Source organism: Bradyrhizobium sp. 4 (genome assembly GCF_023100905.1).
Lineage (GTDB): Bacteria > Pseudomonadota > Alphaproteobacteria > Rhizobiales > Xanthobacteraceae > Bradyrhizobium.
The window spans coordinates 2,852,362-3,313,734 of the sequence record NZ_CP064686.1; the positions used below are offsets into that span (position 1 = coordinate 2,852,362).

General features: G+C 61.7%; 410 protein-coding genes, 1 tRNA gene and 10 pseudogenes (2 of these 421 cut by a window edge). 236 read left to right on the forward strand and 185 right to left on the reverse strand.

Going from position 1 to position 461,373, the window contains the following annotated elements; genetic code table 11:
* From IVB45_RS13000 to IVB45_RS13040, 9 genes are all read left to right on the forward strand, one after another.
* Positions 1-734: the 3' end of an ABC transporter substrate-binding protein gene (locus IVB45_RS13000; RefSeq protein WP_247359726.1), read on the forward strand. 886 nt of this gene lie to the left of the window's left edge; 734 of the gene's 1,620 nt are visible here — the last part of the coding sequence; the start codon falls outside the window, past its left edge; the stop codon is at positions 732-734.
* Positions 735-762: 28 nt separating this feature from the next.
* Positions 763-1,794 carry an ABC transporter permease gene (locus IVB45_RS13005; protein ID WP_197031190.1) on the forward strand — a complete coding sequence of 344 codons (1,032 nt, stop codon included), beginning with the start codon at positions 763-765 and terminating at the stop codon, positions 1,792-1,794.
* Positions 1,791-2,639 (forward strand): ABC transporter permease, encoded by an 849-nt coding sequence (locus IVB45_RS13010; RefSeq protein WP_027569265.1) that lies wholly within the window; start codon positions 1,791-1,793, stop codon positions 2,637-2,639. The genes IVB45_RS13005 and IVB45_RS13010 overlap by 4 nt, the downstream gene beginning before the upstream one ends.
* Entirely contained in the window at positions 2,636-4,306 is a 1,671-nt protein-coding gene (locus IVB45_RS13015) for an ABC transporter ATP-binding protein (RefSeq protein WP_247359725.1), read from the forward strand. Before IVB45_RS13010 ends, IVB45_RS13015 begins: the two co-directional genes overlap by 4 nt.
* Before the next feature lie 141 nt (positions 4,307-4,447).
* Complete coding sequence (locus IVB45_RS13020; protein ID WP_027569267.1) at positions 4,448-6,049, forward strand: ABC transporter substrate-binding protein; 1,602 nt, start codon at positions 4,448-4,450, stop codon at positions 6,047-6,049.
* A gap of 17 nt (positions 6,050-6,066) precedes the next feature.
* Positions 6,067-7,008, forward strand: a complete 942-nt coding sequence (locus tag IVB45_RS13025; protein ID WP_247359724.1) for an ABC transporter permease — start codon at positions 6,067-6,069, stop codon at positions 7,006-7,008.
* Positions 7,005-7,928, forward strand: coding sequence for an ABC transporter permease (locus tag IVB45_RS13030; RefSeq protein WP_247359723.1), 924 nt, complete (start codon positions 7,005-7,007; stop codon positions 7,926-7,928). Before IVB45_RS13025 ends, IVB45_RS13030 begins: the two co-directional genes overlap by 4 nt.
* A gap of 19 nt (positions 7,929-7,947) precedes the next feature.
* The gene (locus IVB45_RS13035) at positions 7,948-8,937 is read left to right on the forward strand and encodes an ABC transporter ATP-binding protein (protein ID WP_247359722.1); all 990 of its coding nucleotides are present in this window, start codon (positions 7,948-7,950) and stop codon (positions 8,935-8,937) included.
* Entirely contained in the window at positions 8,934-9,926 is a 993-nt protein-coding gene (locus IVB45_RS13040; protein ID WP_247289043.1) for a dipeptide ABC transporter ATP-binding protein, read from the forward strand. The genes IVB45_RS13035 and IVB45_RS13040 overlap by 4 nt, the downstream gene beginning before the upstream one ends.
* A 177-nt stretch (positions 9,927-10,103) precedes the next feature.
* Here IVB45_RS13040 and IVB45_RS13045 read toward each other — a convergent pair whose 3' ends face one another.
* The 11 genes from IVB45_RS13045 to IVB45_RS13095 all read right to left on the reverse strand — a co-directional run bounded on the left by IVB45_RS13045 (position 10,104) and on the right by IVB45_RS13095 (position 20,977).
* A complete protein-coding gene (locus IVB45_RS13045) occupies positions 10,104-10,391 on the reverse strand; it encodes a YciI family protein (protein WP_247359720.1) in 288 nt (95 codons plus the stop codon).
* A 79-nt stretch (positions 10,392-10,470) separates the two neighbouring features.
* Positions 10,471-11,445, reverse strand: a complete 975-nt coding sequence (locus tag IVB45_RS13050) for a sugar ABC transporter substrate-binding protein (protein ID WP_247359719.1) — start codon at positions 11,443-11,445, stop codon at positions 10,471-10,473.
* Positions 11,446-11,487: 42 nt separating this feature from the next.
* Positions 11,488-12,465 (reverse strand): ABC transporter permease, encoded by a 978-nt coding sequence (locus IVB45_RS13055; RefSeq protein ID WP_247359718.1) that lies wholly within the window; start codon positions 12,463-12,465, stop codon positions 11,488-11,490.
* Positions 12,462-13,412 carry an ABC transporter permease gene (locus IVB45_RS13060; RefSeq protein WP_247289045.1) on the reverse strand — a complete coding sequence of 317 codons (951 nt, stop codon included), beginning with the start codon at positions 13,410-13,412 and terminating at the stop codon, positions 12,462-12,464. Before IVB45_RS13060 ends, IVB45_RS13055 begins: the two co-directional genes overlap by 4 nt.
* Positions 13,405-14,931, reverse strand: a complete 1,527-nt coding sequence (locus IVB45_RS13065; RefSeq protein WP_247359717.1) for a sugar ABC transporter ATP-binding protein — start codon at positions 14,929-14,931, stop codon at positions 13,405-13,407. The genes IVB45_RS13060 and IVB45_RS13065 overlap by 8 nt, the downstream gene beginning before the upstream one ends.
* A complete protein-coding gene (locus IVB45_RS13070) occupies positions 14,928-16,322 on the reverse strand; it encodes an FAD-linked oxidase C-terminal domain-containing protein (protein ID WP_247359716.1) in 1,395 nt (464 codons plus the stop codon). Before IVB45_RS13070 ends, IVB45_RS13065 begins: the two co-directional genes overlap by 4 nt.
* A 55-nt stretch (positions 16,323-16,377) precedes the next feature.
* Positions 16,378-17,262 (reverse strand): intradiol ring-cleavage dioxygenase, encoded by an 885-nt coding sequence (locus IVB45_RS13075; protein WP_247359715.1) that lies wholly within the window; start codon positions 17,260-17,262, stop codon positions 16,378-16,380.
* A 14-nt stretch (positions 17,263-17,276) separates the two neighbouring features.
* On the reverse strand, positions 17,277-18,179 hold the full coding sequence (locus tag IVB45_RS13080) for an NAD(P)-dependent oxidoreductase (RefSeq protein WP_247359714.1): 903 nt from the start codon (positions 18,177-18,179) through the stop codon (positions 17,277-17,279).
* A 20-nt stretch (positions 18,180-18,199) separates the two neighbouring features.
* Positions 18,200-19,573, reverse strand: coding sequence for an amidohydrolase family protein (locus tag IVB45_RS13085; RefSeq protein WP_247359713.1), 1,374 nt, complete (start codon positions 19,571-19,573; stop codon positions 18,200-18,202).
* Positions 19,574-19,577: 4 nt separating this feature from the next.
* The gene (locus IVB45_RS13090) at positions 19,578-20,657 is read right to left on the reverse strand and encodes a maleylacetate reductase (RefSeq protein WP_027569279.1); all 1,080 of its coding nucleotides are present in this window, start codon (positions 20,655-20,657) and stop codon (positions 19,578-19,580) included.
* On the reverse strand, positions 20,654-20,977 hold the full coding sequence (locus tag IVB45_RS13095) for a Dabb family protein (protein WP_027569280.1): 324 nt from the start codon (positions 20,975-20,977) through the stop codon (positions 20,654-20,656). The genes IVB45_RS13090 and IVB45_RS13095 overlap by 4 nt, the downstream gene beginning before the upstream one ends.
* 108 nt (positions 20,978-21,085) lie before the next feature.
* On the opposite strand from IVB45_RS13095, the gene IVB45_RS13100 reads away from it, so the two are divergent.
* From IVB45_RS13100 to mdlC, 6 genes are all read left to right on the forward strand, one after another.
* The gene (locus IVB45_RS13100; protein ID WP_247359712.1) at positions 21,086-22,009 is read left to right on the forward strand and encodes a LysR family transcriptional regulator; all 924 of its coding nucleotides are present in this window, start codon (positions 21,086-21,088) and stop codon (positions 22,007-22,009) included.
* Between the two features lie 43 nt (positions 22,010-22,052).
* Positions 22,053-22,520, forward strand: a complete 468-nt coding sequence (locus IVB45_RS13105) for a MarR family transcriptional regulator (RefSeq protein WP_247359711.1) — start codon at positions 22,053-22,055, stop codon at positions 22,518-22,520.
* A 46-nt stretch (positions 22,521-22,566) separates the two neighbouring features.
* Positions 22,567-24,276 (forward strand): FAD-dependent oxidoreductase, encoded by a 1,710-nt coding sequence (locus IVB45_RS13110; RefSeq protein WP_247359710.1) that lies wholly within the window; start codon positions 22,567-22,569, stop codon positions 24,274-24,276.
* A gap of 88 nt (positions 24,277-24,364) precedes the next feature.
* Positions 24,365-25,690, forward strand: coding sequence for an MFS transporter (locus IVB45_RS13115; RefSeq protein ID WP_247359709.1), 1,326 nt, complete (start codon positions 24,365-24,367; stop codon positions 25,688-25,690).
* Between the two features lie 28 nt (positions 25,691-25,718).
* A complete protein-coding gene (locus IVB45_RS13120) occupies positions 25,719-27,167 on the forward strand; it encodes an aldehyde dehydrogenase (RefSeq protein ID WP_247359708.1) in 1,449 nt (482 codons plus the stop codon).
* Positions 27,168-27,203: 36 nt separating this feature from the next.
* Positions 27,204-28,811, forward strand: coding sequence for a benzoylformate decarboxylase (gene mdlC, locus IVB45_RS13125; protein WP_247359706.1), 1,608 nt, complete (start codon positions 27,204-27,206; stop codon positions 28,809-28,811).
* On the opposite strand, the gene IVB45_RS13130 is transcribed toward mdlC, so the two are convergent.
* Entirely contained in the window at positions 28,808-30,343 is a 1,536-nt protein-coding gene (locus tag IVB45_RS13130; RefSeq protein ID WP_247359705.1) for a hypothetical protein, read from the reverse strand. The two genes, mdlC and IVB45_RS13130, sit on opposite strands and share 4 nt — an antisense overlap.
* Positions 30,344-30,373: 30 nt before the next feature.
* Positions 30,374-31,549 (reverse strand): glycosyltransferase family 4 protein, encoded by a 1,176-nt coding sequence (locus tag IVB45_RS13135; RefSeq protein WP_247359704.1) that lies wholly within the window; start codon positions 31,547-31,549, stop codon positions 30,374-30,376.
* Positions 31,550-31,831: 282 nt separating this feature from the next.
* Between IVB45_RS13135 and IVB45_RS13140 the strand changes: the two genes are divergently transcribed.
* Positions 31,832-33,925: a GumC family protein gene (locus tag IVB45_RS13140; protein ID WP_247359703.1), complete on the forward strand. Its 2,094-nt coding sequence runs from the start codon at positions 31,832-31,834 to the stop codon at positions 33,923-33,925.
* Positions 33,926-33,979: 54 nt separating this feature from the next.
* On the opposite strand, the gene IVB45_RS13145 is transcribed toward IVB45_RS13140, so the two are convergent.
* A complete protein-coding gene (locus IVB45_RS13145; protein ID WP_247359702.1) occupies positions 33,980-35,326 on the reverse strand; it encodes a polysaccharide biosynthesis C-terminal domain-containing protein in 1,347 nt (448 codons plus the stop codon).
* Positions 35,327-35,760: 434 nt separating this feature from the next.
* Between IVB45_RS13145 and IVB45_RS13150 the strand changes: the two genes are divergently transcribed.
* Positions 35,761-36,984 carry an NAD(P)/FAD-dependent oxidoreductase gene (locus tag IVB45_RS13150; protein ID WP_247359701.1) on the forward strand — a complete coding sequence of 408 codons (1,224 nt, stop codon included), beginning with the start codon at positions 35,761-35,763 and terminating at the stop codon, positions 36,982-36,984.
* A 34-nt stretch (positions 36,985-37,018) separates the two neighbouring features.
* On the opposite strand, the gene IVB45_RS13155 is transcribed toward IVB45_RS13150, so the two are convergent.
* Positions 37,019-38,155, reverse strand: coding sequence for a GNAT family N-acetyltransferase (locus IVB45_RS13155; RefSeq protein ID WP_027569287.1), 1,137 nt, complete (start codon positions 38,153-38,155; stop codon positions 37,019-37,021).
* A gap of 220 nt (positions 38,156-38,375) precedes the next feature.
* Between IVB45_RS13155 and IVB45_RS13160 the strand changes: the two genes are divergently transcribed.
* From IVB45_RS13160 to IVB45_RS13210, 11 genes are all read left to right on the forward strand, one after another.
* On the forward strand, positions 38,376-39,686 hold the full coding sequence (locus IVB45_RS13160; RefSeq protein WP_247359700.1) for an O-antigen ligase family protein: 1,311 nt from the start codon (positions 38,376-38,378) through the stop codon (positions 39,684-39,686).
* Positions 39,683-40,708, forward strand: a complete 1,026-nt coding sequence (locus IVB45_RS13165; protein WP_247359699.1) for a cellulase family glycosylhydrolase — start codon at positions 39,683-39,685, stop codon at positions 40,706-40,708. Before IVB45_RS13160 ends, IVB45_RS13165 begins: the two co-directional genes overlap by 4 nt.
* Before the next feature lie 944 nt (positions 40,709-41,652).
* Positions 41,653-42,801, forward strand: coding sequence for an ABC transporter substrate-binding protein (locus IVB45_RS13170; protein WP_247359698.1), 1,149 nt, complete (start codon positions 41,653-41,655; stop codon positions 42,799-42,801).
* 216 nt (positions 42,802-43,017) lie between these two features.
* Positions 43,018-43,722, forward strand: a complete 705-nt coding sequence (locus IVB45_RS13175; RefSeq protein WP_035963101.1) for a GntR family transcriptional regulator — start codon at positions 43,018-43,020, stop codon at positions 43,720-43,722.
* Positions 43,723-43,772: 50 nt separating this feature from the next.
* Complete coding sequence (locus IVB45_RS13180) at positions 43,773-44,741, forward strand: ABC transporter substrate-binding protein (RefSeq protein WP_247359697.1); 969 nt, start codon at positions 43,773-43,775, stop codon at positions 44,739-44,741.
* A 2-nt stretch (positions 44,742-44,743) separates the two neighbouring features.
* Positions 44,744-45,499: an ABC transporter permease gene (locus IVB45_RS13185; RefSeq protein WP_247359696.1), complete on the forward strand. Its 756-nt coding sequence runs from the start codon at positions 44,744-44,746 to the stop codon at positions 45,497-45,499.
* Complete coding sequence (locus tag IVB45_RS13190) at positions 45,478-46,284, forward strand: ABC transporter ATP-binding protein (RefSeq protein WP_247359695.1); 807 nt, start codon at positions 45,478-45,480, stop codon at positions 46,282-46,284. Before IVB45_RS13185 ends, IVB45_RS13190 begins: the two co-directional genes overlap by 22 nt.
* Before the next feature lie 7 nt (positions 46,285-46,291).
* Complete coding sequence (locus tag IVB45_RS13195; protein ID WP_247359694.1) at positions 46,292-47,125, forward strand: ABC transporter permease; 834 nt, start codon at positions 46,292-46,294, stop codon at positions 47,123-47,125.
* 11 nt (positions 47,126-47,136) lie between these two features.
* Entirely contained in the window at positions 47,137-47,796 is a 660-nt protein-coding gene (locus IVB45_RS13200) for a polysaccharide deacetylase family protein (RefSeq protein WP_247359693.1), read from the forward strand.
* A 3-nt stretch (positions 47,797-47,799) separates the two neighbouring features.
* Positions 47,800-48,669, forward strand: coding sequence for a fumarylacetoacetate hydrolase family protein (locus tag IVB45_RS13205; RefSeq protein WP_247359692.1), 870 nt, complete (start codon positions 47,800-47,802; stop codon positions 48,667-48,669).
* A gap of 36 nt (positions 48,670-48,705) precedes the next feature.
* Entirely contained in the window at positions 48,706-49,749 is a 1,044-nt protein-coding gene (locus IVB45_RS13210) for a 5-methyltetrahydropteroyltriglutamate--homocysteine methyltransferase (protein WP_247282330.1), read from the forward strand.
* A gap of 50 nt (positions 49,750-49,799) precedes the next feature.
* Here the strand turns inward: IVB45_RS13210 and IVB45_RS13215 are convergent, their stop codons facing one another.
* A complete protein-coding gene (locus tag IVB45_RS13215) occupies positions 49,800-50,558 on the reverse strand; it encodes an SDR family NAD(P)-dependent oxidoreductase (protein ID WP_247359691.1) in 759 nt (252 codons plus the stop codon).
* A gap of 163 nt (positions 50,559-50,721) precedes the next feature.
* Between IVB45_RS13215 and IVB45_RS13220 the strand changes: the two genes are divergently transcribed.
* From IVB45_RS13220 to IVB45_RS13245, 6 genes are read left to right on the forward strand one after another with little or no spacing between them, the layout of a single operon-like run.
* Complete coding sequence (locus tag IVB45_RS13220) at positions 50,722-51,981, forward strand: extracellular solute-binding protein (protein WP_247359690.1); 1,260 nt, start codon at positions 50,722-50,724, stop codon at positions 51,979-51,981.
* Positions 51,982-52,031: 50 nt separating this feature from the next.
* A complete protein-coding gene (locus IVB45_RS13225) occupies positions 52,032-52,925 on the forward strand; it encodes a sugar ABC transporter permease (RefSeq protein WP_247360154.1) in 894 nt (297 codons plus the stop codon).
* On the forward strand, positions 52,918-53,766 hold the full coding sequence (locus tag IVB45_RS13230; protein ID WP_247359689.1) for a carbohydrate ABC transporter permease: 849 nt from the start codon (positions 52,918-52,920) through the stop codon (positions 53,764-53,766). Before IVB45_RS13225 ends, IVB45_RS13230 begins: the two co-directional genes overlap by 8 nt.
* Before the next feature lie 22 nt (positions 53,767-53,788).
* The gene (locus tag IVB45_RS13235; protein WP_247359688.1) at positions 53,789-54,886 is read left to right on the forward strand and encodes a Gfo/Idh/MocA family oxidoreductase; all 1,098 of its coding nucleotides are present in this window, start codon (positions 53,789-53,791) and stop codon (positions 54,884-54,886) included.
* 10 nt (positions 54,887-54,896) lie between these two features.
* Entirely contained in the window at positions 54,897-55,541 is a 645-nt protein-coding gene (locus IVB45_RS13240; RefSeq protein WP_247359687.1) for a ThuA domain-containing protein, read from the forward strand.
* Complete coding sequence (locus tag IVB45_RS13245; RefSeq protein WP_247359686.1) at positions 55,538-56,587, forward strand: LacI family DNA-binding transcriptional regulator; 1,050 nt, start codon at positions 55,538-55,540, stop codon at positions 56,585-56,587. Before IVB45_RS13240 ends, IVB45_RS13245 begins: the two co-directional genes overlap by 4 nt.
* Positions 56,588-56,611: 24 nt before the next feature.
* Here the strand turns inward: IVB45_RS13245 and IVB45_RS13250 are convergent, their stop codons facing one another.
* The 25 genes from IVB45_RS13250 to IVB45_RS13370 all read right to left on the reverse strand — a co-directional run bounded on the left by IVB45_RS13250 (position 56,612) and on the right by IVB45_RS13370 (position 84,434).
* Positions 56,612-57,238, reverse strand: coding sequence for an NAD(P)H-dependent oxidoreductase (locus tag IVB45_RS13250; RefSeq protein ID WP_247359685.1), 627 nt, complete (start codon positions 57,236-57,238; stop codon positions 56,612-56,614).
* Positions 57,239-57,241: 3 nt separating this feature from the next.
* Positions 57,242-58,816: an isochorismatase family protein gene (locus tag IVB45_RS13255; RefSeq protein ID WP_247359684.1), complete on the reverse strand. Its 1,575-nt coding sequence runs from the start codon at positions 58,814-58,816 to the stop codon at positions 57,242-57,244.
* 18 nt (positions 58,817-58,834) lie between these two features.
* Positions 58,835-59,683, reverse strand: coding sequence for an MBL fold metallo-hydrolase (locus tag IVB45_RS13260; protein WP_027569306.1), 849 nt, complete (start codon positions 59,681-59,683; stop codon positions 58,835-58,837).
* Between the two features lie 42 nt (positions 59,684-59,725).
* Complete coding sequence (locus tag IVB45_RS13265; protein ID WP_247359683.1) at positions 59,726-60,610, reverse strand: amidohydrolase family protein; 885 nt, start codon at positions 60,608-60,610, stop codon at positions 59,726-59,728.
* Entirely contained in the window at positions 60,607-61,728 is a 1,122-nt protein-coding gene (locus IVB45_RS13270; protein WP_247359682.1) for a VWA domain-containing protein, read from the reverse strand. Before IVB45_RS13270 ends, IVB45_RS13265 begins: the two co-directional genes overlap by 4 nt.
* Positions 61,725-62,606, reverse strand: coding sequence for a MoxR family ATPase (locus IVB45_RS13275; protein WP_007608639.1), 882 nt, complete (start codon positions 62,604-62,606; stop codon positions 61,725-61,727). Before IVB45_RS13275 ends, IVB45_RS13270 begins: the two co-directional genes overlap by 4 nt.
* A gap of 7 nt (positions 62,607-62,613) precedes the next feature.
* Positions 62,614-63,636: a molybdopterin cofactor-binding domain-containing protein gene (locus IVB45_RS13280; RefSeq protein WP_247359681.1), complete on the reverse strand. Its 1,023-nt coding sequence runs from the start codon at positions 63,634-63,636 to the stop codon at positions 62,614-62,616.
* A 1-nt stretch (position 63,637) separates the two neighbouring features.
* Positions 63,638-65,233, reverse strand: a complete 1,596-nt coding sequence (locus IVB45_RS13285) for a molybdopterin cofactor-binding domain-containing protein (RefSeq protein ID WP_247359680.1) — start codon at positions 65,231-65,233, stop codon at positions 63,638-63,640.
* Positions 65,234-65,244: 11 nt separating this feature from the next.
* A complete protein-coding gene (locus IVB45_RS13290) occupies positions 65,245-65,721 on the reverse strand; it encodes a (2Fe-2S)-binding protein (RefSeq protein ID WP_247359679.1) in 477 nt (158 codons plus the stop codon).
* A gap of 5 nt (positions 65,722-65,726) precedes the next feature.
* Positions 65,727-66,545, reverse strand: a complete 819-nt coding sequence (locus IVB45_RS13295) for an FAD binding domain-containing protein (RefSeq protein ID WP_247359678.1) — start codon at positions 66,543-66,545, stop codon at positions 65,727-65,729.
* On the reverse strand, positions 66,542-66,991 hold the full coding sequence (locus IVB45_RS13300) for an SRPBCC family protein (protein WP_247359677.1): 450 nt from the start codon (positions 66,989-66,991) through the stop codon (positions 66,542-66,544). The genes IVB45_RS13295 and IVB45_RS13300 overlap by 4 nt, the downstream gene beginning before the upstream one ends.
* A 5-nt stretch (positions 66,992-66,996) precedes the next feature.
* Positions 66,997-67,434, reverse strand: a complete 438-nt coding sequence (locus IVB45_RS13305; RefSeq protein ID WP_027569315.1) for an SRPBCC family protein — start codon at positions 67,432-67,434, stop codon at positions 66,997-66,999.
* 9 nt (positions 67,435-67,443) lie between these two features.
* Positions 67,444-70,347, reverse strand: coding sequence for a flotillin family protein (locus IVB45_RS13310; RefSeq protein WP_247359675.1), 2,904 nt, complete (start codon positions 70,345-70,347; stop codon positions 67,444-67,446).
* Positions 70,348-70,372: 25 nt separating this feature from the next.
* Complete coding sequence (locus IVB45_RS13315) at positions 70,373-71,206, reverse strand: phosphoenolpyruvate hydrolase family protein (protein WP_247359673.1); 834 nt, start codon at positions 71,204-71,206, stop codon at positions 70,373-70,375.
* A 3-nt stretch (positions 71,207-71,209) separates the two neighbouring features.
* Positions 71,210-73,423: an ABC transporter permease gene (locus IVB45_RS13320; RefSeq protein ID WP_247359671.1), complete on the reverse strand. Its 2,214-nt coding sequence runs from the start codon at positions 73,421-73,423 to the stop codon at positions 71,210-71,212.
* Positions 73,416-74,198 (reverse strand): ABC transporter ATP-binding protein, encoded by a 783-nt coding sequence (locus tag IVB45_RS13325; RefSeq protein WP_007593014.1) that lies wholly within the window; start codon positions 74,196-74,198, stop codon positions 73,416-73,418. Before IVB45_RS13325 ends, IVB45_RS13320 begins: the two co-directional genes overlap by 8 nt.
* Positions 74,191-75,312 carry a branched-chain amino acid ABC transporter permease gene (locus IVB45_RS13330; RefSeq protein ID WP_247359670.1) on the reverse strand — a complete coding sequence of 374 codons (1,122 nt, stop codon included), beginning with the start codon at positions 75,310-75,312 and terminating at the stop codon, positions 74,191-74,193. The genes IVB45_RS13325 and IVB45_RS13330 overlap by 8 nt, the downstream gene beginning before the upstream one ends.
* 1 nt (position 75,313) lies before the next feature.
* Positions 75,314-76,324: a branched-chain amino acid ABC transporter permease gene (locus IVB45_RS13335; RefSeq protein WP_247359669.1), complete on the reverse strand. Its 1,011-nt coding sequence runs from the start codon at positions 76,322-76,324 to the stop codon at positions 75,314-75,316.
* Between the two features lie 200 nt (positions 76,325-76,524).
* Positions 76,525-77,352, reverse strand: a complete 828-nt coding sequence (locus IVB45_RS13340; protein WP_027569321.1) for an AraC family transcriptional regulator — start codon at positions 77,350-77,352, stop codon at positions 76,525-76,527.
* 129 nt (positions 77,353-77,481) lie between these two features.
* Positions 77,482-78,732, reverse strand: coding sequence for an ABC transporter substrate-binding protein (locus IVB45_RS13345; protein WP_007593010.1), 1,251 nt, complete (start codon positions 78,730-78,732; stop codon positions 77,482-77,484).
* Between the two features lie 339 nt (positions 78,733-79,071).
* Positions 79,072-80,037 (reverse strand): ABC transporter ATP-binding protein, encoded by a 966-nt coding sequence (locus tag IVB45_RS13350; protein ID WP_247359668.1) that lies wholly within the window; start codon positions 80,035-80,037, stop codon positions 79,072-79,074.
* Positions 80,034-81,008, reverse strand: coding sequence for an ABC transporter ATP-binding protein (locus IVB45_RS13355; RefSeq protein WP_247359666.1), 975 nt, complete (start codon positions 81,006-81,008; stop codon positions 80,034-80,036). The genes IVB45_RS13350 and IVB45_RS13355 overlap by 4 nt, the downstream gene beginning before the upstream one ends.
* Positions 81,009-81,011: 3 nt before the next feature.
* The gene (locus IVB45_RS13360) at positions 81,012-81,872 is read right to left on the reverse strand and encodes an ABC transporter permease (RefSeq protein ID WP_247359665.1); all 861 of its coding nucleotides are present in this window, start codon (positions 81,870-81,872) and stop codon (positions 81,012-81,014) included.
* Positions 81,869-82,813, reverse strand: coding sequence for an ABC transporter permease (locus IVB45_RS13365; RefSeq protein ID WP_247359663.1), 945 nt, complete (start codon positions 82,811-82,813; stop codon positions 81,869-81,871). Before IVB45_RS13365 ends, IVB45_RS13360 begins: the two co-directional genes overlap by 4 nt.
* 79 nt (positions 82,814-82,892) lie before the next feature.
* Positions 82,893-84,434 carry an ABC transporter substrate-binding protein gene (locus IVB45_RS13370; RefSeq protein WP_247359662.1) on the reverse strand — a complete coding sequence of 514 codons (1,542 nt, stop codon included), beginning with the start codon at positions 84,432-84,434 and terminating at the stop codon, positions 82,893-82,895.
* A gap of 316 nt (positions 84,435-84,750) precedes the next feature.
* On the opposite strand from IVB45_RS13370, the gene IVB45_RS13375 reads away from it, so the two are divergent.
* Positions 84,751-85,629 carry a MurR/RpiR family transcriptional regulator gene (locus IVB45_RS13375; protein WP_247359660.1) on the forward strand — a complete coding sequence of 293 codons (879 nt, stop codon included), beginning with the start codon at positions 84,751-84,753 and terminating at the stop codon, positions 85,627-85,629.
* A 145-nt stretch (positions 85,630-85,774) separates the two neighbouring features.
* Here IVB45_RS13375 and IVB45_RS13380 read toward each other — a convergent pair whose 3' ends face one another.
* The 3 genes from IVB45_RS13380 to IVB45_RS13390 all read right to left on the reverse strand — a co-directional run bounded on the left by IVB45_RS13380 (position 85,775) and on the right by IVB45_RS13390 (position 87,375).
* A complete protein-coding gene (locus IVB45_RS13380; protein ID WP_247359659.1) occupies positions 85,775-86,050 on the reverse strand; it encodes a hypothetical protein in 276 nt (91 codons plus the stop codon).
* A 429-nt stretch (positions 86,051-86,479) separates the two neighbouring features.
* On the reverse strand, positions 86,480-86,788 hold the full coding sequence (locus IVB45_RS13385) for a hypothetical protein (protein WP_247359658.1): 309 nt from the start codon (positions 86,786-86,788) through the stop codon (positions 86,480-86,482).
* Positions 86,789-87,090: 302 nt separating this feature from the next.
* Positions 87,091-87,375, reverse strand: coding sequence for a hypothetical protein (locus tag IVB45_RS13390; RefSeq protein WP_247359657.1), 285 nt, complete (start codon positions 87,373-87,375; stop codon positions 87,091-87,093).
* A gap of 322 nt (positions 87,376-87,697) precedes the next feature.
* Here IVB45_RS13390 and IVB45_RS13395 point away from each other — a divergent pair, with 322 nt between their 5' ends.
* The 4 genes from IVB45_RS13395 (at position 87,698) to IVB45_RS13410 (ending at position 89,957) form a co-directional block, all read left to right on the forward strand.
* On the forward strand, positions 87,698-88,216 hold the full coding sequence (locus IVB45_RS13395) for a hypothetical protein (RefSeq protein WP_247359656.1): 519 nt from the start codon (positions 87,698-87,700) through the stop codon (positions 88,214-88,216).
* 111 nt (positions 88,217-88,327) lie between these two features.
* A complete protein-coding gene (locus IVB45_RS13400; RefSeq protein ID WP_247359655.1) occupies positions 88,328-88,534 on the forward strand; it encodes a hypothetical protein in 207 nt (68 codons plus the stop codon).
* A gap of 129 nt (positions 88,535-88,663) precedes the next feature.
* On the forward strand, positions 88,664-88,939 hold the full coding sequence (locus IVB45_RS13405; protein WP_247359653.1) for a hypothetical protein: 276 nt from the start codon (positions 88,664-88,666) through the stop codon (positions 88,937-88,939).
* Between the two features lie 265 nt (positions 88,940-89,204).
* Positions 89,205-89,957: an outer membrane beta-barrel protein gene (locus IVB45_RS13410; RefSeq protein ID WP_247359652.1), complete on the forward strand. Its 753-nt coding sequence runs from the start codon at positions 89,205-89,207 to the stop codon at positions 89,955-89,957.
* 450 nt (positions 89,958-90,407) lie between these two features.
* On the opposite strand, the gene IVB45_RS13420 is transcribed toward IVB45_RS13410, so the two are convergent.
* Complete coding sequence (locus IVB45_RS13420; protein WP_245287850.1) at positions 90,408-90,791, reverse strand: hypothetical protein; 384 nt, start codon at positions 90,789-90,791, stop codon at positions 90,408-90,410.
* 345 nt (positions 90,792-91,136) lie between these two features.
* On the opposite strand from IVB45_RS13420, the gene IVB45_RS13425 reads away from it, so the two are divergent.
* From IVB45_RS13425 to IVB45_RS13435, 3 genes are all read left to right on the forward strand, one after another.
* Positions 91,137-92,225 (forward strand): AI-2E family transporter, encoded by a 1,089-nt coding sequence (locus IVB45_RS13425; protein WP_247282356.1) that lies wholly within the window; start codon positions 91,137-91,139, stop codon positions 92,223-92,225.
* 155 nt (positions 92,226-92,380) lie between these two features.
* Positions 92,381-93,589, forward strand: coding sequence for an acetate kinase (locus IVB45_RS13430; RefSeq protein WP_247359651.1), 1,209 nt, complete (start codon positions 92,381-92,383; stop codon positions 93,587-93,589).
* A gap of 105 nt (positions 93,590-93,694) precedes the next feature.
* The gene (locus IVB45_RS13435; protein ID WP_027569336.1) at positions 93,695-94,153 is read left to right on the forward strand and encodes a potassium channel family protein; all 459 of its coding nucleotides are present in this window, start codon (positions 93,695-93,697) and stop codon (positions 94,151-94,153) included.
* Here the strand turns inward: IVB45_RS13435 and IVB45_RS13440 are convergent.
* Positions 94,131-94,814: a helix-turn-helix domain-containing protein gene (locus tag IVB45_RS13440; protein WP_027569337.1), complete on the reverse strand. Its 684-nt coding sequence runs from the start codon at positions 94,812-94,814 to the stop codon at positions 94,131-94,133. The two genes, IVB45_RS13435 and IVB45_RS13440, sit on opposite strands and share 23 nt — an antisense overlap.
* A gap of 318 nt (positions 94,815-95,132) precedes the next feature.
* Here IVB45_RS13440 and IVB45_RS13445 point away from each other — a divergent pair, with 318 nt between their 5' ends.
* Positions 95,133-95,756: a response regulator gene (locus IVB45_RS13445; protein WP_247359650.1), complete on the forward strand. Its 624-nt coding sequence runs from the start codon at positions 95,133-95,135 to the stop codon at positions 95,754-95,756.
* Positions 95,757-95,953: 197 nt separating this feature from the next.
* Positions 95,954-96,328 carry a response regulator gene (locus tag IVB45_RS13450; protein ID WP_247359649.1) on the forward strand — a complete coding sequence of 125 codons (375 nt, stop codon included), beginning with the start codon at positions 95,954-95,956 and terminating at the stop codon, positions 96,326-96,328.
* Between the two features lie 12 nt (positions 96,329-96,340).
* Here the strand turns inward: IVB45_RS13450 and IVB45_RS13455 are convergent, their stop codons facing one another.
* Genes IVB45_RS13455 through IVB45_RS13465 form a run of 3 tightly spaced genes read right to left on the reverse strand, consistent with a single transcriptional unit; the run spans position 96,341 to position 99,563 of the window.
* Complete coding sequence (locus tag IVB45_RS13455) at positions 96,341-96,952, reverse strand: invasion associated locus B family protein (protein ID WP_247359648.1); 612 nt, start codon at positions 96,950-96,952, stop codon at positions 96,341-96,343.
* Between the two features lie 29 nt (positions 96,953-96,981).
* Positions 96,982-97,824, reverse strand: a complete 843-nt coding sequence (locus IVB45_RS13460; protein ID WP_247360153.1) for a dienelactone hydrolase family protein — start codon at positions 97,822-97,824, stop codon at positions 96,982-96,984.
* Positions 97,825-97,874: 50 nt separating this feature from the next.
* The gene (locus tag IVB45_RS13465) at positions 97,875-99,563 is read right to left on the reverse strand and encodes a transporter (protein WP_027569342.1); all 1,689 of its coding nucleotides are present in this window, start codon (positions 99,561-99,563) and stop codon (positions 97,875-97,877) included.
* 130 nt (positions 99,564-99,693) lie between these two features.
* Between IVB45_RS13465 and IVB45_RS13470 the strand changes: the two genes are divergently transcribed.
* The 6 genes from IVB45_RS13470 (at position 99,694) to IVB45_RS13495 (ending at position 107,846) form a co-directional block, all read left to right on the forward strand.
* The gene (locus IVB45_RS13470) at positions 99,694-100,368 is read left to right on the forward strand and encodes a YoaK family protein (protein WP_027569343.1); all 675 of its coding nucleotides are present in this window, start codon (positions 99,694-99,696) and stop codon (positions 100,366-100,368) included.
* Complete coding sequence (locus IVB45_RS13475) at positions 100,365-102,074, forward strand: SulP family inorganic anion transporter (RefSeq protein ID WP_247359647.1); 1,710 nt, start codon at positions 100,365-100,367, stop codon at positions 102,072-102,074. The genes IVB45_RS13470 and IVB45_RS13475 overlap by 4 nt, the downstream gene beginning before the upstream one ends.
* 204 nt (positions 102,075-102,278) lie before the next feature.
* Positions 102,279-105,032 (forward strand): decarboxylase, encoded by a 2,754-nt coding sequence (locus IVB45_RS13480; RefSeq protein ID WP_247359646.1) that lies wholly within the window; start codon positions 102,279-102,281, stop codon positions 105,030-105,032.
* Positions 105,033-105,046: 14 nt separating this feature from the next.
* A complete protein-coding gene (locus tag IVB45_RS13485; protein ID WP_027569346.1) occupies positions 105,047-106,747 on the forward strand; it encodes a transporter in 1,701 nt (566 codons plus the stop codon).
* A gap of 31 nt (positions 106,748-106,778) precedes the next feature.
* Positions 106,779-107,216: a hypothetical protein gene (locus IVB45_RS13490; protein WP_027569347.1), complete on the forward strand. Its 438-nt coding sequence runs from the start codon at positions 106,779-106,781 to the stop codon at positions 107,214-107,216.
* Positions 107,217-107,393: 177 nt separating this feature from the next.
* A complete protein-coding gene (locus tag IVB45_RS13495) occupies positions 107,394-107,846 on the forward strand; it encodes a hypothetical protein (protein WP_247359645.1) in 453 nt (150 codons plus the stop codon).
* An 82-nt stretch (positions 107,847-107,928) separates the two neighbouring features.
* Here the strand turns inward: IVB45_RS13495 and ppk2 are convergent, their stop codons facing one another.
* Positions 107,929-108,729 carry a polyphosphate kinase 2 gene (gene ppk2, locus IVB45_RS13500; RefSeq protein WP_247282364.1) on the reverse strand — a complete coding sequence of 267 codons (801 nt, stop codon included), beginning with the start codon at positions 108,727-108,729 and terminating at the stop codon, positions 107,929-107,931.
* Between the two features lie 36 nt (positions 108,730-108,765).
* On the reverse strand, positions 108,766-109,218 hold the full coding sequence (locus IVB45_RS13505; protein ID WP_027569350.1) for a hypothetical protein: 453 nt from the start codon (positions 109,216-109,218) through the stop codon (positions 108,766-108,768).
* 181 nt (positions 109,219-109,399) lie between these two features.
* On the opposite strand from IVB45_RS13505, the gene IVB45_RS13510 reads away from it, so the two are divergent.
* From IVB45_RS13510 to IVB45_RS13530, 5 genes are all read left to right on the forward strand, one after another.
* Positions 109,400-109,807: a hypothetical protein gene (locus IVB45_RS13510; protein ID WP_035962349.1), complete on the forward strand. Its 408-nt coding sequence runs from the start codon at positions 109,400-109,402 to the stop codon at positions 109,805-109,807.
* Complete coding sequence (locus IVB45_RS13515) at positions 109,800-111,032, forward strand: biotin/lipoyl-binding protein (protein WP_247360152.1); 1,233 nt, start codon at positions 109,800-109,802, stop codon at positions 111,030-111,032. Before IVB45_RS13510 ends, IVB45_RS13515 begins: the two co-directional genes overlap by 8 nt.
* A 113-nt stretch (positions 111,033-111,145) precedes the next feature.
* Entirely contained in the window at positions 111,146-112,513 is a 1,368-nt protein-coding gene (locus IVB45_RS13520; RefSeq protein ID WP_247360151.1) for a TAXI family TRAP transporter solute-binding subunit, read from the forward strand.
* Between the two features lie 104 nt (positions 112,514-112,617).
* Positions 112,618-114,264: a DUF3300 domain-containing protein gene (locus IVB45_RS13525; RefSeq protein WP_247359644.1), complete on the forward strand. Its 1,647-nt coding sequence runs from the start codon at positions 112,618-112,620 to the stop codon at positions 114,262-114,264.
* Entirely contained in the window at positions 114,261-115,178 is a 918-nt protein-coding gene (locus tag IVB45_RS13530) for a DUF2950 domain-containing protein (protein ID WP_247359643.1), read from the forward strand. The genes IVB45_RS13525 and IVB45_RS13530 overlap by 4 nt, the downstream gene beginning before the upstream one ends.
* Positions 115,179-115,291: 113 nt before the next feature.
* On the opposite strand, the gene IVB45_RS13535 is transcribed toward IVB45_RS13530, so the two are convergent.
* The 3 genes from IVB45_RS13535 to IVB45_RS13545 form a co-directional block, all read right to left on the reverse strand.
* Positions 115,292-116,986 (reverse strand): MASE4 domain-containing protein, encoded by a 1,695-nt coding sequence (locus IVB45_RS13535; RefSeq protein ID WP_247359642.1) that lies wholly within the window; start codon positions 116,984-116,986, stop codon positions 115,292-115,294.
* Positions 116,987-117,088: 102 nt separating this feature from the next.
* Positions 117,089-118,456, reverse strand: a complete 1,368-nt coding sequence (locus IVB45_RS13540) for an amidase (protein ID WP_247359641.1) — start codon at positions 118,454-118,456, stop codon at positions 117,089-117,091.
* The gene (locus IVB45_RS13545) at positions 118,437-119,633 is read right to left on the reverse strand and encodes an MFS transporter (RefSeq protein WP_247282371.1); all 1,197 of its coding nucleotides are present in this window, start codon (positions 119,631-119,633) and stop codon (positions 118,437-118,439) included. The genes IVB45_RS13540 and IVB45_RS13545 overlap by 20 nt, the downstream gene beginning before the upstream one ends.
* 26 nt (positions 119,634-119,659) lie before the next feature.
* Between IVB45_RS13545 and IVB45_RS13550 the strand changes: the two genes are divergently transcribed.
* Positions 119,660-119,995, forward strand: coding sequence for a hydroxyisourate hydrolase (locus IVB45_RS13550; RefSeq protein ID WP_027569358.1), 336 nt, complete (start codon positions 119,660-119,662; stop codon positions 119,993-119,995).
* Here IVB45_RS13550 and IVB45_RS13555 read toward each other — a convergent pair whose 3' ends face one another.
* Genes IVB45_RS13555 through IVB45_RS13570 form a run of 4 tightly spaced genes read right to left on the reverse strand, consistent with a single transcriptional unit; the run spans position 119,996 to position 123,865 of the window.
* On the reverse strand, positions 119,996-120,811 hold the full coding sequence (locus IVB45_RS13555; RefSeq protein WP_247359640.1) for an ABC transporter permease: 816 nt from the start codon (positions 120,809-120,811) through the stop codon (positions 119,996-119,998).
* Positions 120,811-121,674 (reverse strand): ABC transporter permease, encoded by an 864-nt coding sequence (locus tag IVB45_RS13560; protein ID WP_247359639.1) that lies wholly within the window; start codon positions 121,672-121,674, stop codon positions 120,811-120,813. The genes IVB45_RS13555 and IVB45_RS13560 overlap by 1 nt, the downstream gene beginning before the upstream one ends.
* A 19-nt stretch (positions 121,675-121,693) precedes the next feature.
* Complete coding sequence (locus IVB45_RS13565; protein WP_247282375.1) at positions 121,694-122,740, reverse strand: ABC transporter substrate-binding protein; 1,047 nt, start codon at positions 122,738-122,740, stop codon at positions 121,694-121,696.
* Positions 122,741-122,770: 30 nt separating this feature from the next.
* The gene (locus IVB45_RS13570) at positions 122,771-123,865 is read right to left on the reverse strand and encodes an ABC transporter ATP-binding protein (RefSeq protein WP_247359638.1); all 1,095 of its coding nucleotides are present in this window, start codon (positions 123,863-123,865) and stop codon (positions 122,771-122,773) included.
* Between the two features lie 88 nt (positions 123,866-123,953).
* Between IVB45_RS13570 and IVB45_RS13575 the strand changes: the two genes are divergently transcribed.
* Positions 123,954-125,345 carry an amidase gene (locus IVB45_RS13575; RefSeq protein WP_247359637.1) on the forward strand — a complete coding sequence of 464 codons (1,392 nt, stop codon included), beginning with the start codon at positions 123,954-123,956 and terminating at the stop codon, positions 125,343-125,345.
* Here IVB45_RS13575 and IVB45_RS13580 read toward each other — a convergent pair.
* Complete coding sequence (locus IVB45_RS13580; RefSeq protein ID WP_247359636.1) at positions 125,342-126,091, reverse strand: aspartate/glutamate racemase family protein; 750 nt, start codon at positions 126,089-126,091, stop codon at positions 125,342-125,344. The two genes, IVB45_RS13575 and IVB45_RS13580, sit on opposite strands and share 4 nt — an antisense overlap.
* A gap of 2 nt (positions 126,092-126,093) precedes the next feature.
* Positions 126,094-126,804 carry a GntR family transcriptional regulator gene (locus tag IVB45_RS13585; protein ID WP_247359635.1) on the reverse strand — a complete coding sequence of 237 codons (711 nt, stop codon included), beginning with the start codon at positions 126,802-126,804 and terminating at the stop codon, positions 126,094-126,096.
* Positions 126,805-127,009: 205 nt separating this feature from the next.
* On the opposite strand from IVB45_RS13585, the gene IVB45_RS13590 reads away from it, so the two are divergent.
* Together IVB45_RS13590 and hydA are read left to right on the forward strand one after the other, a co-directional pair.
* Positions 127,010-127,750, forward strand: a complete 741-nt coding sequence (locus IVB45_RS13590) for an aspartate/glutamate racemase family protein (protein ID WP_247359634.1) — start codon at positions 127,010-127,012, stop codon at positions 127,748-127,750.
* Between the two features lie 11 nt (positions 127,751-127,761).
* Entirely contained in the window at positions 127,762-129,171 is a 1,410-nt protein-coding gene (hydA, locus tag IVB45_RS13595) for a dihydropyrimidinase (RefSeq protein ID WP_247359633.1), read from the forward strand.
* Between the two features lie 804 nt (positions 129,172-129,975).
* Here the strand turns inward: hydA and mnhG are convergent.
* The 6 genes from mnhG to IVB45_RS13625 are packed head-to-tail and all read right to left on the reverse strand — an operon-like array spanning position 129,976 to position 135,976.
* Positions 129,976-130,326 carry a monovalent cation/H(+) antiporter subunit G gene (mnhG, locus tag IVB45_RS13600; protein WP_247282395.1) on the reverse strand — a complete coding sequence of 117 codons (351 nt, stop codon included), beginning with the start codon at positions 130,324-130,326 and terminating at the stop codon, positions 129,976-129,978.
* The gene (locus IVB45_RS13605) at positions 130,323-130,604 is read right to left on the reverse strand and encodes a K+/H+ antiporter subunit F (protein ID WP_247282396.1); all 282 of its coding nucleotides are present in this window, start codon (positions 130,602-130,604) and stop codon (positions 130,323-130,325) included. Before IVB45_RS13605 ends, mnhG begins: the two co-directional genes overlap by 4 nt.
* The gene (locus tag IVB45_RS13610; protein WP_247282397.1) at positions 130,601-131,089 is read right to left on the reverse strand and encodes a Na+/H+ antiporter subunit E; all 489 of its coding nucleotides are present in this window, start codon (positions 131,087-131,089) and stop codon (positions 130,601-130,603) included. Before IVB45_RS13610 ends, IVB45_RS13605 begins: the two co-directional genes overlap by 4 nt.
* Entirely contained in the window at positions 131,086-132,717 is a 1,632-nt protein-coding gene (locus IVB45_RS13615; RefSeq protein WP_247359632.1) for a monovalent cation/H+ antiporter subunit D, read from the reverse strand. The genes IVB45_RS13610 and IVB45_RS13615 overlap by 4 nt, the downstream gene beginning before the upstream one ends.
* Entirely contained in the window at positions 132,714-133,055 is a 342-nt protein-coding gene (locus IVB45_RS13620) for a Na+/H+ antiporter subunit C (protein WP_027569389.1), read from the reverse strand. Before IVB45_RS13620 ends, IVB45_RS13615 begins: the two co-directional genes overlap by 4 nt.
* Positions 133,055-135,976 carry a monovalent cation/H+ antiporter subunit A gene (locus IVB45_RS13625; protein ID WP_247359631.1) on the reverse strand — a complete coding sequence of 974 codons (2,922 nt, stop codon included), beginning with the start codon at positions 135,974-135,976 and terminating at the stop codon, positions 133,055-133,057. The genes IVB45_RS13620 and IVB45_RS13625 overlap by 1 nt, the downstream gene beginning before the upstream one ends.
* 796 nt (positions 135,977-136,772) lie before the next feature.
* On the opposite strand from IVB45_RS13625, the gene IVB45_RS13630 reads away from it, so the two are divergent.
* The 3 genes from IVB45_RS13630 to IVB45_RS13640 all read left to right on the forward strand — a co-directional run bounded on the left by IVB45_RS13630 (position 136,773) and on the right by IVB45_RS13640 (position 138,239).
* Positions 136,773-137,264, forward strand: a complete 492-nt coding sequence (locus tag IVB45_RS13630; protein WP_247359630.1) for a GreA/GreB family elongation factor — start codon at positions 136,773-136,775, stop codon at positions 137,262-137,264.
* A 9-nt stretch (positions 137,265-137,273) separates the two neighbouring features.
* Positions 137,274-137,687, forward strand: coding sequence for a nucleoside diphosphate kinase regulator (rnk, locus tag IVB45_RS13635; RefSeq protein ID WP_247359629.1), 414 nt, complete (start codon positions 137,274-137,276; stop codon positions 137,685-137,687).
* A 288-nt stretch (positions 137,688-137,975) separates the two neighbouring features.
* Positions 137,976-138,239: a hypothetical protein gene (locus IVB45_RS13640; RefSeq protein WP_027569393.1), complete on the forward strand. Its 264-nt coding sequence runs from the start codon at positions 137,976-137,978 to the stop codon at positions 138,237-138,239.
* 32 nt (positions 138,240-138,271) lie between these two features.
* Here the strand turns inward: IVB45_RS13640 and IVB45_RS13645 are convergent, their stop codons facing one another.
* The gene (locus IVB45_RS13645; RefSeq protein WP_247359628.1) at positions 138,272-138,859 is read right to left on the reverse strand and encodes a site-specific integrase; all 588 of its coding nucleotides are present in this window, start codon (positions 138,857-138,859) and stop codon (positions 138,272-138,274) included.
* A 661-nt stretch (positions 138,860-139,520) separates the two neighbouring features.
* On the reverse strand, positions 139,521-139,850 hold the full coding sequence (locus IVB45_RS13650) for a hypothetical protein (protein ID WP_247359627.1): 330 nt from the start codon (positions 139,848-139,850) through the stop codon (positions 139,521-139,523).
* A 1,110-nt stretch (positions 139,851-140,960) separates the two neighbouring features.
* On the opposite strand from IVB45_RS13650, the gene IVB45_RS13655 reads away from it, so the two are divergent.
* A complete protein-coding gene (locus tag IVB45_RS13655) occupies positions 140,961-141,194 on the forward strand; it encodes a helix-turn-helix transcriptional regulator (RefSeq protein ID WP_247359626.1) in 234 nt (77 codons plus the stop codon).
* 269 nt (positions 141,195-141,463) lie between these two features.
* On the opposite strand, the gene IVB45_RS13660 is transcribed toward IVB45_RS13655, so the two are convergent.
* A complete protein-coding gene (locus tag IVB45_RS13660) occupies positions 141,464-142,273 on the reverse strand; it encodes a DUF4365 domain-containing protein (protein WP_247359625.1) in 810 nt (269 codons plus the stop codon).
* A gap of 519 nt (positions 142,274-142,792) precedes the next feature.
* Here IVB45_RS13660 and IVB45_RS13665 point away from each other — a divergent pair.
* From IVB45_RS13665 to IVB45_RS13695, 7 genes are all read left to right on the forward strand, one after another.
* Positions 142,793-142,957 carry a hypothetical protein gene (locus IVB45_RS13665; RefSeq protein ID WP_247282405.1) on the forward strand — a complete coding sequence of 55 codons (165 nt, stop codon included), beginning with the start codon at positions 142,793-142,795 and terminating at the stop codon, positions 142,955-142,957.
* A 411-nt stretch (positions 142,958-143,368) separates the two neighbouring features.
* The gene (locus IVB45_RS13670) at positions 143,369-144,517 is read left to right on the forward strand and encodes a hypothetical protein (RefSeq protein ID WP_247359624.1); all 1,149 of its coding nucleotides are present in this window, start codon (positions 143,369-143,371) and stop codon (positions 144,515-144,517) included.
* 976 nt (positions 144,518-145,493) lie between these two features.
* Entirely contained in the window at positions 145,494-145,895 is a 402-nt protein-coding gene (locus IVB45_RS13675; RefSeq protein WP_247359623.1) for a hypothetical protein, read from the forward strand.
* A 596-nt stretch (positions 145,896-146,491) separates the two neighbouring features.
* Positions 146,492-147,415, forward strand: coding sequence for a non-homologous end-joining DNA ligase (gene ligD / locus IVB45_RS13680; RefSeq protein WP_247359622.1), 924 nt, complete (start codon positions 146,492-146,494; stop codon positions 147,413-147,415).
* Positions 147,416-147,946: 531 nt separating this feature from the next.
* Complete coding sequence (locus tag IVB45_RS13685; RefSeq protein ID WP_247359621.1) at positions 147,947-148,123, forward strand: DUF3606 domain-containing protein; 177 nt, start codon at positions 147,947-147,949, stop codon at positions 148,121-148,123.
* A gap of 383 nt (positions 148,124-148,506) precedes the next feature.
* Positions 148,507-148,836 (forward strand): hypothetical protein, encoded by a 330-nt coding sequence (locus IVB45_RS13690; RefSeq protein WP_247359620.1) that lies wholly within the window; start codon positions 148,507-148,509, stop codon positions 148,834-148,836.
* Positions 148,837-150,818: 1,982 nt separating this feature from the next.
* Positions 150,819-151,022 (forward strand): cold-shock protein, encoded by a 204-nt coding sequence (locus tag IVB45_RS13695; protein ID WP_247359619.1) that lies wholly within the window; start codon positions 150,819-150,821, stop codon positions 151,020-151,022.
* 365 nt (positions 151,023-151,387) lie between these two features.
* Here the strand turns inward: IVB45_RS13695 and IVB45_RS13700 are convergent, their stop codons facing one another.
* The 6 genes from IVB45_RS13700 to IVB45_RS13725 form a co-directional block, all read right to left on the reverse strand.
* Positions 151,388-151,567: a hypothetical protein gene (locus tag IVB45_RS13700; protein ID WP_247359618.1), complete on the reverse strand. Its 180-nt coding sequence runs from the start codon at positions 151,565-151,567 to the stop codon at positions 151,388-151,390.
* 31 nt (positions 151,568-151,598) lie between these two features.
* The gene (locus tag IVB45_RS13705) at positions 151,599-151,940 is read right to left on the reverse strand and encodes a hypothetical protein (RefSeq protein WP_247359617.1); all 342 of its coding nucleotides are present in this window, start codon (positions 151,938-151,940) and stop codon (positions 151,599-151,601) included.
* A 44-nt stretch (positions 151,941-151,984) separates the two neighbouring features.
* Positions 151,985-152,224, reverse strand: a complete 240-nt coding sequence (locus tag IVB45_RS13710) for a hypothetical protein (RefSeq protein ID WP_247359616.1) — start codon at positions 152,222-152,224, stop codon at positions 151,985-151,987.
* Between the two features lie 1,098 nt (positions 152,225-153,322).
* Positions 153,323-153,559 carry a PilZ domain-containing protein gene (locus tag IVB45_RS13715; RefSeq protein ID WP_247282422.1) on the reverse strand — a complete coding sequence of 79 codons (237 nt, stop codon included), beginning with the start codon at positions 153,557-153,559 and terminating at the stop codon, positions 153,323-153,325.
* A 665-nt stretch (positions 153,560-154,224) separates the two neighbouring features.
* Complete coding sequence (locus IVB45_RS13720; protein WP_247359615.1) at positions 154,225-154,557, reverse strand: hypothetical protein; 333 nt, start codon at positions 154,555-154,557, stop codon at positions 154,225-154,227.
* A gap of 146 nt (positions 154,558-154,703) precedes the next feature.
* Positions 154,704-155,321, reverse strand: coding sequence for an NYN domain-containing protein (locus tag IVB45_RS13725; protein ID WP_247359614.1), 618 nt, complete (start codon positions 155,319-155,321; stop codon positions 154,704-154,706).
* Positions 155,322-156,101: 780 nt separating this feature from the next.
* Here IVB45_RS13725 and IVB45_RS13730 point away from each other — a divergent pair.
* Positions 156,102-156,593, forward strand: coding sequence for a DUF4142 domain-containing protein (locus IVB45_RS13730; protein ID WP_247289113.1), 492 nt, complete (start codon positions 156,102-156,104; stop codon positions 156,591-156,593).
* 423 nt (positions 156,594-157,016) lie between these two features.
* A complete protein-coding gene (locus IVB45_RS13735; protein WP_247359613.1) occupies positions 157,017-157,160 on the forward strand; it encodes a hypothetical protein in 144 nt (47 codons plus the stop codon).
* A 3,495-nt stretch (positions 157,161-160,655) separates the two neighbouring features.
* On the opposite strand, the pseudogene IVB45_RS13740 reads toward IVB45_RS13735, so the two are convergent.
* Positions 160,656-162,236 (reverse strand): annotated as a pseudogene (locus IVB45_RS13740) (beta-(1-6) glucans synthase).
* A gap of 540 nt (positions 162,237-162,776) precedes the next feature.
* Between IVB45_RS13740 and IVB45_RS13745 the strand changes: the two are divergent.
* A complete protein-coding gene (locus IVB45_RS13745; RefSeq protein WP_247359612.1) occupies positions 162,777-166,127 on the forward strand; it encodes an adenylate/guanylate cyclase domain-containing protein in 3,351 nt (1,116 codons plus the stop codon).
* 6 nt (positions 166,128-166,133) lie between these two features.
* Here IVB45_RS13745 and IVB45_RS13750 read toward each other — a convergent pair whose 3' ends face one another.
* The gene (locus IVB45_RS13750; protein WP_247282095.1) at positions 166,134-167,666 is read right to left on the reverse strand and encodes a patatin-like phospholipase family protein; all 1,533 of its coding nucleotides are present in this window, start codon (positions 167,664-167,666) and stop codon (positions 166,134-166,136) included.
* A 386-nt stretch (positions 167,667-168,052) separates the two neighbouring features.
* On the opposite strand from IVB45_RS13750, the pseudogene IVB45_RS13755 reads away from it, so the two are divergent.
* Positions 168,053-168,337: pseudogene (locus tag IVB45_RS13755) on the forward strand (transposase); the annotation flags it as partial.
* A gap of 335 nt (positions 168,338-168,672) precedes the next feature.
* Here the strand turns inward: IVB45_RS13755 and IVB45_RS13760 are convergent.
* The 3 genes from IVB45_RS13760 to IVB45_RS13770 all read right to left on the reverse strand — a co-directional run bounded on the left by IVB45_RS13760 (position 168,673) and on the right by IVB45_RS13770 (position 169,968).
* Positions 168,673-168,885, reverse strand: coding sequence for a hypothetical protein (locus IVB45_RS13760; RefSeq protein WP_247282096.1), 213 nt, complete (start codon positions 168,883-168,885; stop codon positions 168,673-168,675).
* Between the two features lie 33 nt (positions 168,886-168,918).
* Positions 168,919-169,089, reverse strand: a complete 171-nt coding sequence (locus tag IVB45_RS13765; RefSeq protein ID WP_247282097.1) for a hypothetical protein — start codon at positions 169,087-169,089, stop codon at positions 168,919-168,921.
* Between the two features lie 705 nt (positions 169,090-169,794).
* Positions 169,795-169,968: a hypothetical protein gene (locus tag IVB45_RS13770; protein ID WP_247359611.1), complete on the reverse strand. Its 174-nt coding sequence runs from the start codon at positions 169,966-169,968 to the stop codon at positions 169,795-169,797.
* A 1,471-nt stretch (positions 169,969-171,439) separates the two neighbouring features.
* On the opposite strand from IVB45_RS13770, the pseudogene IVB45_RS13775 reads away from it, so the two are divergent.
* The 9 genes and pseudogenes from IVB45_RS13775 to IVB45_RS13815 all read left to right on the forward strand — a co-directional run.
* Positions 171,440-171,676: pseudogene (locus tag IVB45_RS13775) on the forward strand (transposase); the annotation flags it as partial.
* A gap of 368 nt (positions 171,677-172,044) precedes the next feature.
* Positions 172,045-172,560 (forward strand): hypothetical protein, encoded by a 516-nt coding sequence (locus IVB45_RS13780; protein WP_247359610.1) that lies wholly within the window; start codon positions 172,045-172,047, stop codon positions 172,558-172,560.
* A 625-nt stretch (positions 172,561-173,185) separates the two neighbouring features.
* A complete protein-coding gene (locus IVB45_RS13785; protein ID WP_247360150.1) occupies positions 173,186-173,890 on the forward strand; it encodes an ABC transporter substrate-binding protein in 705 nt (234 codons plus the stop codon).
* A 279-nt stretch (positions 173,891-174,169) separates the two neighbouring features.
* Positions 174,170-175,162 carry a glycosyltransferase gene (locus IVB45_RS13790; RefSeq protein ID WP_247359609.1) on the forward strand — a complete coding sequence of 331 codons (993 nt, stop codon included), beginning with the start codon at positions 174,170-174,172 and terminating at the stop codon, positions 175,160-175,162.
* Between the two features lie 120 nt (positions 175,163-175,282).
* Positions 175,283-176,327, forward strand: a pseudogene (locus tag IVB45_RS13795) (IS110 family transposase).
* 318 nt (positions 176,328-176,645) lie between these two features.
* Entirely contained in the window at positions 176,646-177,677 is a 1,032-nt protein-coding gene (locus IVB45_RS13800; RefSeq protein WP_247296495.1) for an IS110 family transposase, read from the forward strand.
* 418 nt (positions 177,678-178,095) lie between these two features.
* A pseudogene (locus IVB45_RS13805) lies at positions 178,096-179,487 on the forward strand (IS1182 family transposase).
* 433 nt (positions 179,488-179,920) lie between these two features.
* On the forward strand, positions 179,921-180,679 hold the full coding sequence (locus IVB45_RS13810) for a hypothetical protein (RefSeq protein ID WP_247363321.1): 759 nt from the start codon (positions 179,921-179,923) through the stop codon (positions 180,677-180,679).
* Between the two features lie 15 nt (positions 180,680-180,694).
* Entirely contained in the window at positions 180,695-181,084 is a 390-nt protein-coding gene (locus tag IVB45_RS13815) for a tetratricopeptide repeat protein (protein WP_247363319.1), read from the forward strand.
* A gap of 1,408 nt (positions 181,085-182,492) precedes the next feature.
* On the opposite strand, the gene IVB45_RS13820 is transcribed toward IVB45_RS13815, so the two are convergent.
* Together IVB45_RS13820 and IVB45_RS13825 are read right to left on the reverse strand one after the other, a co-directional pair.
* Entirely contained in the window at positions 182,493-182,876 is a 384-nt protein-coding gene (locus IVB45_RS13820) for a hypothetical protein (protein WP_247363317.1), read from the reverse strand.
* Between the two features lie 1,409 nt (positions 182,877-184,285).
* On the reverse strand, positions 184,286-184,552 hold the full coding sequence (locus IVB45_RS13825) for a hypothetical protein (RefSeq protein WP_247290044.1): 267 nt from the start codon (positions 184,550-184,552) through the stop codon (positions 184,286-184,288).
* Positions 184,553-185,404: 852 nt separating this feature from the next.
* Here IVB45_RS13825 and IVB45_RS13830 point away from each other — a divergent pair.
* Positions 185,405-186,504 (forward strand): IS3 family transposase gene (locus IVB45_RS13830; RefSeq protein WP_247501284.1). Its coding sequence is split into 2 segments (ribosomal slippage): positions 185,405-185,657 and positions 185,657-186,504, totalling 1,101 coding nucleotides; the frame shifts between segments, so codons are not numbered across the junction.
* On the opposite strand, the gene IVB45_RS13835 is transcribed toward IVB45_RS13830, so the two are convergent.
* Positions 186,417-186,890 (reverse strand): DUF2939 domain-containing protein, encoded by a 474-nt coding sequence (locus IVB45_RS13835; RefSeq protein ID WP_247807616.1) that lies wholly within the window; start codon positions 186,888-186,890, stop codon positions 186,417-186,419. The genes IVB45_RS13830 and IVB45_RS13835 overlap by 88 nt on opposite strands.
* 1,224 nt (positions 186,891-188,114) lie before the next feature.
* On the opposite strand from IVB45_RS13835, the gene IVB45_RS13845 reads away from it, so the two are divergent.
* Positions 188,115-188,807, forward strand: coding sequence for a hypothetical protein (locus tag IVB45_RS13845; RefSeq protein ID WP_247282801.1), 693 nt, complete (start codon positions 188,115-188,117; stop codon positions 188,805-188,807).
* A gap of 213 nt (positions 188,808-189,020) precedes the next feature.
* On the opposite strand, the gene IVB45_RS13850 is transcribed toward IVB45_RS13845, so the two are convergent.
* The 4 genes from IVB45_RS13850 to IVB45_RS13865 all read right to left on the reverse strand — a co-directional run bounded on the left by IVB45_RS13850 (position 189,021) and on the right by IVB45_RS13865 (position 191,168).
* Entirely contained in the window at positions 189,021-189,239 is a 219-nt protein-coding gene (locus IVB45_RS13850) for a hypothetical protein (protein ID WP_247282802.1), read from the reverse strand.
* A gap of 266 nt (positions 189,240-189,505) precedes the next feature.
* On the reverse strand, positions 189,506-190,357 hold the full coding sequence (locus IVB45_RS13855) for a hypothetical protein (RefSeq protein ID WP_247363365.1): 852 nt from the start codon (positions 190,355-190,357) through the stop codon (positions 189,506-189,508).
* A 157-nt stretch (positions 190,358-190,514) separates the two neighbouring features.
* On the reverse strand, positions 190,515-190,709 hold the full coding sequence (locus IVB45_RS13860; protein WP_247363364.1) for a hypothetical protein: 195 nt from the start codon (positions 190,707-190,709) through the stop codon (positions 190,515-190,517).
* A 222-nt stretch (positions 190,710-190,931) separates the two neighbouring features.
* Positions 190,932-191,168 (reverse strand): PilZ domain-containing protein, encoded by a 237-nt coding sequence (locus IVB45_RS13865; RefSeq protein WP_247363363.1) that lies wholly within the window; start codon positions 191,166-191,168, stop codon positions 190,932-190,934.
* 934 nt (positions 191,169-192,102) lie between these two features.
* On the opposite strand from IVB45_RS13865, the gene IVB45_RS13870 reads away from it, so the two are divergent.
* Entirely contained in the window at positions 192,103-192,315 is a 213-nt protein-coding gene (locus IVB45_RS13870) for a hypothetical protein (protein ID WP_247282805.1), read from the forward strand.
* Between the two features lie 61 nt (positions 192,316-192,376).
* Positions 192,377-192,583: a hypothetical protein gene (locus IVB45_RS13875; protein WP_247282806.1), complete on the forward strand. Its 207-nt coding sequence runs from the start codon at positions 192,377-192,379 to the stop codon at positions 192,581-192,583.
* Positions 192,584-193,964: 1,381 nt separating this feature from the next.
* Here the strand turns inward: IVB45_RS13875 and IVB45_RS13880 are convergent.
* Entirely contained in the window at positions 193,965-194,369 is a 405-nt protein-coding gene (locus IVB45_RS13880; RefSeq protein ID WP_247282808.1) for a hypothetical protein, read from the reverse strand.
* Between the two features lie 423 nt (positions 194,370-194,792).
* Here IVB45_RS13880 and IVB45_RS13885 point away from each other — a divergent pair, with 423 nt between their 5' ends.
* On the forward strand, positions 194,793-195,122 hold the full coding sequence (locus IVB45_RS13885; protein WP_247363362.1) for a cupin domain-containing protein: 330 nt from the start codon (positions 194,793-194,795) through the stop codon (positions 195,120-195,122).
* Positions 195,123-195,265: 143 nt separating this feature from the next.
* Here IVB45_RS13885 and IVB45_RS13890 read toward each other — a convergent pair whose 3' ends face one another.
* On the reverse strand, positions 195,266-195,469 hold the full coding sequence (locus tag IVB45_RS13890) for a hypothetical protein (protein ID WP_247282810.1): 204 nt from the start codon (positions 195,467-195,469) through the stop codon (positions 195,266-195,268).
* Between the two features lie 1,655 nt (positions 195,470-197,124).
* On the opposite strand from IVB45_RS13890, the gene IVB45_RS13895 reads away from it, so the two are divergent.
* Genes IVB45_RS13895 through IVB45_RS13905 form a run of 3 tightly spaced genes read left to right on the forward strand, consistent with a single transcriptional unit; the run spans position 197,125 to position 198,182 of the window.
* Positions 197,125-197,340 carry a hypothetical protein gene (locus IVB45_RS13895; RefSeq protein ID WP_247363361.1) on the forward strand — a complete coding sequence of 72 codons (216 nt, stop codon included), beginning with the start codon at positions 197,125-197,127 and terminating at the stop codon, positions 197,338-197,340.
* Between the two features lie 9 nt (positions 197,341-197,349).
* Positions 197,350-197,724, forward strand: coding sequence for an NUDIX domain-containing protein (locus IVB45_RS13900; protein WP_247363360.1), 375 nt, complete (start codon positions 197,350-197,352; stop codon positions 197,722-197,724).
* Positions 197,721-198,182, forward strand: a complete 462-nt coding sequence (locus IVB45_RS13905; RefSeq protein WP_247282812.1) for a low molecular weight phosphatase family protein — start codon at positions 197,721-197,723, stop codon at positions 198,180-198,182. The genes IVB45_RS13900 and IVB45_RS13905 overlap by 4 nt, the downstream gene beginning before the upstream one ends.
* A gap of 380 nt (positions 198,183-198,562) precedes the next feature.
* Here IVB45_RS13905 and IVB45_RS13910 read toward each other — a convergent pair whose 3' ends face one another.
* From IVB45_RS13910 to IVB45_RS13950, 8 genes are all read right to left on the reverse strand, one after another.
* Complete coding sequence (locus IVB45_RS13910; protein ID WP_007592914.1) at positions 198,563-198,721, reverse strand: hypothetical protein; 159 nt, start codon at positions 198,719-198,721, stop codon at positions 198,563-198,565.
* A 687-nt stretch (positions 198,722-199,408) separates the two neighbouring features.
* On the reverse strand, positions 199,409-199,651 hold the full coding sequence (locus IVB45_RS13920) for a hypothetical protein (protein WP_247363358.1): 243 nt from the start codon (positions 199,649-199,651) through the stop codon (positions 199,409-199,411).
* 391 nt (positions 199,652-200,042) lie between these two features.
* Positions 200,043-200,339 carry a hypothetical protein gene (locus tag IVB45_RS13925; protein WP_247282816.1) on the reverse strand — a complete coding sequence of 99 codons (297 nt, stop codon included), beginning with the start codon at positions 200,337-200,339 and terminating at the stop codon, positions 200,043-200,045.
* Between the two features lie 483 nt (positions 200,340-200,822).
* A complete protein-coding gene (locus IVB45_RS13930; protein ID WP_247363357.1) occupies positions 200,823-201,419 on the reverse strand; it encodes a DsrE family protein in 597 nt (198 codons plus the stop codon).
* Between the two features lie 34 nt (positions 201,420-201,453).
* On the reverse strand, positions 201,454-202,014 hold the full coding sequence (locus tag IVB45_RS13935) for a hypothetical protein (RefSeq protein WP_247363356.1): 561 nt from the start codon (positions 202,012-202,014) through the stop codon (positions 201,454-201,456).
* The gene (locus IVB45_RS13940) at positions 202,011-203,030 is read right to left on the reverse strand and encodes a TAXI family TRAP transporter solute-binding subunit (RefSeq protein WP_247282819.1); all 1,020 of its coding nucleotides are present in this window, start codon (positions 203,028-203,030) and stop codon (positions 202,011-202,013) included. Before IVB45_RS13940 ends, IVB45_RS13935 begins: the two co-directional genes overlap by 4 nt.
* Positions 203,031-203,154: 124 nt before the next feature.
* Positions 203,155-204,555, reverse strand: coding sequence for a hypothetical protein (locus tag IVB45_RS13945; RefSeq protein ID WP_247363355.1), 1,401 nt, complete (start codon positions 204,553-204,555; stop codon positions 203,155-203,157).
* Between the two features lie 2,370 nt (positions 204,556-206,925).
* The gene (locus IVB45_RS13950; protein ID WP_247282821.1) at positions 206,926-207,141 is read right to left on the reverse strand and encodes a hypothetical protein; all 216 of its coding nucleotides are present in this window, start codon (positions 207,139-207,141) and stop codon (positions 206,926-206,928) included.
* A 693-nt stretch (positions 207,142-207,834) separates the two neighbouring features.
* Here IVB45_RS13950 and IVB45_RS13955 point away from each other — a divergent pair.
* From IVB45_RS13955 to IVB45_RS13965, 3 genes are all read left to right on the forward strand, one after another.
* Positions 207,835-208,080 (forward strand): hypothetical protein, encoded by a 246-nt coding sequence (locus IVB45_RS13955; RefSeq protein WP_247282823.1) that lies wholly within the window; start codon positions 207,835-207,837, stop codon positions 208,078-208,080.
* A gap of 219 nt (positions 208,081-208,299) precedes the next feature.
* Positions 208,300-209,415, forward strand: a complete 1,116-nt coding sequence (locus tag IVB45_RS13960; RefSeq protein ID WP_247363354.1) for a serine/threonine protein kinase — start codon at positions 208,300-208,302, stop codon at positions 209,413-209,415.
* Between the two features lie 37 nt (positions 209,416-209,452).
* Positions 209,453-210,481, forward strand: coding sequence for a nucleotidyltransferase family protein (locus tag IVB45_RS13965; protein WP_247363353.1), 1,029 nt, complete (start codon positions 209,453-209,455; stop codon positions 210,479-210,481).
* A 145-nt stretch (positions 210,482-210,626) separates the two neighbouring features.
* Here IVB45_RS13965 and IVB45_RS13970 read toward each other — a convergent pair whose 3' ends face one another.
* Positions 210,627-211,013, reverse strand: a complete 387-nt coding sequence (locus tag IVB45_RS13970) for an H-NS histone family protein (RefSeq protein ID WP_247282826.1) — start codon at positions 211,011-211,013, stop codon at positions 210,627-210,629.
* A gap of 712 nt (positions 211,014-211,725) precedes the next feature.
* Here IVB45_RS13970 and IVB45_RS13975 point away from each other — a divergent pair.
* Positions 211,726-212,094 carry an H-NS histone family protein gene (locus IVB45_RS13975; RefSeq protein ID WP_247363352.1) on the forward strand — a complete coding sequence of 123 codons (369 nt, stop codon included), beginning with the start codon at positions 211,726-211,728 and terminating at the stop codon, positions 212,092-212,094.
* A 68-nt stretch (positions 212,095-212,162) separates the two neighbouring features.
* On the opposite strand, the gene IVB45_RS13980 is transcribed toward IVB45_RS13975, so the two are convergent.
* The 3 genes from IVB45_RS13980 to IVB45_RS13990 all read right to left on the reverse strand — a co-directional run bounded on the left by IVB45_RS13980 (position 212,163) and on the right by IVB45_RS13990 (position 218,154).
* Positions 212,163-213,632: an exopolysaccharide biosynthesis polyprenyl glycosylphosphotransferase gene (locus tag IVB45_RS13980; RefSeq protein ID WP_247363351.1), complete on the reverse strand. Its 1,470-nt coding sequence runs from the start codon at positions 213,630-213,632 to the stop codon at positions 212,163-212,165.
* Between the two features lie 104 nt (positions 213,633-213,736).
* The gene (locus tag IVB45_RS13985; protein WP_247363350.1) at positions 213,737-215,773 is read right to left on the reverse strand and encodes a hypothetical protein; all 2,037 of its coding nucleotides are present in this window, start codon (positions 215,771-215,773) and stop codon (positions 213,737-213,739) included.
* Positions 215,774-215,820: 47 nt separating this feature from the next.
* Positions 215,821-218,154 (reverse strand): AAA family ATPase, encoded by a 2,334-nt coding sequence (locus IVB45_RS13990; RefSeq protein ID WP_247363367.1) that lies wholly within the window; start codon positions 218,152-218,154, stop codon positions 215,821-215,823.
* Between the two features lie 347 nt (positions 218,155-218,501).
* Between IVB45_RS13990 and rfbC the strand changes: the two genes are divergently transcribed.
* From rfbC to IVB45_RS14085, 19 genes are all read left to right on the forward strand, one after another.
* On the forward strand, positions 218,502-219,059 hold the full coding sequence (gene rfbC, locus IVB45_RS13995; RefSeq protein ID WP_247282830.1) for a dTDP-4-dehydrorhamnose 3,5-epimerase: 558 nt from the start codon (positions 218,502-218,504) through the stop codon (positions 219,057-219,059).
* Between the two features lie 14 nt (positions 219,060-219,073).
* On the forward strand, positions 219,074-220,132 hold the full coding sequence (gene rfbB, locus IVB45_RS14000) for a dTDP-glucose 4,6-dehydratase (protein ID WP_247363349.1): 1,059 nt from the start codon (positions 219,074-219,076) through the stop codon (positions 220,130-220,132).
* Positions 220,133-220,139: 7 nt separating this feature from the next.
* Entirely contained in the window at positions 220,140-221,129 is a 990-nt protein-coding gene (gene rfbD / locus IVB45_RS14005) for a dTDP-4-dehydrorhamnose reductase (protein ID WP_247807617.1), read from the forward strand.
* Positions 221,038-221,925 carry a glucose-1-phosphate thymidylyltransferase RfbA gene (gene rfbA, locus IVB45_RS14010; RefSeq protein WP_247282833.1) on the forward strand — a complete coding sequence of 296 codons (888 nt, stop codon included), beginning with the start codon at positions 221,038-221,040 and terminating at the stop codon, positions 221,923-221,925. Before rfbD ends, rfbA begins: the two co-directional genes overlap by 92 nt.
* 111 nt (positions 221,926-222,036) lie before the next feature.
* Entirely contained in the window at positions 222,037-229,305 is a 7,269-nt protein-coding gene (locus IVB45_RS14015) for a DUF4082 domain-containing protein (RefSeq protein WP_247501287.1), read from the forward strand.
* A gap of 10 nt (positions 229,306-229,315) precedes the next feature.
* Positions 229,316-229,639 carry a hypothetical protein gene (locus IVB45_RS14020; protein WP_247282835.1) on the forward strand — a complete coding sequence of 108 codons (324 nt, stop codon included), beginning with the start codon at positions 229,316-229,318 and terminating at the stop codon, positions 229,637-229,639.
* Between the two features lie 49 nt (positions 229,640-229,688).
* Complete coding sequence (locus IVB45_RS14025) at positions 229,689-231,830, forward strand: peptidase domain-containing ABC transporter (RefSeq protein WP_247363346.1); 2,142 nt, start codon at positions 229,689-229,691, stop codon at positions 231,828-231,830.
* A gap of 107 nt (positions 231,831-231,937) precedes the next feature.
* The gene (locus IVB45_RS14030) at positions 231,938-233,254 is read left to right on the forward strand and encodes an HlyD family type I secretion periplasmic adaptor subunit (protein WP_247282837.1); all 1,317 of its coding nucleotides are present in this window, start codon (positions 231,938-231,940) and stop codon (positions 233,252-233,254) included.
* Between the two features lie 854 nt (positions 233,255-234,108).
* Entirely contained in the window at positions 234,109-234,621 is a 513-nt protein-coding gene (locus IVB45_RS14035) for a glycosyltransferase (RefSeq protein WP_247282838.1), read from the forward strand.
* 290 nt (positions 234,622-234,911) lie between these two features.
* Positions 234,912-235,976 carry a Gfo/Idh/MocA family oxidoreductase gene (locus tag IVB45_RS14040; RefSeq protein ID WP_247363345.1) on the forward strand — a complete coding sequence of 355 codons (1,065 nt, stop codon included), beginning with the start codon at positions 234,912-234,914 and terminating at the stop codon, positions 235,974-235,976.
* A gap of 22 nt (positions 235,977-235,998) precedes the next feature.
* Positions 235,999-237,501 (forward strand): oligosaccharide flippase family protein, encoded by a 1,503-nt coding sequence (locus IVB45_RS14045; protein ID WP_247363344.1) that lies wholly within the window; start codon positions 235,999-236,001, stop codon positions 237,499-237,501.
* Positions 237,502-237,526: 25 nt separating this feature from the next.
* Positions 237,527-238,024, forward strand: coding sequence for an acyltransferase (locus IVB45_RS14050; RefSeq protein WP_247363343.1), 498 nt, complete (start codon positions 237,527-237,529; stop codon positions 238,022-238,024).
* 98 nt (positions 238,025-238,122) lie between these two features.
* Positions 238,123-239,301 carry a DegT/DnrJ/EryC1/StrS family aminotransferase gene (locus IVB45_RS14055; protein ID WP_247363342.1) on the forward strand — a complete coding sequence of 393 codons (1,179 nt, stop codon included), beginning with the start codon at positions 238,123-238,125 and terminating at the stop codon, positions 239,299-239,301.
* Positions 239,274-240,299: an NAD-dependent epimerase/dehydratase family protein gene (locus IVB45_RS14060; RefSeq protein WP_247363341.1), complete on the forward strand. Its 1,026-nt coding sequence runs from the start codon at positions 239,274-239,276 to the stop codon at positions 240,297-240,299. The genes IVB45_RS14055 and IVB45_RS14060 overlap by 28 nt, the downstream gene beginning before the upstream one ends.
* A gap of 155 nt (positions 240,300-240,454) precedes the next feature.
* Positions 240,455-241,312 carry a glycosyltransferase gene (locus tag IVB45_RS14065; protein ID WP_247282844.1) on the forward strand — a complete coding sequence of 286 codons (858 nt, stop codon included), beginning with the start codon at positions 240,455-240,457 and terminating at the stop codon, positions 241,310-241,312.
* 186 nt (positions 241,313-241,498) lie between these two features.
* Positions 241,499-242,014 carry a UDP-N-acetylglucosamine--LPS N-acetylglucosamine transferase gene (locus IVB45_RS14070; RefSeq protein WP_247363339.1) on the forward strand — a complete coding sequence of 172 codons (516 nt, stop codon included), beginning with the start codon at positions 241,499-241,501 and terminating at the stop codon, positions 242,012-242,014.
* Between the two features lie 438 nt (positions 242,015-242,452).
* Positions 242,453-243,598, forward strand: coding sequence for a DegT/DnrJ/EryC1/StrS family aminotransferase (locus tag IVB45_RS14075; RefSeq protein ID WP_247363338.1), 1,146 nt, complete (start codon positions 242,453-242,455; stop codon positions 243,596-243,598).
* A 14-nt stretch (positions 243,599-243,612) separates the two neighbouring features.
* Positions 243,613-244,593, forward strand: a complete 981-nt coding sequence (locus tag IVB45_RS14080; RefSeq protein ID WP_247363337.1) for a glycosyltransferase — start codon at positions 243,613-243,615, stop codon at positions 244,591-244,593.
* Complete coding sequence (locus IVB45_RS14085) at positions 244,535-245,578, forward strand: glycosyltransferase family 8 protein (protein WP_247363336.1); 1,044 nt, start codon at positions 244,535-244,537, stop codon at positions 245,576-245,578. Before IVB45_RS14080 ends, IVB45_RS14085 begins: the two co-directional genes overlap by 59 nt.
* A 122-nt stretch (positions 245,579-245,700) precedes the next feature.
* On the opposite strand, the pseudogene IVB45_RS14090 reads toward IVB45_RS14085, so the two are convergent.
* The 3 genes and pseudogenes from IVB45_RS14090 to IVB45_RS14100 form a co-directional block, all read right to left on the reverse strand.
* Positions 245,701-246,615 (reverse strand): annotated as a pseudogene (locus tag IVB45_RS14090) (transposase).
* Between the two features lie 221 nt (positions 246,616-246,836).
* Entirely contained in the window at positions 246,837-247,796 is a 960-nt protein-coding gene (locus tag IVB45_RS14095) for a class I SAM-dependent methyltransferase (protein WP_247282848.1), read from the reverse strand.
* Between the two features lie 97 nt (positions 247,797-247,893).
* Positions 247,894-248,646 (reverse strand): class I SAM-dependent methyltransferase, encoded by a 753-nt coding sequence (locus tag IVB45_RS14100; protein WP_247363335.1) that lies wholly within the window; start codon positions 248,644-248,646, stop codon positions 247,894-247,896.
* 602 nt (positions 248,647-249,248) lie between these two features.
* Here IVB45_RS14100 and IVB45_RS14105 point away from each other — a divergent pair.
* The 11 genes from IVB45_RS14105 to IVB45_RS14155 all read left to right on the forward strand — a co-directional run bounded on the left by IVB45_RS14105 (position 249,249) and on the right by IVB45_RS14155 (position 264,881).
* Positions 249,249-250,256: a glycosyltransferase family A protein gene (locus IVB45_RS14105; protein WP_247363334.1), complete on the forward strand. Its 1,008-nt coding sequence runs from the start codon at positions 249,249-249,251 to the stop codon at positions 250,254-250,256.
* 28 nt (positions 250,257-250,284) lie between these two features.
* Positions 250,285-251,766 (forward strand): O-antigen ligase family protein, encoded by a 1,482-nt coding sequence (locus IVB45_RS14110; protein ID WP_247501286.1) that lies wholly within the window; start codon positions 250,285-250,287, stop codon positions 251,764-251,766.
* A gap of 83 nt (positions 251,767-251,849) precedes the next feature.
* On the forward strand, positions 251,850-252,692 hold the full coding sequence (locus IVB45_RS14115; protein WP_247363332.1) for a glycosyltransferase: 843 nt from the start codon (positions 251,850-251,852) through the stop codon (positions 252,690-252,692).
* A 410-nt stretch (positions 252,693-253,102) separates the two neighbouring features.
* A complete protein-coding gene (locus IVB45_RS14120; protein ID WP_247282853.1) occupies positions 253,103-254,266 on the forward strand; it encodes a glycosyltransferase family 4 protein in 1,164 nt (387 codons plus the stop codon).
* The gene (locus tag IVB45_RS14125; protein ID WP_247282854.1) at positions 254,263-254,988 is read left to right on the forward strand and encodes a polysaccharide deacetylase family protein; all 726 of its coding nucleotides are present in this window, start codon (positions 254,263-254,265) and stop codon (positions 254,986-254,988) included. Before IVB45_RS14120 ends, IVB45_RS14125 begins: the two co-directional genes overlap by 4 nt.
* 107 nt (positions 254,989-255,095) lie before the next feature.
* Entirely contained in the window at positions 255,096-256,130 is a 1,035-nt protein-coding gene (locus IVB45_RS14130; protein ID WP_247363331.1) for a glycosyltransferase family 2 protein, read from the forward strand.
* 624 nt (positions 256,131-256,754) lie between these two features.
* Positions 256,755-259,199 (forward strand): Ig-like domain-containing protein, encoded by a 2,445-nt coding sequence (locus IVB45_RS14135; protein ID WP_247363330.1) that lies wholly within the window; start codon positions 256,755-256,757, stop codon positions 259,197-259,199.
* A gap of 93 nt (positions 259,200-259,292) precedes the next feature.
* Positions 259,293-261,227, forward strand: a complete 1,935-nt coding sequence (locus tag IVB45_RS14140) for a type I secretion system permease/ATPase (protein ID WP_247282857.1) — start codon at positions 259,293-259,295, stop codon at positions 261,225-261,227.
* Positions 261,224-262,537, forward strand: coding sequence for an HlyD family type I secretion periplasmic adaptor subunit (locus tag IVB45_RS14145; protein ID WP_247363329.1), 1,314 nt, complete (start codon positions 261,224-261,226; stop codon positions 262,535-262,537). Before IVB45_RS14140 ends, IVB45_RS14145 begins: the two co-directional genes overlap by 4 nt.
* Positions 262,538-262,636: 99 nt before the next feature.
* Positions 262,637-263,233 carry a 2OG-Fe(II) oxygenase family protein gene (locus IVB45_RS14150; RefSeq protein WP_247282859.1) on the forward strand — a complete coding sequence of 199 codons (597 nt, stop codon included), beginning with the start codon at positions 262,637-262,639 and terminating at the stop codon, positions 263,231-263,233.
* Positions 263,234-264,266: 1,033 nt separating this feature from the next.
* Positions 264,267-264,881 carry a transglutaminase-like cysteine peptidase gene (locus tag IVB45_RS14155; protein WP_247282860.1) on the forward strand — a complete coding sequence of 205 codons (615 nt, stop codon included), beginning with the start codon at positions 264,267-264,269 and terminating at the stop codon, positions 264,879-264,881.
* A 956-nt stretch (positions 264,882-265,837) separates the two neighbouring features.
* On the opposite strand, the gene IVB45_RS14160 is transcribed toward IVB45_RS14155, so the two are convergent.
* The 5 genes from IVB45_RS14160 to IVB45_RS14180 form a co-directional block, all read right to left on the reverse strand.
* A protein-coding gene (locus IVB45_RS14160) for an IS3 family transposase (protein WP_247362822.1) occupies positions 265,838-266,937 on the reverse strand; the annotation gives its coding sequence in 2 pieces (ribosomal slippage) (positions 265,838-266,685 and positions 266,685-266,937; 1,101 coding nt in all).
* A 118-nt stretch (positions 266,938-267,055) separates the two neighbouring features.
* Positions 267,056-268,231 (reverse strand): hypothetical protein, encoded by a 1,176-nt coding sequence (locus tag IVB45_RS14165; RefSeq protein ID WP_247363311.1) that lies wholly within the window; start codon positions 268,229-268,231, stop codon positions 267,056-267,058.
* A gap of 72 nt (positions 268,232-268,303) precedes the next feature.
* A complete protein-coding gene (locus tag IVB45_RS14170; protein ID WP_247363310.1) occupies positions 268,304-272,947 on the reverse strand; it encodes a DUF4082 domain-containing protein in 4,644 nt (1,547 codons plus the stop codon).
* 439 nt (positions 272,948-273,386) lie between these two features.
* A complete protein-coding gene (locus IVB45_RS14175; protein WP_247282864.1) occupies positions 273,387-273,629 on the reverse strand; it encodes an acyl carrier protein in 243 nt (80 codons plus the stop codon).
* Complete coding sequence (locus IVB45_RS14180) at positions 273,616-275,298, reverse strand: HAD-IIIC family phosphatase (RefSeq protein ID WP_247282865.1); 1,683 nt, start codon at positions 275,296-275,298, stop codon at positions 273,616-273,618. The genes IVB45_RS14175 and IVB45_RS14180 overlap by 14 nt, the downstream gene beginning before the upstream one ends.
* Positions 275,299-275,625: 327 nt before the next feature.
* Here IVB45_RS14180 and IVB45_RS14185 point away from each other — a divergent pair, with 327 nt between their 5' ends.
* Both IVB45_RS14185 and IVB45_RS14190 read left to right on the forward strand, forming a co-directional pair.
* Positions 275,626-276,249, forward strand: coding sequence for a GNAT family protein (locus IVB45_RS14185; protein ID WP_247363307.1), 624 nt, complete (start codon positions 275,626-275,628; stop codon positions 276,247-276,249).
* Between the two features lie 95 nt (positions 276,250-276,344).
* Positions 276,345-276,743 carry a VOC family protein gene (locus IVB45_RS14190; RefSeq protein ID WP_247282867.1) on the forward strand — a complete coding sequence of 133 codons (399 nt, stop codon included), beginning with the start codon at positions 276,345-276,347 and terminating at the stop codon, positions 276,741-276,743.
* Here the strand turns inward: IVB45_RS14190 and IVB45_RS14195 are convergent.
* A complete protein-coding gene (locus IVB45_RS14195; protein ID WP_247363305.1) occupies positions 276,733-277,725 on the reverse strand; it encodes a hypothetical protein in 993 nt (330 codons plus the stop codon). The genes IVB45_RS14190 and IVB45_RS14195 overlap by 11 nt on opposite strands.
* A gap of 466 nt (positions 277,726-278,191) precedes the next feature.
* Here IVB45_RS14195 and IVB45_RS14200 point away from each other — a divergent pair.
* A pseudogene (locus IVB45_RS14200) lies at positions 278,192-278,412 on the forward strand (hypothetical protein).
* A 47-nt stretch (positions 278,413-278,459) separates the two neighbouring features.
* Here IVB45_RS14200 and IVB45_RS14205 read toward each other — a convergent pair.
* Positions 278,460-278,801, reverse strand: coding sequence for an H-NS histone family protein (locus tag IVB45_RS14205; protein WP_247282871.1), 342 nt, complete (start codon positions 278,799-278,801; stop codon positions 278,460-278,462).
* A gap of 590 nt (positions 278,802-279,391) precedes the next feature.
* Entirely contained in the window at positions 279,392-279,772 is a 381-nt protein-coding gene (locus IVB45_RS14210) for a hypothetical protein (protein ID WP_247807618.1), read from the reverse strand.
* Here IVB45_RS14210 and IVB45_RS14215 point away from each other — a divergent pair.
* The gene (locus tag IVB45_RS14215; RefSeq protein WP_247363302.1) at positions 279,762-280,508 is read left to right on the forward strand and encodes a response regulator transcription factor; all 747 of its coding nucleotides are present in this window, start codon (positions 279,762-279,764) and stop codon (positions 280,506-280,508) included. The genes IVB45_RS14210 and IVB45_RS14215 overlap by 11 nt on opposite strands.
* A gap of 12 nt (positions 280,509-280,520) precedes the next feature.
* Here IVB45_RS14215 and IVB45_RS14220 read toward each other — a convergent pair whose 3' ends face one another.
* Complete coding sequence (locus IVB45_RS14220) at positions 280,521-280,793, reverse strand: hypothetical protein (protein WP_247282874.1); 273 nt, start codon at positions 280,791-280,793, stop codon at positions 280,521-280,523.
* Between the two features lie 1,373 nt (positions 280,794-282,166).
* On the opposite strand from IVB45_RS14220, the gene IVB45_RS14225 reads away from it, so the two are divergent.
* Both IVB45_RS14225 and IVB45_RS14230 read left to right on the forward strand, forming a co-directional pair.
* Positions 282,167-282,649, forward strand: coding sequence for a phasin family protein (locus tag IVB45_RS14225; protein ID WP_247363301.1), 483 nt, complete (start codon positions 282,167-282,169; stop codon positions 282,647-282,649).
* A gap of 119 nt (positions 282,650-282,768) precedes the next feature.
* On the forward strand, positions 282,769-282,972 hold the full coding sequence (locus tag IVB45_RS14230; RefSeq protein ID WP_083926557.1) for a hypothetical protein: 204 nt from the start codon (positions 282,769-282,771) through the stop codon (positions 282,970-282,972).
* Here the strand turns inward: IVB45_RS14230 and IVB45_RS14235 are convergent.
* Positions 282,930-283,718 (reverse strand): Crp/Fnr family transcriptional regulator, encoded by a 789-nt coding sequence (locus IVB45_RS14235; protein WP_247363300.1) that lies wholly within the window; start codon positions 283,716-283,718, stop codon positions 282,930-282,932. The two genes, IVB45_RS14230 and IVB45_RS14235, sit on opposite strands and share 43 nt — an antisense overlap.
* Positions 283,719-284,367: 649 nt before the next feature.
* Here IVB45_RS14235 and IVB45_RS14240 point away from each other — a divergent pair.
* Positions 284,368-285,213 (forward strand): endonuclease/exonuclease/phosphatase family protein, encoded by an 846-nt coding sequence (locus IVB45_RS14240; RefSeq protein WP_247363299.1) that lies wholly within the window; start codon positions 284,368-284,370, stop codon positions 285,211-285,213.
* A 743-nt stretch (positions 285,214-285,956) separates the two neighbouring features.
* Here IVB45_RS14240 and IVB45_RS14245 read toward each other — a convergent pair.
* The gene (locus IVB45_RS14245) at positions 285,957-286,376 is read right to left on the reverse strand and encodes a DUF2939 domain-containing protein (protein WP_247359607.1); all 420 of its coding nucleotides are present in this window, start codon (positions 286,374-286,376) and stop codon (positions 285,957-285,959) included.
* Between the two features lie 592 nt (positions 286,377-286,968).
* On the opposite strand from IVB45_RS14245, the gene IVB45_RS14250 reads away from it, so the two are divergent.
* Together IVB45_RS14250 and IVB45_RS14255 are read left to right on the forward strand one after the other, a co-directional pair.
* Entirely contained in the window at positions 286,969-287,244 is a 276-nt protein-coding gene (locus IVB45_RS14250; protein ID WP_247286739.1) for a hypothetical protein, read from the forward strand.
* A 416-nt stretch (positions 287,245-287,660) separates the two neighbouring features.
* Positions 287,661-288,650, forward strand: coding sequence for a glycosyltransferase (locus IVB45_RS14255; protein ID WP_247359606.1), 990 nt, complete (start codon positions 287,661-287,663; stop codon positions 288,648-288,650).
* A 23-nt stretch (positions 288,651-288,673) separates the two neighbouring features.
* Here the strand turns inward: IVB45_RS14255 and IVB45_RS14260 are convergent, their stop codons facing one another.
* Positions 288,674-289,351, reverse strand: coding sequence for an FkbM family methyltransferase (locus tag IVB45_RS14260; RefSeq protein WP_247359605.1), 678 nt, complete (start codon positions 289,349-289,351; stop codon positions 288,674-288,676).
* Positions 289,352-289,461: 110 nt separating this feature from the next.
* Between IVB45_RS14260 and IVB45_RS14265 the strand changes: the two genes are divergently transcribed.
* The 3 genes from IVB45_RS14265 (at position 289,462) to IVB45_RS14275 (ending at position 291,893) form a co-directional block, all read left to right on the forward strand.
* Entirely contained in the window at positions 289,462-289,884 is a 423-nt protein-coding gene (locus tag IVB45_RS14265) for a transposase (RefSeq protein WP_247807619.1), read from the forward strand.
* Positions 289,881-290,234, forward strand: coding sequence for an IS66 family insertion sequence element accessory protein TnpB (tnpB, locus tag IVB45_RS14270; protein WP_007601228.1), 354 nt, complete (start codon positions 289,881-289,883; stop codon positions 290,232-290,234). The genes IVB45_RS14265 and tnpB overlap by 4 nt, the downstream gene beginning before the upstream one ends.
* 69 nt (positions 290,235-290,303) lie before the next feature.
* A complete protein-coding gene (locus IVB45_RS14275) occupies positions 290,304-291,893 on the forward strand; it encodes an IS66 family transposase (protein ID WP_247807620.1) in 1,590 nt (529 codons plus the stop codon).
* A 17-nt stretch (positions 291,894-291,910) separates the two neighbouring features.
* On the opposite strand, the gene IVB45_RS14280 is transcribed toward IVB45_RS14275, so the two are convergent.
* The gene (locus IVB45_RS14280) at positions 291,911-292,048 is read right to left on the reverse strand and encodes a hypothetical protein (protein ID WP_247807621.1); all 138 of its coding nucleotides are present in this window, start codon (positions 292,046-292,048) and stop codon (positions 291,911-291,913) included.
* Positions 292,049-293,514: 1,466 nt separating this feature from the next.
* Between IVB45_RS14280 and IVB45_RS14285 the strand changes: the two genes are divergently transcribed.
* Positions 293,515-294,000, forward strand: a complete 486-nt coding sequence (locus IVB45_RS14285) for a hypothetical protein (RefSeq protein ID WP_247359479.1) — start codon at positions 293,515-293,517, stop codon at positions 293,998-294,000.
* Positions 294,001-295,043: 1,043 nt separating this feature from the next.
* Here IVB45_RS14285 and IVB45_RS14290 read toward each other — a convergent pair.
* From IVB45_RS14290 to IVB45_RS14335, 10 genes and pseudogenes are all read right to left on the reverse strand, one after another.
* Positions 295,044-296,348 (reverse strand): annotated as a pseudogene (locus tag IVB45_RS14290) (IS66 family transposase).
* A 110-nt stretch (positions 296,349-296,458) separates the two neighbouring features.
* A complete protein-coding gene (locus tag IVB45_RS14295; RefSeq protein WP_247360338.1) occupies positions 296,459-296,881 on the reverse strand; it encodes a hypothetical protein in 423 nt (140 codons plus the stop codon).
* 17 nt (positions 296,882-296,898) lie between these two features.
* Complete coding sequence (locus tag IVB45_RS14300) at positions 296,899-297,120, reverse strand: hypothetical protein (RefSeq protein ID WP_247286736.1); 222 nt, start codon at positions 297,118-297,120, stop codon at positions 296,899-296,901.
* Positions 297,121-297,523: 403 nt separating this feature from the next.
* Positions 297,524-297,730, reverse strand: a complete 207-nt coding sequence (locus IVB45_RS14305) for a GDCCVxC domain-containing (seleno)protein (RefSeq protein ID WP_247286735.1) — start codon at positions 297,728-297,730, stop codon at positions 297,524-297,526.
* 5 nt (positions 297,731-297,735) lie between these two features.
* On the reverse strand, positions 297,736-297,930 hold the full coding sequence (locus tag IVB45_RS14310) for a hypothetical protein (RefSeq protein WP_247360339.1): 195 nt from the start codon (positions 297,928-297,930) through the stop codon (positions 297,736-297,738).
* 735 nt (positions 297,931-298,665) lie between these two features.
* Entirely contained in the window at positions 298,666-298,869 is a 204-nt protein-coding gene (locus IVB45_RS39065; RefSeq protein ID WP_346015310.1) for a hypothetical protein, read from the reverse strand.
* Positions 298,870-299,385: 516 nt separating this feature from the next.
* Entirely contained in the window at positions 299,386-299,655 is a 270-nt protein-coding gene (locus IVB45_RS14320) for a hypothetical protein (RefSeq protein ID WP_247360340.1), read from the reverse strand.
* A 31-nt stretch (positions 299,656-299,686) separates the two neighbouring features.
* A complete protein-coding gene (locus IVB45_RS14325) occupies positions 299,687-300,439 on the reverse strand; it encodes a Crp/Fnr family transcriptional regulator (protein ID WP_247360341.1) in 753 nt (250 codons plus the stop codon).
* Between the two features lie 234 nt (positions 300,440-300,673).
* Complete coding sequence (locus tag IVB45_RS14330) at positions 300,674-301,156, reverse strand: hypothetical protein (RefSeq protein WP_247360342.1); 483 nt, start codon at positions 301,154-301,156, stop codon at positions 300,674-300,676.
* Positions 301,120-301,527, reverse strand: coding sequence for a hypothetical protein (locus tag IVB45_RS14335; RefSeq protein WP_247360344.1), 408 nt, complete (start codon positions 301,525-301,527; stop codon positions 301,120-301,122). Before IVB45_RS14335 ends, IVB45_RS14330 begins: the two co-directional genes overlap by 37 nt.
* A gap of 132 nt (positions 301,528-301,659) precedes the next feature.
* Between IVB45_RS14335 and dusA the strand changes: the two genes are divergently transcribed.
* A complete protein-coding gene (gene dusA / locus IVB45_RS14340) occupies positions 301,660-302,655 on the forward strand; it encodes a tRNA dihydrouridine(20/20a) synthase DusA (protein WP_256469464.1) in 996 nt (331 codons plus the stop codon).
* Between the two features lie 32 nt (positions 302,656-302,687).
* Here the strand turns inward: dusA and IVB45_RS14345 are convergent, their stop codons facing one another.
* From IVB45_RS14345 to IVB45_RS14365, 5 genes are all read right to left on the reverse strand, one after another.
* Positions 302,688-303,242 carry a TIGR02281 family clan AA aspartic protease gene (locus IVB45_RS14345; RefSeq protein WP_247360346.1) on the reverse strand — a complete coding sequence of 185 codons (555 nt, stop codon included), beginning with the start codon at positions 303,240-303,242 and terminating at the stop codon, positions 302,688-302,690.
* 28 nt (positions 303,243-303,270) lie between these two features.
* Positions 303,271-303,468, reverse strand: coding sequence for a DUF1289 domain-containing protein (locus IVB45_RS14350; RefSeq protein ID WP_247360348.1), 198 nt, complete (start codon positions 303,466-303,468; stop codon positions 303,271-303,273).
* 44 nt (positions 303,469-303,512) lie between these two features.
* The gene (locus tag IVB45_RS14355; protein ID WP_027569397.1) at positions 303,513-305,108 is read right to left on the reverse strand and encodes a HAMP domain-containing sensor histidine kinase; all 1,596 of its coding nucleotides are present in this window, start codon (positions 305,106-305,108) and stop codon (positions 303,513-303,515) included.
* 137 nt (positions 305,109-305,245) lie between these two features.
* The gene (gene nhaD, locus IVB45_RS14360; protein ID WP_247360350.1) at positions 305,246-306,523 is read right to left on the reverse strand and encodes a sodium:proton antiporter NhaD; all 1,278 of its coding nucleotides are present in this window, start codon (positions 306,521-306,523) and stop codon (positions 305,246-305,248) included.
* 22 nt (positions 306,524-306,545) lie between these two features.
* The gene (locus tag IVB45_RS14365; protein WP_027569399.1) at positions 306,546-307,418 is read right to left on the reverse strand and encodes an NAD(P)-dependent oxidoreductase; all 873 of its coding nucleotides are present in this window, start codon (positions 307,416-307,418) and stop codon (positions 306,546-306,548) included.
* 182 nt (positions 307,419-307,600) lie between these two features.
* Here IVB45_RS14365 and IVB45_RS14370 point away from each other — a divergent pair, with 182 nt between their 5' ends.
* The 4 genes and pseudogenes from IVB45_RS14370 to IVB45_RS14385 all read left to right on the forward strand — a co-directional run.
* Positions 307,601-308,038: a VOC family protein gene (locus IVB45_RS14370; RefSeq protein ID WP_027517244.1), complete on the forward strand. Its 438-nt coding sequence runs from the start codon at positions 307,601-307,603 to the stop codon at positions 308,036-308,038.
* Positions 308,039-308,091: 53 nt separating this feature from the next.
* Positions 308,092-309,234, forward strand: coding sequence for an Mrp/NBP35 family ATP-binding protein (locus IVB45_RS14375; protein ID WP_247360352.1), 1,143 nt, complete (start codon positions 308,092-308,094; stop codon positions 309,232-309,234).
* A 217-nt stretch (positions 309,235-309,451) separates the two neighbouring features.
* Positions 309,452-310,543: a TRAP transporter substrate-binding protein gene (locus IVB45_RS14380; RefSeq protein WP_007592593.1), complete on the forward strand. Its 1,092-nt coding sequence runs from the start codon at positions 309,452-309,454 to the stop codon at positions 310,541-310,543.
* A gap of 394 nt (positions 310,544-310,937) precedes the next feature.
* A pseudogene (locus IVB45_RS14385) lies at positions 310,938-311,128 on the forward strand (hypothetical protein); the annotation flags it as partial.
* A gap of 46 nt (positions 311,129-311,174) precedes the next feature.
* Here the strand turns inward: IVB45_RS14385 and IVB45_RS14390 are convergent.
* From IVB45_RS14390 to IVB45_RS14405, 4 genes are all read right to left on the reverse strand, one after another.
* Positions 311,175-312,176 (reverse strand): sensor histidine kinase, encoded by a 1,002-nt coding sequence (locus IVB45_RS14390; protein WP_027569400.1) that lies wholly within the window; start codon positions 312,174-312,176, stop codon positions 311,175-311,177.
* Positions 312,177-312,558: 382 nt separating this feature from the next.
* Positions 312,559-313,617 (reverse strand): alpha/beta hydrolase, encoded by a 1,059-nt coding sequence (locus IVB45_RS14395; protein WP_027569401.1) that lies wholly within the window; start codon positions 313,615-313,617, stop codon positions 312,559-312,561.
* 250 nt (positions 313,618-313,867) lie between these two features.
* Complete coding sequence (locus IVB45_RS14400) at positions 313,868-314,725, reverse strand: metal-dependent phosphohydrolase (protein WP_247360354.1); 858 nt, start codon at positions 314,723-314,725, stop codon at positions 313,868-313,870.
* Positions 314,726-314,860: 135 nt separating this feature from the next.
* Entirely contained in the window at positions 314,861-315,922 is a 1,062-nt protein-coding gene (locus IVB45_RS14405; RefSeq protein ID WP_247360356.1) for a class I SAM-dependent methyltransferase, read from the reverse strand.
* Positions 315,923-316,273: 351 nt separating this feature from the next.
* Between IVB45_RS14405 and IVB45_RS14410 the strand changes: the two genes are divergently transcribed.
* Positions 316,274-316,948 (forward strand): response regulator transcription factor, encoded by a 675-nt coding sequence (locus IVB45_RS14410; protein WP_027569404.1) that lies wholly within the window; start codon positions 316,274-316,276, stop codon positions 316,946-316,948.
* 1 nt (position 316,949) lies between these two features.
* On the forward strand, positions 316,950-318,341 hold the full coding sequence (locus tag IVB45_RS14415; RefSeq protein ID WP_247360358.1) for an ATP-binding protein: 1,392 nt from the start codon (positions 316,950-316,952) through the stop codon (positions 318,339-318,341).
* A gap of 89 nt (positions 318,342-318,430) precedes the next feature.
* On the opposite strand, the gene IVB45_RS14420 is transcribed toward IVB45_RS14415, so the two are convergent.
* Positions 318,431-319,732, reverse strand: a complete 1,302-nt coding sequence (locus tag IVB45_RS14420; RefSeq protein ID WP_247360360.1) for a M20/M25/M40 family metallo-hydrolase — start codon at positions 319,730-319,732, stop codon at positions 318,431-318,433.
* 240 nt (positions 319,733-319,972) lie between these two features.
* Between IVB45_RS14420 and IVB45_RS14425 the strand changes: the two genes are divergently transcribed.
* Positions 319,973-321,061: a TRAP transporter substrate-binding protein gene (locus IVB45_RS14425; RefSeq protein ID WP_027569406.1), complete on the forward strand. Its 1,089-nt coding sequence runs from the start codon at positions 319,973-319,975 to the stop codon at positions 321,059-321,061.
* A 72-nt stretch (positions 321,062-321,133) separates the two neighbouring features.
* On the opposite strand, the gene IVB45_RS14430 is transcribed toward IVB45_RS14425, so the two are convergent.
* The 5 genes from IVB45_RS14430 to IVB45_RS14450 form a co-directional block, all read right to left on the reverse strand.
* A complete protein-coding gene (locus IVB45_RS14430) occupies positions 321,134-322,789 on the reverse strand; it encodes a TRAP transporter large permease subunit (RefSeq protein ID WP_247360362.1) in 1,656 nt (551 codons plus the stop codon).
* 27 nt (positions 322,790-322,816) lie between these two features.
* On the reverse strand, positions 322,817-323,398 hold the full coding sequence (locus tag IVB45_RS14435) for a TRAP transporter small permease subunit (protein ID WP_027569408.1): 582 nt from the start codon (positions 323,396-323,398) through the stop codon (positions 322,817-322,819).
* 169 nt (positions 323,399-323,567) lie between these two features.
* On the reverse strand, positions 323,568-324,602 hold the full coding sequence (gene moaA, locus IVB45_RS14440; RefSeq protein ID WP_247360364.1) for a GTP 3',8-cyclase MoaA: 1,035 nt from the start codon (positions 324,600-324,602) through the stop codon (positions 323,568-323,570).
* A 108-nt stretch (positions 324,603-324,710) separates the two neighbouring features.
* Positions 324,711-325,208, reverse strand: coding sequence for a hypothetical protein (locus IVB45_RS14445; protein WP_247360365.1), 498 nt, complete (start codon positions 325,206-325,208; stop codon positions 324,711-324,713).
* Between the two features lie 136 nt (positions 325,209-325,344).
* On the reverse strand, positions 325,345-326,034 hold the full coding sequence (locus IVB45_RS14450; protein ID WP_027517257.1) for an HAD-IA family hydrolase: 690 nt from the start codon (positions 326,032-326,034) through the stop codon (positions 325,345-325,347).
* 176 nt (positions 326,035-326,210) lie between these two features.
* Between IVB45_RS14450 and rpiA the strand changes: the two genes are divergently transcribed.
* From rpiA to gor, 3 genes are read left to right on the forward strand one after another with little or no spacing between them, the layout of a single operon-like run.
* The gene (rpiA, locus tag IVB45_RS14455; protein ID WP_247360366.1) at positions 326,211-326,924 is read left to right on the forward strand and encodes a ribose-5-phosphate isomerase RpiA; all 714 of its coding nucleotides are present in this window, start codon (positions 326,211-326,213) and stop codon (positions 326,922-326,924) included.
* 2 nt (positions 326,925-326,926) lie between these two features.
* Complete coding sequence (locus tag IVB45_RS14460) at positions 326,927-327,445, forward strand: DUF2059 domain-containing protein (RefSeq protein WP_027569412.1); 519 nt, start codon at positions 326,927-326,929, stop codon at positions 327,443-327,445.
* Between the two features lie 54 nt (positions 327,446-327,499).
* On the forward strand, positions 327,500-328,888 hold the full coding sequence (gor, locus tag IVB45_RS14465; protein WP_247360368.1) for a glutathione-disulfide reductase: 1,389 nt from the start codon (positions 327,500-327,502) through the stop codon (positions 328,886-328,888).
* 6 nt (positions 328,889-328,894) lie between these two features.
* Here gor and IVB45_RS14470 read toward each other — a convergent pair whose 3' ends face one another.
* The 8 genes from IVB45_RS14470 to IVB45_RS14505 all read right to left on the reverse strand — a co-directional run bounded on the left by IVB45_RS14470 (position 328,895) and on the right by IVB45_RS14505 (position 337,374).
* A complete protein-coding gene (locus IVB45_RS14470) occupies positions 328,895-330,034 on the reverse strand; it encodes a glucuronate isomerase (protein ID WP_247360370.1) in 1,140 nt (379 codons plus the stop codon).
* A gap of 335 nt (positions 330,035-330,369) precedes the next feature.
* Positions 330,370-330,555, reverse strand: coding sequence for a hypothetical protein (locus IVB45_RS14475; protein ID WP_247360372.1), 186 nt, complete (start codon positions 330,553-330,555; stop codon positions 330,370-330,372).
* 63 nt (positions 330,556-330,618) lie between these two features.
* Positions 330,619-331,845, reverse strand: coding sequence for a carboxylate-amine ligase (locus IVB45_RS14480; protein WP_247360374.1), 1,227 nt, complete (start codon positions 331,843-331,845; stop codon positions 330,619-330,621).
* Between the two features lie 21 nt (positions 331,846-331,866).
* The gene (locus IVB45_RS14485) at positions 331,867-332,694 is read right to left on the reverse strand and encodes a class II glutamine amidotransferase (protein ID WP_247286706.1); all 828 of its coding nucleotides are present in this window, start codon (positions 332,692-332,694) and stop codon (positions 331,867-331,869) included.
* Positions 332,695-332,786: 92 nt separating this feature from the next.
* Positions 332,787-333,413, reverse strand: coding sequence for an FMN-binding negative transcriptional regulator (locus tag IVB45_RS14490; RefSeq protein WP_247360376.1), 627 nt, complete (start codon positions 333,411-333,413; stop codon positions 332,787-332,789).
* Between the two features lie 74 nt (positions 333,414-333,487).
* Entirely contained in the window at positions 333,488-334,954 is a 1,467-nt protein-coding gene (locus IVB45_RS14495) for a PLP-dependent aminotransferase family protein (protein WP_247360377.1), read from the reverse strand.
* Positions 334,955-335,004: 50 nt separating this feature from the next.
* Positions 335,005-335,601: a redoxin domain-containing protein gene (locus IVB45_RS14500; RefSeq protein WP_247286700.1), complete on the reverse strand. Its 597-nt coding sequence runs from the start codon at positions 335,599-335,601 to the stop codon at positions 335,005-335,007.
* Positions 335,602-335,616: 15 nt separating this feature from the next.
* Positions 335,617-337,374, reverse strand: coding sequence for an MOSC and FAD-binding oxidoreductase domain-containing protein (locus IVB45_RS14505; protein WP_247360378.1), 1,758 nt, complete (start codon positions 337,372-337,374; stop codon positions 335,617-335,619).
* Between the two features lie 165 nt (positions 337,375-337,539).
* On the opposite strand from IVB45_RS14505, the gene IVB45_RS14510 reads away from it, so the two are divergent.
* From IVB45_RS14510 to IVB45_RS14530, 5 genes are all read left to right on the forward strand, one after another.
* A complete protein-coding gene (locus IVB45_RS14510) occupies positions 337,540-337,920 on the forward strand; it encodes a nuclear transport factor 2 family protein (RefSeq protein WP_027569421.1) in 381 nt (126 codons plus the stop codon).
* 260 nt (positions 337,921-338,180) lie between these two features.
* On the forward strand, positions 338,181-338,654 hold the full coding sequence (locus IVB45_RS14515; protein WP_027569422.1) for a tellurite resistance TerB family protein: 474 nt from the start codon (positions 338,181-338,183) through the stop codon (positions 338,652-338,654).
* Positions 338,655-338,656: 2 nt separating this feature from the next.
* Entirely contained in the window at positions 338,657-339,019 is a 363-nt protein-coding gene (locus IVB45_RS14520) for a hypothetical protein (protein ID WP_027569423.1), read from the forward strand.
* On the forward strand, positions 339,016-339,651 hold the full coding sequence (locus IVB45_RS14525; RefSeq protein WP_247360379.1) for a TerC family protein: 636 nt from the start codon (positions 339,016-339,018) through the stop codon (positions 339,649-339,651). The genes IVB45_RS14520 and IVB45_RS14525 overlap by 4 nt, the downstream gene beginning before the upstream one ends.
* Positions 339,652-339,684: 33 nt before the next feature.
* Positions 339,685-340,269 (forward strand): TIGR00645 family protein, encoded by a 585-nt coding sequence (locus tag IVB45_RS14530; protein WP_247360380.1) that lies wholly within the window; start codon positions 339,685-339,687, stop codon positions 340,267-340,269.
* Positions 340,270-340,306: 37 nt separating this feature from the next.
* On the opposite strand, the gene IVB45_RS14535 is transcribed toward IVB45_RS14530, so the two are convergent.
* Together IVB45_RS14535 and IVB45_RS14540 are read right to left on the reverse strand one after the other, a co-directional pair.
* Complete coding sequence (locus tag IVB45_RS14535; protein WP_247360381.1) at positions 340,307-341,254, reverse strand: helix-turn-helix domain-containing protein; 948 nt, start codon at positions 341,252-341,254, stop codon at positions 340,307-340,309.
* Positions 341,255-341,349: 95 nt separating this feature from the next.
* On the reverse strand, positions 341,350-342,288 hold the full coding sequence (locus IVB45_RS14540; protein ID WP_247360382.1) for a LysR family transcriptional regulator: 939 nt from the start codon (positions 342,286-342,288) through the stop codon (positions 341,350-341,352).
* Positions 342,289-342,445: 157 nt separating this feature from the next.
* Between IVB45_RS14540 and IVB45_RS14545 the strand changes: the two genes are divergently transcribed.
* On the forward strand, positions 342,446-343,021 hold the full coding sequence (locus tag IVB45_RS14545) for a hypothetical protein (RefSeq protein WP_247360383.1): 576 nt from the start codon (positions 342,446-342,448) through the stop codon (positions 343,019-343,021).
* A 33-nt stretch (positions 343,022-343,054) separates the two neighbouring features.
* Here IVB45_RS14545 and IVB45_RS14550 read toward each other — a convergent pair whose 3' ends face one another.
* The gene (locus IVB45_RS14550) at positions 343,055-344,137 is read right to left on the reverse strand and encodes a substrate-binding domain-containing protein (RefSeq protein WP_247360384.1); all 1,083 of its coding nucleotides are present in this window, start codon (positions 344,135-344,137) and stop codon (positions 343,055-343,057) included.
* A 113-nt stretch (positions 344,138-344,250) separates the two neighbouring features.
* Here IVB45_RS14550 and IVB45_RS14555 point away from each other — a divergent pair, with 113 nt between their 5' ends.
* Together IVB45_RS14555 and IVB45_RS14560 are read left to right on the forward strand one after the other, a co-directional pair.
* Entirely contained in the window at positions 344,251-345,726 is a 1,476-nt protein-coding gene (locus IVB45_RS14555; RefSeq protein ID WP_247360679.1) for an aldehyde dehydrogenase family protein, read from the forward strand.
* A 187-nt stretch (positions 345,727-345,913) separates the two neighbouring features.
* Entirely contained in the window at positions 345,914-346,177 is a 264-nt protein-coding gene (locus IVB45_RS14560; protein WP_027517277.1) for a hypothetical protein, read from the forward strand.
* Positions 346,178-346,184: 7 nt separating this feature from the next.
* Here IVB45_RS14560 and IVB45_RS14565 read toward each other — a convergent pair whose 3' ends face one another.
* Positions 346,185-347,081 carry an alpha/beta fold hydrolase gene (locus IVB45_RS14565; RefSeq protein ID WP_247360385.1) on the reverse strand — a complete coding sequence of 299 codons (897 nt, stop codon included), beginning with the start codon at positions 347,079-347,081 and terminating at the stop codon, positions 346,185-346,187.
* 181 nt (positions 347,082-347,262) lie between these two features.
* Here IVB45_RS14565 and IVB45_RS14570 point away from each other — a divergent pair, with 181 nt between their 5' ends.
* From IVB45_RS14570 to IVB45_RS14580, 3 genes are all read left to right on the forward strand, one after another.
* Positions 347,263-348,651, forward strand: coding sequence for a 3-deoxy-7-phosphoheptulonate synthase class II (locus IVB45_RS14570; protein ID WP_247286686.1), 1,389 nt, complete (start codon positions 347,263-347,265; stop codon positions 348,649-348,651).
* Between the two features lie 4 nt (positions 348,652-348,655).
* On the forward strand, positions 348,656-349,009 hold the full coding sequence (locus IVB45_RS14575) for a diacylglycerol kinase (RefSeq protein ID WP_085395859.1): 354 nt from the start codon (positions 348,656-348,658) through the stop codon (positions 349,007-349,009).
* A gap of 92 nt (positions 349,010-349,101) precedes the next feature.
* Complete coding sequence (locus tag IVB45_RS14580; RefSeq protein ID WP_247360386.1) at positions 349,102-350,859, forward strand: NAD+ synthase; 1,758 nt, start codon at positions 349,102-349,104, stop codon at positions 350,857-350,859.
* Positions 350,860-351,019: 160 nt separating this feature from the next.
* Here the strand turns inward: IVB45_RS14580 and IVB45_RS14585 are convergent, their stop codons facing one another.
* On the reverse strand, positions 351,020-352,204 hold the full coding sequence (locus IVB45_RS14585) for a DUF2865 domain-containing protein (RefSeq protein WP_247360388.1): 1,185 nt from the start codon (positions 352,202-352,204) through the stop codon (positions 351,020-351,022).
* A gap of 129 nt (positions 352,205-352,333) precedes the next feature.
* Positions 352,334-352,639 carry a hypothetical protein gene (locus IVB45_RS14590; RefSeq protein ID WP_247360389.1) on the reverse strand — a complete coding sequence of 102 codons (306 nt, stop codon included), beginning with the start codon at positions 352,637-352,639 and terminating at the stop codon, positions 352,334-352,336.
* 293 nt (positions 352,640-352,932) lie between these two features.
* Between IVB45_RS14590 and cysS the strand changes: the two genes are divergently transcribed.
* From cysS to IVB45_RS14610, 4 genes are all read left to right on the forward strand, one after another.
* Positions 352,933-354,315, forward strand: coding sequence for a cysteine--tRNA ligase (gene cysS, locus IVB45_RS14595; RefSeq protein ID WP_247360391.1), 1,383 nt, complete (start codon positions 352,933-352,935; stop codon positions 354,313-354,315).
* Positions 354,316-354,430: 115 nt separating this feature from the next.
* Complete coding sequence (locus IVB45_RS14600) at positions 354,431-354,940, forward strand: GNAT family N-acetyltransferase (RefSeq protein ID WP_247286678.1); 510 nt, start codon at positions 354,431-354,433, stop codon at positions 354,938-354,940.
* The gene (gene cimA, locus IVB45_RS14605; protein ID WP_247360392.1) at positions 354,937-356,535 is read left to right on the forward strand and encodes a citramalate synthase; all 1,599 of its coding nucleotides are present in this window, start codon (positions 354,937-354,939) and stop codon (positions 356,533-356,535) included. The genes IVB45_RS14600 and cimA overlap by 4 nt, the downstream gene beginning before the upstream one ends.
* Before the next feature lie 50 nt (positions 356,536-356,585).
* On the forward strand, positions 356,586-356,963 hold the full coding sequence (locus IVB45_RS14610) for a VOC family protein (RefSeq protein ID WP_247360394.1): 378 nt from the start codon (positions 356,586-356,588) through the stop codon (positions 356,961-356,963).
* Here the strand turns inward: IVB45_RS14610 and IVB45_RS14615 are convergent.
* Positions 356,960-357,565 carry a TIGR00730 family Rossman fold protein gene (locus IVB45_RS14615; RefSeq protein ID WP_018459347.1) on the reverse strand — a complete coding sequence of 202 codons (606 nt, stop codon included), beginning with the start codon at positions 357,563-357,565 and terminating at the stop codon, positions 356,960-356,962. The two genes, IVB45_RS14610 and IVB45_RS14615, sit on opposite strands and share 4 nt — an antisense overlap.
* Positions 357,566-357,767: 202 nt before the next feature.
* Here IVB45_RS14615 and IVB45_RS14620 point away from each other — a divergent pair, with 202 nt between their 5' ends.
* From IVB45_RS14620 to IVB45_RS14635, 4 genes are all read left to right on the forward strand, one after another.
* Entirely contained in the window at positions 357,768-359,723 is a 1,956-nt protein-coding gene (locus IVB45_RS14620; RefSeq protein WP_247360395.1) for an ABC transporter ATP-binding protein/permease, read from the forward strand.
* Positions 359,724-359,800: 77 nt separating this feature from the next.
* Positions 359,801-360,505 (forward strand): phosphatidylserine decarboxylase, encoded by a 705-nt coding sequence (locus tag IVB45_RS14625; RefSeq protein WP_256374445.1) that lies wholly within the window; start codon positions 359,801-359,803, stop codon positions 360,503-360,505.
* Positions 360,506-360,592: 87 nt separating this feature from the next.
* Positions 360,593-361,474, forward strand: a complete 882-nt coding sequence (locus IVB45_RS14630) for a phosphatidylcholine/phosphatidylserine synthase (RefSeq protein ID WP_018459344.1) — start codon at positions 360,593-360,595, stop codon at positions 361,472-361,474.
* Positions 361,475-361,619: 145 nt separating this feature from the next.
* On the forward strand, positions 361,620-362,339 hold the full coding sequence (locus IVB45_RS14635) for an RraA family protein (protein ID WP_247360396.1): 720 nt from the start codon (positions 361,620-361,622) through the stop codon (positions 362,337-362,339).
* Positions 362,340-362,357: 18 nt separating this feature from the next.
* On the opposite strand, the gene IVB45_RS14640 is transcribed toward IVB45_RS14635, so the two are convergent.
* Positions 362,358-362,651 carry a hypothetical protein gene (locus IVB45_RS14640; RefSeq protein WP_027569442.1) on the reverse strand — a complete coding sequence of 98 codons (294 nt, stop codon included), beginning with the start codon at positions 362,649-362,651 and terminating at the stop codon, positions 362,358-362,360.
* A 336-nt stretch (positions 362,652-362,987) separates the two neighbouring features.
* Here IVB45_RS14640 and IVB45_RS14645 point away from each other — a divergent pair, with 336 nt between their 5' ends.
* The 7 genes from IVB45_RS14645 to IVB45_RS14675 all read left to right on the forward strand — a co-directional run bounded on the left by IVB45_RS14645 (position 362,988) and on the right by IVB45_RS14675 (position 371,652).
* Complete coding sequence (locus IVB45_RS14645; protein ID WP_018459340.1) at positions 362,988-363,761, forward strand: MotA/TolQ/ExbB proton channel family protein; 774 nt, start codon at positions 362,988-362,990, stop codon at positions 363,759-363,761.
* 23 nt (positions 363,762-363,784) lie between these two features.
* Complete coding sequence (locus tag IVB45_RS14650) at positions 363,785-364,615, forward strand: flagellar motor protein MotB (RefSeq protein ID WP_007592497.1); 831 nt, start codon at positions 363,785-363,787, stop codon at positions 364,613-364,615.
* A gap of 273 nt (positions 364,616-364,888) precedes the next feature.
* Positions 364,889-366,787, forward strand: coding sequence for a potassium transporter Kup (locus IVB45_RS14655; RefSeq protein ID WP_247360397.1), 1,899 nt, complete (start codon positions 364,889-364,891; stop codon positions 366,785-366,787).
* A gap of 141 nt (positions 366,788-366,928) precedes the next feature.
* Complete coding sequence (locus IVB45_RS14660; protein WP_027569444.1) at positions 366,929-368,857, forward strand: potassium transporter Kup; 1,929 nt, start codon at positions 366,929-366,931, stop codon at positions 368,855-368,857.
* 171 nt (positions 368,858-369,028) lie between these two features.
* Complete coding sequence (locus IVB45_RS14665; protein WP_015686918.1) at positions 369,029-369,355, forward strand: rhodanese-like domain-containing protein; 327 nt, start codon at positions 369,029-369,031, stop codon at positions 369,353-369,355.
* Between the two features lie 8 nt (positions 369,356-369,363).
* Positions 369,364-370,542, forward strand: coding sequence for an aminotransferase (locus IVB45_RS14670; RefSeq protein ID WP_247360398.1), 1,179 nt, complete (start codon positions 369,364-369,366; stop codon positions 370,540-370,542).
* Between the two features lie 3 nt (positions 370,543-370,545).
* Positions 370,546-371,652 (forward strand): polyamine ABC transporter substrate-binding protein, encoded by a 1,107-nt coding sequence (locus IVB45_RS14675; protein WP_247360399.1) that lies wholly within the window; start codon positions 370,546-370,548, stop codon positions 371,650-371,652.
* Between the two features lie 132 nt (positions 371,653-371,784).
* On the opposite strand, the gene IVB45_RS14680 is transcribed toward IVB45_RS14675, so the two are convergent.
* The 6 genes from IVB45_RS14680 to IVB45_RS14705 form a co-directional block, all read right to left on the reverse strand.
* Entirely contained in the window at positions 371,785-372,717 is a 933-nt protein-coding gene (locus IVB45_RS14680; protein ID WP_247360400.1) for a lipid A biosynthesis lauroyl acyltransferase, read from the reverse strand.
* A gap of 8 nt (positions 372,718-372,725) precedes the next feature.
* Positions 372,726-374,003 (reverse strand): beta-ketoacyl-ACP synthase, encoded by a 1,278-nt coding sequence (locus tag IVB45_RS14685; protein ID WP_247360401.1) that lies wholly within the window; start codon positions 374,001-374,003, stop codon positions 372,726-372,728.
* A gap of 99 nt (positions 374,004-374,102) precedes the next feature.
* Complete coding sequence (locus IVB45_RS14690) at positions 374,103-375,308, reverse strand: beta-ketoacyl-ACP synthase (protein WP_247360402.1); 1,206 nt, start codon at positions 375,306-375,308, stop codon at positions 374,103-374,105.
* Positions 375,305-375,775 carry a 3-hydroxyacyl-ACP dehydratase FabZ family protein gene (locus tag IVB45_RS14695; protein ID WP_007608856.1) on the reverse strand — a complete coding sequence of 157 codons (471 nt, stop codon included), beginning with the start codon at positions 375,773-375,775 and terminating at the stop codon, positions 375,305-375,307. The genes IVB45_RS14690 and IVB45_RS14695 overlap by 4 nt, the downstream gene beginning before the upstream one ends.
* A gap of 10 nt (positions 375,776-375,785) precedes the next feature.
* Positions 375,786-376,073, reverse strand: a complete 288-nt coding sequence (locus tag IVB45_RS14700; protein WP_007592476.1) for an acyl carrier protein — start codon at positions 376,071-376,073, stop codon at positions 375,786-375,788.
* Positions 376,074-376,307: 234 nt separating this feature from the next.
* Complete coding sequence (locus IVB45_RS14705; RefSeq protein WP_247360403.1) at positions 376,308-376,649, reverse strand: hypothetical protein; 342 nt, start codon at positions 376,647-376,649, stop codon at positions 376,308-376,310.
* A gap of 270 nt (positions 376,650-376,919) precedes the next feature.
* Here IVB45_RS14705 and IVB45_RS14710 point away from each other — a divergent pair, with 270 nt between their 5' ends.
* Both IVB45_RS14710 and IVB45_RS14715 read left to right on the forward strand, forming a co-directional pair.
* Complete coding sequence (locus IVB45_RS14710; protein WP_247360405.1) at positions 376,920-377,543, forward strand: ParB-like protein; 624 nt, start codon at positions 376,920-376,922, stop codon at positions 377,541-377,543.
* A gap of 59 nt (positions 377,544-377,602) precedes the next feature.
* Positions 377,603-377,836 carry a hypothetical protein gene (locus IVB45_RS14715; RefSeq protein ID WP_035962418.1) on the forward strand — a complete coding sequence of 78 codons (234 nt, stop codon included), beginning with the start codon at positions 377,603-377,605 and terminating at the stop codon, positions 377,834-377,836.
* A gap of 17 nt (positions 377,837-377,853) precedes the next feature.
* On the opposite strand, the gene IVB45_RS14720 is transcribed toward IVB45_RS14715, so the two are convergent.
* The 3 genes from IVB45_RS14720 to IVB45_RS14730 form a co-directional block, all read right to left on the reverse strand.
* Positions 377,854-378,795: a hypothetical protein gene (locus tag IVB45_RS14720; protein WP_247360408.1), complete on the reverse strand. Its 942-nt coding sequence runs from the start codon at positions 378,793-378,795 to the stop codon at positions 377,854-377,856.
* Between the two features lie 200 nt (positions 378,796-378,995).
* Positions 378,996-379,574, reverse strand: coding sequence for a peroxidase-related enzyme (locus IVB45_RS14725; protein WP_247360410.1), 579 nt, complete (start codon positions 379,572-379,574; stop codon positions 378,996-378,998).
* Between the two features lie 103 nt (positions 379,575-379,677).
* The gene (locus IVB45_RS14730; protein ID WP_247286654.1) at positions 379,678-381,417 is read right to left on the reverse strand and encodes an ATP-binding protein; all 1,740 of its coding nucleotides are present in this window, start codon (positions 381,415-381,417) and stop codon (positions 379,678-379,680) included.
* Positions 381,418-381,855: 438 nt separating this feature from the next.
* On the opposite strand from IVB45_RS14730, the gene IVB45_RS14735 reads away from it, so the two are divergent.
* The gene (locus IVB45_RS14735) at positions 381,856-382,818 is read left to right on the forward strand and encodes a catechol 2,3-dioxygenase (RefSeq protein ID WP_247360412.1); all 963 of its coding nucleotides are present in this window, start codon (positions 381,856-381,858) and stop codon (positions 382,816-382,818) included.
* Positions 382,819-382,821: 3 nt separating this feature from the next.
* On the opposite strand, the gene IVB45_RS14740 is transcribed toward IVB45_RS14735, so the two are convergent.
* Positions 382,822-386,346 (reverse strand): molybdopterin cofactor-binding domain-containing protein, encoded by a 3,525-nt coding sequence (locus tag IVB45_RS14740; protein WP_247360414.1) that lies wholly within the window; start codon positions 386,344-386,346, stop codon positions 382,822-382,824.
* Entirely contained in the window at positions 386,346-386,828 is a 483-nt protein-coding gene (locus IVB45_RS14745; RefSeq protein ID WP_027569457.1) for a (2Fe-2S)-binding protein, read from the reverse strand. The genes IVB45_RS14740 and IVB45_RS14745 overlap by 1 nt, the downstream gene beginning before the upstream one ends.
* A 282-nt stretch (positions 386,829-387,110) precedes the next feature.
* Between IVB45_RS14745 and IVB45_RS14750 the strand changes: the two genes are divergently transcribed.
* The 9 genes from IVB45_RS14750 to IVB45_RS14790 all read left to right on the forward strand — a co-directional run bounded on the left by IVB45_RS14750 (position 387,111) and on the right by IVB45_RS14790 (position 395,750).
* On the forward strand, positions 387,111-388,568 hold the full coding sequence (locus IVB45_RS14750; RefSeq protein WP_027569458.1) for a hypothetical protein: 1,458 nt from the start codon (positions 387,111-387,113) through the stop codon (positions 388,566-388,568).
* A complete protein-coding gene (locus IVB45_RS14755) occupies positions 388,565-389,461 on the forward strand; it encodes a UPF0280 family protein (protein WP_247360415.1) in 897 nt (298 codons plus the stop codon). The genes IVB45_RS14750 and IVB45_RS14755 overlap by 4 nt, the downstream gene beginning before the upstream one ends.
* Positions 389,462-389,488: 27 nt before the next feature.
* On the forward strand, positions 389,489-390,073 hold the full coding sequence (locus tag IVB45_RS14760) for an amino acid synthesis family protein (RefSeq protein WP_247286650.1): 585 nt from the start codon (positions 389,489-389,491) through the stop codon (positions 390,071-390,073).
* A 25-nt stretch (positions 390,074-390,098) separates the two neighbouring features.
* The gene (locus IVB45_RS14765; RefSeq protein ID WP_247360417.1) at positions 390,099-391,301 is read left to right on the forward strand and encodes an ABC transporter substrate-binding protein; all 1,203 of its coding nucleotides are present in this window, start codon (positions 390,099-390,101) and stop codon (positions 391,299-391,301) included.
* A gap of 156 nt (positions 391,302-391,457) precedes the next feature.
* Positions 391,458-393,347: an ABC transporter permease gene (locus IVB45_RS14770; RefSeq protein ID WP_247360681.1), complete on the forward strand. Its 1,890-nt coding sequence runs from the start codon at positions 391,458-391,460 to the stop codon at positions 393,345-393,347.
* Complete coding sequence (locus tag IVB45_RS14775; RefSeq protein ID WP_027569463.1) at positions 393,344-394,135, forward strand: ABC transporter ATP-binding protein; 792 nt, start codon at positions 393,344-393,346, stop codon at positions 394,133-394,135. Before IVB45_RS14770 ends, IVB45_RS14775 begins: the two co-directional genes overlap by 4 nt.
* Positions 394,132-394,836, forward strand: a complete 705-nt coding sequence (locus tag IVB45_RS14780; protein ID WP_027569464.1) for an ABC transporter ATP-binding protein — start codon at positions 394,132-394,134, stop codon at positions 394,834-394,836. The genes IVB45_RS14775 and IVB45_RS14780 overlap by 4 nt, the downstream gene beginning before the upstream one ends.
* Positions 394,837-394,862: 26 nt before the next feature.
* The gene (locus IVB45_RS14785; RefSeq protein WP_007592445.1) at positions 394,863-395,318 is read left to right on the forward strand and encodes a MarR family transcriptional regulator; all 456 of its coding nucleotides are present in this window, start codon (positions 394,863-394,865) and stop codon (positions 395,316-395,318) included.
* Between the two features lie 42 nt (positions 395,319-395,360).
* Positions 395,361-395,750: a hypothetical protein gene (locus IVB45_RS14790; RefSeq protein WP_346015311.1), complete on the forward strand. Its 390-nt coding sequence runs from the start codon at positions 395,361-395,363 to the stop codon at positions 395,748-395,750.
* A 57-nt stretch (positions 395,751-395,807) separates the two neighbouring features.
* Here the strand turns inward: IVB45_RS14790 and IVB45_RS14795 are convergent, their stop codons facing one another.
* On the reverse strand, positions 395,808-397,004 hold the full coding sequence (locus IVB45_RS14795) for an amidohydrolase family protein (RefSeq protein ID WP_027569467.1): 1,197 nt from the start codon (positions 397,002-397,004) through the stop codon (positions 395,808-395,810).
* A 156-nt stretch (positions 397,005-397,160) separates the two neighbouring features.
* Here IVB45_RS14795 and IVB45_RS14800 point away from each other — a divergent pair, with 156 nt between their 5' ends.
* From IVB45_RS14800 to IVB45_RS14835, 8 genes are all read left to right on the forward strand, one after another.
* Positions 397,161-397,934 (forward strand): ferredoxin--NADP reductase, encoded by a 774-nt coding sequence (locus tag IVB45_RS14800; RefSeq protein WP_247360419.1) that lies wholly within the window; start codon positions 397,161-397,163, stop codon positions 397,932-397,934.
* A gap of 106 nt (positions 397,935-398,040) precedes the next feature.
* Positions 398,041-398,367: a hypothetical protein gene (locus IVB45_RS14805; RefSeq protein ID WP_027517320.1), complete on the forward strand. Its 327-nt coding sequence runs from the start codon at positions 398,041-398,043 to the stop codon at positions 398,365-398,367.
* A gap of 109 nt (positions 398,368-398,476) precedes the next feature.
* Complete coding sequence (locus tag IVB45_RS14810) at positions 398,477-399,733, forward strand: cytochrome P450 (RefSeq protein ID WP_247360420.1); 1,257 nt, start codon at positions 398,477-398,479, stop codon at positions 399,731-399,733.
* A 137-nt stretch (positions 399,734-399,870) separates the two neighbouring features.
* On the forward strand, positions 399,871-400,053 hold the full coding sequence (locus IVB45_RS14815; RefSeq protein ID WP_027569469.1) for a hypothetical protein: 183 nt from the start codon (positions 399,871-399,873) through the stop codon (positions 400,051-400,053).
* Between the two features lie 9 nt (positions 400,054-400,062).
* Entirely contained in the window at positions 400,063-400,263 is a 201-nt protein-coding gene (locus tag IVB45_RS14820) for a hypothetical protein (RefSeq protein WP_007592432.1), read from the forward strand.
* Positions 400,264-400,266: 3 nt separating this feature from the next.
* On the forward strand, positions 400,267-400,494 hold the full coding sequence (locus IVB45_RS14825; protein ID WP_247360421.1) for a hypothetical protein: 228 nt from the start codon (positions 400,267-400,269) through the stop codon (positions 400,492-400,494).
* Between the two features lie 15 nt (positions 400,495-400,509).
* The gene (locus IVB45_RS14830; RefSeq protein WP_247360422.1) at positions 400,510-400,773 is read left to right on the forward strand and encodes a hypothetical protein; all 264 of its coding nucleotides are present in this window, start codon (positions 400,510-400,512) and stop codon (positions 400,771-400,773) included.
* 34 nt (positions 400,774-400,807) lie between these two features.
* Positions 400,808-401,050, forward strand: coding sequence for a hypothetical protein (locus IVB45_RS14835; RefSeq protein WP_247360423.1), 243 nt, complete (start codon positions 400,808-400,810; stop codon positions 401,048-401,050).
* A 37-nt stretch (positions 401,051-401,087) separates the two neighbouring features.
* On the opposite strand, the gene IVB45_RS14840 is transcribed toward IVB45_RS14835, so the two are convergent.
* Entirely contained in the window at positions 401,088-402,338 is a 1,251-nt protein-coding gene (locus tag IVB45_RS14840) for a DUF763 domain-containing protein (RefSeq protein ID WP_027569472.1), read from the reverse strand.
* Positions 402,339-402,466: 128 nt separating this feature from the next.
* Between IVB45_RS14840 and IVB45_RS14845 the strand changes: the two genes are divergently transcribed.
* On the forward strand, positions 402,467-403,615 hold the full coding sequence (locus tag IVB45_RS14845) for a mechanosensitive ion channel domain-containing protein (RefSeq protein ID WP_027569473.1): 1,149 nt from the start codon (positions 402,467-402,469) through the stop codon (positions 403,613-403,615).
* A gap of 80 nt (positions 403,616-403,695) precedes the next feature.
* On the opposite strand, the gene IVB45_RS14850 is transcribed toward IVB45_RS14845, so the two are convergent.
* The gene (locus tag IVB45_RS14850; protein ID WP_247360424.1) at positions 403,696-404,676 is read right to left on the reverse strand and encodes a tripartite tricarboxylate transporter substrate binding protein; all 981 of its coding nucleotides are present in this window, start codon (positions 404,674-404,676) and stop codon (positions 403,696-403,698) included.
* A gap of 115 nt (positions 404,677-404,791) precedes the next feature.
* Here IVB45_RS14850 and IVB45_RS14855 point away from each other — a divergent pair, with 115 nt between their 5' ends.
* Genes IVB45_RS14855 through IVB45_RS14885 form a run of 7 tightly spaced genes read left to right on the forward strand, consistent with a single transcriptional unit; the run spans position 404,792 to position 410,955 of the window.
* Positions 404,792-405,499, forward strand: a complete 708-nt coding sequence (locus IVB45_RS14855; protein WP_247286633.1) for a TetR family transcriptional regulator — start codon at positions 404,792-404,794, stop codon at positions 405,497-405,499.
* A gap of 29 nt (positions 405,500-405,528) precedes the next feature.
* On the forward strand, positions 405,529-406,413 hold the full coding sequence (locus tag IVB45_RS14860) for an amidohydrolase family protein (protein ID WP_247360683.1): 885 nt from the start codon (positions 405,529-405,531) through the stop codon (positions 406,411-406,413).
* On the forward strand, positions 406,410-407,711 hold the full coding sequence (dctA, locus tag IVB45_RS14865; protein ID WP_247360425.1) for a C4-dicarboxylate transporter DctA: 1,302 nt from the start codon (positions 406,410-406,412) through the stop codon (positions 407,709-407,711). The genes IVB45_RS14860 and dctA overlap by 4 nt, the downstream gene beginning before the upstream one ends.
* Before the next feature lie 38 nt (positions 407,712-407,749).
* On the forward strand, positions 407,750-408,463 hold the full coding sequence (locus IVB45_RS14870) for a PIG-L deacetylase family protein (protein ID WP_247360426.1): 714 nt from the start codon (positions 407,750-407,752) through the stop codon (positions 408,461-408,463).
* Positions 408,460-409,143, forward strand: a complete 684-nt coding sequence (locus tag IVB45_RS14875) for a 4-carboxy-4-hydroxy-2-oxoadipate aldolase/oxaloacetate decarboxylase (protein ID WP_247360427.1) — start codon at positions 408,460-408,462, stop codon at positions 409,141-409,143. Before IVB45_RS14870 ends, IVB45_RS14875 begins: the two co-directional genes overlap by 4 nt.
* A 19-nt stretch (positions 409,144-409,162) precedes the next feature.
* Positions 409,163-410,032, forward strand: coding sequence for a hypothetical protein (locus tag IVB45_RS14880; protein WP_247360429.1), 870 nt, complete (start codon positions 409,163-409,165; stop codon positions 410,030-410,032).
* Positions 410,032-410,955, forward strand: a complete 924-nt coding sequence (locus IVB45_RS14885; RefSeq protein ID WP_247360430.1) for an NAD(P)-dependent oxidoreductase — start codon at positions 410,032-410,034, stop codon at positions 410,953-410,955. Before IVB45_RS14880 ends, IVB45_RS14885 begins: the two co-directional genes overlap by 1 nt.
* A 12-nt stretch (positions 410,956-410,967) precedes the next feature.
* Here IVB45_RS14885 and IVB45_RS14890 read toward each other — a convergent pair whose 3' ends face one another.
* Both IVB45_RS14890 and IVB45_RS14895 read right to left on the reverse strand, forming a co-directional pair.
* Positions 410,968-411,279: a hypothetical protein gene (locus IVB45_RS14890; protein WP_247360687.1), complete on the reverse strand. Its 312-nt coding sequence runs from the start codon at positions 411,277-411,279 to the stop codon at positions 410,968-410,970.
* A gap of 213 nt (positions 411,280-411,492) precedes the next feature.
* The gene (locus IVB45_RS14895) at positions 411,493-412,731 is read right to left on the reverse strand and encodes an amidohydrolase family protein (RefSeq protein ID WP_247360431.1); all 1,239 of its coding nucleotides are present in this window, start codon (positions 412,729-412,731) and stop codon (positions 411,493-411,495) included.
* Between the two features lie 143 nt (positions 412,732-412,874).
* On the opposite strand from IVB45_RS14895, the gene IVB45_RS14900 reads away from it, so the two are divergent.
* The 5 genes from IVB45_RS14900 (at position 412,875) to IVB45_RS14920 (ending at position 417,719) form a co-directional block, all read left to right on the forward strand.
* A complete protein-coding gene (locus tag IVB45_RS14900; protein ID WP_247360432.1) occupies positions 412,875-413,294 on the forward strand; it encodes a nuclear transport factor 2 family protein in 420 nt (139 codons plus the stop codon).
* 178 nt (positions 413,295-413,472) lie between these two features.
* The gene (locus IVB45_RS14905) at positions 413,473-414,381 is read left to right on the forward strand and encodes an amino acid ABC transporter substrate-binding protein (protein WP_247360433.1); all 909 of its coding nucleotides are present in this window, start codon (positions 413,473-413,475) and stop codon (positions 414,379-414,381) included.
* 220 nt (positions 414,382-414,601) lie between these two features.
* Complete coding sequence (locus IVB45_RS14910; protein WP_247360434.1) at positions 414,602-416,653, forward strand: FUSC family protein; 2,052 nt, start codon at positions 414,602-414,604, stop codon at positions 416,651-416,653.
* Positions 416,650-416,856: a DUF1656 domain-containing protein gene (locus IVB45_RS14915; RefSeq protein WP_027569486.1), complete on the forward strand. Its 207-nt coding sequence runs from the start codon at positions 416,650-416,652 to the stop codon at positions 416,854-416,856. Before IVB45_RS14910 ends, IVB45_RS14915 begins: the two co-directional genes overlap by 4 nt.
* Positions 416,853-417,719 carry an HlyD family secretion protein gene (locus tag IVB45_RS14920; protein ID WP_247360435.1) on the forward strand — a complete coding sequence of 289 codons (867 nt, stop codon included), beginning with the start codon at positions 416,853-416,855 and terminating at the stop codon, positions 417,717-417,719. The genes IVB45_RS14915 and IVB45_RS14920 overlap by 4 nt, the downstream gene beginning before the upstream one ends.
* 21 nt (positions 417,720-417,740) lie before the next feature.
* Here IVB45_RS14920 and IVB45_RS14925 read toward each other — a convergent pair whose 3' ends face one another.
* Complete coding sequence (locus IVB45_RS14925) at positions 417,741-418,952, reverse strand: acyl-CoA dehydrogenase family protein (protein WP_247360436.1); 1,212 nt, start codon at positions 418,950-418,952, stop codon at positions 417,741-417,743.
* Positions 418,953-418,993: 41 nt separating this feature from the next.
* Complete coding sequence (locus IVB45_RS14930) at positions 418,994-420,619, reverse strand: long-chain fatty acid--CoA ligase (RefSeq protein WP_247360437.1); 1,626 nt, start codon at positions 420,617-420,619, stop codon at positions 418,994-418,996.
* Between the two features lie 178 nt (positions 420,620-420,797).
* Here IVB45_RS14930 and IVB45_RS14935 point away from each other — a divergent pair, with 178 nt between their 5' ends.
* The 14 genes from IVB45_RS14935 (at position 420,798) to IVB45_RS15000 (ending at position 432,641) form a co-directional block, all read left to right on the forward strand.
* The gene (locus tag IVB45_RS14935; RefSeq protein ID WP_247360438.1) at positions 420,798-422,651 is read left to right on the forward strand and encodes an NAD(P)/FAD-dependent oxidoreductase; all 1,854 of its coding nucleotides are present in this window, start codon (positions 420,798-420,800) and stop codon (positions 422,649-422,651) included.
* 39 nt (positions 422,652-422,690) lie between these two features.
* Positions 422,691-423,509, forward strand: a complete 819-nt coding sequence (locus IVB45_RS14940; protein ID WP_247360439.1) for a lytic murein transglycosylase — start codon at positions 422,691-422,693, stop codon at positions 423,507-423,509.
* 108 nt (positions 423,510-423,617) lie between these two features.
* Positions 423,618-423,839 (forward strand): hypothetical protein, encoded by a 222-nt coding sequence (locus tag IVB45_RS14945; protein WP_247360441.1) that lies wholly within the window; start codon positions 423,618-423,620, stop codon positions 423,837-423,839.
* 12 nt (positions 423,840-423,851) lie between these two features.
* A complete protein-coding gene (locus IVB45_RS14950; protein ID WP_247286611.1) occupies positions 423,852-424,274 on the forward strand; it encodes a hypothetical protein in 423 nt (140 codons plus the stop codon).
* Positions 424,275-424,658: 384 nt separating this feature from the next.
* Positions 424,659-425,105: a MaoC family dehydratase gene (locus tag IVB45_RS14955; RefSeq protein ID WP_247360443.1), complete on the forward strand. Its 447-nt coding sequence runs from the start codon at positions 424,659-424,661 to the stop codon at positions 425,103-425,105.
* Between the two features lie 93 nt (positions 425,106-425,198).
* Positions 425,199-425,711, forward strand: a complete 513-nt coding sequence (locus tag IVB45_RS14960) for a hypothetical protein (protein ID WP_247360444.1) — start codon at positions 425,199-425,201, stop codon at positions 425,709-425,711.
* Between the two features lie 320 nt (positions 425,712-426,031).
* Complete coding sequence (locus tag IVB45_RS14965; protein ID WP_247360445.1) at positions 426,032-427,189, forward strand: LuxR C-terminal-related transcriptional regulator; 1,158 nt, start codon at positions 426,032-426,034, stop codon at positions 427,187-427,189.
* A gap of 229 nt (positions 427,190-427,418) precedes the next feature.
* A complete protein-coding gene (locus tag IVB45_RS14970; protein ID WP_247286604.1) occupies positions 427,419-428,390 on the forward strand; it encodes an AraC family transcriptional regulator in 972 nt (323 codons plus the stop codon).
* An 82-nt stretch (positions 428,391-428,472) separates the two neighbouring features.
* The gene (locus IVB45_RS14975; RefSeq protein WP_027569497.1) at positions 428,473-428,721 is read left to right on the forward strand and encodes a hypothetical protein; all 249 of its coding nucleotides are present in this window, start codon (positions 428,473-428,475) and stop codon (positions 428,719-428,721) included.
* A 167-nt stretch (positions 428,722-428,888) separates the two neighbouring features.
* Positions 428,889-430,007: a helix-turn-helix transcriptional regulator gene (locus IVB45_RS14980; RefSeq protein ID WP_247360446.1), complete on the forward strand. Its 1,119-nt coding sequence runs from the start codon at positions 428,889-428,891 to the stop codon at positions 430,005-430,007.
* A gap of 112 nt (positions 430,008-430,119) precedes the next feature.
* Positions 430,120-431,238 (forward strand): helix-turn-helix transcriptional regulator, encoded by a 1,119-nt coding sequence (locus IVB45_RS14985; protein WP_247360447.1) that lies wholly within the window; start codon positions 430,120-430,122, stop codon positions 431,236-431,238.
* Positions 431,239-431,468: 230 nt separating this feature from the next.
* Complete coding sequence (locus IVB45_RS14990) at positions 431,469-431,726, forward strand: hypothetical protein (RefSeq protein WP_247360448.1); 258 nt, start codon at positions 431,469-431,471, stop codon at positions 431,724-431,726.
* Complete coding sequence (locus tag IVB45_RS14995) at positions 431,719-431,898, forward strand: hypothetical protein (RefSeq protein ID WP_247360449.1); 180 nt, start codon at positions 431,719-431,721, stop codon at positions 431,896-431,898. The genes IVB45_RS14990 and IVB45_RS14995 overlap by 8 nt, the downstream gene beginning before the upstream one ends.
* Before the next feature lie 14 nt (positions 431,899-431,912).
* Positions 431,913-432,641: a sulfite exporter TauE/SafE family protein gene (locus tag IVB45_RS15000; protein WP_007592375.1), complete on the forward strand. Its 729-nt coding sequence runs from the start codon at positions 431,913-431,915 to the stop codon at positions 432,639-432,641.
* Here IVB45_RS15000 and IVB45_RS15005 read toward each other — a convergent pair.
* Positions 432,638-435,826 carry a multidrug efflux RND transporter permease subunit gene (locus IVB45_RS15005; RefSeq protein ID WP_247360450.1) on the reverse strand — a complete coding sequence of 1,063 codons (3,189 nt, stop codon included), beginning with the start codon at positions 435,824-435,826 and terminating at the stop codon, positions 432,638-432,640. The two genes, IVB45_RS15000 and IVB45_RS15005, sit on opposite strands and share 4 nt — an antisense overlap.
* 150 nt (positions 435,827-435,976) lie before the next feature.
* Complete coding sequence (locus tag IVB45_RS15010) at positions 435,977-437,218, reverse strand: efflux RND transporter periplasmic adaptor subunit (protein ID WP_247360451.1); 1,242 nt, start codon at positions 437,216-437,218, stop codon at positions 435,977-435,979.
* A gap of 201 nt (positions 437,219-437,419) precedes the next feature.
* Here IVB45_RS15010 and IVB45_RS15015 point away from each other — a divergent pair, with 201 nt between their 5' ends.
* Complete coding sequence (locus tag IVB45_RS15015) at positions 437,420-438,025, forward strand: TetR/AcrR family transcriptional regulator (RefSeq protein WP_247360452.1); 606 nt, start codon at positions 437,420-437,422, stop codon at positions 438,023-438,025.
* 22 nt (positions 438,026-438,047) lie between these two features.
* On the opposite strand, the pseudogene IVB45_RS15020 reads toward IVB45_RS15015, so the two are convergent.
* Positions 438,048-439,534 (reverse strand): annotated as a pseudogene (locus IVB45_RS15020) (amidase).
* A gap of 403 nt (positions 439,535-439,937) precedes the next feature.
* Here IVB45_RS15020 and rnz point away from each other — a divergent pair.
* Complete coding sequence (gene rnz, locus IVB45_RS15025; RefSeq protein ID WP_247360454.1) at positions 439,938-440,840, forward strand: ribonuclease Z; 903 nt, start codon at positions 439,938-439,940, stop codon at positions 440,838-440,840.
* A gap of 9 nt (positions 440,841-440,849) precedes the next feature.
* On the opposite strand, the gene IVB45_RS15030 is transcribed toward rnz, so the two are convergent.
* Positions 440,850-441,683: an IclR family transcriptional regulator C-terminal domain-containing protein gene (locus tag IVB45_RS15030; protein WP_247360455.1), complete on the reverse strand. Its 834-nt coding sequence runs from the start codon at positions 441,681-441,683 to the stop codon at positions 440,850-440,852.
* A gap of 120 nt (positions 441,684-441,803) precedes the next feature.
* On the opposite strand from IVB45_RS15030, the gene IVB45_RS15035 reads away from it, so the two are divergent.
* The 7 genes from IVB45_RS15035 to IVB45_RS15065 all read left to right on the forward strand — a co-directional run bounded on the left by IVB45_RS15035 (position 441,804) and on the right by IVB45_RS15065 (position 448,745).
* Positions 441,804-442,718, forward strand: a complete 915-nt coding sequence (locus IVB45_RS15035; protein WP_247360456.1) for a dihydrodipicolinate synthase family protein — start codon at positions 441,804-441,806, stop codon at positions 442,716-442,718.
* Positions 442,719-442,742: 24 nt separating this feature from the next.
* Entirely contained in the window at positions 442,743-444,188 is a 1,446-nt protein-coding gene (locus IVB45_RS15040; protein WP_247360457.1) for an FAD-binding oxidoreductase, read from the forward strand.
* Positions 444,185-445,291 (forward strand): four-carbon acid sugar kinase family protein, encoded by a 1,107-nt coding sequence (locus IVB45_RS15045; protein ID WP_247360458.1) that lies wholly within the window; start codon positions 444,185-444,187, stop codon positions 445,289-445,291. The genes IVB45_RS15040 and IVB45_RS15045 overlap by 4 nt, the downstream gene beginning before the upstream one ends.
* Positions 445,288-446,325, forward strand: a complete 1,038-nt coding sequence (gene pdxA, locus IVB45_RS15050) for a 4-hydroxythreonine-4-phosphate dehydrogenase PdxA (protein WP_247360459.1) — start codon at positions 445,288-445,290, stop codon at positions 446,323-446,325. Before IVB45_RS15045 ends, pdxA begins: the two co-directional genes overlap by 4 nt.
* 14 nt (positions 446,326-446,339) lie before the next feature.
* Positions 446,340-447,470 (forward strand): iron-containing alcohol dehydrogenase, encoded by a 1,131-nt coding sequence (locus IVB45_RS15055; RefSeq protein WP_247360460.1) that lies wholly within the window; start codon positions 446,340-446,342, stop codon positions 447,468-447,470.
* Between the two features lie 59 nt (positions 447,471-447,529).
* On the forward strand, positions 447,530-448,501 hold the full coding sequence (locus IVB45_RS15060; protein ID WP_247360461.1) for a tripartite tricarboxylate transporter substrate binding protein: 972 nt from the start codon (positions 447,530-447,532) through the stop codon (positions 448,499-448,501).
* A 170-nt stretch (positions 448,502-448,671) separates the two neighbouring features.
* Positions 448,672-448,745 (forward strand) — tRNA-Gln (locus IVB45_RS15065).
* On the opposite strand, the gene IVB45_RS15070 is transcribed toward IVB45_RS15065, so the two are convergent.
* Entirely contained in the window at positions 448,731-449,687 is a 957-nt protein-coding gene (locus IVB45_RS15070) for a caspase family protein (RefSeq protein WP_247360462.1), read from the reverse strand. The two genes, IVB45_RS15065 and IVB45_RS15070, sit on opposite strands and share 15 nt — an antisense overlap.
* A gap of 35 nt (positions 449,688-449,722) precedes the next feature.
* Entirely contained in the window at positions 449,723-451,585 is a 1,863-nt protein-coding gene (locus IVB45_RS15075; RefSeq protein ID WP_247360464.1) for a caspase family protein, read from the reverse strand.
* A gap of 203 nt (positions 451,586-451,788) precedes the next feature.
* On the opposite strand from IVB45_RS15075, the gene IVB45_RS15080 reads away from it, so the two are divergent.
* Positions 451,789-452,151, forward strand: a complete 363-nt coding sequence (locus tag IVB45_RS15080; RefSeq protein ID WP_247360465.1) for a DUF1428 family protein — start codon at positions 451,789-451,791, stop codon at positions 452,149-452,151.
* Positions 452,152-452,308: 157 nt separating this feature from the next.
* The gene (locus tag IVB45_RS15085) at positions 452,309-452,755 is read left to right on the forward strand and encodes a hypothetical protein (RefSeq protein WP_245287857.1); all 447 of its coding nucleotides are present in this window, start codon (positions 452,309-452,311) and stop codon (positions 452,753-452,755) included.
* Here the strand turns inward: IVB45_RS15085 and IVB45_RS15090 are convergent.
* The 3 genes from IVB45_RS15090 to IVB45_RS15100 form a co-directional block, all read right to left on the reverse strand.
* Positions 452,651-453,223 (reverse strand): invasion associated locus B family protein, encoded by a 573-nt coding sequence (locus tag IVB45_RS15090; RefSeq protein ID WP_027569522.1) that lies wholly within the window; start codon positions 453,221-453,223, stop codon positions 452,651-452,653. The two genes, IVB45_RS15085 and IVB45_RS15090, sit on opposite strands and share 105 nt — an antisense overlap.
* Positions 453,224-453,289: 66 nt before the next feature.
* Positions 453,290-456,436, reverse strand: coding sequence for a multidrug efflux RND transporter permease subunit (locus IVB45_RS15095; protein WP_027569523.1), 3,147 nt, complete (start codon positions 456,434-456,436; stop codon positions 453,290-453,292).
* On the reverse strand, positions 456,433-457,605 hold the full coding sequence (locus tag IVB45_RS15100) for an efflux RND transporter periplasmic adaptor subunit (RefSeq protein ID WP_247360467.1): 1,173 nt from the start codon (positions 457,603-457,605) through the stop codon (positions 456,433-456,435). The genes IVB45_RS15095 and IVB45_RS15100 overlap by 4 nt, the downstream gene beginning before the upstream one ends.
* 364 nt (positions 457,606-457,969) lie before the next feature.
* Here IVB45_RS15100 and IVB45_RS15105 point away from each other — a divergent pair, with 364 nt between their 5' ends.
* The 3 genes from IVB45_RS15105 to IVB45_RS15115 form a co-directional block, all read left to right on the forward strand.
* Positions 457,970-458,209 carry a hypothetical protein gene (locus tag IVB45_RS15105; protein WP_247360469.1) on the forward strand — a complete coding sequence of 80 codons (240 nt, stop codon included), beginning with the start codon at positions 457,970-457,972 and terminating at the stop codon, positions 458,207-458,209.
* A 216-nt stretch (positions 458,210-458,425) separates the two neighbouring features.
* Positions 458,426-460,822, forward strand: a complete 2,397-nt coding sequence (locus IVB45_RS15110) for a TonB-dependent receptor (protein WP_027569526.1) — start codon at positions 458,426-458,428, stop codon at positions 460,820-460,822.
* A 2-nt stretch (positions 460,823-460,824) separates the two neighbouring features.
* Positions 460,825-461,373: the 5' portion of a Fe2+-dependent dioxygenase gene (locus tag IVB45_RS15115; protein WP_247360470.1), read on the forward strand. 141 nt of this gene lie beyond the right edge of the window; the window shows 549 of its 690 coding nt (coding positions 1-549); the start codon lies at positions 460,825-460,827; its stop codon lies beyond the right edge, outside the window.

Sequence of the window (461,373 nt, forward strand, 5' to 3'; positions counted from 1 at the left end):
ACAATTCGATCACCTTCGTCTCGATGAACAATCAGATCCCGCCCTTCGACAACGTCAACGTGCGCCGCGCCGTCGCGTTCGCGCTGCCCTATGAGGACATGTTCAAGGCTGCCCTGTTCGGCCGCGGAGCTCCGCTGTTCGGTGCGACTTGGCCGGATGGCAAGCCGCTGAACGGCATCTATCCGTTCCAGGCGCCGGTGAAGACCGATCTCGACAAGGCGAGGGAATATTTGAAGGCCGCCGGGCTCCCGGAGGGCTTTTCGACCACCTTCAGCTTCAACGTCGGTCAGGCCTCGACCGCGGAGCCGATGGCGGCTCTCGTGAAGGAATCGCTTGCCAAGATCGGGATCAAGGTCGACATCCAGAAGCTGCCGGACGCGCAGATGTCGACGCAGATCAACGAGAAGAAGCTGCCCTTGTTCACGGAAGGCATCGTCGCCTGGCTGCCCTCGACCGATTACTTCTACCGCAACTTCTACACCGGCAATCAGCGCTGGAATTACAGCTCGATTAACAATCCGGAGCTGGCGACCATCGCGCAGGAAGCGCGCTTCGAGCCCGACAAGGCCAAGTACGAGGAAGCCGGCCGCAAGCTCAATGCGATCCATTTCAGCGAGATGCCTCAGATTCCGCTGTGGCAACCGAACCAGGACGCTGTGATGGCCTCGTCGATCGAGGGCTACACCTACGAATTCCACCGTCAGGTCGACTATCGCGACGTCAGCCGCAAGTGATCTCGACATGCAAGGGCTCTGAAAGGTGATGACCGGTTTTGGTGCGACGGTGGTGCGGGCGGGGAGGCGGCTTCTGTCGTCGCTGCCGGCGTTGTTCGGCGTGCTGGTCTTCACCTTTCTGCTGATGCGGGTCCTCCCCGGAGATCCCGCGGTGTTCTTCGCCTCGGGGCCCAACGCCGGCAAGGAGGAGATCGAGCAGATCCGCAAGCAGATGGGGCTCGACAAGTCGGTGCCGGAGCAGCTCGTGTTCTATCTCTCCGACATTGGCCGCGGCAATCTCGGCCGCTCCATGATGACGGGGCAGCCGGTCCTGAAGGACCTTCGCGAACGGCTGCCGGCCTCGCTCGAACTGACGTTCACGGCGTTGCTGATCGCATTGATTGCGGCGGTGCCGCTCGGCGTCGTCGCAGCCTTGAAACCGGGATCGCTGGTCGATCACGGCGTGCGGCTGTTCTGCGCGCTCGGCGTCTGCGTGCCGACCTTCGTCTCGGGCCTGCTGCTGATCTATGTGTTCTACTATCTGCTCGGCCTTGCGCCTGATCCGACCGGGCGGATCGACGTCTTCACCTCGCTGCCGCCGCAGCGCACCGGGTTCCTGTCGATCGACTTCCTGCTCGCGGGAGACATCGAGGGCTGGTGGGCGACCTGCAAGCAGCTGATCCTGCCCGCGCTGAGTATGGCCCTGTTCGTCATCGCGCCGCTGGCGCGGATCACCCGTGCCTCGATGCTGGTCTCGCTCGGCAGCGATTTCGTGCGCACCGCGCGCTCGGTCGGATTGTCCTGGCAGAAGGTCGTCGTCACCTATGCGCTGCGCAATGCGATCCTGCCCGTCATCACCATTGCCGGCATCGTGTTCTCGACCATGCTTGGCGCGAACGTCCTGGTGGAGAAGGTGTTCTCCTGGCCGGGCGTTGCCTCCTACGCGCTCGATGCGCTGCTGTCGTCCGACTATGCTCCGGTGCAGGGTTTCGTGCTGCTGATGGCTGGCATCTTTGTGCTGGTCAATCTGGTCGTCGATATCTGCTACGGCATCGCCGATCCCAGGGTGTCGATCGGATGACCAGCGCAACCCTCCGCCATTCGGTCTGGATTTTGCGCGGCAACCCGCTGACCGGCGTCGCCGCGGCCGGTGTCCTGCTGTTCGTCCTTGTCGCGATCTTCGGACCGTGGCTGGTGCCCTATGATCCCATTGTCTCCAATGTCTCGGAGGCCCTGCAGCCGCCGAGCGCGGCGCACCTCGCCGGCACCGACCAGCTCGGGCGCGACGTGTTCAGCCGCCTCGTCGTTGCGGCCCGACTCGACCTCGCCATCGCGGTCTCGGCGGTCGGCATCTCCTTCGTGATCGGCGCTGTCGTCGGCTCCTTCTGCGGCTATGCCGGCGGCAGGCTCGACCGCTCGGTCGGCCGCTTCGTCGATGTCATGATGGCCTTTCCGCTGTTTGTGCTGGCGATGGCGATGGTTGCGGCGCTCGGCAATCGGATCGAGAACATCGTGATTGCGACCGCGATCATCAACCTTCCCTTCTACATCCGCTTCGCGCGCGCCGAGGTCAACGTCCGGCGCAATGTCGGCTGGGTGGAGGCGGCGCGTTCCTGCGGCGAGAGCCATTTCTCGGTGGTGCTGCGCTTCCTGCTGCCGAACATCCTGCCGGCGATGGCGGTGCAGATCTCGCTCAACCTCGGCTGGGCGATCCTGAACGCTGCCGGACTCTCCTTCATTGGGCTTGGCGTCAAGCCGCCGACGCCGGAATGGGGCATCATGGTCGCGGAGGGCGCCCGCTTCATCTCGACGGGGCGGTGGTGGTTGGTAGCCTTTCCGGGCCTCGCATTGATGATGGCCGTGCTGTGCTTCAACCTCCTCGGTGACGGGATGCGGGACATTCTCGATCCGCGCATGCGCACATGAGCGGGGAATTGCTCAGGATCGACGATCTCCACGTCGCATTCTCGACGCGACGAGGGATGGTCGAGGCCGTGCGCGGAGTCACGCTCAATGTCGAAGCCGGCGAGATGCTCGGCCTCGTCGGCGAGAGCGGCTCTGGCAAATCGGTCACCGGTTTTGCCACGACGCGGCTGCTCGATGCGGCCGGCCGCGTCACCGCAGGCAAGATCCTGTTTCGCGGGCAGGACGTCACAAAACTTAGGGGTGACGATCTCCGGCAGCTCCAGGGCGCCGCGATGTCGATGATCTTCCAGAACCCACGGGCGGCGCTCAATCCGATCCGCGCGATCGGCCTGCAGATCGCGGACGCGATCCTCACGCACAAGCGGATATCGAAGGACGCCGCCCGCGCCGAAGCGCTGGAGCTGTTGCGCGCCGTCCAGATCCGCGACCCCGAGACGCGGATGAACGCCTATCCGCACGAACTCTCCGGCGGCATGTGCCAGCGCGTCATGATCGCGATTGCGATCTCCTGCAATCCGGCGCTCTTGATCGCCGACGAGCCGACGACCGGGCTCGACGTCACCACGCAGAAGGTGGTGATGGACCTCCTGGCGGAGATTGCCGCCGCGCGTGGCATGGCGACGATCCTGATCACGCACGATCTCGGGTTAGCGGCGCGATATTGCCGCCGCATTGCGGTGATGGAGCGCGGCCGCATCGTCGAAGAGGCGAGCCCCAGGACGCTGTTCAGTGCGCCGCAGCACGCCTATACCAGGCGTCTGGTGGCGGCGTCGCCGACCGCGACCTCCGGGATCGCGGACCTCGTGACGGAAGAAGAGCGGGAAGGCTATGCGGCTGTCGTCAGCAGGCCCAGGCAGGAGCCCGTTCACGGGACTCCGCCGCTCCTGGAAGTGCGCAAGCTCGCAAAACGCTTCGACGAGGGCGCTGCGGCGGTGGCGGACTTCTCGATGACGATGGCCGGCGGCGAGAGCGTCGGCCTCGTCGGTGAATCCGGCTCCGGCAAGAGCACGACGTCGCGCATGATTTGCCGCCTGATCGATCCGAGCGAGGGCGAGATCGTGTTCGACGGGCAGTCGATCGGCCACGTGGCGTCGCGCGACTTTCATCGCTCGCGCTTCCGCAAAGACATCCAGATGGTGTTCCAGGACCCGAACGAGAGCCTCAACCCGCGCTTCACCGCCTTCGATTGCATCGCCCATCCCCTGATGCGGCTCGACGGCATGCGTGGGGGCGATGCGCTGCGCAAGCGGGTGGAAGACTGCGCCGTTCGTGTGGGGCTGCCGCAGGATCTGTTGCCGCGCTTTCCGCATCAGCTCTCCGGCGGCCAGAAGGCGCGCGTCGGCATCGCCCGCGCCATCGCCTGCCGGCCGCGGCTCCTGGTGCTGGACGAGCCGACCGCTGCGCTCGACGTCTCCGTGCAGGCGGTGGTGCTGCAACTGCTCGACCGCCTGCGGCGCGAGAACGACATCGCGCTGCTGTTCGTCAGCCATGATCTCAACGTGGTGCGCATGCTCTGCGATCGCACCATCGTGCTGCGCAATGGCGGCATCGTGGAGCAGGGCGAGAGCCGGGCGCTGTTCGACAATCCCAAGACCGACTACACGCGCAAGCTGGTCGAGGCGATCCCGCATATCGAGACCGGGCCAGTGCTGGCGGCCGCGCTTTGAGGTCTCGACCGGTCCCAATGGTGCGGATATCCCGCTGGCGAAGGTCCGGTTAGTGGCATACCATTTGCACGCCAATGAGCTCTGGTTTCACCTGTTCTTGGCCAACGATGGCCGGCATCACGGCACTATTGGGAGGATTTCATGGATCGCAGGACCGTATTGAAGGGACTGGCCGGCGCGGGCGGTCTGGCACTGAGCGGCCTCTCGGCCCCGGCGATCGCACAAGGCGCCTCCGCGCGCACCCTGCGCTTCGTGCCGCAGGCAAACCTCGCCAATTTCGACCCGATCTGGGGCACGCAATATGTCGTGCGCAATGCCGCCGCGCTGGTCTGGGATACGCTCTACGGCGTCGATTCCTCGCTGCAGCCGCAGCGGCAGATGGTCGAATCCGAGGAAGTGACCGACGACGGCACCACCTGGACCTTCAAGCTGCGTTCGGGGCTCAAATTCCACGATGGCGAGCCGGTGCTGAGCAAGGACGTCGTTGCGAGTCTCACCCGCTGGGCGGCGCGCGATCCCATGGGGCTGATGCTCAAGGCGCTGCAGCAGGAGCTCACCGCTGTCGATGATCGCACCTTCAAATGGGTGCTGAAGCAGCCATTCCCGAAGATGCTCTATGCGCTTGGCAAGAACAACTCGCCTTGCGCCTTCATCATGCCGGAGCGCATTGCGCAGACCGACCCATTCAAGCAGATCGGCGATTATGTCGGCTCGGGGCCGATGAAGTTCGCCAAGGGTGAGTGGGTCCCCGGCGCGAAAGCCGTGTTCGAAAAATTCGCCGACTATGTGCCGCGGCAGGAGAAGGCGTCGTGGCTCGCCGGCGGCAAGCAGATGCTGCTCGACCGCGTCGAATGGATCGTGATGCCCGATCCGGCGACCGCCGCGGCCGCGTTGCAGAACGGCGAGATCGACTGGTGGGAGAACCCGATCGCGGACCTCGTCCCGGTCCTGAAGAAGAACAAGAACATCAGCGTCGACATCGGCGATCCCCTCGGCAATGTCGGCTCGTTCCGCATGAACTTCCTCTATCCGCCCTTCAACGACGTGCGGGCCCGGCGCGCAGTGCTGATGGCGATGAGCCAGGAAGATTACATGCGTGCGCTCGTCGGCGACGACAATTCGCTGTGGAAGTCGCTGCCCGGCTTCTTCACGCCCGATACGCCGCTCTACACCGAGGCGGGCGGCGAGGTCCTGAAGGGCAAGCGCGATCTCGACGCTGCCAAGAAGCTGCTCGCCGAGAGCGGCTATTCCGGCCAGCCGGTGACGTGCCTGGTGGCGCAGGACCAGCCGATCACCAAGGCGTTCGGCGATGTGACCGCCGATCTCTTGAAGAAGCTCGGTATGAATGTCGACTTCGTCGCGACCGATTGGGGCACGGTCGGCTCCCGCCGCGCACAGAAGACACCGCCCGGGCAGGGCGGCTGGAACATGTTCCACACCTGGCATGCGGGTTCGGACTGCATCAATCCGGCGCCCTACACCGCCATCCGCGCCAATGGCGACAAAGCCTGGTTCGGCTGGCCCAACAGCCCCGGCACCGAGAAGGAGGTTACGTCCTGGTTCGAAGCCAAGAACCTCGACGAGGAGAAGGCCGCGGTCGCCCGCCTCAACAAGGTTGCGCTCGAGGACGTCGTCTACGCGCCGACCGGCTTCTTCCTCAGCTACACGGCCTGGCGCAAGAACGTTTCCGGCATCACGAAAGGGCCGCTGCCGTTCTTCTGGGGCGTGTCGAAATCCGCATGACCTTGCGCTGAAGCCAGATGCTCTCCTACATCCTCCGGCGTATCGCCTCGACCTTGCCAGTGATGGCGATCGTCGCGCTGTTCGTGTTCAGCCTGCTCTACATCGCGCCGGGTGATCCCGCCGTGGTGATCGCAGGCGATCAGGCAAGTCCGGATGATGTGGAGCGCATCCGTCAGAGCCTCGGCCTCGATCGACCCTTCCTGATCCAGTTCGGCAGCTGGGTCTGGCGCATTCTGCACGGCGATCTCGGCACCTCGATCTTCACCAATCTGCCGGTCTCGACGATGATCGGCCAGCGTCTCGGGCCGACGCTGTCGCTGATGATGGTCACGCTCCTGCTCACGATCGTGGTCGCGGTGCCGCTCGGCGTGCTGGCGGCCTGGAAGGCGGGAAGCCTGATCGACCGGGCCATCATGGCCTTTGCCGTGTTCGGCTTCTCCCTGCCGGTCTTCGTCGTCGGCTATGTCCTCGCCTACGTTTTCGCACTGGAGCTCGAATGGCTTCCCGTGCAGGGCTATACGCCGCTCGCCCAGGGCGTCTGGCCATGGCTGCAAAACCTGATCCTGCCCGCGATCGCACTCGGCTGTGTCTACATCGCACTGATCGCGCGTATCACGCGCGCCACCATGCTCGAAGTGTTGCAGCAGGACTATATCCGCACTGCGCGCGCCAAGGGCCTCGGGCAGGGCGGCATCCTGTTCGTCCACGCGCTGAAGAACGCGGCCGTGCCGATCGTCACGGTGATCGGGATCGGCATCGCGCTCCTGATCGGCGGCGCGGTCGTCACGGAGAGCGTGTTCGCCATTCCCGGCCTCGGCCGGCTCACGATCGACGCGATCCTGCGTCGCGATTATCCCGTCATCCAGGGCATCGTGTTGCTGTTCAGCTTCGTCTACGTCCTCGTCAATCTGATGATCGACGTCATTTATACGCTCGTTGACCCGAGGATTCGCTATTGACCGACACGACCGTCAATCCGCAAGCGCTGCCGGCGGGCTTCGTCCTCGCGCCGCAACTGCCCGAGATCCTCCGGCCGGTCACGATCCGGCGCGGCTTCGTCGGGCTGCTGCGCGGCCATCCCACCGTTGCCATCGGCGGCACGTTGCTGCTGTTGCTCGTCCTGATCGCGATCTTTGCGCCTTATCTTGGAACGGTGGATCCGACCGCGCTCGCGCCCGCCAAGCGCACCCGCGCGCCGTCGGCTGCCTTCTGGTTTGGCTCCGACGTGCTCGGTCGCGACATCTATTCGCGCGTGCTGTTCGGCGCGCGGGTCTCGCTCACGGTCGGACTGTCAGTTGCGATATTTGCCTCCGCAGTCGGTCTCGCCATCGGCATCGTCTCCGGCTTCATCCGCTGGGCCGACGGCATCTTGATGCGCTTCATGGACGGGTTGATGTCGATCCCGCCGATCCTGCTGGCGATCGCGCTGATGGCGCTGACACGCGGCAGCGTCGGCAACGTCATTCTCGCGATCACCGTCGCCGAAATTCCGCGGGTTTCCCGTCTTGTCCGTAGTGTCGTGCTGTCGCTGCGCGAGCAGCCTTACGTGGATGCGGCGGTCGCCTGTGGCACGCGCACACCGATGATCATCCTGCGCCACATCCTGCCCAACACGCTGGCGCCGATGCTGATCCAGGCGACTTACATTTGCGCCAGCGCGATGATCACGGAGGCGATCCTGTCCTTCATCGGCGCGGGAACGCCGCCGACCATTCCGTCCTGGGGCAACATCATGGCGGAGGGGCGGGCGCTGTGGCAGGTCAAGCCCTACATCGTGTTCTTTCCGGCGGCCTTTCTGTCCGTCACCGTGCTCGCCGTCAACCTGCTCGGCGATGGCCTTCGCGATGCGCTCGATCCGCGCATGGCCAAGAGCCTCTGATGGCGAGGGGCTGATCGCGATGGCACTGCTCGAAGTCGAGAATTTGCAAACCCACTTCCGTACGCCCAGCGGCATCAACCGCGCGGTGGAAGGCGTGTCGTTCCATGTCAACGAGGGCGAGACGCTCGCCATCGTCGGCGAGTCCGGCTGCGGCAAGTCGGTGACCTCGATGTCGCTGATGCGGCTGATCCCGGAACCGCCGGGCAGGATCGCCGGCAGCATCCGTTTCGCGGGCAAGGACCTGCTGCAAATGTCGGATCGCGAGATGCGCGCGATCCGCGGCAACGACATCTCGATGATTTTTCAGGAGCCGATGACCAGCCTCAACCCGGTCCTGACCGTCGGGCGTCAAATCCGCGAAACGCTGATGATCCACCAGGGCCTGGACAAGCAAGCCGCGGAGGCACACGCGATCGAGATGTTGATTCTGGTCGGCATTCCCGAGCCGAAGCGCCGCGTGCGCGAATATCCGCATCAGCTTTCCGGCGGCATGCGCCAGCGCGTCATGATCGCCATTGCACTCGCCTGCAATCCAAAACTTCTCATTGCCGACGAGCCGACCACCGCGCTCGACGTGACGATCCAGGCGCAGATCCTGAAGCTGATGCTGGATCTCAAGCACCGGGTTGGCGCGGCGATCATCCTGATCACCCACGATCTCGGCGTGGTCGCCGAGATCGCCGAGCGCGTCATGGTCATGTATGCCGGCCGTAAGGTCGAGGAGGCGCCGGTGGCGGACCTGTTCCGTTCGCCGCGTCATCCGTACACGCAGGGCCTGCTCGGTGCAGTGCCGCGGCTCGGCTCGTCGCTGACCGGCACCGCGAGGCGGCTGGCAGAGATCCCGGGGCAGGTGCCTGACCTGCGCAAGCCCATCGTCGGCTGCGTCTTCGCCGGACGTTGCGCGCTCGCGACCGATCTGTGCCGGCAGTACGGGCCGGGGCTCGAAGAGAAGGGGCCACGTCACGTCGTGGCCTGCCACTATGCGGCCAAGGGAGCGGTCGCGGCATGAGTCCCCCGCTGCTCCAGGTCAACGACCTCAAGAAGCACTTCCCGGTCAAAAAGGGCCTGTTCAGCCGCAAGTCCGAATGGGTCTATGCGGTGGACGGCGTGTCGTTCGAGATCGCGCGCGGCGAGACGCTCTCGCTGGTCGGCGAGTCCGGCTGCGGCAAATCGACGGTCGGCCGTGCGATCCTGCGTCTGTTCGACATCACGGCGGGGCAGGTCATCCTCGACGGTCAGCGTATCGACGACGCCCATCCGAGCACGATGCGCCAGATGCGCCGCCGCGTGCAGGTGGTGTTCCAGGACCCGTTCTCGAGCCTCAATCCGCGCATGCGCGTGCGCGATATCCTGGCCGAGCCGATCCGCAATTTCGGCCTCGCCAAATCCGCGATCGATCTCGAGACCCGCGTGACGGCGCTGATGGATACCGTGCGCCTGCCGCGCGAGGCGCTGAACCGCAGGCCGCACGAATTCTCCGGCGGCCAGCGCCAGCGCATCGGCATCGCGCGGGCGCTCGCCGCCGAGCCCGACCTGATCGTCTGCGACGAGGCCGTCTCGGCGCTCGACGTCTCGGTCAAGGCACAGATCGTCAATCTGCTGCAGGATCTCCAGCGCGAGTTCGGCCTGGCGCTGCTGTTCATCAGCCATGACCTCGCGATCGTCGAGCACATGACCCATCGCGTCGCGGTGATGTATCTCGGCAAGATCGTCGAGGTGGCGCCGCGCTACGAGATCTTCGCCGCGCCAAAGCATCCTTACACCAAGGCGCTGCTCTCGGCCGTGCCGCTGCCCGAGCCGGGGGCCCAGCGCAATCCGATCATCCTCAAGGGAGACGTGCCGAGCCCGATCAATCCACCGAGCGGGTGCCGCTTCCACACCCGTTGCCCATACGTGTTCGACCGCTGCCGGAGCGAAGAGCCGACATTGCGCGCGGCTGGACCCGAGCAGTGGGTGGCCTGTCATCTCGAAGATAGTGCAGCGGTGGCGAGCAGCTAGCCGTTAGGCCGGCGGCAAACCTTTCGATCGAGGCTTGGGGGCGACAATCGGGTGAGGATGGCACTCTGCTCCTGTTTTGCCCGACGAGTCAAAAACGTTTGCGACGAAAATTCATGTGTAAAAACAACCTCATTCTACTGTGCATGGGGTTGTTTTCGCGTTTTTGTTTAGCCGCCTTCAACCCTGGCGGCGCAGGAAGCCCGTGATCGTGACCTTTTCCCAGATATCGGCCGCTGCAAACGGATCGGCGCGATTGAAAGCCTCGACGTCGCCACGGCCCGCTGCCTCGATCAGGAACAGGCTGCCGATCATGGTCGCGCCGTCGTCGGAGACGAGCGGCCCCGACATCACGATCTTGACGCCGAAGCGCGAGGTGTCGCTCAGGAAAGCCTTGTGGGCGTCGTAATTGGCGAGCCGGGTCGGTAGCGCGCCGGCGCGGTCGAGGGCGTGAATGGCGAACAGCATGATGGTCTCCGTTTATGTCTCGTGTTCTTGGGACGGCCGCGGCTGCGGCCGTCCGAGCTTGTCGTGAAGGTGTGCTGACTTACTTGCCGCCGAGCTTGCTGGCTTCCTCGAAAGTCGGGCAGCTGCGCTGCTCCAGCGGCACGTCGAACGGCTGGTAATTGTCCTTGGTGATGACGGTTGGCTTCAGCACGATCTCGGCGATGACAGGCTGGTTGCGCAAGGAGCGGATCGCCATCATGGTGCCGAGGCAGCCTTGAAAAAATCCGTTGTAGTCGCCGCTCGCGAGCAGCTTGCCGGACTTGATCGCGTCGATCGCTTCCTTGGTGCCGTTGATGCCGATCACCTGCGCCTTGCGGTTGGCGCCGTCGAGCGCCTCGATGGCGCCAACCGCCATGGCGTCGTTTGCGGCGAGCACGCCGTCGATCTGCGCGTTCGACTGCATCAGATTCTCCATCACCTGGAGCGCCTGGAGCCGCTGGTAGTTGCCGGGCTGCGAGGCCAGCAGTTTCGCACCGGCATTTTCCTTCAGCGCGTCATTGAAGCCGCGGACGCGGTCGACATTGGTCAGCGAGCCCTTGACGCCCTCGATGATGACGATGTTGCCCTTGCCGCCCAGCGTCTTCAGCAGGAAGCGCGCGGTCTCGAGCCCGAGGCTGTAATCGTCGGCGCCGACGAAGGACAGGAACTTGCCACCGGCCGAGCGGTCGGTGATGTTGACGACGGGAATTTTGGCGTCGTTGATCTTCTCGACACCCGGCACCATCGCCTTGTAGTCGACCGGCGTGAAGACGATGGCGCTCGGCTTCTTCACCACGACGTCCTCGATCTGGCTGAGCTGCTCGGGAATGCTGTCGGGCTTGGTCGGAATGTACTGCAGCGTCTTCGCGTTTAGCGTCTTGGCCATGTTGTCGGCGCCGACCCGCACCGTCTGGAAGAACGGGTTGGTCTGGTTCTTGGTGAAGACGGCGATGGTCTCGCCGTCCGCGCGCGCTGGCGTGGTGAGCGCGGCCGCCATCAGCAGCGGCAGCGCCAAATAACCCAGTGTCTGTTTCATGTTGCCTCCATCCCTCATTTTGCTTGTTGGTCGTTCAAGAACTCATTGCGCGCGGCGGCGGGTCTTCATGTCGAGCCAGACCGCGAGAATGACGATGATGCCGGTGACCAGCGGCTGCCAGTTGGCGCTGACCGACAAGAGGTTCATGCCGTTCAGCACCAGCGTCAGGATCAATGCGCCGATGAAAGTGCCGAACACGGTGCCGACGCCGCCGAACAGCGAGGTGCCGCCGATCAGCACGGCGGCGATCGCAGGCAGCGTCAGGCTTTCGCCGATGTCGGCCTCGGCCGAATTGAGCCGCGACAGGAAGATGATCGAGGCGAGCCCGGCCATGGTGCCCGAGACGGCGTAGACCAGCAGCAGGCGGCGCGCGACCGGAATGCCGGAGAGCCGTGCCGCGACCGGATTGGCACCGATCGCATAGATCTCCTGGCCCCAGACCGTTCGCTGCGCAAACAACGTTCCGATCCCCAGGAACACCAGCAGCAGGTAGACCGGGATCGGCAAGCCGAAGAGATAGCCGCTGCCGATCTGGCGAAAGCCGGCCGGGAAGCCGTGAAGGGTTTCGCCCGCCATGTACCAATAGGTGAGGCCGTTCAGCACCCAGAGCATGCCGTAGGTGGCGATGAAGGAGGGGATGCGCAGCGCGGTGACCATGACGCCGTTGAGGAGCCCAACCATGCCGCCGCAGGCAAGCCCGGTGAGGATGCCGAGCGCCGGCGAGCCGGTCTTGTGGATCACGGTCCCGGCGATGCAGGCGGACAGCGCGACATTGGCGCCGACGGAGAGATCGAGGCCCGCGGTCAGCACCACCAGGGTCAGGCCGGAGGCGATGAAGAAGGTCAGGCTCGCCTGCCTGAGCACATTGAGGATGTTGCCGAGGCTCAGGAAGGAATCGCTGAGCACGGCGAGCACCGCACAGATCAGCAGCGCCGCGAGCAGGCGATAGAATACCTGGATCGCGTCCTGTGACAGGAACGAGCGGGGCGGCGCAATGGCCTCCTTGCTGATGTCGGTCATGCGCGGCTCCGCAGGCCGTCAAGGAAGAGGGCAACGATGACGAGGACGCCGACGCTCGCGACCTGCACCGAGGAGGGCAGCGAGATCAGGTTCAGCCCGTTGCGCAGCACGCCGACCGAGAGCACGCCGAGCAGCGTGCCGAGCAGCCAGCCATTGCCGCGCTCGAACGACGTGCCGCCGACGGCGACGGCCGCGATCGCATCGAATTCGAGACCGAGGCCCGCGGTTGGATGCCCGGAATTCATGCGCGCTGTCATCAGCAGGCCGGCGATGCCGGCCATGGCGCCGCCAATTGCATAGACCGCGATCAGCAGCTTGTTCGGTGAGAGGCCGGCGTAGCGCAGCGCCTCGCGGTTGCCGCCGAGCGCGAAGATATAGGTGCCGAAGCGGGTGTGATAGAGCAGGCCGTGGAAGGCAGCATAGGTCACCAGCGCCATGACGATCGGCACGGGCACGCCGAGAAGCGTCGCCGAATAGATGTCGCGCACACTGTGGGGGATGCCGACCACGCTCTGGCCGTCGCTGACGATCAGCGACAGGCCTTGCGCCATGCCGAGCGTACCGAGCGTCGCCACGAAGGGCGGGATGCCCACGATGGCGACCAGCCAGCCATTGGCGAAGCCGAAGGCTGTGCCGACGAGGAGTCCGGCACCTAAGCCCAGCAACATCGAGTGGGTTGCGAGCGAGACGATTGCGACGCAGAGCGAGGTCAGCGTCAGCACCGCGCCCATCGACAGGTCCAGCCCCTCGGTCATGATGATCAGTGTCATCGGCAGCGCGAGCATGGTTAGGATCGTCGACTGCACCAGCACATTGGAGAGGTTGGCAACCGACAGAAAGCCGGGCGCGATCGTGCTGAACAGCGCGATCAGCAGCACCAGCACGATGGCAACGCCGGGAACGCGCTGCAGCGGATTCGGTTGAGAGGCGACCGCGGCCTCACGCATGATGCATGCCCAGTCGCACGATGTTCTCCTCTGTCAGCTCATTGCGCGCGAGGTGCCCGGCGATGCGCCCCTCGCGCATCACATAGGCGCGGTCGCAGACGTGGCAGATCTCGACCTGTTCGGACGAGATCATCAGCGCCGCCGCGCCTTCGGCGACAAGGCGGTCGATCAGGGCGAAGATTTCGGCCTTGGCACCGATGTCGATGCCCCGGGTCGGCTCGTCGAAGATGAAGAGCTTCGAGCCGGCGGCGAGCCACTTGCCGATCACGACCTTCTGCTGATTGCCGCCCGAGAGCAGGCCGACGATCTGGCGCGCGCTGGGCGTCGCAATGCGCAGTTGCCTGATCAGGCCGTCGGCGGTGCGATGCGCGCTGCGCTGGTCGAACAGACCGCTTGGAAACAGCTTTCGCAGCGCCGACACCACCAGATTGTCGCTCACCGATCGCAGCAGCGCCAGGCCCTCGCTCTTGCGGCTCTCCGGGATCAGCGCAATGCCGCGGCGGGCGGCAAGATCAGGCTCGCCGGAGATAGTCTTGCCGTCGAAGACGATCTCGCCTGATGTCACGGGATCGGCGCCAAAGATCGCGCGTGCGACCTCGCTGCGACCGGAGCCGACCAGGCCACACAGGCCGACGATCTCGCCGCGGCGCACCTCGATGTTGATGTCCGAGATTCCTGTGGAGGCGCTCAGGCCCTTGACCTCGAGCAGAACGTCGCCGGGTTTGTCGGCAAAATTGCGCGGGTAGGTCATGTCGACGTTGCGACCGACCATCATGCGGACGAGCTGGTCCGGCGTGACGTCGGCCGGGCGAATGCCGTCGATGCGGCGACCATCGCGCAGAACGGTGATACGGTCTCCGAGCGCGAACACCTCCGCCATGCGGTGCGAGATGTAGACGATGGAGACGCCGTCGGCCTTGAGCCGCGCGATCAGCGCGAACAGCAGCTCGGTCTCGCGATCGGACAGCGCCGCGGTCGGCTCGTCCATCACGAGGATGCGCGCGTTCTGGCTGATCGCCTTGGCGATCTCGACCATCTGCTGCTGCGCCACCCCCAACTTGTCGATGATGGTGGAGGGATCGATCTCGAAGCCGATCGTGCCGAGCACGCGCGCGGCGTCGGCCAGAATCCTGCGCCGGTCGATGGTGCCGGGGATACGGCCCTTCGGCTCGCGGCCGAGGAAGATGTTCTGGGCGATATCGAGATGGGGGACGAGGGAGAATTCCTGGAAGATCACGGCAATGCCGAGCTTCTGCGCGTCCGCGGCCGAGTTGATCGCGACCGGCTCGCCCTTGCAGTAGAACTCGCCTGCATCGGCGCGGTAGGCCCCGCACAGCACCTTCATCAGGCTCGACTTGCCGGCGCCGTTCTCGCCCAGCAGCATATGGACTTCGCCAGGGAAGACGGCAAAGGACACGTCATCCAGCGCCTTGACGCCGGGAAACTCCTTGCTGATGCCGCGCAGCTCCAGCAGCGGCGTGGGGGCGGCGGGCTCGACGGCCAATGCGGCGGTGCTCATGCGCGCGCTCCGCTTGCAAAGATCTTTCCGGGGTTCATCAGTCCATTGGGGTCGAGCGCGGTTTTGATCGACCGCATCACATCGACGGCCTCGCCGAGTTCGTCGGTGAGATAGTCGATCTTGCCGAGCCCGATGCCGTGCTCGCCGGTGCAGGTGCCGTCCATGGCAATCGCGCGGGCGACCATGCGGGCCTGGAGCGCCTTGGCGCCTTCGGCTTCCGCGGGCCTTGCCGGGTCGATCAGGATCAGCATGTGGAAATTGCCGTCGCCGACATGGCCGACGATCGGCGCCGTGAAACCGTGCTCGTCCGCATCGCGCCGGGTATCCGTGAGGCATTCCGCCAATCGCGAGATCGGCACGCAGACGTCGGTGATCACGGCACGCGCGCCGGGGCGCAGGCCCAGGCCGGCATAGAGCGTGTTGTCGCGGGCGTGCCACAGCCGGCTGCGATCCTCCTGCGCCTTGGCCCAGGCAAAGCCATGACCACGATGGTCGGCGGCAATGGCCTGTGCAGCTTCGGCCTGCTCGGCGACGGAAGTCTCGGAACCATGGAATTCGAAGAACAGGGTCGGGGCTTCGCGATAGCCGAGCTTCGCATAGGCGTTGATACCGCGCATCATGACGTTGTCGAGCAACTCGATGCGCGCGACGGGGATCGCGGACTGGATCACGGAAATCGCGGTGTCGACGGCGTCGTGCAGGGTGTCGAAGCTGCAAACCGCGGCCGAGATCGCCTGCGGCACGGGATGCACCTTCAGCGTGATCTCGGTGATGATGCCGAGCGTGCCCTCGGCGCCGACGAACATGCGGGTCAGGTCGTAGCCGGCGGCTGACTTGCGCGCGCGTCTGGCGGTCCGGATCACGCGGCCGTCGGCCAGAACCACCTCCAGCGCCATGACGTTGTCCTTCATGGTGCCGTAGCGCACCGCCATGGTGCCGGAAGCCCGCGTGGACGTCATGCCGCCGATCGAGGCGTCGGCGCCGGGATCGATCGGAAAGAAAAGTCCGGTGCCGCGCAGTTCCGCATTGAGCTGCTTTCGCGTGATGCCCGGCTGCACGACGACGTCCATGTCGCTCTCGTGCACCGTCAGCACCTTGTTCATGCGTGCGAAGTCGAAGCAGACGCCGCCCGCGACCGCGGCCGCATTGCCTTCGAGCGAGGTCCCGGCGCCGAACGGCACGATGGGCATATTCGCCCCCGCGCACAGCTTGACGATCTCCGCGACCTCCTGCGTGGTTTCGGGAAAGACCACGATGTCGGGCGGCAGGTTGCGATAATGCGACTCGCTCTGCCCATGCTGATCGAGCACGCCACGCGCGACGCTCGCGCGCGAGCCGATCATGCCCATGAGGCGATCGGCCAATATGCTCGTGCTGGCCCGCGGTCCCATCCTTGCTCCCTGTCTGCCTTGTTGTCGGACTCTTGTCTGGTCCGCGATGTTCAGCTTAAGCGGCTCTTGCGCTGCTAGCGACCCGCTTCAGGCCGAAATCATAGTTGAGGTGAAAATACTCGCTGTCCACCATGCGACCATCGGGCGCACGGCCGGGCGGGCACCGCACAAATTCGCGGATCAGGCTGTCCTTGACGCCGAAGACCACGTCGGAGTCGAGATACTGGTCGCCGGCGACGAACACGTGGGTCACGAGTTGCTCGAAGCCGGGCGCCGAGATCATGAAATGCACGTGTGCCGGGCGCCAGGGATGGCGGCCCTGGACCTCCAGCATGTCACCGACGGTACCGTCATGCGGGATCGGATAGGCGGCCGGCTTGATCGACCAGAAATTGAAGCGGCCGTTGGCATCCGTGTGGAAGCGCGCCCGCATCGCGAGGTCGCCGATCTTGTCGAGCTGCTGCACGTCGTAATAGCCATCATCGTCGGAATGCCAGACGTCCACGACGGCGCCGGCAAGCGGCCGTCCGTCGACGGTCGACACCGAGCCGGTGACGAGCATCGGATCGCCTTCCATCGGGCCGGAGATGTCAGCGCCGTTGTCTTTCTCGGGCGACGCCTGCACGAAGAACGGACCGAGCACCGTGGTCTCGGTCGCGCCTTCCGGCACCGGATGGTTGATGGCGTCGACCAGCATGGAGACGCCAAGCGCGTCCGACAGCAGGATGAATTCCTGGCGCTTGTCGTCGCACATGTGGCCGGTGCGGGTCAGGAAGTCGATGCCGTATTCCCATTCCTTCTGGGTGGGTCGCACCTCGCGGACGAAGGCATGGAGGTGGCGCACCAGCGCTTCGCTGACCTGCTTGATGCGCGGGTCGGTCGCGCCCGCGATCCGCTCCAGCACTGCATCCGTGATCGTGTTCTCGTTGAAATTGCGCATGGGTGTCTCCGCGATCAGAGTTTGGGCTCGCCAAGCCCGGACAGACGTTCCAGATGCTTGACGGTCGCGATGAAGTCGGCGTCGCCGTCGCCCTGCGCGACCAGCGAGCCATAGGTCTCGCGCACTTGGGCCGCGAGCTGAAGCGGCACGCCGACGGCGTGGCCGGCGCCGAGGATCAGGTCGAGATCCTTGGCCATCTGCCTGCAGGAGAAGGTCGAGTCGAAATCGCGGTTACGCAGCGGCGCGGTCTTGTACTTCACCATCGGTGAGGCGACTGCGCTGTCGTCGAGAACTTTCAGAATGTCCTGCCAGCCGATGCCGCCCTTGCGCGCCAGCGCCAGGCTCTCCGCCATCATGGCGGCCGACACCGCAATCATTAAATTGACCGCAAGCTTGGCATATCGCGCTTCCTCGCCGGACCCGAGATAGGTCTGGGCGCGGGTGAAGGCGGCGAACAGCGGTTTTGCGTTTTCGTAGGCGTCCTTCGGGCCCGAGACGAAGCAGCTCAGCGCGCCGGTGTGGACGATGCTGGCATTGCCCGAGACTGGCGCACGCAGGTAGAGGACACCGCGCGCCTGGGCGGCGGCATCGACCTCTGCGGAGGCCTCGACACTCACGGTGCTGGTCTCGATCAGGACAGATCCAGCAGCCATCGCGGCGATGAGGCCGGTGGAGCCGAGCAATGCGCCGCGCAAGGCCGCGTCATCGGGCAGGGACGTGACGATCGCGGCCTTGCCGTCCACGGCTTCGGCCGGCGAAGCGGCAGTCGAAATGCCTTGCGCGCGCGCCTCGTCGAGCCGTGCGGCACTCCGGTCGAACGCGGTCACGGCGTAACCAGCCTTGGCTACGAGCACCGACATCGGCAGGCCCATTTTGCCGATCCCGATGAAAGCGATGTTCTTTGGCGTATCAGTCATTGTTGTTGTCCTTGACGCCTTCAGGCGGCGTGTCCCTGTCGTTCGATGTCGTGCACCAGTCGCCGGCCGGATTGCACGAGCAGTTCCTTCTTCGCCTCCAGGCCGTCGGCCAGCAGCCGACCATTCCGCTTCTTCCACACGCCGCCGATCATCACGGCCTCGATATTCGCAAGGCTGGTCTGCATCACCACGGTGGAGACGGGATCGTGCACAGGTACGAGGTTGAGATCGCTGGCATTGATGATGACGAGGTCGGCGAGCTTGCCCGGCGTCAGCGAGCCGATCTGGCCTTCGCGACCGAGCATGCGGGCGCCTTCCGTCGTGATCCAGCGAAGCGCCTCACGGACGGGGATCGTGGTCGTCGCCGGAATGGTGCCGCTGGCCTTGCGCGATTCCGCGTTGTCCAGTGCGCGCTGCATCGAGAGCGCAACGCGCGCGGCGGAGAAGAGGTCGCCGGCCAGCACGGATTCCAGATCGATGCCGATGGTCGGCCGCACGCCGCGCTTGAGCAGCCGTCCGGTGATCGGAAAGCCGTGGGCCTGGATCATCTCGTTCTCCGGCGTCACCGAGAAGGAGACGCCGAGATCGACCATCCGATCCAGCAGTGCGTCAGGCAGGTCGTTGCCATGGACGATGTTGGTGCCGGCGCCGACGAGACCCGCCTCGATCAGCTTCTCCCAGCCACCGGGCGTCTTGGCGGGACCGCCGCCCTGATGCATGGATGCGATCAGCTTGAGCTCGCGTGCCATGCCGAAATCGTGCATGGCGACGTCCAGCGTCGAATAATGCGGGCCGAGGATCGCGAGCCCAAGCGTGACCAGGCCGTCGCGGTCGGCGAGGGGCCCCGCCAGCAGTCGCTCGACCTCACGGCGTGGATGCGGGATCTCCGAGAAATGCGGCTCGCCCGATTTGGGCTCGGGCTTTGGCGAGCCGTGGAAGAAGGCCGCGCGAATACCGCTCTCGATCAGGCCGCGCACGGCGGCATCGGTATGATCAGGCGTCGGATTGTTGTGGCACCAATCGACCAGCGTGGTGGTGCCTTGGTTGATCTGGTTCAGCGCGCCCACCAAGGTCGCGATGTAAATGTCCTCGGGCCTGAAGACCGTAGCGAGCCCGGCATGCATGCGGCGGAAATATTCCAGCAGCGTCCAGTTGGCGGCATAGCCGCGCAAGCCCGTCTGCCAGGTGTGCATATGGGCGTTGATCAGGCCGGGGATGACCATGCGGTCGGTACCGTCCACGATCTCGGTCTCGGCCGCACTGCCGCCGAGGTCGATCGATGGACGCACGTCAACGATGCGGCTGCCCTCGATCAGCACGTCGCCGATGTCGAGGTCGCCGATCGTGTGATCCATGCTGATGATCGTGGCGGATTTGATCAGCGTGCGCCGCATCGCTTCAAGCCACCGCTTTGCCGGTGACAGGCGGCTCACCGGCCCAGGCGTGCGCGATCAGGTCGCGGATGGCGTCGCGTTCGAGCGGGCGCGGGTTCCAATAGGCGTTGGTGACCGCGAGATCCGCGGCCTTGTCGATGCCGCTTTCGGGCATGCCGATGTCGCGCAATGCGACCTTCGCACCCAGCCGCCTCGCGAGCTCGAAAAGTCCCTGCGATGCATCGGCGGCGCCGATGGCGCGGGAGATCCTCGCCATCGCGTCGGGCACGGCCGGCGCGTTGTAGGCCAGCGCGTGCGGCAGCACGATGGTGTGGGTCTCGGCATGCGGCAGGTCGAAGGTGCCGCCGAGCGTGTGGCAGAGCTTGTGATGCAGCGCCATGCCGACGGTGCCGAGGCAGACGCCGCACAGCCAGGCGCCATAGAGCGCTTCGGTGCGAGCCTCGCGATCATCGCTTTTCGCGGCGATGGCGGGCAGCGCACGTGCCAACGCGCGAATGCCTTCTTCCGCCATCAGCGACGTGACGGGATTGGTGTCGCGCGCGTAGAGCGCTTCGACCGCATGCGCGATCGCATTGATGCCTGATGTCGCGGCCAGGCTCGCCGGCAGCGTCAAAGTGAGGTCGACATCGTAGATCACGGTCTCGGGCAGGATGGCGGCGTCGCGTACCGTGGTCTTCAGCCCGTTCTCGGTCTGGCCGACGATCGGCGTCATCTCCGAGCCGGCATAGGTGGTGGGAATGCAGAGTTGGTTGATCCCGGTGCGTAAGGCCAGCGCCTTGCCGAGCCCGGTCGTGGATCCGCCACCGAGGGAAATGACGCAGTCGGCCTCGCACGCCTTCATCGCCGCGAGCGCCCGCTCCGTGACCTCGACCGGCGTGTGCATGGTCGCGCCCGGAAAGATGCCGGCGTAGAGCGGACCGAGCGCCGCGCCCAAGCTCTTGCCTTGCGCCTCCTGTTGCGGCGTTGTCAGCACCAGCGCGCGCTTGCCGCCGAGCCGCTCGACCTCGGTCTTGGCCGAAGCCAGCGTTCCGCTGCCGAACACGACGCGGCAGGGCAGGTTTTCAAAGGTGAACGTACCGATCATGTGCCGGTCTCTTTGATGGGATAATCGACCTGGAAGCGTCCGATCCGCAAGTCGCCCAGCGCCTCGCGCACCCGCAAATGTTCCGGGTGGGTGGCATAGGCCGCGAGCGCAGCGTGATCGGTGAATTCGGAGAACAGAACGACGTCGCAGGCGTAGTCGACATCGCTGACGTCGAGGCCGACTTCGATATGGGTGAGGCCGTCGATCCGGCCGCGCAAGCCCTCGAACAGGGTCTTGACCTTGACCCGGGCGGCGGCCCGCTCCGCGGGCGTCTCCCCGCGCAGCCGCCACATCACGATGTGCCTGATCCGGCCCGACATTTCCCTGTTTCCTCGCCTGCTATCTTGCTTGTGTTTGGTCCATTTTGACTTGCGGGATGTGGAAATAAAGCTCAATAATCGTAAGTCTCTTTTCCTGTTTGCGAAAAAATGGACCGCCTGCTCCAATTGGAAGTGTTCGCCAAGACGGCCGAGCTCGGCAGCATGTCCAAAGCTGCCGAAGCCCTGCGCATGTCGAATGCTGCCGCGAGCCGCCATCTCAGCGCGCTCGAGGAGCGCCTTGCGGTCCGGCTGATCGAGCGCAACACCCGTCGGCTGTGGTTGACGGAGGCGGGGCAGGTACTGCTGGAGCGCTCGAGCCGGGTTTTGAGCGAGCTGGCGGAAGCCGAGGACATCGTCAGCGATCGCGCGCTGTCGCCGCAGGGCACGCTGCGGGTCACGAGCTCGCTGTCCTTTGCGGTGATCTATCTGGCGCCGATGCTGCCGGCCTTCCGCGCGCGCTATCCGAAGCTCAACATGCAGATCACCACCGCCAACCGCTACTCCGATTTCATCGAGGCCGGCATCGACGTGGCGATCAGGACGCGCGAGCAGGAGCCGGATTCGAACATTATCGTCCGCCGCATCGGCCAGATGCGGCGGGTGCTCGCTGCTGCGCCGTCCTATCTCGCAAGCTGCGGCGAGCCGGAGCAGCCGGTCGATCTCGCGCGCCACAACATGCTGGTCTATAATCTCGCCAACGATCCCTATTCGCTGCGCCTGCGCAAAGGCAACGGCGCGCAGACTGTCCGCATCACGCCGACGCTCGACAGCAATGACGGCCAGGTCATCCGCGGCGCAGCACTGGCGGGGCTCGGCATCCTCATCCAGCCGCTCTATATCGTGCAAAGCGACATCGCGGCGGGCCGTCTCGTCCCGGTTTTGATGGACTGGGAGCTGCCGCTGCTGACGATGAACATCGCCTACCAGAACCGCGCCGGACTGCCCGCCAAGATCAGGGTCTTTTCCGACTTTCTGGTCACCCACATCCGAGAGCATTCGCAGCCGGGGATCTGGATCGACGCGGTGAAGTGAGCGACATTTTCGAATTCAGGCGGCTTTGCAGAAGGCACATCCATTGAAAGCCAGGACATCCGGCACCGCATGGCGGCATGCCAACATCGGTCGGCTGCTCAACAGCGCGGTGCGGCGCTTCGAAGGTCGTGTGCTCGAGCTGATGAGCGAGAAGGGGCATGACGAAACCCGGATCGCGCATGTCGGCCTCACACGCAATCTCGACGTCGAGGGGACCAGACTGACGGAACTCGCCCGCCGCGCCTCCATGAGCAAGCAGGCGATGGGCGAGCTGGTCGATCAATGCGCCGAGCTCGGCCTGGTCGATCGCATCGCCGATCCGACCGATCGGCGCGCGCGCATCGTTATGTTCACGCCGGCGGGACGCAAATGGCTCGATGCGTTCCGCGACGCCGTCGACGTTGCCGAGCAGGAGATGCGCGCCGAACTCGGCAAGGCCACGATGGACACGATCCTGAAGGGATTGGCAGTCTACGGCGCGCAATTCGACACGCTCCACGAGCCGGATTAGTCAGGCTACTTGACGATATCGTCAGGCAACCTTACCATGCAGGATAATGCTGGTAGGGAGAAACGTCTTGGAAACATGTCTGACGGCCTCGGTGCTCATCGTGGGTGGGGGGCCCTGCGGCCTGATGCTCGCCAACGAGCTCGGCCGGCGCGGCGTGTCCGCGATCCTGGTCGATGAAAAGCCGGGCACGGCATTCAATCCGCAAGCCAATGCGACGCAGGCGCGCTCGATGGAGCACTATCGGCGGCTGGGTTTTGCCGACGAGATCCGACGCGAAGGTCTGCCAGCGGATTATCCGACTGACGTTGCGTATTTCACGCGCTACACCGGCTACGAGCTGGCCCGATTTCAGTTGCCGTCGTCGTCACGCGCGGGCGAACTCGTCAAGGGCATGTCGGGCTCCTGGAACGCGGCCGAGCTGCCGCATCGGGTCTCGCAAAAATATGTCGAGGCGGTGCTGCGCCGCCATGCCGAACGGCTTCCCGGAATACGGCTCAGCTACGGTCATCGTCTGATCAGTTACGTCGAGAACGATGACGGCGTCGTCGCCGAGATCGAATGTCTCGATGACAACAGCCGCTTTCAGGTCCGGGCCGACTTCCTGGTCGGGGCCGACGGGCCGCGCTCGATGGTCCGGCAATCGCTCGGGATCGTCTACGGCGGCGAGACCGGAGCGCAGCGCGACTTCATGGGCGGCCGCATGCTGGCGGTCTATCTCCGTTCGCCCGAATTCTACGCGAGCATCCTGCACGCCAAGGCCTGGATGTACAATTGCTTCAACGGCGACCGCCGCGCCTTCATGGCATCGGTGAACGGTCGCGACGAGTTTGCGTTTCACACGCAGCTTCGGCCCGATGAGAACGAAAATGCGATCACGATCGACGAAGCCAAAGCAGCGTTCCAGCGCGCTTGCGGCGCGCCGATCGACTGCGAAGTGCTGTCGTTCCTGACCTGGACCGCCGGCCACGCGCTGGTTGCGAACGGAATGCAGCGGGGCAGGGTCTTCCTCGGCGGCGACGCGGCGCATCTGTTCACGCCGACCGGCGGGCTTGGCTACAACACCGCGATCGAGGATGCGGTCAATCTCGGCTGGAAGCTCGCAAGCGTCATCAAAGGTGTGAGCCCGGCGGAGCTGCTCGACAGCTACGAGGTCGAGCGGCGTCCGGTGGCGCTTCGCAACACCGATTATGCGCGTCGCTTTGCCGACTCCCTGGGTCTGTTCGCTCCCGCGCCTGAGATCGAGGACGCCACCGATGCCGGCGACGAGGCGCGGCGGATCGCGGGCGTCTATCTCGAACAGCACGCCCGCGCCGAATTCAACATCCCTGGCGTGACCTTCGGTGGGCGCTACGACGGCTCGCCGATCATCGTTTCCGACGGCAGCCAGCCGCCGCCCGATGCCGCGAACGTCTACGTTCCGAGCGCTTGTCCCGGCGGCCGCGCCCCGCATGCGTGGCTGGAAGACGGCGTCTCCCTGTACGACCTGTTCGGGTTCGAGTGGACGCTGCTCCAGTTTGGCGAGGTCATGTCCGCGCATGCGTCATTCGCCGAGACCATCCGGGCGATCGGGGTCGATGTGAAACTCGTCACGCTGCCGCAATCGCTGCGCGATCTCTACCAGGCGGATCTGGCTTTGATACGCCCCGACCAGATCGTGGCCTGGCGTGGCAGCGCATCACAGGCCGGCATGATCGAGCGCGTGCTCGCCCGAGCACTCGGACACAATGCGAGCGACAGCGCACGGCTGGCCAGCTGATCGACTCTTGCCGTCGCATCCGACCAGCGGCTGCGCGGCCAATAACAACAAGACAACAAAACGGCAAATGACACCGGAGGAGGAAACCGTGACGACAAGAGCATTGGAGCACTACGACGATCATGTTGCGACCGCCGCCACTGCCGGGCAGACGGCGAGCAGCCGCCGGCGTATCCTGATTGCCGGCACCATCGGCACCGCGATCGAATGGTACGACTTTTTCATCTACGGCCTGATCGCGCCGCTGGTGTTCGATCAGCTGTTCTTTCCGAAATTCGACCAGCTCACGGCGACCATTGCGGTGTTCGCGACGTTTGCCGTCGGATTTTTGGCGCGTCCGCTCGGCGGGCTTGTGTTCGGCCATTTCGGTGACCGCCTCGGCCGAAAGTCGGTCTTGCTGTGTACGCTGCTCATGATGGGACTTGCGACCATATCGATCGGATTGTTGCCGACCTACGCCAGTGCAGGCGTGGCCGCGACCGTCGCGCTCGTGGCGTTGCGCTTCGTCCAGGGGTTTGCGCTCGGCGGCGAGTCGACGGCGGCGATCCTTATGGCGATCGAGACGGCGCCCGGGCACCGGCGCGGCTTCTCGGCCGCGGTGATCCAGGCCGCAGGACCCGTCGGTGTCGTGCTCGCCTCGTTCGCGGCGCTCACGATTTCAAGGCTGCCGGAGGCGGACCTGCTGTCATGGGGCTGGCGCGTGCCGTTCCTGATCAGTGCGGTGCTGGTCGCGCTCGGCGTCTACATGCGCCTGCGCATCGAGGAGAGCGCGACGTTCCGCGAAGCGAAGGTGACTGAAGTGGCGCCTGTGGTCGAAGCCCTGAGGGAGCACTGGCGGCCGATCCTCATCGTGTTCTTCGCCGAGATGGCGCAGACTTCCTATTTCTATCTGACCGCCATCTTCACCATCTCCTTCGCGACCCGTCAGCTCGGCGTCCAGAAGGACGTCATCACGCAGGCCGTGCTGTTTGCCAATCTCGTCGGGCTCGTTGCGATGCCCCTCATCGGCGCCTGGTCCGACCGCATCGGACGAAAGCGTCTGTTCCTGGCCGGCGTCGTGCTCGCAGCCATCTCGATGTTTGCATTCTACGGTGTGGTCGCGAGCCGTGACACGATGCTGGTGACGTGCGCGGTGATCCTCGCCGCGGGGATAATCCATCCGCTGATGTTCGGCAGCGAAGGGAGCTATTTCCCGGAGCTGTTTCCGACCCGCATTCGCTTCACCGGCGTGTCGATCGGAAAGCAACTCGGGACGGTGCTCGGCGGCGGCATTGCGCCGCTGGTCGCCACCAGCCTGTTTGCGCAGACGGGCTCCACCTACGCGATCACAGGATACTACGTTGCGCTCGCGCTCGCGGCGATGATCGCGCTCGGCTTCGCGCGTGAAACCGGCAAGTCGCGGCTGCTCGGCTGAGCTTGGCCACAACACCAGGGAGATTTTCATGGACGTCAGTCTTCTCGTCAACGGGCAGGATCAGGCCGCTTCCAGCGGCAAGGTGTTCGAGCGGCGCAATCCGCTGTCGCAGGAGGTCGCAAGCCGCGCGGCCGCTGCCACGGCTTCCGATGCCGACGCCGCAGTGGCGGCGGCTTCCGCCGCATTGCCAGGATGGTCGGCACTTGGCCCGAATGCGAGGCGAGCCCTGTTGCTGAAGGCCGCAGATGCGCTTGAGGCCAAGCGCGACGCCTTCGTCTCGATCATGATGGCCGAGATCGGCACGACAGAGATCTGGTCGGCCTTCAACGTCAAGCTCGCGACCGGCATGCTGCGCGAAGCGGCGTCGCTCACCACGCAGATCGCGGGCGAGGTGATCCCGTCGGACAAGCCGGGATGTCTCGCGATGTCGGTTCGCCAGCCAGCCGGCGTCTGCCTCGGCATCGCGCCGTGGAACGCGCCGATCATTCTCGGCGTTCGCGCCGTGGCGACGGCGCTCGCCTGCGGCAATTCGGTCGTGCTCAAGGCGTCCGAGATCTGCCCGGGAACACACCGGCTGATCGGCGAGGTTTTCAAGGACGCAGGCTTTCCGCCCGGCGTCGTGAATGTCCTGACCAACGCACCGGCCGACGCGCCCGCTCTGGTCGAGCGCCTCATCGCCAATCCTGCCGTGCGGCGGGTCAATTTTACCGGCTCGACTCGGGTCGGTCGAGTCATCGCCGAACTCGCCGGTCGCCACCTCAAGCCGGCGCTGCTCGAGCTTGGCGGCAAGGCGCCTCTGATCGTGCTCGACGATGCCGACCTCGATGCCGCCGTCGCGGCGGTCGCGTTCGGCGCCTTCATCAATCAGGGCCAGGTTTGCATGTCGACCGAGCGGGTGATCGTCGACGAGGCGGTGGCGGCCGCCTTTGTCGAGAAGCTGGCGAAGAAAACGGCTGCGCTTCCGGCCGGCGACCCGCGCCACGGTCCGGTGGTGGTCGGCTCGATGATCGACGAAGCGCCGGCCGAGCATGTCGTTGCACTGATCGACGACGCGATCGCCAAAGGGGCCGTCAAGCTCGCGGGCGGGGACCGGATTGGCACGGTCGTCCCGGCCACCGTGCTCGACCGCGTGGTGCCCGGCATGCGCATCTACGCCGAGGAGAGCTTTGGTCCCGTCGTGTCGGTGGTCCGCGCGCGTGGCGTGGACGATGCCGTGCGGCTCGCCAACGACACCGAGTATGGCCTCTCGGCTGCCGTGTTCGGCCGCGACGTCGCGCGTGCACTGACGGTGGCGCAGCGTATCGAAAGCGGCATCTGCCACGTCAACGGCCCGACCGTGCATGACGAGGCGCAGATGCCGTTCGGCGGCGTGAAGGGATCGGGCTACGGCCGCTTCGGCGGCCAGGCCGGCATCGCCGAGTTCACCGATCTGCGCTGGATCACCATCGAGACGCAGCCGCAGCACTATCCCTTCTAACCGCGCCGCAAGCGAAGCCCACCAGGACGTCCATTCATGAATTCGAAAGTTCTCACGGTTCGGGAAGCGACCCTCGGTGTGCTTCGCTCCTTTGGCGTCGATCGCGTTTTCGGCAATCCCGGCTCGACCGAGCTCGCCTTCCTGGACGACTGGCCCGACGACATCGACTACGTGCTCGGTCTGCAGGAAGCCTGTGTCGTCGGCATGGCCGACGGCTATGCGCAGGCGACGGGGCGTCCGGCTTTCGTCAATTTGCACTCGGCGGCCGGGCTCGGTCATGCCCTCGGCAATCTCTTCACCGCGTTCCGCAACAAGACGCCGATGGTCGTGACAGCCGGGCAGCAGGCGCGCAGCCTGTTGCGGATGCGACCCTATCTCTTCGCCGAGGACGCCGCACAGTTTCCAAAGCCGTATGTGAAATGGAGCGCGGAACCGGCGCGCGCCGAAGATGTTCCAGCGGCAATTGCGCAGGCCTTCCTTACTGCCATGCAGCATCCGCGCGGTCCGACATTCGTGTCCGTGCCGTCGGATGACTGGGCGCGGCCCGCAGTCGCTCCGCCGGTCCGCCACATCGCGACGGAGTTTGCGCCGGATCCGGCGGCGATCGTCCGGCTCGGCGCGGCGATCCGCGCCGCCAAGAGACCTATCTTCGTTGTCGGACCCGAAATCGATCGCAGCGGCTGCGTCGAGGCGATGGTCGCTGTGGCCGAGCAGGCGAGCGCGGCCGTTTGGGCAAGTCCGATGTCGAGCCGTTCGAGCTTTCCGGAATTGCATCCGCGGTTCGCCGGCTTCCTTCCGGCAGCGCCGGGAGGTCTCGCCCGCGCCCTGCGCGGCGCCGATCTGATCGTCGTGGTCGGCGCGCCGGTGTTTACTTTCCATGTCGAAGGACAATGCGAATTGCTCGACGACGGAACGCCGGTCTGGCAGATCACGGATGATCCGACAGAGGCCGCATCCGCTTCTGTCGGTGACACCATCATCAGCACGCTCCCGAAGGCGCTAGCTGGGCTGCTGTCGGCGATGCCTGACATTGCGGAGCGCGAAGTGCCGGCCGCGCGGATGCGGCCTGCCGCTCCTGCCGCGCAAAATCCGATTCCGCCGAGCTATGCGCTCGCCCGGCTCTCGGCGTTGATGCCGGGCGATGCGATCGTGGTCGAGGAGGCGCCGTCGCATCGCCCCGCCATTCAGCAATTCCTGCCTCGGCCGGGCGCGGACAGCTTCTACACGATGGCGAGCGGCGGACTTGGTTACAGCCTGCCGGCTTCGGTCGGCGTGGCGCTGGCGCGGCCGGGCCGCCGCATCGTCGCCCTGATCGGTGACGGATCGGCGATGTATTGCATCCAGGCGATCTGGACCGCGGTGCAACGCCGCTTGCCGATCACCTTCGTGATCATGAACAATTCAGGCTATGGCGCGATGCGCGCCTTCAGCCAGCTGATGCAGGCGCATCGCCCGCCCGGGATCGACCTGCCTGGGCTCGACTTCGTGGCGCTCGCAAGGGGAATGGGTTGTCCGGGGCAGCGCGTGACCGATGTCGGCGACGTCGACGCCATCTTGACCGAAGCGTTGGCATCAAGGGGTCCCGCGCTGGTCGATATCGCCGTCGACGACGCCACGACGGACCTGTTCAGCCACTCCCGCTAGCTGGCGGTGGAGGCACTGGTCCGCGGCGACAAAACGCCCGATGGCAATTTGCTTGTGAAGGCGCGGATCTTGGGTTGAACACGCGATCCGTCGATCACCTCGAGGTGGCCGCAGCGGTTCAAGGTGTGCAACTTCCTGCCGGGCCATGCCGGTCCGGGCCGCAGAGAGTGGCGGACAATCTGCTTGAACGTCGTCGGCGAGAGTTCGACGATTTCCGCTAGGGCAAGCGCTGCCCCGTATCCGCCGGCACAGTCCTGGACCGGGCGCCACAATTTGTCATTGATGGTGACGAAATTCCCCGCAGGCCGCGTGGTCGCTCGATCGATCAGCACGGGGTTGCTGGCATGCGGCAACCACGGGCCCATGAGGTGCTCGGCGTAATAGATCGCCAGCGAATCCGAATAGCCGCCGGTGCCGTCGCGCCAAGCCCCGAACAGATAGTTCAGGCCGTTGTGCCGCGTGATCGTGGCATCGGCCAGCTCGACGCCCGAAAGCAGCGTCGCATGCCGCTCCCATTTGTCCGGAAACCGAACGCATTTGTAGATGGCGACGTCCCCATTGGTCGAGCTCTCCGGGATCATCCACAACGCGCCATCGTCCTCGATCAAGAACGGATAGGAGAGGTGCCAAGGCTCGTTCAGCACGGGCACAACCTCTCCGACGGGACCGGCATCGTCGAACTCGATTGCCGAAATGATTCCTTTTCCAACCCGGTGATCGAGGTCTTCAAAGAAGACGAATGTTCGCCCCTGCCAGGTGATGGGGAAAGGATCGGCGTAGAAGTGGTTTCCGGGATCGGCAAGGACGTTCCAGCGGGACCCCGACAGATCTCCGGTCTGCCAGACGCCGGCGCCATCATTGAAGCGCCATCCGACATGCCAGTGCGGGGCATAGCAGCAGAGGCGATAGATCTCCTTGGCAATCGATGTCGCTAGGCCGCGCGCGACGTACGCCGCCGGCGGGCGGCCGTTACCAATTCGGGCGGGTCGTGCCATCAGCGGCACGATGCGCGGCCGTCCCGACAGGATGGCCGCCACCATGGTCAGGGTTCGCGCCATGACGGTTTCCAGTCCGCCGCTCAGACCGGCCGCGATTTCGGCGGAGGGGTGGCCGCGATCGAGGACGGCACCGTCGACCTCGTCGACGATTTCGATCACCGGCAGATCGCCGGCGAGAATGGCGGCAAGAGCTGCGTTTTCGCCTGCGACTCCATTGAACAGCGGGCGGAGATACTGCCGGGCGGAGCAGTGCGGATCCCGCGCGCCACCGGTGAAATCGACGATGACGTCTGCCGTGCCGGCGCGAGCCTGCATTCGTTCGGGACTGATCTTCAGCCTGTTGGCGCCGCTGTGTTTGCCCTTGTGCAACACCAAACGTTCGAGCTCGAACAGCATGTCGAGACCGGTCGGCCGCGGCTCCGCCGTTGCGGTCCATGCGATCTGGACCGGTACATCCCGGCCGTCGATCGACAGCATGTCGCGGCCCATCCACTGCCGCGCATACTCAATTTCACAGCGAAACTCGATGGTCATGTCGAGCCGATCCGTTTCAATGCGTCCCGATCAGATGACCTGGCCGAGAATTCGAACGTATTCCTCCACCATGGCGTCCACTGAATAGCGCAGCTTCAGGCCCTTGGCGTTTTGCCGCAGTTCGTCGCTCAGTTTTTGGTCCGTCAGGAGCCTGGAGACCGCGGCCGACAGCTTGGTATGATCGGCGGCATCGACGAACAGCGCTGTCGGCTTTCCCTCGACGGACAAGACCTCGCGCAAGACCGGGAGATCGGTGACGACCGAGGGAATGCCGGCGTTTGCGGCCTCCACAGCGGCGAGGCCGAAGGTCTCCGCCTGCGTCGGAAATACGAACACGTCGAGAGCGGCGAGAAACTCCGCCATCTGGCGCGGGGTGATTTCGCCGAGCAGATGCAGCCTGTCCGATACTCTCAACTCATCCGCCAACTGCCTCAGCCGGCCCTCGTCGGCTCCCTGGCCCGCCAGCGCGAGATGCCAGGAGGGTTGATCCGGCAACAGACGTATCGCCGCGTCGAGCCGCTTGTGCGGGTGCAATCTTGCTGCGCAGCCGAGCAGGGTGCTTTCCGGCGGCAGATTGAATTTCTGTCGCGCGGCTTGCTTCGTCAGGGTGAGCGCCTTGTCGTCGAAGCCGTGCGGGACGTGCACCATGCGCGCGCGGTAAGCTTTGGGGTAGCGCGAATACTCGCGCTGCATGTCCTGCGAGTTGAGCGTGATGCGGTCGAAGAAGCCGAGGCTGCCCATGACGATGTCGGCGGTGCGGACCGGCCAACTCATCGACAACGCGGATGAAACCTGATTGGCGATGACAGGCACACGGCAGATCAGGCGCGCCACACCGGCGCCGATGACATTGCCGAAGTGCTGAAAGGTCAGAACGGCGTCGGGCCTGGTGGCCCTGAGATGGCCGCCGAGCGTCCACAGCATTTGCAGCAGCGCCAGCGGATTTCCCGGCCGGCTCGACGCGCAATAGATGGTGTCGGGCGGCTCATCGAACGAATCCGACTTGCGGAAGAAGAACAGATGGGTGACGCGATAGCCGCGGGCGGTCAGTCCGGCGCCAAGCAGGCGCGAGATCTCCTGCGCACCCGCGTTCTCCGCCTGGGTCTGTACGAGAAGCACGTGCAGCTTTCGTCCGCCACCGTTGGGTGGCGCGAGTGCTGTCGCAGTGGTCTCGCCCAACGCCTTGTTTGGCTGGTAATGAAGCACGGATCCCGACCCACTAGAGAAACGAATTTTTCGCATTCTTAACTCCGTGCTTACCATGGAGGCCTCGCGCGGACACCGACTAGCAATAAACGGAGTTAATGTGCGCCCTGCCGCAAGGGCACGGTTCGCGAGGGAATTCCGCTGGTTCCGGACGAAGTGAAGCGAGCGCGTTAACCAATTGGTCGTGACCGCGCCAGGCGCGGGTAACCGCGGATTAACCATAGATATTTACGTTGGAGCAGGCACTGAACAGTGTTCGCCAGTTGAATCCGAGTAAAATCCATGACGTTCGGTCGCCGCGCAGACCCGACAAGCTCCGGATCGACCGGTGTTGCCGCGTCGTGGCAGACTCAAAATGCGTCGAGCGGCGAGTCGCGCGAGTCCGCCGCGCGCTTGGGCGGTGCGCTCACGGCCGCGGGCGCGCTCTCCTTCATGCGGGACAACGCTCGCCGCATCCTGACGCTCGCTCTCGCGATTTTTGGCCTTGGCGTCGTCGTTCTCTTGGTGATCCCGGTGCGATTTGCGGCGACCGCGCTGGTCGTGGTCGATCCCCGCGAGCAACGCGTGACCTCGGAGCAGGACGTTCTGCCGGGCATCGGGCAGGATAGCGCCGCGCTGCAAAGCCTGGTCGAAGTGGCGAAGTCCGACGGCTTTCTCGAGCCGCTGATCGAGCAGCTCAAGATTCGGGATGACCAGGACATTTCCGGGGGGCATAGCGACCCCGCGCGCCTGCTCGAGAGATTCCGCAACCGCCTCGACATTTCCCGTCGCGGGCTGACCTATGTCATCGCCATCCGCTTCACCTCCAACCGGCCGGAGCGGGCGGCCTACTACGCCAATGCCATCGCCGAGGCGTTCGTCGCCAGCCAGGGCCGCAGCCGCACCAATGCGACCGACGAGGCCGCCGACTGGCTCAGTGGCCGGCTCAAATCATTGAACGAACGGTTGAAGGCGTCAGAGGACGCCGTGGCCACGTTCAAGCTCGAGCACAGGATCGTCAACGCGGGCAAGGATTCCACCACCCAGCAATTGCGGGTCACCGAACTGTCGCAGCAGGTTGCCGCTGCGCGGGCCCGGACCGAAGAGGCGAAGGCCCGCTACGAGCAGGCACAGCGCGACGTGAAGGCGAATGTCGATAGCCCCGTCAAGCAGGATCTGCTGAGCGCCCTGCGCGCACAGCGGTCGGCGCTCAATGACCAGATTGCGCAGAAGCGGGCGGTCTTCGGCGATCGTCATCCCGACCTCGTCATGTCGTACAGCCAGTTGACCGATCTCAACAGGCAGATCGAGGTCGAGCGGACGAAGGGCATCGATACCGCAAAATCGGAATACGAGGCCCAGCGCGAGCAGCAGAAGGCGCTGGAAGGCCAGATGAAGGCGGCGGAATCGCAGCTTCTGGTCGACGGTCAGGCTCTGGTCCGGCTCCAGGAGCTGCAGCGCGACGCCGAGGCCAACAGAAATATATACGAGCAGTTCCTCTCGCGCTCCAAGACGACGAACGAGCAGCGCCTCTTGCAGAGCTCCCAGACCAAGATTGCGTCGTCCGCCATTCCGCCGCTGCGCTCGACCCTTCCACCGCTGTCTTTGCTGCTCGCCGCTCTCGCGATCGGTTCGTTGCTGACATCGACGGCGGTCGTTGCCGCCACGGGACGCGGATCGGACAAATCCGCTCCTGATATCCGCGACCCCGAGCCGGCTCCGCGCCAGCCGGCGACGTGGTCACGTCCGCCGGTGTGGGCCCGTATTCCCGACCTGACGCCTGGCGAAGTCCCCAGAAACATCTGGCAAGCTCCGGTGTCCGCGACGACCGAACTCGATCTCGGTCCCCATCTGCGTCCGCTGGTGGAGCGGCTGGAGAAGGTGCCGGGACCTCGTGGCAAGGTCGTCCTCGTGATGTCGGTCGGGAAGCGCGCCGGCGGCAACACCGTCGCGCGGTCGCTGAATCGATGGGCTGTGAACACTGGGAGGCTGAGCGTCCTGATCCGGGTCGAGCCGGATCTCGGCGGTGCCGGGGCCGGCCTCGCCAAGGGCCAGGCCGACGGCATGACCACTGCAGATTTCCGCAGCGTCGATGAGCTTCTGAGCGCCAGCAAGAGGCCGGCGCCGCCGCCCGCGGACGATATTCGTTCGGAGTTCGATCTGATCGTCGTCCACGCCACCTCCCTGGCGTTGCAGCCGGAGGCGGCGGCGCTGGCTGCTCACGCTGATCTTGTCATGCTGGTCGCGCGCGAAGACGCAGTCGACTCGGCCGCCATGCGCAGGGCGATCGCTGCGCTCTCCCGGTTTGCCGGCGTGCCGACCGGCATCGTCGTCAATCGTGTGCCGGCCGGCCCGTCGGCGTCGCGTCGCGGCGAAGTGCTGGGGCTGGCTGGTTGACGCCACCCGGCAACGGATTGCCGAGCCGCGGCATTGCCTCGGCTGACCAGAGATCTATTCGCCGGAGTCCGCGCCACGGACCGCGTAGGCGCTAGGCTTCGATGGCGAGAAGCGCAGAAGTCCCAAAATCGAAGGATCGACCCCGGTTCGCCGGCGACAGAGGATGTTGAGGGCGATGGTCGCGAGCGCCAGCGACACAGTGGCCGAGATCGCTGCGCCAAGAACGCCGAGCCAGGGAATGAGGACGAGAAATCCGACCAGCCGCAGCGCTACGTTTCCGGCAATCACGGGGACATACTCGCGCTCATAGCCGGTCAGCTGCAAGATCGCCGCAGAAGGACCGCCCGCCGCCTGGAACGCCGTTCCGATCGCGAGCACGATCAGGACCCAGTGCTGCGCAGCGAAATGCGGCCCGAACAGGTTGAGCAGATGGGGACCTCCAACCCAGATCAGGAGAAGTCCGCTAACCACGCACACCGCGGTTACTTCCGCCATCAGCCGCAACGTTCGCTCGAATTCCTGATGGTTCTTGCTGAAGTACAGCGAGGGGAGCCGACGTGCGCCAAAACTGTACAGTGCGGCCGACAGCATGGCGAAGATGTTGGCCAGGCGCGAAGCGGCAAAGTAAATTCCGGCGGTTGTCGGGTCCAGCATCCAATAGACCAGGATGACGTCGAAATACTGGTTCGCTGCTTCGAGGATGGACGCGACCCAGAAATGAAGCGCGCTCGATCTCCAGCGCGACGTTTCGGACCCCGCCGCCGTGCCGCGGAAATCCGGCAGGGTTCGCGCAATCGCGATGATCTGTGCAATCAGTCCGACCGACATGGCAATCGTCATCACGGCGATCAATTCGGCGGGATCGAGCTGGCGATGGCCGCACATGATTGCGAGCAGGAACAGCACGACGCTGACGCGCCAGAAGAACTCCCTGTTTCCTTCCCCCATGAGAATGCTGACCAGCGAGCGAGCGATCTGGCTGCCAAGCATCAGTCCCGCATTCACGGCCGTGTAGGCCGACACCGCGATGACCAGCAGCCACGAGGCGCCTTTGATGTTCGCGCCGATCGCCATTGCGCCGATCGCGATCAGCATCGCGACGGAGGAAATCTTCAGGCTCGATAGCAGCACGCCTTTGGTGAGATCGGGCTGATTTCCCACCCGATACTCGTTCAGAAATCGCACCAGCAGCGATTCCTGGCCGACCAGACCGACGACCGCTGCCATCTGGGCCACCGAAAGCCAGGTCGCAAAGATGCCGAACCCATCGGGCGACATCGTTCGTGCCGCAAGCGAGAACAACGCGAACGCAAGCGCACCGCTACCAACCTTGAGAAGGATGGTTCCGGCAACACCGCGCGTCACGTCGCGCCGCATGAACTGGACGATGGATTCAATCATGGAAATTTAAGAGGCAACTTTCCTTGAAGAGACACTTTCCGACTACTTGCGACAGCGTAGCATGGCGAAAAACCACGAGTGTTAATGAGCGGCCTCCATGATCCCGCCGACCGCCGCGATGTCGCGGCCATGTCTGTTGCTTCACTATGGAACATCGCTGACCCCATTGTCCCAGATAGAGCAAACTGCGGCCTGATCGCGTGGCGGCATAGCGCCGCATCGACGGCCGATGAGGCGAGATGAGCCGCTGGAATGCGGACCGGCTCGCCGGGAATGGGCCATCCCGAGCAAGGCGCGTGCCGGTTCTCATCGGGCCGCGCAGGTCTCCGCTGCATTAACCGAGATATCGAGAAATGATCGCGTTTGGTCCTGCGATGCGACATCAGGCGAGAGAATTGCACGGGCAATCATCGTTGACCGTGGGAGCCTGGACCATGACGGCGGATAGCAACGTGACGGAGCCGATTGCCGAAGCCGGTACCGCGACGATCGTCGCCGACATCGCGATCGTGGGCGGCGGCCTCGCGGGCTCGCTCGCGGCGGCCGTGCTCGCGCGGGCAGGGCATCGTGTCGCTCTCGTCGACAAGCGCGCGGTCCATCCAGACGAGTTCCGGGTCGAGAAAATCGGCGGCCACCAGCTGGAGATGTTGCGTAAGCTGGGCTTCCTCGACGCGCTCGACAAGGTGGCCTGCCGATATGATCAGGTGCTCAATATCAGGGAAGGCAAGGTGGTCGATGTCAGCGTCGGACGGGCTTACGGACTTCCGTATGCCAATCTCGTCGCCATGGCGCGCAGTCAACTGCCTGATCCGTCCAGCCTGATCGTCGACGAGGTCACGGCCGTCAACTGTAGCGAAGATATCCAGCATATCGAGCTCGCGTCCGGAAGGCGCATGACAGCGCGCCTTGTCGTGCTGGCCACGGGCATGGCGGGCGTTCTCGGCTACAAGCTCGGTATCAAGCGGCGGGTGCTGGCCGAGCGCCATTCGGTCACGTTTGGATTCACGATCGCGCGCCGGGACGATGTGCCGTTCGATTTCGAGGCGCTAACCTGTTACGGCGAGCGCACGGCGGACGGCATCGATTATCTCAGCCTGTTTCCCGTGCGGGCCGGCATGCGGGCAAATCTCTTCATGTTCCGCGACCCGGCCGATCCTGTTATGCGCGAGCTGCGCCGCGAACCGGAAGCGACGGTGTTGCGCCTGCTGCCGGGATTGCGGCCTTACCTCGGCGATTTCCACGTGATCGACCGGGTGCAGAATTGGGTGATGGACCTGTCCGTCGTGGAAGGGCATCTCCAGCCCGGCGTCGTGCTCATCGGCGATGCCTTCCAGACCAATTGCCCGGCCGCGGGTACGGGCGTTGCCCGCCTGCTGGTCGACGTCGACCGCCTCTGCACTGAATATGCGCCGCGTTGGCTGGTGACCGAGGGCATGAGCCAGGAGAAGATTTCGGAATTCTATTCCGACCCTGACAAGATCGCGGCTGACCAGCAGTCGCTGAAGATGGCGCGCTTCCGGCAGGCCCTGACGTCCCGCAACGATATCGGCTGGGACGTGCGGCGGCGGCTGCACTTCCTGCGACGCACGATCACCCACCGGGTCGATCAAATGCGGCCAGGCTGGCTCTCGCATGTTCGAAGCGCGCTACGCGCCTGAGAGCCGTTGTATCGTCGGGGGGGCCTCGCGCCGGTCAGCGCGTGGGCGTTGACGTCCGCGTCGGCAGAAGCCTGAACTCCGACATTCGCTTGGCGGCCAGTTTGAGCCAGGGAGCCTGTTTCAGTGCGAACAAGGAAATGGCGCCCACGGTGCTGCCGGCCTGCGTGACCGCCCACATCGGCGAGGGCTGCGCGCCGAACAATTTCTTGTAGGGCTCGTCACCGATAGTGAAATCGAGCATCTGATCCCCGCGCTCGATGCAGTCCTTCGCGACCTGCTCGAACATCAGCGCGCCCAGGGACTGGCTCTTGTATCCCGCAATGTCGAAGGCGCTCATGATGACGAGGAAGCTGCCTTGATGGCAGAGCCCGAGCACGGCGGCGATCACCTCGCCATCCATCTTCATGGCATAGAGCCGGACAAAGGAGCCGAGGCCGCGCTGCGCCATCTCGGAATAGAAGCCGTAATATTCGGGGCGCTGGAGCAGATCTCCGTCGCCTTGCGCCTGAAAGCGCGGACCGCGGAATTTGCGCATCACGTCTAGCGCCTCGATCACGGACGCGCTGTCGCCGCAGCATGAAAAACTCAGATCGCCCTTCTTCTGGAGCTGCCGGGACTTCTTTGCGAGCTCCTTCTGGTAGGAACGGTCGATCGCGCTGGCGCGCCATTGCTCGAACGGCGCGACAAGGACGGTCGCGTAGGCATTGGACTCCATCGCGACGCGGCGGGGCGTAGCCAGGAGGTTCTCGATCGGAAGCCGTCCGTCCGGCAGCTTGGTCATTCGGAGCAGATCGAACGGGCGGACGAGGTACCTGATTTCTGCGCACGCACTCTCGTCCTTGAGCAGCTCGGAAAATACCTGCGGGCTGCACACCGGCGCCAGGTAGTCGGAGACGCGGAGGTCTGCGAATTCGATGGTCCGTATCGGGCCGCGCCGGATCCGCAGCAAGGGCAGCACCATCGCAAGGGCGCCCGTCGCGCGGTGGCGGACCACGACAACCAGAGGCGTTGCGCCTGCATGAGACGCGAGCCGGGTGTAGAGGGTGTCGAGCCAGAGCGGATGCTGGAACGCGGTGGCGGCCGAGTTGTCAAACAGCTCCGCGTAATCAGGCGACAGGAAGTCGAATCCCTGCTCGATCGCGATGTTGAACGTGCTGCTAGGTCTGTTCATGATACCAGGGAAACCGGATAGCTCGGGACGGTCGAGCCGGACCTGCGCTTTATAGCAGGGTCGTTACGGGCGAGACACCGGCGGCGTGCAGTTTGCATTAATGCGTCGCGCAAGGCTCATATCGTTAACAAAACGTTAATTTCGCAACGGCGTCGCGTCGCAGCGATGGAGATCGACCTGCGCTAGCAAATTATTAACCGCGCTTAAGGAAGGTCATTTCATGGCCAGCCTGCAGACCGAGGTGGATTCCGGAGCACCCGGGAGCGCGATCTGGACGACGCGCAGCGTTGGCGTCGAGAAGATAGCCAGGTTCGCGATCACCTGTTCGATCACCATCAACGTGGTCGCATCGATGGGCATCTTCAACGCCGCGCTACTGCCGGCGGAGCTGAGCTTTCTGCAACAGGCCATAGCCCTTCTGATGTGGGCTGTCCTGATCTACGCAAGTGCATTCGTGCAGCCGCGCCTGCGGTTGCAGGTCAACCCCGATATGGCGGCGCTGGTCGCATTCTACGCCTTCGCAATTGTCTCGGTGTTCTGGTCCAGCCTGAGCGTCGCGGCGATCATGAAGAGCGCGGCGCTTGCGATGACGACGTTCGGTGCATTTTGCCTCGTCACGCGCGTCGACCTGGACGAAATCGTGAAAGCTACGGCCTTTGGGCTGTTCATATTGGTCGCCGCGTCGGCTGTCTGTGCGGTGGCCGTGCCCGACATCGGGATCGATCACAGCTGGATGCACAACGGTCAATGGCAGGGCGTCTACGAATCGAAGCAGACGCTCGGCTTCGTCGGCGCGTATCTGATGTTCTTGGCCTGCTATCGAAAGATGACGGGGCAGGGGTGGCTGGCCTTCCTCGCCGTGTTCCTGCTGGCGTCAACCTGTGTCTTCGCGTCGGAATCGCGCGGCGCCGGCGCTGTCGCTCTGGCCGCCTGCGCCATGCTCGTGACCTCGATGTGGTCGGTCGGCTGCATGAGGCTCTATGCGCTCCTGCCGTTCGTCATGTGCGTTCTGGCCGGATTTCTGATCCTGTATTTCTACGCGACGGGATACGACGCCATCCATATCGGCGATTCCAGTATCGATTTCACCGAGCGGACCTTCATCTGGCACTACGCGATAAGTCATTTCAACGATGCGCCGCTGCTCGGCTTCGGCATCAACGGCTTCTGGACAATCCCCTCGATCTACGATTATTTCGAACAGAACCACGGCTGGGTGCTCGACAATTATCATAGCGGCTACATCGCGATCCTGATGGAAACCGGATTCCTGGGGTACATGCTCTTTGCCGCGAGCGTCCTCCTGTTCTCGCACAAGATCCTCCATCTGATTTCCGCTCGCACGATCGACCGATCGCATTGTGCCCTCATCATCGGATTTGTCGTCCTCAGCTTTCAGACCAATTTTACGGAGACGACGTTCCTTCGTTCGACGATGTTCACATCGGTGCTCCTGGTGGGCTTTTTCTTTGCGACGTGCAGGCCGGTGCGACCGACGGAATTCCAGGCTTCAGGAATGGAAGCAGTATGACCGCCATGCGCTCGCGTTGGCCGAGAAGCTTCAATCTTGCGGCTATGGTGGTTTTCCTTGCATCGCTGTCCTCCCACGCCCAGGGGGCCGAGCAGGCCGCCTCCCGTGACACGCCAAAACTGGGTCGCGGTATCAATATTCTCGGCTACGATGGAATCTGGGAAGGCGGCCAAAACGCGCCATTTCGCCTGGACAATTTGACCGCGATCAAGAAGGCCGGGTTCGCGCATGTCAGGATCAATTTCTTCGGCTTCAAGTTCATGGGCCCGGGGAATGTCCTGGACGAGATCGTCCTGAGGCGGCTTGACGCCGTCATCGAGGAGGTTCTCGCGAGGAAGCTCGTTCCCATCGTCGACGAGCACGACACCCACCTTTGCCAGCGCGATGTTTCCGAATGCGCCGAGAAGCTCAAGGCGTTCTGGCGGCAGATCGCCGAGCGCTATGCCGGCAGATATCCGGCACTCGTCTTCGAGGTGTTGAACGAGCCTGGTGGAGAAATGACGTCCGCCAGCTGGAATTCGCTCCTCAATGAATGTCTCGGCATTATCCGCCGCACCAATCCCGAACGGCCGGTCATCGCCGCCGTTCTCAACACCGATGAGATCCCTGTCGACGAGCTGGTTCTGCCGGCCGAGGACAGGCATCTCATCGTCACGTTTCATTATTACGCGCCGATACGGTTCACCCATCAAGGCGCGCCGTGGTCTCCGACGTTTTCGCGGATCGGGCCCCTGGACTGGGGCAGCCCGGAGGATGAAGCCAAGGCTGCCGCCGACTTCAGGAAGATGAGCCTCTGGGCGGAGAAAGAGCAGCGCCCGGTTTATGTCGGCGAGTTCGGAGTGTACGAGCGTGCGCCATCCGACAGCCGGCAGAGATATTTGTCATTCGTGGCGAGAAGCGCCGACAGGCTCGGCTGGTCATGGGCCTACTGGCAGTTCGATCATGACTTCGCGGCGTTCGACAGTGCGCGTCAGGCCTGGAAGCCGGGTATCCTGCGTGCGTTGATGCCGCCGACGCGTTGAAATCGCGTCCCGAGTCCGCTCATTTCGCGGAAGGGGTGCCGGGGCCGGACCCGTCGGGCAAAACACCCGCCATCCCGTCAACCCCATCCCATAAAAAAATTCCGCTTTACCGAAATTCGGTTTTGGCGTATGTGTTGCCCATCCCGGCTCATCCTTGAGGGGCGATCTTGTGGTCGTCATGTTCGCGAGCCGGCTTGCGGTGGACGCGGCAGCGTTCGGGTGCGAGAGGCGTGGGCAGGGCGGATTGCTCTCCGTGAGCCCAAGGCTTCGTTCCGACGAGCGGCGCTGCTAGGCTTCGTCTCGTCTGTAAGTTTCCGGCTCCGTCGACAGGGCTGGAAAAACTGCGGCGAAATGGCGGGCCGTGTGTACGGCAAAACCGTGTGGTCCTGGCCGTCGTTGCTACGGTCAAGCTCTTGCGGATGCGGCAGTCGCGTCAACCGGCGCGGTGTCGGTGAATTTCGCGAAGGCGAGGGAGGCCAAAGGGAACTCGGCTCCCGGGAGAGCACGGCATAAGCCGTCCAACCATCGCGCAGGGAAGGCCGAGTGATTGGCTAAACCTGTATGCTGCTGTGCGGTTTTCCTGCGTGTGCTTTTCGCGCAGCGGACCGCGGGTGCCAGCCGGCACCCGGCCTTCCCTGCGCCCTCTTGGACACGAGGGTGAAGTGACGAAGCAAAGCTCGGGCGAAACGCGCCGCGAGAACGCGGCTGTGCATCCGCCCACCCCAATATTCCGGTTCGGGCACCGATGACTTGTCCCTAACGCTAGGGACAGACACGTTGCTGCGATCCGCTTAGCATGGGTTGCTCGGGACCGCAGGAGGAAACGCGTATGTCGGACGACATGCCTCTTGAGGGCGACCGTGTCCTGGGGAGCACTGCAAGCTCGAGTCGGGGCGCCTGATGCAGCCGGCGGAGTCATCGAAGCGGACAGGGAGGAACAGGACATGAAGATCGGTTTCGCGCGAACCTCGCTTCTTGTGGCATGCGTCCTTTATGGACATGCTGCTCACGCGGACATCAAAATTGGAATCGTGATTTCGGCAAGTGGCCCGGGATCCGCACTGGGCCAACCGCAGCTCAAGACGGTTGCCGCTCTTCCGAAAGAGATCGGTGGAGAGAAGGTGACCTATATTGTCCTGGACGACGAGTCGGATTCGACCAAAGGGGTCCAGAACGCGCGCCGGCTGGTGATCCAGGACAAGGTCGACGTGCTGGTCGGTTCCTCTCTGACCCCGGTGACCATGCCGATGCTGGATGTCGCGCTCGAATCAAAGACGCCGCTGCTGTCGCTCGCCGCCGCTACCGTCATCGTTCAACCGATGGATGAGAAGCGCGCCTGGGCTTTCAAGGTCGTTCCCAATGACGACCTCATGGCGGCCGCCATCCTCAAGCATATCGCGACATCAGGCGTGAAGACACTCGGCTATATCGGCGTTTCGGATGGATACGGCGAGGGCTACTACAAGGAGGTGAGCCGCCTCGCGCCCGCGTTGGGGCTGACCGTGACCACACACGAGGTCTATGCACGAGCCGACACCAGCGTCACGGGTCAGGCGCTGAAGGTGATGTCGACCAATCCCGACGCCGTCTTCATTGCTTCCGCAGGAACTCCGGCGGTCTTGCCGCAGCAGGCGCTCCGCGAGCGCGGATACGCTGGGAAGATATTTCAGACACACGGCGTGGCCAGTGAGGAGTTCATCAAGCTCGGTGGCGCGAACGTTGAAGGTGCCGTATTCGCGGGCGAGGCTTTTACCATTGCCGCCGATCTTCCCACGGGGGATCCGTTCCGTCGCTCGACGGAGGAGTTCGTGACCGCGTATGAAGCGGCGAACGGGCAAAAGCCCAACATGTTTGCTGCTCACCTCTGGGATGTCGTCGCACTGATTGGAAAAGCTGCACCGGATGCGCTGAAGACAGCAAAGCCTGGCACATCCGAATTTCGCGCGGCTCTGCGGGACGCACTCGAGCGAGGGCAGAACATCTATCTCAACAATGGGCTGTCGAACATGAGCAAGGCCGATCACAACGGCTATGATGAGCGCTCGGCCTTCCTGATCAAGGTCGAAGGCGGGAAGTTCCGCCTGGCAAAGTAGCGGCGCGCCAATCAGGTCTTGTACGAGGTAGTGGGTGCGGGAAACCACGACTACTCTGTTCCTGGTTGATGGTCCGTTTGGGATCCAGAGGTGGCTGATCGGGGATAGGGTCGTTCCATTCCCGGGCGCCCAACAGAAAAATCGATTTTCGATTTTCTATTGACCCCTGCGCGCGGCCTTGCCATCATTCGACCCATGGGTCCGCTTCAGTTTCATATGACCGGAAGCCCCGGGGATGGTCCGCGCAGCCTGACATCTGCGTTGCACGAGCGCCTGCGCGCCGACATCCTGGCGACGCGGCTGCTTCCGGGGCAGAAGCTGCATATCGCCGGCCTCGCCAAGCAGTTTTCCGTGAGCCTCGCCGCCGTACGTGAGGCACTTTCCCGACTGGTCGCCGACGGGCTCGTGCTGGCGTCCGACCAGCGTGGCTTCCGGGTGAGCCCAGTGTCGCTCGCCGATCTCGCCGACGTGACGCAGACCCGGATCGACATCGAGGGCCTTGCGCTCCGTCGCTCGATCGAGCGGGGCGACGATGCCTGGCTTGCCTCCGTGAAATCCGCCTGGGCCGACCTGAAGGCCGTTCCCTATCGCTACCCCGACGATCCGACAGTGCATTATGAGGAGTGGGTGGTCCGCCATCGCATCTTCCATCGTGCACTGGTCAATGCCTGCGGCTCGCCGTGGCTGCTCGGCTTCCGCGACGTGCTGCACGAACAAAGCGAGCGATATCGCCGCCTCTCGATCCGCAGGGAGGTCGGCAAGCCGCGCGACGTCGAGGCTGAACACAAGGCGATTGTCGCTGCCGTCGTCAAGCGCGACGCGGATGCGGCGGTTCGCGCATTGGCAAAGCACTTCGGCATCACCAAAGAGTTTGTCGAGCTCGCCGCGCCTCGCATTGCGGAGGTGAACGGCGCGAACTGACGATCCGGAAAATCCGGCAAAGAAAAACAGAGACCGGGAGGAAACAGATCATGAAATTAACTCGCCCCAAGGCGCTATTGGCGTCGCTATTCGCAGCCGGCGTGCTCGCCGGCCCTGCCACCGCGGCCGAAACCATCCGCGTCGGCCTGCCGACCAAGACGTACTGGCCGACGACGATCGCCGAGACGGCCGTGCGGCAGAAATTGTTCGAGAAGGAAGGCATTCAGGCCGAGCTCACGATCTACCGCAGCGGTGCAGAGACGTTCGAAGGCATGGCCGCGGGCGCGGCCGATATCATCCTCGATCCGCCCTCGCTGGTCTCCGCGGGACGCAAGAAGGGTGTGATGTCACGGATCGTGGCCAATGCAGCGATGGGAAATTTCGGCTGGCAGTTGATGGTCCCGACCAAGTCGACGCTCGACGTCAAGGGCCTCAACGGCAAGAAGGTCGCAATCACCGCCGCCGGCTCCGGTTCCGACCTGCTCGCACTGTGGACACTCCAGGACAAGAAAATCGATTTTACGCGCGTCCCGGTTGGCGGCGGGGGTCTGGTGCCGAACCTCCTGGCAGGCAACGTCGAGGCCGCCGTGGTCTATTCGCCGCTGAGCTTCCAGATCTCGAAGTCGGGCGAAGCCAAGTCGATCCTCGATTACGCCACGGCGGTGCCGCCGAACCTCACGGCAGGCTGGATCGTGCTCGACAAATTGGCGGAGACAAAGCCTCAGCTGGTTCAGAAGGCGGTGAACGCCCTCTATGGCGCGGTTGCGTTCATGCGCGCCAATCGCGACGTGACCGTCAAGCTGATAGCCGAGCTCTACGAAATGCCGGCCGAGATCGCCGCCCTGGAATACGACAACACGATCATGAAGCTCGAGACCAGCGGCGACATGGGCGCGCCTGACGTGAACGCGGCCGTGCAGCTGTCACTGGACCTCGCCAAGCTCGGCGGGCTCAAGGACATCGTGCCGGTCGAGGAAGTCATCTCGACCAGGTTCAAGCCGGTTCCAACCAAGCCGTAACGATGCAGAACTCTCTTGCCATCAAGCTCGCACGGATCGCGATCGTCATCGCGGTCCTGGCGCTATGGGAGTTGCTGTCGCGCACCGGCATCGTCAATCCGCGCCTGCTGCCCTCGGCGTCCGACACGTTTGCGACGCTAGGCGACCTCCTGCAGCGCGCGGCCGTGCGGAAAGACCTGATGGTAACAGCGACCGAAGTGCTGGCTGCGTTCGCGCTAGCCGTCCCCTTCGGTGCCGTGATCGGCTTCCTGGTTGCGGAGAACCGTTACTTCGCTGACGTGGCCAAGCCGCTGCTGTTCTTCGCGTTCAGTATCCCGAAGTCGATCTTCCTGCCGATGTTCATCCTCGTATTCGGCGTCGGCTTCGCCCAGAAGGTCGGCTTTGGCTTCTTCTCCACGATCTTCATCGTGATCATGTCGACGACCACGGCGGTGGAGTCGGTCAAGGTCGAGCATCTCACGGTGGCGCGCTCCTATGGCGCAACTCCGATGCAGGCCGCGTTCCGGGTCTATCTGCCGAGCATGCTGCCGGTGCTGCTGGAGGCCCTGCGAATCTCCATGATCTTCAACCTCACCGGCGTGATCCTTGCCGAGATGTACGCCTCTCGCGACGGCATCGGCCACCAGATCGCGACCTGGGGCGAGAACTTCCAGATGAAGCAGCTCCTCGCCGGCGTCGTAATGGTCGCCGCGATCGCCATGACCTTCAACGAACTTGTCAGATGGGTAGAAACGCGATGCAGCCATTGGCGAACGTGACCCCGTTGAAGCCTCCCGCGCGCGCCGGCGCGATCGAGGTGAAGAATGTCGGCCAGGTCTTCAAGACCAGGTCCCAGGACGTCGTCGCCCTCGAAGACGTTTCGCTCGATATCAAGCCGGGTCGCTTCGTCGTGCTGGTCGGCCCGAGCGGTTGCGGCAAGTCGACGCTTTTGATGATGATGGCGGGCCTGCGCCAGCAGACCTCGGGCACGATCACCATCAGTGGCGCGCCGATTCCGCAGCCCGACCCGGACAGGGTCGGCGTGGTCTTCCAGGAGGCGAGCCTGTTTCCCTGGCTGACCGCCGAAGACAATGTCGAGTTTCCGCTGGCCCTGCGTGGCGTGCCCAAGGCGGAGCGCCGCGCCAAGGCGCAGGATGCGCTAACGCTGGTCGGCCTCGACGGATTCGGCAGGCGCCATCCGCACGAGCTCTCGGGCGGCATGAAGCAACGCGTCTCGATCGCGCGCGGGCTGGTGCAGGACCCGCCGGTGCTGCTGATGGATGAGCCGTTTGCTGCGCTCGACGAGCAGACCCGCATGACCATGGGTGACGAGCTGCTGCGCATCTGGGCGGCGACCGGCAAGACCGTGGTCTTCGTCACGCACAGCCTCACCGAAGCGGTCTATCTCGCCGACGAGGTGATCGTGATGTCGGCGCGGCCCGGCCGCATCGTCGATCATCTCCAAGTCCAGCTGCCGCGGCCCCGCACCTACGAGATGCTCAGCGGCGATGCCTTCGGGAGCTTGCGCGACCGCATCTGGCGGCATATCCGCAAATCGGCGTGAGGCGGAGATGAGCGCCAAGATGACCGCCAAGCTGACTGCGAAGATAAGTGCGAAGACACTGCGATATCTGATCGTGATCGGCCTGATTGCGCTGTGGGAGCTGCTGCCGCGCACCGGTCTCATTCCCGAGCTGTTCCTGCCGTCCCTGTCATCGACGCTGATGGCCGGATGGACCGAGGCGCCCGAATACGGTCATGCGCTCGCAGTGACGCTCTACGAAGTCATGGTCTCCATGGCCTTCGCCTGCGGCGGCGGCATCCTGCTTGGCGCTATCGTCGGCAGCCTGCCGGGTCCGCGCGTCCTGATCATGCCGATGGTGTCGAGCCTCTATGCAGTGCCGCTCGTGATCCTCTATCCCGTTTTCACGGTGTGGCTCGGCATCGGCTCGGAATCCAAGATCGCCTTCGCCTCGATTTACGGTTTCCTGCCAACGATGCTGGCCACCGCCGCCGGCATCCAGACCATCGACCCTCAGCTCCTGCTCGCGGCACGCAGCATGGGCGCCACGCTGAGCCAGCGGCTGGTTCGCGTCATCATTCCCGCAGCGATTCCGACAGTGCTGTCCGGCCTCCGCGTGGGAGGCGCGCTGGTCATCGTTGGCGTCGTCGTCTCGGAGATGCTGATTTCCTCGGCCGGCATCGGTTATCTGATCTCGCGCTACCGCACGATCCTCGACAGTCCGCACGTGTTCGCCGGCGTCCTCCTCGTGCTGTTCATGGCGATCGCCTTCAATGCCGCGATCCGGGGGATCGAGCGTAAGGCGGCGATCTGGCAGACCGGCACGCGCGCTGGTCAGGCCAACGATGACATCGCATCGGGCGCGATGCAGCCGGCGACCTGAGGAAATTCCGCGTGTTCGATCTGACCCTGACATTCGACAACGGCCCCGATCCCGACGTGACGCCGCGCGTGCTCGACATTCTCGGAGAGCGCGGCATCAAGACCACGTTCTTCGTCATCGGCGAGAAGCTCGCCGATCCCGCGCGGCATGGCCTTGCGATGCGCGCGCACGGGGAGGGACACTGGATCGGCAATCACACCTTCACCCACAGCGTCCCGCTCGGTGAGCAGCCGGATCGCGATACAGCGAAGAGCGAAATTGGCCGCACACAGGCCGCGATCGGTGATCTCGCCCATCCACAGCGCTGGTTCCGGCCGTTCGGTGGCGGCGGCAACCTCGATACGCGGCTGCTGAAGCCATCCGTCGTCGACTATCTCACCTGCCACAAGCACAGCTGCGTGCTCTGGAACGCGATCCCCCGCGATTGGGACGATCCCGACGGCTGGACCGAGCACGCCATTGTCCAGTGCAGCCGGCAGCCCTGGACGCTGATGGTTCTGCACGATCTTCCAACCGGAGCGATGGACCATCTAGAGCGATTCCTCGACCGTGCCGAGGCGGCCGGCGCCCGCTTCCGCCAGGGTTTCCCGCCGCAATGCGTTCCGATCCGCAATGGCGCGATCGCACTTCCGATCAACGACTATGTTTCCTCCATCGAAGAGAGCGTTTGACTGATGAAAATCGCAAGCTTCACGATCGCCGGCACCGCGAGCTTTGGCATTGTCACCGACAACGGCGTCATCGATGCCGGCAAGCGTCTCAATGCATATCCGACGCTGAAGACGCTGCTTGCCAAGGGATCGCTCGACGAATTGAAGAAGCTTGCCGGCGAGAAGCCCGACTACGCGCTGCAGGACGTCACGCTGCTGCCGACGGTCCCCGATCCCGACAAGATCTTCTGCATCGGCGTCAATTACGCCACCCATCTCGCCGAGAGCGGCCATCCCACCCCGCCACACCCGATGATCTTCACCCGTTTCGCCAACAGCCAGGTCGGAGATGGCCAGCCGATGATCCGGCCGCTTGAATCCGAGCGCTTCGACTATGAGGGCGAGATGGCGGTTGTCATTGGCAAGGCCGGCCGCCGCATCTCGCGCGACGCCGCGTTGAGCCATGTCGCCGGTTATGCCTGCTACAATGACGGTAGCATCCGCGACTGGCAGCGCCACACCTCGCAATTCGCGCCCGGCAAGAATTTCGCCGGCACAGGCGGCTTTGGGCCCTGGATGGTCACGACCGACGAATTGACCGACGTCAGCAAACAGACCTTGATCACGCGGCTGAACGGCGTCGAGGTACAGAAGGCCCCGATCTCCGATCTCGTCTTCGACGTGCCGGCGCTGATTGCTTACTGCTCGACCTTCACCGAGCTCGCGCCAGGCGACGTCATCGTTACAGGCACGACCGGCGGTGTCGGCGCTTATCGCAATCCGCCGCTGTGGATGAAGGGCGGCGACGTCGTGGAGATCGAGATTTCCGGGATCGGGATTCTCCGCAATCCCGTCAAGGACGAAGTGCCGGCTAAGGCGACGGGCGCGGCCTGATTGGCTGCGCTCGACAACAACAAGAAGGAGACCCTCATGCCGATGCCAACGCATATCCTTCCGACCACGGTGGTCGGAAGTTATCCGCAGCCGGAATGGCTCGTGAATCGCGCCATGCTGTCGAAGGTGGTGCCGCGCACGCGCCTGCACGACATGTGGCGGCTGCCAGCGGAACATCTGGAGGAGGCCCAGGACGATGCGACGATCGTTGCGATCCGCGACATGGAGCGCGCCGGCATCGATATCGTGACCGATGGCGAAATCCGTCGCGAGAGCTACTCCAACCGCTTCGCCACGGCGCTCGACGGGATCGACGGAGACAATCCCGCGATGATCGTTGCGCGCACCGGTAACACCCAGACCGCGGTGCCGCGCGTCGTCGGCCCGGTGAAACGCAAGGGACCGGTCGAGCTGCATGACATGCAGTTCCTGCGCAGGAATACCGATCGTGCAGCGAAGATCACCCTGCCGGGTCCGTTCACCATGAGCCAGCAGGCCAAGAACGAGTTCTACAAGGACGACGAAGAGCTCGCGATGGCCTTGGCGGAGGCCGTCAATGCCGAGGCGCTCGATCTGCAAAGAGCAGGCGCAGACGTGATCCAGCTAGACGAGCCCTGGGTGCGGAACAATCCGGATTCTGCCAAGCGCTACGCCGTCAAGGCAATCAACCGCGCGCTGAAGGGCATCACGGTGCCGACCGTCGTGCATCTCTGTTTCGGCTATGCGGCGGTCGTGCCAGGCTCGAACAAGCCGGCCGGCTATTCGTTCCTCGCCGAGCTCGACGATACGACTGCCGACCAGATCTCGATCGAGGCTGCGCAGCCAAAGCTCGACCTCGGCGTTCTGAAGGACCTCTCCTCAAAGAAAATCATGCTTGGTGTGCTCGACCTCGCGGACCCCCAGATCGAGAGCGTCGACACGGTCGCCGACCGCATTCGCAACGGCCTGAAATATGTGTCGCCCGATCGTCTCGTTCCGGCGCCCGATTGCGGCATGAAATACATGCCGCGCGCCGTCGCGTTTGGGAAATTGAAAGCGATGTGCGATGCGGCGGCCAAGGTTCGGCAGGAGCTTGGTTGACGAGGTTCGAGCCGTTCGCCAGCGATTGCACGATCTGGGTTTGGTCCGCCTCAGACCCAGCCGCCATCGACGATGTAGTGCTGAGCTGTGCAGGCGGAGGCCTCGTCGGAAGCGAGGAAGATGGTGAACTTCGCGACCTCGTCCGGCACGAGCTTGCGCTTCAGGCATTGTCGTTGCATCAGCTCGACTTCGCCCTGTGGCGTCATCCATTTATCGAGCTGGCGCTCGGTCATGATCCATCCCGGCGCGATTGCGTTCACGCGGATGTTGTAGGCGCCGTAATCGCGCGCCAGAGAGCGCGTGAGACCGATCACGCCTGATTTGCTGGCGGTGTAGGCGGCCATGCCGCCCTGTCCGGCGATCCACGACACCGAGCCGAAATTGACGATGGCGCCGGCGTTCGCCGCCTTCATGTCCGGCAACACGGCCTGCGCAGCAAAGAACTGGTGCTTCAAGTTGATCGCGATACGGTTGTCCCAATATTCCGGTGTCATTTCCTCGGTGCTGTGCCGCTCGTCATGTGCGGCATTGTTGACGAGGATGTTGATCGCGCCGTGCATGTTGCGCGCCTCCGCAACGCCGGCACGTAACGCGGCGATATCGGTCAAGTCGACACGCATGAAACGCGCGCCAAGACCTTGATCCGACAGCTCGCGTGCCAGGGATTGGCCCTCGTCGACTTTGATGTCGAAGAACACGACATTGGATTTCTGCTGGGCGAAGCGCCGCACGATCGCAGCGCCAATTCCAGATGCGCCCCCGGTGACGAGAACGACCTTGCCGGCGAGGTCGGAATAAACGGCAGCCATGGATATCCCTCGATTTGCGTTGGGGCAGCGCGACGCGCCGCCCGACTCTCCCGCGCACCTTAGCGATCTCCTTCGTGAGGTGCATAGATCAGAATTTCAGTTGCGTACCTCAAAAATCGAAGGCAGGATTGCACCAAGAATAAGAGCCGTTGGGAGGAATGTGATGAGACTGCTCGGGAAACTGGGACTGGCCGTTGTCGCATGCCTGTTCGGAGCGAAACTCGCTGCGGCCGATACGACGGTGAAATGGCTGCACATCGAGGCCAATCCGGCTCAGGTCAAAATCTGGGAGGAGGTCGCGCGTGCCTATGAGGGGTCGCACCCGGGCGTCAAGGTCGAGATGCAGTTCCTCGAGAACGAGGCCTACAAGGCCAAGCTGCCGACCATCCTGCAATCCAAAGACCGGCCCAATATCATCTACAGTTGGGCCGGCGGTGTCCTGAAGACGCAGATCGAGGCCGGCGTGCTCGACGACATCACCGATTCTGTGAAGGGCTACAGCGACAATCTCACACCCGCGGCACTCGCCGCCTTCACCAGCAACGGCCGGGTTTATGGTCTGCCCACGGCGCTCTCGCAGGTCGGCTTCCTCTGCAACAAGGAGCTGATGGCCAAGGGGAAGGTCGATCCTGCCGGGATCAAGAGCTGGGACGATCTGCTTGCTGCCGTGAAGGCGTTGAAATCCGCCGGCGTGACCCCGATCGTGGTCGGCGGCGCCGACAAATGGCCGCTGCACTTCTACTGGACGCATCTTGCGGTGCGCATCGGTGGCAAGGCGGCGTTCGATGCGGCGCTGCGCGGTGAGAACGGCGGCTTTGCCGGGGAAACCTTCCAGAAATCCGGCGAGCTGTTCAAGCAGCTCGTGGATCTCCAGCCGTTCCAGAATGGCTTCCTGGGTTTCAAGAATCCGCAGGCGGTCGGCTATTTCGGCGACGGCAAGGCGGCGATGACGCTGGCGATCAGCACGGTTTATCATCTGCAGCGCGCTCTCGCCGCCGACAAGGTCGGATTGACCGAGGACAAGATGTGCTGGTTCGACTTCCCGGTCGTGACCGGCGGCAAGGGTGCGCCCACCGATACGCTCGGCGGCATCACCGGTTGGCTGATTACGAAAGGCTCGCCGAAGGAGGCTGTCGATTTCCTGAAATACTTCGTCTCCAAAGAGGTGCAGACGCGGCTTGCCGCCGGCAACTTCATCATCCCGGTCGTGCAGGGCGCAGATGTCGGCCTCAACAACTCCTTCATGAAGCTGATTGCCGCCAATCTGGCGAAGTCGAACTACCACCAGAACTTTTATGACCAGAGCCTGGGTCCGTCGGTCGGTCGCGTCGTCAACGACGTCACGGCCGAGATCGCCGGCGGCAGCATGAGCCCGCAAGAGGCTGCCAAGGCGATCGAGATGGCGTGGAAGCAGGGCAACTGACGGTGGCGCGGCGGACCGCGAGCGTGTCGACGATCGGCGCTGCTGGCGAGATGGTGCCCCAGGTCACGGTCCGTGGCCCGAGTTGGGACGGCAGGCTGACGGTGCTCATCCTGTTCCTGCCGCCGGCGCTGCTATTGTTCACGTTGTTCGTTGTGCTGCCGATCGGCGAAGCAGCCTGGTATTCGGGCTTCAACTGGAACGGGTTCGGCAGGCCGACCAACTGGATCGGCTTGGACAATTACCGCTTCGTGCTGGAGACCCGCGCCTTCTGGCTCGCGCTGCGTAACAACGGGCTGATCATCGCTGTTTCGCTCTCCATCCAGCTGCCGCTTGCGCTCACGCTGGCCTTGATGCTCGCCGAGCGCTTTCGCGGGGCAGTGGCGCTGCGCATGCTGTTCTTCATGCCCTATATCCTGGCGGAGATCGCGACCGGGCTGATCTTCAGCTTCGTCTATGATGGCGACTACGGCCTTGTGGCTTCGATCTGGCGCAGCTTCGGCGCCGAGCCCCCGCATCTGCTTGCCTCGACCGATACGGCCATGCTGGCGGTGCTGATCGTGGTCGTCTGGAAGTACTTTGGCTTCCACATGATGCTGTTCATCGCAGCGCTCCAGGGCCTCGACAAGAGCCTGGTCGAGGCGGCGCGTATCGACGGCGCGACCCGATCGCAAGCCCTGCGACATGTGGTCATCCCGTTGCTCTATCCGACGATAAGGCTCTCCGTGTTCTTCGCCATCGTCGGTTCGCTGCAGCTGTTCGACCTCGTCATGCCCCTGACGCGCGGCGGGCCAGCGGACTCCTCGAACACGATGGTGAGCTTCCTCTACAACAACGGCATCTCGCGCATGCGGGTCGGCTACGGCGGCGCCATCGGGGTCATCCTGTTTGCGATCTGCGTGACCTTTGCTTTCACGTACAAGCGATGGTTCATGCGCGATGAGTAACGCGAAGGCCATCCGCGCGCCGTTCGATCCCTCAATGCTGTTCAAGATGGTGTTCCTCGCCGTCGTCGCCATCATCGTAATGGTGCCGCTGCTCGCGACCTTGTTCGGTGGCTTGAAATCGCTCGGCGAACTGCGCGTCAATCCGTTCGGCCTGCCACGTCACTGGGAGTGGCAGAACTATGCCGACATTCTGTTCTCTGCACGCTATTGGCAGCTCTTGCGCAACTCGCTGATCATCTCGACCCTCACGGTGGCACTGACCCTGATCGTCGCCTCAATGGCGGCGTTCACCTTCGCCCATATCAGGTTCTACGGCAGCTCAATGCTGCTGAGCTACCTTACGCTGGGCCTGCTGTTTCCGGCCGCGACGGCGGTGCTGCCGCTCTTCATCAAGGTGCGCGACCTCGGGTTGCTCGATACATATCTTGGGGTAGCCCTGCCGCAGGCGGCCTTCAGTCTTGCGATGAGCGTGCTGCTGCTGCGGCGTTTCTTCAAGGATATCCCCTACGAACTGCTGGAGGCCGCGCTGGTCGACGGCTGCAGCTATATCAAATTCTTCCGCTATGTAACGTTGCCGTTATCGCGGCCGATCCTGGCGACCGTCGGTACCATCACCTTCGTCAACAGCTGGAACGCCTATCTGCTGCCGCTGGTGATGCTCAACACCGACGCGCTCTATCCCTGGCCGCTCGGCATCATGGTTTATCAGGGCGAGTATTCGTCCGAGTGGCATCTGATCCTGGCCTTCATCACGCTTACCATCCTGCCGACGATCATTCTATTTCTTCTGGCGCAGAAACACATCGTCGCAGGCCTCACCGCCGGTGCGGTCAAGGGATGAACGGTACCTCACGGAGATCACAATGAGAAAAGTAGGCATCGGCATCATCGGCTGCGGCAATATCAGCACCGCTTATCTGAAGGCGGCCCAGCGCTTCGCAGTCATGGAAATCAAGGCGCTCGCCGATATGCGCAGCGATGCGGCAGAGCGGCAGGGCGCCACCTTCGGGCTGCCGGCAATGCGGGTTGATCAGCTGCTCAAGCGAGACGACGTCGAGATCGTCATCAATCTCACTGTGCCACTCGCCCACACTGACGTCAGCCTAGCGGTGCTGAACGCCGGCAAGCACGTTCATTCCGAGAAGCCGCTCGGCATCAACGTCACGGAAGCCCGCAAGGTGATGGACCTCGCCGCGCAGAAGAGCCTTCGCGTCGGCTGCGCGCCTGATACGTTCCTTGGCGGTGGGCATCAGACCGCGCGCAAGCTGATCGACGATGGCGCGATCGGCACGCCCGTGGCCGGCAGCGCGTTCTTCGGCTGCCCCGGCCACGAGCGTTGGCATCCGGCGCCGGGTTTCTACTATTTGCGCGGCGGCGGGCCTATGCTTGACATGGGTCCGTACTACATCACCGATCTCGTGCAGCTGCTCGGCCCCGTGGCGAGCGTGATGGGCTCGACCGCGCGTCCGAAATCCGAGCGGCTGGTCACCAGCGAGCCGATGAACGGGACGTTGATTCCGGTCGAAGTTGCGACCCATGTCGCCGGCACGCTCGAATTCGAGAGCGGGGCGGTCGTCTCGATCGCGATGAGCTTTGATGTCCCCAAGCACCGGCACGCGCCAATCGAGATCTATGGCGACAAGGGCAGCATGCTCGTGCCGGACCCGAACCGCTTCGGCGGCGAAGTACAAGTCGCCAAGACCGGCGGCGACTGGGAGCCGGTCCCGCTGACCCACGGTCATGTCGATGGCGAGTTCCGTTCCATTGGCGTCGCGGACATGGCCTCCGCGATCCTGAACAACCGGCTGCATCGTGCCAGCGGCGCGCTCGCGTTCCACGTGCTGGAGGTGATGGAGGCGTTCCAGATCTCTGCCGACGAAGGGCGACGCGTCAAGATCGAGAGCTGCGTCGAGCGGCCGGCGATGCTGCCGGCCGGGCGTGAAACCGGACAGATCGACTAAGGACAGAAACATGCGCAAGGCAATGATTGTATGGGGCGGTTGGCCGGGGCACGATCCCGATCTCTGTGCTTCGATGATCCGTGGTTGGCTGAAGGCGGAAGGCTTCGAGGTGCGGATCGAAACCACCACCGCCGCGTTCGCCGATCCCGCGATTCACGACCTGTCGCTGATCATCCCGATCTATACCATGTCGACAATCGAGAAGGCGGAAGCGCTCAATCTCTGCGCTGCGGTCCGCAGCGGCGTCGGGCTCGCCGGCCATCATGGCGGCATGGGCGACGCATTCCGCGATTCCGTCGATTACCAGTTCCTGTGTGGCGGGCAGTGGGTTGCGCATCCCGGCAACATCATCGACTACAAGGTCGACTTGACGAAGCCGGATGATCCCATCATGAAGGGCCTGAAGAGTTTCGAGCATCGTTCCGAGCAATACTACATGCATGTCGACCCCGCCAACGAGGTGTTGGCGACGACGGCCTTCACCGGCGAGCACGCGCCCTGGATCGAGGGCGTGGTGATGCCCGTGGTCTGGAAGAAGCGATACGGCGCGGGCAGGGTGTTCTATTCCTCGCTCGGCCACCGCGCTTACGAGCTCGACGTACCGGAGATCCGGACGTTGATGACCCGTGGCATGTTGTGGGCGGCGCGCGAATGACAGCCGTTGCGACCCAGTCGGTGGTTCGCGCTACGCTTGAAGACGTCGCGCGCACGGCGGGTGTTTCGCTCGCCACGGTCGATCGCGTCGTCAACCGGCGCGAGGGCGTGCGCGCCAAGACCGTGGCGCGGGTCGAGGCCGCGGTGGCAAAACTCGGCTATCGAGCCGACGTCGCGGCCGCTCGGCTTGCACGGGGGCAGACGTTCCGCTTTGCCTTCGTGCTGCCGACCGGTACCAACAGCTTCATGACCAACTTGACCGAGCAGGTCCAGCGCACCGCGGACTGGCTCGCCGGCCAGCGCGGCTTCATTGATATCCTCCATGTCGATGTGTTCGATCCGGACGTACTCGCCACCGCGCTGGAAAATCTCTCGCCCGCGTACCAGGGCGTCGCCGTCATCGCGCTCGATCATCCCAGGGTGCGCGCCGCGATCGACGAGCTCACCACGCGCGGCGTCGCTGTGGTGACCCTTGTGTCGGACGCGCCGAGCTCGCGCCGGCTGCATTATGTCGGCATCGACAACCCGGCGGCAGGCCGCACCGCTGCAACGCTGATGGGACGGTTCCTCACTGGTCGCGAGGGGACGGTGGCCGTGATCGCAGGATCGTTGTCGCTGCGCGATCACACTGAGCGGCAGTTCGGCTTCCACCAAATCCTGTCCAGCGAGTATCCGAACCTGCTCGCGCTGCCGGTGATCGAGGGTCGCGATGACACCAAGCGGACGCGGGAGCTCACTGCGGCACTGCTCGCGCGCCAGCCAGATCTGCGCGGCATATACTGCTGTGGCGCCGGGAACCGTGGCATCGCCGATGCGCTCGAGGCCTCGGGACGGGCGCGTGAGGTGGTCTGGATTGCCCACGAGCTGACTCAATACACGCGGCGTTTCCTGGTCCGTGGCACCCTCGATGCCATCATCAACCAGGATCCCGGCCACGAGGCCCGGTCCGCAGCGCGAGTCCTGCTCGCGCATTGTTCGGGTGAGCCCATCAGCCCCGACCAGGAGCGCATCCGCATCGACATTTTTCTGCGGGACAATTTGCCGTAACCTTTGAATGGCCTGCGGGGTGCATCAGAAGCTCGCGGCCATTTCGGCCAGACGTTGGTGGGCTCTTTCGCGGGCCGCCTCAATGGGCTGTTGCGGTCCGGTGGTTGGCCCGATCGGAATGAAACGGACATTGTTGATACCGACAAAACGCAAAATTTCGCGCAGGTAAGGCGTTGCCATGTCGATGCGCCCGCGGTTCATTCCGGTGGCGAAATCGCTGCCACTGGCAATGATGACGATGGTCGGCCGGTCTTTCAGCAACGGAATGTATCCAAGGGATGGGTCGAACCGAAAGTTAAGCCCGGGCTGGACGATGACGTCGAAGAATTGCTTGAGCTTATAGGGAATGCTGAAGTTCCACATCGGCGTCGAAATCAGCACCCGCTCGGCGAGCGCTAAGCGCACCGCCATCCGCTCGGCTTCCGCGAAGCTGTCCCGCTGCGCGTCGTTGAAGGCTTGCGCCTTCATCCGTGCATATTTGGCTTCGACAATGGGGCCTGAAAACTCCGGCAGGCGCTCGCGCCAGAGATCCATGACGTCCACGTCCCAATCGGGCCGAGCTCGGCGAAAGCCGTCGAGGAAAACGCGTGCGCCGGCGCTTGACAAGGAGTCGTCGCGGGGCGAGCAGGACAGGTGCAGGAGCTTCGCCACCGCTCATCCCAGCGCTTTGATGACGGCATCGGCCTTGGTCACGACGGCGACATTCTGCATGGCGAAGTTGATCGAGGCAGCGTGCCAGTCGGCATTCATGGTCGAGCAGCAATCCTCAGGAACGATCATGAAGTAGCCCTTGTCGGCACCGGTCCGCGCCGTGTGCTCGACCGACATGTTGGTCCAGGCGCCGGTGTTGATGATCATGTCGCGGCCGGTGGCTTTCAGGATCGTTTCGAGCCTCGTGCCTTCCCAGGCGCTCATTCGCACCTTCTCGACCACGAAATCGCCGGGCCTCGGCTCGAGACCTGACACCGGTGCTGCCCCCCAGCTTCCGCGCACCATCGCCTTACTGTCGACGAGACCCTCGAACAGCGGCGCATTCAGCGTCACGCCGGGCGCGCCGGGCTCGACGACGAACCAGACATAAATGATGGCGACGCCGCGCGCCCGGGCGGTTTCAGCCAGGCGGCGGACATTCTCGACGACGTGCTGCTGCTTCGCGTGACCTGGTGCGCCGGAATCGGCGAATGCGCCCCCGTCCATGATGACGTCGTTCTGGAGATCCTGGATGATCATGGCACAGCGTCGCGGGTCGAGCTGCATCTCGCCCGCGGCGAGGACGGGTGCAGCGGAAGCAGAGCCGGCGGCTGCTGTGCCGCCGCCTCGCTTGCCGCTCATATAGGGCTCGTGGCGCGGTCCGACCTTGGTGGGAATAGCATAGACCGAGTGTGTCGAAGTCAGGTACAGCGTGCGGAAATCCGGCCCGCCCCAGGTAAGGTTAGCGACGAGTTCGGGCAAGCGGAGCTTGCCGAGCAGCTCGCTCCGCGGCGAATAGACCCAGACCCCGCCGGGTGCCGTAACCCAGACGTTGCCGTGCTGGTCGCACTTCATGCCGTCGGGCAAGCCGGGCTCGAGCTCGGAGCGGATGCCGCTCGCGAACACACGCGCACTCGACAGCGAGCCGTCGCCGTTGACGTCGAATACGCGGATCAGTGCCTGCACGGTGTCGTTGACATAGAGCAGTTTCTCGTCGGGCGAAAAGCACAGCCCGTTCGGCTGGTCGAACAGATTGCGCTCGACGACGAGCTTCGGCTCGGCGCCGGGCACGACGCGATAGACGCCCTGGAAGCCGAGCTGCCTCGGCCGCTCGACGCCATAGACGGGCATGCGGCCATACCAGGGATCCGAGAAATAGATCGCGCCGGAGGAGTGCAGGCAGACGTCGTTGGGGCTGTTGAGCTCCTGTCTCCCAAAGTGGGAGGCCAGCACCTCGCGCCGCCCGTCCGGCCGCTCGCGGATCAGCGACGATGTCGCGTGCTCGCAAACGATCAAATTGAGCTCGGCGTCATAGGTCATGCCGTTGCATTTGTTCGAGGGACGCTTGACCTCGGCGACGCCGCGCCGCGCATCCCAGCGCCGGCGTACGTCGCCCGGCATGTCGGAGAACAGCAGATAATGATCGACCGGATGCCAGATCGGTCCCTCCGTGAAGTCAAAACCGGTGCCGATCTGCGCGACTGGCGCGTAGGGGTCGATCAGGGTCTCGAATTCGGAACGCAAGGTGACGTGCGTCATCGGTCGATCCTCTGGCGTCTAGGCCGGAAACCAGTTGCGCTGGGGCAGGGATTGCACGATCGGCCCAGGCACCTGGTCGTGTAGCCTGCCGACGACGTTGCCGCCCTCGATCTTGGCGGGACGGTCGTGGACCGGCAGCAGATAGCGCGAATTGCTCAGCAGCTTTTTGATGGCGGCCTTCTCGGCCCGCTTGGTGGTGCCGTGGTTGCCCGTGGTGCGTGGCTCCCAGTCGTGGATCTCGTTGAAGGGCGTCACGATCTGGTCGTTGAAATCATAGATCACGTCGCCGCAGATAGTGGCGATGCCGTCGGCGGTTTCGACGATGATGTTCATCGAGCCCTCGGTATGCGCATTCGCTGCGTCGCAGTAGACGCCCGGCATCAATTCGATGGGACCTGTGATCTCGAGGTCGAGAAAGCGCAGCGCGCTCTTGGTGTGCAGACGGTCGATCAGATGCTTGATATCCGGCGCCGGATATTGCGGATGCATCAGGCCGGACACGGAATATTCGAGCTCGCGGCGGTTGAGGACGACGGTCGTGTTCATCGGAAACAGATCGTCCTTGCCGGCGTGGTCGATATGCAGATGGGTGTGGCAGACGAAGCGCACATCGCCCATCCGCACGCCGTGCCGCGCAAGCTGGTTCTCGATCATGTGCTCGTGATACTGCAGGCCGCGCATCCCCAGCGTTTCCATGATCTGGTTGGAGCGATAACCCGTATCTACCACGACCGGATATTTGCCGCCGAGGATCAGGAAGCCGAGTGTGAGGACACGGCGGGTCCGGCCGCAGTCGTGGCCGAGAACCAGAAAGCTCGATTCCAGCTCGATATCGCCATAGTCCAGGATCTTGATCTCCAGCGGCATTCCGTCCCTCCCTGTATCCGTTTTTGTTCGTTTCCTCAGCGCTCAAAGCCGATAGACGCGTATGGCGGTGGTTCTGAAAATGGCTTGGCGCTGATCATCGCGCAGCGGCGCCGCGGCGGCACGGAAGGCATCGATCAGCTCGCGGTAACTGGTCCACAATTTCTCGATTGGGAAATTCGAACCGAACAGGCAGCGTTCGGCGCCGAAGATCGCGATCGTGTCGATCAGGACGGATGCGATATGCGCGGGGTCGTTGCCGTGGATGAAGGTTCCGAGCCCCGACAGTTTCGACACGACGTTCGGGCATGCGGCGAGGCGGGCCATCCCGGCGCGCCACGCGGCGCGGCCTGAGGGTGAAAGGTCCTCCAGCATGCCAGCGTGCTGCAGGATAAAGGTCACCTTCGGGCAGGCTTCCGCAAGGTGTGCGGCGTCCGGCATCTGCGGCGTGAACACCTGAAGGTCAAAGCTCCAGCCATAGTCCGCAAGCCGGGCGATGTTGCGCTGGATCACGGGATCGGTGCAGAGATCCGGCCGCGCGGCAAAGCGATAAAGCGGGTTCTCGTGCCAATGAAGTTGCATGCGGACGCCGCGCACGAGGGCATAGCGCTTCAGGCGGTCGAGTTGTGGACGCACGTCGTCGACTGAAAAATCGGCGTAAGCCACGATGGCATGCGGCCAGCCGTGCTCCTCGGCCGTCTGCTGCACCCAGGCGGCCTCGTCCTCGTAGCGGTCATTGGCCCAGTTGGTCTGGACATAGACCGAGCGGGTGACGCCGCTGCCTTCGAGGTCGCGGAGATATTCCTCTATCGGGTAATCGCGCCGGATCGGCTCGTACGGACCGAAGATGCGCGGCTGCATCGGACCCACCAGCCAGGGCAGGTCGGCCTGGCGCCAGATATGATGGTGCCCATCGACGATGTCGGTCACGCAACTCTCCTTTGTCCCAGCGCCAGCACATGCGCGACGATCGACGCGCTCGATCCTCCATCGACGAGGTCGTCGACGAAGCGCTCGATCGCGACCAGCGCTTCGGTCTGCGGGCGAAAACCGGGGCCGGACGCGAGCGGCGTCAGCCAGCTCACGCGCCACGCGCGGCGCGATAGTTTCGCGACCGCATCGCGCAACGCATCGGGTTCGCCCCGCTCAAGGCCGTCGGAAACGATGATCACGGCGGCGCCCCGCGCGTATCCGCCGAAGCGGGGCACGGCGAGAAAGGCCTGCAGCGCGTCGCCGATTCGGGTGCCGCCGTCCCAGTCGCTGACTGCATAGGCCGCGGCGTTGAGCGCTTGCTCGCGCCGCTTGAGACGCAACGGCCGGGTGATGCGGGTCAGCCGCGTGCCGAAGGTGAAGACCTCGACGTTGGGCGCCGCCTGCACCAGGGTGTGCGCGAACTTCATATTCTCTTCGGTGCGGGTCTTCATCGAGCCAGAGACGTCAATCAGTAGCAACACCTTGCGTGGACGCTGCCGCCGCTTCAAACGTCCCAGCCGGAGAATTTCGCCGTCGCTGCGAACGGAGTCGCGTAGGGTGCGGCGCAAATCCGCGTAGGGCCCGCTGCGAGCCCGCATGCGGCGATGGCCGCGCCGCTTCGGCAGGCGCCTCGGCGCCTCGCGGGCAAGCCGGCGCAGCGCATCGGTGGTCGAGAGCTGCGCAAAGCGGCGCTCGACCAGGGCTTCGGCGCGCGCAGCTGCGAGACCGGACTCGTTGGCCTCGTCCGACAACAGCGGCTCGTCGTTTCCACGAGCCTCCTCTTGCAGCCGAACTGTCTCGTCGTCCTCACCGTCATCGACGCGCTCGATGGCCTCGTTTCCGCGAAAGTGCAGATCGAACAGCCGGTCGAACGTTGCGCGACGCTCCGGGGGAGAGGCCAGTGTCGCGAGGGCTGCCTGCCGAATGTCTTCCAGGCTGCGGGGGCCGAGCAACTGGATCGCGGCCAGGAACGATGTCGTCTGTTCCGGCGCGACGGCAAACCTGTTCGTTCGCAACAACCCGACGAACGAGATGAAAACGCGCGCAGCGCGCGGCAGTTCGGGTTCGGCGCTCATGCAGAGGCCTCCGCCAGCAGGGCGTCGAGGCGCGGCGAAATGAAGTGCAGATCTTCCTCGTCTTTCAGGGCAACGCCGATCGAGCGCCTGAAGGCATCGGGCCAGCGCGCGCCGCCCTTGTGCAGCAGTGTGGCAGCCTCAGCCCAGTCGACGGCTTCGGCGATCCCGGGCGCCTTGCTGAGCGGCTCGCGTCGCAGCTTCTCAACGGCCGCGACGACAGCCCGCGCGGTTCCCTCGGCGACGCTGGAGGCCCGCATCATCACGATGCGTGCTTCGCGCTCGGCGGAGGGATAGCCGATCCAGTGATAGACGCACCGCCTCCGCAAGGCTTCATGAAGATCCCGCGTGCGGTTTGAGGTCAGCACGACGACCGGGCGCTCCGAGGCACGCACCGTACCGCGCTCCGGGATCGAGATTTGGAAGTCGGACAGAAACTCGAGCAGGAAAGCTTCGAACTCCTGGTCGGCGCGATCGATTTCGTCGATCAGCAGCACGGTTGAGTCAGGCGCGCGCAACGTCGCCAGCATCGGTCGCTCGATCAGAAACGTTTCGCCGTAGATATCGATGCTCTCATCGCCGGCCTGGCGGATTGCGAGCATCTGGCGCGGATAGTTCCATTCATAGAGTGCGGCGGATGCGTCGATGCCTTCGTAGCATTGCAGGCGGATCAGGCGGCGGCCGAGGACAGCGGCAATGGCTTTGGCGGCCTCGGTCTTGCCGACACCCGGCGCACCCTCGAGCAGCAATGGCTTGCCGAGTGCCAGCCCGAGATAGGCTGCGGTCGCCAGTCCCTCGTCGGCGAGGTAATAGGCCGCCCGAAGCGCCTTCTCCAGTGCCTCGGGGCTGTCGATGCCGACGATGTTGCTGCGGACGGCCATCGAGACCTCAGCGCCGCGTCTGAGGGCGCGCGCCGCCCTCGGCCTTGATCGCGCGCAACACCTTCTCCGGCGTAATCGGCAGGTCGTCGATGCGGACGCCGACGGCGTTGAAGATGGCGTTCGCAACGGCCGGCAATACGGGATTCGCGCACATTTCCCCGGGACCCTTGGCGCCGAAGGGGCCATCGGGAGCCGGGCGTTCCAACACGGCGATGTCGTGCGGGCAGATGTCGCCAGGACCGGGCATGACATATTCGACGAAGTCGCGAGGGCCGTGGACAGGATCGGGATAATAGGGCTCAGGCGTCTCGTAGAGCGCGTGACTGACGCCCATCCAGGCGCCGCCGACGAGCTGTTGCTCGACCAGGCGTGGGTTGAGCGCACGGCCGAGCTCATAGGCAGAGTCCATGCGGATCATCGTGACCTCGCCGGTCTCGTCGTCGACCTCAACCTCGGCGACAAGACAGGCATGGGCGTAGCAGGTCGCCGGCGACATCTCGCCGGTCTCGGGATCGACATTGGACAGAGGAACGAGAAAGATGCCACGGCCGGCGATGGTCTTGCCTTGCTTGAACTGCGCGGCGATGGCGACGTCCTTGGTGGAGATCGAGCGGTGCGGCGCGCCCTTGACGTGGATGTTGCCACGTCCGTCGGTTTCGAGATCGGCGGCGTTGACCTCGAGTTCCTCCGCGGCGGCCTCCATCATCACGCCGCGCGCCTCGCGTGCCGCCGCCATCACGGCATTGCCGACCCGATGGGTGCCGCGCGAGGCGAACGAGCCCATGCAATGCGGGCCGGTGTCGGAATCGGCGGTGTCGACATAAACGTCCTCAACGGGTACGCCGAGCGTCTCTGCGCAAATCTGCCGCGTTACCGACTTCATGCCTTGGCCGAGATCGATCGAGGATAGCGCCACAGTGAACTTGCCGCTTGGATTGGAATGAACCAGGGCCTGGCTGGGATCGCCGCCGAGGTTCATGCCGATGGGATAATTGACCGATGCGATGCCGCGTCCGCGATGTCGGGTCATCTCAACGCCTCCTGGTGCCGAACACGGATGAGAATCGGCCCGCCCCATGCGAGGGCGATGCCGGTCGCGGTGGCTGCGGCGGGAAGGGCGCGGGCGGTGGGGGCTCGCGCGGCGGTTCGCGCAACGCGGCCGTCGGCAGGCGATCATAGCTCGTGCGCTGCTGCGCTGGGGTGGTCGTCCTCACCGGGGTCTCGGCAGGCGTCTGCGGGATGGCGGCGCGACTGCCGCCACCGTCCTTGCGGGAGGAGGCGCGCTTGAACTCGTCGCGGATCGGCCATTTGGCTTTCTCCGCGGCGACCTGGACGCACTCGATCAACGCCGTGTTCTTGGCCTCGCGCCGATGCGCCTTCATGTCACCGTCGCGATAGGCATTGAGGATGCGGAACTCCATCGGATCCATGCCGACGAGGTTCGCGAGCTTGTCCATCTGGCACTCGATCGCAAAATCCATTGCGGTGACGCCGAAGCCGCGCATCGCGGTTGCCGGCGTACGGTTGGTGAAGACGCAGTAGACGTCGCCATAGACGTTGGGGATGGTGTAGGGCCCTGGCAGATGGGCCGCGCATTTCACCGCGGCATAGCTCGAGAGCCGCGTATATGCGCCGCTGTCGAAATACGCGCGGACCTTTCGCGCGACGACACGGCCGTCACGCATCACGCCATCCTTGATGTAGATGCGCTCGGCGCCGCGTGGTGGGCCGTATTGCATCTCTTCTTCGCGTCCGAACACGTAGCGCACGGGACGTCCCGTCAGCATCGCACCGAGGATGCATAAAGGTTCGGTCAGCGTATCCACCTTGCCGCCAAAGCCGCCGCCGACGGTGCCGCCGATGAAATGGAAGGTGTTCGAGGGGACGTCGAGAATCTTGGCGCAGGTGTCGACCGAGAAGAACAGCGCCTGCGTCGACGTATAGACGACAAAGCGCCCGTTGGTGTCGGGCGCCGCGATCGACCCGTTGGTTTCGGTCGGCGCGTGCTCGATAGGCGACATCTGGTAGCGCTGTTCGAGCACGTGATCGGCGGTCGCGAGTGCGGCATCGGCATCGCCGAAGCGGAGTTTCTGGTGATCATATGTGTCGTGATAAATGAAGGCATTCTTCGGATAGGTGTCGTTGACGACGGGTGCGCCGGCCTTCAGCGCATCTTCGACGTCGAACACGGTTGGCAACGGCTCGTAGTCGATGCGGACTTTCGAGATAGCTTCAAAGGCCTCGCGCTCGCTGTCGGCGACGATGGCCAGGATCGGCTCCCCCTTGTAGCGGACCTTGTCGACGGCGAGCGAGGGCTCGTCGTCCTTGCCGAAATTGATCAGGCTCAAGAGCGTATTGAGGTTGCGGGGTACGTCGGAGCCGCGGATGATCCGGCGCACGCCGGCTGAGCGCTCAGCGTCCGTGGTGTCGATCCGCCGGATCCTTGCATGCGAATGGATCGAGCGGACGACTTTCAGGTGCAGCATCCCCTGGAGCTTGTGGTCGTTGAAATAGCTCGATGTGCCTGTGACATGGCCGAGCATGTCCTGGCGCTGCGTGCCCTTGCCGATCTCCTTGAGATTGTCGTCGCGCTCGTCGGCGAAAATATCTTTGCGCAGTTCCAGCATGATGTGGTCCTTCAGGCGCTCACCCGGCCGCCGGAGGCGGCGAGGATGGCGTTGATGATCGGCTCGTAGCCGGTGCAGCGGCAGATGTTGCCGGAGATCGCCTCGACGATCTCGGCGCGGCTCGGGGAGGGATTGTGATCGAGTAGTGCCTTGGCGGCCATCAGCATGCCCGGCGTGCAATAGCCGCACTGGGCAGCAAAATTCTCGGCAAAGGCGCGTTGCAGCGGGTGGAGGTTGGGTCCTTGCTTCAGGCTATCCAGCGTCTCGACGGAGCGGCCGGCGACGGTCTCGGCCAGCGTCAGACAGGAGAGATGGAGCTCGCCGTCGATCAGGACGCTGCAGGTGCCGCAGCCGCCCTGGCCGCAGCCGAATTTCGGCGTCATGTCGCCGATGAATTCGCGAAGCGCGACGAGCAGGTTGGTGCCGCCGTCAACGAAAATGGCAACATCGCTGCCGTTGTGACGAAATTGCAGGGCAGTCTTGGCCATACGATCTATTCCTGACCCAAAAGAAGACGACGCAGATGGACGCCGACGATCTCGCGGCGATACCAGGCGCTGCCGAGCGCGTTGTCGGACGGCGATGTTCCCTCCGCAGCTGCCGAGGCTGCGGCCGCAACGGTCGCGGCATCGAGCGCGCGGCCTTCGAGAGCGCGTTCGGCCGTCCGCGCGCGTATTTGCGTCGGCGCCATCGATCCCAATGCAATTCGTGCACCGGCGATCCGTCCGCCACTGATAGGCAGATGTGCAGCGAGCGTGATGACGGAGCCGCCTTTAGGCTTGATCCGGGCGATCTTGCGGTAGCGAAAAGCCTCCGCGCTGGTCGGTCGCGTGCACGACACCGACAGCACGAGCGTCCCCGCCTGCCTTTCGCGCGACTGCAAAAATTCCTCGATTGGAATGTCGCGCGAGCCAAAGCCACCTTGCAGGGCCACGGTGGCATCGAGCGCAAGCAGGGCGACGGTGAAATCGCCATAGGGACTGGGCGCGAACAGATTGCCGCCCACCGTACCCATGTTGCGCACCGCCGGGCCGCCTATCGAGCGAGCAGGGGCGTGCAGGAAAGCGAGGTCGCGTTCGCCCAGAATCCGGGCGAAAGTTACGCCAGCACCCAGGGTGATCCGTGGGCCGGAGGGGTCGATGCGCGTCAAGGCATGGTCATTTGTTCGCACGACGGTCGAGACCGAGATGTCACCTTCGTTCAGTGCGCGCATCACCAGCGTACCGCCGCCGAGATAGCGTGCGTTGCGATCGGACGACAGCGCCGCGGCGGCCTCGCTCGAGCTCGTGAAGGTCTTCACCGTCACAGTCATGTTGACACAGCCTCCTTGAGGTGCCGGCGGATCGCGTCGAATCCCGCTTGGTAGATATCTTCCGCGACCATGTGGGTGATCCGGTCCTTGTCCTCCGGCCGAGTCGAGAAGCGGGATTCCCAGTGCCAGAAGGTACGGTCGCCGTCCGTCACGGGCAGCAGGCGGACGTGCGCTACGTAGTTGAACATCGGAACCGGCGTATCGAGCAGGCAATAGCTGAAGGTCTGCTCCAGATCCGACAGCGTCAGCAATTGCTCGCGCAGCTCGGAGCCGTCCTGCAGCTTGAAGCGCCTGACGCAGCCGATCTTGTCCGAGCCCTGCGCGCGCTCGATCGTGGAGGTCGCAACCGCCGGATGCCAGCGATCGTGCCCGTTGAAATCACGCAGCAGCGCCCACACGGAGCCGGTCGGCGAATCCAGGATCGTGCTCTTGACGATGTGCGGCACGGCGCTCAGCCTCCGAACTGGCGTTTGAGGGCGTCGAAGCCGCCCTGGAACACGCCGCCGCCGATATTCGCGACGAGCTCCGCCTCCCGCTCGGGTGCGCAGTCGAACTCAGCGGTCCATTCCATGAAGGTCTGGTCGCCATCCGTGACCGGCGTCAGCCGAAGCGTCGCGACGTAGTCCTCGACCCCCATCGGGGATTCGAGGATCGAGTAGGTGCAGAACATGTCGTAATCGGACAGGCCAAGCAGCTTTTCCCGGATACGATCGCCGTTGCGCAGGCGAAAATCCCTGACGCAGCCGACCTTGTCGGAGGGCTCGCCGCCCTCGATGCGGCTTTCCGCAATCGCGGGATGCCAGTTCGGCAGACCGTTGAAGTCGCGTACCCGCGCCCAGACGCGATCGTTGCGTGCGTTGACGACGGTTGAGACGTAGACCCGGGCCATGGTGCCACCTCAGCCCTTCTTCCGGGGGCTGCGCTCAGGGGGCGGCTCCCCGTCGGGCGAGGGCGCAGCAGCTGGCTTCTCGCCACCGCCACTGTCGCTGCCCTTGCGTGCGGAGTCCTTGATGCCCTGCATGTCGCGAGCTTCCCGGATCAGGCCTGGCATCTTGGCGAGGCTGCCACCTTCGACGCCGATGTCCGCCAGAAGCGAGTCGATCAGCGGCGCCTGGACGCGGTAGCGCAGCGCCGAGTCGATCACCTCGTCGGTGGCGCTACGGCCGCCATTGCCACCATGGCCGTTGCCGTTGAGGCCATCGACCTGAAGGATGCGGATGCCCTCGATCTTCTCCATCGGCTTGACGCTCTCGCGGACGATACCCTCGATGCGGTCGAGCAGCTTTCTACGGAACAGCGAGTAGCGCGCCTGGTCGGTCAGCACGTTCTCGGCCTCGTTGAGCATACGCTGCGCCTCGGCCTCGACTGCAGCGCGGATCCGTTCGGCTTCCGCGGCAATTCGCGTTTCCTCGGCCTGCTTCTCGGCGATCAGGATCTCCACGGTCTTACGGCGCTTCGCGATCTCGCTCTCGCGCGCGGTAATGACGCGCTCGGTGGCTTCAGTGGCATGCACCCGCGCTTCCTCGGCCGAGGCCTTGGCCGCAGATTCTTCGAGCGACTTCAGGTGAATGGCAATCGCCTTCTCCATCAGAACGGTCTCGACCTCCTTCTCGCGATTGATTTCAAGCTTGCGCAGCTCGCGCTCGCGGCCGATGCGGGCCTCGTCGAGGCCGCGATCGGAGGCAATGCGGGCGCGGTCGACCTCTTCGCGCGCGGCAATCTCGGCTTCCTGAAGCGACTGGACACGGGCGACTTCGAGTTGTTCGATCGAACGTCGCCGTTCGATTCGGGCCGCCTCCAGCGCTTGTTCGCGCGAGACGTCCGTGGTCTCGATCTCCTTGCGCGCGACAATCTCGGCCTGCCTGACCTGGCGGTCGGCGTCGATGCGCTCGGATTTCTTGGTCGAGAGCGCAATGACGCGGTCCTCGTCCGCGATCTCGATCGCCTTCTTGTGCTCGATGTTGAGGACTTCGCGCTTCCTGGAGGAGGTGATGCGCTCGGCTTCTAGCGCGAGATCGACGCCGATGCGCTGGCGCTCGATGGTGTCGCGACGCTTCAGCTCGGCGGCCTCGAGCACGGCTGTGCGCTCGATCTCGAGCGCACGTGTGTCACGCTCGGCCTGGATACGCTCGGCTGCAACGGACTTCTCCTGCGCGATCCGGGCGGCTTCGATGGCTTCGCGTGAGGCGATGTCGGCTTCCTCGACGGCGCGGTTGCGGGCGATCTCCAGGGAGCGCACGCGTTCTTGCTGAATGATGCGGGCAGCTTCCGTGGCTTCGCGCGCGGTGACCTCTGCGACTTCCAGCGCCTGGTTGCGTTCGATCTCCAACTGCCGCGTATTCTGCTCGACTGCGATGCGCTCGACAGCGAGCCTGTGCTCGCGGGCGATGCGCGCCGCCTCGACCGCGCGCTGCGCCTCGATCTCGGCTTCCTGGATGTTACGCACCTGCTGGATCTCCAGCGCACGAGTGCGCTCATCGGATGCGATCCGCTCGACATTGACAATCATGGTCTGGGCGATGCGGGCCTTTTCGGTCGTCTCGCGGGCAGCGATCTCGGCTTCGTCCACGGCGCGGGTCCGGTCGATCTCGCGGCGCCGGGTCTCCTCCTCGTTGGCGATGCGGGCGTCGGTCACGACGCGGTCCTGCTGGATACGCGCTTTCTCGATCGCCTCGCGGGCGGTGATCTCGGCTTCCTCGACGGTCTGCATCCGCTCGATTTCGCGCTGGCGCACCTCGCGCTCGGAAGCGATGCGGCTGGTATCGATCGAGCGCTGGTTGGCGATCCGGGCCTTCTCGATCTCTTCCCGTGCGAGCAGTTCCTTCTCCTCGATGGTGCGGGTGCGCTCGATCTCCCGCTGGCGGGTCTCACGCTCCGAGGCGATACGGGCTTCGGCGATCGCCTGGTCGTTGGCGATTCGCGCCTTCTCGATGGTTTCACGGGCGGAAATCTGCGCCTGCTCCGCTTCGGTCTCGCGCAGGGCCCGCTCGCGCGCGACCTCGGTGCGTTGCAGGGCGCGGCGCATCTCGATGTCACGCTCCTGTTCGAGGCGCGCCGTCTCGCTTTCGCGCTCGATCTCGAGCGCCTGCCGCTCGGCCTCCAGGTTGCGAGAGCGGATCTTGATCATCGAATCCTGCTCGATGTCGTTGCGCAGCTTGCGCTTGGCCTCGATATCCTCCATCAGGCGGGTCAGACCTTCGGCGTCGAAACGGTTCGAGGGGTTGAAGAATTCGAGATCGGTCTGGTCAAGATCGGTGATCGCGACTGATTCCAGCTCGAGTCCGTTCTGCGCGAGGGCCTCTGCCGCGTTCGCCTTGAGGCGGGCGACGTACTCGCCGCGTTGCTCGTGCATCTGTTCGAGGGTCATCTCCGAGGCAACGGACCGAATGGCCGAGATGAATTTGCCGGCGAGGAGGGCGTGGAGCTGCTCGGGCTCCATGGTACGGCGGCCGAGCGTGGCGGCCGCGATAGACACGGCTTCGCGAGTCGCCTGGACTCGGACATAGAAATCGGCCTCGATGTCGACGCGCATGCGATCACGGGTGATCACGGCGTCCTGCCGCGAGCGCACGATGCCCATCGGCTGCACGTTCATGTTGACCGGCGTGTAGTCGTGGATGAACGGCAGCACGAAGGCGCCGCCGTTGATCACAACGCGCTCGCCGAGCAGGCCGGTACGAACGAATGAGGTCTCCTTGGACGAGCGGTGATAGAGCCAGTTCACGATGTAGACGCCGACCACGATCACCACGACGGCGACGATCAGCCAAAGGATCAATTCACCGACCAGAGTCCCTGACATGTTTCTCTCCCTCGACCTTTCGGCGTTATCGCGAGCCGATCGCCTTGAATTTGCGAACCTGATCCGTCAGCGCCCGTTCGACCGGCAGCCGCTCCATCGAGGAGGCGCCGTAGAAGCCGTGGCAATTTCGTGTGTTCCTCATGATGAAATCAGCATCGTCCGGATCGGAGATCGGTCCGCCATGAGCGAGCACCAGAATGTCCGGATTGACGCCGAGCGCGGCGGAGGCCCAGGTGTCGATGTGCGCCGGGCAATCCGTCAGCTTGAGTGCGGTCTGCGCGCCGATGGTGCCCCCGGTCGTCAGGCCCAGATGACAGACGATGATATCTGCGCCCGCGATCGCCATCGCGGCGGCTTCCTTCTCGCTAAAGACGTAGGGCGTCGTCAGCAGGTCCTTCTCGCGTGCCTTTGCGATCATGTCGATCTCGAGCGCATAGGACATGCCGGTCTCTTCGAGATTGGCGCGGAACACGCCGTCGATAAGGCCGACGGTCGGAAAGTTCTGCACACCGGCGAAGCCGAGCGCTTTCAATTGGTCCAGAAAAAGATCCATGTCGCGGAACGGATCGGTCCCATTGACGCCGGCGAGCACTGGCGTCCTGGTCACGACGGGCAGCACTTCGCCGGCCATCTCCAGCACGATGGCGTTGGCGTCGCCGTAAGCCATCAATCCCGCGAGCGAGCCTCGGCCGGCCATTCGGTAGCGGCCGGAATTGTAGATGACGATGAGGTCGACACCGCCGGCCTCCTCGCATTTGGCCGAAAGGCCGGTGCCGGCGCCGCCGCCGACGATGGGCTCGCCGCGCCTTGCCATGTCGCGGAAGCGCTTCAACAGTGCAGCGCGTTCAAACCGGGCCATCGGTCACCTCGCTAGTCTCCGGCGCGCCCCAGTGCGGCCGAACAGTGTTCGGAACGCGCTGACAATGGTGGAGGCGAACTCGGGGTCATTGATGTTCTTGGGAACGCGGATGAGCTGACGATTGGCGGTCTGCCGCACGTTGCGCTCAAGCGTGCGGAACAGCGCCGCATCAGTGTCCGGATCCCAGAACGGCTGTCCTCGCGCGTCGAGCGCGGAGACGCCCCCCTCGGGCAGGAAGAAGCGCACCGGGCCGTCCATCCGGTTGAGTCGATCGGAGATCCAGTGCGCCATGCGCTCGTTCTCCTCCGCCGTGGTCCGCATCAAGGTAACCTGCGGGTTGTGGACGTGGAATTTCCTGCCGCGGTAGCGCTCCGGGATGGTCTCGGGCGCGCCGAAATTCACCATGTCCAGCGCGCCCGCCGAGCCGACATAAGGCACCCGGCTGCGGATGATGGCGCCGAAGCGGTCGTCGGTCGCCGGGAACACGCCACCCATCAGGAGGTCCCCGACCTCCGTGGTCGTGAGGTCGATGACGCCTGCAAGCTGCCCGGAATCGACGAGTGCCTCCATTGAGCGCCCGCCGACGCCGGTGGCGTGGAAAACCAGGCACTCGAAATCTTCGCGCAAGTCGGCCGCGATCTTCTGCACCGCCGGCGTAGTGACACCAAACATGGTGATGCCGACCGACGGCAATCCGCTGTCGCTCCGATCCTTTCCTGCATGCTGATCAAGGCGCGCCTTGACCATGCCGGCCAGCGCGTTGGCGCCGTTGGCCAGCACGGCGCGCGAGATCGAGTTGAGGCCCTGCACGTCGGCGACCGAATGCATCATGGTGATGTCCGCGGGGCCGACATAGGGCCCGACGTCACCGGAGGCGATGGACGAGATGATGAGCTTCGGCACTCCGACGGGAAGAGTTCGCATACCGGGCGCGACCAGCGACGCTGCGCCCGAGCCGCCGGCCGAAATCACGCCGGCAACATTGCTCTGGCGCCGCAGCCAGCTGGCGAAGGCCTCGGCCATCGCGGTGACGGCGGCGCCGCGGTCGGGTCCGAATACCGCCGATCCGCCGCGGCCATGGTTCAATGCGATCTCCTGGGCGGAGACGTCGCTGGTCGCGTGCCTGCCGCTGGTGGAGACATCGACCAGTCGGGTTCGCAGGCCGGTCCCGGCGATGATGTCGCGGATGAAGCGGAGCTCGGTGCCCTTGGTGTCGAGCGTACCGACGACGAGCACGACCGGAGAGCCCTGCGTTTGTGCCGCGACCGGTTCGCGCCGGCGTCGTGCCGTCTCGTCGAGACGCATCACCTGTGTCGAGAACGTGCGGGCCGCGGCCTCGATGCGGGCGATCGGCACCGGTTGCGACCAGCGTGTCGGCGGCGTCGGGTTGGACATGTAGATGCGGATCGCGCCGCCTGGCCGCATCTGCTGCGGAGAAGGCTTCGGTTCCGTATCCGCCGGCGGCACGTCGAGGTCGAGCTCGAGTCCGGCGTGCATTCCGACACCGAGCAGGCGCTGCTGCAGTTCTCGATCGGCGGCAAGCCGCACCGAATCGATGATGCGGTTGACGCGGCCGTTGACCATGATCGCGACGTTACGCGACACGGCCGTCGCCACGCCGATATTCTGCTCGATCACGAGCACGGACATCTCGCCGTCCTCGCCAAGCCGTAGCAGCATCTCCTCGACCTGGGCCACGATGACCGGCGCGAGCCCCTCGGTGGGCTCGTCCATGATCAGGAGCCGCGGGTTGGTGAGCAACGCGCGGGAGATCGCAAGCATTTGTTGTTCGCCGCCGGAGAGCTGGCCGCCGCCGTGATCCTTGCGCTCGGCCAACCGCGGAAACGTCTTGTAGATGCGCTCGACCGTCCAGGCGCCGCGGCGCAAGCCGGCGGCAAGCTGCAGATGCTCGTCGACACTGAGCGAACGCCATAGCCGCCGGCCCTGCGGAACGTAGCCGACGCCGAGTCGGGCTATGTGGGCAGGCGGCTGTCGGGTGATGTCATCGCCGCGGATGCGGATCGAGCCGCCGCTGACCGGCACCAGCCCCATGATGGCCTTGCACAGCGTGGTCTTGCCCATGCCGTTGCGGCCGACGACCGAGAACACGCCGGCCTCGAGCGTCAGGTCCACGCCCTGCAGTGCGTGCGAATGGCCGTAATAGACGTCCAGGCCGCGGACTTCGAGCGCGGCGGCGGTACGGCGGACCTCACTCATGGCCGCCTCCGAGGTAAAGCTCCTGCACTTCGGGATCGGACTCGATCTCCTGCGGACGGCCTTCCTTGAAGATCCGCCCGTTGTGCATCATTGTGACGCTCTCGACGACGCGCAGGGCCACGTCCATGTCGTGCTCGATGATGATGTAACCGATATGCGCGGGCAGGGAGGTCAATATCTCGATCAGCTCGGCACGCTCGGTCGGCGACAGTCCCGCGGCGGGTTCATCGAACAGGACGAATCGCGGCGCGCCGGCAAGCGCAAGTGCAATCTCGAGCTGGCGCTGCTGGCCATGCGCGAGCTCGGCAACGCGCTGATCCTTCACGCCCGAGAGATGGACGGCCTGCACGAGATTTTCGGCCGCGTGCATCAACGCATCGTTCTGACCGGGGCGGAGAAACGAGAAGCGCCCGCGTGAGACGCCCCGGCAGGCGAGGTAGACATTGTCCTGGACGGTGAGGCCTGGAAACAGCGCGGAGATCTGGTAAGTCCGGCGCAGGCCACGGCGGATGCGCTCATAGGGCGGGAAGTGCGTGACGTCCTCGCCGAAGAAGCGGATGGTGCCACTAGAAGGTGGGAAGTCGCCGGTGATACAGTTGAACAGCGTGGTCTTGCCGGCGCCGTTGGAGCCAAGCACGGCGCGCCGTTCGCCGGGGCGGACGGTAATAGTGATGTCGGTGAGTGCCGCGAGCGCGCCGAACAGACGCGTCACGCCGCGCAGCTCCAGCGCCGCGCCGGCGCCCACGACAGAGAGGCGTTGCGCGACGCTATCCATGGGGGGATCCTTGGCCAAGTTCTCGGCCAGGTTCCCGGCCATGTCGTCCATTTGAACTTGCCGCGCCGGAGCGTTGGCGGCGCCGCCAGCTCTGCCAGAGCCCGATGACGCCGTCCGAGGACCAGAACACGATGGCGAGGAAGCCGAGGCCGATCAGGAGCCGAAAGCGGTTGCCGTCGAGCCCCAGCTTGACCAGGAAGTCGAGTGCGAAGGTGCGCAGCAGCACGAAGATCAGCGCGCCGATAAAGGGTCCGACGGGGCGCGTGATGCCGCCGACGATCGCGATGATGAGGATATCGATGCACGCTCCAACGCTCACGGATCCCGGCGAAATCTGCCGGTAGTTCCAGACCTGGAGTACCCCAGCCAGCGCCGCGACGAAGGACGCGAAGGCGTAGGCCGCAACGCGATGCGCATTGACGTTGAAGCCGAGCGCTGCCATGCGGCGGGGATTGTCGCGTACGCCTTGCAGCGCGAGGCCGAACGGTGCGCGGGAGATGTAGTCCACGGCGAAGTAGCACAGCGCGGCTACCGCGAGGACGATATAATAGAAGGGAATGTCGGCACGCCAGTTGACGCCCCAGAAATGCGGCGTGGCAACGGTATTGATGCCGGTATGGCCGTTGAAAATCGCCCAGTTCTGGTTGGTGAAATAATAGAACGCCGCGCCGATCGCGAGCGTGATCATGATGGTGTAGATGCCCTCGGTGCGTACCGCCAGCGCGCCGCCGAGCGTGCCGAAGATGGTCGCGAGCGCGAGCGCCATCGGGACCGCAAGCCACCACGGCCATCCCAGGCTGATATTGGCGTTGCCGCTGACGCCAAACACCGCGACCATATAGGCGGAGAAACCCGCGATGGTGAGCTGCATCAGGCTAACCATGCCGCCATAGCCGGCAAGAAACATCAGACTCAGCGCCATCGTTCCGAGGATCAGCGTGGTCGCAAAGATCTCGATCAGGAAGAAGCCGTTGGCGATCAGGGGCATGATCAGGAGAATGGCTGCGACGGTCCAGGCCGCCGGATTGTCGATCTCCGGCCATCCGCGCAATCTGGAGCGTTGCACAGCAGCGGTGGGACGAACCGGGACGCGGGCGTCGTGAGCGAGGGACATGTCAGCGCCTCGCCAACAGGCCCTGCGGCCGAATTGCCAGCACCAGAACCATGATCAGGAAGGTCACGACGATGGCGTAGGTTGGGATGTAGACGGAGCCGAGCTGCTCGGCGAGGCCGATGATAAGCGCGCCCAGCGCAGCCCCCGGGATCGAGCCCATGCCGCCGACGATCACGACGACGAGGGAGGCGAGCAGGAAGCGGATATCTTCGCCGGGCGAGAGCGACTGGAACGTTCCGCCGACGACCCCGGCGACGCCGGCGAGGCCGGCGCCGAGCGCAAACACCACCACGAAAACGAGTTGGATCCGCACTCCGGTCGCCGCCAGGATGTCGCGATCGTCGACGCCGGCGCGGATGATCATGCCGATGCGCGTGCGGTTGAGCGCCAGCCACATCGCCACGCCGATCACGACGGAGGCGGCGAAGATCACGAGTCGGACCATGGGATAGCGGAGATAGACCGGCTCGCCTGAGGATTTGACCGCGGTGACCAGCGGCAGCTCCACAGGTCCGATCAACCAGTTCGGGGTCTGGATCTGATAGAAATCGCCGCCGCAGGCCCACAGCATCAAATCGGCGAACACGATCGAGAGACCGATCGTCACCATGGTCTGGCGCAGGTCCTGGCCCTCCATGCGGCGGAAGACGAGGACCTGGAGCAGGACGCCGACCAGTGCCGTCAGGATGAAAGCGACGATGAAGCTGAGGACCCATGAACCGGTCGCGGCGCTGATGGCGTAGCCGACATAGCCGCCGAACAAATAGAGCGAGCCGTGTGCGAGGTTGACGTTGCGCATCAGGCCGAAGATCAGCGTAAAACCGCTGGCGACGAGGAAATAGAGACCGCCGAGTGTGATGCCGTTGAAGAGAGCGTTGAGGAAGACCCGCTTGCGGCCGAACGCATCTTCAACGCCCTGCGGCCAGACCGCGAAAATCAGCCAGAGTCCTAACGCGATCGCAATGATGACGATCAGTGCCCAGGCGGGATGGCGTTCGACAAAGCGGGTCATGATCGCCGCTCCGTCTTCACGTCACCCCATCTCCCGCCCCGCAAGCGGGGCGGAGGGGCACGCAGACCGTTGCCGGCCGCAAGCCCTGCCATGCACGTGCGCTCCCTATCGCGCGCGATCCTCGTTTCGGGACCGCGTTTGGCGCATCCTAATGCGGCTGTAAGGGAGGCGCTTGATCGTGAGTATCTTTTCGCGTGGCCTCAGGCGCGCAAAACCTTGGCCGCGCGGCGATAATCTGTCGGCGCCATGCCGACGTTGGCGGCGAAGAAGCGGGTGAATCCGCTCTGCGATGAGAAGCCGAGATCGAAGCCGATATCAGCGATCGGCGCTTCGCTCGCCACCAGCGCCTCCAGTGCCTGCTCCATCATCAGCGTATTGAGATAGAGGTGTGGCGTGACGCCGGTCTGGGTGCGGAAGAGCCGGTAGAAATGCGGCCGCGACAGGCCGGATTCGCGCGCGATGGTGTCGAGCTCGATCTCGGCGCCAGGACTCTCCGACATCATCTTGATGCATTTGCGAACGCGAAAATCCGTGACGGAGCCGTTTGCGCGTGGATCGCGCGCGGTCGCCGCCTGTTGCCAGCTTTCGTCGTAACAGATGTCGATCAGGCTTCTCAGCTCGCCATCGAGGCTGTTGAGCGAGGGAGCGCCGCACACGAGGGCGGCTGCGTGCCTGATATGCTTGTCCAGCGCAACGGACCGCGTGAACTGGGTGCGGCCGAAGCGCAGGCGGTCGGCGCCGGGCGCATCGGGCGCAAACCACTCGGCATTGACGTAGAGCACGAAGAAAACAGCGCCGCCTTCGAGATCGGACGGCAAGAAATTATGCGGCTCCCACGGATTGACCGCGACGACGGACCCTTCGGTGAGCTCGTAGCGTCCGTCGCTGACATCGATGCATGCGGAACGCCCGCCGACATGGAAGATCAAATGACCTTCGCGATGTGCGTGGATGTTGAAAGGGCGGTTCAACTGATAGACCGTCGCCCGACCAAAGCGGCCGTGGAAGACGGCGAGCGCCCGGCTCATGCCTCTCCTCCCAAAAGCTCTTGTATTTTTTGGTAGCGTTCAACAACCTGGGAGAGAATGCAAGGGCGCACGTGTCGCGCTTCTGGCAAATCTCTCCCCGGCCGGTCATCGTTCGCGAATGAGACTAGGTCAGTATTTCTTACATTCCGGTACAGTGCGGCTCGGTAAACCGATTTTGGCGAACACCGCGGGATCGTAGCCCAGCGTTTGGTTGACGTTCGGGATCACGTTCACGACCTTTGAGAACAGCGCGCCCTTGCCGTCGTCGACAACCTCGGTGACGAAGTTGGTGCCGATCGCCTGGCGGTTGGAGTCCAGCTTGATCTTTCCGTTGGGTGCGTCGAGTTCGATCTTGGCAAGGGCCTCCTTGTACTTGGCTTGATTGTTGGAGAGATCTCCGTTGACCTGACGCAGCGCCAGGATCAGCGCCATTGTCGAGCCATAATAGTTGGTGGCGAGCAGCGATGGGCTCGGGAAGCGCTTGTTGGGCGGGAAGGCGTCCTGATAGTCCTTCACGAACTTCTGCCAACTCGGGTTCTCCCAGGTATCGGCCTGGCCGCTCGCGGCCAGCGTGCCAATCAGGGCATTCTTGGCGTTTCCCTTGGACGACAGGATGGTCTGGTCGATCATGATCGAGCCGCCCATCAGATGCGCCTTGCCGCCGGCCTGCTGGTATTGGTTCAGGAAGTTGACGGCGTCGGCGCCGCCGAGGCCGAGATAGATTGCATCAACGTCGTCGGGCAGTGCGGCGATAACCGAGGCAAAGTCCTTGGTGCCGAGCGGCACCCATTGCCGGTTGGTGACCTGTCCGCCAGCACCGCAGAACTCGAGCACGAGGCCGAACACTTGCGTATAGATGAAGGAGTAGTCTTCGCCGACGGTCGCGATCTTGCGATACTTCTTTTGGTCATAAGCGTATTTGCCGAGACCCACCTGCCATTGCGCGCCGTCCATGTTGTAGCGGAAAAAGTTCGGAGCGGGATCGACATAGGTCGTTTCCTGGGCCCCGGAGGCGGCATTGATGAAGGTCAGTTCGGGATGGGTCTTTGCAAAATTCTTGACCGCGATGCCTTCGTCGCCAGAGAGCGGCGACAGCAGGATCTGTACCTTGTCCTGCTCGATCAGCTTGCGCACGGCTCGCACGGCGGAGTCCGGCGTCGCGTCGGTCGAAGCGATGACAAATTCGAGTTCCTTGTCGCCGACCTTCTTGCCGAGCACGTTGAGGGCCGTCTGGAAGCCGCGGATACCGTCCTCGCCGAGCACGGTGTAGGTACCTTCGAGCGTCGCGGTGACGCCGACCTTGATCTTCTCCTGTGCGAAGGCGGTGCCCGAAAGTAACAGGCTGCTCAACGCGATCAGTCCTAGACTGCCTTTCAACATTGCTCTCCTCCCAGGGCGTTCTTGTCGCTGTTTTTCACCGCGCCCTGACGCGTCCGCCGCACGATGCGGCGTTCGGACAAGGCCAACGGTTCTTGAAAGGGAGGCTATCCGAACTCGGATGCAGTGCACGTGTCGGAGCCGTGGGCGGTTTAACGGGCAGTCTCATTTTGAATGTTGCGTCGCGATTAACATCGCGGTGCAACAGGCGTCAGGCTTCCCGAATTGGCACCCGCCAGCCGCATGGCGGTTGCGACTGCGGCCGCGTGAACAGGATCGCTCGAATAGAGGAGAAATCAATCGTAGGCGTTGCGTGATTTCGCCGCGCGCGGCACTCGCTGGTTATACGTTGTGGCAAGCGATTGTCCTACCGTCGGCGCCGGCAGATCGAAGTTGTGGCACATCGACGAGACAGCGATCGCTGGCCATTGGACAGCGGGGCGCATATGCACAACCGCACGGTCGCGTGAAGAGACTTGGCGGTTCACCCATTTCGATCGCGCCCTGGATCCGTTTCGATGGATCGGGCTTCGGAATTGCTGCCACCAACGCGCGCGTATAGGGATGGAGCGGATAATCGAGGACCGTCCGCGTCCCGGCCTGCTCTACGATCCGGCCCATATACATGACAGCAACGCGGCTGCTGATCTGTCCGATCACGCCAAGGTCGTGCGAGATGAAGAGCATCGACAGTCTCAACTGGTCACGCAGATCCATCATTAGATTGAGCACCTGCGCCTGCACGGAAACGTCGAGGGCCGAGACCGGCTCGTCGGCAACGATGATGGACGGGGTGGGAAGAATGGCGCGTGCGATTCCGACCCGCTGCCGCTGCCCGCCACTCAGCTCGTAGGGATAGCGAGCGGCGAAAGAGGGGTTCAACCCGACGGCCGTCAAGGTGGCAGCTATGGCCGCGCTTCGCTCGGCGCGGCTCTTGAAGAAGCCGCTGATGTCGGCCGCCTCCGCCACCGAATCTCCAATTGCGCGCCGCGGGTTGAGCGATGCATTGGGATCCTGGAAAACCATTCGAACGCTTAGACGCTTCTCACGGAGGCCGGAGCCGCCGGCTCCGATCAATTCGGTTCCCTTCAATTTGATGTTGCCGCTGTCGGGCTGGACCAGCCCGACGAGGGTGCGGCCCAGCGTGGTCTTGCCGCAGCCGGACTCGCCGACAATCCCGAGGACCTCGCCTTGGGCCAGCGACAGCGATACACCATCCACCGCCTGCACCCGATATTTCCGACCGGCTCGCCTAGCACTGAACGAGACCATCATGTCCCGGACGTCGAGGATGGCATTGCCGCTCATGGCAGCTCCCCGCCGGCCAGTGGAAATGCGCAGAGCACCTCGTGCCCTTGGGAGGCCTCCAGGCGAGGCGGGGTCGCCACGCGGCACTCATCGCGTACCGCTGCGCAACGCAAGGCAAACACGCAGCCAGCAGCGACCGAACCTGGCAGCGGCGGCTGACCAGAAATTGTAGGCAGCCGGCGCGCGCCGGAATTTCGCGACGGCATGCAATCCATCAGTCCGCGGGTGTAATGATGACGGGGTGCGCCGAACAGCGCATCGACTGCCGCAGTTTCCACAATCCGGCCGGCGTACATGACAGCAACGCGATCGGCGAGCTGCGCAATGACCCCCATGTCGTGGGTGATGAACAATATCGCCATATCGAGCCGATTGCAGAGCTCGCGCAAGAGCCCGAGAATCTGAACCTGTATGGTGACGTCCAGCGCGGTGGTCGGTTCATCGGCGACCAGCACCTGTGGCCTGCAGGCCAGCGCAATCGCGATCATGACCCGCTGGCGTTGGCCTCCGGACAACTGGTGTGGATACGCGGACAGCTGCATTTTGGGGTCGGGCATGCGGACCAGTTCGAGCAGCTCGCGAGCGCGGACGAGCGCCGCCGCGCCCGAAATTCCCTCATGTACGCGTACGGCTTCGGCGATCTGATCGCCGATCCGACGAACCGGGTTGAGTGAGGTCATCGGCTCCTGAAAGATCATTGCCATGCGGCCGTGGCCGGCTTCGACACGTTGCCAGGGCTGCAGCTGCGTTACGTCGCAGCCCTCCAACAGGACCCGCCCGGCCCGGACCCGGGGACCGGGCTGCGGCAGCAATCCCATGACTGCAAGCGAGGTCATGCTCTTTCCACAACCGGACTCGCCGACGAGACCGAGGATCTCGCCCTTGGCCAATCCGAAGGACACGCCCGCGACGATGTCGACCGGCGCGGTTTCCGTCCCCACTGACACCGTAAGGTCGCAAACTGTCAGCACGGCCTAACCCTTCTCACCGAAGACTTGACGGAACCGCGGATCGAGTCGATCGCGCAATGCATCGCCGACCAGGTTCAGAGAAAATGCAGTCGCCACGATCATCATGCCCGGGAAGAAGAGCAGCCACGGAGCGCGCGTGATGAAAGTCCGCGATTCCGCCAGCATATTGCCCCAGCTCGGAATGTCCGGCGGGGCGCCGAGGCCCAGGAAGTCGAGTGAAGCCGCGCCGAGCTGCGCGAACGCGAAGACGAAGCTGGCCTGCACGAGAAGTGGTGAGACCAGGTTCGGCAAGATGTGCCGAGTGATGAGCCACGCCGCTCCGGCGCCCATGCTGCGAGACGCCTCGACGTAGGTTTCCGCGCGCAAGCGCAGTGTCAGTCCATAGACGATGCGGGTCGTCGTCGTCATGTAGCCGATCCCGATGGCCAGAATGACGGTGGCCACACTCGGGCTCAAGATGACAATCAGGCCGAGTGCGAGAAGCAGAGTCGGGAAAGCCATCAGCACGTCGACTATGCGCATCAGCAGGTGCCCCAGCCGCGGGAACAGAGCGGAAAGTACGCCGGCCGGAACGCCGGTCGCGAGAGCGAAGACGACCACGCCGGAGCCGATCAGAAGTGCCATGCGTGCTGAATGAATGGTGCGCGACAGGGTATCCCGGCCGAATTGGTCGGTGCCGAACCAGTGGGTCACGTTCGGGGGCGTCAGGCGGATCAGGGGATCGATGGCATACGGATCGTAAGGCGACACCCAGGGTGCGAAGACGGCGGCGAGCACAGTCGCCAGAAGAACCCCGAGCCCGGCCAGCGCGATCGGGCGGGCGACAAACGGCTTGAGCCACAATGTCACGCTGTTGCTGCTCATTGCAGTTCAACCCGCGGATCGAGCAGACGATAGCTCAGATCGACGATCAGATTGATCAGGAGATAAACCACCACGATGACCAGGATGACGCCCTGGATCACAGGGTAGTCTCGGCGAAGGATCGACTGAACGACAAGGCGGCCGATGCCGGGCAGGGCAAACACGGTTTCGGTCACCACCGCTTCGGACAGCAGCGCGGCGAAGGTGAAGCCGAAGGCCGACACGACCGCCAGGAGTGCATTACGCCAGATGTGGCGGCGCACGACCTGCCACGGCCGGATTCCCTTTGCACGGGCCGTGCGTACATAGTCCTCCCGGGAGACGTCGAGCATGCTGGCGCGCGTCAGCCGCAGGATCAAAGCGGCATTCGGAGCCGCAAGCGCCAGGCTTGGGAGGACGAGATAGCGGAGATTGAGGACACCACCTTCGAAGATCGACGGATAGCCGGAGCTCGGAAACCAACCAAGCCAGGCCGCAAAGATCAGGATCAGATAGAGCCCGACCCAGAACGTGGGTATCGAGGCCATCAGCATCGCCCCGCCGGACAATCCCTGATCGAGCCACGTGCCGTGCCGGACCGCCGCAATCATGCCGATCGGCACCCCGATGACCGCAACCCAGATCATCGTCATGGTGGCGAGCAAAGTGCTGGTCTCGGCGCCATCGGCAATTACCGACAGCACGGGCGCCTGGAAGAAGATCGACCGCCCGAGGTCGCCCTCGAGCACATGGCCGGCCCAAGTGAGATATTGCAGGATAATCGGTTGGTCGAGACCGAGCTGGTGTCGCAAGGCGTCGATCTGGTCGGGGGTCGCGGTGTCACCGAGCAGAACATAAATCGGGTCACCCGGCACGATATGGATGAACGCGAAGATGATGATGGACGCTGCCAGCAGCGTCACCGCCGTCGTTGCTGCGCGCTTGAATGCGTAAGACCACATGTGATTGAGCGCCTGGTCAGCTGCAACGATGCGCGCCGGCGCCGGCGCTCGACAGTCTTCGCGGCCTCATTGCCCGTCCTTATTTCGTGGACACATTCCAGAACACGGGGCCGTTTGGGTTGAGCCCCTTGAGCTTGGGAGAAGCAATGTCATAGGTGTAGGCATCGCCTACTTTCATCACCGGTACCTGCTCATAGATCAGCGACTGGATCTTGCCCCAAGTCGACTTGCGCGCGGCTGGATCGGTCGTGTTGATCAACTCAGCTCTAAGCGAGCCGATCTCGGGGCTGTCCCACCAGCCGGGATAGCTCGCATTCAAGAACGTGAGCAGCAGCGGGTCGGGCGCGAAGGAATGGTGGGTGACGAAGATGTCCCATTGTTCCGGCTGGCCGCGCATCTTCAGAAGGGTCGCCCAATCGACGACCATCATCTGAACATTGATCCCGGCGTCGGCCAGCTGGCGGGTGAAGACGGAGGCTTCGTCATAGTGTGCCTGGTAGTTCGTCGAGACCAGCAGGCGGATCGGCGTCCCCGTGTAGTCCGCCTCCTTTGCGAGCTCCTTGGCCTTCTTCGGGTCGTGCGCACTGTAATTGGAGACGCCTTCGCTCGAGTACCAGGGTGTGCCGTTTGGAAAGATCGATCCTTCGGCAGTCCATAGGTCCTTGGGACCGAAGGCGACGCGCAGCGCCTGCGACTTATCCAGCGCGGTCTGGATAGCGCGACGGAGCTTGTAATTGTCCTTCAGGATTCCCTGCTTCGAGTTCATGAAGAACAGGCCGAAGATCGGCGCGTTGGTACGCTGCACCTGAACCGATGGATCTTTGCTCAGGGACTCGTACAGATCACCGGAGATCATTTCCGCATAGTCGTAGTCGCCCGCCTGCACGCCGCTCACGCGCGTTCCGACGTCAGGCACCGGAATGAACCGGATCTTGTCGAAGCTCGCAACGCGGGCGCCGGCGAAGCCGTCACCCTTTTCCTTCACCGGCTTGTAGCCGTCGAACCTCTCCACCTCGACATAGCGGTTCGGCCGCCACTCCACGAACTTGTAAGGCCCGGTGCCGATATAGTCCTTTTGCTCGATCGGCCGGTTCCCCGCTTTGGCGGCTATGTCTTCCGGATAGATCGCAAGACCGCCATTGACGTCCGCAATGAGAGCCTTCCAGGCGCCGTTCGGCGCGGACAATTTCAGGGTGACTTCATACTGTCCGGTGGCCTCGACCGACGTAGCCGCCGCCATCAGGAGCTTGCCGCGGGCACCGAAACTGCCCCATCGCGTCATCGAGGCGGCCACGTCCTTGGCGGTCATCTCCTTGCCGTTGTGGAAGAGGACACCTTCGCGGAGCTTGATGACGATGGTCCGACCGCCGTCTTCCGTGCGATCGCTCTCGGCCAGCAGCGGACGCGGCGTATAGGTCGAGTCCAGCGCATACAGGGTCTCGAAGATGTGGCGGCCGATGACCGATGCGACGTCGGCTGTCGTCAGCATGACATCGAGCGGTGGCGGTTCTCCGATGGTGGCTTCGCGCAGCAGGGTGGCGGCATTGGCCTGCGCAAGCAAGAATGAAGCGGTGGCCAGCCCCACGACGCCACGCATCAAGACACTTGGACCGTATCTCATGATCGCCCTCCCGCCTTGCTGACCGCCTGCTTCCCGGTGCAGGGGATGTGCCTTTCAGCTGTTGGGCTGCTGGCACGCTATTGATTGTTTGAAAGTTACATACACAATCTGGCAATTATCAAGCGGAAAATGCTATTCTTGATGGGGCAAGCCGATATACGCTTGTCGGTGCTGAAGGTTTCTTACGGCAGCCTCCCGCCAATGGCGCAGGTGGATCTGACCTGGAGAAGGGCAGGCAATGGCGCGTGCAAAGCGAAATCATCCGGCGAGAGCCGTTGGTGCAGCGATCTCGAAGCCGTCGGGCGACGACAATGTCATGGCCGGCGACATCATCTCCCTTATCAGGCAGAGCGCTCTAAGCCTCAGTCCGTCGGAGCAGCGCGTTGCCACGGTGCTGCTGGCCGATATGGAGTTTGCCGTTCACGCCAGCAATTCCGAGCTGGCCCGCCGGGCGCGCGTCAGCGAGCCGACGGTAACCCGGTTCAGCCGCTCCGTCGGTTGCCGGGGCGTCCGCGACCTCAAGGTGAGGCTGGCTCAAGCAATGGCGGTTGGGCGGATTTACGTTGAGCCTCCCCCGCATGTCAGGACCGATCTGGCACGCCCCGCGCTCTGGCGGTCGGTGTTTCAGGAAATTCGTCGTGCAATTGCCGCTGCCGAGGAGGGACTTCGCAAGGACGACATCGAGAGGGCTGCCGAAGCGATCTCCCGCTGTTCGAAGCTTGCAGCGTTCGGGGTGGGGGGCGGTTCCACTCTTGCGGCGGCGGAAGTTCAGAACCGGTTCTTTCGTCTTGGGATCGCCGTCTCGCATGCCTCCGATCCGAGCTTGATGCGCATGATCGCCGCGACTTTCGGGCGGGATGACGTCGTCGTTGCCATCTCGACCACCGGTGCGGCGAACGAAGTGATCGAGGCAGCCACTATCGCCAAGCAATACGGCGCCTTGGTCGTCGCAATCACCAAGCCGCAAAGCAGGCTGGCCTCAATCGCCGATATTGCGCTTGGCGTGCACGTGCCCGAAGCGCCAGACGCGCTTAAGCCGACCGCGTCGCGCTATGCATTTCTCGCCACCATCGATCTGCTCGCAGCGTCAACCGCCTATTGCAAGCCGCTCGAAGCCCAGGCCCGCATGCGGCGGATCAAATACGAGTTGCTGAAGGGGAGCGACGGGGACGCCAAAGGGCCGCTGGGGGACTGAAATATTTACCATGGCCCAATGAGGATTTGGTCGGTGCATGCCGCTCGCATGTGGCAACATCAATCGCGCTGTGAAACCTGAACCGCACATCCCGCAGAAAAACCATCCGGCAGGATGCGGTGTTCAAAGCTGGCAACGACGGCTATCAGCGGCAGACGTAGCTGCCATTGACCAGAACGCGGACACACGCCGTGCCGACCGCGGCTGCACCAACTGCTGCGCCGCCGACGACCGCGCGTCTGGTGGTGCGCCGTGCTACGCCGGCGACTGATACGGGCGTCAAGGGCCGCCCGACTCGTGCTTCAGCCCGGCCGAGCGCGAGCGAAAGGCCTTCCTCCGCCGACCAGTCGATCGAGCCGGACACTCCGAGGGCGACCACGGCAATTGCGAGTGATAGTTTTGTGATCAAACCACGCTTCATGATAGTCTCCGCCTGTGAGAGTCAATCTGGATCGTTCCATGGACTGGCGCTCGGACCGTTGATCAAGATCAAGGAACCGTGGGAATCGTAAGCTGGTAACCGAAGGCGAACCACCAGAACGTTTCAGTTGGGTCGGGTACATGCGTCACCCTTTTCGCCTCGTTTCTACTTCTGTATGCAGAGCGGCCTCAGTGTCTCGTCGCTGCTGCGTGCTTTCGTATATTCCATCAGCGCCGTCCGGGCTGCTCGCAACGCTCTGCGCTTGAAAATTCTTGTGTCGATATGACAGCGCCATTCGCGACGCCGAGCCAGCTGATGACGACCAAAACATAGGTCATGGTATCCTCCCCCTCAGCCGTCGATCTCCTAAGCGCAGATCAGCGCGACGGGCGGCTTAATGGGCGCCGCCCATCGCGCCATCATGAAGCTCTATTGGCACACGTACATGATGCCATCGCCGCCCTTCACCAACGAGCCTGGGACGCAACCGATGCCGTTGCGCGCCGCATAGTCGGTCCAGCCGCTGTAGCCGTAGCTCCACGGTCCGCCGAAATAATAGGCTCGCACCGCGTACCAGGGCAGACCGTCATTCGTGTAGTAGTGACCGCGATAATAGGAAGTGACGTACAATCGCGTCGCCGCTTGCGCCTTGTCGACCTGCGGCGAAATTCCGCCTTGGTCGTTCCAGCCGTTGGACAACGTCGTGCCGCATACGAGGACGGCGACGGCAGCGGGCAATCTTCCTTGCGCTCGCTGAGTTCATGGACCTTCTCCAAAAATGAACCTCTACGTCATAAGACCAACGCAGCACCAGGGCCGTGGCTTGCTTTAGATCAAGGGATTCAACAAATCGCATCTGCTTCGTCTTCGATTTTACCGCGTCAAGTTCGGATCGCGTTAAGGAAATCTGGATGACGACGCTTTGATGTCGAGTGCAGCCCGCCGGGGCGCATCGGGAAGCGTGCTGTCACGTGGTGGACCGGCTCTCTCCACACTTGGGCCAAGTATGCCATCGTGCGAACGCTTCTCGCTCGAATGCGTCAGGCCGTCGGTGACAAGCTCCGAGACGGCATGACGCGTTTGGATCTGCTCTTCATCAATTCTGCCGGCGTAGGCTCGTGTTGCGCCGCGACCAATTTGTTGAAGGCGAAGAATAGCCGGGCGGTGATGCCGCCTTTCAATAGGTGCTCTTCAGGAAGCATCTCGGCGGCCAGCCGTGACCAGCTTCTTGCCTCGGCCATCCAGACCGTTTGGTTCGCCGGATCCTGGCTTGCAAGCTGTCGGCAAAGTGCCGCGCGCGAACTCAGCTCGAATTGGCTCATCATCGGCCCTCCCTGCCAGAAGCTCGATGTACGCGGTGAGAATTCTGCGTTGCGTTCTACATCTCTGCAATTGCCCTTCCGGCCATTGTACCAAGGGGCATGTCACTGACACTGACCAAGCCGTGCGGCACTACGCGAGGCCGTGTTTGGGACAATTCAATTCGTTGATCTGGCTCAAGCGAAGCCGCGTTCGGACGCGGTGAACATTAGCCTTGCTGCAGCGTGCGTGCGCTTACCGACGAAGTGCCGCCATGCCTCAGCAAGTGCTTCACAAGGGGCGCGCCGCGGCCGACGCAACGGCGGGTCGATTTAGGCTACCACGTCCATGCAGGTTGCATTGCTGCGCCAATTCTGCCGCCGTGGCCCGTTGCTTGCCAGACGAAGATCTGCGGCGGCAATGGCGCTGACGATGCCCATCTCACGATATCTGTTCTATGTCGGCGGTACGTTGCTCGCGATGCTCTTCGTTGCGGACGCGCTGGTGCCGGATCGGCCCGCCATACGCGGTGAAGCTGCGCGCTCCGCCACCATCCGCATCCATTCCGATTGGAAATTGCCCGAGCGGGTCGTTCTCGACACGAGCCGGCCCACGATTGTCGCAACCGACATCGCCAAGGTCGAACTTGGTGCCCTGCCGGGCGCCGACTTCCAACAGACGCGCGTTCGCGAGGCCTTTGCTCAGCTCGGACCGCTCGATGCCGAACGACCGCCAGCGCGTTCGTCGGCAAAGGCTGATGCGAAGCCGCAGCGTCAAAACAAAATTGTGAGGAGGCACATCGAAAAAAATATCCGGCTCGTCGCGCGGCCGCCGCAGTACGGCTGGTTTGGCAACCAGGTTTGGTGAGCGTCTCCGATGGTCGCATCTTCGGAGTGGGGCGCCCGCCATGATACTGTCAACGAGCGCACGTCGAGGCATTGCCCAATCAAACGTCCTTGAAGATCGGGAGTAACTGACATGAGTGAAACGTTAATGTCTGGACGGGTCGATCGTCGCGAGGCTTTTTCGTTGGTGGGATGGGCCGCTGTACTCGGATTGGCGACATCCGGCACGTTCCTGTTCGGAACAGAAGCGCCGGCGCAGACGATCGGCATGGAGCGACGCCAGGAGAGGCGGGGAGCCCGCTACGAGCGGCGTCAGGAACGGCGCACGGGGCCGGACTGAACGCAGTTAGGAAAGGCGGACAGGGCGCACGGAGCGCCGCGAAGAGCGGCGCAACTAGGACGTCACATGATCTTACCGATCTTCATTTGCCGACAGATGTCCGCTTGATTGAGATCCGGAAGCTGGCGGATGCCGCAAACCTGGTACGTCACGTTCGAGGTGCACAAGCGCGGGACCTTGCCGAAGCGGCGAAGTCCCCGGGAAACGCGCACATTCGAGAGCGAAGCCGAGGCGCGGACCTTCGCGCGAGAGAAATTCAACGAGGGAATGATCGTGTTCGCAGGCACGCTCAATCCCTTTTTGCCGCGACGGTTGATTCCCTCGAGCGACATTCCGTCCTGGATCGAGCAAGGCCGAGGCGACGAGATTACCGGCCCCGATGCCAAGCGCGACCCGGAGAAATAGGCGGGCCATCACGGTGGTTGATGCGGATGACTGGAGGTGACTCGGAGCAGACGGCTGCCTTTCGGCCAATTCGGATACTGGCGCCAGTCGTTCGACTCCGCGGGCGAGGCAAACCGAAGCCTGGTTCGAAATGTCTTGAGTGTTGCCATTTTGGCACGTGGAGTTTGCGGCCTCGCCCGTAGAGTTTCAGCTGGAAGTTGGGGGATGATTGCAATGCAACAAGCCGCCGTTCGAGCAATCAAAAAGCGGCCGGCAAGGAGAGAGCATGATGAAAAGACTTCTGCTGACAACAATTGGCCTGGTGGCGTTGGCCATGGGACCCGCCATGGCTGCCGATATGGCCGTGAAGGCGCCGCCTCTGGCACCGATCGTTCCAATCTACAATTGGACGGGGTTCTACATCGGCGGCAATGGTGGCTGGGCGCAGAACCACAACTGCGTGGATTTCCTTGACGCGGCCGGCGTCGCCGTCGCTTCCGGCTGCCGCGATCGATCCGGTGGCGTCATCGGTGGCCAGCTTGGCTATCGCTGGCAGGCCAGCCAGTGGGTGTTTGGTCTGGAGGCTCAGGGCGATTGGGCGGATCTCAGTAACCAGCGCGTCAGCCTGTTCGATCCGACGCTCTCCACGCGCGCCAAAACGAGCGCCATCGGCCTCTTCACCGGCCAGATCGGCTACGCCTGGAATGCGTCACTGCTCTACGTGAAGGGCGGCGCGGCGGTGACAGACAACCGGCTGAGCGTCCTTGATACTGCGTCCGGCGTCGAACTCGCCGCGCAAAGTGCGACCCGTTGGGGTGGCGTCATTGGTGTTGGATTCGAGTACGGCTTCACCCCGAATTGGTCGGTGGGGCTCGAATACGATCATCTGTTCATGGGGCACCGGAATAATTCGTTCACGGTCGCCGATCCGCGCCTTGCCGCTTTTGTGAACGACCGGATCACCCAGGACGTCGATATGCTCACCGTGCGCTTCAACTACCGCTTCGGCGGGGCCAACCCGGTCGTCGCAAGGTACTGAGCTCTCCAGGGTCTGACGTCTTCAGGGGGCCGGCAGTCATGTCGGCCCTCATTTTTGTGGCCGTACCGCGCAAGCCAGTCAGCGCCTGTCGGCGCGATCGACGGGACCGCCGCGGTTGGTCGGAGTGCCGGGCCGCACCGCTTCCCGTGCGGCAGCGCGCGCGACGGGACGCACTCCCAACACGACGCCTGGCCTCGCGACGCAATGCGCCGGATAGTCCACGTTTTGGCAGTATATAATGACGTTGGCGCTTTCAGGACTCGCGAGAACCAGCTCGGTCGTCATGAATGCAGCTGCTAGTCCGATGCGCCTCCTCTGTTCGAAACCGCAAGTCGATGTCAGCGCTCCTGCCTGCGTGCTGATCCAGATCAATGGAGGTATCGCGCTCGCGCTGCCATTGCGCCACGGCGACAACAAGCGCGCGTGTGCTCGAGAGAATCCGAGGCAAATCTACCAGCCGGAATAGTAGCTCCGCCTCGCGTAGTAGCCGCCATAACCGCCATAGCTTCCGTAGGCGCTGTAGGCACTGGGCGGACAATAATCATAGCCGTATCCTCCGCCGTAAGAGGAGTATCCGCCGCCGTAGTAGGGATATGCACCATAGTAGCCGGAGCTTGCGATCGCGCCACCGACGACCGCCCCCGCGACCACTGCGCCGGCGCCCCAGCCACGGTAGCCTCTAGATCCGTAACCTCTGTAGCCATATCCGACGCCGCGATACCCCAAGCCACGATAGCCCAATCCCGCTCCGCGGTAACCTCCGCCCCATCCGCCGCGATAACCCCAGCCTCCGTAGCGCACTTTCATCACGTCGTTATCAAGCGTGGCTCTCATCGCGCCAACATTGGTGGGCAAAGGCGCTGCTTCGCTTTCGGGTACGGAAATCATGGCGCTCGCGACAGTAAGAAATGCTGCCAATGCCCCTTTGATGAACCTCATAATGTCCTCCACCGCGTTGAAATCTCGACTGACCGGCGAGGGAGGGATTCCGTCGCGCCGGCGGCATGACCGTGCATATGAAATGTTGCGATCGTTACAGTGTTTGAGGCCAAGCGTGAGCTGAACCCGCCCGGACTTCAGCTGTAGGAGAGCCGCGACGCTTGATCTGGATCAAGCCAGCTGAGCGAGAGCAGGGGCTAGTTCGCCTCAGCATGCGCGGCATGAGCTGAAGGCGAGTCCGTGAAAACACTCCGCCAGATATTCTCCGGAGACGAGATCATCCAGCTTCTCATCCGGCTGGGGTTGCTGGGGCTGTTGCTCATCTGGGCGCTCCTCCTGGTCCGCCCATTCGTGCCCATATTGGCCTGGAGTGTCGTGCTTGCCGCTGCCCTTAATCCGGTGTTTCGGCGCCTCAGTGACATTCTCGGTGGCCGACCGAAGCTTGCAGCAACGATCCTTACTCTCGTCAATCTTGCTGTTGTGATCGGACCCGCGACCTGGCTGGGCATGGGCGCGGTCGACGGGATCACCGATCTTGCCGCCCAAATGACGGCTGGCGAACTGCACGTGCCTTCGCCGCCGCAGTCTCTCAAGGATTGGCCCGTCATCGGCCCTCAGCTCTTCGATCTCTGGGACCAAGCGACGACCAATCTCCGATCGCTCTTGCGCGCTGTGGTGCCCTACCTGAAGCCATTCGCGGCGACCCTGCTCGGATTTGCAGGCAATGCCGGGGTAGGTACGGTCAAGTTTCTGTTGTCGGTGGCGGTGGCCGGGGTGCTGTTTCCGTATGGACCTCAGCTCGTGGGGGCGGGGCGCAGCTTTCTGTCGCGCGTCGTGCCCGACCAGAGCGAGCACTTTCTCGACCTGGCAGGTGCCACGATCCGTGCTGTGGCCCAAGGCGTGATCGGCGTCGCCATCATCCAGGCATTGCTGGCGGGCATCGGATTCAAGGTGGCCGGCATCGCCAGCGCGGGGCTGCTGGCATTTGCGGTGTTGTTGTTGTCGATCGTGCAAATAGGCGGCGCTATTGTCATCCTGCCGGTCATCATCTGGATCTGGACCGACAAGGAATTTCCGATCGCGCTCCTGCTGACGGTGTTTTTCGTGATCGTTTCGGTTCTCGACAACATCCTGAAACCACTTGTCATGGGCCGCGGCCTGACCACGCCAGCGCTCGTGATCCTGATCGGGGTGATCGGAGGAACCCTCTTCCATGGGATCATCGGCCTCTTCATCGGACCTATCATCCTATCTGTGGTCTGGGAGCTGACGGTGGCCTGGATTCGTACCGAACGTGCCGTGCCGGCGAAACTGGCGATCGAGCTTTGACCCATATCAATTCGACCGAGCCTTTCAGGTAAAGCGATACAACCACGAGGTCGGAACGTGGTGGTGGAAATGTCTGGCCCGCCTGGTCCGGCTGCTGTGGCCGCCGGTGCTGATGCAAGGCTTCGACATGCTCCGACGAGTGCGACGTGAGTGCCATGGATACCATCCTTGTCATCGATGCCGGCTCTTCCCGCCTCAGGTTCCGGATCTATTCGATCGAAGGAGAAGGAAGCCTGCGGCAACAGATCAAGGGACGGATCGACGGGATCGGGCGTTGCCCGCGACTGCAGGCGAGCAGCGCCGGCGGCGATCCGCTTGCCAATCGCGCCTATCCGATCGACGCAGTGCCGGATATTCTGGCCGCACTGAACATTGCAGGCGCCTGGTTGCGGGATGAGCTTCATATCAGCCCCATTGCTATCGGGCACCGCGTCGTTCACGGCGGTGCAGAGCATGACCGGCCGGTCCTGATTGATCATGGGATCCTGGCGCGCCTGGAAGGAATGACCGCGTTGGCGCCGCTTCATCTGCCGCATAATCTGGCGCCCATACGATCGATCCTGACCGACTTCCCAACGCTGCCGCAGGTCGCCTGCTTCGAGACCGCATTTCATCGAGCCCATGCTGCGGTGGCCGATCACTACGCGATCCCTCGTGGGCTTCATGCCGAGGGCGTACGGCGCTATGGATTTCATGGCCTCTCCTACGAATACATCGCGAAGACCTTGCTGAGGGTTGCGCCGGAAATTGCGATGGGACGCGTGATTGTCGCGCATCTCGGGAGCGGGGCATCAATGTGCGCCCTCCATGGAGGACGGAGCGTCGAGAGCACCATGGGCTTCACCGCGATCGACGGACTGCCGATGGAAGCGCGACCAGGGCAGATCGACGCGGGAGTTGTGCTCTATCTCATCTCGGAAAAGGGAATGGCGGCGTCCAGGGTGCAGGAGTTTCTCCACGGGGATTGCGGGCTGAACGGCCTCTCGGGCCTCAGCGGCGATATCCGTCAGCTCGAGGCAAGTGAAGATGTCAACGCGAAATTCGCGATCGACTATTTCGCTCACTGGGTCGGCCTTAACGCCGGTATGCTCTCAGCTGCGTTGCAGGGGCTCGATGCGTTCGTCTTCACCGCCGGGATCGGCGAAAGCTCCGCGTCGATCCGTTTGCGCGTGGCGGAGCGGCTCGCATGGCTCGGTGTCGAGCTTGATGTGGCGCAGAACGCGCGGCAATCGCAGCTGATATCGTCTTCAGCGAGCCGCATTCCGGTTTACGTCGTGCCGTCCGACGTGGATCTCATGATCGCGAGACACACGTTGGCGCTGCTGATGAACAGCAGCGCGACAGCATCAAAGGGGGCATCGTGATCGGTTCTGCTTGATCGGGGTTGCAGTCAAACGTAGAGAGCTTTGGTGGTCGGCGCTTGCCGGATCATCGGACGACTTCTTCGATGTCCGCGCTAGGAGTGCGCAATGGCGGTCCAGTTCCTGCTCGGTACCTTGATCAGCGTGATCAACATCATGATTCACGCGCTGGTGACCGTTGCGGCCATCGACATCGCTCGTACCGCTGGCTTGAAGCATACGGCGCGGCCCCGGTCGCACCTGATGGCCGTGATGGTCACCACTGCTGTCATTTTGATGGTTGCGCACACTGTCGAGGTTCTCATTTGGGCGCTCGCCTATGCGACGGTCGGCGCGGCACCTTCGGGGAGCGATCTGCTATATTTCACCTTCGTGAACTACACCACGCTCGGCTATGGGGACATCACGCCCGCCGCGGGGTGGCGGCTGACGGGACCCATGACAGCGATGAACGGCATCCTGATGTTTGGTTGGTCAACCGCAGTTCTTTTCGAGGTGCTGCGCAAGACGGTGGAGCATCTTGCGGCGATCGCGGCGCCACAGTCTAATTCTGGAGATCGAGGCTAGCGAGCTTCAGCCTGTCCAGCAGCACGATCTGGCGCTGGGTGTTTCCGATGAAGCCGAGGATGCCGAGCTCATGCAACCGCGAAAGTGCCCGGGATACGGTTTCCAGCGTTAATCCGAGATAGTCAGCGATATCGCGCCGCGACATCGGCAGCGCCATGATCCCGGCGGCCGTCAGCCGCTTGTCCATCTCGATCAGGAAGGCTGCGACCCGCTCCAGCGACGTCTTGCGGCCGAGCAGCAGCATATGGTCTTCCGCATGCTGAAGGTTGGTCGTGGTCATGCTCAGCAGGTTACGAGCCACCACGGCGTCGTCCTGCGCAACCAGCTCGAGACTTTGGCGCCTCACGAGGCGAACCGTGGTGTCGACGATCGCTTCCGTCGTGAACCTGTGCGCGCTGCCGTTTTCCAGCCCGAAGATGTCGCCCGCAAGGTGAAATGCGCCGATTTGGCGTCGGCCGTCCGACAGGAGCTTGTAGCTCCGCACAGCACCCTTCTTCACCTGATAGACGTACTCCGCGGCCTCCTTTTCGCCGTAGACTTCCGAGCCCTTCTTATAGGTAAATTCGTTTAGACTGATGATTGGATTTGACTCGGTGTTTAGCCCGAGCTCCCGGAGCGAATGAAGCGGCGAAGAGGCGTCGGCAGCGGTGCGAACGAACATGGCCAACTCCCGAACTGATGGTGGCGCGATATTTCCATGGCCGGGAGTAAGGAGCCGCCGAAAATCCGCTTCCCGCGAGGGTTGTTTAGGTCATAAGTGGGGTTTTCAACCATTGTCTGTAGGTGCATTGTACCAAGGTACAGGTAGGGTTCGATGCGCTGGATTGAGAACCCGTCAGAGTGTCTGTCAGATGGTGCGGCAATATGCCGAAAACGGACGCTCCGTTCGCGGTTGTGGCATCCCAATCTGGCTGCTTTGCTCAGGCATTAACGGCACGTCTGGTTGCTGCATTTGAAGTACCCGTCGAGGGAGAAAAACTTGCCCGGCTTCGTTTATGTCGTGGACGACGACGCATCCTTCCGGATGGCGATCCAGCGTCGACTCAAACTGGCCGGGTATGAAGTTGTGACCTACGCGTCCGCGCAGCAGCTACTGGATGATCCGCCAGGGTCCAGCCATCCGGGATGTATCTTGCTTGATGTGCAGCTTCCGGGCCTGAGCGGGCCGGAGTTGCAAACCTCGCTCGTCCAATGCCAGTCGCCGCTGCCCATCGTCTTCCTGACTGGACATGCCGATACCGCGACGACGGTCCGTGCGATCAAGGCCGGCGCGGAGGACTTTCTGACCAAGCCGGTATCGTCAGAACAGTTGATCGATGCGATTGAGCGCGCGATGGCTCAACAGGAGGCGGTGCGCAGCCAACAGAGCAAGCTCGATTCGCTGCGTTCTCGCTTGACGTCTCTGTCGCGGCGTGAACGACAGGTGTTCGACCTGATCGTACGCGGTAAAATCAACAAGCAGATCGCCTATGAGCTTGGAACGACCGAACGTACGGTGAAAGCGCACCGCCACCAAGTGATGACTAAGATGCAGGTACTGTCGTTTGCCGAACTGGTGTCCGCTGCCGAGCGGCTCGGCCTTCTGGATTCGGAAAAGGCGTAGTGCAGGCCTATTTTCGTGCGCTTCGTCAGGTCTGCGGTGAGACCTGTACGATGGGCCAATATGAAATGTTATTGACATAGTTCGGCCTGGACCGCCTACATACCGGCGTCGTTAGCCGTCGGATTAGCGCAGGAACCATTGCCGCGTAGCGTCGTTGCGACGCAAGTGCCGGGTTTCCAATCAGAAAGACGGGTCCATTGTTTGCACGTAAGTCGATTTACGTCGTGGATGATGATTCATCGATGCGCCGAAGCTTGGAGCGGCTGCTTCGGAAGCACGGCTTTGATGCGGTTGCTTTTGATTCCGCCGCCGCGCTGCTTCGTTATGGCTGCTTCGACGAGGCGTGCTGCATCGTTCTGGATATCAATCTGAACGGAGAGTCGGGCATCTCACTTCGCCGCAGGCTCGCTAGCGAGGGTGCCACGACCCCCATCATCTACATTACCGGCAACGACTGCCAGGCGAATCAAGTGGCCGCGATTCAGTCCGGGTGCGCCGCCTATCTGGCCAAGCCCTTCGCGGCAAGCGCACTCATCGACTCCATTGAACGCGCCTGCGCCGGGCATAACTGATCTCGCCGTTGCTCACTCCTCGATATCCTGCTCCAGCGTCTGAGCGGGCGCGCCATTGTGAGCTGAGGCGAATTGTGCCAGCGGCAACGATGTCGTCAGAGACAGAAGATTGGAATCGGTGACCTCGAGCACCAGCGCCTTGCCGGCTTCCATGTCCTTGACGAACTTGGGATCGGCGGCGTCGGCGGCGATACAGGCATTGCTCAGGCACCAGGTGTAGGGCAACGACTGGGAATGTCCCTGATCGACGGTCAGCTTGGCAGGCCGTTGCAGATACATCCCGACGGGGACAAACACTTGTAGCCGGGCAGTGGGGTCGGCGTCACGCTCGATCAGGTCCACGCGCACCGCCATCTGGCCCGTTGCAAACTTGCCGGTGATCGAGGTCCGGCACAGCATCGGCGCACCGCCGGGCTTGACGCAAAGCTTCCGCCAGTCGCCATAGGTGATGTCTCTGGCTTCGCGCTGTCCGCGAGGCGCGAATTCGGTGGGTTTTGCCTCGCGCGCATGCTGTTGCGCTGCAGCATTCTGGGACGAAGCGGGTGCGGCAATAGCCGTTGCGAACAAAAGCAACAGATGGGCTCGCGTAGGCTTACGTCGCGGCTTGAGAGCAGGGTTGATCATATTGCGCCTCCAGGCGTCGGCGTCTGCGGCTACTTTTGCGCATTGAGGAATTTTTCGACCAGTGGTGACCACGTCGCGATCGTGTCGGGCGAGCCGATGAAGAAATGCCCTTCGTTGCCAAAGGGCGGCATCAGATGATATTCGGCCCTGCCGCCGGCAGCGGTAAAGGCGTCATGCATGCGCTTCGACAAGGCCGGACCGAAAAACGTGTCGTTCTCGATATAGAACCACAGCATTGGCACCCGCGAGGTTCGGCCGAAATCGGCAGTTGCTTCGACCAGCTTGTCCGGTGCGCAATTGTTGTTGGGTTTGCCGTCGACGCGCCCGCCGCGTCCTGCGGCGAACGTGATGATTGCCTTCACCTGCGGTGGGTTTGCGCTCGAGAGCGCAATGGACGCCCAGCCGCCCGCGGACTGTCCGACGACGACCACGTCCATCGGCAGAACGCGTTTCTCGGCCACCATGTAGTCGATGATCCAGAGATCGACCTGCGCCACCGCACGCCCGGCGTCGTGGAAGTTCGGATTGGTGCAGTTTCCGACCTTGGAGAAGAACGGTCCATAGAGACCGTGCTCGGGAATATCGATCGCGGCTGCGCCGTAGCCGGTGCCGACTGGTGCCACCACGAGGTAGCCGCGCTTGGCAAACCACTTGGCGGCGTCGCGGAACTCCACCAGCGGGAAGAAGCTGCGATCGACGGCCTTGAGCGACACGCCGTGGTTCATGATCGCCAGCGGGAAGGGGCCGTCGCCGACGGGCCGCACGACATAGGCGAACATCGGCAGCGGTAGCGGCAGGGCCCACATCTCTTCCTGGATCCGGACATTGTCGTCGGCGCGTACAGGGGCAAAAAAGCAGGCCGAAATGCTCAATGCCGCCGCCAGGTAGGTCACTGTTGACCGCAAATTCACGCGCGCCTCCTTCAACCGGCGAAAGTGCTGGCCACGATGATCGGTCCAAGCACGGTCAGCACAACATTGCCGACAGCGTAAGGCACGGCGACCCCGAGCACGGGCGTCTGGCTTTCTGCAACTTCGCAGGCGCCGGTAACGGCGGCGTCGACGGTCATGGCGCCGGCCAGCGCGCCGCAGATGATGACCGGGTTCATGCGGAGCACGCGATGGGCAAACAGGGTCGTCACGATCAGCGGCACCAGCGTGACCACCAGGCCCATGCCGACCAGCAGCATGCCTTGCGACTGGATCGCGACCCAGGCTGCGTGGCCGTTGCCGAGCCCGATCGCCGCGATGAAGCCGCCAAGGCCGAGATCGCTCAGCGTCTGCTGCGCTGCGGGCGGCATTGCGCCCATTGTCGGCCGCCGCGAGCGTAGCCAGCCGCAGAAGAGCCCCGCAATCAGGGCGCCGCCGCCACCTCCCAACGTCAGGGGCACCGACCCGATCTTTACGCTTGCGAGACCGGCGAGCAGACCCACGGCGATGCCTGCGGCAAGGAATGCAATGTCGGTGCGATCTTCGGAGCGCAGAATCTGTCCTACATGCGAGGCGGCGCGCTCGATGTTGCGGGTGCTGCCGACCAGCGTCATGACGTCACCGACATAGACGCGGGTGTCCGCGCTCAAGGGGACTTCACGTCCCATTCGCGTCAAGGTTCGGAGGAACACGCCTCGTGCGGCATCGCCGACACGATCGGCCACGTCCTTGACGGAGCGGCCATGGAGCTTGCGATTGTCGACAAGGACGTCGATCACGTTGCCCGGAAGCGCCTTCAGGATCTCATCGGCGTCGATTTCTGTGCCAACGATCGGTTTCGCGGCGACAATGGCGGCGGTGCGTCCCGCGATGACGATGTCGTCGCTCACTTGAAGGACGGTGTCGCGATGCGGCTCGACATCGGCGCCCTGGCGCACGATCCGCTCGATCACGCTGCGGCTGCCGATCTCGTCTTCGACGGCGCCGACGGTCCGTCCCGCCGCTGCCGACACCCGGTACGCGCGCGCCTGGAATTTTCGATAATGCAGATTCTCATTTTGTTGCGGGTTGCCACCCGAAAGCTCCGCCTCGAGCTTTGCAGCTTCCGCTTTCAGATCGATCCCCATCAATTTCGGCGCGACAAACGGCACGTACAGGAGCGTGAGGATATAGCCGAGCACGTAGGTGACGGCGTAGCCGGCGGCGATATTGGCGTCCTGCTGCTGCAGCACCTCTTTGGCCAGTCCAAGCTGGGCTAGCGCGCCAGATGCGGTGCCGATGACCGACGACTGTGTCAGAGCTCCCGCTGCAAGACCGGAGGCGGTGCCGGGACCGAGCGCGAACACATGGGCAAATACGAGAACGATGATGAGGCCGGTACCACCAAGCACGAGCGCGAGCGCGACCTGAGCCAGGGTCCGGATGCTCAGCGAGGCAAAGAACTCGGGTCCGGACCGGTAGCCGATCGTGAACACGAACAGGCTGAAGAGAATGACCCTGAGCAGGGAAGGAAACGTGAAGGTGCCGAGCTGCCCGATCAGGACGGCAACGATGAGCGTGCACGCCGTGGTGCCGATCGAAAAGCCGCGGATCCGGACGCGGCCAAGGATGGTCCCGAGCGCGACTGACAGCAGCAGGAAGATTTCCGGAGCGGCGGAGATGATCCATCTGACCGTGCTCATGGTGCAGGCCCTCCAGCCATTTGCGCCAATCTGGTTGGTGATACCCGGCGATGCTTGATCCAGATCAACCCTCGCGATCGGCCAGACGCTCCCTATTCAAGCGCAGGATTTCAGAACCCGACGTTGGGACATGAGCACGATGGATGCCACCGCTGCTTCGTCGATACGCCGCGACGAAACGCTGCCAGTCGCGCTGTTGCTGGCCTTCACCGGTGGCTACCTCGACGCCTATACGTGGATCATCCACGGCGTCATGGCTAACGCCCAGACGGCCAATCTCGTCCTGCTGTGGGTTTATGGCTCGGTCGGCGACTGGACGAAGGCGCTCCACTTCGTCCCACCGATCCTTGCGTTCGCGGTCGGTATTGTCGCCGCGTCATGGCTGCGTCGGGCGGCGCGCGAGCGCGCCAGTGCCATCAGCACGCTGCTCGAGATTCTCCTGCTCGTCATCATCGCAGTCTTGCACAATCGCTTGCCGGATCTCGCGGGAACGCTTGGGATTTCGTTCGTCGCCGCCGTACAGAGCGCCGTTTTCACGAGGGTTGAGGGCGTGCTCTACAGCTCCGTCATGATCACGGGCAACATGCGGCAAGCGATTGAAGGCATGTTCGCTGTGGCCTCCCGGAATGGCTCGCTACGGCCGCCAGGCATTTTTGCTGTCTTGTGCATCACGTTCGGCCTTGGCGCCGCTCTTGGCGCCTTCGCGACCAAGCAGATCCCGGACCTGGCGCTCGGTGTCCCCGTGATCGCGCTCCTGGTTGTGCTGTTGCGTTGCGAAAGTCCGGACGACGAGGCCAGCCCATGACCTCATCGGACCGTAGATCGCGCCGGCCCTTCCTGTTTCCGCCCGCGGCTTGGCTGGCGGGGTATCACAGTGCCTGGCTGCGTTCGGACGCGATCGCCGGAATCACCCTCGCGGCTTATGCGATCCCCGTGTCACTGGCCTATGCCACGCTGGCGGGCCTGCCGCCCCAGATCGGAATCTACGGCTACATGCTCGGCGGCATCGGCTATGCGCTGCTCGGGTCGTCGCGCCAGCTTGCGGTCGGTCCGACCTCGGCGATCTCGCTGATGATTGCGGCGACGGTTGGGACATTGTCCGGCGGAGACGCGGCGAAATACGCCGAGATCGCAAGCCTGGCCGCATGCGCGGTGGCGCTGCTGTGCCTGACCGCATGGTTGTTCAAGCTCAGCGTTCTCGTCCGCCTGGTGAGCGACAGTATCCTGGTCGGCTTCAAGGCCGGCGCGGGACTTACCATCATGATGAGCCAGTTGCCGAGCCTGTTCGGCGTCGCCGGAGGCGGTCACAATTTTTTCGATCGCGCCATCAAGCTCGCCGGTCAGCTCGGCGGCATCAATTGGCTGGTTCTGGCGATCGGAGCCCTCGCCCTCTTGTTCCTGTTGGTGGGAGAACGGCGGCTGCCCGGAAGGCCGGTCGGGCTCACGATCATGGCGTTGTCGATTGTCGTGGCGACATTGCTTGGCCTTCCGTCCCTTGGCGTGCCGGTCACCGGGAAAATCCCAGAGGGATTGCCGGCTATCGGGTTGCCGAGTTTTGGCCTGTTGGAGCCCGACGAGCTCTTCCCGCTGGCTGCGGGATGCGTGCTCCTGGCCTATATCGAAGGCGTCTCCGCCGCCCGCAGCTTTGCTGCCAAACACGGCTATGCGCTCGATGTCCGGCAGGAGTTTTTGGGGCTGGGCGCGGCGAACCTCGTTACCGCCTTCGGCCACGGCTATCCCGTGGCCGGCGGGCTGTCGCAATCCGCGGTCAACGACAATGCCGGAGCGCGCACGCCGCTGGCCCTGGTGATCTGCTCGGTGACGCTTGCGCTATGCCTGCTGTTCTTCACGGGGTTGTTGACGAACCTACCCAAGGCAGTGCTTGCGGCGATCGTCTTTGCCGCCGTCTACAGGCTGGTGGACATCCGCGCGCTGTTGCGAATGTGGCAAGTCAGCCGCATCGACTTTCATGCCGCGGCGATTGCGCTGCTGGCCGTGTTGCTCCTGGGGATATTGCAAGGCGTCCTGCTGGCGGCTATTGCGTCGATCGTTCTGCTGCTGGCGCGGGCCTCGCGTCCGAATGTCGCATTCCTCGGCCGGCTCCCCGGTACTGGCCGTTACTCCGACAATGCGAGGCACGATGGCGTCGAGCCATTGGTCGGCATCATCGCGTTTCGACCCGAAGCCTCGCTGCTTTACATCAATGCTGAAACGATCCTGGAAACAGTGTTAGGCACCTTGCCGCTATCGGTCGGCGTCAGGCTGGTTGTCTGCGATCTGTCGGCATCACCCTACATCGATCTGGCCGGCGCGCGCATGTTGCATGATCTCTATGACGAACTCGCCTCCCGAAATATCACCTTCCGCATCGTCGGCGCGCACGCGCAATTGCGCGATCTGCTGCGGGCTGAGGGGCTGGCGGAAAAGACCGACAGCGGGGCGTGGCTTCGTTCGGTCGACAGCGTGATCGGGGAAAGCATGACCGGACAATCATCTGATCCCAATCCATAGGATCCGCCCGACTTATTGGCAGGTCGGCTCTGATGCGATCTCACCATCGTCCTCGATCCGTCATGCGGCAGCGCTTTGGACGATGTCGCACCGGAAATTACTCCAGGCCTCTTCAAGATGCTCGACCCTTGACTTGGATCAATAGACCGAGGTGAGCGGGCACCACGATCCTAGCCGCGACATCGCAAAGATCCGGAGAGAGACATGTCCAAGGACGCCAAGGCTGCAGAAAAGCGCATCGATCAGTTCATTTCCGGGCCCGGCGGCCGGGCGGACGACTGGCGCGATCTGGTCGAAGCAGCCAAAGCATGGGCGCGCGCCGGCGATCGCGCCAGGTACGATGCGGCACTGGCCGATCTCTCCGTCATTGAAGAGTTTCACGGGTATCCTGGGCTACAACTGATGGCCGCTTTGCGCGAAGCGGCCTCGGCCGGGGATGCGGCGGGTTCACTTGGTCTTGCGACGCGGATTACGCAGGCCCTGATGACAAGATCCTTCCGCCAACATGCCGGCGATTGGGATCCCAAGGACGACGGCAGTGGCGACGCACCCGAACTCGTGTCCTCGACTTTCGGCTCACATGCAGCTCGGCGACCCTATTTCGAAACGTTGGTCGTCACCGGCATCTCCTCCGAGAAGTGGCCGGCTCTCGCTGCCGAATGGCGCAAGTTGCGCCGTCCGGTCGATTCTTTCGTCTATGAGCCGGTGATCGTCGGCAGCCTCGAGGACGCCTTCTGCGCGACAATGCTCAACCCCAATATCGCCGCCGTCGTCATCAACGAAGGTTTCGGCCTGCGCTCGCGTCACGACGCGCCGATACTCCGCACCATGACCGCCGCCGCCGGCATCAATGACGAGGCGGACGCGTCCGCGCTCCGGCTCGCGCACGTCATCAAGCGGGTCCGTCCCGAGCTCGACATCTATCTGATGTCGAATCGCGACGTGGAGGCAATGGCGGGGAACCCCGAAGCCAATGTGGTCCGGCGGATATTCTACTCCATCGAAGAGCTCCTCGAACTCCATCTCTCTATCCTCGAAGGGATCCAGGACCGCTTCGATACGCCATTCTTCGACAATCTCAAGAAATACGCGCAACGCCCGATCGGCACGTTCCACGCGCTGCCGATCGCTCGCGGCAAGTCTGTCTTCAGGTCGGATTGGATCCGCGATATGGGCGAGTTCTACGGCTTGAACCTGTTCCTGGCCGAAAGCAGCGCGACCACCGGCGGCCTCGACAGCCTGCTGGAGCCGACCGGCACCATCAAGAAAGCACAGGACAAGGCGGCGCGAGCGCTCGGCGCCGATCGCGTGTTCTTCGTGACCAACGGCACCTCGACTTCAAACAAGATGGCAGTGCAGGCGCTGCTTGGGCCGGGCGACATCGCGATCGTCGATCGCAACTGTCACAAGTCGCACCACTACGGCATGGTGCTGGCCGGCGCCCAGCCGATCTATGTCGAAGCGTTCCCGATGACGGAGTATTCGATGTACGGCGCGGTGCCGCTGAAGACCATCAAGCAGGCGCTGTTGAACGCGAGGGCCGACGGCAGGCTGGACCGCGTCAAGATGCTCGACCTGACCAACTGCACCTTCGACGGCCACATCTACAACACCCGACGAGTGATGGAGGAGTGTCTCGCGATCAAGCCGGATCTGATCTTCCTGTGGGACGAAGCCTGGTTCGGCTTCGCGCGCTTCTCGCCGTTCCTGCGGCGACGGACCGCGATGGGCGCCGCCAACGAGATCGAGGCCTGGATGCACGACTCGAAATCGGTCGCGGCTTACGAGAAGCAGCAGGCCGAGCTCGGCAAGACTCCGTCGGACGAGGTACTGCTCAAGACTCGTCTCATCCCGGATCCGCGTCAGATTCGGTTGCGCGTCTACCAGACCAACTCGACCCACAAGTCGATGTCGGCGATCCGGCAGGGCTCGATGCTCTCGGTCAAGGACGTCGAATTCCACACCGTCGAGCAGCAGTTCAAGGAGGCGGTGTTTACGCACGCGTCGACCAGCCCCAACCAGCAACTCATCGCGAGCCTCGATGTCTCGCGGCGCCAGATGGAGCTTGAGGGCTACGGTCTCGTCGCCAACGCAATCGAAATCGCGTTCGCGATCCGCAGGGCGGTCAACGGCAATCCGCTGATCTCGAAATACTTCCGGATTCTCGGCGCGGACGCGATGGTGCCGGCGCAATATCGCCAGAGCGGCTTCACCGACTATCTCGCAACAGGCATGAACTGGGCGAGCATCCTGAAGAGCCTGGACGACGACGAGTTCTGCCTTGATCCGACCCGCATGACCTTGGTGTGCGGCACCGCCGGCTACGACGGCACGCAGTTCAAGGGCATCCTTGCCAATGATTACAATATCCAGATCAACAAGACGTCGCGCAATTCGGTGCTATTCCAGTCCAACATCAACAACACCCGTAGCGATGTTGCGCATCTGGTGAGGGTGCTGGCCGAGATCGCGGGCGAGGTCGACCGCGGGCTGGTTCAGGGCGGCGCAAATGCGAAGAAGACCTTCGAGGCTCGGGTCAAAAGCCTGATGACCGATGTGCCCGACCTGCCGAACTTCTCGCAGTTTCACGACAGTTTCCGTGGCGATGCCGGCACCAAGACCAACGAGGGCGACATCCGCAGCGGCTTCTACTCGGCCTATGACGCAGCGGGATGCGAATATATCCGGCTCGGCGATTCCGAGATCGACCGTCGCCTCAAGGCCGGGCCGGACCTCGTCTCCGCGAGTTTCGTGATCCCGTATCCGCCTGGCTTCCCGATCATGGTGCCGGGGCAGGTCATCACCCAGGAAACCATCGACTTCATGCGCAAGCTCGATGTGAAGGAAATCCACGGCTACGACGCCAAGGAAGGGCTGAAGCTCGTACGCGCCGAAGCCCTGGCAAAGATCGGTCGGCCCAAGCCCGGCGCCGCGCCGAAGCTGAAGGCCGCATCATAATAAAGGGGACGGACATGCAAGGGTTTTTCACGTTCTTGCAGCAGAACCCGTTTCTGTTGCTGTTCTTCGTCGTCGGGCTCGCCGTCTGGATCGGCCGGGCCAGCATCAAGGGGTACGGCCTCGGCATGGTTGCCGGCGCCATCGTAGTGGGCGCAGCCCTTTCGGTCTGGGCCTCGACCTACGGCGTGAAGCTTGAGCTCAACACCTTTGCCAAGAGCCTCTTCTACTATCTGTTCATGTATGGCGTCGGCCTGCGCGTGGGGCCGTCCTTCATCAACAGCCTGAAGGGCGATGGGCTGAAATTCTGTATCCTTGCCCTGGTGTCGAGCGTCCTTGGTCTGGCGCTTGTCGTCATCTGCTCAAAACTCTTCGCGCTGCCGATCGGGGCTGCCGGCGGCATGCTGGCGGGGTCGCAGACCATGTCGGCCGCGATCGGTTCGGCCGAGCAAGCCATCACCTCCGGTGTCGTGAAGCTTCCTGACGGCATGAAGGCCGAGGACGCGTCGGGCATGATCGCGCTGTCCTACGGCATCACCTACATCTGGGGCACGGTCGGCATCATCTTGATCTGCAAGTACCTGCCGCGCTGGTGGGGCGTCGACGCCAAGGCGGCTGCCAGGCAGTACGAGCAGGAGTTCGGCGTCAAGGATCTCGAAGGCGGCGGCCTGACGGGTTACCGGCAGTTCGGCCTGCGCGCCTACCGGCTCGAAAACCCGGCCCAGGTCGGCATGAGCATCGCCAAATTCCGTGTGATGAATCCCGAATACCGCATCGTCAACGTGGCGCGCGGCGGAGAGCCGCAGGGCGCCGATCCCGAATTCGTCCTGCAAAAGGGCGACGTCGTCGCGCTCGGCGGCTCGACCGAACATCTGACCGACAAGATGGGCCTGATCGGTCCCGAGGTTGCCGACGCCAAGGCGCTCGGCATTCCCATGGATCAGGCGGACATCCTCGTCACCAACAAGGAGATGGCCGGACGGACCTTTGAATCCTTCCGCGATACGGCCATCGCGGGCCAGCTGCAGGTCACCAAGGTGGAACGTGGCGGCGTACAGATCCCTGCGGGTCTCAAGACTGAGTTGCAGCGGATGGACATCGTCTCGGTGGTCGGCATCAAGTCGGCAGTCAGCGAGCTCGGTGAGATGTGGGGACGTATTGCGCGGACCAACACCTCGACCGACCTGTTGACGCTTGCCTCAGGCATGATCATCGGCTTCCTGATCGGGATGATCGAATTTCCAGCCTTCGGCGCCAAGATCGGCCTCGGCAATGCCGGTGGATTGTTGCTGTCCGGCGTGATCGTCTCGTCGCTGGTCTCGCGGCTCCGCTTCTTCGGCAATACGCCGAACGCGGCGCGCAACGTGCTGGAGGATCTCGGCCTCGTGGTCTTCGTCGCCATCGTCGGTATCAATGCCGGCGCCGGACTGTTGGCGCAACTCACGGGCGCGGTTGCCTTGAAGATCTTCGTCGCCGGCTTCATTGCCTGCACGATCCCGCCGTTCATCGTCTGGGCAATCGGCTATCACGTGTTCAAAATCAATCCGGCCGTGTTGATGGGCGGCGTTGCCGGTGCGCGGTCGCACTCCGGTCCGTGCCGTGAAGCCGCGGTGGAAATCCAGAGCTCCGTGCCCTGGATCGGATTCCCGGTCGGCTACGCGGTGTCCGGCATTCTGCTCACCGTGTTCGGCTACTTCGCGATGATCCTGGCTCAATAGCTCGGCGTCACAACCAGAGGAAATAAAACTCATGAGAAAAGTCGCAATCTATGCCGCCCTGGTCGCCTCGCTGGCAGGCGTCGCCGGCTTCAGCACGCCCTCGCGGGCAGAGACCGGTCAGGTGGCCGTTGTCTTCACCAAGGGCGGTTTCATCGTTGGTGTCGGTGGCGGCGAGGGCGTTCTGCTGCTCCGGGGCCACAAATATCCCTTCACCGTCTCGGGCATGAGCGTCGGCTTCACGATCGGCGCCTCGACCACCAAGCTGGTCGGCCGCGCCCTCAACCTGAGGGGGCCGGAGTCGATCGAAGGCTCCTATGCTGTGGGCGGGGCGGGCGGTGCCATCGCGGCCGGCGCAGGTGCCGTTCAGCTGCAAAACGGCAACGGCGTGATTCTGCAGCTCAGCGGACCGAAGGTCGGAGCCGAGCTGTCAGCTGCGGTGGGGGGCGTGACGATAAGTTTGAAGCGCTAGAGCGGCAGTCGGGCCGCTTTGGCGGTCGCGGCGTTCAAGCCAGAATGGCGGCTGCTTCTCTCAGGCACGTAAGTCAGGGAAGCGGCCGCAGATCAGCGCCAGGTTCGGGTGCCAACCGCGTTTCGCGAGGCATCGTCGAAAAGCGGATCACGGCACCCATACCGAGGAGGACATGCCATGCTTCGTTATCTCCTAGCTCTTGCTGCAACCTTCGTTCTTCTCACGGCCACGCTCATTCCTGATGACGCCTATGCCCGCCGCGGAGGCGGTGGCGGCTATCGCGGAGGTGGAGGGGGCATGCGCGCCGGAGGTTTCCATGGCGGCGCCGTTCACGCCGGTCGGATCCATGGCGGAGGCGGACGCCATTACGCAGGAGGTCCGCGGCCAAGCCATCCGATCGCCGGTCGTCCGGGTCGCCCCGGTTACCCTGCTGCGGGCCGTCCCGGCCGTCCGATCGCCGGTTATCCTGGAGGCTATCCGCGATATGGCTATCGAGGCGCGGCTTACGGTGCTGCTGCCGTCGGTGCGGCCGCCGCCGGCGCCTATGGATACTACAACAACAACTACAACAACGGTTGTTATCAGGACACGTATGGCAACTGGGTCTGTCCCAATCAGTACCCGTATTGAAAGAATGCGTTGCTGACGGGCCCGGCGAAGTCCGTCGGCAGCATCGATCGGACCGCGCCCGCCGTGCGGCCCGATCACCTCGTCAATAGCGTTCGGTGACGAAGTTCATCCCGCGCAGGACCGCCTGGTCATTGTAGCGCCCCTTGTCTGAACGCTTCGGCAGCTTCACCTTGTCCTTCTTGATCCGCTTGTGCGGGATAGCCTCCAGGATGTGCGCGATACAGTTCAGCCGCGCCCGCCGCTTGTCGTCGGAGCGAATGATGTACCAAGGCGCGTCCTTCGTGCTCGTCTTCTTGAGCATCAGGTCGCGCGCGCGCGAATAATCATACCAGCGTTTAAAGGATTCGAGGTCCATCGGACTCAGCTTCCATTGCCGCACCGGATCGTCAATGCGGGCGTTGAAGCGGCGCTCCTGCTCGTCCATCCCGACCTCGAGCCAGATCTTGATCAGGATGATGCCGCCGTCGATGGCGTACTTTTCCATCTGCGGGCAGAGCGCGAGGAAACGATCGTGCTCGGCGGGCGAGCAGAACCCCATGACATATTCGACGCCGGCGCGATTGTACCAGCTCCGGTCGAAGATCACGATCTCGCCGCCGGCCGGAAACTGCTTCATGTAGCGCTGGAAGAAAAGCTGCGTCTTTTCGCGATCCGATGGCGCCGGCAGCGCCACCACCCGGAATACGCGCGGGCTGACCTTTTCGGTGATCGCCTTGATCGTACCGCCCTTGCCGGCCGCGTCGCGGCCTTCGAACAGGACGATGACTCGAAGCTTGTTTTCCTTTACATAATCCTGGAGATGGCAAAGCTCGATCTGGAGCTTTTCGAGCTCCTTCTCGTAGTCCTTGCGTTTCATCCGCTCTGAGGCTTCGTCCTTTGCCATGCCGCTCCGCCTTCTCTTAACTCGGCCGAAACGTGATCAGTCGCCCCAGGAAATGATGACGCCGATGTCGCCGGGCACGCCGTCAGGAAAATCGATGACCTGATAGCCGATGCGATAGCCGCGAGGCTTGAGGTATTCGGACCAGAGCTCGAAGATCTCTTTTGGAATTCCCGTCAGCGTTTTCTCCCAGCCCGCCTCCATTTGGTTGATCGCGCGGCCCTTGTCGGTGCACAGGGTGTTCGGGAAGCGATAGACCTGCACTTCGGTCAGGCCGTTGCGAACCGCGCGCTGGATGATGGTCGAGGCGAGCTTGATTTTCTCCTCCTCGGATTTGCCGGACGGTTTGCTCAGCCGTTCGATCAAGTCGCGCTTCTCGGCTTCGGCCGCGGCGGCGAGGCGAACATATTCCTCGGCCTTTCTGGCTTCCTCGAGTGCAGCTTCCTTGCGAATTTGCAGTGCGTTGGGAATGAGCTCATCGATGCCGGGCATGACTGGTACGTTCCTGGCTTGCTGTGGGAGCGGAGTCAGGGCTAAGCTAGGTTTCGCGCCGTTCGGACCTTTGATTCATATCAAGCAATTTTCTCACCTGCGCGGCCACGGTAACGAGCCGGCGCGCAGACCGCCCTGATCCCTTCTGTGGAGGCGACCATTGAGCGAGCAACTTCATCCGATGGCCCCGCATCATCTGCCGTTCTATCTCGCGCCGGGAAGCGGCACGGACGTGTTGATGGTCGTGATGGGAATCTTCCTGGTCGGCACCGTGCTCTGGGTCGGTACGCTCTATTGGAAGCTGCACAGCCTGCCCGAACGAATGGCGCACAAGTCGCAGAAGCTGCAGTTCGAGATCGTGGCCGTGCTGGGCATCATCTCGCTCTTTACGCACATGCACATTTTCTGGGTGGCCGGCCTTCTGCTCGCGATGATCGACTTGCCAGATTTCGGCACGCCGCTGCGGAGTATCGCAGGCTCGGTCGAGAGGATCGCTGACGCCGCGCCAGGTGAGGGTCGGGAGCCCGAACTACCAGGCTTGCCGCCGGTCGAGAAGCCGATCGCCAAGAAGGAGCATAGCCATGTTTGAGCTCATGTTCTGCTCCCTTCTGACCATCCTGCCGGACTACCTCTACCGCCGCTATGCCCAGGGCAAACGTTTCGGCAAGGAGATCACCTTCTTTTCCATCTGGTATGAATTGCGATGGGGCATCACCGGCTGCCTGATGCTGACGATTTCTCTGATCACCATGATCTTCTACTTTCACCCGTCAACCACCTCCGCCACGCTCTATTTTCGCACGGTGCCGATCCTGCCCGAGGGCTCCGGCCGGGTGGCGGAAGTCAATGTCGGCTACAGCGAGGCCGTGAAGAAGGGTGACGTGCTGTTCAGGCTGGACGGTTCGAAGCAGAAGGCTGCTTTGGAAACAGCCACCCGCAAGATCGCCGAGGTCGACGCTGCGATGACAAGCGCCGAAAACGACGTCGTCAAAGCCGAAGCGCAAATCCAGGAAGCCAAGGCCAGCCTTCAGCAGGCCAAGGACGAACTGGATGTCAAGACGGAGTTGCAGCGCCGCAACCCCGGTATCGTCCCGCAGCGCGATATCGAGAAATTACAGGTCGTGGTCAACCAGCGGCAGGCTGGTGTGGACTCTGCCACCGCGTCCAAGACGTCAGCGACGTTGCGACTTTCAACGCTGTTGCCGGCTGAAAAGGCGAGCGCCCAGGCGGCGTTGGCGGAAGCGCAGGTCGATCTGGACAAGACCTTTGTTCGCGCCGGGGTCGACGGCCGCGTGGAGCAATTCCTGGTCCGCACCGGCGATGTCGTCAATCAGCTGATGCGCCCGGCCGGCGTGCTGGTTCCGGACGGTGCCGGCAGGCGCGCCTTGCAGGCCGGCTTTGGTCAGATCGAGGCGCAGGTGATGAAGGTCGGCATGGTGGCGGAAGCAACCTGCATCTCGAAGCCGTGGGTGATCATTCCCATGGTCGTCACCAGCGTCCAGGATTTCATCGCGGCCGGGCAGTTCCGAACCGGCGAGCAACTGATCGAGGCGCAGAATGTCGGGCGACCTGGAACGATTCTGGCTTTCCTGGAGCCGCTCTACAAGGGCGGGCTAGAAGGCGTGACGCCGGGCAGCAGCTGCATCGTCAATGCCTATACCAGCAATCATGAGGAGATCTCCGCGAAGGAGACGGGCACGGGGCGGGCAATTGCCTTGCACGTCGTCGATGGTGTTGGCCTCGTGCACGCCATGCTCTTGCGAATTCAGGCGCTCTTGCTGCCGATCAAGACGTTGGTGCTGAGCGGGCACTGACAGGCTTCGCTTTGGTTTGAATCGCACTTCGGTTCAGCGATGCGCCTCAGTTGAGCCGGTCTGGCCTCATGAGCCAGTCCGACCACCGAGCGCATATCAACTGTGAGCGCCACATGGTCCCTGCGAGAATGCCGGTTTGGCTTCGTTCTATCATTGTCGCCAGCGCTGTTGTGCTTGTGCTTGGAGCTGGCCTGTTCGGCTACCGCTGGTACTCTCGCCCGACGACGCTGACCATCGCGGTCGGATCGCTGGATGGCGAAGCCACGCGTCTGGTATCGGCGTTGGCAAGCCGGCTTGCCGTCGCGAACGCGCCGGTCCGGCTCAAGCTGGTGGAAACCACCAACGCGCTTGATGCTGCCGAGCAATTTGCGGCGGAAAAGGTCGAGCTTGCTGTCGTTCGCGGTGACGTCGGCGACCTATCGCAGGCGCAGGCTATCGCGGTCCTCGCCCATGCCGTCGTCCTGTTGGTTGCGCCGCCGGGCTCCTCCATTACCGAAATCGCTGGTCTGAAGCGCACCAGCGTCGGCGTGATCGGCGGCGAGATGAATCGCAAGGTCGTCGACGTCCTCAGCGACGAATACGGCCTTGGACGCGCCAACGTGACATTCCGCAATCTCCAGCCGGCAGACGCGCGGCGGGCACTCGATGCCAAGGAGGTACGAGCGATTTTGATCGTCGTTCCTCTTGCCGAAAAGTATCTGGCCCTCTTGCGCGGCCTCTTTCTGCAGACGCCGAAGACCGCGCCGGTCCTCCTTCCCGTCGAGGCGGCTGGTGCCATCGCGGAAAAGCAGCGCGCCTATGAAAGCTTCGATGTCCCGAAGGGCACGCTGCGCGGTTCGCCGCCTGTCCCGAGCGAGGATCTCACCACGCTGCGGGTTTCGTTCTATGTGGTCGCGCAAAAGCAGCTCAGCGCAGAGGTGGCGGGCAGCCTGGCCGACGCGCTGATGAAGGCACGCAGGGACCTGCTCGGCGAATTGCCGATCCTCTCGCAAATGACCGCGCCGAGCACGGATTCGGACGCCTTCCTCCCGGTCCATCCCGGCGCCGCAGCATTCTACAACGGAACGCAGCAGAGCTTTCTGGACGAATGGGGAAACGCGATTTTTCTCGCGCCCATGATTTTCGGCGGCCTCATCTCCGTATTGGCGGCGGCTTGGAAATTCCTTCAGGTGCGTGATTCCTCTAAAGACGAACGGGGCCTGGACTTGCTGTATGCGCTGGGCGCGCGGATACGCAGGACTGAGGCGGAGGCCGAACTGTCCGATATCGAGGTCGAGATCGACCGGGTGCTCCAGGGCCAGCGCGCCAAGGCCGCTGCAGGAGACGAGAATGCGCTCGATGTCTCCACACTGAATGTAGCCGCGCACCGCCTTCAAAGCCTGATCCACGATCGCCGGATCTTACTTTCTGCGCGGCTGGGCAGCAGCGGCCAAGCGGTGCGGCCGGACATCGACCGGATCGAACGTCCGGCCGCGGAGTGAATAGCTCCGACCTCCGGGAGAGCTCCATCTTCTTTGATCTTGATCAATAGAAGATACTGATCGTCCAAGATGCTTGGTCCAACGGGAGCTCAAGGGAGGACGTGATGCTTCGTTGCGGGAACACTCTGATCGCGATGGCGTTGCTCTTGGCGATGCCTGTCGCCGCAGTAGCCCAAACCGCAGACGCTCCGGCGGCCCCAAGTAGCCAAGTCCAAACCGCCGGCAAGCCTCCAGCGGCTGCTGAGTTGCTCAAGCCCGAGCAGCTCGAAGCTCTGGTCGCACCGATTGCGCTCTATCCGGACGAACTGCTTGCAAACGTGCTGGCCGCGTCCACCTATCCCTTGGAAGTCGTGCAGGCCGATCGCTGGCTGAAGGAGCGCAAGACTCTAAAGGGTGATCCCTTGAAGACGGAAGTCGAGAAGCAGCCTTGGGATGACAGCGTCAAGGCGTTGGCCTCAACCGCCGAAGTGTTGACCATGATGAGCGACAAGCTCGACTGGACCAAGGCGCTGGGCGACGCCGTGCTCGCGCAGCAACCGGATGTGATGGATGCGGTGCAGCGGCTGCGCACCAAGGCCTATGACAACAAGAAGCTGGTGACCACCACGCAGCAGAAGGTCAGCGTCAATACCGAGGAAAGCAGGCAGGTGGTCGTGATCGAGCCGGCAGTTCCCGATACGATGTACGTGCCGTACTACGAGCCTGCGACAGTCTACGGCGCGTGGCCCTACACCGAGTATCCACCGTATTACTTTGGCTATCCCTCCTATATCGGCGCGGGTGTGGTCGCGGCTGGTCTTGCATTCGGCACGGCTTGGGCCATTGGCCGCTGGGGCAATTATTGGGGCGGCGGCTGCAACTGGGGCAACCGCAACGTCTATATCAATCACCGAACTACCAACATCGGAAACGCCTGGCAACACAATCCGTCGCATCGCCAGGGCGTTCGCTACAACAATTCAAATGTTCAGCAGCGCTTCGGCAATAGCAATCTGAAGGCCGGCGCCGCCGACCGGATGGATTTCCGCGGCCGCGACGGACAGCAGAAGCCGGGACAGGATCGGCCTGGTGCGGGAGATCGCGCAGGAGATCGTGCCGGCGACCGCGCAGGTGATCGAGGCGGTGACCGACAAGGCCCGGGGGATCGTGCCAAGGCGGGGGGCGATCGTGCTAAAGGTGGTGGCGATCGCGCGGCCAAGGGTGGTGGTGCCAAGAATGCCGGCGCAAAAAGTGCCAGCTCTAAAGCGGGCGGTGCCAAGGGCGGCGGTGGCGCCAAGGCAGCGAACCGCGGGGGTGGCGGCGCCCTGAACGTGTCGTCGGGCCGCTCGGCGGCTGCAGCATCGGCCCGTGGCCAGGCGAGCATGGCGAGCATGGGACCGCGCGGTGGCGGCGGCGGAGGTGCGAGCTTCGCCGGCCGAGGCGGCGGCGGAGGCTTCCAAGGTGGCGGTGGCGGTGGCCGCGGTGGTGGTGGCGGTGGCGGACGGCGTTCCGATATCGGGCTGAAGCATGATGTCGTTCTGCTCGGCCATCTCGCAAGCGGCCTTGGTTACTACCGCTTCAGCTATATCGGCAGCGACAAGGCCTATGTCGGGATCATTGCGCAGGAAGTCGAAGAGGTGAAGCCAGAAGCCGTTACCCGCGGAGCCGATGGTTATCTCCGGGTCTATTACGAGAAGCTCGGTCTAAAATTCCGTACGTATCGGGATTGGCTCGCCGGCGGCGCGACGATTCCTGCGCAGGTGATGCCATGATAAGCTTCAAGTCGCTTCATCGCGTCGCCCTGCCGGCCATCATGGCGCTGGCGCTCACGAGTTCGCCATCCCGGGCGCAGCAATCGTATCCGACACCGGAGGATGCAGCGGCGGCGCTCGCGTCGGCGGTCAAGAACGGACCGGAACGGGCTATCCTGAAAGTGCTCGGCAGCGCTGCCGAGGACATCGTCTCGTCCGGTGATGAGGTCGCCGACGTCGACATCCGGAAACGTTTCACCTCGATGTACGACGCCAAGCATTCGATCAAAGCGGAGGGTAACAAGAAGGCAATGCTGATGTTGGGTCCGGACGAATTCCCGTTCCCGATCCCGCTCGTCAACACCAGGACCGGCTGGGAATTCGATATCGCCGAAGGTCGCATCGAGGTACTCTATCGCCGCATCGGCCGCAATGAGCTCGACGCCATCCAGACCAGTCTCGCCTTTGTCGATGCCGAGAACGACTACGCCGACAAGGATCGCGGCGAGGGGGCCGGCGTGTACGCACAACGCATCGTCAGCAGCGCGGGCAAGAAGGACGGGTTGTTCTGGCGTGACGACAATGACCAGAGCCCGCTCGGCGCGTTAGCAGCGCAGGCTTCGGCTGAAGGCTACAAGGCCGAGGAGGGTGCGGCGCCCTACCACGGCTATTATTTCCGGATCCTGAAGGGGCAGGGGTCGAACGCGCCAGGCGGCGCGCTCAACTATGTGGTCAATGGCAAGATGATCGGAGGTTTTGCACTGGTCGCCTGGCCTGCCGAGTACGGCAATTCCGGCGTCATGACCTTCCTGGTCAACCATGCGGGCGTTATCTACCAGAAGGATCTCGGTTATCGGACCAAGGTTCTCGTGTCCCGCATGACTGCATTCGATCCGGACCAGACCTGGAAGAAGGTCGATGGTGCAAAACCCTGAGCGACGTACGCAGATAGTGCGTCTGGCACCCTCGTATCGGTCGCCAACCTTAGCACGATCATGATCTCTATGAAGTGAGCGAAAGGCGGAACGATCGTGAGGGTCTCGTGGTGTCATTGCGACGAAGTGGGAGCGGAGATTGGCATCTCCAACTCGAAAACGGAGCCCCTGACGTCCGATTTGACCAGCCTCAACCTTCCTCCGCACCTTGCGACGAGGTTGGAGGAGATGGCCAGTCCCAACCCCATACCGCCTTGCTTCGTCGTGAAGAAAGGGTCGAAGATGCGCTCTTGATGACGCGGTGTGATGCCGGTGCCCGAGTCCTCGACGGACAAATGGACCGTTGCGCCACCATCGAGGGCGGTTTTCAGACGGAGCTCTCGTTGGTCGGCGGGGACAGAGCTCATTGCGTCAATCGCGTTTTTGCAGAGGTTCAGGACAATCTGCTGAAGCTCAGTGCCGTCCAGTGCGACTGGAGGTATGTTGCCCTGAAGCTCCGTCGTCACTGATACGCCATTGGCCAGGAGATCGTGCTTCAACAGTCTCAGCGTAAGCTCCGCGATGTCCTCGACGTTTGCCGAAGCGCCGCCGCGCGCCGTTTTGATTGTAATCTCGCGAATGCTCGATATGATGTCAGCCGCCCGACCGCCGTCGGCTTCGATGTCACAGAGGATGTTCTCGAGTTCCTCGAGTTCAGGGGAGGCAGCTCGCAAGTGACTCAACCCGGTCGCAGCATTGAGCGAGATGGCCCCTAATGGCGACCTCAGCTCATGGGCGATCGCGCCAGTGACCGCGTCGATGCTGAGAAGCCGGTTCGCTCGTTCGCGTCGCTGCAGGGCAATGACGCTGGCAAGGCGCGAATAGATAAACATCGTTTCGATGAGCAATACGGTCAGCAACATGCAACTGCCGACCAGAACGAAACCGCGTGCTGCGTACCAACCGATGGTGAACCGAACCGAACTGCCGATGATCGCCACCAGGAAATTGGGCAGGTAGGCGAGTAAAGTCACCATTAGCCAAAGGTCAAGAATGGTGCGCATGCGCGCAAACAGGACGGTGAGAGCGGTCACATTCCAAAGCAAAAGTATCAGGTTGACCTGATTACCGAGAGGGGTCTGATGCCTGACGTCGTTCACGTAGAAGCTAGGGAGAAATTCGGCTTTCGCGGTCACCATCCACGTCAGTGCTGCCACGGTGGCAGCGATGCAGCCGAAAGCTAGTGCGATCGCGGCTATTGCAGGTCTGCCTGGTCGGCCGGCGGCGGAGTGATCCTTTGTGAATCCGTACACCAGGATAGCCGCGGGAAAAGCGGTGTGCCAAAGCACGTAAAGCCAAGCGGGGCTATCCAGTCCATTTCCAATGACACCTGCGGTGGCGTATCCGTTCGGAAAGGCGAGCGTTTGCAGGAATGCGAACGATCCGCTGAAAACGTACCCGCTCGCGAGTGCGAGAAGTGCCCGCTGAGGCTGGATCGAAAATTGAGCAAACAGCAGGGCTGCCGTGATGAATTCGGCCAGGGCCAACGCGGTCTGCAATACTGGAACGAAACCATTGATCTGGCCCAATTGGATCCGGGCGAACGGCGCGATGGCCGCTGCAAGGACGATGAGCAAGACGGCGACACCCACCGCCCAGGCCTTTTGGCGAGGGGTTGCGGGCATGTTCGCGATGATCAATGGGAATTCTTGCTCATCATCGTAGGCGGGCTCGGCGGCTGCGTTGGCCGATCGTTGGCTCGCTCGCGCAATGCCCGGCCCCGATGCTGTCGCACCGCCGCCAAGTCCCATGAACTTGCGCTGGCTCATTCCGCCTCCGGGACCACGAGACAGCATCTTACTCGTCCCCGCGCCCGTTGAAAGCCCATAAGGGGGATCGGCGTCTTCGGAAGAGACATCTGACGGCCGGACTTATGTTCGCAGCATCGCCTCGATATCTTGCGCTGCTTCAAGCAGCGTGCGGTCTTGTCCGCGCGCGGCGATGACCTGGAGGCCGAATGGAAGTCCGGACCGGTCCGTTCCGCACGGTATCGAAATCGCAGGCAGCCGGGCATGATTGACGAAGGGCGTTAACGCCGCATGCGCGCGCGGGCTCGCCGCGCGGCCACCGATCCTGTCGGGTCCGGACTGGGTGAATGGCCACGCGACACAGGGGACGGTGGGCGCCAGCAGCAGATCGACCTCGGCGAAGAATGCCGCGAAAGCATTGGCGATCCCGGCACTTGCCAGCAACGCACCGGCAACGTCGGCGCCCGACCACGACATCCCTCGCTCGATCTGCCTGGCGATGTCAGGATCGAAGACCGCCGGATTCTCGCGGAACGCGTCTCGATAGAGTGCGGCGAGCCCGGCGTGCTGAAGCGGCACGATGGCCTCTTCCGTCGCGCCCGCCGGCCAGACGGGATCGCGCTGCGCGATGCCGAGGCCTGCGGCGGAGAGACGCGCGATGGCGAAAACGAGCCCGTTAGCGACAACATCATCGACGGCGACGTCGAGCCCAAGGCGTGGCGAGAACGCGATGCGCAGACCGGCGATGTTTTTAGCCCCTTGAGCGATGGGGGCTGAATCCGGGTCGCGCGGATCGATACCGGCCATGGCCTCGAACGCCAACGCGATATCGGCGATATCGGTGGCGATCGGCGCGATGACGGAGAGGCCGAAGAACGGTTCGGCGAAGCCGGGCCCATAGGGGATCGCGCCATACGACGGCTTGAACCCGGCGATGCCGACATGAGCCGGCGGCCTGCGGCTCGATCCGCCCGCATCGGTACCGATCGCCAGCGGCACGAGGCCGGCCGCAACCGCGGCAGCAGGGCCGCCCGACGAGCCACCGGGGGTCAACGTGGGATCGAGTGGATGCCGCGTCGGCCCATACAGCGGCGAGGTTGTCACGCCCTTGCAGGCGAATTCCGACGTTGCGCCGATGCCGACGACGACGGCGCCGGCCTTGTGCAGCCGCTCGATCGCAATCGCATCCTGCGGCGCGACGAATTCAGCGAACAGGCGCGAGCCCTGTGTCACACGCCAGCCGCCGACCCAGATGTTGTCCTTGACGATGACGGGGACACCGGCGAGCGGCATCGCCTCGCCGGCACGCAAGCGATCATCGACCGCTGTGGCGTCGGCAAGCGTACGCGCGGGAGCGGTCGTCACCACCGCGTTCAGCGCCTTGGCGGCCTCGATGCGCGCAAGCGCGGCCTTGGCGGTCTCGACCGCACTCGTTCGTCCGGCGGAGACGTCGGCCGCAATCTCGCACGCGCTACTTTTTCGGGTTGTCATGGCCTCCCCAGATCAGTGCCAATGTGCCGCAGAGGGCGAGGCACGCCAAGGCGAAGAAGGCGGCACCGAGACTGGCTGCGCCGTCCAGGAGCGACACCAGTGCCGGTGCTGCCAAGAGGCCGGCGTAGGATGCTGTCAGCACCGCGCCGGTGGTTTCGCCGATCCTGTCCTGCGGCGCGAGGCGGGCGATCTCGGCCACGAAGACACCGTTCCAGCCCGAGGCGGTCAGGCCGAACAGAGTTGCAATCGCAAACTGGCCCGTCCGTCCGAGCGATGCGCCATCGAGACCCAGCAGCGCGGCGCAGAAAGTCATGCCGAGGCCGATGACGACGAGAACTCCGCGTGAGGCGTTGAGGCGCATTGCGACGAGGCCCCAGCCGAGCCGGCCGACCAGCCCGCCGGCCTGGGCGCAGGCGAGCGCCATACCGGCCTCGACATGGCTGAGGCCGAGTTCGCGGGTGCCGAGCGTGACGAAGACCGTATTGAGCGACACCTGCATTGCGCTGAACGGCATCGAGGCCAGCGCCAGCATTCCGATGCGTCGATCCGCGGTCACCAATGCCAGCCGCATGCGAAGGCCAAGCTGTGGCTGTGGAATGACCTTGGCGGCGTAAGCCGGCCGCAAGCACTCGAACCACGCTATCGCCAGCAGCGCACAGGCACCCACGGCGGCATAGCACCAGGCGGGCCCGAGCGAGATTGCGATCGCGGGCAGAACCAGCGAGCCGCAGACGGCGCCGATCTGGTTTCCGGTCTGGCGAACCGAGAACACGAACGCGCGCCGCTCGGTCGTCACGAGCCGCGCCAGCAGCGCCGCGCTTGCGGGCGTCTCCGGTCCGAAGGCGAGGCCAAGACAGAGGCCGGCTGCGAGCAGGGCCGCCGTCGAGCCGAGCGAAGCCAGCGCCATGCTGGCGATGATCGCCGCCGCGCAGAGGCTCGCGATCCGCAGCGAGCCCAAGCGGGCGATGAACCCGCCGCCCCAGAACGAGGCGGGAATGCCGACCGCGAACACGGCGCAGGAGAACATCGAGAGCTGCCAGACTTCGATCTGGGCGCGCGGTGCCACCACGCCCGGCGCGAACAGAGCCAGCGCCACCAGCGCCTGCAGTGAGGTCATGGCGCCAAGCGCCGGCAGCAATGCCGGCGCTGGTCGAACGGCCGTGTTTGCGTCTACCATGGTGCTGCGCTCACGGGAGGAACATTGTGGCAGGCGGTATTTCCATTCACGCGGTCGATGTGGCGAGCGGACGTCCGGCGCAGGGTCTGCGTGTCGAGATCTGGCGGATCGATCCGGACTCGTTGCGCGTCGCCGACGGTCGGCTTGGTGCCAACGGCGTGCTCGATCATCCCGTTGCGCAGGGCGCGGGCGTGACGGCAGGCGAGTACGAGGTCCTGTTTCATCTCGGCGAGTTCTTTGGCGAGCGCGAGGAGTTCCTTACGGTGACGCCGTTCCGCTTTCGCATCAAGGATGTCGACGAGCATTTTCATCTACCGCTGAAATTCACGCGCTGGGGCTATTCGCTGTTCCGCGGCGCTTGATCAGTTGGTTAGCCGCCGCGACAGTCCCGTGACACGCTCCATGATCGCGACCAGCGCTACGGTTGCGATGATCAGCACGCCCGACAGCGCGGCGATGGTGACGTCGAGCTTGCCCTCGAGGTCCTGCCACATCCGAATCGGCAGCATGTCGGTGGCGGCATCACGCAGGAACAGCGACACCGGCACGTTGTCGAAGGACGACATGAAGGCGATGAAAGCGCCCGCAATGATGCCCGGCCGGATCAGCGGCAGCACAATCCTCCGGAACGTGTAAAGCCGACTCGCGCCAAGGACCGCCGAGCTTTCGAGCAGGGTCGGCTCCAGCTGAGCGAGCGCGGCAATCGTGTTGCGCACCACATAGGGGACGCAGACGACGGTGTGGCCAATCACCAATGTCAGCGGCGACACTGGCAATCCGACCAACGAGAACAGCATCAACGCGGCCAGGCCGAAGGCCAGCGCCGGCAGCACCAGCGGCGACATGAAGAGGGAATCGAGCAGCCGGGCCGACAGCCTCGGCGAGCGCGAGATCGCGAGCGCGGCGGCAACGCCGAGCACCACCGACAGGCCCGTCGCCCACAGTGCCACGATGAGGCTGTTCTTGGCTGCGAAGTGCAGCTGCCAGGCGTTCCACAATTCGGCGTACCAGCGCAGCGAATAGCCCGGCGGCGGAAAACGCAGCGAGAAGCCGCTGGTGAAGGAGACGATCAACACCACCAGCGACGGCGCGATGATGATGATCAGCGCGATCACGGCGATCAGGCTCATGACCAGCTCGAAACTGAACGCCTCCAGAGTACGCTTGCGCCGGCTCATCACGCACCTCCATAGCCGCGCGACAGGCGGCCGAGTGTGGTGAAGACGGAAACGACCGCGAGCACGGCCAGCAAAAAGATGATCGAGATTGCGGAGGCAAACGGCCAGTTCTGCAGCGTCGAGGCCTGCTGATAGAGATACATCGGCATGAACAGCATCTGGCCGCCGCCGATCAGCGACTGGGTTATAAAGGCCGTGATTGCGGCGGCGTAGGTCAGTGTGCAACCAGCGATCACGCCGGGCAGCGACAGCGGCAGCACGATCTTGAAGAAGGTGCGCCAGCTTCCGGCGCCGAGCGAGCAGGAGGCATCGTCGAGATTGGAATCGATCCGGCCGAGCGCGGTGATCAGCGGCAACGTCATCAGCGGCATCTGCACTTGCGCCAGCGCGATCACCACGCCGAACTGGGTGTAGAGCAGCTTCAAGGGCGAATTGATGATGCCAAGCGATTGCAGCGTCGCGTTGATAATGCCTTGGCGGCCCAGAATGACGATCCAGGCGAAGGTGCGCACCACGACGCTGGTCAGGAGCGGTAGTAGCACGATCAGGATAATGATGGTCTGAAGCCGCGGCCCGACCCGCTGGTAGAGCCAGGCGATGGGAAAGCCGAGCACCAGGCAGACGGCTGTCACCTCCGCCCCGAGCAGCAGCGTCGAGCCGAGCACGCTGAGGCTGAAGGGGTCGGTGAGGAAGTGCAAATATTGGCCGAGCCCCCAATGGAGCGCGGCCGTGTCGTTGTGGAGCGAGAGCCAAAGCAGTTGCAGCAGCGGCGCCAAGAAGAAGACCAGGAAGAACAGCGCCAGCGGCACTGCCAATCCCATCCCGTGGGAGGTCACGTCCCGTGGTGCCGGTGCTGCGCCCATCGTCGGATCCCTAAAGCTCTTAGATCTTGATCTCGCGGTTGAAACGCTCGATCCAGGCCGAGCGCTGCTCGTTGATCTTCTTCCAGTCCTGGAACACGAATTTCTGCTTCAGCTCGGCGGTGTCCTTGGCGAGCACGCGCGCAATCTCGCCGCCCATCGTCACCTTGGAATTGGTCGGCACGATCAGATAGGGCGGGTTCATCAGCGTGGTCTGCACCTCGGGAGTCAACGACGCCTCGATCAGCTTGAAGGCGAGCTCGCGGTTGGGCGAGTTCTTGACGATGTGGATCGTGGTCTTGAAGGCGATGGCACCTTCCTTCGGGGCAACGAACTCGACCGGCACGCCGCGCGCTTTCAGGATCTGGATGGCGTTGAAATTGCCGGGCGAGATGTCGATCTGGCCCTGCTGGAACAGGGTGGCGAGCGCGCCGGGATTGGCCGCGACCGCGGCGAGATTGGGCTTCAGCTCCTCGATCGCCTTGAAGCCGGGATCGACATTGGCTTCCGAGCCGCCGCGCATCTTGGCGATCTCGACCAGCCAGCCGGTCCCGAGCGTCGAGTTAAGATTGGTGATGCCGACGCGGCCCTTGAACTCGGACTTCCACAGATCGGCCCATGAGGTCGGCGGCGTCTTGACCGCCTCCGGATTGTAGGTGAGGCCGACGACCTGGAAGAACGGGGCGGGGCCCATCGGCTCCTGTGCCTCGGCGATGAGGTCCTTGTAATAGGCGCTCTTCTCGACCGGATAGGGCTCAACCAGGTCCTGGCCGATCGCGACCAGGGCGGGGCCGGGATCGTGCAGCATGACGTCGATCGGCGGATTGGCCTTGGCGGCGTTCACCTTGGCGATCTGGTCGACCGAGAGCATGGGATCGAGCACCATTGCGGCGTCCGCGTTGGCCTTGCGGAACGCCGGCACCAGCACGGCCTTGTGCGCCTCCTCCCAGCTTCCGGTGAAGGTCGCAAACACTAGCGGGCGGGCCTGGGCATAGCTCAATCCGGGAAACGCCTTCATGGCCCCGAGTGTGAGTGCGGTCGTTATCAGGCTTCGGCGGTTCATGATCATGGTCGAACTCCCTCTGGACAAAAACTGGATCTAAAGCGTTGCAGGAAAAGCGTTGGCGAGCGACGGGGCGAGTGGCGCGAGGCGCACCGCGGCGCCGCTCCCCAGCGTGCGCGTCTCGCCGATGCGCGCCTGTGAGATCTTGACGCTGGAGCCGTCGGCGGTGGTGATCTCGTGCACGACGGTGGCCCCGAGCGGCAGCGACATGCCGACCACTCCGGCAAAGCCGGTCTCGTCACCGACGAATTGCAGATGCTCGGGGCGGATACAGACGGTGACGCGGCCGCCTTCGGCAAACGCGCCACCCGCCGGCCGCGCGATGATCTCAGCGCCAGCATCGAGGCGGACTTTGGCGGCCGTCCGGTCCGCCGAGACGACCACGCCGGGCATGCAGTTGCTGGCGCCGACGAACGTGTTCACGAACAGCGTCTGCGGCCGGTCGTAGACGTCGGACGGCGATCCGAACTGCTCGAGCTTGCCGTGGCTCAGCACCGCGACGCGGTCAGCCATCGACAGCGCTTCTTCCTGGTCATGGGTCACGATCACCGTGGTGATGCCGGAGACGCGCTGGAGCCGCTTGACCTCGATCTGCATGTCGAGCCGCAAATTCTTGTCGAGCGCGGCAAAGGGCTCGTCGAGCAACAGGATCGACGGCTTGATCGCAAGTGCGCGAGCGAGCGCCACGCGCTGCTGCTGGCCGCCGGAGAGCTGCCGTGGCAACCGTTCCGACATGGTCGGCAGTTGCACCAGATCCAGCAGGCGCTGCGCTTCGCGCTGGCGGGTCGTCTTGTCGATACCGCGCGCGGCAAGTCCGTAAGCGACGTTCTCGCCGATGCTGAGGTGGGGGAACAGTGCGTAGTTCTGGAACACAATGCCGACCGCGCGGCGGTTCGGCGGCAGCGCGTCGACGATGTCGTCGCCGATGATGATCCGTCCCTGGGTCTGCGCGATGAAGCCGGCGATGATGCGCAGCAGGGTGGTCTTGCCGCAGCCGGAGGGGCCGAGCAGGGCGACGATCTCGCCGCCCTTGATGTCGAGATTGATGTTCTCGACCGCGAGCGCGCCGCTCGGATAGCGGTGAGTGACGGCGTCGACGACGAGCGATCGGCCGCCTTGCACTTCAGCCATGATGTTGCCTCCCGTTGCCCCAAAGCAGAAAGCAAGTCTCGTGCCCGCCGCGCTCGCCTTTCGATGCGAGGTTTGGCATGGTGGGGCGATGACATCGGATCGATCGGTTTGCGACCTCACTGCCACAACCATTGCGCGCGCCATTGCGAAGGGCGAGCTGTCGTCGCGCGAGGTTGTCGAGGCGCATCTCGAACGGATTGCGCACCAAGACGTGCAATTGGCGGCGTTCGTGACCGTCGACGCGGACCGGGCTCGCCGTGCCGCGGATATCTGCGACGCCGCGCCCGCTCCGATCGGCGCGCTGCATGGGATGCCCGTCGGGATCAAGGATCTCACCGACACTGCGGGACTTGCGACCACCTACGGATCGGCTCTGTTTCGTGATCACGTTCCGGCCGAGGACGATCTCGTGGTCACGCGGCTGCGGCGCGCCGGCGCGATCATCTTGGGAAAGACCAACACGCCGGAATTCGGCTTCGGTGCGGTCTGCACCAACAAATTGTGCGGCCCGACCCGCAATCCGTTCGATTCCGCGCTGACCTCGGGCGGTTCGTCCGGCGGCTCCGCTGTCGCGGTCGCGGCTGGCATGGTGCCACTGGCGCACGGCACCGATTTCGGCGGCTCGGTGCGGACGCCCGCAAGCTTCTGCGGCGTCGCCTCGATCCGGCCGACGCCCGGTCGCATCCCGTCGCCGCATCGACCGCTCGGCTGGGACATGCTCGCCACCCACGGTTTTCTGGCCCGCGGTGTTGACGATCTCGAACTGGCGCTGTCGGTCTGTGCGGGGGGCGATGTGCGCGACCCGCTCTCGATGGGCGTCGTCAATGAAGATCGGCCGGTTGCAGGGCGTCCGCGGATCGCAGTGACGCCCGATTTCGGTGTCGCGCCCGTGGCGCGCGAAGTCCGTGCGCGGTTCGCCGCGGCCTGCGAGGCGCTCGCGGCCGCTGCCGATGTGGTGCCGTCCGCGCCCGATTGCGGCGGTGCGATCGAGACATTCCGGACGCTGCGCGCCGCGCACATCGCCGACAGCTATGGCGAGCTGCTGAAAACGCGCCGCGTCGAGCTCACGCCCACCGTGATCTGGAACATCGAGGCGGGCGCAAAGCTCTCCGCGGAGGATTATCTCAACGCCGAGCGTCGCCGCACCGCGATCTACCGCAGCTTTCGCGAGCTGTTCACCCGCGCCGATTTCCTGGTGGCGCCGGCGCCGTCCGTCTTGGCCTGGCCGAACGAAATCAGCGATGTCACCGCGATCGATGGCGCGGCGCTGGAGACGCCGATCGACTATCTCGCTATCACTTTCATTGTGTCGCTGGTCGGTTTCCCGGTCCTGACCCTGCCGGCGCCGCGAGGGGAGAACGAGCTGCCGTTCGGCATCCAGATCATTGCCCCACCGCGATGCGAATCCCGCCTGTTTGCCTTCGGCCGTGCCATCGAGAACGAACTGGGTTTTTCGCATCGCTGGCCGAAGCTCCCCTAGCTGTCGCGATGCTCGAGCCGGGCGGCGAGCGCATCGGCAAGACCAAGGGTGGGTTTGGCGGCGGGCCGGCGGAACGTGCCTGCGGTTGCCTTGCGCATGCGTAGCGCCACCAGCGCCTCGGCTTGCTTCACTGCGGCGGCGACCTGATCGACGACAGGAACGGGGATCCGTTCGGCGACGCGCTCGGCAAGGCCCGAAAGTGGCGCGCCCGCGAAAATCAAAACATCGGCGTCGTTCTCGACGATCGCACGCTGAGCAAGTTCGACAAGCACATCTTCCTTCTCGGTGCCGACCTCCGAGATCGCCTGGAACGGCGTATCGAGCATACGGATACCGGCGCAGCGCTCCCACAGCCCGTGGGCGCGGACGCATTCCTCGTACCAGGGGCCGAGCGCCTGGGCGAATGTGACGATGGCGAAACGCCGTCCGGCCATGCAGGCGGTCAGCATCGCCGCTTCCGCCATGCCGACCACGGGAATGTCGAAGGTTTCGCGCGCGGCGAACAGGCCGGGGTCGCCGAAGGCGGCGATGATCGCGGCGTCGACCTTGTGATGCTGCTCGGCCAGCATCTCCAGCGCAATGGCGCCGCCGATCTGCGCCTCGGTGCGCGTCGAGATGTAGGGGACGCCGCGGGTCGCGGTGCAGGGGATCAACTCGGTCCCGGCCGAAGCCGCGCGCTGCCCGACATCCGTCATCAACTGGGTGACTGCGGTGCTGGTGTTCGGGTTGAGCAGCAGCAGCTTCATGATTACGCCGCCGTCTGCTTGGCTTGAGAGGTGCCGATCACTTCGAGCAGGGCGGTGCCGGTGCGCCGAACATGAGCGCCAAGCAGGCGGCCGGCCGCTTCGCTGTCGCGGGCCTCGAGGGCTGCCAGGATATCGGCGTGCTCGTCGACCGAATTGCTCCAGCGGCGGTCGGCGCCGAGTGCGAGGTAACGCGCGCGTTCGGCGCGGGAGATCAGCGTCTCGTGCGCCTCGCGCAGCGGCGTGTTGCGGGCCATGCGGACAACGGTGTTGTGGATCTCGCCGTTGATGGCGAAGTACTCGTCGAGCTTGCCGTTGCGGTGATGGCCTTCCATGCGGATCTGAAGCGTGCGAAGTCGGGCGAGATCGCGCTCGGTGGCGCGCTCCGCGGCAAGCTCTGCGGCCAGCCGCTCGATGCCGGCCAGCGCCTCGAACAATTCGGAGATGCCGTCGACCGCGAGGCCCGCGATGCGCGGGCTGCGGTTGGGGCGCAGCTCGATCAATCCCTCCGCAGCCAGCACCTTCATCGCCTCGCGCAGCGGCGTGCGCGACACGCCGAGCTCCTTCGACAGCCTGGTTTCCTGGGTCTGCGATCCCGGCGGCAGCTCGCCGCGAATGATCATCGTCCGCATCCGCGCAGCCGCGCGCTCATGCAGGCCCATCCGCTTGAGTTTGGGCGACTTTCGTCCCGTAACCGGTTCGGATTTCTGCTGCACGCCGACCTTCCTGCTGACGTGCGATCGTAGCTAATTTCCTTCATATGACGTGCCCAAATAGAAGACGTATGTGGCTCAAAACACATGCATATCGAACAAATTGTATGCAGCATGCAGATTGTGGGTTGCGTGGACGGATGCGGACGCGGATGATCTTTTGAGGAAGCGGAGGAGCGCTTTCGCCGTAACGGAGCGACTGCGATCGATGTCGATTACGCGCAAACGCCTCGGCATGATTACGCCCTCCTCCAATTCGGTGCTGGAGCCCGTCACCAGTGCGATGCTCGCCGGCGTCGACGGCGTCACCGCGCATTTCTCGCGCTTCCGGGTCACCGAGATCGCGCTTGACGCCGCGGCGCTGAACCAGTTCGACGCCTCGGTGATGCTGCCAGCGGCGGACCTGCTGGCCGATGCGAAAGTCGATGCCATCGCCTGGAACGGTACGTCCGCAAGCTGGCTCGGCATCAGCCGAGACCGGAGTCTTTGCGCGGCAATCACGGCGCGCACAGGCGTGCCTGCGACAACGTCGACGCTTGCCTGCATCGATGCCGCCCGTGCGCTCGGCGCCAAGCGCGTTGGTCTCGTATCTCCCTATACCGATGACGTGCAGCGGCGGATCGATGACGTCTGGGCCGAAGAGGGGATCGCCCCACAGACGGAGCGGCACCTCGGACTGCGCGACAATTTCTCTTTCGGCGAGGTCGCGCCTGCGACGATTGCTGGCATGATCCGCGCCGTGGCGGCTGACGGCGCCGATGCTGTCGTCATCCTCTGCACCAACCTCGACGGCGCCGCGCTGGCGGCCTCGCTCGAACGGGAATTGAATGTCGCGGTACTCGATTCGGTGGCGGTCACGCTGTGGCGAACCCTGGAGCTCGCCGGCGGCGATACCGGTGCTCTTGCCGATTGGGGCCGGATCTTCCAGACATCGGCGGTCATCAAGTGATGGAGACTCCTGTGACGCAGTTCGATCTCGCCATTCGCGGCGGCACCATCGTGACGGCCAGCGACGAGTTCCGCGCCGATATCGGCATTCGCGGCGGCCGCATCGTCAGCATTGCTGATCATCTCAAGGGTGCTGCCCGCGAGATCGACGCGACCGGGCTGTTGGCGTTGCCGGGCGGGATCGACAGCCATGTCCACATCTCGCAACCGTCCGGCCCTGACGTGGTGATGGCCGACGATTTTGCGTCCGCAACGCGTGCGGCTGCTGCCGGCGGCAACACCATGGTCCTCCCGTTCGCGCTTCAGGAGAAAGGCGCGTCGCTGCGAGCCTGTGTCGAGAACTATCGCAAGCTCGCGGAAGGCGAGTGCTATATCGACACGGCGTTTCATCTCATCATCTCCGATCCGACAGCGGTCGTGCTCGGGCAGGAACTACCGGCGCTGGTCAAGGACGGCTACACCTCGTTCAAGGTGTTCATGACCTATGACGACCTCGTGCTCAGCGACAAGCAGCTTCTGGAGGTCTTCGAGGTCGCGCGCCGCGAGGAAGCGCTGGTGATGGTCCATTGCGAAGGCTACGACGCCATCCGCTTCCTGACCAACAGGCTGGAACGCGAGGGCCATATCGCGCCGTATTATCACGGCGTGTCGCGGCCACAGGCGGTCGAGCGCGAAGCCACGCATCGCGCCATCAGTCATGCCGAGGTGATCGGCGTTCCCATCATGATCGTGCATGTCTCCGGGCGCGAGGCGATGGAGCAGGTGCGCTGGGCCCAGCAGCGCGGATTGCCCGTGCATGCCGAGACCTGCCCGCAATACATTACGCTGACGGCCGACGACATGAAGGGCCTGAACATGGACATCACGGGCGCGAAATACGTCTGCTCGCCGCCGCCGCGCGATACCGAAAGCCAGCAGGCGATCTGGGAAGGCATCACGTCAGGCGTGTTCCAGACTTTCTCGTCCGATCACTGCCCGTTCCGTTACGACGATCCCAGGGGCAAGCTGACGCCGAACGGCCGCACCTCGTTCCGCTGGGTGCCGAACGGCATTCCCGGTGTCGAGACCCGGCTGCCGATTCTGTTCTCCGAAGGCGTGTCGAAGGGACGGATCAGCCTGCAGAAATTCGTCGAGCTGACCGCGACCAACCATGCACGCATCTACGGCCTCTATCCGCGCAAGGGCTCGATCGGTGTCGGCTTCGATGCGGATATCGTGCTGTGGGACCCCAAATTGAAGAAACCTATTCGGCAGGCCGATCTGCATCACGGCTCGGACTACACGCCATGGGAAGGGTTCGACGTCACGGGATGGCCGGTAACGACGATCGCCCGTGGCCGGATGGTGTACGAGCACGGCAGGATCGTCGGCGACAAAGGCGCAGGCGACATTCTCAGCCGCGGCAGGTCGAGCCTGATCTGATCGGGCTCAACACGTTGCTGCTCAACTGTGCCGCTCGTGCGCGGGGGCGATGGCCGTCTCAAGTCCGAAGATCATACCGGTCACATGTTCGTATCCAGCCTTCGCATGCGGCAAAACTAACCGCTCAATTCGGACAAGGTTGGCCGGCCGCCCGCCATAAGGCGACGTCCTTGACGTGATCCTCGAATCGCAGTTGCTGTCCTTAGTTGGAGAGACCGTCTCTAATTGGATCTGGTTGGGCCTCGGTTGCTGTAGGGGCCAGCATGGATTGGAGCGAGAGTTTAGGTTTTCCAATTGGTTAGAGAGCGACGTGTGCACGATGCGTGGACTGGGAAAATTCTGGAAAGTCCGAACGCCATTTGAGCGACCTCGATCTGAATCGCGCAAAGGGCTCTCGAAAGGGAGCAGGGCGGAATTTGCGCTCGATCTGTTTGTGTTTGGAGCCAAGACTGCGTCGACATCGCTGGTCAAGGGCAATACAGGCCGCGCGCGAGTGATTTCTGTCTGCGCCAGGACCTCGTATCCGCGAGGAAGCTCCGATTTGATCTTTCGATACTGTCCTTCTAGCCTCACGGTGACGTCTCCCTCGCACGGGTGGTGCGAACGCATGGACCGAGTTCGGGGCTGATTGCCTATGATCAGGCGGCCAACATGCAAAGACTTCGGCGAACTCGCCTACTACTCAGCATCACGCATCATCTACTTAGAAGTGGGCATGCGATGCAGGAATCCAATGCGACATTTAGCCTGGATTGACCGACTCGCCGGTCAAGGAACCTGCCGCAAGAATTCGCGCGTCTCGCGCTAATTGCCCTTTGGTCCGCGAACCTGCGCACTCTTTTCGGCGGTATCGCGAAATCGCGCTGCGCCCACCAATACGGTCAGGGCAATAGGCGTGGTTACCAAGCCAAGCCCGATGATCAGGATTTCGTGCAGCACGGGCCTGCTCTGAAGTACCGAAAAGCAAACGATCGAAGCAGCTGCAATGAATACGGTGCCCAGCGTCGTCCCGAGCGTCGGCGCGTGGACCCGCTCGTAGAATGTGCCGAACCGCAAGAGGCCCAGCGAACCGACGAGTGTGACGATGGCGCCAGCAAAAACGAGAAGTGCCGTGAGAGCAGCAGCCCAGGGCGGCAGGTGTTCGATGCCGTTCATTCGATCACCTCGCCGCGCAGCAGAAACTTCGCCAGCGCAACCGTACCCACGAAGCCGAAGAGGGCCATGGCGAGAGCCGCCTCGAAATAGAGCGTTTCGCCGGATCGAATCCCGAACGTCAGAAGCAACAACATCGCGTTCACGGACAGCGTGTCGAAGCCCAGAACGCGATCCTGTGCTCGCGGCCCCCGAAATATGCGAACCGCGCCACAGCCGAGAGCCAACACCAGAACTACCTGCGCGGCAACCAGCGCGTAGATCAGCAAGAGCTGGCTCATTCGAATATCTCCAGCAGATGGCGTTCGTAGCGTTGCTTGATCGTGCGGACCCACTCGGCTTCATCGACCAGGTCGAGAACATGGATCATCAACAACCCTTTCTGTGTATCGAAATTCACCCACAGCGTTCCGGGGCTCGAGGTAATGATGCAAGCCAGCAACGCCAGTCCATAGGGATTGCGCATATCGAGCGGAATGTTCACGAACCCGGATTTTCGCTGTCGGCGCCCAAAACCGAGAATGATCCGGCCAACCGCGAAGTTGGAGCGGATGATATCGATCGCCACCAATCCCAACAGGCGTAGGAGGACGCCGGGTCGCCTGACGCGCGTGCTTGGTAACTCCAGCACGGTGAGAAACCGCCCGCCGACGAGCGCGATCACACAACCGAGGAGGACATGTCCGACGGTGACTGCCTGATTGAGCAGTAGCCACAATGCGAGCAGACAGAAGCTCATCCGCGGAAAGGGCAGGAATCGCGTCATTTGCCGCCCGCCTTTCGGCTGCCTTGGGCGCTGATCTCCAGGACGTCGCTGATGTAGCCCGCCGGCGCGTGCAGCGATTGCGCCGTTGCCTGCATGAAGCGCATCACCGGACCGGCGAGCACTGTCTGGGCCGCGCAAATGATCAACAGGAACATGATGGGCGCCATCTCGATCAGGCGCACACGCGGCACGGTGCGATCTGGCGACGCCCACAAGGAGCGTATACCTGCTCGGGTCAGCGCGACCAACGCCGCAAAACTGGACACGAGGAGCGTCAACAAGAGCGCCCACCCACTGCCAGGAACGGCACCGCCCGGATGCATGCCTGAAGGATGAAGCGCCGCCGTCAGCAGCGCGAATTTGGCTATGAAACCCGACAGCGGCGGAAGCCCGGCGATGACCAGTGCGCACCCGATGAAGGCGACGCCGAGCAACCCCATCGTGGCCACAATGGCCGTGCCGACTTCCTCTTCGGTATGGTCCGCATCGTCGTCTTCTCCGTAAGCTTCTCGCGTGACGGCGATCACGTCAGCTCCGGGTTCGCGGCCGCGCTCGATGAGTTCGGCCAGAAGGAAGAACGCGCTGATGCCGAGGGTCGAGCTGACCAGGTAAAACAGTGCTCCACCGGTGACACTGACTTGCCCGGTCCCCGTGGCTGCCAACACAGTTCCGGAGGATACGAGCACCGAAAAGCCGCCGAGACGGGCGGTGTCCTGGGATGCCAATGTGCCGATTGCTCCGAAGGCGATCGTCGCCAACCCACCCCATAACAGCCAGTCACTGCCGAAGCCCGCTGACGCGCCACTGCCCTCACCAAAAAGCAACAGCGATAGACGCAGGATGATATACACGCCGACCTTGGTCATGATCGCAAAGATCGACGCCACCGGTGGACTCGCGGCTGCGTAGGCCGTCGGCAGCCAGAAACACAGGGGCCACATGCCGGCCTTGAGCAGGAAGGCCACGGCCAGCATGCCGGCGCCTGCTTCGAGCAAACCGCGGCTCTCCGCGGCGATTGCAGGTATCCGCGCCGAGAGGTCCGCCATATTGAGCGTCCCGGTGACGCCATAGATCAGGCTGACCCCGATCAGGAACAATAGAGACGCGACCAGATTCATGACGATGTAGTGCAACCCAGCCTTCACCCGTGCGAGACCGGAACCATGCAGCAGAAGTCCGTACGAAGCGGCCAGCAACAACTCGAAGAAGACAAACAGGTTGAAGAGATCGCCGGTCAGGAAGGCACCATTGAGGCCCATCAACAGAAACTGAAAGAGCGGATGGAAATGCGCGCCTGTCCGGTGCCAACGGGCAAGAGAGAACACAACTGACGCCAGCGCCAGGATGCTGGTCAGGAGCAGCATGAGCGCGGAGAGCCGATCGAGAACGAGGACAATTCCGAACGGAGCAGGCCAATCGCCCAGGCGATAGACTTCCCTGATTTCGGGGTGACCCGAATTAGACATTCCGAGCAAGATCACCGCGACACAAACGAGTGCAACCGTTATGGCCACGTTGACCGCAGCCACGATGTTGCGGTGCCGCTCTCCATTCAAGAGCAGCATGCCTGCGCCGGCAAGCAGGGGCAGGACGATGGGCGCAACGACCAGATTTGCAATTCCGCTCACGCCTCGGGCTCCTGACCGTCGACGTGATCGGTGCGAGCCAGGCCGCGCGACGCGAGGAGAACGACAAGGAACAACGCGGTCGTCGCAAAACTGATGACGATTGCAGTCAGTACGAGCGCCTGTGGTAGCGGGTCAGCATGTTTCGTTGGATCCCCGATCTCCTTTGCGATCAGCACCGGCGCTCCCGTCCGCACCCGTCCCATGGCCACGATGAAGAGATTGACGGCGTAAGAGAGCAACGAAAGCCCGATGATGACTTGAAACGTGCGCGGCCTGAGGATCAGCCACACTCCGGACGCCGTAAGCGCACCTATGCCGATGGCCAGGCTAAGCTCCATTACACCAACTCCTCTTTCGCTCGCTCATCGGGCGCGCGTTGCCCCGCCTGGAGCGGCACGCCATAGCGACGCAGCGATTGATGCGCGATTGCGATGAGCATCAAGACCGTGGCGCCGACGACGAGCGAGAACACACCGATATCGAAAAGAAGAGCGCTGGCCGTGGGGACGCGACCGAGCAGAGGCAGTTCGGCATATGCAAAGTACGAGGTCAGGAAGGGGTGTCCGAAAACGCAGGCTGCAGCTCCCGCAAATCCTGCCAGCAAGAGGCCGAAACCCATCCAACGCACCGGCATGACGTGAAGACGAGCTTCCACCCACACCGTGCCGCGAGCCATATACTGCAGGATGAACGCCGTTGCCATTGCGATGCCGGCGACGAAGCCGCCGCCTGGAAGGTCGTGCCCGCGCAAGAGAAGGAAGATGGCCACGACGCCGATCACGGGAAACAGCAAGCCCATCATCAATGCCGCAGTAGCCAGCGTGTTTTTGGCAGTGTCGCCCTTCTGTCGATCGGGATGAGCCTCGTCGTGGGCATCCTGGACATGCTGCTGTTCGGGAACGGGAATGCTTTCGGGGGCCGGGCGGAAACGGCGCAAAAGCGCAAAGACGGTCAGCGCGACGACCGCAAGCACCGTGATCTCGCCGAGCGTATCGAACCCGCGAAAATCCACCAGGATGACGTTGACCACGTTAGTTCCGCCACCCTTCGTGTATGCGTTTTCCACGAAGTATCGCGAAATGCTGTGATTGTCCGGGAGCTGCATGGCTGCCAGCGCAAGGGTGGCCAAACCGAGCCCGGCGAGGAGCGCGATGGAGAAGTCGCGAACGCGGTGCCACCGAATGCTGTCGGGCGCCTCGGCCGGGCCTGGTCGCGCAATGCGTTTCGGCAGCCACCGCAAGCCGAGCAACAGGAGAACCGTCGTAACCGTCTCAACGACGATCTGCGTCAGCGCGACGTCGGGAGCGGACAACCAGACGAAGCTGACGCAGGTGACGAGACCCGCGGTCCCGAGCAGTATCAGCGCCACCACCCGATGAAATTTGGCCTGGACCGCGGTTCCCACCGCGCAACCAACGCCGACCACCCAGAGTAATCCAAAGACGAGGTCGAATTCCCTCTCTGACGGTCCCGTCAGCGAGAGGCCGCGGGCGTAGAGGGGCAGCAGGGCAGCGACGAACGCCACGCCAGCCAACAGTCTCAATTGTGGTTGGAGACGCCTCGTGCCGAGATTTGTGGCGAGCCATCGTGCAAGCCGCCAGGACAATGTCACCAACACCCAGTCAAATATCCGCTTGCCATTGATGCGACCGAGCAAGGGCGGTCCCTCATGCGAGAGCAGGTAGGACCGCAGCATGACGTAGACGCCCAAACCGCCAGCCATCGCTACGATGCTCATCAGAAGTTCAGGCGTAATTCCGTGCCAGAGACGAAGGCTGTACTCCGGCATCGCGGAGCCGAGAACCGCCCGGGCAGCCGTATCGAGGATCGGCGCCACAGTGAGAGCCGGCGCGACGCCGACGATGAGGCATGCCAGCACGAGCAGTTCGGCCGGAAGTCGCATCAACAGTGGCGGCTCATGTGGAACGCGTGGCAAGCCGGTTGGAGCCGGGCCGAAGAACACGTCGCGAATGAAGCGCAGCGAATAGGCAACCGTGAACGTGCTGGCGAGAGTGACGATGTACGGCAGCGCCTGATCGACGAGGGAATTGTCATGGACCTCGATCGTCTCGGCAAAAAACATTTCCTTCGACAGAAAACCGTTCAGCAACGGCACTCCCGCCATTGCTGCGGCAGCCACCATGGCCAGCGTCGCCGTAATCGGCATGAAGGCCCATAGCCCGCTAAGGCGGCGGATGTCGCGCGTGCCGGTTTCGTGATCGATGATGCCGGCCGCCATGAACAGCGATGCCTTAAAGGTCGCGTGGTTCATGATATGGAAAATCGCCGCGATCTGCCCGAATGGGGTGTCAAGTCCGGTCAAAAGTGTGATCAGCCCGAGATGGCTGATCGTCGAGTAGGCCAGTAGCCCTTTCAGATCCTGCTGGAACACGGCGAGAAACGCGCCCAGAAAAAACGTGATCAGGCCGATCGAGCCCACCAGCCACAGCCATTCATTCGTTCCACCCATTGCCGGCCAGAGCCGCACCAGAAGGAACACTCCGGCCTTCACCATTGTTGCCGAATGGAGATAAGCGGAAACGGGAGTTGGAGCGGCCATCGCGTGCGGCAGCCAGAAATGAAACGGGAATTGGGCGCTTTTTGTGAGAGCGCCGAGAAGGATCAGAACGAGTGCGGGGACATAAAGCGCGTGCGAACGGATCGCGTTTCCGGAAGCCAGCACCTGCTCCAGGTCATAGCTGCCGACGATGTGTCCTATCAGCAGCACGCCGGCGAAGAGGCAAAGCCCACCCGTCGACGTGATCACCAGCGCCATCCGCGCGCCGTCTCTCGCCGCCGCGTTGTGGTGCCAGTAACTGATCAGCAGGAATGAAAAGAGACTGGTCAGCTCCCAGAAAAAAACCAGTTGGAGCAGGTTGCCGGAGAGCACGATTCCCAGCATTGCTCCCATGAAGGCGAGCAGCAGGGAGAAGAACCGCGGAACGGGATCACTGGGTGACATGTAGTACCGGGCATACAGCACCACCAGAAAGCCGATGCCGGTGATCAGCATGGCGAAGGCCCATGCGAACCCGTCAAGCCTCAGCACAAATGCGAGTCCAAGTTCAGCGACCCAGTCCGTTCGCCACCCGACAACGCCGCCATTCGTCACGTTCGGATAAGCCGCGCCGATGAGGCAAAAAGCTGTAAGTGCGACCGCTCCAGCGAGCCATGCCTCAGCGTTGCGTGCATTGACCCGCAAGAGTGCCGCAATAAAGCTTCCTGCGAAAGGAAGGACGAGAACGGCAAGCAGGAACATTTGCGTTCATTGCCCCAGGCTGCGAGGTGGAGAGATGCTTTCGCTGATCCTCAATTGCTTAGCCGAGGCGGATCGATATCTCCACTGCTAGATTTAGCGCCGTTGTGATGGTTTGGCCCGGAAACCGCCATTCTGGCGGACACTGGCTCCGCAATCGAGCTGTTCAGATCCAGTGTGGAAGGGTGCCAGTCGCGGCGGCAACGAGGGCCGCGAGAGCGCCGAGCAACGCGTAGAATCCGCAGAGCGCGATACCCGCCAGCCACTCATCTCGACCGGCTCGGTGTCCTCAGCGGGGCTGACCTCGGAGCGGTACGCATGTCATGGCGCCCGTTCAGTGTTCCATCGCCAGGTGCAAGCGATCGATGCCGACTATAATAATGGTTCGGCAGAAGTACGGCTCACATTCATGTCAAACCGCCGCCCAGGCCTACCGGTGCGACAAGAGCGATCGCCTGCAGCAACGCCAGCTTGGCCATCCCACGCGGTGCAAACTTCGACACACGTTCTTGCGCAGCTGGGTGGACCCGCGTGATTGTCCGCCCCTCTCACTTCAATGACGCTCCTTTGTCCCCTCTCGATATTTCGTGTGCACAGGTGCTGTGCGGTTTCGTCGCAATGTTTTCAGAGAAATGAACTACTATAGTTAGAGCATCATGGCTTATGTCATCGACATTGATGCGCGCACCGCGCGTTTTGCTCTTCACGCCGGCCGCCTCCAAGCAGGCGGCTAGCCGGACGGTGTTCGCGCCGTCCGGGCTCTTTTCCAGCTTTCGTGACCTCCACTCGAGAGGTCGTCTTGAAGCAGAAGGAGTGCGCCGTGCTGCCTCTTCCAAAAATCGCACTGACCTCATCAGACTATCCGCGGCTCGAACAGCTCGCCCGTCTCGCCGTCCAAAAAGGAGATTTGGACGGGATGTTCCTCATGGGCGAAATCAACCGCGCCGATATCGTCCCGGACGAAGCGGACAACGTCCGTCCTTTCGTGACGATCGGATCATGGGTCACCCATTGCACGAATTGGGGCGTTCCGCGTCGCACCGTGCAACTGGTCTGGCCCGAGGAGTGCTGGTCGGATCCCGCCTGCATTTCGGTGTTGACCCCACTGGGTACAGCTTTGATCGGACTGCAGGTCGGCGACCAGATGCCGTACTTCGTCGCCGGATGCCTGAATGTCGTCAGGGTCCAAAGCCTGACCCCATCGGATTCAAAGGTCGTCCCACTCTTCCGGAGAGGGACGAGGCGGTCAGGCAACCCTTTCGACGACGACCCCGGACCAACTGCAGCATAGGAGCGACCAATGCGCAATTTCGAAGCTGAGAGCCGGCAAGAACAGCCGGCGTTGCCACCGATCAAGATCACTGAGGACGAATCACGGCGCCTCAGTTCCTTGGCCAATTCGAGCATGGATCTGTTTCCGCGAGTGGCCCATTTTCTGGCTCGAGAGATGGAACGTGCCACGGTGACGGACGAGAACAACTTGCGAGGCGTGATCAGGATGGGGTCGAAAGTGACTTATCGCGACGACGAGACGGGTGCGAGCCGAGAGGTCGTGCTGGTCTATCCGCATGAGGCAAACATCGAGCTCAATCAGATCTCGGTCCTGACGCCTGTTGGAGCGGCCTTGATCGGCCTATCGCCGGGGCAGCGGATCGACTTCGAGACGCCCCACAGGCGCACCAGGGGCCTGACCGTTCTCGCTGTGTCCGAATAAGCCCTCGCGTTTAGTCCGATCGAACATCGCCGCCTCTACGAGGTGGGGGCGCCGTCCCGAGGCGTCGCGCCCGGATGTGGGCGTGTTTTTTGATTGGATTCGATGGACCGGATTGCCTGCGACGGAGGTTGCTGCCGTGCAGCAAGTCACTCGCCGTAAGCTTCGCGAATCAGCGCCCGGCACGTTCCGGCACCGAACTCAGACGAGCCACTCGGGGTTTGGCATTGTTCAGGAACGCCTCCTCGCTCTTCGCCGTTGACCCTCGTTAGACACACAGCGGAAACAGCCATGAAGAACATCAGTGCCGGCCAGATCGCGCTGTTGGTTGCTCTGGGAGCCATGTTGATCCTGACCGGCGTTTGGGCTGTCTCGATCTGGGGAGCCAGCAGTGGGGTCGAAATGGGCAAGCACGGCTGGATCGCGCTTGGGCTCGGAGCTTTCTTCTCGCTGGTTATCGGCTGCGGGCTGATGGCCCTGATGTTCTTCAGCAGCCGCAGCGGCCACGACGATGTCGCCGATCCCTTCCGTCGGCGGAGCGGCGAAGACAGATAGTCGGGTCCGCGAGCGAGCAGGGGGTAGTCACCCTAGCTTGCTGCCAGCGTTGCCAGGAACTGCTCCAGCGACGGCTGAGCGGCTTTCTGCATCTTGTGCAGATCCTCGGGCTTGAGGTTTGTATAGCGTTGCAACATTCGCCAATCCTTATGGCCCGTCACCATAGCGACCTGCTGTATTGAGAAACCCGCTTCGAAGAGTCTGCTTGTCCCTTCGTGACGCAAATCGTGAAAGCAAAGATCATCGATATCGATCGCGTTGCAAGACCTGCGGAAAGCGGCCCCGACGGACTTCGAGTGGTAAGGAAATACGCGCCCGAGACCGCGCGTCAGAATGCGTTGCTCCAGCATGATCTGCCACGCAGCATAGTCTGTCGAATTTAGGAGAGGGACGATTTGATGGTTTCCGTCCTTGCACCTCGGATTTTTGCGGTCGCGAATGGTGACAGTTCGCTTTGTCATACCGACATCGGACCATTCGATCCGGCAGATCTCGGCTTGGCGCATGGCCTGCGCAAGATCGTCGAGGTGCAGCGCGATCAAATCGGAAAATATTCGAGGCTGCTCAAAAGGCCGGGAGCGTCGAATTGGGGTGCCGCGGTCGATTGAACGCTCGAACATCCAGTGCCCACTCTTCCGCATCACGCCGCCGGACGAAGGTGTTTGCGACGTACTCGTTCTTCCTCCTGACTTGAACGCGCCAGCTGCCCAACTTGCGCTTCGTAAAGGTCGGCATTGCGTGTGCACTCCACTCCGATTTCGTGTGCGCTACGTGTGCACCGGGAGATCAAACGCGGTACAAACGTGTGCAATTTGGGGTGCACACGTGTGCACTTGTTCCTGCTCTAGTCTATTGTAAGGATGGGATAACTACTTGGAATATCAAGGCTATCGCTTTTCTGTGGCGCCCATGATGGATTGGAACGAGAGTTCAGTATTTTCAGTTGGTTAGAAGGCGGCGTGTGCGCGACGTGTGCACCGGAAGATCAAGAAAAAATACATTGACGGCAAGCGTGGGCGATCACGCCTGAGGCAATTTGACGTCTGCAGAAGCTCGCGCGCCTGGCGCTCCGATTTTCACAGTGGGTGAATCCACCAGCGAAGTTTCTCAGAGCAGCTGAGTCTTAATCAGCGGGTCCCAGGTTCGAGCCCTGGTGCGCCCACCAAACTTTTCAATAGCTTAGGGGTTTCTCGCGGACGTCATTCCGACAGACGGCCGATGGCTATTCCGACAAACCGGCTGTTTTTGTTCTTTCCTCTCGCCGCTTCTTGGTGCCTGAAATTAGCTGTTTCCGTGTGCGCTTTGCATAGGTCGGCAATTGCCGCGATGACCGGTGGGCCCGGCCGCTCTCAGCTCAGCGTCCGTCAGATCGCTGTCAGCCCCCTCGGTAAAGCCGCCGTGGCGGAACGAAGTGAATGACAGCTCTTCCCGTAGACTGGCCGCCCGAATGATCTTTTTCACGACCTCCCGCAGATATCGAAGATCCTGTCGCTCCGTAATCCATGGCAGCGGAATAGGTGATCTCCGGTGCTTATGATCACGCCGCAAAGCCAGCCCGGAGACGATGCCTTGCTTGATGTCGTCCAGTTCTGCCATCAGTTCGGGAAACAAGGTCTCGCCGGTCTCGTCAAAGAGGGGCCAGGCAAGCTATTTAGAAAGGTTTGAAGGTCTTCTATCGGTATCCACAGGAGGCGGCAGCGTTCGCAATTTTCTCCCGCTGCGCCTCCCACTTTTTTCAAACTGAGCTTGCGCGATCGATCACGTTCACTATGTCACGCGCAAGCCTATTTACGCTGTGGGGATCCCGCAGGTGTCGCAAGGAGGGACTCCTTACGCAATTGAAGAGCAGCGAGGCAACGGCGTACTGACGATCAGCGCCTATGTGCGCACCTCCGGATTGAACTTCCCGCCTCAAGTCGAGGCTCTCGCGGGGAGTGATCCAGGCACATCGTATCGATTCGTGAGTCGTAGAGGCGGCTATGATCAAAGCAGCGGGACTTGAGCGAGCCGACTTGTACTATGCCCTTGAGACGTACATTGCTAGGCTACTTCAGGCGGGCTTGGTGGCGTTGAGACAATCCTCGTCTGCGACGCGGGCCAAGGCATGGTAGCGACAGGATCGCTCTAAAAGTTGCCATGCGGGCTCGGCAAGTCGATAGGCGAGGGAGTCTTACATCGGATCTTTGTGTGCTGATCGGACAGATGCCGCAAGGCTTCTTGCACGAGAGCTACTGAACGGCAGAGACGTTGCAGAAGAGAACTCAAATCGGCTGACGTGACTTCTTCACAGTGTAGGCTATCGACCGAAACGATCCGACCGATGAGCTGGTCAATCGGTTCGGTGACGCATGGCAAGCCTTTTTCCATGTCCTCGCAAGTAATTTTGGGCGAGCTGCAACGAATGTGCCCATCCGGAGCGACCGTTGCTATGAACTCTGCATATCTTAATATTGTTGTCTCAACGATCGAGGCCGGCAGCTCTAGCGCACAAACCACGTCTCCGGTCTCACCGCAGCGATAGCCAGCCCGGTACGATATCGGGCCCAAGGGGCCGCTGGCTTCAACTGCGAAGAATGCTTCGAAGGTGTTGGCCATCTCGTCGTTGTTCCTGGTCGGATAAACCAAAGTGGGGTTGGCTAGTCATAAGCTGTAATCGTAGCGACCGATCTTACATACTATAGTTGATAAACTTGCATTGTGTAATCGAATTTGTTTCCGCGCATGGATATGCGCAGGCTGGTCGGCCAAAATGTCAAAAGAATCCGACTTGAGAAGAAGCTGACTCAAGAGCAGTTCAGCGATATGTCCGGTTTTAGCCAGCAGTATCTAAGTGGGCTCGAGTCTGGGCGCCGTAATCCGACTGTTGTGACCTTGTACGAAATTGCAAAGGCACTGGGAGTCAGTCATTTGGAGTTGCTGGAGCCGCAGACGTCTCGGCAGAAGCGCAGCGGCTGAAGTCAAGTTCCTTGTATTTCCCTACCGGCTCATCCCGAACGGTTCGTTGGCTGCTTTTGTCACATGGGCCCAAGTTTGCCGAAGCTTGACCAACATGGCGCTCGGGCTGTCCATCTCGGTGCTGGAAGGCCCCGCAATCCGAAATGCACAACTGGCCTATCTTCCGGATTCCTCCTCGAATCGCTTGAGCGACCATTCCAGCTCACCGCTGCTACAAAGACTGAAAAGGATGGGATCCTTGTCAAACGAGTAACTCGCTTGCACCTCGCCTACGAGGGCGAGTGCCTTGCGGACCAAGGATGGGAAGAACTTATCGATTTTTTGAAGAGCATGGTCGAGCGTCCTCTCATGCAGGTAAACCGTGTCGTCCTTCCATTCTGTCCGGTCCTTCCGGTATAGCTCAGCCAGGGACTCGACTGTCCATTTGTCTTCAAGATAGAGCGACGCCATCCGGCAGGACTCGTACAGCGCCCGGAACTGGAGGTGCTGTTCGGTCTGCACTCCATGAACACGTCGCGGTTTTGGTTCATCCTTATGAACTCGCCGAAGGCGTCGACGTGACTGATCAGGCTTGTGATGTGAAACGAGAAGTGGTCGTGTAGGCGTTCTCGCGTATAAAGCCGGCGCAGCATTTCTAAACCGTTCTCGGATGTCAGCGAGAGCGCGTCCACTAGCGCGAAGCTGATGGTCTCTTGACTGGCAAGTTTGTCGTAGTCCCGCCGGAGCGCCTCCTTGACAGGGACGAAGAAGATGTTTTGGGCAGAGAGATCGGCGACGAACAGAAACATGGGTATGGGAAGGCCGAGCCAGTAGGCGGCGGTTGACGTCTTTACCGAGGGGGATCTGGCAATACGACCACCGTCCTCAGACGGTTGCCACTCGATACTTCGGACGCCTTTGAGTTGGCCGGACAGCAAATGACCGGTGATTTCCACGAGCTCGATGTAAGCATCAATACCGTAGTCCCGCTCAGATACCTCACGAACGATCCATTCCTGGGGTGCAAGGCTTTGGAGCAGCCGCCAAGAGCCGGCTTCGGTTACATGGGTGTTCGTCCGTTTTGGAAAGCGTAGCTTCATCCCCGTCCGCCGTGCGTAGAAGGCCCGTATGAGCGTACGAGCGGCTTAGGTGTCATCATCACGGCCCCGGCCATTCAACGCGTGAGGACCGCTTCGGACCGATAGAGCGCTTCTTCATAGAACGTTTCTGCGGCCAAGATCCTGCCAACACGGCAGATGGCAAATTCCCTTGAACAAAGTCGGCGCAGGCGCAAAGGACATCCTGCAAAGGCATACGGGCTGGTCCTTTGACACTGCATTCCCAGACTGTCAGCACCCGCCAGCGACCGCCGCGAAGGGCATCGTACGTCTTGCTGTCGCGCTTACGGTTCGCCTCTATTTTCGCACGCCAGAACTCGCTGCGTGTACCGGGCAAGAAAACTGCAACTGGAGCGGTAGGTGTAAGTATGTGATACATCTGATTATTATCAATTCACTTGCAGATTTGCAGGATTTGCAATCACTCCGGTTTTCTTCGGATCACTTCGAAAATCCGTATGGGTTGCAAATCTGCAAATCGGTCTCGAAGGAAGGTTTGCAATGCTTGATCTAGACACGATTGAAGAGGTCGACGACTGCGATGGCGAGGCGCTGCACGTCTATGGTTGCGACCCATCCACTGGTGAGTGGTGTTGGCAATGGGTGCCCGTTGAGATGCTGCTTGAAGCTGGACGGGGCGACCTGGTGCCGTGGTTGCAAGGGTAGGCGGAGGGGTGCCAACACGCTCTCCAGTCATTCAAACAGGGACCGACGCCCCCAGCCTCCCTTCCGCGCGTGCAAAACCGGAGGGGAAACATGGTCGGGTAGGGGCCGGCTCAAAGTCCAAGCCGATCTGCTTCCTGCAAACCAGCCGTCCAGCCACGCGTAAATTTTATTCCGCGTTTGATTATTTATCAAAACCCGCCAGCTGTACGGACATTCCAGCACTTGGCCGCAGAAGCCGCACTAATCAGTAGAGCCGATAACGGCAAGGTCAGCAGCACCATCGTCACGAGGTTTCCATGAAAAAACATACCCCACTCGAGTCCCGCCTCGCTCGCGCCGGCAGGCGCTCTGATTTGCGACTCCTGCAAGATTACGCTGCGCCAAACGCGCCTTCGGCCTGGATGCCCGCGAATGATAACGAAGTTGGTGGCACCCAGGTTGACCGGATCGTGGAAATCCGACCGTCGCCTGACGAAATGGTTCGGCTCGCCGCGAAGGACGCTATTCGCGCGCGCGACGGATATGGTCCTATCATTGCGGCGGAGCTTGATGCGCCGATGCGGGCGCCTGCGCATTGACAGCCGTGGGCAGATCACCGCCTGGCTCGGATCTGACGGGCGCTGGCATGACACTGCGGAGTTGTTTAGGCAGCCCAAAGGCAAGCGCCGAAAGACAGATGAAGAGCGGCAGGCAGATAACGACAGACACCTTTCCCTTCCGGCCACGGGCGCGTTTCCCGAGGTCGAGCGCGGCTCGGAAGGCCAAGACTATCGGCGCAATCGCGCAGCCCGCTGGGCGCAGACATTATCCGCATGCAACGATAATAGGCGCCGGGAGATTGACCGCCTTGGCGTCGGCGGCGGGCACGCGTTTGGGGAAGCTTGGGCCAATGCGGGGTTGCCGCCGGCCTGTCGTATTCCAAGGTACACGACTGCCATCGCCCCGGGCGCCGAGTTTCTAGGATATCGCCAGCACGGCAGCGTCACCGCGACGCCGGGCAGCTTCGTGGGGCCGGCGGGTGGGCCAGAGGATGCCTTTATCGCCGGCTTAGATGCACCGCAACTCGCTGCCGCACTGGCGGTCCATGCGGCGGTTTTGGAGGCTAGTCTAGATGGCCGGACAGCCCGCGAGATAGCCGCCGCTAATAGCTGGGGAAATACCAAGGTCGGCGAGCGCAAAGCCGTGGCAGCGCAGGATCTAGCTTGGAGGCGCTGGCTGCGATGGAGAAAAAGCTCGCGGCCTAGCAATGAAACCATGGTCGCGCCTCATTTGAGACTGGAATCGCCGATCAGCATCTCCCGCGCGCTAGAGCGGGGGAGACTGCGAGACGTGGCGAACCAGCGGCGACGTAACGTCTATGCTGCGCAGATATTGGTCGACGGCAGTTCTGTGCGGTGCAAGGTCCGCCATCTCACGGATTCCTCTGCAATCGTTCAAATCGATAGCGCGCCTTTCGTGCCCGCGGCTTTCGGCCTGCGCGTTCCAAGTGCTGGCTTGAATATTGATTGCTCGGTTGTATGGCGTGATGAGCGCCGTCTCGCTGTGAAGTTTCTGAACTGACCGCCAGTGTTTTGTAGACGCGCGTCCGAACGCGAACGCCCTGATATTCAGAAACAGCTCGGTGGGCGGGGAGCGCTGGGCGAATGGTACCGGTTCGAGTGGCGGAGTTGCACGGTGACGAGGCCGACAGCGCGCCGATGCTGAGCAAGCAAGCGGCGGCCCCGCGCAAAACTGGCCGACGTCGAGACCGCATTAGAATTTGTTCGGCGTCGTCTGGAGGATGCTAGGGGCGCGGCATCAGTGGCGGTGTGTGCGGCCGTGCCGCCCGAGGATGCGAAACGCGTCAAGGCGATGGTTGCTGCTGTGGAGACATTCAGACTGCGCGTGACGATACGATGCGATGATCGATGATCTGGTCGCGAAGGATGTTGCGTGGACGAGCTTGGCGCCGAAGGGGGAGGGGTGATTCAGGCTCTCAGAAGTTTCGCCCCGCGCGCCGGCCGCACAGTCACAGAGTTTAGGCCGCAAGTTTTCAGATTATTTTCCAGGCCGCGCAGACGGCCAACAGGAACACGTACGGACACAATGACGCCCGCAAACGATAACGGCCCCATTCAGGCCGACGACTTCACCGACCCTTGGCGTCCGCCGTGCTGGTTGGCAAACACCATGCCTGACCTCAAGATCCTCCTGGTGCAGCTGCGCGCGGCTGATGTGTAGATGACGGCCCTGGAAGCCTCGCCAGGAACGCTGGCGCGCTCGCGCAGGAAGGTTTAACCTTCCTGAACCCCATGTTCGAAATTCCCGCCCGCGGGGCGTCTCGTGTTTACAGCCAACACCGCGCTGCAGCGCGTCGTCCTGGACCAAGCCTCTGAAAGCGTTCCGCGACGCGAGATCGCCGCGCGCCCACATGCGTACCTGACGATCTCAATAGAGGCCACGGATGCGAGATACGCGCGGAGGCGCTGGGGCAGGCCGGACGTGACCGCCTGCCGCAAGCGTCTACCACGCGGCGCGGTGCCAGGCGGGGGGCCGCGTGAATTTTCAGATCACTGTCCTGAAGATCCTGGTGAGCTACCCGGACGGCTTTGCCGTAATGGACGATCTCAAGCGCGATATGGCGATCCTGGCAACCAGCGGCCCGGATTGGGCCGACCGGACCAAGCGGCTAGCCGCGCGCGTGCCTGGCTTGGACATCTTCTCGCAAGGTCTCGTTGTGCGCGAAAGTGGCGGTTGGAAGATCACCAGCGAGGGGCGGGCCGTGTTGGAGCTCATGGAGGCGCGCCGCGTCACCGACGAACCACTCAACACCGCTCCTGCCGAGAACGCCGTTGTGCAGGTGCCGCCTCTGCGGCTCTCGGCCGATCGGGGCAAGCGCAGGAGCGAGCGCCGTCAGCGCCGCCGTGCGGCTCGCGAGCAGGCTCGAAATGCGTCTTGAGCTATGATGCGTTTTCGAGCTCGGCCCCATCTCCTCGATCGGCCGAAGAGAAAGCCGCCGGTGTTGCTCCGGCGGCTCGGGATAGTCGCGGACTGTTGAATGCCTTCCCAGCCCCAAGCGTGCCGCCGTTACCTTGTTTGCGGCCATGCCACCCCGCTCTACCGAGCGCGTTCGGTTCGGCCATCCGGGTGGCGAGTTGTGCACGGGATCCTTACAGAGTAAGGCGCGCAACGAGGTGGACGGGAGCAGAATCCACGCGGTTCGGAACACCGCAGCCCACACCTCAGCGGTGGTAGTCCATGCCTCCCGGGCAACTGGGTTTGTCGAGGATATGATCGAGGAAGTGATATTGAAATTACCGATCGAGCCTTAGGTGTTCCTCCTGAAGAACGCTCTATCACGTCGCGTTCTCTAGCCGTTCGGCGGCCGTTCTCGTTGACGTTGAAAATACAACCTGGAATCGCGATTGCGGTTGTATGAGAGAACGCCCGGGAACGCCGCTTCGGCTCCCCGGTTGGAGAGTCGTGAATAAGGTAGGTAGACTGCCCCGCCGTCGGCTCCCAACACCGGCGGCGGGCTTTTTGTGAGTTGCGTCAGTGGCAAAGCGTACCAAGGCTCCGGCCAAGAAGCCGCGAGCTTCCATGCCGGGCTTTATCAGCCCCCAGCTTGCGACCCTGAAGATGAAAGCGCCTTCGGGGGCTCACTGGATTCACGAAGTCAAATACGACGGCTATCGCATCCAGCTTCACATCGACCGCGACGACCGGAAGGCTTTCTCCAGGAACGGGCACAACTGGGTCAATCGGTTCTCGGTTATTGCTGGTGCCTTCGACATTCCGGGTCAGGCCATCGTGGACGGCGAGGTGGTGGTCATCCACGAAGGGCGGACCAACTTCTCAGAACTTCAGGCGGACCTCGGCAGGGGCGACCAGGACCGGCTGGTTTACTTCGCCTTCGATCTTCTATGGCTGGACGGTAAGGACCTTCGCAGAATGGCTCAGCTTGCCCGCAAGGAGCTGCTGAAGCAGCTGATAGACGAGAACGGGCTGGAAGCACCGATCTTCTACAGTGAGCACCATGAAGGTGATGGGCAGGCGCTGTTCGAGGCGGCCAGCAAGCTGAACTACGAGGGCATCATCTCCAAGCGGGTTGATGCGCCGTACCGCTCGGAGCGGGTTGAGGCCTGGCAGAAGATCAAGACCGTCCAGCGCGAGAAATTCTCCGTCGTTGGCTTCGTCAAGGACCCCTCCGGCGTCGCCGCGCTCTACCTCGGTAAGCAGGAAGGGAAAGAGCTGCGGTACATGGGGAAGGTCGGGACGGGCTGGAGCCGGACGAAGTCGGCGGAAATCCGCAAGGCGCTTGATACTGTCGCCAGCCCGAAGCAAAAGCTCACCAAGCCCATCAAGAAACCGAAAGCCACCTGGGTCGAGCCGAAATTCTACGCCGACATCGAATACCGCGACATCACCTCGGAAGGCCTGCTGCGGGCCAGTTCGTTCAAAGGGTTATCCAAAAAATAGCTCACGTACATTCGACGCCATCGCATGCGGGCTACTGATGCCTCCGCCTGGGCGATGAAGACGCGGTGGCGTTGATGCGCCAAGGATCCAAGCAGACGGGTTCTATTGAAGCCTCTCACCATTGCTCACCAAAGGCAGGACGAGCCCACTACGGGGACGCGAGCAGGGCTCCTGCTCGAGCGCACCCATAACGCAGATTAAGCGATCAGCGCGGAGGCGCCAGCTTCATGCGCAGCGGTAGGAACGGGGCGCAGCAGGTCAAGTTTTCCAAGCATATGCTGCAACCTCCCCAGACTAGGCCTCCGTCGTCCGGGAGGCCTTCCTTTTGGGAACACAGCCGTCTTACGGGCGTTTTCCTCGCCAGTGAGTGCAGTACCGGCATGCCGGATCGCGTAACCCGAGCGGTAAAAGAAGCCCAGGCCATCCTGGCTCGCTATGTCGAGCCTGGGCCGAGGGACGCCGAAAACACGATCAATGACCTGCTGGCCGTTCTCGACGATGAGCGCCTTGTACAGGCGATGGAGGAGGAAGATGAGCGACAGTCTCACCAAACGGGACCAGCGCGACCGTAGCAAAATCAACATGCATGAAGACTTCGAGGTCAAGTATTGGACCAAGGCGCTTGGTGTCTCGAAGGACGAGCTGCAGAAGGCCATCGACAAAGTAGGCAATTCGGCCGCCGCCGTTCGCAAACAATTGGCGGTGTAACCGAGGCGCGCGGTATGCTTGCGATCTATGGAGCAGGGCCCGCGCGCTTTTCATGCCATGACCAATCCCAACTGTCCCATCTGCTTTGGCTTAGGCTTTGTCTGCGGACCGGGCATGGAGCGCAGAGCTCGGCTGCCAGTGTGGTGCCGGTGACCCGTGCAATGGCGCTAAGCAGAGCCTACTGACTGCCTACCTGGAGCCCGCGGAGACATGGTGAAAAAATGAGGGCGGTCACAGCGCCCATGAGCAGCGTACGCTAATGCGGCATGTCGTCCCCTGTTTGAAACGTGCCAACGTCGCAGTCACAAGTTTTCAGCACTTCGCGGAAATGTTCGGAGATGCGCACGTTGATGCAAGGGCAGGGTTTAGGTTGGAGAACAGCCATGCGAAAGCTTTCCTTGGCACTTGTTGCCACGCTGCCACTCATTTCGATACCCGCTGCCGCGCAGCAAACCGGCGCGACGTCTCAGGCTGGTGTGAACCAAAACGTGCAAACTGAAGCCGACAAAGGCATAAAAACCCGCAACTCCGGTGAATCTGGCTATGTCGCCAATCAGGACAAGCCCGGCGCCGCTTCCCATGCGCCCGGGGAAACAACCAGCACGGCAGGAACGACAACCGGAAGCAGTACACCGAACGATCAACCAAACATCAACAGTTCGCAGGCCGACTACAATGCTTCCCTAAAGGACGGCTCCGCGCCGAAAAAATAGCGAAGCGAGACTGCTTGGAGAACAGGGCGTGGAAGTTTCGAAGCACAATGGAGATCGCGCGTGACGCCAACGCCATAAGAACTGAAAGTCGCCATGGGCGGTTGGGGTCTCGAGCAAATGGGTCGCCAATTAGGCCTTCGATCCGAGGGTAAAGAGTTGTCGGCCTTAGACGAGAGCGAGATGGCGCTGGCACGGCGGCACGTGGCCGTGGAGGCTCTCGCTGCGATGGAGATAGAGCTCGTGGCCAATGAAACCATGATCCAGCCTCATTTGAGACTGGAATCGCCGATCAATATCTCTCGCGCTAGAGCGGGGGAGACTGGGGGACGTGGCGAATGGGCGGCGACGTAACGTCTATACTGCGCAGATATTGGTCGAGGGCAGTCCTGTGCGGTGCAAGGTCCGGCACCTCACGGATTCCTCTGCGATCGTCCAAGTCGATAGCGCGCCCATCGTCCCCGCGGCATTTGGGCTTCGCGTTCCATGTGCTGGCTTGAATGTCGATTGCTCCGTTGTATGGCGTGATGAGCGCCGTCTCGCTGTGAAGTTTCTGAACTGATCGCAACGTCTTTGTCGACGCGAGCCCGACGGTCTTGATATCCAGGGATGCTGATCCCGAGGTGACGTGTAAAACTCAGCGCATTCGATCCCGCGCGCGTCGTTTCTTACCGGCTTGGTGCCGTGAAGCGGAGTCGTCCTACGCAGGTGAGGCCTGAGGGGGTTGCCGTATTCCGACAAGACATCAAAATTTTGTTGCGGCCCTCACGACCTATACGAGTTCAAGGACCTAAGGATCGCAATCGCCGCCGCTCTCGGGCGATCAAAGTTCCGCGCATCTCCGCTGGATCGCGAGCCAAGGTCGTTGATCGTCTGCGAGGTTGAGTCGCCCGACGTCGCGCTCGAACTGCGGGCGCGGCTTCTGAAGGAGATTGGGAAGCGGCGCCTATACATGAAAGGCTCTGAATGAAGAGCCTGACGACCTTCTCGATTATTCTTTCGCACCTGCCACAGAACGTCTCGTCGCCGAACAACATGGTTTGCGACTAACAACGAGACGGCGGATACGGCAAGCACGACGACAAGAAGATCCAAAATCATCCGAGCCTCAAACTCTCAATCACTTCACGGGGGCACCCGAAGTCGCCGAGCACCGCGCGCGGCTAATGAGCGGATGGAAATCAGTCCTGAGCTAATGCCTTCCGGCAGATCAAAAGTGATGGCAGCCGCAGCCAAATAGCGCGCCACAGCCCTACGTCCCGGCTTCTAATAATACCGATTTAAATAGTCTGAATTAACCAAGTCGATTTCGCAAGCGCCCGTCAGTTCCTTTGAGGGAACCTCGGCCAAAAAAACTATTTTCGAAAAGCGGAAATACGTATATTAGTATTCTATTAATCTATCTTTTTTGCAGGATCTGACTGATTTGTGAGGGGCCAATGGATGCTTTTTGTAGCCCACGTCGCCGCCATTTTTCTGAGGAGCTCCAAAAGCTAAACGACTTGATGCTGGAGGTCCAACGGTTGCGCAGGCGCGTTGCGCTAGCAGAGATCCAACTCCAAAAGCGGGCGGTCGCTAAGAAAGCCCCCCTTGCGACAAGGCGAGCCTTTAGGCTCGTCGTAGATGCGGGCGTCGGAGAGACGGCCATTTCTACGTAATTCTTTTCTTGGGAGATTCCAATGAGCGTGGCTCTTCCCTATGTCGGACTTGTAGTGTGTTTCGCAGTATCGGGTTGGCTTACACTTACTTACATGCTTTAGCCCCCGCCCGGCGGTCGCCCCTGTTCGTTGCTCAATGACACCGAGTAGCGGTTTCGACCATGTGTTGACCACTCCGAGAACGCCATCGACGAAAGCCAGGCAATCCTCGTCGGCTGTGACCGCGAGCAGCGATTGTGGAGCCCGTGGCCTCAAAGCCGCTAGCACCAGCCTTGCTTTTGTCTGAGTTCCAGTATTGTTTTTAGCTTTGGGAAAGGGAGACGTTACGTGGCTATGGGGACAGTGAAGTGGTTTAATCCGACGAAGGGTTACGGGTTCATTCAACCTGACAACGGCGGCAAGGACGTCTTCGTCCATATTTCGGCGGTTGAGAAAGCCGACTTAAGCAGCCTCAATGAGGTAGCCAAGGTCAGTTTTGACGTCGTGAACAATCGCGGAAAAGACTCGGCGGAAAATCTGCGCGTCGGGTGAGCCCTCCAAACGCGCCGTGAAGATAGGCGCCACACAAAAGGCCGCAGCGGCGGACCACTGCGGCCAGCCGGGTAAAATGAAGACGTGAAATATTGATTCCAGCCCCGGCAAGACAAGCCTGGAGCGACAGTGCGGGGGCGCAATGTCGTCGATGTCACACTTATGGAAAACTTAAACGTCAGTCTTGCTGACTGAGGGAGGGCCCGCCGGGGCTGGCGGTAGCGAGCCCTCAACCTCTAGCACGAGGCCGCGAGATTCAGCGGCGCATCGCAAGACGAATAATCTGCACCCGAGCGTGTCAGATTGATGTCAAACCAGTATCGAAACTCGGCAGGTCGGTTCTGTGTGAGCCAGCGAGCTTTCAATCACCGCTGATGGCCCAGACCAATTCCCAAGTAGAGCGCCTTCTGACGTAGCGAGCCCTCGGTTCGCTTGGTCATCTTGGTTATTTTCATGACAGGCGTTCGTGCCTTTGAGTGCGCCTTGAGTTCCTTGACGTCGGACGTGGTCCACTCGCGACGAACTACTTGTTTCTTCTTCGGCAAGCGGCGCTCCTTCAATGTTGAAGGCGCGGTCTCACAACATAGTGCGCAGTTCGCAACCCGCGCACTTAGAGCTACACCTCGTCGTCGTGCTTGCGCGAATGCAGCGCGTGAAGTCCGAGACGCCGTCGACGCCGAGCAACCACAGCCTCACCTCGATGACGAATTGCTGCTCGCGGTTCTTCGGCGCCGCCTGGACGATCCAGGGGAAACGCTTCGTCCAGTCATGGCCGTTCCTGGTGATCAGCCGCACGCTTTTGCCCTGGCGCTCGACGCGCAGGCGGTAGCCGTCATATTTGACTTCGTGAATCCAGTCGGGATCAGCAGGCACGGCCTTTGCCGCCGTGGGCAGGCAGAACTCGAACGCTTTCAACATGGCCAACAGATAGGTTGCGGGACGGCTTTTTGGAGTCTGCCGGCCTATTTCTGCGGCTTCCGGCGCGGCTTTCCTGCCGAGTTCCTCACCAGCGAGCGCATGACCTCGATGCTGGTGAGGCTGTTGTCAAAGCCCTTCGGCAGCACCGGCATCTCGTCGGGCGCGGCTTTGTTGCAGTCGGGGCAGGGCTCCCCGGCGCCGCCGCAGCCACAGGCTTTTGGCCCCTCCCAAGGGCGATCGGGATGGTTCTCGCAAACCCAGTGGGTGTTACACAGCGCGTACATGTCATAAGGCTGATCTCCTTGTATAATGCGACCTGATCAGGACTCAACATGAGCCGTTCGAACAGCGCGCGCGTCTGCCTGTCGGGCGCAGTTCTTGACAATCGAGCATCGCGCTGGGCAATCAATTAGAAGTTTCGGGCGGAGGTGGAATATTGTTATTTCTGATCGTATCCCCTATGCCGCTATCGCCTTGCATCAACGTGTCGCCTTTCTAGAACATCAGATTGCAGAATTGGGCGTGTTGCGACACCGATTAATGCAAGCTGAGTTGCGACGCTACCGGTTAAGGTCGAGCCGGCGAGCTTCCGAAAAATCGCACACACGTCATCACGGTAGATAACCTTCCGCGCTCAACCGACAACGAGTTGCCGGCTCCCGCTTGTAAGCCCAGGCTATGGGAAACACGTGAGTCGGGGGATTCATGGAACGGAAGCCGTTTGAGAGCATGTCGGTTGAAGAGCTGTGGCAACTCCACGCGGTTGTAAATGACATTCTTGCCGTGAGGCTCGTGGCCAAAAGCAAGAGCTGGAGCGACGGCTTGGCCTGCTCAACCGAGAAGACAAGACTCCTCGCAGCTAGGCATTAAGAGAGATAAGGAAGGTGCCCTCAGTTGCGCCTTTCTGCCGGCGGATTCTTTTTTGCCGACGGATGAAGAGCTAAAGATCGTCAGAGAAATTCTAGATGCTCAGCGGCCCGTCTCCACCATCAGAGCGGCTATCAGGCGAATTTCGTCCCGTGTATCCTGCACACGAGCCGGAGCTTGATTCGTCATGCTGGAAACTGTTCTCATGTTGCTGGGGGTCGGGGCCGTGGCCCTCCTGCTGATCGCGTTCTGGGGATTGCACAGACACGTATAAGTCGTTTGTAGAATCGCTCTATGCTGGCTCAGCCAAACCTTACGGGGAAAGCAGGGAATGGTTAGGCCCGGCGCGTCTTACCGGACAAGGACGCGTCGGGCCGCGAGTGCTAATCGCGCATTACGCAGGCTGGCGGCGCCTTGCCCTTGGCAAAATACGCGTTGGCTAACGAGCGTTCGGCCTCGCAAATTGCGGCGGCTCGCCGCTGCTGAAATCCTGCATCCGCATGAGTTGGCGGGTATCAATAGAACGCGACGGCGATACGTTTTTCTTTACGCCAGACGACTGAACAGCGACGTGGGTCACCGTCCGGAATGACAGTCAGCGCGAATTCGTCGGGAATCTTTTCATTTCCTGCAATATCAAGCGCGGCACCGTATACAGAGATGCTGCGGATCAAGCAATTTGCTTTTGAACGGCCGAAGCTGATTGAGCCGGACTTTGGGATGCGTGTCGAATGAGAACTGTTCTGCTCCATAGTTTTTCTCCGAGAAAAGGGTTCGCCCGCAGAGCGCACGTCGGTTGTCGTCGCACCTACTGCCTCAAAATGAGTTCGTTAGAATCTCGGTAGCCCATCCAACCCGGCGTGGCCTAAATAAATATCATATTAAATCGGATTGTTACATTAAAAGTTCTTTAAATAGAATTAAATCTAAAATTAGAGGTGAAATGGAGGTCCTTTAGGTTGTGGGAGTTACGTGAGACTGAAAGACCGCCAGTCGCTTGAGGATCTAAGGATGCACCGCCAGCGCCTGGCGGTCGACCTGAAAGCCTGGGAGGGCTTTGGTTGCAGGTTAGCGATTGCCCAGATAGAGCGGGACATCGCGGCGATAGACACTGGGCTGGAGGCGCTTTCGGGGTCTGAGGCCAATTAGGCTAACGGGCCAACCCGGTGGGCGGCGAGTGCGCAAGCGAGGGCAAGTGCTGCGATCTTTCATCATGGTGCCCTCGCACTGGTTTGGGAATCCTCGTCCGCGCTCAGCCTGACGTCTGAGGAGATCATCGCTAAGCTTCGCGCCGCCGGCTATTCGCACATCAAGGAACTACCGGCCGGAAAGATATAGACCTACAAGGCCGTCAAGGAAGGCACCGCGCGCTCGCTAATCGTCGACAGCACCGCAACTTGCAGAGGTGGCGAGGTAGCTAGACAAGCAGGCGAAGCCGGACGTCTTTACTGGACAGCGTACCGGTTGGCGTCGCAATCTCCATATCGACGACGCGAAACGAGCCATGACTTTCGTAAACGTAGCGAAGGTGCCAGACCGGACCGAGTTCCGGCGAAATGGCGAAGTCGTCCAACGCGCGTGTGATGTTGTGAACGGCATCGCGTCGCCCGATCGGTGCGGAGAACATCGTCTCTATCAGCACGGCCAAGCTCATGCCGCCGACCAGCATGGCTCGTGCAGCTTCGTCGCCGTGAGAAAGCCGGAGGGCGGTCACGATGACGGCGATAGCGTCGGGGTTCTTCAGAGCCACAGCAGGTTCGCTTCGCCAGCAAAAAACACAATGCCGGATGCCGCCCTTTTCATGCAAGCGACAAGGAGCCGACGCCAAGATATCTCAAGCGACAAACATGCCCACTGCGAGCCGCGCTTGCGGAATGTGGGCGCCGCCTTCAGGGTCTACTCGTGTGGGTCGTTTCCCTTCGGTTCCTGCAAGAATTTGGGCATGTGTCCACGCGCATCACGATCGCGCGGGGCGGGGCGCTCGGACGGGTCGCGACCGAGCTTGGACTGCAGCTCGACGAGGTCGGTGAAGACGTCGGCCTGGCGGCGCAGCTCGTCGGCGATCATCGGCGGCTGGCTCGCGATCGTGGAAATCACGGTGACCCGCACGCCACGGCGCTGAACGGCCTCGACCAGGGAGCGGAAGTCGCCGTCACCCGAGAACAGCACCATCTGGTCGATGTGCTCGGCGAGCTCCATCGCGTTCACGGCGAGCTCGATGTCCATGTTGCCCTTGACCTTGCGGCGGCCGGAGGCGTCGATGAACTCCTTGGTCGCCTTGGTGACGACGGTGTAGCCGTTGTAGTCGAGCCAGTCGATCAGCGGGCGGATCGAGGAGTACTCCTGATCCTCGATGATGGCGGTGTAGTAGAACGCCCTCAGCAGCGTCCCGCGACTCTGAAACTCCTTCAGCAGGCGCTTGTAATCGATGTCGAAGCCCAGAGTTTTCGCCGTCGCGTAGAGATTGGCTCCATCGATGAAGAGCGCGATCTTGTCGGAAGAGGAAGGTGACATTCAGTTCACGCTTTCGGTGAAGCAGCGCGGATTGAGCTGGAAGCGTCGCGGGCGCGCGACGCGGATGGGCAGTCGCATTCTATATAGGTCACTACCGCAGATCGTCGAGGAGACGGATGCTTTAAGCTTCTACTATTTTTAAATGTATCACGCCTTGGAACCTGACATTAGCCGAAAGTTGGGCTGTCAGATTTGTAATGTGTCCTGTCTATTTTCGGGTGCTTATTTCAGGGTGCTCGCGCCATGACAGTTGGCGACGTTGCTCTCTTTGATCTTTGGATTCGGCGGCGCGGCCGCGGCTGGCGGTGGTCTGTTTCAAGTCCATCCGGAAACCTTCTGTTGGTCGGAAGCGAGAGGAGCCGGTCCGCGGCGCGTTACATGGCTGCTCGAGCCATGTTCCAGTTGCTGCTGACCGCTCCTTGTCGCAACGGAATGAGATCTAAAGATAAGTCGGAACCGTGGCGTCGACCTGAATGCCAGGAGGGGTGTTGGCAGTGGATCGCTTAGGCCCACAAGGACGTCGCGGCGATTGAGGCGGGTCTGCAGTTCGGAGCGGGGCGCCACAGGATAGGTTCAAAGGACTAGTGCACCGAGCGGACCGGCGCCCGTGGACGGCTATCGGACCTGCCGGACGTTCCGCATCTCCATGATTTGAGCCGCTGTTCACTTGGCCCCTCGTACCTGCGCTCGCAGTGCTAGAGGGAACGCGCCCGATGTGCTGAATTGGAACCTCTTCCACGATAGGCGTGTTCACGGCAAAGAACCCGTAGGAGTTTGCCGATGAACAGACTGCTTGTGTCGCTCGGGACAGCAACCTTGATGGCGATCTCAATTGCCGACGCATCTGCGAAAGATAAGCAAAGCGAAACGTTCCTAAAGAAAGCAATCGAGGGCAATTTCGCTGAAGTGAGCATGGGAGAGCTGGCCCAGCAGAACGGTCAAAGCGATGCCGTAAAGTCATTTGGCAGAATGCTTTCCACAGACCACGCTGCCGCCAACCAGAAGGCTTTAGATGCTGCCCAAGGACTTGGAATGAACTCACCAAGCGGACCGAATGCGAAGCAAAAAGCCGACCATGACAAGATGTCAAAAATGTCCGGCGCGGGCTTCGATAAGATGTTCGCGAATCACATGGTCGCAGACCACGAAAAGGATATCGCCGAGTACAAGAAGGCATCAAAAACTAAGGATGCTGCCGGAGAATATGCTTCCGGCCAGATAGATACGTTGCAAAAGCATCTGGACACCGCAAAATCTTTGAAAAGTCGGTAATTGATCCGACGCGTTCGTGGAGACGTGCGAAGACTACTTGCCCCGGCTGGCGAGCGTTTTGGATGATATCGACACGCCAGCAGGTGATAATTCGGGACCGGTATATCGACACGCGTTCGAGGTGCGCTCGCAATTGCGGAGGCCTAAGTCTTCGCCTGCGCTCACGCCTGCACGTTTCGTTGCGACCGGATTGAGCAACAATGCGTGTTCACCCGATCATGTCCCGCCGGCGGACGGGTTTAGCCTGGCATTGAGTTTGGTCCTCGGGCAATTCGCACTCGACGGCCGGCTGATCGGGTTTAGGTACTGCGGATTCTCGCACACGCCCATCCGGCGCTGTTTGACGGACCCCTGTCGTTTCCGAAAGGTGCGCGCCGTCCCGAGGCTCGGGCATAATCGCGCCTAAGGACGAGGGCCGCAGCAATGAGACGTTACTACTTCCCGATTTTCCACAAGGGAGAGACACAGGCGGACGATGCAGGGGAGGTGTTTGGCTCTGCTGAGCTAGCCATCGAATACGGCGCCCGTGTTGCTCGGGATATCGCCAGTGATCCCGACTATGATTAGCCAAGCGGCGCCGCCGTCAGAGTCAATCGTCAACGGGTAGGGAAGCGCGACGTTGGCGAACAATGCCCACCAATTCATGCCGGCGGGCTTCCTGCACACGGCTGTGATGCGCATTGTGTGAAGTAGTTCACAACTGGCAGAGTATCACCGAACGTGGCGTGCGCGCTTCTAATGGAGGGAAGCGCAATGAAGTGGAACTTGGCAACCTATCGAATGCTCGCGCTGACCGCCGCTGTTCTGGTCGCGGCTGGTACTACTATGGCCATCGGTACTCAGTGGAGTCCCTGAACCAATGTTGGGCTCCGATTGGCAATGCAGCCGGACCATGCTGCTCGTGACCACGTGTGCGCACTGAAGCATTGATCGGATAGCCGCAGACGCGCGCTCGGCAAAGCTAGCGGGCGCTCGTTCACACATCTCGGCCCTACGAATGTCGAGCTAATAATCGGTTAACGAAGAACCAATAGCGTGTTCCGCCGTTGACCTGCATCCCGTCACCGCATGACGAGGTGGGTCTAGGACGGGGCCGATACCATGGCGGACCTAAGGGAAAAATTGGACAAACTCCGTGCCGATGCCGCGGAGTTGGTCCTTATGAGCAGGCGATCGAGCGACCCGCAAAAGCGCGCACTTTTCGAACGCTTGGCAGATGAGCTCGCCATAGAGGCTCTCGAACTCGAGCAGGTGGTGAAGCTGCAAAGCCGGCGCTCCGGTTACAGCGACATGGATAAAGTCGTGCCTCTCCACGTGCGTCCAGATCGTCGCTGACCCATTCCCTTTCCCTTTGTGGGCGTCGACACCAACAAACCCGATGCGGCGGCGGCCCGATGTACGTAAGGCCCGAGCTCGCCGCTCGAATGGCGCGACCAAGCAGATGGATAGCTCGCCGCCAAAAAAGCGACCCTCGCTCGCCCCACTAGGAGATCGGCGGCTTGCAATCTTTTCAAATGTCACCCCATTAAATATCAATTAACTAAATTAAATGCTAGACGAGATTTAAATTTGGATTAGAATGCGAATGCTTGGCGCCGGACGCACGCGTCAAGGACCTCCTGGAAGCGGCCCCATCATCGTGCCCCTGCTTACGCGGTCCAATGGATGTAGGGGCCGCTTCTTTGGCAAATTGGGAGGCGGATCATGCAGTTCCTGTCATTAGGTGATTGGTTTTTCATCTCCGCAGCGACGGGTACGCTCCTACTGGTCGAGGTCGGAGTTTTGATCATTGTGGGCGTGATCTGAGCCGGACGTTTTCCCTCAATTTCAATTTCAGCGCTCCCAGCGCGCGGACTGCAATTTATGCCCTACATAGTGTCTACGCACTTCAGCACAGAGCTTTCCGAGAGGTCGAGTGGAAGCTCGATGCGCCGCCCATGGTTGGCCGGACCCCGTCCGAGGACCTTGCCGAGTACTGCCGACGTCACCGCATCAGCTTCGACTGGATGCTCGGCGGCTGTCTGATGGACCTCAAGAAGATGGTCGACGAGCGCCGCGGTCGAGAGACGCAGCTGCGTCCGCCGAGCAGGTCGCAGCGAGATATGCTCAACCTTCGCCCGAGGATCAGGCGATCGTGAAGGATGAGATCAAGCGAATCATAGGGGAGCGTGACCAATGAAGCGCCGGCGCCGAGCGGCGCGCCCGGCAGCGGCTACTGACGCACCGCCGGCGGTTAAAGCGGTAACCTACCGTAAACAGGTATCGCGTTAGGATCTATCATCGCGGATTGGTGACGAGTACCGCGGTACGCATGGGCATAGAGGACCCGTCGGCTACCGGAGCCGGCGGGTTTTTCGGTCTCTGGCACCGATTAAAAGCCAGGGTCGCTGCGCCGGAACAGCGCCCTGACCGGGATAAGCCGGAACGAGAGGCGTCGGCCAGGAATGGCTACTTTTTCCGCTGGCGATCTCCATACTTTTCCTTACAGCGGGAATCGCCACGCGATACGAGATCGACCTGTTGAAGGGGCAGATAACAGTGAAGCAGCGCGTATTCGTTTGTATATGGGGCGGGTGAGCGGACGCAGACGTCTGCGCCAACTGGTAGATCGACCGACTGCCCGCCCATAAGCATGTAGCTGCAGCTGTCCATCTTCTTTGTTTGTCTGCGGCAATCATCGGCCGCCTCGGCTGAAACCAGCGAAGCAAGGGTGACGCCGGCAATTATGAGTTGCGCTTTTGGATCCCTTTCCACTCGAACGCGTCACGAATGTCTCGGAGATAGGACGTCGAGCCCCATCACGAAAGAGGTTACGCGCAGCCGCGAGAGGCTGAGGCGGTCGTTAGCCATCGCGGCCGACATTGGACGAAGCGTTATCCAGCCATCGCCGCGTTGCGTCGTCACTCCATCCGGGGACCGCGAAGCGTGCCCGAGAATTGACATCTGGGCTCGCACGTTCCGCCGCGGGTTGGCGTGCCCGAGAGTGACGCACCTTCGTAGCGTCGGCCGAGGTGCACAGGAGCATCGAGAAACTCACCGCCAAAACCGAGCGCATAGGGTCAGCTCCAATTCCGCAACTGCCCCTATCTGATGCTCCGACTGTTCCCTCACAATCTGAGGAGGGGACCGCGTCGGCGATCGGAAGTCTGCGGCCGCATGGGGCGACATCAGCACGACACCGACGAGTTCTCGCGCATGGAGCGCATCTGCCTTGAGTTGGCTGGCAGCTTTCGGTGCAGCCGGAGGGTTTTTCGCCGTGGCTGCAGACGGGCCAGTAAGAACACGGGTGCGTATGTGACAGCGATGCCGGCCGCATTCTTTTGACACACCATCGATCTCATGGCGTCACACATTTCAATGCCTAATGGTCGGTTTACCGTTTGATCAGCAAGAGCGGTGCCAGTGCGGAGCATGCGCGGCAGCGGCGCGGAATGACGGCGTTGGAAATAGGGCACGTGAACCTGCGCGGAGTGGCCAGTCCAAACCCGCAAACGAGAACGGCTCCACCTCGCGAGGCTGGGATACACCAGAGCCGTCTCTTCCTGTGCGCTCCGCCGCGCGCAAACAGGCGTTGCCGGAGGCGCGGTCTCTGCCGATCACATGTTAGTTACCCCGGTGCTACCCTGATGTGTCCTGGCTTGATTCTCAGGCGGGAAATGCTGGGCTTGGGTCATTGATTTTGCCTGGTGAGCGCGCTGGGGCTAGAACCCAGGACCCCTGATCGAAAGCCATGTGCTCAGGCGTCCGTGCGCGCCTTAGATCCGCTCCCCGGCCATTTTGAAGGGAAAGCGTCCGTAGCCGTTCATGCGAACGGACCAGGCTTCGGCCTCCGTCCGTCATTGCCTGTTTGGCACGCTCGCGGGCTACTTGGGGCATCGATCTTTGCGCCCAGTATCCGGCCGCCCAGATTACCCTCACGACTTCGTACTCATGGCGGTGGATGGCCCATCGCCTGTTGAGGCAGCGCATCGGCAGGTCTGGAGTGGGGGAGAACAGGAAGCCTTCGACTCAGGGCGGACCGACGCGAATGACCGAAACCGGAAGTCCGCAGGCCAGGTTTTCTCAAGCGCGCGCCCGCCATAGCGTAACCGCAAGCAGTATATAGGCAGCACAAGTCCACAACGACTGCCAATTGTCCGGCCCTTCGCTAAGCGCCGCATAGAGGGCTGCCACCAAGAACACGCCGGCAAATATTGCTTCCGCCATAGGGCGGATTCCTTTCTTGGGGCCATTGAGCTGCGTCATAGCCGCAAAAGGGACCGCCGCCATAGTGAGGGCCGCAAAAGGAAAATCCTTTTCGCGCGGGTCAAACATGAAGCCGAGCGCGGTCTCCGCGCCGATCACGACGGTTACGATCAAGATCAATCCGTGCATCATCGCCAGGACCGATAGGGTGCGGTAGTCCTTCGGGCCCAGCAGTTCAAGAAATGTGGGCGGTGCGCGCCCCGACATCAAGGCGTTAACGCCGAACACTGGCGAGCCAGTTGCCGCCACCAGAAGTGCGCCCCACAGAAGCCAGCTGCCCGCATGGTGGCTTTCATAGAACATCTTTTGAGCGGCCACCCCAAACAGGACTCCGGCGGTGCTGGCCAATATTCCGACCGCAAACCATGAGACGAGCCGGGGCTGCGAGGGCTTCCGGCGCGAGGTCAGCCATGCAGCGCCGAACACCAGGATCGCCAGCGCCATTCCGGCGCTCATTTGCAGCTTCCAGAGCGGATAATTCCTGACGGGGACGCCGGGCGGATACTTCAGCGTGCGCTGCGCGGAATCGAATAAGCCCCACGATCCGCCGACGGTGCCCTCGAACTCATGCTTCCACAATTCATCATACGCCTCGAACAGGTTGACGCGGAAATTCTCGCGCCGGGCAACATCGAGGACCTCCGAGACCACCCGCGCCTGATTGGTGCGCGACGGTAGCGCCGAACCGCGCATCCGCCCTTCGCTCGGTCAACCAGTTTCTCCAACCAGGATTTCCTTGCCCGGAAACGCCGACGCCACCTGCTTTCGAACGGCGTCGACGTGAGCAGCGGCAGATTTCGCCGGGACCGGGACGTTTTCCCAATATGGCAGGATATGCACGGTGACGGAGTCGACCGCGTCACCGAGTTCCCGATAGCGCAACCAGTACTCCCAGACGTCGGAATAGGTGACGGGGACCGGCACTTGTGCCTTGACCGAGCGGATTAAGGCAGCAAGGTCGGAAGGCGTCATCTTCCGATGCAACAGAACCTCATTGCCGATCACGAGCGCGGTGATGGTTTCCGGATAATGCTGGGCCAGGCGTATGCCCGTGGATATCTGCGTCGCGTTCTTCTGTCGGTCCCTGTCGAGCCAAATTCCCTGAATGACTTTCAGCCCCACCTTGGACGCAAGTTCGGGGATCTGATTGAGACCGAGATCAGTCGCATAGGTACGGATACAGTCGGTTATTTTGGCAAGTTGGGCGAGATCTTCCGCGATCTGGTCTCGCGGCACTGGTGTCGGCGGCTCTGACGTTTGGTTGTTGCGGAAGGGCGCGTAGGATATGCAATGCAGCTTGGCATTCGGATCGATCGGTGCGCGCGCCAAGTTGATCGGTATGGCCAGCCACCACCAGGCCGCCGCGATCGCACCTAGGGATATGATCAGAAGCGCCAGAGGCGTACGAAGCGAAATGGTTTGACCCTCCAACGTAGATATCGTCGGTCAAAAGGCATGCTGTCGTGACCCGACCACAACAGAAATCATCGTTCGCCGGGACCTACTTGATGCTGAAAGCTGCTGACAAATCGTCCGGGGCGCAAGAGGCGAGTACACATCCAACGAAGGCCTTAAGGCTACCGCAGGGCAGGGCAGGTAGAAATAATCTTCGCCATCTCCCGACACGGCCTACGGGGACCGGCAGCAGAGTGGCCTTTCTCTGGCGGTCGCAATGCCAGCTAACGAACGTCGCCTGCTGGCCCATTAGAGAAGTAGCGGCGCACTTCATTAAGTCCGCTCACAGCGGACTAGATTTGCTCAGGTTGAGTTCTTCACCCTTTGACCCCCAACAGACATCGCGCTTGGAAGCGTCTCTTTTATGCAGTGGCCACTGGTTACATTGCGCGAGCAGTCCGGCGATCGGCGCTTCGTCGACAGATGTGCCTTCGCAAGGCTCTCCCATGTGCTATTCTGAATTGTATAAGCCATAGGTATAACATGACCGGTGTTGCAGAGTGGCTGGCATCGATCGGTTTGGGCGAGTACGCCGATCGATTCCGCGAAAACGCCATCGACCTCTCGGTGGTTCGAGATCTCACGGAGCAGGATCTAAAGGATTTGGGCGTCCTGCTTGGGCATCGCCGCAAGATGCTGCGCGCGATCGTAGAACTTCAGGGAGAGGTCCCGCGAACGCCTCAAGTCGGCGCTAAGCCGGCGTCGGCGGATCACGCCGGGCGGCGTCAGCTTACAGTCATGTTTTGCGATTTGGTCGGCTCGTCGGCACTTTCGGCCCGCCTTGATCTGGAGGACCTGCGGGCCGTAATGGGCACCTATCACCGCTGCATCGCAGAGGTTGTTGCCAGGAATGAAGGCGTTATCGCGCGGTACATGGGAGACGGCGTGCTCGCCTATTTCGGCTATCCCCAGGCGCACGAGGATGATGCCGAACAGGCGACACGCGCCGGGCTGGCGCTTGTCGATGCCGTAGCTAGCCTCCGGACAGACCCCGCCACCGAGCTGCAGGTTCGCGTTGGCATCGCTACCGGTATGGTGGTCGTGGGCGATTTGACCGGCGAAGGTTCAGCTCAAGAGCAGACGGTCATTGGCGAGACGCCGAACCTGGCTGCGCGCCTGCAGACCTTCGCCAATCCCGGTACCGTGCTGATTTCCGAAAGTACGCACCGGCTCACTGATGGGCATTTCGAATTCCGCAATCTCGGCCCTGTCGCGCTTAAAGGATGGGCGGAGCCACTGCCAGCCTGGCAGGTTCTGGGAACAACCGAAGTGGAAAGCCGGTTCGAGGCACAGCACAAAACCCGATTGGCACCGCCAATTGGGCGTGACGAGGAAATCGAGATGCTCTTGCGTCGCTGGCAGCACGCCAGGCGTGGCGAAGGTTGCGCGGTGATGCTCATCGGAGAGCCCGGTATCGGCAAGTCGCACATTGCGCTGGCGCTTGAGGAGCGGCTCCAGGGCGGACCGCATATCACGGTGCGCCAGTTCTGCTCGGCGCACCACACCAACAGTGCGCTGTATCCTTTCACCCGCCAGCTCGAACGCGCTGCCCGGTTCGAGCGAGGCGATCCGCCCGCAGAGAAGTTCGCTAAGCTCGAGGCTCTGCTCGTGCGGGCTGATGCCGACCGCGTGTTGCTACCTCTAGCTAACCTTCTGTCGCTACCAACCAGTGAGCGCTACCGCATTCCAGAGCTGAGCCCGCAGAAGCGCAAGGAGATGACACTGGCGGCGTTTTTGACTCAGCTCAATCTATTGGCGGCGCGACAGCCCGTGTTCGTCATTGTGGAGGATGTCCATTGGGCAGATCCGACGTCGCTGGAGCTGCTCACGATGACGTTGGAACAGCTACCCCGCCTTCGTGTGCTGCTGCTCATCACGGCGAGGCCAGAGTTCACGCCGCCGTGGCCAGGTCATGCGCATGTAACGACGATCTCGCTCACGCGGCTAAACCGAGGCAACGGGGCGGCGTTGATCGAGCGCGTCACCGCCGGCAAGACGCTCCCGGAAGAGGTAATGGACCAGATCCTTGCCCGGACCGATGGCGTGCCCCTGTTCGTCGAGGAACTGACCAAGACTGTGCTCGAAACCGGGCTATTGCATGAGCAGGGCGATCACTACGTCCTCAACCGTCCTCTGCCCCCGATGGCGATTCCGACGAGTTTGCACGCATCGCTGATGGCGAGGCTTGATCGATTGGCTCCGGTGAGGGAGGTGGCTCAGATCGGCGCTGTGGTGGGTCGCGAGTTCTCCTACGAACTGCTGAGCACCGTAGCCGGGTTGCCAAAAGAGAGACTTGAGGAGGCGCTTGCCCAGTTGGTTCGGTCGGAGTTGATATTCTGCCGGGGCGAGATACCCCAGGCGGTCTATACCTTCAAGCACGCGCTTGTCAGGGATGCTGCCTACTCGGGGCTGCTGAAGAGCCGACGCGCAGCGCTGCATGCCACCATCGCAGACGCCTTCGAGCAACGATTCCCGGAAATTGTGGAGACTCAACCCGAAACTCTCGCGCACCATCTGAAGGAGGCCGGGCTGTTTCAAAGGGCGGAGGCATATTGGCTGCGCGCCGGCAAGAAGGCCGCCATGCGCTCGGCCAACCTTGAGGCCATCGCGCACTTGCAACGAGGTATCGAGGCCTCGGGCCATCTGCCCGACAGCGAGCGAAAGGACAGGTTGGAACTTGACTTCCAATTCGCTCTCGGGCCTTGCCTGATCGCTACTCAAGGACCAGCCTCGAACAAGGCGATGGCAACCTTTGCCCGCGCGCGTGGGCTGTGCGAGCGCCTTGGAGACCCTCCCGAGCAACTCCAGGTGATGTTCTGGTTGACCACCGCGAGCGTAATGCGCGGTGAGTTGCCGGTGGCTGAGGAAACGATCGCCGCCCTGTTGCAACTCGCCGAAGCGCGCGACGATCGACCGACGTTGCTCAATGCGATGCGCGGGCAGGGGATGATCCGCCTTTTCATGGGACGTCTCACTGGTGCCCATGAAGCGATCGAACGGGCCTACGATGCGTTTGAGGCGAGCAGCGAAGGGGATAGGCTGGCGGCACGTGTGGCCGGCCAGGACGCCGGCGTTGCTGACCTGGCGTTGATGTCGTGGGCGCTCTGGCTGCTCGGCCACGCTGATACGGCACTCACGCGAGTGAACTTCGCCATTCAGCGTGCCGACGCCATCAGTCATCCGCATTCGCAGGCGTATGCTTGTTACTATGCATGCATTCTTCACGCTCTTCGCGGCGAGTTCCTGACTGCGCAAGGTCATGCCGCACGCTGTATCGCCCTGTCGGAGGAGCATGGATTCCGGCAATGGCGCTTGGCGCGCGCTATTCGGGGCATATGCGCGGCGTCGCTCGAACCTTCACCCAGCGCACTCGGGGAGATCCGTGCCGCGCTGGACGAATATCGTAGCGCAGGTTATCAGCTGGCCATCACCGCGCTGTACGTGCTTTTGTGTCCGCCATTGCTAATTGGTCACGACTACGAGACGGCGCTGGAATTGATCGAGCACGGCCTCGCTACAACGAACCGAAACGGCGAACGAATTTTGGAGGCCGAATTGTATCGGCTGAAGGCACGGGTGCTGGTCGCCCGCGGCGGACCGGGCGTTGAAGCCGAGGCGCAGGCGCTGCTCGACCGGGCATTGAGCACGGCAAGAAGCCAACGCGCCAGGACGCTTGAGCTCCGCGCCGCAACGGATCTAGCCGCTCTGTGGATTGATCAGGGCAGACGCGATGAAGCGCTCAACGTCCTCGCGCCGATCTACGCCTCGTTCACCGAGGGCTTCGACACACAGGATCTAAAGCAGGCAAAGGCTTTGCTCGACCGGTTGCGGTGACACGAACTACAACTGCTCCAAACGCGAGGCTGGCGCACCAAGGCGGTCGTAGATCGCTTTCACCTGGGGGACGCGTAGTGCGAAGTCGGGAAAAGGAATGGCGCCTATCGGATATTTGCCAGTCTCGTCCGACTCGACTTCTTTTCCCGACGCAGCATCAACCCACGATTCCATTCTTTCTAACCAACGCTTTTGATCGCGCGTGCCCTTCGCTTCGGCAATCGCGATTGCCAGCCGCTCCCTCTCGATATACCGCCCCCTTTTGTCGTCTTTCCTCTCGTTTATGAACCGAACTCTTTCGCTTTCGGCAAAAGGCGTTTTATCCCTCGCTTGATACGCGGCGACTGCTTCCTCCGCCGCCTTTCTTCCCAGCGTCCGCCCCTTATCCAGATTGCTATGATTCCACTTGAAATTAATGCCCGCCGGCACGTGAATCTCAACGACCGTACCGGTCCATGGCTTCTTCCCAGGGGCGGGCTTGTCATACTGGACGTGATATTTGAACAACTTAACGTCATCCTCACCGACGGTTGCTGCAAACAGCTGGCAGAGATTTGCTAGGGCATCATGAAGGTTGTCCGGCTTGCGGACTTGCTTCGCATCGACAATCCGCATCACCCAAATCTCGTCAGGATCTTCCTCGTCTATCAAGCTTTCGAAATTGACGGTGTCGACCAGCGCTCCTTCGCAGTACGTGTCTCCATCGATCTTTACAGTTTCCTCGACGAAGGGAAGAGCCGAACATGCGCACAAAGTTGATGCGTCGATCGGCCCCTGATAAAACCTATCGCGCATAGGACGATTTGAAAACAACGCGAGTTCCTGCTCATCTAGATTCCACGCATTGTGAAAAATAAATGGCTTCTTCTTCTCTTTCTCCTCTCCTTCCTTCCCTCCCTTCTTCTTGTCGAATAGGTTTTCGAATTTGATGCGCTTCATAAATTCGCTTTTCGGATAGTTGATCCTTGAAAGTCCGGTGACGTTGGACAAGTACATCATGGATGTTAGATAGCGAATGAAGGGATTCGGGGCCATCCCGTGATTGAGAATCCATCCATTGATATCTCCCTCGTCCAATTTGTCGTATTTCTTCCTCCCGTCACTGTCCTTCATGCGATTGAGCAGGAGCGACATGGATTCCTGAAACGAATCCACCATTCTGTACGGGTCCCATACAAAATCTTTGTAATTATCGGAATCCGTTACGAACTTACTCAGAGCTTTCATGTTAGCGCGCCAATCGGGCCCGAACACCGTATTGATCGGAAAGCGCTCATAGCTTTCGTCGTCTCGAAATACGCCATCCTTGAAGAACTGATAGGTTAGTCTGGCCCTGTCTTCGTCGTCATCGAATTGATTGTAGACGATTCCAACCCACGCGCCGATGCAGGACAACGCCCATACATCAAAGGTTATACCGGCAGCGGCAAAAGCTTCCAGAGCCCCGATGTGCAGCCCTGCTGCTGGTCCACCACCGCCGAGCGTAATCGCTCTCTTCACTGGTCCACCACCGCCGAGCGTAGTCGCTCTCTTCGCCATTGGTCCCTCCATCTAATTTATCGTGTGGGTTATTCTCCGATCAGGCTTCCTAGTTGCGTGAAGAGGAGATTAATCGTTTTTGGGATCGTTGGAAAGCGCGGTGGCGTCGATGCTCGACGCTTTTCTCCTGACCTGCCGATCGCACTAGCGCACATCCACTAAGCGCCCGGTCTCGCGTATCGTCCGCGGTTACATTTTGGCCTTCTCGTCCATTTGTGAACCCGTTCACGTTAGGCATTTATCGCTGGCGATAGTATGGGGTAGGTGCAGTCCACGTGACTTCCGTTATTGGCCGATTTTGCTGCAAAAGCCAGTTGAGACAGGGCGCGAGGCGGGACTCCGTTGTGCTGACGCGAATCGCGGCGAGGTCGATCTATGATGGCCGTCTGAAGGGTAACCAAGGTCAACTGTTCTACGAGTTTCGTCGTGTCGATGAGGTTCTGGAAGATCATTTGGTGCGCAAGATCGATGCTACTCTCGATCTGTCCTGGCTTCGCGGTCACCTTGCATCTCACTACTCAACGACGGGGCGCCCGTCGATTGATCCGGAACTGGTGATCCGGATGCTGGTCGTGGGGTATGTCTTTGCGATCCGCTCTGAAGGGCTGATCTGCCGTGAAGTGCAGGCGAACCTCGCCTATCGCTGGTTTTGCAAGCTCGGCATCGAGGACGCTAGGTCGGCACGGATGACGACGGCGGCAGGCGCGTGCGGTAGCTTTGCTTCTACGTCGAGCCGCTCGCCCGCGACAGTGAACTGCCTTTCATGAGCGGAGCAAAGCCCGAAGACTTTCTTCACACGCTGCTGAGAGACCATTCCGCTTGCATGGAGATCGCTGAAAACCTCCTCGCGCGCTTGATCGTGAGCGATCGGACAAGCAGTCCGCAGGTAATCTGAGAGTGTAGGCGTGGCTGGACAGGGCCCGCCGATTCGCGCCGGCGGGCCGGGCGCTTTGATCACGTGTACCGAAATTGAGTACACGCTTTGGTGCTGCGATCTTCGGCGCTTTCACCGCTCCAGTTCCTTGACGGCATCCTTTAGCAGTTCGAGAAGCCGGATTTCACATGCCCCCATCACGAACTGATCGGCGTCGTCAGGCACGACAATCTGCCCCTGCACGTGTCCATCATGGGATTGGATGATGAAGTCTCGGGCCTTGCACGCTTCGTTGCGGACGTTCGTTATCGCCGCAAGCGGACCCCATTCAATTCTGACAGCCATTGCTAACCTCGCTCTTGGGGGAACGCGCGCGAGCTACTGCGGGTCATGCGAGTTGACGAGCGGTAAAGCCGGCACATCGATCGGCTCGCCTGGAGGTCGATCAACCCTGTTCGCTTTCTTTCCGCTGACGAGGACACCAATATAGCCGTCACCCACCAGTAGGGCCCCTGCGATCATCAGCCAGTGCGGGAATGCCAAGGACATGGTCGCTGGCCTCAAAATACCGCGCTCACGGGCGCCGGTAGGACAAACCTATTCAACCATTTCGTAATTGAACAAGTCAAATATTTAATATATTTAATCGGTAAATTAACCGTTGTGAGATATTAAGAGCGCGGGGTGCACTTATGCCCTCGATAGAGTCTATGCACTTCAGCAGCACAGGGCCTTCCGACCAGTACCCCTATGATCGCGAGCCGGGTGCGCCTCCTGCGTGGCGTCCTTCGGCAAGTGGGCCAATCGACGCCGAGCCGGAAGCCGCGAATGACATCGCGGGCGAATGGCCTCTGCTGCCGTTCCCTGATGGCTGGTACGCCACCTGCTGAGTTGTGACGCGGCGTCTGCCTCTATGGTGCTGGCAACCGGCAAAGCCGACACCTGAAAGCGTCTGCGGGCCGGTGGGGTTGCCCATTTAGCACATTGGCGAGGATTCACCCCAATCAGGGATGATATGTGAGATACTCGACAGACAGTGTCGGAAGAGGCGATACTCTTGATGCGGGATGATGGGCCTAGTCGCGTCATTTTGCATGTCGGAAGATGTACTTCGCTTCTACCAGTTTGCTGAGGTGTGCAGGGAACGGGCGGCGCAAGCCCGTCAGTCCGCCGACGCGGAGCCGTGGCTAAAGCTTGCTGAGGACTGGCTCGAATTCGCACGAGCCGACCAGCAACGGCGCGACAACGGAGCGCCTACGAGCCGCGCTGCATCCGATGAATAGCGACCAGAAGATCTGGCCGCTCGAGCACTTCCACCAGCTTGTCCAAGATGATGCGCTCGTTATTCCGGGGCCTCGGTTCTAAGTATTCTTCCAGAATGCGCTGGGCGTCGCTAACAGCCTGAAGAGCTAGCTGTTCATCCGTCATCTGTTAGCCTCCAGTGGCCATTCAGAACGGAAGAACTTACGTGTAAGATAGTTCCAAATCCCTTAACTGCCGGTTGATGATGCGGTGCTCACGACAGGTGGGGAGGCCGGCGGGTTTTTCTTTGATCAGATCGGACCGGGGCAGGCCAGTCCACGATGACTAAGTTTCACCCATGTGTATGATTCCCTTGGGCGGGCTTGATTCGTCATGCTGGAAGCCATTCTCCTATTGCTGGGAATTGGGGCCGCAGCCCTTCTGCTGATCGCCTTCTGGGCACTGCAGCATCACGTATGACTGCGCCTCTGGGGCCTAGCGCATCGAGGGCCGCCGCTTCACGCAGCAGGCTTGCTGCACGCGACTGTGATGACCGTTACGAAGCGCCCTGTGAAGTAGTTCACGAGCGGGAGGTATCCCTGAGCCTAGTCTGCGCGCTTCCACTGGAGGGAAGCGCAATGAAGTGGAACTTGGCAACGTATCGAATGCTCGCGCTGACGGCCGCTGTTCTGGTCGCGGCTGGTACTACTATGGCCGTCGGTACTCCTCGTGGAGTCCATGAACCAATGTTGGGGTCCGATTGGCAATGCAGCCGGACCATGCTGCTCGTAACCACGTGTGCGCACTGAAGCATTGATCGGATAGCCGCAGACGCGCTCGGCAAAGCTAGCGGGCGCTCGCTCACACATCTCGGCCTTCACGAATGTCGGCCTTACAATCGGTTAACGAAGAACCCCTAGCGTGTTCCGCCGTTGACCTGCATCCCGTCACGCATAACGAGGTGGGTCTAGGACGGGCCGATACCATGGCGGACCTAACGAAAGATTGGACAAACTCCGTGCGGATGCCGCGGATTTGGCCCTTATGAGCAGGCGATCGAGCGACCCGCAAAAGCGCGCACTTTTCGAACGCTTGGCAGATGAGCTCGCCATAGAGGCTCTCGAACTCGAGCAGGTGGTGAAGCTGCAAAGCCGGCGCTCCGGTCACAGCGACATGGATAAAGTCGTGCCCCTCCACGTGCGTCCAGATCGTCGCTGACCGATCCCGCTTCCCATTTTGGGCTACCGCCTCAACTCGCGGCCCCTCGTTCACAGCTGGCGGTCTTCATGCGACAAAGCCTCGCGGTCTGTCCGGATCTCGGTCTACCGGCCAAACTCCGTCGGCTGCCGGGCCGACCGCGGCGCTGCTTCGTCCCATTAGGTGGCTTGGCCCAGGGCGACGTCACGCTTGCCCAGAAATTGCTCTCGAAACCGAGGAGAGCCTCGCGTTGAGCGTCGCCAATAACTTCCCGGGGCCGATCGGCTCGCGCCTACTCTGTCGTCTCCTTTAGAGGGTATGGGCTCGCGCGTACGCCTTTTCGCGAGTTAGATTTCGCGGAGAAGCCGCGAAACTCTCCGGCGGCCTTAACGGATGCAGCGGTCTGCACCCTTGCCACCGTTGTCAGGTTGAATAAACCCGTAGCCCTTCGTCGGGTTGAGACGTTGCCCGGTCGTTCGCTGGCACCGAGGGCTTCGAGCTCTCTCGGCGTCAGCGCAAAAAGATCGAGATGAGGTTCGCACACTTGAAGCGCATCCTGAAGCTTGGTCGACTCCGATTGCGCGGCCCGCAAGGTGCCCAGGATGAGTTTGTTCTAGCCGCCATCGCCCAGAATCTGAGGCGGTTTGCATCGCTGGTCGCACGACCGCCACCGGCTCAGGCTCTGCGCACCGCGTAGCGTGGCGTCGAAGTTGCGTAAAATGCGTCAGGGCCAGTGCTTCAGAGCGCGGCTCAACGAAAGGCCCAACGGCTAAATCCATTGCAGCCGACTTTTGCAACAAAATCGGCCCTAAGCCGAAGAGCGCCTCAGACACCGTGATGTCCGCTGTCGCTGGTAAACCGATCGCGTAGCTGAAATTGCCTCGAAGGCAGCTTCTCGCCCAAACAGTCAAGTGGATCAGTTCTACTGACGCACCCTCGCTTGCTGAGCTCCGCCTGCGACACTGTGTTACTGTTTGCTGATCTGCAACTCTTGCTGGAGTCTTCCTCAGGGCATAGCCTGCTCGCTCGCATTAGTTCTCTGCGCCATCACAAAGGGAGGGAACGATGGCTTTTAATCGTGTACTCATCGCATTGTTTTCGGTCGTTGCCATTCTGACCAGTTTTAGCGCCGTTGCACAGGGCGTGCCGCCGGAAGGCTCGGTCTCGGTCATATTCACCGCCACGCCTATTCCAGCGCCCAAGCCAATGTCGATCGGCAGCGGCAGAGAGTTTGTTTTTATGAACCAAGCCATGGCAGCCTGGAACGAGGCTGGAAACCCTGTACTCAACAACATAGGTGGACGCTGTCAGTTGAGCCGCCTTACGGATTCGTCCGCAAAGACCGCGGAGATTCACGGGTTCTGTACTTACATCGACAAGGACGGCGATCAAGTGTTCGAACAGTGTGACCGGCTGCCGGGATCTCCCAACAATTGCAAGATCACTGGGAGAACGGGGAAATTTGAAGGTCTCCAGGCTGCGCTCGTCGTCACCATCGACCCGCTCAAGAGTAACTTCGATGGCATCAGCCAGGTCATTGGTCACAAGAAGGGGACGTACAAGTTCACCAAGACGAACTGAGCCAACCAGGTGCCAACAGCTACGTACTTGAACGATGCGAGTTATATCACCCAGCATGGCGCAGTGCGTGATCCATCGGCGGCTGAGACAGTGCTGATGAGGCGACGAGTTTTCGTTGCGGCCCTGGCAAGTGCCGCCGTTGCATGGCGGTTGGCAGGATGGCCACAAGGCGGCAAACTTGGCGAATTGGGTACCTAGTGCCAGGCTTCATAGGTGGCCCCGACCTCAAGCTGCTTGAGGTATTCAAACAAGAGTTGAACACTCTCGGGATGGGAGCCGAACAGCGTCATGACAGAAGCCGACGCCAGCCTAAAGCCGACGTGAGGACGTTTATGGCCGAGATCAGAAAGTGATCCGCACCGATCGTTGAGGCGTTGAGGCGTGGTATCACGTGTTTGGTCGTTGTCTTCAGGCTTCTGCGAGGATTGCAATGAAGCGACGAGAGTTCATTGCGGGAACTGCGGCGCTGCTCATTTCGCCACGTTCTTCGCAGGGGCAAGGTAAGCGTCGTCGGCTCGGCTTTCTCGCCATAGGCGATGGAAGCGGCAAGGCCCTTAATTAAGCCGAGTTTGCGTTCATTGATGCGCTGCGAAGCGTAGGTTGGATACAGGGAAAGAACCTCACCATAGAGTATCGCTTTTCTCAACCCGCAGATCGACTGACAGATTCCGTCGCCGACCTGATGGCCCTCCGCCCCGACATCCTGATCGCTCCAGGACCGCAAGCAGCAATAGCGCTCAAATCGGCGACCGGCACGATTCCCATCGTATTCGTGGGTGTCGCCGATCCCGTGCACCTCGGCCTCATACAAAGCCTGTCGCGACCAGGTGGCAACATGACAGGCGTGACGACCAACGTCCCCGACGACTTCTTCGCAAAACGTCTAGAAATCCTTCGAGAACTTGTTCCAGGCGCATCTAAAATCGCAGTTTTGCTCAATCCAGACAATCCACTGCAAAGGCTGTACTTCGCGGAAGAGATCCCCCGCATAGCCCGGCACCTCGGCGTGCCTCTGCCTCTCGTTCCGGCGACCAAGCCCGAAGAACTCGACATTGCCTTTGCCTCGGCCGCCGCCCAACACGCCGATGCGATCATTGATTTCGGCGATGCGCTCACTTATGCCCAGGCGCAGCGGATTATCGCGCTGGCGGCTAAGTATCACCTGCCAGCAAACTACTTGTTCCGGCATTATGCCGATGGGGGATTATCGGTATACGGGGCCGATACTGCCGATTTATTCCGTCAGGCGGGCGACCATGTAGACAAAATCCTCAGGGTGCCAAACCTGTGGACCTCCCGGTACAAAGGCCAACGAAGTTCGTCCTTATAATCAACGTAAAGACAGCCAAAGCGCTGGGTCTCACCGTGCCGACCTCGTTGCTGATACGGGCCGACGAAGTGATCGAATAAGGCTCGGCTGCGCTGCATGGGCCAATACCCGAAAGTCGCTTGGAGCGTGTCATGTCGGCTGGCAGAGGCAAACCGGACAGCGATCCAGCTTGCAGCCTACCGCCGCTTGTGACCCAAAGCAGGCCTAGGAACCCTTCTAATCATATTTGATTTCCTCAGACAGGCAGACCCAGCCCTCTTTGTGATAATCTGTTGCGAAATGAGTTCCGTAGACGTGGTTGTTCCCTGCTTCCGGTACGGGCACTTCCTACGAGAGTGCGTCGAGAGCGTTTTGACGCAATCGGGCCCCGAGTTGCGCGTGCTCATTATCGATGATGCGTCGCCGGACAATACAGCGGAAGTTGCGCAACAATTAGTGTGCTCCGATCCCCGCGTCGATTACCGCAGGCACACCTCGAATCAAGGTCTCATCGCTACAGCGAATGAAGGCATCGCCTGGGCGAGAGCCGACTATATGCTTCTGCTGTCTGCGGACGATTACCTGTTGCCGGGTGCCCTTTCGAGATCAGTCGAACTGATGGACCATCATCCTTCTGTCGCTTTCGCCTTCGGCGGCGCGGTTGTTCTTGATCAACGGGGGAAGCGTTCGCGGCGTAGAACAGGCGTGGGATCCAGAACCCACATCTTGTCCGGCCCTGATTTCATTGCACTTGGCAGCGCAAAAAACATTGTGCTGTCACCAACCGTCGTGGTTCGCACAAGCCTGCAGAAAGGCTTGGGCGGGTATTTAGCTGACCTACCGTACGCCTCTGATATGGAAATGTGGTTACGGCTCGCCGCACACGGGGATGTCGGGGTCATTGCCGCTGACCAAGCCGTGTATCGAGCGCACTCGGCCAACATGTCAAGTGAGCCTTCGTGGGAGCAAGACCTGCTCCAACGCAAGGCCGCGATAGAACATTTCCTGGATAGTAGCGCGGCCAGGTTGACCAACGCTGCTGATCTCCGTGCCTGGATGAACCAGATGTTGGCACTTGAAGCGATCCGCTGCGCAAGCGCTGCCTTCAACGAAGGCGCGATAGAAAGCTCAGCACGCCTGTCTAAACTTGCAGTGAGTATTGATCCGAGCGTTCAAAGATCGCGTCCTTGGTGGTTTCTCGCCTGCAAGAAGGTTCTTGGGTTGCGAGGATGGCAGCTGGTGCGGCCTGCAGTTGAATGGTCTAGATCTATCTTGCGGAGGGAGCACCGCTGAAGGCTGCCAAAGGACTCGGCCATATCTCCGCTTGTGATGCTGTGGACGGCTCCTCCCCGGGCACGAGAGTGCCAAAGACTGGGCGCCGTTTAAGGCTCCCACGATTCGGAGGAGCAGCCTATGCAGTCAATTTCAACGATTGGTCTGGATATCGCGAAGTCGGTCTTTCAAGTGCATGGGGTCGATGCAGCCGGCCAGGTGATCATACGCCGTCAGCTCAAGCGCCGTTTCGTGCTGTCCTTCTTTGAGAAGTTGCCGCCGTGCCTCGTGGGGATCGAGGCTTGCGCGTCCTCGCATTATTGGTCGCGCGAGCTGCAGGCGTTGGGGCATACGGTGCGATTGATGCCTCCGGCCTATGTGAAGCCCTACGTTAAGCCCTACGTTAAGCGGCAGAAGAACGACAGCACCGACGCGGAGGCTATTTGCGAGGCGGTCACAAGGCCCAACATGCGGTTCGTGCCGACCAAGACCATCGAACAACAGAGCTGTCTGATGCTTCATCGCGTGCGCCATCTCTTCATTCGCCAGCAGACTGCCGTCATCAACTCGATCCGCGCATATCTGGCCGAGTTCGGGATTGTTGCCGCCGTCGGGCGCAGGGGTGTCGAACAGCTGTTAGAAGTCGTCGCCGATCCAGCCGACCGCCGAGTTCCGGAGGTGGCCCGCGCGTGTCTGGCGGCTCTCGGCGGCCAGTTGCGGGCACTGAAGGCTCAAATCCTGGAGTTCGATAGGCGCATTATTGCCTGGCATCGATCAAACGCGACGAGCAAGCGACTGGATGCGATCCCTGGCGTCGGTCCAGCACTGGCAACCGGCGCTAGTCGCGAGCGTTGCCGATGCCAAGACCTTCCGATCGGGGCGGGACTTCTCGGCTTGGGTCGGGCTCGTGCCGAAGCAGAACTCGAGTGGGGGCAAGGACAAGCTTGGCCGGATCAGCAAGCAAGGCGATCGCTATTTACGCAGCCTATTCACAGCGGGCGCACTCGCCGTGATCCGCTATGCCAAGATCCATGGCACAAGCCATCGGCCTTGGCTCACTGCGTTATTGGCACGGCGCCCTACCAAGGTCGCAGCCATCGCACTCGCCAATAAGCTCGCCAGGATGGCATGGGCGATGATGGCCAGGAACGAACCCTACAAGGAACCCGCCGGCCTTACGGCGTGAACGAGATCACAGCCGGTCATCCGGCTGTGACGTAACGGTTGGAAGGGCGAACAGCACTAATGCAGCGCCGGTCGATCCGGCGATCAGGACAACCCACATGGGCCAGGGCATCTTCGAATGCGTGCTTTTGATCGGGACCTGATCCGCGGAGGGCATTATGGCCAGCGGTCATGAGTACCGCACAAGAAGGCCGAACACATGGCTGCTTCGACCAACGCCGCAAGTGAAGATTCTCCTTGCCAACCCGGAGCCAATGGTATGGACCCCGCCCTTGCGGCGGTGGAATCTCAAGCGTCAACTGCAGCGAAGGAGGATGTTATGCAGGTCGTTCGGATAGGTCTAGATCTGGCGAAGTATGTCTTCGAAGTTCACGGCGTCGACAACCACGGGAAAGTCGTTGTGCGAAAGAGGTTACGTCGCGATGCGGTGGCCGGCTTTTTCGCCAATTTACCGGCCTGCCTGGTCGGCATGGAGGCTTCCAACGGGGCACACTATTGGGCTCGCGTGCTCACGGAGCTTGGCCATCAGGTCCGACTAATCAGCCCTCAGTTCGTGACACCATACGTCAAGTCGAACAAAAACGACCAGAACGATGCGGAAGCCATCTGCGAAGCGGTCGGTCGTCCGTCCATGCGCTTCGTGCCACCGAAATCAACCGATCAGCTGGCGGTACAGGCCGTCCACCGCATTCGCCGGCGCCTGGTCGCCGATCGAGTCAGGCTCGTCAATCAAATTCGCGGTCTTCTGTCCGAGCATGGGATTGTCATTGCCCGTGACATCGCGCAGCTGCGGCGTGGCCTCGCGGTCATCGTAGGAAACATCAATGACGACCTCAGCGAGATGCTCCGAGCGCTCATGAGGGAACTGCAAGAGGAGCTGTCCGAGCTTGATACCCGCATTGCAGCCTATGACCGGCGGATAAGGGAAATCTTCCGTACGAGTGAGCAGTGCCAGCGGCTCGGCAAAATCGAAGGCGTCGGACCTGTGACAGCAACAGCCTTGGTCGCCGCCGTGGGCGATAGAAGCTGTTTCAAGAACGGCCGACAGTTCGCGGCTTGGCTTGGTCTGGTACCCAAGCAGCGATCCAGTGGAGGGCGGGCCCGCTTGTTCGGCATCAGCAAACGGGGGGATCGATACCTGCGGACGCTGATGATTCACGGAGCTCGCGCCGCTTTAAGCCGTGCTAATGGCAAGCAGGATCCGCGAAGCCTATGGCTCGGCAAGATGCGGCAACGGCGCCATCCCAATGTCGCGGCCGTGGCTCTTGCCAACAAGAACGCGCGGATCGTGTGGGCTATGCTCACAGGCGGCGCGGCTTATGAGCCGGCGCTTTCGGTGAAGGCGGCCTGAAGCGAAGCGGCAATCAAGGAAAGGAGGTCTCACCGGCAATTGCAACAAATGGCAGGAGATGGCGAAACGGTCACCCCGTCGCTTCCCGAACCTGATGTGTGGACCGGCACGGCTTGCGCCGATGTCTCGGGGCCGTTGAGGTGGAAGCGGGCGAAAACCATCGAGGCTCGCGGCGGAGACGTTGTCCAGCCGCATCAAGAAGCCGGATATACGTCAGCAGTTGTGGCCGTCGATCCTGATCAAGCCAGTCGTTGCAATCGGGCGGGGTCCATATACGTCCACACATGGCCCATCGCCGAAAGAGCGCCTCAGCCGCCGTGATGTCCGCCGTGGCTGCGATTGTGTTGCAAAACTCCGGTTGAGATGACTCGCGAATCGTGATTCCGTTGGTTTGAGGCGGCATTTGCGGGAGCAGCGGATGTTAGGTCGGCAGGAGAGCGGCCAGGGCCAGTTCTTTTACTCCTTTGATCTCGACAAGGTGGTGCCGGTTGATCACCTGGTACGGCAAATCGACGCTTTTCTGGACCTGAGTTGGGTGCACAACGAGCTCGCTCCATTCTACTCCCACACTGGCCGGCCTTCGATTGATCCGGTGCTCATGATCCGGATGCTGGTCTTTGCCTACGTATTTGCACTTCGTTCCGAGCGTCGGCTCTGCGCCGAGGTCCTGGTCAATCTGGCTTATAGATGGTTTTGCAAGCTCGGCATCGAGGATCATATCCCTGATCACTCGGTGTTTTGCCGGGCGCGGCGCGAACGCTTCCGTGAGAGCGATGCCTTACGCCGGGTTTTTGAACGTGTAGTGGCGCTGTGTATTTTGGCGGGGCTGGTCGGAGGCGAAGCGTTCTCAGTCGATGCGAGCCTGATCAAGCCCGATGTGAACAAGACTAGGCGACTTCCCGGCGACCAGCCTCTACCTGGCCAAAGGCGGAGGAAGCATCCCATGCGGTGCGCGAGTACATCGCAGCGCTTGATGCTGCCAATAGCGATAAGGACGGCGATGAGGACGGCGGCGGTTCAAGTGAAGGCAGCCGTCGCCGCAAGCCTCCCAAGGAAGTCTCGCTCACCGATCCGCAAGCAACATGGGTTACGAGGCCGGGCGTGGATCCATTCTTTGCTTATGATGCGAACTATCTGATCGACAACAAGGCCGGGATCATCCCCGATGCGGTAGGCACGCGCGCGAACCGTGCGGTTGAGATTGCTGTCACCCAGATCATGGTGGACCGTGTTGAGCGTCGCTTCGATCTGCGCCCCAAGAGATTTGCAGGCGACACGGCTTACGGCGCGGTCAGATTGCTCAAATGGCTAGTGGATCGCAAGATCACGCCGCACGTTCCGGTGTGGGACAAGTCGGCACGCCCCGATGGGCACCTTTAGCCGAGCGGACTTCGTCTTCGACAAAAAGCGCAATGTCTATGTTTGCCCGGGTGGCGCGGAACTGACCAGCACCGGCAATATCGACATCGTTTACTACAGGGCCAGCAAGAGCGATTGCTCTGGCTGCGCCTTGAAGCCCAAATGCACGACGGCGGTCGTGCGCAAAATTACCCGTGACGTAAACGAAGATGTGCGCGATCATGCCCGTGCGCTGGCCAATACGGAAGCCTTCGAGCAATCGCACCGCGAGCGCAAAAAGGTCGAGATGCGTTTTGCTCATATGAAACGCATTCTCAGGCTCGACCGGCTTCGGTTGCGGGGCCTGAATGGCGTCAGGGACGAAGTGCTGCTCACAGCCACCGCGCAGAACCTGAGGCGGCTGGCCAAGCTAATCTGCCGTCCCCCGCCACAACTGGCAGTCCCGTGCTGAAATCCACCAGCAAAACGGAAACCGCCGACACCCCGCACCAAAAAAACCGCCGAAACTCCAAAGCCAAGCTCGCCCCCAAGTCAGAAACGAGTTTTGCAACACAATCGCTGCTAAACCGGACGCCGAGCTGAACTTGCCTCGACTGCAACTTCTGACCCACACGGGAAATCTATCGGACCTCGTAGACCGAACATAGTCTTCAGAAAAACGCTCGAATGAGTCAGAAGTCTTGACCAACTTAAACCGTGCAATTCTGCTAATGTTTGAAGTTCGGGCGTGAGGCCTGCAGGGAGCCGACGGTGACAAACTTGGAAGTCTCCAACGCCCCCCTGCCAAACCGCCATTTGATAATGAGCAGCCGGACAAAGCGGCACTCGATGAGGATCGGAAGCCGCCATCCGATCGCAATCTAAGGATTCGCTTGCGGGCACGATTGCAGCTGATCGGCGGCGCGCTCGCCTCAATTGCTGCCGTGGGAGCTATCGCCGGTGGCCTCGTCGGCTACTGGACTGTTTGGAAGACGCTTCGCGCAGACGTCTTTCCGGAAAGCCAAAAAACCCAAAAGGATGCTACGGCTCGGCCCGACGTTGCTCCCCGTTTGTCTCTCGTTGTCCTGCCATTCGCAAACCTCAACAACGATGCGGAGCAGGACCATTTTGCCGACGGCCTTACGACCGATCTAACAACAGACCTCGCGCAAATGCCCGATACATTCGTTATCGGGCGGGGGACGGCTTTCACCTACAAAAATAAGCAAATCGATCTCAAGGCGCTCGGCAAGGATCTCGGCATCCGATGGGCGGTACAGGGCGCCGTGCAACGAGCCGGAGATCGGGTCCGGATGAACGTGTCACTTGCCGAACTGTCGACTGGTCGCGACGTCTGGTCTGACCGCTTTGATGGCGATCGATCGAATCTTGCGACCTTACAGGAGCAGGTCACGGCGCGGCTCGCTCGCTCTCTCAACGTCGAACTCATCCAAGCCGAAAGCCGACGCAGCCAAATGGACAGACCAACCAATCCAGACGCTGTGGATTTCAGCATGCGCGGCTGGGCGAAGCGGTATGGCCCTCGGACCAAGTCAACGAACGAACAGGCAAACGACTTGTTCGACAGCGCACTGCGCCTCGATCGAAACAACATCGACGCAATGATCGGCAAGGCGTTGTGCATAGCGGATGGCGTGATCTAAGGATGGTCAACATCCGTGATCGAGGACAAAAGGACGGCCCTCAAGCTGATTGATCAAGTTCTTGCACAACGGCCGGCGACCGCAAACGCGCACGCAGCCAAGGGCAACATTTTGAACTATGGAAATCCCGAGGCAGCTTTACCTGAATACGACGCAGCGCTGGAAATTGATCCTAATTCGCCCGTAGCGTACGCATCCAAGGGAATTGTACTTATTACGGCAGGACGTGCGCGCGAAGCGTTTCCCCCGATTCAGATCGCTCTGCTCCTAAGCCCCAAAGATCCGGCTGCTGGAACTTGGCGCTTTTTCCTCTGTCATGCTCATGTCCATCTGCGCCAATACACGGAAGGCATCGGGGAATGTAAGCGCTCCATCAACTTGAATAAATTGGACTGGTTTCCGTAGTAGATCTGATTTCGGCTTATGGAGCCACTGGTCAGTTGGAGCTGGCCCAGCAAGCGTTGGTCGAATTGAATGCACTCCGACCGGACTTCACGATTAGTGGTTCCAGCAAATCGGCTACGCACGTTCGACTAATCCGCAGTTTCGTCGTGAGTACGACGGCATCGTCGAAGGATTGAGGAAGGCAGGCGTTCGCGAGCAATGAGATGGCCAGGATGTTCGTTGCTTGCTCAGTTGCGAGCAGAGGTCTCCTTCTGGGCCCATCTCGGACATTCTGACCGGCGCTGATGATGTCCGTCCCCGGAGCTCAAGCGGAAGTAAGCAGCCTGGGACACCAAAGGCCGCTCGTGACCCACTCTAGACGTCATATGCTTCAGGACCGCCTTGCCCTTGAGAGCGTAGCAGCGTCGCGGCGCATAGCGGGGCAGGTGGTCGCCTGCGCTCAGCAGCGCGCGAGATCAAAATGCGAGGGGTACGCGGATATGTCAGTAGGCCGAGGTTTGCATCCAGCCTAGGCCATTGCTACCGGTTTACCAGCGTCCCCTCGTCGGAAACGCGCCACGCTGCCAAGCCGAAACATAGCGTTAGCATTAAGTTGGCCAGCAAGAGCAGGACCGAGGCAAGTGGCTCACACGCGCCTCGGGAACAGAACGTCCCTCCAGTCCGGAGACAGGTGGATGATTCGAAAAATGCAGCTGTGCTGACCTGGTTGCAGTTTGTTAAAAATTGCTGGATCAACAGCTTCGAACGGGGAGCGCAGCCATCGAGCGGTTCGTGCGGAGCCGGGGACTTCGCGCCGCGCTGATCGTAGCTAAGAGGCACGGCAGGAGTTATGATCTTTTCCTTCTCGCTCGGGTCATTCGCTTCCAAGGAGTCTGGCAGTGATCAAAATCTTACAAGGAATGCTCCTCGCGACCACGGTTCTCGCTGCTGCTAGTGGGGCGCACGCAGCGGCTGGCTGTGGCGAGGGCTGTCATAGGACAAGCGGTGGCGCATGTGTCGTTGACGGCTGGGGCACGGGAGCCAAGGTTCGGAACGAATGCCCGGCGACCTCTCGCCCCCGTCCACCCTGCGGCGGCGGGGATTTCATCTGGGACCGCACCAAACAGGCATGCTTCCAAAATAACCGCAGCTGGTTCTGATCTCGCGCCCCATTCAGGCGCGCTCTACACAGCGCAATCTGATCTCAGTGCGATGGCCTCAGAGCGGGTGGCAACGAGTTCGGACGGGAACAGCTTGGCCCTTATCTCGGCCAGTGCGTTGCTTCAAGGCCCGCTGTCGGCGCCGGCGCTGACGGGCTCGGTTCGCGTGCTTGGGATCAGGTGCGGACCTCCGGGCGCGGGAGCCGGCTAGCGCTGGACTGCTATGATGGTTGTGCGGCCCTGCCGCCGGCTTACAGCTCAACTGCGGACTAGCCGTCTTGGCAGGGAATACCGAAGTTGTCACAAGCGAGAGCGAATGACTCTTTTGCTTTTGTATCCTCGAAGCAGAAGCGAGTGCCGACCTCTGCCTGATCGATCCACCAATCGACGTTGCTGCCTTTCGCGATGCGGGAGGCTTCGCCGCGTAACAGGTCCAGTTGTCTTCCCGCAGCACGAACGATCAGGCAATTTTTCTCTTTGGGCATAATACCTTCTCCAATGGCACAGGACGCGAAGTCATTGGTACTAAGAGCCGTGAACACGAAGGCCGCAGCAGGGGGACTGCTGCTGCGGCCCGCGGTCAAAAATTCCGGGTGAAAAACGACGAGGTGAAATATGCAGCCAGCCCCGGTGCGATGATTGTACCGCAACATCTCTGGCTCGCAATATGATCAGTTTCACAATCGGCAGAAGGCTTAACATGCATCAGTGCGCCGGCTCTCAGGTCCATGTCGATCGGGAACAATCGGCAATCTGGGTGCGTTCGCCTCCAGCTCCGGGCGATGTCTCGGAGCGGACGCGTAGAACTTCCGGCCTCAGGAATCATCGTCTGGGGCCGGCTTTTTGCAGGACCGCCTTGGCGCCAGTTTGATTTAGCGGTCGTCTATGCCATTTGGCAGATGAAAGGGTGGCGGTCGGAAGCTATCCGGGATATTTTGTCAATTCAGCGGAAGCTGGCGCACTGAGAGACGACCCGGCTTGGGGGCCTGAGGGTTGATGCCGGGGCCGCTCCGCCAGCTCGAAGAAGAGAGCTAACAAGCCTCCAATTTTTCCTCTGCGCGTTCGTTCCTCTAACGAGCGCTCGATCTCGCAAACTGCGGCGGCCTGCCGTTGCTAAATCCGGCCTGACCTCCGCCCCTCGATAGCCGCACCCGGCGCACACACAGCGCGGCTCGATACCAGACAAGCGAACCTCTCCGGCCAGGGAGTTGCGAGCCCAATGGCAGAAGATCAGGTGCCGCTTTCGGCCATCTCGCGCATCTCACCAAAGGTGATCTTCTGAAGCCGCATGCCGGTATTCATGGCCATGTCGCCGAGAGTCAATGGCCGGCCCTTAGCGGCTCAGCAGGCGCGCAAGGTGGGTAAACAAACGCGCTGGTTCACTTGGGTGGCCTGTTCGGGATAGCAAGGACCGGTCTAGCCCCCTAAAAAAAACATGGGCTCGAGCCTTGTTCGCCTATCAGCCTGGCGCGAAGGTAATTCGGCTTCAGGTCTTTCCCGTCCTGGGGCCGCTTCTTGGCAAGCCTGACTGAAAGATGAGTCACACAATGAAATGCGCACCCCCGGAAGAGGGTGGCATCGCCGCGGGATGTCGCGGCTTCGACGCTCGCAGTCTAACGGAAAGCCCCTTTCTCACGAAGGGGCGGTTGAAGTCGCGGCGCCCAAGGGGAGGGCTCCGGGGCGGGCCGCCAGACGCGGCACGGATGCTTCTTACGCGGCCGCCCTTCTGGTCATTGGCGCACAAGCTTGGACCGCATACCGGCCATCATGGTGTAGGCAAAGCGCCGCCAGATCAGGTTCATCAGGACTAGCATGTCGCGTCCCCGTGTTCGATTCTGGTACTTTCGGCCCCCTCTGTTTCAGCAAGATTTCGCGGGGCCGGGAAATGGCTTCGTGCGAGGTTGGCAGGGTGGGGTCGTTGACGCCGCAAAGGAGGTCTGAGTGGGGATCATAATGGTGCCCAGTCGCGGCCGTCTCGCAACTCGACGACAAAATCTCGCTTTCAACTGGCAATCGGGACGCCGCGGTTGACCGTACAGAAATGGAGGAGTGCGGGGGCCAGTCACGCTTGCGGCGCTTTCCGTTTTTGATTAGCTGTGCCACGGGCGCCCCTCAAGGCCGCTTCGATGGTCTTGAGCCGCGCACCTCGTCGGGATATTCCGCTTTGCTGCTTAGGCGCGGATGATCGGGACACTCTCGTAACCAGCCACAGATCGCTGCCGCAACTACCGCATTCATAACGCTTCAGTTCGTAGCCTTTGGTGACGAGGAAAACAGCTTTGAGCAGTCGAGCTTGGCTACAAACGGTGCATCCGGCTTCGCCGTTCACGATCGCCTCCCGCAAGCAATTTGGCCGCAATGATCGAAATCAGAACTGAGTCTCGGTTCAGGAGCAATAGCGGCTCACGCTGGCGGGCCAATTTTCCATACAGCCACCCGGTAGTCGTCCGGAGGTGTAAACGCCGGCCATTGGAATTACCGTTCTCACCTTTTGGCGGACCAGCAATGGCGCAAGGCGGTGGCACGGACAAGGCACCAACCCTCATTTGCAACAGATGTCAGCGTCCAATGGAGTTTCTCGCGTCCCTGCCAGCAATTGCAAACCTGCCCGCCGCCAATGCCTACAGGTGCATGCCCTGCCTGAGAGTTGAAACTATCGTTCTGGGCTGAAGGAAGGCACCGCCAGAGGACTACTTGGCTTGAGCTCGAAAGTCCGAGGCGAGCGTTTCATCTGTCAGGAGACGAACTCGTCTCCGGCATCAAGGCCTTCCCCGCACACCAGCAATGGCTGGTTGTCGGACGTGGCGCCGAGTAGAGCGCGAACCTCGCTTCTTCTCTGAACGTGGTGGGCTCAGCGCGTTGGTAGCCGGTCCACTATGCTGGACAAGACCTTTGGCGGCAACGTGATGCCAGACAGCCTCCAGGTCGCTCCTTCATAATGCAGGCTAACGCTCCCGGCGTCCTGATTTGCTCCGAGCTTCACCGCAAACTCGACCGGCTTCACTAGCGTTATCCGCCCCACGAACACAAAGATGTTCGAAAGGGCAAGCTCGGCAAACGAAGACATCGTCCCAAATGTAATGTTTTCTGCCGCGTTGCGGATGACGTGCCCCCGCCAAATTAGGCCAGTTTGAACTGGAATTTTCCATTTATGATCCCCTGACGGGACGAGGAGAGTTCCATGAAGGCATCGAAGTTTTCAGAGGCGCAGATTGCATTCGTGCTGAAGCAGGCTGAAGACGGCTCGGCGGTGGCCGAGGTCTGCCGCAAGGCCGGGATCAGCGAGGCAACCTTCTACAACTGGCGGAAGAAGTATGCAGGCTTGATGCCCTCGGAGATGAAGCGGCTGCGTCAGCTTGAGGAAGAGAACGGGAAGCTGAAGCGGATTGTCGCCGACCTGTCGTTGGACAAGGCCATGCTTCAGGATGTGCTCTCAAAAAAGCTCTGAGGCCTGGCCGCAAGCGCGAGCTTGTCGACAAGGTGCGAAGTGACTGGAAGGTGTCAGTCAGGCGGGCCTGCTCCACGCTTCGGGTTGATCGCGCTCTTTACGTCTACAAGTCGAAGCGCGGCGACCAGGCCGCTCTCAAACACCGGATCAAGGACATCTGCGCGACGCGGGTGAGATACGGCTATCGGCGCATTCATGTGCTGCTGCAACGGGAGGGCTGGGCCGTTAACGTCAAACGGGTCTATCGCCTGTACCGGGAATTGAGCCTGCAATTACGCAACAAAACGCCCAAGCGCCGCGTCAAGGCCAAGTTGCGAGAAGATCGAACCGATGCCAAACAGATCAACGAGACCTGGGCCATGGACTTCGTTCACGACCAGCTGGCCACCGGCCGCAAACTCCGCGTGCTGACGATTGTCGACATCTTCAGCCGCTTCTCGCCGGCGGCCGATCCGCGGTTCAGCTATCGAGGCGAGGACGTTGTGCTGACTCTGGAGCGCATCTGCAAAACCGTCGGTTACCCGAAGAGCATTCGTGTGGATCAGGGATCGGAGTTCATCTCCCGCGATCTCGACATCTGGGCTTATCAAAGAGGCGTTGTGCTCGACTTCTCACGTCCCGGCAAGCCGACGGACAATACCTTCATCGAATCCTTCAACGGCAAGTTCAGAACCGAATGCCTGAACATGCACTGGTTCCTGAGCCTTGACGACGCCCGGCAGAAAATGGAGGATTGGCGTAGAGACTACAACGAAGTCCGGCCCCATAGCGCGATCGGCAACAAGGCGCCGATATCGCTGTTGAATGGCTCATCGGCGCCCCCGCCGGCATGAGCTAAACCCCGGAAAATTCCAGCATCAGCTGGCCTAGTTTTGGGGAGCACTTCACGGACGGTGCCGCTCCTCAACAGGACGGACAAATTTTCCGGTGTCATGAGCTTGACCGCGAGATCGTCGGCAATTGTCGCACCGAATGCGTTGACTGCCATTCGTTCAAACGGCTGCACCGGCCGCTTTCGGCCAATTCGGTCGAGATAAGCGGACACAACCTGATCGACTACCGAATGACGGAGGCGCGGAAGATTAGTCCGGGCCATCACCTGAGCGGCATCTCCGCTTCGCACCGCCGAAACTAGGCCCAGGACCGAAACGAAGGCTGATCCGGCGTAGATGAAGAGGCAGATCAGGAACGCCGCCAGGATGCCAATGAGCCACCTCATGGAGCGGCAATCATGGTTCAAGGGGATTGTTCCAAGATGCGATCAGCAAGGGCCTCTGACGCCTCTTACGCGGCTGTTAGCCGAGAAGTTTAATCATGTTATCGTTGGAGGTCGGCAATGCATAAAATGATCGCTGTGGCCGCAATGAGCGCTGGCTTCTCACTTGCAGCGTGTGGGAGAGACCCAGGGCCTAAAGGAGATCCAGGCGCGCAAGGTCCAGCCGGCCCGCAGGGAGCCCAAGGCATAAGGAGTGCCTGGACCACAAGGCCCCGCCGGCGCGCAGGGGCCTCAAGGCCCGCAGGGTCCGGCGAAAAGGGAGACAAGGGTGATCCGGCGACGGTCAACATCCGAGCGGTTCAGGCCGACGGCACAGTCAATTGCGATAGCAGCGAAGCACTAGTTTCCGTGTTCTGCCCGAGTGGCGGTGCCGCGGACGGGGCGAAGTGCGTGACCTCTCCAACGCTTGGGCTTTGCATGAAAAAGTGAGTAGCCGTTCCCGGACATGGGCCTTTTGCTGCGAAGCGCGAGGAGCGCTGCACAAAGACGCAGACGTATCGGCCGCCTCTAGAATCGCACTATGCTGACTCAGCCAAACCTTACGGGGAAAGCAGGGAATGGTTAGGCCCGGCGCATTTCCGGACTAGGACGCGTCGGGCCGCGACTCCGCAATCGCGCACAACTACGGAAGGCACGTGGCAATAGCGAGAACGATGTCGGCGCCGAAATCTCCCGAATACACCGAAATCAGAAATCCCGCGGCCAGAGCAGCTACAATCACTTTGAGTGTCAGCATTTGACATCTCCACTTAAGTCGCGAGAACCAATGTGGGCTCGGTCTGTTTCCGGGCTGCTTCGCGGGGTTCAGCAGACAGTTTCATTCACTGAGTTGTTATCCCGGGCGTGCCGCGGTCCAGCCTAGCGGCCCTCAAGCCAACAAGCCCCTGCCGGTGCACTCGACCAGGGCTGCGCAGGTGGATTGCGCGAGGCTCAGATGTGAGGTGTCGCCCCAAGACCCTGCGAAAGCTAATTCACATACTGAAATGCAGAGGCCTGAAAAATGCGGCACCGTCCACACTCTAACGTTGGCAGTCTACGGAAGCCCCCTTCCCACGGAGCCAGCCAGCGTGCGAGTCGCGGCCCTCCAACAGGACCGCGCCCGCGTGCCAACTCGCGGCCCGCGCAGGTGTGGCTTGGCACTGAGTTGTTCGCGCTGATCAAAAGTCCATGCGCTGTCATGTCTTCACGCTCGACGACTGGGGCACAACACTGGAAGTGCAAGAGATTGAGTGCGTTGGCCCGGGAGATGCTCTTCAGCTAGGCTCAGTTGCCGCGTTAAAAGATCGGGTCGAAGTTTGGTGCGGTTCCCGGCGGCTCGCTTGTTATGAGCCGGATCGCAGTCGAGTGAGGCCGCTGCTGCGTCTGAGCGAACTCTTGACGGTGGCCGAGGGCCGCGTTCTCAAAGGCGAGCAACACATCGCCCACCAGGAAAAGCTGATCGCTCGGCTCAAGCGCGAGGGACGCGAGCTCACACTTGCGTTTTCCATTTTGGACACATTGATCGAAGTCCAAAAAGGCTTACTCACAGGGAGCTGGCAAAACGGTCGAGCCAGAGATCTCGACCTGTTGCCGCCAGCGACGATCACCGTCGGACGCCCCGTCTACCTTCTAAGCCCATGCGTGACTCGTCAATCGCAGTGGCACGAACCGCCCGGACTAGCGGCCGACTTCCCGCTGTTGGAGGTGATTGTTCGTCCACAGGGATGCGTGCCGCTTCAGTTTTCGTTGCGCCAAGATCACCCCAATGCGGTGCTCGCTCGGCTGGACACTTCCCCGGCGCATGTCCCGGCGGCTGGCGGCACCTGCGAGACGTTAGCGCCCCTGTGCTATCTCACGTGCATTTTCTCGACGATCGCATAGAGCAGCATGAAAATCGGCAAGAAGACGAAGAACCAAACGGCCTCCGGTTCGTGCCGGGAAAATTCGCGGTTGGGATCTGTTTCAGTGCCGAACGGGACAGGTGGCACAGGCGGCTTTGGACGCCTGCGTTTTACCGCTCGGCTTAGCAGCCGTCGAATCGCTGGTTCGTCCGACGGCGGATCGCTTGCGCGTCGGCTCTGGTTCGTCACGACTTTAGACCGCGAACATCAGCGGGTATTTGCGGACCAGTTCGAGGTCAACATAGCCGGCGGCATTGATCCACTCGTGGGGACAGTAAACGAGCGAGCCGGGGTCGAGCTCCAGGCCATCCCGTTTTATTGCCTCGCCCGTCCCCAGTCGGCCGGCCCATTGTCTCCGTCCGTTTGGATCAGGGCGCATCGCGTCGAACACGGCGGTGTCGTTCTTCGTCATGGCAATTCCAGAGGTGTTGAAACCAATCTTTACGAAATGACCTGACTAGACGCGGGTGTTCTCGCCGACAAGTGACATTCGCTTTTGCAGTTGCTCACCTCAAGCCGCATAGGTCGTGCTGAGCGTCTTCCCTGACTTCGCGCGGTCCCTCAGTTCGGCTGTTGCTCTTCTTCGTTCTCTCGATGCTGAACTCCTGAGCATCGTTGCCCTTCGCTACGCGTTAGCTTAGCGGCGAGCATGGTCGCGCTCCTGATCGACACGCCCGCTCAATTAATAAATCGAACAGCAAGCATGAGCCGGTCGCGCTGGATTGGCGGCGTGGCTCGGTGGTAACATGACGTGTCCTGGACGAAGCCGGTGCCTGCTTCGCCTTCAATCATGATTTCGTTCTCTACGCCAAATTGCTTATGCACGCTCGCTTCGCTTGCAGACGCCGAGCCGAAGAGCATACGAAGGGGCTTGCGCTTGTGTGAGCGCTTCATCATGACATGCGCGCCAGAGTTACGGTCGGTATCGGTTATATAGAAGTTTGCGTACACGAAATTGTATCCATCGACGTCATAATGGTAGTCGAGAACGTTTTGATGCCTCAGCCGTCGGCGCTCCTCCTCGGAAAAATCGGACGCGAAGCTCCAGCCGAGAATCGTCAATACTTTATGCGGTTCGTGCCCCAGATAAGTTCCCACGATGGCTCGGAGGACGGGGTCATCGACGATGGCCTGCACAGCAGGACAGCGGGTCGGGTTGCTAATGCCAGCGATTGGCGCGGATCTCCCGTCGGGAGCTTTGCCTCGGATGACGTCCGAATATCGGAACGTCGGGCCATCCGAATCGTAATTGGTGTGGAGCGGCTCCTTGCGTGCAAAGGTGTCAATTTCATTTACTATATGCGCGGGGAGGTTCAAACCTATGAACACCGCCTCTTCGGAGATGGTCGAAGCAATCTGATCGACATTCTGGTCGGGAAACAATGTAGAGCTTCCGTTCTGTTGCACGGAAACCCGACGATCCATCAGTCGTCTTGCGCCACCATAGACCGAACGGACCGTCCAGAATCGGCCCAGGGCGTATTGAATGTCACCTTTGACAATTCTCGCTGCTATCCCACGGAGATTCACGTCGGCCTCCCTGTCTTTAATTATCGCTCTAATTGATAGCACCACCGACTATCAGTGCTTTGCCCGGTGGAAGGGGGAACGCTCACAATGAACTGGCGAGCGGTGCAAAGGAGCGGCTAAGAGGCTGGAGTTTCCGTTAGTTCAGGATCATTTACCTTCAGGCGCGTGGCAGGCCCCGAGTAAGGAGCTGCGGGCGAGCCTTCTTCAGATCGGTCGCCACTTTTATCTTCTCTCTCAAAACGAGGATTTCGGAATATTCCTTTTTGGATCTCTGGCGGGGTGCGAACTGCTTCAAGTTGCTGGCGGTCAGTTTCAATATCGCGGCAATATGCCTACTCTGGATGTGCTGCATGGCAACTAAATCCGCTGTTGAAAGTGCGGCGTCGCTGGAAATAAACAGCCAACAATGCTGTCTTTTTTTTGCAGCGCATCACTGCCAGGCTGGGCGGGTCGCCGCGTTTGGCGATCTAGGTGCCGCAGCATCTCGCTCGAGTTCTCCAGGACAACAAGGCTCCGCGGCAGCATCTCTTTGTCCTAAGATCTTCCACCTGCATCCGCATGAGTTGGCGGCGTATCAATAGAATGCGACGGCGATACGTTTTTCTTTACGCCAGACGACTGAACAGCGACGTGGGTTACCGTCCGGAATGACAGTCAGCGCGAATTCGTCGGGAATCTTTTCATTTCCTGCAATATCAAGGGCGGCACCGTATACAGAGATGCTGCGGATCAAGCAGTTTGCTTTTGAACGGCCGAAGCTGATCGAGCCGGACTTTGGGATGCGTGTCGAATGAGAACTGTTCTGCTCCATTGTTTTTCTCCGAGAAAAGGGTTCGCTCCGCAGAGCGCAAAGTCGATTGTCGTCGCACCTACTGTCTCTAAACGTGTTCGTCAGAATCTCGCGAGCCGATCCAGCCGGCGTGGCTTAAATAATGCCATATTAAATGGACTGCTGCATTAAATAAGTTTGGTAAATAGAATTAAATGTAAATTCAATTGAAATTAGGGACCTTAGGTCGTGGGAATTAGCCCATAGGGAGAATTGGAGGGCTGATAAATAATTGTACGCCAGACCGAAAGTCGTCCGATGATACGGAAGTAGAGTTCAGATTTCAGACGATTGCCCAGATAGAGCAGGACATCGCTGCGATATGCACGGGGCTGGGAGGCGCTTTCGGGGTCTGAGGCCAGTTAGGCTAACGGGCCAACCGGTGGCGGCGAGCGCGCAGGGAGGGCAAGTGGTGCGATCTTTCGTCAGGCTCGCCCCGTTCACGGCGTCGAACGCGGCGCGACGGAGGATGTGTCAAGCGTAATGGAGGCACACCGCGGGCGCTTCGCTCAGCTTCTTCGACCAGATCTCGAAGATCTGCCAACTCTGAGAGCTGAGAAGTGAGTTCGCTAAGTCGTTCGGCGTAACGGATTGCGCGAGAGCCTCGCATAAATGTCCTCCCCAGCACAAAAAAAAGCACTATCAGGTGGCCTCAGAGCAAATAGCGCGAGTAGTAAAAGTAGAAGACTACATCGGCAAATAGCGGATTTCAACACCTCAGGCTTAATGGCCTCAGGACTGCGTCCACTCCCTGGCCAGCCCGTCAATGATCTTGACCTATTTGTCGAAAGCTTGGTTGGGCGCTCGGAGTCAAAAAGGGGCATGGGTGTATAAGCCAGCGTAGAAGTTGCACCAACCTTTCAAGTTGCACTAAGCTCATCCGATTAGATCCGAATTGTTTTTGTGGAGTAGCGTCATGTCGAGTGCGATTGAGTTGATTGTGGACGGCTATGCGAGACTGAAAGACCGCCAGTCGCTTGAGGAGCTGAGGGTGCACCGCCGGCGCCTTGCCGGAGACCTGAAAGCCTGGGCGGGCTTTGACTGCAGGTTGTCGATTGCGCAGATCGAGCAGGACATCGAGGCCATCGAGGCGGGCCTGGAGACGTTGTCGGGACCGGTCGGCGGTTAAGCTAAGGCGCCAATCCGATGGCGGCGAGTGCGCAAGGAGCCAAGTGCTGCGATCTTTCATCATGGCTGCCCTCGCACTGGTCTGGGGATCCTCGTCCGCGCTCAGCCTGACGTCGGAGGAGATCATCGCTAAGCTTCGCGCCGCCGGCTATTCGCACATCCAGGAACTACCAGCCGGAAAGATAAAGACCTACAAGGCCGTCAAGGAAGGCACCGCGCGCTCGCTAATCGTCGACAGCACCGGCCACATCGCAGAGGTGGCGAGATAGCTAAACGGGCAGACGAAGCCAGACGTCTTTACTGGACAGTGTGCCGGTTGGCGTCGCAATCTCCATATCGACGACGCGAAACGAGCCATGACTTTCGTAAACGTAGCGAAGATGCCAGACCGGCCGGGTTCCGGCGAGATGGCGAGATCGTCCAAGGCAGACGCGACGTATCGAACGGCATCGCGTCGCTCAACCGAGGCGGAGAACATCGCCTCTATCAGCGCGGCCAGGCTCATGCCGCCGACCAGCATGGCTCGTGCCGTTTCGTCGCCGTAAGTAAGCCGGAGCGCGGTCACGACTGCCGCAATAGCGTCGGGTTCTTCAGAGCCACGGTAGATCCGCTTCGCCCAGCAAAACCATAATGCGGATTCCGCCCTTTCGTGCAACCGGCATCGATTCGCGGTCAACTATCTCAATGGCTAAATGCCCAGAGCGAGCCGCTCCTGCGAAGCTCGATCAGCGGATCAGACGGGAAAGCTACGGCTGGAGACGCTTGAGCCGTTCTCACGGTCCTCCGACTCTGAGGCGCCAACGACAGGGCGTACCTTGAGGGGCGCTCGCGAAGGCCGCAGCGGGAGGTTAAATCGCTGCGGCCCACGCGTCGTCAAATGACGCCGGGTAAAAACACCAAGTGAAATATGCAGCCAGCCCCGGTAACAAAAATTCTGCCGCACTTGTCTGTTTTGCAAACACAATTTGGTGGAACCGAAATACATCTAGCGGGCATTCTGTTCCGAGGGCGGAACAATTCTGGTTTTCTACCGCTGCGAAGGGAGGGGGCGCTGCACAGAGACCCAGTCAATCTAGCCGGTGGGGACCCCGCTACTGGAATTACGCCGATAGGACCACTGCGGACGCAAGAGTTGCCTTGAGTCCTCAGCCCCTCGCTGAAATTAAGCTTTCCGGCGGGTTCTTTTTGACTGTGCGGGATTGAGCGCGTTCACATCCATAATGTTGATGGAGACGAGCGTGATCAGTTGGCTGTTAGTCATCATAATCGCGGCCAGCGTTGCGGTCCTGATAGCTCACGCGATTGACGCCATCCGCTCCTGAAGACGAGCGCACCGGCGGAAAGTGGCACCCAATCTGATGACAATTTGAAGAACGGAGCATCAGTCAGCTTGCTTGTAACGATCCGAAGTGGAGATACGGTTCTAGACTGATAAGGATTGTCGCCAAACATTACCAGTCGTGCACGGCGGTTCACTTGGACCCATCTCGCGCGACTGCCGCGGAATGCCCGGCCGCTTCGACGCCCCCGCCGGGATTGTCCGGTCCGGGCCAACCCGGCACAGCAGCAACTCGGACGTCGGGGGGAGTTGTTCGTCTTCAATGCGAGCCAACGGTCAACCTTTCGGCCCTTCCGGCAACTTAGGGCGCATCAGGAAGCATGCGCTCGCGCACGTTCGCGGGCTTCGCGCCGGCGCTGGCGACATTCGCGTAGGCGCTTCGCTCGCTCCAAGGGCTGCGGCAACCCTAGCACCGGCGCGGCAGCCGCTTCTATTGCGACCTTCTCAACCATAGGGTCTTCGCTTCGGCGCGCCTCCATGGACTCGAGCACGGCTCGCCCTTTGACCGTGATCATCCAGCCGCCATTTTGACGCTCAACGAGGCCGTCCGAAAAGATGTCCAGTCCGGGCACGCGCGCGGCCAGTCGCTTGGTGCGCTCGGCCCACTCCGGGCCGCTAGTGGCGAGGATCGCCACATGGCGGTTCAGGTCCGCCACCAAAGCGAACCTGTCCGGGTAGCTCACCAAGATCTTCAACACCGTCACCTGCAAGTTCAACCCGCACCTCGCCCGATCAAGGCTACGTCGTCGGCGCTTGTGTCAGGGCTTTTCGGCCGGTCTGCCGCAGCTTGTCCGGTGTCGTTCGCCGGTCTTTGCGGCTTCGAGGATCTTGCAGACCAAACTGGGTGCCGCAGGTGGATCCACAATCCCTGAAACGGAAGTCTGCGCGACCGCAAAGAGCCGTGCACGTGCCTGCGGCCATCATAACGCGCGGCTATCGACTTCATGGCGCGAGGTCATTCCCATTCGCCGCGGGCAATCCCATGCTGACGAGCGTGAGCGGCAACTTTCGCCGCCACACACCCGAAGACAAGGGTCCACAATTAGGAGGGTACAAATGTCAGTGAAGCAGCCGGTTCTCACGCCGCCCCAAGGCGGTGAGACGGTGACCTCGACTGGGGCTCAAGCGTCGAGACGAAAGTGGAGAGCAGCCAGACCGGAGGCGAATATGGCACTGTCCTTCGGACAGTGCGCGCGGGGGAGGAGCCGCCGCTGCACACCCACTCGTGCGAGAACGAGCTGCTCTACGCTGTGCAGGGGCAGCTAATCGCGCGCGTCGGCGATGCCCGCGTCGACGTGGGGCCCGGCGCCTACGCGGCTCTTCCCCGCGGTGTGCCGCATACAATCGAGGTGGTCGGCGGTCAAGCGACCCTGCTGCTCAGCTTCGTGCTGGGTGGGCTGGAGCGCTTCTTGGTCCCCCGCAAAGGCGAGCAGCTCGATCCGGCCGCTTTCGGCCTAACGTTCCCGTAGGGCGGGGACCGGGCGCGCGGCGCTGGCGGCCGTGCCCGCTCGGGCCTGACTACAGACTGCGCGCGACTCTCGTACGACGCTTTTAATGGTCGTACGTCGCACGCCGTGCGACGAGGCGGATAATTAGGACCGAAGCCCATCCACTACTTTAACACGAGCCCTACCGGTCTGCGTTCACTCTTCATGCCTTCCTTCCGCACCTGCAATTCAAGCCTGTCGATGCCGGAATCGGCGCGAGCCGCATTGCGGGCGCGGTAGTGCTTCACGATGGTCTGCGCACTTCGGTTTGAATGCCCAGTGATGTCGCAGATCGTCAGCAAGTCGCAGCCTGCCCGATCGAGCAGCATGACGCAGCTATCACGTAAGTCCTGGTCCTTCTTTTGGTCGAGTTCGCCGGCTCCGTGACGAACATCAGCGTGGGCAAGGCTTCAGACGCCATGCTGCCTCATCGCTATTGCTGTCGCGTGCGGCCTGTGCACCCAGCTAGTCCGCTAGTGCACGCTTGCGCCCATCGACCGCTCGAGCATGCTGCGCCTTATTCCCCTTCATCGAGAAGAAAAGGGGCAAACAGCCTATCGATATTTTCAATCAGTTCGGCGTTTAGTCGCTCTGCGCGGATAACTGACTGGCGCCCGTTGTCGCGCGCGAGAAAGCCGAAGATAGCAACGGCCCGGGCGGTAGACACCTAAATGCGAAATGCGCAGCCCCTTGCTCAAGCCTCACCACGCGAGGATGGTGAAGTTCACTCCCTTCAGGGCAGTCGAGCTGCACAGCCTCTACGCTCGTTCGCTAACGCAGGTTAAATCGGGTTCCAGTCACTCCTCGGGGGTCCGCTCCCCCGCGGCTCGCCGTCGCTGCGATTGAGTGCTCGGAGGCGACTGCAATGCAGGTACAGCCGAGGCGCGTCGCTCCGCCTCTTGGACTTTAAGCCGCAGATCTTCCAGCTCTGACAGTTGACAAACGAGGTCGTTCAACCGTTGGACAAGAAGGATCGAGCTATAACCCTGCATCAACGCCCTCCTGAGTCTGCAGCTATCCAGACAGCAAAAGGACCCCAGCCTCAGGGCGGTGAAGCTGGGGCTATCGATCTGCCTTGGTGAAGGCAGCCGCCCCTTGGGAGGGCACGGGAAAACTCGGCAATCAGTAAGTCGTTCCAAGCCGAACAAAAACGAGCCTAGCCTTGGGACAATGGGGAAAGCTGGGGCCCGACTGCATCGCCCACTTGGGGAGAGCAATCGGGAAAACGCGGTAATTGGCGAGCCCGTACCAACCGCGGTGCCTCCGAAAACGTTAGCGGCCTCTGTCGTCCTTGCCGTTGGGGCTGCCATCGCCGCCGCCGTTACCCCACGGCTCGCTTTTTGCTCGCCTCCATAAGCGCGTGCGCCGGCGAGTGGGTCGCTCAATAGGCAGTGTCGACCGATCGAAAGCGCAGCCGGACGGCTGTAAATTAGATTGAAAGTCCGTATTTAATATAGTTTAATATCGAAATTAAATTGCGACGATTTTCAGGGTTTCGGGATCATGCCTCATTCTCCGTCCATCGTGCCTCATCCATATCCACGTGACGTCTATCTTGTGCTCGAGGATTATGGAGGTGGGCTCGGACGTGCCTGGACCGAAACCTCCGAAGACGACACTGGTCGAGCGACGCTGATGCGCCAAATAATGGAAGGTCAATACAAGCACCCTGCTCGGATCGTAGTCTTCAACACGGTTGAGGGATGGTCGCGTGATGTAACCGTAGAGATCGCAGATGAACTGCGCCGCTGCTTTGTCGAGTTCGATGACATTGCGCCAGCCGCGTTGGAATTCATCGAGAGAGTTGGAAGGAGTTGATTGTGGTGCCCGCCCGTACCTTAGTTTGCGCTAATCTCACCAGCTTATCAGACATGAGGATGCTGCGGCAGCACGAACGAACAAGCTACCTCGGCGAGGCGTGAGACGAGCCTGGTGGGGTATACGGCCAGCCCGTTTATTATGTTTGATTGTGTTTGGAGCTGCCATGTCGGTGGGTTGGGATCGCGCTGTTGAATGGGACGGAAAGGTCCTCACGGGTTGGGTGGTCGTAAATGGCGTGGCCACCAAAGTGACTGCGGACCGAGCGACGATCCATGCCCGAGCTGCAGGGTTTAGCGATGCGCTTAGCTGGGAGATTAAGCGCTTTCGGACGGAAATCTTTGAAAAGCTGATGCCATTCTTCGTTCGTCAGAATACCTGATGGTAAGCTATGACCTTGCGTGTTCGGGATTTTTCCGCGTTGATGGACAACGTCGGACGCTTTCCTCATCTGCGAGATGACGAGCGTGGTACAGCGCAGCCGGGAAAGAGTTCGTTTTTCGGTGGCCTAAGTGAACACGGCGACACGCCCCTCCAATCCGTCGTTCGCAAAATCGCTGAAGAAATCGGCATAACGATCCACTCGGAGAATATCGCAGTGTCTGAAAAGGCGTGTATTTTCTTTGCGCGCGGCATAAACGGATCCGCGCCGGATACCGCGGAAAGTGAGCCGTTGATCGTTGAGGCCGAGGAGGTGGGCGGCATTCGAGACAACTCACGTCTCTTGCGGCCTTCGTGCTCCACCGTTTCCTGGCCTCCCGAATGACTGATGGCTGCAAGCGGGTTCTTTTTCTTTGTACAGGCAACTATTACCGCAGCCGGTTTGCGGAGGAACTATTCAATCACCTTGCTGAACAAGAGGAATTGCCTTGGCGAGCATTCTCCAGGGGTGCTGCCGAAAGGGGGGCGCCGGAGAACACGGGATCCATCTCCCGCTTTGCGCTCGAGGCGTTGCAAGCACTGGGAATTAGCCCGAGCAGGGCTGATGAACTTCCGCAGCCGTGCACCTTAGCTGACTGTCGGCAAGCAGATATCGTCATAGGATTGAAAGAGGCGGAGCATCGATCGATGGTCGAACGCCGCTTTCCGGCCCTCGCGGATCGGGTCCTATATTGGCAAGTGGACGATCTCGACGTCGCCGAGCCCGGCGATGCCCTGCCACACCTGGAGCTAATGGTCGCGAACCTGATCGCTATGTTGCGAACGGACGACCTGCGGTCCTAAAGCCCGTTGGCGAGCCGGAGGTAGGAACGGTAGGAGACGCGGGGCAGCCTCCGCTCGATGGCGAGTCGTCAAGGTCCACGTTGATAGTCGTCAGGATGTAGTCGAAGGGTGAGCGCAAGGCATTCAGTTCCTCGACCTCGACCTCCATCCGTATTCCCCATGCGGAATCGTTGCGGTGATCTCGACGTCATTGCCGGCCGACACGCGCCACGCTGCCACCCCGAAGCACAAGGTCAGCGTCAGGGCGAGGGCAAGCAGAAGCATAGAGACGAAATGGCTCACGCGCGTGTACCCGCAAATCCGAAACCCCTTGAGAGCGTGCACAGAGGCCCGATTCGTAAAATGCAGACGATCTGACCCATCGGCTGTTTTCCCCATCCTTACACGGGGCCAAAAGCGCTCACGATCCCGATCGTGATCGGCACGAGCGCGACCACCACCCACAGAGCGGGCGAGCTGGAGGACAGGCCAACGACTAGTATCAAAACACCGATACCCACGAGGGCCGCTGAGATTGCGTAGGCGACTGCCTTTTCCATCTGTCGATCCACGACAACAAGGGATCGGTCGCACAAGCAGGACTCGAGGCAAATCGAAACGTTCCTTTCTCGATTTAATTTCAAATTTCATTTAATTATGTTTTTGCGACTTAATTTCGCCAAATTAAAGGGCGCTTTCTGAGCACTGGGGCAGGGCTATTAACCCGGAGTCCTGCATGTTCAATCGAGTAGTCGTAGCTTTAGTGCTCGTTTTTGCGACATCCATTTCTTCTGAAGCGCGCCCCTTGCGCGCCGCTTCGCCACCAGAATGCAACGTGATTATGCCGTGCGACTTTTCATCTTCGCTGGTGCAGGCGCAGAGATACACGAGACCGGCACCGCGCCTGCAGCGAAGTGCCGTTGCTAGCCTACGGATGTCTGTGGCCAGCTCAGGGGCCTTAACTAGTGAGATCGTCAGCGGTCGTCCGGCCGGTTGCCCTCGCTCGTTCTGCGGATGTGGTGCGGCGATACGAGTGTTTGGTCGGGTAGTACCGGAACTGAACCTCGCAGCCAATTGGCTGCGCTTTCCCCGCACCTCGCCAGCACCGGGAATGGTTGCCGCGCGACGTGGACACGTCTTCGTCCTTGAACAGCACATCGCCGGTGACATCTGGAAGGCGTACGATGCCAACTCAGGTGGGCACGCAACGCGAATTCACCCGCGCTCCCTGCGAGGGTACACCGTCGTCAACCCTCATGCGGCCTAGGGCCATCGCGCAGCGTTCCCATTAGATTTTTCTCGCCACGTTCCGGAGCATTCGGCTCGCGGCTTCCGCCCAAAAACAGGGCCGCAGCGGTTTTCGCCGCGGCCCTGAAGTGGCAACTTGATTCTGCGCCGGCTTGTTCTCGCAGTTTGTCCCGAACACCGAGGTTGATAGGTCCGCCATCATGGAAAGCTTCAATGCAGCCAAGGCGTTCGATGACGATCATTGGTGTTCACTTCAGAACGATAGAATTCGACGATGCGGTGCTTCATTGAGACCCGGACACGATAACCAGCGGATATCCACGCTCTCGCTTGAGGACCTGCTCTCTTCAGTGTGCTCCACCACGCAGTGAAGGTGTAGGCCGATCTCGGCAGAGGCTTCCCCAAGATCGCTTCAATTTCTGAAAAGGTCAGGCGGAGACTTTGACCGTTCTCCGTTCGGAGCCTTTCATGCAATGGCTGGTAAATCGACCTCGGCATGCGAGCACTATGTCGACAAAATGGGCCGGCTGCCCGGCATTAGAATAGCAGTCTGGTGCATATAGAGCGCGGAGGCAAAAGGCATTATCATTCTGGTCTGCAAGACCTCGCGGAGCCTGACGCAGCGATGTCTCTTCAGTGTTCCCTTAGCTCTAGGTCTCTCAGCAGCACGTGGAGAAAGTCGCTGGCGTGGTCATAGCGTTTACGACCATTCACGATCTTGCGGGTGCGCGGCTCCAGTGTGTTGGCGATGGCTTCCGCGCCGGGTAGATCAGCCTGGTGCGACCACTGCTGTAGCAGCCGATCCGGAATGTCTTGAGCGGATCCAAACAGCTTCAACACACAATATTTGCCATCGTGCTTGCGATCAGCTTTCACAGAAAAAGCGAATAACCCTCGAAAGGTATTACGGGAAACGGCAGGTTTTGCCATTAACATCCCCCAAAGTAAAATCGACTCGCTTTAAGTCTAGAATTCTGACGCGTTAACAAAATAAAATCCAGCGGAATTTAATCGCTTGCCTTCGAAAAAGAGGTCATCGGAACTGACGTAAATCGAAGCACCGTCTGTCACAGCTCGCGCCGTCCTGCGTCTCCGATACCCTATGCTGCTACGGGACAGTCGACCTTAGCAGGCGGCCGGGTAGGACGGGCGGGCCAAGGGCTGCCCCGCAAAATTGCTACCAGACCTCGCAAGTGACTGAGACGACCGATGTTCGCTCAACCCTCTCCCGAAGTCGCTCTCGTGCGCATGATCAGATAGTCGGTCTGGCGCTGCCCGGTGAATAGCGCGCGATAGATCTGTCCCCGATCAAGGCCAGTTCAATTTGCATCGGCTGCGGCGACCCACTCGATCGGAATGGAGCGACCGCAGGCCGGCACCTAGCCGCTCGGTAGGCATTGTCTGGTCGCCATTTTATGGTTTGACGTAGGTCCATCCCTGCTCCTGCAACTGCATCACCCTAACGACGCCCGACCTCACCACTTGGGCTTGGGCAACGATCGGAATGTCTTTGTTTTCGGCCTTTTGCATTTTCTCTTGCGTGTTTCCACAGGCTTTGAATGATACTTCCGGCGTGCTCAGAGCCATTTCCTCAATTCGCGCTTTCACCGGCGACGTGTCATCGCGGAGCATATGGAGGCCGGGGCCGAAGGTAATCACCTCAACTTTCACCCCTTCACCAACCTCCTTGTAGTATTGCGCGACGTTGAGTGCATTGTTCAATGCAAGATTCATTGACGCGGAGTCGCTTGTGTTGACCTGAAGGATTAAGCGGTGCTCTTTCTTGGCAGCAGACGATGGCGCGATGCGCGCCAGCTCAAATTGTTTTGGCGTCGCGGCCCGCGCCGATGAATTCGCGTGCGTTCTGGCCGCGCCATGTGTTGAGGCTGCAGGCAAACTAGGCTGTGCCGGGAGCAGGCGAGTCTCCTGTGCCGCGGAACTAGACAGCCCGACCAGGAGCGAGATGATTGTCGCGATCATCGCTGTGATAATCTTCGGAAATTTGGGCATTATGTTGTTTCTCCAAGCAAGCTGAGGTTCATGATCAATTGTTGGGCTTCGCGATCGCGCGTGGCCATTTGCATGTTGCCGCCAATTTTGCACGCACGCTCTCGATACCATCGAGAGCGAACACTGCACCGGCGCCGGTCCCCGTTCGGCGTGACACATGCACGGAAAGTGCGCTGTGGCCGGGGATCGATTGCAACAGGCGAACGACATCGCTTTCAAGCGCGACACCGCGCGCTGACGTGATTGTCGAGACCTGAAAAGGTGGATCATCATTGATGCGCAGGGAAAGGGTGTAATCCTCGCGGCGGCCCGAAAGGCCGGCTCCATCAAGCAACACTTCGGTCAGGCCGCCGCGACAGCGTATCGACAGGCTCATTGCTGCGTCGGAACTGCCCCCTTGAGATGGCAGTGTAGCCTTGATGATCGATGAATAATCAACTGGCGAGGTGGTCTCGCTGACGATCCACGCCCCGGCTCCATTGGCGGACCGATCAGAGACGCGAACCGGAGCCATAGGGTCTTCGGCGCCTCGGGGCCGAGCGAGGTCATTTGCGATCGCGAGCGTCACGACGAGAGCGATCAGGGTGAACGTCATTGTGTCGCCTGGCTCGAACGCGGCAGACGATCGAGCCAGGCCTGCGCCGCGGGAAAACGCGTCAGGCCAGGGACCGTCGCCGCCAAGTTGATCGACTTCCATTTCGGATCGAAACCGGGCTCCTGCAGCTTGTTGATCCGCGAGAACAGGCGGTCGACAAAGCGCGCCACACGATGAAAGCGATTGGATTTGGTCGGCCAATTGAAAGCGACCAGCACGGTCGGAACGGCAATAGTTGTCACGCGTTCCCCCTGCCTGATCAAGTTCGGGTAATCAGCTGCGTCCAGCCAAGATGGCAGATAATAATCTTCAAACTTGCTCTCGTAGGGGACCGGCAAGAACTTGAAGCCGGCATCCCAGCGACCACGTATGAATGCATCCACCGGCTTTGATGTTATGAAAACGACGGCGGCCAGCTCACCCCTGCGCATTTGTTCCATCGCAACCTGATGTGGGATGAATGCCTTATCGACCTCGATCCCCAGCCGGCTGAAGATCAGCGGGCCCGAATAAGCTGCGGCGGTACCTTGGGTGTTGAAATTGACCTTCTTTCCGACCAGATCACTCAAGCTCTGAATTTCGGGCCTGACGAATACGTGCAGTTCAGATGGAAACAGATTGAGCACATAGGTGATCCGTCGCTGGATGTCCGGCACTTGGCTCTTGTACTCGTCAAGTGCGTCGGAATTGATGATTGCTGCATCAATGCCCCGCAAATACAGCAGCGAATTGACGTTTTCGGTTGCGCCACGGGTCACGATGGGCAGCACGTGGAGGTCCGTTCCATCATCGGCCACCCGCGCCATTTCCGCGGCAAGCCGAATGGGAGCTCCTTCCAGCAGACCTCCGGCAATTCCAACAGTCCAATCGTTCATGGCCGCAATTTCCGCCCTTGCATGATCCGCACGTGCCCGCGGAGTCTGCTGGGCAATTGCTGGGCAACAGCCCATGATCAGAAGCGGAGCGGCTATCACGATGAGGAGGAACCAAGAGCGTATTCCAATCAGCTGCTTCATCGATCCGGCTCCCCTGGGAACGTCTATTCTGTTTTGTCCGCTGCGCTCTTCACTCCGACACGTAAGTTTAAGTTCGATCTGACTAGTCGATACAGCGCACGACCATTTGTCTGCACCGATGGTGCTAACGACCAAGTGCGTCGAATCGCTCCCTTGCCTCCTTGACCCCTCCGGCTGCTGCTCTGGCGTAAAGCTCTCGCGCCTTGGACGTGTCGCCGCGCGTTCCGCTCGAGCCCCATTTTGCAAGCAGGCTCGGATCATACGTTTCGGCGAGGGCGAAACTTGCCGGTGCGCTCCCTAATTCAGCAGCACGCTCCAGGACAACTCGTGCCGCGCCAATGTCGCCTTGTCGAAGCAATCCGGTTGCGCGAGCGATCAATCGCACGAGCTCGGCGGCGTTTTCGTTCCCGAGAACCGGGGATGGCGCCTTAGGCTCAGCTGGTATGACTACGAGCTCTCGCGGAGATTGCTCGAGCGGCGGCTGCGGCGATCCCAACAGCAGTGTTCGGAGCGGTTCGCTTGTTCGCGAATTGCCGGCTCCGCCTTCACCCGACACCCCCGCGGGTAGCCACGGTCCGACATTCGGGCGCGCTACGGCAAGTTCTTGCTCATCTCGGCTGGATTGGTGGCATTCTCGCCGGAGCTGCTTTTTCAACTGTTCGGCTCGATCATCGTTTGCCGCGGCTTGCGCTTCATACGCGAACAGCTTGGAACGCGCCAACGAGAGCTCTTGCGCCAGCGCATCTGCTCTTTCGTGCTCTTCCCTCAATGAGAGCTTCAGTTTGGCCGAGGTATTCTCCGCCGTTCGGTTCGCCTGCGCCGTCTCTTCGATTGCCTTCGCGATCTGCTGGGATCGGTTGTCGAGCTCGATTCGCGTCGTCGCGAGCGTCTCATCCAGCTGTTTGGTACGATCGTGCTCCTGTCGGAGGCTTGCCTGTAGCTGAGCCTCCGCTGCCTCTTTTGCACTGATCTCTGCGGCTTGTCTGGTTACCTCTGCCGACTGGGTCTCCAGGTCGTGATGAGCGGCCGTCAGATTCTGCTCCAGCCGGTTTGCCCGATCTCTCTCCCGCTCGACAGCTTGTTGCAGCTCTCTCGGATCACTCCGTGCCGGGTGTTCGGGTTCGCGACCCTCGGGGCCGATTTCGCGGCTTAGCCGTGCCTGCACTTCGAAATCGTTGCGCGCCTTGACAAGTTCCTGTTCCAGACGCTGCGTATGCAAGCGCTCCTCCCGGAGCGATTTCTGCAGCTTATCGGTTTCATTCTCGGTGGCCTCCGCAATGCTGGTCCATTGCTCGCGTGCATGCTGCAACAGCCCCAGCACGGTATCCTGCTCCCGTCGGCATGTTCGAAGGTCAGCAGCAAGGGCCTGTATCCTCTCCTGTTCTGCGGCGAGCACTTGCCGCGATCGCTCGGTATTGCTGATTGTGGCTTGTGCGAGCTTCAGGGGGGGCGTATCGGCAGATGGTTTCAGCCGCGCCGCGCGCCACCCTCCCGAGCCGGTCGCGCCGCGCAGGTGCGTCGCCATGACATGGGCGTCGCTCGCCGGCCGATTTGGCTGCTGCGCGAGAACGGGTATGGTCAATGCCGATATTACCGTCAGGACAGTCGGTGCAACCCACGCCGACCTTGTTGCGCAGGTGAGCGCACAGCTACGAACACAATCCGAGGCAATCCACACGTCTGCGCGAACGGGCGATCCAAGGCCCGGCGCTGCCTGCATCGGCGCTTGTGCCCACATCCGCGACATTAATGCGTCAATCCGTTTCCCAATTGCAATTATCGATAGGCAAAATAAACTATATTATAATTTATTCAATGATTTATATCGCAATTTAATTTCGGCCGATGCGGCCGGTCGCTTGAGAAGGAGATCGTCCAATGCTCCACCGAATCCCTTCGCTGATCGTTGCGATTATCACGAGCGTATCTGTGCTGGCCCTGGCCCAAGCAGGCGGCGCAGTGGCGGGCTCCGCGGGTGCCGGCACTGGGACGGGCACGGGCAGCGCCAACACTGGCGGGTCAGCTCCGTCCGGCATGGGTACAAATGCGAGCAGCGCCAACCCTGGTCCATCGGCGCCTCCAGGAATGGGGACACGAGACGTTGGTACCGGTGCAAACCTGAACCGCACCAGTCAAACCAACAGCCCGGACGTTCAACCCGCCACGTCGAAGTCGCGGGCGGCGGCGCAGGCCAAAAGAAATGCCGGCGCTGGCCACGCTCAAAATGGTCTGCCGATCGGAGCTATTGGCACCGGCACGAGCAACGAGGAGCAGATGATCGTTGGGCCGTCACCTAACCGAAAAATACCGGCAGCGAAGGTCGACGGAAATATCGCTGGAGCAGTTGGTAGGGGCTCCGGCCTTTCGGACCAGGTGAGCCGGCCGCGCGCCGCACGAGCTGGGGAAAAAGTGCTGGACGCCAAAGTGCTAGTCCAACGGCGAACGACAGTTTCGCATAAGCGTATTCCCGACCCAGAAAACAGAACTCGGTAGTCTGAGCGGACCGAGCCGGGCAGCCGAGCGCGCTTTGGCGGCCCTGCTCAGGTCTGCGCGCCGCCAGACGAAGGCAGGGCTTGCTTCTCCATGGGGCGCCGTGAAGAGGACTGACGCCCGGCACACGGCCGAGCGGGATTTGGGCTAGGCGAGAGCATTCACGCGGTTATGCGAGCGCTCGATTCCGCGGCATTCGGATCATGTCCGATCGGTCGGAGCGAGGAGCCAGCCGTGCATCGTTCGAAATGCTCGCGAAGCATGTCATTAGCCAAGTGCTCCCAGAATTCAGCTTCGGCGAGAAGCTTCCAGCTTCTATCAGGATGATGCGCAGAAGTCTGTCGGCACAGCGACGCCATCGCGCGCAGGCGGCGTACGGTCTCCATCCACTCCTCCCATTTAGTTTTCCCTCACCCTATTTTCTGTTTTAGGTCATATTAATTATGATTATACCAGATAACTAAATTTGCCTTCCATGGTGCGCCTACCGAAACGATTGACGCGAACGACTTTCGCTTTGCTTTCAAATTGTCTTTCAGATGAAGCGCTGCTTCATAAAACTAAAAACAGACAAAAAGTCAGGCTTAAACCAACTCAGGTGCGGACATGATCCGCAGCATGCCGCTCGTGGATGATCTCGGTCAAAGCCGGAAAGGGATCCAAGTGCAGCACTTTTCCTAGCACAGAGCCTTCACTCGCATCGGCCTGCCTTGAAACTCCGCTGCGCGCACGCCTCATTGGAGAGCGATCGGGCGGCTTGGAGCTTTGTATCGGAGGCTTCAGGGTCGATCCGTGGAACGATCGTCTTCGAGTTCGCTGAAATTGCGCGCGCCGCTCGCCATCATTGAATCCGCGTGCGGCAACTCGTCCCAAACCGGGGCCTACGCATCCGTGGCGCCGGCCTTAATCTCGCTCTTTCTCCGAGGCTTCGCCCTTCCGCCCTTCGCACTTGCTCTCGTAGCCTCTGCAATTGGGCAAGCAGGCTAACGAGCTCCATCGCCGTTTGACGCAGAACAGCCAAGCGGCTGCAAGCCCCACTACTCACTACAATACCCCCAACAGGCCCTTGCAGGATCAGCGATCGGAAGCGTTAGTTTGCGCCGACCTGCCGGTGTGACGCTTAACTTACGGTTCATGCGGGCGTCAGTTCGCTTTACGACGATAGACCAAAATATTTCGCATCCCTCCCGTAAGCCCTGGCAGAAGCCGCCAAGACAGGAATCTGGATGAACGCTGCGCCATGATTGAGCGCATCCAGTCCGTACCAAGACTAGTTCCCAGCCGGTGCGGCAGCCATGCCGCAACAGGTCAACTCCGCACGCGCGGCGTCAAATGAGGCGGTTGGCCCAAATTCGTGTAATGCTAGTTAGTTCGGCTCCGCGTCTGTACCGAAGCCCGCTACGCATCAGAACAGCGGCGCTTCCTCGAATATCTCCCTGGGCCGCACGACCGGCTCATCGACCCAGGCCTCGCGAGCGAACCAGTTGTGATTGGCGCGACAGACCGGGCAACGAGTATTGCCATAAAACACAACGCTCCGCAGGAAAGCCTCACGGTCCGACCTAATACCAGTAGGAATCGCGCGACCGGTTTGCGGACATTTGACCATGATCATTCCCATGCGAGCCTCCCTAGGAAATTATTCGTTGTCGAAACAAAAGAGAACCGGCCGGCTGGAGTGCGTCGTCATCTCGGTGTGGGTTACTTGGGGGGGGCATCGCACACTGGGAGTGCTTGTTCGAGCAGGGCGGATTGCTCGTGACGACGTTTTTCCAACCGGCCGGATCGCTGCTTGAGCGATTCCTTTGACGCCGCCGCTCTTTGGCTCGGCAGCGCGGGCGTTGATTATTCGTCTCTCGAAAGCTCCTGGGGCGCCACTGAAAATGGGCCAATCTGAGCGGGTCGGAGTTTTGCGCGCGCTATGCCGCTCGCGACGAAGACGATCATGTCGCCCGTGATGGGCAAATTGGCTAATTCGATCACCGGTTTCACTCCACTCTCGTCAGCGAAATATTCTTCGTTAGGATTTAATCCTGCAAATTAAGCCTTGCGCTGTCGGTCTGGTTTGCGACTCTCGTAAAGTTTTATTTTTGCTGTCCTGCACGCAGGAGGCCAAGATCATCTCGGCGATTTCTGCGACGCTGTTCTCGGTCGGCTGTTATTTTCACGCAGGGCCCGCTTCTTGGTATTTGAATGGTTGCATCCGGTTCAAACATGAAATAAATATTGATTATATTGAGATCATATAAATCTCGTTGTTAATTGTTGTCAATGACGTAAGCTGTTTTCGTCATTTTTTTGGTCGGAGGAGACGATGCGGGAATCAGTCAAGAAGAAGCGCAACTCCACCTCGGCTGCGAAGCAGTTGGCTCAAATGCGCGAGAAACTAGCGAGCATCAGCGAGAGGGAGCGCGTTCTACGAGAGCGGAGTGCTGCTCGCGAACTTTACCGCTATCTGCTGGACTCTCACCGGTTGACCGCGCCGGCGACCTTTCTCGGAGGACAAGTGTTGAATATTTCTCCATCTGGGGTGAACGAGGGTGGTCAGCTGGCGGCGTGACCCGAGGCCGTAGGGTCATTCGAAACGAATCCCAGTCAGGCGATGTGCATCCGCACTGAAGGCGAATTTGCGCCGCTGTAGCACGGCGATCAAGCCGAGTTTCCTCGGCAACTGCAGCTCGTTTGAACGCGCCGCGGACAGGACATTGCAGGATCAGGATGTTGTCGCCGTCGCGTCGACACGACGGAGAAACAGATATCGTCGCTATCGGGCATAGCCATGCTGGAAAAAACATCGGCAGAGGTGGTGTTGAGACCCGCCGCGGGTGCAGTCTTCGCGCTGCTGGACGGTCGACCAGTGCTTTTCAGCGAGACAAGGCAGAAGATCTATGAGTTGGACCAGGTAGGGGCGTTCATTTGGTGCAAGTTGGCACAAGGCGCTTTTTTGGAAGACGTCCATCAGGAACTTGGGCAGCTAGGCATTGGCGCGCGCGCAGCGCGCGAGTTCACATGGCAGGCAATGAACGTCTGGATCGATCGAGGGTTGCTCGATCTCGACTGGCGAATGTCGGCCGATTGCGCCTTCTCAACAGTTCTTGCTCAGCGCAGGATCAGCGTCCGGGCTGCAAATCGGGGCCTCTTACAACAGTTGATTTCGCTGTTTTGTGTTACGAACGACAGCGGCGAGGAGGAGGATATTGCGATCGAGACAATGATGCTCGGCGATCGGGTATTTTTCCGCGGGAATGACGCGAGCATCCATAGATGTGAGGCCGCAGCTCTGGCCCCTACAATCAAAGCTCACATCACCGAGCGACTTATCCGAAGCAATCAATGGGCTTTCGCGCTCCACGCCGCTTCTCTTGTCAAGTGCGGCAAGGGCTTGCTGCTGTGCGGCCAACCGGGAGCCGGCAAGTCGACTCTGGCGCTAGAACTGGTAGACGCTGGATTTCAGTATGCTGGCGATGACGTTGCGCTGATTGGGGCTGACGGAACGATCTGCGGCATCCCATTTGCCCTCACCCTCAAGCAGGGATCGTGGCGGCTGCTATCCCGACTGTATGGCGACTGGAACGACGTGACGCACCGCCGGTCCGATGGCGCCGAAGTGCGGTATCTGCCGATTTCCGATGCGCACAATGGGAGCCTCTCTGCCAACTGGATCATCTTTCTGAACCGGGTTGCAAGCGGCCCCGTCGAACTGACCCCCCTGGATCAGCTTGATTCGATCAAGCGGCTCATTGAGGGCGCTTTTGCCGCAGACGGGAAGCTGTCGCAGTCCGGCTTTTTCGCTTTGAAGCGGATTGTTGCGGGCGCACGATCGTTCCAACTTATCTATTCGGAATCGGCGCAGGCTCGACAGCTGCTGATGGACTTGTGCAATGACAAGGCATAGTGCGGCACTGACAAGCCTATGCAACTGCTTGCGAGGCTTGCCGCCCGTCGAAGTGAAGTGGACCTCCGTCATCGGGCTCGCAAACCAGACGTTGACGACGCCTGCGCTCATTGACTTCGTCGATCAATTTGCATCGGTGTTGCCAGAGGACGTGTGCACCTATATTCGCCAGATCCATCGCCGAAACGTGCTGCGCAACGATCGGTTCGCCGGTCAATTGGAAGAGGCCGTCATTGCGATGAACGGCCAGGGAGTTACGCCGGTGTTGCTCAAGGGTGCGGCAACGCTAGCCACAGCACCTGTCGAGCGGCGAGGAGTTCGGCTGATGTGTGATCTGGATATTATGGTCATGCCGGACGAAGCTGAAAGTGCAGTCACCGCTCTGCGCGCGATTGGCTATCAAATTCATGAGCGGACCCTTCCCAACAGCAAGAGATGGTATGTCGAGTTGAACCGGCCCCGGGATGTCGGAACCATTGATCTGCAGCAGGGCGCTTCAGACCCGGCGTACCTTGACCGTGGCCCGGGAAATGCTCTGAACCATTGCGTCCCTGCGCGGTTTGGGCGGGGAAGCGCGTATGTTCCCACGCCGACCTACCGAGCGCTTATGTTGATCATCCACGATCAGTTTCAAGACTTTGGCTATTGGCTCGGTGACCTCGATCTGCGACATCTTCTTGAATTGCGAGATCTGAACAGTTCCGTCGGGGGCATCGATTGGAGTGAGCTTACCTCTCATGTCTCGGGCGGATTGATGAAGAACGCAGTCGAAACCCAGCTACTTGCTCTCGCTGCGCTGCTTGGAGTCGAGGTCCCGCACTCGATGCGGTGCCGACTGATTCCTCGTCTGCAGTTCAAGCGACAATTGATCCAAGCACGCTTTCCGGCCACACGTGTGCCATTCCTCGCAATGACGGTCTTGGACCTCAGAAATTACCGGAGGAGGATGACCTCTGGCTACGCGCAAGCCGGCATGCGCGGGCGTGGATTGTGGTCTGTGCCAAGAGGGTCCACTTTACAGTTTCTGTTGAGCGCGACCACGACGGTTCGTGCCGGAAAAGTCTAAGGCCAGTAACGGTCACACGAGCGCCTTCGGGGGGATTGGAGGTTCCTCAACGGAAGGGAGTTTTCCATCAGCCGCCTCCAGAGCGCGCATCAGGTGGCAGATTTTCGGAATCCTCAGGGCCCAACATTTGTGCAGTTGCGCAGTGCTAGGAATGCCCTTGACCACCCGCATTCCGATCAGACGACTCGTCGTTCTCGCGAATCCTGAACTCTTCGAGCGTGTGCCCCGATTGGAGCGCGGCAACTAGCCAGCGAGGCTGTTTACCACGTCCCGACCAAGTCTCTGTCGGGCGGAGTGGATTGAAGTATTTTGGCACGACTTTCGGGTATTTGCGGCGCGGCGGCTCGCTCGTTCCGGCGTTGGCGGCCCGTCTTTCAGCTTCACCGAATTGATCCGGCTGGTTGAGTTGCGCAAGACGTTTTTCGAGCTCTCGCTTCTCGACTGTGATCTTTTCGGCAAGTATCTTTGTCAGCTCTTCGTGAAGGAGCCAGAGTTCCTCAAAGTCCATGGCTTCGAGATCTTGCCGACGCATAGCATTCTCGTCACCGTTCGACTGACGCCTGATCCATCTGTCATCCTCGGCTTACGAGCACATCATTGCCCGAACGCTCAAAACAAACGATGGACCAAAGCCAGTGCTTCAAATCGACGCTACAATAAATAAAATAATATATTATTTAATAATTATTTACTAGGGTTATTTTATTAAATGGGGGCTTGGCAGCCCAATGACTTGCTGCAAAGCAAGAAAGGGGAGTATCTCAATCGAGTTCCTCCCGGCGTCTTCAACTTGGGGCATCCTTCCCCGGCTGCACCCGGATATTCGGGACCTGAAGCTCAAATCGCGCTCAGGCAGCTAGCGCTGAGGGACATTGAGTTCGTTGGCGCTGGCGCATATTCGAAGGCTGCAATATCGAGATTGCCCAGAACAAAGGACAGCGTACGGCAACCTATTCATCGAGAACATTGCGTCGCGATGACGCGTAGGGCGCTTGATGTGATCCCGTCATATCAGTTCGCTTGAATGGTTCCACGATTGCCCGCAGGACGTGTGAAATTCACCCCTCCGAGATTAAATTATGAGGATAGCCTATTGTTTTGGCTTGATTGACTGTTGCGGCGCAGTTATCTGGAATGCGGATTTAAGTACGGTTCCATACATTTTGTTGGGTAAATCGAGTTCACCATCTTGATTAATGTCCATCTGGGACATATCAAGTTTGGCGCAACTACAGGATGCGCGCATGCCAGCTAAGAAACTCGAATTAGACTCAATGTCCCTTGACGATCTCTGGTCGCTTCATGAGGAAATTAGCGGGATCCTATCGAATCGGATTAAGGCAGAAAAGCGCGAATTGGAGAAGCGCCTGGCGGTTCTCGGGGGCGGGACGGCCGTTTTGGCGGATTCAAGCGGGTCCGGCGTGTCTCCTGCCGCCAAAGCGAGACGCAAATATCCGCGGGTGCTGCCGAAATACCGGAACCCCCAGACGTCAGAGACCTGGTCGGGGCGTGGCAAGCGGCCCCGGTGGTTGGTTGCTGCTATGAAGTCTGGCCGGAGAATTGAGGACTTTCGCATAGGGGATGCAAGTCCGAAGCTTCGTCAGCGCGCATAACCTAATCTGCATTGATCGACGGGATGGTTGCGGTCAAGTGGCCGGCGCGGCGCCGTGATCCTGTGCGCCTAGTAGGCGTTGCGTCCCCGCAGCACTTCGATGGGAGTTTGCAGCAGGATTACGAGATCAAGCCGAAGGCTCCAGTTGTCGATGTACCACAGATCGTATTGTACGCGTGTTTCGACCGTGATGGATGTGGGGGTTGGACCACGGCAGCCATGGACTTGGGCCCATCCGGTCAATCCGGGCCTGACCCTGCGGCGCAAGGCGTAGTTCCGCACGAGCTTGTCGAATTCTCCGTCGTGAGCCAAGGCATGAGGACGGGGACCGACCAGCGACATGCTGCCGTCGAGAACATTTAGCAGCTGTGGCAGTTCGTCGAAGCTTGTCCGACGCAGCCATTTGCCGACGCGGGTGACGCGTCGGTCGAGGCGATGGGCCTGAAGGATCGCGGGCCCGTCCTCGAGCACATGCATCGTCCGGAATTTGCGGATCAGGAAGATCCGGCCATTAAAACCACAGCGTTGCTGTCGAAAGAATATGGGGCCGGGCGAGTCCAGCTTGATTGCAAGTGCGGCCAGCACAAGCAGCGGGGCAAGTATCGTCAAGGCGAGCGCGGCGCCGAAAAGATCAATGATTCGTTTGGTCGCACAGTCCAGCTGCGTAAGCGGACCACGCTGGAGTTCAACACAAACCGCACTTCCAAGGCTTCGCGTGGGATGTCGAAGCAATTCGGATGTCGTACCGACCGGCACGAACACAACCGGTAGCGGCAAGACCCGCAAATCGGCAACGAAGGCCCGGAGTTCGGGCCATCGTTCCGGGTTCGCTTCCACAACCACCTCGTCGAGCTCGGAGCTGCGAATGTAGTCAATCACGCGAGCCGTGAGCCGCCTTCGACAGGCAGGACTGAAGCCGATTGGAGGCAAGCTGAACCGGCCTCGGACGCAATAACCATGCATCGCGAGCGTTTCAGACAGTCCGGCGTTTTTCGATTGCGGCTGGTCGCTAACCAGAATAATGTTTGTGCTGGCGAATTTTCTGCCGCTCAGGCCCCTCCCGAGAAGCGCTCTCACTCCCCACCGCTCGGCCATCAGCAAGCCGAGGCCCAGGACCGCGAAAAGTGTGCCCGCTTGGTGAGAAGAGCCCGGACCAATTGCAAAGCCGTACACGGCCCATATCAAGAGCAACAATGACGTCCATGCAATCCAGACGGCGCGCATCTGACTTCGCAGGACGAGAAGCTCAGCTGGCCGATAAAGGCCGTGGGTCTTCAAGAGGCAAACCAGACATGCTGCGCTGACGAGCGCCAGGCCAAGTGCGTTGCTTAAGTCGCCTGCAGCCCACCCATTCTGAGCTTGGCACAGCCACATCGAAACGACGCTCGCAAAAACAATGGTCGCAACATCCGCACAGGGCGCCACGTATTCGATCGAGTCGTACCGGAGGGGCCATTTGTGCTGGCGGGAAAGTGACGGCCCGGGACTGACACGATCCGTAACCTCCCGATCGGGGAAATGTCGGTTCACGAAATTCATTGTCAGGACACCTGCGGTTAATATTTAATATATTATTAATTAATCCGATCTTTCAAGAGAAAAATACTCGTTTGGCTATTTAATATGTCGCACTGCTCGGAGACCTATCGAGACCCCTGTCGGGAATTCCGCGCGCGCATGCTGTCGAGGTACGACGGATCCAGCTCCGAAATCAGGTTCTCGAGATAGACCTTCCCGTCGGCTGAGGCTAACCGGTATGCAGCCACAAGCGCCGGCCTGAGGGCAGGCCGATGCGTAACGATGAAACTGACGTCGCGCTTGATCAAGTCACGGAATTCAAGCTCCCATACCACAGCGTCTGTGGCGAACGCGACGGATAGCCGTAACGGAAGCAGATCCAAATCATTCGGCGCGGTATAGTACGACATCTTGAGCATCGCTGCCGTCCCAGACCGGGTCAAATCGTGCTTCGATGCCGCCGCGAGCATGAGCCAAATGTCGCCGCGAAACGGCGAAGAGCGTAATGCACGGGCAAACACATTCGAAGCCACCGGAAGAGCCGTCTTTTGCTCGTCTGCGGATAATGCCGGATCCCAGCTGGATCTCGATTCCCCTCGGATCCATAGGTCTTCACGTGCTGCCGCAACTGAAGCCGGTTTCGAGATCGCATTCGGCCATGCTGCGGTCAATACGCCTGTCGGCAAAGAAGAATGACCACCGAGATACCAGGCGGGCAAGACCATCCAAATTGCCTGCACGAGCAGTGTGATACCAAGAACCATCAGAGCAACGCGGGGCCAGGCGGTGACAAGAGCTGACGCGAATCTTGGACGAGATGCCGGAGCTGGACCGCCCATCCAATCTGAGTTCTCTTTCGATCCCGGGGATATGGCGTCACGGCCTGCGCCGGGGACGCTTTGACCGAACGCCAGTCCAAAAACCGCGGCGATCAAAAGTGATGCGCCCAAATCCAAAATTTCATGGTCGGCAAAGGCCAGTACCGTCAGTGTAATCGAAGCGCCAGCGCCCAAGGCTGGGTACTCGTAATCGTAAGCTCGCGACAGAGACCGCCTGATCAGAATACAAGCGCCGAGCATTGCTACAACCACGAGACTGCAAAGGAACGCCCACCCCATATCCACAACGATTGCGGCGGCGGCCGTTGGCCTTTCTCGCAGCGCACCGCTTCCGATGTCCCGATAAATCGGCAAAAGAACGGCCGAAGCGCCTGCACCGGATCCCGCCGGTCGGACGTCATGTAGCATCCGTTCTGTCGCGATCTGGCTGCTCGTTGACAAAGCGATCGTCAGATCGGTGTTCGTCCTGAACGGAATGACCGTCACGCTGGCAATAAGAAATATTACGGCGGTTGCGAGAACGCCAGCGGTACCCCACAAACCGAAGAACCACCTGCGAATTGCGAAGACCGAGAGCAGGATTCCTGATCCGAGGAGCGCGGCAACGACGGCGGTCGAGTTGGTCCGAATGAGCAGCGCCGCCATGCAGACAGTCATTGCGATGATCGCGGCGGACAGAGCTGGGAGCGGGACTGGCCCAATTGTTCCTGGCCGACTGCGGCGCCGAAATTGATCGACTGCGCGTATTGCCGTCGCGCAGGAGAGCAAGAGGCCGAGCACTGCGACGGTTGAGCCATCGGGCCCGGCGACGCCAGCAGTTGCCTTAACGAACCACATAGCTGTGGTGATCGTGGCTATCAACAGCAGGATATGCAGGACTTGCGCTGCACGATATCGGTCAAGGGTGACGACGGCAGTGACAAGGGCAGCGGCGAGCACAGCGCAATACTGGGCGAACGAGAACATCGTCGCCCCGGTATCGACCGTGATTATTTCGGCGAGGGGTTCGTTCAAGGCCGCCGATGCAGTCGCCCAGATGGCATTGCCGAGCGTGCCCATAGGCATCGGCACTGCCTGTGACGCCATCCAGAGCGCCGGAGTCGCAAGCACAACGCCCAGACCAGGCCGGAGCAGCTTGGCGAGCCCGAGGGAGGCGGATGATGGAACGATCGCAACGACCAGCGCAGCCGTTGCAAGTACGAACGACGCGAATATCCTGATTTGCAGGCTTTCTGGCATTGCGAGCGTCGCGATGATCGCCACTAACTCGGCTAACATGACAAGCCGGATAATCATGTAAACACCATCTTGTGGTGCGGCCACTCCGCTGATCCGCTAGCCGGAGAACGTGGAGCCGCTACGAGACAGCCTTAAGACCCGGAAAGGCCATAACGGATGTAGTGGCTATCATGATAGTAGTAGCTCCGATGTCCGTCATATCGAGCCATGGCCTTGGTATCCGTTTTGCTGAGAACCGCCCCAATCAGCGATTCGTGAATGTTGGGTGCCGTGTGCAATGCGTGCTGCACGACATCTATTTTGGTCCGGCCCCATTCAACAACGAGAATGTAGCAGTCTATTAGAGATGAAGTGGCTCGGACATCAACTAGGGGGGTCAGGGGAGGAAGGTCGACGATGACGTAGTCATAGTCAGCTCGCAAACGGTCGAACAACTTGCTTATCGCGTCGGCGCAAAGAATTTCGCTGGTGTGAAGCAGAGGTCCCCGCCGCACGGCGGGGAGAAATGCAAGATTGGTTGTCGGATCCCGCCAAATTGCGTCCGCGAGGGAGCGGCTGCCGTTTGCAACTTCGATGATTCCGGCGAGGGCTTTGGGCGCAAAGATAGCAGATAGCGAGGGATTCCTGAGGTCGCAATCGACGATGATGGCTTTCTTGCCCGTGTGCCCGATCAATTGCGCGAGCGAGGCAGCAATCGTGGTCTTGCCCTCATTCGGTAGGGCCGAGGTAATCCCGATGACCTGGGAGGAGATTTTTGCCGGATTGTGGTCGATGGCTAGCTTGATGGAGCGAATTGCCTCGGTATATCGAGAAAGCGGCATCCCGACCACGGTCCGATGAACTGCGGTCGGCGACGAAACTATGCGTTGCTGAACATCATCATCGGTTTGCTGGAGGCGAACTGATGGCTTCGGGGATTTGCGGGCCGGTAGCAATGGGACCGAAGAAATGCAAGGCAATTCCAGCACGGTTTCCACTTGTGAAGAGGTACGAAAGACGCGGTCCATGACGTCTCTGAGCAGCGCCAAGCCGATGCCCAGCGCGAGACCGCCGAGGATCCCGAGCGTCAGCACCAACCTTGTCTTAGGCTTGCTCTTGCTCGGCGGCGGCGAAGCAGGAAAAATGACCCGCGTTTCCGAGATCGGGAATGTCTCCTGCTGTGCAGAGCCCATGTAACGCTGCAGGAAAGTCTCGTGCAAGCTCCGCAAGCCCTTTGCTCGGCTCTCCAGATCCTTGATAGTCAGCTCAGCAGAATTGACTGAACGGGACTGAGAGACGGCCTTGGCCAGCTGCTTTTCGATTTCTTCCTGCCGCTGTTTGGCGAACTCGAATTCGCTTCGGCTGACTTCGGCAAGTCTCTTGACCTCGTCGAAGATGGAGGCGCGAAATTCCCGGATGCGGTTACGGACACTGACAACCGCCAGGTGGTCGCGACCGACCCTGGCTGTCAACTCGGCCTCTCGCCGCGTGAGTTCCAGATATTGTTGGCGGAGCCCCGTAATGATCTGACTGTTTGTCGCATCGGCCCCGATAGCATCCAGATTGATCATCGGGGGCGGCTTTTGCGGATCGGAGGTAAGGAGAGATTCATACCGAGCCAACTTGGCCGTGGCCTCAGAGGTCTGAGCGCGTGCGGCAGCCAGTCGATTGTTGATTTCTGTGATCTGCCGCTCGTCGATGGGCTTTCCGTCCAAAGACACGATATTGTTCTGGGCCTTGTAGACATCGACGGCACGTTGCGCAGCGAGGGCTTGGTCACCGAGATCGCGCAGCCTATCCTGCAGCCAGCTTGTTGCCCTGCGATTGGCATCGAATTTTGCATTGAGCTGGTCCGCAACATAGGTATTGGCTACCGCGTTGACGATCTCCGCGGCTCGGGCTGCGTTGCTCGAACTGAAATTGATTTCAATGACGTTGCTGAACCCGACACGTCCTGTTGAAAGCCGACTCAGAAATGCGTCTACCAGAGCGTCCGATGGTTCGCCCTTCGTATCGGGCGGGTTATCTTTCCTCGATCCAGTCGGTGCCCATGACCGAATTCGTTGCCAGAGCGACTGTAGAGATAGCCCTGACGCACTAAAGTCCGGATCGTCAGCCAGTTTCAACTGGTCGATGACCGCGACCGCAGTGGCCTTTGATCTCAGGAGCTGAAGCTGGGTCTCGATTTGATTGAGATCGAAAGCCGTCTCGGCGAGCAGTGATTGCTGCTGGACAAATAGGGGCCTTGGATTAGCCAACAGGATCTGAACCTGCGCCGTATAGGTTGGAGTCACCAAACGGAGATAGAGCATGCTGGCCGCAGTTGCGAGTGTAGCAGTGACAAGGATTACGAGATATTGGCGTCGTAGAAGCCCGATGCCGTAATTGATGACGTCGCTGATTCCTCCGCCGTCTGCCTGAGCGGGTTGAGCCAGGTTCACCGGCAGCCGCAGTCTATCCGTGTGTTGAAGATTGTTCTGGAGCATCACGTACCTGTCCGACGGTGGGGTCACGTTGGGGCCGCCCGCCCGTAGACCAACGTTCAGGCAGGACGTCCGGGCGCTGGGAGATTATATACATTAAAAAAATCTGCTTGCCAAATTAAATGAATCCTATATTAATTAAGTTGAGATATAAATAAGGACGAGGCAATCGCCCCGGCGCGGTGCCGACAAAACAGACGATATTTCCGTAGCTTGCAGCGACCGTATTTGGATCGAAAATAATGTGAGCGTTCAGAGGCGGATTGGCGGACGGAGAAATTAATTCTATCGATGATTATGGTCCGCTGCTTGAAACCCGATTGAAATTGAGGACCGGCAGGAGGTGCTTAATGCTGGAACTGCGATCCTTGGCTATCCCCGATGTCAAAGTAATTCGAGCAGATCGCATTTCCGACGGCCGCGGCTACTTCTGTGAGACCTTTCAGCGCTCGGCTTTTGCTGCGAAGGGAATCTTGCATGACTTCGTTCAGGATAATCAGTCCAGCTCAGATCGGATCGGCACGGTGCGCGGCTTGCATTTCCAGCGACCGCCTTTCGCCCAGGCCAAACTCATACGGGTGTTGAATGGGGCCATTCTCGATATTGCCGTTGATCTCCGACGTTCGTCGCCCGACTTTGGCAAGCACATCGCCATCCAGTTGGATAGCGAAAGCGGTGAGCAGGTGTTCATTCCGAAGGGATTCGCGCATGGTTTCTGTACGCTGCAGCCCAAGACCGTGGTCTTGTACAAGGTCGATCAGGTCTACGCCCCGAGCCATGACGGCGGCGTCTATTGGGCTGACCCCGCACTAGCGATCAAGTGGCCCGTCACACCGTCAGAGGCTCAGATATCGCCAAAGGACCAGATTTTGCCTACGCTCAACCAGCTTGCTTGCATTTTCGAATAGTGGAGATGAGTAGAATGCGTATCCTAGTGACCGGCGGAGCGGGCTTCATCGGTTCTGCTGTGTGTCGCCGTTTGGTGCTGCAGACCAGTGCCGCTGTGGTCAACATCGATAAGTTGACATACGCAGCCGACCTGACTTCGCTGACGAGCATCGAGGGGCTGGGGTCTTATGCATTCCTGCAGTCCGACATCTGCGATCGAGACGCTATGGATCTCGCGTTCGCCGACTACGAGCCGGATGCGATCATACACCTGGCCGCCGAAAGCCACGTCGACCGTTCGATCACCGGGCCCGAGGCCTTCGTCAGCACCAATATAGTTGGTACCTACACGCTGTTGGAGGCGGCCAGGACCTACTACGAACGTCTGCCGCTTCCGCGGCGCAAGCAGTTCCGCTTCATCCACGTATCGACCGACGAAGTCTACGGGTCATTGGGCCCGGAGGACTTGTTTCGCGAGGACACGCCCTACAGGCCGAGTTCGCCATATTCGGCGAGCAAGGCGGCCTCGGACCACCTCGCACTCGCGTGGTTTCGAACCTACGGTCTTCCGGTCATCGTATCGAATTGTTCGAACAACTACGGGCCGTACCAGTTCCCGGAAAAGCTCATCCCGCTGACGATCATCAATGCGCTCGACCGGAAGCCGCTACCGGTCTATGGCGACGGCAGAAATATTCGCGACTGGCTTCATGTCGATGATCATGCCGCTGGCTTGATAAGACTTCTGTACGAAGGAAGACCGGGCGAGAAGTACAATTTCGGCGGAGATGGCCAGCGATCCAACCTGGAGGTGGTCACCCGGATTTGTGACGTGGTGGATCGGCTATCCCCGGGCGCGGGAGCGAGACGATCTCTCATTAGGTTCGTGCCGGATCGTCCAGGACATGATGCGCGCTATGCGATCGACGCGTCGAAGGCACATCGCGAACTAGGCTGGGAACCGACGAGAACCTTCGAACAGGGCTTGGCCGAAACAGTCGGATGGTATCTCGACAATCGTGCATGGTGGCAGCGTGCTCGCTGCGGTGTCTATGACGGCTCGCGTCTGGGTCTGCTCGCTGCTCAACATTGAGGTGAAGATGACAGATCGACCCATCCTCATTGCCGGGCGGAACGGTCAGTTGGCAAAGTGTCTTCGTGATCTCGCTGCGATGCGCGGTCTGCCCGCGGTGGCTCTCGGGCACCGAGAACTCGATCTGGAGAACCGCGAAGGGATCGATAAGCTCATCGCGTCGATCGCGCCGTCTGCAATCATCAATACGGCCGCTTATACGGCTGTTGATCGGGCCGAATCTGAAGCGGCGAAAGTGTTCAGCATCAACCGCGATGGTGCGGCAACGCTGGCAAATGTCGCTTGGCAGATGAATGTTCCACTCATCCATCTCTCGACCGACTATGTGTTCGACGGCGCAAAACCGGATGCGTACGACGAAAGCGACATTCCCGCGCCGTTAAATGTCTACGGCGCGTCGAAGCTTGCCGGCGAAGCTGCTGTATTGGCCGCGCACCCGCTCGCGACCGTGATCAGATGCTCGTGGCTTTACAGCCTCTATAGCTGCAACTTCGTTCGAACGATGTTGCGGTTATGCGAGACGCAGCCCATCGTAAGGGTTGTCCGAGACCAGCACGGAAATCCGACCTACGCATACGACCTCGCGGAGGCTATCCTTCAGATCGCAGAACGGTCAGTAACAGTCGATCGCAGGGCAGCAGCCGGCATCTTTCATCTCGCCGGGCAGGGCGAGACAAGCTGGCACGACTTTGCGAAGGCAATCTTCGACGAGATTTCCCGTCGTGGAGCGCGGGTTCCGACGCTCGAGGCGATCACGACGGAAGAGTTTCCGACCGCTGCGCGTCGACCCCGAAACTCGCGCCTGGATTCATCCAAGGCCGAACGCGTGTTCGGGATTCGATTGCCGCCTTGGCGCCATTCACTCGAAGCCTGTCTCGACCAGCTAGTCGGAGAAGGAGAAACCGATGTTGAAGGGAATCGTGCTGGCTGGCGGCAGCGGAACGCGCCTCTATCCGATCACGCGCGTGGTCAGCAAGCAGTTGCTCCCGATCTATGACAAGCCGATGATCTACTATCCCCTGTCGACGCTGATGTTGGCAGGGATCCGCGAAATTCTGATTATCACCACGCCTTCAGACCGGTGTCAGTTCGAGCTGTTGCTGGGGGACGGCAGCCAGTGGGGCATTCGGCTCACCTACGCGGAGCAAACCCGTCCCGCCGGTCTCGCGGACGCCTTCATTGTTGGTGCCGATTTCATCGGAAGCGATCGTGTGGCGATGGTGCTTGGTGACAACATTTTCTTCGGCGATGGCCTGAGCGAACTGCTTGCCAGGGCGGCAGGACGTGAGGAAGGCGCAACAGTTTTTGCTTATCACGTGCGGGACCCAGAACGTTACGGCGTCGTCGCGTTTGATGAGGCGGACCGCCCAGTATCGATCGAGGAGAAACCCAGACGGCCAGCTTCGAATTGGGCAATCACCGGGCTGTATTTCTTCGATAATCGCGTTGTCCGCTACGCTCGTCGCGTCGAGCCATCGTCGCGCGGAGAGCTCGAGATTACCGATCTTCAGATGCGCTACCTTGCGGCCAAAACGCTACATGTCGAGCGCATGGGGCGGGGGTTCGCCTGGCTGGATACCGGCACGGTTGAGTCGCTCATCGATGCCGGGACGTTCGTGCAGACCCTGGAAAAGCGGCAGGGAATGAAGATCGCCTGTCTCGAGGAGGTCGCCTTCAGACTCGGCTTCATCAATCGTGATCAACTTCTCGCGCTGGCGCAACCGTTGGAGAAGAGCGGCTACGGCAAATATCTGAACGAAATCACTCGGCTACCGCATTTCGTTTCGCACTAAATGCCCCTCAGTCCATATTTGGAGTTATGTTAAATCTATTCGTATTGAATTGACGGGCAGTTTAAAATAGAATTAAAATATATATTGACGATTTATTTAATCGGTATAGCCATGCTGGTTCAAAAGGCGAGCGTCTTCGGTCGGGGAGCCCGGGCCGTTTTTCCAGGGGAAGATATTCCCGCCTTTTGGCGAGAAGCCTCGTTCGGGAATGCATTCGATGGCTCCGATCCGCCCGGCCGGTGGGATCCGCCGTTTGCAAATTTGCCAAGTGACGCCACTTTCTTCCCGCAGTCGTCTCGGGCCAGTCCGGGCGACCCGCCGGACCCACGCTGCGTTGTGCCCCGCCTCTTCGCGGCATGTTCCCAGTTGCGACTGTCTGCTCTGCTGTCTTCGACGTCTTTGACGAGCCGCCATCTGGGTTTGGTCCCGACGTTCCCATCTGTGGCAGACGAAGGGACGCCGCCGACATCATCATCGGTTTCGACACCGGGCACCACTCACTGGACCAATTCGAGGGACGGAGTCTGGAACGTCGCTACGAACTGGAGCGCCGGCGTCCCGGGCATTGACTCTGCCTTCCTCGATGCGGCGGGAGCGTATGTCGGCACCAGCACGGCCCGCGTTGATATCGAGAGCCTGGTCGTTGATGCCGGCGCGACGCTTTCGTTCGGTGCCGGGTCGCCCTTTATCGTCGAAGACGATGCAGTGAACAACGGGACTGTCGACGCTGGGGCATTCCTTGGCAATCGCATTTCTGCGGGGGACTTCAAGGGTCACGTCAGCGGCACGGGATCTTTCGAAATTTCAGACAAGGCGATCCTGGAGATCGGAGGTTCGGTTTCCGGGCAATTCTTGAATGGATCGTTCTCTGGCATAACCGTGTCGTTCGATACGGGGGTTGGCACTCTTGTCCTCGACCAGTCGGCCAAGTTCCAGGGGTTGATTGCCGGTTCGTCGCCGGGGGCACCACTTTCGCCAGAGAACTTCATCGACTTGAGGGATCTGCCCTTCACATCGTCGATGTCGGCGACTGTCCATTATGACAACAGCTCGAATATCAGCGTGGTCGATTTCAGCAATGGTGCGGCCAATGTCACCTTGCTGTTCTCGGGGATGGACTCGAATTGGAATTTTAGAAGCGACGGGCAGGGAGGCACCATTGTCTCCGATCCACCCACAAATCCCATCGTACTGGAAAACCAGAAGCCAGGTACGCCGAAAAGTGTCTGGCAGATCCAGCCGGGCGGCAATTCGCATCTTACCCAGGGATTTGCGACAGCAATCAGCGCCAATGTCGGCGGGACGGTCCAATTCAAGATCAACAACCTGACCGGCAATCCGAACTATCGTGTCGATGTTTACCGGCTGGGCTATTACGGCGGTGATGGTGCCAGAATGGTTACGAGCCTGCAGCATCAGGCCGCAGCTTCCGTCGTCCAACCCGCTCCATTGACGGACCCATCTAGGGGCCTAGTAGATGCCGGCAATTGGAGCGTGACCGACTCATGGAGCGTGCCAACCGATGCGGTCTCGGGCGTCTACATCGCCAACGTCGTCAACGGCACCGAAATTTTCCAGATCCCGTTCATCATAAGGAACGACGCTTCGCACAGCGACATCGTCCTCCAGACAAGTGACGAAGACTGGCAAGCCTACAACGGCTGGGGAGGGGCCAACCTTTATTTCGGGAACGGCCCGGGCGTCAACGGATCAGCCTTCGCGGTCAGTTACAATCGCCCCCTCGTAACGCGTGACGGCGAGGGAACCTTTTCCGAGGGGGGAGACTCCCCGTTCACGGCCGAGTTTGCGGCCATTCAGTGGCTGGAGCAAAACGGGTACGATGTCTCCTACATTTCTGGAATCGACGCTGCGACAAACGGCTCGTTGTTGCTGAACCATAAGATCTTCATGGACGCGGGGCATGACGAGTATTGGACCGAAGCTCAGCGCGCTAACGTAGAGGCCGCAGCGCATGCTGGCGTGAACCTTGCGTTTCTCACAGGCAACGAGATCTTCTGGAAAACAAGGTTGGCGCCCAGCATCGACGGGAGCGGATCAGCCAACCGCACACTCATCAGCTACAAGGATACGCATGCAAATGCGTTGATTGATCCCACAGGACGGGCGACCGGCAATTTCGCTGATCCGCGGTTCGGTCCGGCTCTTCCCGCGAATGAGTTGACCGGTACATTGTTCGCAGTCAACGCGTTTCGGTATGACACGATCACGATACCGTATCCGATGACCCAATTGCGTTTCTGGCGCAATACAGCTGTCGGGCAAACGGCTCCCGGGCAGACCGCCTCGCTCGTACCGGGCCTATTAGGCGTCGAATGGGACGTCGCACCCGACAACGGATTCCGCCCAGCCGGATTGGTCAATGTCTCATCTTCAACAGTGCAGGTGAATGGACAGTATCTTCTTGATTATGGCAACACGTTCGCAAATGGCACAGCGACCCACAATCTCGTAGTGCATCGGGATCCCGTTAGTGGTGCACTGATATTCTCGGCCGGTTCAATCAACTGGTCGTGGGGGCTTGCTAGCGACCACGACGGGCCGGCGACTCCGGTGGATCCCAATGTACAGCAGGCGATGGTCAATCTGTTCGCCGACATGCGGGTTCAGCCGGGGACGCTGCAAGCGAGCTTGACGATCGCGACCCAATCGACAGACGCTACAGCGCCGACCTCCGGCATCACGAATCTCTCGGCTGCCACCGTTGCCGAGGGGCAATCGATCACAGTGACGGGGACGGCCACTGACGCGGGTGGAAAGATTGCCGGAGTCGAGGTTTCCACCGATGGTGGCGCAACCTGGCATCCCGCCACCAGCAACGTCGGTGCGGCGAACGCGACGTGGTCATACACGTTCGTCACAGGCGCTCAGGGAACATACAATCTCAAGACCAGGGCGGTAGACGATAGCCTGAACCTGGAAACACCTGCTGCAGGTGTTACTTACACCGTCAATCCGTCTTCCAACCTGACACTCTTCAGCATTGCCGATACGCCCATGGTGATCTCGAACGACGATTCCGGCTCAGTTGAGCTTGGTGTCAAATTCGTCCCCACCGTGTCGGGCAAGATCACCGGCATTCGTTTCTACAAAGCGTCTGAGAACATTGGCGCTCACATCGGTGATCTCTGGACCAAAAACGGCACCCTGCTTGGGAGCGCCACCTTCACCAACGAAACGGCGAGCGGCTGGCAGCAGGTTAATTTCGCCACGCCTATCAGCGTGAACGCTGGCGTGACGTATGTTGCTTCCTATCACACGAACACCGGCCACTATTCCTCAACTGATTTCTACTTCATCAACTATGGAGGCCTTACGAAGGGGGCGCTCACTGCGCCTGGCAGCAGCCTCAACGGCGTCTTTGCCTATGGCAGTGGCCCGATCTTCCCCGACGACGTTTCCTCTACAAAGGCCGCAAATTACTGGGTCGACGTCGTTTTCTCTGATTCCGGCACGACGTCACCACAAGCTAACGGGGACAGCGGCTTCACGGTTAGTCAAAATGGTGTGCTGAACATTCCGGCATCAACGCTGCTCGCGAACGACACCAACCCGTCCGGATTGGCTTTCTCACTTAGTGGCGTCAGTAATCCGGTCAATGGAAGCGTAGGCTACAACTCGCAAAATCAGACCGTGACTTTTGCTCCTGCCAATGGTTATGCCGGGACAGCGGGTTTCACCTATACGATCACGGACACGAGCGGGCAAAGCGGGGCCGGCCAGGTATCGCTCAACGTCAGTTATCCAGTCTCTGCGCAGAGTCTGTTCGGCACCGATGATGCGCCAGGGGCCCCCAATTCCGGCGATACCAGCCCCGTCGAAGTTGGAGTCAAGTTTACCTCATCCGTGAATGGGACAATAACCGGCCTGCGCTTCTACAAGGGATCTTTGAATACCGGTCCCCATGTTGCGGATCTCTGGAGCTCGACCGGTACCCTGCTTGCGACTGCCACGTTCACGAACGAGACAGCCAGCGGCTGGCAGCAGGTCAACTTCTCCACTCCTGTGGCCATCACGGCAGGCACCACCTACGTCGCGTCCTACCACACGAACGGTAATTATTCCGGTACGCAGAACTATTTCACGGCGTCGCTTACCAACGGCCAGTTAACGGCTCCGGCTAGCGGCAATGGTGTCTATGGCTACGGATCCGAAAGCATTTTCCCGACCAGCACCTACAAAGCTTCCAACTACTGGGTCGACATCGTGTTCAGCGGATCCTCGACCACCAACAATACACCGCCAACCGCGGTTGCTGACGTCGGTGACGCCACCGAGAAGGGCGGCGTGAACAACAGCACCGGTGGCACGGCGGCCACCGGCAACGTGCTGACCAACGATACCGATCCCGATGCGAACGATACCAAGACGGTCACCGCCTTCAGCTTCGGCTCGACCAGTGGTGCACTCGGTTCAGCGCTCTCTGGAGCGCATGGCAGCCTGGTGCTCAATGCCTCGGGCACCTTCACGTACACGGTTAGCGAGACGGATCCGGCCGTGCAGGCCTTGCGGCTCTCGACCAACACGCTCGCCGACGTGTTCAATTACACGATGCGCGACACCGCCGGCGCCACGTCATCGACAACGCTCACCGTTACCATTCATGGCGCCAACGACGCACCAGTGCTGGCCGTCCAGACCGGCGATCAGACCGCGACAGTCGGCACGTCATTCTCCTTAACGCTGCCTGCGGGCACCTTCACCGACGTCGATTCCGGGGATTCGCTGGCCTACATGGCGACCGCCGCCGATGGCACGGCACTTCCCGCATGGCTGAACTTCGATGCCTCGACTCGGACCTTCAGCGGGACACCAACGTCCAACAGTGCTGGCACCCTCAGCGTCAAGACATCTGTCACCGATTTCGGCGGTCTGTCAGCCAGCGAGACGTTCAATCTCGCGGTGACGACAGCGTCCTCAGGCGTGAGCCTGTTCTCGAGCTCGGACACGCCGGCAATCCTTTCGGATTCCGATCCGTCGCAAGTTAACCTCGGCGTGCAATTCGCGTCGTCCGTGGCAGGCACGATCACCGGCCTCAAATACTACAAGAGCGCAAATGACCCTGGGACCCATACGGGCTCGTTGTGGAGCAGCACCGGTACGCTGCTGGCGAGCGCGACCTTCGCCAACGAGGGTAGCAGTGGCTGGCAGACCGTCACGTTCAGCAATCCCGTGTCGATCGCGGCTGGCACCACCTACGTCGCGAGCTTTCACAGCAACGGCCATTATGCTGCCACCGCCAACTACTTCACCACCGCTCGCACCAGCGGTCCACTCACGGCTCCTGCCAACAATAATGGCGTCTACACTTACGGAACAAGCAATCTGTTCCCGACCAGCACCTACAAAGCCGCCAACTACTGGGTCGACATCGTGTTCAGCGGATCCTCGACCACCAACAATACACCGCCAACCGCGGTTGCTGACGTCGGTGACGCCACCGAGAAGGGCGGCGTGAACAACAGCACCGGTGGCACGGCGGCCACCGGCAACGTGCTGACCAACGATACCGATCCCGATGCGAACGATACCAAGACGGTCACCGCCTTCAGCTTCGGCTCGACCAGTGGTGCACTCGGTTCAGCGCTCTCTGGAGCGCATGGCAGCCTGGTGCTCAATGCCTCGGGCACCTTCACGTACACGGTTAGCGAGACGGATCCGGCCGTGCAGGCCTTGCGGCTCTCGACCAACACGCTCGCCGACGTGTTCAATTACACGATGCGCGACACCGCCGGCGCCACGTCATCGACAACGCTCACCGTTACCATTCATGGCGCCAACGACGCACCAGTGCTGGCCGTCCAGACCGGCGATCAGACCGCGACAGTCGGCACGTCATTCTCCTTAACGCTGCCTGCGGGCACCTTCACCGACGTCGATTCCGGGGATTCGCTGGCCTACATGGCGACCGCCGCCGATGGCACGGCACTTCCCGCATGGCTGAACTTCGATGCCTCGACTCGGACCTTCAGCGGGACACCAACGTCCAACAGTGCTGGCACCCTCAGCGTCAAGACATCTGTCACCGATTTCGGCGGTCTGTCAGCCAGCGAGACGTTCAATCTCGCGGTGACGACAGCGCCCTCAGGCGTGAGCCTGTTCTCGAACTCGGACACGCCGGCCATTCTGTCGAATTCCGATACGTCGCAAGTCAACCTTGGTGTGCAATTCGCGTCGTCCGTGGCAGGCACGATCACCGGCCTCAAATACTACAAGAGCGCAAATGACACCGGTACTCATACGGGCTTGTTGTGGAGCAGCACCGGCACGCTACTGGCGAGCGCGACTTTCACCAACGAGGGCAGCAGTGGCTGGCAGACCGTCACGTTCAGCAATCCCGTGTCGATCGCGGCTGGCATCCCCTACGTCGCGAGCTTTCACAGCAACGGCCACTATGCCTCCAGCACCAGCTACTTCACCACCGCTCGCACCAGCGGTCCGCTCACGGCTCCTGCCAACATCAATGGCGTCTACACCTACGGAACGAGCAATCTGTTCCCGACCAGCACCTACGAAGCCGCCAACTACTGGGTGGATATCATGTTCAACAGCTTGAGCGGCGGCGCCAACCAGTTACCAGTCGCTGCGAACGACAGCGGCCTCTACGCCACGCAGAACGTCCCCTTCGCGATACCGACCTCGGTACTGCTTGCCAACGACACCGATCCCGATGGCGATAAGCTCACGATCACGAGCGCGAGCGGCGGTGTGAATGGCGTTGCCAGCTTCAACGCCCAAAGCAACAGCGTGATCTTCACTCCGACCACCGGCTACACGGGATCGGCGTCCTTCAACTACAGCATCTCCGACGGCCATGGTGGCACCGCCAGTACATCCGTCGCTCTCAATGTGACCGCTGCGTCTTCGACGACTGTGAGCCTGTTCAGCGCAAGTCAGGTGCCTAGCATTGTGGCAGCCAATGATCCAAATTCAGTGGAACTGGGCGTCAAGTTTCAGACGTCTACCCCAGGCGATGTTGTCGGCATTCGCTTTTACAAGGGGCCGTCCAACACGGGCACCCACGTTGCGGATCTTTGGAGCAGCACTGGGAATTTGCTGGCAACCGCGGCATTTACCAGCGAAACGGCCGGCGGCTGGCAGCAGGCCAATTTTGCCACGCCCGTGACGATCATGCCGGGAACCACCTACGTCGCCTCCTATCACACCGCCGGAAATTACGCGGCTGATCCGGGCCTCCTCGCCAACGCAATTACCAACGGACCTTTGACGGCTCTATCCTCGGCATCGATCGCAGGCAACGGTGTGTTTGCGTATGGGACGGATAGCCTATTTCCAAACAACACTTACAACGCAACGAGCTACGGCGTTGATGTGGTTTTCAGGCAGCAGCTCGCAGCATAGGAGATACCAGATGCACGCCGAACTTTATACCGACGGAATCGAAGAAATTACCGTTAGCGGAACCATCGTCCGCGTCGATCTGGTCAGTCTTTCACCGAAGGAGCGTGACGCCAACAATGTCCCGAAACGCGTGTTTTCTCAGCGGCTGATCTTTTCGGTCGAATCCTTCGCTAATTCGGTCGATGTGATGCAGAAGGCGCTTCAGGGGTTGGTCGACGCCGGCGTAGTCCGGCGAAATCAGCCAGCTGAGTCGCACAACAGTACGTCGGTCGTACGCGATGCGCTCGCGCCCAGCACGCCACGGTCTCATAATGTCTCTTCGAACTTCCGGTGAAATCGACGCCGCTGGTGGCGCGAAAGGCCGGGTTGTGGACCCGTCTGGATTGGCGACGCAGACGGCATTGGAGTGCCTGTCCAAGACTGCCGGTCATCATGGGATCGACCTGCCGGTCGAGCGTCTGAAGCACGCCTATGCCGTAGCCGCTCCGCTCTCGTTGAACCTTCTGTTGCGCATGGCCAAGGATGCAGGTCTGCGCGCGAGAAGCACGAAAATCGAGTGGGGTGCGCTGATCCGTCTCGGAGAAGCCTATCCGGCGCTGACGCGGCTAACCAATGGCAACTGGATCGTTGTCCTTGGTGCAGGACTGGGAGCTGAGGGCACTGAGGTCGTCAGCGTCTTCGACCCGCTCGCCGACCGCAAGGACGAGGTCTTGGTTGTCGACCGGGACCGATTTTGTGCCCAATGGGCCGGGGACACCATCCTGATCAAGCGCGAGCAGTTGACACAGGATGGGCGCAGAAGTTTCGGCCTCCGGTGGTTCGTACCGGAATTGCTTCTTCAATGGCGACTGTTCAGGGACGTCGCGATTGCCGCCATCATGCTCTATGCGTTGGGCCTCGTCGTTCCGATCTTTTTCCAGCTCGTCATCGACAAAGTTCTGGTTCACGAGAGCTACACCACGCTCTACGTACTCGCGGCAGGCGCGGCCGCAGCACTCGTCTTTGACGCGATATTCGGCTTTCTGCGGCGCTACCTGCTACTTTATGCGACCAATAAGGTCGACATTCGAGTTGCTACAAAGACGTTCGGTCATCTCCTCGGGCTGCCGGTCACCTTCTTCGAGCACATGGCAGCGGGGGTCTTAGTCAAGCACATGCAGCAAGCGGCGCGGATCCGTGAGTTTCTGACCGGCCGACTATTCTTAACCACCCTCGACGCGCTTTCGCTATTCGTCTTCCTGCCGGTACTTGCGATCTACAGCGTCAAGTTGACGCTTATGGTTTTGGCCTTCACTGCCGCGAGCGGTGCTGTTGTCGGCCTGCTCATGGGCCCTTTCCGGCGACGTCTTTACGATCTTTACCAGGCGGAAGGTGCGCGGCAGGCTCTCCTCGTCGAAACAGTTCACGGTATGCGCACGGTGAAGTCGCTGGGGATGGAGCCCGTGCAGGGCAGGGTTTGGGATAGCCGCTGTGCACAGTCGATTACCATGCGATTCGGTGTCGAGAAGATTTCCGCCGGTGCCCAGGCGCTCACCGGATTTCTCGAGAAGATCATGACACTTGGGATCATCGCTGTCGGAGCACTCGATGTCTTCGCTGGAGAAATGACAATCGGCGCGCTGGTCGCGTTTAACATGTTGGCCGGCAGGGTCTCCGGACCACTGGTCCAACTCGTGACCATGGTGCACGAATACCAGGAAGTTGCTCTTGCCGTGAAAATGCTCGGCGAGGTGATGAATCAGAAGCCTGAGCGAGATGGCAAGAAAGATGGGCTGCGGCCCGACTTCGCCGGAAAAATCGAGTTCGAAGGTGTTTCTTTTCGTTACGGAGCTGAGGGAGCGCCGGCGCTCGATGATGTCTCCTTCACCGTCGAGCCAGGTTCGATCTTCGGGATCGTGGGCCGAAGCGGCTCCGGCAAGACGACGCTCACAAGGCTGATTTCGGGCATGTATCCGGTGCAACAGGGGCTGCTCCGTGTCGACGGATACGATTCGAGGGAACTCGACTTGGCACACCTGCGCCGAAACCTCGGAATCGTCTTGCAGGATAATTTCCTGTTTCGAGGGACGGTCCGCGACAATATCGCATGCGTGAAACGGGACGCGACATTCGCCGAAGTCGTCGCTGCTGCACAGCTCGCAGGCGCCGACGAGTTCATCGAGCGGTTGCCCCGTGGCTTCGACACCATGCTCGAGGAAGATGCCTCGAACCTGTCCGGCGGGCAGAAGCAGCGGCTCGCGATTGCGAGGGCTCTGATCGTCAATCCACGGATCGTGATTTTCGATGAGGCGACGAGTGCCCTCGATTCCGAAAGCGAAATGATCATCAAGCGCAACCTCCGCCGTTTGGCAGCAGGGCGCACCGTCATCATCGTCTCGCATCGGCTGTCAATGCTGACTGAAGCAAGCCGGATCCTGGTGATGGACCGCGGCCGAATCGTTGACGTGGATCGCCACGACCACCTCCTGTCGAAATGCACCATCTACAGGCATTTGTGGAACCAACAGATGAAACAGATTGCATGATGGAGCCAAGGCAACCACGGACGGACGCGAACACGAACGGTCTGGTCCTGGCCAGAACGGTCGAGCGACGGCGGAAGCTATTCAGGCCGGTGCCGAGGCGAGCGCCTGTGATCGCCGAATTCCAGTCGGATGCAACCGAAGTCGAGCAGCAAGCGCCGCCGCGGCTCGCGCGTCTTACCCTCTACAGCGTGCTTGGGCTAATTGCCTTCGCGGTCACCTGGGCATCCGTTTCGCAAGTGGAGATGATCGTCACGGCGCAGGGGAAATTGACCACGACACGTCCAAACCTGGTCGTACAGCCGTTGGAAACGTCGGTCATACGCGAGATCCACGTCAAGGCCGGTGATCGCGTCAACCGCGGCGACGTTCTGGCTACGCTCGATCCGACCTTCTCGCAGGCTGATTTCGATCAATTGCGCGGCAGGGTGGCTGGTTTCGATGCGTCGATCGATCGCCTGGGCGCCGAAGTGAATGGAACGGAGTATGCCGCCAAGGAGCTCACAAATGCTGACCAAATCCTGCAGGGCAAGTTGTTCTTGCAGAGGAGAGCCGCCTATGAGGCGCAGATCCAGAACTATGACGCACAGATCGCTTCCGCTCGAGCCAATCTGAAGACAGCGCAGGACGAAGAGACGGTTCTCCTTCAGCGACTCGATACGATGCGTTCAATTGAAGCCATGCGCACCACGCTGATGGACAAAGAGGTCGGTTCGAGGCTGAACTTTCTACTGTCTCGCGATGCACGGCTCGAGGTTGAGAGCAATCTGGCGCGCGTTCGTGGCAGTATCGCCGATACGACCCATCGGCTGGACAAGGCCCGCGCTGACCAGAAGGTCTTCACCGAGGAGTTTCGTCGCACCACTTATCAGGAACTGGCAGAGACGCTGCCGAAGCGCAACAGCGCAGCAGAGGAATTGAAGAAAGCCGACCGTCGTCGGCAGCTGATCGTCCTGCAGGCGCCGGCAGATGCCGTGGTGCTGGACATCGCAAACCGCACAGTCGGCTCGGTGGTTCGCGAAGCGGAAACGCTGTTTGTCCTGGTTCCTCGTGATGTGCCTCTCCAGGCGGAGGTCAATGTCGAGGGTCGGGATATCGGTCAGGTGGCGCTTGGACAAGCGGTCCGGATCAAGTTCGAAGCGTTTCCTTTCCAGAAATATGGAACGGCAACGGGCGAGGTCCGCGTCATCAGCCAGGACACGTTCTCGCCGGATCCGAAGGCCGAAGGTGCGCGCCGCGCGCCAGCTCCCTATTACCGCGTACTGGTCGATTTGTCCGACACGCACCTTCGGCTGCCGGCTGAGCGCATTCAACTGATTCCGGGTATGGCGGTGACGGCCGAACTGAAAGTCGGCAAGCGCACCGTGATTTCTTATTTCCTGTACCCCTTGCTTCGCGGTCTGGATGAAAGCATCCGGGAGTACTAGGCATTCAGCGCCAACAGCGATCAATGAAAGCAATTCCAACGGCATGGCAGCACGCTTCGCATGAATTGCAGACGATTGCAGGCCATCATCCGACGGCCGCACAGCAGAGGCACCATCGACGTGATCCGATGGGATCGGATGGCACACAGGACCGCAATGGCTTAAGTGCGCGCCGACGGAATGCACGGGACTGCTGGCTCGCGGCGTGAAGATACCAGCTAATGCCGATGCGAGTACGAGCGGTGCCTGCTATCAGCGGTATTTGCGGGGGTGGGCGGCCTTCCGCCATATTCCGGTAATGCGCGATCTGCCTGTCTCACTTTGCACAGGGCTCACGGCGCGAGCCAGGGGCCGACGAAGACGAACGTCGCCTGGTCCGCGCCACACCGGTGTTGCGAAGGGACTGACACCCGGCAGAGCCACGTGCTGCGGCGAACCGATCGCCTGGAATGTTCTGCGCATCGAGACTGCAAAGCGCGTCGGCGGCTGGGGTGCAGAATAATAATCGAGAACATGGCTTATCTGGTCCCGATTAATCCGCCTTACGCGAAATTACTCAAAAATACCCGGAGTTTGCAGGCGATTACGTATTTTAAAAATCCAGTAATTTAATCACTTGAAAATAAAAGTCGCCTCTGTATTATGAAGTTATAAATCAAATACCAAAATTAAATAATTTGAATGGTCGTGTTTCCTCGCAGGAGCCGTGATGCGCGCGCAGCGTCGATATTCGAAACATGACACCGAGACCGTGGCTCTTGCGAGCGAGGCCATGCGCCGCCGGCAGCGCATGTGGCGGCGATACATCAGGACCAAGACTGCTTGCCGAGCGCTTAGCTATGAAGGAGCGTGTCATGATCTTCGTAACCGTCGGTACGCAAGTCCAGTTTGACCGTCTGATCCAAACGGTCGACGATTGGGCCGGTGCACGGGCGAGAAGCGATGTTTTCGCTCAGATCGGGCCATCAAAGCATCAGTGCAAGCACATCCGCACCGAACGATTTGTTGATCCCGGTGGATTCAGGAATTGCGTTGAGGCGGCAAGCCTCGTGATCGCTCATGCAGGCATGGGCTCCATTATCACCGCCCTCGAACTTGGAAAGCGAATCATTGTCATGCCGCGTCGTGCGAGCTTGGGCGAACACCGAAACGATCATCAGGTCGCAACGGCAAAACAGTTCGCCGCACAGGGCCGGATTGAGGTCGCTTTCGAGGAAAGGGAATTATCCGACAAACTCGATCAATTGGACGTCCTCAACCGATGCGAGCGCCTTGGTGGTGAAGCATCACCACAGCTGATCCTGACAATTCGGACTTTTATTGAAACGGGACATATCCGTTCACAGCCTACCAGCGCTTCAGCTTAGGCGGTCAATATGGAGCTACAAGACAGTCGAGCCTCTTCTCCTCGCCGGTCGCGCCGGAACGATGATGGAAGGGGTGCATTTAGCAACAACGAGGACTGCCGAATGAACGCGCAGCCATGCTCGACGTATCCTCCATGATCGTGAGATGGAATGTCCGAGATACACTGCGCGTGTGCCGGCGTTCATTTTCGACTGGGTATTGGCCAGCAGTTCGGATATCGCCAGAGGAACCGAAAGCCATAGCCAAGTAGATTCTACATTTCACCCGATTTCAAACCACTGGTGCAGTTATGTCGAACGACACAATAGGAATTGGAGTTATCGGATACGGCTATTGGGGACCGAACTTGGTCCGCAATTTCGCTGCTCATCCCTCGGTTCGTCTAGTCGGCGTATGCGACTTTGATTCGGAAAAGCTCGCGGCAAGCAAGCGGCTTTATCCGGGGGTGATAACGACGTCCTCCTGCGACGAGCTGCTCAAGAACCCTGCCGTCGATGCCGTGGCCATCGCTACGCCGGTTAATACACACTATGAACTGGCTCTATCCGCACTGAAGGCGGGCAAGCACGTTCTGGTGGAGAAGCCGCTTGCACAAAGTTCAGATCTGGCCCGACGCCTGATCGATGAGGCGGCTCGGCGATGCCTGATATTGAGCGTGGACCACACTTTCATCTACACGCCCGCGGTGCGGAAAATCCGCGAACTCTTGGTCAAGAAAGAGCTCGGTAATGTCTACTACTACGACAGCACACGCGCGAGCCTTGGCTTGTTCCAGAGCGATGTCAATGTGATCTGGGACTTGGCGGTGCACGATATTTCGATCATCCACTATATCTTCGATGAGCAGCCCGTTGCCGTTTCGGCGACAGGATCATGCCATGTGGTCGGCTCGCCGGAAAACATGGCTCATATAACGTTGTTCTTCGATAGCGCGTGTGTAGCCCACATTAGCGTCAACTGGCTCTCGCCAATCAAAGTCCGCCAGACGTTCATCGGAGGCAGCAAGAAGATGATCGTTTACGACGATCTTGAACCGACGGAAAAGATCAAGGTATATGACAAGGGCATCACAGTTGATGGCCCCTCCGACAAAGCCCATCAATTCCGGATCGGTTATCGGGCTGGCGATATGTGGGCTCCCCACGTGTCCCCGAAGGAAGCGCTGCAGGTCGAGGTCGACCACTTTATCGATTGTGTGCGCAGCGGGACGCGACCGATTTCAAGTGGCATGTCCGGACTGCGGGTGATCGAGGTCCTGGAGGCTGCATCCCGCTCGATCGCCGAGCATGGCAAACCGGTCCTGCTGAAACGCCAGCCGCGCAGGGTCCCGGAACGTGCGACGGCAACGGTCTGAATCATTGGCGGGCGATATTCAAATGCGCGAACAGCGCGACGGTCTTGCGTTTAGTGCGGTACAACGCTCCATCCTGTTTTCGGCGGTCGATCGCTATGGCAGTCTTTTGCTGTTCCTGGTCGCTACCGCGGTTCTCTCTCGTCTGCTATCGCCCGCGGAATTCGGAGTGTACGCGGTCGTCAATGCCGTCACCGCGGTAATTGGTGCATCCTTTCAGGAGTTCGGGGGCGGAAACTATCTGATTCAGAAGCGTGATCTATCTCCAGCCGATGTTCGCTCAGCTTTCACCATCTCGCTCGGGATCTCAGTGGCCATAGCGCTTCTTCTGTTTGTTCTTGCAGGCGCGCTCTCAGATCTTTTCGCCCAGGACGGTCTCAAGAGGGGCATTGAGGTCTCGGCGATGAATTTTTTCCTGGCACCAGTGTCGGGGACAATTTCGGCCTTGCTGCGCCGGGACATGAAGTTCGGCACGTTAGCCATTTGCAACTTCGTCGCGGGTGTGGCTGTTGCTGTGGTCTCGATCGGGCTAGCGATGGCGGGATTCAGCTATATGGCGCCGGTCTGGGGAGCCCTGACGGGAAGCGTGATTTTGACCTTGGCGCTGCTCGCCAGTCATCGGGACTTAAACGCACTGCGTCCCTCGCTCTTCAAATACCGCGAGATCGTCAGCTTTGGCCTTTATGCCAGCGGGGTTAGCGTCATCAACGTGTTCTACAATCTGGCGCCCCAGCTATTCCTTGCAAGAACTCTGGACTTTATGTCCGTCGGTCTGTACAGCCGCGCGATTAACCTAACGCAAACGTTCGACAAGCTCGTTACGCAAGTATTGAACCCTGTGATCATGCCGGCGATTGTCGCAAGGCGCGAAGCGGGGGACGACCTGAAGGCCATCTATCTCGAGGCGATCGAGCTGCTTTCCGCCGCGCACTGGCCGTTCCTGATATTCGTGGCCATTATGGCGCGACCGATCATCGAGATCTGGCTCGGCGAGACGTGGCTGGAGGTCGTGCCTCTCGTGCGGCTGCTCTGCATCGCAAACATGGCGCTTTTTGCAGCGTGCTTGAGTTATCCCATGCTTGTAGCGGTTGGAAGCGTGCGGGACGCTTTGATCTCCTCCTTCATCTCTCTACCTCCGTCGCTTCTTGTAATTTTTTGCGCATCCTTCTTCGGTGTGCAGGCTGTCGCCGCCTCCGCCGTTTTGACGTTGCCCTTCCAAGCTGCAGTTGCGATCTATTTTATCGGCCGGCACCTAGGCCTTAAACCAACGGACATTGCTCGCGCGCTGATGAAGAGTGGGGTCGTCACAGCGATAACAGCATTGGGCACATTCGGCTGCGCGGCGCTGACGGAACAGGGAATCCTGACGTCATTTGCCGGTTTGGCCTCGGGATTGTGTGCTGCGGCGCTTTGCTGGTGCCTAGGGCTGCTGCTGACCGGCCACCCGCTGCTGCATCAGCTCCATCTCGCTGCAGCTAGTCTGGCCCGTGTTGCACCGAAGCTGAGGCCATCGCGTTCGGCCCTGTGAGGCCTTGCGATTCTTGGAGGCGGAGATGCCCATTACGAATGACGTAAAGCTCGGTAGGGACGTCAGGATTTTTCATCCCGATCTAGTCAACCTGTATGGTTGCACCGTTGGTGACGAGAGCAAAATCGGAACCTTCGTCGAAGTCCAGGAGGGGGCAAAGATAGGCGCGCGTTGCAAGATATCGTCGCACAGCTTCATCTGCGAGGGCGTCACGATCGAGGATGAAGTGTTTGTTGGTCATGGTGTGATGTTCACGAACGATAAATTCCCGAAGGCAACGACCGCGGATGGTCGTCCTCAGCAAGCGTCGGACTGGACACTGCAGCGCACTCATGTCGGTAGGGGAGCTTCCATCGGATCGAACGCGACCATTCTGTGCGGGGTGACAATCGGTGCAGGTGCCTCCGTAGGCGCGGGTGCGGTGGTGACGAAGGACATTCCGCCCGGCGCCATCGTCGCCGGAGTGCCCGCTCGGCTTCTGTTCGGAGCTGAGAACACCGTTCTGGGCGATAAACCAGTTTAAATCGAGAGGTGTATGGTGTCTAATTTAATGCTTGAGTTAATGTAATAATTCGAGTTAATTTGTTTATATAATTTTGCTCCAATCCAAGGTGTTGAATCTTGATACCCTTCCTGGATCTGAAAGCCCAATATAGCCAGATCAAGCCGGAGATCGACGCCGCGGTCGCGAGAGTCGTGGGCAGCGGTCACTTTGTGCTCGGCCCAGAGGTGGCTGCCTTCGAGGAACGCTTTGCGGAGTATTGCCGGGCCGCCCATTGCCGCGCGGTGAACAGCGGGACTTCGGCGCTTCACCTTGCCTTGTTGGCGGCTGGCATCGGACCCGGCGACGAAGTCATCACGGTGTCCATGACGTTCGTTGCGACAACCGCAGCCATTCTCTACAGCGGCGCCAGGCCCGTGTTTGTCGACGTTGACCCGGTAACATGGACGATGCATCCCGGCTCGATCGAAGCTGCGATAACACCACGAACCAAAGCGATCCTGCCGGTCCATCTCCACGGGCTGATGGCCGACATGGATCCCATCATGGAGATCGCGCGTCGTCACGGTCTGGTCGTCATCGAGGACGCCGCGCAGGCGCATGGCGCGGAATACCGCGGACGTCGCGCAGGCTCGATTGGCGATCTGGGATGCTTCAGCTTTTACCCCGGCAAGAATCTTGGAGCTTTTGGCGAGGGTGGGGCCGTCGTAACCGATCGACCTGAATTGGCTCGCCGCGTGTCACTGCTGCGGGATTGGGGACAGGAGACGAAATACAATCACGTCATTCCCGGATACAACTATCGCATGGACGAAATTCAGAGCGCGATACTGAACGTCAAGCTGGACTACATCGAGCGCTGGACGGAAGCGCGTCGGTCGCTCGCCGAGCGATACAATGCACTGCTGTCTGATCTGCCATTCGCGCGTCCCCAGCCTCCCCACCACGCCCGTCACGTGTACCACGTCTATGCGGTCAGATTGCCGTGCCGCGATGAGGGGCTGACGCTGTTGCGTGACGCCGGCATCGGCGCCGGGATCCACTATCCAGTTCCCGTGCATCTGCAGACGGCCTATGCGGACCTCGGTTATCGTGCCGGTGATCTCCCCGTCACTGAGATGCTGGCCAACGACTTCCTCTCTCTTCCCATTTATCCGGAGTTGCTGCCGGAACAGGCTGTTGAAGTTGTCTCCACATTGAGGAACGCGGCGGCGCTGCAGCCCAGCGAAGCCGTCAGCAATCGAGCGGAGCATCCACAACATGTCATGACATGGTCCCACAGCAGGAGGGCGTCTTGATCGATCTCAAGGGAAAACGCGTTCTGGTCACCGGCGGCGCAGGTTTCATTGGTTCCCACATCGTTGATCTGCTCTGCGATGAGGGCTGCATCGAGATTGTTGCCATCGACAACATGATAAGAGGCCGTCCGGAAAATCTCCGGCGCGCGCTCGGGCGTGGGCCGGTGAGATTGGTTCACGGCGACATCCGAGATCGCAAGCTGATGGAAGCGTTGGTCAAGGCTGCCGATATCGTCTTCCACCAGGCCGCACTCCGCATCACTCATTGTGCGGCCGAACCACGCCTTGCCAAGGAGGTCATGGTGGATGCCACCTATGACCTGTTGGAGTTGTGCATCAAGCACGATATCGAGAAGATCATCGCAGCGTCGTCGGCGTCCGTATATGGCATGGCCGAGGAGTTTCCGACGACCGAGCGGCAGAATCCGTACAACAACCGAACTCTCTATGGGGCTGCCAAGGCGTTTAACGAAGGGCTCCTGCGGGCCTTCAACGATGTAAGCGGCCTCGACTATGTGGCATTCCGATATTTCAACGTCTACGGCAGCCGAATGGATATCCACGGACGTTACACCGAGGTCTTGATCCGTTGGATGGAGCGCCTGGAAGCCGGATTGCCTCCGATTATTTTTGGTGACGGCCGCCAGACCATGGATTTCGTCCATGTCCGCGACATCGCGCGTGCCAATATCCTTGCGGCCAGGGCCAAGATTACTGATGAGGTTTTCAACGTCGGGAGCGGCACTGAAACCAGTCTGACCGAGCTGGCGACTGTGCTTGCGTCCGTGATGGGACACCGCGGCTTGACACCCGAATTCGCGCCCGAGCGCTCGGTCAATCCGGTGCCGCGACGGCTGGCGTCGACGGGCAAGGCAGAGCGTTTGCTTGGTTTCCGCACCACGGTCTCGCTTGAGCAGGGGCTCGCCGATCTCGTAAAATGGTGGCGATCCGAACGCGATCTCGCTTCGGACCGTCAGCGACAGGCAGCAGCATCGTGAGTGCGGCTGAGGCAGAACGCGCGGCCGTGCCATCTGAATAGATTTCGTTGGTGCCGCGGATAGCAGCTCTAGCAAGGGATGCGCCGCAGAGACTGATGGACCCTGCGGCCGCCTCAGAGAGGTACGGAAATCTGATTCATTCCACCGGGCCCGCCATGATTTCGATCGTCGTCCCAGCTCACAACGAGAGTTCCGTGATTGCACGGACGTTGAGCCAATGGGTTGGCAAGCCAGCTTCGGACGAGCTGCGCGTTGTCGTCGTTTGTAACGGCTGTACTGACGACACTGCGAATGTCGCCCGGCGTTTCGGCCCGACTGTCAAGGTTGTAGAGTCGGACACCGCAAGGAAGACCCACGCTCTGAACCTTGGTGATCAAATCGCGGACATGTTTCCGCGAATTTATGCTGACGCCGATATTGTTATTACCGTTGATGCCATTCTAGCTTTGGCAAGACGCCTGAATGAAGGTGACGTTTTGGCGGTGGCGCCTACGGCAGAGATCAATCTGGCAGGCTGTTCCTGGCTGGTTCGCAAATACTTCGGAATTCGGTCACGGCTGCCGTCCTCGCGCGAGGGAATCGGCGGTTCAGGCGTGTACGCCTTGTCAGAGGCTGGACGCAGGCGGTTCGGCCAATTTCCAGACATCACTGCTGATGACACCTATGTCAGACTTCAGTTCAGACGGGAAGAGCGGGAGACTCTGGTCTGCGTGAGGTCCACGGTGTTCGCCCCACGCACTCTGCTGCAGCTCGTCACCGTCAGAACACGGGCCTATAGGGGAACATTCGAGCTTGCCCGACGCTTTCCCGAGCTGCGCGCAAACAAGGGAGCGGCCAATAACTGGACACTCCTCACACTGTTCAAAGAACCTCGCTTGTGGCTCGGCTTGTTGATCTATTGCTGGGTCAACATTGCTGCTCGATGTAACGCTACCACAGGCGGCCGACCTGGAGATCATCTCTGGCAACGAGACGAGACTTCGCGGGTGGCGCTGCCGGATTCGATCAAGTGAGGCGCCAGTTCGGTTGGGCGCGTGATAGGAAAATCGAACGGGTTGCGCCATATAAAATGCTTGATTTTAAATACCTGCCTGTTAATTTAAATAGTAATTTAATAATAAATGCAAGCAATTCGAGGCTTCGATCCGCTCGTTCAGGGGGAGCTCGCGAATCTTGCAGCATCTTAGGGAGGCCAGCCAATGCTTCGGAGCCCGGTCTTTCACCACAACACGGTGCTGAACCCCAATACGGAGCGGTCACGCAACGTACGGCCGAAAGTGCTGGCAGTCTCCTCGGGTGGGGGCCATTGGGTGCAGCTGTTGCGGATCAAACCCGCTTTCGAGCATTGCGATGTTACGTTCGTCACCGTCCATAAATCTTATCGCACGCAGGTGCCCGACCACAAGTTCTACCTCGTCAACGATGCTAACCGCTGGACCAAGATCGCACTGTTGAAAGCAGCGCGCACAATCGCCTGGATCGTCTGGAATGAAAAGCCGGACATCGTAGTCTCGACGGGTGCTGCTCCGGGATATTTGGCGCTGCGGTTCGGACAAATGATGGGTGCGCGCACCATCTGGCTCGACAGCATCGCCAACGTTGAGCAGCTTTCGATGTCCGGAGACCGAATTGGCCATTGCGCCGACCTTTGGCTAACGCAATGGCCCCATCTGGCGCGACCCGATGGACCCCACTACACAGGCGCGGTGCTGTGAGCTTCGCGATGGGCGGAACGCCTGGATATCTTGAGCACTTCATCCACACGGTTGATGAGTGGGCCAATGGGGCTGAGCGACTCGGCACACAAGCATCGCACGACCGCACGCATTGGTTTGTCGGATAGTGCTATTGTTGTGGGCGGAAATGAGCAATGTGGAGTAGCAGAGACGCAGATATCCCAGGCACGCGCCTTCAAATTCTAAGCTTAACCGCAGCGTGGCGACGCGCGTGCAACGCAGTTCTAGACATCGGACCTCGTCAAAGGAAGTGGAAATGAAAGAATCTCACGCCGGCGCGCATGTAATGGAGGCGGAGCACCTGCCGAATAATCGGGCCGCCAGCAGTGCTCTGGAGCAGGGCCCGCCGCAATTCGTGAAGTGGCGGCGGGTGGAACGCAAGCTCGCTGCGGTTAGCTCGCGAGAGGCGGTTGCATCGTGATCCCGATCGCAATGCCGCTCCTCGCCGACGAAGAAGCTGGTGCGGCGCGCGCAGCCGTCCTATCGGGCTGGGTGTCGCAAGGTCCGCAAGTCGCCGCCTTCGAGCAAGAATTCGCCACCCTGGTCGGCGCACCCTTCGCATGCGCTGTATCAAATTGTACCACAGCCCTTCAGCTTGCGCTGGCGGCGCTGGACATCGGCCCCGGTGACGAGGTCATCACACCGAGTCATTCTTTCATCGCAACGGCCAACTCGGTCCGGTTTCAAGGCGCAACACCCGTTTTTGTAGACATCGATCCGTTAACCTACAACATCGATCCCACCCGGCTGGTGGAAGCGATAACTCCGCGAACGCGCGCGATCATCGCCGTCCACCAAATGGGCATGCCTTGCGATCTTGCAGCACTTACCGAGATAACTGACCGCCATGGCATTGTCCTGATCGAGGATGCGGCGTGTGCTGCCGGCAGTAAAATCCGCATGAACGGGCAATGGGAGTCGATTGGAAAACCGCGTGGCCGCATCGGCTGCTTTTCCTTTCACCCTCGGAAAGTGATCACAACCGGAGAAGGCGGAATGCTGACCACCGCCGATCCGGAGCTTGATGGCAAATTCAGACTGTTGCGCCAACATGGCATGAGCGTCCCTGACACGGTGCGGCATGGTTCGCCTCTAGTAATCTTCGAGGATTATCTGGTCGTCGGGTACAATTACCGCATGACCGACATACAAGCGGCGATCGGTCGCAAACAGCTCGAACGCCTTCCGCAACTGGTGGCGCGCCGCCGTGCCATCGCTGCCAGGTACGCCGAGCTACTGTCGAATTTCGAGGGGCTGCGCGTACCGGAGGAGCCCGAGTGGGCCAGGTCCAATTGGCAAAGCTATTGCGTGCGTCTGCCTGACCACCTTGACCAGCGCTCCGTGATGCAAGGCCTGCTCGATAAGGGAATCGCGACACGACGGGGGATCATGTGCTCGCACCGCGAACCCGCTTACGTCAATGGGAAGCCGCGCCATGATCTCCGTCAATCCGAACTCGCTCAGGATCGATCGATACTGCTGCCGATTTACGCGCAAATGAGCCAGGAGGATATCAATCGAGTCATCGGTGCCCTGCTGCAGCATATCCGAATAGCTTCATAATCAGGATAACGGGAATGGCGAAGGTCGATATTGTTGTCCCCTGTTACAATTATGGGCGCTTCCTTGAGGCTTGCGTGTCGAGCATTCTCAGCCAATCCATTTCGGATTTGCGCGTACTTATCATCGACGACTGCTCCTCGGACGATTCGGTGTCAGTCGCAAGGAAATTGGAGCAAAGCGACCCGAGGGTGACGGTGAGAGCGCATTCGCGCAATCATGGTCACATCAATACGTTCAACGAAGGAATCGCGTGGGCATCATCCGAATACTTCTTGCTCTTGTCCGCTGATGATCTGCTGGTTCCCGGAGCCCTCCAGCGGGCAACGGAGATCATGGACGCAAACTCCGACGTTGTTCTTACATATGGAGAATGCATCCTCTGGTTTGACGATTTGCCGTTTCCTACGTTACCGGCGGGCGAGAACCATTCTTGGACACGGCAAGATCTGATAAAGGAGATGTGCACCACAGCCAGAAATGACGTTCCCTCAGCGACCGCTATTGCGCGGACACGGACACAGAAGGCGATCGGCGGATACCGCACGTCGCTTCCTCACGCCGGTGACATGGAGATGTGGTTGCGTTTCGCTGCGCATGGCACGGTTGTCCAGATCAATGCGGTGCAGGCGATCTATCGCAAGCATGCGATGGCAATGTCCAACGCCTACTATGCCAAAAGAATGCTAGATTATCGGCAATGCTTGCTTGCGTTCGAGAGCTTTTTTGATGAATGCGAGAATCGCGTTCGAAATGCGCGTAGTTTACGTGCCCTGGCCCGTCATAGATTGGCTGACCAAGTGTTTCGCAGCGGGATCGGATTGTTACGACGAGGCCGCGTTGGTGACGGCCTTGGCCACATCCGCGAAGCCATGACCATAGATCGCCGGTTGCGTTACTTTCCTCCAATTTGGCGAGTGCTGAAGATTCCGGGCAAGGATGGCCGTCGATGGGCGTTGTCCGTCATCAGAGGAGCGCCGGGCAAGCTATTGGAGTGATGAACATCTTCCGGGACTCGCGGAAAACAATCATTTCGCTTCCAGGAACCATGCGGGTCATCAGATGGAATCAAAACAGATGCGATGCCCAATCGTCCTTGCTTGTGACAGGCGCTATGCGATGCCACTTGCGACGACCCTACGGTCTATTGTGGAGACGGATAGGAGCGGCGATCCGTTCGAGTTTCATGTGCTTGTCGACGGTGTTTCCGAGCGTATTCGAAAGAGGATACTCGACTCCCTTCCGCATGGTTCTGCGTCGATCCGATGGATCGAAGTGAATCTGGAAATGTTCCGGGACTTTTCGACAATTGGGTACATTTCAAAAGTCACCTACGCCCGGTTCCTCATCCCGCGTATTTTTCCAGAGACTGTCCCCAAAGTATTGTATCTAGACTCCGATATCCTTGTTCTTGATGATTTGCAGGCGCTCTGGACAACAGATCTCGAGGGAAATGTTCTTGGCGCAGTTTTGGACGGACTCGACTCTCAGCTGAAAAATCAAACCGTTCGCCTACCGGTACCTCGCGTGCAAAACTACTTTAACGCCGGTGTACTTCTGATAGACCTGCACCAATGGCGAAAGGCGAAAATCTCCGAAACCGCCTTGGAATATCTCAAACGCTATCCGGGATCGCCTTATTCGGATCAAGACGCGCTTAATGTTGCGTGCGATGGCGTTTGGAAAAGCCTCCCTTCCCGATGGAACTATCTAGCCTACAACGCAGAGCTCGATGTCTCTGAATTTGCAGGGGAGTACAAGCCTAGCATAGTTCATTTCACAACCTGGAACAAACCTTGGAGACCCGGCGTTCCGAACGCGAATGCCGCATTGTACGACTCGTTTCGAAGCCACACGCGGTTCGCACGCAACTCTATGGACAAGATGGAAAGCACCCTGCGTATCGGTTGGTCCCGCATTAAGAGCTTCCAGGACGGGAGACGAGGCAAATCAACTCGCTCGGAAGAGGTGGTCGATCCCTAGCAGTCTGCTGAAAAACGTCGAGATAGAGAGTTTTTGTGTTCTCGCCGGTCATGTTGGGTCGGCGCGGTGGGGTTGGATGTAGTGTTCTGTCCTGGTGTTGGGTGGGCCTTGACGTTCGGAGGCTAAGCGGCCAGCAGTTTGGGAATGCGGATCACGTTATAGGCGATCAGATCGGGCAGGAAATCGGCGGCAACGCGAGCGATGCCACGTATTTGGTCTTGCGCATGGTGCCGTGCTGCTTGCCCCATCCGAAGATGCACTCGATTATCGCCCGGCGCGATTGCGACATGCCGTACCCCGGATGCCGCATGGTTCGTTCGTCGATGGCGTTGTTGCGGTTCTTGCCGGTTTTGGTGACGGCTTGGGTCTGTGTCACATGCGGCGTCACGCCGATGGCGCGAAGATTGGCGACATGATCGGCCGTATCGTACGCCTTGTCCTCACCGGCCGTGATGCGGCGGCCTGCGGCGTTGCGTCTCGCCTTCAGCATGGTCTCCGAAGCCCGGCGTTCGGCGGTGCCATTGGCATGCGTGACCCTGCCGGCCACCGCCAGCCCGTGCCGGTTCCCCATGGTGGCGCCCTTGTAGCAAAGCTTGGCCTCCCGTCCGGCCGCCCCGCGAGAAAGCCTGCTGTCCGGGTCGCTGGTACGTTCTGCAGCCGCTCCCGGTTTTTGGTGAAGGTGGTCGGGTCCCAGACTGGATCGTCCGGCGCCAGTCCCACGAACCAGCGATACAAAAGACTGTAGTTCAGTTGCTCCATCAACTGGCGTTCCGAGCGGATGCCGTAAGACACCTGAAGCAATAAGGCGCTCAGCAATTGTTCCGGAGGGATCGAAGGACGTCCCTCGCAGGCGTAGAGCTTCCCGAGGCTGCGGTTCAAATCACTCAAAACATCACGGACAAGTCCCGGACCTTCCGCAGCGGATGGTTCGCTGGCACACGCTTATCCGGCGCGATGTACGTAAAACAGGCCGCCCTGATCCGGAAACCTCCCGCGCATGATCGTCTCCGTCGATTCGAGATGATAAAGTGAATCATCAAGCCCCCTCCGTGGCGAGGGCTTCTTCAGCAAACTGCTAGATTAATCGGAGTAGCTCAATTGATCGAACGGTGTGCTCTTTAACCATTCGATCGTGAATGTTGGGTGACTGAAAAGCAATCTTCTGGGTGAGGACCGCGTTCCGGGCGGAACCGACTCGCTGGATTTTTCGAAGTCGATGCTCGCCCCGAACGTGTGTGGGGCCCCCGACTCGGGCCATCTAAGCAGCGGTCAAGAGGAAAGCTACCTGATCTCCCTGTTGCTCGAGATTTAACTTCTCCGCTCGTTTGGCAAACCTTCTCAACTCGTGCCGGCTAAATAAATCGTCTGGACCGGATGTGAGCGGCTTGGACTTTCTGTACATTTCGCTGCCCCAGAACTGAAACGCAGTAGAATCGTCAATCGATTGCTTAACAGACAGGCTGCAGCGCTTGGCTAATGCGTTCATTCCCTTGCGAGAGGGGATTACAATGTGGCGCGGTGCATCCAGTTGGACCCAATTCGGGCCGTATTCCATCCATGCATGCGAGGACGACGTTGGGATGCGAACTAGGATGCGGCCCCCGGGCGCAAGTAGCTTTCTTGCATTGCCAAGACTTTGGTCCGGATCAGGGACATGTTCTAACGAGTGATTGAACATGATGAAATCAAACTCGCCGGACATGCCTTGAAGTTCCGATTTGTGAATGGTCACGGCGCCTGATGCTGGTTTGGAAATATAAGGGTCTACTCCGGTAAGATTCTTGAATCCTGCCGCAGACATTCTGTGAAGGAGCCTCGCAGAGCCGCAGCCAACGTCCAGTACCCGAGAGCCAGGATCAATTCCGAAATCTCCGATGACCCCTACGATGGGATCGTACCTCACAAAGGACGCCACGGCTCCCAATACGCTTTTCATGCCAAATGCATGCGCATCCCTGATTGCGGCAAGCCGCGAATTTCGCGGAGGCGTGGTGAACGAATAATAGCCACTGGGGTAAAAACGACCCTCGTCTGCAATTTCCGACAGGCGCTGAATCGTTCCACAATCAATACATTCCTGGTATTCAAACCGCTCTCTTGTGCCAAACATCATCTCAACAAAGATGTGACGGGAATGTTCGCCGTCTGACAAGCAAGCTTTACAAATCATCTCAAGTACCCAGCCATAGCAGAGGATCGTATCCGGCTTAGCCAGCAACGGTGAAGCCGGAACGGGTGTTGTGATTGTCGCTATAAGAGTCGCAACGAAATTGACGAGTTCGCCGGGTTCGTCGACAAAACCCGCCAGTCGCTTTCTATTTTAGGAAGATGAATTTGACTCTGTCCGCGAGGCGAGTAAGCGGGCTGCTTTCGCTGCGCGCTTTCGGTTTTTCCATGCCCGGCGAGCCATCTGAAGCCTTCTCGACAAGGGTCAGGCAGTCCAAATTCCGGGCTTCGTCCCAATCCATGGTAACTTGCTCGAGCACACGCAAACCAGATCGACTCGCAGCGTGGGCAAACAGATTTTTACTCATAAAATTGCGCCAATGGGGATTGTTTCTGTAATCCGAGCCTGGGTATTTGTCTAAGTTTGAATGATGGAACAATGCGCGGCCGCCGGGTCGCAGGACACGACAAGCATCCTGTAGGTATGAAAAAACCGCGTCATATTCAAAATGCACCATCGCATCAAAACAGAATATTGCGGAGACGGATCCATCCTCGACGGGATAGAAATCGTAGCCACTATTGGTGTGCGCGCTTACTTCAGGAACATCCGAGAATCTTTCCTTGCAATGTCGCACATTCTCCTCAACGACATCCATCAGGACTAGCGATCGAAGCGTGGTTTGGTCTCGCTGCGTGCTCAACAAACGAGCGGAATGCCGACCGTGCCCGCACGCTAGTTCAACGGTTGATGTGGTATCCAATCTCTCGAACAAGCGTCGGAATGGCGTGCCCGGCTTCCAAAACGGGTCGGTCCAGGCATCCGATTCCGCTTTATCGTAATAATTTGTGATCTTCCAATCGCGCGCGATCTCTAAAGTTCGTGGGGAAACGGTGGCCATCACGTCATCTCCATATTTAATCGCATGCGGTAGCTTATTATTCCAGTGACCTAGATATAGCACAAATTAATATGGATATTAACCCCCTGTCGAAGCTCGGTGCGGCGCATTTTGTGGCGACCGGGCGGCAGATTTCAGCGGAACTTAACGCGAGCAGGCCAATGTTTTGGAGGTGACGGCACGGATGAGAGGAGGGGCGGGCGGCGAGGTTATCGGGTCGGCGTCTCGCCATGCGACGCAATCGCGCTCTGGGATTAATTAGAACGTGCGGCTTAAGCCTATTTTCTTTGGTCAAGTAATGTGATTTAATTGCGGTCAATCAGAATATTGCCGTTGTTTTAAATAATCGTCGGGGCGTGCATGCGAGGTTATCAGTCTTGGAACTAGAGCTCGGTGCCGCCCGATCAGGCCAAGGGCCAATCGCGCGCGCCGTCGGGATCGCGCAATTTGTCTTGAGGCAGGGGAGGTCGCCGCCTTTCAAACCTGCTTTGTGGCCTGCTGCAATGTCAATCATTTGTCTCGCGGTCAATAGCCGGACCTCTCGCTAGACATGCTTGCGTGTCGAAGCCAAGGCTCCGGCCTCGACTGACCAGGAGTTTTTCATGACGTCCCAAGCACATCGGCCCAATGCTGAAGGGGCGGCTGATGGTCCCCTCGTCACGGTCGTGATGTGCGTCTACAACGCAGGGGAATTTTTGCGGCCTTCGTTGTTCAGCATAATTGATCAGACGTATAGAAATTTGGATATCCTCATTATCGACGACGGCAGCACGGACGGTTGCTTCAACTCGGTTCAAGATTTGCTGGCAGACGGGCGTATTCGCGTGATCCATCAAGCTAACGCAGGCAAGCCTGTGGCGATCAATCGAGCGCTCGATCAGATCCGCGGCGAGTACTACGCAATTCAAGACGCGGATGACATCAGCTATCCAACGAGAATTGAAAGACAGGTTCGTGCGCTGCTCACCAGGCCGCATTTGGCTGCCGTATTCTGCGGTAACGAGCTGATCATTGGGGGGGGATTCATGGCCCCTGTGTTTGCACCGAAAGGAGAGGAAGACTGCCAGTCTGAGATTAGAGCCTTTCGAATGCCTGCCCTTGATCCCACAGGAGTGTTTCGAATGTCATTGGTCGGCCATATGCGGTTCGAGCCTTCATTGCAGGTCGCCGAGACCTACGATTACATATTGAGAATTGGCGAAGAGCATCCGATGATTGTATTGGGCGAGTGTCTTTACGCGTACCGCATTCTTCCCAATTCGCTCACCCGGCGTGCGCCAGCGTGGCGCAAGCGATTCGAGGCTGAGGTCTTCAGGCGCGCGTGCGAGCGACGAGGTTTACGGTTCGAGCCAGAACGGGATGATGGAGGCCACAGGTCCCATAATAGCTTGCTGGATAACAATATCGCCGCCCATTTCATCAAGAGCGTGCTCGATTCACGTCGGTCAAATCGTCGTTTCTCAGCGCTAAGGACGGGTTGGCAATGTGCTTGTTTGCATCCCGCGGATCCACACTATTACAAGGCGCTTGTTTATGCGCTGATTCCACCCGGCGTGACGAGCCGCCTACGTCGTGACTTCTTGGGGATTCCTTTGGAGACGACGAAATGAAGCGCCTCCGCCGCTTCTTGTTGGCGCAATGTCTTCGGCATTCGAGGTATTCGCTTTGAGCCGCAAAAGCTTCGAATTGGATTCGGATTTTCAACGTACCTATCTGCAGGATCGCCAGCAGAGTGCAGTTTGGCGTGCTGCAGGCGGTTCGCCTTCACGTGCCGAACTATATCTCAAACTCTTATTAGTCACAATTTTTTTGCCCGAGGGTCTATCTTTCTTCGTCGGTGACTTTCGCCTCACCGTCGCTCGGGTTCTGATTTTTGTTTTCTCCATCGCAGCGATATCGTGGCTCTCCCAGCGCAACCCGCGAGCTTCAGTCTGCGTTCCATCGGATATTTTCGCGCCGGTTGCGGGCGTCTGGATGATGTTGGCTGCCACCGTAACGGATGGTTCCACTGGTCTTAAGGGAGCGGGGATCGAGGCAATTTCATTCACCGGCGCATATTTGAGCTTCCGGTATCTTCTCGGTCCGGTCGATAGTTCCGTGCGAATCGCACGCTTCTCTTCCAAGCTGATTATTCTGATTGTCGGTGTCGCACTTCTCGACTCTCTGACTGATAGACTGTTCACCTATGACTTCATCAAAGGAATTACGGGCTATGTGAAGCCCAGTTATGAAGGTGCATTCGCGTTGAAGTCCGAGACCTTGTTTAGGGACGGGGTCATTCGTGCCATGGGTCCAATGGAGCATTCGATATTATTCGGTGCCGTTTGTGTTTGGTTCGGAAGCTTGGCGCTCACTACGTTTAGGCCCCAGGTGTTCGGCTGGGGTGTTGCAGGGATCGCGCTGGTAGGTGTCTTGGCTTCGCAGGCGCGGAGTCCATTACTTGCCTATGTGATCGGATTTGCTCTGGCGATTTTTTATGCTGCAACCCCTCGCTTTAGAACCAGATGGAAGTTGGTCGGAGTGGCTGTGACTTGTGTGCTCGTTACTGTTTTCACTTTCTCTGGCAATCCGGTCGTAACGCTTGTACGCCTTGGCGGCGTAAGTCCGGAGGCGGCCTGGTACCGTCAAGCGATCTGGGAGACCGGGGGGCCTGTAGTACTCGGTTCGCCGATCTTCGGAATTGGTTTGAACGGCGACTGGAATTGGCAGTCTCACGGCGCGCTCGTGAGCGGGAGTGTGGATGCGTTTTGGCTCGCCGTCGCAATGAATTACGGAATTCCTGGGAGCGCATTAATCCTTTTGACAATTGTGGGCGCATGCGGGCTTGGTTCGATCGATAGATCGCCTCACCTTACTCCCGAGGAAGGACGGTTGTCAGTGGCGCTCGGAATTGTGATAGTAGCCATCGTTTTTCTGGGGTTCATGGTACACTTTTGGGGCATCTGTTTCATCCTTATCGCTGTCTTTGCCGGAATGCGAGCGAACCTCGCGGAAACGGCGGTGCTGCGCGATAGAGCCGCACGAGTGGCGGAAACTGGACATGATTCGATTACCGGAGGCGTTTTACTGCAGGGCGGTGACGCGCATGCCACGCAGAGGAGATCCCATGTTCTCGGGTGATCGCTCTGGGATCTAGGCGCTGGCAACCATGGCGATGGTCTGGATATCTCGCGCTGCGTCAGTTTGAACCTCGGATGTCGATCATGACCATCCAAAATATTCAAGTTCCGATGTTTGATCTGGGGCCTCAGATTCCCCGCGTTATTCATCAAATATACTTCTCGAGAAATCTGTTACCGATCGTCTTGGCAAGGAATATACAAGCCATCAAAACAATGAATCCCGGCTGGGAACACAGACTATACGACGATCGAGCGATTGCTACCTTCATCGTCGAGCATTACGGCCCAGAAATTGCCAACCTGTTCCATAAGATCAATCCGCAGTACGGAGCGGCTCGAGCTGATCTCTTCCGCTATCTCCTCATGTACAAGCGCGGTGGGGTCTATCTTGATATCAAAAGCACAACGGTCGAGCCTCTCGACGGAGCCATTCGACCAGATGACAGGTTTATTCTGTCACGTTGGCGGAATAGCCCTGGCGAGCCGCACGCGGGCTGGGGGGTGCACAAAGAGTTTGGGGCGGACCGGAAGCGCGAATTTCAACAGTGGCATATCATAGCCGCTCCCGGTCATCCGTTTCTAAAGGCAGTGATCGAGCGGGTTTTGACAAACATCCAAAATTACCGATCGTGGGTACATGGCGTCGGAAACAAGGGCGTCTGGAGAACAACGGGCCCCATAGCGTATATGCTGGCCATCGAGCCGCTGATGAGTAGTAACAGTTACCGCATGGTCGCAAACGAGACGGAGCTATCATTGCAATACAACATATGCAGCGACGCCTCTAGTCTTTTCGGTAAGCATTACGGGTTACTATCAGACCCCATAGTCTCGATGGATGGATGGCTTTCCATTCCCGCGCATCATATCTATTCTCAGGTGCGCAATGTCTATCGACAGTTTCGTTTAAAGCCCCCGGCGTAGTGCTTGACCCGCCCGTTGCTCCACTGAGCCCTGGGGGCTCAAACCCTAGGCCCTAACAGCTGCTGGATGAAAGTTCATTGGGTCAATGAGTGCAAGCCTTGCACCCGCGACAGCACGGCATGTCTGCGCGCGCGAAACGCCCAAATCACGATCTTACGACGATGCCTTACGTAGCGGATCGTCGTGCCGACCGCAGCCATAGTTAAATTAAATGAATTGGATAATAATTACAAGATCTGCTAATTAATATATGGAGGCCCAGCGCTATGGCGGGGGCTGCGATACGATGTTGAATTCGGAGGAGCCGGCTGTGTTTGTCGGAGCAGGGCAGAGCGGTCACGTTGGCGAGGTGGCTGATCTTATCGTAGGTTTTTGCGACCCGGTTGCGCCGTCCGAGGGAATAAAATGAAATGAATCAGCGCCTCTCCGACGGCCAAGCAGCGCGGCGGATTGTTTTCGCCACGATCGGCGACGCAAGCGAGGTCAGGTTCTGGTCAGGCACGCCATTTCACATGGCGAAATCGCTCGCAAACGAAGGTCATGAGGTGGTCCATATCGGTCCCCTGAGCGCACCGATCTTACCTCTTTACAAGGTGTATTCCAGACTTTGCCGTGCCTTTCGCAGGCAGGGCCTCTCCCCATTTCATGCGGGGCCTGTCGTTGCACAGTATGCAGCGGACGCAGCACGCAAAATCTGCGCGGTCTCACCCGACATCGTCTTCGCGCCCGCCGGCTCCAACTTCGCCTGGGCAGTGCCTGCGGGCGTTCCCCTCGTCTATGCGTCCGATGCGACCTTTCGGCTTGTCAACAATTACCATCCCAACTATCGGAACTTGTCACGCAATGCTCGGGAGATTGCTGAACGCCTGGAACGCAACACCATCGCACGCGCCAATCTTGTCCTCTACCCGTCGGAATGGGCCGCGGAATCTGCCGTTAGAGATTACGGTGCCGATCGTGGGCGGGTGCATGTCATTCCCTGGGGTGCGAACCTCGAAGAAACACCCAATCGTGACTCTGTGCTTGGGTGCCGCAAGCCAGGTCCGTGCCGGCTCCTGTTCATCGGTGCCAACTGGGAGGAGAAGGGCGCGGACATCGCAGTCGGGACTCTCGCTGAACTAAAGGACATGGGCGTAGAGGCGGAGCTCGTGATCTGCGGATGCACTCCGCCCAAGCCAGTTACGCGGGATGGCCTGACGATCATCCCGTACCTGGACAAGAATGATCGTAAACAGCGCAACCGCCTGGATCAACTCTATCGCGATGCGGATTTCTTTCTGTTGCCGACCCGGGCAGATTGTTACGGCATCGTGTTTTGCGAAGCGGCCGCCCATGGCGTACCGAGCATTGCGCCGGCCACTGGTGGCGTCTCCGGCGCTATCCGCGACGAGGAGACGGGAATCTTGTTACCGCCCAATGCGACGAAGGCGGACTATGCGACGGTGATCTCCCAGACCTTTGCTAACAAGGACCGACTGGCACGCCTGAGACAATCGAGCCGGGACGCCTTCGAGGCTCGATTGAACTGGCAGGCTTGGGCCCGCCGCGTCTCAGATCTGATTCAAACTCTATGATTGTCCTGAATTATCATGAGCTGGTGGAAGCCTCGCCTTCGAATGCGTGGTGCCTGACGCATGAAATATTCGAAGCGCATCTTGCGCTTTGCGAGGAAGGGCTGGTCTCGCCTCAGAGTTTTCTGAAGCATTGCTCCGATCCGAAACCCAGCCGTACCGGTGCGGTCCTATTAACCTTCGACGATGGATTTCTCTCGGACTACACGCATATATATGCCCGTTACATGACGACCGGTCGTATTCCAGGTTTCATGTCCTTTATCCCGGTCGACTTTGTAGGCTCGCCGGGACGTATGAGCTGGGAGATGATTGAGGAGCTTGGCAGGGCCGGCGTTGCGATCGGTTCACATGGCATGGCCCACGTCGATTTGACGACTGTCTCGGACGTAAAACTCGAGCGCGAGCTTAGACTGTCTAGGTCGATACTCGAGGATCGCCTCGGACGACCAGTAACCCTTTTCGCTTTCCCATACGGGCGGTTTTCCCGACGAGTCTGGGAGGCGGCGCTGAGAGCTGGCTATACGCACCTCTTTACAATCCAGCTTGGGTATCATCGCGGATTCGAATCTTTTCTCTATTCCCGCCTTTGTCTGACGAACAACATGGATGCGGAGTACATGCGCCACCACTTGCTTGATCCGGATGCGATGCGCGGGTTTGGCTGGCGGTTCAGTACGAAGCTTGGGCTCTATCGTCTCCTGATGCGCTGGCGATATCGATAACTTCTCCGGGTCGGGTCTGTCCGAAGTCGCATTCGAAGCTGCGCAAGCGTTTACCTCGGCGATGGTCGCTCTTCATCGTCGAAGGCAAATGAGAGGGTGTCTGGGTTATGTCGGCCGCTAGCAACCTTGCTGTCATCATCGTGTCCTACCGCAATGTCGGCGACGTCGATCGCTGCTTGAAGTCGCTCGCTCGTTCGGATTGGGATCAGTTCGAGGTCTTCATTTGCGAAAACGGCGGGGAAGCAGCCTACCAAAACCTGTTGGTTGGGCTCGTGGGACCGGATCGAACGTTGCAACGAATTTCGGATGCGTCCGCTACTCTTGACCAGCCACAGAATAGACTGGCCGAAGTGGTCAGATGCCGATTTCAGGATCGCACGAATACTGTCCGAGTTGGGCTCGCAATCGATAACCTCGGTTACGGGGGCGGCGTCAACGCGTGGCTTGAGCCGTTGCTTGGCGTGCCCGGCTGGGGTTCAGTGCTTGTCCTGAATCCCGATACCGAAGTGGATAGCCGTGGTCTGTCTGAATTGATTGCCAAGTCTACTGAGGGGTTCGGCATGGTGGGCGGAAGCCTGGTCTTCCACAACACCCCCGACAAGATCATTAACTACGGACTGTGTTGGTCTCGAACGACAGGCCGTGTTATTGCCATAGGAAGGAATGCGCCAATTGGCAGTGCACCCTCTCACGAAGACCTCGGCCGGATCGATGCGGTAAGCGGAGCGTGCGTTCTTGCAACGCGAGCATTCGTAGAAGACGTCGGTCTCATGGCCGAGGACTACTTCCTCTATATGGAAGATTTGGATTGGGGACGGCGGCGGGGAAAGCACCGCATCGGCTTCGCGAGCAAAGCCATCATTCGCCACATTGGAGGGACGACCATCGGCTCGGCCGTTGCTCCCGGGAAGCGCTCGGATCTCTCGATCTATTTGTCTGCTCGCAATGGCATCGTCTATGCGCGGCGCTTTGCGGGATGGCGCTGGATCTGCCATTTCGGAGTCGGACTGTTGTTCGTAGTGCGATACATGCTCAAAGGCTCCTTGTCGGCCGGAAGAGTAGCTTTCGTGGGTTTGCTCGATGGCGCCAAAGGCAAGACAGGGCGGCCGGATGCCGCGCCGGGGCCGCAACAGCTCGATTGATCTGCGACAATCCCGATCAGCATCTCAGCACCGGCCAGAGATTCGAACTCGCTCAGCTGGCGGAGAGCTCCGCCAGCAGGGCCATTGTCGGTCTAGTATCGTCCAGCGGCAATCGAACTGAAAATCAACGACGGTTATGCTCTTGATTGCCGCATGTGCAGTGATCGTCGCGACACATGCTTTTCCTGGGGGACGAGTCCTCGGCGGATGTACCCCGGCGGAAGATAACCGACATTGAATATTTAATATGTTTTCCGCTGTAGAAGCGTCGACCGACACTCCTGGCTGTCTGTCATCTGGTGGTGGCGCACCCTTCGATCCAAGCATACTTGTGTATAGCCTCGTTCGTTCTCCGCGCGTTTTTTTCGACACCGTGCGTGAGTGCTTGATCGGATTAAAGAATTATCGCCGCATTTAAATTGCTACGAGCGGCTCTGGCAAGGGTAGTTGGGAAATTACCTTGGGTGAGCCGTCGTGTCGTCGCAAAAAAGCCTCCGCCCATCGAGAAGACGAGCCCAGCGGCGCTGCGCCAGCAGGGTCGCACTTGGGGTGTCGTCGCTCGGGGAAATCGAAATGGGCGCGTGCCAGAACAAATCTAATCGAAGATACCAGGAGAAAAACTAGATGGCGACCATTCCTTTGAGCTGGGAAGACCCGATGTTTAGCGGCGTTACGAATTCGAGTGGGGGTGCCATTGCTGATGGCGGGACGCTATCGAACGCAAGTATTACCGATTTTAGCGGCGATGCGGTCGTTGGAGGCTTTGGCTCGTTCAACCTCGACCACATCCGCATTGACGCAAGGGAAGGCGTGCGCATTGCGGGGAGCGGAGATATAACCATCAACAATTCGTACATTGAAACGACGGGACAGGGGGCCGACCACGCCGATGGTATTCAGGCCTATGCTCCCGGCAGCACTGGCAATGTGACAATCACAAACTCGGCAATTGTGTCCCACGAGACTTCTGCGACCGCTGGGATGTTCATTGCAGATAGTTATAGCGGAACGTTCAATTTCGATAATGTGATGTTCGAAGGTGGTCCGTATGGCCTGCGTATTGCCTCGGATGCGGATGACATCTACGTCTCAATGAAAGACGTGTATTTTGTAGGACCATTTGGGGCGGCGCCGTTTGTCTTTCAGGAAACCAATTCGCCCATACACATCACTCAGTGGGAAAACGTACGCTCCGCAACAATCGTGAATGGTCAACTCGTTCCGGGTGATCTTATTCCACCCCCATGGCCGGTTGAAGGGGGGACTGCGCCCTCCGCGCCCACCACGCCCACCGTACCGGATGCACCCACTATCGCTTCGTTCTCGACCGACAGCGGCACGGCTGGCGACAAGATCACCAACGACAATACCATCGAGCTCAAGGGTGCCGCTGCTGCCGGCAGCACGGTCAAGATCTACGACGGTGCGACCCAAATCGGTTCAACGACTGCGAACTCAAGTGGCAGTTGGGACTACATCACAAAGGTCCTGACTGACGCAAAGCATACGCTCACCGCAACGGCGACCAGCGCGTCGGGGCAGGTCAGCGCGGCGTCGTCTGCGTTGGCAGTCTCCGTCGATACCAAAGCGCCGACTGCGCCGACCATTGCTAGCAATACGGTGAACAGCGCCAATCAGGTGGTGATGTCGGGCAGTGCCGAAGCGAGCAGCGTCGTAAAGATGTTCGACGGCACGACCCAGATCGGGACCGCAACCGCCAACAGCAGTGGCGTGTGGAACTATACCACCAGCGGCCTTGCGGCCGGTTCGCACAGCCTCACCGCGAAGGCAACGGATGCGGCAGGCAACACCAGCGCGGCGTCCACCGTGGTCACGGCCAGCACCGGCACCTCGACGTCCCCATCCGCACCGACGTCCCCAACCGCACCGACATCGCCAACTGCTGGTAAGCAAATCGAGTCGAATGGCGCGACAACTCTCGTTGAGAGCAGCAATGGCAAATATTACCTCAACGGCAGCAGCGGATCGGGCCCCACGCTGAAGAACAAGGGTGTGGATTTTGTAGACGGGTCAGATGGCACTTGGGCACCGATTGCCGCGGAGAAGACGGCGACGGGCTATCAGGTTGTCTGGAAGGAGGGCGCCGGTCTGTTCACGGCCTGGAACACCGACAACAACGGCAACTACGTATCCCATGTCAGCACCCTGACCGGCTCCACGTCGGGCGGCTTCGTGTCGGGTACGGACTCTGGCCTCAAATCGCTCGAGACGAGTTTCCATCAGGATCTCAACGGCGACGGGCAGATCGGTACTTCCAGTGCTTCCACACCGACGTCCCCAACCACACCGACGTCGCCAACCACACCGACGTCGCCAACTACTGGTAAGCAAATCGAGTCGGATGGTGCGACAAGCCTCGTTGAGAGCAACGGCAAATATTACCTCAACGGCAGCAACGGATCGGGGCCCTCGCTGAAGAATCACGGCGTGGATTTTGTGGACGGGTCAGATGGCACCTGGGCACCGATTGGTGCGGAGAAGACGGCGACGGGCTATCAGGTTGTCTGGAAGGAGGGCGGCGGTTATTACACGGCCTGGAACACCGACAACAACGGCAACTACGTATCCCATGTCAGCACACTGACCGGCTCCACGTCGGGCGGCTTCGTGACGGGTACGGACGCTGGCCTTAAATCGCTTGAGACGAGCTTCCATCAGGATCTCAACGGTGACGGTCAGATCGGTGCTTCCAGCGTAGCTACGTCGTCCACGAGCACCACTCAGCTCGCTGCGACTTCGAACTCGACAAGCAGCAACGTACAGACGAGCACTTCAGGCAATGACGTCTTGGTTGGCACCAGCAAGGCCGACACTTTCTCGTTTGCCGCGAATTTCGGCAACGATGTCATCAAGGACTTCGCTGCCAGCGGACCTGCTCACGACACGATCGAGTTCAGCAAGAGCGTGTTCGACAGCTTTGCGAGTGTTCTTTCCCATGCGACCCAATCGGGCCAGGACGTCGTCATCGCGGCGACGGGGGGCGACACGCTCACGCTGAAGAACATGAAGGTCGGTTCGTTGACTAGCCAGGACTTCCACTTCGCGTAAGGGACGGGCATCCACACCGAGTAGTACTCAACAACTGCCTTGGGGATCTCTTGGGGGATCTTCAGACAAGGGCATGGTTCAAGGGCGGCTACCATGATTGACTTTGGACGGCGGGGGGCATTCCCCCCGCCCGCGAATCTCTATCGAATTCCACTTCTTTACCTATCAGAGCTCTGGGCGGTCGGACGGCAGTGGGCGGAAGACGCCGAACTGCGGACGCCGCAACTGATCGGCTGGGCAAAGCGCTCGGTCGAAGCCCTGCGGCAGCGGATATTCGCTGGTCGAGCCGGGCCGGCGGAGGACTATGACGACTCGCAGTCAGAGATGTCGGCTTTCCTGCGGTCTTGCCGCCGGATTTTCTGGGCTCTCGCGGCCTTCAGCGGGATGAGCAATCTCCTCATGCTCACCGGCTCGTTTTTCATGCTGCAAGTCTACGATCGGGTGCTCCCCGGGCGCAGCATACCGACGCTGATAGCCTTGATGGTTCTGGCGACGGTGCTTTACCTGTTTCAGGGTGGGCTGGACCTCGTCAGGAACAGGATCAGTGCCCGGGTCGGCCGGTATTTCGATGAAAGGCTCGGCGTTCGGATATTCGACGCGCTTGTTCGCCTTCCTCTCAAGACCAGGGCCGATGGCGATGGCTTGCAGCCGGTGCGGGACCTTGATCAGGTCCGCAGCTTCCTTTCGAGCGGAGGGCCGACGGCGCTCTTTGATCTGCCCTGGATGCCGATCTATCTCGGCGTCTGCTTCCTCTTTCACTTCTGGATTGGCGTCACTGCGCTGGCCGGGGCGTTGGTGCTGGTCGGGATTACGATGCTCACGGAATCACGCACCCGAGGGCCGGCAAAGGCGTCCTCGCGCCTGGCCGTTTCGCGAACTGCCCTTGCGCTCGAGGGGCGGCGAAATGCCGAGGTTCTGCAGGCCATGGGCATGCGGCAACAAGCGGCTTTCCGTTGGCGGGATGTCAACGCGAAGTACCTCGCGGCCCATGAGCGGGCCAGCGATGTCGCAAACGGACTCGGTGGCGCCTCCAAGATCTTCCGGGCGATCTTGCAATCGCTGGTTCTCGCCGTTGGCGCCGTCCTCGTCATCAACCAGGAATCGACGGCCGGCATCATCATTGCAGGATCGATACTCACTGCGCGAGCCCTGGCGCCCGTCGAAATGGCCATTGCGAACTGGAAGGGATTCGTCGCCGCGCGGCAATCCGGGCAACGGCTCGATCGCTTGCTGAAGCTTCTGCCCAACGAGGAGGAGCGGTTGGCATTGCCTGCACCTGTTGAAACCCTCACCGCCGAGCACCTCTATATTGGCGCCCCGAACTCGGAGAGGCCCACTCTCAGCGAAGTGTCGTTCCAGCTTCGGAGCGGGCAGGCGGTTGGAATCATTGGTCCGAGCGGATCCGGCAAGTCGACATTGGCACGTGCACTGGTCGGGGTGTGGCCGTGCATTCGAGGCAGGATCCGGCTCGACAACGCCGCGCTCGATCACTGGTCTTCGGACGCCCTCGGCAAGCATATCGGCTATCTGCCCCAGGACGTCGAATTATTCGACGGCAGCATCGCAACGAACATCGCACGGTTCGACCCGCAGGCAACCGCCGCCGCTGTTCTGGAAGCCTCGCATGCCGCGGGCGCGCATGACCTCATCCTCTCCCTTCCGGACGGCTACAGCACGAAGATTGGCGAGGGAGGGCTGGCGCTGTCGGCGGGACAGCGGCAGCGTATCGGGCTCGCGCGCGCCTTTTACGGCAAGCCCTTCCTGGTGGTACTTGATGAGCCCTCTTCCAATCTCGATGCCGAGGGCGAGGAGGCATTGACCGAGGCGATCCTGAACGTGCGCCGCCGGGGAGGGATTGTCGCCGTTGTCGCGCATCGTCCGAAGGCGCTGGAAGGTGTGGACCATGTCTTGTGCCTCGGGGAAGGCAGGATTCAGTCCTTCGGCAAGAGGGAGGAGGTTCTCAAGAGAGTGTTGCGAAATCCAATACCGCTCAAGGTCGTCGCGGAAGCTCAAGGAGGCAGCCGATGAACGGCCAGGTGACACCGGCGCTGGAATCCATCCAGCGTTACATAATCGTAGGTATGATCCTGTTCGCTTTGGTGACCTTTGGGGTCGGCGGCTGGGCGACAACGACCCAACTGTCGGGCGCGGTGATCGCCCAAGGCGTGGTCGTGGTGGATTCGAGCGTCAAGAAAGTTCAGCACTCCACTGGCGGGATCGTGGGAGAGTTGCGCGTGCGCGAGGGCGCGAGGGTCAATGCAGGGGATATTTTGATCCGCCTCGACGAGACTCAGACGCTCGCGAATGCGACCATCGTCACCAACAGCCTCGATGAGCTGTTCGCGCGACAGGCTCGCCTGGAGGCCGAGCGCGATGGCGTCGAGCAGGCTGTCTTTCCCAAGGTGCTGCTCGACCGGGCCAAGGAGAGCAACTCCGAGGCGAGCCGTGCGATCACTGCGGAGCGAAAGCTGTTCGAGCTGCGTCGTCAGGCACGGGGCGGCCAAAAAGCGCAGTTGCAGGAGAAAAGCGCGCAGCTGGAAAACGAGATCAAAGGCCTTACGGGGCAGACCGAGGCCAAGCAGAAGGAAGTCGAATTTATCCGGCAGGAGCTGGAGGGCGTGCGCAGTCTCTGGCAAAAAAATCTGGTGCCGATCACGCGGCTCAATTCTCTCGAGCGTGATTCCGCCCGCCTCGAAGGCGAGCGCAGCCAGCTGGCAGGAATGATTGCTCAATCGAAAGGCAAGATCGCCGAAATCGGACTCCAGACCATTCAGATTGACCAGGACCTGCGGACGGAAGTTGGCAAGGATCTGATCGAAACGCGATCGAAGCTCTCCGAGCTGAGCGAGCGCAAGACCGCGGCGGTCGATCAATTGAACCGGGTCGATATCAGGGCACCGCAAACCGGCCGCGTCCACGAGCTGAGCGTGCACACCGTTGGAGGCGTGATCTCTCCCGGCGAGCAGATCATGTTGATCGTGCCCGATGCGGACTCGCTTGCGGTTGAGGTCAAGATCGCACCGCGCGATATCGACCAGGTCTATATGGGGCAGACCGCGACAATGCGCTTCGCGGCGTTCAACCAGAAGACCACGCCTGAAATCGACGGAGAGGTCAGCATGGTCTCGGCAGACATTACACAGGATCAGCGTGCCGGCACCAGTTACTACACGGGCCGTGTCCTGCTGAAACCGGAAGAGCTGGCGAAACTCGGGTCGGCCAGGCTGTTGCCCGGCATGCCGGTCGAGGTCTTCATCAAGACGGCAGGTCGGACCGCGTTGTCTTACCTGCTCAAGCCGCTGCACGATCAGGCGGGGCGCGCATTCAAGGAGCGCTGAGTCTTTGGCGGACACGAAATGACACAGCCCCGAGTGCACCAGTACTCGGGGCTTTGTATCAACGAGCACCGAGCTCGCGATCAAGGAGCTATTCGACAAGTGACATCGCAGCCCATCATACACTCACAAAGCCCGGTCATTCGTCTTTATGATGATGTCCTAGAACAACAATTGTTGGCCGACGTTCAAGACTATCTGCAAAATACATCATGGAAATTCGGAGCAGTGTCATACAAGGCACCCGGCAGTTATCGCTATTGGTACAAGCATTTTGCCGGGGGATACGACGAAGCTGACACGTCAGATTGTTCAGGTGCCTTGTTGAACGAAGCTCCGGTCATCTGGAAAATGTGGAGCCTCTTGGAGGGAACGATCTTCAAAGATCACACACTGATGAGGTGCTATGCAAACGGTTATCCATACGGATGCGAAGGTTCGGCTCATTTGGATTCAGCCGATCCCAGTGATTACACGGCAGTCTTTTATTCTAATCCAACTTGGGACCCTAATTGGTCGGGTGAGACCATCTTCCTAACGCAACAGCCGCCGGCAGACATCATCGCAGCAATTCTGCCACGTCCAAATCGGTTAGTGCTTTTCCAGGGGAATGTTCCGCACGCCGCAAGAGGAATCTCAAGAGTTTGCCCATTGCTGCGCATAACATTGATGTTCAAGACGAAAAAGAAATTCAACTGAACAGGGGCGACGCAGAGCTTGCGAACGTGAGCTGGTGAAAGTCGGGTCGGCCAAGCTTTTGTCTGGAATGCCGGTCGAGGTTTTCATCAAGACGCAACGTCGCCCTGCGCTGTCCTACCTTCTCAAGCCGCCGCATGATCAGGCGGGGCGGGTGTTCAAGGAACGCTGAGTCCTCGCGGAAGATAGCAGCGTTCGACTGCGCGCATTCGAGGCCGGCGCCCTATCCGTGGGCGCCGGCGTTGCGGCCAGCCTCTGAAGGCACGGCTGGGCGGCCGGACGCATCGGCAGCGGGCGGGCCCGGCCGACGAGTGCGCGTCACAAGCCGGATCGGAGTCTGCCGTCTGCTTTGCAGAGTCGACACCAGCGTTCTGAAGATGTCGGGTCGCCGCAAGAGATTTAGTGGGGCAAACGTGGTGAGATCGACCCACCTCCTGATCAACCGCAGTAAATCGCGCTGCTTTCGACGGATCGACCGTGGCAGAAGCCTGGGCGAGACTGCGGATCTTTCGGACGATCGTCGGTTCAGTACGTCCATTCGCCTGGCGTGCAGGGTCATCGCCGCTACGAAGACAAGTATCGTAGCTTCAGCTCCCAGGATGACGAGTAGCTCACCTGGCATATGAAATCTGTCCTGCCCGAGGAAGCACTGTTTGACGGTTTGGCCTCGGTGAATAATTAAATCAACAGGTTATAATTATATGGGCAGTTGAGTTCTTGCCCTGGCTCTGGATCGGCGAAGCACGTCTGCGCCGCGCCGCGCTTGCGGCGCCCTTCCACCGAGAACAACCGGAGCCGCAAGGCTTCTCATCCCATTCATCCTTTGCATTCGTCCTTGCAGGCGCACCGCTGGCGTCACTGCAGCCCTTTGCAAACGATCTTCGGTGCCAATTTAATCCGTTAATTTATTATTGCGGTTATAATTAAATGGAATTATATTAAATATGATAACGCGGAATAATCATTTTTGCGGTTGGGGGCGGCCGCGCCGGCTGTGGATCCGACCTCAGTTTGGCGTGCGCAGAGGGATCGGCAGATGCAGCGAACCTCGGGCCCAGTCATCGCGGCAGCCATAGCTGTCATGATCGGAGGCGTTCAGTGGGCGCGTGCGGCATTGTTGACCGTGCCGACGGCGCCGCAAGCGGCTCTTGCGCACATCGAGTTGGGACGCCCGACGCTTCCGCCCCTCACTTACACGGTGTTTTGCCTGCGCTATGAGGCCGAATGTCGCCCGCGGCGCTCCTTCCGCGGCGGGCCGATCCGGTTGACGAAGGAACGGTGGGCGGAGCTGAAAGCAGTCAATCGGGCCGTGAACCGCGCCATTGCTCCGCAGCCTAATGAACTTGGCCTTGCAGGTGAGGAGTGGATCGTCAACCCCGATAGCGGTGATTGCAACGACTACGTAGTGAGCAAGCGTCATGAACTGCTGCAACGGGGCTGGCCCGCGCGGGCCCTGCTATTGAGCGAGGTCGTCGTTAGTTCCGGAGAGCATCATTTGGTGCTTCTCGTGCGGACCAGGAGCGGCGATCTCGTCCTCGACAATCTCACGCCGCAGATCAAACCGTGGTCCAGGACGCCCTATCACTGGGTTCGCGTGCAGAGACCCAACGATCATCGCCTGTGGGCGACGATTAGTCGGCCAAGTGCATGACTGGCTGATTTTGTGGAGGCCTGAGCGCTGTTCCAGAGATCAGCTGTAGCCGCGACCTGGCTGCCAGCGCTGGCCGGTCTTCCGGTCTTCATGAAAGGAGAGCCGCGTTGGCTCGCTTGATCGGGCGAGCGCATCTTCAAGCTCTCGCGGAGCAGATGAATGAAGTGGCACCGCGTCGACACTCGTCCCGCAGACTGCCGGGGACTCCGATACTCAACGCGGTGGTCGAGCGATCCATCCGAAGGCGATGCCGCCAATCCGGACGACGGATGAGGAGCGCGATGTGTGGGTGCGCGTGTCCTGGGGTGATGCCAAGGTGCTGCGGCGGCCGTTCTCGGATGATGTACTCGTTATGCGCTGGGCGGATGAGGAAGATAAGCTGGCGCTTAGCGTCTTCTCCCCGTCAGCCGCGCTTCCTCTCAGAGGACGGTTTAAACTCGACGACCTGGTGCTGGACGCTTGAATCCAAATGCTCTGTTTATTTCAGGATCAGCTCAAGCTCGAGAGCTTCTATGGCGAGTTCATCCGCCAAGCGCTTGAAGCGCTCGTGCTTTTCTGCGTCCTTCGCCCGCTGACTCATAAGGGCAAAGTCTCTGGCGTCAGCTCGGAGCCTCTCCAATCGTGGCCTGAGATCCTTCACGTCGTCCCGGCTCAGATTCTAAACTCATCCTCGGCGCAAACAATAACCTGCTTGCTCGGATCGCGCATGAGTCAACTCCGGAAATAGGATATTGGTTCTTTCTTAACCGCTAGTTTGCCGCTTATTCATCGTGCGATATCTAGTCACGGTCGCCTGCTGGACCAAATTCGGGAACCTGGACACTTCGGATGTTGCAGGGGTGAGGGGGGGTGACCTGCCACCGAACTTTCATCCGGCCGCGGTTAGAGCCTCGGGGTTTTTTTGAGGTGCTCCCCAAAACTAGGCCAGCTGATGCTGGAATTTTCCGGGGTTTAGCTCATGCCGGCGGGGGCGCCGATGAGCCATTCAACAGCGATATCGGCGCCTTGTTGCCGATCGCGCTATGGGGCCGGACTTCGTTGTAGTCTCTACGCCAATCCTCCATTTTCTGCCGGGCGTCGTCAAGGCTCAGGAACCAGTGCATGTTCAGGCATTCGGTTCTGAACTTGCCGTTGAAGGATTCGATGAAGCTATTGTCCGTCGGCTTGCCGGGACGTGAGAAGTCGAGCACAACGCCTCTTTGATAAGCCCAGATGTCGAGATCGCGGGAGATGAACTCCGATCCCTGATCCACACGAATGCTCTTCGGGTAACCGACGGTTTTGCAGATGCGCTCCAGAGTCAGCACAACGTCCTCGCCTCGATAGCTGAACCGCGGATCGGCCGCCGGCGAGAAGCGGCTGAAGATGTCGACAATCGTCAGCACGCGGAGTTTGCGGCCGGTGGCCAGCTGGTCGTGAACGAAGTCCATGGCCCAGGTCTCGTTGATCTGTTTGGCATCGGTTCGATCTTCTCGCAACTTGGCCTTGACGCGGCGCTTGGGCGTTTTGTTGCGTAATTGCAGGCTCAATTCCCGGTACAGGCGATAGACCCGTTTGACGTTAACGGCCCAGCCCTCCCGTTGCAGCAGCACATGAATGCGCCGATAGCCGTATCTCACCCGCGTCGCGCAGATGTCCTTGATCCGGTGTTTGAGAGCGGCCTGGTCGCCGCGCTTCGACTTGTAGACGTAAAGAGCGCGATCAACCCGAAGCGTGGAGCAGGCCCGCCTGACTGACACCTTCCAGTCACTTCGCACCTTGTCGACAAGCTCGCGCTTGCGGCCAGGCCTCAGAGCTTTTTTGAGAGCACATCCTGAAGCATGGCCTTGTCCAACGACAGGTCGGCGACAATCCGCTTCAGCTTCCCGTTCTCTTCCTCAAGCTGACGCAGCCGCTTCATCTCCGAGGGCATCAAGCCTGCATACTTCTTCCGCCAGTTGTAGAAGGTTGCCTCGCTGATCCCGGCCTTGCGGCAGACCTCGGCCACCGCCGAGCCGTCTTCAGCCTGCTTCAGCACGAATGCAATCTGCGCCTCTGAAAACTTCGATGCCTTCATGGAACTCTCCTCGTCCCGTCAGGGGATCATAAATGGAAAATTCCAGTTCAAACTGGCCTAATTTGGCGGGGGCACGTCACGGAGTCCTCGGGAAATCTTGCGTTCTCTCAAAGAGCGGTCAGGGGCGCCGAATTGATTTTACAATAACAAGTTGACCATTTTGAATGACGCAGTCATTCACGTTCGTCCACTCATCGATGATAAAGTCGGTGATGAAAAACTTGCGCAAGGGGAACGGTCCGACAAAGCATACATTCTTCATTCGCAAGTGTGCGTTCATGTAACCATCGGCGTGAAGACGCAGACCAAACGGGCCCCCCTGGAACATGACGTTTTCCAGATCAATCAAATCGGGCTTCCAATTGTCGGCGACAAATATCCCGGCGGTTGCGGAGGTGTTGTGCGCGACAATGGAAGTATTGCGCAGAGTGATCGTTCCGTGATTGCCGGGACCATAGGCCTGAATCACATCGGCATGGTCATCGCCTTGTCCTGTAGCCTCAAGATAAGAATCCGCAATTACGATATTGCCTTTAATCGCTCGGATACATTCGCGCGATTGGATTCGGAGTCTTGTTAAGGTGCAGCTGCCCCAGCAGCCAACCGTGTTGTCGCCGACTTCGTAATAGATATAGCTTCGATCTGTGAGTGATCCACCATCCGGTACGCCATCATCCAAACGGCTGTGGGAGATAGCACTGGTAAAGCGCGGATCGTTAAAGGAAAGCGGCGGTCCACTCGAAGGCATCGATGACGGAGCCGGTGCAGGAGTAGGAGCGGGGGCTGCTGCGGGAGCCGGCGACGAGCTAGCTGGGGGAGGATTGGAATTGTCGTTACCGCGAGGACCATCTACGCCGTTATCGTGAGCGATGCGCCATGGGATATAGCCGTTTGCGCTTGCCCGACCAGCGACGAGTTTATCGTAAACCCCGGCAGGTTGAGTGCCAAGTAGGGGGCCACCGAGTGAACCACTGGCTCGAACCCTCACCTGCCGCGAGGCCTCGACGCGATCGCCAAGGTTAAACCTCGGCGGTATGGATGAAGTTGAAAATCTAAATGATTTCTGCTCTTGAGCGGCGGCGGTCGGCGACATTGCTCCGATCCCCAAACTCAAAGAGATCGACGCGATAGACGTCAATATTTCTGCGACTCTCATCAGTCCCCCTAAACGGCCTCGATCTTCTGCAGCGTTTCGCCAACTGGAATTCGATAGAAAATCGCAGAGCTCACAATTGAGTTTAGAAAAACCACCATTGGCCGCATCAGGGTCAGCTTCCCGGACATCGATATCCATGCCATTCCACGCGGGAAGAACGATCGCGTCCCCGAACAGTCGCAGTTCGACGCTCACTATGGCCGGCGCCCGTCAGGACCCCACCGCGAGCCCCAGAGCGGAGGCGGCTGAGGGGTCCACCCAACGTCGGATCGTACCATCAAATATATCGGCCCCGTAGAGCCACCCGTCGGGGCCCTTCTGCAGGTCGACGATGCCTGGTGCGTTGTTGTCCACCAGCTGGACGCTGGCAACCTGCCGGCTTGCGTTCAAGGTCGCAGCGAAGATCGTTCCATTGTAGACATCGTCGAAGAACATGGTGTTCTGATTGTAGAAATCTCCCGCGGTTATCACGTGGGCACCGTCCGGAGCACCGTGGCTCTGAGTTAGGATGGGAAATACGGCAGGCGGGTCCGACGTATTGTTGCGGTTGCCATTGTTGTAGAAGCTGATCGCCTGGGGGAGTGTTTGGTAGCTGGCGGTCCTGTCTGGGCCCTCGAGATAGGGCCATCCGAAATTCGACCCGGCCGGGCCAGTATTGATCTCTTCCCAGCTGTCCCAACCTACATCTCCGAGCACGGGCAGATTGGTGACCGGATCGAAGCTGAAGCGATAAGCGTTGCGGACGCCGTAGTAGAAGACTTTCGACTGATTGCTGTTTGGATCGCTAGCTTGATAAAATGGATTGCCGGCTGCTCCCTCACCTGTGGTCGGATCGATCCGCAACAGCTTGCCGGAGAGATTGTGGATGTCTTGGACCCGCACTGCGCGAGGGTCCGCGAAATTATATGACGTGCCGTCGCCGACGGTGAGGTAGAGATAGCCGTCAGGGCCAAAATGAACGGCACCGATGGTATGCGAGTCGCCGTCCGACGCCAGATAATCGCGGATGTTCTGATTCTGAATCCCTGCCGAGTTCGGATCGTTGTCCTGCGCTCCGGTCTCTATCTGGCTGGCGGGGGCCGTTATGGTGGTGCCGTTGACGATACCTGATGGAGGAATGCTGGGATCGCCGTTGCTGTCCAAGTCCGGACGGCTCGTATACGCCCAAGTGCTGTTCTTGCCGACCAGCACGAACTCGCTCGCCGGATCGGCGATCATGGTGGTAGGGTCGACGGTCACCCTCACCAGACGAGAAGGTCGGTTTCCGGCCTGATCGGGTCCCGCGAGGCCCGTCTGGCCCGCCGTCTCGGGCGGATCGTAGGTGTAGAGCAGGTAGACATAGGGGCTGCCTGCGAAGAAATTTGGGTTCACCGCGATGCCCAGCAGTCCGCGATCGCTGACGTCATTTACCTCGCTCGACAGGTTGATGAGCGGCGTAGATCGCAGGGTGCCGTTGTCCACCACGCGCACCACACCGTCCTTCTGCGCGACGAGCATATAGCGGCCGTCGGGAGTCCATTCGATCGCTGTTGGTTCGTTCAGCCCCGTCACGGCCGTCTGGCCCACCAAATTGCCGAGGTCGGGGTTGTCATTATCCAGGATCTTCACTGTCGTCGTCGCCTGTGCGCCGAGAGTGGCGCCCGTCGGGTTGCTCAAGGTGACCGTGAAGGTCTCGTCGCTCTCCGGTGTCGTATCATTGATGATCGGGACGGTGATGGTCTGGGTCACCTGGCCAGCGGCGAAGGTCACCGTGCCGGACGAGATCGTGTAGTCCAATCCCGAGACCGCGCTGCCGTTACTTGTTGTGAAGCCGACCGTAGCTGCTTGATTGGCGCTGCCGCTGCGCAGCAGCGTGATTGTCGCTGTCGCTGTGCTCTCGGCAACGCTCACGGCGGCGTCCGCCATTGCTATGGAGGCGGGTGAGTCGTCGTCGATGATGGAGACGAGCACAGTGCGCGGGGCTCCAAGGGAGCCGGAACCGGGATTCTGAAGCCCGACAGCGAACGTCTCGGTACCCTCGGTGAGCTGATCGTTCACAATTGGGATGGTGAAGCTCTTGGTGCTCTCCCCGGGTCCGAAGACGATCTGACCGGTGTTCGACCGACCATTGAACGTGGGCTGGGTGTAGTCCAGTCCCGCCGTAGCCGTGCCTCCGGTGCCGATTTCGTTCGTCGTGTACTCCACGGTCGTTTGAGACTGGAGGTCGCCAGAGCGTACAACAGTGATGGTGGCCGTGCCCGCCGCTTCACTGACATAGATTGTGGAACTGTTAAGTAGTGCGATGACGTTGGATTGGGCGAATACGACGTCGCGGAAGTAGTTTGCGTTCTGATAGACGTTGGTCGGGAAGACGCCGCCAGTGGGGTCGTAGGCGCCGGCGCCGACGGGAGCGTTCAGGCCACCATTGCTGATGCCGGACGCGAAGCCTTGGGTGGTGGAGACATAGTAGCTGTTGATGTTGACCGAGACCACGTAAGTCGTGCCGGCCGCGATGGTGAGCGGCGTGGCGAGCGCCTGCTGCTGCCAGCCCGATGCGCCTTCGTTGGTGAAGGTGACCCTCGCCAGCTCCTGGCCGGTGGCCGACCAGATGTGGCCCACATGGGTGCCGGTCTCGTTCGAGGCCTTGTAGTACCGGATCGCCTGGATCACGCCGGACGTGTTGCTGGTGAAGCGCATACCCAGCTCGTAATCCGCTCCTGGTCCATCGGTGTTGTTGGTCAGATCGGGTGCCTGGGTGGTGAACAGCGTGGTACCCGAACTCGCAGCTGCAACCGTCGCGGTGGCCGCGCTCGTCACGTTCTCGCTGGTGCCGAGCTGGTCGGTGTAGGTGGTATTCACCCGGATCCGCTTGCCGACCAGGCTGCTGTCGAGAGTGAGGCTCGAGGTCGTGGCGGCGAGATTCGTCCAGGTGGTGCCGTCCGGGCTGCTCTGCCAGTGATAGGTGATGCTCGCTGGCACGCCATCAGGATCCGTGACGCTGGCCGTCAGCGTCTGGTTCTGGCTCGCCGTGCCGTTGATTGTGACGGCGCCGACGTCGTTGACGTTGGCCACGGCCGTGGCGGTCGCGGTGCTCACTGGCGCCTCGCTGCTGCCCAGCAGGTCCGTGTAGCTGGCGGTGGCGCGTATGAAGCTGCCAACCTGGGCCTGCCCGAGGGTCAGCGTGCGCGCCGTCGCGCCACTGATGTTGGTCCACGTGCTGCCGTTCGCGCTCTGTTGCCACTGATAGGAGATGGTACCTGGCACTCCGTCCGTATCGCTCACCGTCGCGGTCAAAATCTGGTTCTGCGTCGGCGTCCCGCTGACGCTCACCGCACCGGGGTGATTGCTGGGATTTGACGAGCCCGCGGCGAATACGACGTCGCGGAAGTAGTTTGCGTTCTGATAGACGGCGGTCGGGAAGACGCCGCCAGTGGAGTCGTAGACGCCGGCGCCGGCCGCAGCGTTCAGGCCACCATTGCTGATGCCGGACGCGAAGCCTTGGGTGGTGGAGACGTAGTAACTGTTGATATTGACCGAGACCACGTAGGTCGTACCGGCCGCGATGGTGAGCGGCGTGGCGAGCGCCTGCTGTTGCCAGCCCGATGCGCCTTCGTTGGTGAACGTGACCGTCGCCAGCTCCTGGCCCGTTGCCGACCAGATGTGGCCAATATGGGTGCCGGTCTCGTTCGAGGCCTTGTAGTACCGGATCGCCTGGATCACGCCGGAAGCGTCGCTGGTGAAGCGCATACCCAGCTCATAATCCGCCCCTATCCCGTCGGTGGCATTGGTGATGGACGGCGACTGAGTGGTGAACAGAGTGGTGGTGGCACTCGCAGCTGCAACCGTCGCGGTGGCCGCGCTGGTCACGTTCTCGCTGGTGCCGAGCTGGTCGGTGTAGGTGGTATTCACCCGGATCCGCTTGCCGACCAGGCTGCTGTCGAGAGTGAGGCTCGAGGTCGTGGCGGCGAGATTCGTCCAGGTGGTGCCGTCCGGGCTGCTCTGCCAGTGATAGGTGATGCTCGCTGGCACGCCATCAGGATCCGTGACGCTGGCCGTCAGCGTCTGGTTCTGGCTCGCCGTGCCGTTGATTGTGACGGCGCCGACGTCGTTGACGTTGGCCACGGCCGTGGCGGTCGCGGTGCTCACTGGCGCCTCGCTGCTGCCCAGCAGGTCCGTGTAGCTGGCGGTGGCGCGTATGAAGCTGCCAACCTGGGCCTGCCCGAGGGTCAGCGTGCGCGCCGTCGCGCCACTGATGTTGGTCCACGTGCTGCCGTTCGCGCTCTGTTGCCACTGATAGGAGATGGTACCTGGCACTCCGTCCGTATCGCTCACCGTCGCGGTCAAAATCTGGTTCTGCGTCGGCGTCCCGCTGACGCTCACCGCACCGGGGTGATTGCTGGGATTTGACGAGCCCGCGGCGAATACGACGTCGCGGAAGTAGTTTGCGTTCTGATAGACGGCGGTCGGGAAGACGCCGCCAGTGGAGTCGTAGACGCCGGCGCCGGCCGCAGCGTTCAGGCCACCATTGCTGATGCCGGACGCGAAGCCTTGGGTGGTGGAGACGTAGTAACTGTTGATATTGACCGAGACCACGTAGGTCGTACCGGCCGCGATGGTGAGCGGCGTGGCGAGCGCCTGCTGTTGCCAGCCCGATGCGCCTTCGTTGGTGAACGTGACCGTCGCCAGCTCCTGGCCCGTTGCCGACCAGATGTGGCCGATATGGGTGCCGGTCTCGTTCGAGGCCTTGTAGTACCGGATCGCCTGGATCACGCCGGAAGCGTCGCTGGTGAAGCGCATCCCCAGCTCGTAATCAGCCCCTGGCCCATCCGTGTTGTTGGTCAGGACGGGGGCCTGAGTGGTGAACAAGCTTGCCATGTTGTTCTCCCGCGCAGTCGGTTCTACTCAGTAAGGAAAATTCAACGAATCAAATCACGGAACGCGAAGCTAAATGAATTAAAAAGAATTATATTTATTAGTGACTATAATTTATATTTATTAGTGACATATTTTAATACCCTTGTGAAGCAAGCGGCGTTTGCACGGATGTCAATTTCTCTTGAGAAGGTGTGGTCCCAGTCAGCCTCCGGATCATGAACAGCTGCTGTCGGCTGCTCCCGTTGATGCAGCCCGCCCCAGGCGCGCTCGCTTCAGTGGAGGCGAAGATCTCGGCGCAGGGGTTCCGCGCTTCCAGACGACAATCGCCGGCGGCGGTTTTGCAGTGCGGTGCCGCGTCACGCCCATAAGCTGGGCGAGAGACACCAAAAACGGGTGGCGGGCCGCGTACTCGCGCGATCGTCCTCGCGATGTCGAACTCCTATGGCTCTAGCCGTTTCGCGATCAGATCGGCGAACTCACCCAGGTTCCGGGCCGTCTCGACTTCGCCAACGCGGAATCGCACGCGAAACTTCTGCTCGACGGCGATGACGAGCGAGATCTGCATGAGCGAGTCCCACTCCTCGACGTCGGCCGCCGACAGCTCGGGCTTGGCCACGATCTTCTCAAGGAAGATACCGTCGAATACCTCCTGCAACTTCGCCAGTACCTCAGCCTGCTTCATAAGCCCTCCGGGTTACGCGGATCTTTGTCGAACGCGTCTGATACTTCTCCGCCGCGAGCTCGAACTCTTTTCGGGCGGCGGAGTCTTCCGTACGCACGAAGCCAAACTCCTCGTAGATCCCGGCGACGATGCCGTTCTTGGCCGTCGGAAGATAAATGCCGCGCACTTTCGCGCAGCCGGCGACCTCTGCAAGCCGAAAAATCTCGTTCATGATCTCGTCCTCGACCTGGCGCTTAAGCACGCGGCAGCTCATGAGCCAGGTATCGAGAACGAAGACGCCGCCCTCGATCTTTGCAATGACCACAGAGATGAGCCCGGAATCGCCGAACCGATCCTCGAGCCGCATCGTGAAGCACCGGTAGTCCGGCCTTTTCAGGAGCCCCTGGATCTCGGTTTCGGATCGACGGACCGTCGTCAGGTTGAACTGGTTGCTGCGCGCGATCAGCTGGGCAATGCGGGGTAGGTCGAGCGGGTCGAACTCCTTGATCGTGCCTCGCATCTCGAGCGAGGCGAGGTAGGCTGGCATGTCGGTTACGCTCGCCGCGAGCTCCGTACGTCGCCGTTCCTGCCCGTATTGCGCCGTCCGCTCGAGATCCTCCTCGGTGACGTTCCGTGGCTCGAAATGTCGCCCGGCCTGGAGGCGGCCGATGAACTCGGCGGGATCCGGCCCTAGGAGCACGCCTTCGACCTGGGGCTGAAACTGGCGCACGATCTCGATCTCCGCCGGGTTGTCGTCGGCAAATACGAAGCTGTCCACGCCAACGCGGAGTTCATCCGCGATCCGCTGCAGGTTGTCGGACTTCGGGTCCCAATTGGCTTTGAAGGCCGCGAAGTGCTCCAGCCGGAGAACCATCTCGGGATGCTTCTCGAATACCTCGATCGCGCGCGCATGGTCGTTCTTGCTGCACACCGCAAGCAGGACGCCGCGTTCGGAAAGCGCAAGGAGGTACTTCTGGAAAGCCTTGAAAGCTTCGCCGCGGGGAGACGAGTCCCCAAGTTCGATTCCCTCGATACCGTCCTCCGCGATCACGCCGCCCCATAGCGTCTGATCGAGATCGAGCGCCAGCACCTTCTTCGGGCCTTGCTTACGGCAGGCGATCAGATGGCTTAGCTCTTGCGCGACGTCCACCAGAAAATCAGGTGAGCCGAGCTGCTTCGATTCGTACCATGCTCGCGCATCCTCCGCAGCCGTGATCCCTCGGCGTGCCGAGAGGAACTCGACGTCGCAGATTTGCACCTCAGCCGGGGCCCGGAGCCCGAGCTCAAGGTTCACCGCCTTGCGGAAACTCCAATCGGCCCCAAGCGTGCGCGAACGAAACGAGCCGAGATCGAGGTCGGCGGGTAGCGCAAGATTGGCGAGAATCACCGCCGCACCTGAGCGTTCGATGAAAGTCCGCGCGAGGTTGAGGAGCTGCTCCGCGGCGCCGACTGCAGCTTCGCGCTGATGTTTCACGGCATCGAGGAGCGAGCCCGAAAAGCGGCAATGGCTCGCGTTCGGCAGAATGAAGGCGAGATCCGGCTTGAAGGCGTATAGCGGACTCGAGCCGTCGAGGATTTCCGAGACGAAATTATCGTACTCGCCGAGGAAGCGTTCGCACTCGATTCCACGAATGGCCAGGAGGTGTTCAACCAGTTCGTGCAACGGATACAGGTTGTAGCCGCCGATCAAGGCGAGTCGGAGTCTTGGCTGACCACTTTCGGTCGCATGTAGCTTCGCCTTTTTTCGAAGCGTCGACAGAAAGAACAGTTCGGAAAAACTCGCGGCCTCCCGCGAGCGGGCGGCGAGATGCCCCCAGAACGCGGCATCGCCGGACAGCGCTAAGGACTTGAGTTCGGCATCATTTACATGCCGGACCGGCAAAACGGGGACAGCGGCGAGAATAGCGAGCCTCCACCCAGAAAAGAAGCATCGTTTGATTGTCAGTCACATTAAATAATGATAATGTTCAGGTCAATTAAATATATTTAGCGCATTAAATTAAGGTGAAATAAATAGATGACGGCGCATATGGGATCAAAGCCGCCGAGCTCGGGCACGCTTGCCTCCAAGACTGAGAATCTCGAACGGCTTCTTGAGGGAAACAACCTGGTCCTTCGAGAGGTCCGGCTGGAGGACTCCGCGCAAATCATCGCTTGGCGGAACGATCCCGTTCTCGGCAAGTTCATGACCCGCGAAAAGTTGACCTTGACCCAGCAGGAAGAGTTTTTCCGAAGTTACCAGGCGAGGGCGGACGACTACTATTTCATTGCGGAGTTCAAGCGCTCGAGAAAACCGGCTGCCAGCATCGCCCTTGCGAACCTGGATTTCGCGGCGAAACGCGGCGAGGTGGCGCGGTTGATCGTCGATCCGGGTGCGCGCCTCTTTCTGGCCGAGATATTCGATCTGCTTTTAGTCTTCGCGTTCGCGCAGCTTGGGCTTTCGGTCGTCGTAGCCAACGTGCAAAGCAAGAACGGGCCTGCGAAGAACTTCCATATTCGCCTTGGCTTCCAAATCGAAAAGATTTTGCCGAAGGCTTGGTGGAACGGCGACGACGTGATTACGTTTCGGATGTCGCGCGAAGATTATCCGCGGTTGAAGCAGGCCTGGTCGGCGCTGCTCCTTGATGCGCGGGAAGGTTAACTGCCCCCAGCAACTGGCCAGAGCAACGGAAGCAGCGCATCGCGCTTCCGGACGCACCCGTCTCGTTGCGCTGGCAAGGGAAGAAGGAATAGCAGATGGACTTGCATTTTCATCATTTGGGAATGGCTTGCCGAAAGATCGCGGCGGAGTTGCCGGAACTCGCGATAGCTGGCTACAGGCCTGAAGGACCGATATTCGAGGACCCGATCCAGCAAGTTCGGATCCAGTTCGTGTCAGGCGGCGGTCCGCGCCTGGAACTCATTGAGCCGGCCGGCGCACAATCGCCGGTGGAGGGTATCCTTAAGCGCGGCGGCAAATTCTATCATCTTGCTTACGAAGTGGGGCGGCTCGACGACGCGATCGCTTGCTTCAGGGAGCGGCAGTATCTTCCCGTATCGCCGCCTGCGCCCGCGGTCGCGTTCGACATGCGTCGCATAGTGTTTCTCGCCTCCGCGACGCGCACACTCATCGAGCTCATCGAGGCTAGGACCTAGTTTGAATTGGCGAAAGCTCGACGAGGGGCCGAGTAACGAGTTGCGCGAATCCGTCAGACGAAACGGTTCTACTGCGCCGAACCCACTCAGCAGCGCGGAGCCCGCCTGCCTGCAGCCTCACGATCGGTTCAGGGCCGATCTCCGACAGGAGAATGCCCATGTGCCCCAATGCAGGAGGCGCTGTTGGCCAAACGGCCAATCCATTGGCTGACAATACGGTTCGATCCATATCGCCCCAGAACTGCACGATAACCCCGCCGGCGGGCGCGCAAGCAGCAAGGTGCGCTGCTTCCGGCGAACCGATACGAGGCTGAGCCGCCGGTCGCAGCGCAACGATGATTCCGTCCCACTCGTCGCGATACACAGCTTGGACGCTGTCAAAGGTTTCCACGCTCGCTCCACAGTTCGCGAGACCGGCGCGAAGCGAGCCAACAAAGTCATTGTCACACAGCACACCAATGCGATTCTTGTACACGGGTAAACCGCAATCGTGAAGTTGCTTCACGCACAGTGGACCGAGAAATGAGAAGACGTCGACTGCCGGGTGGCGTTCGTTCACGCCGACGATTGGAATTCCGCGCCGCAAGCATGCTTCCATGTCGAGGTCGTTGGGGCGATATTCCCAAGCCTCGAACATCAACGCGATAACGGCCTCCTTTGGTAACTTATCAATTAGCGCAGCGGTAAGAGGCCGAAGATGGCCGCTGTTGGTTACAATATCCGTTTGATTGAGAATATCCGGGGTGATCTGCTCCAAGACGTCGATGCGATCGGCCACACCGACCGAATCTGCAAGCTCCAGAGTCTGTTGCCTGGCATCGCCTGGTGTTCCGTGCCGCGTAGGTTTCGTGAAGGCATAGACGTGCCTGGCTCCGGCCATCGCTGCCAGCACGGCCGTCACGGCATACGCGCCCGTCGCAGCCTCAGTGAGAACCGTTAATTCCGACAGGTCTAAGAGCGTTGCCGTTAGCGCTCGGCTCATCAAGGCTCCTAGACGCGGGAGTGAGAATCCTGGTCGCAAGGCCGTCTCGAAGCCAGGCCGCAATTGCCTGAATGTTGCTCCGGTCTCGGTTCCGGTCATGAATTGACTTTCGTTTTTACCACTTCGCACGAGCGATGCTTTGTGCGCCGCCTATGTGGTCGAGCTGCCGTGAGCTCGTTGTGCGCCGAAAAGGTTTTATAAGCGAAAGCTACTTGCGAGTTAATTGATGTATTTATGTTTATAATATTGCTAATTTAATGTCAATGACGGGCCGTGACCGCGCTCTGGCCGAGACGGCGCGGTAGTAGTGCAACCTCAATGCTCGTAATGGACTGTGCGACCGGGTCGCCGTTGAGGGCTATGCTGTGACGGCGGGTCGTCATTTTAAATCGTTGAATTAACGGATTTAACTTGCCGTATGTCCATTCTGGCATATTTTTATCTCAACGACGATTGGAGGACACTGATGACCCACCTGGATACCAACGCGAAGATCGTCGTGAGTTCCTGAAGAGCTGCGGAAAATTTGCCGCCGTCACCCCTCCCTGCCATGACGCTGTTGCTGTCCACCTCTCTGACTTCAACCGCCATACCAGTTCAGGCAGCCGTATTGTGCATGGCAATAATGGCTACGGCAGCGGCGGCGGTGACGGCAGTCCTAACAATAAAGAGGATCGCGATCGCTAGATTTTGCGGTCCATGGACGGCTGCGCCGTGTCGGGGCCACGCCGTGCTCAACCGGTCCGGCGGCGCTTTTGGCTGGATGAGCGGCTAATCAATAGATCGTTCAACTTCTTGCCGGCTCGAAGCTGCGCTTTCAGCCATCGGGGTTGCTTACCGCGACCGGACCAAGTCTCGGATGGGTTTTTCGGGTTCTGATACTTCGGCAGTACTGGCGGGTAGGGGCGGCGCGCACGTTCCTCGTTTGGGGCTCCGGAAGTTCCCTCGATCCTGCGGAGTCGCTCTTCGAGCTTGGCCTTTTCCGCAATCATTCTCCGACTTAGAACAGTCGTCACTTCATCGTAAAGCCGCCACAGCTCGGCTGTGGTTGCAGATGCCCACTCGTCGTTCCCCATGGAAGCCGTCCCCACTACTTCCGATTTGAAATAGGAGGGGGGCTTATCAGGTCGAAGCCCGGTCGGGCAAGCCTGATCGGCCTGCGCCGAGTGTGCGGTGCAGTACTTTTGGGGGCTACCAGCCGGGCCTGTGCCTTCGACCGGCCGGTCGCCTCCCAGCCGGTCTCCGCCGGCGGACCCTTCGCATCGGGCCGAGCAAGCGCTGCTCGGCCATCGACACGCGACTACGTAAATTCTGCAATTCGGTGAATTGAACGATCAGAGATTCATGCGTTTGCCGCAAAACAGCCGAAGAATACATATGACCACCTACTCATTACCAGCGATGACCCGTGACCGCAGATTGAAGTTTGCCGGGTTAGCGAAAATGTCGCCCGAACTTTGCTGACCAGGTTTTCATCGGTGCTACTGCCGAAGCAGAGCCGTTATCGTTCGAGACGTCTGATTAATGGTTGGAAAATTCTCCTCATATTGAGGTTGAATGAATAGTATTACTTTTTGAGCCTCCTCTTCGAGTTATGGGTCGAGGCTTTTCAGCTGCCTCACTCCGCTCAAGTTTGTCGAATGTTAGATTGGAATCATGAATGTGACTATATATCGTTCGTAATAAGTGGTTGGTGATGAGCTTGATGGCGGTTAACCAATCCTGACAAGGCAGCCACATACTGGAGCGCCAGATCTGCGGGAGAGTTTTGCAGATCATCGCCAGCTGAGAAGGCGCTGTTTTGTAGATGAATCGGCTGCTTCGGATTTCCCATGGAGGACCGCAATCCTACGGTGCTGCACGCATTCTCAAAGCGAGTTACAGTGGTGTGGCCATCATGCGTTGCCGATGCGGGCCGTGCCGAATTGACAGTGCGGCGTTTTGGCAGAACGGATTGGTTGTGCTTCCCGCGCGTCTTGAGGTGAATGCAGGAATAAAAACTGCCGCGCGGGGTATCAGGAATAGGCAGGGGAAGCATGCGCCGCATCAGAGTCGTCATCGCGGATCGGCACCCGATCGTCTTGCAGGGGATCAGCAGCGTCCTTGCGGCGCAGCGCGATTTTGCGATCGTGGCCGCCTGCGCCGATACTGCAAGCTGCATTGGGGCCATCCGACTTCTGGTGCCCGACATTGCACTGGTCGATATTGCAATGCCCAGTATCAGTCGACCGGACATTCTGGCTATCGCAAACACCGCTGGCCAAGGTACCCGGGTCATTTTCTTCGCTGAAAAGGCCGGCGATCAAACGTTGCAGACGCTGGCCGCGGGCCGCGCCTGCCTCGTCCTCACGAGGGATGCTGAGCCGGAGATGCTGGTCGCGACCCTGAGGAAGGTTGCGGAACGCCAGGGACCGGCATCGCGGTCGCCGTGCACAGGTGGCGAGGGCCGTGGGGAGTCTCACACCGGTGAGGAAAAGGCTCCGACGCAGCTGACCGACCGGGAGCGGCAGATCATAAGACTTGTATCGGAGGGGCTGTCGAACAAGGAGATTGGGCGTTTCCTGAGCATTACCGATGGTACGATCAAAGTCCACCTTCACCACATCTTCCAGAAGCTCGATATCAGCAATCGAACAGTTCTCGCGGCATTTGCAATTTCGCAAAACGGGAAACATGCGGCCGCACCTGAACTCGCCTCTTCCGGCCTACTACAGCAGGATTCGGCGGTTCGAAACGACGAGGACGTCAAGCGCAGCAATGTCCTTCCGGAACGCACGCGTTAGCTGGACATCGCATCATGCTGGGCCGTGAGCATCGGTTGCGGCGCGCAGATGCTCGGCCATGTTGCGGCAGGCTCCTTCGGCCTCAGCCAATGTTCGGAAGGGCGACCCGCTGATCTTGATCGCGCCATTGTTCTCGTAGAGTGGTCGCCAACTCGCCAGGTACCCGGAGCGTCCGTGAAAGCCCCGACCGGTAGGGCTCTCCAGGCTGATCACAAACGAGAAGCCATGGCCGCTCGCGCTCCAGATCTCCATGTTTTCGATGGGCCGGTGAAATTGCAGTGGCATGGCAATCATCCGTCGTGCGCTGCCCTTAATCAAGCTAATCAGATATATGCATATTAAATATTAGTTTGACACTCCAGATTGGGGTCCCGGCTCCGGGGCGAGCAAGCCCGAGGCCATGCTGGCAATCTGCCGGCGGCGCACGCCTCGCAATCTCCATTTTTCAAACAAAATTTTGGTTGAAAGTCTATTTAATATATAATACCAATAAAGCAAATTAAATCAAGGGGAGCGCATCGTGACTCAAGGCGGCAATGAAGATGACGACCGGCGGGCGTTCCTGAAAACCTGCGGAAGATTCGCGGCCGTGACACCCCCCGTCATAACGCTGCTGCTGTCGACCTCGCTGACCTCGACAGCCATCGCACGTTCAGGCGGACAGAACGGAGCAACGCATGGCGATGACAGGGACCAGTCATTCTTCGACAACGATCGTCCGTCCTCTGCGGCCTCGGGGTCCTCTGGCGGCGGGTCACCTGGAGGTAGTGGCGGACCTGGGGGGCGCCGTGGTGGCTCATCTGCTGCTGGAAAGCCATCCGGCGGGGGCGGCAGATCGGGCGGAGCGACCGCTGGCAAAGGACCTTTCGCGACGGGAGGGAACTCCGGAAATCCGGCCGCATATGGAGGGGTCGATTGTGCAGATGAAGAAGACGACGAGCGGAGGCACAAGCCCGAGTGCGAGCGAGCCGCCTCTCGACTTTCGAGCGCAACCCGCTCCGAGCCTTAACAACGGTTCGATCCGCTGTTGTTGCAAGCTGAGCAGTCAGACCCAATGCAGCGTGCCGTGCGCCGGGGCACATGAGTACTTTTTTAACACGCCGCCGCATCGTCATCGGCAACGCAGCATGCCGAATTAGTCGCGTTTTCCTTTGATTTCACATTTTTTGGCCACGTCAAAGCTGGCGGAATTCTCGCGGACATATTGCTAGGAGACCTCACATGAAAATCTGCGCTCGAGTGGACAACCCTGCCGCTGTTCTTCGCCAGCGTCTCGAAGCGCTTGCCTCTCAACTCGCAGAACTTGAGAGTCTCAGGGACTGGGTGGATCGAGAAGAGAACCATCAGCGCGAGCTGCGCCAGTCCGGCTATCTCAGACGACGAGCAAGCTCAGAGTGCAACCGAGCGGTCGCTGCAACGTCGCAGATCTAAAGCTCCGCCTGGTCGCAACCCATCAAATTATTTCAGCGAGAGTCCGAAAGCGTACGGATGTTTCGAATTTAATCGATCATATTTGGCTTCGGCAGGGGCCGAGCGGTTCATCCGCAGCAGCCTCCGGTCACGCCGAGAACAGGGGCGCTGGTTTTCTGGCGCAGTACGTGCCGGGAGCAAAGAGTCTTCAATCCATTAACTAGTTTCGCTCGAAAGGATGAAAGCTCGTGAATGATGCCAATGTGAAAGTCGAAACGCAGGCCGATCCGGTGAATGAGAACACGAATGGTGCAAAACCAAGGTTCGATTTGCCGCTTTTGAATTTCCAGGAACTCCTCCGTGGCTTCGCCGAGCAGGGCGCCGCACAGACCAAGAACAATATCGCGAGCATGAAAGCGACTTCCGAGGAGATCAGCGACATTCTCCGTGAAGCCTGCTCTATGAACGCCAGAGGGGCCGTCGATTACGGCGCCAAGGTCATCGAGATTTCCAAAGACAATACCAGCGCCACCCTGGAGTTTTTATCCCGCCTCGCTGAGACCAGGTCGCTGCTGGATATCGTGCATCTTTCGACCGCCCGAAGCCGCGAGGCTTTCGAAGTCGTCTCCGCACAGAATCGGGAGCTTTGGGAGCTCGCGCAGAAAGTTGCGATCGAGACGACCGAGCCCATCAAGACCGGCTTCAACAGAGTGCTGCACAAGACCGTCTGAACCGAGGCTACCGGCCGCGCGGATCGACTGGACAGGCGTCTCCGCAACGGGGGGACGCTCGGTCCAGTCGATGGCGGGCCAACGTGCTCAGGGTCCGCAACAGATTGCAGGAAATCAAGATGGGTGTGGTAATGATCAAGTGCCCGGAAACGGGCGACGCTATTTCGACGGGTATCGAGACTGATCGCGAAAGGTTTCGCTGCAGCGCGGTATTCTTCTCGCGCACCTATTGTCGGGTCTGCGCGGCTACACACGAGTGGTTCGCGCGAGAGGCCTGGGTCTACGAGCCTGCCCTGGATAGTCGGTTGCCGGGCGGCTGGTAGGCGTCTCGTGCCGGCGCCGCTTGAATAAGTCCTGCTCCGCCACGCGATATTATCCGATCGATCCTGCGGCTCATCACCTTGTAGCACTCGCATGCCACGGCTTCGAGCCGCGGCCGGTCAATCTCGAGCTGACCGCGGCGGCTGGATTTCAACGCTCTTGACGCGCGCAACGCCCTCACAACATGCGTGACCGTGGTGCGTCGGACGCCCAGTAGCTCCGACATAGTCTCCTGGGTCAAAGGGAGGAGATTGCTGCCATTCGCCCGGTCATGAATTTGAAGCAGCCAGCAGGCCATCCGAGCTTCGACGGAGTGCAGTGCATTGCAGGCCGCGACGTGCTGAAATTGCGTCAGCAGCGATCTCGTGAAGATCTGCACCATGGATGCGATCGCGGGGCTGCGACCCAGCGCCGGCAGAAATTGCGCCGCCGGGATCTGCAGCACGGCCCCTGGGACGCGGACCACCGCCGTCAGGGGGGAGCGGGATGCGCCAAGCGCCGACGTCAGACCGATGGCACCCTCATGGCCGACCAGCCCCGTCGCGACGGTCTGCCCGTTCGGCAAGTCCACAATAAAGGCAATCGCGCCACTGCAGGGGAAGAGAAGGTGATTGATCCGGTCGCCCGATCGGACCAGCACTGCGTCGCGCTCGAGCACGACCTTCCGCAGATGAGGTGCAAGCAAGGCAAAATCCGCCGGCGGCAACGCTGCTAACAATCGATTCTCAACTCTGGTCGCGTGATCCATCACGGGATTCGTCCCCGACGGATGGCCGGTGCTGGGACGGGGCCGCTGGTGCCCAACTGGCCGCACAACTCAACAGGGGTCCAACCGGTCACCGGAGATATGGTTCCCTTCGTGGAGTCGTGCGTGTGCGACGGCACCGCCACGCACGATCCCGCTAGATCCTGCGATTGGCTCCAACTGGGACCGGCAGGCTCGCGGGCATTGCAGTTGATGTCGGCCAAGCCTATCGCTCGTCCGGAAAGAGTGTCATCGGAGCGGACGCTCTATGCCTGTGCGACAGATGCCATTTTTTGGCCGAGTATGCTAAGGCGGCGACCGCCTAATCATTGAACGTTCTTAACTCGTGGCTGACTCTTAATCAGCGGGTCCCAGGTTCGAGCCCTGGTGCGCCCACCATCCTAGCGATTGGCCCCGCGTGTGGCGGGCGCGCAACAAGCCTTCCCGGGAGCGGGTCCTCCCTGCTCGTCGTGCGTGCCAGCGTGTTGGGCGGAAGCACCGTGTTGCTGATAGCTACCACCATTGCTTCACGGATTTCTATAGAGGCGCAAACCGGTTTTGACCGTAGCCTGGGGGGCAACCGCCATTCTGGCAACGGGAAATTCCGTAGTGATCTCAATGGCCAAAAACGCCGAAAATGTCAGAACGGCCTTTGAGACACTACAGTATTTCGAGACTTCTCACCTGGAACATTGCCGGAAAACGCCGCGACGGCGTGACCGATCTGGCGAGGATCGTTGCCGTCGCCCGACAGACGCTCGATGCCGACGTGTTCTGCTTCCAGGAGGTGAGCGCGAATTTCTCGAGATTTGGTGATGGAGCGGATCAGAGCGCACAGCTGGCAGCCCTGTTGCCCGGCTACTCCGCAATATTCCGACCTGCTATCGAAACTGTCGAACGTGATGGCAACCTCCATCACTTCGGCAATATGACGCTGTCCCGGTTGCCCGTGCTGCAGATTGCCAACCACCTGCTGCCATGGCCGGGTGTAGGCAGGGTGCGCAGCATGCGCCGTCACACTTTGGAGGTGACGGTTCGGGCCTCGTTTGGCGCGATCCACGTCGTCAACACGCATCTCGAGTTTCATTCGGCAGTCCAGCGCGAGGCAAAGATCGCGCGGCTGCTGGATTTGCAGGAGGACGCGTCGATGAGTCCGAAGCAGGCCGGCTCCCGGCACGATGAGCCGTACGGAAGTCAAACCGTCGCTGCGTCGAGCCTGCTGTGTGGCGATTTCAATTCTGATGTTGCCGACCCTCAGCACGCATTGATTGCCCGAACTGGCCGGCCTGGTCTGGCGTATCGGGATGCATGGACCGCCGATCGTCCCGGCCGCGCGCGTGCGCCGACTTGCGGAATCTACGACCGCGCGCAGCGGGCCGACGGGCCCGACTGCCGCGACTTCATTTTCGTGACGGAAGATTTGACCGGCTACGTTCGCAGCATCGAGGTCAACGAAGCGACCGCGCACCAGCCCATTGTAATCAAGCTTTCGGAATAGAAGAATGGCGGAGCTACTAAAAACTGTCGTTGCAAGGAAGGGTAGAGGACGTCTTGCCCGCCGGCGGCCCCCCGCAAGCAATTTGGCCGCAATGATCGAAATCAGAACTGAGTCTCGGTTCAGGAGCAATAGCGGCTCACGCTGGTGGGGCCTATTTTCGATACAGCCGCCCGGTAGTCGTCCGGAGGTGTAAACGCCGGCCATTGGAATCACCGTTCTCACCTTTTGCCGGACCAGCCATGGCGCAAGGCGGTGGCACGGACAAGGCACCAACCCTCATCAGCAACAGATGTCAGCGTCCAATGGAGTTTCTCGCGTCCCTGCCAGCAATTGCAAACCTGCCCGCCGCCAATGCCTACAGGTGCATGCCCTGCCTGAGAGTTGAAACTATCGTTCTGGGCTGAAGGAAGGCACCGCCAGAGGACTACTTGGCTTGAGCTCGAAAGTCCGAGGCTAGCGTTTCATCTGCCAGGAGACGAACTCGTCTCCGGCATCAAGGCCTTCCCCGCACACCAGCAATGGCTGGTTGTCGGACGTGGCGCCGAGTAGAGCGCGAACCTCGCTTCTTCTCTGAACGTGGTGGGCTCAGCGCGTTGGTAGCCGGTCCACTATGCTGGACAAGACCTTTGGAGGCAACGTGATGCCAGACAGCCTCCAGGTCGCTCCTTCATAATGCAGGCTAACGCTCCCGGCGTCCTGATTTGCTCCGAGCTTCACCGCAAACTCGACCGGCTTCACTAGCGTTATCCGCCCACGAACACAAAGATGTTCGAAAGGTCAAGCTCGGCAAACGAAGACATCGTCCCAAATGTAATGTTTTCTGCCGCGTTGCGGACGGTGCCGCTCCTCAACAGGACGGACAAATTTTCCGGTGTCATGAGCTTGACCGCGAGATCGTCGGCAATTGTCGCACCGAATGCGTTGACTGCCATTCGTTCGAACGGCTGCACCGGCCGCTTTCGGCCAATTCGGTCGAGATAAGCGGACACAACCTGATCGACTACCGAATGACGGAGGCGCGGAAGATTAGTCCGGGCCATCACCTGAGCGGCGTCTGCGCTTCGCACGGCCGAAACCAGGCCCAAGACCGAAACGAAGGCTGACCCGGCGTAGATGAAGAGGCAGATCAGGAACGCCGCCAGGATGCCAATGAGCCACCTCATGGAGCGGCAATCACGGTGGAGGGGCATTGCTCCAAGATGCGATCGGACCTCTAACGCCTCTTGCGCGGCTGTCAGCCGAGAAGTTTAATCATTTTGATCGTTGGAGGTTGGCAAGTAGCCGCAATGAGCGGCGCGTTCGCACTTGCGGCGTGTGGGAAAGACCCAGGGCCTAAAGGTGCTGCTCATAAGGTGGGTGGCCATGAAAGCCTTCAAGTTCGATGAAATTCCACTGCTCGCTGTTTCAGGGAAACCCTAGCGGCGAAGCCTGACTGCAGCCACGCCATGGCTTGCGTGTGCCCAGCTTTGCGCGAACTCTCGTTTCCCCACCACGCATTGAACCTGTAGGCTAACGGCGGTAACGGCCTGCCGAGAATTCCTAGATCGGCGGCAGCGCATTGCAAGGGGGCGGCATCGCATCCGGCTTGAGCAGAGCTTACGGCAATGCGCTGACCATCTCCGGCGACGCTCAGGGCGGCGACGACAGTCTGACCGGAGGCAATGTTCCAAGCCCGGTTCCTGCCGGAACATACGATACCATGCTTGTCGGGGATGGGCAGACCATGCTGACAACGCGCGTGGAGGGAACGACCAGTTGATCAGCGGCACCGGAAAAGATGACATGTGGGGCGACGCTCAGGTGATGCTTGGGCTCGCGAAAGGAGGCAACGACACCTTCGTGTTCAACGTCAATAACGGCCACGACAAAGTCGCGGATCTTGGCCAGGGTATTTCGAATTTAGGAACCGACTACATCGATGTCGCTGCGCTTGGTATTGAGAACTTCAGCGAACTTACGATCTCGGCATTTGACACGACAGCACACGAAAGCACGATCACGTTCAGCGCAGGCAACGACGTGCTCGTATAGGAAGCACTCAGGCCTCAGGATTTCATATTCGCGCCGCATGGCCTCTTGCTGACCTAGAAGGCAAGTGGCCAAGTCCTCTGGGCTGACGTGCGCCGGCTTTTGTTCGTTGCGCGTGGAGCAAATACACCGGTTCATCAACTAACCAGCTTGCGATGTAGTCGCGTAAGGCGTCTTCCGCGGGAATCTTGGGGCGGCCAGCGCGTTAAGCCGCTCCTCGGCAACCGCTGCGCGTTCTGTTCCTTTGGTACCGTTTCGTGTCCGCCAGTTCAGGAGAATGGAAAGGCTTGCTGTAGCAGCTGCCTTGAAGGGAGTTGACCGACTGCCTGTTGCAGCAGCCGGCCAGGAACCCTTTTAATTGGATTTGATTTTCTCAGACGGGCGGGCTCAGCCCTCTTTGTGACGGTCTGTTTGCGAAAATGAGTTCGGTAGACGTGGTTTTTCCCTGCTTCCGGTATGGGCGCTTCCTGCGAGAGTGCGTCGAGAGCGTTTTGACGCAATCCGGCCCCGAACTGCGCGTGCTTATTATCGATGATGCGTCGCCGGACAATACAGCGGAAGTTGCGGAAGAGTTAGTCTGCTCCGATCCCCGCGTCAGTTATTGCCGGCACACCTCGAATCAAGGGCTGATTGCTACCGCCAATGAAGGCATCGCCTGGGCGAGAGCCGACTACATGCTTCTGCTGTCTGCGGACGATTACCTGTTGCCCGATGCCCTTTCGAGATCCGTCGAACTGTTGGACGATCATCCGTCCGTCGCTTTCGCCTTCGGCGGCGCGGTTGTTCTTGATCAACGCGGGGAGCGTTCGCGGCGTCGAACAGGCGTGGGATCGAGAACCCGTGTTTTGTCCGGACTTGATTTCATTGCACTTAGCGGCGCAAAAAACATTGTGCTGTCACCAACCGTCGTGGTTCGCACATGCCTGCAGAAACGCGGCGGGTATTTGGCTGATTTACCCTACGCCTCTGACATGGAAATGTGGTTACGGCTCGCCGCACACGGGGATGTCGGGGTCATTGCCGCTGACCAAGCCGTGTATCGAGCGCACTCGGCCAATATGTCAAGTGAGCCTTCGCGGGAGCAAGACCTGCTCCAACGCAAGGCAGCGATAGAACATTTCCTGGATAGTAGCGCCGCGAGGTTCACCAACGCTGCTGATCTTCGTATCCGGATGAACCACATGTTGGCACTTGAAGCGATCGGCTGCGCAAGCGCTGCCTTCAATGAAGGCGCGATGGAGAGCTCAGCACGCCTGTCTAAACTTGCCCTGAGTATTGATCCGAGCGTTCAAAGATCGCGTCGTTGGTGGTTTCTCGCCTGCAAGAAGGTTCTTGGGTCGCGAGAATGGCAGCTGGTGCGGCCTGCAGTTGAATGGTTTAGATCTATCGTGCGGAAGGACCACCGCTGAACACCGGCAAAACGACTGGGCTTCTATACGGCCTTGTTAGTTTCGTTCGCGCCTGGCCATACCTCAGCGGATTTACGGCGCTGCCGTCGATAGCTCGTTGTTAGGTCAGTGTGGATGCGACGCCTGTTTATGAATAGGAAATCGACCTCGATCAGGGTGGGAAACGCGTAGTGCGTGGGAAGGACTGCATTTATGGCAAAGCCTCGTTCTTCGTAAAATGTTACGGCTTCTCTCAGGCTCGGCTGGTCTTGGTACAACGGAGCGATTGCCACTTCGGATTGGAGGCCATAGAATTCTGAGAGCATCTCGCCGGCTCCCGCGGCAACGGAGAGGTCATGCCCTTGAGTATCCATTTTCAGGAAGGCACGCTTGAACCCAAGCGTTTTCTGATATTTGCGAAAGTAATCATCGAGCGTGTCTGTGTCGATGCCGATTCTTTCTGACGCGGCTATATCCCGCTCAAACACGCCACCCGACAGCGGCGTATGCAGAGACGATAGTGAATGGGACGATGCCACATTAAATTCGACATGTCGTCGCGTTGAATCCAATGCAACGCTCTCAACATACCAACTCGCGTCGTAGACAGCTTTTGCGCGCAGCGCCTTTGCGAGTCGCGGGACAGGTTCAAACGAAACAATCTGGCCGTCGTAACCGATAGATCTCAGCAACTCGGCATATTGCCCCTCGTTTGCGCCCACGTCGAAAACGCAATCGACGTCGAGATAGACGTAAGCGCTTAGCCGGAACCCTTGCTTCGGGATCGGTATAGCTGTGCGAAAGAAGCCTCCGGCTTGGACGGAGGTTTCGGATGGGATTGGACAGCAAAAAGGACGTCCATTTGGACGGCTCAACGAGGGGGTCGGTGGGCCGGCTGGAGGTTCTTGAAGGACCATCGGGGCGCCGCGTACGTTCGGAAGCTGAGAGAGCTCGGATCGTCGCCGAGAGTCTGTTACCCGGTGCCCAGGTGTCCGAGGTGGCGCGCAAGCACGGAGCGACGCGCTGGCAGATCTACGATTGGCGGCGGCGGTTTCGACAGCGAGGCATGTTGCCGCCGCGCGAGGCATCGCAGCCGACATTCGCGCCGCTGGTCGTGGAAGGTGCGTTGGAGGAGCGTCAGATTCCGGCGATCAAGCTTGAGATCGCGATCGGCGATGTCGTGCTGCGGACGGACACAGCCATAGATGGCGAGCAGCTGTCCCGTGTGATCCGCGCGATGCGAGCGTCACGATGATCGCGGCCGGTGCCGATCTGAAGATTTACATCGCGACGCGGCCGATCGACTTCCGCTGTGGCCACGATGGGCTTGCGGCGAAGGTGCAGGAGATGCTTCGTCTCGACCCGTTCAGCGGCGCAGCCTTCGTGTTCCGATCGAAACGAGCGGACCGGATCAAGATTTTGGTCTGGGATCGAACGGGTCTGGTGTTGGTGCACAAGCGTCTTGAAGGTTGCAAGTTCGTTTGGCCAACGATCGCAGACGGCGTGATACGGATATCGCCGGCGATGTTCGCAGCCCTGTTCGAGGGGCTGGATTGGAGGTTGGTCCGCCCGGAAGAAGCGCGGCGTCCCCAGGCGGCTGGATAACTGCGGCAGAATGACTCGGAAGCTATTTTGAATGTGGCACGCGCGGCGGCGATGTGCTCGAAATAGCGCATGAGCATCGCGGCGCTGCGCGACGAAAATGAACAACTGAAAGCGCTTTTGGCGCAAACGCAGGCGGCCTTAAGCGAGCATCAGGGGGCGCTGGCGGCGTCGGAAGAAGCGCGGCGTCGGCTGGAGGTCATCCTCGGCGAATTGCGACGCGACAAGTTTGGCGCGAAGTCCGAGAAGCTGCGGCCAGATCAGTATCACTTACCGTTGGAAGACGTGGAGATCGCGCAAGGCATCCTGGACGCGGCGCAGGAGAGAGCCGAGGCTGTGATCAAGGGCCGATCGCGGAGCGTGCCGGATCAAGGTTCTCATCGCAATCGCGGCTGCTTGCCTGCCCATTTGCCGCGGGTGGAACGGATCATCGAGCCTGCGAGCACGCTCTGTCCGTGCGGTTGCGGCGCCATGACGAAGATCGGCGAGGACGTCAGCCAGCGCCTCGACGTGATCCCGGCGCAATGGCGGGTGTTGGTCACGCGCCGCCCGAAATACATCTGTCGCCATTGCTCGGGCCCTGTCGTGCAGGCGCACGCACCGGAGCACGTGGTGCCCAGCGGGCTGCCGACCGAAGCGGCGATTGCGCACGTGATCGTCTCCAAGTTTGGCGACCATACGCCGTTTTACCGCCAAGCCGAGATCTATGCGCGCCAGGGCATCCGGCTTGATCGGGCGACACTGGGCAACTGGTCCGGCCGCGCCTGCTTCCATCTTCAGCCCATCGCGGAACACATGCGCCACCACCTGGCCATGGCGGATCGGCTGTTCATGGACGAGACCAAGGCGCCGGTGCTCGATCCCGGGCGAGGCCACACGAAGAAGGGGTACTTCTGGGCGATCGTCTCCGACGACCGCGGCCACAGCGGCCCAAGTCCGCCGATCGTGCTGTTCCGATATGCCCCCGGTCGCAGCGGTTCCTTTGCGGAGCAGTTCCTGGATGGCTTTTGCGGACACTTCCTGCAATGCGACGCCTATGACGGTTATGACCGGCTGACCGAAGTCGCTCGACCGCAAGGGCCGTGGACGCTCGTGCATTGCTGGAGCCATTTGCGCCGGCGCTTCGTCAAATTGGCCCGTAACAGCAAATCGCCGATCGCCGAGGCCGCCGTTCGGCACATCGCACAGCTTTACGCCATCGAAGCCGTGGTGCGCGGCTCATCGCCGGACATACGGTTGGCCGCGCGCAAGGAGCACTCGCTGCCAATGGTAGCCGCGTTGAAGTCGTGGTTCGAAAAACAGCTGTCGATGATCTCCAGCGGTTCGACGCTCGCCGAGGACATCCGCTACGCGCTCAATCACTGGCAGGGGCTGACCCGCTTCCTCGAAGACGGGCGCCTCGAGCTCGACACGAACCCGGTCGAGAACGCCATCCGGCCAGTCTGCCTGACCAGAAAAAATGCTCTCTTCGCCGGACATGAGGTCGGGGCTGAAAATTGGGCCTTGCTTGCGTCGCTCGTCGCCACCTGCAAGCTCAACGACATCAACCCGGCCGCCTACATCGCCGAAACACTCGAGGCCATCATCGACGGCCATCCCCATAGCAGAATCGAAGACCTCATGCCGTGGCGATTCCGCAAAGCGTCAAGCCAGCTCCAATAAGGGTCCCGGCTAAGCGCTTACAGATAGACGAGCAGTTCGCGGAGCGCATGCTTCTCATGCAGCAGGGGGAAACGATGCGCGTGCGCGATTCCAATCGACATCTTGTTAAAGGCGATATCCTGCAGGAGCCGCTTAAAGGTCAGCATGACTGCCACTCGGGGGTTTTCCAGCTATTGACGTTTTGGTAGGCATTAACTATCATTAAATGTAAATTAAAGCTCAATAAATCCGCAAAACAAGATCTAACCCGTTTAAAATGTGGAGCAGAACAATGAAGATCGCCTCGGGAGTTTTGTCTGCATTAGCTCTGGCCTTCACTCTAATAATTTCTGCGCCGCCCGCCCTAGCCTGCAACGGCAATGGAAATTGCGAAAACGCGCCCGGCCAAGTGAGGGGAGCCCCCGGTCCGATTGCTGGCGCCGGCCTTCCGATTCTCGCCATTGGCTACGGTGTCTACTGGTTGGTTAAACGCCGTCGTAAGGTTGGCTGACATTGGTAGCTCGCCTTTCCGGGGCAGTCTGTCTTACCTGATATTTCGGTAGGTACTTCAAACGGTCGCAACGGGCTGCACGCCAATCCCGAAGAGAGCGATTGCTAGCCTGTTGTAATGAGCACGCCGCGCACGCGAGGCGTTGCAGTTAGTTAATCGCAATCTCCGCTGATAGTAGCCGGACGAAATCGTTGTGTCCGCTTTCATCTGCGCCAGAGTTCAAGGGATTTTGGTTCTCAAGCAAGACTCGATGGTGGTTTGGCATATACTCGGCGGCTGAAAACAAGGCGAGGCGCTGGCTTGTGGTCGCATATTCAAACGAGTGGATTGCACGTGGTGCATTGCGAATAAGGCAGTTGTCACGTGGAGAATTCTTTGCGGGACTATTCGCTCTCGGTTGTGTAAGTGGCCTCGCATCACGCATCATCCAATCAGTTAACCGGCTTGGATGGGCGGAGGCGCTTTTCAATACCTTCGGGATTAGCATAATTGTGTGGATCTCGTGTGCCGCCGGGGTATCTCTTGTTCTTCGAGACCGAACGCTTGGGGTGCGTCCGTCAGAGCTGGCCCTGGGGGCAGGTTTTCTCTTTCTGGTCATTCTTCCGATCGGAGCCCTAAGCTGGCTCGCAATAACCGCTCTTAGTCTCTACATCATTATCTCCGCCGATGTCGCCTCATCTCGACGGGGCGCTTTCATATTACTGGCTACCACCGTGCCCATGCTTTGGAGCCGATTGCTATTTCAGTTTTTTGCAAACCTAATATTGCAGATCGACGCGTCACTCGTTGGTTGGATACTGGGGACGCATCGGACCGGAGACATTGTGGAATTTGCTGACGGATCCGGAGTTCTTGTAATCTGGCCAGCTTGTTCTTCGCTTGCGAACGTGTCTCTTGCAGTACTGTGTTGGGTTACCTTGAGCCAATTAGCGGGCTCCAAGAAATCCGTTTACGACGTGTCGTGGTGCCTTTTGGCCTGCGTTTCAGTAATAGCTGTGAACGTCGCGCGGATAAGTTTGATGGGTTTGAGCCAATGGCATTACGCCGCCGTCCATGGACCGTGGGGAGACGCGGTCGGCAACACAATCATACTCGGCCTGATAGTCGGCTTCAGTGTTCTTGGGGTGCGGCGTGAACTATTCCAGCGCATTTAGGTGGTCTATTGCTGGCGTGCTTTTGTTGACGATTGGATGGAAGATCGCAAGCCAGCCCGAAACTCAAAACTATTTAAAGGACGACCTTATCAAATTCTTTGAACGCAACCACTTCAACGTCGTCGTGACCGACGAGGTCGTGAATTACACGCCGATTATCCGGGCGAGCAGAGCCTCGTGCCATCTGCAGATCGCGACACTTATTCCCGATGGCTCGAACCGGGATCTCATTCGGCATCTTGCTGCAGGTACAGATCGCTCGTTCGTTGTCTTTCGCGGCACGGTGTACGTCCAACAGCCCGTATTCTGGACAGTACTCGATTACTTTTGGTCCAAATTTCTTCGCGAGCTTGGATTGATTAAGCACATTACGCCCGTCATTAGCGTAGCGGTGAACTCATCGTGCAATGGCGAGGGACTTCCGTGGGGTGAGCTAGAAGGTATCAGGAGAGATCCGCGTTGAACGCCATTGATTGCCAAGAGCTGATGGCGGGTATCGGCCCATCGGCGACCTGCCGTAGGCTACTCCAGTCGACATCCCTCACGTCGGATGCGATCGCGAGTCGGGCGCAGGCGCGCCGAGGGTACCTCTGAGGAGTTATGAAGTACATTTTCATCGCGGTCGGCTGCTGGCTGCTGCTGAACCTGCTCTTCGTTGTGCTAGTCACCCCGCCGCGTAGGTCGCGCCGGCGGCGACAGCTTGCTCGCACGATTCAAGCAGTCAAGAAATTCATTTTGAGCAGACGGCAGCCCCCTACCTGAGTGGAGACAGTGGGGTTCTGAATTTCCGGAACTACTCGGGTTCGCAGACGGGATTCACATGCTTCAATGAAGCCGAGCGCGGTCGCTGATTTAAGTCTTCTCATTTGCTCTGATGCTGTCCTGATAGTGATTTTGTTGTGAGAACATTTATGCGAAGCTCTCGCGCAATCCTTTATGCCCAAGGACTTGGCGAAATCACCTCTCAGGTCTCAGAATTGGAATATCTTCGAGGTCTAGTCGAAGAAGCAGCGGAGGGCCCGCGGTGTGCCTCCATTACGCTTGACACATCTCGTTTCGCGCAGCCTTCGAAGTCGTGAACCAGGCGCCCTGTCTGTCCGCTTCCGTCGCCGCGTGCCACCAAGCTGGATGCAGGAGCTATCGGGCCCCCTGGCAACGACAACCAAGTCAATCGGACTTTGCTGACGCCATTCCCCGAGGCATGGTGGGCTTCCTCCTAAAACCTCTCCAAGGGCTGGCTTACCGCGCCTTGACTCCTCCTGAGGGGGAGTGGACGAGCCCAGCAACGATAGGCGGCTCCGCACGTTGATACGTATCGCCGGCCGAGGGGCTGACTGTAGGCGTCGGTGGCTGAGAGAATTCCGCGCTCCCGCCTTGTATGTTAGGAGCGCAGAATGGCCGAAGAATTCAGCGCCGAGACACGTCGCCTGCTCGAGCGAGCCAACGAAACCATCGCTCAAAGTCGTCAGTTAGCCACGGAACATCGTAAGCGCTTAGCCGGGACCCTTATTGGAGCTGGCTTGACGCTTTGCGGAATCGCCACGGCATGAGGTCTTCGATTCTGCTATGGGGATGGCCGTCGATGATGGCCTCGAGTGTTTCGGCGATGTAGGCGGCCGGGTTGATGTCGTTGAGCTTGCAGGTGGCGACGAGCGACGCAAGCAAGGCCCAATTTTCAGCCCCGACCTCATGTCCGGCGAAGAGAGCATTTTTTCTGGTCAGGCAGACTGGCCGGATGGCGTTCTCGACCGGGTTCGTGTCGAGCTCGAGGCGCCCGTCTTCGAGGAAGCGGGTCAGCCCCTGCCAGTGATTGAGCGCGTAGCGGATGTCCTCGGCGAGCGTCGAACCGCTGGAGATCATCGACAGCTGTTTCTCGAACCAAGTCTTTAACGCGGCGATTATGGGCAGCGAGTGCTCCCTGCGCGCGGCCAGCCGGATGTCCGGCGATGAGCCGCGCACCATGGCTTCGATGGCGTAAAGCTGTGCGATGTGCCGAACGGCGGCCTCGGCGATCGGCGATTTGCTGTTACGGGCCAATTTGACGAAGCGCCGGCGCAAATGGCTCCAGCAATGCACGAGCGTCCACGGCCCTTGCGGTCGAGCGACTTCGGTCAGCCGGTCATAACCGTCATAGGCGTCGCATTGCAGGAAGTGTCCGCAAAAGCCATCCAGGAACTGCTCCGCAAAGGCACCGCTGCGACCGGGGGCATATTGGAACAGCACGATCAGCGGACTTGGGCCGCTGTGGCCGCGGTCGTCGGAGACGATCGCCCAAAAGTACCCTTTCTTCGTGTGGCCTCGCCCGGGATCGAGCACCGGCGCCGTGGTTTCGTCCATGAACAGACGATCCGCCATGGCTAGGCGCTGGCGCATGTGGTCCGCGATAGGCTGAAGATGGAAGCAGGCGTGGCCGGATCAGTTGCCCAGTGTCGCCCGATCAAGTCGGATGCCCTGACGCGCATAGATCTCGGCGTGGCGGTAAAACGGCGTATGGTCGCCAAACTTGGAGACGATCACGTGCGCAATCGCCGCTTCGGTTGGCAGCCCGCTGGGCACCACGTGCTCCGGTGCGTGCGCCTGCACGACAGGGCCCGAGCAATGGCGACAGATGTATTTCGGGCGGCGCGTGACCAACACCCGCCATTGCGCCGGGATCACGTCGAGGCGTTTGCTGACGTCCTCGCCGATCTTCGTCATGGCACCGCAGCCGCACGGACAGAGCGTGCTCGCAGGCTCGATGATCCGTTCCACCCGCGGCAAATATCGGAAATCCTGAACAGTAGGACGGAATGCGGTCGTCTCCTGCGACACAGCTTCTATCGGCGCGGTCTCCAATAGGATCGCGTTCGGCGCTACCTCGCTGATCGTGAATGGAACCGCTAGACGTCACCGTCACAACGGCAGCCTGGTCCGTGAGCGAACTAGTAAGCACGCCGCACTACTTGGGGCAGGGATGGCAGTCTCGGAGAAAACCGGTGGGCAAGCGCGAGCACCGCGGCTTCGTCGGTTTCGAGGGCGATTTTCTGAGCCAGCATCACATCGCCAGCCGCCAGAGCACGATCGGGAACGAAACACCAGCCGATCGCGGGCTTCCCAGTTACGTCAAGCTCTACAACATTGCTCAGGGTACCATATTGAACTCGATATCGTCTGCCGGTGTGAGAACCGGTGACTTCGAAATAGTTGTCGGCATCGAATTGCGCGCGCTGCTCTGGAGATAGCCAATCCCGCAGCAGACGCCGCGAACGCGCTTCCGGGCCGTTTTGCTCGGTGAAGCTCCGATAAAGCTCACGGAGGGCACGGAAGCGCGCACTGTTGACGTCCCTGCGTCTGAACAGAAACATTGTCGCATCTCGATAGCTTAGCCGCCGACGAGCCGCGGATAAAATAGCGTCTCATCCGCGGTGGGATCAAACGACCGTGTGACCTTTAGTTCACTGCCCGCCGTCCGCGTGGCGGCGGTAAATCCCTGATCAGTGAGCTGCTTAAATCGCCGTTCAGCCTCGGCGAGCCCCTTCGGATCAGTTCGTTCAAAGAAATGTCTGCTGTCGCCTCTGTGGTCCATAACGATCTGGGTAGCCATGGAAGAAACTCCGCATTCCATTAGCCTCTAACGGGAAGAACCTCGCGGCTCCGAATAGTGTTCCCATTCTCGCCGGATTTCGTCGCGGCACCCGCCGCAATGCGGGCGGCACCGGAAGCGCGATCAAATTTTGCAGCGTTCTAAAATGGATGGATCAAAATTTTGCGGGCACGTGAAGATATCGGGTCGTCCTCGCGAGCGATTAGGAGCGCGCTCCTGACCTAAGTTGCATTCCGCGGTCGTGCAGCGCCATCAGCGGTTGCTTCAAAGAGCCCGTTGGCGCGACGCGCGCCCGACAGAAGCGGCTTCCTTCTCCGATCTAAAAACCGGCTGGATCCACACGGCAAGCCTTCCGGCGAGTGTTCACTCCCTCAGGGATGTCGGCTCGCTCCCTTCAGGGCAGCTAGCTACAGCAGCCCTTGCCGTTCTCTTGAACCGGCGGACAGGGAACGGTGCCGAAGGAGCAGAACACGCAGCAGTCGCCACGGAGCGGCTTCAGGCGCTCGCCGCAGCCTTTGCAGTCATAGAAGAACTGGCAAGCGTCGGTCCGCATGACCTCGGCAGCAGCGTGACTGCAGTTGGGACACGTGATCGTGGAGTTCAGGATCATTTACCTCAGGCGCGTGGCAGGCAGGGAGCAAGGAGCTGCCGGCGAGCTTTCTTCAGATCGGTCGCCAATTTTATCTTCTCTCTCAAGACGAGGATTTCGGAATATTCCTTTTGGATCTCTGGAGCGGTGCGAACTGCTTCAAGCTGCTGGTCGGTCAGTTTGAGGATCGCGGCAACATGCCTACTCTGGATATGGTGCATGGCAATCAAATCCGCTGTTAGAAAAATGGAACGATACAGCCAACTGCGGTGCGGCGTCGCTAGAAATAAACAGGCAACATTGCTGCCGTTTTTTGCGGCGCGTCACTGCGCTCGGGGCAGACCGTTCTTTGGGGTGGTGCGGGAAAGTGGCTTCCAATTCCCATAGTCGTAGTCACCCATCCAGGCGATAACTACAGCGTCGCAGGATAGGCACTTGAAAGAGCTTGCTCTCGTCAACGAAGAGCGGAATTGAGCAGCGCCGTACGCTTGGCCGCATCTCGCGCATGCAAAGACGACTTGTGTCGGTGCGGTCTCCGTCATCGCATATTAAGGCCGATCGACGGCCGTTGTTCCCTGGCACTCCCTAGGGGCGCCGATCACTCTCTTCAAGGGAGCTCCGATCGGTTGAGCTTGCGCAGCAGCTTCTTCACAAGGCCCGCAGTTCGGCCATTTCATTCAGGATCGTCTGCTGCATGGCAGCTTCTCGACCCGGCTTCGACGAAGCGGTTGACTTCTTGGCCTTCTTTCTTTGTAGGCATCAGTGTGACACTACGCTGGAGGCGCGCCGTTGTTCAGAAGCTGAGCGACGGCTGCTACGATCTGCGCTGGCGCAAATGGCTTGCTCAATAGGATGCTGTTGGGCACGCCGTGAGCGGACCACTGATCGGCCGCCGCACCCGTCATGTAAATAACAGGGATGTCAGGATTGAACTCTCTGGCGCGGTGGCCGACTTGTCAACCGTCAACAGTACCAACCAAATTGATGTCGGTGATGAGGGCTCGATACTTGGTGGCGTCGCTTAGAAGAAGTTTGACGGCATCCTCTCCACAGACGCTGACCTCGATCGTAAAGCCGCCGTCGGACAATGCATCTGCCACCAGGTCACGGACAAGCTGATCGTCCTCCACGACCAAGATTAGAACCGCGGCCCCTTGCATCCCTCGCTCCCTGTCGCCGGTCAGGTGTGTTCCGGATCAGGAACTCATGAGAGCGAGTTATGTTCCAAAGTGCACATACGATGCCGTCCGCTCACTTCAAAGGGAGCGAATTGCTGGCTGGTAGAAGTCACGGATCCGCTGATCGCCACGTCGTGTTTCTAGGCGCGGATTTGTTCGTTCCAACTTGAACAAAACGGCTGTACGTAGCGCATCGACTGCCTCATGCGATGACGCATCCACTGCCTCATTCGTGAAGGTTGTGCGTCCTGTGGGTGGCAGGCTTGGGCTACGTTCGAGCACCGCTCGGCGCGGCAACAAACGCAACGCAACACAACGACACAAGCCGCTGAGGGAAACCTTGGCGGCTTTGTTCCCGACGCAAACGAGTTCGGACTAAGGCCGACAACGCAGAACACCCGCCTGTGAGGGAAACGCTGCGGAACATCGCCCAGACTAACGATGCCTCGCGCGTTGCGCGGAGCAAATCCGGATGCACAAGGCGCGACGGAGTAAGCCTTAAAAGCGGCGGCAGTCGGCGGCCTCTTTCGCCCAAGTCTCCCCTTCAGTCTGCTCAACAGTAGCAGAGACTGTCAGGAGAACGCCGCCGTCCTTCCTAACGACAATCGCGATGGTGCCTGGACGAGCAGCAAGGGTAAAATCGCGCACGGCCTCGCCTAGCGCGACCATGGCCATCCTGTGAGCTGCAACAATGCTCTGCATTTCCTGGCCGAACTCGTCGAGAGTGACCCGTTCCGCTTCATGATAGTCGAAATGAAAACGCGGCATTTGCGCTAAGTTAGTAAATGCCCGCGCATTCCTAAAACCCTGAGCCAGATTTGCTGAGCTTCGATCCTGCGCTTGGGTTCAATTCATGCAGATATTCAGGGCTGAACTCGGCTACAGCTTGCAGTTCCTGTGCGCGGAGCAGAGTAACGGTGTAGTTTTCCCATTCGATGAGACCCAAAGCCCTGAGTTCCTGGATCGTCCTGTTCACGTGAACTATCGAAAGTCCACATGCATCGGCAACATCTTGTTGCGTGAGCGGTATCGTGAAACTGCCGTTGTCCGCCAGCCCGACGAATTCCATCCGAGTGGTGAGCTCGCAAACAAGATGCGCGAGTCGACCTAAGGCTTGGCGCGCTCCGAGATTCTCAACCCATTCGCGATAGATGGCAGCGTGTATCAGCGTTTCGTGCCAAAAATCGTGTGCAAGTCCGAGAGATTCGGTCATCATCTCTCTGAGAGATGAATGGGGCACAGTGGCTATGGTCGAGTTGCCGACGCTGCAAAGATCACAATCCGCGATCGGCAAAAGCAGGGTAGGCAAGTCGGGCATGTCCCCCGCTAGGTAGAATGACGAGATCTGATTTCGATCATTCACCACCCTTTGCCGGGCTAGAAAGCCGTCGATCACAACGATGCAGCTGCTGGGCTTGTCTCCCTCGCGCACCGCGTATTCGCCGTCAGCCAAGGACTTCAGCCTGTATGGTATGCGCGCGAGTCTAAGCTTATCTTGTTCGAACAGACCGCCGACTGCCTGTAGGCGCGCTATTAGCTTGCGGTGCGGCATGATCGCTCCCTTGCACATGCAGGCGGGAGCGCACGATCTCTCAGCCACCGACGCCTACGGACAAAGCCTCGGCCGGTGATGCTTCAGTAAAGCATGATATTCGCCAGCGCTCCAGATTCTTCGGCAACGAAGATGGCTTCCTCGCGCTCGGCCAGATGGAGCAGCGTTTGCACGTATCGGACTGTCTCTCCTGCAGCGAAGGGATGCAGGAAGCTTGACTGGACTCCTCGCAAATCAGCGCTTGATGAGGCTAACCAAAAGGGGCGGGATGCACTTCGCGCCGTCGGACTGATTGCGCTGCTGGAGCACGACCTCCCACGCGTCATAGCCCGTTAGATTGAGCAAAGGTACTTTCTGGTCATTTCCGTCCTTATTCCTCGGATCCTTTCTGTCTCGAATGACCACCAATCGTTTCTTCATATCAACCAGCGGCCACTCGGGTTTGCAGATTTCTTCCTGGCGCAAGGTCGTTGCCACGGCGTATCTAACGATTCGTCCCATCGGTATGAATTGCCGTCGGTTCGTCTCGAAGTATTCGATTAGTTCGTCGAGTTCGTCCTGTGTGGGTCGTCGGTCACGCTCATTGCTTTTTCCCACCAAGTTGAGGTGACTTAACGCGACGCGTGCGAGGCGGGCTTCCTCGGCTGAAACCTCGATACCGTGCACCGCGGCAGCATGAGTTATGATTGTCCGGATGAAAGATAAATCGATGGCCAACGTTGCGGGACCGGCGCCTTCCTTGGCGCGCTTCCTTTTCCGAATTCGATCAGCCGCTCTCGATTGAGCGCGGGAAGCTTCACGCTACCGAGCGCAGTCTTGAGCGACGCCATTACAGCAGCTTTTGACCGGCGAGGGGGCCTTCCAACTTCATGCATGTCTTCATCGTGCAGGTCGATCAGATCGCCAAACGTGCGAACGTTCCGCGCCACGCGTGGCTTGGACGATCCGTTGCGATCGATATTGCGCTCCATCTCGAGCGCCCATTCTTCGCCGTCCTTGCGCCGTCGAAATGTCTCGGCCACATAGCGGGTCTTCCGGCGGACCTGGACGCGCCAGTTCCCTGATGCCATTTGTGTGAAGGTCGCCACGCGTGTGCACTCCGACTTTCGTGTGCACTATGTGTGCACTGAGAGGTCAAAACGGGTACAAACGTGTGCAATTTCGTCTAGTTTGGAGTGCACACGTTCGCGGTTCATCCCATTGAAGAGTAAGATAAACTGTTGAAATATCAAGGCTATCGCTTTTCTGTTGCACCCATGATGGACTGGACCGACCGGCATTGCCGGGTGTTCCACCGTCACCTGACGCGGCGGGCGCTGCTCTATACGGAGATGCTGACCACTGGTGCCATCATTCATGGTGACCGGGAGCGGCTGCTTGGGTTCGACGTGGTCGAGCACCCGGTCGCGCTTCAGCTCGGCGGGTCGGATCCGCGCGAGCTGGCGCTGGCGGCACGGATCGGCGAGGAGTTCGGTTATGACGAAATCAACCTCAACGTCGGCTGCCCCTCCGACCGCGTGAAGGACGGCCGTTTCGGCGCTTGCCTCATGGCAGAGCCCGATCTCGTGGCGAGGTGTGTCGAGGCGATGAAGGGTGCGGTTGCCGTGCCCGTCACCGTGAAGTGCCGCATCGGTATCGACAACCAGGATCCGGAAGTCGCGCTCGACAACCTTGCGCGCGCGGTCGTTGCCTCCGGCTGCGATGCGTTGATCGTGCATGCCCGGAAAGCATGGCTCAGCGGTTTGTCACCGAAGGAAAATCGCGACATCCCGCCGCTCGACTACGATCGCGTCTATCGCCTCAAGCGAGCGATGGCCGATATGCCTGTCATCATCAACGGCGGCATCCCCGGCATCGACGAGGCAAGAGCACATCTCGATCACGTTGACGGCGCGATGCTTGGACGAGCCGCCTATCAGGAGCCGTGGCGGCTGCTCTCGGTCGATACCGACATTTTCGGCGAGGCGGCGCCGCATGCCTCGATGCAGGATGCGCTCGAAGCGATGATGCCCTACATCGAACGACAGCTCGCGCGCGGCACGCGGCTGCACTCCATGACGAGGCATTTCGTCGGCGCATTCCATGCCGTGCCCGGCGCGCGCGCCTTCCGCCGCCATCTTGCCGAGCAGGGGGGGAAGCCGGGCGCCGGCCTTGAGGTGCTGCGCGATGCGATTGCGCGTCTCGGTGCCCGCGCGCCGGCGGAGGCGGCAGCCTAGCCGAGGCACATGGCGGGCCGGATTGCAAAAGTCTAGTCGACTGCCAGGCGCGAGCGGCGTTGACTGGTCTGGAGCTCCGGATAACCGGTGAGCATCAGCTTGTCGGCGCGCACGCCCCAGCTCTCCAGGCGGTCCAGGAAGCTCATGCCGAGCAGGTTGGTCTTCATCTGCCCGCGCTGCACGACGAGGGCCGGCACCGATTTCTCGACGAGGTGACCGACGGAGAGGCGGTCGATGGTGAGGCGGGCCGCCTTGGTGTGACCGCCTGCGGTTTCGAGATCGACGTCGTATTCGAGCATCTCGAGCGGCAGCCCGATCGCTTTCGCGGTTTCCCAGGTCAGCACTACCGAAGTCGCGCCGGTGTCGATGACCATCGGTGCGGCCACGCCGTTGATCTTCGCGCGCAGCGCGAATTCGCCGCCCTGGCCGCGCGGGATCTGCACGGCGGGGGCGGGCGCTGCGGTCTGCGCGCGAAAGATATGCGAGACCTTGCTGCTCGCGCGCGCGATCTGGTCGGAATCGCCATAGGCGACGACGGCACCGGCCGTGCAGGCGAGCATGACGAGAACGAGCAGAAAGCGGGTCATTGCGCATCTCCAGATGCGCGCCGACCGGTCAGGTGCGTCCCGGCGCGATGCGCGCAAGTCCAGCCTGATTCATTCGCACCGGCAACAGCGCCATGACCGCGAGCCGTTCCGCGCTCTCCATGGCGTGCCAGCGCGCGATCTCCGGCAACGTGCGTCCGCAGCCGAAGCACAGCCTGGTCTTGGGATCGATCATGCAGACGGCCACGCAGGGCGTTTCTTTGCTCATTCGGACATAGTGAGGGATGGTCTGGCATGTCTGCAAGCATCTCGTTACGAGCCCGTACCTGCGCTCATGATCGGCTTGCGACGGGGCCGGCGCTTCTCGTCCGCTACCGCGGAACTCTCGGGCTGGAGCGGCGGAGAATCATCCGACATCGGTGCCAGCGCGCTCATCACGCGCTCGGGCGGGAAGGTGACGATCACTTCGGTGCCGATGCGCAGCTTCGATTTCAGCGTGAACGTACCGCCATGCAGGTCGACCAGATTCTTGGCGATCGGCAGGCCGAGACCGGCGCCCTGTTCGGCCGACTTGATCGAGTTGGAGCCTTGGCCGAACGAGGCCAGCACGACCGGGATCTCGTCCTCGGGGATTCCGGAGCCGGTATCCTTCACCGAGAGATATTGTCCGCCTGAGGCCGTCCAGCCGGCCTTGAGCCAGATCTCGCCGCCCTGCGGAGTGAACTTGATCGAGTTGGAGAGCAGATTGAGCACGACCTGGCGGATCGCGCGCTCGTCGGCCCACAGTCGCGGCATCGCCTGCTCGAACACCTCGTGGATTGTGATACCGCGGCTCGAGGCGCGCAGCTTCATCAGATGATGGCAGTCGGCGACAATGCCGACCAGCGAGACCGCTTCCTCATTGAGCTCGTAGCGGCCGGCCTCGATCCGCGACAGATCGAGGATCTCGTTGATGAGGTTGAGCAGGTGGACGCCGGAATTATGGATGTCCGCCGAGTACTCCTTGTAAACCGGCACGGCATGCGCGCCGAAAATCTCGCTCTTCATCACCTCGGAAAAGCCGAGGATCGCATTGAGCGGCGTCCGCAGTTCGTGGCTCATCTGCGCCAGAAAGCGCGACTTGGCGACATTGGCGGATTCGGCGCGGTGGCGCGCTTCGTCCGAGATCGCCTTGGCCTGTTCGAGCTCGCCGATCAGCGCGTCCTTCTCGGCGCGCGCCTCGAGCGTGGCGAAGGTCGAAGAGTGCAGGCGGTGGGCCAGCAGCACGAAATAGCCTTCGGCGGCGAGGGCGAGCGCGGCCAGGATGTAATTGTCCAGCGAGCCCGTCATCACGAAGCTCAGCGCCATCGCGACCGCGACCGGCGCGGTGGCGGCGAGGGCGGCGATCGGCAGATTGGCGGCCAGCATGCTCGACACTGCGATCACCAGCAGCATCAGGAACATCATCAGCGATTCCGTGATCATGTCGAGCACGGGATGGATCAGGATCGCCATCCAGCAAAGGCCATAGAGCAGGTCGAGCACGACGAAACGCGTCTGCCATGCGCGCGTTGCTGCGGGCGAGGCGGGCTCGGCCAGGAAGCGGTGGCAGCTGCGGATCATCGCGGCATGGATGCACAGCATGCCGGCGGTCCAGGCCGCAGCCGGGATCGGCTGCATCCACAGCCCAAACAACACGCCGGTCGCGACCACAAGCAGCATCACGACATAGGAGGCCGACAGCCGGGTCTGGGCGTAATGGCGCAGCATCTCGGCGTCGAAAGCCGGCCGGGTTCCACTGGTCGACGTTAACTTGTCGCGCGCCTCGCGCACCCGCTGTGCCGCAGCCCGGCGATGGCTCGCCGACGGCACGCTCACCGGCTCGGCCGGAAGCTGCACAACCTCGGGCTTTTCAGCGGGTTTACTCATCGCACAACAACAATTCCTGCCCGCGCGGGACGGGCCTTCTGCATTGTCTATCTCTGGCAAGAAATCCTTAAGAGGTGACTTAAGGAGCTAAAGAATTACGTTAACCCGGCGTTAATTTTGGATCCGACGTGAGCCGCTCAATGCAGCGCCGCGTGCTGTGCGATGTACACCACGGCGCCCGCCAGATAGCCGGCGAGCGCCGGGAGGGCGATGCGACGGGCGTACCAGAGGAACTCGATGCGCTCGAGCCCCATGGCGGCGACGCCCGCTGCCGAGCCGATGATCAGGATCGAACCGCCGGTGCCGGCGCAATAGGCGATGAACTCCCAGAGGAAGCTGTCGGGTGGATAATGCGCCAGGTCGTACATGCCCATGGTCGCGGCGACCAGCGGCACGTTGTCGATGACGGCGCTAAGCAGCCCGAGCACGATCACGATGATGTCCTGTCGGCCGATCGCGGTGTCCAGCCATTTGGCCAGCATGGAGAGCAAGCCGGCATGTTCGAGGCAGGCGACCGCGAGCAAGATTCCGAGGAAGAACACGATCGAGCCCATGTCGATCCGCGTCAGCGCATTCGCCAGCGTGAGCGGACCACGGACATGCTCATCCTTGTCGCGATGAACGATCTCGCCCACCAGCCACACGACGCCAAGCCCGAGCAGGACACCCATGAAGGGCGGCAGGTGCGTGACCGTCTTGAAGGCGGGCACCGCGATCAGTACGCCGAGTCCGAGATAGAACATCACGTTCCGCTCGAACGGATCGACGCCCTGCAATCCGTCCTCTTTCGGCGGCGGTGCGATGGTCTTGCCCTTGAGCGAAAAGCTGATGAATGCGAGCGGCACCAGCAGGTTCAGCAGGGAGGGCAGGAACACCGCACCCATGATTTTCAGGGGCGAAATTTGTCCGCCGATCCACAGCATGGTCGTGGTGACGTCGCCGATCACGGTCCATGCACCACCGGCATTTGCGGCGATGACGATGAGGGAGGCGAACAGCAATCGGTCGTCGCGCTTGGCGATCAGCCGCTGGATCAGCGAGACCATGACGATGGTGGTGGTCAGATTGTCGAGAATGGCGCTGAGGAAGAAGGTCACGAAACCGATCAGCCATATCAGACGGACCTGGCTGGTCGTGCTGATGCGGGAGGTGATGACTTCGAAACCATCATGGGCGTCGATGACCTCGACGATCGTCATCGCGCCAACCAGGAAGAACACGATCTGCGCGGTGGAGGCGACGGACTCATCAAGCTGACGGCCGACCAGCGTGTGGTCACCGGTCGCGAGCGCATAGATTGTCCAGAGCACGCCGGCGCCGAGTAGCGCAGACGCGCTCTTGTTCACCCCGATCGGATGCTCAAGCGCGATCGCCGCATAGGCGAGGACGAAGATTGCGGCGAGTGCGATCAGCAAGGCAGGATCACTTCGTCAGAGGTCAGCGATTAAGGCGCGCGAGCAGGCTCGACGTATCCCAGCGCTTGCCGCCCATCTTCTCGACCTCCGCGTAGAACTGGTCGACCAGCGCGGTCACCGGCAAATTAGCGCCATTGCGGCGGGCTTCGGCCAGCGAGATCGAGAGATCCTTGCGCATCCATTCGACCGCGAAGCCGAAATCGTATTTGTCCTCGTTCATGGTCTTGTAGCGGTTTTCCATCTGCCAGGACTGCGCGGCGCCCTTTGAGATGGTTTCGATCACGGCGGCGACATCGAGGCCACTCTTCTTGGCGAAGTGAACACCCTCGGAGAGGCCCTGGACGAGGCCGGCGATGCAGATCTGGTTGACCATTTTGGTCAGCTGGCCGGAGCCGGCCGGCCCCAGCAATTTGCACATCCGCGCATAGGCGCCTGTGATGATCGGCTCGGCACCCGCATAGGCGTCCTGTGCGCCGCCGCACATCACCGTCAGCACGCCGTTCTCTGCGCCGGCCTGCCCGCCGGACACGGGTGCGTCGATGAATTTGAAGCCGGCCTTGGTGGCGGCCGCATCGAGCTCACGCGCGACCTCGGCGGACGCGGTGGTGTGGTCGACGAAGGTCGCACCCTTCTTCATGCCGGCAAACGCGCCGTCGGCACCGATCGTGACCGCGCGCAGATCGTTGTCGTTGCCGACGCAGCACATCACGAAGTCCTGGCCCTCGGCTGCAGCCTTCGGGGTCGCCGCGGTCTTGCCGCCGAACTTGTCCGCCCACTCCTTCGCTTTGGCCGCGGTGCGGTTATAGACGGTGACCTCATGGCCCCCTTTTTTCACGAGGTGTCCGGCCATGGGGAAGCCCATCACGCCGAGACCGAGGAAAGCGACTTTAGCCATCTGTGGTACCTTGTCCGTAGTTTGGGTTTTACGGTTCTTGCCGGGCGAGGGCCGCCCGGTTCCGCCATTGCGGCAGATCGGCCGCACCATAAACCCTTGAGGCCGGAGGGCAACGGGTTCGTTTGGCCCCCGCTTGTGCTAGGATGGCGGACCTAAGGACTTCAAAAAAAGGGAGCGAAGGCATGGGCGGCGTAAGCGTGGGCGTGCTCGATCATTTCAATATCCGGACCCGGAATCTGGCCGAGACCGTCCGCTTCTACGAGGACGTGCTGGGCCTGGAAAAGGGCGCCCGGCCGAATTTCGCCTTTCCCGGCGCCTGGATGTACAGCGAGGGTAAGCCGGTGGTGCACCTCGTCGATATTTCTCCGACTGCCGAGCCACAAAAGCCGGATTCCGGCGTTGTCCACCACGTCGCCTTCGCCAGCCGCGGGTTTGACGGCATGAAGCAGCGGCTGGCCTCAAAGGGGATGAAATTCGACTCCCGCCAGGTGCCCGGCGGCGAACTCTGGCAGATCTTCGTTCATGACCCCAACGGGGTCATGATCGAGCTGAATTACGAGGCTGCCCTGGAGCAGGGCGCGGCGCCCGCCGAGATGGCTGACGATATCGGCAGGCAGTAGCATTTTGGGCGTTTCCGCTCTAATGGGGCATCTTGAATTCTAGGAGATGCGCTTTGAGCGTGACGCAGCAACAGGTTCTCGACAGCCTCGCCAGGATCAAGTCGCCCCGCGGGGTCGCGCTCACCAATGCCAACGTGCTGAGCGCGATCAGCGCGGCCGATGGCAAGGTGTTCTTCTCGATCAATGTCGATGCCGCCGAGGCGCGCGCCTGGGAATCCGTCCGGGCCGAGGCCGAGGCCGCTGTGCGCGCCATTCCCGGCGTCACCACCGTCATGGTGGCGCTCACAGCGGAGCGGAAGGCGGGCGCGGCACCACCGCCGCCGCCAACGCCCAGTCGCGGCACGCCGGGCGTGCAGCCGGTCCACGCCCACAAGCCGCCGCCGCAGGGCGGCGCCCAATCGCCGATGGCGCGGCAGTCCGAGATTCCGGGCGTCGCGGCCGTGATCGCGGTCGCCTCGGGCAAGGGCGGCGTCGGCAAGTCCACCACCGCGCTCAATCTTGCGCTGGGCCTGCGCGATCTCGGCCTCAAGGTCGGGCTGCTCGATGCTGACATTTACGGCCCCTCGGTGCCGCGGCTGACGGGCCTGCATGAGAAGCCGGAGCTGGATGGCGAGCGCAAGATGATTCCGCTCAGGCGCTTTGGCCTGGCGATCATGTCGATAGGCTTCCTGGTTGAGGAAGAGACCGCGATGATCTGGCGCGGGCCGATGGTGATGTCGGCGGTGACGCAGATGCTGCGCGACGTCGCATGGGGCCAGCTCGACGTCCTCGTCGTCGACATGCCGCCAGGCACCGGGGATGCCCAGCTCACCCTGGCGCAGAACGTCCCCTTGAAGGGCGCCGTGATCGTCTCGACCCCGCAGGACCTGTCCCTGATCGACGCACGGCGGGGGCTTGCGATGTTCAAGAAGGTCAACGTGCCCGTGCTCGGCATCGTCGAGAACATGAGCTATTTCCAGTGCCCGCAATGCGGCACGAAATCCGACATTTTCGGCCATGGCGGCGCGCGCCACGAGGCCGAGAAGCTCGGGGTACCGTTCCTGGGCGAGGTCCCCCTGCACATGGCGATTCGCGCCACCTCGGACGCCGGCACGCCCGTGGTGGACAGCGAGCCGGACGGTCCCCATGCGGCGATCTACCGCGCCATTGCGGGACAGGTGCGGGACCAACTCAAGGGCGTCATCGCCGCGGCCTGAGCGGATCCAAGCAATCCCTTCAAACCAATACCCCGGGGACATGCGACTTTCGTAGAGCCCTGTCATGCCAATGTCGCGTTTCGAAAGCGGGGCTTCCGTGTTAAAGGCCCACGGCAGTCAAGCCCCTTCGGTTCGACGCGGCCAAAGAACGCGTCGCCGGAATGAGCGGCAGCAAAGAGGAAGTTAGGGGAAACGCCCCAACAAGGAGAGACTGAAGATGAAGCGTCGTGATTTCCTGAAAGTGTCGGCAGCCGGTGCGGCGGCGACCGCAGCGGTGGCCTCGCCGGCGATCGCGCAGTCCTCGCCCGAGATCAAGTGGCGCCTGACGTCGAGCTTCCCGAAGTCGCTCGACACCATCTATGGCGGTGCCGAGCAGATGGCGAAGTACGTCGCCGAGATGACCGACAACAAGTTTCAGATCCAGGTCTTCCAGGCGGGTGAAATCGTCCCCGGCCTGCAGGCGCTGGATGCGACCCAGAAAGGCACCGTCGAGATGTGCCACACGGTGTCGTATTACTACGTCGGCAAGGACCCGACCTTCGCGATCTTCGCGTCGGTGCCGTTCGGCCTGAACGCGCGCCAGCAGAATTCCTGGCTCTACCAGGGCGGCGGCAACGAGCTCGCCAACGAGTTCTTCAAGAAGTCGAACGTGATGGGCTTCCCCTGCGGCAACACCGGCACCCAGATGGGCGGCTGGTTCCGCAAGGAGATCAAGACCGTTGCCGACCTCTCGGGCCTCAAGATGCGCATCGGCGGCATTGCCGGCCAGGTGCTCCAGAAGGTCGGCGTGGTGCCGCAGCAGCTCGCCGGCGGCGACATCTATCCGTCGCTGGAGAAGGGCACCATCGACGCGGCCGAATGGGTCGGCCCCTACGATGACGAGAAGCTCGGCTTCGCCAAGGTCGCCAAGTACTACTACTACCCGGGCTTCTGGGAAGGCGGTCCGACCGTTCACGCCTTCGCCAACATCGACAAGTGGAACGAACTGCCGAAGAACTACCAGGCGATCCTCACCAACGCGACCGTCAACACCAACACCTGGATGGCCGCGCGTTACGACATGGTGAACCCCGGCGCCCTGAAGCGTCTGGTCGCCGGCGGAACGCAGCTTCGCCCGTTCACCAATGAGGTTCTGGAAGCCTGTCTCAAGGCGACCAACGAATTGTGGGGCGAGATCTCGGCCAAGAATCCCGACTTCAAGAAGTCGATCGACGCCATGCAGGCCTACCGCTCCGACGAATATCTGTGGTGGCAGGTCGCCGAATACACCTACGACAGCTTCATGATCCGCTCGCGCACCCGCGGCTGATCTTCGAGCAAGTCGCAAGACGACACGCCCGGCCTCGTTCGCGAGGCCGGGCTTTTTCTTTGGGACGACACCGCGGAGCGGCGTTGTCGCCGCGGTAGGGGCGGGGCGTCCAGCAAAAAATCTGAAAAACAACCCCATGCATAGTAGACGAGGGGCGAGAGGACAAGGCGCTGCGAGTGCAGCCAACAGCTTGATGCGATGGAGTTAATGGCAGGCAGGCCCGGGCATTGCGCGGTCGATGGCAACTTGGCATTTTGGGAGCCAAAAGCGGGGTGGGTCAGGCGTACGAAGCGACTGCTTCAGCGAGACCGTTTGACTCGTCGGGCAAAACAGTGGCAGAAAGGCATTATCGTATAATCCGAAATTGGCGCCTCGGTGGTCAGCCTGGGTGACGATGAGCTTCGATCCCGATGAGGTTCAAAGCGCGCTGCGCAAGGGCTGGTCGTTGGCAACCGCCAGGCAATGGACGGCGAGCATCCGGCGGCAGGACAATGCAACGTCACTTCGCTATTGATTCACGAGCTCTTCGGCGGCGACTTGCTGAAGACGCCGCTTCCGGCCAGCGACCATTTTTACAATCGCATCAATCGCAGACGGGTGACAGGAGTGGGCGCGGGAAATCAGCTGAGCATCAATTCGCAAGGCGGTCTTTGCTCATGCGCAGGATGATCACCACACCCTCTTCCGACCAGTCAAAACTTATAGCCCCGCCAAGCTGGGCGGCCATACTTCGGTGCACCAACTGGCTTCCGAAGCCTTCGAGCTTTGTTGGAGCGACAACAGGGGGACCACCCCGCTCCGTCCACTTGACCAACACCTCGTCCTCGTGGGCGTTGCACGATACGTCCAAGGTGCCACTCGAAAGCGACAGCGCACCGTATTTCGCAGAGTTGGTTGCCAGTTCGTGCATCACCAAGGCGAGTGCTGTGCTGGAAGCCTCTCCCACGTTCATCTTGGGGACCGAGACGCGAATACGAACACTGGCTCCCTCCTCGTCGTACGGCGCAAGCAGAACGGAGATGAGGTCTCCAAGCAGCGTCCCCCCTCTGTTTTGTCCTGGTACCGGGCGAACGAGGTCCTGAGCACGTCCAAGAGCGATCAGGCGGCTGGTCAGCTCCTGGGCCATATCTTCTTTTGATGCTGCCGAGCGTGAGCTGATTTGAGTCAGCGCCGTTGCGACGGTGAGAAGGTTTTTCAGCCGGTGGCTCATCTCGCCCGCCAGTAGCTCGTTGGCTTCCTCAGCTTGCTTGCGTTGGGTGACATCCAGGAAAATACCGAACATAGTTCGATCCGCTATGTCGGCGTCGTCGCCTTGGCCCCGAGCGGAAATCCAACGAATATCGCTTCCGGTTAGAATACGAAAATCGATCTCGTAAGAGCCCACGACTGCGCGAGTAGCCGCAAATGCTGATCTGACCCTCTCAAGATCGGCCGGGTGGATACTCTTGGAGAGTATTTCGAACGTAATGTTCTGCTCGTCCTTGGACACCTCCCAGAGGTCGTACGCGGGTTCATCCATGGTGATGGCGTCGGTATCAACGTTCCAGGACCATAGAGCGACACCGGCCGCGCGAGTGGCAGCCCGAAGGTGCTTTTCGTGCCACAACGGCATCGTCACCTGGCTAGGAAACATCGCGCTTTGCTTTCCTGCTGATCCGACCAGATCGGCATCTCTGCCGACGGGCGATCGACAGATACCATACCCCGTAGAAAAGGTCTCGGTTCGACCGGGAGGGCGGGTTGAAGTGTGGTCCCGTGCCCGAGTTGGCTCAGAAGCGATCCTCAAACGAGCCATGAGGCTCGCCGACGGCCATAAGTGGCGCTGTTCGTCTGCGACTACGCATTGCTTCGCGAACCTTCATTCAGCAATTTGAGCTGGTGCCGATTGAACACATACGAACCGATGGGCATCGCCACGAACCGTTGGCGCTATGCCGGGTCATCACGTCCTTTGGGGCGCTCGGCATTTTATTCGGAAATTCCGTGCCGCCGCTTTCTCGCCAACAATCTGCCCGTCAGGCGCCGGTAGTCTCTCGGGGCTGTTGTACGCCCGGACCCTCTTTTCCATGGATCAACACGGCCTCGGCAGCAGCTTCGTCGATGGCTGCCATCACGTCAGCGGTTGCGGAATAATGAATCATGTGTCCCGCTCCGTCGATGCGGCGCAATTTGCTCTGCTTGACCTCGCCGTGCAGCCTGACCGACTGCTTGATATCGATCAGACGATCGTCCTGGCCTGCGATAATGATCGTCGGCATCTTGAGCTCTGCATAAGTCTTCGAACCTGAGAATGCGGCGGGGATCAACATCGTCGCTTCAGCCGCTGTGGCCCGCATCTGTGATGGGCGGAGCGCCATTTCTTTCGGAAAGCCCGCAAACTTGTTCGGCACCGGCCGGGGGCCAAACAGCTTGCGCAACATCGCGGGCCACATCATCCGACCGGCTAGCGGCGAAATCGTGGAGCTGATGACGTCCCCGACCACTGGTAGGGCGGACAGCACCGACGCGGCGCTGTCCGCGCGGGGAGTCGGGAAATAATAGCCCGAGGCCAGCACGAGAGCCTGCACGAACGAGGGATGTCTTGTCGCCAGCGCAACCGCGACCGACGCTCCCCACGAATGGCCAAGGACAATCGCTTGAGAGACCCCCAACTGATCGAGCGCCTTCTTGAACAGGTCCGCTTGGGCATCCGGGGTCCAGACGACGTGCCTCGGCCGCGAGCTATGCCCAAAACCGGGACGATCGAACACCATGACCCTGTAGTTCTCGGCCGCGAGATCGATCAATCCACTCGCGTCGAAATCCTGGACCATGCTGCCATTGCCGTGAAACAAGACCAGCGGCTTGCCCCTGCCGCGTTCCAAATAGTGCAGGCGGACCCCCTCGACGTCGATGAACCGCCCCTGCGGAGGATTATCGCGTTGCGCTTTGTTCGCGAGCCGCCGGTTTATGATTGCGGTAGCCGCGATGAGAGTACCTGCGGCAGCAAATGCGGTGGCGCCCGGATGTCGCGTGAGGGCGGCCAGGCAGTCGGACAGAAGCGAGGGGGAACGTGTTCGTCGTGCAACCCGCATGTGCATTACCTTCGGTGGTCTGCACGACGCCTCATGCAAGTGAGAAATGTTGCAGCCGAGGCAAACGGGGATGCGGGGTGTTTGGTTCCTCGATGAAAAGCAGACGTCCGAGCCGGCGCGAGGTTCCGGCGAACGGCCTCTGGCGTTGGTGCAGACTCGCGCGTGCAATACGGGGCGCGAGTAGCCGATAACGGCGCCCCCTCAGGCCGCGCCGGCCTCTTTGCCGAAAACCACGGTTTAGAACGCCGATCTATAGCTGTGGACCAGACAGTCTGACTTCTCGCTCAGCGCGTAGGACATTGCCATACAGGCTGCTGATCCATTGCCGTCCGCTCGAGGTTACATTCAAGCAGCGGATGGCAGCCTGGATTTGGGGTGCAACCTTGGTCCAGTAGAATTGAGGGTATTTGTACACCACATCCGCGGGCGTGGCGTATCCGAGCGATTTGTTGAGCCCGATCTCCTCAAATTCATAGAAGAGCGCATTTGACTTTTTCATGTAGTTCGGATCGCCGAGCTGACCAATCAGATCAGCGGCGCGGAGCAGCAAACCTTCCTCATCATCCAAGTCATCCTTGAGTTCGCTCGTTGGTTCGTCCGTATAGGGAAAACGGGTATATTCGATGGCCCTGGCAACGCGAGCGGCGTCGATCTGGTCGACGGCGTCGAGACGCTCCGCGGCGAACAATTTCGAGCGGTCCACGTGATAGGGTGCAAGCGCTGCATCGGAGGAGCCGATCGGCAACTCCACCGTTCGGCCGGTACCATCAACGACATAGGCTGCCTCTTGGTCTCCATGGATTATTCCCCGGACGTAGCCGATGTCGTGAATCAGACAGGCCAGGATGAAGTGAGCATAGTCGCTCGCCGTCGTCGGCCTCAGGAGGGAGCGGCCGATCAGAATGTCGTGCCCGACCAGCGTGACCAACAACGTGTGCTCGACATTGTGGTATAATGCATCGCTGTTGCCGATACATTCCAGGGCAAGCTTTGCCGCGTAGGGGAGCAATTCCGGTAAGGTGGCATGCGACGAGCCGAAGCGGCCTCTTGTCTCCGAGATCAGGAACGCACCGAGCGCCTGGGACGTCAGTTCTGGAATCGTTATCACCGGCAAGCTCCTCAGTTCGTCAGGGCACGGACCAATGCGATACCGACTTAGAAGTTGCTAGCGCGCGCCGCGACGCCGGGGCATCTGTCCATTAGCGCGCGGCGGCTTGCAGGACCGAGGCAACGGCCGGATCGGTCAAGGACGCACTTCGAAGATCATGTTGAACGGCGTCTCGGTGGCGCGGCGGAAGCGCCTGAAGCCCGCTTCAGTCGCCACTTGACGCAATCTGCTTTCACCGGCCTGTGCGCCGAGCCCCAAGCCCACTTCCTGAGACAGTGATGCCGGCGTACAAATGAATGTCGAGGCGTGATAGTAGACGCATCCGACCGGGTTGAGATTGTCCTTGAGATTGTCATGAGCAAACGGCTCGACGATCATCCAAGCCCCATCCTTGGCTAGCGTTTCCTTGACATGCTTGCCTGCACCCACGGGATCGCCCATGTCATGCAGGCAATCGAAGAACGCCACCAGATCATAGTCTTTGGCTGGAAAATCCTTGGCACTGGCCTGCGCGAACGTGATGCGGTCTCCAACTCCCGCTTCTTGTGCCAGGACCTTGGCGCGTTCAATCGAAGGCTTATGGTAATCGAACCCGAAGAACTCTGAATTGGGGTAGGCCTGCGCCATCACAATCGTAGAGGCGCCGTGGCCGCATCCGACGTCGGCTACCCTGGCGCCGGCTTTCAGTTTCGCTTCGACGCCTTCGAGCGTCGGAATCCAGTTCGAAGCCAGATTGGCGTTATAGCCCGGCCTGAAGAAGCGTTCGGTGCCGGAGAAAAGACACTTCGAATGCTCGTGCCAACCAACGCCTTTCCCGGTTCGAAACGCTTCGGCGACTTTGGGTTCGTCGAGATAGGTGGATTGCACGACATCGAATGCGCCTGCAAAGAAGGCTGGCGACCCCTCTTCGGCGAACGCCATGGTTTGCTCCGCCGAGAGTGAGAACGCATTTTTTTCCGGATGGTAGTCGATGTATCCGGAGGCGGCCTGTCCGGACAGCCATTCGCGCACGTAACGCTCATGCAGTCCGGTCTTCTTCGCAAGCTCGGACGGAGTGATCATGGCACCATCCGCCATCGCCTTGTAGAGTCCGAGGCGATCGCCGAGCAGTATGCTGGCGCCGCCAAGCGCGATGCCGAGGTCGCCGACCAGCTTTCCTACCAGCGCGTTCAGCTTTTCAAGGTTTGGTTCACGCATTGCAGCTTCCTCCTCTTTGAGAACAGCCTCATCGTTATCCAAAAAGCCTAGGGCGACCGGCGGATCGCAAGCATGAAAGGGTTCGCGTTCCGGCGAATAGCCGCGGGCCGCTTGATGTCAGAATGGGTCAGAAGCGGTAACGTTGATCGAGCCGCGGATTCCTTGCCTGCAGCCCAGCAGCCGACATGCGCGGCCATATGGGCACCGGCCCGACTAGCTTACACCAACCTGACAAAGTTAAAAGCGAAACCGGGCTCGCTTGTGTTCTGGCCGAAATCGTGCGGATGGTGGAAGAGGTCGTAGATGCGGCGCGAGCCGTGCTTGCACCGGAACATCCCGCGGGAAAATGCGATGCGCCTTCTGATCGTCGAAGACAATGCCGAGCTGTCGCGGCTCGTTGCCGGCGGGCTGTCGGCGGCCGGCTATGAGAGCGACATCGTCGGCAGCGTCGCCGAAGCGCGCGAGGCGGTCAGCAGCGTCAGCTATGCCGCGATGATCCTGGACCTCGGACTGCCCGACGGCGATGGCCTGTCGGTGCTGCGCGAGCTGCGCCGGCAGATGGAGCCGTTGCCGGTGCTGGTGCTGACCGCGCGCGGCGGCTTGCAGGACCGCGTCAGCGGCCTGCGCAGCGGCGCCGACGACTATCTCGCAAAACCTTTCGCGATGGAGGAGCTGGTGGCGCGGCTGGAGGCGATCCTGCGCCGTCCGGGCCAGTTGCTCGGCCGCTCGCTGCGCCTCGCCAACCTTGTCTATGACACCGAAAGCCGCCAGATCTTCGTCGACGACCAGCCGCGCATCATCTCCGCGCGCGAGACCTCGGTGCTCGAGATCCTGCTGCGCCGACAGGGGCGGGTGGTGCCGAAGAAGAACGTCGAGGACCACATCTTCGGCCTCGACGGCGAGGTCGCCTCCAACGCGGTCGAGGTCTACGTCTCGCGGCTGCGCAAGCAGCTCGCCGAGCACGGCGCCAAGGTCGTGATCCACACCATCCGTGGCGTCGGCTATCTCATGGCCGAGGAGAAATAGCGTGGCCCGGATCGGATCTCAGGCCGGATTCCGCGCCGGGATCCATGCGAGGTCGCCGACATTCAAATCGCTGATCTGGCGCATCGTGTTCCTGCACATCGTGGCGGTCGCGGTGGTCGCGATCTTCCTGCCGCTAGTGCTGTTCTGGCTGCTCAACTCCGAGATCGACCAGCTGCACCGCGACGCCATGCGCGCCCAGGCCGAGGTGTTGGCCGAGCGCATCGTCGTCCAGCCCGACGGGCTGCTGACGTTCAACCTGCCGGACAGTCTCAAGGGCCTATATTCGGAAGCCTATGGCCGCTACCAGTACGACATTCGCGATGCCGAGGGACATCTGCTGTTCTCGTCGCGTCGCAAGACCGGCACTGCCACGGTCGCGCCACCGCCGCTCTCCGAGACGATTTCCGGCGCTGGCGTCACCCGCACCATCGACGGCAAGGTGATACGCATTCGCGTCGCGGAGGACCTCGCGCACCGCGACGTCATCATCGACGACATCGTGTCGAACTTCTTCCGGCGGGTCGGGTGGATCACCATTCCGATCCTGCTGGTCCTGCTCGCCATCGACATCATCATCTTTCGCCGCGCCGTCGCGCCGCTGTGGAAGGCCTCCGAGGAGGCAAGCAATATCGGTCCGGCGCGCACCGACATCCGCCTGCCGACGGAGCAGATCCCGCGCGAGATCATGCCGCTCGTCACCGCCGTCAACCAGGCGCTCGACCGCCTCGAGGACGGCTTTCGGGTGCAGCGGCAGTTCACCGCCGACGCCGCGCACCAATTGCGCACGCCGCTCGCGATCCTGCGCACGCGAATCGAGACGCTCGGCGACGGCGCTGCACGGCAGGCGCTGCATGCCGACATCGAGGGCATGAGCCGCATCGTCGCGCAGCTGCTGGAGATCGCCGAGCTCGACACGCTGGTGCTCGATCCCGGCGAGACCGCGGATTTGCGCGCGGTCTGCGCCGAGGTGGTCGGTTCGATCGCGCCGCTCGCGATCGCGCAGCACAAGGACATCGCGCTGAGGGGCACCGAGGGGCCGGTGCTGATCCACGGCAATTCCGTGATGCTCCAGCGCGCGATCTTCAATCTCGCCGAAAACGCCATCAAGTTCACGGCAAAGGACACGTCGGTCGATGTCGATGTGAGCGAGGATGGTGCGGTGCGCGTGCGCGATTGCGGACCGGGAATTGCGGAAGCCGAGCGCGAATTGATCTTCCAGCGCTTCTGGCGCGCCGACCGCCAGCGCAGCGACGGCGCCGGCCTCGGGCTGTCGATCGTGCGCGCGGTGGCGGATGATCACGCGGCGACGGTTGCGGTGGAGAATCTTCCGGGGAGCGGCGCGCAGTTCACGCTGCGGTTCAGGCTGGCGGAGAAGTCGGCGACGTTGATTTGAACGCGGTGCGGCACTGACGCGCCACCTTCTCCCGCATCCACCTTCGCCAAGGCTTCGCCGGACATGAGGGGAGAAGGCGAAAGCGACGGCTATTTCAGCTTGCGGGTGGACAAATCCATGATCATGCGCGTGGTCAGATAAAGACGCGGCACGATGCTGTTGAGCTGCACATATTCGGCATCGTTGGAATGCGCGCCGAAGCCCGACAGACCCATGCCCTCCACCACGGCTCCGCTGGTCTTGAGTGCGGCAAACGCCGCGTCGGTGCCGCCGCCGGTCGCTTTCTCGTCGACCTTGAGGGGCAGTCCGAGCTCCCCATAGATCGTCTTGCCGTGGGCCGCGACGCGACGTGAGGCGTCGTTGGCCTCAAGCGGCGGACGGCGCACCTCGAATTTCAGCGCGACCTTGGAATCGGGCAGCAGGTGATTCTTGATTTTCTCCTGAAGTGTCTTCTCCAGCTCGTCGAAATCGGCGACCTTGAGTGCACGTGCGTCGGCCTGGGCCGTGGCCTCCGCCGGGATGACGTTGCGGTTGGTGCCGGCCTTGGAGACCGTCCAGTTCAGTTTCAGGCCCTGCTCTGGCTTGGACAGGTCCTTCATCTGCAGCAGCTGGTGCGAGAGTTCGTACAGCGCGTTGACGCCGCCCTCGGGCCGTGAGCCCGCATGCGAGGACTTGCCCTGCACCGTGAGATAGGCCGAGCCGATACCGCTGGTGGCCAGCCGCAGCGTGCCGTCGGTGCCGCCGCCTTCAAACGAGAACACCACGTCCTGATCCGAGGCGAATCTGGTGATGGTGCTGCGCCAGCCCGGTGAGGAGATCTCCTCGTCGCCGTTGGTGAGCACCGTGAGCGTGCCGTAATCCCGGAAGCTCAGCTTCTGCAGCAACGCAACGGTGTGGAGAATGAGCGCGACGCCCTGCTTGTCGTCGGCAATGCCGAGGCCGTAGGCCTTGTCGCCGTCGATGCGGAACGGTTGATCCTTCAGCATGCCCTTCAGGTACACGGTGTCCATGTGGGCGATCAGCATGATCTTCTTGCTGCCTGTGCCCTTGAATACGGCGTGTACGGCCGGGCCGATCTTCTCGGGTGTGTCGTCGAGGCGATAGACGTCTGTGGGTTGCAGGATTTGCACCGTGCCGCCGAGCTGCTTGAGCTGGCCGGCAACGCGCTCGGCGATCTGGTTCAGGCCTTCGACATCCTTGCTGCCGGATTCGATGCTGACGAGATCGCGCAGCGTGTCGAGCAGCGGCTGCTGCTCCTTTTGCGCCAGCGCATGGACGTCGGCCATGACATTCGCGCCGGGCTCGGCGTGGGCCGGCATTGCAGCACAGGCCAGCCAGAGCGACGCGATCAAGGGACCAACGAGCGATGGAGCAGGGTGCGATCGAGGCATGCGTGGCGGCCTTGGGTTGGGGGGATGGCGCGGTATGCCCGTGTTTCCGGCGCTTGTCACGCGCCCGGCACACCCATCAGGCACCGCCGAGGCGAACGTGACGTGGAGGGCGAGGGTCGGTCGCCTAAGTCTAAAGTCGTAGGATCGGATGGGGATGGAAATCGGACGACACATGTTCCATGCTGGCCTCCAAGCCTCGGCAAGAAGGCCCACCGTCACAATCCATCAGGGTAGGAAATCATGAAAAGACGAGATTTCATCAAGGTCACCGGGCTTGGTGCGGCGGGTGTCGCCACGCTCGCCGCTCCAGCAATCGCGCAGACGACGCCCGAGATCAAATGGCGCATGCCGACGAGCTGGCCGAAATCGCTCGACACGCTCTATGGCGGTGCCGAGATGATGGCCAAGATGGTCGCGGAAGCGACCGACAACAAATTCCAGATTCAGACATTTGCCGGTGGCGAGATCGTGCCGGGGCTTCAGGTGCTCGATGCCGTGCAGAACGGCACCTGCGAAATCGGCCACACCGCGTCCTACTATTATTTTGGCAAGGACCCGACCTTCACCTTCGGATCGTCGGTGCCGTTCGGACCGAACATGCGCATCAACCAGGCCTGGTACACACTGGGCGGCGGCAGGGAGATCCTCAACGAGTTCTACAAGAAGTACAACGTCGTCTCGCTGCTTGCCGGCAACACCGGCTGTCAGATGGGTGGCTGGTTCCGCAAGGAGGTCAAGACGCCCCAGGACTTCAGCGGGTTGAAATTCCGCATCGGAGGCTTCGCCGGAAAGGTGATGGCCAAACTCGGCGCGGTGCCGCAGCAGATCGCCGGAGGCGACATTTATCCGGCGCTGGAGAAGGGCACCATCGACGCCGCGGAATGGGTCGGACCGTATGACGACGAGAAGCTCGGCTTCGTGAAAGTCGCGCCGCATTATTACTTCCCGGGCTGGTGGGAAGGCGGGCCCATGCTTCTGGCCTTTGTCAACCAGGACAAGTGGAATGCGCTGCCGAAGCACTATCAGAGCATCCTCGAGCAGGCAGGGCACTACGCCAACAACTGGATGATGGCGAAGTATGACCAGGCCAATCCGCCGGCGCTGCGGCGCCTGCTCGCGGCCGGCGCCAAGCTGCATCCGTTCTCGCCCGAGGTCATGCAGGCCTGCTTCAAGGCATCAAAGGAGCTGCACACCGAAGTCTCGGCCACCAACCCGGACTTCAAGAAGGTCTACGAATCGCTGACCGCGTTCTCGAACAACGGATATCAGTGGTTCCAGGTCGCCGAAGTCGGCTATGACAACTTCATGGCGCGCAATTCGCAGAGCTGATCGCCGGGAGCGATCCGCCTAAACGAAAAAAACCCGGAGCGAAAGCTCCGGGTTTTTGCGGCGGGCCGGGCGCTATTGCTTCGGCTGGCCGAAGTCGAGCGGCGGCAGATCGATCTGGGGAATGTCGATCTTGATGCTGTTGGGATCGACTGTGGACTGCACGCCCTTGTAGTGCATCACCATCGACGGGAACGTGATCACCAGCAGCACCATGATGAGCTGGATGACGACGAACGGAACCGCGCCCCAATAGATCTGTCCTGTCGTGACCGGCTCCATGCGTTTGCCGGTGACGCGATCGGTATAACGTTCCTTTGGCGCGACCGAGCGCAAATAGAACAGCGCAAATCCGAACGGCGGGTGCATGAACGACGTCTGCATGTTGACGCCGAGAATGACGCCGAACCAGATCAGGTCGATACCGAGATGCTCCGCCGCGGGCCCGAGCAGCGGGATCACGATGAAGGCGAGCTCGAAGAAGTCGAGGAAGAACGCCAGCACGAACACGAACGCGTTGACGAAGATCAGGAAGCCAACCTGGCCGCCGGGTAGGGAGGTCAGCAGGTGCTCGACCCAGACGTGGCCACTGACGCCGTAGAAGGTGAGCGAGAATACGCGTGCCCCGACCAGGATGAAGACGACGAAGGCGGAGAGCTTTGCCGTCGATTCGACCGCCTGACGAACGAGGTCCCAGGTCAGCCGACGTTTCATGGCACCGAGAATGAGGGCGCCGGCTGCGCCCATCGCACCGCCTTCGGTGGGCGTCGCGACACCGATGAAGATCGTGCCCAGCACCAGGAAGATCAGGAACAGCGGCGGCACCATCACGAAGGTGGTCTGTTGCGCCATCTTCGAGAGGAAACGGAAGCCCGTGAGCTTGTCGATGCCCCAGTTCGCGATCGCGACGAAGAAGGCGAAGAGGATGCCGAAGAACATGCTGAGCACGACGAAGTCGGCGCCGTGGGTCTCCGAATTCCGCATCATGAACCAGCCAAACACGCAGCTCGCCAGGAACAGCACGCCCAGCGACCTCAGGCCGCGGTCACCGCTTTCCTCGCGGAAGCCGATAGCTTCCTTCGGCAGGCCCGGAGCGGCGTTCGGGAAAATCAAGGTCACGAGGAACGCGTACCCCGCGTAGAGGGCCGCGAGCACCAAGCCCGGAATAAACGCGCCCTCGTACATGTCGCCGACCGACTTGCCGAGCTGGTCGGCCATCACGATCAGGACGAGCGAGGGTGGGATGATCTGCGCCAGCGTGCCGGAGGCCGCGATGATGCCGGTCGCCACGCGGCGGTCATAGCCGTACCGCAGCATGATCGGCAGTGAGATCAGGCCCATCGAGATCACCGAAGCCGCCACGACGCCGGTCGTCGCCGCGAGCAGGGCACCGACGAACACCACGGCGTAGGCGAGGCCGCCGCGGATGGTGCCGAACAACTGACCGATGGTGTCGAGCAGATCCTCCGCCATGCCGGAGCGCTCGAGCACCAGTCCCATGAAGGTGAAGAAGGGAATGGCGAGCAGCGTGTCGTTGTTCATCACGCCGTAGACGCGCTCCGGCAGGGCCTGGAGAAAGTCCGGGTGGAATTGTCCGAGCTCAACGCCGATGATGGCGAAGAACAAGCCGACGGCGCCGAGCGAAAATGCCGCCGGATAGCCGAGCAGCAGCACGACGACGAGCGTCGCGAACATGATGGGCGCCAGATTGGCGATAATAAACGCGGTCATGACTTCCCCCTAAACCGTCGCCAACGGCTACTTCTTTTCGATCGCTTCGACGAGGTGCTCGACCTCGGCCTCCAGTGCGGACACCTGCGACTCGTGTGGGTCCGGGATCATGCCGCGCATGATGGCGATCCGCTTGATCAGCTCGGAGATGCCTTGAACGAGCAGGAGGGCGAAGCCGACCATGATCAGCGACTTGGCCGGCCATTGCGGCAGGCCGCCGGCGTTGCCGGATTGCTCGTTGATCTGGAGCGAGCGCAGGAAGAACGGTACCCCGGTGACGATCATGACAACGGTCAGCGGGATCAGGAAGAAGATGTGCCCGATGATGTCGATGATGTTGCGAGCCCGCTTCGGCATCATGCTGTTGAAGATGTCGATCCGGATGTGCTCGTTGTCGAGCAGCGTCCAGGACGCGCACAGCAGGAACACGATGCTGAAAAGCACCCATTGCAGCTCGAGCCACGAGTTGGAGGACGTGTCCAACGTCTTCCGAATGATCGCGTTCAGCGCCGAGATGATCACGGCGAGCAGGATCAGCCAAGCCAGACGCTTGCCGGTCCAACGTGTGAACGCGTCAATTCCATTGCTCAGCTTCAGGAGCGCTTGCAAGATTGGTCCTCCCCGATTTGCCCCGGCCGTCTTGACTGCGCCGAGTGGCGCGTTGGCTTGTCTCGCCGCGCAGGCATGAGGCAGCCGCACCAAACCAGCGAGTTTGCCGCCAGTCAATCGGAAGTTTGTTGATAGTTAAGGGGAATAAGCCGCGGCCGGCAGACCGATGCTAGCCGCCGGTGACGCTCATGTGCCTGCTGACGCTGGGACGGTCGTGGCGGCGGTCGATGATGAAGTCGTGGCCCTTGGGCTTGAGCCCAATGGCGCGGTCGATCGCATCCGCAAGCAGCGAATCGTCGTCCGATGCACGCAGAGGTTTGCGCAAATCGGAGGCATCCTCGTGGCCGAGGCAGGTGTGCAACGTTCCCGTGCAGGTGACGCGCACGCGATTGCAGGATTCGCAGAAATTATGAGTCATCGGGGTGATGAAGCCGAGCTTGCCGCCAGTCTCGGCGACGCTGACATAGCGCGCCGGCCCGCCGGTGCTCTCGGCCAGATCCGTCAGCGTGAACTGCTGGGCGAGGCGCGCGCGCACCAGCGACAGCGGCAGGTATTGGTCGATCCGTCCCGATCCGATCTCGCCCATCGGCATGACCTCGATCAGCGTCAGCCCCATGCTCTTGCCGTGGGCCCAGCGCATCAGGTCGGGAAGTTCGTCCTCGTTGAGGTTCTTCAGCGCAACGGCGTTGATCTTGACCGCGAGGCCCGCAGCGCGCGCCGCCTCGATGCCCTCCAGCACCTTGTCGATCTCGCCCCACCGGGTGATCTCGCGAAACTTCTGCGGGTCGAGCGTGTCGAGCGAGACGTTGATGCGGCGGACGCCGCAATCGGCGAGCTCGCTGGCGTATTTCGCAAGCTGGGTGCCGTTGGTGGTCAGCGTCAGCTCGCTCAGCGCGCCGCTCTTAAGATGCCGCGACAGCGAGCGCACCAGCGTCATCACGTTGCGGCGGACCAGCGGTTCGCCGCCGGTGAGCCGCAGCTTCTTCACGCCCTTGGCGATGAAGGCCGAGCAGAGCCGGTCGAGTTCCTCCAGCGTCAGCAGGTCCGCCTTGGGCAGGAACGTCATGTCTTCCGACATGCAGTAGAAGCAGCGCAGGTCGCAGCGGTCGGTGACGGAGACGCGCAAATACGAGATGGTCCGTCCGAACGGATCGGTCATCGCGCTCGACAGCGCGGCGCGGGGGCTCGCGGAAAGTCCGTTCATACCAAATGCCTTGTCACTTGCGGCAACGCGAGCAGTTTTGCTTCAGCGGCGTCCTGGAAGCAATCTAAGCATCGAACGCGTCAGAGACAATTGGGGGGATGACGGAGGTCAGCGATTGCCGGTGTTCGGATCGGGGAACGGCGAGCCCGCGGCCGGTGCGGCAGCAGCCGGGGCAGCGGCGGGCGCCACCGGTTTCGGCCTCTTCGGCCGGTGCGGCTTGCGGACCGGTTTCGGCGGAACGGCCGGCTGGAGCTCCGCGAAAATCGGGTTGGGGTCGGTGGTGACCGAGGTGGGGGTGGTGAAGTCGCCGGGATTCCTGATGACATTCACCGGCACGCTCACCGGCTGGTATTTCGGCAGCGCGAAAGCGACCGTGAAGGGGACCTCGGGGGCGGGAACCGACACGGAGCAGGGGGTCTTGCAGCCTGCACCCAGTGAGGTCGTGGCGTCAGCGCCCGGGGGATTGGATTCGAGCCGGACCTGAACGGTCGGCGGGGCCGATTTGAACATGTCCCAGGAAGTCGAAGACATTGAGGAGCAGCCGGCAAGACTTGTTGCCCCGATGACGCTTACTCCAGCTAACGCAAACGAGATGACACGACGCATGACATCCACCTAGTGCGACGAACCGCCACATCCCCGGGCGAAGTTAGGAGCGTCGTTCGAACCAAGCAACCGGCCGGCCGCGCATAGTTAGTAGATGGTTAACGCGGGATTCTGCGAAATAATCAAGATATCTCAGCTACTTGAGAGCTTCCTGCGCAGTCATCAGGCTGCTGGCGGCGGCCGGAAGGTCGCGCATGTGATGGATCAGCCGGTCCGGCTTCAGCTCGGCGATCGGCACGTCCGTATAGCCGAAGCTGACCCCGATCACGGGAACTCCGGCGCGCCGGGCCACGCCGACATCGGGTCCGGCATCGCCGACCATGATGCTTGCTTTGACCTCCCCGCCGGCCCGCGCCACCGTTTCCCGGAAAATGGTCGGATCGGGCTTCTGCACGCCAAAAGTGTCAGCGCCGCAGATCGCCGCGAAGCGCCGGCTCAGGTCGAGCTGGTCCAGCAGGCGCTTCGACAGCCATTCCAGCTTGTTGGTGCAGACGGCGAGGCGATGGCCCTGGGCCGCAAAATGGTCGAGCGCGGCCTCCAGCCCCTCGAAGGGCCGGGATTCGACGGCGATATTGTCGGCGTAATAGGCGATGAAATCGGCCGTCATCCGGTCCATGTCGGCAACCGTGACGCTGCGGCCCTCGGCTTCCAGCCCCCGCTCGATCAGCTTGCGGGCGCCGGCGCCGATCATGTTGCGGGCCGAGGCCATCGGCACGGGCGGCAGCCCTTCGCGGTCGAGCACGTAATTGAGCGCGGTGATCAGGTCGGGCGCCGTATCCACAAGCGTGCCGTCGAGATCGAAGACGATGGTGTGGGAGGGGATCATGGCCCAGCGCTACCGGCCCGGCCCCGCCCGCGCAAGGGCCGAAGCCATAAGATCACCTTATAAGGTGGGCCCGGAGGCCTGTTCCCCCAGACCCTGTTCTCCGAGGGAAAACGAGGCTACACAGGCCGCCGCAAGCCTATCGGGCAGCACTCTCGTAATTCAGGGACGGCGCAAACGTGAACATGGACCAGTTGAAGCGGCAGGCTGCGGCGCGCGCCCTCGAGGACGTCCGAGACGGCATGCAGCTCGGGCTCGGCACCGGCTCGACCGCAAAACATTTCGTCGAGCTGCTCGGCGAGCGGGTCCGCACCGGACTGAAAGTGATCGGCGTGCCGACCTCCGAGGCGACGCGCCTCGATGCAATTCGCTGCGGCGTGCCGCTGACCACGCTGGACGAGATCGACCATCTCGACATCACCGTCGACGGCGCCGACGAGATCGACACAGAACTCAATCTGATCAAGGGCGGCGGCGGCGCGCTGTTGCGCGAGAAGATCGTGGCGGCCGCCTCGGATCGCATGATCGTGATTGCCGACGACACCAAATGGGTGCCGACACTCGGCCGCTTTCCGCTACCGATCGAAGTCATTCCGTTCGGGCTCGGCGCAACGCGACGCGCGATCGAGAAGGCGTTTGCGGAATGCGGCGTTTCCGGGCAGATGGCGGTCCGCAAGGGCAAGGACGGCCACGTTTTCGTCACCGATGGCGGCCACTGGATCGTCGATGCCCAGCTCGAAAAGATTGAGGATCCCGCCCGCCTCGCCACGGCGTTGAGCGCGATCCCCGGCGTCGTCGAGCATGGTTTGTTCATTGGCTTGGCCAGTTCGGCTGTTTTGGCCGGTGGCGAGGGAATTCGCGTGATTGAACGGCGAAAGCCGAAAGGAGACTAGGAATGAAGAGCGTTTTGAAATTGTTGCCGGTCGTGACCCTCGCTGTGGGACTGGCCCTCTCGGTCGCCCCGGCCGGGGCCCAGCAGGCAGCGGCGCCGAAATCGTCGCCGGCCGCCGTGGCGGCGGCCAAGGAGATCCTGACGATCAAGAACGCCAGTGCGATGTACGCCAACGCCGTGCCCGGCCTGGTCGATAAGACCAAGATCGCGCTGATCCAGCAGAACCTCAACTACCAGAAGGACCTCACCGAGGTCGCCCAGATCGTAGCCCAGCAGCTCAAGGGCCGCGAAAGCGAAATCGGCGATGGCATGGCGCAGGTCTATGCCAGCGAGTTCACCGAGCAGGAGCTGAAGGATCTCGTCACTTTCTACAAGTCGCCGCTGGGCAAGAAGCTGATCGAGGCCGAGCCGCGCGCCATCGGGCTGAGCATGGCCTTCATGAACTCCTGGGCCCAGAACTTCTCCGAGACCGTGATGGGCAACTTCCGCGCCGAGATGCGCAAGCGTGGCAAGGAAATCTGACAGTCCCTATCTGATCAGAATCCGGATCATGTTCTGAAGAGGTCGGAGTGGACAATGGCTGAATTCGACGTCGACCTCTTTGTCATCGGTGGCGGTTCGGGCGGCGTGCGTGCCGCCCGCATCGCGGCTGGTTACGGCGCCCGCGTGATGATCGCGGAAGAGTACCGCATGGGCGGGACCTGCGTGATCCGCGGCTGCGTGCCGAAGAAGCTGTTCGTCATTGGCTCGCATTTCCGCCATGAGATCGAGGACGCCGCCGGTTTTGGCTGGACCGTTCCGCCTGCGACCTTCGACTGGCCTACGCTGATCGCCAACAAGGACAAGGAGATCGCGCGTCTGGAGGCGGCTTATACCGCCAATGTCGAGAAGTCGGGCGCGCAAATCGTCAAGAGCCGCGCGGTGATCGAGGACAAGCACACTGTCCGCCTGCTCGAGAACGACAAGAAGATCACCGCAAAATACATTTTGATCGCCACCGGCGGCGCGCCCAATCACGGCGCTCCGATTCCCGGCATCGAGCACGTGATCTCCTCCAACGAGGCGTTTCACCTGACCAAGCTGCCGAAGCGGATCGTGATCCAGGGCGGCGGCTACATTGCGCTGGAATTCGCCGGCATCTTCGCCGGCTTCGGCTCCGACGTCACAGTCATCTATCGCGGCGACAACATTCTTCGCGGCTTCGATGAGGACGTTCGCGGCCACGTCCGCGCCGAGATGGAGAAGCAGGGCATCACCATCCTCACCGGCTGCACGGTGGCGAAGGTCGATCGCCATGGCGAGGAATTCACCACGCATCTGTCTAACGGATCGAGCCTCGCCTCCGACCAGGTGATGTTCGCGATCGGCCGCCATCCCGCCGTCGCCAATCTCGGCCTGGAGAAGGCCGGCGTCGCCATCAACCCGCGGAACGGCGGCATCGCGGTCGACCATTTCTCGAAGAGCTCGGTCGACAGCATCTATGCGATCGGCGACGTCACTCATCGCTTCAACCTGACGCCGGTCGCGATCCGCGAGGGCCACGCGTTCGCCGACACCGTGTTCGGCAAGCGCGAGGTGCAGGTGGATCACGCCAACATCCCGACCGCCGTGTTCTCGCAGCCGGAGGTCGGCACCGTCGGCCTCACCGAGACCGAGGCGCGCGCGCAATTCAGCCATGTCGACATTTACAAGACCACGTTCCGCCCCATCAAGGCGACGATGTCGGGCCGCGATACCCGCGTGCTGATGAAGCTCGTCGTCGACGGTTCAACCGACCGCGTGCTCGGCTGTCACATCGTCGGCGATGCCGCGGCTGAGATCACGCAGGCGGTCGCGATTGCAGTGAAGATGAAGGCGACCAAGGCCGATTTCGATGCGACGATCGCGTTGCATCCGACCGCGTCCGAAGAGCTCGTCACCATGCGCACACCGACCGCACGCCACGTCCGCCAGGCGGCGGAGTAACTCCGCTCAGCCGTAGAGGTACCCGACCGGCTTGCCCTCGGTGCGCAGGGGACGGATGTCCTTCTGCGTGATGATCTGACCGGCGAGGCCGTCGATCTCGTCGCGTTGCGTCGGCGTCCAGCTGCGGAGGTCGTTCATGCCTTTGAGAAGGCCGAGCCGAAGGACCTGCGTGTTCTCACCGACACCGACGAGGCTTGTGGCGTTCTTGCCTGCCGTCACCACGTCGCCGGCCGTGAGCTCAAAGCTCTCGCCAGTCTTGTTCCTGAATTCGGCCGTGCCGCGGATCACGCGGTAGATCACGACCTCGCCCTTGGCGAAACATGTGGTGTCCGCTGCCGCCGACGTGCTCTTGGGCAAGAGCGATTGGCCGCGCGGATCGGTTGCGATGATGTGGCCGGTGACGAGATGTCCGCTCGGGACTTCGATTCCGATATCGCGCACGTAAACCGGCATGGCCGATTTGATCGGGCTGTCGGTGAGCGGCTTGAACAGCGCATCGAGCGCCAAGGGGTCTTGAAGCCAGAAGCCTGCATCCACCGGGCGATCGTGCAGAGAGTGGCTCCAGGCCACACGCGGCGTCTCGGCCTCGTTGATCTGGTCGGGACCAACGATGGTTGGGTTTGGAAACGTCGTCGGGTCGGTGATGAAGGCTTCGAGGAATTTGCCCGAATAGCCCATCGAGATCGGATCCGGCACCACCGTCTGCGGCGTCTTCAAATTCTCTTCGGTCGACAGTCCCGACCAGGTGTAGAACAGCTGGCGGTGTACGATCGCGCTTTGCAGCATCACCGCGCCGGGGCCAACATTGTAGAAGCGCCCGTCATAGTCGAAGGTGAACGCGCCCGAGGTGACCAGCACGAGCTGAAAGCCGCCCGGCGGCAGATGAAGATGGAAGTCGGTCGGGCCGGTGTCGGGCAGGTAGATCGGCAGATTGGTCGCGACCTCGTGCAGCAGGAAGGTTTCGTTGTTGGCGTGAAAGCCCTCGTTGGCGCGATTGTAGAGGGCCTGCGGCCGGTACGTTGCCTCGAACTTCGCATTCCGGTCGCGATCGATCGCCACGAACTCCTGATCGTTGAGGCGAAGCGGCGCGCCGTCCGGACGGGTGAGGCCGGTGATTTTGAGATCGCCGGCGGCATGCACGTTCATGGCATTCTCCGATTCTAGACCGCTCGCCCTCTCTCGGCGCACGCTTCTTGCCGCTCCAATCGGGAGAGCAGGCGATCAGGACTGATGCTGCCTTGCGAATTTTGGGCCAGTCGAGGTGCTGTGCGGCACGCAAGGTTTGGCGACTCGCCGCCACGCGAGGAAAAATCGAGGTTGCACCTGAGGTTAGCTGACACGCTTCGCCAGCCTGCATGGCCATGTTCGCCCGGTCTGCAAACCTGGCCACGAAACGTGTCTTGTCTAATTTGTCGGCATCCTGGCGCGGACGTGCAGCTGCGCCGATCAGAGGAAGTCGGCGGCCGGATGTCTGAAGCCGTTCATTCGAAAGATCGACGGAGGGTCTGCTCGGGCTTGCCGTACGGGCTGTCAGCCCATTTCGCCATGTCCACTGCACGCGCCTCGATGAGCTCGCACCACAGGCAGCTGAGCTCCGCGCGACCTTTGGCCGAGAGCATCGGAATGAGGCCATGGCCACAGCCGGCGCAACATTTGACGCGATTCATGGTTCTCTCCGCGACTTTCCGGATTCAGGAGCGACATCGTTGCTCCCGAAGCTTGCGCGGGCGCTATGAGGGCGCGGGAACGCCTGCGGCCGGGGTGCTCGTCCCCGAGATCGTCGCGTCTGCGATCCAGCGCGACACCGCGGCGATGTCCTCCGCATTGTCGCGGAAGGCGCGAAGCTGGAATTCAGCCGAGCTGCCACGTTCGACGATGGTACGACAGTGTTCGACCTCGGCGGCGCAGTTCAGCGCGGCGGCGTCTTCGGCGATGTCCTCGATCACGCGGGAGAGCAGCTCGGAGATCTCGACCGGCCCGTCCTTGGAGGCAAAGATGCAATCGGTGCCGTAGCGCTGGGCGCGCCATTTGTTCTCCACCGCGATCGCGCGTTCCACCGCGGTGACCTCTTTCGACAGATGAGGCCGCAGGTAGAGATAGCGGGTCAGGCAGCGATAGAGCGAGGCAATGGCAACGGCGTCGTCGACGAAGGTGCAGGTATCGGGCGCACGCAGCTCGAGCGTCGGGTGCTTCATGGAGGGGCGCATGGCCCACCAGATGTGGCTTTCATCGGGGATCACGCCGGAGCGCTGCAACGCGCCGACATATTCGTCGTAATCCTGCCTGCTCTCGAACAATTCTGGCAGGCCGGTGCGCGGCAGCTCGGAATAGGCGGCGAGCCGGTAGCCCTTCAGCCCGGTCTTGTGTGAATTCCAGAACGGCGAGGAGGCCGACAGGGCGATGAACAACGGCAGATGCGGCAGCATCGCTCGCATCACTGCCATGCGCTTCTCGGGATCTGGCAACTGGACGTGCACATGCATGCCGCACATTAGGTTGCGGTGGCCGATGCTGCGCAGATCCTCGATCATCTCCTCGTAGCGCGGCTTCGGGCTCGGCTGCGACATGCGCCAGACCGCGGTCGGATGCGTGCCGCAGGCCATGATCACGAAACCGTATTGTGCCGCGACGTTTGCGACTTCGCGACGCAGGAAGCGAAGCTCTTCGCGCGCGTCGGCGACGTCGACATGAACGTTGGTGGCGACCTCGAGCTGCGACTGCAACATCTCCCGCATCGCTTGGCCGCCGGTGGACCAGTTCGCAGATTCGAAAAGCTCATTCGGGGTCTGGATCGCGACCTCAAGGCTGCGCCGATCGGCGAGGAAGTATTCCTCCTCGATGCCGAACGAATATTCCGCGGCCTTGCCGCGTCCGCCGGCGGAGCGAATGACGAGGTGCTGCTTGTCTTCCGAGGAATCGAGCCGCAGCAGTTTCAAAACGTCTGATGCAAATGTCATTGTGCCACCCGGCCAAGGTATTTACCTGCGGGCGATAATCCTTCTGACAGGGGCGGGTTCCGCGTCGGCCCCACCGGAAATTGCAAGGTCGAACGGAACAATTTTCGCGCTTTCGGACGCACGTGCGACCAGCGCGTGATTCGGGGGCACTTCCGTCCAGTCCGTTTCCTTGTCGAACGGCTCGGAAACCACGATGACCTGGCCGCCGGCCTCGCGGAAATACAGCGTGTTGGCGGCATCGTTGACGGCGACCCGGAAGGCATAGAGATCCCGGCCGTTGGCGATGGCGCTGGTGAAGCGCAGCCGCTCACGAAGCTCGCCTTCGTTGACGAGGCCGACGAGGGATCGCAGCACGCGATGCGTAGCGCCGAGTGGATCGGCATCGAGTCCCGCGCCCATCATGGCGAGAAACACGGCTTCCGAATCGGTCGTGCCTGTCCGCGAGGGGTAGTAGGCATCGGGGATCAGCGCCTCGACCTTGCGCCGCAGGCGATTCCAGCTGCCGACGAAGCCGTTGTGCATGAACATCCACTGGCCGCAGGCAAAGGGATGGCAGTTCTGCCGCGTCACTGCCGTGCCGGTGGCGGCGCGCACATGAGCGAAGAACAGATGCGAGCGCAAATGGCGGCAGAGGTAGCGGAGATTCTCGTCCGACCAGGCCGGGCGTGTTTCACGATAAAGACCAGGCTCCGGATGCTCGCCGTACCAGCCGAGACCAAAGCCGTCGCCATTCGAGCCGGCGGTCGACTGGAGCGAGCGGATGCTTTGCGCGATCAGCGAATGCTCGGGCTCGGTGACGTAGGGTTCGAAAGACGTGGTCTCGCCCCGGTATGCGATCCAGCGACACATGGGAATCCTGTCAGGAGATGCTTGCTGAAATGTATCAACGAACCTGACAGGACGATGGTTCCCGACAGCGAGTGTCGGGAACCAGGTGGCCACTACACCGGAACCGGAATCAATTGCGCAACTTCGCGATCACCCGCGTTCTCGCTCGCTGCGAGACCTTGTGCGACGCCGACGCGGTCGGCCTCGGGACGGTTCTGGCTCATCTTGCGCTTGCCTTCGAACCGCACGACGGGAATGCGCACGCCGACGATTCCGCGCAACTGCGCGGCGATAAAATCGGCAGGGGCATCCGTAACGGCCCAAGGCTTGGCACGCGATCCTTCATGCCTGTTCGTGAGCCGCGTCACGACGTCGAGCAGGCGCTCGGGGTCTTGAAAGAATTCGACCGGGCCGTAGGCATGCACGGCGACGTAGTTCCAGGTCGGCACGACCTTTTCGGTTTCCTGCTTGGTCGCATACCACGACGGCGTCACATAGGCGTCGGGACCGCCAAAGATCGCCAGCGCCTCTCCGATCGGCGGCAGTTTCCATTGCGGATTGGCTTTCGCCACATGTCCGTACAGCACGCCATGCTCGCCTTCGCCCTCGTCGAGAAAGAGCGGCAGCGGCGTGGCGACGGGGCCTTCGCTGGTGGCCGTGACCAGACTGGCGAGGCGCGCGCCGTGAATGGTCGCCCGGATGCTCTCGATGTCGTCCTTGAAGGCGGGAGGGATGTACATGGTCTATCTCCGATGTCGGTCTGGAGATAGCCGGAATCTGGCCTGTAAGAAACTGCCAGTTATCGTCTATTTGATCAGTCCAGTTCGGCGACGGCCTGTGCAAGAAGCCTGCAGCCGCGCTCGATCTGTGACACCTCCAGTGCCGAATAGCCCATGACGAGGCCGATTGTCTTCCGCGGTCGGCGAGGTCCGACGAACAGTGCCGAGACGGGATAGATGCCGACGCCCTTGGCATGGGCCGCCTTGATCAACGCGTCCTCTCGCTTCTGCGGCAGATTATCGAACCACGCCACGATGTGCAGGCCGGCGGCAGTGCCCTCGATCCGGACGCGATCCCCGAACCGGCGGCGAAGCGCGTCGAGCAGCGTGCGCTGGCGTTCGGCGTTGCGCCGGCGCACGCGCCTGATGTGGCCGTCATAGGCGCCGCTTTCAAGCATCGACGCGAGGGCATCCTGTTCGATCAGCGGCGTGTGCCGGTCCATGATCTGCTTGGCCGCGGCGAACAGGGATCGCAGGGCGGCGGGCACAACAAGATAGCCGATCCGCAAGGTCGGCGAGAGCGTCTTGGAGACGGTGCCGAGATAGATCACATTGCCGCCGCCTGCCAGCGCGTGCAGGGGCGGGATCGGCTTGGTGTCGTAGCGATACTCGCTGTCGTAATCATCCTCGATCACGTAGGCGTCGTTTGCCCTGGCCCAGGCGAGCAATTGGTGCCGGCGTCCGATCGGCATGACGCCGCCGAGCGGATATTGGTGCGACGGCGTGACATAGGCGAGGCGGGCTTCAACGCCGTCGAGCCGCGTGGTCTCCAGTCCATCCGCGTCGACCGGGATCGGGATCGTCTCGGCGCCCGTCGCCGCAAAGGTGTGCCGCGCCATTTGGTAGCCGGGATCCTCCATCACGAAGCGGTCGCCGGCGTCGAGCAGCAGGCGCGCGCAGATGTCGAGGCCCTGCTGCGAGCCATTGACGACGACGATCTGATCGACCTCGCAGCGGACGCTGCGCGACCGCCAGAGATAGCCTTGGAGTGCGGTCCGCAGCCGCAGCGCGCCGCAGGGATCGTCATAGGCCAGCCGCTCGGGCTTGCGCGCCATCGCGGCAGTCACGGCCTTCTTCCAGGCCAGTACCGGGAAATCCGACGGTGCGAGCTCGCCATAGCGGAAGTTGGCGACGAGCCCGCGCGGCGGCTCGGTCCAGCGCGGCGGGTCTTGAAGCAACCGGTCCCCGAAGGCCGACAGCCGCACCTTCCGCGCCGACGCTCGCGACACTACGCGCGCGTGTCCCCGCTCGACGACGGCGCGGGCCACCCGCGGCCGCGCGCCATGGCGTGTCTCGATGAAGCCCTCCGCGGCGAGCTGTTCGTAGGCGATCGTGACGGTCGAGCGTGCCACGCCCATTTCGCCGGCCAGCGCGCGCGAGGACGGCAGCAACCCGTCGATCCCGTACACCCGCGCCAGGATCTGATCTCTCAAGGCCTCGTAGATCTGGCGCGCGCCCATGCGGTCGGCACGGAGAGCAGGATTGGTCTTCATCTGGATCATCCACATTCCAAGCCGGCATTCGCCCGAGCGGACGATGTCGGAATGTGGTTCTAATCCCGTTCGCCGAGAGTTTCGACGTAAGCCTTGCCGTAGGGATGAAAATGCTCCTTGCGGCCCTGGTCCCACAGTGCCCTGAGGCCGGGCGCCGCGATGTCCCAATCCGGCCGGCACTTCATGCCGACTGCCCTGAGGTCCTGGCGGAGTTCTTCGACGGTTGGACGGCCGAAGAACCAGTAGCCGTTATAGATCTTGTGAATGACAAGGCCGGGCTCGAGCACGACCACGTGCGGAATCATCGGATTATGGACGGGGTCGGTGTATTCGGCGATGTCGAGATCTTTCTGAACGAGGCGCCGCGAATCCGAGAGGAAGGGCCAGTGCGCTCCGACGCCGCTGCGATATTCACTGGTCTGGGTGATATTGTCGGTCGTGATCGTGACCATCCGGCAATAGCCCACCTCCATTTCGCGATGGAGTTGCAGCAAGCCTTCGGCCTGGCGGCGATCCTTGGGACAAAATCCACCGCGGCCGAGCACGAGCACCATCGGATCGCCCGCCTGCAGCTCGGAGAGCTTTCGATGTTTGCCGGTGTGGTCGCTGAGCTCGTAATCAGGGAAAGTTACTCCCGGTATCATGTCAGGTCGCATTACGCTCTCCCAGTTTTACAGATCAATCACGACGTCGTTTCGGGGCCGTGAGCAGCAGATCAGGACATTGCCGTCCGCCGGCGGATCGAGCGGATCCGGCGCATAGTCGACCGTCCCCGCGATCAATCCGCTCTCGCAATTATGGCAGACGCCGGTCCGGCACGACCAGCGCACGGGGACGTCGCAAGCTTCGGCCAATTCCAGCAGGCTGGCGTAGGCCGGTCCCCAGCACACGTTGAGGCCGCTGCGGGCGAACGAAACCATCGGGCCGGAGCCAGGAGCGCCAACCGGCGAGTGCGCTCGCTTCTGCGGGGAGGACGCTATGCCGGGCGTCAAGGATGGTCCGGCGCCGAACAATTCGGTGTGGATGCGATCCGGTGCGATGCCCAGCGTTGCGAGGCCAGCTTTCAGATCGCTCATGAAAGCTGCCGGTCCGCAAAGATAGAAATCGCCGTCACGCGGCACGCTCAGGGTCTGGAGCAGGCGTCCGTCGAGATGTCCGGCTGTATCGAACGCCACATTGAGACGATCGTCCGGGTCAGGCGCGCTGTAGCAGACGTGGCTATGGTGACGAGAGAGCCCACCTAGCAACTCGCGCGCCTCGGCGGCGAATGCATGTTCGCGGCCGTTGCGGGTGCCGTGCAGCCACCACACGTCCCGCGTCGTCCCTTCGGCGGCGAGGGCGTGGAGCATTGCGAGTACCGGGGTGACGCCGATGCCGGCGCTCAGCAGGACGACGGGGCGCGCATCTTGCCGGAGCGTGAAACTGCCGCGTGGCGCACCGAGCTGCACGGCAGCGCCGTCCACCAGCTCGTCGGCGATGTAGCGGCTGGCGGCGCCGTGCGCTTCGCGCTTGACGCTGATGCGATAGGACGCGGCATCGGCGCCGCTCGAGAGCGAATAGCTGCGCGTCATCGCCTGCGCAGCGGAAGGTTCGAGCCTGATGACGACGAATTGACCGGGCAGGGCGGCCGCCACGGGATGTCCGTCGGCGGGTTCGAGGATCAGCGACGTCACGTTGCCGCTTTCGGCGATCTTGCGCGCCACGCGAAATGAGCGGAATCCGCGCCAGGCCGTAGGAGGGCTCGCCGCCGGCCCAAGTCCGGCGTTTCCCGCGATCTTGTTGTCCTTCTGCTGCTCGAGCAGCGCCGCGAATGAACGCTGCCACCCGCGGCTCAGCGCGGGAATCCGCAGCGCGCGCTCCAGGCGTTCGCGCGGATGAGGCGGCAGGTAAAGCAGCGCATTGACCTCGAACACGCTCATGCGCTCGGGTCCCACAGCGATCTGTTTGATCTCGTCACCGGCTTCGACGTCGCCTTCCTCGAGCACACGGAAATAGAATCCGGGCCGCCCGTGCCTGACCAGCAGCGCGGCCATGTCCGGCTCGTCCATCCGAATGCCGAGCCGGTAGCAGGTGACGCGCGGCTGCGTCACTTCGAACAGGGCAGAGCCGATCCTGTAGCGGTCTCCGATGCATACGTTGGTGTCGGCGAGGCCCTCGACCGTAAAGTTCTCGCCGAACTGGCCATGAACGAGGTTCGATCGACCGAGATGCTCCTGCCAGTACCGATAGGATTCGTCCTGATAGACGAATACGGCACGATGTTCGCCGCCATGACCGGCCGTATCGCCCTGGCCGTCGCCATCGATGTTGAGCCGGCGCACCCTGCGCGGGCCTGTGACCTGCGCCTTCCAGATGCCGGTGTGGACGGTCCGACCCTGCCAGGCGACGTCGCGCGGCAGGCCGACATTGATTGAAAGCAGACGTGCCATTGTTCCCGATCTGGCTGCGCGGTTCTGCCGTCATCCTTGCAGCAAGAGGGCGTTTTTGGCTCGTTAGTCGTTGTTAGAGGTTGCGAGCAAGCCTTGCCACCGGCGGCCCTGAGGCCAATCTGAGATGCCGTAACGCCAACGCAATCGGGACAACGGGAGGCCACGATGGATGATCAGGGCAAGCTGGCCGCGCTCCAGCGGCATTGGGACGCTTCGGATGCGAACGATTTCGAGGCCGAGCACGACATCTATCGCGGGGACGCGGTGCTCGACTATCCGCAATCCGGCGAGCGCATCCGCGGTCGCAGCAACATCCAGCAGAGCCGGTTCGTGCAACCGAACAAGAAGCGCTTCACGGTTCGGCGAATCGTCGGCGGCAACGATCTCTGGGTGAGCGAATTCGTGCTGACCTATGACGGGGTGCCGTCTTACGTGGTGAGCATCATGGAATTCCGCGACGGCCTGGTGGCGCACGAGACGCAGTATTTCGGCGACAGGTTCGAGCCCTCGCCCTCGCGGGCGCATCTTGTCGAGCGGGTGGAGTAACACACGGAACCCGATGCGGCGGCTGGTCGCAGTCGCGTCGCCTTGATTCCGACAGTCCCATCTTTATGTGTGGAAGGAACAAGAATCCGGGCCCCTCTGGCGAGGACGCCGACGCTGTCGGCAAACCTCGTGATGTCGGATGACCTGTCCCGCGCGAATGCGATGGATCGGCCGATCGTCGGGCCTTCTTGAGAGTCTCTCCGACCCAATCGTCCCCATCGCAGCTCCGTGCGGTCATTTCGCAAGATAAGGGAGCAACGATGTCCGACGCCAAGCATTCCAATCCGATCGAAATCGAGATCACCGAGCCGTCCAGCCTGAACGAGCAGGCTGCGGTGGCGCTGGTGATCGTCGGCGCGCTGGTTGCGGTTGCCGACCGCCAAGTTTCGCCGGTCGAACGCGACGAGGTCGTCCGTTTCATCCGGGATCGCAAGCTCGCACCGCACATATCGGAGGACCGGCTCTACGCCATGTTCGACGAGCTTGCCGAACGACTCGAGGAGCCGGATTTCGCCAATGTGGTGATCGAGAATTTGCGTCCGGTTTCGGACCTGCCGCTGTCGGCTCATTTGATGGAACTGTCGGAGCGCGTCGCGGCCGCCGACGAGGACGTGCATCCCCACGAAGTGCAGGCGATCAAGCTGTTGCGCCTGCTGACGCTGGTGCTGCCGCGCGCAAAGCAGGTGGCGCCGGGTGCAGTGCGGGCCGAACAACGCATCGCCGCCGAGGAGTAAGCATGAGCGTAGTTTCGGACGAAGATAAGACAGGGACTGCGGGTGCTACCGGCCAGATGGCCGGCGGCGACCCGCGCCTCGACAAGCTCGTCCGTCGCCTCCCGCCACGCATGGGTGACACCGTCACCTATCTGCTCAAGCCGTCCAGCCGCTGGGTGAGAATCCCCTCGGGCGCGCTGCTTATTGTCGGCGGCGTGCTCTCGTTCCTGCCAGTGCTCGGAATCTGGATGCTCCCGCTCGGCCTCGCTTTGCTCGCAGAAGACGTTCCCGCACTGCGATCCTCGCGCGGCAAGGTTTTGGATTGGGTCGAGCGGAAGAAGCCGCAATGGCTCGATCCTGCCGCACCGAAAAATGACCAATCATGACTGAATTCATCACCACCGAAGCGCTGACCGCGCTGCTTCAGGTCGTCCTGATCGACCTCGTGCTCGCCGGCGACAATGCCGTCGTCATCGGCCTTGCCGCAGCCGGCCTGCCGGCCGAGCAGCGCCGGCGCGCCATCGTCGTCGGCATCATAGCCGCCACCGTCTTGCGCATCGTCTTTGCCGGCGTCGCGACCCAGCTTCTGCAAGTGATCGGGCTGTTGCTCGCCGGCGGCGTGCTGCTGCTCTGGGTCTGCTGGAAGATGTGGCGGGAGCTGCGCGAGCAGTCCGCGCACGCGAACGAGCTCGCGTTCAGCCATGGCGGCAGCCGCGCCGCGCCTGCCTCCCAAAAGACCTTCCGGCAGGCGGCCGTGCAGATCGTCGCCGCCGACGTCTCGATGTCGCTCGACAACGTGCTCGCGGTCGCGGGCGCTGCGCGCGAGCATCCCTACATCCTCGCCTTCGGCCTGTTATTGTCGGTCGCGCTGATGGGCGTCGCCGCCGATTTGCTCGGCCGCGTGCTCCAGAAGCAGCGCTGGATCGGCTATGTCGGCCTCGCCATCATCGTTTACGTCGCCTTCGAGATGATCTATCGCGGGTCGCTCGAGCTCGCGCCTGTGATCGCGAGTCTCTGAGGCAACGTGCCTGTCCATCATCCGGAGTGATCAATGACGTCCGAACCCAAAGCACCTTCGGCGGCTTCCGTGCCGGCGCCGCAAATCGGCGCGTTTGCCCAACTCATCTTTGGCTCGCGCTGGCTGCAGGTCCCGCTTTATGTCGGCCTGATCGTCGCGCAGGCCGTCTATGTGCTGCTGTTTCTGAAGGAGCTCTGGCATCTGGTCGTCCACTCGTTCGACGCCAGCGAGCAGCAGATCATGCTGGTCGTGCTCGGGCTGATCGACGTCGTGATGATCTCGAACCTGCTGGTGATGGTGATCGTCGGCGGTTACGAGACCTTCGTCTCGCGCCTGAACCTCAGCGGTCATCCGGACGAGCCCGAATGGCTCAGCCACGTCAACGCCAGCGTGCTCAAGATCAAGCTTGCGATGGCGATCATCGGCATCTCCTCGATCTCTCTGCTCAGGACCTTCATCGAGGCAGGTAATCTCGGCACGACGCGGAGTAATTTCACCGAGAGCGGCGTGATGTGGCAGGTGCTGATCCACTTGACCTTCATCATCTCCGCGATCGGCATCGCCTGGGTCGACCGCCTCGGCGATAGCGGCCAGCGCAAGGGAGCCGGCCACGGCTGAGCGTGACACACGGCCGCTCAAAGACCGAAGGCTGCGCTCAGGGACGTCGGCTCCGCGCCAGCGTCTCGGAGGGCGTCTCGCCGAACGCCAATCTGTAGCCGCGCGAGAACTCACCAAGATGCCAGAAGCCGTTGCCGAGCGCTGCGGCCTTGACGCTCATGCCGCCGCCTCCGACCATGAGCTGGATGCGGGCGGACCACAGCCGCTTGAGGCGCAGATAATGGTGCAGGCTCACGCCGTGCACTGCGTGCGCGGCCGTCTGGAGCGTACGCACCGATACGCCGAGCGCAGAGGCGAGGTCGTCACTGTAGAGTGCCTTGCTGCCGGACCACATGACCATTTCGTCGAGGCGCGCGATCAGCTTGCGGTGCTTGGCGAACGATCCGCGTCGCGCGGTCAGCCCGCCTGCCGGCGCGAGCGCATCGTCGAGGCAGGCGAGCAGCGTCTCCTGGATGGGTCGGTTGAGCGCCTCGAATTGCCGGGGATCGTTGCACGCCGAGGCGAGCGGGAACATCTCCAGGATAGCGGTGCGCAGGCGCGCCATCGGATGGTCCTGCGCGCGAACATATGCGAGGCCCGTGTCGAAATCCGTCCAGCCGCGATGACGCATGTCCGAGTTGAAGCGCAGCATCAGGTAAGTGTTGGGATGATGCTCGATCGCATCTACGGGCGCTTTGCCGCGCATCATGGCAATCGTGGAATTGTCGACCTCGCGGCCGTTGGAGGTGGAGTGAAACGCGAGGGGGACAACGAGGCCGACACCATTGTCCGTGCCGATCTCGGCCTCAAACCGCCGTGCAAAGGAGCGCTGGAGCACGAACAGCCCATCCTGGAGCGGCAGGATGGCGCGAGACAGCGAGAATTCGCGCGGGCGGAGCGGCGTGCTGATGCCGAGGCCGAGCACCTCGTTGGCGCGAAACTCGGCGAAATTCGAGAAGCGCTCGATGCCGAGGATTCGCGAAGGCTTCAGCCGACATAGCGGCATCTCGGAATCCTGGCATGAGGGATGAGCCGCAAAATACAAACGGTATCAGATGGTCGACCATCGGCCCTATCCCGGAAGACTACTGCGACGCTTCATCACGCAACCTGCGGATAGGCCGCGTTTTCCCGCCGCTCGCGCTCGCCCAATTCGCGCACCAGCTCCTGGAGGAAGGATTCCGTGTGGGCGGGCAGGGTGCGCTCGGCGCGAACGTAGATGCCGAGATCTGACCACACCGGACTGCCGGCGTTGTCGAGCGGCAGGAAGACGAGCCGGCTGTCGCGCGACAGTCGGTCGATGCCGAGCTGGGTCTGGAAGGCGACGCCGACGCCGCGCGCGGCGAGCTCGCGCATCAGGTCGATCGAGTTGGCCTGGATGGCAGGCTCCGGCGTCTCGGACAGCTGCGCGATCAGCGGCTGGAGCAGATGGTAGATCGATAGCTCCGGCAGCGCGTGGATGACTGGAAAGGCGAGACATTGGGTCAGCGTGACCGTCTTGCCGCGCGCTAGGGGATGATCGTACGCCACGACCGCGCCGAGGCGAAACCGCTTCAAGGCGACCTGGCGCAGATCCGGCGGATGGCGAAGCGCCATGGCGATACCGATGTCAGCCTCGCCGCGGCTCAGGGCCTCCAGCACATCCGACGATCCCTTCACCTCGGTGGTGAAGCTGACGCGCCGGGCGCGGCCGCGATGGGCGGCTATCAGGTCCGGCAGCACCGACTCCGTGAGCGACTCGATGCAGGCAATGCTGACAGTGCCGTGCCACGTCCCGGACAGGGACGCGACGTCCGAGCGGAAGCGGTCGAGGTCCTGGAGCACGTTCATGACGTGCCGGGCCAACATCTCGCCGACCGTCGTCAGCGTCAGGCCGCGCGCATTGCGCTCGAACAACGGTGACCCAACCTCTTGTTCAAGCTTGAGAATCTGGCGGCTTACGGCCGACGAGGCAACGTTCAGCAGGCGCGCCGCGGCCCGGATCGAACCGGTGCGGCGAACGGCGTGGAAGTACTGGATGGCCGGTGAGTGAAAGCGCATGGGACCCCCGGCTGGACTATAGCTGTTGCTGAAACGGCATCAACATGTGCGAAATTCTGTGCTTTTCGAGCGCGCTCCTCCCACCTAGGTTCGCCGCCGGATTGCCGGTCCCGCCAGACCGTCATGCCATGCGCAACGAGGCGCCAGGGGATTCGGGGTGGACGAGAACATTGTTTGCGAGGTCGCGCCGGACACGCGCCTGGTCGATCGCCGTCGCGCGGCCGCCTATGTCGGCGTGACCGCCGGACGCTTCGAGCAACTGGTGCGCGACAGCGTCGTGCCACCGCCTGTTATGGTGGACAACAAGCGGCGCTGGCCGCTCGCGTTGCTCGACGTTGCGAAGGACGCGGTTGTCACCAGCAGTATGCCGAGCCTGCCGCAGGTGATGGTTGAGATTGCGCAGGACGCGCGTCTCTGCGAACGGGCCCCGGCACCGGCCTCGCACGAACTGCCGGACCAGGCCTGGTTCGAGCAGCGCGCGCGGTTCGTTCAACGCGTGCGCCGCTCACTGCTCTCGGGCAACGAGATCCGTCTCTTGCGCGAGTTCAAGCTGCTCAGGCAGAACCAGATCAGCATGTTCGGCTATTACGGCAGCTTCGAAGCCCTGATGGTGCGCGGCTACATCGTCGAGCTCGCGCGAAAGCCGCCGTCGAGCCGTCCGCTGGTGACGTACCGGCTGACCGCGCAAGGCGAGCGGGTCCTGTCGGCGCTGAAGGACGAGCCGGCGATCTGACCGGCGCGGACAAGGCAACGGCATCCTTCGGCATCATCGCACGGCGTGCATCTCCAGAAACGCCTTCACGCCGGTGACGGTGCCCGTGTCCGACGGCACATAGCCGGGTAGTGTCGCGACGGCCGCGCGAAAATCGGCGCTGCGGATGATCTCCAGGATGCGCTGCATCGGCTCGGTGTCCAGGAACGCGCGCTTGCAGACGAAGAAATAATCCTCGGTCAGGAGCCGGATGAAATCGAGGCCGAAATGCCGGGCCGCGGCTTCGACGCCGAAACTCGCGTCAGCCATGCCGCTCGCGACATAGGCTGCGACCGCGGCGTGGGTGAATTCGATCTGCTGCGCGCCGTTGATGCGGCTCTCGTCGATACCGTTTGCCGCAAGCAGTTGGTCGAACAGAAGCCGCGTGCCGGAATCGTGATCGCGGTTGACGAAGCGGACTTTGGGTCCGGTGAGATCATCAAGCGAAGCGATGCGCAGCGGATTGCCGCGCGCGACCATCAATCCCATTTCGCGTGTGACGAAGCTGATGATGCGATCCTCGCGCGGATCGAGCCATTCGCGCGCAGCCTTGATGCCCTGGGCGCGCAGCGCGCCGTGCGGCAGATGCAGGCCGGAGAGATCGCAGGCGCCCTGCGCCAGCGAGACCAGCGAATGCTGGTTGCTGACATAGCGCAGATCGACGCCGATGCCGGGCTCGCGGTCGAGGAATTCGCGCAATTTTGCGACCGCAAAGCCGTGGCTGGCATGCACGCGGATCACCGACGGGCGCTGCTCGAGGAATGGCTTGATCTCGCTTGCCAACTCCTGCGCCAAATTTTCAAGCTGAGGTCCGAGCCGGGCCTGCATGCGCTCGCCCGCCCACACCAGCCGCTCGCCGAACGGTGTGAGCTTTGAGCCTTTGCCGCGCTGGGTCTCGACCAGCGGCGTGCCGAAGAACTCCGACCATTGCTCGATCAGATTCCAGACATGGCGATAGGAGAGATGCGCGTCCCTGGCCGCGCTGGTGATCTTCCCGGTTCTCCTGATCTCGTTGAGGACGCCGAGCATGATGATGGCGGTGCGCGGATTCCCCTCGCGGCGAAACCGCCAGACGGCCTCGATCTCGATCTGAAGCATCGGTCTTCCTTATGAACTGCACTTCATATGATGATGGTCCATTTGCAATTCATATCATATTTACTCCCGCCCCTAGGCGCCTAATCTGGTATACCAGAACTGGAGAAAATATGATGTCTGTTGCATATGACTTTGTGCATTCGCCTGCGAGCGAGTTCATGTCCCGCCCACAGCATCTGCTGATCGACGGCCGCCGCGTCCCCGCCAGCTCCGGTCGCACCTTCAAGTCGCTCAATCCGGCCACCGGTCAGGTCATCGCCGAAGGCAACGAGGCCGATGTGGAGCATGCGGTCGCCGCCGCGCGCCGGGCTTTCGAAGGCTCCTGGCGCACGATGCGGGCGTCCGAGCGCGGCCAGATCCTGCTGCGCTGGGCAGACCTGCTCAAGGCTCACGCCGAGGAGATCATCGAACTCGAGTCGATCGACGCCGGCAAGCCGATCTCCGCGACATCGCGGCAGGATTTTCCGGGCGCCGTCGACACGCTGATCTACTACGCCGGTTGGGCCGACAAGATCAGCGGCGACGTCGTGCCCGTGCGCGATGATGCCCTGACTTACACCGTGCGCGAGCCGGTCGGCGTGGTCGCGGCGATCGTGCCCTGGAATTTCCCGCTGATGATCGGGATGTGGAAGCTCGCGCCGGCGCTGGCCTGCGGCTGCACCATCGTGATGAAGCCGGCCGAGCTGACCTCGTTGTCGGCGCTACGCATCGCCGAGCTCGCGCTCGAAGCCGGCCTGCCGGCGGGCGTCTTCAACGTCGTTACTGGCCCCGGCCGGGTCGTCGGCGACGCGCTGGTCAATCACCCCGACGTCGACAAGGTCACATTCACCGGCTCTCCCGGTGTGGGGCGGGGAATCATGAAGGGCGCCGCAAGCAACTTCAAGCGCGTCTCGCTCGAGCTGGGCGGCAAGTCGGCCAACGTCATTTTCGATGATGCCGATCTCGAAGCCGCATCGAAAGCTGCGGCTTCCGGCATCTTCTTCAATGCGGGCCAGGTCTGCTCGGCCGGCTCGCGCGTGCTCGTGCAGGAGAAGGCCTATGACGAGGTCGTCGAGCGACTGGCGGCGCGCGCGAAGTCGCTCAGGATCGGCGACCCGCTCGACCGCAAGACGACGCTCGGTCCGGTCATATCCGAGAAGCAGATGAAGTCGGTCCTCGACTATGTCGAGATCGGCAGGAAGGAGGGCGCGACCCTCGTCACCGGTGGCGAGAAGGTCGGCGACCGCGGCTACTTCATCAGCCCCGCGGTGTTCGCGAATGTCGCGCACGAGATGCGGATCTCGCAGGAGGAGATCTTCGGGCCCGTCGTCAGCGTCATCAAGTTCAAGGACGAGACCGACGCTTTGCGGATTGCCAACGGCACGGCCTACAGCCTCGCCGCCGGCGTGTGGAGCCGCGACATCGGCAAGCTGCAGCGCTTCGCCAAGCGGGCGCGCGCGGGCACGGTCTGGATGAACACCTATGGCTATACCGACGTGCGGCTGCCCTGGGGCGGCGAGCGCGACTCCGGCCTCGGCCGCGAGCATGGCACCGCCGCGCTCGACAATTTCACCGAGCCCAAGGCTGTCTGGATGAATCTGGCCGTCTGATACCTCCCGAGCGGCCAAGCCTGGAGCCCGCCTGCCCCCACGTGCAGGCGGGCTCCTTTTTCGAGATCGATAGAATTGTCTGCATTCCGCTCAGCGGCGGCAAACCCTGCGGACAAGAACTGTGCGGCCTTAAACTCCGGCTTTGGAACCGGCGTGCATCCTGCCTGCAACAGGGTGGGGCATCAGCATGTCAGTTCTCAGGGAGGTCGTCGTCGCGGTCGCGGGAGTCTATGCGCTCCTGTTCGCGTGCGACGCAGTGTTCGGGGTCGGCGAGGCACGCTTCGACGACGCCTATTACAGCGCCAGCTTCTACGCGCCGCGGCCAAAGGAGTTTCGTTTCGCCGGCGATACGCCGCCAGCCGTCCGCGTCAGCGAGGCGTTTGCGCAATTCGCGCCGGGCGAAGCCAAGCCGAACAAGCGCTACTCGTCGCTGACCACGATCCTCCGGTAAGCGCCGTCTACTCTCCCTGGATCCATTCCGCGACGCCGCGCCACAATGTGTCGCGGTGGTCGGGGCGGAAGAAGCCGAAATGGCCGATCGCCTTGGCGCCGACGTCGGACGGCTTCACGTTGAGCACCTCCGGCTTGATCGCGGTGAATCCGCTCGCAAGCAGCTCGACCGCGGGCCGCGTCGCCCAGGGATCGTCGGAAAAGCAGAGTGTGCGCAACTCGCCCTTGAACCTGGCGAAATTCTCCAGCGCCGGCAGCTTTGAATCGAAGAGATAACGGGGGCTCGAGACCCACTCGGCCCATTGCAGGAAGACGCCCTTGGGCAAATCCTCACCGATGCCGGCCCAGCCCGGCGCGTAACCGAGCGCGTGCACGAGCGGCACACCGACAAAATTCATGAAGGCAAAGACGCGGTATTTTTCCGGCGACGTCATCAGCCGCCAGGTCGCGGCCTGCGAGGCCACGAACGCGGCGCGCGAAATCTCCGTGTTGTTCGCGATTAGCCCAAGGGCCTGGCCGCCAAAGGAGTGGCCGATATAGGCGAGCGGGAGAGTGTTGTACCGCTCGCGCATCCAGTGCACTGCGGCGGTGACGTCGAGCGCGGCCCAGTCCGACATCGAGGCCTTGAAGCCGACCAGCGATTTCGGCTGGTTGTAGCCGACCATCGCCGGCAGCCGGGAGTCGCCGATGCCGCGATAGTCGTAGGTCAGGACCGCGCAGCCGCGATGGGCGAGATAGGAGGCAAAGCCGCGATAGATTTTTCGCGGGACGGCCGTCGCCGAATTGACCAACACAGCATGACGTTTGGTGCCGCGCGGCAAGAATAGCGTACCGCTCAGCGCATACCCGTCGGTCGCCGGGAAGCTGATCTCGTCGATGAAAACGTCGTCCAGTGCCACGTCCATGGGCCGAAGGTATCTTGCCAGTTTCCAAGCCGTTTCCCAGCAAATGCGAATTTGGCTTTCCCCGCAAGGCTTTGCAGTGCCAGATGGATTTACAACTGGCGGCCGGTGGCCAGCCTGTGTATAAGGCGACCCTCGCAACCCACAGATCAGGTTGTGCTTTTTGCTTCACGGAGAGATTGCGATGTCCGAGCGGTGGACGCCCGAGTCCTGGCGCAGCAAGCCGGTGCTACAGGTGCCCGATTATCCCGACGCCAAGGCTCTGGCCGACGTCGAGGCGCAGCTTGCGACCTTTCCGCCGCTGGTGTTCGCGGGCGAGGCGCGCAATCTGAAAAAGGCGCTGGCGCGGGTCGCGGCCGGTGAGGCCTTCCTGCTGCAGGGCGGCGACTGCGCCGAGAGCTTTGCCGAGCACGGCGCCAACAACATCCGAGACTTCTTTCGCGTGCTGCTCCAGATGGCGGTGGTGCTGACCTATGCCGGCGCCGTCCCGGTGGTGAAGGTCGGGCGCGTCGCCGGCCAGTTCGCAAAACCCCGGTCCTCGCCGATGGAGAAGATCGACGGTGTCGAGCTGCCGAGCTATCGCGGCGACATCGTCAACGACATCGCCTTCACCAAGCAAGCGCGTGTCCCTGATCCGCAGCGCCAGCTGATGGCCTATCGCCAGTCGGCCGCGACGCTGAACCTGCTGCGTGCCTTCGCGACCGGCGGCTACGCCAATCTCGGCAGCGTGCATCAGTGGATGCTCGGCTTCCTCAAGGATAGTCCGCAGTCCCGCCGCTACAAGGAGTTGGCCGACCGCATCTCTGATGCGCTCAATTTCATGCGCGCCTGCGGCCTCGATCTCGAGGCCCACCCGGAGCTGCGCGCCACCGATTTCTACACCAGCCACGAGGCCCTGCTGCTCGGCTACGAGCAGGCCATGACCCGCGTCGATTCCACCACCGGCGACTGGTACGCGACCTCGGGTCACATGATCTGGATCGGTGACCGCACCCGCCAGCTCGACCACGGCCATATCGAATATTTCCGCGGCATCAAGAATCCAATCGGGCTCAAATGCGGACCGTCGCTCAAGCCCGACGAACTGCTGAAGCTGATCGAGGTGCTCAATCCCGACAACGAACCGGGCCGGCTGACGCTGATCGGCCGCTTCGGTTCCGACAAGATCGGCGAGCACCTGCCGAACATGATCCGCGCCGTAAAGCGCGAGGGCAAAGTGGTGGTGTGGTCGTGCGATCCCATGCACGGCAACACCATCACCTCGACGTCAGGTTACAAGACGCGGCCCTTCGACCGCATCCTGTCCGAGGTGAAGTCGTTTTTCGCGATCCACGCCGCGGAAGGCACCCATGCCGGCGGCGTGCATCTGGAGATGACCGGCCAGGACGTCACCGAGTGCCTCGGCGGCGCCCGCGCGATCACCGACGAGGATCTCAACGACCGCTATCACACGGTCTGTGATCCCCGGCTCAACGCCGAGCAATCCATCGACATGGCTTTCCTGGTCGCAGAACTGCTCAAGCAGGAACGCGCCGGCAAGGTCAGGCCGATGCCCGCCGCAGCGGGGCTCTAGAACCTTGCTGCGGATCTGGAAGGCCACGATCAATTCCCGTAACGGTCTGGCCTTTGCGTTCCGCTCGGAGCAGGCCGTCCGCGAGGAGATCGTCGCGCTCCTCTTGTCGCTGCCGCTTGCGTGGTTGGTCGGCGCGACCGCGATGCGCGCGGTCGAGCTGATCTGCGCGGTTGCGTTCGTGCTGGTGGTCGAACTGCTCAATACGGCGATCGAGAAGCTTGCCGACCGGCTGACCATGGATCACGACAAGCAGATCGGACGGGTCAAGGACATGGGGTCGGCCGCGGTCGGTGTTGCGCTGCTGATGGCCGGCGCGTTCTGGATCATCGCCATCATCGAGCGATTGGGATTCCTCTAGAGCGCTAATCGCGCTTTAGGTTGTTGTTTTGGGCATGATCTTTTCGGAAGACCGCTTCGCACTTTTCCGGATCATGCTCTGATCGGAGCGCCATGACCGAACGTCTCAACGCATTCGCGGTCACGCTCGCCCAGCTCAATCCGACCATGGGCGACATCGAGGGCAATGCCGCGAAAGCGCGCGCGGCGCGCGTGCAGGCGGCCGCCGACGGCGCCGATCTCGTGCTGTTTCCGGAATTGTTCATCGCCGGTTACCCGCCGGAAGATCTGGTGCAGAAGGCTTCCTTTCAGGCGGCCTGCCGCGCTGCGATCGAAGCGCTGGCGCGCGAGACCGCCGATGGCGGGCCGGCCATGCTGATCGGCACGCCTTGGGTCGAGGAGGGCAGGCTCTACAATGCCTGCGCGCTGCTCGATGGCGGTCGTATCGCTGGCCTGCGCTTCAAATGCAATCTGCCGAACTACGGCGTGTTCGACGAGAAGCGGCTGTTTTCGCGTGGCCCCGCGGCCGGCCCCGTCACCGTGCGCGGCGTGCGCGTCGGAGTGCCGATCTGCGAGGACATCTGGCTGGAGGAGTCCGAGGATTACGAGAACGTGGTCGAGACGCTGGCCGAGACCGGCGCCGAGATCATCCTTGTGCCGAACGGATCTCCTTATGCCCGCAACAAGGCCGACGTGCGTTTGTCGGTCGCGGTCGCGCGCGTCACCGAGAGCGGCCTGCCGCTGGTCTATCTCAACCAGGTTTGCGGCCAGGACGAACTGGTGTTCGACGGCGCCTCCTTCGCACTCAACGGCGACCTTTCCCTCGCAGCGCAATTGCCGGCGTTCGCGGAGAGCGTCACCACACTGCGGTTCACACGAAGCGGCGACGATTGGCGCTGCACCGGTCCGATCGCCGCGCAGCCCGAGGGCGACCACGCCGACTACGCGGCCTGCGTGCTGGGTCTGCGCGACTACGTCGCCAAGAATGGCTTTCCCGGTGTGCTGCTCGGGATTTCCGGCGGCATTGACTCCGCGCTGTGCGCCGCGATCGCGGTCGACGCGCTGGGTGCGGATCAGGTGCATGGCGTGATGCTGCCTTATCGCTACACTGCGGCAAGCTCGATTGCCGACGCCGGCGAGCTCGCCGGCCATCTGGGCATCCGCTACGAGGTGCTGCCGATCGCGGAAGCGGTGAACGGGTTCGAGACCATCCTGTCCGGCGTCTTCAAGAATCTGCCGCCCGATGTCACCGAGGAAAATCTCCAGGCCCGGACTCGCGGCACGCTGCTGATGGCGATCTCCAACAAGACCGGCCTGATGGTGGTGACGACAGGCAACAAGTCGGAGATGTCGGTCGGCTACGCCACGCTCTATGGCGACATGAACGGCGGCTTCAATCCGATCAAGGATATCTACAAGACGCAGGTGTTTCGGCTGGCAAGCTTGCGCAATTCGTGGAAGCCCGAGGGGGCGCTGGGGCCGGAAGGCGAGGTGATCCCGCCCGACATCATCACGCGTCCGCCGACCGCGGAGCTGCGTGAGAACCAGACCGACCAGGATTCATTGCCGGCCTACGACGTGCTCGATGCCATCCTGGAGCGTCTGATCGAGCGCGAGGAGCTGCTCGACACGATCATCGCCGCCGGCTTCGACCGCGAGACGGTGACCCGCATCGACCATCTCCTTAACGTCGCCGAATACAAGCGGCGCCAGGCCGCGCCCGGCGTCAAGGTGACGGCCAGGAATTTCGGCCGCGACCGCCGCTATCCCATCACCAACCGCTTTCGCGATAAAGGCGAGCAGCTCGCCGCCCCGGACGAGACGCTGGTGTCGCGTGGGAGCAAAGCCTCGATCGACGCATTCGAGGGGTGAGGCTGGCCGAAGGTCGTGGGATGGACGGTTCGTCACGTACGACGCTGTCATCATCCGCGAAGGCGGATGATCCAGTACGCCGCGGCGGACGTTGTCGAAACCCAAGTGATGACACGGAGTACTGGATGCCCCGCCTTCGCGGGGCATGACAGTTGTGCGCCTACTTCTGCTGTTGCGGCAGGAAGCTCGGGCCGACCGATCGGATGGGCTTGTTCTCGGACGATGTCGTCGCGGCGCCGGTATCGGCAGGCGGAGTCGCGACAGGTGCAGTCGCTGTGGTCGGCGTCGCACCCTTTTTGCCATTGGCGGCCGGCGTGCCCTTGTTGAGCTGCCGCTGCTGCATTTTCTTGGCGCTCTCCTCGGTGACGATGATGTCACCCTGCTGCTCGGCCGATGCCTTGTCGTCTGCCGATTTGAGCGCGTCCGCCCAGGTCTGGCCCGCGGCCTTGCAGGAGCAGGACGGGTTGAACTCGCTACGGAATTTGAACGCGGTCGGCAGCGCTGTGTAGGGCTGGCCGCTGGTGGAGACCGCGGAGTTCATGTCCTCGCCGGGATTGCGATGGGTGTAGAGCACGGCTTCGGCGGCCGGGCACAGCGCCTTGCAGGTCTTCTCGTCGTCGGGGAAGCGCGCCGGCACGGTCGCAAACGAGACCGGGAAGTAGGCGCCGTCGCAGGTGCGCACGCACACGGTGCGATAGGTGCCTGATTGCGGGCCGAGATCGGACGGCGGCACGCCTTGCGGATTGTTGGGGTTGTTGCCGCCGAACAGATTGCTCAGGAAGTTGCCGCCGCCTTGCGACTGCGCGGCGTTGGCATATTGCGGGCCGCAATTGTTCTGCGCCAGCGCTGCCAGCACCGAGCGGCGCTGGTTGTCACGCTCGGGGCTGAAGCCGCCGGCGCCGCCGCGCAGGCGTTCGAGATTGCCGGTGATCTGGTCCAGATTGGCGCGCATCTGCTGGATCTGGGTGTTGACCGGACCGCATTGCGCCGACTGGCCGCTGAACAGCGAGAAGAAGCCGGAGGAATCGCAACCCATGCGCTTGGCCTGCATGGTGACGCGGTCGAGCTCGGCCTGCTGCTTGGTCTGGGACTCCTGATAGCGGCGGATCTGGTCTTCGCGTGCGGGATCACCGCCGCCGCCACGATCGAGCCCGGCGAGCTGGCCTTCCAGGCGCGCGCACATCGGGTTGGGTCCGAGCCCGTTCTGGCCGGGCTGAGGCGGCGGTCCCGGCGGGCCGGCCTGTGCGAACGCACCATTGGCGAGCGCGACGGTGCTCAAGAGCACGGCGCAGGCAAGAATCGAGCGAGCACGGGAGAGAGACAAAAATTCAGGCATATCCGCCATTCTAGCGAGGTCACGGCCACGCGTGATGTGGGGGCCGAAGCGCGCCCTCCCATAGCCGCTTCCTGCGGCATCGTCACGTCGTTTCAGAGGCCAGCGATTGGACCTAAGGTACGCCAGTTCCGAGCGAATTCAGCGCTGGCAGGTGATTGCGACATATTCATCGCAACGGCCATGGGAGCAGTTTGCGCCGGATTTGGGGACAGAGCCGGTAATTTCGTCGGGATCGACCCGCCGATAAGCCGAAGCCTGGGCAAAATCGCGTGACTGGCAGTAGGTGCGGGCGACCTGCGCGCCGCATTTGTCGCTTTTGGCCAGGCACTGATCGACGCCGTAGCCATCCGCCTGGTTGGGGATGATGAAGACGCGGGTCTCGGCGAGAGCGCTGGAAACGACGAGGATGGAGGCGCAGGAAATGAGCGCGAGCAATGATCGCATGAAAACACCGGGGGCAAAAAAATAGAAACTGCCAGTTCCAGAATGGGCTCAAATGGTTAAGGAGATGAACCATCTATGCGCGGCGGCTGCGCATTGCGGAGATAAAGCGGCATTTTCGCGGCTCTCTTGACGCGGGGCCGCCTCATAGCCCATATGTTCCGTCATGAACGGTCTCCTCGTCATTTGCGCCATTTGCCGCGAGATTACGAGCTAGCGATTCGCTGGCTGGAGCCGTCTTTTCTCAAAACCATTGAGAGCACTGGACGCCCGGCCAACAGCCGACGGGTATCCTTATGGAATTGCGCCTTTACGATACGCTGAGCCGGGAAAAGCGCACCTTCGTGCCGCTCGATGCCGAAGACGTCCGCATGTATGTCTGCGGACCGACCGTCTATGACTTCGCCCATATCGGCAACGCCCGGCCGGTGATCGTGTTTGACGTGCTGTTCCGGCTGCTGCGCCATCTCTATGGCGCGGCCCACGTCAAATATGTCCGCAACATCACCGACGTCGACGACAAGATCAACGACCGCGCCGCGCGTGACTTCCCCGGCCTGCCGCTGAACGAGGCGATCCGGAAAGTCACGGAGCAGACCGGCAAGCAGTTTCACGCCGACGTCGACGCACTCGGTGCGCTGCGGCCGAGCGTCGAGCCGCGTGCGACCGAGCATATCGGCGAGATGCGCGAGATCATCGAACGGCTGGTCGCCGGCGGTTTTGCCTATGCTGCCGAGGATCATGTGCTGTTTTCGCCGCAGGCGATGAACGCGGCCGATTCCGGGCTGCCGCGCTATGGCGCGCTGTCCAATCGTTCGCTGGACGAGATGGTTGCCGGCGCCCGCGTCGATGTCGCGCCCTACAAGAAAGGCAACACCGACTTCGTGCTGTGGAAGCCGTCCAAGCCCGGCGAGCCGTCATGGCCGTCACCGGCCGGTATCGCCGCGCAGGGGCGCCCCGGTTGGCATGTCGAGTGCTCGGCCATGGCCTGGAAGCATCTCGGCGAGCACTTCGACATCCATGGCGGCGGCATCGATCTCGTGTTTCCGCATCACGAGAATGAGGTCGCGCAGACCTGCTGCGCCTTCCACCGGGAGCGCATGGCGAACTACTGGATGCACAACGGCTTCCTGCAGGTCGAGAGCGAGAAGATGTCGAAGTCGCTCGGCAACTTCGTCACGATTCACGAGCTGCTCGCGGACTGGCCGGGCGAAGTGCTGCGCCTGAATATGCTCAAGACGCATTACCGCTCGCCGATCGACTGGACGATGAAGTCGCTGGAGGAGAGCGCCAGGACGCTCGACGACTGGTATCGGGTTGCGGCTGACGTCGCGCCCGGCAAGCCGGCCCCCTCAGTGGTCGAGCCGCTGCTCGACGACCTCAATACACCGCTGGCGATCGCGGCGCTGCATGGCCTGCGCGGCAGCGACGTTGGTGCCCTCGCGGGTTCGTTGCGTCTGTTCGGCTTTCTCTCCGAGAGTGCCGCGCAATGGGAAGGACGCAAGCAGCAGGCGAGCGGCGTCGATGCCAAGGAAGTCGAGCGCCTGCTCTCGGAACGGACGGCGGCGCGTGGGCGTAAGGACTTTGCGGAGTCCGATCGTATCCGCGATCTGCTTGCTGCGATGGGCGTTGCGATCAAGGACTCCAAGGAAGGCACGACGTGGGAGGTCGCGCGATGAAGCGGCCCGACACACCGTTTCCGCGGCACTGGTTCTATTACATCGCGCTGAAAATCTTGCTGCTCGGCGCTGCCGTGGCGCTGGCGCTGAAACTCTATGGGATGTGGTGAAGACGATGGCACAAGCACTCCCAAAGCCTGGTTTGCGGCCTTTCCTGCCGGAGGACGTGCCGGTTCTTGCCGCGATCTTCACGGCCAGCATCGAAGAGCTGACCGGCGATGACTATAGCGAAGCGCAGCAGCAGGCCTGGATGGCGGCGGCCGAGGACGAAGAATTCGGCAAGCGGCTCGCCTCCGACCTGACGCTGATCGCGACGCTGGAGGGATCACCGGTGGGCTTTGCCTCGCTGCGCGGCAAGGATCATGTCCGCATGCTCTATGTGCATCCAGCCGTGGCCGGGCAGGGCCTCGCGACGATGCTCGTCGATGCCTTGGAAAAGCTTGCGGGCGGCCGCGGTGCCGACAAGCTGACGGTCGACGCCAGCGACAACGCGCAGGGCTTTTTTGCCAAGCGCGGCTATGTCGCCATGCAGCGCAACAGCATCACCGTCAATGACGAGTGGCTGGCCAACACCACCATGCAGAAGACGCTCGGCAGCGGACCTGCGTCGGGAGCCCTGCAATGAGCAAGGAGCGCCTTTATCTGTTCGACACCACGCTGCGCGACGGCGCGCAGACCAACGGCGTCGATTTCACGCTGACCGACAAGCAAATCATCGCCCAGATGCTCGATGAACTCGGCATCGACTATGTCGAGGGCGGCTATCCCGGCGCCAATCCGACCGACACCGAGTTTTTCGGCACCAAGCCGAAGTTTTCGCATGCGCGCTTCACTGCGTTCGGCATGACACGTCGGGCAGGGCGCTCGGTCTCCAACGATCCTGGTGTGGCCGGGCTGCTGGAAGCAAAAGCCGACGCGATCTGCTTTGTGGCGAAGGCTTCGGCCTATCAGGTGCGCGTTGCCTTGGAGACGACGAAGGAGGAGAACCTCGCCTCGATCCGCGACAGCGTCGCGGCGGCGAAGGCCGCCGGCCGCGAGGTGATGCTCGACTGCGAGCATTTCTTCGACGGTTACAAGGAAGACGCCGGTTTCGCGCTCGCCTGCGCGAAAGCTGCCTATGAAGCCGGCGCGCGCTGGGTGGTGCTGTGCGACACCAACGGCGGCACCATGCCCAACGAGGTCGAGGCGATCGTTGCCGAGGTGGCGAAGCACATCCCCGGCGATCATCTCGGCATCCACGCCCATAACGACACCGAACAGGCGGTGGCGAATTCGCTCGCGGCCGTGCGCGCCGGCGCGCGCCAGATCCAGGGCACGCTGAACGGCCTCGGCGAGCGCTGCGGCAACGCCAATCTCTGCTCGCTGATCCCGACCTTGAAGCTGAAGGCCGAGTTTGCCGACGCCTTCGAGATCGGCGTCACGGCGGAAAAGCTCGCAACCCTGGTCAAGGTGTCGCGCACGCTCGACGACATGCTCAATCGCGTGCCGAACCGGCATGCGGCCTATGTCGGCGAGAGCGCCTTCGTCACCAAGACCGGCATCCATGCCTCCGCCGTGCTGAAGGATCCGCAGACCTACGAGCATGTCTTGCCGGAGCTGGTCGGCAATCACCGCAAGGTGCTGGTGTCCGATCAGGCCGGCCGCTCCAATGTCATCGCCGAGCTCGACCGCGCCGGCATCGCCTATGAGAAGAGCGATCCGAAGCTGTCGCGGCTGGTGGAGGAGTTGAAGGAGCGCGAGGCGCAAGGCTATGCCTATGAATCCGCCAACGCCTCGTTCGAGCTGCTGGCGCGGCGCACGCTCGGCAAGGTGCCGCATTATTTCGAGGTCGAGCAGTTCGACGTCAATGTCGAGCAGCGCTACAATTCGCACGGCGAGCGCGTCACCGTGGCGCTGGCGGTGGTCAAGGTCGACGTCGCCGGCGAGCATCTGATCTCGGCGGCCGAAGGCAACGGTCCCGTCAACGCACTCGACGTCGCTCTGCGCAAGGATCTCGGCAAGTACCAGAAATATATCGAAGGCCTGACGCTGATCGACTATCGCGTCCGTATCCTCAACGGCGGCACCGGCGCGGTCACGCGCGTCCTGATCGAGAGCGAGGACGAGAACGGCGACAGCTGGACCACGGTCGGGGTGTCCCCCAACATCATCGACGCCTCGTTCCAGGCGCTGATGGATTCGGTGATCTACAAGCTGGTGAAGTCGGGCGCGCCGGCATAGGGGACATGGCGCCAAGAACGCAATGACGAGGAGAGCGGGGAGCGCGACCCATGATCGACCACATCTCCGTCGGCGTCAGCGACCTGCAGCGCTCGGCGACATTTTACGAAGCGGCGCTCGGGGCCCTCGGACTCGCGCGCGTCGTCACGCGACCGCGGACGATCGGCTTCGGCAAGGCCTATCCCGAATTCTGGATCAATCTGCGCGAGGGCATGCCGCACGTCACGCTGGAGAGCGGCGTGCATATCTGCCTGCGGGCCAAGACCTCCGCCGAGGTCGATGCATTTCACGCCGCAGCGCTGTCCGCGGGCGGCGCGTCCGACGGCGCACCGGGTATCCGCCCGCACGATCGCGTGCGCTATTACGCAGCCTTTGTCGTCGACCCCGATGGCAACCGAATCGAGGCGGTGACGTTTCCTGCGGACTAGAGCTTGCGCGCCATTTCCGGTGCGAGCTGCTTTTCCGCGTCTTCGATCTGCGCCGCAGCCGATTTCAGCTTCGGCAAAATCTCTTCGATCCGATCGGCCTTGAGGATGTCGACCGAAAGCCCGGCGCGGATGAACTCGGTCTGGCGCATGTGCGACAGCAGCGAGAACAGCGGCTCCCAGAAATTATCGATGTTGGCCAGCAGCACCGGCTTGGCATGACGTCCGAGCTGCTTCCAGGTCAATTGCTCGACCAGCTCTTCCAGCGTGCCGACGCCGCCCGGCAGCGCCACGAAGGCGTCGGAGCGTTCGAACATCAAGCGCTTGCGCTCGTGCATGTCGGGGGTGACGATCATCTCCTGCACGCGCGTCAGCGCGTTTTCGCGCATCCGCAGGAAGTCGGGGATGATGCCGGTGACGGTGCCGCCGTGATCGAGCACGGAGGTCGCGACCGAGCCCATCAGGCCGAGCGAGCCGCCGCCGTAAACGAGGCGGATGTTGTTCTCGGCGAGCGCCTTGCCGAACGCCTTGGCGCCTTCGGTGAAACGGGGATTGGTTCCTGGGCCGGAGCCGCAATAGACACAGACGGTTTTGATCGTGCTCATTGGTGCCATGATGCATTGCAGCGGAGAGGCGTCAAGCCCAATCGGTGATTCGGGACTTCCGGAAATCTACCGGTAAACGACGGCGAACAATCGAAGATTCGCCATCTGGCGGGGTGCATGGGCATCGGTAAGGCTCTATATGACAAACGAAAATCCTTAATGGCAACGCAGCCCGCATCCGACGGGCTTTTCAGGCTTCTTGATGGACCAAGCTCAATCGCCCGCCGGCCCCAACGTTCCTGATCCCGCCGGAGGGCCGCTGGAGCGGGCCACGCTGATGGGCACGCTGGCGCATCTGTGGCCCTATATCTGGCCGGGCGACCGTTTCGACCTGAAGATGCGCGTGGTCTGGTCCATGGTGCTGCTGCTCGCGGCCAAGCTGATCACGCTGACGGTTCCTTTCAGTTTCAAATGGGCGACCGACGCGCTGACCGGCGCCAACACCGCGCCGGTTCAGGCCGACAATTGGCACCTCTGGGTGATTGCCTCGCCGCTGCTGCTGACCGCCAGCTACGGCGTGATGCGCATCGTGATGGCGGTGCTGACGCAATGGCGCGACGGCATTTTCGCGCGCGTCGCCATGCACGCGGTGCGCAAGCTTGCCACCATCACCTTCATCCACATGCATGAGTTGTCGCTGCGCTTCCACCTGGAGCGCAAGACCGGCGGCCTGACGCGCGTGCTCGAGCGCGGCCGCGAGGGCATCGAGGTCATCGTGCGCATGGTGATCCTGCAGTTGATCCCGACCATCGTCGAGGTCTCGCTGCTGATGGCCGTGCTGCTGTGGCAGTTCGATTGGCGCTACGTGCTCGCGACCCTCGTCACTGTCGCCGTCTACATGTACTACACCTACATCGCGACCGAGTGGCGGATTGGTATCCGCCGTAAGATGAATGATGCCGATACCGAGGCGAACACCAAGGCGATCGACTCGCTGCTCAACTACGAGACCGTCAAATATTTCAGCGCCGAGACCCGTGAGGCGCAGCGCTACGACCGATCGGTCGCGCGTTACGAGGAGTCGAGCGTGCAGGCTTATACTTCGCTTGCAGTTCTCAACACCGGGCAGGCCGTGATCTTCACGCTGGGGCTGACCGCGACCATGCTGATGTGCGCGATCGGCGTCCGCAACGGCACCAACACGGTCGGCGATTTCGTGCTGGTCAACGCCATGATGATCCAGCTCTACCAGCCCTTGAATTTCATGGGCATGGTCTATCGCGAGATCAAGCAGGCGATCATCGACATCGAGAAGATGTTCAACGTGCTGGGGCGCGAGGCCGAGATCAAGGACGCGCCGGACGCAAAGCCGCTGGTGGTCTCAGCGGGCAATGTGCGTTTCGAGGACGTGCGCTTCGCCTATGACCCTGCGCGCCCGATCCTGAAGGGCATCAGCTTCGAGGTGCCGGCCGGCAAGACGGTGGCGATCGTCGGCCCGTCCGGCGCCGGCAAATCGACCATCTCGCGGCTGCTGTTCCGCCTCTACGACATCTCCGGCGGCCGCATCCTGATCGATGGCCATGACATTCGCGAGGTCACGCAGGCGAGCTTGCGCGCGTCCATCGGCATGGTGCCGCAGGACACCGTGCTGTTCAACGACACCATCCGCTACAACATCCGCTACGGTCGCTGGGACGCCAGCGATACCGAGGTCGAGCAGGCAGCGCAGCTGGCGCAGATCGATCATTTCATCCGCATGGCGCCGAAAGGCTACGAGACCCAGGTCGGCGAGCGCGGTCTGAAACTGTCCGGCGGCGAAAAACAGCGCGTCGCGATCGCGCGCACCGTGTTGAAGGCGCCGCCGATCCTGGTGCTGGACGAGGCGACCTCCGCACTGGACACCCACACCGAACACGAAATCCAGGGTGCGCTCGAGCGCGTGGCGAAGAACCGCACTTCGCTGGTGATCGCCCATCGGCTCTCGACCATCGTCGGCGCCGACGAGATCATCGTGCTGGACCAGGGCCGCATTGCCGAGCGTGGCACCCACGCAAAACTGCTCGCGGAGGGGGGACTTTACGCCAGCATGTGGAACAGGCAGCGCGAGGCCGAGGCGGCGCGCGAGAAACTGGCCAGGATGGCCGACCCTGACGAGGCGCCCAACCGGGAGCCACCGCCGGTTGCCGATGTCCTGACGACGCCTGCGGCGGCGGAGTGACCTTGTCTCCGGTCCCAACTCTGGCCTAAACAACACCACCGCGCGGGACGACCTGCGCCATCAACCCTGAGCGGCAGATAGCGATGTCCATTCTCGATTCGATCCAGCGTCAGATCCCGCCGATCCACAAGGAGGGATATCCCTTCATCGGCGGCTTTGCGCTGGCAAGCCTCCTCCTGTTCTGGCTGTGGTCGCCTTTGGGGTGGATCGGCACCATCCTGACCGTGTGGTGCGCGCTGTTCTTCCGCGACCCAGTGCGCGTGACCCCAGTGCGCGAGGGGCTCGTGGTGTCGCCCGCCGACGGCCGCGTCTCCATGATCACTATGGCGCTGCCACCGGCCGAGCTCGGGCTCGGCGATCGGCCGCTGCCGCGCGTCTCAGTGTTCATGAGCGTATTCAACTGCCATGTGAACCGCAGCCCGATCGCGGGCCGGGTGGACCGTATCGCCTACCGTCCCGGCCTGTTCATCAATGCCGAGCTGGACAAGGCGAGCGAGGACAATGAGCGCAACTCGCTGGTGATCACGACGCCGACGGCGCGGATCGGCGTGATCCAGATCGCGGGTCTGGTCGCCAAGCGCATCGTCTGCTTCGTCAAAGAGGGGCAGGCGATCGGCGCCGGAGAGCGTTTCGGCCTGATCCGCTTCGGCTCGCGGCTCGACGTCTATCTGCCGCTGGGCACCAAGGCGCTGGTCTCGGAAGGGCAGACTGCGATCGCCGGCGAGACGATTCTGGCCGATCTCGCCGGAGACGACCCGAGTCGCGCCTACCGTGCCAATTAACCAATAAGTCGGTCCTGAGGGGCCTTCCGCCGCAATGGCGGAGGGGAACGCGGCTTGCTATATCTCGCCCCAAGGTGAGGACGAGCCATGACGCCCTATGACTTCAAAGATCCTGATGTGCGCCGCCGGCGGTTCCGCCCGATCCCGGTGCGCATGCTGGTGCCCAACGTCATCACGCTGCTGGCGATCTGCGCCGGCCTGACCTCGATCCGGCTCTCGATCGAGGGGCGGATGTCGCTCGCGGTCTACGCCATCGTGTTCGCGGCGGCACTCGATGGCATCGACGGCCGCATCGCGCGCATGATCAAGGGGCAGTCCAAGTTCGGCGCCGAGCTCGACAGCCTCGCCGATTTCGTCAATTTCGGCGTGGCGCCCGGCCTGATGCTGTATTTCTGGCAGCTGCACGAGCTCGGCAATGCCGGCTGGATCGCCGCCATGGTGTTCGCGATCTCCGGTGGCCTCCGCCTGGCGCGCTTCAATGCCACCATGGACGATCCCAACAAGCCGGCCTTTGCCGCGAATTTCTTCACCGGCGTGCCGGCGCCGGCCGGCGCGATCACGGTGCTGCTGCCGATCTATGTCGCGTTCCTCGATCTCGGCCGGCTGCCTGCGGCGGTGACGGCTGCGTATACGCTGCTGATCGCCTTCCTGATGGTGTCGCGCCTGCCGGTCTTCTCCGGCAAGACCAAGCGCATGCGCGTGCCGCCCGAACTGGTGCTGCCGGCGTTCGTCGCGGTGGTCGTGTTCATCGCGATCCTGATCGCCTATCCCTGGCACGTGCTGTCCATCGGAACGGTGCTGTATCTCCTCGCTTTGCCGCTCGGCTACAAATCCTATCGCGACCAGGCGCGCGCGATGGAAGCCACCGCGCCGGCTGGAGGTGAGGTCTCTTCGCCGCCGTCGGCGCCGACGCTGGCAAACCTGTCGGAGCCGCCGCGCGAAGACGACCGGCCCGACCGGCTGCACTGAACGGCCAAGCAGCAAGGCGCTGAACAGCGAGACTTGGATATCTGCCATGAGGCGCCCTGAGTTGGGTTGAGGCCCGATCTCGGCTATATCGCCCGGTGCCGGCGGCACCGCGCCAACAGCGGCCGCCAATCTGGGAGAGAACGCCGTGACGAATACTGCGACCGGGCCGCTGCCCGCTTCCGTCCTCGAAGCGCTGGGCCGCTATGACACGCCGACGATCTGCAATGCCATGGAGATCGTGGCGCCCGAGCGCCGGCTGATCGGCTACACCACCAAGCCACTGGTCTGCCCATTTCCCGATCTGCCCCCGATCGTCGGCTATGCCCGCACGGTCGCGATCCGCTCGGTGCTGAAAAATTCGCTACCGCCGGAAGAGCAGGCCAAGCGCCGCATCGACTATTACGAATATGTCGGGACTGGCCACGGTCCGCGCATCTCGGTGATCCAGGACATCGACGGTCCCGACGTCGGCTACGGTGCGTTCTGGGGCGAGGTGCAGAGCAACGTGCACAAGGCGCTCGGCTGCCTCGGCGTCATCACCGACGGTTCGATCCGCGACATTCCGCAATGGGCGCCGGGCTTCCAGGCACTGGCCGGCTCGATCGGCCCGTCGCATGCATGGGTGCACGCCGAGAGCTTTGGCGGCGAAGTGCGCGTCGCCGGCATGACCGTCAAGTCGGATGATTTGATCCATGCCGACCAGCACGGCGCCATCGTGATCCCGCACGATATCGCCGCAAAGCTGCCCGAGGCTGCCGAGCTCTGCGGCCGTCGCGAGACGCCGATCCTCGAGATCGCCCGCAGCCCCGACTTCTCGCTGGAAAAGCTCAAGGTCGCGCTGAAGCGCTCAGCGGAGATCCACTAACGGCGGGACCGCAATGATCTACGGTTGCGAAGCCGCTCGCAGGCTGCCCTGTTCCGTGAGGAACAAGGCGGCCTGATCCGGCTCGCCGAGCACCGCGGCAGCGCATCCGATCAAGGTGAAGCCGCCGGCAAAATCCCACAGGGTGATATCTTCCGCATTGTCCGGCATGTGGATCAGGCGTGCTGCGATCACGGCCAGGGCCGCCTCCACAAAGAGCAGCACGCTGAACGCCGGCAGGACGAGCCCGGGTTCGAGCATGTGGAGCGCCAGCACTGCGGGAAGCGCGGTGAGAAGACTGAACAGCGTCACCATTGCGATGCCTTCCGCCCTGAGGAGCCGGCCCGCTCCAGAATACCAACTGATCGGGTCGCCCCGATGTGGCGCAGGGCCGCAGCCGAAGGGATCGCGCGCGCACGGCCTTGGGTGATGGGGTGCGTGCAACGCCCTATGGTTAGCGAAATGTTGAAATCCCTGTCGGCACTCGGCAAAAGTCGGCGCCTTTCAGCGCGCTGCGGCCGCCAGGCGCGACGGCTCAACTTAACCTTTACGCGTCTTTAATCGCGGCTCACTAGGGTTTCCGATGCGGTTCGGGGTTGGGCCGCGCCATCGGCCAGGACGGCCGTTGTTGCGTTCGCGTTGGAGTCTCCCATGGATATCATGACGAGCATCGGGCTCGTGGCGGGTATTGTCGTCATCGCGACGATGATGCTGCTGGGCGGCGATCTCCACATGTTCGTTTCCGAGCATGCGATGATCATCATCTTCGGCGGCTCGACGGCTGCGACCATGATCCGCTTTCCGCTCTCGACGCTGATCCACGGCCTGCCGCTCGGCGCCAAGTTTGCCTTCACGATGAGCCGTCTGTCGGCGCACGATCTGGTCGACGAGCTCGCCCGTATCGCCGAGATCGCCCGCAAGCAGGGCCCGGTGGGGCTGGAAAAAGTCGAGACCGACGAGCCGTTCCTCGCCAAGGGCATCCGCTACGTCGCCGACGGCTACGACCTTGATTTCATTCGCGACAATCTCGAGCGCGACCGCGATAATTTTTTGATGCATCTGGACGAAGGCAGCAAGATCTACCGCGCCATCGGCGACTGCGCCCCGGCCTTCGGCATGGTCGGCACGCTGATCGGCATGGTGCAGATGTTCGCCAACATGACCGACCCTTCAAAGCTCGGCCCGTTCATGGCCACCGCGTTGCTCGCGACTCTCTACGGCGCGCTGGTCGCCAACCTGTTCTGTACCCCGATCGCCGACAAGCTGCATGGCAAGCTCCTGGACGAAGAGACCAACCGCACGTTGATCATCGACGGCATCCTGATGATCCGCGACTCCAAGAGCCCGACGCTGGTCCGCGAAATGCTGCTGGCCTACCTGCCCGAGAAGCACCGCCACGCCGAAGGCGAGCCGGTGCCGGCCTGAGGCCGCGCGTCGGGATTTGAGACATGGCCAAGAAGAAGCGCGGCGATTCACACGGAGGCGGTCACGGCTGGTTCGTGACCTTCGCCGACCTGATGGGGCTGATGATGAGCTTCTTCGTGATGCTCGTCGCGTTCTCGACGCAGGATGCCAACAAGCTCAAGGTCGTCGCAGGCTCCATGCGCGACGCCTTCGGTGTCCAGACCGAAGCGCGCTATTCCGGTATCGTCGAGTCCGACGGCCTGCCGACCCGCCCTCGGCTGAAGAACGTCGATCACATTCAGCCCGAGGACTCCTCCAACACGCCGACGCCGGACCAGGAGGATCGGGACCGCACGTCGGGCGCCAAGATCAAGGTCGACCGCAATTTTGCGCTGGCGGCGGCCTCGCTGCGCCAGGCATTGCAGGACATGCCGGAACTGACCGAGATGTCCAAGCACATCATGTTCGAGGAGACCAAGCAGGGCCTCAACCTCGAGATCGTGGACCAGGACGGCCGCTCGATGTTCGCCGACGGCTCCAAGGTGCCCTATGACCGCACCCGTCGCCTGATCGAGAAGCTCGCTGTCCCGCTCAAGGCGACGCCGCTGCGCGTCTCCATCGCCGGCCACACCGCGGCTGGATTCGTGCCGACCCGCAGCGACTACGGCGCCTTCGACCTGTCGGCCGACCGCGCCAATGCCGTGCGTCAGATCCTCGAACGCGAGGGCCTGCCGGCCGCCCATGTCTTCGCCGTCGCCGGCAAGGCGGATACCCAGCCGCTGTTTCCGGACGATCCTTCGCTCGCGGCCAACCGGCGGGTGACCATCACCCTGATGCGCGAAGATCCGCCGCTGCCACCGAATCTGAAGCCGTAGGGCGCATTCGAGCGAAGCGGGCCCTGTTTCCCGCGAAGAAACCGCGACAAAACAAGGATGTAGAGCCAATTCCCCTTCGATCGGGGACGGAAAGGCTCAGGGCTCTTGTGCCACCGTCTTACCTGAGGCATGTCGTCGCGTGGGCGACGACCGTTGCTGCGCCGTCACAGCATCTGCCCCGGCGCCTGCTATGGTGATGTGCCGATTGACAGGGGCGCCGGAACCGTCAAAAGGCGCCGGATCAATTCTCGGGCAAAAGCGTTCCAGTTTCATATGACGGCGAGCATCACATCGACCGAAGCTCCGGACGGACCGGTCAGCTCGGGTTTCTGGGGCCTGACGCTCGGGAGCATCGGCGTCGTCTTCGGCGACATCGGCACCTCGCCGCTCTACGCATTCCACGAGGCGGTCAGGGGCGCGGCCCACGGTCAGCCGGTCTCGCGGGTCATGGTGCTCGGCGTGCTCTCGTTGATCCTCTGGGCGCTGCTGATCGTCGTCACCGCCAAATACGTTCTGCTGCTGCTGCGCGCCGACAACAACGGGGAGGGCGGCACGCTTTCCCTCATGGCGCTCGGTCAGCGCGCGCTCGGGCGGCGGAGCTGGTTCCTGACGGCGCTTGGCGTGGTCGGCGCCTCCATGTTCATCGGCGATTCCATGATCACGCCGGCGATCTCGGTGCTGTCGGCGGTCGAGGGTCTGAAGCTCGCAACACCCGCCTTCGAGCACTATGTCGTTCCCCTGACCGTTCTCATCCTGGCGCTGCTGTTCGCGGTCCAGAGCAAGGGGACGGCGCTGGTCGCCTCGGCTTTCGGGCCGGTGATGGTCGTCTGGTTCACCGTCCTTGCCGTGTTGGGCGCCGTTCACATCGCCGACGATCCGTCGGTGCTGGCAGCAATCAATCCCTATTACGCGCTGGAATTCCTGCTGTCGCACGGCACGATCGGCTTGGTGACACTGGGAGCGGTGTTCCTCGCGGTGACGGGCGGCGAGGCGCTTTACGCAGACCTCGGCCATTTCGGCCGCAAGCCGATCCAGTCGGCCTGGATGTTCTTCGTGCTGCCTGCGCTCCTGATCAACTATTTCGGGCAGGGCGCACTGGTGCTGTCGGATCCCACCGCGATCGAACACTCCTTCTATCGCATGGTGCCCGAGCATTTCGTGCTGCCGCTGGTCGGACTTGCGACCGCGGCGACCGTGATCGCGAGCCAGGCGGTGATCACAGGGGCCTATTCGCTGGTCTATCAGGCAGTGCAGCTCGGCCTCCTGCCGCGCTTCGAGGTGCGCTTCACCTCGGAAACTCATGCCGGCCAGATCTATCTGCCGCGTGTAAACCGGCTGCTGCTGATCGGTGTGATGCTGCTGGTGCTGTTGTTCCACACCCCCACCAATCTGGCTTCGGCCTACGGTATTGCGGTCTCCACCACCATGGTTGCTGACGGCATCATGGGCTTCATCGTGATTTGGAAATTGTGGAACTGGCGCGCGGCCACGGCCGCAGCGGTGATCCTGCCCTTCGTCGTGGTCGACATCAGCTTCTTCAGCGCGAACCTCCTGAAGCTGCTCGAAGGCGCCTGGGTGCCGCTGCTGTTCGGCGTGATCATGGCCGGGACAATCTGGACCTGGCGGCGAGGGTCGGGGATCCTGATCCAGAAAACGCGCCGCATCGAGGTGCCGCTGGACGATCTGATCCGGAGCCTGGAGAAGCGGCCGCCGCACATCGTCAAGGGCACCGCGGTGTTCCTGACCAGCGATCCCTCCTTCGTGCCGACCGCGCTGCTGCACAATCTCAAGCACAACAAGGTGCTGCACGAGCACAACGTGGTCCTGACCATCGAGACCGCGCATACGCCGCGGGTCGATCTGTCGGAGCGTTTCCGGATGGAGAAGATCAGCGACAAGTTCTTCAAGGTCCGCTTGCGCTTCGGTTACATGGAGCAGCCAAACGTGCCCAAGGCGCTCGCGATCGCGCGCAAGCAGGGCTGGCAGTTCGACATCATGTCGACCTCGTTCTTCGTGTCGCGGCGCTCGCTGAAGGCGTCGGCGCAGTCCGGCATGCCGCTTTGGCAGGATCATTTGTTCATCGCGCTGAGCCGGTCCGCCAACGACGCCACCGACTATTTCCAGATTCCCACCGGGCGGGTGGTTGAAGTCGGAACCCAGGTCACCATCTAAGCAGCGACTGGCGGAGCCATGCAAAACTGCATGTCTAGGCCTCAAAATCGGGCTAGGCTATGCCGGTAGCGCAGGCCTATAAGCCGCGCGCCCTTCTGCCGTTGTGCAGTGAAGCATTTTCAGAGGCCATCAGGCTCTCCCATGACAAGTGACGTAGCGATTTCCGCCCCGGAAACGGCGGCGGCCAATGGGCATGGCGATGCCCACACCACTGCCGGTTTCGGTGCGCTGACACTCGGCAGCATCGGCGTCGTCTACGGCGATATCGGCACCAGCCCGCTCTACGCGTTCCGCGAGGCGGTCATGGCGGCTTCTGGCGCGGAGGGGCTGCCGACGCCGGCGGCCGTGCTCGGCGTGCTCTCCCTGATCCTGTGGGCGCTCATCATCGTGGTGACGCTCAAATACGTCGTGATCCTGCTTCGCGCCGACAACAACGGCGAGGGCGGCACGCTGGCGCTGATGGCCCTGGCCCAGCGCGCAGTCGGCACCCGCGGAACAACCATCGTCCTGCTCGGCATCATTTCCGGCGCCCTGTTCTACGGCGACGCCGTGATCACGCCGGCGCTCTCGGTGCTGTCGGCGATCGAAGGCATGAAGGACGTCACCCTGCACTTCGAGCCCTACATCGTGCCGCTGACCGTGATCATCCTGGTCGGCCTGTTTGCCGTGCAGTCCCGTGGTACCGCTCGCGTCGCCGCTTTCTTCGGCCCAATCATGTGCGTCTGGTTCGCCGTGATCGCAATCGCGGCGATCCACCCGATCATCCAGCAGCCGCAGGTGCTGTTGGCGCTGAACCCGCTCTACGCCGTGTCCTTCATGATCCACCATGGCATCATCGGGTTCGTGACGCTCGGCGCGGTGTTTCTGGCGGTCACCGGTGCCGAGGCGCTCTATGCCGACCTCGGCCATTTCGGCAAGCGGCCGATCCAGACCGCCTGGCTGTTCATCGTGGTGCCGTCGCTGGCATTGAACTATCTGGGGCAGGGCGCCCTCGTGCTCGGCGATCCCGGCGCGATCGTCAGCCCGTTCTTTCAGCTCTTCCCGCAAGGTTTTTTCCGCGGCTGCATGGTCGTGCTGGCGACCGCCGCAACAGTCATCGCGAGCCAGGCGGTCATCACCGGTGCGTATTCGCTGACGCGTCAGGCGATCCAGCTCGGTCTGTTGCCGCGTTTTGAAATTCGCCATACCTCTGAAGCCCATTCGGGCCAGATCTTCATCCCGCGCATCAACCAGCTCCTGCTGGTGGCGGTGGTCCTGCTGGTGCTGCTGTTCCGCTCTTCCACCGCGCTGGCGTCGGCCTACGGCATCTCCGTCACCGGAACCATGGTGGTCACGGCGATGATGGGTTTTGTGGTGATCTGGAAGGTCTGGAAATGGTCGCCGTTCACGGCCGCCGCCCTGATCGCGCCGTTCCTGTTCCTCGATCTGACTTTTCTCGCCGCCAATCTGCTGAAGGTGTTTGAGGGCGGCTGGGTGCCCCTGGCGCTCGGCGCAGTCATGATGATGCTGATGTACACGTGGCGGCGCGGCAGCCGGCTGCTGTTCGAGAAGTCGCGCAAGCTCGAATTCCCGCTCGCCGACCTCGTGGCGATGCTGGAGAAGCGGCCGCCGCAGCGCGTGCCCGGCACCGCGGTGTTCCTGACCAGCGATCCCGTCAGCGCGCCGACCGCGCTGATGCATAGTCTGAAGCACTACAAGGTGCTGCACGAGAAGAACGTCATTCTCACGATCGAGACCGCACAGACCCCGCGCATCGATCCGGCCGAGCGGGTGAAGCTGGAACAAATCTCGCCGACCTTCTCCAAGGTGACGCTGAAGTTCGGCTTCATGGAATCGCCCAACGTGCCGAAGGCGCTGGCGATCGCCCGCAAGCTCGGCTGGCAGTTCGACATCATGTCGACCTCGTTCTTCCTGTCGCGGAGGGCGCTCAAACCGGCCGCCCATTCCGGCATGCCGCGCTGGCAGGACCGGCTGTTCATCTCGCTCAGCCGTTCCGCCAACGACGCCACCGACTATTTCCAGATCCCCTCCGGCCGCGTCGTCGAGGTCGGCACCCAGGTCACCATCTAAAGTGACGATCTGATCCTCCGTTGGAAGGTCGCGCTTCAAGTCGCTGCGATTTAGCTTTAACTTGCGCAAGGCAGCTCAAGCCTTTGTAGCGCTTGATTTTCACCGGCCGAGAGGCGAGGTTGCCGGCCGCCGGGATCGCCCCGGCAGCGGCCCGCGACGTTGGAGGATGATGTGGCAAATCAAGTACAGGATCTGACCCCGGACGAGGTCTCCAAGGGTGTCGCGGAAGGGCGCTATCTCCTTGTCGACGTGCGCGAGCCGAACGAGGTCGAGGCCGAGGCTTATCCCTACGGCGTGGTCGTGCCGCTCTCGACCTTCGATCCCAAGGCGATCCCCGATCCCGCGGGCAAAGAGGTCGTGTTCGCCTGCCGCTCGGGCAAGCGTTCGGTGACGGCCTCGCTGGCAGCGCAGGCCGCAGGCCTGCCTTACGACAAGCATCTGGCCGGCGGCATGCTGGGCTGGAAGGCGGCGGGTCTTCCCAGCAAGGTCGGCGGCTGACCCCGCCGATGTCCAAGAGCTCGTCCCTCAACAAGGTCTTCGCGGACCTTCCCGTCACCATCTTCGAGGCGATGTCGCAGGCCGCGCGCGACAATGCCGCCATCAATCTCGGCCAGGGCTTTCCCGACGATCCCGGCCCCGAAGACATCCGCTGCGCCGCAGCCGAGGCCTCGCTGAACGGCTACAACCAGTACCCGTCGATGATGGGCCTGCCGGAGCTGCGCCAGGCGATCGCGACCCATTACGGCCACTGGCACGGCCTCGAGCTCGATCCGATGAGCGAGGTGATGGTGACCTCCGGCGGCACCGAGGCGCTCACCTCGGCCATCCTCGCCGTCGTCCAGCCCGGTGACGAGGTGGTGTGCTTCCAGCCGGTGTACGATTCCTATCTGCCGATCATCCGTCAGGCCGGCGGCATTCCGCGCCTGGTCCGGCTCGAGCCGCCGCATTGGCGGCTGAATGAGGACATGCTGAAAAGCGTCTTCAATTCAAAGACCAAGGCGGTGCTCTTCAACAATCCCCTGAATCCGTCCGCGGTGGTGTTTCCGCGCGAGGACCTCGAGCTTTTGGCGCGCTACTGCCAGGAGTTCGACGTCATCGCGATCTGCGACGAGGTCTGGGAGCACGTCACCTTCGACGAGCACAAGCACATCCCGCTGATCACCATCCCCGGCATGCGCGACCGCACCATCAAGGTCGGCTCGGCCGGCAAGATCTTCTCGCTGACGGGCTGGAAGATCGGCTTCGTCTGCGCCGCGCCGCCGTTGCTGCGCGTTGCCGCCAAGGTGCACCAGTTCCTGACCTTCACCACCGCGCCGAACCTCCAGGCCGCCGTCGCTTACGGGCTCGGCAAGCCGGACGAGTATTTCCTGTCGATGCGCAAGGACCTGGCGCGGAGCAGGGACCGCCTTGCCAAGGGACTGGAGAGCCTCGGCTTCCCGGTGCTGAAGTCGCAGGGAACCTACTTCCTCACCGTCGACCTGTCCCCGCTCGGGCTGAACGAGAGCGACACCGAGTTCTGCTGGCGGATCGTGAAGGACTACAAGGTCGCGGCAATCCCGGTGTCGGCCTTCTACGAGCAGGACCCTGTGACCTCGGTGGTGCGCTTCTGCTTTGCCAAGAAGGACGAGACGCTCGACACCGCGCTGGAGCGGCTGTCGGACGCGGTGCGCGGGCGCAAGAGGTAGCAGATGACGATCGTCAGCCGCTTTGGTTTTGGCCGCGCGATCGCCGCCGCGCTGACGTTGCTCTCCGCCCCCGCAGGGGCCGAGGAGCGGGTCGTCAACTTCTACAACTGGTCGAACTACGTGGCGCCCGACGTCCTCGAGGCCTTCACCAGGGAGACCGGCATCAAGGTGGTCTACGACACGTTTGACGCCAACGAGACCCTGGAGACGCGCCTGATGGCCGGCAGGTCCGGCTATGACGTCGTGGTGCCCACCGCCTATTTCCTTCAGCGCCAGATCAAGGCCAACATCTTCCAGAACCTCGACAAGTCGAAGCTGCCGAACCTGGCCAATGCCTGGCCGGTGGTGACCGAACGTCTCGCGATCTACGACCCCGGCAATGTCTACGCCGTCAATTACATGTGGGGCACGACGGGCATCGGCTACAACGTCGCCAAGCTGAAGCAGATTCTCGGAGAGGATGCGAAGATCGACAGCTGGGACATCGTGTTCAAGCCGGAGAATCTCGCGAAATTCAAAGACTGCGGCGTCCACATGCTGGATTCCGCCGACGACATCTTCCCGGCGGCGTTGAACTATCTCGGGCTCGATCCGAACTCGACCAAGCAGGCCGACCTCGACAAGGCCGCCGATGTCGTGGCCAAGGTGCGGCCTGCCGTGCGCAAGTTTCATTCGTCCGAATATCTAAGCGCGCTCGCCACCGGCGAGATCTGTTTCGTGGTCGGCTGGTCCGGCGACATCATGCAGGCCCGCGCCCGCGCTGCCGAAGGTAAGAGCGGCATCGAGATCGGCTACGCCATCCCGAAGGAGGGCGCGCAGATGTTCTTCGACAATCTCGCAATCCCTGCGGATGCCAGGAACGTCAAGGAAGCCTACGAGCTGATCAACTATCTCTACCGTCCGGACGTGGCCGCCAAGAATACGGACTTCCTGTCCTACGCCAACGGCAACCTCGCCAGCCAGAAGCTGGTCGACCCGAAAATTCTGAACGACAAGAACATCTATCCGGACGAGGCGATGCTCGCAAAGCTGTTCGTCATCACGGCGCGTGAGCCGGCGACCCAGCGGGTCATCAATCGGCTGTGGACCAGGGTGAAGACGGGAAGGTAATCGCGCCCATCATTGCGAGGAGCGAAGCGACGAACCAATCAGAATCTTTCCGCGGGAGGATTCTGGATTGCTCGCTTCCGCCTTCGCTCTTCGAGCTACGGCGGACAAATCGCTCGCAATGACGGAACAAGATTACCGCCACCTGCGGTGCAGCCACAGCCACTGCTCGGGATGCTCACGGACCCAGCCTTCCACCACGCTCGTGATCGCCTGGGTGGTGCCCTGGATGTCGATCTTGCCGTCGGCGTCGCGCACCGGCTGGACCTCTTCGGTGATCTCGGCGGTGAAGCGGCCGCCGGGCAGGCGGATGACGCGGACGCCGTGGATCGGGCATTCGACCTGGCGCAACAGGCGTGCCAGCATCGGATTGGCGCGGGTCTTGCGGCCGAAGAAGGTGACCTCGACGCCGCCGGTCAGATACTGGTCGATCAGCATCGCGACGTGCTTGCCGTCCTTGAGCGCCTGCGCGAGCCGCAGCGGCGCGTCGCGCCCCGCCGGGATCAGCGTGCCCATGTTGACCTGGCGCATCTCCTGGATGATGCGGTCGGCGGAGGCGATATTGGGGCGGCGGTAGAGGATCGCCGTATCCAGCCCATGCGCGACCGCGGCGAGCGCCGGCAATTCCCAGTTGGCGAGATGCGCGGCGAAGATCAGCGCGGGTTTGCCGTCGTCGCGGATCCGGTCGAACAGCTCGATGCTGCGCCTGGGCAGTTCGATCCGGCTGTTTTCCGGATGATCGCGGTCGTAGTCCCAGACGTGGTCCATATGGGCGAATTCGGCGCCGACGCGACCGAGATTGTCCCACACGCCCATCAGGATGCTTTCGATCTCTTCGGGCGATTTCTCCGGAAAGGCCGCGCTGAGGTTGGCGCGGCCGATGCGGTGCTCGCGCAGGCGCGGACCGATCGTTTTGGTGACGCGCGCGAAAAAGTCCGAGGTCTTGGCCGGATCGAAATAACGCGTGGTGCGCAACATGCCGACGGTGGCGGCGCCGATCAGCCCTCCACCGATCGATTTGGCCGTCGCCCGCGCGCGGGCTTTCGTCCTCGCAGGAAGCAGCGCCATGCGTCCGGTCAGGCCGGTTCGCGGGTCAGGATCAGCGAGGCGTTCTGGCCGCCGAAGCCGAACGAGTTCGACATCACCGCGGTGACGCGGGCATCGCGTGCCTTGTTGCCGACGACGTCGAACAGGATCGTGGGATCCGGATTGTCGTAGTTGATCGTCGGCGGGATGCGCTGATGTTCGAGCGTGAGCAGCGAGAAGATTGCCTCGACCGCGCCGGCGGCCGAGATGGTGTGGCCGACCATCGACTTGTTGGAGGTGACCGGAATCTTCGAGACGAGTTCGCCGAACACGGCCGATGTCGTATTGTACTCCATCTTGTCGTTCTCGGGCGTCGCGGTGCCGTGCGCGTTGATGTGGTCGATCTGGTCCGGCGTCATGCCGGCATCGGCCAGCGTCTTGTTCATGCAGCCGATGATCGGCTTGCCGTCGGGTGAGGAGCGGGTGCGATGGAAGGAATCGGTGAGCTCGCCGCAGCCGGCGATCACGCCGAGGATTTTTGCGCCGCGCGCGGTGGCGGCTTCATAGCTTTCGAGCACCAGCGCACCTGCGCCTTCGGCCATGACAAAACCGTCGCGGTTCTTGGAGAAGGGACGGGAGGCCGCCTGCGGCGGATCGTTCTGGGTCGACAGCGCCGAGAGCAGCGAGAAGCGCACCAGCGCCTCCGGATTCACGGTGCCGTCGGTCGCCACGCACAGCGCGGCATCGGTTTCGCCGCGGCGGATCGCCTCGACACCGAGCTGGATCGAGGTCGCGCCCGAGGCGCAGGCCGTCGACAACGAGATCGGCGAGCCCTTGGTGCCGAAGGTCTCGGCGAGGTAGGCCGCGACCGAACCGAACATGAAGCGGTGGTGATAGGCGCTGTACTTGCCGCCACCGGAGATGCGCAGCAGATCGTCGTAATTGAAGTCGAGCTTACCGACGGCGCGCCCGAGCTCGCGGCGTTGCGGCCATTCGACTTCGACAGGTGCGACCGCAAGGAAGAGAGGACCCGGGAAATCCGCCTTGGCGCCGATGCCGGCCTGGTCCAGCGCTTCCTGCGTCACCAGCTCGGCCATCCGCTCGGACAGGCCGGTGGAGGAGAACGGATCGACGCTGACGAAATCCACCGTGCCGGCCATCGTGGTTTTCAGGCCGTCGACTGGAAAGCGCGTGATGGTGCGGATGCCGGATTCGCCGGCGACGAGCTTCGCCCAATTGTCGGTCTTGCCGTTGCCGAGCGAGGTCATGATGCCCATGCCGGTGACGACGACGACGGGACGCCCGAGTTTGTCGCGTGGTGCAGTCATGTCGATCCCCGCTTGAGCTGGAGCATGACCCGAAAAAGCGTGACGCGATTTTCCGAGAAGATCATGCCCAAACAATAACCTGCCAAAGCGCAACGCGCTCTAGCTTACTGCCTCGACCAGCGCCATGCCTTCGCCGCGCCAGTGTCCGGCCCCCACCACCACAATCTGGGTGGGCGCTCCCTGCATTTCAATCTCGGTGCCCGTGGAATCGTTCGGCGGAAACAGCGCGCCGCGAGAGATCGACAGCGCGGCGAGCGCGATACCGAGCGGGAATTGCGTCTCCATGGTGTGGCCGAACATCGTGCCGGTCGAGCGCACCGGGAACTCGGTGTGGCCCTTCAGGAAGCCGCGCTCTTCTGATGTCGCCGGCTCAGCGCCGGTCGCACCGGATATGATCGCGCCCTTGCCGTCGCGCTTCGGCAACTTTGCCCAAAGCTTCTCCAGCGTCGCGGCCATGTCGCCGGGGGTCTTGCGCCGGGCGAGGTCGGCAACGACGCTCGACAGCTTCGCGAACGGCTTGGCACCGCGCGCTTCCGCATGCGCCTTGGACTCCAGCACCAGAAACGCGCCAGCCGAGCCGAGCGCGAAGCCGGCGTTGTCCTCGCGCGCCCACACGGGTGCGAACTTGTCCTTGAGATTGAAGTCGCCGAATTCGTAGAGGACCATCAGGTCCTTGCGCTCGCCATTGTGCGAGCCGCCGATCAGCGCGATGTCGCTCTCGCCCGAGGCGATGCGCGACAATGCAATGCGGGCGGCATCGGCGCCGGCAACCTCTTCACCCATGAAGGTGCGCGAGGTGCCGCCAATGCCGTGCACGATGGCGATGTTGCCGGCGAGCAGGTTGGAGAGCTGGGCCAGGAACAGCGTCGGCCTGAGATCGCTCATCAGCCGCTCGTTGAGGAAGCCGGGCGCGTTGGCACCCTTGGCCTCGGCCGTGAGCACGCCGGTGTCGACGTTGAGATCGCGCTCGCCGCCGCCGGCGGCGACGACCATGTCGATCTTCGACAGGATATCCTTGTTGCCCTTGATCCCGGCGGAGTCGAGCGCAAGCCCGGCCGCATAGGTGCCGATGCGCTGCCAGGCTTCCATCTGGCGCTGGTCGCCCTTCTTCGGGATTTGGCTGTCGAAGGTAACCGGCGTCAGGGGGTGCACGATGTAGGGCGCAAAGCCCTTCTCGTCGACATTGATGCGCTTCTCCTGAAGCGCGGCCCAGTTGGCGTCCAGGCCCTCGCCGAGCGAGGTGGCCAGGCCAATGCCGGTGATCCAGACTTCCGTCTGGGCGGGCTTCGAAGCAATCTCGGTCATGGCGATACGGCCTGTTGCGGAAAGCCGACGCGTTTGGCGACCGCGTCCATGTGGGCGCGCATATCCGCATGGGGAAAGGGAATCTGCGTGAAGGTCAGCGTCGAATTCGCGCGCAGCTTGCCGCCGACCTTGATCTTGGCTTCGGTCACGGCGTAGCCCGAGCCCTGATGGGCCAGGCTCGCCTCGATGCTCATGAGATCGCCGGGGAAAACCGAGCCGCGGACCTTGGCCTCCTTTACGGCAGCCAGGATCGGCATGCGCTCGAATTTGAGCACGCCAAGCTGAAGCCAGCCAGAGGCCTGCGCCATCGATTCGATCAGGAGCACGCCGGGCATCAGGGGATAGCCCGGGAAGTGCCCCTCGAAAATGGTGCTCTCCATCGGGACCTGAGCCTCGACGACAATCGTCTTCGCGTCGACGTTGAGGTCGACGACGCGATCTATCATGTGGAAGTATTCGAGTTGCATGACCGCGCGCTTAGGCGCTCGCGCCCTTGGCCGCAACCAGTTCGTCGATGCGGGCGCACAGGTTTTTCAGCACGAAATACTGCTCGGTGGTGGCTTTGCCGTCGTTGACCTCTTGGGTCCACTTTTCCAGCGGCAGCTTGATACCGAACTGCTTGTCGATCGCGAACGCGATGTCCAGGAAATCGAGGCTGTCGATGCCGAGGTCATCGATGGCATGGCTATCCGGCGTGATCGTGTCGCGCGGGATGTCGCAGGTTTCAGCGATGATCGTAGCGACCTGATCGAATGTGGAGGACATCACTAAGCCTTTGATATATTGCAGATGTTTGTCAGATTTTCCAGAGTGGAACGGTGGGTGGGCATCGCGCCCCGATGACGCCCTCAACCCCCCTCTGGCCGGGTCGAAAGCCCGTATATCGGAGCGCCGCCCTGAGTTCAATGGAGCCGGCGGGTGTGGGGACAGGGCTGGGGGCGCCCCGGCTGAGCCGCTTCGGCCGAAGGACCGTCGGCGGGCCTCGCCAGACGTCTTGCCTTAGATGTGCGGCGTCGTGATCTTGACGCAGTCGCGGCGGCCCATCAGCACGCAATCCTGGGTCCGGCGCAGGTCGGCGATGCTCACCGCGAGCCAGATCCCGATCGCGGTCAGTGCGATGGTGAAGGCTAGCGCCGCGATATTCGCGAGCATGCGATGGCGGAAATCGTCCGGTTCAGTGCGGGGCTGCTCGTAGCGCGACAGGTCGAGCGGCTCGGGCGCGACGCGCAACTGCTGCACGCTAGCGTTGCCGCGGTAGCCCGTCGGGGAAGGCGAGGTGCGCGGCCTGAACTGGAGCACCCGGTGCTCGTCATCCGAGCTTATGGGCCGCTGGGTTGTCATGGTGCAGGGATCACTCCGAAGCAGCGATTTTTAGATAGCATACGTGGTGAACACGTTGCAGAAAATCTTCTCAACGCGCACGTGCATTGCGCGTTCGCACTATCTAGCAGGGTTGCGAACGAAGGACCGCGGAACCGTGGTCGTTCCGGGCCTGGAGAGGGTGCAATGCAATAATCTCCGCCCAGCCGAATGCATTGCCGGCGCAATGCCCATGGCATAGTCCAGGGAACCTGATCACGCAGCTGCAACCATGTGAAGGGCTCTCCAACCATGACCAATACGCGCGAACCGAGAGTGCATCCGGTGTCGATCCTGTCGCTGCGGCCGACGCAGATGACGGTCGGGATGCGCGAGGTCAGGGAGAAGCGCAAGCGCTGGCGCGAGCACGACAAGAAAAAGCAGGCCGATCTGCTCGGCAAGCATATGATCCCCGTCGTGCATGGCCCCGACGAGCGCTATTACGTGATTGACCATCATCATCTCGGTCGCGCTCTGCACGACGAGGGCGTCAAGGAGGTGCTGGTCACCATCGTCGGCGACCTCAGGATGGTGGAGCGCGAAGCGTTCTGGGGCGTGATGGACAACAAGCGCTGGGTTTACCCTTACGACGCCAAGGGCGAACGGCGCCCGTTCCGCGATTTGCCGAAATCCGTCGTCGATCTCAAGGACGATCCCTTCCGGAGCCTTGCCGGCGAGCTGCGCCGCATGGGCGGCTTCGCCAAGGACACCACGCCGTTCTCCGAATTCCTGTGGGCCGATTATCTGCGCCGAAAGCTGTCGCGCAAGGCTGTGGACGCCAATTTTGACAAGGCGCTCGAGAAGGCGATGTCCTCAGCCAAGAGCAAGGACGCGATCTATCTGCCCGGCTGGTGCGGTCCGGCTGACGATGATTAGGCGCAACGCTCACGTCAGTACGGCATGCGGCTCCGCAAACCGGATCTGATCACAGCCTCTTGAGCGAAACCATCTTCCGTCCGCACGAAGCGGTGCCGAAACAAAGCCGTGCCATCTGTGGGATTGTCGAGCTCACACAGGAGGCCGAAATGCGCCGTCTGGTTTTCGCCGTTGCCCTGCTCGTGGTCGCTTCAGCCGGGATATCGGCATCGTTTGCCGCAGTACACCATGCCAAGACGTTGACGTTTTCCGAGCGCTTTGCCCCGGCGCTCGAGTTGATGGCGAAGCGCTAGGACAGATCCCCGCCAGTTCAACCAGCAGCGTCGCGATCGATTTTGCGCAGCCGCACAAAGGCGCCCCAGGCCCGCGGATAATCCTTGTCCGTGGGATCGATCGTAAGTAGCGCGCGGCATGCTTCCTTGATCTCCTCAGGCGGAGGACGCTTGGCCGGAACTCCGGACGATTTGGCGTCTTCCCAGCGAGCCTCGACATCTCTTGCAAAAGCCAAGGCCTCGGCGCTCGTCCGCTTCTGCGCCGATTTCGCCAGCGGGTGGTCCGAGGGGAAATTCGGCCATGCGGCCGGCGGCTGGTCGACACGCCACGTCAGTTCATCTGCTTGTCGCGCCTCCACGCCCGAACCTGAATGCTGCGCTGCTGGCGCCCATCCTGCCCCCGCTGAGGCTGCCGAACCCGATGAGCCGGCCGATCTCCGCGGGACCGCCGAACCTGGCGCGACCGCCGCTGTCTGTCCGGCGAGCTGGCCAAGCTGTTGTTCCATCGTTCCGCCGCTGGACTTGGGGATGATTTTTTCGACGGTCTTGATCATTGACAGCGCGCTAGGGGATATCAGCGTGTTCTGGTCGGCAATTTTGTTATCGGCCGCGTCTGGGCAGGGCTTGTAAGGAGACCGCTGCGACGTCATCCGGCCGTCGTCGTCGATACGGGCAAAATCGATCGCGACGGTGTAAACGAATGCGGCCTCGACATACTGCCTCTCCTTGTCCATCGCCTTTACAGAGCCGCATACGTATTTTGCCTGGTCCGTATCGATCGTTCGCAGGCCGTTGAAGTGAGCTGAATTCGGCGCAACGAGGACGCGCAACACGGCAGCCCGCGCCTTGCCATGCTCCGATTCGAACATGCTCCATATCTCGTTTGCGTTGATGATCTCGGGCTGATAATTCCACGCGTATCCGGCCGCGAAGAATGCCGTGCCGATACAGGTCGCGATAACAAATGCCCGCACGTTCATGAGAAGCCCCTCGACAGGCACGACTCATCCGCGTCTCCGGTGACGGAAACTGCGCAAGTTGTGCCAAAGCGTTTGTGCTAGTTGAGGGTGAGATTCTTAATTAAACGTGTGCGATTGCGAAAACACAGAGTTCCCGTCAGACGGGAACTCGTCCACTGCGTTTGTCGGCTATGCGTTCCTTCCGCGTTCGCGGCAGTCGGTCATTTCTTTGGCAGCCGTCCCATCAGATAGAATTCGTCATTCGGCCGCATACCGGTGAAATTCGCCAGCCGGTTTGACAGTGCGAAGAAGGCGGAGATTGCGGCGATGTCCCAGATGTCGTCGTCGCTGAAGCCATGCGGCGCAAGCGCGATGAAATCGTCCTCGGAAATCCGCTGCGCATCGGCCGAGACCTTCATCGCGAAGTCGAGCATCGCCTTTTGCCGCGGCGTGATGTCGGCCTTGCGGTAGTTCGTGGCGATCTGGTCGGCGATCAGCGGGTTCTTGGCGCGGATGCGCAGGATCGCGCCATGCGCAATCACGCAATACTGACACTGATTGGCTGCCGAGGTCGCGACCACGATCATCTCGCGCTCGGCCTTGATGAGGCCGCCGTCCTTCTCCATCAGCGCGTCGTGATAGGCGAAGAAGGCGCGGAACTCGTCCGGGCGGTAGGCCAGCGTCAAGAACACGTTCGGCACGAAGCCGCTCTTCTCCTGCACGGCGAGGAGACGTGTGCGGATGTCGTCAGGGAGCGCATCGAGGGCGGGAGCGGCGAAGCGTTGCGCAGGCTTTGTCATGGGCATGGATTCCGGCTTGGGGCCGGCAACCATAGTCGATGCCGGCGCCATGCTCAACGTGATGCCAGGCTCGCAATGCCGGAGCTGGAAAACGAGCGTTGCTTTACCGCAGCGGCTTCTTCAGCAGCGAGAAGCGGTCCGGATCCAGCCCCATCGACGGTTGCAGCATCGGGGCTTCGACGTTGGAGAGCGTCTTGGCGGGCGGGGCCGAGAACACCGGATCGTTCGGCACGTCGCGCTGCGAGGTGGCGCCGCGCCAGCGCTCGAGCACGGCGCCGACGAAATGCATGTCGTGACCGGAGGTGACGGACGGCACGCTGCTGATGGTGGCTTCGCCGCGCGGCAATTGATGCGGCGGCACCTCCTTGAAGCGCAGCCGCGTCGGCAGCGCGACACCTTCGCCAAATGCCAGCACTTCGCGGGTGCCGAGCGAGGGCACGAACGAGAGCAGATTCGCGGCCGCATCCGACACCGCGGCGCGCAGCAGCGCCTGGTCACGCTCGTTGGCAAGACGCATCGTGAACAGCGTGTTGCACTGGGAGATGATGGTCGCGTCGAGCTCGGCCGGACGCTGGGTGATGAGGCCAAGATAGACGCCGTATTTGCGGCCTTCCTTGGCGATGCGCGACACCGCCTTGCGGGTCGGCCCGAAGCCCACATTACGATCGGCGGAGGCGTAGCGGTGAGCCTCTTCGCAGACGAACAGCATCGGTGAAACGCCGTCGCTCCACAGGCCGAAGTCGAAGGCCATGCGGCAGAGCACCGAGACGACGGAATCGATGACCTCGGCCGGGAAGCCGGCGAGCTGCATCACCGTCATCGGCTTGCCGTTGGCCGGCAGGCGGAACAGATGGCTGATCACCTCGGCCATGGTGTCACCGCCGACATTGGCGTTGTCGAACATGAAGGCGTAGCGCGGGTCGTTGCGGACCGCCTCGATGCGGGAGATCAGCTTGTGATAGATGATGCGCGAGGAGCGGTTCTCGAGCTTGCCCATGCGCTCGTCGATCAGCGACATCAGATCGACCAGGCGATAGGGCACCGGCGTATCGACGGTGTAGCCGATCTGCTTGGGATCGATGCGCTTCAGGCCGATGCGGTCGGCGTTCTGGTACTGGGTGTAGACGCCCTTGGCGAGGGGAATGACCTCGGCGAGGACGTCGAGCTCCTCGGGCACGCCGGCGCGGCCGCCGAACAGCACGTCGACGATTTCCTCGAAATTGAACAGCCAGAATGGCAGTTTCAAATTGCGCGGGTTGAGCACCAGCGCGCGGTCGCCGAAGCAGCGGCCATATTCGTTGTGCACATCGAGCAAGAAGATGCGCAGGTTCGGGCGTGCCTTGAGGATCTCGTTGAGCAGCAGCGACACACCGGTCGATTTGCCGACGCCGGTCGATCCCAGCACCGCAAAGTGTTTGGAGAGCATTTCCTCGATGTCGACATAGGCGACGACGGAGCTGTCCTGCTGAAGGAAGCCGACATTGATCTGGTCGGAGCCGGTGGGCGCGTAGATCGTGCGCAGCTCCTGGCTCGTGATCAGGTCGACGGAATCGCCGATGGTCGGATAGTTGGTGACGCCGCGCTGGAATTTGGCCTTGCCGGTGGCGTTGAGAATTTCCCCGAGCAGGTCGACCGAGGCGATGGCGATCAAATCGTCGTTGCTCGAGAGGTTCTCGCAGGACACCTCGGTGATCATGGCGACGATGACCGAGCTGGCGCAGCGGATACTGACGAAGCGGCCGACGGTTGCCCGCACTTCCGAGACCGGCATCCGGCTTTCAGGCAGTAGCCCGACCCGGGCGAGCGATCCGCGAACCGAAATCACGCGTCCAAAGGATGTCACAATGAATGAACCTGGCAAGAGCAACGGGTTGCCCGGACTATGCACGGCCGTCGCTGGACAAACGGTTAAACGGCAGGCGCCGGCGCTTCGTTAAATCCGCGACAATTCGGGTGCGAAGTTTGTTCCCAATGCATATTCCCTGGCAGAAGCGCCCGGAAAATGCTGCTTTTTCCCGGCCGACGGGCCTGAGAGCGCTTAAGAGAGACTTTACCATTCGGGCAGTCGGTCCGCGGTTCCGGGACGGGTTGGTCATCCTAGACGGTTCGTCATCCACCCTCGGCGGTCTTGCTTGATTTGTTGACGGGACCTAATCATTTGTACATTGGTACAAATGAACCGGCGGCCTTGTGCCGCCCACCGGCGCGTGAGCGGATTGCCGCCTGCGCCAGATCGCGGGATCCGGTCCAGCGGATCGCAAGCCACGTCTTGGAGGACACCATGCAACCCGAACCGATCCTCGATCTCGCTCATCTCGGCCACATGGAGCTGTTGACACCGAAGCCGGACGAGAGCCTGAAATTCTTCGTCGACGTTATGGGCATGACCGTCAGCGGACAAAAGGGCGAGTCGGTCTATTTGCGCGGCTGGGACGATTACGAGCGCTATTCGCTCAAACTGACGGCGTCGAAGACATCGGGCATGGAGCACATGGCGTTGCGCGCGCGCAGCCAGCAGGCGCTGGAGCGCCGCGTCGCGGCGCTGAAGGGGTCCGGCTTCGACATCGGCTGGATCGACGGCGATATGGGGCAGGGGCCGACCTTCCGCTGTCGCGATCCCGACGGACACATCGTCGAGCTCTATTACGAGACCGAATGGTATCAGGCGCCGCCCGAGCTGAAACCCGCACTGAAGAACCAGGCGCAGCGCTTTCCCGCGCGTGGCGTCAACGTCCGGCGCCTCGATCACCTGAATTGCCTCGCCACCGACATCAAGGCGAATCGCGAGTTTTTCGAGAATTATCTCGGCTGCCGCCTCACCGAGCAGATCGTGCTCAACGACGGCCGCGAAGCGGCGATGTGGCTGACCATGTCGAACAAGAGCTACGATTTCGCCTATTCGCTCGACCATTCCGGCACGCCCGGCCGCTTCCACCACGTTACCTACGCGCTCGACAGCCGCGAAGAGATTCTGCGCGCTGCCGACATCTTCCTGGAGAACGGCATCCACATCGAGACCGGCCCGCACAAGCACGCGATCCAGCAGACCTTCTTCCTCTACGTCTACGAGCCCGGCGGAAACCGTGTCGAAGTCGCCAATGCCGGCGCGCGCCTCATCCTCGCGCCCGACTGGAAGCCGATCGTGTGGACGGAAGAGGAGCGCAAGAAGGGGCAGGCGTGGGGCCTGAAGACGATCGAATCGTTCCATACGCACGGCACGCCGCCGGTGGAGCACAAGAAGTAGCGCTCAATTCGTGGCGGCTCTCACACGCGCAATCGTCTCCTTCACGCCGGTCCATGCCGGCCTGTCCGGGGCGAACTGCTTGCGCAGGAAGGTGACCAGTTCCTCGACCTGCGCATCGCTCATGCTGTTCTTGAAGGCCGGCATGTAGCCGAGATCGCTCGACACCGGCTCGGCGATGCCGTGCAGGATGATCTGCACGAGATTGTCCGATGTGACGCTGTGCAGATTGCTGTTGAGTGCCAGCGAAGGCCGGCTGCCGAACAGCGGCAGGCCGCCGACCTCGTGGCAGACGGCGCAGGCGCCCTGATAGAGCCGTGCGCCGGTGGAGGACGCAATTGTAACTTGCGTCGCGCTTTCGAGACGTGCCGCAAGCGCGTCCGGTGCTTCGGTTGCGGTGTCGTTGAATGAGTTGAGATAGACCGCCATGGCGCGGATGTCCTGGTCGGGCAGGGCTTTGAGATCCCTGACAATCGGCGCCATCGGTCCGGCGGCGACGCCGTGATATCGCGAGTGGCCGGTGCGCAAATAGGCGAACAGCTCGTCCTCGCTCCATGGGATCGGCGCGTGCGAGAGCGAGGTCAGCGGCGGCGCCTCCCAGCCCTCGGCAAAGCCGCCGGCGAGATAGGCGCTACGCTGTTCGGCGCCGAGTGCGTTGCGCGGCGAATGGCAGCCGCTGCAATGGCCGAGTCCCTCGACGAGATATGCGCCGCGATTCCAGACGTCGGATTTGGCGGGATCGGGCTTGAACTCGCGCGTCTGGTGGAACAGCGCATTCCATCCGGCAAGTAGCGGGCGGAGATTGAACGGGAAGGCGAGCGCATTCGCCGCTGCCGGTGCGCGCACCGGCGGCTGCGCCATCAGGTAAGCATAAAGCGCCTGCATGTCGGCATCGCCAGTCTTCGCAAAGTGCGTGTAGGGGAAGGCGGGATAGAGCTGCCGTCCGTCGCGATGCAGCCCGTCGCGCATCGCGCGCTCGAACGCGGGATAGGACCAGGCGCCGATGCCGGTCTCGACGTCTGGCGTGATGTTGGTTGCATAGATCGTACCGAACGGCGTCTCCAGGGCGCGGCCACCGGCGTTGAGCGCCCCGCCGATCATGGTGTGGCACTCCGCGCAATTGCCGAGTGCGGCCAGTTGTTGCCCGCGCGCGATCGTCGCTGCGGAATAGACCGATGGGTCAGGCCGCGCGATCGGCGCGATGGCGCGGCCAGGCAAAAGCGCCGCACCGATGCCGATTGCCGCGGTGCAGACGGCCGCGATCGTCGCGAAGATGCCGGCGCGTTTGGCGAAGGGATTCTCCCAGATGCGGGATGGTTGTGGCGTAGCGGGAGCGGGCAGCGCCTGCGGCGTGGCTGGTGCGCCGCCATGCAGCCCGTTGAGGATGCGCTCGGGCGTGAACGGCGGCTCGCGAAAGCGCACGCCGGTGGCGTCGAAAATCGCGTTCGCAATAGCAGCCGCGCTCGGGACCGAGGCGGATTCGCCGACGCCGAGCGGCGGCTGGTCCGGCCGCGGCAGCAACAACACGTCGATCTTGGGCACGTCAGGGAAGGGGATGATCGGATAGGCGCCCCATTCACGCGCCGCGACTGCGCCGCGCTCGAACGAGACCTCCTCCATCAGCGCGCGGCTGGTGGACTGGATGACGTTGCCATGGATCTGGTGGCGCACGCCGTCCGGGTTGATCATCAGTCCGGAGTCCTGCCCGGCGACCACGCGCGTCACGCTGACGTCGCCGGTCGACTTGTTCACGGCAACGTCGGTGACCCAGGCCGACCACGCGGCGCCATAGCCGGGAAATTTGCTGTGGACGTAGAGCGCATAGGCAAAGCCGCGCCCATGCACGATCTCGCCGTCTTTCTCTTCGCGCACCGGTCGCGGCGTCCACCCCGCGCGCTCGGCGACCGCATGGACGAGATCGACGGCGCGCTGATCCCTAAGGTAACGCAGGCGATATTCGATCGGGTCGACGCCGGCCTCGGACGCGGCCTCGTCGATATAGGATTCATGCGCAAAGGTGTTCGGCAGGGCCGAGACGCCGCGAAACCAGGACGCGCGCACGATCGGCGCCATGTCGTGGGCGACGACGCGCATGTGGTCGTAATCGTAAGGCGGGATCGCGGTCCGGTCGCCCATCTGGAGGACGTCCGCCTTCGGCGATATCCGCCCCGTCAGCAACAGCGCCAATGTCGGCGCGGCATTCGATGGATAGCGCGTGGCAAGATCGTAAGCAGCGACGCCGCCCTCCGCGTTCAGGCCGCCATTGACGTCGATGAGCTGCGCGGCGCCCTTGGGCTCCCAGGCGTGCTCCTGCTCGCGCGTCAGCTGCACGCGCACGGGCCGGCCGACCGCGCGCGAAAGCAACAGCGCGTCCGCGGTGACATCGTCGGCGCAGTTGCGGCCATAGCAGCCCGCGGCCTCCAACCTGATGACCTCGATCTCGCTCTCGGGACGCTCGATCAGCAGCGACAGGTCTGCCCGCAGCAGGTGCGGATTTTGCGTGCCCGACCAGACGCGGATGTTGCCGTCCTGGAAGTCGGCGACCGCGCAGGACGGGCCGATCGAGGCATGCATCTGATATGGCCAGACGTAAGTGCGCTGCATCGGCTTGGCCGCACCGGCAATGGCAGCATCGACGTCGCCCTTGTCGATCAGCGTGCGCGGTGTGGACGGGTTGGCACGAAGCGCGGTCTCGACGTCGGCGAGATCGGTCAGTTCAGGCGTCGGTCGCCAGCTCACCGCAAGCTGCTCCGCCGCGCGGATCACGTTCTCCTCGCGCTCCGCGACGATTCCGACGAAATCGCCGATGCGCACGACGGCTATGATGCCGGGAATGCCGCGCACCGAGGATTCATTGACCGAAATCAGGCTGGTGCCGACAAACGGGCCGGCGTCGACGCCGGCATAGGGCGGTCGCACCACGCGGCCGTGCAGCATGCCGGGCATACGGATGTCGTGCACGAAGGTCAGCTCACCCGTGGCCTTGGCCGGCAGGTCGACGCGGGGCATCGATTGGCCGACAATGGCGTAATCGCCGACCGGCTTGACGGCGACGCCGTCGGCAAGCTCGAGACGAATGGTCTCTCCGCCGATCAACTCGCCATAGCTGACGCTGCGATTGTCGTGGCCGCGCACGAGGCCGTCTTCGATCCTGAGATCGGCTACCGGCAGCTCCAGGCGCTCGGCCGCACGTGCGATCAGGAAGTGACGCGCCTGCGCGGCGGCTTTGCGCAGGGGAACGGCGGTGATCTGGATGGTCTCGCTCGCGATCGTCGCGCCCTGGTTCGGCACCACCGCGGTGTCGCCGAGCACGAGGACGACGCGGGCAAAGGACACATCCAACTCCTCGGCCACGATCTGGCCCAGCGCCGTGCGGATGCCGGTGCCGAGATCGACATGTCCGTTGTAGGCTGTGACCGAGCCGCTCGCGGTGATGCGGACGAAGGTCTCGGATGTGCACTCGTCCACAGTGCGGACGACGACGAGCGAGCCGGATTGCAGCTCAGCTCCGTTCGGATGCGGGGACGCCATCAATCACCGGCCTCGGCGAGCTGGCCAGACGCACGCATTACGGCGCGAAGGATTTCGATATGCGTGCCGCAGCGACAGAGATTGTAGCGCAGCGCCGCCAGCGCCTCCTGTTCGGTGGGCCGTGGGTTGATCGCAAGCAGCGCCTTGGTGGTCATGATCATGCCGTTGAGGCAGTAGCCGCATTGCGCGGCCTGCTCGTCGATGAAAGCCTGCTGCACCACATCCGGTTTGTCGCGGGTGCCGAGCCCCTCGAGCGTCACGATGTCGCGGCCGCCGCAGCCGCTGATCGGAATGACGCAGGAGCGCGCCGCCGCGCCATCGATCAGGACAGTGCAGGTGCCGCATTCACCGAGGCCGCAACCGTATTTCGGACCGTTGAGCGCGAGATCGTTGCGCAGCACGTAGAGCAGCGGCGTATCTCGCGCCGCAGTGATCTCGTGGATCCTGCCGTTCACGGTGATGCGGATCGGTGTCTGCGTCATCTCGTTCCCAAGTCGACTCGTTGAGCGCCGCGGCCAAAGCTTCGCGAAAATTCCAAGTCCGCTCAAAATCTACGTTGCGACGATACCGTTTGTACACAAACGTGCAAGCCGTGCATGCCGCAGTGCAGCGCGAATGCCTTCTTTGTGGACAGAGCGGATAGGCAAATGAGGTTTTATGCGGCAGGCGTATGTTTTGCGCCGCACCGCCGCTTGACAGCCATCGGGAGGGCGCGCAACATCGTTCGTGTACAAATGATAACTGCACTGTCGGCTGGCTTTGACATGGTGACTGAACCTACGAGCGCCGCCATCGACAAGATCCGCTGCGATGCGTGTCCGGTGATGTGCTACATCAAGCCGGGCGCGGCGGGCGCCTGCGACCGCTATGCCAATCACGAGGGCAAGCTCGTCCGCGTCGATCCGCATGTGATCCTGGAACGCACCGTGTCGCATGGCGGCAAGCTCGTTCCGTTCAGCCGCACCGAAGATTGGGACGGCAAGATCGTCCACGAGCCTTCCACCTTTGTAACGGCGATCGGCGCGGGGACGACCTATCCCGACTACAAGCCGGCGCCGTTCATCGTCTCGGCGGAGGTCGACGGCGTCGACATGGTGACTGTCGTCACCGAGGGCATCTTCTCCTATTGCGGCATCAAGGTGAAGATCGACACCGACCGCTATCTCGGGCCGGAGACCGCGACCGTCCGCGCACAAGGCGAGGCGGTCGGTCACGTCACCACCAGCGAATACGGTTCGCAGATGCTGTCGCTCGGCGGCGTGCATCATCTGACCGGCGGCTCCAAGAAGGAAGGCCGCGTCACCTGCGACACGCTGATGGACCTCGCAAACTGCAAGGCGGTCGAACTCACCATCGACGGCGGCGCGAGCGTGGTGGTGCAGGCCGGCCAGCCGCCGATCGTCAACGGCATGAAAGAAGAGCGCATGCGCGTCGGCTGCGGCTCGGCGACGATCGGCATGTTCGCCAAGCAATGGCACGGCAAGGTCGACGAGGTCGTCGTGGTCGACGACCATATCACCGGCGTGCTCTCGGAACACCAGGCCGGCAAGCTGCTCGACATCGCCGACACCGGCATCAAGATGAAAGGGCGCCGCTCGACGCCCGGCCGCTATTTCCAGGTGGCCGATCCCGGCACGGGTTGGGGCGGCACCAATATCTCCGATCCGCTGGCAATCCTGGGACCGTTTGACGCCAAGGAAGCCAGGGCCGGCCTCTCCATGCTGATGGTCTCCACGACCGGCGAACATTCGTCCTATTACGTGCTCGACGAAGCCTTGAAGCCGGTCGAGACGGAGATGCCGGATGACCTCAAGTTTTCGGTCGAGCGCATTCAGGAGAATTGCGAGCCGGCGCTGTGTACGGTGCTGTTCATGGCCGGTGCCGGTGGTTCCTTGCGGGCGGGCGTGACCGACAATCCGGTGCGGCTGACGCGCTCGGTGAAGGACGCCCTGACGCGCGTCACCAGCGGCGGCGCGCCTGTTTACGTTTGGCCGGGCGGCGGCATCACCTACATGGTCGATGTGACGCAGATGCCGGCGGGCGCGTTCGGCTACGTGCCGACGCCCGCGCTGGTCGCGCCGATCGAATTCACGATGAAGCTGTCGGACTATGCGGCGCTCGGCGGGCACATGGATTATGTGAAACCGCTGTCCGAGGTGCAGGGTGGCGACGATGTCCGCCAATTGCCCTGGCAAAACCCGATCCCGGGACCTCGGGCATGACAAGGCTCCCGCAAATCGCGTTGCTGTCTGATGGCCGGCGGCTGCATTTGCAGGATGGACCGATTGATTTGGTCGTCGAGGCGAGGGGGGCTGCCGACGCGGTGCGCGCGGCCTATGAGGCTGCGGCCGAACGGTTCACCGGACTTCTCGACGAGCTCTGCGCGGAACTGCCAGAACTGCGGACCGCTGTCGAGGAGCGGACCTCGTTGAGAGGCATTGTGGCGCGTCGCATGCACGCCGCGGTGGCGCCCTATGCCGGTGATGGCTTCATCACGCCGATGGCCGCTGTGGCCGGCAGCGTGGCGGAGGAGGTGTTGGGCGCAATGCTGGACGCTGCGGCGCTCGATCGGGCCTATGTCAACAATGGCGGCGACATTGCCCTGCATCTCGGCGAGGACGAGCATTTTTCGGTCGGCCTGATGGACCGGCCCGATCGCGACGGCGTGATGCGGACAATTAGGGTGGACGCCGATGATCCCGTGCGCGGCATCGCTACCAGCGGAAGGCACGGCCGCAGCTTTTCGCTCGGGATTGCCGATGCGGTGACCGTGCTGGCCGGAACGGCGTCGCAAGCCGATGCCGCCGCGACGATCATTGCGAATGCCGTCGATCTGCCGGGGCATCCCGCCATCATCCGAAAGCCAGCGAACGAACTTCAGCCCGACAGCGATCTCGGCGCGCGGCTCGTGACCCGTGGCGTCAGTGGTTTGTCACAGGATGAGATCACGACCGCACTCGAATCTGGCGCGGAATGTGCACGGCAATTATTCAATCGCGAATTGATCGAGGGTGCCGTGTTGCAGCTTTGTGGTGATATGCTGGTCATCGGGACCAAGGATATTGAACGGCAACGATCGCGTCCGCTTGTACAAGAGAACGCGGTTCATGCCTGAACAGGGAAGCGGCTTGAGGAAACAATCATGAGCGCGATCATCCGCAAGATCGTCACCGTCGTCGAAGAGACGCATATGGAGATGGGCCGCCAGGTCTCGCCGCCGACGCGGCGTGCGGCGGCAATCGCCGTGATCGAGAATCCGTTTGCCGGAAAGTATGTCGAGGATCTCTCGCCCCTGATCGCGATTGGCGAGGAGCTCGGCGAGCTGCTCTCGAAGCGCGCGGTGGCGGCGCTCGGCATCGAAGGATCCAAGGCTCAGAGCTATGGCAAGGCCGCGGCCGTCGGCGAGAACGGCGAGCTGGAGCATGCAGCTGCCATCCTTCACCCGAAAATGGGCGCGCCGGTGCGTAAAGTGCTGAGCAAGGGCGCTGCGTTGATCCCGTCGTCGAAGAAGCGCAGTGGACCCGGCACGACGCTGGATATTCCGCTGGGCCACAAGGATGCAGCCTTCGTGCGCAGTCATTTCGACGGCATGGAAGTGCAGATCAACGACGCGCCGCGCGCCAACGAGATCATGGTCGCGGTCGCCGTCACCGACAGCGGCCGTCCTTTGCCGCGCGTCGGCGGGCTGACGGCTGCGGAGATCAAGGGCGAAGACGGACTGCGTTAATCTTTTCAGAAAAGTGGAGGTTGGGATGCGAGCAAAGAACTATTTCGCCGGCGCGGCATTTGCGCTGTTGGCGAGCGGCATGGCTCATTCGGCTCTGGCGCAGGACATCAAGATCGGCGAGATCAACAGTTATTCGTTGCTTCCGGCGTTCACCGAGCCCTATCGCAAGGGCTGGCAGCTCGCGGTCGAAGAGATCAACGCGGCCGGCGGCATCAACGGCAAGAAGCTTGTCGTGGTCTCCAAGGACGATGGCGGCAAGCCGGCGGATGCACAGACCGCGGCCAACGAGCTGGTGTCGAGCGAGGGCGTGGCGATGCTGACGGGTACGTTCCTGTCGAACATCGGTCTTGCGGTCAGCGACTTCGCCAACCAGAAGAAGGTGTTCTTCCTGGCGGCCGAGCCGCTGACGGACGCCATCACCTGGTCCAAGGGCAACAAGTACACGTTCCGACTGCGCCCCTCCAATTACATGCAGGCGGCGATGCTGGTGGAGGCAGCCAGCAAGCTGCCGGCAAAGCGCTGGGCGACGATCGCGCCGAACTATGAATACGGCCAGTCCGCAGTCGCAGTGTTCAAGAAGCTGATGTCGGAGAAGCGGCCGGACATCCAGTGGGTCGATGAGCAGTGGCCGCCGCAGGGCAAGATCGACGCGGGTCCGGTGGTGCAGGCGGTTGCCGCGGCCAATCCCGAAGCGATCCTCAACGTCACTTTCGGCGCGGATCTCGTGAAGCTCGTGCGTGAAGGCAACACCCGCGGTCTGTTCAAGGGACGCGAGGTCGTCTCGTTCCTCACCGGCGAGCCCGAATATCTCGACCCGCTCAAGGAGGAGACGCCCGAGGGCTGGATCGTCACGGGCTATCCCTGGTACTCGATCAAGACGCCCGAGCACGACGCGTTCCTGAAGGCCTATCAGGCCAAGTACAACGACTATCCGCGCCTCGGCTCGATCGTCGGCTATCAGACCATCAAGTCGGCGGCGGCGATCCTGGCAAAGGCCAATTCGACCGATCCGGAGAAGCTGATCAGCGCGGCGGAGGGACTGTCGATGCCGTCGCCGCTCGGCGAGATCACCTTCCGCAAGATCGATCACCAGTCGACGCTCGGTGCCTATGTCGGCAAGACCGCGCTGAAGGACGGCAAGGGCGTGATGGTGGACTCGTCTTACAAGAAGGGCGCGGACTATCTGCCAAGTGATGCCGAAGTCGAGAAGCTGCGTCCGAAGGATTGATCTCCGCTGCCGTAGGTGGGTTAGCCGAAGGCGTAACCCACCACGGTCTGTACCCGCAGAACCAGAACAGGTGGGTTACGCTGCGCTAACCCACCCTACGAAGCTCTCTCTCCCCGCAAGCGGGGAGAGGTGATGCAACACCAACCCGGACCGCTGATGGCCTTTTATGTCGTACAGTTTCTGACTGGTCTCGCCAGTGCAGCGTCGCTGTTCCTGGTGGCGTCGGGCCTGTCGATCATCTTTGGCGTGACGCGGATCGTGAATTTCGCGCACGGCGCCTTCTACATGATCGGTGCCTATATCGCCTTCACGCTCACCGAGCGCCTATCGGGGACGTTCGGCTTCTGGGGCGGGATCGTCATCGCAGCGCTTGCCGTGGCAGTGATCGGCGTCATTGTCGAGATGGTGCTGCTCCGGCGCATCTATCACGCGCCCGAGCTGTTCCAGCTGCTTGCGACCTTCGGCCTGACCTTGATGGTCGAGGACCTCGTCGTCCTGATCTGGGGCCCGGACGATCTCGTCGGGCGCCGTGCACCCGGCTTCAAGGGGGCGATCGACTTCTTCGGCCAAAACATCCCGAGCTATGATTTGTTCCTGATCGTGCTCAGCCCGGTCGTGCTCGGCATTCTCTGGCTCTTGTTCCAGCGCACGCGTTGGGGCGTTCTGGTGCGCGCAGCGACCCAGGACCGCGACATGGTCGCAGCGCTCGGCGTCAACCAGAAATGGCTGTTCACGAGCGTGTTTGCGGTCGGTGTTTTCCTCGCCGCTCTCGGCGGTGCGCTCCAAATTCCGCGCGATGCCGTGCATCATGCGATGGATTTGCGTATCATCGTCGAGGTCTTCGTCGTCGTCGTGATCGGAGGCCTCGGCAGCATCATCGGCGCTTTCGTCGCGGCGGTGCTGGTCTCCGAGCTCAACGCCTTCGGCATCCTGATCTTTCCAAAAATCTCCATCATCCTGGTCTTCCTGGTGATGGCGGCAGTGCTGATCGTGCGGCCCTGGGGCCTGTTCGGCAGGCCCGAGGCCCCCGCGCGCAAGACGCCGGGTCTCACGGTCAATCCCTGGCGACCGCTGACGTCGAACGAGCGGCTGGCCGCGCTTGCAGCGCTCGTCATCGCAGCGACGCTGCCGCTGTTCGCCGGCAACTATGCACTGACCGTCGGGTCGGAGATCGCGATCTCCGTAATCTTCGCCGTCAGCCTGCACTTCCTGATGTCGGTCGGCGGGCTCGCCTCCTTTGGTCACGCCGCCTATTTCGGCCTCGGCGCTTACGGCGTCGCTTTCCTCGCCAAGATGGCGGGACTGCCGATGATCGTCTGCCTGTTGCTGGGGCCGCTGCTCGGCTGCATGGGCGCTGCCGTGTTCGGCTTCTTCGCGGTGCAGCTCTCCGGCGTCTATTTTGCAATGCTGACGCTCGCCTTCGCGCAGATCGTCTGGTCGATCGCGTTCCAGTGGGTGAGCGTCACCGGCGGCGACAACGGCATCCTGGGCGTCTGGCCCGCGAGCTGGGCGGCGAGCCCATCGCATTTCTATTGGTTGTCGCTCGGCGTTGCGGCGCTCGTGACGATCGCGTTGCGGGCCATGGTGTTCTCGCCGTTCGGTTATGCGCTGAGGGCGACGCGCGACTCGCTGCTGCGCAGCGAAGCGGTCGGCATCAACGCCAAGCGCATCCAGTGGACCGCCTTCGTGATCGCGGGCACGACCGCGGGCATCGGCGGCGCGCTGTTCGCCTACCTCAAGGGCAGCGTCTTCCCGGATAATCTCGGCATCTCGCTCTCGGTCGATGCGCTTGTGATGGTGCTGCTCGGCGGCGTCGAGACGGTGTCGGGCGCGGTGATCGGCGCCATCGTCTACAAGGCCTTGAACATCTGGCTGGTCAGCCAGACCGACCTGTCAAAGCTCGTGCTCGGCGGCTTCATCGTTCTGATCGTCGTCGTCTTCCCCAAGGGCATCGTCGGCATGCTGGAGATGCTGGCGCAGCGCCGCAGGAAGGCATCGCCGCCGGGCTCCCCCTTGCTTGCCAAGCCGATCGAGTCCGCCGAATGAGCGTCGCCCCCCCACTTCTCGCGGTCGAAAGCCTGACCAAATCCTACGGCGGCGTCCACGCCGTGCGCGGCGTCTCCTTCTCGTTGCGATCAGGCGAAATCCTGGCGCTGATCGGACCGAACGGCGCGGGCAAGAGCACTTGTTTCGACATGCTCAACGGCCAGAACAAGCCTGATAGCGGCCACGTCCGCCTGCTCGGCGAAGACACAACCGGCAGGAAGCCGCGCGAGATCTGGCGGATGGGCGTGGGCCGCACCTTCCAGATCACCGCGACCTTCGCGACCATGACCGTGCGCGAGAATGTGCAGGTCGCGCTGATCTCGCACGGCAAGCAATTGTACAATCTTTGGGGCTCGGCGCCGAACTTTGACCGCGGCGAAGCCGGGCGACTGCTCGAGCTGGTCGGTATGGGCGGTTACGCGGATCGCCCCTGTGGCGAGCTTGCCTATGGCGATCTCAAGCGGCTCGAGCTCGCCGTCGCGCTCGCCAATCAGCCAAAGCTGCTGCTGATGGACGAGCCGACCGCCGGCATGGCGCCGCGCGAGCGCGTCGATTTGATGCGGCTGACCGCGCAGATCGCCCGGGAAAAATCGATTGGCGTTCTCTTCACCGAGCACGACATGGACGTGGTGTTCGAGCACGCCGATCGCATCATCGTGCTCAACCGCGGCACGTTGATTGCCGAAGGCTCGCCGGCGGAGGTGCGCGGCAATCCGCAGGTGCAGGCGGTCTACCTCGGCGAGGGCCTCCTTTACGAGGCCGGGCATCGCGAGGGAGCATCGGTATGAAGCTCACGGTGCAAGATCTCAATAGTCATTACGGCCCGGCGCATATCCTGTTCGACATCGGCTTCGAGGTCGGCGAGGGGGAAGTCGTGGCGTTGCTCGGCCGCAACGGCGCCGGCAAGTCGACGACGTTCCGCTCGATCGTCGGGCTCGTCGCGCAGCGCTCGGGACGGATCATGTTCGAAGGCAAGGATGTCTCGGCGCGTCCGACACATGAGATCGTGCGGGATGGGCTTGGTTACGTGCCGGAGGAGCGGCGTATCTTCACCGACCTGACGGTGGAAGAAAATCTCGAGGTCGGCCGCCAGCCGAAGCGCCCGAACGCGCCGCACTGGACCCGCGACAAGCTGTTTTCGCTGTTCCCTAACCTCGGCGAGATGAAAAATCGCCCGGGCGGCCGCATGAGCGGCGGCGAGCAGCAGATGCTCACCATCGCCCGCACGCTTATGGGCAATCCGTCGTTGGTGCTGCTGGACGAGCCCTCGGAAGGCCTGTCGCCGAAGATCGTGGAGCAGATGGTCGATGCCATCCTGACCATGAAGAAGGAGGGCGTCAGCATCGTCGTCTCCGAGCAGAATCTGCATTTTGCGCGGCTGATCTCCGATCGCGCCTATATCATCGAGCGCGGCCGCATCTGTTTCGGCGGCACCATGGCCGAGCTCGACGCGCGTCCGGATATCCGCGACGCGCATCTGTCGTTGTGAAGGCAAAGGGCAAGGGTATCGAGCGGATGGCGAGAAGCGTCGCGGCGAAGAAAAGCGTCAAACCGGCAAAGCCGCCTTACGTGCTCGACGAGCAGGTTGGGTTCATCCTTCGCCAGGTCTGGCAGCGCCACAGCGCGATCTTCTCTCGCGAGATCGGCACCAACATTACGCCGACGCAATGGGCGGCGCTGTCGAAGCTCGCCGAGGCCGGGCCATGCTCGCAGAACCAGCTCGGGCGCCTGACGGCGATGGATGTGGCGACCATCAAGGGCGTGATCGATCGTTTGACGGCGCGCGGCCTCACCGAGACCAGCCAGGATCCCGAGGACGGACGGCGGCTTCTGGTCAGCCTGACCCGCGCGGGGCAGCAGCTGGCGGAAAAGGTCGCGCCGAATGCGCTCGCGATCACCCGGGAGACGCTGGCGCCGCTCGAAGCAAAGGAGCGCGAGATGCTGATGGCGCTGTTGAACAAGCTGCGGTGAGGCGCGACTAACCTCGGTGAAGGTCTTGTCGAGGTTTTTGATATGAGAGCGGCGGCGCGGTTTGCGATGGCTCTGAGCATGAGCGCGGTGCTGGCGGGCCAGTGTGCTCCCGCCGGGGCGGCGGAAGCCTATGAAGGCTTCTGGGCCTCGACCAAAAAGGACTGCCGCGACCAGGACAGTGCCAGCCGCATGAGCATCGAGGGCGGCAACCGTCTCTATTGGTATGAGACCCGGTGCCGCGCCAGCGAGATCACCGCCGACGGAAAGCTCAGCTGGAAAATGAAGCTCGCCTGCGAAGGCGAGGGCGAGAAGTATCGCTCCAGTCCCCGGGTTTCCATTGCCGCGGATGGCAAGCTGGTGATGGACAACAGCCCGGTCGGGCAAGGCAAGCGCCAGACCTATGTGCGTTGTGAGATCGCTAAGCGCCACTGATTGGGTGATCAGCTTTTCCCGAGGGCCGGCGCGGAGCGGCGAGCCGCTCCGGCTGCGTCACTTCGCCACCACCTCCGGCACCCTGCCGGCCGGCGGGGTGTTGCGGCTGCGCTGGGTGCGCACGATACCGTCGATGATGGTCATGCCGATGCCGGGGAGGTCGCCGAGTTGGACGCTGTCCAAAATGTTCTTGCCGGCTGAGTGCTGCGCCTTGTCCATGATGACGAAGTCGGCCGAGCGGCCGACTTCGATCAGGCCGCAATCCAATTCGCGCATCCGCGCCGTGTTGCCGGTGGCCAGGCAAAACGCGACCTCTGCCGGCAGGTCGCCAAGCGAGGACAGCATCGACACCATGCGGAGAATGCCGAGCGGCTGCACGCCGGAGCCGGCCGGCGCGTCGGTGCCGAGGATGACGCGGTGCAGATCGCCCATCTCGCGCGCGATGCGCAACGTGAACAGCGCCGAGCGCTCATTGCCGTTGTGCACCAGCTCGAGGCCTCGCTTGCAGCCCTCGCAGATGCAGCGGATCTGGTCGTCGGGAAGCGCGGTGTGGCCACCATTGATGTGGCCAACCACGTCGGTGTCGGCCTCCAACACCACGTCCTTGTCGATCAGGCCGGAGCCGGGGATCGAGGGCCCGCCGGTGTGGATCGTGCTCTGGATGCCGTATTTGCGGGCCCAGCCGACCATTTTTCGCGCGGTCGGGCCATCCTTGACGCCGCCCAGGCCCACTTCGCCAAGCAGCTTGACACCGGCTGCGGCCAGCTCCTTGAAGTCCTCCTCGACCATCTCGCATTCGATCACAGGCGCGCCGGCGTGAACCTTCACGCCGCCAGGCCGCAGATTCCAGAATGCGCGCTGTGCGAAGATGGCCATCGCCTTCAACCCGACGACGTCGCGCGGGCGGCCGGGCATATGCACCTCGCCGGCGGAAATCATCGTGGTAACGCCGCCATGCAAATTGCTGTCGATCCAGCCGATCTGGTTCTGGCGAGGCGTCCAGTCGCCCGCAACAGGGTGGACATGGCTGTCGATCAGGCCGGGTGCCACCGTGGTGCCGTTGGCCTCGACGATGGTGGTCGCGCCTTCGGTGTCGAGGTCCTTGAAGCGGCCGATCGCGGTGATCTTGCCGTTCTCGGCGACGATGGTGTCGCCGTCCAGGATCGGCTTCTCCAGCGCGCCGGACAGGATCAGGCCGATATTGCGGATCACGAGCTTCGAGGGTCCGGTGGCCTGGGGTGCGTCATGCGCCATGGAATGGGTCCTTATCCTTAACTGCAACGCTTCCGATCTTGGGCAGCCTTGACCGCGGGATCAAGCCGGATTATTCATTAGTATACAAATGATCGTGTACAAACGACGCATAGCTGCCGCCTCGAAAACCGCCACGACGCGCCACGGAAGGGTGAGATGAGCAATTTCAATCAGGAAGCCGTTTTGAGCGTCCACCACTGGACCGACACGCTGTTCTCCTTCAAGACCACCCGCAGCCCGACCTTCCGTTTCCGCAACGGCGAATTCACCATGATCGGGCTCAAGGTCGGCGAGAAGCCGCTGCTGCGGGCCTACAGCGTCGCCAGCGCCAATTACGAGGACACGCTGGAGTTCTTCTCGATCAAGGTGCCGGACGGCCCACTCACCTCACGGCTCCAGCATCTGAAGGAAGGCGACGAGATCATCGTCAGCCGCAAAGCCACCGGCACGCTGGTGATCGACAATCTGGAGGACGGCCGCAACCTCTACCTCATCGGCACAGGTACGGGCCTTGCGCCGTTCCTGAGCGTGATTAAGGACCCCGAGACCTATGAGCGGTTCGAGAAGGTCGTGCTGCTGCACGGTTGCCGGCACGTCAAGGAGCTCGCCTATGGCGAGATGATCACCGAGACGCTGCCCAAGGACGAGCTGATCGGCGAGTACATCCGCAACCAGCTGATCTACTATCCGACCGTGACGCGCGATCCCTTCCGCAATCGCGGCCGCATCACCGACCTCATCACCGCGGGCAAGCTGTTTTCCGACATCGGCCTGCCGGTACTGGAAGCCGCCCACGATCGCGTCATGATCTGCGGCAGCCCGGCGCTGGTGGCGGACACCCGCGTGCTCCTCGGCGAGCGGGGTCTTATCGAGGGCAATCACGGCGAGCCGGCCCAATTCGTGGTCGAAAAGGCTTTCGCCGAGCGCTAGGCCCGGAACTCTCGCGCAATAAGACCGTATTTTCGCCGCCGCGCGCCCGTTGCGGCGCCGATTCGGCACGCGATACACTGTGGGAACGAATCAGCGGAGTTCCCACATGGTTGCGGACAGCGACAGCAACATCGCCTGGCACCGGGTTCAGTTGAAGAAGAACCGCGCCGAGTTGAAGGCGCTCGAGACCGCGCGCTTCACGATGGGCGAGATCGCGTCTTCGAAGCGGAACGGCCAAACCCAGAAGGCGGTCGGGGAACTCAAGCGCAAGATCGTGCAATCCGAGCGCGTGATCGCCGATCACGACAAGCGCACGCGCCGTCCGCTCACCACCGATCTGCGAAGCCTCAGCAACGGCAGCTGGAGCAATTGGGACGCCTACACCAATCAGCAGCAGCGCAAGATCGGCCCGCGTTCGCCCGGGCGGGGGTAGACTCGTCTCTCACACCTGAACCGATGACGAGGCGGAGGTTCCGCACCCATTGCGCGGGCGGCGGCGTGCACCATCTCGGTAAGACCTCGTCAACCGCTGCGGTGAACACATGGCACCACGCCTCGATTTCACCAGCGAGGCCTTCTTTCGCGATCCGCCCAAGGCGATCGCAACGTTGCGCATGTCCGGTCCTGTGGTCGCGATCCGATTTCCTCTCGTCGGCGATGTCTGGATCACCACGACCCACGAGGCCACGGCGCAAGTCCTGAAGGACGGCACCAATTTCACGCTGCGCAAGGAGGATGGCGACGTCGCAGGTCTGCGCTGGTGGATGCCGAACTACGTCAAAACCATCGCTAACAACATGCTGACGATGGACGAGCCGGACCACACAAGGCTGCGCAGCATCGTGGACGAGGCCTTCCGCCGCCGCGCGACCGTCGCGATGGAGCCGCGTATCCGGGCCATCGCTGACGGTCTCGCCGACGAGCTATTCTCGGTAGGAAGCCCGGCCGATCTCGTCCAGCGCTATGCCCGCATCCTGCCGCTCGCGGTGATCTCCGAGCTGCTTGGGTTGCCGTTGGCCGATCGCCCTCGCTTTATCGCGTGGGCCAATACAATGTCCTCGCTCACGAATGTCGCCAGCTTCTTCCGCCTGCTGTTCGCGTTCCGAAAGATGCGAGCCTACCTCGAACGGCAGTTGCAGATTGCGCGCGTGCGGGGCGGCGACGGCTTGATCGCGGAGCTGGTCCAGGTCGAGCGCGAGGGCGGCCAGATCACGCCGGACGAAATGGTGTCGATGGTGTTCCTGCTGCTCGCGGCGGGCTCCGAGACCACCACGCATCTCATCAGCGGTTCCGTCTACGAGCTCCTCAGAAATCCTGGCGTCCGCGACTGGCTGGCACAGGACTGGAGCCGCGTCGGGCTTGCGGTGGAGGAATTCCTGCGCTTCGTGTCGCCGGTGCAGTTCTCCAAGCCGCGCTATGTGAGGCGGGATATCGAGCTCGCGGGCGTGCGTCTCAAGAAGGGCGATCGCGTCATGGTGATGCTCGCGGCCGCGAACATGGACCCGGCGGTGCATGAGCGTCCCGAGAGCCTCGATCCCGCGCGCAAGCCGAACCGTCACTTGTCCTTCGGAACGGGCATCCATTTCTGCCTCGGCCATCAACTTGCCCGGATCGAGGCAGCGTGTGCCTTGGAAGCGCTGTTTGTGCGATGGACGAAACTTGGCTTTGCTGTGGACGTGTCTCAGATCCACTGGCGCAAGCGACCGGGCATGCGTGCGATCGCGAATCTCCCCGTCGTGCCCGACGGCCACGGAGCAGCTGGATCGATGATGGTTCGTTCCCAGCCAGCGGCCTGCTGAGACTTACACCTTGCGGATAATTTTCTCTGCACTCGTCGGTAGGAACGGCATGTCGTTTCTCTCGTTGTTTTTCGGACATCGGAGGCCGCGATGAGTTCCTCGGTCGATGTCGCAGACCAACAACAGGAGACAGCATCATGACCGGCAAGATGCCACCTGTTCCCGCCGAGAACCAAAATCCGAAGGGAACCGGCGACAGCAAGCAAGTGTCCTCGACTGCCCCGCACGGCCAGCAGCGTGCGCAAAATCCGGACCAGCAAGGGCAGCAGGGCAACATCAAGCAGAACACCACCAACCAAGGCCATCAGCAAGATCGCTGAGGAGGTGACATGTCGACATCCACCAAGACACCGAACAGCATCCGTCAGGGCGGACCTGGCGCATCGCATGAGAATGCGAAGGCACCGCTCGAAGTGAAGAAGCCACCGGCGGACGACCCGCAGCGCAACCACAGCCGCGTCTCTGGCGGGGGTGGCGAGCACGATTCACACCACAGGCATGACGAGGCCGGAAAAGGCGGAGGCAGGTGAGGCATGACCAATAAGCAACCCAAACTCTACGCACCGACCGAAAAGGATCTGCACGAAAATCCCACGATTGGCGGATCGAAGGGCGCAACGATGGCTGGTATCTCGCCTGACGACCTCGAGGACGCCCTGGGCGAGAACACGATCGAAGGCGATGTCGAGAACGACGTAAACGCCGCTGGCGGCATCGACAAGGACGTCGCGCGCAGCGGCGCGCGCCGACGAGACCGATAGCTCCGGAGGACGAGCATGCAAGGCAAGAAGACCCACGAGCAACAGGTTCGCATCCTCGAGCGCAAGCCGGATGTTCCAGACGCGCAAGAGCTTGACCAAGCGATCGGCCACAATCCGGAGGACACCGCCGTCCACCGCGCGCGACCTGAGGCGCGGCAGAGTGAACTTCCGGTGAGCCGGGGCGGCCTCAACCAGGAAAGCGACCACAACAAGCACAACGATCCCGGCCAAAGCGGTCACAAGCCCCCGAAACCGACGCCGGCACAGCAGAAGCACTGAGCTTCACGGGCGATCAAAGCAAGAGGAGAATAAGATGCCAGGTGGTCATGGCAGCAAGACGCATTTCAGATCGGGCATGCGCGGCAAGGGCGACGGCACCGGCGCCATGACGGACGTGCCCAAGGACAAGATCGGCGACAACATGGTGCTGTCAAACCGCGATAAGGCGCAGCACTCGGACATTCGCGGCATGGACGGCAAGGCGATCCAGACCGACCAATATCAGGACCACTCGGCCAACCGGCTCGACGAGGAGCCGGGCACCGACGAGACCTGAGAGAGGCGTTCCTCCCGACCAACTTGCGGACCGGTGTTCAGCCGGTCCGCTTTTTTGTCGATGCAAGGTCGCGTTCCCAGCCAAATACTGAGCGGCCGTCGAGATCATGCGAGGCCGCACGCTCTCCGGCGATATAGGCCTCGACCGACGGCCCGCGCGCGGTGCGCTCCAGCCGCCGCGCCTGGTCGTCGAGACGCTTGAGGGCCTGCATCTCTTCCTCGCGCCCGAGCTTTGCGTTCTGAATCGCCCCCTTCAACACGCGAATGGTTTCGTCATAGACCTTGATCGGAACGGGGTAGGGATGCCGGTCCTTGCCGCCGTGGGCGAGCGAGAAGCGGGCGGGATCGTTGAAGCGGTAGGGCGCGCCGTGCACGACTTCGGCGACCATCGCCAGCGAACGCACGGTACGCGCGCCGACGCCGGGCGTCAGCAGCAGCTCCGGAAAGTCGACCGGGCCGCGTTCGGCCGCCGCCGCGAGTGTGCCGTGCAGGCGGCGCGCAAACACGTCCTTGGGCCGCACGTCGTGATGTGCCGGCATGATCAGGTGCGGCAGCATCGCCTGCGCCGGCGCGGACGCAGTCCCGGTGAGTCGCTCGAATTCGCAGACGATGCGATCCGGGCCGAGATCGCTCAGAAGCTCAAGCTGCGCGGTGCGGGAGATCTCGGCGCGATGGTCGGTGAGATTGACGATCTCGCCTTGCAGCGGCCCGTCGATCGCGCTGTGCGGCGTATCGACAAAACTCTTCAGCGCCTCGGAATGCCAGTGATAGCGGCGGGCCTGCCGCTTGTCGCCGTTCATGCCCTGCTGCACTACGGTCCATTTGGCGTCGGCGGTGACAAAGAAGCCGTGGAGGTAAAGGTCAAAGCCGTCCTGGACCGCGGCGCTGTCAACCTTCGCAACGAGGCGACTCGCACGCGTGAGCTTTGCGCCGTCGAAGCCGACGCGGTCGCCGAGCTGCATCAACTCGTCCGGGGTCTTGCGCGAATGCTGGCCGCGACCGCCGCAGACGTAGATTCCGAGCTCATCCTGGAGCGGGCCTAACCCCCGCTTCAACGCGCCTATCACCGAGGTCGTGATGCCGGAGGAGTGCCAGTCCATCCCCATCACGGCGCCGAACGACTGGAACCAGAACGGGTGCGAGAGCCGCTGCAGGAATGCATCCCGTCCGTAGTGATGCACGATCGCCTGCGTGACGATCGCGCCCAGCGACGACATGCGGGTCGCCAGCCAGGGTGGAACCCGGCCGGTGTGAAGGGGAAGGTCGGCGCTGCCGGTCCGTCGAGTCATGATCGACCAGAAATAGCGCAGTTCGGCGATGATTGCACCAGAGGGGATGCTGCATTGCACCGATCAGGGGAGCGAACCGCGCTGCAATGCGTTGAACGGCAAGCGCGAACCAGAATGCGGGGCCTTTAATGAATCGGCAGACCCTTTTGGCCGACATCGACAGGATGTTCGGGTGGATACCGTCGTGGTTCGTCGGCCTCTGCCTGGTCGCTGGCGCGATCCTGATTGCCCTATCGATGTATCATCTCTCGGTTTGGCTGTTCAACCGCGCCTTCGGAACCCGCCTCCCGCTCATGAGCGTGTTCATCGCGCGCACGGCTGGCCCTGCTCAGCTGGCCCTCAGCCTTGCCGCCGTAGCATTGGTGCTGCCGCTCGCGCCGCTGGACGACGCTTTCCGCACGCCGCTGACGCGCCTGTTAGTCGTCGCCTTCATCGCGCTGATCGGCTGGATCTCGATCCGGATCGTGGATATGAGCGCGGCACGGTATCTCCTGAACTTTCGCGACGTCACCGAGAATTTCGTCGCGCGCAAGCACGTCACCCAGGTCCGCGTCTTCAAGCGCGTCACCGATATCATCATCGTCATCATCACAGTGTCGACCGCGCTGATGACGTTCGACTCGGTCAGGCAATACGGCGTCAGCCTTTTCGCCTCCGCCGGGGCCGCGGGTATCATCGTTGGTCTTGCTGCCCGGCCGCTGCTGAGCAATCTGATCGCGGGCATGCAGATCGCGATCACCCAGCCGATCCGCATCGAGGATGCCGTCATCATCGAGAACGAATGGGGCTGGGTCGAGGACATCGCCTCAACCTATGTGGTGATCCGGCTATGGGACTGGCGCCGCATGGTGGTGCCGCTGTCCTATTTTATCGAAAAGCCGTTCCAGAACTGGACCCGCGACACCGCGTCCCTGATCGGCGTGATTGCGTTCCATGTCGATTATCGTGCCGACGTGCCGCGGATCCGGCGTTGGCTGGAAGAAGCAGTGAAGGAGTCCAAGCTCTGGGACGGCGAGGTGGTCAATCTCCAGGTAATCGACGCGGATGCTCGCACCATCGAGCTCCGCGCTCTCGTCAGCGCCAGGAACGCGCCGCAGTCCTGGGACCTGCGCTGCGAGATGAGAGAGAAGCTCATCGCCTTCATCCGCGACGAGATGCCGGAAGCGCTGCCGCGCGAGCGCGCGATCCTGATCCCGTCGGGAGGAGGCGACGATGACGCCGACTTCGTGCGGCGTCCCGCGCCGCCGGAGAAGATGCGGGCGAGCGCACGCAATTGACCTACGTCGCCTTCGTGGCGCCGCGCAAGCCGGCCTGGCGCTGGATCGTGTCCAGCGCGCCGGTCCTCATGCGAAGCACCTCATTGCGCTCGGATGTCGGCGGCCTTCAGCACCGGCTCCCATTTGGTCGCCTCGGAATGCATGTAGGCGTCGAATTCCCTCGACGACGAACCGACCGCGGCTGCGCCGATCTTGCCGAGCGTCGACAGCACGTTCGGGTCCTGCAGCGCCGCCTTCAGATCGGTTTCGAGCTTCGCCACGATCTCCGGCGGCATTTTTGCCGGGCCAAGAACGCCCCACCAGACGGAGACGTCGTAACCCGGCACGCCCGACTCGGCGACGGTCGGAACATTGGGTAGCGCCTTCGAGCGTTCGGCCGACGTCACCGCGAGCGCGCGCACCGAGCCGCCTTCGATCTGGCTGATGGCTTCCGCAAGTGGATTGATGCTGAGCGGGATGTCGCCGGCGATCACAGCGGTCAGCGCGGGGGCGCCGCCCTTGTAGGGGATCGCGACGATCTTGTTGCCGGACATGTATTTCAACAGCTCACCGGCGAGATGCGCCGAGGTGCCGTTGCCGGACATACCGTAAGAGAGCTTGTCAGGGTCCTTCTTCGCCGCAGCGAGGAGATCGCCGAGCGTCTTGTAGGGGCTGTCCTTGGCGACGACGATCGCGAGCGGCGAGGAGGCGACTTCGGTGATCGCGGTAAAGTCCTTGAACGTGTCATAAGGCACGCTCGGATAGATGAACTGGTTGAGAGGATGACCGCTCGCGACCAGGATCAGCGTGTAGCCGTCGGGGGCGGCTTGCGTCAGTGCCTGCGAGGCGACGATGCCGCCGGCGCCGGGGCGGTTGTCGATCACCGGCTGCTGGCCCCAGGTTTTCGCCAATGCCTGTCCGAGCGTGCGCGCGAGCACGTCGACCGCGCCGCCGGCAGCGTAGGGCACCAGGATGTGAACCGGTTTGCTCGGATAGCTGTCGGCGGCCTGCGCGGCGCCGCCTCCCAGCAGCAGACCGGCACCCAGCATCAAGCCGCCGATCTTCTTGTTCAAACCCAGCATTTTCCAGCACTCCTTGCGAGCATTGCGTGTGGACCGTCGGTCTTTCGAGCCGTCCGGACGCCGCCCATGGTTCTTGTTGACGAGACCTGATCTTTTGTACGATAGTACAAATCACATGACGCGCAACCCCGCCAGCAAGGAAACGGCCCGCAAGCCGAACATGCGCGAGGCAATTCTCGCCGCGGCCGAGGAGCTGTTCGCCACCAACGGCTTCAACGCCGTGTCGGTGCGCGATATTGCACAGGCCGCCGGCGCCAATCCCGGCAGCGTCACCTATCATTTCAAGACCAAGGACGGCCTGCTGCTGGAGATCTACCGGCGCCATTGCGGGCCAATGAATTTGCGCCGTTCCGAGCTGCTCGCGGCCGCCAAGCGCGTGCGCGATCTCCAGGACCGGCTCGAAGCGGTGGTGCGGGCCTATGTCGTGCCGGCCTTCACCTCGGGCAGTGATCTTGCCGGGGGCGGGGCGCGGTTCACGCGGCTGCGCGCGGTGATGTCCGCGGAGGGCAATGAAGTCGCGCGAAAGATCATCGCACAGACTTTTGACGACACCAGCCACGCCTTCATCGATGCTGTTCACGAAAGCCTGCCGCACGTTCCGCGCACCGATATCGTCTGGCGCAGCCACTTCCTGCTTGGCGCACTCTATTATTCGCTGGTGACGCCGGATCGCGTCTCGCGCCTGTCGCGCGGCGAGGCCGACGGCAGCGATGCCGCAAGTGCCATCGAGCAATTGGTGCAGGCCACCGTGGCCGCGTTTCAGGCGCCGGCGCTGGATCAGGCGCCAGCACGGCGACGGCCGGTCGTCAGCAGCAAGACTTGAAGACACGATCTGGTCCGGCGGTTTATCCGATGGCAATGATGTACACGCCGACCATTCCGCCGCCCAACCCGAACACGCGCACGCCGAAGTTCAAGCTGCCGAAGCTGGCATGCGATGCGCATTGCCACATCTTCGGGCCCGGCGCGAAATACCCCTACGCGCCGGACCGTTCCTACACGCCGCCGGATGCGCCGCTCGCCGATTTCCGCACGCTACATGCCAAGCTCGGAGTCGGGCGAGCCGTCATCGTCAATGCCAGTGTGCACGGCACCGATAATACGGTGGCGCTCGATGCCATCGCGCAGAGCAACGGAGCCTTTCGCGCGGTTGCCAATATCGACGACACCATCACGGAGCGTGGGCTCCGCGTGCTGCATGAGGGCGGATTCCGCGGCTGCCGCTTCAATTTCGTTCGCCATCTCGGCGGCGTTCCCGACAAGCGGGTGTTCGACCGCATCGTCGCGATGGTCGCGCCGCTCGGCTGGCACATCGACCTGCATTTCGACGCGATCGACCTGCCCGAATATGCCGACACGCTGACAAGGCTGCCGCTGAGCTACACGATCGACCATATGGGCCGGGTGAAGGCGTCCGAGGGGCTCGATCAATTGCCGTTCAAGATCCTGGTTGAGCTGATGCAGCGCGACGAGAAGTGCTGGGTCAAGATCTGCGGCTCGGAGCGAGTGTCATCGGCCGGTCCGCCGTTCACCGACGCCGTGCCGTTCGCGCGAAAGATCGTCGACACTGCGCCCGACCGGGTCATCTGGGGCACCGATTGGCCACATCCCAACGTCAAGGCGATGCCGAACGACGGCGATCTCGTCGACCTTATCCCGCTGTTTGCGCCGGAGCCGGAGTATCAGCAGAAGATCCTCGTCGACAATCCAGCGCGGCTGTTCGAGTTCGAGCGATGACGGCGCTTGCGATCGACAAGCCGCGCGTTCGCGCCTGGTGGATGGAGCTCTGGATCCAGGTGCTCGTCGCCATGGCGGCAGGCATCGCGCTTGGGATCGTCAATCCCGAGGTTGGCGCCAGGATGCAGCCGCTTGGCGACGCCTTCATCAAGGCGATCCGGATGCTGATCGCGCCGATCATCTTCTGCACGGTCGTCCATGGCATCGCGCATATGGCCGACATGGCGCGGGTGGGGCGCGTCGCCGTCAAGGCGATCGTCTATTTCGAGATCGTGACTACGATCGCGCTGATCATCGGCCTCGTCGCGGTCAATCTGCTCAAGCCGGGCGTCGGCATGAACATCGATCCCGCCGGCATCAACGCCAGCGCGATCGAGCCTTATGTCAAGCAGACCGGCGTGATCGGCTTCGTGCCGTTCGTGATGAACATCGTGCCTGCGACATTCGTCGGCGCCTTTGCCGAGGGCAACATCCTCCAGGTGCTCTTCATCGCCGTACTGTGCGGATTTGCGCTGGTGCAGCTCGGCGAGCGCGCCGCGCCGCTGGTCAATCTCATCGACATCGCCGCCAAGATGGTATTCACCGTGGTCGGCTTCGTGATGTGGGCGGCCCCGATCGGCGCGTTCGGCGCCATAGCCTTCACGGTCGGCAAGTTCGGCGTCGGCTCGCTGGCCTCGCTCGGCAAGCTGCTCGGCGGCTTTTATCTCACCTGCGTGATCTTTATCATCGTGGCGCTCGGCCCGGTCGCGCGGCTGTGCGGCTTCTCGCTGCTCAAGCTGATCCGCTACATCTGGGAAGAGTTGCTGATCTGCATCGCCACGACATCGTCCGAGACGGTGCTGCCGCGCATGCTGACCAAGCTGGAGCAGGTCGGCTGCGAGCGCAGCGTCGTTGGGCTGGTGATCCCGACCGGCTATTCCTTCAATCTCGACGGCACCTGCCTCTACCTTGCCGCCGCCTCGGTGTTCCTGGCGCAGGCGACCAACACGCCGTTCGGTCTCGCCGAGCAGATCGAGCTGCTCTTGATCCTGCTCGTGACCTCCAAGGGCGCGGCGGGCATCGCGGGCGCCGCCTTCGTCGTGCTGGCGGCAACGCTGTCCGCCACCGGCAGCATTCCGGTGACGAGCGTGGCGCTCGTGCTCGGCATCCACCGCCTGATGTCGCAGGGGCTGACGCCAACCAATCTGATCGGGAACGCGGTCGCGACGATCGCGATTGCCAAATGGGAAGGCGCGCTTGATGCCGACCGCCTGAAGCGCGTGCTCGACGGCGAGGAATCCGCTGTCGCGGCTCGATGAACCGATGACGTTGACGAACGAAAGAGGGAGTTTGTCCCATGAAAACAGGTCTCGTGATCACGGCCCATCCGGGCGATTTCGTCTGGCGCGCCGGCGGCGCCATCGCGCTGCATGCGAAGAAGGGCTATCGCATGAAGATCGTCTGCTTGTCCTACGGCGAGCGCGGCGAGAGCCAGTTCGCCTGGAAGGAGAAGGGTGCGACGCTGGAGTCGGTCAAGGCCGGCCGCAAGGATGAGGCGGAGCGCGCTGCAAAAATGCTCGGCGCCGAGATCGAGTTCTTCGATTGCGGCGACTATCCGCTGAAGCTGACGGAAGCGCATTTCGACCGCATGGTCGACATTTACCGCGAGCTCAATCCAAGCTTCGTGCTGACGCATGCGCTGGAGGATCCCTATAATTTCGACCACCCGAACGCCGCGCACTTCGCGCAGGAAACGCGCGTGGTCGCGCAGGCCATGGGCCACAAGCCGGGTGCGCAGTACAAATATTCGGCGCCTCCGGTGTTCCTGTTCGAGCCACACCAGCCCGAGCAGTGCAATTACAAGCCGGACCTGCTGCTCAAGATCGACGAGGTCTGGAAGGAGAAGTACGATGCATTCCAGATCCTCGCCGCCCAGAAGCATCTGTGGGGCTATTACGAGCGCGTCGCGCTCAATCGCGGCATCCAAGGCAGCCGCAACACCGGCGTGCCGATGACGTATGGCGAGGCTTATCAGCGCCTGTTCCCGACGGTTGCGGAGGAGCTGGCATGAAGCCGGTCGTCGTTCGCAACATCAAGCGTGCCGATCCCGCCGGGATGGCGGAGTACGGCGTCTCGACCGTGCACGAGGCCTATGGCCGCATCGGCCTGATGAAGCCGTATCTGCGGCCGGTCTGGCCGGTCGCGGCGATCGCCGGTCCCGCCGTGACCGTGCTGGCGCAGCCGGGCGACAACTGGATGATCCATGTCGCAGTCGAGCAGTGCAAAAAGGGCGACGTTCTCGTCGTCGGCTGTACCACCGACAACACCGACGGCATGTTCGGCGAGTTGCTCGCGACCTCGCTGCAGGCGCGCGGCGTGCAGGGGCTGATCATCGATGCCGGCTGCCGCGACGTCAGGGCGCTGCACGAGATGGAGTTTCCGGTGTGGTCGCGCGCGGTCTCGGCCAAGGGGACGGTGAAGGCGACGCTCGGCGCGGTCAATGTCCCCGTGGTCTGCGCCGGCGTCAATGTCGATCCCGGCGACATCATCGTGGCCGATGACGACGGCGTCGTAGTGGTGCCGAGGCGCCATGCGGCCGAAGTCGCCGAGAGGGCGAAGAAGCGCAACGCGGACGAAGCCGGCAAACGCACGCGGCTGGCTTCGGGCGAACTGGGCCTCGACATGTACGGCATGCGTGAGGCCTTGGCGAAGGCCGGGCTCGTCTATGTCGACAATCCCGAGGATGTCTGAAGAGAAGTGGAGCGGGCCGATGGATCGTCTCAAGCTGAAGGCCGTGCTCGGCAGTCACCCCCATGTCCAGGCGGTGAGGAGCGGTGAGCTCCGCTCCGACCCCTTCGATCTCGATTTCATCGCGTACACGCCGACCAACACCGCGTTCAAGCCGATGGTGCGCGAGCAGGCCTTCGATGTCTGCGAGATGGCGATCGTCACCTATCTGATGGCAAAGGCACACGGTAAGCCGCTCTTGCTACTGCCTGCCACCATGCTCGGTCGCTTCCAGCATTCCTACGCGCTCTATAATCCTGCGCATGGAATGCTCGGACCGTCGGATCTCGAAGGCAAGCGCGTCGGCATCCGCTCCTTCACGACCACCACCGGGGCCTGGATCAGAGGCATCCTCGCCAACGACTACGGCGTCAATCTCGACAACATCCGCTGGGTCACGTTCGAGGATCCGCACGTCGCCGAATATGTCGACACCACTGAGCGCGCGCCGAACGGCAAGAAGATCTTGCAGATGCTGATCGACGGCGAGCTCGACGCCGTCCTCGGCGAGACCTCGACCGATCCCAAGCTGAAGACGCTGTTCCCCGATCCGGCCGCGGAAGCCGCCAAATGGTACGCCCGTCGCGGCGTCGTGCCCGTCAACCATCTCGTAGTGGTGACCGAACAGTTGGCGAAATCGCGTCCTGACGTGGTTTCGGGCATTTATGATCTGCTCAAGCGGAACAAGGCGCAGGCGGGACCGGCGGCAACGCCCGATCTCGTGCCGTTCGGGATCGACGCCAACAGGAAGCCGCTGGAGCTGATCGTCGACTACGCCTTCCAGCAGGCGCTGATCCCGCGCCGGTATGCGGTCGAGGAGCTGTTCGACGAGACAACGCGAGGACTGAACTGATGGCGGGCGATCCCAAGCGATGGCAGATCGGACTGGTCGGTTACGGCGAGGTCGGCAGGATCCTGGCCGAGGATTTGCGCCAGCAGAACATCAAGGTCTCAGCCTTTGACATCAAGCTCGGTGGCGAGCAGGGCGCACCGCTGGTGGAGCATGCGGCGAAATTCGGTGTGGTGCTGGCGGCGTCTCACGCCGAGCTGACCGCCAAATCCGATTTCATCATCTCCGCGGTCACGGCGAGCCAGGCCGTGCCGGTGGCAAAGGCCTGCGCGGCCGCGATCAATCAGGGCACCTGGTTCCTGGATTTCAATTCGGCGTCTCCCGGCGCCAAGCAGTGCGCCGCCGCGCTGATCGATGGCGCCGCCGGACGCTATGTCGAGGGCGCGGTGATGACATCGGTACCGCCTTATCGCATCAAGGTGCCGCTGCTGCTCGGTGGTCCCGGTGCCAGGGAGCTTGAGCCGCTCTTGAACGCGATCGGTTTTGCGGCAAAGGTTGCGAGCGACAAGCTCGGTGTTTCCTCGGCGGTGAAGATGTGTCGCAGCATCATGATCAAGGGCCTGGAGGCCATGGTCATCGAAAGCTTCACCACCGCGCGCGCCTATGGCGTCGAGGATGCGGTACTGGCTTCGCTGGCGGAAACCTTTCCCACGATCGATTGGGAGAAGCAGGGCGCTTATTGCTTCCAGCGCGTGATCGAGCATGGCCGCCGCCGCGCCGAGGAAGTCCGGGAGGTCGCCGAGACCGTGCGTGAAGCGGGGCTGACGCCGTGGTCCGCGCAGGGCACCGCCGAGCGGCAGGCCTGGGTGGCGGACCTTGCCGATGAGGGCCTGTTCGGGACGAAAGGCACCAAGGAGTTCGCCCGCAGCGCTGATTGGCGCACCGAGGCGGATCTAATCCTGGCGAAGATCAATCGCGAGAAATAGGGTGGCTCCTGCTCAGGACTTTGGCGTGCGACAGCCGGTGAGCTCGTCGCGGGTGCGTTCGATCAACGCCATCAGGTCTTCGGCCTTGTGGGCAAGCCGATCGTTCGCGACTTCGGTCCGGAATTCTGCGCGGATCGATCGAATACACTTGTCGGCGGTATCGAGCGTCAGGAGCATGCGCGTCAGGTCATCCTGTGTCCGGACGCCCGCCAGATCGAGGTCCGACAGGACGTGCCCGATGCCGTCGAGCCGCTTCAGGGCGGCCTCGCTGGGCGTTCTCGCTCGAATGGAGTGAGTATCGATGCCGCTGAATGCGCTGAACATGTCGATGCTTCCCCGTTGAATGCAGACATCAGTGCCGGTCCTACTATGACCGGCACTGCGGGACTTGCAATGCGCGCAGCTATCGAGAATCAGCAAGAATCTACTATCCGGGAATCTACCGGATTCGGAATTGCGGAACGATCAGCGGTAACATCGAACGGAAGCTGCTCGGAAATAGGCCGCCCTTCAATGCAGATATGCATCGAGAGCGGATCAGCCGGGACTGAACAGAGTGGGCCGTTGACGCGCAAAAGTCTGCCGGCCGCTCTTGAAGCCCATCACGATATCCGGCAGCTCGGCGATGGCGAAGCGGCTGTCTTGTGTGTCGAGCACGACGAGATCGGCTGGATTCCCAACCTCGATGCCGTAATCCAGTAGGTTCATCAGCCGCGCCGGCAGCTCGGTCACGAGATCAAGGCAGATATCGAAGTCGTTGACCGAGGCATGCGCGACGTTGGCGTAGAAATTCGCCATTCGCAGCAGTGAGGCATCGCCGAACGGCGTGAAGGGATTGAGCACGTTGTTGGTCGCGATCGAGCACACCACGCCGTCGGCGGCGAGCTTGTGGGCGAGCGTTAGCCCGCGTGGCGCGTTGTGGGTCGCTTCGCGCCCCATCAAATAGAGATCGGTTGCTGGCAGCACGGTGACGGCAACGCCGGCCTTCGCCAGTTGCGCGGTGGCGGCCTTCAGCCGCTCCGGTGGCAGGGCGGAGAGTTTCGTCGCATGGCCGATTGCCACGCGCCCCCCGTAGTTGCGTCGCTCGGTCTGCCGGCAGACCTCGTCGAGGTGCCACCAGGAGGGATCGAGATCGAAATCGAGATGGAGATCGACGTCTACATCGAACGCCTCGGCGAGATCGAAGATGCGTGCGAGATGGGCGTTCGGATCGGTGTCCGTGTAAGGACAGCCGCCGATCACCTCGCCCCCGTCGCGCAGCGCCTGGACCAGAAGCTCCTCGCTGCCGGGATCGTTGGTGAGGCCTTCCTGCGGAAAGACACAGAGCGACAGGTCGATCGCCCAGGCATAGTCACGCTTCAGCGCCTTCACCGCCTCGAAGCCGCGCAAGCCGATGCGCGGATCGATCTCGACGTGGGTTCGCATGCGCGTGGTGCCGTGGACGATGGCACGTTCGAGCACCCGGGCGCCGCGCGCGTAGACGTCCTCGACCGAGAAATCCTTCTTCATCCCGGAGACGGCGCGGATCGCTTCGGAGACGCTGCCGTGATCATGCCCGCAGCGGCCGAGCAGGCAGGCCTTGTCGAGATGGATGTGGCTGTCGACGAAGCCGGGCAGGGCGAGACGCCCGCCGACATCGACCCCGACGGCCTCGCAGGCGAGCGTCGGTTCGATGGCGGTGATCCGGCCGCGTGTGACGCCGATGTCCATCGGGTCGGCGGCACCACGCAGCAAGGCGTTGCGAAAGATGAGGTCAAAGGCGGGTTGCGCGGTCATGGCTCTTGCGGAAGGAATTTAGTGCATTCGGCCGCGTTTGGCGGCTCCAGATTGTCGGCAGTGTAGCGACGGAAATGTTCAAAATATATGCACGTATTCCCCGACAGTGGCGTTAGTATTCCGCAAGCCCGGGAGATTGAGCCATGTCCGCTGCCGCAAAAGCCGAAGCCGGTCCGTCGTCCGACGCCGAGATCGTTGAAGCCTATCTCACGGCGTCGATGATCCCCGATCCGGACGCCGCGGCGGCCTATATGGCGCCGGGCACGGTGATCACCTTTACCGGCGGGCGCGAGTTCGATCATCCGCGGGGCCCGACCGGGTTCAACGCCAAGCGCTACCGCTGGGTCAAGAAGAAGATGGATCGGTTCGACGTCTGCCCCGGCGACGGTGAGACCGTGGTCTATAGCGTCGGCACGCTCTACGGCGAATGGATGGATGGGACCGCGTTCGAGGGCAACCGCTACGTCGACCGCTTCGTGGTGCGGAATGGCCAGATCACCAAGATGGACGTCTGGAACGACAGCGCCGAGCGGATCCTGGTCCAGCGCGGCATCGACGCGTAACAGCCATCTTGGCGCTTGAGGCGCCTCGACTCCAGGCGGACAAAAGGCCGGTCACCATATCGCAAGCCGCGATAGCTGATAGACGCAAGCTCGTCTGGCGGCTGCCGCGCGCCTGCGCTATCACCGATGCGATTGCTGCGCCCGGCATGGAGGCGCGAGCCTCCTCGAGGAGTTCCCGATGCGTTTACCCACTGTTGTCCTGGCCCTCACATGCCTTGCAACTGCCGCCTCCGCCGAAGACCTGTCGGGTACGCTTCAAAAGGTCAAAGAGACCAAGAAGATCACGCTGGGCTATCAGGAGGCCTCGGTCCCATTCAGCTATCTCGACGGCAACCAGAAGCCGGTCGGCTTTGCCATGGATATCTGCCTCAGGATCGTGGATGCCGTGAAGAAGCAGCTCGACATGCCCGACATCGCTGTCGACACCCTCGCGGTGACGTCGTCGAACCGGATTCCGCTGATGGTCAACGGGACGCTCGACCTGCATTGCTCGGCGACCACCAACAATGCCGATCGCCAGAAGCAGGTCGCCTTCACCAACACGCACTTCCTCAGCGCAACGCGGTTTGCGGCCAAGAAAGCCGCAAAGATCAACACCATCGACGATCTCAAGGGCAAAGCGGTGACGGCGGTGGCCGGCTCCGTCAACCTGACGCAGCTCGCCAAGGTCAACACGGAGCGCAATCTCGGCATCAATGTGATGCCGGCCAAGGACCAGGCCGAAGCCTTCCTGCTGCTGGAAACCGATCGCGCCCAGGCCTACGCGCTCGACGACGTGCAGCTCGCGGTGGCGATCGCGCGCTCGAAGGAACCACAGCTCTTCATGATCAGCGAGGAGACGTTCTCGAAGCCCGAGCCTTACGGGATCATGCTGCGGCGAGAGGACGCTCCGTTCAAGGCGCTCGCCGACCGCGCGACTGCAGAGCTGTACGCCAGCCAGGAGATCGAGGTCCTCTACAAGAAGTGGCTGGAATCGCCGACGCCGCCGAACGGCCTCAACTACAACGTCCCGATGTCGGGCGCCTTGCGCAACGCCTTCAAGAAGCCGAGCTCCAGCTTCGATCCAGATGTCTACGTAGCGAACTGAGGCGAGGGCTGTCGCCGCCAGAGGGAGCGCGCGCAAGCGGCCCGCCGAGATGTCAGCAGGCCGTCGGGAACCCGCGCCGCCCTCGGGCCCTGCCGGGTGCGGGCCAGCTTGCTGATGCCGGCTCCGAGGAACTTGCGGTCACCTTCGCGACTCTCCAGCGCATAGGACCGCGGGTAAGCCGCCTGCAAGCCATGAAGACCGACGCCAAAGCGAAATAGCCATGCGCGCAGATGAGCCCTTCCTGGTCCGCCACGCGGACCTCATTTTCGCTTTGAAGACGTTCGCCGCGTCAATCCTGGCGCTCGTCATCGCGCTGGCAATGGATCTGCCGCGGCCCTATTGGGCGATGGCGACCGTCTACATCACTTCGCAGCCGCTGGCGGGCGCAACCAGCTCGAAGGCTTTCTTCCGCGTGATGGGCACGTTGGTCGGCGCGGTCATGACGGTGGCGCTCGTTCCGAACCTGATCGATGCACCCGAGCTGCTGTGCCTGGCAATCGCGCTCTGGGTCGGGCTCTGTCTTTACCTTTCGCTGCTCGACGGCACACCGCGCAGCTATGTCTTCATGCTGGCCGGGTATACGGTGGCGCTGATCGGCTTTCCTTCGGTGTCCGAGCCGGGCGCCATCTTCGACACCGCGGTGGCAAGGCTCGAGGAAATCTCGCTCGGCATCATCTGCGCCAGCCTGGTTTCGACCATCGTATTCCCGCGTAGCGTCGCGCCGGCTGTTGCTAATCGCATCGACAACTGGCTGGCGGACGCGCAGCGCCTGAGTCAAGTTGTCCTGCTGCGTCACGGGACCAACGAAACGCGCCGCGGCAAGCGCATCAAGCTTGCGACCGACATCGTCGAGATCGACACGCTTTCGGCCCATCTTGCCTATGACCGGCTGACCGACCGCAATGCCGTCGTCGGGTTAGGCGAAATCCGGCTCCGCATGCTGATGCTTTTGCCCGTGATCGCTTCGCTCGAGGACCGGCTGGCCGCGCTGGGGGAGGAGGCATTGCGGCGGCAGCCCGAGCTGAAGCGGCTCTTGGAAGAGCTCGCGGGATGGATCACGAGCGACGTCAACGCTCGGCAGCCCGCCGAGCGGATTCGTGCCATGATCGCAGGGCAGCAGGCGATCCTCGACCACAGCGCCTCCTGGGAGCGGATCATCGTCACCAGCCTGTTGTGGCGGCTGCGCGAGCTGGTCGACCTCTCGCGCGATTGCCGCGCCCTGACGGAAGCGATTGCGGAGAACCGGATCGTCTCGTCCCTCGATCTGGACTTCCATTCGGAAGCCGGTGCCGCGCCGGTGCGCCACAGGGATCGCGGCCTTGCCCTGTGGTCGGCCGCCGGCGCGGCGTCGGCGATCCTGATCTGCTGCGCCTTCTGGATCGGCACCGGCTGGCCTGACGGCGCCTCGGCGCCGATGATGGCGGCCGTCGCGTGCTCGTTCTTTGCCGCGCAGGACGAGCCTGCACGCTTCATCCGCAGCTTCGGCCTGTGGTCGCTGGTCGCCATTGTCGTCGTCGCGATCTACCTGTTCGCGCTGGTGCCCGCGATCTCCCATCTCGAGGTTCTGGTCGCCGCGCTGGCGCCGACCTTCTTGCTCTACGGCTTCCTGATCGCGCGGCCGGCGACGGCGGGTACCGGCATGGCGCTCGCGGCCAACACCGCAACGCTGCTGGCGCTGCAATCGACCTACAGCGCGGACTTCGCGGCCTACGCCAACTCCGCCGTTGCCTTCTTCGTCGGCGTCGCCATCGCCGAGCTTGTGACACGGATCGCGCGTGGGGTGGGGGCGGAGTGGATCGCAAATCGCCTGGTGCTGTCGAACTGGGAGACGCTGGCTGTTGCCGCCGAGCGGCGCGGCAAGGGCGATCGCGCTGAATTCGCAGGCCTCATGCTGCACCGGCTCGGATTGCTCGTACAGCGCATCGCCTTTCTCTCGGAGAGCGACCGGCGCGATACCGACAGCCTGGTCCAGCTCCGTATCGGAATTAACGTGATCGATCTGCGCCGTGCCCGCTATGGACTTGCGGCGTCCACCATTGCCGTCATCGACGACATGCTCGATCAGCTCGCTATCGCCTGCCGCAAATATGCGGGCGATGGGATGCCCGCCGAGCTTCTGACGAGCGTCGATCGGGCACTGGCCCGGGCGGTGAAGGATCCCAACGAAACGGCGCGCGAGGACGCCCTGGTGGGCCTCGTCGGCATCAGGCGCGGCCTGTTTCCGGATGCGCCGGCCTATCGGCCGCGTGCAGGCGAGAGTGTTGCGGCATGAGATACGTGATCGATATCTACGGTGTGCTCGTGCCAGCGCTGCTGTTGTGGATCATCATCGCCTTTGCCCTGAGTGCTCTGCTGCGCCGCTTCATGCAGCGCTTCGATCTCTATCGGCTGGTCTGGCACCGCGCGCTGTTCGATTTCGCGATCTTCGTCTGCCTTCTCGGCGTCGTCGTCTATCTCTCGGAGTATCTCGCATGAAGGGGAATTTCGCCTGGCTCGGTCGCCTCCTGCTGACTGCGATCGTCGTCGTCGCGGCGCTCGCTGTCGGCCGCGAACTCTGGGTCTATTACATGGAGCAGCCCTGGACGCGCGACGGCCGCGTGCGTGCCGACGTGGTGCAGGTCGCGCCCGATGTGTCGGGCTTCGTGACCGAAGTGCTGGTGAAGGACAATCAGAAGGTCCATCGCGGTGACGTCCTGTTCAAGATCGATCGCGAGCGTTTTGCGCTGGCGCTGCGGCAAGCCGATGCGTCGGTGGCCGGTCATCAGGCCACGCTCGATCAGGCCAATGCCGATTTGAAGCGCTACAGCGCGCTGACGACGGATGCGGTGTCACAGCAGAAGCAGGAGCAGGTTCTGGCCACCCAGCTCCAGGCCGGGGCTGCCTTTGACCAGGCCGTTGCCGACCGCGCGGTCGCCCAGCTCAATCTCGATCGCAGCGAGGTGCATGCCTCTGTGAACGGCGTGATCACCAACATGGATCTGCGTCCCGGCGCTTACGTGACGGCCGGGAAGGGCGTGATGGCACTCGTCGACATCGACACGCTGCATGTCGAAGGCTATTTCGAAGAGACGAAACTCGCGCGGATCCGAATCGGTGACAAAGTCCAAGTCCGCCTGATGGGCGAGAAGGTCACGCTTTTAGGCCATGTCGAGAGCATCGCTGCCGGCATCGAGGACCGCGACCGAGCCGAGGGCGCGAGCCTGCTCGCCAACGTCAACCCGACCTTCAGCTGGGTACGCCTCGCTCAGCGCGTGCCGGTGCGCATCGCGCTGGATCCGGTGCCTGAGAATATGTCGCTGGTCGCGGGACGCTCGGCGACGGTCGAGGTGTTGAAGTAGATGCGATTGCCATCGCCCGATTCAAGCGTTCGAATATTTCTTCAGCTCGAACCGCGCGATCTGGTTCCTGTGGACCTCGTCCGGGCCGTCGGCGAGACGTAGCAAACGCGCGGTCGCATAGGCCTGGGTCAATCCGAAATCGTTCGACGTGCCGCCGCCGCCATGGGCCTGGATCGCCCAGTCGATGATCTGGCAGGCCATGTTGGGCACGGCGACCTTGATCATCGCGATCTCGGCTTTCGCCACTTTGTTGCCGACGGTATCCATCGCGTAGGCGGCGTTGAGCGTCAGCAGCCGGGCCTGCTCGATCATGATGCGGGCTTCTGCGATGCGTTCCTGCGTCACCGTCTGCTCGGAGACCGGCTTGCCGAAGGCGACGCGGCTGCGCACCCTCCGGCACATCTTCTCCAGCGTGCGTTCGGAGAGCCCGATCAGCCGCATGCAGTGGTGGATACGCCCCGGGCCGAGGCGTCCCTGCGCGATCTCGAAGCCGCGACCCTCGCCGAGCAGCATGTTCTCCTTGGGCACGCGCACATCGGTGAAGACGACCTCGGAGGCACGGTCGGGCACACCGTAGAAGCCGAACACGGGCAGGGCACGCTTGACCTCGACGCCTGCTATGTCCATCGGCACCAGGATCATGGATTGCTGCTTGTGGCGGTCCGCATTGTCGGGATCGGTCTTGCCCATGAAGATGCAGATCTTGCAGCGCGGGTCGGTCGCGTTGGTGGTGTACCATTTGCGGCCGTTGATGACGTAATGGTCGCCCTCGCGAACGATCGAGCTTTCGATGTTGGTCGCATCGGATGAGGCGACGGCAGGCTCGGTCATGGCGAAGCAAGAGCGGATTTCGCCCGCGAGCAGCGGCTTCAGCCAGCGCTCCTTGTCCTTGTCCGTGCCATAGCGCTCCAGCACCTCCATGTTGCCGGTGTCGGGCGCCGAACAGTTGAAGACTTCGGGTGCGAGATGCGAGCGGCCCATGACCTCGCAGAGCGGGGCATACTCAAGATTGGTCAGGCCTGCACCGTGGCCGGAGTCCGGCAGGAACAGATTCCAGAGGCCTTCGGCGCGCGCCAGCGGCTTCAGCTCCTCGACGACCGGATAGACTTTCCAGGGACCCAGCTCCTCCGCCTCGCGATAAAAGCGTTCCTCGTTCGGATAGATGTGCCGGTCCATGAAACTTTCGAGCCTGCGCTTGAGTTCGACGACTTTGGGCGACATCGGGTAGAGCATCTTTGTCTCCTTGATCGATGGACAGGCCGGGCGCAATCGGCTCAGGCGACGCGATACCCTTTGAATTTCTCGCGCAACGCTGATTTGAGCACCTTGCCGGTGCCGGTCATCGGGAACTCGTCCATGAACTCGACGGCGTCGGGCATCCACCAGCTCGCGATCTTCGGGCGCATGTGCTCGAGCAGCGTCTTGCCGTCGACGGTCGCGCCCTTCTTGCGGACGACGAGGAGCAGAGGTCGCTCCTGCCATTTCTCATGATTGATCGCGACCACGGCGGCTTGCAGCACATCGGGGTGAGACAGAGCGACGTCCTCGAGCTGGATCGAGGAGATCCATTCGCCGCCGGACTTGATGACGTCCTTGGAGCGGTCGGTCAGCGTGACGTGGCCCTGGGGGTCGATCACGGCCATGTCGCCGGTGATCAGCCAGCCGTCGCGGTCCAGGCCTTCTTCGAGTTTCATGTAGCCGGACGCAACCCACGGTCCCCGCGCGCGCAGATGGCCGACGCTCTTGCCGTCGCGCGGCAGCTCGTTGCCGCCGTCGTCGACGATCCGCAAGGCGGTGCCGAAACAGGCGCGGCCGGACACCTGGCGGCGGTCGAACTTCTCCTTGTCGTCGAGATGCTCGGAGCCCGGCCGCAGGCCAGGCATCGAGCAGCCGAGCGCCTCGGTCATGCCCCAGGCCTGGACGTAGTCGATGTCATACTCGCGCTTGAGCTTCTCGACCATCGCGCGCGGCGGCGCCGAGCCTGACGACAATGTTGCACGAAGCGTCGAAAACCTGTTGCCGGTGCGTCCGAGCCAGTCGAGCAGGATCAGCCAGAAGCTCGGCACGCCCGCGGACAGCGTCACCTTCTCGCCTTCGAGCAGCTCGTAGAGCTTGTCGGGCTCGTAATTGCGGCCGGGCAGCACCAGCTTCGAGCCGGTATAGGGCGCGGTGAACGGCATGTTCCAGCCGTTGCCGTGGAACAGCGGCGCCATCGGCATCATCACCTCGCGCACGCCTTCCAGGTGCCCGGGCAGGAAGTCGAAATTGCAGGAGACCATGGTCTGCAGGATCGCGGCGCGGTGCGAATAGATCACGCCCTTCGGATTGCCCGTCGTGCCGGAGGTGTAGCAGATGGTGGATGCCGATTTTTCGTCGAACTCCGGCCAGGCGAAGCCGGCGTCGTTCTCGTTCTCCAGCAGCTCCTCGTAGCAATGCACGTTGGCAAGCTTGGTCTGCGGCATCCGCTCGCGCGAGCACATCACGACATAGGCTTCGATCGATGTGAGCTGCGGCGCGATCGCCTCCACGATCGGCAGCGTGGCACGGTCGATGAACAGCAGCCGGTCGTCGGCGTGATTGACGATGTAGACGAGCTGCTCGGGGAACAGCCGCGGGTTGATGGTGTGCAGCACATAGCCCATGCCCGGCGCGGCGTAGAACATCTCGAAATGCCGGTGTGTATTCCAGGCCAGCGTGCCGACGCGGTCACCGGGCATCATGCCGAGCCTCTTGAGCGCCAACGCCATGCGCTTGATGCGCGGATGGGCGTCGGCATAGGTGTAGCGATGGATGTCGCCTTCGATCTCGCGGGCGACGACCTCGGCCTCGCCGTGATAATCGGCGGCATACTGGATCAGGCCGCTGATCAGGAGCGGCATGTCCATCATCAATCCGTGCATCGTCTCCTCCGGACCGCCATGTCGTTGCATGACGTACGCTTGTGATGTGCGTTTGAGGTTAGCGGAACGCCAGGCGACGTTCACGCCAAAAAGCGAGGGACGTGATTGCATGCGTCACTTTTTCAGGGCTAAGTGATGCGAGCTGCCGGCGAAGCAGTATCCGCCGGGGAGGAAACGGATGTCAGCGCAAAGACACAAGACCGGCGCAGCCGGCGAATCTACACTCGACATTGACGCACTCCGTGCGCGCTATCGCGACGAGCGCGATCGGCGCCTGCGCACCGAGGGCAAGGCGCAATATGTCGAGGTGACCGGCGAGTTCGGGCGCTATCTCGACGATCCCTGGGCCAATTCCGGATTCGCGCGCGAGGCTGTCAGCGAACAGACCGAGGTGCTCATCGTCGGCGGCGGCTTCGGCGGCCTTCTCTGCGGCGCACGACTGCGTGAAGCCGGCATCGATGATTTCCGCGTTGTGGAAAAGGCCGCCGATTTCGGTGGCACCTGGTACTGGAATCGCTACCCTGGCGCGGCCTGCGATACCGAGAGCTACATCTACCTGCCGTTGCTGGAAGAGACCGGCTACATGCCCGTGCGCAAATATGCACGAGCACCCGAGATCTACGAGCATTCGCGCCGCATCGGCCGTCACTTCGATCTCTATGAGCGCGCGCTGTTTCAGACCGTCATCACGCGCATGGAATGGCAAGAGCAGGAGGCAATTTGGCTGGTCGAGACCGATCGCGGTGATTGCATCCGCGCGCGCTTCGTCATCCTTGCTGGAGGCCCGCTGAGCCGTCCGAAGCTGCCCGGCATTCCCGGTATCGAAAGCTTCAAGGGACACAGCTTCCACACCAGCCGCTGGGATTACGCCTACACCGGGGGCACGGCCGAAGGTGATCTTAGTGGTCTTGGCGACAAACGCGTCGGGATCATCGGCACCGGCGCCACCGCCGTGCAATGCGTGCCGCATCTCGGCCGCTCGGCCAAGGAGCTCTACGTTTTCCAACGTACGCCGTCGGCGATCGGCGTGCGGGACGACCGCCCGACGGATCAGAGCTGGGCGCAGCGGCTCAGGTCCGGCTGGCAGCGCGAACGCATGGACAATTTCACCGCCGTGATCTCGGGCGAACCATTCGAACAGGATCTGGTGCAGGACGGCTGGACCGGCCTGCTCGGCGAGATACTGCTGGCACCGCGCCGCCAGTCCCAGCCGGTGACCTCGATCGAGGAGGCGCTCAAGGTCATCGAGCAGGCCGATTATCGCAAGATGGAGGAGATCCGGGCGCGCGTCGATGCGATCGTCAAGGACGAGGCGACGGCTTCGGCGTTAAAGCCCTGGTACAAGGCCTTCTGCAAACGGCCGTGTTTCCACGACGAATATCTCGACACCTTTAATCGCCCCAACGTGCATCTCGTCGACACCAGGGGACAGGGCGTCGATCGCATCACCGAGAATGCCGTCGTGGTCGACGGCCACGCCTACGAACTTGACTGCCTGATCTATGCCAGCGGTTTCGAAGTCGGTACCGATTACGCCCGTCGCATGGGCTTTGAGGTCTACGGCCGTGACGGCGTCAGCCTGTCCGAGCGCTGGCGCGACGGCGTCAAGACGATGCATGGCTTCTACAGCCGCGGCTTCCCGAACTGCTTCCTGATCGTCACGGTGCAGGCCGGCCAGAGCGCCAACTTCCCGCACATCATCGACGAGCAGTCGCAGCACATCGCCTACGTGATCGCCGAAGCGCGCAAGCGCAAGGCGCGAACCCTCGAGCCGACGCTGGCGGCCGAAAACGCCTGGGTCGAGGAGGTGGTCAAAGCCGCGCTCGGCCGCCAGACCTATCTCGCCGAATGCACGCCCGGCTACTACAACAATGAAGGCGTGTTTGATCCGATCGCGGCGAGAAACAGCCAGTATTGGCGCGGGCCGGTGGCATTCCTGCGGCTGCTCGACAAGTGGCGCAAGGAGGGCAATTTGGTTGGACTGGAACTGTCGTATGATCATGCCATGGAGTCGGCGCCTTCGTCCGGGTAAGCTCGGGCATCGGATCGCGCCAGAGAGAGGACATCGGACATGATTAGGGGCAGAACTGTAGCTGCGGCGGTTTTTGGGGCGATGACGCTGCTCAGCTGCCTGGCGCCCGCCGCCCACGCCGCGCAATGCGGCAGCTCGTCGGCCGGCTTCGAGGCCTGGAAGCGCGAGTTCAGCGCGGAGGCGCAGGGCAAGGGCGTTGGCCAGACCGCGCTCGCGGCCCTGGTGCAGACCAATTACGCCAGTGCCACCATCGCGGCCGACCGTGGCCAGCGCAGCTTCTCGCTAACGCTCGACCAGTTCCTCGCCAAGCGCGGCGCCACAACCATTGTGGCCAAGGGCCGCCAGCTCAAGCAGTCGCAGGCTGCCTTGTTCGCCTCGATCCAGCAGCGCTATGGCGTTCCGCCGGGCCCGTTGATCGCGATCTGGGGCATGGAAACCGGATTCGGCAGCCAGCGCGGCAACCAGAACATGCTCTCCTCGATCGCGACGCTCGCCTATGACTGCCGCCGTCCCGAATTCTTCACCGAGCAGCTCTATGCGGCGCTGAAGCTGATCGATCGCGGCACGCTGTCGGGGGCAACCCGCGGCTCGATGCACGGCGAAGTCGGCCAGACCCAGTTCATGCCCAAGAACATCCTGGCCTATGGCACCGGCAATCTCGAGGTTGCCGCCAATGCGCTGAACTCGACGGCGAATTTCCTCAAGGCCCATGGCTGGCGTGCAGGAGCCGGTTACCAGCCAGGTGAACCGAATTTCGTCGCCATCGAAGCCTGGAATGCCGCCGGCGTTTATCAGAAGGCGATCGCCCTGATGGGACGGCAGATCGACGAGGGCGGAGGAACGGCCGCCTCGCGTTGAGCAGCTCAGCAAGGCGTGATGCGCCGACAAGAGAAAGTTGTTGCCATCAGGAACCGACGGCACGAGGTTTGCTTTGATCGAATAGGGCTGGGCATGAGGAGACTCAACATGGCAACCCAGATCGTGATGGACCAGACTGGCGACACGCGCCACGAGTTTGATCCTGGCAATGCCGAAGCGCTAGCGCGGGCCGAACGGCGCTTTCGGGAGCTGACCGGAGCGGGCTTCACCGCCGCGCTGCGAACCGGACCTGGCGAGGTCACCCGGATCCGATCGTTCGACCCGACCGCGCTGGAAACGCTGTTCTATCCCCGCCTGGTCGGCGGTTGATCTGAGCTGCTCATGATCGCGGCGGTCTGGCTCCGCGCGCCGGCGCGTGCGCGTCTGCATGCGCTACGCGAACTCTATCGGCGCTTCTTCGGCGAGAACACGCCGGATGCCCGTGGCCGCCGGCTCCTGGCCGAATGGCTGTCGCCGGCGCAGCGCGTCCAATTTGAGCAGTACCGGCATTTCGATGTCGTCGGCTGCGATACCGGCAAGACCTATCGCATCCATTATGGCACCGCCGCCAATGTCCATGAGATCGACGCGGCCGGAAACGCGACGATGGGGTGGTGCTTCGTCCCGTCAGGCTTTCTCGTCCCCGGCGACGTCATGCTCGCACAGAAGATCGCGCTCGAAACCGACGAGAGGGGAGCTCTCGCGCTCGCCAACAGGTTTCCGCCGGCAACACATTCGGAGCACTTCTACCGGCGGCCGTTCTAGGGCAAGGCTATCGGTGCAAGGCTATCAGTAATGTGTGGTGCGATAGGCATCCACCGCGTGCGCTGCAAAAACGCCGACGCTGCAAAGTGCGAGCAAGGCCGAGATCAGCTCGATCATAGCTCACCCTCCTGCGGCGGCAGGGCGACGAGGTGCTGACAGCAGGAATAATCCCAGATCAGGTCGAGGAAGAATTGCATGGTGGCCGTCCCTGTATGATTTTGACAACCAGATAACCGACCATCTGTTTCAGGCGTGTTTCGTCGCATCTGGAAACGGGTTTCTTGGGGAACCCCGGGCTGGTTTGTGCGCTGCGGAGCCGCTACATCCCGCTCTTGCTCAATCCCATTAGCCGCGAGGCGGCGCATCACATGGCGAGGCGAAATCATGGCGCAAGTCGAGTGGTTCGACGATCTCACCACTGGAATGCAGTTCAAATCCCCCGAAGTTCACGTCACCGAGGCCGACATCAAGCGGTTCGCGGCCGAGTTCGATCCGCAGCCGATGCATCTGGACCACGAAGCCGCCAAGCAGACCCTGTTCGGGGGGCTCGCTGCCTCGGGATGGCACACCGCCGCGATTGCCATGAGCCTCGCGATCCAGACCCGCCCCTTCGGCCCGCATCCGCTGATCGGCGCTGGCGTCGACGGGCTGCGCTGGACCATCCCGGTACGGCCCGATGACCGTCTGCATCTGGTCGGGGAGGTCATGAGCCTGACGCCGTCGAAGTCGAAGCCCCAGGGCGTCGCATTGGTGAAATGGACGATGTTCAACCAGAACGGCGAGGAGGTTTACACCTTCACCCCGATCGCGATCGTGCCGCGGCGGGAGTAGGGCAGGGTCGGCGCCCTACGCACCCCCCTGAAGCCCTTGCGGGTCACCGGCAGAGGTGGTCATCTCGGTCCGGGGAACACGCTGGAGGCTGACATGAAACGATCTCTTCTCGCCGCCGGGCTGCTGGCCGGCGCCTTGAGCGCCGTCGCTTTGACCGCAAGACCGGTGCTGGCGCAACAATCCAAGGTCGGCGACTGGTCCATCGAAAAGCGTACGCAAGACGCACATTGCAATGCGAGCCGCGGCTACAAGGACAAGGAAGACGAGAACCGGGACTACGTCATCGTCATCACTTATTCCGAGAAGGCTATCGTCATCGTCATGATCTATGACGGCTGGGAGTGGGACAAGGTCGGCGAGATCCTCCGGGCCGACGTCGGGACCGACGACGCCGATATCATGAAGAAGGCGAAGTGGGAGGTCATGGACAAGACCACCGTTCGCGGTATCTTCGAATACGATCAGTCCATGATGGACCGGCTGTCCAGGGCCAAGCGTCTCTCGCTCGATTTCGAGGACGATGACGACGACAGCATCGAGATGCAGGTGCCGCGTGCCGGTGAAGCGCTGGCAGCGCTGAAGTTTTGCGAGGAGAATCGTAAGTAGATTGCCGGAGCCGGATGCGAGGCCGGCGGGATCGGTGGCGACAGGGTTCTGCAGCGCGAAGGGCGCCTGACGCATCGCACGCGTGACTCATCGCACACAGTCCGCGCGCTGTTCGCTTTAATCCTAGTCTTTGGCGAAAACGTCCAAGCCGCATCCTGCGGTTGACGTTACGCAAGGACGATGTTCGATATTCCAGCATTTCGTTGCAACGTTTTCTCGGCTTGGAATGGGGCGATTGACTGGCCCGTCTCCTCCGCCAGTCTCCGGATCGCGATCTTTCTCGCACGCCCGAGCCATACGCAGATTGCGTCGTCCGGCCGATGACAATCCTCCACGCAAATCGATTCTCGTCCCTCGTCGGCGAGATCTACAACGCGGCGGTCGATCCCGCGCTGCGCAGCGGGATGCTGGAACAGGTTTCGCATTTCGTCGGCGGATGTGCCGTGACCATCCTGTCCAGGGACAGAGCCAGGCTCTCGATCGAGATCCATGAGCATTTCGGCAGCGAATCCCGCTTCCGCCAGCTATATCGCGACCGATATGTGGAGCTCGATCCTCTGCTCGATCGTCATCTCACGCTCGCGGCGGAACAGACGATCGGCGTCGCCGACATCATGTCTCAGGCGGATTTCCTGGCAACGAGCTTCTATCGCGAGTGGGTGGAACCGCAAGGAGCGATAGACCTTGCAACCGTTGCCCTCGAGAAGTCGGAGGCACGCACCACGATCCTGCAGGTGTTGCGCCACCGGTCGCGCGGACTCGTTGACGAGCCGATGCGTGAGCGCATGCGGCTGCTTGCTCCGCACCTCCAGCGCTCCAGGATCATGGGCAGGCAGATCAGGGCACGCTCGCATACCGTGGACGACCTTGCCGATGTCTTGGATGGGCTGAGCACGGCGATCTGCCTGCTCGACGCAGATGGCCGGGTCGTGCATGCCAACGCAGCATGCCGCGGGCTGTTCGCCGATGCCAGCCTGCTCGCAATGGTCGGCGACCGGATCGTGGCCCGCAACACCCAGACCGACAAAATATTCCGCGGCCTGTGCGAAATCGATTCAGGCAGCGAAACTCGTTCCGCTGCCCGCCGCCAGATCGAGCTTGCGACGTCGGTTGATGGGCAGCACTATCTGCTCCACGCTTTTCCCCTGAAGCGCGATCGCATCCCATCGCGAGATGCCGCAGCCACGGTGCTGTTCGTGCAGAAGGCCTCGGCGGCGACATGGCTCGCAGCCGATGCGATCGCTGCGGCCTTCAGGCTGACACCGTCCGAACTGCGCGTATTGATGGCCATTATCGAGATTGGCGGCGTTCCCGACATCGCTGCAAAGCTCGGCATCGCCGAAACGACGGTGAAGACGCATCTCGGGCGCCTGTTCGAGAAGACCGGCGCCGGCAGGCAGGCCGACCTGGTCAAGATCGCCACCGGTTTTGCCGTTCCATTCGCGCGTCGAACGAACGGCAGTGGCGAGGCCGTGTGATCCATTTCACATGGTTCGCCGTTATGTGCCGCAATCTCAATCCATTGTGATGAGCCTAGCTCCCGTGTCCTCCGAATGCAGGACGCGAGTCATTTGAGACTTTCGTATATCGCGATCCAGAAAAGTGAAGAGCAGCAAGCGCCGCGAAGAGATGCCACGACGGCGTCAAACGCGAGTGTGAGGAAACGACAGCGCACGGCCGGACCTGCTCGTCGGTTGGAGGATTGCAGTGAGCCAATTTGATTTTTCCGTTATCAATGTTTCAACGAACGAAATTCCCGAAAACGAGCGTATCCCGCTGCTTCGCGATTTCTACTGCCGCGGGGTGTTGAAGGCGGAGGTCGAGGTGAGGGAAGGAAAGCCGTTCGCGGCGAGCTTCACGTCCCACGTCTTGCCGGAAGCCCAATTGCTGATGGGAGGATTGTGCGGAGCGCGGGTCATTCGCACCAAGCACCTGGTTGCCGACGGCGACGACAGTCTGGCCCTGATCGTGAATCGATCTGGCGTGCTTGGGATATCCGAGCGGGGACACGATCTGAGCCTTCGTGCGGGAGAGGCCGTCCTGACCAGCGCGGAGGACGTAACGACGTTCGAGCGATTGTCCCTGGGTAGCTGTTTCTCGCTCCGTGTGCCGAGACGCGTGCTGGCGCCGATGATCGTGGATGTCGATGACGCCGTGATGCGGGTGATGCCGGAGAGCTCGACGGGACTTCGATTGCTGGTCGATTACGCGGTAACGCTGGTGCGGGAGAAGGCATTCGCGATGCCCAATTTGCGCAAGCTCGGGGTCGGGCATCTGCACGATCTTCTGGCAATCGTCCTCGGTGCCACCAACGAGCCGCGGGAGCTGGCCGGGCGGCGCGGCGTCAAGGCGGCACGGCTGCAGAAGGCCAAAGTCTCCATCGCCAACAATTGCTGGCGGCAGGATCTCTCCGTCGCCACGGTTGCCCAGGAACTCGGCGTGACGCCGCGTTATCTCCAGCGTCTGTTCGAGGCCGACGGCAAGACGTTCTCGTCCTTCCTGATCGAACAACGCGTCAAGCGTGCGCATCGCATGTTGCGCGAACCCGGATACGCCGAGCGGACGGTCAGCTCGATCGCCTACGATGTCGGTTTCGGCGATCTCTCCTATTTCAACCGCTGCTTCCGGCGGACTTATGGCGCCACGCCCAGTGACGTCAGGAGCCGCGAGATGTCGTGACCGCGCGCGATTGAATGTCAGGTCAAATGCCGATTGGAGACGCCACGGGCGTGCGCCGCCCGCAGTTGGAGTGTTGTGTTGCATGCGCCGTTTTTTCTTTGATCTTATGCTCGGCAATATCGTGAAGATCGATCCGGGTGGCATGGTGTTCGAATGCCCCGAAGCGACATTCGTGGTGGCCAACGAGATGGCAAGCCACCTGTTCGTCTGGCGCGACGATTTGCGCGGCCGCGATGCCTGCATCCGGGTTAGAGACACCGACGGGCGCGAGATCTATCGCGCCGCGGTCTGGTCGGAGAATGTGGAGAAGGTCGGCTGGGACGAGGCGTGAGCGTCCCGGTGCGGGTATCGCAACTCCGCATCAGTAGCGCCCGAAACGGATATCCGTTCGTTCCAGCCGGGCTCCATCCGCCGGGCCGGCGTCCTCCGATCGGAGGATGTCGCATGCTGTGGTTGTGGTATGCTTGGTGATGTCGATCACCCAGGCCATTTATAGCCATGCACGGACCACGGAAACTGCCCGACCTGGTCGAGGCCATCTACGATGCCGGGCTCGATCCCTCGCTGTGGAATAACGTCGTCACCGGCATCCGCGACTTCGTCGGCGGCCAGGCCTGCGGGCTGTTTTCCAAGGACTCGATCAGCAAATTCGGCGTCACGCACTATTATTGCGGGGCGGACCCGCACTACATCCGGCTCTATTCCGAGACGCATTCGAAGTTCGATCCGCTGACGGTCCTGCCGCCGCATGGCCAGATCGTCAGCATCCCGGATCTCGTCAATTTCGATGAATATCGGCGAGGACGCTTTTACCAGGAATGGATGCGGCCGCAGGGTTGCAGCGATGCGGCCAACGTCGTGCTCGAGAATTCGAATCCGAACTGCCCGGTGATGATGACGGTGCTGTCGGGCCGCCGGATGGTGGATCCCGTGATGAAGCACCGCCTCTCGCTGGTCGTCCCGCACGCCAGCCGCGCGTTGCTGATCAACCGCGCCATGACCTCGCAACTGTCGCTGGCGACGGCGTTGGCGGAGGTCCTGGACAATCTTGCCTGTGGCATCTTCCTGCTCGATGGTTTCTGCCGGGTGGTGCACGCGAATTCCGCGGGGCACGATTTGCTTGCGGCCGACGATCTGGTTCGGTCCGTTGCGGGGCAATTGGTGACCAGCAGTGCGGAGGCCAATCAGACGCTGCGGGAAGCGTTCGCGACCCGCAATGAAATTACCCTGCCTGCCACAAAGGGGCATGCGTTTTCGCTACTTTCGCCTTCGGGCGAGCGCTACGTCGCGCACATCCTGCCGCTGTCGTCCGTCCTGCGGGACCGCAGCGAGCGGGTGATCGATGCCGTCGGTGCGCTGCTGCTGCGCAAGGTATCGCCCGGCGGACAGTCCTACAGCGAATTGATCGCGCGGACATTCGACCTTACACCGGCCGAGCTGCGCGTGTTCCTGTCGATCGTCGAGGTAGGCGGCGTCCCGGAGACGGCGGTCGCGCTCGGTATCGCGGAAACGACGGCGAAGACGCATCTGCATCGCGTGTTCGCCAAGACGGGCGTTTCGCGTCAGGCTGATCTTGTCAAGCTTGCTGCAGGATTCTCCAATCCGCTCGTCAACTAGACCGTTGATTCTGCCATCACGATTGAACCTTTCGCTCCCGCGCAAGACTCACGGAAGCCGCCAGGCATGAAGAACATGTCGCCATCTCCATGTGTCACCATTGGCTCTTCCGATGCCCCGACCTCCAAAGCCGTCCGAGTTGATCGAGACTATCTATGACGCGGGTCTCCACCCGGAGTTGTGGAGCGAGGTCGTTGTCAAGCTCAATGCCTTCATCGGCAGCCAGGCCTGTGGTCTGATTTCGAAGGACCCGGTCAGCAAATCGGGCGCGACGCATTATTACTGCGGGGTCGATCCGCACTACATTCAGCTCTATGCGGAGACCTACTCCCGGTACGACCCGCTCGCTCGGCTTCCGCGCTATGGCGAGGTGCGCAACATTCCCGATCTCGTGGATTTCGACGAATATCGCCGCGGCCGCTTCTACCAGGAATGGCTGCGTCCCCAGGGCTGCGTCGACGTCGCCAATGTGGTGCTGGAGCAGTCGAAGTCGCCCTGTCCGATGCTGATGACGGTAATACCGGGCAGGGGGATGCTCGACGCCGAGCAACGGGCGCGGATGCAATTCCTGGTTCCGCATGCGAGCCGGGCGTTGCTGATCAACCGGGCTATCGAACGGAAGCAGCAGCGCGCGATCGCGCTCGCCGACGTCGTGGACCAGTTGAATGCGGGTGTCATCCTGCTCGATTCGGCCTGTCATATCGTCCACAGCAATCCGGCCGCGGAGACAATCCTAGCCGTCGATGATGTCCTGCGGTCTGTCTCGGGCCGGCTGGTGGCAAGCTCCTCCATTGTAAATTCGGCGTTGCGCGATATTTTCCGCGACCCAAGCGAAGTCGCTTTGGCGGCATCTTCGGGTCGGAAAATTCCGCTGATATCGCGTGACGGCTCCTACTACGTCGCGCAAATCATCGCGCTGCCATCATTGCTGCGCGAGGGTACGGCCGAGCGCAGTTCGGCCGTCGGAGCCTTGTTCATCTGGAAAGCGGAACTCGACGGCCGCTCATGTGCCGGTCTCATTGATCGCACCTTCGAACTCACGCCTGCGGAACTGAGGGTCTTGCAGTCGATCGTCGATGTCGGCGGCGTGCCGGAGACCGCGGTTGCGCTCGGCATCGCGGAGACGACGGTGAAGACGCATTTGCATCGGGTGTTCGCCAAGACGGGCGTTTCTCGTCAAGCCGATCTCGTCAAGCTGGCAGCTGGATTCTCCAATCCGCTCGTGCACTGAGACGCGTTCAAAAACGCAGGCGAGTCGCTGCAGCTCGCAATAGGTTCAATCAGAAACATCATTAGAAAGTTATCGCGCGTCGTTCGATCGAATGACGCGATTTTCCGCGCTCTATTCTACTGAACATCACACGGTCTGTTGTTCGACGTATCGGGCATTTGTGTGAAGCAATTCACTGCAGGCGGAAGTGGATCCCATCAATCTCTCGAACAGGTTGAGAGGAGATTGTCATGCGAACGGCGTCACCGGTTCTGGCAGGCAGGTTCCGCGATATCGTCGCCCGTATAGGCGCGGTGCTCCGCGCGCAGCGGGAAATCGACGCGCAGCGCGTGTTGCAACGCTACCGCCATCTGCTGGAGCAGCCGCACGAAACATTGCGTTTGAATGAAATCATTCCGGTCAGCAACGAAGAGGATATTGCAGAAAATGCCCACGGATCTGATGGGTGCGAGCGCGCCGCCGGACACCCCAAATTCGAACGTGCGTAACGTCAACGTCGTCGCGATCGCGTTGACCGCGGCGCTCGTCACGCTCCACCTGGTCGGCCTCGCGATGGTGGAGCGATCTCACGCTTACGCGATGTATCCGTCGGCTCCACTCGAGCCGGCCGCTTGCATGGAGAGCGTCGTGGTCCCTGTCTCGCAAATTCCCTACGATTGACCGGAGGGCGGATTGTGCCTGATGTCACGACTCTGATGCTGCTCAGCGTTGCCGTGTTCGCCGGTGCCTTCGTCTCCGGGCTCTCGGGATTTGCCTTCTCGGCGGTGGCGGGCGCCATCCTGCTCCGGGTGTTTCAGCCGCTCGAAGCCGTGCCGCTGATGATGGCGTGCAGCATCGGCGTGCAGGCCACCAATCTGTGGGCGCTTCGACGCAATATCCGCTGGGAAGGCAGCCTGCTGCTGATCGTCGGTGGCTTGATCGGCGTTCCCATTGCGGTATCACTGCTCCAGAGCACCGATACGCATCTGCTCCGGCGCGGCTTCGGCATCATCGTTGCACTCTATGCGGCCTACATGTTGCTGCGGCCGACGTTGGTGACGGCCGGCGAGGCGGTCGGGCGGCATTGGGTTGCCTTGATCGGGTTCGGGGGAGGGCTGGTCGGCGGGCTGACCGCGATGCCCGGCGCGATCCCGACGATCTGGTGCGACATGCGCGGCATGCCCAAGAGCGAGCAGCGCGGCCTGGTGCAGCCGTTCATCGCCGCGATGCAGCTGTTCGCGATCGCGCTGCTGGTCGGACATCAGGATCTGTCGTCAAAAGTCTTCGTCGATCTCGCGGTCAGCCTGCCGGCGCTGTTCGCAGGCTCCGCGCTCGGCGTGATCGCCTTCCACAGGGTCAACGAGACTGTCTTTCGCAAGACCGTGCTCGTTCTGTTGTTGCTGTCGGGGATTTCCCTGATCTAGTGCCCGACGGGTTGCACCGGCGCTGCGCTGGTATTGCTGCCGTGATGCGTCAGCGGCTTCATGCCGGTGACGGTCCGCAGCAGCACATAGAACACCGGCGTCAGGAACAGGCCGAACACGGTGACGCCGATCATGCCGGAGAACACGGCGACGCCCATGGCGCGCCGCATCTCCGAGCCTGCGCCGGTAGACAGCACCAGCGGCAGCACGCCCATGATGAACGCCATCGACGTCATCAGGATCGGGCGCAACCGCAGCCGGCTCGCCTCGATCGCGGCCCGGATCGGCGTGCGGCCTGCGAACTCGAGCTCGCGCGCGAATTCGACGATCAGGATCGCGTTCTTGGCCGAGAGTCCCACCAGCACGATCAAGCCGATCTGGGTGAAGACGTTGTTGTCGCCCTTGGAGATCCAGACGCCGAACATCGCAGCCAACAGGCCCATCGGCACGATCATGAGGATCGAGAGCGGCAAGGTCAGGCTTTCATAGAGTGCGGCTAGCACCAGGAACACCAGCAGGATCGCCAGCGGGAACACCCAGAGGCCGGAATTGCCGGCGATGAACTCCTGATAGGTCAGGTCGGTCCATTCGAAGGCGAAGCCGGGCGGCAATGTCTCCGCCGCAATCCGCGTCGCGACCTCCTGTGCCTGGCCGGAGGAAAAGCCGGGCGCAGCCGCCGCGTTGATGTCGGAGGACAGGAAGCCGTTGTAGCGGATCGCGCGCTCGGGGCCCGCGCTCTGGCGGATCGTGAGCAACGCCGACAGCGGCACCATGTCGCCGGAGGACGAGCGCACCTTCAACTGCCTGATGTCGTCGGCACGCGCGCGGAACGGCGCGTCGGCCTGCACGTAAACGGAATAGGTGCGACCAAACTTGTTGAAGTCGTTGACGTAGTAGGAACCGAGATAGATCTGGAGCGTGTTGAACACCTCCGTCACGGGGACGCCGAGCTGGAGCGCCTTGGTGCGGTCGATGTCGGCAAAGAGCTGGGGCACGTTGACCTGGAAGCTCGAGAACACGCCCGCGATCTCCGGTGCCTTCTGCATCGCCGCCATGAACGCATTCGTCGCCTGGTTCAGCGCCTCATAGCCGAGGCCGGCGCGATCCTCGATCTGCAGCTTGAAGCCGCCGATGGTGCCGAGACCGTTGACCGGCGGCGGCGGGAACATGGCGATGAAGGCTTCCTGAATCCCCGCGTATTTCTTGTTGAGGTCGGCCGCGATTGCATTGCCGCTCAGCGCGGGGCCCTTGCGCTCGTCGAACGGCTTCAGCGTCGAGAACACGATGCCGGCGTTGGAAGAGTTGGTGAAGCCCGAGATCGACAGGCCCGGGAATGCAACCGAGCTCTCGACACCGGGCTGGGTCAGCGCGATGTCGCTCATCTTGCGGATGACGTCTTCGGTGCGGTCCAGCGTTGCGCCATCAGGCAGTCGTGAGAACCCGACCAGATACTGCTTGTCCTGACCCGGCACGAAGCCGCTCGGGACCTGCTGGAACAGGAAGGCGGTGAGGCCGACCAGGAGCACATAGAGGCCCATGACGGCCGCCTTGCCCGAGATCACCTTGGTGACGGTGCCGCTGTAATTCTCCGACGAGCGTGTGAACACCTTGTTGAAGCCGCGGAAGAACCAGCCGAGGCCCTTTTCCATGATGATGGTCAGCCGGTCTTTCGGCTCGTTGTGTCCCTTGAGCAGCAGGGCCGACAACGCCGGCGACAGCGTCAGCGAGTTGACGGCCGAGATCACGGTCGAGATCGCGATCGTCAGCGCGAACTGCTTGTAGAATTGCCCGGTGAGGCCGGAGATGAAGGCGAGCGGCACGAACACGGCGATCAGAACCATGGCGATCGCGATGATCGGCCCCGACACCTCGCGCATCGCCTGGTAGGTCGCATCGCGCGGCGATAGCCCGCCCTCGATGTTGCGCTCGACGTTCTCGACCACCACGATGGCGTCGTCGACCACGATGCCGATCGCAAGCACCAGGCCGAACAGGCTGAGCGCGTTGATGGAGAAGCCGAAGACGTGCATCACGGCGAAGGTGCCGACGATCGACACGGGCACCGCCAGCAGCGGAATGATCGAGGCGCGCCAGGTCTGGAGGAACAGGATCACCACCAGCACCACCAGCGCGATCGCCTCCAGCAGCGTGTGGATCACGGCCTCGATCGACGAGCGGACGAATTGGGTCGGGTCGTAGACGATCTGGTAGGACACGCCTTCCGGCATGTTCTTCTTGATCTCGGCCATGGTGGCCCGAACGTGGTCGGAAATCTCGAGCGCATTGGAGCCGGGCGCCTGGAAGATCGGGATCGCAACCGCCTGCTTGTTGTCGAGCAGCGAACGCAGGCCGTATTGCGAGGCGCCGAGCTCGATGCGTGCGACGTCGCGCAGCCGCACCACCTCGCCACGCGTGCCGGTCTTGACCACGATGTCGCCGAACTGCTCCTCGTTCGCAAGCCGTCCCTCGGCGTTGACGGACAGTTGCAGGTCGATGCCCTTGACGTTCGGGGACGAGCCGACCACGCCGGCGGCGGCCTCGACGTTCTGCGCCTGGATCGACTTGACGATGTCGCTTGCGGTGAGGCCGTGCTCGGCTGCCTTCTGCGGATCGACCCACACCCGCATCGAATAGTCGCCGGCGCCATAGAGTTGAACGTCGCCGACGCCGTCGATCCGCGCCAGCCGGTCCTTGACGTTGAGCACGGCGTAGTTGCGCAAATACGTCATGTCGTAGCGATTGTTCGGCGACAGCAGATGCACGACCATGGTGAGGTCGGGCGAGGACTTCTTGGTGATGATGCCGAGCTGCCGCACCACGGCGGGCAGGCGCGGCTCGGCCTGCTGCACGCGGTTCTGCACCAGCTGCGTCGCCTTGTCAGGGTCGGTGCCGAGCCGGAACGTCACCGTCAGCGTCATCGCGCCGTCGGTGGTCGCCTGGCTCGACATGTAGAGCATGTTCTCGACGCCGTTGATCTGCTCCTCGATCGGCGTCGCCACCGTTTCCGCGATCACCTTCGGATTGGCGCCGGGATAGGTCGCGCGCACCACCACCGAGGGCGGCACGACGTCGGGATATTCCGAGATCGGCATTGCGAACAGCGAGATCAGGCCCGCGAGAAAGATCAGGACTGACAGCACGCCGGCGAAAATAGGACGATCGATGAAGAATTTCGAGAGATTCATGGCCTTGCCCCTGCGCGAGAGACGACTCTCCCGTCATTCCGGGGCGCGGACAAAGCCGCGAACCCGGAATCCAGAAGTATGTCTAGGTAGTTCAACGATTTCGACATTCCGGTTCGCGCCACCCGCGCGGCTCCGGCATGGCGGGCGACGCTAACGCTGCACGACGTCCTGATTGCTGTGGTTGGATGCCTGCTGCGGCCCGCGCGCGCCCATTGCCGCGATCTCCGTCTTGAGCAGGGCACCCGGGCGCACGCGCTGGAGGCCGTTGACGATGATGCGGTCGCCGGTCTTCAGCCCCGCCGTCACGATACGCAACCCGTCCACCGAGCCGCCGAGCGTGATCGACCGGTAGACCGCGCGGCTATCGTCGCCGACCGCCATCACGAACTTCTTGTCCTGATCGGTGCCGATCGCGCGCTCGTCGATCATGACCAGCGATTGCTGCTTGGGTTGGCCCATGCGCACGCGGGCGAACTGACCGGGGATGAGACGCCCGTCCTCATTGTCGAACACCGCGCGGACACGGATGGTGCCGCTTTGGCCGTTGACCTGGTTGTCGATGAGCTGGATGTGCCCCTTCGCCGAGAGACCGCCGGAGGTCGCCATCGCGACCGGGATCTGGTCGAGATTGCCGCGCTTGCCGGAGTCCTCGGAAATCGAGTTCAACGCCCGCACCACCAGCTCTTCATCCGCATCGAATGACGCATAGATCGGATTGACCGAGACCAGCGAGGTCAGCACCGGAGAGGCGGTGCCGGCGGCGACGAGATTGCCGACGGTGATTTCGATCTTGCCGACGCGGCCGTCCACGGGCGCACGTACCTCGGTGTAATCGAGATTGAGTTTTGCGGTCTGGAGCGTCGCCTCGGCCGCCTTGACGTTGGCGATGGCCTCGCGGTTGGCGTTGTCGCGCTGGTCGTAGTCGCGCCGCGTGACCACCGCGTTGCCCACCAGTTGCGCGCCGCGCTCGAGCTCATTCTGCGTGAACACGACGCGCGCTTTCGCGGCTTCGAGCTGGGCCGCGGCCTTGTCGACCTCGGCCGCGTAGGGCGCCGGGTCGATCTTGAACAGGACGTCGCCTGCCTTCACCAGCGCGCCCTCGGTGAAGTTGGTCGAAAGGATCGCACCGGCCACGCGCGGGCGAAGCTCGACGCGCTGGATGGCCTCGAGCCGGCCGGAGAAATCGTCCCACAGCACCGTCTGCTTTGGTTCGATCAGCGCGACAGTGACGGCGACGGCTTGCTCGGCCGCGGCGGTCGCGGTCGCCTGCGCGGCACGAAAGTAATGGCCGGTCGCGATCGAGCCGGCTACGACGAGAGCGCCCACGATGGCGACGCCGCCGAGAAGGCGGCGGACACGGCCAGGGCGAGAGGTGTTTTGGGAGGGGGGCATTTGCGCGCTCCAGATATGTAGTGTTCACTACAGATGTGGAGCTGGATACCGCAGCGCAAGATACTTATGTACCGTCCGCTAAGAAAATTGTAGCCGCTTACCGCAAGGGTTGGCAAGTGGAAGAGAAAATAAAGCGAGAACAAAGAGATAGGATCGGGCGTTAGGCTCAGGGACGACGCCGATTTCGAGGAGAACAGGCAGATGGGCATGGGACGCCCCCGCGAATTCGACGCCGAAACGGCGTTGGACCAGGCGATGGAAGTGTTTTGGCGCCATGGCTACGAGGGTGCCACGATCGCTCAGTTGACCGAGGCCATGGGGATAAATCCGCCCAGCCTCTATGCCTGTTTCGGCAACAAGGAAGGGCTGCTGAAGGCCGCACTCGACCGCTATACCAAACTGCGCAACGTCTGGATGGACGAGGTGGTGGCGGCACCTACCGCCCGCGACGTCGCCGAGCGGATGCTGATGGGCATCGCCGACAAGCAAACTGATCCGGCCAACCCGCCGGGCTGCCTGCTCGTGCAGGGCGGCATTGCGTGCGGCACCGGATCAGAGAGCGTCCCTTTTGAACTCGCCGCCCGCCGCGCCGAGAACGAGGACCAGCTTCGCGACCGTTTCATCCGCGCCAAGACCGAAGGCGATCTCAAGCCGGGCTCGGATCCCGCAGCACTTGCGCGCTATGTCTCGGCCGTCTCGGTCGGCATGGGCGTGATGGCGTCGTCAGGCTCCGATCGCGAAGCGCTGCAGCAGGTCGCGAGCGTCGCCGTGCAGGCGGTCGAGGCGCAGTCGACTGAAAGAACCTGACGACCGTTGCCGCCTTCCTCTATCATGTCACCGATTGCGTGGCAGCCAACGACGGCGGCGGGACGAAGCCGCCGAACGCGCGTTCGATCAATCCGGCGAGCGCAATCGTGGTGCGATCCTCGAGATAAGGCCCGATGATCTGGACGCCGATCGGCAGGCCCGATGGCGTGCGCTCGATCGGAACGGCGGTCGCAGGCAGTCCGCAGGTCGAAGCGGGGTCTGCCCAGATGAAGCACGCATCGGCATAGGGATAGAGCTGTCCATCGATATCCAGTTGCCGCGCGTCGAACGGCTCGGACTGGTCCTGGGGAAAGGCCGGCACGGCGGCGGCGGGTAGATCACTGCGTCGAAATCTCGGAACAGCTCCTGCCACCGTTGTTGCAGCCGCAAGCGCGCCGCATCGGTCGCCAGCCATTCGCGATGGACCATCGCCCAGCCGCGCGCGCGCTCGGCCTGCAGGCTGCGGTCCTCGGGCGAGAGTGCCGCGGCAACTCCTTGCGCCTCCGCGAGGGCGGCCGGTGTCAGGCGCGGGCTGCGCGCGGCGTTGAGCAGCTTCATGTAAAGCCGCGCGGACTCGGCGAGATCGGGCAGCGATGCGCTCGACCGCGAAACCCGTGCGCCTGATCGTTCGAGCCGTTCCGCCAACCGCCCGATGGCGGAACGCACGGCATCGCCTGTCGGCATCAGCGGATGCGTATCGATCACGAAAATCCTGAAATCCCTGAGCTGGTCGTGTCGGGGGGCCGGCAACGCAAGACGATAGCCGATCCCGTCGCGCGTCTCGTCGGGGCCGGCGATCACGTCGAGGGCGAGCGCAAGATCCGAGGCGGTGCGCGTCATCGGCCCGACGACGGCCAGATCGCCCTGGCCAGGCACGGGCGGCGCCGGCGGCAGGCTGTATCCGCGCAGCGGGACCAGGCCGAGGCTCGGCTTGTGTCCGAACACACCGCAGAAATGCGCAGGTACCCGGATCGAGCCGCCGATGTCCGAGCCGATCGAGAGCGGTCCGAACCCTGCGGCCAGCGCCGCGCCCGATCCGCCTGAGGAGCCGCCGGGCGATCGGCCGAGATCCCACGGATTGTTTGTCGTCCCGTAGATATCATTGTAGCTCTGAAAATCCCGCAGACCGATCGGGATGTTGGTCTTGCCGATGATGACAGCGCCCGCCGCCTTCAACCGCGAGACGACAAGGGCGTCCTCCGCCGGCTGGAAATCCCTGAAATGCGGAAAGCCCCATGTCGTCGGCAGGCCGGCGACGTTGAACGGTTCTTTCAACGTCACGGGGATGCCGAGCAATGGCTGCCGCTCGCCGCGGCCAAGCGCGGCATCGGCGGCGCGTGCGGCGTCTCTTGCGCGATCGAAATCGCGGACGACGACGGCATTGATCCGCCCGTCCAGCGCCTCGATGCGCGCGATCGTGTGCTCGATCAACTCCGACGCAGAAACCTTGCGCGCGTGCAGGGCGCCCAGCAGTGTGCTGATCGAACCGTAGTCCCAGTCAATGGGCATCTGCGGCAGTCCCCGTTGCATCACGATCTCCATTGTCTCGCCTCGCCGTGTCGATGTCGTTCGGCTGCAAGCCGCGAGTCGATTCTTGTATCGAACATGCGGCGGGAAAAGGTGCGGTCGGCCATGCCATCCGAACCGCTAACGGCGTCGGCGCGACTTGCGGATTCAAAATCTGGGATCATGCAATTCTGCGCCTGTTTTGCCCGACGAGTCAAACCGTCTTTGCGGGCAGGACACCCGCCACGTGGTGCGAATTCTTCAATGATTTGTACTGTGCATGGGGTTGTTTTCGCGTTTTTTTTGAGCGTCCTGCGGGGACCGGCGCTTGATGCGGATCGATGGGCTCTGTACGCGCTGCTGCTCGCGTGGCATTGGGGGCGGTGAAGTCTGGATACTGACGAGCATGTTCGCCCTGACATTCCTTGGGACCTCGGCAAGCGTTCCGTCGACGGAGCGCAACCATCCGGCTCTCCTCGTGGAGGCTGCGGGCAAGCGGGTCCTCATCGATTGCGGCGAGGGCACGCAGCGCCAGTTGCTGCGCAGCGGTGCGGGGTTTCGGCGGCTTGACCGCATTCTGCTGACGCATGCCCATCTCGATCACGTGCTCGGCATCCCCGGTCTCTTCTCGACGCTGGGGTTGCGCCAGCAATCGGACGTGACGACCGTCCATGGAGGGCAGGGGACACTCGACATCGTCATCCGCATGCTTGCCGGCCTGTGGGGCACAGGCAGGGCGCCGATCCCTGTGGAGTTCGCGCCGCTGATTGAAGGACAAGTTATCGACGCCGGTGACTTCACCATCGACTGCTTTCCGGTCCGCCACCGGGACACCGACAGCTTTGGTTTTTCCTTCCGGAGCCCCGCACGTCGCCATCTGGAGCGGGACCGACTCGCTGGGCTCGGTGTTCCCGATGGGCCGATGCGCGGAGAACTGGCGGCGGGACGACCGGTCGTGATCGCCGGCCGTACGATCGATCCGGAAGACGTTTTGGGGCCGCCGAGCGGCGGCAGGAAGTTCGTGGTAATCGGCGACACCGAAACCACCGACGGGCTATCCAAACATGTCGTCGACGCCGATCTGCTGGTGGTCGAGGCGACCTTCCTCGATCGCGACGCTGCGACCGCACGGGACTATGGCCACCTCACCGCCCGCGAGGCGGCTTCATTTGCCGCAGCGAACAACGTCGGGCAACTCGCGCTGAATCACATGTCGGGGCGTTATCGGGACGAAGAAATTCTGGCCGAGGCGATAGGGATTTTTCCAAACACGCGGGTCGCCGCCGACTTCGATCACATCGTGATTTGAACGCCGCCCTCAGCTGGTCAATCCCGACTTGATCGCGAGGTCCTGCACCTCGCGCGTCGCCTGCATCAGCCTTGGCAGCGCCTGGTCGCGGAAGGTCTGCATGTCCATGCGCATCGCATCGACAGTGACGCTCAATCCCCCGATCACGAGACCCCGGGCATCGAAGATCGGCGTTGCCAGCGTGCGCAGGCCATAGGCGTTCTCGCCGTCGGAGACGGCATGACCCTTCTTCTTCACCTGATCGAGCCGGGCGAGCAGGGCATCGAGATCGGTCAGCGTTCGCTCCGACAATTTGACGCGAGGGCGCGCTTCCAGTCGCTCGATCTGCTCGTCCCGCGCCAGATGCGCCAGCATGGCATGACCGAGCGCGGCGCTGTAGGCGGGAATGCGCGTCCCCGGCCGGCGATCCATCTTGTGGCGGTCGAGGCCCGCGCCGATGCGCGCGAGATAAACCACGTCGCCGCCGTCGAGGATCCCGAGCGAGGCCGCATCGCCGACATCAGGCACGAGATCGCGCAGCAGCGGTTCGACGATCGGCCGCAACGATCCGTGCGACAGCACGGTGTAGCCAAGGTCGAGACAGGCAACCCCGAGGCGGAACCGGCGGCTTTGCGGAACCGCCTGGACATAGCCGAGCTCGACCAGGGTCTGGATCAGCCGGAACGCCGTCCCGCGATCGAGATCGGCGCGTGCGGCAATCTCACTCAGGGTCAACTCGAAGGCCTCGCTGGTGAAGCCCTCGAGCACAGCGAAGGCCTTGCCGACGGAAGCGACATAATTCTTGGGATTCTTCGGGATCGTTGCCGGTGCGCGCTTCGTGGCCTTCTTTTCGATCTTGGCCATGCTGTAATGTCTCGCCATGACATGTCGCCCTTGACGTGGCGGCAAGCTGATTTTACGACAGGTCAAGCTAATAACAAATGTTCGCATTCCGAACAACATCGATTGACGATCGGAGGAAGCTTGTCGACATCATCGCTGCACCCTCATGGGGTGTTCTCCGCCGCGCTGACGCCGCTCGACGCCGAGTTCGCCCCTGATCATGAGCGCTTCGTCGCGCATTGCCGCCATCTTCTGGACGAAGGCTGCGACGGCATCGCGTTGCTGGGCACGACAGGCGAGGCGAACTCTTTTTCGGCCGCCGAGCGCATCGCACTGCTCGAGGCCGTTGTTGCCGCCGGTATCACACCGCAGCGGCTGCTGCCCGGCACGGGCGTTGCCGCGCTCAGTGAGACCATTGCGCTGACGCGCCATGCGCTTTCGGTCGGCGTCGATACCGTCGTGATGCTGCCGCCGTTCTACTACAAGGGCGTCACCGATGACGGCATCTTCGCCTCGTACAGCGAAGTCGTGCAGCGCATCGGCGATGCCAGGCTCAAGGTCGTGCTCTATCACATCCCGCAGATGTCGGCGCAGCCGATCTCGCATGCCCTGATCAAGCGGCTGCGCGCGGCTTATCCGTCCACCTTCACCGGCATCAAGGATTCCTCCGGCGACTTCGCCAACATGACCGCGATGGTCGAGCGCTTCCCGGGCTTTTCGGTCCTGGTCGGGGCCGATCCGCTGCTGTTGCCGCTGCTGCGCAAGGGTGGTGCCGGTTGCATCACCGCGACTTCCAATCTCGTCGCGCGCGATCTCGCCTATGTCTACAAGCATTTCCGCGACAGCGACGACGACGCGGCACTCAAGGCTGCGCAGGCGCGCATCGTGAAAGCGCGCGAATTGGTGTCGCGTTTCCCGCAGATGGCTTCCCTGAAGGCGCTGGTGGCCGAGCGCACCGGCCACGCCGGATGGCAGCGCCTGCGGCCGCCGCTGGAATCCTTGCCGCCGGAGCAGGTCAAAGAGCTGCTCGCGAACGCGACGGCAATCGCTGCCTAGCGCGGCGCGCGACGAGGCCATCCGATGTCCGACCCTTTCCGTGATGCGTTGACCGGGCTTGCCGCCATCGTCGGCGACAAGCACGTCATCGCGTCCGGGCCCGACCAGGAACCCTACGTCGTGGACTGGCGCGGGCGTTATCACGGTCGCGCCGCCGCCGTGGTGAAGCCCGGCTCGACCGCTGAGGTCGCCTCCGTCGTCGAATACTGTGCGGCAAGGCAGCTCGCGATCGTACCGCAAGGTGGCAACACCGGGATGTGCGGCGCCGCGACCCCGGATGATCGTGCGGCCAATGTCGTGATCCGGCTCGACCGCATGCGGGCCGTGCGCGACGTCAGCCCGCTTGCCAACACCATCACTGTCGAGGCCGGATGCATTCTCGCCGAGGTGCAGAATGCGGCCCGGGACGTCGATCGCTATTTCCCCCTGAGCCTGGGTGCTGAGGGCTCCTGCCAGATCGGCGGCAACATCTCGACCAATGCCGGCGGCACGGCCGTGCTGCGCTACGGACCGACGCGGGATCTCGTGCTTGGGCTGGAGGTCGTGCTGCCCGACGGGAGAATTTTCAACGGTCTGCGTGCGCTTCGCAAGGACAACACAGGTTACGCGCTCAAGCAGCTCTTCATCGGCGCCGAGGGGACGCTCGGCATTGTCACCGCCGCCGTGTTGAAATTGTTCTCGCCGCCGCGCAGCTCGGCACTGGCGCTGCTCAAATTGCAGGGCGTCGAGCAGGCGCTGGAGATCATGCAACGCCTGCGCGGTGCGGTCGGCGACCGGCTCGGCAGCCTCGAGATCATGTCGCGATCACAGATCGAGGCGATCGCGGAGACCGTGCCGCATGTCACGATCCCGTTCGAGCTGACGACGCCGTGGTATCTGATCGTCGAGCTGACCGACACGCTCGCGGGCGTCGACCTCGATGAGCCGCTGGGCACGGTGCTGGTGGATGCGATGCAGACGGGGCTCGCCGAGGACGCCATCCTGGCGTCCAACCTTGCGCAGGCGAAGGCGATCTGGGCCGTCAGGCACAGCGTGTCCGAAGGCAACAAGCGCAGCGGCTATGTCGTGTCGCACGACAGCGTGGTGCCGCTGGAGCGTCAGGCCGCCTTCGTCACCAATGTCGAGGCCCGCATCAACGCCGCCGTGCCGCATGCGCGCGTCGTGATGCACGGCAATATCGGCGACGGCAACATCCATGTGATCGCCCTGATCGACCGCGCGCATTGCCGGGATCCGGACGCCACGGCCGCGCTTGTCGTGCAAATCAACGAGATCGTTGACGACGAGACCGCGGCGCAGGGCGGGGCGATCAGTGCCGAACATGGCATCGGCATCACCAATCGCAGCCGGCTCGCCCGCGTCGCCAATCCCCTCGATATCGAGCTGATGCGGGATATCAAGCAATTGCTCGATCCCAAGGGCCGGATGAACCCGGGCAAGATCTTCAATGTCGGGAGCGCGCGAGGATGACGAGTGTTCGCCTGCTTGCCGATGATCTCAGCGGTGCGCTCGACACCGCCGCGGAGTTTGTCGGCCTGTGCGGACCGTTCAACGTCACCTGGCCGGAAGTGTCTGCGTCGCAGGTATCCGGTAGCCTCGCGATCGACAGCGGCAGCCGCGAGCGGTCGAAGGCCGTGAGCACCGAGATCGTCGGACGGCTGGCGCCGCGGCTTCAGGGTGGGACGATCGCCTACAAGAAGGTCGACAGCCTGCTGCGTGGCTCATGGGCCGCTGAGCTCGGGGCCTGCCTGCGCAGCGGCCATTGGGCGTCGTGCGTTGTCGCACCTGCCTTCGACTATCAGGGGCGCCGCACCGTGGGTGGACAGCAATTTGCGCGTACGGTGCAAGGCGACTGGCATCGTGTCGGAGAGAATCTCCTGACCCAGTTGCAGGTGGAGGGCATCGAAGCACGGCAGGGCGGGGCCGATACGCTCTCGCGGGGCGGCGTTCAGGTCTTCGACGCCGAGAGCGATATCGAGCTCGATCGGGTGGTCGAGATGGGACGGCGCATGCCGGGGCCCGTGCTCTGGTGCGGAAGCGGCGGACTGGCCGGTGCGCTCGCCCGCAGTCATCGCGCCGATGCGCCGGACCAGTTGAAGCTGCCGGTGCTGGGGCTGTTCGGCTCCGACCAGGTTACCACCGCCTCCCAACTTGCGGCATGCGGTGAGGCAACCATCACGCTTGCGGAAGCCGAGGGCGCGCCGCGCGTCCAGCGCAAACTGGCCGCCGACGGCGTTGCGCTGGTCAGGTTCTCCCTCGCCGACGGTCTGACCCGTGCCGATGCGGCGCGACGGATCGCGCGCGAGATGACGGCGGTGATTGCGACGCTTGAGCGGCCGGGCACGCTGATCGTTGCCGGCGGAGAGACTTTGAAGGCCGCATGCGTTGCCCTCGGCGCGCATGCGCTGCAGGTGACAGGACGTATCGTGCCGGGATTGCCGCGCTCGATCTTGCAGGGCGGCCGCTGGGCCGGCGTCGATGTGATCTCGAAATCCGGCGCGTTCGGCCCCAGCGAGCTGTGGCGCGATCTGCTCCGGACCAATCATTTGCTCAACATGGAGAGTCCGACATGACCTCTCGCCATCTTGCTATTACCATGGGCGATCCGGCCGGAATCGGACCGGAGATCATCGTCAAGGCCTGCGTCGGCCTGAAGGACCGGATCGCGACGGGCGATCTGCGTCTGTTGATCATCGGCAGCGGCGCGGCGCTCCATGGGGCGAAAGCCGCGCTCGGTGTGGGCATTGCGATCCCGGAGGTTACGCCCGACGATCGCGAGTGGCCAAACTTGTGCTTCCTGCAGGCCGACGTCGAAGGCGACCCGATCAGGCCCGGCGTGCTCTCGGCCGATGGCGGCCGTTTTGCCTACAAGGCGATCGAGCAGGGCGTCCGCCTGACGCAGGCGGGACGGACCGCGGCCATCGTCACGGCACCGCTCAACAAGGAAGCGCTCAACAAGGCTGGCTATCATTTCCCCGGTCATACCGAGATGCTGGCGCATCTCACCGGTGTGCGCGGCTCGGTGATGCTGCTCGCCCATGGCAACATGCGCGTCAGCCATGTCTCGACCCACGTGGCGCTCGAGGACGTGCCGAAGCGTCTGACGCCGGAGCGCCTGCGCATGGTCATCGACCTCACCAACGATGCGCTGCTCAGGCTCGGCATCGCCAAGCCGAAGATCGCGATCGCCGCGCTCAATCCGCACGCCGGCGAGGGCGGCCTGTTCGGCCGGCAGGACATCGACGTGTCCGCGCCGACGATTGCGAAAGCGGTCGCCGACGGCCTCGATGTCGTCGGTCCCGTGCCCGGCGACACTGTCTTCGTCAAGTTGCGGGCCGGCCAGTACGATGCCGTGGTGGCGATGTATCACGACCAGGGGCACATCCCCGTCAAACTGCTCGGCTTCCAGGTCGATCCTGCGACCGGACGCTGGCAGGAGCTCTCCGGCGTCAACATCACGCTGGGCCTGCCGATCATCCGCACCTCTGTCGATCACGGCACTGCCTTCGATATCGCCGGCAAGGGCATCGCCAACGAGCACAGCCTGATCGAGGCCATCGACTATGCCGAACGGCTGGCCGCTGGCGCCTCCGCATCCAAATCATGAGATCGAGCGCGAGGATGACCAACGCTTTCACGCCCATCGAAATCCTTCGTCCGACCGTCCTCGAGTTCGGCTGCGGCACGATCGCCGCCGCGGCGCGCTTCGCCGAGCGCATCGGCGCCAAACGACCGCTCGTGATTTCCGACCCGTTCAATGCGCGCCGTGTCGACACGCTGGCGCTGCCGGGTGCAGTGAAGGTGTTCGGCGAGGTCAAGCCCGAGCCGGACCTGCCCAATCTCGACAAGGCCGTGGCGATGGCGCGCGACGTCAAACCCGATCTCGTCGTCGGCTTCGGCGGCGGCAGTGCGATGGATCTCGCCAAGCTGGTCGCGGTGCTGTGTACCTCCGAGGCGGCCTTTGCCGATATCGTCGGTCCCGAGAAGGTGGCCGGCCGCAGCGTGGCGCTGATGCAGATTCCGACGACGTCAGGCACCGGCAGCGAGGCCGGCACCCGCGCGCTCGTCACCGATCCCGTCAGCAAGAACAAGCAGGCGGTGCAGAGCCGCTTCATGCTGGCGGATATCGCCATCGTCGATCCGGACCTGACGATGACAGTGCCGAAGGAGGTCACTGCCGCCACCGGGGTCGATGCTCTGGCGCATTGCGTCGAGGCCTATACCAGCCGCAAGGCGCATCCGGCGATCGACCTCTACGCGCTCGAAGGCGCCCGGCTGGTCGGCCAATATCTCAAGCGCGCGGTCGCCGACGGCGGCGATCGCGAGGCGCGCGCCGGTCTGGCGCTGGCCTCGCTGTACGGCGGCTATTGCCTCGGACCGGTGAACACGACCGCCGGCCATGCGGTGGCCTATCCGCTCGGCACACGCCATCATGTGGCGCACGGGCTCGCCTGCGCAGTGATCTTCCCGCATACGCTGGCGTTCAACATGCCGGCAGCCGAGGCGAAGACGGTGGCGGTGCTGGCGGCACTCGGACTGCCGGCGCAGGGCGATGCGAAGGCTGCATTCGAGGCGACTTATGGGTTCTGCAGGAATCTCGGAATCGAGATGCGGCTGTCCGCACTCGGTGTGCCCCGGGACGATCTCGGCGTGATGGCTGGCGAGGCGCACGCAATTCGGCGCCTGCTCGACAACAATCCGCGCGACCTCGGCCGGGATGCGATCCTGAGCATGTACGAGGTCGCGTTCTAGCCATCTCCGCGCACGCGCGCGGCGGCCAATCAACAACAGGAAATGCAGAGGAAACTTCGATGAGATCGATATGGCTTGTTCTTGCCTCGGTCGTGCTGCTGGCGACGTCGCCGGCGAAGGCCCAGGACGGCTATCCGTCCAAGCAGGTGACGGTGATCGTTCCCTTCGCCGCCGGCGGCACCGCGGACATTTTCGCACGTATGGTCTCGAACCATCTGCAACTGAAGTTCGGCAAGCCGTTTGTGGTCGAGAATGTCGGCGGCGCCGGTTCGATCCTCGGCGTGACGCGGCTGGCGAAGTCGGCGCCTGACGGCATCACGCTCGGGCTTGCCAGCACGTCCGCGCTCGCCATCAACCCCACTCTCTACGGACCGAAGCTCAGTTACCAACCCGACAAGGATCTGGCGCCGATTGCCCAGATCAGCGTGGTGCCCAACGTTCTCGTCGTCAACCCCGACAAGATCAAGGCGCGCACCGTGCCGGAGTTGATCGCCTATCTCAAGGCGAACCCGGACAAGGTCTCGTTCGGCTCGGCCGGCGTCGGCACGTCGCAGCATCTTGCCGGCGAGTTGTTTCAGCAGATGACCGGCACCAGGATGGTGCATGTGCCCTACAAGGGCTCGAGCCAGATGCTGACGGATCTGCTCAGTGGCCAGATCGATCTGGCCTTCGACAACGTGCCGCTGCTGCTACCGCAGGTGAAGACCGGCCAGCTCGCGATGCTTGCGACCGCAACGCCCAAGCGCGCCGCCTTCGATCCGGAAACGCCCGCGGTCGCCGAATTCCTGCCCGGCTTCGAGGCCGTCGCCTGGCATGGCTTCTTCGTTCCCGCCGCGACGCCGAAGCCGATCGTCGAAAAGCTCTCGGCCGAGATCCGCGCCTTCATGCAGCAGCCGGAGACGGTGCAGAAGATGGCCGAGCTCGGCGCAACCGCGGCTGCGGTGGATTCCGAACCGTTCGCGGCCTACATCGCCGCGGAAACGGCGCGCTGGAAGAAGGTGATCGAAGCCGCGAACATCAAGCTGGAGTAGCTGTCCGCGGGATCTCCGGGGGAGGCACGCAGCCCATCCACTGCAGCGCTTGCCAGCCCACGGCCGAGCGGGTAGAACGCTGCCACGCCTGAGCCGTGATTTGCGCTGAATGCGCTTCCGGCCCCAGCCGGGCTATTCAATAAGCCATTGAATTTGTTCGGCTATTCCGTTGGGGAATGGTGTAACGGTAGCACAACAGACTCTGACTCTGTTTGTCTAGGTTCGAATCCTAGTTCCCCAGCCAATTCCGGCGCCTTTCTGTTTCGCCCGCTGCGCCGTGTCGGCGTTGCCTCGAATTTCTGCGCGCCGGATTCTTTCCTTTTTTCGCTGCTGATTTCTTTTTCTTCGTTACGGCCTTCTTCGTCTTGGCCAGGGTGAAGGGGCGAGCGGCCATGAAGGCCGGATTGCTGGCGCCCACCAGCGACAGTTTGGGTGACTGATCCGGCGGCATCTTGGCGCCGATGGCGGTGTGGAAGCGCCGGTAAGATCCCTTGAATGTCCCGCCGTTCCAGACCGCCTTCAGCGTTCCCGTGAACAGGCCGTTGAATGTGCCGTCCTGCGAGAGCTGGTTGTCCTGGCAGCCGGAGATCAGCAGCACCGACGCCTTGACGTTGGAGAAGGCCTCGGAAAGATCGCGTCGCTTCAGGATCGGATCATAGGTCTTCCTGTTGGCCTGGTAGACGCGCAGCGCCATCTCGTCCGGCATCGCGCGATAGACGGTACCGAGGACGGTGCGTGCCCTGGCTTGATAGTGCAGGGCTTTGCTCACGCTGCCGCTATGACAGCTATCCGAGAGCAGCAGAATGCGCACGCCGGCTGCAAATGCGCCCCATGAGGAATACAGCTCGTCATCGACCAACTCGCCGTCGTAGAGGCACCAAGTCTCGTCCTTGCCGTCAGGCTCGTCGCCGTTGAGGTCTGGCAACTGACCGCCGTGGCCCGAATAGGTCAGGAAGAACATGTCGCCGGATTTAAGGGACTTGGCCGCTTGCGCGATGCCGCCCAGGACGGCCGCGCGTGTCGCCTTGCGGGTGATGAGCCTGGTCGGCGCGAAGCCGCTTGTGTGGGCGAGATCCGCCATGTCGTTGGCGTCTGCTTCGCAGGCGTTGAGAGGACCGCTCCAGCCTTCGTAATGCTGCGGATCGACCGCGTTCAATCCGATGTGCAGCGACATGCCTGTTGCCATGATTACTTCTCCAAAGCCTGATCGCGTGTGCTTTGCTATCTCTTCTTTTTCGTCGCCTTCTTTGTCGCCGGCGCCTGCTTGCGCCTCGTCTTACCCGGCCGCCTGGACGGTGTTTTCGCAGCAGGCTTGGCGGACGCCGCGCCTTGCGAATTGCCCCACGGCACAGAAGCCGCACAGCGAACCTTGGCGCCGACCAGATTCGGCGTCTGGCTGTATCGCATCCGCCTCAGTTTCTCCGTGACGAGCTCGTTGAGCGTCTCGAACGAGGGATTTTCGCCCTTGGCCCTCAGCTCGCGCAGAGTGCTGGCCATGGAGTAGGTGTAGATGCCATAAGACGTCACGCCATCCCGGTATTCGTAGGAGAGCTGCTGCTCCTGACAGGCCTCGAGCAGGATCGGCATGTACGGCCCGAGATGGTCGAGCTCCTTGCGCGTCTTGTCGTAATCCTTGTCCGGCTTGGTTCGCAGCATCATCGCGCGCCCCAGCCGTTGTGTTGCCCCGTTCTGCCCGAGGAAGTCGGCTCCATTCTTTCTGTCCTTCAAGCTCCTGTTCAGCGGCGTGAAGTCGCGCGGCACCCACATTCGCTCGGCGGCATCCCATTTCAGCGCACGGTGGCGGATGTCGTCCGGCGGGCTCAAACCCCGGACACGAGGACCGCCATCGCGCGTCATCCCGCCCGAATGGCAGCAATCGAACATCGCCACGAAATAGCTGTCATAGGGCAGTTGCGAATACAGCTCGGCGAACTGGCGGTCCAGAATGGCGTGGGCCGGGGACCAGTCGAAATCATAGGGAACGAGACATTCGTCGACGTGATCAGGCTCGCCCCGGATGTTGTAGCGGGCAATTTGGGCGCCGTGCCCCGAATAGAACAGCATGCGCTCGTCACTGCCACGAACGCCGTCGAGCAACCAATGCAACCGGTCCATGATCCCTTGCGTCGTCGCGCGGTCGTTGAGAACGATGCGGATATCTTCCGGCTCGAAACCGCTCTCCTGGAGCACCGAGCTCATCAGGAACACATCGTTGACGCAGCCTTCGAGCCTGCTGGCCGGGTCAGGATAGTCGTTGATGCCGATCAGCAGCGCGCGGCGGCCGGGTTTGACAGCAAGGCTCGCCATCTCGCGCGCAGCGCTCACGATCGCGCGCGAGGCAGGCGCCGGAGCGCCCTCATGCCAGACCGTCGCAACTGTGCTGGTGTGCGACAGGTACCATGTCGCATCGTGATTGAGCGCGTCGTTGGGAACGTCGAAGGACACGACGACCTGCTGATAATTATCCGCACGAATGTCGAGCGGATAGGTCAGCACGTGATCGCCGGGGTTATAGAGGTGGTACCATTTTCGGCAGGTTAGGGGCTGAATGCGGCCGGCAAAGACGTCGCGCACCGCCGGGTTGCCGATTTGCGAGCCGAAGCTGACGAAGATCGCGTCCTTGATCGCGTCGCCGTCGTGCAGGAAGGTGTCGTAGCAGATCAGCGAGCCGAGGCTGTGCGCCAGGACCATGTCGTAGGTCTTGCCGTCGATCTTGTCGAGAATGAGCCGGCGGAGGTCCTTGCGGAGCTGTTCGTCGGTTGACCACTGGGCGATCATGCCTGCGGTCCATTTGATGACGGCAGGGATGTCGCCGATGCCACGTGCGCCAGTCAGGAGGTCGCCGATGCCGTGAACGACCGCGCTCGCCAGCAGCTTGGCCGCGGCCGCGGCGTAGGTGAGGGAATTGAGCGGGGCCTTCTCGAACAGATCGTCGTAGCGAACGAAATCAATCTCGAGCTGGACTCCCTGGTCGACCTGCTCGACGGCACGCGTGATGACTTCGGACCAGGACTGCTGAAACCCGGCATCGATCTCCGCGTGACCGACGCCGTGGACGCAAAGCAACGACAGGCGGGTGCTCATGAAAGCGGCCTCCTCAAATACAATCTGAAATAGCGGCTGTGTGGATGCAAACGTCAGGGATGATGTCACGGAGCCGCGACGGGCGAATGTGAAGTAGCGCACGAATTGCTCGCGACAGTTTGCCTCACCTTGTGGGTGCCACGACGAGTCGGGCCGCCGCGCGCTGGATCGTCCTCCGGACACACAACCCAAGGAGATCCGTGATGCCCTATGTCGATGGTTTCGTGCTGGCCGTGGCAAAGGACAACATCGAGGCGTACAAGGCGCTGGCGACAACAGCCTGCGCCATCTGGATGGAGCACGGTGCGCTCGATTATGTCGAATGCATTGGCGACGACGTGCCCTATGGCGAGCTGACCTCGTTTCCGCGCGCGGTGATGGCGAAGGAGGACGAGATCGTGGTGTTCTCATGGATCATCTATCGCGACCGGGAGACTCGCGACGCCGTCAACAAGAAGGTGATGGCGGACCCGCGGCTGAAGTTGGAGGGCATGCCGTTCGACGGCAAGCGCATGATCTATGGCGGCTTCACGACGCTGCTGAGGGCGAGCGACCCCGTGAAGTGAGGGCGCTGACCAGCCCCACATATCGGTGCTTGCCCATGCAGCAGCATCGTGGCTAGCCGTTTCACTTGCCGGCTACAGCCTTTACGTCAAGGACGGCGATCTCGTGCATGACCTCAGCATCGGCGGCAGTCACCAGATCGTCCGCTCGGAGCGCTAGGTGCCGTCGGGCGCGCGGCGGCTCGGCGTGCATGTCGAACGTCTCGTGCGCAAGGAGCCGCCGGCCAAGGGCTCGCGTACCGGCGTCACCGGCGTCACCGGCTACACGCGGCTGATCGACGGCGAGCCCGCGGGAGCGCTGCAGACCCAGCTCAGATTCCACATGCTGATCTCGTGGTCCGGCCTCGACATCGGCCGCGACAGCTCGGTGTCGCATTACGATGCGCCGTTCGAATTCGAAGGACGCTCTCGCGCGTCACTGTCGTCATGCACGACGACCAGAAGCTCGACGGCGACGCCGTCGGCAACGCGCAGATGGCGCGGCGGTGAACGCGCGAAAGAGCTACTTGATCTTGTCGTAGGCCGCCGCGAAATCGCCCAGCGGCATCGGGATCGCGATCGTTTCCTTGGCCATGTTCTGGAAGGAGACCTTCAGCTGCTTGCCTGACCTTAAAGTGGCCAACAGGTCTGGTGCGATCGGCGTCGATGCGTAGCAGCCGCGGTTCTCGCAGGTCTGGATTGGGAGATCGACCGTCTTGCCGTCGTCGACCTGGAGCTTGGTCCCGATGGGAAGGTTAAGGCCAAGCGGCAATTGCAGCAGCGCCACGGGTGTGCGGGTGTCGGGCGCGATGCGGATGTTGATCAGGACGACGGTCTGGCCGGTCTTGGTGAGCACCGCGTTCTGCTCCATCGCGCATTCGAGCGGTGCGTCGCGGCTGACGCTGGTGCAGCGCACGACCCAGCCGGGCTGCTGCGCCACAGCGCCGTCAGCCTGCGGCTGCGTCGGAGCGGGCGCAGGCTGTGCCGCCGGGGCAGAGGGAGTCGCGTTCTTCTTGGCGCCTTGCTGGGCATACGCGCCACCCGCAGACAACAGGACAGCGGCGACAAGGGCGACAAGTCTGGATTGCATGGGCATGGCAAGACCGCGTTGACGTGAACCAAGGGCCTCGCTGTAACGTCGTGAGGCGTGCGGTGCAAGCTGCTACTCGGCAGCTTCCTTAACGGTGCCGTGCTCGACCGTCTCGTCGCCTTCGCCGTCACCCTTACGGCCCCAGCCCGAGAACCAGTTGTTGAGCTCGTCGAGATAGAGATAGACGACCGGGGTGGTGAACAGCGTCAGCGCCTGGCTGACGATCAGACCGCCGACCATGGCGTAGCCGAGCGGCTGGCGAATCTCGGCGCCGGTGCCGTGGCCGAGCATCAGCGGCACGCCGCCGAGCAGGGCAGCCATCGTCGTCATCATGATCGGACGGAAGCGCAACAGCGCCGCCTGCCGGATCGATTCCGCCGGCGTCTTGTGCTCGTCGCGCTCCGCGGCGATGGCGAAGTCCACCATCATGATGCCGTTCTTCTTCACGATGCCGATCAGCAGAATGACTCCGATCAAAGCAATGAGGCTGAACTCGAAGCCGGCCGCCATCAGGATCGCGAGCGCGCCGACGCCGGCCGAGGGCAGGGTCGACAGAATCGTGATCGGATGGATGTAGCTCTCGTAGAGGATGCCGAGGATCAGATAGACCACGACCAGCGCGGCGAGGATGAGGAGCGGCACGGTGCCGAGCGATTGCTGGAACGCTTGTGCCGTGCCCTGGAAGCTGGAATTCAGCGTCGGCGGCGCGCCGAGATCGGCCATCGCCTTCTGCACAGCCTCGGTGGCCTGGCCGAGCGCGACGCCCTGGGCGAGGTTGAAGCTGATCGTGATCGCGGGGAACTGGCCCTGGTGGCTGATCGAGAGCGGGCGGACCGGATCGGTGCTCCAGGTCGCGAAGGTCGACAGCGGCACCTGGTCGCCGGTCAGCGGAGATTTCAGGTAGAGCTTGTTCAGGCTCTCGAGGCTGCCCTGCATCTCCGGCAGGATCTCGAGGATCACCTTGTAGGTGTTGAGCTGGGTGAAATACTGCGTGACCTGGCGCTGTCCGAAGGCGTCGTAGAGCGTGTCGTCGATCAGCTGCGGCTGGATTCCGTAACGCGCTGCAGTATCGCGGTTGATCTTGAGCTGAACCGTGGTGCCCTGGGTCTGCTGGTCGGTCGCAACGTCGCGCAGTTGCGGCAAGGTCTGCATCTTGGCGAGGATCTTCGGTGCCCAGTCGTTGAGCTCGGCGAGATCGGCGTCCTGCAGGGTAAACTCGAACTGGGTGCGCGTCGGCCGGCCGCCGAGCCGGACGTCCTGGGCTGCCTGCATGTAGAGGCGGGCGCCGGACACCTTCTCGAGCTTGGGACGCAGCCGCGCGATGATCTGCTGCGCGGAGGCTTCGCGCTCGTTGCGCGGCTTCAGCGTGATGAACATGTTGCCGTTGTTGCCGGCGCGGCCGCTGCCGCCGATGTTCATCGCGATGGATGCGATGTCGGGATCGTCCATCACGATCTTGCCGAGCTCGACCTGGCGGCGCTGCATCTCCGCGAACGAGATGTCCTGGGAGGCTTCCGAGGTCGCAGTGATCAGGCCGACGTCCTGTTGCGGGAAGAACCCTTTCGGGATCAGCACGAACAGATAGACGGACAGGGCAAGGGTCGCGAAGAAGATCGTGAGCGTGGTGCGGCGCCAGGCCAGGGCATGGTCGAGCATCCATTCGTAACCGCGCAACATCCGGTCGAAGCCGCGCTCGCTCCATTGGTAGAACTTGCCGTGGGTGACCTCGCCATGGGCGCGCAGGAAGCGCGAGGCCATCATCGGCGTCAGGGTCAGCGACACGAACATCGAGACGAAGATCGTCATCGCCAGCACGACGGCGAATTCGCGGAACAGGCGCCCGATGATGCCGCCCATCAGCAGCAGCGGAATCAGCACCGCGACCAGCGAGATGCTGATCGAGACGATGGTGAAGCCGATTTCCTTCGAGCCCTTGAAGGCCGCCGCCATCGGCGATTCGCCTTCCTCGATGTAGCGCGTGATGTTCTCCAGCATCACAATGGCGTCGTCGACGACAAATCCGACCGCGATGGTGAGTGCCATCAGCGACAGATTGTCGAGCGAGTAGCCGAACACCCACATCAGCGCGCACGCGCCCAGCAGCGCCAGTGGCACCGTGATGGTGGGAATGACCGTTGCCCAGAAGCTGCGCAGGAAGATGAAGATGACCATGACGACCAGCGCAATGGTCAGCAGCAGCGTGAACTGGACGTCTTCGACCGCGGCGCGAATTGTCGTGGTGCGGTCGCTGATGACCTCGATCTTGATCGCGGGCGGGATCGCTGCGACGAGGCGAGGCAACGTCGCCTTGATCCGGTCGACGGTCTCGATGACGTTGGCGCCGGGTTGCTTGAACACCACCAGGAACACGCCGCGCTTGCCGTTGGCCCAGGCCGCCTGCTTGGCGTCCTCGGGGCCGCTGACCGCCTGGCCGATGTCGCGGATTCGCAAGGGACCGCCGTTGCGATAGGCGATGATGACGTCGTTCCAGTCCTTGGCCTGGGTGAGCTGGTCGTTGGCGTAGATCGTGTAGGCGCGCTTCGGGCCGTCGATGTTGCCCTTGGGGCTGTCGACCGTGGTGATCGCGATCTGGCTGCGCACGTCCTCCATCGACAGGCCCTTGGCGACGAGCTTCGCCGGGTCGATCTGAATGCGGATCGAGGGCTTCTGCTGGCCGCCGATGAAGACCTGCGCGACGCCCGAGAGCTGGCTGATCTGCTGGGCGAGCTGGGCATCGACCGCGTCGCTGACGCTGGTCAGCGGCATTGTCTCGGAGGTTGCGGACAACAGCAGGATCGGCGCGTCGGCCGGGTTGACCTTGCGGTAGGTCGGCGGCGAGGGCAGGTTCTTCGGCAGCTGACCGCTCGCGGCGTTGATGGCGCCCTGCACGTCGTTGGCGGCGCCATCGATGCTGCGGTTGAGGTCGAACTGGATGGTGATCGACGCGGTGCCCAGATAGCTCGTCGAGGTCATCTGGGCGATGCCCGGGATCTGGGCGAATTGCCGTTCGAGCGGTTGGGCCACCGACGAGGCCATGGTCTCGGGACTGCCGCCCGGCAGATTGGCGGTGATCTGGATGGTCGGGAAGTCCACCTGCGGCAGGGGCGCGACGGGCAGCAGAGGATAGGCGACGAGACCGACGAAGAGAATGCCGGCCATCAGCAGCGAGGTGCCGATGGGATAACGGATGAAAGGTGCCGAAATCCCGCCCGCGTTCATTCCTGTCGAACCTTGTTCTGCGCCGGATCCGTACTCGCCACGGCCGTGGAGACGAGGCTTCCGGGCTGGACCTTGAATTGGCCCCCGGTGATCACCTGCTGCCCGGGCGTCAGCCCTTCGTCGACGACCGAGCGTCCGTCAATCGCGTAGCTGACCTTGATCTTGTGCACCTCGGCCTTGTTGTCCTGATTGACGGTATAGGCGTAGAGGCCGTTGGTGGAGTGCTGGACCGCGTCATCCGGGACAACGGTCGCATCCTTCAGAGTGCGCACCAGCAGGCGCGTCGACACCGACTGCCCGGGCCACAGCGCGTGGTCCTTGTTGTCGAACACCGCCTTGAGCCGGATCGTGCCGCTGCTGGTGTCGACCTGGTTGTTGATGACGGCGAGCTTGCCCTCGGCCAGAGTCTTCTTGCCGTCGGTGGTGAAGGCGATCACCCTGAGCGCGCCGGCCTTCTGGCCCTCGCTGATATAGGGCAGCTGGTCTTCTGGTGCGGTGAAGATCACCGAGATCGGCTCGACCTGCGAGATCGTGACGATGCCGGTCTGCGTCGAGGAATTGACGATGTTGCCGACGTCGACCTGGCGCAGGCCCGCGACGCCGGTGATCGGCGCCTTGACCTGGGTGTAGTCGAGCTGGGTCTGCGCGTTGGAGATCGAAGCTTCGTCGGCGGCGATCTGCGCGGTGAGCTGGGCGACCGTGGAGCGCTGGGTGTCGACCCGCTGTGCGGTGGCGAATTCGCCGAGTTTCATGGCGCGCTGGAGCTCGAGATTGGCGTTGGCCAGATTTGCCTCGTCCTGCGCCTTCTTGGCCTTGGCCTGGTCGAGCGTGGCCTGATAGGGGCGGGGATCGATCGAGGCGAGGAGCTCGCCCTCCTTGACGATCTGGCCTTCGGTGAAGGCAATCTTGTCGATCTGCCCATCCACCCGGGTCCGGACTTGGACGGTGTTGAAGCCCGCAACCGTGCCGAGACCGGTCAGGTAAACCGGAAAGTCCACCTTCTGGACCGGCGAAACGCTCACGGGGACGGCGGGCGGGCGCTGCGGCCCCTTCTGTGCGGTCTGGGTTTTTCCAGCGTCGGGCGAGCCGAATTTCTGCCAACCATAGTAACCCGCGGAGGCCGCGGCCGCGATGATCAGAATCCAGAGGATCGGCCGGGACTTTTTCATATCGTCTCGTGTCGGCTCTTGTGCCTTAAGCTACGAATTGTGAGGCAATCATAGGGTTCCAGCGCGCTTGTATAATACACGCCAAGTTCCAGTGTAAACAGCACTATCGGCTGAGAATCCTAAACAATTGGAAAGCTTTGCACTGTCTAGGCAGCTCCGTGTCACTACGGTGTGCAGTGCTGCATTCTCCCGCCACGAACGATCTGCGAGCAAATCTTGTGCAATGCTCGGAAGCGGTGTGCGCGGGATAGGGATGTGCTACGCGGGGCGGCTCCCAAGAACGGTTCTAAGTCGCGCAGAGGCCGTTTCGGTTGTCAGGAAATTCGGCATCGGTCATATCGGCGCTCCACAACGGGAGCGCAGCATGGACGAACTGAACGGCAAGCTGATCGCGTGTCAGATCCTGATCACGGGACTGATCGCACGCGTCGCCAACGAGCAGCGTGATCCCTTGCGCTTTCTCACCGACTTCCGCGACGAGATCAGAGCCGTCGTCGGCGGCGTCAACATTGCCGGCATGGACAACAGCGATCGCGTGCGCGCGGTGGCGCAGAAGACCGTCGATGAATTGTTCTCGCTGATGAAGCCGCCGAGCCGTGATTGACGATGCGCGCGCGACCGCCGAACTCGCGCTCTCTTTAGAACAAATCCAATCTCGATTTAGAACGATTTCAAGCTGCAGTTTAGAATCGTTTTGATCTGGACTTATTCAAGGGTTCTCGCGGCTTGCTCGCATTGACCCGCTATTTTGCGGCCGATACCAACACTCCAATCGCTCATCGAAGTGAATGGGCGAACTGGAATATGGGGCGTGTTGGTAATGGGGCAGGTGGTCGCACCGAAGTCGTTGCGTTCGGTCGCAGCATTCGATGAAAAGTTCACGGGCGTTTCCGGCAAGAAGGTTTCGGCTGTCGCGGGCCTGATCGCGGCAGCATCGGTGTCGAGCGGCGCGGAGGCGCAGCAGTCGAACCTGCCGCCGGTAACGGTCGATGCGCCGGTCGCGCGTCCGCGCCCGGTGGCTTCGAAGCCGACGGCGGACCAGGTCCGCGCGCGCAATGCGCTTCGCCGCGCCGCGCAGCGGCAGCAGGCGGCGCAGCAGACCGCTCCCACCGTTCCAGCCGGCGAAGCCGATCGCAATCCCTATTCCGATCCGGCGGCACCCTACAAGGTCGACCACGTCCAGGCCTCCGGCAAGTTTCCCGAGCCAATGCTGAACACGCCGAAGACCATCACCGTGCTCAGCAAGGAAGTGCTCGAGGACAAGAACGCCACGACGCTGAAGGAGATCGGGCGCTCGACCGCCGGCGTGACGCTGGGATCTGGGGAAGGCGGCAACGCGTTCGGGGATCGCTTCTTCATCCGCGGCTTCGATGCGCGCAACGACGTCTTCATCGACGGTATCCGCGATCCCGCGGTCTCGATCCGCGAGAACTTCTTCACCGAGCAGATCGAGATTCTGCGCGGGCCGGCCTCGTCCTACGCAGGCCGCGGCACCGCCGGCGGTGCCATCAACATCGTCACCAAGCAGGCTGGCGACGTCAATTTCAAGCGAATGGACACCGAGTTCGGCACCGACCGGACCAAGCGGGTCACGCTCGACGTCAACCAGGTCATCGATCCGACGTTCTCGGTGCGCGCCGGCGGCCTGTTCCAGGACGCCAACGTCGCCGGCCGTGATTACGTCACCGACAATCGCTGGGGTTCGTTCATCGCGACCAAGTATACCCCGACCAACGACATCAAGATCACGACGAACTACGTCCACACCGACCTCAGCGGCTATCCTGATTTCGGCGTGCCCTACTACAAGCAGGGCAACGTCCCGGTGACGTCGGCGGGCATTCCGCGTGGTAACTGGTACGGCTTCCTCAACCGCGACTTCCAGACCGCGCGGCAGGATTTCGGCACCGGCACGATCGAGTACAAGGTCAACGAGGCCATCACGCTCAGCAGCAAGGTGCGCGGCGAGCACTCGCTGCTGAATTATATCGGCACGCTGCCGCAGAACCCGGTTACGACGAGCCCCAATCCGCTGCTCTGGACGACGACGGCCAGTGCGCAGAGCCGCTACCAGAACGTCGACGTGTGGGCCAACCAGAACGAGGCCACGTTCAAGCTCAACACCGGCGGGGTCAAGCACACCGCGGTGTTCGGCGTGGAATATGCCAACGAGAACATCTCGATCGACCGTTACACCGGCCTCTCGTCGGAACTGTTCGGCGGCGGCTCGACCAGCAGCGGGGCGGTCCCGGGGGTCAACCTCTACTCGCCGCAGTACACCTACATTCCCTTCAGCAACACGCCGTCGCTGGTTGGAAATCCGACGCGCTATGGCGTCAACACCAGCAGCGTCTACGTCATGGACACCGCGAACTGGCAGGACACGATCATCGTCAATGGTGGCGTGCGCTACGACGGTTACAGCCAGAGTTCGTCGACCAACGCGGATCATCTCAAACAGAATGCCGATCTCGTCAATTACAACGTCGGCCTGGTCTACAAGCCAATGTCGATCGGCAGCCTCTATGCGGCCTATGCGACCTCGGCCAATCCGTTCGGATCGGAGCTTGACGCGACCGCCACCGACTACGGCGGCATTCCTGCCAACACGGCTATCTTGCTCGGGCCGGAGCGCAACAAGGCAGCCGAACTCGGCACCAAATGGGAGCTGGCTGATCGCCATTTGCTGGTTAGCGCCGCGTTGTTCCAGACCACGAAGGACAATGCGCGCGAAACCGTCAGCGGCCTGCTGACTTCGGGCGCTGCCTACAGGATCCAGGGCATCGATATCGAGGCCGAAGGCAAGATAACCGATCGCTGGAGCATCTTCGGCGGCCTAGTGTTGATGCAATCGAAGGTCACGCAGAGCGGTCTCGCCTCAAATCTCGGCCTGCAGCTTGCCAATGTGGCTCATCAATCGTTCAGCATGCTGACCAAGTACAAGTTCGACGACGGCTGGGAGCTGGGCGGTCAGGCGGTGTACCGTTCGAAGGTGTATGGCGGCACGTTCGCGGCCAATACCGGCAACGAGTTGCCGAGCTACTGGCGCTTCGACGCGTTCGTCGAGAAGAAGATCGACAAGAACTGGACAATGAAGTTCTACGCCCAGAATCTCACCAACAAGCTCTACTACGATACGCTCTATCGCAGCGCGGTTCCCTTCGTCGCGGTCGCGCCGGGGCGGGCGTTCTACCTCATCACGACGGCGAAGTTCTGATCATGTTGACCTGCCTTCCTGGCGTTCTGAGCAAGGATGATGTGGCGGATTTCCGCCGCATCATGGACGCTAGCGAATGGGAGGACGGCCGTTCCACCGCCGGCTCGCAGTCGGCGATGGTCAAGCGCAACGAGCAATTGCCGCCGGACGGCGAGGTCGCGCGCAAGCTCGGCAACCGCATCATTACGGCGCTGACCTCGAACCCGCGCTTCATCGCGGCGGCGATCCCGCTCCAGATCTTCCCGCCGCTGTTCAACCGCTATGCAGCCAGCAGCGGCCACCATTTCGGCCTGCATGTCGACAATGCCATCCGCGGCGACCGCCTGACCGGCCTCCGTATCCGCACAGATCTGTCGGTGACGCTGTTCCTGGCCGAGCCGGAGGAGTACGACGGTGGCGAACTTGTGATCGAGGACAGTTACGGCTCGCACGAAGTCAAGTTGCAGGCCGGGGACTGCGTGCTCTATCCCTCGACCAGCCTCCATCTGGTCACCCCGGTGACGAGGGGAACGCGGGTTGCGTCTTTCTTCTGGCTTCAGAGCATGATACGG

Bases quoted from the DNA above. Each gene is read 5' to 3' on its own strand.
- IVB45_RS14300 (WP_247286736.1), bottom strand. From the start codon at position 297,120: ATGGCTACCCAGATCGTTATGGACCACAGAGGCGACAGCAGACATTTC.
- mnhG (WP_247282395.1), bottom strand. From the start codon at position 130,326: ATGAACGGCATCGAACACCTGCCGCCCTGGGCTGCTGCTCTCACGGCA.
- IVB45_RS14760 (WP_247286650.1), top strand. From the start codon at position 389,489: ATGAGCGCGATCATCCGCAAGATCGTCACCGTCGTCGAAGAGACGCAT.
- rnk (WP_247359629.1), top strand. From the start codon at position 137,274: ATGCGCAATTTCGAAGCTGAGAGCCGGCAAGAACAGCCGGCGTTGCCA.
- IVB45_RS13710 (WP_247359616.1), bottom strand. From the start codon at position 152,224: ATGTACGCGCTGTGTAACACCCACTGGGTTTGCGAGAACCATCCCGAT.
- IVB45_RS14700 (WP_007592476.1), bottom strand. From the start codon at position 376,073: ATGTCCTCCACATTCGATCAGGTCGCTACGATCATCGCTGAAACCTGC.
- IVB45_RS14615 (WP_018459347.1), bottom strand. From the start codon at position 357,565: ATGAGCACGATCAAAACCGTCTGTGTCTATTGCGGCTCCGGCCCAGGA.
- rfbB (WP_247363349.1), top strand. From the start codon at position 219,074: ATGCGTATCCTAGTGACCGGCGGAGCGGGCTTCATCGGTTCTGCTGTG.
- IVB45_RS14835 (WP_247360423.1), top strand. From the start codon at position 400,808: ATGCCAGGTGGTCATGGCAGCAAGACGCATTTCAGATCGGGCATGCGC.
- IVB45_RS14780 (WP_027569464.1), top strand. From the start codon at position 394,132: ATGAAGCTCACGGTGCAAGATCTCAATAGTCATTACGGCCCGGCGCAT.
- IVB45_RS14165 (WP_247363311.1), bottom strand. From the start codon at position 268,231: ATGGATATCGATGTCCGGGAAGCTGACCCTGATGCGGCCAATGGTGGT.
- IVB45_RS14705 (WP_247360403.1), bottom strand. From the start codon at position 376,649: ATGACAACCCAGCGGCCCATAAGCTCGGATGACGAGCACCGGGTGCTC.
- IVB45_RS13530 (WP_247359643.1), top strand. From the start codon at position 114,261: ATGATAAGCTTCAAGTCGCTTCATCGCGTCGCCCTGCCGGCCATCATG.
- IVB45_RS13080 (WP_247359714.1), bottom strand. From the start codon at position 18,179: ATGACTGATACGCCAAAGAACATCGCTTTCATCGGGATCGGCAAAATG.
- IVB45_RS14840 (WP_027569472.1), bottom strand. From the start codon at position 402,338: ATGACTCGACGGACCGGCAGCGCCGACCTTCCCCTTCACACCGGCCGG.
- IVB45_RS13050 (WP_247359719.1), bottom strand. From the start codon at position 11,445: ATGAAACAGACACTGGGTTATTTGGCGCTGCCGCTGCTGATGGCGGCC.
- IVB45_RS14480 (WP_247360374.1), bottom strand. From the start codon at position 331,845: ATGACATTTGCATCAGACGTTTTGAAACTGCTGCGGCTCGATTCCTCG.
- IVB45_RS14140 (WP_247282857.1), top strand. From the start codon at position 259,293: ATGATTGACTTTGGACGGCGGGGGGCATTCCCCCCGCCCGCGAATCTC.
- IVB45_RS14060 (WP_247363341.1), top strand. From the start codon at position 239,274: ATGGTCCCACAGCAGGAGGGCGTCTTGATCGATCTCAAGGGAAAACGC.
- IVB45_RS14015 (WP_247501287.1), top strand. From the start codon at position 222,037: ATGCTGGTTCAAAAGGCGAGCGTCTTCGGTCGGGGAGCCCGGGCCGTT.
- IVB45_RS13665 (WP_247282405.1), top strand. From the start codon at position 142,793: ATGCTTGATCTAGACACGATTGAAGAGGTCGACGACTGCGATGGCGAG.
- IVB45_RS13705 (WP_247359617.1), bottom strand. From the start codon at position 151,940: ATGTTGAAAGCGTTCGAGTTCTGCCTGCCCACGGCGGCAAAGGCCGTG.
- IVB45_RS14620 (WP_247360395.1), top strand. From the start codon at position 357,768: ATGGACCAAGCTCAATCGCCCGCCGGCCCCAACGTTCCTGATCCCGCC.
- IVB45_RS15010 (WP_247360451.1), bottom strand. From the start codon at position 437,218: ATGCCCCCCTCCCAAAACACCTCTCGCCCTGGCCGTGTCCGCCGCCTT.
- IVB45_RS13475 (WP_247359647.1), top strand. From the start codon at position 100,365: ATGACCTCATCGGACCGTAGATCGCGCCGGCCCTTCCTGTTTCCGCCC.
- IVB45_RS15080 (WP_247360465.1), top strand. From the start codon at position 451,789: ATGCCCTATGTCGATGGTTTCGTGCTGGCCGTGGCAAAGGACAACATC.
- IVB45_RS13285 (WP_247359680.1), bottom strand. From the start codon at position 65,233: ATGCTGGAACTGCGCAAAGATATTTTCGCCGACGAGCGCGACGACAAT.
- IVB45_RS13835 (WP_247807616.1), bottom strand. From the start codon at position 186,890: ATGAGGTGGCTCATTGGCATCCTGGCGGCGTTCCTGATCTGCCTCTTC.
- IVB45_RS14650 (WP_007592497.1), top strand. From the start codon at position 363,785: ATGGCCAAGAAGAAGCGCGGCGATTCACACGGAGGCGGTCACGGCTGG.
- IVB45_RS13725 (WP_247359614.1), bottom strand. From the start codon at position 155,321: ATGTCACCTTCCTCTTCCGACAAGATCGCGCTCTTCATCGATGGAGCC.
- IVB45_RS14325 (WP_247360341.1), bottom strand. From the start codon at position 300,439: ATGCCGCACCGCAAGCTAATAGCGCGCCTACAGGCAGTCGGCGGTCTG.
- IVB45_RS13870 (WP_247282805.1), top strand. From the start codon at position 192,103: ATGTCGAGTGCGATTGAGTTGATTGTGGACGGCTATGCGAGACTGAAA.
- IVB45_RS13975 (WP_247363352.1), top strand. From the start codon at position 211,726: ATGCCAGCTAAGAAACTCGAATTAGACTCAATGTCCCTTGACGATCTC.
- IVB45_RS13565 (WP_247282375.1), bottom strand. From the start codon at position 122,740: ATGATCATGAACCGCCGAAGCCTGATAACGACCGCACTCACACTCGGG.
- IVB45_RS14860 (WP_247360683.1), top strand. From the start codon at position 405,529: ATGGCAATGATGTACACGCCGACCATTCCGCCGCCCAACCCGAACACG.
- IVB45_RS13010 (WP_027569265.1), top strand. From the start codon at position 1,791: ATGACCAGCGCAACCCTCCGCCATTCGGTCTGGATTTTGCGCGGCAAC.
- IVB45_RS13480 (WP_247359646.1), top strand. From the start codon at position 102,279: ATGTCCAAGGACGCCAAGGCTGCAGAAAAGCGCATCGATCAGTTCATT.
- IVB45_RS13405 (WP_247359653.1), top strand. From the start codon at position 88,664: ATGCCGCAAACCTGGTACGTCACGTTCGAGGTGCACAAGCGCGGGACC.
- IVB45_RS13035 (WP_247359722.1), top strand. From the start codon at position 7,948: ATGGCACTGCTCGAAGTCGAGAATTTGCAAACCCACTTCCGTACGCCC.
- IVB45_RS14920 (WP_247360435.1), top strand. From the start codon at position 416,853: ATGAAGGGGAATTTCGCCTGGCTCGGTCGCCTCCTGCTGACTGCGATC.
- IVB45_RS13760 (WP_247282096.1), bottom strand. From the start codon at position 168,885: ATGGCTGTCAGAATTGAATGGGGTCCGCTTGCGGCGATAACGAACGTC.
- IVB45_RS13875 (WP_247282806.1), top strand. From the start codon at position 192,377: ATGGCTGCCCTCGCACTGGTCTGGGGATCCTCGTCCGCGCTCAGCCTG.
- IVB45_RS13260 (WP_027569306.1), bottom strand. From the start codon at position 59,683: ATGCCGCTGGAGATCAAGATCCTGGACTATGGCGATATCGAGCTGGAA.
- IVB45_RS15075 (WP_247360464.1), bottom strand. From the start codon at position 451,585: ATGAGCACCCGCCTGTCGTTGCTTTGCGTCCACGGCGTCGGTCACGCG.
- IVB45_RS13065 (WP_247359717.1), bottom strand. From the start codon at position 14,931: ATGAGCACCGCCGCATTGGCCGTCGAGCCCGCCGCCCCCACGCCGCTG.
- IVB45_RS13970 (WP_247282826.1), bottom strand. From the start codon at position 211,013: ATGCGTCGGCAAGATCTCGAAGCCATGGACTTTGAGGAACTCTGGCTC.
- IVB45_RS14945 (WP_247360441.1), top strand. From the start codon at position 423,618: ATGGCAACCCAGATCGTGATGGACCAGACTGGCGACACGCGCCACGAG.
- IVB45_RS13525 (WP_247359644.1), top strand. From the start codon at position 112,618: ATGCTTCGTTGCGGGAACACTCTGATCGCGATGGCGTTGCTCTTGGCG.
- IVB45_RS13890 (WP_247282810.1), bottom strand. From the start codon at position 195,469: ATGCTGCTCGATCGGGCAGGCTGCGACTTGCTGACGATCTGCGACATC.
- IVB45_RS13685 (WP_247359621.1), top strand. From the start codon at position 147,947: ATGAGCGACAGTCTCACCAAACGGGACCAGCGCGACCGTAGCAAAATC.
- IVB45_RS14570 (WP_247286686.1), top strand. From the start codon at position 347,263: ATGTCCGAGCGGTGGACGCCCGAGTCCTGGCGCAGCAAGCCGGTGCTA.
- IVB45_RS13370 (WP_247359662.1), bottom strand. From the start codon at position 84,434: ATGAGATACGGTCCAAGTGTCTTGATGCGTGGCGTCGTGGGGCTGGCC.
- IVB45_RS13770 (WP_247359611.1), bottom strand. From the start codon at position 169,968: ATGACGGATGAACAGCTAGCTCTTCAGGCTGTTAGCGACGCCCAGCGC.
- IVB45_RS14035 (WP_247282838.1), top strand. From the start codon at position 234,109: ATGATCTTCGTAACCGTCGGTACGCAAGTCCAGTTTGACCGTCTGATC.
- IVB45_RS13020 (WP_027569267.1), top strand. From the start codon at position 4,448: ATGGATCGCAGGACCGTATTGAAGGGACTGGCCGGCGCGGGCGGTCTG.
- IVB45_RS13090 (WP_027569279.1), bottom strand. From the start codon at position 20,657: ATGATCGGTACGTTCACCTTTGAAAACCTGCCCTGCCGCGTCGTGTTC.
- IVB45_RS13365 (WP_247359663.1), bottom strand. From the start codon at position 82,813: ATGTGGTCTTACGCATTCAAGCGCGCAGCAACGACGGCGGTGACGCTG.
- IVB45_RS14460 (WP_027569412.1), top strand. From the start codon at position 326,927: ATGAAGAGCGTTTTGAAATTGTTGCCGGTCGTGACCCTCGCTGTGGGA.
- IVB45_RS14775 (WP_027569463.1), top strand. From the start codon at position 393,344: ATGAGCGTCGCCCCCCCACTTCTCGCGGTCGAAAGCCTGACCAAATCC.
- IVB45_RS13745 (WP_247359612.1), top strand. From the start codon at position 162,777: ATGACCGGTGTTGCAGAGTGGCTGGCATCGATCGGTTTGGGCGAGTAC.
- IVB45_RS14310 (WP_247360339.1), bottom strand. From the start codon at position 297,930: ATGCACCATATCCAGAGTAGGCATGTTGCCGCGATCCTCAAACTGACC.
- IVB45_RS13900 (WP_247363360.1), top strand. From the start codon at position 197,350: ATGACCTTGCGTGTTCGGGATTTTTCCGCGTTGATGGACAACGTCGGA.
- IVB45_RS14215 (WP_247363302.1), top strand. From the start codon at position 279,762: ATGCGCCGCATCAGAGTCGTCATCGCGGATCGGCACCCGATCGTCTTG.
- IVB45_RS13245 (WP_247359686.1), top strand. From the start codon at position 55,538: ATGACAGCCGTTGCGACCCAGTCGGTGGTTCGCGCTACGCTTGAAGAC.
- IVB45_RS14320 (WP_247360340.1), bottom strand. From the start codon at position 299,655: ATGCCGCGTTTTCATTTCGACTATCATGAAGCGGAACGGGTCACTCTC.
- IVB45_RS13485 (WP_027569346.1), top strand. From the start codon at position 105,047: ATGCAAGGGTTTTTCACGTTCTTGCAGCAGAACCCGTTTCTGTTGCTG.
- IVB45_RS13490 (WP_027569347.1), top strand. From the start codon at position 106,779: ATGAGAAAAGTCGCAATCTATGCCGCCCTGGTCGCCTCGCTGGCAGGC.
- IVB45_RS13190 (WP_247359695.1), top strand. From the start codon at position 45,478: ATGCAGCCATTGGCGAACGTGACCCCGTTGAAGCCTCCCGCGCGCGCC.
- IVB45_RS14955 (WP_247360443.1), top strand. From the start codon at position 424,659: ATGGCGCAAGTCGAGTGGTTCGACGATCTCACCACTGGAATGCAGTTC.
- IVB45_RS13495 (WP_247359645.1), top strand. From the start codon at position 107,394: ATGCTTCGTTATCTCCTAGCTCTTGCTGCAACCTTCGTTCTTCTCACG.
- IVB45_RS13145 (WP_247359702.1), bottom strand. From the start codon at position 35,326: ATGATTGAATCCATCGTCCAGTTCATGCGGCGCGACGTGACGCGCGGT.
- IVB45_RS15030 (WP_247360455.1), bottom strand. From the start codon at position 441,683: ATGGCCAAGATCGAAAAGAAGGCCACGAAGCGCGCACCGGCAACGATC.
- IVB45_RS13945 (WP_247363355.1), bottom strand. From the start codon at position 204,555: ATGGCGACGCACCTGCGCGGCGCGACCGGCTCGGGAGGGTGGCGCGCG.
- IVB45_RS14210 (WP_247807618.1), bottom strand. From the start codon at position 279,772: ATGCGGCGCATGCTTCCCCTGCCTATTCCTGATACCCCGCGCGGCAGT.
- IVB45_RS13235 (WP_247359688.1), top strand. From the start codon at position 53,789: ATGAGAAAAGTAGGCATCGGCATCATCGGCTGCGGCAATATCAGCACC.
- dctA (WP_247360425.1), top strand. From the start codon at position 406,410: ATGACGGCGCTTGCGATCGACAAGCCGCGCGTTCGCGCCTGGTGGATG.
- IVB45_RS15055 (WP_247360460.1), top strand. From the start codon at position 446,340: ATGACCAACGCTTTCACGCCCATCGAAATCCTTCGTCCGACCGTCCTC.
- IVB45_RS13015 (WP_247359725.1), top strand. From the start codon at position 2,636: ATGAGCGGGGAATTGCTCAGGATCGACGATCTCCACGTCGCATTCTCG.
- IVB45_RS13510 (WP_035962349.1), top strand. From the start codon at position 109,400: ATGGCCCCGCATCATCTGCCGTTCTATCTCGCGCCGGGAAGCGGCACG.
- IVB45_RS13225 (WP_247360154.1), top strand. From the start codon at position 52,032: ATGGTGCCCCAGGTCACGGTCCGTGGCCCGAGTTGGGACGGCAGGCTG.
- IVB45_RS13605 (WP_247282396.1), bottom strand. From the start codon at position 130,604: ATGAGCCAGCTCTTGCTGATCTACGCGCTGGTTGCCGCGCAGGTAGTT.
- IVB45_RS13315 (WP_247359673.1), bottom strand. From the start codon at position 71,206: ATGGCCCGGTTTGAACGCGCTGCACTGTTGAAGCGCTTCCGCGACATG.
- IVB45_RS15015 (WP_247360452.1), top strand. From the start codon at position 437,420: ATGGGCATGGGACGCCCCCGCGAATTCGACGCCGAAACGGCGTTGGAC.
- IVB45_RS14800 (WP_247360419.1), top strand. From the start codon at position 397,161: ATGAGCAATTTCAATCAGGAAGCCGTTTTGAGCGTCCACCACTGGACC.
- IVB45_RS14100 (WP_247363335.1), bottom strand. From the start codon at position 248,646: ATGGCCACCGTTTCCCCACGAACTTTAGAGATCGCGCGCGATTGGAAG.
- IVB45_RS14295 (WP_247360338.1), bottom strand. From the start codon at position 296,881: ATGTTTCTGTTCAGACGCAGGGACGTCAACAGTGCGCGCTTCCGTGCC.
- IVB45_RS13570 (WP_247359638.1), bottom strand. From the start codon at position 123,865: ATGGCTGAAGTGCAAGGCGGCCGATCGCTCGTCGTCGACGCCGTCACT.
- IVB45_RS14365 (WP_027569399.1), bottom strand. From the start codon at position 307,418: ATGGCTAAAGTCGCTTTCCTCGGTCTCGGCGTGATGGGCTTCCCCATG.
- IVB45_RS13590 (WP_247359634.1), top strand. From the start codon at position 127,010: ATGTCGATTACGCGCAAACGCCTCGGCATGATTACGCCCTCCTCCAAT.
- IVB45_RS13640 (WP_027569393.1), top strand. From the start codon at position 137,976: ATGAAGAACATCAGTGCCGGCCAGATCGCGCTGTTGGTTGCTCTGGGA.
- IVB45_RS14190 (WP_247282867.1), top strand. From the start codon at position 276,345: ATGGACTTGCATTTTCATCATTTGGGAATGGCTTGCCGAAAGATCGCG.
- IVB45_RS13255 (WP_247359684.1), bottom strand. From the start codon at position 58,816: ATGACGCACGTCACCTTGCGTTCCGAATTCGAGACCCTGATCGACCCC.
- IVB45_RS14450 (WP_027517257.1), bottom strand. From the start codon at position 326,034: ATGATCCCCTCCCACACCATCGTCTTCGATCTCGACGGCACGCTTGTG.
- IVB45_RS14805 (WP_027517320.1), top strand. From the start codon at position 398,041: ATGGTTGCGGACAGCGACAGCAACATCGCCTGGCACCGGGTTCAGTTG.
- moaA (WP_247360364.1), bottom strand. From the start codon at position 324,602: ATGAACGGACTTTCCGCGAGCCCCCGCGCCGCGCTGTCGAGCGCGATG.
- IVB45_RS13515 (WP_247360152.1), top strand. From the start codon at position 109,800: ATGTTTGAGCTCATGTTCTGCTCCCTTCTGACCATCCTGCCGGACTAC.
- IVB45_RS14230 (WP_083926557.1), top strand. From the start codon at position 282,769: ATGGGTGTGGTAATGATCAAGTGCCCGGAAACGGGCGACGCTATTTCG.
- IVB45_RS13040 (WP_247289043.1), top strand. From the start codon at position 8,934: ATGAGTCCCCCGCTGCTCCAGGTCAACGACCTCAAGAAGCACTTCCCG.
- IVB45_RS13085 (WP_247359713.1), bottom strand. From the start codon at position 19,573: ATGCGGCGCACGCTGATCAAATCCGCCACGATCATCAGCATGGATCAC.
- IVB45_RS14710 (WP_247360405.1), top strand. From the start codon at position 376,920: ATGACCAATACGCGCGAACCGAGAGTGCATCCGGTGTCGATCCTGTCG.
- IVB45_RS13330 (WP_247359670.1), bottom strand. From the start codon at position 75,312: ATGTCCCTCGCTCACGACGCCCGCGTCCCGGTTCGTCCCACCGCTGCT.
- IVB45_RS13860 (WP_247363364.1), bottom strand. From the start codon at position 190,709: ATGCAGCACATCCAGAGTAGGCATATTGCCGCGATATTGAAACTGACC.
- IVB45_RS14825 (WP_247360421.1), top strand. From the start codon at position 400,267: ATGACCAATAAGCAACCCAAACTCTACGCACCGACCGAAAAGGATCTG.
- IVB45_RS14120 (WP_247282853.1), top strand. From the start codon at position 253,103: ATGAATCAGCGCCTCTCCGACGGCCAAGCAGCGCGGCGGATTGTTTTC.
- IVB45_RS13155 (WP_027569287.1), bottom strand. From the start codon at position 38,155: ATGAACAGACCTAGCAGCACGTTCAACATCGCGATCGAGCAGGGATTC.
- IVB45_RS13290 (WP_247359679.1), bottom strand. From the start codon at position 65,721: ATGGCCAAGACTGCCCTGCAATTTCGTCACAACGGCAGCGATGTTGCC.
- IVB45_RS13670 (WP_247359624.1), top strand. From the start codon at position 143,369: ATGATAACGAAGTTGGTGGCACCCAGGTTGACCGGATCGTGGAAATCC.
- cimA (WP_247360392.1), top strand. From the start codon at position 354,937: ATGAGCAAGGAGCGCCTTTATCTGTTCGACACCACGCTGCGCGACGGC.
- IVB45_RS13400 (WP_247359655.1), top strand. From the start codon at position 88,328: ATGAGTGAAACGTTAATGTCTGGACGGGTCGATCGTCGCGAGGCTTTT.
- IVB45_RS14645 (WP_018459340.1), top strand. From the start codon at position 362,988: ATGGATATCATGACGAGCATCGGGCTCGTGGCGGGTATTGTCGTCATC.
- IVB45_RS14045 (WP_247363344.1), top strand. From the start codon at position 235,999: ATGCGCGAACAGCGCGACGGTCTTGCGTTTAGTGCGGTACAACGCTCC.
- IVB45_RS13905 (WP_247282812.1), top strand. From the start codon at position 197,721: ATGACTGATGGCTGCAAGCGGGTTCTTTTTCTTTGTACAGGCAACTAT.
- IVB45_RS14405 (WP_247360356.1), bottom strand. From the start codon at position 315,922: ATGCGTGAACCAAACCTTGAAAAGCTGAACGCGCTGGTAGGAAAGCTG.
- IVB45_RS14750 (WP_027569458.1), top strand. From the start codon at position 387,111: ATGGTGACTGAACCTACGAGCGCCGCCATCGACAAGATCCGCTGCGAT.
- IVB45_RS14540 (WP_247360382.1), bottom strand. From the start codon at position 342,288: ATGCGCTTTCACTCACCGGCCATCCAGTACTTCCACGCCGTTCGCCGC.
- IVB45_RS14085 (WP_247363336.1), top strand. From the start codon at position 244,535: ATGGCCGTCGATGGGCGTTGTCCGTCATCAGAGGAGCGCCGGGCAAGC.
- mdlC (WP_247359706.1), top strand. From the start codon at position 27,204: ATGAATTCGAAAGTTCTCACGGTTCGGGAAGCGACCCTCGGTGTGCTT.
- IVB45_RS14125 (WP_247282854.1), top strand. From the start codon at position 254,263: ATGATTGTCCTGAATTATCATGAGCTGGTGGAAGCCTCGCCTTCGAAT.
- IVB45_RS14820 (WP_007592432.1), top strand. From the start codon at position 400,063: ATGTCGACATCCACCAAGACACCGAACAGCATCCGTCAGGGCGGACCT.
- IVB45_RS14425 (WP_027569406.1), top strand. From the start codon at position 319,973: ATGAAAAGACGAGATTTCATCAAGGTCACCGGGCTTGGTGCGGCGGGT.
- IVB45_RS13865 (WP_247363363.1), bottom strand. From the start codon at position 191,168: ATGGAGCAGAACAGTTCTCATTCGACACGCATCCCAAAGTCCGGCTCG.
- IVB45_RS14655 (WP_247360397.1), top strand. From the start codon at position 364,889: ATGACGGCGAGCATCACATCGACCGAAGCTCCGGACGGACCGGTCAGC.
- IVB45_RS13215 (WP_247359691.1), bottom strand. From the start codon at position 50,558: ATGGCTGCCGTTTATTCCGACCTCGCCGGCAAGGTCGTTCTCGTCACC.
- IVB45_RS14175 (WP_247282864.1), bottom strand. From the start codon at position 273,629: ATGAAGCAGGCTGAGGTACTGGCGAAGTTGCAGGAGGTATTCGACGGT.
- IVB45_RS14305 (WP_247286735.1), bottom strand. From the start codon at position 297,730: ATGATCCTGAACTCCACGATCACGTGTCCCAACTGCAGTCACGCTGCT.
- IVB45_RS14960 (WP_247360444.1), top strand. From the start codon at position 425,199: ATGAAACGATCTCTTCTCGCCGCCGGGCTGCTGGCCGGCGCCTTGAGC.
- IVB45_RS14040 (WP_247363345.1), top strand. From the start codon at position 234,912: ATGTCGAACGACACAATAGGAATTGGAGTTATCGGATACGGCTATTGG.
- IVB45_RS14680 (WP_247360400.1), bottom strand. From the start codon at position 372,717: ATGGCGCTGCTTCCTGCGAGGACGAAAGCCCGCGCGCGGGCGACGGCC.
- IVB45_RS14500 (WP_247286700.1), bottom strand. From the start codon at position 335,601: ATGCGACCTGACATGATACCGGGAGTAACTTTCCCTGATTACGAGCTC.
- IVB45_RS13140 (WP_247359703.1), top strand. From the start codon at position 31,832: ATGACGTTCGGTCGCCGCGCAGACCCGACAAGCTCCGGATCGACCGGT.
- IVB45_RS13540 (WP_247359641.1), bottom strand. From the start codon at position 118,456: ATGACAACCCGAAAAAGTAGCGCGTGCGAGATTGCGGCCGACGTCTCC.
- IVB45_RS13150 (WP_247359701.1), top strand. From the start codon at position 35,761: ATGACGGCGGATAGCAACGTGACGGAGCCGATTGCCGAAGCCGGTACC.
- IVB45_RS14170 (WP_247363310.1), bottom strand. From the start codon at position 272,947: ATGGCAAGCTTGTTCACCACTCAGGCCCCCGTCCTGACCAACAACACG.
- IVB45_RS14070 (WP_247363339.1), top strand. From the start codon at position 241,499: ATGCTTCGGAGCCCGGTCTTTCACCACAACACGGTGCTGAACCCCAAT.
- IVB45_RS13270 (WP_247359682.1), bottom strand. From the start codon at position 61,728: ATGAGCGCCGAACCCGAACTGCCGCGCGCTGCGCGCGTTTTCATCTCG.
- IVB45_RS13435 (WP_027569336.1), top strand. From the start codon at position 93,695: ATGGCGGTCCAGTTCCTGCTCGGTACCTTGATCAGCGTGATCAACATC.
- IVB45_RS13110 (WP_247359710.1), top strand. From the start codon at position 22,567: ATGCTGGTAGGGAGAAACGTCTTGGAAACATGTCTGACGGCCTCGGTG.
- IVB45_RS13095 (WP_027569280.1), bottom strand. From the start codon at position 20,977: ATGTCGGGCCGGATCAGGCACATCGTGATGTGGCGGCTGCGCGGGGAG.
- IVB45_RS14505 (WP_247360378.1), bottom strand. From the start codon at position 337,374: ATGGCACGTCTGCTTTCAATCAATGTCGGCCTGCCGCGCGACGTCGCC.
- IVB45_RS13845 (WP_247282801.1), top strand. From the start codon at position 188,115: ATGCGCTGTCATGTCTTCACGCTCGACGACTGGGGCACAACACTGGAA.
- IVB45_RS13920 (WP_247363358.1), bottom strand. From the start codon at position 199,651: ATGATCGTCATCGAACGCCTTGGCTGCATTGAAGCTTTCCATGATGGC.
- IVB45_RS14510 (WP_027569421.1), top strand. From the start codon at position 337,540: ATGGATGATCAGGGCAAGCTGGCCGCGCTCCAGCGGCATTGGGACGCT.
- IVB45_RS14745 (WP_027569457.1), bottom strand. From the start codon at position 386,828: ATGACGCAGACACCGATCCGCATCACCGTGAACGGCAGGATCCACGAG.
- IVB45_RS14265 (WP_247807619.1), top strand. From the start codon at position 289,462: ATGGGATTGGACAGCAAAAAGGACGTCCATTTGGACGGCTCAACGAGG.
- IVB45_RS13160 (WP_247359700.1), top strand. From the start codon at position 38,376: ATGGCCAGCCTGCAGACCGAGGTGGATTCCGGAGCACCCGGGAGCGCG.
- IVB45_RS13960 (WP_247363354.1), top strand. From the start codon at position 208,300: ATGCTGGAAAAAACATCGGCAGAGGTGGTGTTGAGACCCGCCGCGGGT.
- IVB45_RS14555 (WP_247360679.1), top strand. From the start codon at position 344,251: ATGTCTGTTGCATATGACTTTGTGCATTCGCCTGCGAGCGAGTTCATG.
- IVB45_RS14020 (WP_247282835.1), top strand. From the start codon at position 229,316: ATGCACGCCGAACTTTATACCGACGGAATCGAAGAAATTACCGTTAGC.
- IVB45_RS13930 (WP_247363357.1), bottom strand. From the start codon at position 201,419: ATGCCCAAATTTCCGAAGATTATCACAGCGATGATCGCGACAATCATC.
- IVB45_RS13790 (WP_247359609.1), top strand. From the start codon at position 174,170: ATGAGTTCCGTAGACGTGGTTGTTCCCTGCTTCCGGTACGGGCACTTC.
- IVB45_RS13390 (WP_247359657.1), bottom strand. From the start codon at position 87,375: ATGATGAGCCAATTCGAGCTGAGTTCGCGCGCGGCACTTTGCCGACAG.
- IVB45_RS14765 (WP_247360417.1), top strand. From the start codon at position 390,099: ATGCGAGCAAAGAACTATTTCGCCGGCGCGGCATTTGCGCTGTTGGCG.
- IVB45_RS14065 (WP_247282844.1), top strand. From the start codon at position 240,455: ATGATTTCGATCGTCGTCCCAGCTCACAACGAGAGTTCCGTGATTGCA.
- IVB45_RS13935 (WP_247363356.1), bottom strand. From the start codon at position 202,014: ATGACGTTCACCCTGATCGCTCTCGTCGTGACGCTCGCGATCGCAAAT.
- IVB45_RS14895 (WP_247360431.1), bottom strand. From the start codon at position 412,731: ATGACCGCGCAACCCGCCTTTGACCTCATCTTTCGCAACGCCTTGCTG.
- IVB45_RS13430 (WP_247359651.1), top strand. From the start codon at position 92,381: ATGGATACCATCCTTGTCATCGATGCCGGCTCTTCCCGCCTCAGGTTC.
- IVB45_RS14420 (WP_247360360.1), bottom strand. From the start codon at position 319,732: ATGCCTCGATCGCACCCTGCTCCATCGCTCGTTGGTCCCTTGATCGCG.
- IVB45_RS14350 (WP_247360348.1), bottom strand. From the start codon at position 303,468: ATGAGCAAAGAAACGCCCTGCGTGGCCGTCTGCATGATCGATCCCAAG.
- IVB45_RS14795 (WP_027569467.1), bottom strand. From the start codon at position 397,004: ATGGCGCATGACGCACCCCAGGCCACCGGACCCTCGAAGCTCGTGATC.
- IVB45_RS13340 (WP_027569321.1), bottom strand. From the start codon at position 77,352: ATGAGCCGGGCGCTCGCCGTCTTCCACGGCCGCTTTGGTCGGGCGACG.
- IVB45_RS13455 (WP_247359648.1), bottom strand. From the start codon at position 96,952: ATGATCAACCCTGCTCTCAAGCCGCGACGTAAGCCTACGCGAGCCCAT.
- IVB45_RS14810 (WP_247360420.1), top strand. From the start codon at position 398,477: ATGGCACCACGCCTCGATTTCACCAGCGAGGCCTTCTTTCGCGATCCG.
- IVB45_RS13045 (WP_247359720.1), bottom strand. From the start codon at position 10,391: ATGCTGTTCGCCATTCACGCCCTCGACCGCGCCGGCGCGCTACCGACC.
- IVB45_RS14965 (WP_247360445.1), top strand. From the start codon at position 426,032: ATGACAATCCTCCACGCAAATCGATTCTCGTCCCTCGTCGGCGAGATC.
- IVB45_RS13055 (WP_247359718.1), bottom strand. From the start codon at position 12,465: ATGACCGACATCAGCAAGGAGGCCATTGCGCCGCCCCGCTCGTTCCTG.
- IVB45_RS14640 (WP_027569442.1), bottom strand. From the start codon at position 362,651: ATGGTGACGCTGTTCAGTCTTCTCACCGCGCTTCCCGCAGTGCTGGCG.
- IVB45_RS14755 (WP_247360415.1), top strand. From the start codon at position 388,565: ATGACAAGGCTCCCGCAAATCGCGTTGCTGTCTGATGGCCGGCGGCTG.
- IVB45_RS14980 (WP_247360446.1), top strand. From the start codon at position 428,889: ATGCACGGACCACGGAAACTGCCCGACCTGGTCGAGGCCATCTACGAT.
- IVB45_RS13230 (WP_247359689.1), top strand. From the start codon at position 52,918: ATGAGTAACGCGAAGGCCATCCGCGCGCCGTTCGATCCCTCAATGCTG.
- IVB45_RS13305 (WP_027569315.1), bottom strand. From the start codon at position 67,434: ATGGCCCGGGTCTACGTCTCAACCGTCGTCAACGCACGCAACGATCGC.
- IVB45_RS13750 (WP_247282095.1), bottom strand. From the start codon at position 167,666: ATGGCGAAGAGAGCGACTACGCTCGGCGGTGGTGGACCAGTGAAGAGA.
- IVB45_RS13465 (WP_027569342.1), bottom strand. From the start codon at position 99,563: ATGAGCACGGTCAGATGGATCATCTCCGCCGCTCCGGAAATCTTCCTG.
- IVB45_RS13470 (WP_027569343.1), top strand. From the start codon at position 99,694: ATGAGCACGATGGATGCCACCGCTGCTTCGTCGATACGCCGCGACGAA.
- IVB45_RS14585 (WP_247360388.1), bottom strand. From the start codon at position 352,204: ATGGCGGATATGCCTGAATTTTTGTCTCTCTCCCGTGCTCGCTCGATT.
- IVB45_RS13320 (WP_247359671.1), bottom strand. From the start codon at position 73,423: ATGAGTGAGGTCCGCCGTACCGCCGCCGCGCTCGAAGTCCGCGGCCTG.
- IVB45_RS13560 (WP_247359639.1), bottom strand. From the start codon at position 121,674: ATGGGCGCAGCACCGGCACCACGGGACGTGACCTCCCACGGGATGGGA.
- IVB45_RS14610 (WP_247360394.1), top strand. From the start codon at position 356,586: ATGATCGACCACATCTCCGTCGGCGTCAGCGACCTGCAGCGCTCGGCG.
- IVB45_RS14515 (WP_027569422.1), top strand. From the start codon at position 338,181: ATGTCCGACGCCAAGCATTCCAATCCGATCGAAATCGAGATCACCGAG.
- IVB45_RS14685 (WP_247360401.1), bottom strand. From the start codon at position 374,003: ATGACTGCACCACGCGACAAACTCGGGCGTCCCGTCGTCGTCGTCACC.
- IVB45_RS15070 (WP_247360462.1), bottom strand. From the start codon at position 449,687: ATGGCAACAGGCATGTCGCTGCACATCGGATTGAACGCGGTCGATCCG.
- IVB45_RS14195 (WP_247363305.1), bottom strand. From the start codon at position 277,725: ATGAGCCGAGCGCTAACGGCAACGCTCTTAGACCTGTCGGAATTAACG.
- cysS (WP_247360391.1), top strand. From the start codon at position 352,933: ATGGAATTGCGCCTTTACGATACGCTGAGCCGGGAAAAGCGCACCTTC.
- IVB45_RS14525 (WP_247360379.1), top strand. From the start codon at position 339,016: ATGACTGAATTCATCACCACCGAAGCGCTGACCGCGCTGCTTCAGGTC.
- IVB45_RS14925 (WP_247360436.1), bottom strand. From the start codon at position 418,952: ATGCTCTACCCGATGTCGCCCAAAGTCGTCGAACTCAAGCGCAGGCTC.
- IVB45_RS13535 (WP_247359642.1), bottom strand. From the start codon at position 116,986: ATGAGCCAGCGCAAGTTCATGGGACTTGGCGGCGGTGCGACAGCATCG.
- IVB45_RS14720 (WP_247360408.1), bottom strand. From the start codon at position 378,795: ATGAACGTGCGGGCATTTGTTATCGCGACCTGTATCGGCACGGCATTC.
- IVB45_RS13380 (WP_247359659.1), bottom strand. From the start codon at position 86,050: ATGAAGCGTGGTTTGATCACAAAACTATCACTCGCAATTGCCGTGGTC.
- IVB45_RS15100 (WP_247360467.1), bottom strand. From the start codon at position 457,605: ATGAAAAAGTCCCGGCCGATCCTCTGGATTCTGATCATCGCGGCCGCG.
- IVB45_RS13100 (WP_247359712.1), top strand. From the start codon at position 21,086: ATGGACCGCCTGCTCCAATTGGAAGTGTTCGCCAAGACGGCCGAGCTC.
- IVB45_RS14880 (WP_247360429.1), top strand. From the start codon at position 409,163: ATGGATCGTCTCAAGCTGAAGGCCGTGCTCGGCAGTCACCCCCATGTC.
- IVB45_RS13575 (WP_247359637.1), top strand. From the start codon at position 123,954: ATGACATCGGATCGATCGGTTTGCGACCTCACTGCCACAACCATTGCG.
- IVB45_RS13075 (WP_247359715.1), bottom strand. From the start codon at position 17,262: ATGCGCAATTTCAACGAGAACACGATCACGGATGCAGTGCTGGAGCGG.
- IVB45_RS14910 (WP_247360434.1), top strand. From the start codon at position 414,602: ATGCGCGCAGATGAGCCCTTCCTGGTCCGCCACGCGGACCTCATTTTC.
- IVB45_RS13310 (WP_247359675.1), bottom strand. From the start codon at position 70,347: ATGTCAGGGACTCTGGTCGGTGAATTGATCCTTTGGCTGATCGTCGCC.
- IVB45_RS14275 (WP_247807620.1), top strand. From the start codon at position 290,304: ATGAGCATCGCGGCGCTGCGCGACGAAAATGAACAACTGAAAGCGCTT.
- IVB45_RS13990 (WP_247363367.1), bottom strand. From the start codon at position 218,154: ATGCTCCAGAACAATCTTCAACACACGGATAGACTGCGGCTGCCGGTG.
- IVB45_RS13205 (WP_247359692.1), top strand. From the start codon at position 47,800: ATGAAAATCGCAAGCTTCACGATCGCCGGCACCGCGAGCTTTGGCATT.
- IVB45_RS14135 (WP_247363330.1), top strand. From the start codon at position 256,755: ATGGCGACCATTCCTTTGAGCTGGGAAGACCCGATGTTTAGCGGCGTT.
- IVB45_RS14855 (WP_247286633.1), top strand. From the start codon at position 404,792: ATGACGCGCAACCCCGCCAGCAAGGAAACGGCCCGCAAGCCGAACATG.
- IVB45_RS15105 (WP_247360469.1), top strand. From the start codon at position 457,970: ATGGACGAACTGAACGGCAAGCTGATCGCGTGTCAGATCCTGATCACG.
- IVB45_RS14485 (WP_247286706.1), bottom strand. From the start codon at position 332,694: ATGTGTCGCTGGATCGCATACCGGGGCGAGACCACGTCTTTCGAACCC.
- IVB45_RS14110 (WP_247501286.1), top strand. From the start codon at position 250,285: ATGTCTTCGGCATTCGAGGTATTCGCTTTGAGCCGCAAAAGCTTCGAA.
- IVB45_RS13610 (WP_247282397.1), bottom strand. From the start codon at position 131,089: ATGACGCGATTCCTGCCCTTTCCGCGGATGAGCTTCTGTCTGCTCGCA.
- IVB45_RS14490 (WP_247360376.1), bottom strand. From the start codon at position 333,413: ATGTACATCCCTCCCGCCTTCAAGGACGACATCGAGAGCATCCGGGCG.
- IVB45_RS14345 (WP_247360346.1), bottom strand. From the start codon at position 303,242: ATGACCCGCTTTCTGCTCGTTCTCGTCATGCTCGCCTGCACGGCCGGT.
- IVB45_RS13730 (WP_247289113.1), top strand. From the start codon at position 156,102: ATGAACAGACTGCTTGTGTCGCTCGGGACAGCAACCTTGATGGCGATC.
- IVB45_RS14905 (WP_247360433.1), top strand. From the start codon at position 413,473: ATGCGTTTACCCACTGTTGTCCTGGCCCTCACATGCCTTGCAACTGCC.
- IVB45_RS14475 (WP_247360372.1), bottom strand. From the start codon at position 330,555: ATGAATCGCGTCAAATGTTGCGCCGGCTGTGGCCATGGCCTCATTCCG.
- IVB45_RS13345 (WP_007593010.1), bottom strand. From the start codon at position 78,732: ATGTTGAAAGGCAGTCTAGGACTGATCGCGTTGAGCAGCCTGTTACTT.
- IVB45_RS14790 (WP_346015311.1), top strand. From the start codon at position 395,361: ATGAGAGCGGCGGCGCGGTTTGCGATGGCTCTGAGCATGAGCGCGGTG.
- IVB45_RS15090 (WP_027569522.1), bottom strand. From the start codon at position 453,223: ATGCCCATGCAATCCAGACTTGTCGCCCTTGTCGCCGCTGTCCTGTTG.
- IVB45_RS13175 (WP_035963101.1), top strand. From the start codon at position 43,018: ATGACCGGAAGCCCCGGGGATGGTCCGCGCAGCCTGACATCTGCGTTG.
- IVB45_RS14155 (WP_247282860.1), top strand. From the start codon at position 264,267: ATGCAGCGAACCTCGGGCCCAGTCATCGCGGCAGCCATAGCTGTCATG.
- IVB45_RS14380 (WP_007592593.1), top strand. From the start codon at position 309,452: ATGAAGCGTCGTGATTTCCTGAAAGTGTCGGCAGCCGGTGCGGCGGCG.
- IVB45_RS14560 (WP_027517277.1), top strand. From the start codon at position 345,914: ATGTCAGTTCTCAGGGAGGTCGTCGTCGCGGTCGCGGGAGTCTATGCG.
- IVB45_RS14255 (WP_247359606.1), top strand. From the start codon at position 287,661: ATGAGTTCGGTAGACGTGGTTTTTCCCTGCTTCCGGTATGGGCGCTTC.
- IVB45_RS13375 (WP_247359660.1), top strand. From the start codon at position 84,751: ATGGCCGGCGACATCATCTCCCTTATCAGGCAGAGCGCTCTAAGCCTC.
- IVB45_RS13360 (WP_247359665.1), bottom strand. From the start codon at position 81,872: ATGAGCAGCAACAGCGTGACATTGTGGCTCAAGCCGTTTGTCGCCCGC.
- IVB45_RS13130 (WP_247359705.1), bottom strand. From the start codon at position 30,343: ATGACCATCGAGTTTCGCTGTGAAATTGAGTATGCGCGGCAGTGGATG.
- IVB45_RS13335 (WP_247359669.1), bottom strand. From the start codon at position 76,324: ATGACCCGCTTTGTCGAACGCCATCCCGCCTGGGCACTGATCGTCATC.
- IVB45_RS14080 (WP_247363337.1), top strand. From the start codon at position 243,613: ATGGCGAAGGTCGATATTGTTGTCCCCTGTTACAATTATGGGCGCTTC.
- IVB45_RS14185 (WP_247363307.1), top strand. From the start codon at position 275,626: ATGACGGCGCATATGGGATCAAAGCCGCCGAGCTCGGGCACGCTTGCC.
- IVB45_RS14205 (WP_247282871.1), bottom strand. From the start codon at position 278,801: ATGGGGAACGACGAGTGGGCATCTGCAACCACAGCCGAGCTGTGGCGG.
- IVB45_RS14690 (WP_247360402.1), bottom strand. From the start codon at position 375,308: ATGACCGAGATTGCTTCGAAGCCCGCCCAGACGGAAGTCTGGATCACC.
- IVB45_RS13180 (WP_247359697.1), top strand. From the start codon at position 43,773: ATGAAATTAACTCGCCCCAAGGCGCTATTGGCGTCGCTATTCGCAGCC.
- IVB45_RS39065 (WP_346015310.1), bottom strand. From the start codon at position 298,869: ATGCAAGGGGCCGCGGTTCTAATCTTGGTCGTGGAGGACGATCAGCTT.
- tnpB (WP_007601228.1), top strand. From the start codon at position 289,881: ATGATCGCGGCCGGTGCCGATCTGAAGATTTACATCGCGACGCGGCCG.
- IVB45_RS13325 (WP_007593014.1), bottom strand. From the start codon at position 74,198: ATGGATAGCGTCGCGCAACGCCTCTCTGTCGTGGGCGCCGGCGCGGCG.
- IVB45_RS13940 (WP_247282819.1), bottom strand. From the start codon at position 203,030: ATGAAGCAGCTGATTGGAATACGCTCTTGGTTCCTCCTCATCGTGATA.
- IVB45_RS13060 (WP_247289045.1), bottom strand. From the start codon at position 13,412: ATGCGTGAGGCCGCGGTCGCCTCTCAACCGAATCCGCTGCAGCGCGTT.
- IVB45_RS13625 (WP_247359631.1), bottom strand. From the start codon at position 135,976: ATGTTCCTGCTTGCCGTTCTCGTCCTTCCTTTCGCAGGAAGCTTTATT.
- IVB45_RS14845 (WP_027569473.1), top strand. From the start codon at position 402,467: ATGAATCGGCAGACCCTTTTGGCCGACATCGACAGGATGTTCGGGTGG.
- IVB45_RS14115 (WP_247363332.1), top strand. From the start codon at position 251,850: ATGACCATCCAAAATATTCAAGTTCCGATGTTTGATCTGGGGCCTCAG.
- IVB45_RS14470 (WP_247360370.1), bottom strand. From the start codon at position 330,034: ATGAACGTGCATGCCGCCGGCGATCTCAAAATCACCGGCCTCACCCGT.
- IVB45_RS14985 (WP_247360447.1), top strand. From the start codon at position 430,120: ATGCCCCGACCTCCAAAGCCGTCCGAGTTGATCGAGACTATCTATGAC.
- IVB45_RS13280 (WP_247359681.1), bottom strand. From the start codon at position 63,636: ATGACCCGACATCGCGGACGCGGCATCGCATCGGTCAATTATCCCATC.
- IVB45_RS13620 (WP_027569389.1), bottom strand. From the start codon at position 133,055: ATGGAGCTTAGCCTGGCCATCGGCATAGGTGCGCTTACGGCGTCCGGA.
- IVB45_RS13120 (WP_247359708.1), top strand. From the start codon at position 25,719: ATGGACGTCAGTCTTCTCGTCAACGGGCAGGATCAGGCCGCTTCCAGC.
- IVB45_RS14395 (WP_027569401.1), bottom strand. From the start codon at position 313,617: ATGCGGGTTGCACGACGAACACGTTCCCCCTCGCTTCTGTCCGACTGC.
- IVB45_RS13070 (WP_247359716.1), bottom strand. From the start codon at position 16,322: ATGGGACCGCGGGCCAGCACGAGCATATTGGCCGATCGCCTCATGGGC.
- IVB45_RS15110 (WP_027569526.1), top strand. From the start codon at position 458,426: ATGGGGCAGGTGGTCGCACCGAAGTCGTTGCGTTCGGTCGCAGCATTC.
- IVB45_RS13350 (WP_247359668.1), bottom strand. From the start codon at position 80,037: ATGAGCGGCAATGCCATCCTCGACGTCCGGGACATGATGGTCTCGTTC.
- IVB45_RS13520 (WP_247360151.1), top strand. From the start codon at position 111,146: ATGGTCCCTGCGAGAATGCCGGTTTGGCTTCGTTCTATCATTGTCGCC.
- IVB45_RS13660 (WP_247359625.1), bottom strand. From the start codon at position 142,273: ATGAAGCTACGCTTTCCAAAACGGACGAACACCCATGTAACCGAAGCC.
- IVB45_RS14915 (WP_027569486.1), top strand. From the start codon at position 416,650: ATGAGATACGTGATCGATATCTACGGTGTGCTCGTGCCAGCGCTGCTG.
- IVB45_RS14785 (WP_007592445.1), top strand. From the start codon at position 394,863: ATGGCGAGAAGCGTCGCGGCGAAGAAAAGCGTCAAACCGGCAAAGCCG.
- IVB45_RS14105 (WP_247363334.1), top strand. From the start codon at position 249,249: ATGACGTCCCAAGCACATCGGCCCAATGCTGAAGGGGCGGCTGATGGT.
- IVB45_RS13690 (WP_247359620.1), top strand. From the start codon at position 148,507: ATGCGAAAGCTTTCCTTGGCACTTGTTGCCACGCTGCCACTCATTTCG.
- IVB45_RS13195 (WP_247359694.1), top strand. From the start codon at position 46,292: ATGAGCGCCAAGATGACCGCCAAGCTGACTGCGAAGATAAGTGCGAAG.
- IVB45_RS13580 (WP_247359636.1), bottom strand. From the start codon at position 126,091: ATGAAGCTGCTGCTGCTCAACCCGAACACCAGCACCGCAGTCACCCAG.
- IVB45_RS13170 (WP_247359698.1), top strand. From the start codon at position 41,653: ATGAAGATCGGTTTCGCGCGAACCTCGCTTCTTGTGGCATGCGTCCTT.
- IVB45_RS13420 (WP_245287850.1), bottom strand. From the start codon at position 90,791: ATGAGAGCCACGCTTGATAACGACGTGATGAAAGTGCGCTACGGAGGC.
- IVB45_RS14370 (WP_027517244.1), top strand. From the start codon at position 307,601: ATGGGCGGCGTAAGCGTGGGCGTGCTCGATCATTTCAATATCCGGACC.
- IVB45_RS14630 (WP_018459344.1), top strand. From the start codon at position 360,593: ATGACGCCCTATGACTTCAAAGATCCTGATGTGCGCCGCCGGCGGTTC.
- IVB45_RS15005 (WP_247360450.1), bottom strand. From the start codon at position 435,826: ATGAATCTCTCGAAATTCTTCATCGATCGTCCTATTTTCGCCGGCGTG.
- IVB45_RS13955 (WP_247282823.1), top strand. From the start codon at position 207,835: ATGCGGGAATCAGTCAAGAAGAAGCGCAACTCCACCTCGGCTGCGAAG.
- IVB45_RS14670 (WP_247360398.1), top strand. From the start codon at position 369,364: ATGTCCAAGAGCTCGTCCCTCAACAAGGTCTTCGCGGACCTTCCCGTC.
- IVB45_RS14145 (WP_247363329.1), top strand. From the start codon at position 261,224: ATGAACGGCCAGGTGACACCGGCGCTGGAATCCATCCAGCGTTACATA.
- IVB45_RS14050 (WP_247363343.1), top strand. From the start codon at position 237,527: ATGCCCATTACGAATGACGTAAAGCTCGGTAGGGACGTCAGGATTTTT.
- IVB45_RS13505 (WP_027569350.1), bottom strand. From the start codon at position 109,218: ATGCCCGGCATCGATGAGCTCATTCCCAACGCACTGCAAATTCGCAAG.
- IVB45_RS14935 (WP_247360438.1), top strand. From the start codon at position 420,798: ATGTCAGCGCAAAGACACAAGACCGGCGCAGCCGGCGAATCTACACTC.
- IVB45_RS13545 (WP_247282371.1), bottom strand. From the start codon at position 119,633: ATGGTAGACGCAAACACGGCCGTTCGACCAGCGCCGGCATTGCTGCCG.
- IVB45_RS14975 (WP_027569497.1), top strand. From the start codon at position 428,473: ATGCGCCGTTTTTTCTTTGATCTTATGCTCGGCAATATCGTGAAGATC.
- IVB45_RS14355 (WP_027569397.1), bottom strand. From the start codon at position 305,108: ATGAGTAAACCCGCTGAAAAGCCCGAGGTTGTGCAGCTTCCGGCCGAG.
- IVB45_RS15040 (WP_247360457.1), top strand. From the start codon at position 442,743: ATGTCCGACCCTTTCCGTGATGCGTTGACCGGGCTTGCCGCCATCGTC.
- IVB45_RS14410 (WP_027569404.1), top strand. From the start codon at position 316,274: ATGCGCCTTCTGATCGTCGAAGACAATGCCGAGCTGTCGCGGCTCGTT.
- rfbA (WP_247282833.1), top strand. From the start codon at position 221,038: ATGTTGAAGGGAATCGTGCTGGCTGGCGGCAGCGGAACGCGCCTCTAT.
- IVB45_RS14740 (WP_247360414.1), bottom strand. From the start codon at position 386,346: ATGGCGTCCCCGCATCCGAACGGAGCTGAGCTGCAATCCGGCTCGCTC.
- IVB45_RS14815 (WP_027569469.1), top strand. From the start codon at position 399,871: ATGACCGGCAAGATGCCACCTGTTCCCGCCGAGAACCAAAATCCGAAG.
- IVB45_RS13895 (WP_247363361.1), top strand. From the start codon at position 197,125: ATGTCGGTGGGTTGGGATCGCGCTGTTGAATGGGACGGAAAGGTCCTC.
- IVB45_RS14930 (WP_247360437.1), bottom strand. From the start codon at position 420,619: ATGCACGGATTGATGATGGACATGCCGCTCCTGATCAGCGGCCTGATC.
- IVB45_RS13240 (WP_247359687.1), top strand. From the start codon at position 54,897: ATGCGCAAGGCAATGATTGTATGGGGCGGTTGGCCGGGGCACGATCCC.
- IVB45_RS13910 (WP_007592914.1), bottom strand. From the start codon at position 198,721: ATGGAAAAGGCAGTCGCCTACGCAATCTCAGCGGCCCTCGTGGGTATC.
- IVB45_RS13395 (WP_247359656.1), top strand. From the start codon at position 87,698: ATGCAGGTTGCATTGCTGCGCCAATTCTGCCGCCGTGGCCCGTTGCTT.
- IVB45_RS14445 (WP_247360365.1), bottom strand. From the start codon at position 325,208: ATGCGTCGTGTCATCTCGTTTGCGTTAGCTGGAGTAAGCGTCATCGGG.
- IVB45_RS14830 (WP_247360422.1), top strand. From the start codon at position 400,510: ATGCAAGGCAAGAAGACCCACGAGCAACAGGTTCGCATCCTCGAGCGC.
- IVB45_RS13645 (WP_247359628.1), bottom strand. From the start codon at position 138,859: ATGTTCGAGCGTTCAATCGACCGCGGCACCCCAATTCGACGCTCCCGG.
- IVB45_RS14885 (WP_247360430.1), top strand. From the start codon at position 410,032: ATGGCGGGCGATCCCAAGCGATGGCAGATCGGACTGGTCGGTTACGGC.
- IVB45_RS13275 (WP_007608639.1), bottom strand. From the start codon at position 62,606: ATGGCCGTCCGCAGCAACATCGTCGGCATCGACAGCCCCGAGGCACTG.
- IVB45_RS14390 (WP_027569400.1), bottom strand. From the start codon at position 312,176: ATGTTTCCTAGCCAGGTGACGATGCCGTTGTGGCACGAAAAGCACCTT.
- IVB45_RS14990 (WP_247360448.1), top strand. From the start codon at position 431,469: ATGCGAACGGCGTCACCGGTTCTGGCAGGCAGGTTCCGCGATATCGTC.
- IVB45_RS13780 (WP_247359610.1), top strand. From the start codon at position 172,045: ATGGCTTTTAATCGTGTACTCATCGCATTGTTTTCGGTCGTTGCCATT.
- IVB45_RS14725 (WP_247360410.1), bottom strand. From the start codon at position 379,574: ATGACAAAGCCTGCGCAACGCTTCGCCGCTCCCGCCCTCGATGCGCTC.
- IVB45_RS14590 (WP_247360389.1), bottom strand. From the start codon at position 352,639: ATGCGATCATTGCTCGCGCTCATTTCCTGCGCCTCCATCCTCGTCGTT.
- IVB45_RS14660 (WP_027569444.1), top strand. From the start codon at position 366,929: ATGACAAGTGACGTAGCGATTTCCGCCCCGGAAACGGCGGCGGCCAAT.
- IVB45_RS14600 (WP_247286678.1), top strand. From the start codon at position 354,431: ATGGCACAAGCACTCCCAAAGCCTGGTTTGCGGCCTTTCCTGCCGGAG.
- IVB45_RS13005 (WP_197031190.1), top strand. From the start codon at position 763: ATGACCGGTTTTGGTGCGACGGTGGTGCGGGCGGGGAGGCGGCTTCTG.
- IVB45_RS14875 (WP_247360427.1), top strand. From the start codon at position 408,460: ATGAAGCCGGTCGTCGTTCGCAACATCAAGCGTGCCGATCCCGCCGGG.
- IVB45_RS13735 (WP_247359613.1), top strand. From the start codon at position 157,017: ATGAGACGTTACTACTTCCCGATTTTCCACAAGGGAGAGACACAGGCG.
- IVB45_RS14530 (WP_247360380.1), top strand. From the start codon at position 339,685: ATGACGTCCGAACCCAAAGCACCTTCGGCGGCTTCCGTGCCGGCGCCG.
- IVB45_RS14580 (WP_247360386.1), top strand. From the start codon at position 349,102: ATGACCGAACGTCTCAACGCATTCGCGGTCACGCTCGCCCAGCTCAAT.
- IVB45_RS13820 (WP_247363317.1), bottom strand. From the start codon at position 182,876: ATGTTGCGGTACAATCATCGCACCGGGGCTGGCTGCATATTTCACCTC.
- IVB45_RS13555 (WP_247359640.1), bottom strand. From the start codon at position 120,811: ATGAGCCGGCGCAAGCGTACTCTGGAGGCGTTCAGTTTCGAGCTGGTC.
- IVB45_RS13765 (WP_247282097.1), bottom strand. From the start codon at position 169,089: ATGTCCTTGGCATTCCCGCACTGGCTGATGATCGCAGGGGCCCTACTG.
- IVB45_RS13210 (WP_247282330.1), top strand. From the start codon at position 48,706: ATGCCGATGCCAACGCATATCCTTCCGACCACGGTGGTCGGAAGTTAT.
- IVB45_RS13440 (WP_027569337.1), bottom strand. From the start codon at position 94,814: ATGTTCGTTCGCACCGCTGCCGACGCCTCTTCGCCGCTTCATTCGCTC.
- IVB45_RS14220 (WP_247282874.1), bottom strand. From the start codon at position 280,793: ATGCCACTGCAATTTCACCGGCCCATCGAAAACATGGAGATCTGGAGC.
- IVB45_RS13025 (WP_247359724.1), top strand. From the start codon at position 6,067: ATGCTCTCCTACATCCTCCGGCGTATCGCCTCGACCTTGCCAGTGATG.
- IVB45_RS14495 (WP_247360377.1), bottom strand. From the start codon at position 334,954: ATGATCCAGATGAAGACCAATCCTGCTCTCCGTGCCGACCGCATGGGC.
- ppk2 (WP_247282364.1), bottom strand. From the start codon at position 108,729: ATGGCAAAGGACGAAGCCTCAGAGCGGATGAAACGCAAGGACTACGAG.
- IVB45_RS15045 (WP_247360458.1), top strand. From the start codon at position 444,185: ATGACGAGTGTTCGCCTGCTTGCCGATGATCTCAGCGGTGCGCTCGAC.
- IVB45_RS14695 (WP_007608856.1), bottom strand. From the start codon at position 375,775: ATGCAACTCGAATACTTCCACATGATAGATCGCGTCGTCGACCTCAAC.
- IVB45_RS14940 (WP_247360439.1), top strand. From the start codon at position 422,691: ATGATTAGGGGCAGAACTGTAGCTGCGGCGGTTTTTGGGGCGATGACG.
- IVB45_RS15060 (WP_247360461.1), top strand. From the start codon at position 447,530: ATGAGATCGATATGGCTTGTTCTTGCCTCGGTCGTGCTGCTGGCGACG.
- IVB45_RS13715 (WP_247282422.1), bottom strand. From the start codon at position 153,559: ATGGAGCAGAACAGTTCTCATTCGACACGCATCCCAAAGTCCGGCTCA.
- IVB45_RS14675 (WP_247360399.1), top strand. From the start codon at position 370,546: ATGACGATCGTCAGCCGCTTTGGTTTTGGCCGCGCGATCGCCGCCGCG.
- gor (WP_247360368.1), top strand. From the start codon at position 327,500: ATGGCTGAATTCGACGTCGACCTCTTTGTCATCGGTGGCGGTTCGGGC.
- IVB45_RS14550 (WP_247360384.1), bottom strand. From the start codon at position 344,137: ATGCTTCAGATCGAGATCGAGGCCGTCTGGCGGTTTCGCCGCGAGGGG.
- rfbD (WP_247807617.1), top strand. From the start codon at position 220,140: ATGACAGATCGACCCATCCTCATTGCCGGGCGGAACGGTCAGTTGGCA.
- IVB45_RS13925 (WP_247282816.1), bottom strand. From the start codon at position 200,339: ATGGCAAAACCTGCCGTTTCCCGTAATACCTTTCGAGGGTTATTCGCT.
- rnz (WP_247360454.1), top strand. From the start codon at position 439,938: ATGTTCGCCCTGACATTCCTTGGGACCTCGGCAAGCGTTCCGTCGACG.
- IVB45_RS15095 (WP_027569523.1), bottom strand. From the start codon at position 456,436: ATGAACGCGGGCGGGATTTCGGCACCTTTCATCCGTTATCCCATCGGC.
- IVB45_RS13655 (WP_247359626.1), top strand. From the start codon at position 140,961: ATGGATATGCGCAGGCTGGTCGGCCAAAATGTCAAAAGAATCCGACTT.
- IVB45_RS14430 (WP_247360362.1), bottom strand. From the start codon at position 322,789: ATGACCGCGTTTATTATCGCCAATCTGGCGCCCATCATGTTCGCGACG.
- IVB45_RS14900 (WP_247360432.1), top strand. From the start codon at position 412,875: ATGTCCGCTGCCGCAAAAGCCGAAGCCGGTCCGTCGTCCGACGCCGAG.
- pdxA (WP_247360459.1), top strand. From the start codon at position 445,288: ATGACCTCTCGCCATCTTGCTATTACCATGGGCGATCCGGCCGGAATC.
- IVB45_RS13410 (WP_247359652.1), top strand. From the start codon at position 89,205: ATGATGAAAAGACTTCTGCTGACAACAATTGGCCTGGTGGCGTTGGCC.
- IVB45_RS14130 (WP_247363331.1), top strand. From the start codon at position 255,096: ATGTCGGCCGCTAGCAACCTTGCTGTCATCATCGTGTCCTACCGCAAT.
- rfbC (WP_247282830.1), top strand. From the start codon at position 218,502: ATGCTGGAACTGCGATCCTTGGCTATCCCCGATGTCAAAGTAATTCGA.
- IVB45_RS14235 (WP_247363300.1), bottom strand. From the start codon at position 283,718: ATGGATCACGCGACCAGAGTTGAGAATCGATTGTTAGCAGCGTTGCCG.
- IVB45_RS14535 (WP_247360381.1), bottom strand. From the start codon at position 341,254: ATGCCGCTATGTCGGCTGAAGCCTTCGCGAATCCTCGGCATCGAGCGC.
- IVB45_RS14565 (WP_247360385.1), bottom strand. From the start codon at position 347,081: ATGGACGTGGCACTGGACGACGTTTTCATCGACGAGATCAGCTTCCCG.
- IVB45_RS14770 (WP_247360681.1), top strand. From the start codon at position 391,458: ATGGCCTTTTATGTCGTACAGTTTCTGACTGGTCTCGCCAGTGCAGCG.
- IVB45_RS14950 (WP_247286611.1), top strand. From the start codon at position 423,852: ATGATCGCGGCGGTCTGGCTCCGCGCGCCGGCGCGTGCGCGTCTGCAT.
- IVB45_RS13220 (WP_247359690.1), top strand. From the start codon at position 50,722: ATGAGACTGCTCGGGAAACTGGGACTGGCCGTTGTCGCATGCCTGTTC.
- IVB45_RS14735 (WP_247360412.1), top strand. From the start codon at position 381,856: ATGCAACCCGAACCGATCCTCGATCTCGCTCATCTCGGCCACATGGAG.
- IVB45_RS13165 (WP_247359699.1), top strand. From the start codon at position 39,683: ATGACCGCCATGCGCTCGCGTTGGCCGAGAAGCTTCAATCTTGCGGCT.
- IVB45_RS14870 (WP_247360426.1), top strand. From the start codon at position 407,750: ATGAAAACAGGTCTCGTGATCACGGCCCATCCGGGCGATTTCGTCTGG.
- IVB45_RS14850 (WP_247360424.1), bottom strand. From the start codon at position 404,676: ATGCTGGGTTTGAACAAGAAGATCGGCGGCTTGATGCTGGGTGCCGGT.
- IVB45_RS13850 (WP_247282802.1), bottom strand. From the start codon at position 189,239: ATGACGAAGAACGACACCGCCGTGTTCGACGCGATGCGCCCTGATCCA.
- IVB45_RS14890 (WP_247360687.1), bottom strand. From the start codon at position 411,279: ATGTTCAGCGCATTCAGCGGCATCGATACTCACTCCATTCGAGCGAGA.
- IVB45_RS14520 (WP_027569423.1), top strand. From the start codon at position 338,657: ATGAGCGTAGTTTCGGACGAAGATAAGACAGGGACTGCGGGTGCTACC.
- IVB45_RS13800 (WP_247296495.1), top strand. From the start codon at position 176,646: ATGCAGGTCGTTCGGATAGGTCTAGATCTGGCGAAGTATGTCTTCGAA.
- IVB45_RS13295 (WP_247359678.1), bottom strand. From the start codon at position 66,545: ATGACTGTGACGGTGAAGACCTTCACGAGCTCGAGCGAGGCCGCCGCG.
- IVB45_RS13185 (WP_247359696.1), top strand. From the start codon at position 44,744: ATGCAGAACTCTCTTGCCATCAAGCTCGCACGGATCGCGATCGTCATC.
- IVB45_RS14245 (WP_247359607.1), bottom strand. From the start codon at position 286,376: ATGAGGTGGCTCATTGGCATCCTGGCGGCGTTCCTGATCTGCCTCTTC.
- IVB45_RS13980 (WP_247363351.1), bottom strand. From the start codon at position 213,632: ATGAATTTCGTGAACCGACATTTCCCCGATCGGGAGGTTACGGATCGT.
- IVB45_RS13950 (WP_247282821.1), bottom strand. From the start codon at position 207,141: ATGGGAATGATCATGGTCAAATGTCCGCAAACCGGTCGCGCGATTCCT.